This is a genomic window from Tardiphaga sp. GW822-FHT04G09, from assembly GCF_058800725.1.
Map to the genome: position 1 here is coordinate 57,529 of NZ_JBXAMO010000001.1, position 444,209 is coordinate 501,737.

431 protein-coding genes, 5 tRNA genes, 2 pseudogenes and 1 riboswitch (2 of these 439 only partly in view) are annotated in these 444,209 nt (G+C 62.0%); of the genes and pseudogenes, 276 read left to right on the top strand and 162 right to left on the bottom strand.

The annotated features are described in order from the left end of the window. The 14 genes from AC1RLZ_RS00245 to AC1RLZ_RS00310 all read left to right on the top strand — a co-directional run. Nucleotides 1–236, top strand: partial view of an ABC transporter ATP-binding protein gene (locus AC1RLZ_RS00245; RefSeq protein ID WP_371422864.1) — the final stretch only. The gene continues 508 nt to the left of window position 1, outside the view; 236 of the gene's 744 nt are visible here — the last part of the coding sequence; its start codon lies beyond the left edge, outside the window; its stop codon occupies nt 234–236. A gap of 51 nt (nt 237–287) precedes the next feature. Continuing rightward, nucleotides 288–1,373, top strand: a complete 1,086-nt coding sequence (locus AC1RLZ_RS00250; protein ID WP_493187006.1) for a malate/lactate/ureidoglycolate dehydrogenase — start codon at nt 288–290, stop codon at nt 1,371–1,373. Between the two features lie 64 nt (nt 1,374–1,437). Next, entirely contained in the window at nt 1,438–2,214 is a 777-nt protein-coding gene (locus AC1RLZ_RS00255) for an HpcH/HpaI aldolase family protein (protein ID WP_493187007.1), read from the top strand. Nucleotides 2,215–2,426: 212 nt separating this feature from the next. Further along, on the top strand, nt 2,427–3,425 hold the full coding sequence (locus AC1RLZ_RS00260) for a Bug family tripartite tricarboxylate transporter substrate binding protein (RefSeq protein ID WP_493187008.1): 999 nt from the start codon (nt 2,427–2,429) through the stop codon (nt 3,423–3,425). Nucleotides 3,426–4,524: 1,099 nt separating this feature from the next. Continuing rightward, complete coding sequence (locus AC1RLZ_RS00265; RefSeq protein ID WP_493187009.1) at nt 4,525–6,048, top strand: UxaA family hydrolase; 1,524 nt, start codon at nt 4,525–4,527, stop codon at nt 6,046–6,048. Between the two features lie 102 nt (nt 6,049–6,150). Then, nucleotides 6,151–9,438 (top strand): transglutaminase family protein, encoded by a 3,288-nt coding sequence (locus AC1RLZ_RS00270; RefSeq protein ID WP_493187010.1) that lies wholly within the window; start codon nt 6,151–6,153, stop codon nt 9,436–9,438. A 30-nt stretch (nt 9,439–9,468) separates the two neighbouring features. Further along, nucleotides 9,469–11,976 (top strand): circularly permuted type 2 ATP-grasp protein, encoded by a 2,508-nt coding sequence (locus tag AC1RLZ_RS00275; RefSeq protein WP_493187011.1) that lies wholly within the window; start codon nt 9,469–9,471, stop codon nt 11,974–11,976. Next, nucleotides 11,973–12,851, top strand: coding sequence for a transglutaminase family protein (locus AC1RLZ_RS00280; RefSeq protein WP_493187012.1), 879 nt, complete (start codon nt 11,973–11,975; stop codon nt 12,849–12,851). Before AC1RLZ_RS00275 ends, AC1RLZ_RS00280 begins: the two co-directional genes overlap by 4 nt. Beyond that, nucleotides 12,848–14,047 (top strand): BaiN/RdsA family NAD(P)/FAD-dependent oxidoreductase, encoded by a 1,200-nt coding sequence (locus AC1RLZ_RS00285; protein WP_493187013.1) that lies wholly within the window; start codon nt 12,848–12,850, stop codon nt 14,045–14,047. Before AC1RLZ_RS00280 ends, AC1RLZ_RS00285 begins: the two co-directional genes overlap by 4 nt. 150 nt (nt 14,048–14,197) lie before the next feature. Continuing rightward, nucleotides 14,198–15,532 (top strand): protoglobin domain-containing protein, encoded by a 1,335-nt coding sequence (locus tag AC1RLZ_RS00290; protein ID WP_493187014.1) that lies wholly within the window; start codon nt 14,198–14,200, stop codon nt 15,530–15,532. 72 nt (nt 15,533–15,604) lie between these two features. After that, the gene (locus AC1RLZ_RS00295; protein WP_493187015.1) at nt 15,605–16,987 is read left to right on the top strand and encodes an ethanolamine ammonia-lyase subunit EutB; all 1,383 of its coding nucleotides are present in this window, start codon (nt 15,605–15,607) and stop codon (nt 16,985–16,987) included. Nucleotides 16,988–17,212: 225 nt separating this feature from the next. Next, nucleotides 17,213–18,796, top strand: coding sequence for a B12-binding domain-containing radical SAM protein (locus AC1RLZ_RS00300; RefSeq protein ID WP_493187016.1), 1,584 nt, complete (start codon nt 17,213–17,215; stop codon nt 18,794–18,796). Nucleotides 18,797–18,837: 41 nt separating this feature from the next. Beyond that, complete coding sequence (eutC, locus tag AC1RLZ_RS00305; protein WP_493187017.1) at nt 18,838–19,605, top strand: ethanolamine ammonia-lyase subunit EutC; 768 nt, start codon at nt 18,838–18,840, stop codon at nt 19,603–19,605. Nucleotides 19,606–19,849: 244 nt separating this feature from the next. After that, the gene (locus tag AC1RLZ_RS00310; protein ID WP_493187018.1) at nt 19,850–22,189 is read left to right on the top strand and encodes an efflux RND transporter permease subunit; all 2,340 of its coding nucleotides are present in this window, start codon (nt 19,850–19,852) and stop codon (nt 22,187–22,189) included. A gap of 73 nt (nt 22,190–22,262) precedes the next feature. On the opposite strand, the gene AC1RLZ_RS00315 is transcribed toward AC1RLZ_RS00310, so the two are convergent. After that, on the bottom strand, nt 22,263–22,763 hold the full coding sequence (locus AC1RLZ_RS00315; RefSeq protein WP_493187019.1) for a hypothetical protein: 501 nt from the start codon (nt 22,761–22,763) through the stop codon (nt 22,263–22,265). A 438-nt stretch (nt 22,764–23,201) separates the two neighbouring features. Here AC1RLZ_RS00315 and AC1RLZ_RS00320 point away from each other — a divergent pair, with 438 nt between their 5' ends. The 6 genes from AC1RLZ_RS00320 (at nt 23,202) to AC1RLZ_RS00345 (ending at nt 29,391) form a co-directional block, all read left to right on the top strand. Further along, the gene (locus AC1RLZ_RS00320) at nt 23,202–23,444 is read left to right on the top strand and encodes a hypothetical protein (protein ID WP_371419935.1); all 243 of its coding nucleotides are present in this window, start codon (nt 23,202–23,204) and stop codon (nt 23,442–23,444) included. Between the two features lie 217 nt (nt 23,445–23,661). After that, a complete protein-coding gene (gene hpnC, locus AC1RLZ_RS00325) occupies nt 23,662–24,543 on the top strand; it encodes a squalene synthase HpnC (protein WP_493187020.1) in 882 nt (293 codons plus the stop codon). Continuing rightward, nucleotides 24,540–25,394: a presqualene diphosphate synthase HpnD gene (gene hpnD / locus AC1RLZ_RS00330; protein ID WP_371419933.1), complete on the top strand. Its 855-nt coding sequence runs from the start codon at nt 24,540–24,542 to the stop codon at nt 25,392–25,394. The genes hpnC and hpnD overlap by 4 nt, the downstream gene beginning before the upstream one ends. After that, nucleotides 25,394–26,644 (top strand): hydroxysqualene dehydroxylase HpnE, encoded by a 1,251-nt coding sequence (gene hpnE, locus AC1RLZ_RS00335; protein ID WP_493187021.1) that lies wholly within the window; start codon nt 25,394–25,396, stop codon nt 26,642–26,644. Before hpnD ends, hpnE begins: the two co-directional genes overlap by 1 nt. 42 nt (nt 26,645–26,686) lie before the next feature. Then, complete coding sequence (gene shc / locus AC1RLZ_RS00340; RefSeq protein ID WP_371419931.1) at nt 26,687–28,660, top strand: squalene--hopene cyclase; 1,974 nt, start codon at nt 26,687–26,689, stop codon at nt 28,658–28,660. Beyond that, nucleotides 28,657–29,391, top strand: a complete 735-nt coding sequence (locus AC1RLZ_RS00345) for a phosphorylase (RefSeq protein ID WP_493187022.1) — start codon at nt 28,657–28,659, stop codon at nt 29,389–29,391. The genes shc and AC1RLZ_RS00345 overlap by 4 nt, the downstream gene beginning before the upstream one ends. Nucleotides 29,392–29,494: 103 nt before the next feature. On the opposite strand, the gene hpnH is transcribed toward AC1RLZ_RS00345, so the two are convergent. Together hpnH and ispH are read right to left on the bottom strand one after the other, a co-directional pair. Then, entirely contained in the window at nt 29,495–30,664 is a 1,170-nt protein-coding gene (hpnH, locus tag AC1RLZ_RS00350; protein ID WP_371419929.1) for an adenosyl-hopene transferase HpnH, read from the bottom strand. A 42-nt stretch (nt 30,665–30,706) separates the two neighbouring features. Next, nucleotides 30,707–31,651, bottom strand: coding sequence for a 4-hydroxy-3-methylbut-2-enyl diphosphate reductase (gene ispH / locus AC1RLZ_RS00355; RefSeq protein WP_493187510.1), 945 nt, complete (start codon nt 31,649–31,651; stop codon nt 30,707–30,709). A gap of 394 nt (nt 31,652–32,045) precedes the next feature. Between ispH and hpnN the strand changes: the two genes are divergently transcribed. Beyond that, the gene (gene hpnN, locus AC1RLZ_RS00360) at nt 32,046–34,634 is read left to right on the top strand and encodes a hopanoid transporter HpnN (protein ID WP_493187023.1); all 2,589 of its coding nucleotides are present in this window, start codon (nt 32,046–32,048) and stop codon (nt 34,632–34,634) included. Here the strand turns inward: hpnN and AC1RLZ_RS00365 are convergent. Further along, nucleotides 34,624–35,340, bottom strand: a complete 717-nt coding sequence (locus tag AC1RLZ_RS00365; protein WP_493187511.1) for a DUF2147 domain-containing protein — start codon at nt 35,338–35,340, stop codon at nt 34,624–34,626. The two genes, hpnN and AC1RLZ_RS00365, sit on opposite strands and share 11 nt — an antisense overlap. Nucleotides 35,341–35,439: 99 nt before the next feature. Here AC1RLZ_RS00365 and hpnO point away from each other — a divergent pair, with 99 nt between their 5' ends. Next, nucleotides 35,440–36,831, top strand: a complete 1,392-nt coding sequence (gene hpnO / locus AC1RLZ_RS00370) for an aminobacteriohopanetriol synthase HpnO (RefSeq protein WP_493187024.1) — start codon at nt 35,440–35,442, stop codon at nt 36,829–36,831. 3 nt (nt 36,832–36,834) lie between these two features. Here the strand turns inward: hpnO and AC1RLZ_RS00375 are convergent, their stop codons facing one another. The 5 genes from AC1RLZ_RS00375 to AC1RLZ_RS00395 form a co-directional block, all read right to left on the bottom strand. Next, nucleotides 36,835–37,587, bottom strand: coding sequence for an anti-sigma factor family protein (locus AC1RLZ_RS00375; protein WP_493187025.1), 753 nt, complete (start codon nt 37,585–37,587; stop codon nt 36,835–36,837). Continuing rightward, nucleotides 37,584–38,147 (bottom strand): sigma-70 family RNA polymerase sigma factor, encoded by a 564-nt coding sequence (locus tag AC1RLZ_RS00380; RefSeq protein ID WP_493187026.1) that lies wholly within the window; start codon nt 38,145–38,147, stop codon nt 37,584–37,586. The genes AC1RLZ_RS00375 and AC1RLZ_RS00380 overlap by 4 nt, the downstream gene beginning before the upstream one ends. Nucleotides 38,148–38,226: 79 nt before the next feature. After that, entirely contained in the window at nt 38,227–38,556 is a 330-nt protein-coding gene (locus AC1RLZ_RS00385) for a cupredoxin domain-containing protein (RefSeq protein ID WP_493187027.1), read from the bottom strand. Nucleotides 38,557–38,567: 11 nt separating this feature from the next. Beyond that, a complete protein-coding gene (locus tag AC1RLZ_RS00390) occupies nt 38,568–39,518 on the bottom strand; it encodes a metallophosphoesterase family protein (RefSeq protein ID WP_493187028.1) in 951 nt (316 codons plus the stop codon). A gap of 77 nt (nt 39,519–39,595) precedes the next feature. Next, nucleotides 39,596–41,215, bottom strand: coding sequence for a GMC family oxidoreductase (locus AC1RLZ_RS00395; RefSeq protein WP_493187029.1), 1,620 nt, complete (start codon nt 41,213–41,215; stop codon nt 39,596–39,598). A gap of 162 nt (nt 41,216–41,377) precedes the next feature. On the opposite strand from AC1RLZ_RS00395, the gene AC1RLZ_RS00400 reads away from it, so the two are divergent. Continuing rightward, nucleotides 41,378–42,550 carry a M20 aminoacylase family protein gene (locus AC1RLZ_RS00400; RefSeq protein WP_493187030.1) on the top strand — a complete coding sequence of 391 codons (1,173 nt, stop codon included), beginning with the start codon at nt 41,378–41,380 and terminating at the stop codon, nt 42,548–42,550. Between the two features lie 52 nt (nt 42,551–42,602). Here AC1RLZ_RS00400 and gcvP read toward each other — a convergent pair whose 3' ends face one another. From gcvP to gcvT, 3 genes are all read right to left on the bottom strand, one after another. Next, a complete protein-coding gene (gcvP, locus tag AC1RLZ_RS00405) occupies nt 42,603–45,467 on the bottom strand; it encodes an aminomethyl-transferring glycine dehydrogenase (RefSeq protein ID WP_493187031.1) in 2,865 nt (954 codons plus the stop codon). 115 nt (nt 45,468–45,582) lie between these two features. Beyond that, complete coding sequence (gene gcvH, locus AC1RLZ_RS00410) at nt 45,583–45,948, bottom strand: glycine cleavage system protein GcvH (RefSeq protein ID WP_371419918.1); 366 nt, start codon at nt 45,946–45,948, stop codon at nt 45,583–45,585. A gap of 11 nt (nt 45,949–45,959) precedes the next feature. Further along, the gene (gene gcvT / locus AC1RLZ_RS00415) at nt 45,960–47,123 is read right to left on the bottom strand and encodes a glycine cleavage system aminomethyltransferase GcvT (protein WP_493187032.1); all 1,164 of its coding nucleotides are present in this window, start codon (nt 47,121–47,123) and stop codon (nt 45,960–45,962) included. A gap of 142 nt (nt 47,124–47,265) precedes the next feature. Continuing rightward, a riboswitch (glycine riboswitch) is annotated at nt 47,266–47,360 on the bottom strand. Nucleotides 47,361–47,578: 218 nt separating this feature from the next. Between gcvT and alaS the strand changes: the two genes are divergently transcribed. Both alaS and ybaL read left to right on the top strand, forming a co-directional pair. Continuing rightward, a complete protein-coding gene (alaS, locus tag AC1RLZ_RS00420) occupies nt 47,579–50,287 on the top strand; it encodes an alanine--tRNA ligase (protein ID WP_493187033.1) in 2,709 nt (902 codons plus the stop codon). A gap of 253 nt (nt 50,288–50,540) precedes the next feature. Beyond that, entirely contained in the window at nt 50,541–52,235 is a 1,695-nt protein-coding gene (ybaL, locus tag AC1RLZ_RS00425) for a YbaL family putative K(+) efflux transporter (RefSeq protein WP_493187034.1), read from the top strand. Nucleotides 52,236–52,257: 22 nt separating this feature from the next. On the opposite strand, the gene AC1RLZ_RS00430 is transcribed toward ybaL, so the two are convergent. The 4 genes from AC1RLZ_RS00430 to AC1RLZ_RS00445 form a co-directional block, all read right to left on the bottom strand. Next, nucleotides 52,258–52,962 (bottom strand): SDR family oxidoreductase, encoded by a 705-nt coding sequence (locus AC1RLZ_RS00430; RefSeq protein ID WP_493187035.1) that lies wholly within the window; start codon nt 52,960–52,962, stop codon nt 52,258–52,260. Between the two features lie 38 nt (nt 52,963–53,000). Then, on the bottom strand, nt 53,001–55,064 hold the full coding sequence (locus tag AC1RLZ_RS00435) for a prolyl oligopeptidase family serine peptidase (protein WP_493187036.1): 2,064 nt from the start codon (nt 55,062–55,064) through the stop codon (nt 53,001–53,003). Nucleotides 55,065–55,156: 92 nt separating this feature from the next. Then, nucleotides 55,157–56,371, bottom strand: coding sequence for an NADP-dependent isocitrate dehydrogenase (locus AC1RLZ_RS00440; protein ID WP_493187037.1), 1,215 nt, complete (start codon nt 56,369–56,371; stop codon nt 55,157–55,159). 162 nt (nt 56,372–56,533) lie between these two features. Then, nucleotides 56,534–58,258, bottom strand: coding sequence for a carbamoyltransferase C-terminal domain-containing protein (locus AC1RLZ_RS00445; protein ID WP_493187038.1), 1,725 nt, complete (start codon nt 58,256–58,258; stop codon nt 56,534–56,536). 323 nt (nt 58,259–58,581) lie between these two features. Here AC1RLZ_RS00445 and AC1RLZ_RS00450 point away from each other — a divergent pair, with 323 nt between their 5' ends. From AC1RLZ_RS00450 to AC1RLZ_RS00465, 4 genes are all read left to right on the top strand, one after another. Further along, complete coding sequence (locus AC1RLZ_RS00450) at nt 58,582–59,796, top strand: TrmJ/YjtD family RNA methyltransferase (RefSeq protein WP_493187039.1); 1,215 nt, start codon at nt 58,582–58,584, stop codon at nt 59,794–59,796. A 92-nt stretch (nt 59,797–59,888) separates the two neighbouring features. Next, complete coding sequence (locus AC1RLZ_RS00455) at nt 59,889–60,707, top strand: isocitrate lyase/PEP mutase family protein (RefSeq protein WP_493187040.1); 819 nt, start codon at nt 59,889–59,891, stop codon at nt 60,705–60,707. Between the two features lie 53 nt (nt 60,708–60,760). Continuing rightward, nucleotides 60,761–61,030, top strand: a complete 270-nt coding sequence (locus AC1RLZ_RS00460; protein ID WP_493187041.1) for a type II toxin-antitoxin system ParD family antitoxin — start codon at nt 60,761–60,763, stop codon at nt 61,028–61,030. Between the two features lie 3 nt (nt 61,031–61,033). After that, nucleotides 61,034–61,381, top strand: a complete 348-nt coding sequence (locus AC1RLZ_RS00465) for a type II toxin-antitoxin system RelE/ParE family toxin (protein WP_493187042.1) — start codon at nt 61,034–61,036, stop codon at nt 61,379–61,381. 299 nt (nt 61,382–61,680) lie between these two features. Here AC1RLZ_RS00465 and hyoA read toward each other — a convergent pair whose 3' ends face one another. From hyoA to AC1RLZ_RS00485, 4 genes are all read right to left on the bottom strand, one after another. Next, on the bottom strand, nt 61,681–66,072 hold the full coding sequence (hyoA, locus tag AC1RLZ_RS00470; protein WP_493187043.1) for an NACHT domain-containing antiphage protein HyoA: 4,392 nt from the start codon (nt 66,070–66,072) through the stop codon (nt 61,681–61,683). A 225-nt stretch (nt 66,073–66,297) separates the two neighbouring features. After that, nucleotides 66,298–66,582, bottom strand: coding sequence for a helix-turn-helix domain-containing protein (locus AC1RLZ_RS00475; protein WP_493187044.1), 285 nt, complete (start codon nt 66,580–66,582; stop codon nt 66,298–66,300). Nucleotides 66,583–66,613: 31 nt separating this feature from the next. After that, nucleotides 66,614–67,321: a hypothetical protein gene (locus tag AC1RLZ_RS00480; RefSeq protein WP_493187045.1), complete on the bottom strand. Its 708-nt coding sequence runs from the start codon at nt 67,319–67,321 to the stop codon at nt 66,614–66,616. 138 nt (nt 67,322–67,459) lie between these two features. Then, a complete protein-coding gene (locus AC1RLZ_RS00485) occupies nt 67,460–69,361 on the bottom strand; it encodes a sigma 54-interacting transcriptional regulator (protein WP_493187046.1) in 1,902 nt (633 codons plus the stop codon). Nucleotides 69,362–69,527: 166 nt separating this feature from the next. Here AC1RLZ_RS00485 and AC1RLZ_RS00490 point away from each other — a divergent pair, with 166 nt between their 5' ends. From AC1RLZ_RS00490 to cynS, 4 genes are all read left to right on the top strand, one after another. Then, nucleotides 69,528–70,913, top strand: coding sequence for a CmpA/NrtA family ABC transporter substrate-binding protein (locus AC1RLZ_RS00490; RefSeq protein WP_493187047.1), 1,386 nt, complete (start codon nt 69,528–69,530; stop codon nt 70,911–70,913). 154 nt (nt 70,914–71,067) lie between these two features. After that, the gene (gene ntrB, locus AC1RLZ_RS00495; RefSeq protein WP_493187048.1) at nt 71,068–71,907 is read left to right on the top strand and encodes a nitrate ABC transporter permease; all 840 of its coding nucleotides are present in this window, start codon (nt 71,068–71,070) and stop codon (nt 71,905–71,907) included. Between the two features lie 5 nt (nt 71,908–71,912). Beyond that, nucleotides 71,913–72,818: an ABC transporter ATP-binding protein gene (locus AC1RLZ_RS00500; protein WP_493187049.1), complete on the top strand. Its 906-nt coding sequence runs from the start codon at nt 71,913–71,915 to the stop codon at nt 72,816–72,818. Between the two features lie 39 nt (nt 72,819–72,857). Continuing rightward, nucleotides 72,858–73,346 carry a cyanase gene (cynS, locus tag AC1RLZ_RS00505; protein ID WP_092146678.1) on the top strand — a complete coding sequence of 163 codons (489 nt, stop codon included), beginning with the start codon at nt 72,858–72,860 and terminating at the stop codon, nt 73,344–73,346. Nucleotides 73,347–73,440: 94 nt separating this feature from the next. On the opposite strand, the gene AC1RLZ_RS00510 is transcribed toward cynS, so the two are convergent. Then, the gene (locus AC1RLZ_RS00510; RefSeq protein ID WP_493187050.1) at nt 73,441–77,577 is read right to left on the bottom strand and encodes a HigA family addiction module antitoxin; all 4,137 of its coding nucleotides are present in this window, start codon (nt 77,575–77,577) and stop codon (nt 73,441–73,443) included. A gap of 301 nt (nt 77,578–77,878) precedes the next feature. On the opposite strand from AC1RLZ_RS00510, the pseudogene AC1RLZ_RS00515 reads away from it, so the two are divergent. Further along, a pseudogene (locus tag AC1RLZ_RS00515) lies at nt 77,879–78,139 on the top strand (helix-turn-helix domain-containing protein); the annotation flags it as partial. Nucleotides 78,140–78,154: 15 nt separating this feature from the next. Here the strand turns inward: AC1RLZ_RS00515 and AC1RLZ_RS00520 are convergent. After that, nucleotides 78,155–78,820, bottom strand: a complete 666-nt coding sequence (locus AC1RLZ_RS00520; protein WP_493187051.1) for a hypothetical protein — start codon at nt 78,818–78,820, stop codon at nt 78,155–78,157. Nucleotides 78,821–78,982: 162 nt separating this feature from the next. Here AC1RLZ_RS00520 and AC1RLZ_RS00525 point away from each other — a divergent pair, with 162 nt between their 5' ends. Beyond that, nucleotides 78,983–80,005 (top strand): LLM class flavin-dependent oxidoreductase, encoded by a 1,023-nt coding sequence (locus AC1RLZ_RS00525; RefSeq protein WP_493187052.1) that lies wholly within the window; start codon nt 78,983–78,985, stop codon nt 80,003–80,005. 69 nt (nt 80,006–80,074) lie between these two features. On the opposite strand, the gene AC1RLZ_RS00530 is transcribed toward AC1RLZ_RS00525, so the two are convergent. The 3 genes from AC1RLZ_RS00530 to AC1RLZ_RS00540 form a co-directional block, all read right to left on the bottom strand. After that, the gene (locus AC1RLZ_RS00530) at nt 80,075–81,100 is read right to left on the bottom strand and encodes an extracellular solute-binding protein (RefSeq protein WP_493187053.1); all 1,026 of its coding nucleotides are present in this window, start codon (nt 81,098–81,100) and stop codon (nt 80,075–80,077) included. Nucleotides 81,101–81,102: 2 nt separating this feature from the next. Beyond that, the gene (locus AC1RLZ_RS00535) at nt 81,103–83,439 is read right to left on the bottom strand and encodes a TonB-dependent siderophore receptor (protein WP_493187054.1); all 2,337 of its coding nucleotides are present in this window, start codon (nt 83,437–83,439) and stop codon (nt 81,103–81,105) included. A 388-nt stretch (nt 83,440–83,827) separates the two neighbouring features. Further along, nucleotides 83,828–84,151, bottom strand: a complete 324-nt coding sequence (locus tag AC1RLZ_RS00540; RefSeq protein WP_493187055.1) for a DUF1476 domain-containing protein — start codon at nt 84,149–84,151, stop codon at nt 83,828–83,830. Between the two features lie 354 nt (nt 84,152–84,505). Here AC1RLZ_RS00540 and purC point away from each other — a divergent pair, with 354 nt between their 5' ends. The 7 genes from purC to AC1RLZ_RS00575 all read left to right on the top strand — a co-directional run bounded on the left by purC (nt 84,506) and on the right by AC1RLZ_RS00575 (nt 93,062). Further along, the gene (gene purC, locus AC1RLZ_RS00545; RefSeq protein WP_086937119.1) at nt 84,506–85,273 is read left to right on the top strand and encodes a phosphoribosylaminoimidazolesuccinocarboxamide synthase; all 768 of its coding nucleotides are present in this window, start codon (nt 84,506–84,508) and stop codon (nt 85,271–85,273) included. 9 nt (nt 85,274–85,282) lie between these two features. After that, a complete protein-coding gene (purS, locus tag AC1RLZ_RS00550; RefSeq protein WP_493187056.1) occupies nt 85,283–85,522 on the top strand; it encodes a phosphoribosylformylglycinamidine synthase subunit PurS in 240 nt (79 codons plus the stop codon). A 14-nt stretch (nt 85,523–85,536) separates the two neighbouring features. Further along, nucleotides 85,537–86,238: a phosphoribosylformylglycinamidine synthase subunit PurQ gene (gene purQ, locus AC1RLZ_RS00555; RefSeq protein WP_493187057.1), complete on the top strand. Its 702-nt coding sequence runs from the start codon at nt 85,537–85,539 to the stop codon at nt 86,236–86,238. Further along, nucleotides 86,235–87,209, top strand: coding sequence for a tripartite tricarboxylate transporter substrate-binding protein (locus AC1RLZ_RS00560; protein ID WP_493187058.1), 975 nt, complete (start codon nt 86,235–86,237; stop codon nt 87,207–87,209). The genes purQ and AC1RLZ_RS00560 overlap by 4 nt, the downstream gene beginning before the upstream one ends. Before the next feature lie 249 nt (nt 87,210–87,458). Continuing rightward, nucleotides 87,459–89,036 carry an amidase family protein gene (locus tag AC1RLZ_RS00565; RefSeq protein WP_493187512.1) on the top strand — a complete coding sequence of 526 codons (1,578 nt, stop codon included), beginning with the start codon at nt 87,459–87,461 and terminating at the stop codon, nt 89,034–89,036. 114 nt (nt 89,037–89,150) lie between these two features. Then, nucleotides 89,151–90,701, top strand: coding sequence for a L,D-transpeptidase (locus AC1RLZ_RS00570; RefSeq protein WP_493187059.1), 1,551 nt, complete (start codon nt 89,151–89,153; stop codon nt 90,699–90,701). A gap of 309 nt (nt 90,702–91,010) precedes the next feature. Then, on the top strand, nt 91,011–93,062 hold the full coding sequence (locus AC1RLZ_RS00575; protein WP_493187060.1) for a DUF1217 domain-containing protein: 2,052 nt from the start codon (nt 91,011–91,013) through the stop codon (nt 93,060–93,062). A 109-nt stretch (nt 93,063–93,171) separates the two neighbouring features. Here AC1RLZ_RS00575 and AC1RLZ_RS00580 read toward each other — a convergent pair whose 3' ends face one another. Continuing rightward, nucleotides 93,172–94,068: a LysR substrate-binding domain-containing protein gene (locus AC1RLZ_RS00580; protein ID WP_493187061.1), complete on the bottom strand. Its 897-nt coding sequence runs from the start codon at nt 94,066–94,068 to the stop codon at nt 93,172–93,174. A 146-nt stretch (nt 94,069–94,214) separates the two neighbouring features. On the opposite strand from AC1RLZ_RS00580, the gene AC1RLZ_RS00585 reads away from it, so the two are divergent. From AC1RLZ_RS00585 to catC, 4 genes are all read left to right on the top strand, one after another. Further along, the gene (locus AC1RLZ_RS00585) at nt 94,215–95,213 is read left to right on the top strand and encodes a Bug family tripartite tricarboxylate transporter substrate binding protein (protein ID WP_493187062.1); all 999 of its coding nucleotides are present in this window, start codon (nt 94,215–94,217) and stop codon (nt 95,211–95,213) included. A gap of 127 nt (nt 95,214–95,340) precedes the next feature. Next, nucleotides 95,341–96,510 carry an ABC transporter substrate-binding protein gene (locus AC1RLZ_RS00590; RefSeq protein WP_493187513.1) on the top strand — a complete coding sequence of 390 codons (1,170 nt, stop codon included), beginning with the start codon at nt 95,341–95,343 and terminating at the stop codon, nt 96,508–96,510. Between the two features lie 49 nt (nt 96,511–96,559). Then, nucleotides 96,560–97,735 carry a muconate/chloromuconate family cycloisomerase gene (locus AC1RLZ_RS00595; RefSeq protein WP_493187063.1) on the top strand — a complete coding sequence of 392 codons (1,176 nt, stop codon included), beginning with the start codon at nt 96,560–96,562 and terminating at the stop codon, nt 97,733–97,735. Nucleotides 97,736–97,738: 3 nt separating this feature from the next. Continuing rightward, complete coding sequence (gene catC, locus AC1RLZ_RS00600) at nt 97,739–98,029, top strand: muconolactone Delta-isomerase (protein WP_493187064.1); 291 nt, start codon at nt 97,739–97,741, stop codon at nt 98,027–98,029. Between the two features lie 72 nt (nt 98,030–98,101). Here the strand turns inward: catC and AC1RLZ_RS00605 are convergent, their stop codons facing one another. From AC1RLZ_RS00605 to AC1RLZ_RS00620, 4 genes are all read right to left on the bottom strand, one after another. Next, complete coding sequence (locus AC1RLZ_RS00605; RefSeq protein ID WP_493187065.1) at nt 98,102–99,298, bottom strand: serine hydrolase domain-containing protein; 1,197 nt, start codon at nt 99,296–99,298, stop codon at nt 98,102–98,104. Further along, nucleotides 99,295–100,203: a PhzF family phenazine biosynthesis protein gene (locus tag AC1RLZ_RS00610; protein ID WP_493187066.1), complete on the bottom strand. Its 909-nt coding sequence runs from the start codon at nt 100,201–100,203 to the stop codon at nt 99,295–99,297. The genes AC1RLZ_RS00605 and AC1RLZ_RS00610 overlap by 4 nt, the downstream gene beginning before the upstream one ends. A 115-nt stretch (nt 100,204–100,318) precedes the next feature. Then, nucleotides 100,319–101,194, bottom strand: a complete 876-nt coding sequence (locus tag AC1RLZ_RS00615; RefSeq protein ID WP_493187067.1) for a helix-turn-helix domain-containing protein — start codon at nt 101,192–101,194, stop codon at nt 100,319–100,321. A 67-nt stretch (nt 101,195–101,261) separates the two neighbouring features. Further along, on the bottom strand, nt 101,262–101,741 hold the full coding sequence (locus AC1RLZ_RS00620; protein ID WP_371419948.1) for a PaaI family thioesterase: 480 nt from the start codon (nt 101,739–101,741) through the stop codon (nt 101,262–101,264). 233 nt (nt 101,742–101,974) lie between these two features. On the opposite strand from AC1RLZ_RS00620, the gene purL reads away from it, so the two are divergent. Next, nucleotides 101,975–104,179 carry a phosphoribosylformylglycinamidine synthase subunit PurL gene (gene purL / locus AC1RLZ_RS00625; protein ID WP_493187068.1) on the top strand — a complete coding sequence of 735 codons (2,205 nt, stop codon included), beginning with the start codon at nt 101,975–101,977 and terminating at the stop codon, nt 104,177–104,179. 54 nt (nt 104,180–104,233) lie between these two features. Here the strand turns inward: purL and AC1RLZ_RS00630 are convergent, their stop codons facing one another. The 4 genes from AC1RLZ_RS00630 to AC1RLZ_RS00645 all read right to left on the bottom strand — a co-directional run bounded on the left by AC1RLZ_RS00630 (nt 104,234) and on the right by AC1RLZ_RS00645 (nt 108,519). After that, the gene (locus tag AC1RLZ_RS00630; RefSeq protein ID WP_493187069.1) at nt 104,234–105,568 is read right to left on the bottom strand and encodes an MFS transporter; all 1,335 of its coding nucleotides are present in this window, start codon (nt 105,566–105,568) and stop codon (nt 104,234–104,236) included. A 287-nt stretch (nt 105,569–105,855) separates the two neighbouring features. Beyond that, a complete protein-coding gene (locus AC1RLZ_RS00635; protein WP_493187070.1) occupies nt 105,856–106,815 on the bottom strand; it encodes a 2-hydroxyacid dehydrogenase in 960 nt (319 codons plus the stop codon). A gap of 59 nt (nt 106,816–106,874) precedes the next feature. After that, nucleotides 106,875–108,047 carry an acyltransferase family protein gene (locus tag AC1RLZ_RS00640; protein ID WP_493187071.1) on the bottom strand — a complete coding sequence of 391 codons (1,173 nt, stop codon included), beginning with the start codon at nt 108,045–108,047 and terminating at the stop codon, nt 106,875–106,877. Nucleotides 108,048–108,156: 109 nt separating this feature from the next. Beyond that, nucleotides 108,157–108,519 (bottom strand): DUF427 domain-containing protein, encoded by a 363-nt coding sequence (locus AC1RLZ_RS00645; protein WP_493187072.1) that lies wholly within the window; start codon nt 108,517–108,519, stop codon nt 108,157–108,159. Nucleotides 108,520–108,711: 192 nt separating this feature from the next. Here AC1RLZ_RS00645 and AC1RLZ_RS00650 point away from each other — a divergent pair, with 192 nt between their 5' ends. Continuing rightward, nucleotides 108,712–108,948 carry a BolA family protein gene (locus tag AC1RLZ_RS00650; protein ID WP_068735968.1) on the top strand — a complete coding sequence of 79 codons (237 nt, stop codon included), beginning with the start codon at nt 108,712–108,714 and terminating at the stop codon, nt 108,946–108,948. A 166-nt stretch (nt 108,949–109,114) separates the two neighbouring features. Here the strand turns inward: AC1RLZ_RS00650 and egtD are convergent, their stop codons facing one another. Both egtD and egtB read right to left on the bottom strand, forming a co-directional pair. Further along, nucleotides 109,115–110,080 carry an L-histidine N(alpha)-methyltransferase gene (egtD, locus tag AC1RLZ_RS00655; RefSeq protein ID WP_493187073.1) on the bottom strand — a complete coding sequence of 322 codons (966 nt, stop codon included), beginning with the start codon at nt 110,078–110,080 and terminating at the stop codon, nt 109,115–109,117. 43 nt (nt 110,081–110,123) lie between these two features. Next, on the bottom strand, nt 110,124–111,380 hold the full coding sequence (gene egtB / locus AC1RLZ_RS00660; RefSeq protein WP_493187074.1) for an ergothioneine biosynthesis protein EgtB: 1,257 nt from the start codon (nt 111,378–111,380) through the stop codon (nt 110,124–110,126). A gap of 328 nt (nt 111,381–111,708) precedes the next feature. On the opposite strand from egtB, the gene grxD reads away from it, so the two are divergent. Genes grxD through AC1RLZ_RS00680 form a run of 4 tightly spaced genes read left to right on the top strand, consistent with a single transcriptional unit; the run spans nt 111,709 to nt 115,193 of the window. Next, a complete protein-coding gene (grxD, locus tag AC1RLZ_RS00665; RefSeq protein WP_371419872.1) occupies nt 111,709–112,044 on the top strand; it encodes a Grx4 family monothiol glutaredoxin in 336 nt (111 codons plus the stop codon). A gap of 41 nt (nt 112,045–112,085) precedes the next feature. Further along, nucleotides 112,086–112,586, top strand: coding sequence for an O-acetyl-ADP-ribose deacetylase (locus AC1RLZ_RS00670; RefSeq protein ID WP_493187075.1), 501 nt, complete (start codon nt 112,086–112,088; stop codon nt 112,584–112,586). Between the two features lie 47 nt (nt 112,587–112,633). After that, on the top strand, nt 112,634–113,932 hold the full coding sequence (locus AC1RLZ_RS00675) for a serine hydrolase domain-containing protein (protein WP_493187076.1): 1,299 nt from the start codon (nt 112,634–112,636) through the stop codon (nt 113,930–113,932). Beyond that, nucleotides 113,913–115,193 (top strand): serine hydrolase domain-containing protein, encoded by a 1,281-nt coding sequence (locus AC1RLZ_RS00680; protein ID WP_493187077.1) that lies wholly within the window; start codon nt 113,913–113,915, stop codon nt 115,191–115,193. The genes AC1RLZ_RS00675 and AC1RLZ_RS00680 overlap by 20 nt, the downstream gene beginning before the upstream one ends. A gap of 156 nt (nt 115,194–115,349) precedes the next feature. On the opposite strand, the gene AC1RLZ_RS00685 is transcribed toward AC1RLZ_RS00680, so the two are convergent. The 9 genes from AC1RLZ_RS00685 to rpe all read right to left on the bottom strand — a co-directional run bounded on the left by AC1RLZ_RS00685 (nt 115,350) and on the right by rpe (nt 122,948). Next, complete coding sequence (locus AC1RLZ_RS00685; RefSeq protein WP_493187078.1) at nt 115,350–116,417, bottom strand: threonine aldolase family protein; 1,068 nt, start codon at nt 116,415–116,417, stop codon at nt 115,350–115,352. A 90-nt stretch (nt 116,418–116,507) separates the two neighbouring features. Further along, nucleotides 116,508–117,125, bottom strand: a complete 618-nt coding sequence (gene rpsD / locus AC1RLZ_RS00690) for a 30S ribosomal protein S4 (protein WP_493187079.1) — start codon at nt 117,123–117,125, stop codon at nt 116,508–116,510. Between the two features lie 323 nt (nt 117,126–117,448). Next, a complete protein-coding gene (locus AC1RLZ_RS00695; protein WP_493187080.1) occupies nt 117,449–118,219 on the bottom strand; it encodes an HpcH/HpaI aldolase family protein in 771 nt (256 codons plus the stop codon). A gap of 30 nt (nt 118,220–118,249) precedes the next feature. Beyond that, entirely contained in the window at nt 118,250–118,657 is a 408-nt protein-coding gene (locus AC1RLZ_RS00700; RefSeq protein ID WP_493187081.1) for a cupin domain-containing protein, read from the bottom strand. Nucleotides 118,658–118,740: 83 nt separating this feature from the next. Then, the gene (gene murI, locus AC1RLZ_RS00705; RefSeq protein ID WP_493187082.1) at nt 118,741–119,532 is read right to left on the bottom strand and encodes a glutamate racemase; all 792 of its coding nucleotides are present in this window, start codon (nt 119,530–119,532) and stop codon (nt 118,741–118,743) included. Between the two features lie 319 nt (nt 119,533–119,851). Then, entirely contained in the window at nt 119,852–120,406 is a 555-nt protein-coding gene (locus AC1RLZ_RS00710; protein ID WP_493187083.1) for an MOSC domain-containing protein, read from the bottom strand. 82 nt (nt 120,407–120,488) lie between these two features. Then, on the bottom strand, nt 120,489–121,799 hold the full coding sequence (purB, locus tag AC1RLZ_RS00715) for an adenylosuccinate lyase (protein ID WP_493187084.1): 1,311 nt from the start codon (nt 121,797–121,799) through the stop codon (nt 120,489–120,491). A 99-nt stretch (nt 121,800–121,898) separates the two neighbouring features. Then, entirely contained in the window at nt 121,899–122,135 is a 237-nt protein-coding gene (locus AC1RLZ_RS00720) for a DUF2259 domain-containing protein (protein ID WP_493187085.1), read from the bottom strand. Between the two features lie 111 nt (nt 122,136–122,246). Next, on the bottom strand, nt 122,247–122,948 hold the full coding sequence (gene rpe / locus AC1RLZ_RS00725) for a ribulose-phosphate 3-epimerase (protein WP_371419860.1): 702 nt from the start codon (nt 122,946–122,948) through the stop codon (nt 122,247–122,249). Between the two features lie 244 nt (nt 122,949–123,192). On the opposite strand from rpe, the gene AC1RLZ_RS00730 reads away from it, so the two are divergent. Further along, nucleotides 123,193–123,936 carry an EF-hand domain-containing protein gene (locus AC1RLZ_RS00730; RefSeq protein WP_493187086.1) on the top strand — a complete coding sequence of 248 codons (744 nt, stop codon included), beginning with the start codon at nt 123,193–123,195 and terminating at the stop codon, nt 123,934–123,936. Here the strand turns inward: AC1RLZ_RS00730 and AC1RLZ_RS00735 are convergent. Next, complete coding sequence (locus tag AC1RLZ_RS00735) at nt 123,901–124,152, bottom strand: KTSC domain-containing protein (RefSeq protein WP_493187087.1); 252 nt, start codon at nt 124,150–124,152, stop codon at nt 123,901–123,903. The genes AC1RLZ_RS00730 and AC1RLZ_RS00735 overlap by 36 nt on opposite strands. A 66-nt stretch (nt 124,153–124,218) precedes the next feature. Further along, the gene (locus tag AC1RLZ_RS00740) at nt 124,219–125,211 is read right to left on the bottom strand and encodes a P1 family peptidase (RefSeq protein ID WP_493187088.1); all 993 of its coding nucleotides are present in this window, start codon (nt 125,209–125,211) and stop codon (nt 124,219–124,221) included. Nucleotides 125,212–125,350: 139 nt separating this feature from the next. Here AC1RLZ_RS00740 and AC1RLZ_RS00745 point away from each other — a divergent pair, with 139 nt between their 5' ends. Next, nucleotides 125,351–126,085 (top strand): cytochrome c biogenesis CcdA family protein, encoded by a 735-nt coding sequence (locus AC1RLZ_RS00745; RefSeq protein ID WP_371419856.1) that lies wholly within the window; start codon nt 125,351–125,353, stop codon nt 126,083–126,085. 66 nt (nt 126,086–126,151) lie between these two features. On the opposite strand, the gene AC1RLZ_RS00750 is transcribed toward AC1RLZ_RS00745, so the two are convergent. The 6 genes from AC1RLZ_RS00750 to AC1RLZ_RS00775 all read right to left on the bottom strand — a co-directional run bounded on the left by AC1RLZ_RS00750 (nt 126,152) and on the right by AC1RLZ_RS00775 (nt 132,641). Next, a complete protein-coding gene (locus AC1RLZ_RS00750) occupies nt 126,152–127,267 on the bottom strand; it encodes a branched-chain amino acid ABC transporter substrate-binding protein (RefSeq protein WP_493187089.1) in 1,116 nt (371 codons plus the stop codon). A 306-nt stretch (nt 127,268–127,573) separates the two neighbouring features. After that, the gene (locus AC1RLZ_RS00755) at nt 127,574–128,683 is read right to left on the bottom strand and encodes a branched-chain amino acid ABC transporter substrate-binding protein (RefSeq protein WP_493187090.1); all 1,110 of its coding nucleotides are present in this window, start codon (nt 128,681–128,683) and stop codon (nt 127,574–127,576) included. Between the two features lie 146 nt (nt 128,684–128,829). Next, entirely contained in the window at nt 128,830–129,552 is a 723-nt protein-coding gene (locus tag AC1RLZ_RS00760; protein ID WP_493187514.1) for an ABC transporter ATP-binding protein, read from the bottom strand. A gap of 11 nt (nt 129,553–129,563) precedes the next feature. Next, the gene (locus AC1RLZ_RS00765) at nt 129,564–130,394 is read right to left on the bottom strand and encodes an ABC transporter ATP-binding protein (RefSeq protein ID WP_493187091.1); all 831 of its coding nucleotides are present in this window, start codon (nt 130,392–130,394) and stop codon (nt 129,564–129,566) included. Continuing rightward, the gene (livM, locus tag AC1RLZ_RS00770; protein WP_371419852.1) at nt 130,391–131,713 is read right to left on the bottom strand and encodes a high-affinity branched-chain amino acid ABC transporter permease LivM; all 1,323 of its coding nucleotides are present in this window, start codon (nt 131,711–131,713) and stop codon (nt 130,391–130,393) included. Before livM ends, AC1RLZ_RS00765 begins: the two co-directional genes overlap by 4 nt. 10 nt (nt 131,714–131,723) lie before the next feature. Further along, entirely contained in the window at nt 131,724–132,641 is a 918-nt protein-coding gene (locus tag AC1RLZ_RS00775; protein WP_371419851.1) for an ABC transporter permease subunit, read from the bottom strand. A gap of 318 nt (nt 132,642–132,959) precedes the next feature. On the opposite strand from AC1RLZ_RS00775, the gene AC1RLZ_RS00780 reads away from it, so the two are divergent. Both AC1RLZ_RS00780 and AC1RLZ_RS00785 read left to right on the top strand, forming a co-directional pair. Beyond that, on the top strand, nt 132,960–133,106 hold the full coding sequence (locus AC1RLZ_RS00780) for a hypothetical protein (RefSeq protein ID WP_371419850.1): 147 nt from the start codon (nt 132,960–132,962) through the stop codon (nt 133,104–133,106). Between the two features lie 240 nt (nt 133,107–133,346). Continuing rightward, complete coding sequence (locus AC1RLZ_RS00785) at nt 133,347–133,943, top strand: hypothetical protein (RefSeq protein WP_493187092.1); 597 nt, start codon at nt 133,347–133,349, stop codon at nt 133,941–133,943. 12 nt (nt 133,944–133,955) lie between these two features. Here the strand turns inward: AC1RLZ_RS00785 and AC1RLZ_RS00790 are convergent, their stop codons facing one another. The 3 genes from AC1RLZ_RS00790 to AC1RLZ_RS00800 are packed head-to-tail and all read right to left on the bottom strand — an operon-like array spanning nt 133,956 to nt 136,510. Continuing rightward, nucleotides 133,956–134,345, bottom strand: coding sequence for a carboxymuconolactone decarboxylase family protein (locus tag AC1RLZ_RS00790; RefSeq protein ID WP_120292724.1), 390 nt, complete (start codon nt 134,343–134,345; stop codon nt 133,956–133,958). 13 nt (nt 134,346–134,358) lie between these two features. Continuing rightward, a complete protein-coding gene (gene pcaD, locus AC1RLZ_RS00795; protein WP_371419848.1) occupies nt 134,359–135,138 on the bottom strand; it encodes a 3-oxoadipate enol-lactonase in 780 nt (259 codons plus the stop codon). Between the two features lie 22 nt (nt 135,139–135,160). Further along, nucleotides 135,161–136,510 carry a 3-carboxy-cis,cis-muconate cycloisomerase gene (locus AC1RLZ_RS00800; protein WP_493187093.1) on the bottom strand — a complete coding sequence of 450 codons (1,350 nt, stop codon included), beginning with the start codon at nt 136,508–136,510 and terminating at the stop codon, nt 135,161–135,163. Between the two features lie 210 nt (nt 136,511–136,720). On the opposite strand from AC1RLZ_RS00800, the gene AC1RLZ_RS00805 reads away from it, so the two are divergent. From AC1RLZ_RS00805 to AC1RLZ_RS00870, 14 genes are all read left to right on the top strand, one after another. Then, nucleotides 136,721–137,167 (top strand): SRPBCC family protein, encoded by a 447-nt coding sequence (locus AC1RLZ_RS00805; protein WP_371419846.1) that lies wholly within the window; start codon nt 136,721–136,723, stop codon nt 137,165–137,167. Between the two features lie 172 nt (nt 137,168–137,339). Then, nucleotides 137,340–137,825, top strand: a complete 486-nt coding sequence (locus tag AC1RLZ_RS00810) for a (2Fe-2S)-binding protein (RefSeq protein ID WP_089264990.1) — start codon at nt 137,340–137,342, stop codon at nt 137,823–137,825. Nucleotides 137,826–137,871: 46 nt separating this feature from the next. Further along, on the top strand, nt 137,872–138,678 hold the full coding sequence (locus tag AC1RLZ_RS00815) for an FAD binding domain-containing protein (protein ID WP_493187094.1): 807 nt from the start codon (nt 137,872–137,874) through the stop codon (nt 138,676–138,678). A gap of 38 nt (nt 138,679–138,716) precedes the next feature. Next, nucleotides 138,717–139,628 (top strand): AAA family ATPase, encoded by a 912-nt coding sequence (locus AC1RLZ_RS00820; RefSeq protein WP_493187095.1) that lies wholly within the window; start codon nt 138,717–138,719, stop codon nt 139,626–139,628. A 175-nt stretch (nt 139,629–139,803) separates the two neighbouring features. Next, nucleotides 139,804–141,021 carry a vWA domain-containing protein gene (locus AC1RLZ_RS00825; protein ID WP_371419945.1) on the top strand — a complete coding sequence of 406 codons (1,218 nt, stop codon included), beginning with the start codon at nt 139,804–139,806 and terminating at the stop codon, nt 141,019–141,021. A gap of 11 nt (nt 141,022–141,032) precedes the next feature. Further along, entirely contained in the window at nt 141,033–141,362 is a 330-nt protein-coding gene (locus tag AC1RLZ_RS00830) for an XdhC family protein (RefSeq protein ID WP_068736040.1), read from the top strand. Next, nucleotides 141,359–142,063: an XdhC family protein gene (locus tag AC1RLZ_RS00835; protein WP_493187096.1), complete on the top strand. Its 705-nt coding sequence runs from the start codon at nt 141,359–141,361 to the stop codon at nt 142,061–142,063. The genes AC1RLZ_RS00830 and AC1RLZ_RS00835 overlap by 4 nt, the downstream gene beginning before the upstream one ends. Next, nucleotides 142,060–143,664: an NTP transferase domain-containing protein gene (locus AC1RLZ_RS00840; RefSeq protein ID WP_493187097.1), complete on the top strand. Its 1,605-nt coding sequence runs from the start codon at nt 142,060–142,062 to the stop codon at nt 143,662–143,664. The genes AC1RLZ_RS00835 and AC1RLZ_RS00840 overlap by 4 nt, the downstream gene beginning before the upstream one ends. 101 nt (nt 143,665–143,765) lie before the next feature. Continuing rightward, the gene (locus AC1RLZ_RS00845) at nt 143,766–144,146 is read left to right on the top strand and encodes a DUF4189 domain-containing protein (protein WP_493187098.1); all 381 of its coding nucleotides are present in this window, start codon (nt 143,766–143,768) and stop codon (nt 144,144–144,146) included. 77 nt (nt 144,147–144,223) lie between these two features. Further along, nucleotides 144,224–145,522 (top strand): adenylate/guanylate cyclase domain-containing protein, encoded by a 1,299-nt coding sequence (locus tag AC1RLZ_RS00850; RefSeq protein WP_493187099.1) that lies wholly within the window; start codon nt 144,224–144,226, stop codon nt 145,520–145,522. Between the two features lie 140 nt (nt 145,523–145,662). Continuing rightward, nucleotides 145,663–146,397, top strand: coding sequence for a TetR/AcrR family transcriptional regulator (locus AC1RLZ_RS00855; RefSeq protein ID WP_493187100.1), 735 nt, complete (start codon nt 145,663–145,665; stop codon nt 146,395–146,397). Next, nucleotides 146,394–147,179 (top strand): HlyD family secretion protein, encoded by a 786-nt coding sequence (locus AC1RLZ_RS00860; protein WP_493187101.1) that lies wholly within the window; start codon nt 146,394–146,396, stop codon nt 147,177–147,179. Before AC1RLZ_RS00855 ends, AC1RLZ_RS00860 begins: the two co-directional genes overlap by 4 nt. After that, nucleotides 147,176–148,120, top strand: coding sequence for an ABC transporter ATP-binding protein (locus AC1RLZ_RS00865; RefSeq protein WP_493187102.1), 945 nt, complete (start codon nt 147,176–147,178; stop codon nt 148,118–148,120). The genes AC1RLZ_RS00860 and AC1RLZ_RS00865 overlap by 4 nt, the downstream gene beginning before the upstream one ends. Next, a complete protein-coding gene (locus AC1RLZ_RS00870) occupies nt 148,117–149,277 on the top strand; it encodes an ABC transporter permease (RefSeq protein WP_493187103.1) in 1,161 nt (386 codons plus the stop codon). The genes AC1RLZ_RS00865 and AC1RLZ_RS00870 overlap by 4 nt, the downstream gene beginning before the upstream one ends. Nucleotides 149,278–149,324: 47 nt before the next feature. Here the strand turns inward: AC1RLZ_RS00870 and bcsS are convergent, their stop codons facing one another. Further along, nucleotides 149,325–150,167 (bottom strand): cellulose biosynthesis protein BcsS, encoded by an 843-nt coding sequence (gene bcsS / locus AC1RLZ_RS00875; RefSeq protein WP_493187104.1) that lies wholly within the window; start codon nt 150,165–150,167, stop codon nt 149,325–149,327. A 132-nt stretch (nt 150,168–150,299) separates the two neighbouring features. Continuing rightward, complete coding sequence (locus AC1RLZ_RS00880; protein ID WP_493187105.1) at nt 150,300–150,764, bottom strand: DUF488 domain-containing protein; 465 nt, start codon at nt 150,762–150,764, stop codon at nt 150,300–150,302. A 136-nt stretch (nt 150,765–150,900) separates the two neighbouring features. On the opposite strand from AC1RLZ_RS00880, the gene AC1RLZ_RS00885 reads away from it, so the two are divergent. Then, nucleotides 150,901–151,872, top strand: coding sequence for a Bug family tripartite tricarboxylate transporter substrate binding protein (locus tag AC1RLZ_RS00885; protein ID WP_493187106.1), 972 nt, complete (start codon nt 150,901–150,903; stop codon nt 151,870–151,872). A gap of 16 nt (nt 151,873–151,888) precedes the next feature. Here the strand turns inward: AC1RLZ_RS00885 and AC1RLZ_RS00890 are convergent, their stop codons facing one another. Beyond that, on the bottom strand, nt 151,889–152,692 hold the full coding sequence (locus AC1RLZ_RS00890; RefSeq protein WP_493187107.1) for a DUF72 domain-containing protein: 804 nt from the start codon (nt 152,690–152,692) through the stop codon (nt 151,889–151,891). Between the two features lie 35 nt (nt 152,693–152,727). Continuing rightward, nucleotides 152,728–154,035, bottom strand: a complete 1,308-nt coding sequence (locus AC1RLZ_RS00895) for a M20/M25/M40 family metallo-hydrolase (protein WP_493187108.1) — start codon at nt 154,033–154,035, stop codon at nt 152,728–152,730. A 455-nt stretch (nt 154,036–154,490) separates the two neighbouring features. On the opposite strand from AC1RLZ_RS00895, the gene AC1RLZ_RS00900 reads away from it, so the two are divergent. Both AC1RLZ_RS00900 and AC1RLZ_RS00905 read left to right on the top strand, forming a co-directional pair. Next, a complete protein-coding gene (locus AC1RLZ_RS00900; RefSeq protein WP_493187109.1) occupies nt 154,491–155,624 on the top strand; it encodes a glycosyltransferase in 1,134 nt (377 codons plus the stop codon). A gap of 7 nt (nt 155,625–155,631) precedes the next feature. Beyond that, on the top strand, nt 155,632–157,140 hold the full coding sequence (locus tag AC1RLZ_RS00905; protein WP_493187110.1) for a glycosyltransferase family 39 protein: 1,509 nt from the start codon (nt 155,632–155,634) through the stop codon (nt 157,138–157,140). A 51-nt stretch (nt 157,141–157,191) separates the two neighbouring features. Here the strand turns inward: AC1RLZ_RS00905 and AC1RLZ_RS00910 are convergent, their stop codons facing one another. Then, a complete protein-coding gene (locus AC1RLZ_RS00910; RefSeq protein WP_493187111.1) occupies nt 157,192–158,568 on the bottom strand; it encodes an outer membrane protein in 1,377 nt (458 codons plus the stop codon). Between the two features lie 362 nt (nt 158,569–158,930). Between AC1RLZ_RS00910 and AC1RLZ_RS00915 the strand changes: the two genes are divergently transcribed. Continuing rightward, nucleotides 158,931–159,380: a helix-turn-helix transcriptional regulator gene (locus AC1RLZ_RS00915; RefSeq protein WP_371419828.1), complete on the top strand. Its 450-nt coding sequence runs from the start codon at nt 158,931–158,933 to the stop codon at nt 159,378–159,380. Here the strand turns inward: AC1RLZ_RS00915 and phhA are convergent. Next, nucleotides 159,366–160,253, bottom strand: coding sequence for a phenylalanine 4-monooxygenase (phhA, locus tag AC1RLZ_RS00920; protein ID WP_493187112.1), 888 nt, complete (start codon nt 160,251–160,253; stop codon nt 159,366–159,368). The genes AC1RLZ_RS00915 and phhA overlap by 15 nt on opposite strands. Before the next feature lie 272 nt (nt 160,254–160,525). On the opposite strand from phhA, the gene AC1RLZ_RS00925 reads away from it, so the two are divergent. Next, the gene (locus AC1RLZ_RS00925) at nt 160,526–161,512 is read left to right on the top strand and encodes a Bug family tripartite tricarboxylate transporter substrate binding protein (RefSeq protein ID WP_371419826.1); all 987 of its coding nucleotides are present in this window, start codon (nt 160,526–160,528) and stop codon (nt 161,510–161,512) included. 110 nt (nt 161,513–161,622) lie between these two features. On the opposite strand, the gene AC1RLZ_RS00930 is transcribed toward AC1RLZ_RS00925, so the two are convergent. Both AC1RLZ_RS00930 and AC1RLZ_RS00935 read right to left on the bottom strand, forming a co-directional pair. Continuing rightward, on the bottom strand, nt 161,623–162,087 hold the full coding sequence (locus AC1RLZ_RS00930) for a carboxymuconolactone decarboxylase family protein (protein WP_371419825.1): 465 nt from the start codon (nt 162,085–162,087) through the stop codon (nt 161,623–161,625). 31 nt (nt 162,088–162,118) lie between these two features. Further along, entirely contained in the window at nt 162,119–162,622 is a 504-nt protein-coding gene (locus AC1RLZ_RS00935) for an RrF2 family transcriptional regulator (RefSeq protein ID WP_371419824.1), read from the bottom strand. A gap of 185 nt (nt 162,623–162,807) precedes the next feature. Here AC1RLZ_RS00935 and AC1RLZ_RS00940 point away from each other — a divergent pair, with 185 nt between their 5' ends. Continuing rightward, nucleotides 162,808–163,068: a hypothetical protein gene (locus AC1RLZ_RS00940; protein WP_493187113.1), complete on the top strand. Its 261-nt coding sequence runs from the start codon at nt 162,808–162,810 to the stop codon at nt 163,066–163,068. Nucleotides 163,069–163,234: 166 nt separating this feature from the next. On the opposite strand, the gene AC1RLZ_RS00945 is transcribed toward AC1RLZ_RS00940, so the two are convergent. Next, on the bottom strand, nt 163,235–163,801 hold the full coding sequence (locus tag AC1RLZ_RS00945; RefSeq protein WP_493187114.1) for a DUF6886 family protein: 567 nt from the start codon (nt 163,799–163,801) through the stop codon (nt 163,235–163,237). Between the two features lie 122 nt (nt 163,802–163,923). Between AC1RLZ_RS00945 and AC1RLZ_RS00950 the strand changes: the two genes are divergently transcribed. Next, entirely contained in the window at nt 163,924–164,625 is a 702-nt protein-coding gene (locus AC1RLZ_RS00950) for a DUF899 family protein (protein ID WP_493187115.1), read from the top strand. A gap of 416 nt (nt 164,626–165,041) precedes the next feature. Then, a complete protein-coding gene (locus AC1RLZ_RS00955; protein ID WP_493187116.1) occupies nt 165,042–166,238 on the top strand; it encodes a DUF2778 domain-containing protein in 1,197 nt (398 codons plus the stop codon). Nucleotides 166,239–166,283: 45 nt separating this feature from the next. On the opposite strand, the gene AC1RLZ_RS00960 is transcribed toward AC1RLZ_RS00955, so the two are convergent. The 5 genes from AC1RLZ_RS00960 to AC1RLZ_RS00980 form a co-directional block, all read right to left on the bottom strand. Further along, on the bottom strand, nt 166,284–167,198 hold the full coding sequence (locus AC1RLZ_RS00960) for a tetratricopeptide repeat protein (protein ID WP_493187117.1): 915 nt from the start codon (nt 167,196–167,198) through the stop codon (nt 166,284–166,286). A gap of 69 nt (nt 167,199–167,267) precedes the next feature. Next, complete coding sequence (locus AC1RLZ_RS00965) at nt 167,268–167,543, bottom strand: DUF1488 family protein (RefSeq protein WP_371419818.1); 276 nt, start codon at nt 167,541–167,543, stop codon at nt 167,268–167,270. A gap of 15 nt (nt 167,544–167,558) precedes the next feature. Further along, nucleotides 167,559–167,738: a hypothetical protein gene (locus AC1RLZ_RS00970; RefSeq protein WP_068736084.1), complete on the bottom strand. Its 180-nt coding sequence runs from the start codon at nt 167,736–167,738 to the stop codon at nt 167,559–167,561. 59 nt (nt 167,739–167,797) lie between these two features. Further along, entirely contained in the window at nt 167,798–168,094 is a 297-nt protein-coding gene (locus tag AC1RLZ_RS00975; RefSeq protein WP_493187118.1) for a hypothetical protein, read from the bottom strand. Further along, complete coding sequence (locus AC1RLZ_RS00980) at nt 168,091–168,354, bottom strand: hypothetical protein (protein ID WP_493187119.1); 264 nt, start codon at nt 168,352–168,354, stop codon at nt 168,091–168,093. Before AC1RLZ_RS00980 ends, AC1RLZ_RS00975 begins: the two co-directional genes overlap by 4 nt. Before the next feature lie 277 nt (nt 168,355–168,631). On the opposite strand from AC1RLZ_RS00980, the gene AC1RLZ_RS00985 reads away from it, so the two are divergent. Then, a complete protein-coding gene (locus AC1RLZ_RS00985; protein ID WP_493187120.1) occupies nt 168,632–169,459 on the top strand; it encodes a transglutaminase-like domain-containing protein in 828 nt (275 codons plus the stop codon). Between the two features lie 118 nt (nt 169,460–169,577). Further along, the gene (locus AC1RLZ_RS00990) at nt 169,578–169,931 is read left to right on the top strand and encodes a hypothetical protein (protein WP_493187121.1); all 354 of its coding nucleotides are present in this window, start codon (nt 169,578–169,580) and stop codon (nt 169,929–169,931) included. 97 nt (nt 169,932–170,028) lie between these two features. Here the strand turns inward: AC1RLZ_RS00990 and AC1RLZ_RS00995 are convergent, their stop codons facing one another. After that, nucleotides 170,029–170,781: an SDR family NAD(P)-dependent oxidoreductase gene (locus tag AC1RLZ_RS00995; protein WP_493187122.1), complete on the bottom strand. Its 753-nt coding sequence runs from the start codon at nt 170,779–170,781 to the stop codon at nt 170,029–170,031. An 83-nt stretch (nt 170,782–170,864) separates the two neighbouring features. Between AC1RLZ_RS00995 and AC1RLZ_RS01000 the strand changes: the two genes are divergently transcribed. After that, entirely contained in the window at nt 170,865–171,206 is a 342-nt protein-coding gene (locus AC1RLZ_RS01000; RefSeq protein WP_493187123.1) for an ArsR/SmtB family transcription factor, read from the top strand. Between the two features lie 88 nt (nt 171,207–171,294). Here AC1RLZ_RS01000 and AC1RLZ_RS01005 read toward each other — a convergent pair whose 3' ends face one another. The 4 genes from AC1RLZ_RS01005 to AC1RLZ_RS01020 form a co-directional block, all read right to left on the bottom strand. After that, complete coding sequence (locus AC1RLZ_RS01005; protein WP_493187124.1) at nt 171,295–171,543, bottom strand: hypothetical protein; 249 nt, start codon at nt 171,541–171,543, stop codon at nt 171,295–171,297. Between the two features lie 117 nt (nt 171,544–171,660). Continuing rightward, nucleotides 171,661–172,248, bottom strand: a complete 588-nt coding sequence (locus tag AC1RLZ_RS01010) for a hypothetical protein (RefSeq protein WP_493187125.1) — start codon at nt 172,246–172,248, stop codon at nt 171,661–171,663. Nucleotides 172,249–172,334: 86 nt separating this feature from the next. Then, nucleotides 172,335–173,975 carry a chaperonin GroEL gene (groL, locus tag AC1RLZ_RS01015; protein WP_493187126.1) on the bottom strand — a complete coding sequence of 547 codons (1,641 nt, stop codon included), beginning with the start codon at nt 173,973–173,975 and terminating at the stop codon, nt 172,335–172,337. A 41-nt stretch (nt 173,976–174,016) separates the two neighbouring features. After that, nucleotides 174,017–174,334: a co-chaperone GroES gene (locus AC1RLZ_RS01020; protein ID WP_089264960.1), complete on the bottom strand. Its 318-nt coding sequence runs from the start codon at nt 174,332–174,334 to the stop codon at nt 174,017–174,019. A 420-nt stretch (nt 174,335–174,754) separates the two neighbouring features. On the opposite strand from AC1RLZ_RS01020, the gene AC1RLZ_RS01025 reads away from it, so the two are divergent. Beyond that, entirely contained in the window at nt 174,755–175,039 is a 285-nt protein-coding gene (locus tag AC1RLZ_RS01025) for an usg protein (protein WP_068736319.1), read from the top strand. 107 nt (nt 175,040–175,146) lie between these two features. Further along, nucleotides 175,147–175,698, top strand: coding sequence for a cupin domain-containing protein (locus AC1RLZ_RS01030; protein WP_493187127.1), 552 nt, complete (start codon nt 175,147–175,149; stop codon nt 175,696–175,698). Nucleotides 175,699–175,701: 3 nt separating this feature from the next. On the opposite strand, the gene AC1RLZ_RS01035 is transcribed toward AC1RLZ_RS01030, so the two are convergent. From AC1RLZ_RS01035 to AC1RLZ_RS01065, 7 genes are all read right to left on the bottom strand, one after another. Continuing rightward, nucleotides 175,702–176,952 (bottom strand): NupC/NupG family nucleoside CNT transporter, encoded by a 1,251-nt coding sequence (locus tag AC1RLZ_RS01035; RefSeq protein WP_493187128.1) that lies wholly within the window; start codon nt 176,950–176,952, stop codon nt 175,702–175,704. 78 nt (nt 176,953–177,030) lie between these two features. After that, the gene (locus AC1RLZ_RS01040; protein ID WP_493187129.1) at nt 177,031–177,789 is read right to left on the bottom strand and encodes an SDR family oxidoreductase; all 759 of its coding nucleotides are present in this window, start codon (nt 177,787–177,789) and stop codon (nt 177,031–177,033) included. Nucleotides 177,790–177,833: 44 nt separating this feature from the next. After that, complete coding sequence (locus AC1RLZ_RS01045; RefSeq protein ID WP_493187130.1) at nt 177,834–178,337, bottom strand: GNAT family N-acetyltransferase; 504 nt, start codon at nt 178,335–178,337, stop codon at nt 177,834–177,836. Nucleotides 178,338–178,348: 11 nt separating this feature from the next. Then, the gene (locus AC1RLZ_RS01050) at nt 178,349–179,095 is read right to left on the bottom strand and encodes a proteasome-type protease (RefSeq protein ID WP_493187131.1); all 747 of its coding nucleotides are present in this window, start codon (nt 179,093–179,095) and stop codon (nt 178,349–178,351) included. A gap of 135 nt (nt 179,096–179,230) precedes the next feature. Beyond that, nucleotides 179,231–180,079, bottom strand: a complete 849-nt coding sequence (locus AC1RLZ_RS01055) for a transglutaminase family protein (RefSeq protein ID WP_493187132.1) — start codon at nt 180,077–180,079, stop codon at nt 179,231–179,233. Nucleotides 180,080–180,222: 143 nt separating this feature from the next. After that, a complete protein-coding gene (locus AC1RLZ_RS01060) occupies nt 180,223–181,167 on the bottom strand; it encodes an alpha-E domain-containing protein (protein WP_493187133.1) in 945 nt (314 codons plus the stop codon). Nucleotides 181,168–181,325: 158 nt separating this feature from the next. Next, nucleotides 181,326–182,744, bottom strand: coding sequence for a circularly permuted type 2 ATP-grasp protein (locus tag AC1RLZ_RS01065; RefSeq protein WP_089264954.1), 1,419 nt, complete (start codon nt 182,742–182,744; stop codon nt 181,326–181,328). Between the two features lie 221 nt (nt 182,745–182,965). Here AC1RLZ_RS01065 and AC1RLZ_RS01070 point away from each other — a divergent pair, with 221 nt between their 5' ends. The 3 genes from AC1RLZ_RS01070 to AC1RLZ_RS01080 all read left to right on the top strand — a co-directional run bounded on the left by AC1RLZ_RS01070 (nt 182,966) and on the right by AC1RLZ_RS01080 (nt 184,945). Then, nucleotides 182,966–183,700, top strand: coding sequence for a competence/damage-inducible protein A (locus tag AC1RLZ_RS01070; RefSeq protein WP_493187134.1), 735 nt, complete (start codon nt 182,966–182,968; stop codon nt 183,698–183,700). A gap of 73 nt (nt 183,701–183,773) precedes the next feature. After that, entirely contained in the window at nt 183,774–184,298 is a 525-nt protein-coding gene (gene gpt, locus AC1RLZ_RS01075) for a xanthine phosphoribosyltransferase (RefSeq protein ID WP_371423887.1), read from the top strand. A 23-nt stretch (nt 184,299–184,321) separates the two neighbouring features. After that, nucleotides 184,322–184,945, top strand: coding sequence for a hypothetical protein (locus tag AC1RLZ_RS01080; RefSeq protein ID WP_493187135.1), 624 nt, complete (start codon nt 184,322–184,324; stop codon nt 184,943–184,945). Nucleotides 184,946–185,052: 107 nt separating this feature from the next. Here the strand turns inward: AC1RLZ_RS01080 and AC1RLZ_RS01085 are convergent, their stop codons facing one another. Beyond that, the gene (locus AC1RLZ_RS01085) at nt 185,053–186,075 is read right to left on the bottom strand and encodes a methionine synthase (RefSeq protein WP_493187136.1); all 1,023 of its coding nucleotides are present in this window, start codon (nt 186,073–186,075) and stop codon (nt 185,053–185,055) included. 122 nt (nt 186,076–186,197) lie between these two features. Here AC1RLZ_RS01085 and AC1RLZ_RS01090 point away from each other — a divergent pair, with 122 nt between their 5' ends. The 4 genes from AC1RLZ_RS01090 (at nt 186,198) to AC1RLZ_RS01105 (ending at nt 190,692) form a co-directional block, all read left to right on the top strand. Beyond that, complete coding sequence (locus AC1RLZ_RS01090; RefSeq protein WP_493187137.1) at nt 186,198–186,905, top strand: glutathione S-transferase N-terminal domain-containing protein; 708 nt, start codon at nt 186,198–186,200, stop codon at nt 186,903–186,905. A 59-nt stretch (nt 186,906–186,964) separates the two neighbouring features. Continuing rightward, on the top strand, nt 186,965–187,594 hold the full coding sequence (locus AC1RLZ_RS01095) for a 2-hydroxychromene-2-carboxylate isomerase (protein ID WP_493187138.1): 630 nt from the start codon (nt 186,965–186,967) through the stop codon (nt 187,592–187,594). Then, entirely contained in the window at nt 187,594–188,571 is a 978-nt protein-coding gene (locus AC1RLZ_RS01100) for an NADPH:quinone oxidoreductase family protein (protein ID WP_493187139.1), read from the top strand. The genes AC1RLZ_RS01095 and AC1RLZ_RS01100 overlap by 1 nt, the downstream gene beginning before the upstream one ends. Nucleotides 188,572–188,646: 75 nt before the next feature. Then, nucleotides 188,647–190,692, top strand: a complete 2,046-nt coding sequence (locus AC1RLZ_RS01105) for a methyl-accepting chemotaxis protein (RefSeq protein ID WP_493187140.1) — start codon at nt 188,647–188,649, stop codon at nt 190,690–190,692. A 54-nt stretch (nt 190,693–190,746) separates the two neighbouring features. Here AC1RLZ_RS01105 and AC1RLZ_RS01110 read toward each other — a convergent pair whose 3' ends face one another. The 8 genes from AC1RLZ_RS01110 to AC1RLZ_RS01145 all read right to left on the bottom strand — a co-directional run bounded on the left by AC1RLZ_RS01110 (nt 190,747) and on the right by AC1RLZ_RS01145 (nt 200,350). Continuing rightward, nucleotides 190,747–191,424 carry an alpha/beta fold hydrolase gene (locus AC1RLZ_RS01110; RefSeq protein WP_493187141.1) on the bottom strand — a complete coding sequence of 226 codons (678 nt, stop codon included), beginning with the start codon at nt 191,422–191,424 and terminating at the stop codon, nt 190,747–190,749. Between the two features lie 8 nt (nt 191,425–191,432). Then, entirely contained in the window at nt 191,433–192,323 is an 891-nt protein-coding gene (locus AC1RLZ_RS01115) for a crotonase/enoyl-CoA hydratase family protein (protein ID WP_493187142.1), read from the bottom strand. A 255-nt stretch (nt 192,324–192,578) separates the two neighbouring features. Continuing rightward, the gene (locus AC1RLZ_RS01120) at nt 192,579–193,739 is read right to left on the bottom strand and encodes a M20 aminoacylase family protein (RefSeq protein WP_371423878.1); all 1,161 of its coding nucleotides are present in this window, start codon (nt 193,737–193,739) and stop codon (nt 192,579–192,581) included. Between the two features lie 11 nt (nt 193,740–193,750). After that, nucleotides 193,751–195,274, bottom strand: coding sequence for a M81 family metallopeptidase (locus tag AC1RLZ_RS01125; RefSeq protein WP_493187143.1), 1,524 nt, complete (start codon nt 195,272–195,274; stop codon nt 193,751–193,753). 160 nt (nt 195,275–195,434) lie between these two features. Next, nucleotides 195,435–197,084: an ABC transporter ATP-binding protein gene (locus AC1RLZ_RS01130; protein WP_371423898.1), complete on the bottom strand. Its 1,650-nt coding sequence runs from the start codon at nt 197,082–197,084 to the stop codon at nt 195,435–195,437. Nucleotides 197,085–197,134: 50 nt separating this feature from the next. Continuing rightward, entirely contained in the window at nt 197,135–198,019 is an 885-nt protein-coding gene (locus tag AC1RLZ_RS01135) for an ABC transporter permease (protein WP_493187144.1), read from the bottom strand. Nucleotides 198,020–198,032: 13 nt separating this feature from the next. Continuing rightward, nucleotides 198,033–198,974, bottom strand: coding sequence for an ABC transporter permease (locus AC1RLZ_RS01140; RefSeq protein ID WP_371423875.1), 942 nt, complete (start codon nt 198,972–198,974; stop codon nt 198,033–198,035). A 242-nt stretch (nt 198,975–199,216) separates the two neighbouring features. Continuing rightward, a complete protein-coding gene (locus tag AC1RLZ_RS01145) occupies nt 199,217–200,350 on the bottom strand; it encodes a M20/M25/M40 family metallo-hydrolase (protein WP_493187145.1) in 1,134 nt (377 codons plus the stop codon). Between the two features lie 303 nt (nt 200,351–200,653). On the opposite strand from AC1RLZ_RS01145, the gene AC1RLZ_RS01150 reads away from it, so the two are divergent. Next, entirely contained in the window at nt 200,654–202,273 is a 1,620-nt protein-coding gene (locus tag AC1RLZ_RS01150; RefSeq protein ID WP_493187515.1) for an ABC transporter substrate-binding protein, read from the top strand. A gap of 414 nt (nt 202,274–202,687) precedes the next feature. After that, a complete protein-coding gene (locus AC1RLZ_RS01155) occupies nt 202,688–204,316 on the top strand; it encodes an ABC transporter substrate-binding protein (protein WP_493187146.1) in 1,629 nt (542 codons plus the stop codon). Between the two features lie 115 nt (nt 204,317–204,431). On the opposite strand, the gene AC1RLZ_RS01160 is transcribed toward AC1RLZ_RS01155, so the two are convergent. Then, entirely contained in the window at nt 204,432–204,995 is a 564-nt protein-coding gene (locus AC1RLZ_RS01160; protein WP_371423872.1) for a helix-turn-helix domain-containing protein, read from the bottom strand. 452 nt (nt 204,996–205,447) lie between these two features. On the opposite strand from AC1RLZ_RS01160, the gene AC1RLZ_RS01165 reads away from it, so the two are divergent. The 8 genes from AC1RLZ_RS01165 (at nt 205,448) to AC1RLZ_RS01200 (ending at nt 213,956) form a co-directional block, all read left to right on the top strand. Further along, on the top strand, nt 205,448–206,767 hold the full coding sequence (locus AC1RLZ_RS01165) for an MFS transporter (RefSeq protein ID WP_493187147.1): 1,320 nt from the start codon (nt 205,448–205,450) through the stop codon (nt 206,765–206,767). An 89-nt stretch (nt 206,768–206,856) separates the two neighbouring features. Further along, nucleotides 206,857–207,378 (top strand): MOSC domain-containing protein, encoded by a 522-nt coding sequence (locus AC1RLZ_RS01170; protein WP_493187148.1) that lies wholly within the window; start codon nt 206,857–206,859, stop codon nt 207,376–207,378. Then, the gene (locus AC1RLZ_RS01175) at nt 207,375–208,331 is read left to right on the top strand and encodes a PDR/VanB family oxidoreductase (RefSeq protein WP_493187149.1); all 957 of its coding nucleotides are present in this window, start codon (nt 207,375–207,377) and stop codon (nt 208,329–208,331) included. Before AC1RLZ_RS01170 ends, AC1RLZ_RS01175 begins: the two co-directional genes overlap by 4 nt. 288 nt (nt 208,332–208,619) lie before the next feature. After that, entirely contained in the window at nt 208,620–209,648 is a 1,029-nt protein-coding gene (locus AC1RLZ_RS01180) for a 2-keto-3-deoxygluconate permease (RefSeq protein WP_371423867.1), read from the top strand. 1 nt (nt 209,649) lies between these two features. Further along, nucleotides 209,650–210,900: a four-carbon acid sugar kinase family protein gene (locus AC1RLZ_RS01185; RefSeq protein WP_493187150.1), complete on the top strand. Its 1,251-nt coding sequence runs from the start codon at nt 209,650–209,652 to the stop codon at nt 210,898–210,900. Continuing rightward, nucleotides 210,897–211,898, top strand: coding sequence for a 4-hydroxythreonine-4-phosphate dehydrogenase PdxA (gene pdxA, locus AC1RLZ_RS01190; RefSeq protein WP_493187151.1), 1,002 nt, complete (start codon nt 210,897–210,899; stop codon nt 211,896–211,898). The genes AC1RLZ_RS01185 and pdxA overlap by 4 nt, the downstream gene beginning before the upstream one ends. A 212-nt stretch (nt 211,899–212,110) precedes the next feature. Then, nucleotides 212,111–212,875, top strand: a complete 765-nt coding sequence (locus AC1RLZ_RS01195) for a DeoR/GlpR family DNA-binding transcription regulator (RefSeq protein ID WP_493187152.1) — start codon at nt 212,111–212,113, stop codon at nt 212,873–212,875. Between the two features lie 148 nt (nt 212,876–213,023). After that, nucleotides 213,024–213,956, top strand: coding sequence for a hypothetical protein (locus tag AC1RLZ_RS01200; protein ID WP_493187153.1), 933 nt, complete (start codon nt 213,024–213,026; stop codon nt 213,954–213,956). 16 nt (nt 213,957–213,972) lie between these two features. Here the strand turns inward: AC1RLZ_RS01200 and AC1RLZ_RS01205 are convergent. Continuing rightward, nucleotides 213,973–214,060 (bottom strand) — tRNA-Leu (locus AC1RLZ_RS01205). Between the two features lie 182 nt (nt 214,061–214,242). On the opposite strand from AC1RLZ_RS01205, the gene AC1RLZ_RS01210 reads away from it, so the two are divergent. Continuing rightward, a complete protein-coding gene (locus AC1RLZ_RS01210; protein WP_493187154.1) occupies nt 214,243–214,656 on the top strand; it encodes a twin-arginine translocation pathway signal in 414 nt (137 codons plus the stop codon). Between the two features lie 10 nt (nt 214,657–214,666). On the opposite strand, the gene AC1RLZ_RS01215 is transcribed toward AC1RLZ_RS01210, so the two are convergent. Together AC1RLZ_RS01215 and AC1RLZ_RS01220 are read right to left on the bottom strand one after the other, a co-directional pair. Beyond that, nucleotides 214,667–215,833, bottom strand: a complete 1,167-nt coding sequence (locus tag AC1RLZ_RS01215) for an FAD-dependent monooxygenase (protein ID WP_493187155.1) — start codon at nt 215,831–215,833, stop codon at nt 214,667–214,669. 9 nt (nt 215,834–215,842) lie between these two features. After that, nucleotides 215,843–216,088 carry a zinc-finger domain-containing protein gene (locus tag AC1RLZ_RS01220; protein ID WP_092146933.1) on the bottom strand — a complete coding sequence of 82 codons (246 nt, stop codon included), beginning with the start codon at nt 216,086–216,088 and terminating at the stop codon, nt 215,843–215,845. Nucleotides 216,089–216,328: 240 nt separating this feature from the next. Between AC1RLZ_RS01220 and AC1RLZ_RS01225 the strand changes: the two genes are divergently transcribed. The 4 genes from AC1RLZ_RS01225 (at nt 216,329) to AC1RLZ_RS01240 (ending at nt 219,797) form a co-directional block, all read left to right on the top strand. After that, a complete protein-coding gene (locus AC1RLZ_RS01225) occupies nt 216,329–217,537 on the top strand; it encodes a hypothetical protein (RefSeq protein WP_493187156.1) in 1,209 nt (402 codons plus the stop codon). Nucleotides 217,538–217,603: 66 nt separating this feature from the next. Continuing rightward, entirely contained in the window at nt 217,604–218,356 is a 753-nt protein-coding gene (locus AC1RLZ_RS01230) for an alpha/beta fold hydrolase (RefSeq protein WP_493187157.1), read from the top strand. A gap of 220 nt (nt 218,357–218,576) precedes the next feature. Then, nucleotides 218,577–219,404, top strand: coding sequence for a serine O-acetyltransferase (gene cysE / locus AC1RLZ_RS01235; protein ID WP_493187158.1), 828 nt, complete (start codon nt 218,577–218,579; stop codon nt 219,402–219,404). A gap of 174 nt (nt 219,405–219,578) precedes the next feature. Next, nucleotides 219,579–219,797 (top strand): DUF3126 family protein, encoded by a 219-nt coding sequence (locus tag AC1RLZ_RS01240; protein ID WP_068736180.1) that lies wholly within the window; start codon nt 219,579–219,581, stop codon nt 219,795–219,797. A gap of 1,178 nt (nt 219,798–220,975) precedes the next feature. On the opposite strand, the gene AC1RLZ_RS01245 is transcribed toward AC1RLZ_RS01240, so the two are convergent. Next, nucleotides 220,976–221,686: a hypothetical protein gene (locus AC1RLZ_RS01245; RefSeq protein ID WP_493187159.1), complete on the bottom strand. Its 711-nt coding sequence runs from the start codon at nt 221,684–221,686 to the stop codon at nt 220,976–220,978. A 227-nt stretch (nt 221,687–221,913) separates the two neighbouring features. Between AC1RLZ_RS01245 and AC1RLZ_RS01250 the strand changes: the two genes are divergently transcribed. The 4 genes from AC1RLZ_RS01250 to AC1RLZ_RS01265 all read left to right on the top strand — a co-directional run bounded on the left by AC1RLZ_RS01250 (nt 221,914) and on the right by AC1RLZ_RS01265 (nt 223,845). Next, nucleotides 221,914–222,243, top strand: a complete 330-nt coding sequence (locus AC1RLZ_RS01250) for a DUF6949 family protein (protein ID WP_371424555.1) — start codon at nt 221,914–221,916, stop codon at nt 222,241–222,243. Between the two features lie 48 nt (nt 222,244–222,291). Next, nucleotides 222,292–222,822, top strand: a complete 531-nt coding sequence (locus tag AC1RLZ_RS01255; RefSeq protein ID WP_493187160.1) for a gamma carbonic anhydrase family protein — start codon at nt 222,292–222,294, stop codon at nt 222,820–222,822. Between the two features lie 326 nt (nt 222,823–223,148). Continuing rightward, entirely contained in the window at nt 223,149–223,526 is a 378-nt protein-coding gene (locus AC1RLZ_RS01260; protein WP_493187161.1) for a hypothetical protein, read from the top strand. A gap of 130 nt (nt 223,527–223,656) precedes the next feature. Further along, nucleotides 223,657–223,845, top strand: coding sequence for a hypothetical protein (locus tag AC1RLZ_RS01265; protein ID WP_371424558.1), 189 nt, complete (start codon nt 223,657–223,659; stop codon nt 223,843–223,845). Nucleotides 223,846–224,051: 206 nt separating this feature from the next. Here the strand turns inward: AC1RLZ_RS01265 and AC1RLZ_RS01270 are convergent, their stop codons facing one another. The 3 genes from AC1RLZ_RS01270 to AC1RLZ_RS01280 all read right to left on the bottom strand — a co-directional run bounded on the left by AC1RLZ_RS01270 (nt 224,052) and on the right by AC1RLZ_RS01280 (nt 226,325). After that, on the bottom strand, nt 224,052–224,675 hold the full coding sequence (locus tag AC1RLZ_RS01270; RefSeq protein ID WP_493187162.1) for a transglutaminase-like cysteine peptidase: 624 nt from the start codon (nt 224,673–224,675) through the stop codon (nt 224,052–224,054). Between the two features lie 330 nt (nt 224,676–225,005). Beyond that, nucleotides 225,006–225,620 (bottom strand): PilZ domain-containing protein, encoded by a 615-nt coding sequence (locus AC1RLZ_RS01275; RefSeq protein WP_493187516.1) that lies wholly within the window; start codon nt 225,618–225,620, stop codon nt 225,006–225,008. A gap of 147 nt (nt 225,621–225,767) precedes the next feature. Beyond that, a complete protein-coding gene (locus AC1RLZ_RS01280; RefSeq protein ID WP_371424560.1) occupies nt 225,768–226,325 on the bottom strand; it encodes a PAS domain-containing protein in 558 nt (185 codons plus the stop codon). Between the two features lie 579 nt (nt 226,326–226,904). On the opposite strand from AC1RLZ_RS01280, the gene AC1RLZ_RS01285 reads away from it, so the two are divergent. Continuing rightward, nucleotides 226,905–227,687, top strand: a complete 783-nt coding sequence (locus AC1RLZ_RS01285; RefSeq protein WP_493187163.1) for a rhomboid family intramembrane serine protease — start codon at nt 226,905–226,907, stop codon at nt 227,685–227,687. Nucleotides 227,688–227,923: 236 nt separating this feature from the next. Further along, nucleotides 227,924–228,352: a CBS domain-containing protein gene (locus tag AC1RLZ_RS01290; protein WP_371424591.1), complete on the top strand. Its 429-nt coding sequence runs from the start codon at nt 227,924–227,926 to the stop codon at nt 228,350–228,352. Between the two features lie 11 nt (nt 228,353–228,363). On the opposite strand, the gene AC1RLZ_RS01295 is transcribed toward AC1RLZ_RS01290, so the two are convergent. After that, on the bottom strand, nt 228,364–229,416 hold the full coding sequence (locus AC1RLZ_RS01295; RefSeq protein WP_493187164.1) for a patatin-like phospholipase family protein: 1,053 nt from the start codon (nt 229,414–229,416) through the stop codon (nt 228,364–228,366). A 226-nt stretch (nt 229,417–229,642) separates the two neighbouring features. Here AC1RLZ_RS01295 and AC1RLZ_RS01300 point away from each other — a divergent pair, with 226 nt between their 5' ends. Both AC1RLZ_RS01300 and AC1RLZ_RS01305 read left to right on the top strand, forming a co-directional pair. Then, a complete protein-coding gene (locus AC1RLZ_RS01300; protein ID WP_493187165.1) occupies nt 229,643–230,713 on the top strand; it encodes an RgsD C-terminal domain-containing protein in 1,071 nt (356 codons plus the stop codon). A gap of 238 nt (nt 230,714–230,951) precedes the next feature. Continuing rightward, a complete protein-coding gene (locus tag AC1RLZ_RS01305) occupies nt 230,952–233,420 on the top strand; it encodes a putative bifunctional diguanylate cyclase/phosphodiesterase (protein ID WP_493187166.1) in 2,469 nt (822 codons plus the stop codon). A gap of 7 nt (nt 233,421–233,427) precedes the next feature. Here AC1RLZ_RS01305 and AC1RLZ_RS01310 read toward each other — a convergent pair whose 3' ends face one another. From AC1RLZ_RS01310 to thrS, 3 genes are all read right to left on the bottom strand, one after another. Beyond that, nucleotides 233,428–233,994 carry a nitroreductase family protein gene (locus AC1RLZ_RS01310; protein WP_493187167.1) on the bottom strand — a complete coding sequence of 189 codons (567 nt, stop codon included), beginning with the start codon at nt 233,992–233,994 and terminating at the stop codon, nt 233,428–233,430. 123 nt (nt 233,995–234,117) lie between these two features. Continuing rightward, on the bottom strand, nt 234,118–234,330 hold the full coding sequence (locus AC1RLZ_RS01315) for a hypothetical protein (protein ID WP_493187168.1): 213 nt from the start codon (nt 234,328–234,330) through the stop codon (nt 234,118–234,120). Nucleotides 234,331–234,334: 4 nt separating this feature from the next. Continuing rightward, the gene (gene thrS, locus AC1RLZ_RS01320; protein WP_493187169.1) at nt 234,335–236,368 is read right to left on the bottom strand and encodes a threonine--tRNA ligase; all 2,034 of its coding nucleotides are present in this window, start codon (nt 236,366–236,368) and stop codon (nt 234,335–234,337) included. Between the two features lie 197 nt (nt 236,369–236,565). Here thrS and AC1RLZ_RS01325 point away from each other — a divergent pair, with 197 nt between their 5' ends. Further along, a complete protein-coding gene (locus AC1RLZ_RS01325) occupies nt 236,566–237,690 on the top strand; it encodes an MFS transporter (protein ID WP_493187517.1) in 1,125 nt (374 codons plus the stop codon). Here the strand turns inward: AC1RLZ_RS01325 and AC1RLZ_RS01330 are convergent. Continuing rightward, the gene (locus AC1RLZ_RS01330; RefSeq protein ID WP_493187170.1) at nt 237,687–238,073 is read right to left on the bottom strand and encodes a hypothetical protein; all 387 of its coding nucleotides are present in this window, start codon (nt 238,071–238,073) and stop codon (nt 237,687–237,689) included. The genes AC1RLZ_RS01325 and AC1RLZ_RS01330 overlap by 4 nt on opposite strands. Here AC1RLZ_RS01330 and AC1RLZ_RS01335 point away from each other — a divergent pair. After that, nucleotides 238,059–238,583 (top strand): DUF3574 domain-containing protein, encoded by a 525-nt coding sequence (locus tag AC1RLZ_RS01335; protein ID WP_493187171.1) that lies wholly within the window; start codon nt 238,059–238,061, stop codon nt 238,581–238,583. The two genes, AC1RLZ_RS01330 and AC1RLZ_RS01335, sit on opposite strands and share 15 nt — an antisense overlap. On the opposite strand, the gene yidD is transcribed toward AC1RLZ_RS01335, so the two are convergent. Next, nucleotides 238,580–238,918: a membrane protein insertion efficiency factor YidD gene (gene yidD / locus AC1RLZ_RS01340; protein ID WP_493187172.1), complete on the bottom strand. Its 339-nt coding sequence runs from the start codon at nt 238,916–238,918 to the stop codon at nt 238,580–238,582. The genes AC1RLZ_RS01335 and yidD overlap by 4 nt on opposite strands. A 235-nt stretch (nt 238,919–239,153) precedes the next feature. Here yidD and AC1RLZ_RS01345 point away from each other — a divergent pair, with 235 nt between their 5' ends. Further along, entirely contained in the window at nt 239,154–240,077 is a 924-nt protein-coding gene (locus tag AC1RLZ_RS01345; protein WP_493187173.1) for a COG3904 family protein, read from the top strand. Between the two features lie 11 nt (nt 240,078–240,088). Here AC1RLZ_RS01345 and AC1RLZ_RS01350 read toward each other — a convergent pair whose 3' ends face one another. Then, nucleotides 240,089–240,553 (bottom strand): iron-sulfur cluster assembly scaffold protein, encoded by a 465-nt coding sequence (locus AC1RLZ_RS01350; RefSeq protein ID WP_493187174.1) that lies wholly within the window; start codon nt 240,551–240,553, stop codon nt 240,089–240,091. A gap of 263 nt (nt 240,554–240,816) precedes the next feature. On the opposite strand from AC1RLZ_RS01350, the gene folE reads away from it, so the two are divergent. Both folE and hisI read left to right on the top strand, forming a co-directional pair. Beyond that, nucleotides 240,817–241,539 (top strand): GTP cyclohydrolase I FolE, encoded by a 723-nt coding sequence (folE, locus tag AC1RLZ_RS01355; RefSeq protein WP_371424579.1) that lies wholly within the window; start codon nt 240,817–240,819, stop codon nt 241,537–241,539. A gap of 102 nt (nt 241,540–241,641) precedes the next feature. After that, on the top strand, nt 241,642–242,082 hold the full coding sequence (gene hisI, locus AC1RLZ_RS01360; protein ID WP_493187175.1) for a phosphoribosyl-AMP cyclohydrolase: 441 nt from the start codon (nt 241,642–241,644) through the stop codon (nt 242,080–242,082). Between the two features lie 18 nt (nt 242,083–242,100). Here the strand turns inward: hisI and AC1RLZ_RS01365 are convergent, their stop codons facing one another. Continuing rightward, complete coding sequence (locus AC1RLZ_RS01365) at nt 242,101–242,796, bottom strand: hypothetical protein (RefSeq protein ID WP_493187176.1); 696 nt, start codon at nt 242,794–242,796, stop codon at nt 242,101–242,103. Between the two features lie 229 nt (nt 242,797–243,025). On the opposite strand from AC1RLZ_RS01365, the gene AC1RLZ_RS01370 reads away from it, so the two are divergent. Together AC1RLZ_RS01370 and AC1RLZ_RS01375 are read left to right on the top strand one after the other, a co-directional pair. Further along, the gene (locus tag AC1RLZ_RS01370; RefSeq protein ID WP_493187518.1) at nt 243,026–244,015 is read left to right on the top strand and encodes a transglycosylase SLT domain-containing protein; all 990 of its coding nucleotides are present in this window, start codon (nt 243,026–243,028) and stop codon (nt 244,013–244,015) included. A 286-nt stretch (nt 244,016–244,301) separates the two neighbouring features. Next, complete coding sequence (locus AC1RLZ_RS01375) at nt 244,302–245,474, top strand: DUF2336 domain-containing protein (RefSeq protein WP_493187177.1); 1,173 nt, start codon at nt 244,302–244,304, stop codon at nt 245,472–245,474. 114 nt (nt 245,475–245,588) lie between these two features. Here the strand turns inward: AC1RLZ_RS01375 and AC1RLZ_RS01380 are convergent, their stop codons facing one another. The 4 genes from AC1RLZ_RS01380 to AC1RLZ_RS01395 all read right to left on the bottom strand — a co-directional run bounded on the left by AC1RLZ_RS01380 (nt 245,589) and on the right by AC1RLZ_RS01395 (nt 248,370). Further along, nucleotides 245,589–246,170 (bottom strand): Hpt domain-containing protein, encoded by a 582-nt coding sequence (locus AC1RLZ_RS01380; RefSeq protein ID WP_493187178.1) that lies wholly within the window; start codon nt 246,168–246,170, stop codon nt 245,589–245,591. A gap of 22 nt (nt 246,171–246,192) precedes the next feature. Continuing rightward, on the bottom strand, nt 246,193–246,738 hold the full coding sequence (locus tag AC1RLZ_RS01385) for a response regulator (RefSeq protein ID WP_068731951.1): 546 nt from the start codon (nt 246,736–246,738) through the stop codon (nt 246,193–246,195). An 87-nt stretch (nt 246,739–246,825) separates the two neighbouring features. Continuing rightward, the gene (locus AC1RLZ_RS01390) at nt 246,826–247,605 is read right to left on the bottom strand and encodes an NAD kinase (protein ID WP_493187179.1); all 780 of its coding nucleotides are present in this window, start codon (nt 247,603–247,605) and stop codon (nt 246,826–246,828) included. A 192-nt stretch (nt 247,606–247,797) separates the two neighbouring features. Continuing rightward, on the bottom strand, nt 247,798–248,370 hold the full coding sequence (locus tag AC1RLZ_RS01395) for a tetratricopeptide repeat protein (protein ID WP_493187180.1): 573 nt from the start codon (nt 248,368–248,370) through the stop codon (nt 247,798–247,800). 292 nt (nt 248,371–248,662) lie between these two features. Between AC1RLZ_RS01395 and AC1RLZ_RS01400 the strand changes: the two genes are divergently transcribed. The 6 genes from AC1RLZ_RS01400 to AC1RLZ_RS01425 all read left to right on the top strand — a co-directional run bounded on the left by AC1RLZ_RS01400 (nt 248,663) and on the right by AC1RLZ_RS01425 (nt 253,119). Then, entirely contained in the window at nt 248,663–248,935 is a 273-nt protein-coding gene (locus AC1RLZ_RS01400) for a His-rich protein BRANT (protein ID WP_493187181.1), read from the top strand. Nucleotides 248,936–249,136: 201 nt separating this feature from the next. Continuing rightward, nucleotides 249,137–249,568 carry a hypothetical protein gene (locus AC1RLZ_RS01405; RefSeq protein ID WP_493187182.1) on the top strand — a complete coding sequence of 144 codons (432 nt, stop codon included), beginning with the start codon at nt 249,137–249,139 and terminating at the stop codon, nt 249,566–249,568. Nucleotides 249,569–249,637: 69 nt separating this feature from the next. Further along, nucleotides 249,638–250,114 (top strand): TspO/MBR family protein, encoded by a 477-nt coding sequence (locus tag AC1RLZ_RS01410; RefSeq protein ID WP_493187183.1) that lies wholly within the window; start codon nt 249,638–249,640, stop codon nt 250,112–250,114. Between the two features lie 242 nt (nt 250,115–250,356). Next, nucleotides 250,357–251,076 carry an outer membrane protein gene (locus tag AC1RLZ_RS01415; RefSeq protein ID WP_371424589.1) on the top strand — a complete coding sequence of 240 codons (720 nt, stop codon included), beginning with the start codon at nt 250,357–250,359 and terminating at the stop codon, nt 251,074–251,076. Between the two features lie 1,223 nt (nt 251,077–252,299). Then, a tRNA-Thr gene (locus AC1RLZ_RS01420) sits at nt 252,300–252,374 on the top strand. 523 nt (nt 252,375–252,897) lie between these two features. Further along, nucleotides 252,898–253,119 carry a hypothetical protein gene (locus AC1RLZ_RS01425; protein ID WP_493187184.1) on the top strand — a complete coding sequence of 74 codons (222 nt, stop codon included), beginning with the start codon at nt 252,898–252,900 and terminating at the stop codon, nt 253,117–253,119. A gap of 242 nt (nt 253,120–253,361) precedes the next feature. On the opposite strand, the gene AC1RLZ_RS01430 is transcribed toward AC1RLZ_RS01425, so the two are convergent. Further along, a complete protein-coding gene (locus tag AC1RLZ_RS01430; protein WP_371421314.1) occupies nt 253,362–253,625 on the bottom strand; it encodes a hypothetical protein in 264 nt (87 codons plus the stop codon). 287 nt (nt 253,626–253,912) lie between these two features. Between AC1RLZ_RS01430 and AC1RLZ_RS01435 the strand changes: the two genes are divergently transcribed. Further along, nucleotides 253,913–254,338, top strand: coding sequence for a hypothetical protein (locus tag AC1RLZ_RS01435; protein ID WP_493187185.1), 426 nt, complete (start codon nt 253,913–253,915; stop codon nt 254,336–254,338). A gap of 48 nt (nt 254,339–254,386) precedes the next feature. Further along, complete coding sequence (locus AC1RLZ_RS01440) at nt 254,387–255,043, top strand: hypothetical protein (protein ID WP_493187186.1); 657 nt, start codon at nt 254,387–254,389, stop codon at nt 255,041–255,043. A gap of 127 nt (nt 255,044–255,170) precedes the next feature. On the opposite strand, the gene rlmB is transcribed toward AC1RLZ_RS01440, so the two are convergent. Then, nucleotides 255,171–256,034, bottom strand: coding sequence for a 23S rRNA (guanosine(2251)-2'-O)-methyltransferase RlmB (rlmB, locus tag AC1RLZ_RS01445; protein WP_493187187.1), 864 nt, complete (start codon nt 256,032–256,034; stop codon nt 255,171–255,173). A 215-nt stretch (nt 256,035–256,249) separates the two neighbouring features. On the opposite strand from rlmB, the gene AC1RLZ_RS01450 reads away from it, so the two are divergent. Then, nucleotides 256,250–256,335 (top strand) — tRNA-Tyr (locus tag AC1RLZ_RS01450). 317 nt (nt 256,336–256,652) lie between these two features. Here the strand turns inward: AC1RLZ_RS01450 and AC1RLZ_RS01455 are convergent. From AC1RLZ_RS01455 to AC1RLZ_RS01470, 4 genes are all read right to left on the bottom strand, one after another. After that, a complete protein-coding gene (locus AC1RLZ_RS01455; RefSeq protein WP_493187188.1) occupies nt 256,653–256,892 on the bottom strand; it encodes a type II toxin-antitoxin system HicB family antitoxin in 240 nt (79 codons plus the stop codon). Between the two features lie 242 nt (nt 256,893–257,134). Further along, nucleotides 257,135–257,653: a hypothetical protein gene (locus tag AC1RLZ_RS01460; RefSeq protein WP_493187189.1), complete on the bottom strand. Its 519-nt coding sequence runs from the start codon at nt 257,651–257,653 to the stop codon at nt 257,135–257,137. 62 nt (nt 257,654–257,715) lie between these two features. Then, entirely contained in the window at nt 257,716–257,841 is a 126-nt protein-coding gene (locus AC1RLZ_RS01465; protein ID WP_493187190.1) for a hypothetical protein, read from the bottom strand. 96 nt (nt 257,842–257,937) lie between these two features. Further along, on the bottom strand, nt 257,938–258,423 hold the full coding sequence (locus AC1RLZ_RS01470; protein ID WP_493187191.1) for a lysozyme inhibitor LprI family protein: 486 nt from the start codon (nt 258,421–258,423) through the stop codon (nt 257,938–257,940). A gap of 761 nt (nt 258,424–259,184) precedes the next feature. On the opposite strand from AC1RLZ_RS01470, the gene AC1RLZ_RS01475 reads away from it, so the two are divergent. Further along, on the top strand, nt 259,185–259,460 hold the full coding sequence (locus AC1RLZ_RS01475) for a hypothetical protein (protein WP_493187192.1): 276 nt from the start codon (nt 259,185–259,187) through the stop codon (nt 259,458–259,460). Between the two features lie 906 nt (nt 259,461–260,366). On the opposite strand, the gene AC1RLZ_RS01480 is transcribed toward AC1RLZ_RS01475, so the two are convergent. Continuing rightward, nucleotides 260,367–261,791 (bottom strand): NAD-dependent succinate-semialdehyde dehydrogenase, encoded by a 1,425-nt coding sequence (locus AC1RLZ_RS01480; RefSeq protein WP_493187193.1) that lies wholly within the window; start codon nt 261,789–261,791, stop codon nt 260,367–260,369. A 266-nt stretch (nt 261,792–262,057) separates the two neighbouring features. On the opposite strand from AC1RLZ_RS01480, the gene AC1RLZ_RS01485 reads away from it, so the two are divergent. The 11 genes from AC1RLZ_RS01485 to AC1RLZ_RS01535 all read left to right on the top strand — a co-directional run bounded on the left by AC1RLZ_RS01485 (nt 262,058) and on the right by AC1RLZ_RS01535 (nt 272,321). Next, a complete protein-coding gene (locus AC1RLZ_RS01485; protein ID WP_493187194.1) occupies nt 262,058–263,056 on the top strand; it encodes a Bug family tripartite tricarboxylate transporter substrate binding protein in 999 nt (332 codons plus the stop codon). After that, nucleotides 263,043–263,438: a hypothetical protein gene (locus tag AC1RLZ_RS01490; RefSeq protein WP_493187195.1), complete on the top strand. Its 396-nt coding sequence runs from the start codon at nt 263,043–263,045 to the stop codon at nt 263,436–263,438. Before AC1RLZ_RS01485 ends, AC1RLZ_RS01490 begins: the two co-directional genes overlap by 14 nt. Next, entirely contained in the window at nt 263,435–264,289 is an 855-nt protein-coding gene (locus AC1RLZ_RS01495; protein ID WP_493187196.1) for an alpha/beta fold hydrolase, read from the top strand. Before AC1RLZ_RS01490 ends, AC1RLZ_RS01495 begins: the two co-directional genes overlap by 4 nt. 11 nt (nt 264,290–264,300) lie before the next feature. Next, nucleotides 264,301–265,512, top strand: coding sequence for an ABC transporter substrate-binding protein (locus AC1RLZ_RS01500; RefSeq protein ID WP_493187197.1), 1,212 nt, complete (start codon nt 264,301–264,303; stop codon nt 265,510–265,512). Nucleotides 265,513–265,592: 80 nt separating this feature from the next. Continuing rightward, on the top strand, nt 265,593–266,480 hold the full coding sequence (locus tag AC1RLZ_RS01505; RefSeq protein WP_493187519.1) for an NAD(P)-dependent oxidoreductase: 888 nt from the start codon (nt 265,593–265,595) through the stop codon (nt 266,478–266,480). 11 nt (nt 266,481–266,491) lie between these two features. Further along, nucleotides 266,492–267,244 carry an IclR family transcriptional regulator gene (locus tag AC1RLZ_RS01510; RefSeq protein WP_371421326.1) on the top strand — a complete coding sequence of 251 codons (753 nt, stop codon included), beginning with the start codon at nt 266,492–266,494 and terminating at the stop codon, nt 267,242–267,244. A 61-nt stretch (nt 267,245–267,305) separates the two neighbouring features. Continuing rightward, nucleotides 267,306–268,736: an FAD-dependent tricarballylate dehydrogenase TcuA gene (tcuA, locus tag AC1RLZ_RS01515; RefSeq protein ID WP_493187520.1), complete on the top strand. Its 1,431-nt coding sequence runs from the start codon at nt 267,306–267,308 to the stop codon at nt 268,734–268,736. Next, nucleotides 268,720–269,931 (top strand): tricarballylate utilization 4Fe-4S protein TcuB, encoded by a 1,212-nt coding sequence (gene tcuB / locus AC1RLZ_RS01520; RefSeq protein ID WP_493187198.1) that lies wholly within the window; start codon nt 268,720–268,722, stop codon nt 269,929–269,931. Before tcuA ends, tcuB begins: the two co-directional genes overlap by 17 nt. Nucleotides 269,932–270,242: 311 nt before the next feature. Then, nucleotides 270,243–271,292 carry a YeeE/YedE family protein gene (locus AC1RLZ_RS01525; protein ID WP_371421804.1) on the top strand — a complete coding sequence of 350 codons (1,050 nt, stop codon included), beginning with the start codon at nt 270,243–270,245 and terminating at the stop codon, nt 271,290–271,292. Nucleotides 271,293–271,380: 88 nt separating this feature from the next. Next, nucleotides 271,381–271,854 carry a DsrE family protein gene (locus AC1RLZ_RS01530; protein ID WP_493187199.1) on the top strand — a complete coding sequence of 158 codons (474 nt, stop codon included), beginning with the start codon at nt 271,381–271,383 and terminating at the stop codon, nt 271,852–271,854. Nucleotides 271,855–271,868: 14 nt separating this feature from the next. Continuing rightward, entirely contained in the window at nt 271,869–272,321 is a 453-nt protein-coding gene (locus tag AC1RLZ_RS01535) for a DsrE family protein (RefSeq protein WP_493187200.1), read from the top strand. Between the two features lie 9 nt (nt 272,322–272,330). Here the strand turns inward: AC1RLZ_RS01535 and AC1RLZ_RS01540 are convergent, their stop codons facing one another. The 3 genes from AC1RLZ_RS01540 to AC1RLZ_RS01550 all read right to left on the bottom strand — a co-directional run bounded on the left by AC1RLZ_RS01540 (nt 272,331) and on the right by AC1RLZ_RS01550 (nt 274,291). Beyond that, a complete protein-coding gene (locus AC1RLZ_RS01540) occupies nt 272,331–273,440 on the bottom strand; it encodes a YeeE/YedE family protein (RefSeq protein ID WP_493187201.1) in 1,110 nt (369 codons plus the stop codon). A 69-nt stretch (nt 273,441–273,509) separates the two neighbouring features. Continuing rightward, entirely contained in the window at nt 273,510–273,887 is a 378-nt protein-coding gene (locus AC1RLZ_RS01545; RefSeq protein ID WP_493187202.1) for a metalloregulator ArsR/SmtB family transcription factor, read from the bottom strand. A gap of 35 nt (nt 273,888–273,922) precedes the next feature. Further along, nucleotides 273,923–274,291, bottom strand: coding sequence for a thioredoxin fold domain-containing protein (locus AC1RLZ_RS01550; RefSeq protein ID WP_493187203.1), 369 nt, complete (start codon nt 274,289–274,291; stop codon nt 273,923–273,925). Between the two features lie 79 nt (nt 274,292–274,370). Here AC1RLZ_RS01550 and AC1RLZ_RS01555 point away from each other — a divergent pair, with 79 nt between their 5' ends. Further along, the gene (locus AC1RLZ_RS01555) at nt 274,371–275,114 is read left to right on the top strand and encodes a cytochrome c biogenesis CcdA family protein (RefSeq protein ID WP_493187204.1); all 744 of its coding nucleotides are present in this window, start codon (nt 274,371–274,373) and stop codon (nt 275,112–275,114) included. A 19-nt stretch (nt 275,115–275,133) separates the two neighbouring features. Continuing rightward, nucleotides 275,134–275,721 carry a SoxW family protein gene (locus AC1RLZ_RS01560; RefSeq protein ID WP_493187205.1) on the top strand — a complete coding sequence of 196 codons (588 nt, stop codon included), beginning with the start codon at nt 275,134–275,136 and terminating at the stop codon, nt 275,719–275,721. 13 nt (nt 275,722–275,734) lie between these two features. On the opposite strand, the gene AC1RLZ_RS01565 is transcribed toward AC1RLZ_RS01560, so the two are convergent. Genes AC1RLZ_RS01565 through soxA form a run of 3 tightly spaced genes read right to left on the bottom strand, consistent with a single transcriptional unit; the run spans nt 275,735 to nt 277,718 of the window. Next, nucleotides 275,735–276,235 carry a GlcG/HbpS family heme-binding protein gene (locus tag AC1RLZ_RS01565; RefSeq protein ID WP_493187206.1) on the bottom strand — a complete coding sequence of 167 codons (501 nt, stop codon included), beginning with the start codon at nt 276,233–276,235 and terminating at the stop codon, nt 275,735–275,737. 22 nt (nt 276,236–276,257) lie between these two features. Continuing rightward, nucleotides 276,258–276,881, bottom strand: coding sequence for a sulfur oxidation c-type cytochrome SoxX (gene soxX / locus AC1RLZ_RS01570; protein WP_493187207.1), 624 nt, complete (start codon nt 276,879–276,881; stop codon nt 276,258–276,260). A gap of 12 nt (nt 276,882–276,893) precedes the next feature. After that, nucleotides 276,894–277,718, bottom strand: a complete 825-nt coding sequence (gene soxA / locus AC1RLZ_RS01575) for a sulfur oxidation c-type cytochrome SoxA (protein ID WP_493187208.1) — start codon at nt 277,716–277,718, stop codon at nt 276,894–276,896. A 165-nt stretch (nt 277,719–277,883) separates the two neighbouring features. Here soxA and soxY point away from each other — a divergent pair, with 165 nt between their 5' ends. The 24 genes and pseudogenes from soxY (at nt 277,884) to AC1RLZ_RS01695 (ending at nt 298,982) form a co-directional block, all read left to right on the top strand. After that, the gene (gene soxY, locus AC1RLZ_RS01580; protein ID WP_493187209.1) at nt 277,884–278,348 is read left to right on the top strand and encodes a thiosulfate oxidation carrier protein SoxY; all 465 of its coding nucleotides are present in this window, start codon (nt 277,884–277,886) and stop codon (nt 278,346–278,348) included. A 48-nt stretch (nt 278,349–278,396) separates the two neighbouring features. Then, the gene (gene soxZ, locus AC1RLZ_RS01585; RefSeq protein WP_089264796.1) at nt 278,397–278,726 is read left to right on the top strand and encodes a thiosulfate oxidation carrier complex protein SoxZ; all 330 of its coding nucleotides are present in this window, start codon (nt 278,397–278,399) and stop codon (nt 278,724–278,726) included. A gap of 102 nt (nt 278,727–278,828) precedes the next feature. Continuing rightward, the gene (gene soxB, locus AC1RLZ_RS01590) at nt 278,829–280,526 is read left to right on the top strand and encodes a thiosulfohydrolase SoxB (RefSeq protein ID WP_493187210.1); all 1,698 of its coding nucleotides are present in this window, start codon (nt 278,829–278,831) and stop codon (nt 280,524–280,526) included. Nucleotides 280,527–280,566: 40 nt separating this feature from the next. Next, nucleotides 280,567–281,847: a sulfite dehydrogenase gene (gene soxC / locus AC1RLZ_RS01595; protein WP_493187211.1), complete on the top strand. Its 1,281-nt coding sequence runs from the start codon at nt 280,567–280,569 to the stop codon at nt 281,845–281,847. Continuing rightward, a complete protein-coding gene (locus AC1RLZ_RS01600) occupies nt 281,831–282,532 on the top strand; it encodes a c-type cytochrome (protein WP_493187212.1) in 702 nt (233 codons plus the stop codon). Before soxC ends, AC1RLZ_RS01600 begins: the two co-directional genes overlap by 17 nt. 121 nt (nt 282,533–282,653) lie before the next feature. Then, nucleotides 282,654–283,001 (top strand): c-type cytochrome, encoded by a 348-nt coding sequence (locus tag AC1RLZ_RS01605; protein WP_493187213.1) that lies wholly within the window; start codon nt 282,654–282,656, stop codon nt 282,999–283,001. Nucleotides 283,002–283,471: 470 nt separating this feature from the next. Beyond that, on the top strand, nt 283,472–284,152 hold the full coding sequence (locus tag AC1RLZ_RS01610; RefSeq protein WP_493187214.1) for an STN domain-containing protein: 681 nt from the start codon (nt 283,472–283,474) through the stop codon (nt 284,150–284,152). A 119-nt stretch (nt 284,153–284,271) separates the two neighbouring features. Beyond that, a complete protein-coding gene (locus tag AC1RLZ_RS01615; protein WP_493187215.1) occupies nt 284,272–284,868 on the top strand; it encodes an energy transducer TonB in 597 nt (198 codons plus the stop codon). 161 nt (nt 284,869–285,029) lie between these two features. After that, nucleotides 285,030–285,548: an RNA polymerase sigma factor gene (locus AC1RLZ_RS01620; RefSeq protein ID WP_493187216.1), complete on the top strand. Its 519-nt coding sequence runs from the start codon at nt 285,030–285,032 to the stop codon at nt 285,546–285,548. A 323-nt stretch (nt 285,549–285,871) separates the two neighbouring features. Beyond that, nucleotides 285,872–285,976 (top strand): annotated as a pseudogene (locus tag AC1RLZ_RS01625) (FecR/PupR family sigma factor regulator); the annotation flags it as partial. 159 nt (nt 285,977–286,135) lie between these two features. After that, entirely contained in the window at nt 286,136–286,810 is a 675-nt protein-coding gene (locus tag AC1RLZ_RS01630) for a FecR family protein (RefSeq protein ID WP_493187521.1), read from the top strand. 312 nt (nt 286,811–287,122) lie between these two features. Beyond that, on the top strand, nt 287,123–288,808 hold the full coding sequence (locus tag AC1RLZ_RS01635; RefSeq protein ID WP_493187217.1) for a ShlB/FhaC/HecB family hemolysin secretion/activation protein: 1,686 nt from the start codon (nt 287,123–287,125) through the stop codon (nt 288,806–288,808). Between the two features lie 20 nt (nt 288,809–288,828). Continuing rightward, nucleotides 288,829–290,805: a DUF2341 domain-containing protein gene (locus AC1RLZ_RS01640; RefSeq protein ID WP_493187218.1), complete on the top strand. Its 1,977-nt coding sequence runs from the start codon at nt 288,829–288,831 to the stop codon at nt 290,803–290,805. A 5-nt stretch (nt 290,806–290,810) separates the two neighbouring features. Next, a complete protein-coding gene (locus AC1RLZ_RS01645; RefSeq protein ID WP_089264781.1) occupies nt 290,811–291,215 on the top strand; it encodes an ExbD/TolR family protein in 405 nt (134 codons plus the stop codon). A gap of 6 nt (nt 291,216–291,221) precedes the next feature. After that, nucleotides 291,222–291,701, top strand: coding sequence for a hypothetical protein (locus AC1RLZ_RS01650; protein WP_493187219.1), 480 nt, complete (start codon nt 291,222–291,224; stop codon nt 291,699–291,701). Then, complete coding sequence (locus AC1RLZ_RS01655; protein WP_493187220.1) at nt 291,698–292,420, top strand: TonB C-terminal domain-containing protein; 723 nt, start codon at nt 291,698–291,700, stop codon at nt 292,418–292,420. Before AC1RLZ_RS01650 ends, AC1RLZ_RS01655 begins: the two co-directional genes overlap by 4 nt. Before the next feature lie 61 nt (nt 292,421–292,481). Beyond that, nucleotides 292,482–294,311: a putative porin gene (locus tag AC1RLZ_RS01660; RefSeq protein ID WP_493187221.1), complete on the top strand. Its 1,830-nt coding sequence runs from the start codon at nt 292,482–292,484 to the stop codon at nt 294,309–294,311. A gap of 2 nt (nt 294,312–294,313) precedes the next feature. Then, nucleotides 294,314–294,907, top strand: coding sequence for a hypothetical protein (locus tag AC1RLZ_RS01665; protein ID WP_493187222.1), 594 nt, complete (start codon nt 294,314–294,316; stop codon nt 294,905–294,907). Next, on the top strand, nt 294,904–295,983 hold the full coding sequence (locus tag AC1RLZ_RS01670) for a peptidylprolyl isomerase (RefSeq protein WP_493187223.1): 1,080 nt from the start codon (nt 294,904–294,906) through the stop codon (nt 295,981–295,983). Before AC1RLZ_RS01665 ends, AC1RLZ_RS01670 begins: the two co-directional genes overlap by 4 nt. Nucleotides 295,984–295,995: 12 nt before the next feature. Beyond that, nucleotides 295,996–296,499 (top strand): YbjN domain-containing protein, encoded by a 504-nt coding sequence (locus AC1RLZ_RS01675; protein ID WP_493187224.1) that lies wholly within the window; start codon nt 295,996–295,998, stop codon nt 296,497–296,499. 18 nt (nt 296,500–296,517) lie between these two features. After that, nucleotides 296,518–297,342 carry a lytic transglycosylase domain-containing protein gene (locus tag AC1RLZ_RS01680; protein WP_493187225.1) on the top strand — a complete coding sequence of 275 codons (825 nt, stop codon included), beginning with the start codon at nt 296,518–296,520 and terminating at the stop codon, nt 297,340–297,342. 7 nt (nt 297,343–297,349) lie between these two features. Then, nucleotides 297,350–297,730 (top strand): hypothetical protein, encoded by a 381-nt coding sequence (locus AC1RLZ_RS01685; protein WP_493187226.1) that lies wholly within the window; start codon nt 297,350–297,352, stop codon nt 297,728–297,730. A 9-nt stretch (nt 297,731–297,739) separates the two neighbouring features. Beyond that, on the top strand, nt 297,740–298,498 hold the full coding sequence (locus AC1RLZ_RS01690; RefSeq protein ID WP_493187227.1) for a S1 family peptidase: 759 nt from the start codon (nt 297,740–297,742) through the stop codon (nt 298,496–298,498). 13 nt (nt 298,499–298,511) lie between these two features. Continuing rightward, nucleotides 298,512–298,982, top strand: coding sequence for a hypothetical protein (locus AC1RLZ_RS01695; protein ID WP_493187228.1), 471 nt, complete (start codon nt 298,512–298,514; stop codon nt 298,980–298,982). 78 nt (nt 298,983–299,060) lie between these two features. On the opposite strand, the gene AC1RLZ_RS01700 is transcribed toward AC1RLZ_RS01695, so the two are convergent. Continuing rightward, the gene (locus AC1RLZ_RS01700) at nt 299,061–299,333 is read right to left on the bottom strand and encodes a hypothetical protein (RefSeq protein WP_371424486.1); all 273 of its coding nucleotides are present in this window, start codon (nt 299,331–299,333) and stop codon (nt 299,061–299,063) included. A 73-nt stretch (nt 299,334–299,406) separates the two neighbouring features. Next, on the bottom strand, nt 299,407–300,552 hold the full coding sequence (locus tag AC1RLZ_RS01705) for a GGDEF domain-containing protein (protein WP_493187229.1): 1,146 nt from the start codon (nt 300,550–300,552) through the stop codon (nt 299,407–299,409). A gap of 218 nt (nt 300,553–300,770) precedes the next feature. Between AC1RLZ_RS01705 and AC1RLZ_RS01710 the strand changes: the two genes are divergently transcribed. Both AC1RLZ_RS01710 and AC1RLZ_RS01715 read left to right on the top strand, forming a co-directional pair. Then, nucleotides 300,771–301,010, top strand: coding sequence for a hypothetical protein (locus tag AC1RLZ_RS01710; protein WP_493187230.1), 240 nt, complete (start codon nt 300,771–300,773; stop codon nt 301,008–301,010). 99 nt (nt 301,011–301,109) lie between these two features. Beyond that, nucleotides 301,110–301,451 carry a hypothetical protein gene (locus AC1RLZ_RS01715; RefSeq protein WP_493187231.1) on the top strand — a complete coding sequence of 114 codons (342 nt, stop codon included), beginning with the start codon at nt 301,110–301,112 and terminating at the stop codon, nt 301,449–301,451. A gap of 9 nt (nt 301,452–301,460) precedes the next feature. Here the strand turns inward: AC1RLZ_RS01715 and AC1RLZ_RS01720 are convergent, their stop codons facing one another. Continuing rightward, complete coding sequence (locus tag AC1RLZ_RS01720; protein ID WP_493187232.1) at nt 301,461–301,880, bottom strand: hypothetical protein; 420 nt, start codon at nt 301,878–301,880, stop codon at nt 301,461–301,463. Nucleotides 301,881–302,087: 207 nt separating this feature from the next. On the opposite strand from AC1RLZ_RS01720, the gene AC1RLZ_RS01725 reads away from it, so the two are divergent. The 5 genes from AC1RLZ_RS01725 to AC1RLZ_RS01745 are packed head-to-tail and all read left to right on the top strand — an operon-like array spanning nt 302,088 to nt 306,646. Continuing rightward, nucleotides 302,088–303,095 (top strand): ABC transporter substrate-binding protein, encoded by a 1,008-nt coding sequence (locus tag AC1RLZ_RS01725; RefSeq protein WP_493187233.1) that lies wholly within the window; start codon nt 302,088–302,090, stop codon nt 303,093–303,095. A gap of 42 nt (nt 303,096–303,137) precedes the next feature. Continuing rightward, on the top strand, nt 303,138–303,953 hold the full coding sequence (locus AC1RLZ_RS01730; RefSeq protein WP_493187234.1) for an ABC transporter permease: 816 nt from the start codon (nt 303,138–303,140) through the stop codon (nt 303,951–303,953). Between the two features lie 4 nt (nt 303,954–303,957). Further along, entirely contained in the window at nt 303,958–304,743 is a 786-nt protein-coding gene (locus AC1RLZ_RS01735) for an ABC transporter permease (RefSeq protein ID WP_149533874.1), read from the top strand. Next, entirely contained in the window at nt 304,740–305,801 is a 1,062-nt protein-coding gene (locus AC1RLZ_RS01740; RefSeq protein WP_493187235.1) for an ABC transporter ATP-binding protein, read from the top strand. Before AC1RLZ_RS01735 ends, AC1RLZ_RS01740 begins: the two co-directional genes overlap by 4 nt. After that, on the top strand, nt 305,801–306,646 hold the full coding sequence (locus AC1RLZ_RS01745) for a phosphodiesterase (RefSeq protein ID WP_493187236.1): 846 nt from the start codon (nt 305,801–305,803) through the stop codon (nt 306,644–306,646). The genes AC1RLZ_RS01740 and AC1RLZ_RS01745 overlap by 1 nt, the downstream gene beginning before the upstream one ends. 1 nt (nt 306,647) lies before the next feature. Here AC1RLZ_RS01745 and AC1RLZ_RS01750 read toward each other — a convergent pair whose 3' ends face one another. Further along, nucleotides 306,648–308,126, bottom strand: a complete 1,479-nt coding sequence (locus AC1RLZ_RS01750; RefSeq protein ID WP_493187237.1) for a GH1 family beta-glucosidase — start codon at nt 308,124–308,126, stop codon at nt 306,648–306,650. Between the two features lie 30 nt (nt 308,127–308,156). Next, entirely contained in the window at nt 308,157–308,993 is an 837-nt protein-coding gene (locus tag AC1RLZ_RS01755; protein WP_493187238.1) for a siderophore-interacting protein, read from the bottom strand. Nucleotides 308,994–309,307: 314 nt separating this feature from the next. On the opposite strand from AC1RLZ_RS01755, the gene AC1RLZ_RS01760 reads away from it, so the two are divergent. Continuing rightward, on the top strand, nt 309,308–310,129 hold the full coding sequence (locus AC1RLZ_RS01760; RefSeq protein WP_493187239.1) for an aspartate dehydrogenase: 822 nt from the start codon (nt 309,308–309,310) through the stop codon (nt 310,127–310,129). 132 nt (nt 310,130–310,261) lie between these two features. On the opposite strand, the gene AC1RLZ_RS01765 is transcribed toward AC1RLZ_RS01760, so the two are convergent. From AC1RLZ_RS01765 to AC1RLZ_RS01775, 3 genes are all read right to left on the bottom strand, one after another. Then, complete coding sequence (locus tag AC1RLZ_RS01765; RefSeq protein WP_493187240.1) at nt 310,262–310,936, bottom strand: peptidoglycan recognition protein family protein; 675 nt, start codon at nt 310,934–310,936, stop codon at nt 310,262–310,264. 115 nt (nt 310,937–311,051) lie between these two features. Further along, on the bottom strand, nt 311,052–311,867 hold the full coding sequence (locus AC1RLZ_RS01770) for a MetQ/NlpA family ABC transporter substrate-binding protein (protein ID WP_493187241.1): 816 nt from the start codon (nt 311,865–311,867) through the stop codon (nt 311,052–311,054). A 33-nt stretch (nt 311,868–311,900) separates the two neighbouring features. After that, entirely contained in the window at nt 311,901–312,818 is a 918-nt protein-coding gene (locus AC1RLZ_RS01775) for an aliphatic sulfonate ABC transporter substrate-binding protein (protein ID WP_493187522.1), read from the bottom strand. 418 nt (nt 312,819–313,236) lie between these two features. Here AC1RLZ_RS01775 and AC1RLZ_RS01780 point away from each other — a divergent pair, with 418 nt between their 5' ends. The 7 genes from AC1RLZ_RS01780 (at nt 313,237) to AC1RLZ_RS01810 (ending at nt 320,830) form a co-directional block, all read left to right on the top strand. Then, nucleotides 313,237–314,193 (top strand): aliphatic sulfonate ABC transporter substrate-binding protein, encoded by a 957-nt coding sequence (locus AC1RLZ_RS01780; protein ID WP_493187242.1) that lies wholly within the window; start codon nt 313,237–313,239, stop codon nt 314,191–314,193. 206 nt (nt 314,194–314,399) lie between these two features. Beyond that, on the top strand, nt 314,400–315,521 hold the full coding sequence (locus tag AC1RLZ_RS01785; RefSeq protein WP_493187243.1) for a methionine ABC transporter ATP-binding protein: 1,122 nt from the start codon (nt 314,400–314,402) through the stop codon (nt 315,519–315,521). Next, complete coding sequence (locus AC1RLZ_RS01790) at nt 315,511–316,176, top strand: methionine ABC transporter permease (RefSeq protein ID WP_493187244.1); 666 nt, start codon at nt 315,511–315,513, stop codon at nt 316,174–316,176. The genes AC1RLZ_RS01785 and AC1RLZ_RS01790 overlap by 11 nt, the downstream gene beginning before the upstream one ends. 46 nt (nt 316,177–316,222) lie before the next feature. Further along, nucleotides 316,223–317,017 (top strand): MetQ/NlpA family ABC transporter substrate-binding protein, encoded by a 795-nt coding sequence (locus AC1RLZ_RS01795; protein WP_493187245.1) that lies wholly within the window; start codon nt 316,223–316,225, stop codon nt 317,015–317,017. Between the two features lie 1,256 nt (nt 317,018–318,273). Next, nucleotides 318,274–318,347, top strand: a tRNA-Gly gene (locus tag AC1RLZ_RS01800). A 272-nt stretch (nt 318,348–318,619) separates the two neighbouring features. Beyond that, a complete protein-coding gene (locus AC1RLZ_RS01805) occupies nt 318,620–319,288 on the top strand; it encodes a DUF2971 domain-containing protein (protein WP_493187246.1) in 669 nt (222 codons plus the stop codon). Nucleotides 319,289–319,702: 414 nt separating this feature from the next. Further along, nucleotides 319,703–320,830, top strand: coding sequence for a serine hydrolase domain-containing protein (locus tag AC1RLZ_RS01810; RefSeq protein WP_493187247.1), 1,128 nt, complete (start codon nt 319,703–319,705; stop codon nt 320,828–320,830). Here the strand turns inward: AC1RLZ_RS01810 and AC1RLZ_RS01815 are convergent. Further along, nucleotides 320,799–321,539, bottom strand: a complete 741-nt coding sequence (locus AC1RLZ_RS01815) for a YkgJ family cysteine cluster protein (RefSeq protein ID WP_493187248.1) — start codon at nt 321,537–321,539, stop codon at nt 320,799–320,801. The two genes, AC1RLZ_RS01810 and AC1RLZ_RS01815, sit on opposite strands and share 32 nt — an antisense overlap. 85 nt (nt 321,540–321,624) lie before the next feature. Next, the gene (locus AC1RLZ_RS01820) at nt 321,625–322,296 is read right to left on the bottom strand and encodes a TetR/AcrR family transcriptional regulator (protein ID WP_371420702.1); all 672 of its coding nucleotides are present in this window, start codon (nt 322,294–322,296) and stop codon (nt 321,625–321,627) included. 271 nt (nt 322,297–322,567) lie between these two features. Here AC1RLZ_RS01820 and AC1RLZ_RS01825 point away from each other — a divergent pair, with 271 nt between their 5' ends. The 5 genes from AC1RLZ_RS01825 to AC1RLZ_RS01845 all read left to right on the top strand — a co-directional run bounded on the left by AC1RLZ_RS01825 (nt 322,568) and on the right by AC1RLZ_RS01845 (nt 328,201). Continuing rightward, complete coding sequence (locus AC1RLZ_RS01825) at nt 322,568–323,803, top strand: acyl-CoA dehydrogenase family protein (RefSeq protein WP_493187249.1); 1,236 nt, start codon at nt 322,568–322,570, stop codon at nt 323,801–323,803. 24 nt (nt 323,804–323,827) lie between these two features. Further along, complete coding sequence (locus tag AC1RLZ_RS01830; RefSeq protein WP_493187250.1) at nt 323,828–324,889, top strand: phosphotransferase family protein; 1,062 nt, start codon at nt 323,828–323,830, stop codon at nt 324,887–324,889. A 197-nt stretch (nt 324,890–325,086) separates the two neighbouring features. Continuing rightward, nucleotides 325,087–326,001: a DMT family transporter gene (locus AC1RLZ_RS01835; RefSeq protein WP_493187251.1), complete on the top strand. Its 915-nt coding sequence runs from the start codon at nt 325,087–325,089 to the stop codon at nt 325,999–326,001. 176 nt (nt 326,002–326,177) lie between these two features. Next, the gene (locus tag AC1RLZ_RS01840; RefSeq protein WP_493187252.1) at nt 326,178–327,062 is read left to right on the top strand and encodes a DMT family transporter; all 885 of its coding nucleotides are present in this window, start codon (nt 326,178–326,180) and stop codon (nt 327,060–327,062) included. Between the two features lie 227 nt (nt 327,063–327,289). Then, nucleotides 327,290–328,201 carry a DMT family transporter gene (locus AC1RLZ_RS01845; RefSeq protein WP_493187253.1) on the top strand — a complete coding sequence of 304 codons (912 nt, stop codon included), beginning with the start codon at nt 327,290–327,292 and terminating at the stop codon, nt 328,199–328,201. 187 nt (nt 328,202–328,388) lie between these two features. On the opposite strand, the gene AC1RLZ_RS01850 is transcribed toward AC1RLZ_RS01845, so the two are convergent. Then, nucleotides 328,389–329,174: an SDR family NAD(P)-dependent oxidoreductase gene (locus AC1RLZ_RS01850; RefSeq protein WP_493187254.1), complete on the bottom strand. Its 786-nt coding sequence runs from the start codon at nt 329,172–329,174 to the stop codon at nt 328,389–328,391. 162 nt (nt 329,175–329,336) lie between these two features. Here AC1RLZ_RS01850 and AC1RLZ_RS01855 point away from each other — a divergent pair, with 162 nt between their 5' ends. Then, nucleotides 329,337–330,077, top strand: coding sequence for a histidine phosphatase family protein (locus tag AC1RLZ_RS01855; RefSeq protein WP_493187255.1), 741 nt, complete (start codon nt 329,337–329,339; stop codon nt 330,075–330,077). Between the two features lie 87 nt (nt 330,078–330,164). Next, entirely contained in the window at nt 330,165–330,932 is a 768-nt protein-coding gene (locus tag AC1RLZ_RS01860) for an SDR family NAD(P)-dependent oxidoreductase (RefSeq protein ID WP_493187256.1), read from the top strand. A 79-nt stretch (nt 330,933–331,011) separates the two neighbouring features. Here AC1RLZ_RS01860 and AC1RLZ_RS01865 read toward each other — a convergent pair whose 3' ends face one another. Continuing rightward, entirely contained in the window at nt 331,012–332,235 is a 1,224-nt protein-coding gene (locus AC1RLZ_RS01865) for a serine hydrolase domain-containing protein (protein WP_493187257.1), read from the bottom strand. Nucleotides 332,236–332,409: 174 nt separating this feature from the next. Between AC1RLZ_RS01865 and tuf (AC1RLZ_RS01870) the strand changes: the two genes are divergently transcribed. Together tuf (AC1RLZ_RS01870) and AC1RLZ_RS01875 are read left to right on the top strand one after the other, a co-directional pair. Then, entirely contained in the window at nt 332,410–333,600 is a 1,191-nt protein-coding gene (tuf, locus tag AC1RLZ_RS01870; RefSeq protein WP_184517871.1) for an elongation factor Tu, read from the top strand. Nucleotides 333,601–334,086: 486 nt separating this feature from the next. Next, nucleotides 334,087–334,162: transfer RNA gene (locus AC1RLZ_RS01875), tRNA-Trp, on the top strand. A gap of 69 nt (nt 334,163–334,231) precedes the next feature. On the opposite strand, the gene AC1RLZ_RS01880 is transcribed toward AC1RLZ_RS01875, so the two are convergent. Beyond that, complete coding sequence (locus tag AC1RLZ_RS01880; protein WP_493187258.1) at nt 334,232–334,633, bottom strand: GGDEF domain-containing protein; 402 nt, start codon at nt 334,631–334,633, stop codon at nt 334,232–334,234. A 122-nt stretch (nt 334,634–334,755) separates the two neighbouring features. Between AC1RLZ_RS01880 and AC1RLZ_RS01885 the strand changes: the two genes are divergently transcribed. The 16 genes from AC1RLZ_RS01885 to AC1RLZ_RS01960 all read left to right on the top strand — a co-directional run bounded on the left by AC1RLZ_RS01885 (nt 334,756) and on the right by AC1RLZ_RS01960 (nt 359,530). Then, complete coding sequence (locus tag AC1RLZ_RS01885) at nt 334,756–336,894, top strand: hypothetical protein (RefSeq protein ID WP_493187259.1); 2,139 nt, start codon at nt 334,756–334,758, stop codon at nt 336,892–336,894. Between the two features lie 247 nt (nt 336,895–337,141). After that, nucleotides 337,142–337,333 (top strand): preprotein translocase subunit SecE, encoded by a 192-nt coding sequence (gene secE / locus AC1RLZ_RS01890; RefSeq protein WP_371421354.1) that lies wholly within the window; start codon nt 337,142–337,144, stop codon nt 337,331–337,333. A 12-nt stretch (nt 337,334–337,345) separates the two neighbouring features. Beyond that, nucleotides 337,346–337,876, top strand: a complete 531-nt coding sequence (gene nusG / locus AC1RLZ_RS01895; protein WP_493187260.1) for a transcription termination/antitermination protein NusG — start codon at nt 337,346–337,348, stop codon at nt 337,874–337,876. Between the two features lie 155 nt (nt 337,877–338,031). Then, a complete protein-coding gene (gene rplK / locus AC1RLZ_RS01900) occupies nt 338,032–338,460 on the top strand; it encodes a 50S ribosomal protein L11 (RefSeq protein WP_068731528.1) in 429 nt (142 codons plus the stop codon). Nucleotides 338,461–338,466: 6 nt separating this feature from the next. Then, on the top strand, nt 338,467–339,159 hold the full coding sequence (gene rplA, locus AC1RLZ_RS01905) for a 50S ribosomal protein L1 (RefSeq protein ID WP_149532121.1): 693 nt from the start codon (nt 338,467–338,469) through the stop codon (nt 339,157–339,159). A 96-nt stretch (nt 339,160–339,255) separates the two neighbouring features. After that, nucleotides 339,256–340,206 (top strand): 2-hydroxyacid dehydrogenase, encoded by a 951-nt coding sequence (locus tag AC1RLZ_RS01910; protein WP_493187261.1) that lies wholly within the window; start codon nt 339,256–339,258, stop codon nt 340,204–340,206. Between the two features lie 19 nt (nt 340,207–340,225). Continuing rightward, nucleotides 340,226–340,972, top strand: coding sequence for a type I methionyl aminopeptidase (gene map / locus AC1RLZ_RS01915; protein WP_493187262.1), 747 nt, complete (start codon nt 340,226–340,228; stop codon nt 340,970–340,972). Nucleotides 340,973–341,173: 201 nt separating this feature from the next. Continuing rightward, entirely contained in the window at nt 341,174–341,638 is a 465-nt protein-coding gene (locus tag AC1RLZ_RS01920; RefSeq protein ID WP_371421359.1) for a (2Fe-2S)-binding protein, read from the top strand. 3 nt (nt 341,639–341,641) lie between these two features. Then, a complete protein-coding gene (locus AC1RLZ_RS01925; RefSeq protein ID WP_493187263.1) occupies nt 341,642–343,807 on the top strand; it encodes a xanthine dehydrogenase family protein molybdopterin-binding subunit in 2,166 nt (721 codons plus the stop codon). Continuing rightward, on the top strand, nt 343,804–344,445 hold the full coding sequence (locus AC1RLZ_RS01930; protein ID WP_371421361.1) for an Isoquinoline 1-oxidoreductase subunit: 642 nt from the start codon (nt 343,804–343,806) through the stop codon (nt 344,443–344,445). Before AC1RLZ_RS01925 ends, AC1RLZ_RS01930 begins: the two co-directional genes overlap by 4 nt. Nucleotides 344,446–345,236: 791 nt before the next feature. Further along, nucleotides 345,237–345,755: a 50S ribosomal protein L10 gene (gene rplJ, locus AC1RLZ_RS01935; protein ID WP_493187264.1), complete on the top strand. Its 519-nt coding sequence runs from the start codon at nt 345,237–345,239 to the stop codon at nt 345,753–345,755. Between the two features lie 53 nt (nt 345,756–345,808). Next, nucleotides 345,809–346,186 carry a 50S ribosomal protein L7/L12 gene (rplL, locus tag AC1RLZ_RS01940; protein WP_493187265.1) on the top strand — a complete coding sequence of 126 codons (378 nt, stop codon included), beginning with the start codon at nt 345,809–345,811 and terminating at the stop codon, nt 346,184–346,186. A 425-nt stretch (nt 346,187–346,611) separates the two neighbouring features. Next, nucleotides 346,612–350,727 (top strand): DNA-directed RNA polymerase subunit beta, encoded by a 4,116-nt coding sequence (gene rpoB, locus AC1RLZ_RS01945; protein ID WP_493187266.1) that lies wholly within the window; start codon nt 346,612–346,614, stop codon nt 350,725–350,727. 125 nt (nt 350,728–350,852) lie between these two features. Continuing rightward, nucleotides 350,853–355,052, top strand: a complete 4,200-nt coding sequence (rpoC, locus tag AC1RLZ_RS01950) for a DNA-directed RNA polymerase subunit beta' (RefSeq protein ID WP_493187267.1) — start codon at nt 350,853–350,855, stop codon at nt 355,050–355,052. A gap of 267 nt (nt 355,053–355,319) precedes the next feature. Continuing rightward, on the top strand, nt 355,320–357,374 hold the full coding sequence (locus tag AC1RLZ_RS01955; RefSeq protein ID WP_493187268.1) for an FAD-dependent oxidoreductase: 2,055 nt from the start codon (nt 355,320–355,322) through the stop codon (nt 357,372–357,374). Nucleotides 357,375–357,499: 125 nt separating this feature from the next. Next, nucleotides 357,500–359,530, top strand: a complete 2,031-nt coding sequence (locus AC1RLZ_RS01960) for an ABC transporter ATP-binding protein (protein ID WP_493187269.1) — start codon at nt 357,500–357,502, stop codon at nt 359,528–359,530. A 25-nt stretch (nt 359,531–359,555) separates the two neighbouring features. Here AC1RLZ_RS01960 and AC1RLZ_RS01965 read toward each other — a convergent pair whose 3' ends face one another. Beyond that, a complete protein-coding gene (locus tag AC1RLZ_RS01965) occupies nt 359,556–360,152 on the bottom strand; it encodes a TetR/AcrR family transcriptional regulator (protein ID WP_493187270.1) in 597 nt (198 codons plus the stop codon). A gap of 111 nt (nt 360,153–360,263) precedes the next feature. On the opposite strand from AC1RLZ_RS01965, the gene AC1RLZ_RS01970 reads away from it, so the two are divergent. The 33 genes from AC1RLZ_RS01970 to AC1RLZ_RS02130 all read left to right on the top strand — a co-directional run bounded on the left by AC1RLZ_RS01970 (nt 360,264) and on the right by AC1RLZ_RS02130 (nt 381,443). Further along, nucleotides 360,264–360,662 carry a RidA family protein gene (locus AC1RLZ_RS01970; protein WP_371420234.1) on the top strand — a complete coding sequence of 133 codons (399 nt, stop codon included), beginning with the start codon at nt 360,264–360,266 and terminating at the stop codon, nt 360,660–360,662. A gap of 731 nt (nt 360,663–361,393) precedes the next feature. Further along, a complete protein-coding gene (rpsL, locus tag AC1RLZ_RS01975) occupies nt 361,394–361,765 on the top strand; it encodes a 30S ribosomal protein S12 (RefSeq protein WP_068731626.1) in 372 nt (123 codons plus the stop codon). Between the two features lie 15 nt (nt 361,766–361,780). After that, a complete protein-coding gene (gene rpsG, locus AC1RLZ_RS01980) occupies nt 361,781–362,251 on the top strand; it encodes a 30S ribosomal protein S7 (RefSeq protein WP_092152014.1) in 471 nt (156 codons plus the stop codon). A gap of 31 nt (nt 362,252–362,282) precedes the next feature. Continuing rightward, a complete protein-coding gene (gene fusA, locus AC1RLZ_RS01985) occupies nt 362,283–364,355 on the top strand; it encodes an elongation factor G (protein WP_493187271.1) in 2,073 nt (690 codons plus the stop codon). A 39-nt stretch (nt 364,356–364,394) separates the two neighbouring features. Continuing rightward, complete coding sequence (tuf, locus tag AC1RLZ_RS01990) at nt 364,395–365,585, top strand: elongation factor Tu (protein ID WP_184517871.1); 1,191 nt, start codon at nt 364,395–364,397, stop codon at nt 365,583–365,585. Nucleotides 365,586–365,669: 84 nt separating this feature from the next. Next, complete coding sequence (gene rpsJ, locus AC1RLZ_RS01995; protein ID WP_013166261.1) at nt 365,670–365,978, top strand: 30S ribosomal protein S10; 309 nt, start codon at nt 365,670–365,672, stop codon at nt 365,976–365,978. 51 nt (nt 365,979–366,029) lie between these two features. After that, nucleotides 366,030–366,755: a 50S ribosomal protein L3 gene (rplC, locus tag AC1RLZ_RS02000; RefSeq protein WP_493187272.1), complete on the top strand. Its 726-nt coding sequence runs from the start codon at nt 366,030–366,032 to the stop codon at nt 366,753–366,755. Between the two features lies 1 nt (nt 366,756). Next, entirely contained in the window at nt 366,757–367,377 is a 621-nt protein-coding gene (gene rplD / locus AC1RLZ_RS02005) for a 50S ribosomal protein L4 (protein ID WP_120291944.1), read from the top strand. After that, nucleotides 367,374–367,673, top strand: coding sequence for a 50S ribosomal protein L23 (locus AC1RLZ_RS02010; protein WP_068731492.1), 300 nt, complete (start codon nt 367,374–367,376; stop codon nt 367,671–367,673). The genes rplD and AC1RLZ_RS02010 overlap by 4 nt, the downstream gene beginning before the upstream one ends. Nucleotides 367,674–367,685: 12 nt before the next feature. Continuing rightward, nucleotides 367,686–368,519, top strand: a complete 834-nt coding sequence (gene rplB / locus AC1RLZ_RS02015; RefSeq protein WP_493187273.1) for a 50S ribosomal protein L2 — start codon at nt 367,686–367,688, stop codon at nt 368,517–368,519. A gap of 12 nt (nt 368,520–368,531) precedes the next feature. Next, nucleotides 368,532–368,810, top strand: a complete 279-nt coding sequence (gene rpsS, locus AC1RLZ_RS02020) for a 30S ribosomal protein S19 (protein WP_089268170.1) — start codon at nt 368,532–368,534, stop codon at nt 368,808–368,810. Between the two features lie 10 nt (nt 368,811–368,820). After that, the gene (gene rplV, locus AC1RLZ_RS02025) at nt 368,821–369,207 is read left to right on the top strand and encodes a 50S ribosomal protein L22 (protein WP_068731486.1); all 387 of its coding nucleotides are present in this window, start codon (nt 368,821–368,823) and stop codon (nt 369,205–369,207) included. A gap of 19 nt (nt 369,208–369,226) precedes the next feature. Next, a complete protein-coding gene (rpsC, locus tag AC1RLZ_RS02030; protein ID WP_068731624.1) occupies nt 369,227–369,925 on the top strand; it encodes a 30S ribosomal protein S3 in 699 nt (232 codons plus the stop codon). Nucleotides 369,926–369,957: 32 nt separating this feature from the next. Further along, the gene (gene rplP / locus AC1RLZ_RS02035; RefSeq protein WP_089268171.1) at nt 369,958–370,371 is read left to right on the top strand and encodes a 50S ribosomal protein L16; all 414 of its coding nucleotides are present in this window, start codon (nt 369,958–369,960) and stop codon (nt 370,369–370,371) included. A gap of 4 nt (nt 370,372–370,375) precedes the next feature. Next, the gene (gene rpmC, locus AC1RLZ_RS02040) at nt 370,376–370,585 is read left to right on the top strand and encodes a 50S ribosomal protein L29 (protein WP_371424910.1); all 210 of its coding nucleotides are present in this window, start codon (nt 370,376–370,378) and stop codon (nt 370,583–370,585) included. 10 nt (nt 370,586–370,595) lie between these two features. After that, on the top strand, nt 370,596–370,844 hold the full coding sequence (rpsQ, locus tag AC1RLZ_RS02045; protein ID WP_089268173.1) for a 30S ribosomal protein S17: 249 nt from the start codon (nt 370,596–370,598) through the stop codon (nt 370,842–370,844). Between the two features lie 41 nt (nt 370,845–370,885). Further along, nucleotides 370,886–371,254, top strand: coding sequence for a 50S ribosomal protein L14 (gene rplN, locus AC1RLZ_RS02050; RefSeq protein ID WP_068731479.1), 369 nt, complete (start codon nt 370,886–370,888; stop codon nt 371,252–371,254). After that, complete coding sequence (gene rplX / locus AC1RLZ_RS02055) at nt 371,254–371,568, top strand: 50S ribosomal protein L24 (RefSeq protein ID WP_068731477.1); 315 nt, start codon at nt 371,254–371,256, stop codon at nt 371,566–371,568. Before rplN ends, rplX begins: the two co-directional genes overlap by 1 nt. Next, nucleotides 371,561–372,121, top strand: coding sequence for a 50S ribosomal protein L5 (gene rplE, locus AC1RLZ_RS02060; RefSeq protein WP_371424911.1), 561 nt, complete (start codon nt 371,561–371,563; stop codon nt 372,119–372,121). Before rplX ends, rplE begins: the two co-directional genes overlap by 8 nt. Nucleotides 372,122–372,164: 43 nt before the next feature. Beyond that, nucleotides 372,165–372,470 carry a 30S ribosomal protein S14 gene (gene rpsN / locus AC1RLZ_RS02065; protein WP_089268175.1) on the top strand — a complete coding sequence of 102 codons (306 nt, stop codon included), beginning with the start codon at nt 372,165–372,167 and terminating at the stop codon, nt 372,468–372,470. Nucleotides 372,471–372,482: 12 nt separating this feature from the next. Beyond that, nucleotides 372,483–372,881, top strand: a complete 399-nt coding sequence (gene rpsH / locus AC1RLZ_RS02070; protein WP_089268176.1) for a 30S ribosomal protein S8 — start codon at nt 372,483–372,485, stop codon at nt 372,879–372,881. Between the two features lie 13 nt (nt 372,882–372,894). Beyond that, the gene (rplF, locus tag AC1RLZ_RS02075) at nt 372,895–373,428 is read left to right on the top strand and encodes a 50S ribosomal protein L6 (protein WP_089268177.1); all 534 of its coding nucleotides are present in this window, start codon (nt 372,895–372,897) and stop codon (nt 373,426–373,428) included. An 11-nt stretch (nt 373,429–373,439) separates the two neighbouring features. Beyond that, on the top strand, nt 373,440–373,802 hold the full coding sequence (rplR, locus tag AC1RLZ_RS02080; RefSeq protein WP_068731467.1) for a 50S ribosomal protein L18: 363 nt from the start codon (nt 373,440–373,442) through the stop codon (nt 373,800–373,802). A gap of 87 nt (nt 373,803–373,889) precedes the next feature. Beyond that, entirely contained in the window at nt 373,890–374,462 is a 573-nt protein-coding gene (rpsE, locus tag AC1RLZ_RS02085; RefSeq protein ID WP_068731465.1) for a 30S ribosomal protein S5, read from the top strand. Nucleotides 374,463–374,542: 80 nt separating this feature from the next. After that, nucleotides 374,543–374,737 carry a 50S ribosomal protein L30 gene (gene rpmD / locus AC1RLZ_RS02090; RefSeq protein ID WP_068731463.1) on the top strand — a complete coding sequence of 65 codons (195 nt, stop codon included), beginning with the start codon at nt 374,543–374,545 and terminating at the stop codon, nt 374,735–374,737. A gap of 115 nt (nt 374,738–374,852) precedes the next feature. Further along, the gene (gene rplO, locus AC1RLZ_RS02095) at nt 374,853–375,338 is read left to right on the top strand and encodes a 50S ribosomal protein L15 (RefSeq protein WP_493187274.1); all 486 of its coding nucleotides are present in this window, start codon (nt 374,853–374,855) and stop codon (nt 375,336–375,338) included. A 150-nt stretch (nt 375,339–375,488) separates the two neighbouring features. After that, on the top strand, nt 375,489–376,820 hold the full coding sequence (gene secY / locus AC1RLZ_RS02100; RefSeq protein ID WP_371424914.1) for a preprotein translocase subunit SecY: 1,332 nt from the start codon (nt 375,489–375,491) through the stop codon (nt 376,818–376,820). Next, on the top strand, nt 376,817–377,740 hold the full coding sequence (locus AC1RLZ_RS02105) for an adenylate kinase (protein WP_493187275.1): 924 nt from the start codon (nt 376,817–376,819) through the stop codon (nt 377,738–377,740). The genes secY and AC1RLZ_RS02105 overlap by 4 nt, the downstream gene beginning before the upstream one ends. Nucleotides 377,741–377,921: 181 nt before the next feature. Continuing rightward, nucleotides 377,922–378,290, top strand: coding sequence for a 30S ribosomal protein S13 (gene rpsM, locus AC1RLZ_RS02110; protein ID WP_116661812.1), 369 nt, complete (start codon nt 377,922–377,924; stop codon nt 378,288–378,290). A 134-nt stretch (nt 378,291–378,424) separates the two neighbouring features. Then, a complete protein-coding gene (rpsK, locus tag AC1RLZ_RS02115) occupies nt 378,425–378,814 on the top strand; it encodes a 30S ribosomal protein S11 (RefSeq protein WP_068731453.1) in 390 nt (129 codons plus the stop codon). Nucleotides 378,815–378,912: 98 nt separating this feature from the next. Then, nucleotides 378,913–379,944 (top strand): DNA-directed RNA polymerase subunit alpha, encoded by a 1,032-nt coding sequence (locus tag AC1RLZ_RS02120; protein ID WP_371424916.1) that lies wholly within the window; start codon nt 378,913–378,915, stop codon nt 379,942–379,944. Between the two features lie 150 nt (nt 379,945–380,094). Continuing rightward, complete coding sequence (gene rplQ / locus AC1RLZ_RS02125; protein ID WP_371424917.1) at nt 380,095–380,511, top strand: 50S ribosomal protein L17; 417 nt, start codon at nt 380,095–380,097, stop codon at nt 380,509–380,511. Between the two features lie 137 nt (nt 380,512–380,648). Next, nucleotides 380,649–381,443: an SDR family NAD(P)-dependent oxidoreductase gene (locus AC1RLZ_RS02130; RefSeq protein ID WP_493187276.1), complete on the top strand. Its 795-nt coding sequence runs from the start codon at nt 380,649–380,651 to the stop codon at nt 381,441–381,443. 109 nt (nt 381,444–381,552) lie between these two features. Here the strand turns inward: AC1RLZ_RS02130 and AC1RLZ_RS02135 are convergent, their stop codons facing one another. Together AC1RLZ_RS02135 and AC1RLZ_RS02140 are read right to left on the bottom strand one after the other, a co-directional pair. Next, a complete protein-coding gene (locus tag AC1RLZ_RS02135) occupies nt 381,553–382,998 on the bottom strand; it encodes an OprO/OprP family phosphate-selective porin (RefSeq protein ID WP_493187277.1) in 1,446 nt (481 codons plus the stop codon). Between the two features lie 351 nt (nt 382,999–383,349). Beyond that, the gene (locus tag AC1RLZ_RS02140; RefSeq protein ID WP_493187278.1) at nt 383,350–384,363 is read right to left on the bottom strand and encodes a zinc-binding alcohol dehydrogenase family protein; all 1,014 of its coding nucleotides are present in this window, start codon (nt 384,361–384,363) and stop codon (nt 383,350–383,352) included. Between the two features lie 120 nt (nt 384,364–384,483). Here AC1RLZ_RS02140 and AC1RLZ_RS02145 point away from each other — a divergent pair, with 120 nt between their 5' ends. Further along, nucleotides 384,484–384,885, top strand: coding sequence for a winged helix-turn-helix transcriptional regulator (locus AC1RLZ_RS02145; protein ID WP_493187279.1), 402 nt, complete (start codon nt 384,484–384,486; stop codon nt 384,883–384,885). 5 nt (nt 384,886–384,890) lie between these two features. On the opposite strand, the gene AC1RLZ_RS02150 is transcribed toward AC1RLZ_RS02145, so the two are convergent. Continuing rightward, entirely contained in the window at nt 384,891–386,366 is a 1,476-nt protein-coding gene (locus AC1RLZ_RS02150; protein ID WP_493187280.1) for an OprO/OprP family phosphate-selective porin, read from the bottom strand. Nucleotides 386,367–386,678: 312 nt separating this feature from the next. Here AC1RLZ_RS02150 and AC1RLZ_RS02155 point away from each other — a divergent pair, with 312 nt between their 5' ends. The 10 genes from AC1RLZ_RS02155 (at nt 386,679) to AC1RLZ_RS02200 (ending at nt 396,744) form a co-directional block, all read left to right on the top strand. Continuing rightward, on the top strand, nt 386,679–388,088 hold the full coding sequence (locus AC1RLZ_RS02155; RefSeq protein WP_493187281.1) for a DegQ family serine endoprotease: 1,410 nt from the start codon (nt 386,679–386,681) through the stop codon (nt 388,086–388,088). Next, entirely contained in the window at nt 388,085–389,416 is a 1,332-nt protein-coding gene (locus tag AC1RLZ_RS02160) for a replication-associated recombination protein A (RefSeq protein WP_493187282.1), read from the top strand. Before AC1RLZ_RS02155 ends, AC1RLZ_RS02160 begins: the two co-directional genes overlap by 4 nt. Continuing rightward, nucleotides 389,413–390,873 carry an RluA family pseudouridine synthase gene (locus AC1RLZ_RS02165; RefSeq protein ID WP_493187283.1) on the top strand — a complete coding sequence of 487 codons (1,461 nt, stop codon included), beginning with the start codon at nt 389,413–389,415 and terminating at the stop codon, nt 390,871–390,873. Before AC1RLZ_RS02160 ends, AC1RLZ_RS02165 begins: the two co-directional genes overlap by 4 nt. Nucleotides 390,874–390,877: 4 nt before the next feature. Continuing rightward, a complete protein-coding gene (bluB, locus tag AC1RLZ_RS02170; protein WP_493187284.1) occupies nt 390,878–391,558 on the top strand; it encodes a 5,6-dimethylbenzimidazole synthase in 681 nt (226 codons plus the stop codon). Nucleotides 391,559–391,587: 29 nt separating this feature from the next. Next, nucleotides 391,588–391,911, top strand: a complete 324-nt coding sequence (locus AC1RLZ_RS02175) for a hypothetical protein (RefSeq protein ID WP_493187285.1) — start codon at nt 391,588–391,590, stop codon at nt 391,909–391,911. Nucleotides 391,912–391,987: 76 nt separating this feature from the next. Next, the gene (locus AC1RLZ_RS02180; protein ID WP_493187286.1) at nt 391,988–392,779 is read left to right on the top strand and encodes an ATP12 family chaperone protein; all 792 of its coding nucleotides are present in this window, start codon (nt 391,988–391,990) and stop codon (nt 392,777–392,779) included. 57 nt (nt 392,780–392,836) lie between these two features. Continuing rightward, on the top strand, nt 392,837–394,573 hold the full coding sequence (gene fliK / locus AC1RLZ_RS02185) for a flagellar hook-length control protein FliK (RefSeq protein ID WP_493187287.1): 1,737 nt from the start codon (nt 392,837–392,839) through the stop codon (nt 394,571–394,573). Continuing rightward, nucleotides 394,570–394,836, top strand: a complete 267-nt coding sequence (locus AC1RLZ_RS02190; RefSeq protein WP_493187288.1) for an EscU/YscU/HrcU family type III secretion system export apparatus switch protein — start codon at nt 394,570–394,572, stop codon at nt 394,834–394,836. The genes fliK and AC1RLZ_RS02190 overlap by 4 nt, the downstream gene beginning before the upstream one ends. Nucleotides 394,837–395,072: 236 nt before the next feature. Next, nucleotides 395,073–395,522 carry a hypothetical protein gene (locus AC1RLZ_RS02195; RefSeq protein WP_493187289.1) on the top strand — a complete coding sequence of 150 codons (450 nt, stop codon included), beginning with the start codon at nt 395,073–395,075 and terminating at the stop codon, nt 395,520–395,522. After that, the gene (locus tag AC1RLZ_RS02200) at nt 395,515–396,744 is read left to right on the top strand and encodes an HlyD family secretion protein (protein WP_493187290.1); all 1,230 of its coding nucleotides are present in this window, start codon (nt 395,515–395,517) and stop codon (nt 396,742–396,744) included. The genes AC1RLZ_RS02195 and AC1RLZ_RS02200 overlap by 8 nt, the downstream gene beginning before the upstream one ends. A 99-nt stretch (nt 396,745–396,843) precedes the next feature. Here the strand turns inward: AC1RLZ_RS02200 and AC1RLZ_RS02205 are convergent, their stop codons facing one another. Continuing rightward, on the bottom strand, nt 396,844–397,314 hold the full coding sequence (locus AC1RLZ_RS02205) for a DUF4260 domain-containing protein (protein ID WP_493187291.1): 471 nt from the start codon (nt 397,312–397,314) through the stop codon (nt 396,844–396,846). A gap of 190 nt (nt 397,315–397,504) precedes the next feature. Between AC1RLZ_RS02205 and AC1RLZ_RS02210 the strand changes: the two genes are divergently transcribed. From AC1RLZ_RS02210 to AC1RLZ_RS02225, 4 genes are all read left to right on the top strand, one after another. Further along, nucleotides 397,505–399,037: an acyl-CoA carboxylase subunit beta gene (locus tag AC1RLZ_RS02210; protein ID WP_309945196.1), complete on the top strand. Its 1,533-nt coding sequence runs from the start codon at nt 397,505–397,507 to the stop codon at nt 399,035–399,037. 64 nt (nt 399,038–399,101) lie between these two features. Next, complete coding sequence (locus AC1RLZ_RS02215) at nt 399,102–399,590, top strand: GDSL-type esterase/lipase family protein (protein ID WP_493187523.1); 489 nt, start codon at nt 399,102–399,104, stop codon at nt 399,588–399,590. 282 nt (nt 399,591–399,872) lie between these two features. Further along, the gene (locus AC1RLZ_RS02220) at nt 399,873–400,538 is read left to right on the top strand and encodes an alpha/beta fold hydrolase (RefSeq protein WP_493187524.1); all 666 of its coding nucleotides are present in this window, start codon (nt 399,873–399,875) and stop codon (nt 400,536–400,538) included. 98 nt (nt 400,539–400,636) lie between these two features. Beyond that, nucleotides 400,637–400,966: a twin-arginine translocation (Tat) gene (locus tag AC1RLZ_RS02225; RefSeq protein ID WP_493187292.1), complete on the top strand. Its 330-nt coding sequence runs from the start codon at nt 400,637–400,639 to the stop codon at nt 400,964–400,966. A 23-nt stretch (nt 400,967–400,989) separates the two neighbouring features. On the opposite strand, the gene AC1RLZ_RS02230 is transcribed toward AC1RLZ_RS02225, so the two are convergent. Beyond that, complete coding sequence (locus tag AC1RLZ_RS02230; RefSeq protein ID WP_493187293.1) at nt 400,990–401,259, bottom strand: hypothetical protein; 270 nt, start codon at nt 401,257–401,259, stop codon at nt 400,990–400,992. A gap of 122 nt (nt 401,260–401,381) precedes the next feature. Here AC1RLZ_RS02230 and AC1RLZ_RS02235 point away from each other — a divergent pair, with 122 nt between their 5' ends. Next, nucleotides 401,382–402,014: a trimeric intracellular cation channel family protein gene (locus tag AC1RLZ_RS02235; RefSeq protein WP_493187294.1), complete on the top strand. Its 633-nt coding sequence runs from the start codon at nt 401,382–401,384 to the stop codon at nt 402,012–402,014. 7 nt (nt 402,015–402,021) lie between these two features. Here the strand turns inward: AC1RLZ_RS02235 and AC1RLZ_RS02240 are convergent, their stop codons facing one another. From AC1RLZ_RS02240 to AC1RLZ_RS02255, 4 genes are all read right to left on the bottom strand, one after another. Next, on the bottom strand, nt 402,022–403,266 hold the full coding sequence (locus AC1RLZ_RS02240; protein WP_493187295.1) for a glycerophosphodiester phosphodiesterase family protein: 1,245 nt from the start codon (nt 403,264–403,266) through the stop codon (nt 402,022–402,024). A gap of 120 nt (nt 403,267–403,386) precedes the next feature. After that, nucleotides 403,387–403,644 (bottom strand): GCG_CRPN prefix-to-repeats domain-containing protein, encoded by a 258-nt coding sequence (locus tag AC1RLZ_RS02245; protein WP_371420894.1) that lies wholly within the window; start codon nt 403,642–403,644, stop codon nt 403,387–403,389. Between the two features lie 186 nt (nt 403,645–403,830). Further along, entirely contained in the window at nt 403,831–404,838 is a 1,008-nt protein-coding gene (locus tag AC1RLZ_RS02250; protein WP_493187296.1) for an alpha/beta fold hydrolase, read from the bottom strand. 72 nt (nt 404,839–404,910) lie between these two features. Further along, complete coding sequence (locus AC1RLZ_RS02255) at nt 404,911–405,615, bottom strand: ArsR/SmtB family transcription factor (protein WP_493187297.1); 705 nt, start codon at nt 405,613–405,615, stop codon at nt 404,911–404,913. A gap of 72 nt (nt 405,616–405,687) precedes the next feature. Here AC1RLZ_RS02255 and AC1RLZ_RS02260 point away from each other — a divergent pair, with 72 nt between their 5' ends. After that, the gene (locus AC1RLZ_RS02260; RefSeq protein ID WP_493187298.1) at nt 405,688–405,996 is read left to right on the top strand and encodes an NIPSNAP family protein; all 309 of its coding nucleotides are present in this window, start codon (nt 405,688–405,690) and stop codon (nt 405,994–405,996) included. 60 nt (nt 405,997–406,056) lie between these two features. On the opposite strand, the gene AC1RLZ_RS02265 is transcribed toward AC1RLZ_RS02260, so the two are convergent. Beyond that, a complete protein-coding gene (locus AC1RLZ_RS02265; protein ID WP_493187299.1) occupies nt 406,057–406,521 on the bottom strand; it encodes a hypothetical protein in 465 nt (154 codons plus the stop codon). Between the two features lie 179 nt (nt 406,522–406,700). Here AC1RLZ_RS02265 and AC1RLZ_RS02270 point away from each other — a divergent pair, with 179 nt between their 5' ends. Then, the gene (locus AC1RLZ_RS02270; protein WP_493187300.1) at nt 406,701–407,393 is read left to right on the top strand and encodes a formyltransferase family protein; all 693 of its coding nucleotides are present in this window, start codon (nt 406,701–406,703) and stop codon (nt 407,391–407,393) included. Here the strand turns inward: AC1RLZ_RS02270 and AC1RLZ_RS02275 are convergent. Beyond that, nucleotides 407,390–407,632 (bottom strand): hypothetical protein, encoded by a 243-nt coding sequence (locus tag AC1RLZ_RS02275; protein WP_493187301.1) that lies wholly within the window; start codon nt 407,630–407,632, stop codon nt 407,390–407,392. The two genes, AC1RLZ_RS02270 and AC1RLZ_RS02275, sit on opposite strands and share 4 nt — an antisense overlap. Before the next feature lie 210 nt (nt 407,633–407,842). On the opposite strand from AC1RLZ_RS02275, the gene AC1RLZ_RS02280 reads away from it, so the two are divergent. Both AC1RLZ_RS02280 and AC1RLZ_RS02285 read left to right on the top strand, forming a co-directional pair. Continuing rightward, entirely contained in the window at nt 407,843–409,330 is a 1,488-nt protein-coding gene (locus AC1RLZ_RS02280; protein ID WP_371420887.1) for an RAD55 family ATPase, read from the top strand. 2 nt (nt 409,331–409,332) lie between these two features. Further along, on the top strand, nt 409,333–409,707 hold the full coding sequence (locus AC1RLZ_RS02285; RefSeq protein WP_493187302.1) for a response regulator: 375 nt from the start codon (nt 409,333–409,335) through the stop codon (nt 409,705–409,707). Between the two features lie 50 nt (nt 409,708–409,757). Here the strand turns inward: AC1RLZ_RS02285 and AC1RLZ_RS02290 are convergent, their stop codons facing one another. Further along, nucleotides 409,758–410,501, bottom strand: a complete 744-nt coding sequence (locus tag AC1RLZ_RS02290) for a class I SAM-dependent methyltransferase (protein ID WP_493187303.1) — start codon at nt 410,499–410,501, stop codon at nt 409,758–409,760. Between the two features lie 586 nt (nt 410,502–411,087). On the opposite strand from AC1RLZ_RS02290, the gene AC1RLZ_RS02295 reads away from it, so the two are divergent. Further along, nucleotides 411,088–414,576 (top strand): indolepyruvate ferredoxin oxidoreductase family protein, encoded by a 3,489-nt coding sequence (locus tag AC1RLZ_RS02295; protein WP_493187304.1) that lies wholly within the window; start codon nt 411,088–411,090, stop codon nt 414,574–414,576. A 1,338-nt stretch (nt 414,577–415,914) separates the two neighbouring features. Here the strand turns inward: AC1RLZ_RS02295 and panC are convergent. Beyond that, on the bottom strand, nt 415,915–416,766 hold the full coding sequence (gene panC / locus AC1RLZ_RS02300; RefSeq protein ID WP_493187305.1) for a pantoate--beta-alanine ligase: 852 nt from the start codon (nt 416,764–416,766) through the stop codon (nt 415,915–415,917). A gap of 231 nt (nt 416,767–416,997) precedes the next feature. Here panC and AC1RLZ_RS02305 point away from each other — a divergent pair, with 231 nt between their 5' ends. The 4 genes from AC1RLZ_RS02305 (at nt 416,998) to AC1RLZ_RS02320 (ending at nt 420,758) form a co-directional block, all read left to right on the top strand. Next, on the top strand, nt 416,998–417,921 hold the full coding sequence (locus AC1RLZ_RS02305; RefSeq protein ID WP_493187306.1) for a division plane positioning ATPase MipZ: 924 nt from the start codon (nt 416,998–417,000) through the stop codon (nt 417,919–417,921). A gap of 399 nt (nt 417,922–418,320) precedes the next feature. Then, the gene (locus tag AC1RLZ_RS02310; protein WP_493187307.1) at nt 418,321–419,196 is read left to right on the top strand and encodes an alpha/beta fold hydrolase; all 876 of its coding nucleotides are present in this window, start codon (nt 418,321–418,323) and stop codon (nt 419,194–419,196) included. A gap of 70 nt (nt 419,197–419,266) precedes the next feature. Next, entirely contained in the window at nt 419,267–419,989 is a 723-nt protein-coding gene (locus AC1RLZ_RS02315; RefSeq protein ID WP_493187308.1) for a vWA domain-containing protein, read from the top strand. A 43-nt stretch (nt 419,990–420,032) separates the two neighbouring features. Further along, nucleotides 420,033–420,758, top strand: coding sequence for a DnaJ domain-containing protein (locus AC1RLZ_RS02320; RefSeq protein ID WP_493187309.1), 726 nt, complete (start codon nt 420,033–420,035; stop codon nt 420,756–420,758). Between the two features lie 216 nt (nt 420,759–420,974). Here AC1RLZ_RS02320 and AC1RLZ_RS02325 read toward each other — a convergent pair whose 3' ends face one another. Next, nucleotides 420,975–422,798: a serine hydrolase gene (locus AC1RLZ_RS02325; protein WP_493187310.1), complete on the bottom strand. Its 1,824-nt coding sequence runs from the start codon at nt 422,796–422,798 to the stop codon at nt 420,975–420,977. A 395-nt stretch (nt 422,799–423,193) separates the two neighbouring features. On the opposite strand from AC1RLZ_RS02325, the gene AC1RLZ_RS02330 reads away from it, so the two are divergent. Next, nucleotides 423,194–423,529, top strand: a complete 336-nt coding sequence (locus AC1RLZ_RS02330) for a phasin family protein (RefSeq protein ID WP_371425038.1) — start codon at nt 423,194–423,196, stop codon at nt 423,527–423,529. A gap of 79 nt (nt 423,530–423,608) precedes the next feature. Here AC1RLZ_RS02330 and AC1RLZ_RS02335 read toward each other — a convergent pair whose 3' ends face one another. Further along, on the bottom strand, nt 423,609–424,982 hold the full coding sequence (locus AC1RLZ_RS02335; protein WP_493187311.1) for a TadE/TadG family type IV pilus assembly protein: 1,374 nt from the start codon (nt 424,980–424,982) through the stop codon (nt 423,609–423,611). Between the two features lie 521 nt (nt 424,983–425,503). Between AC1RLZ_RS02335 and clpS the strand changes: the two genes are divergently transcribed. Both clpS and clpA read left to right on the top strand, forming a co-directional pair. Further along, a complete protein-coding gene (gene clpS, locus AC1RLZ_RS02340; protein ID WP_371425048.1) occupies nt 425,504–425,836 on the top strand; it encodes an ATP-dependent Clp protease adapter ClpS in 333 nt (110 codons plus the stop codon). Between the two features lie 251 nt (nt 425,837–426,087). Then, nucleotides 426,088–428,496, top strand: a complete 2,409-nt coding sequence (gene clpA, locus AC1RLZ_RS02345; RefSeq protein ID WP_493187312.1) for an ATP-dependent Clp protease ATP-binding subunit ClpA — start codon at nt 426,088–426,090, stop codon at nt 428,494–428,496. Between the two features lie 223 nt (nt 428,497–428,719). Here clpA and AC1RLZ_RS02350 read toward each other — a convergent pair whose 3' ends face one another. Together AC1RLZ_RS02350 and AC1RLZ_RS02355 are read right to left on the bottom strand one after the other, a co-directional pair. Continuing rightward, a complete protein-coding gene (locus tag AC1RLZ_RS02350; protein ID WP_371425035.1) occupies nt 428,720–429,070 on the bottom strand; it encodes a PilZ domain-containing protein in 351 nt (116 codons plus the stop codon). Between the two features lie 148 nt (nt 429,071–429,218). After that, nucleotides 429,219–430,154, bottom strand: a complete 936-nt coding sequence (locus tag AC1RLZ_RS02355) for a glycine/sarcosine/betaine reductase selenoprotein B family protein (RefSeq protein WP_493187313.1) — start codon at nt 430,152–430,154, stop codon at nt 429,219–429,221. Nucleotides 430,155–430,232: 78 nt separating this feature from the next. Between AC1RLZ_RS02355 and AC1RLZ_RS02360 the strand changes: the two genes are divergently transcribed. The 5 genes from AC1RLZ_RS02360 (at nt 430,233) to tsaA (ending at nt 433,978) form a co-directional block, all read left to right on the top strand. Beyond that, complete coding sequence (locus AC1RLZ_RS02360) at nt 430,233–431,216, top strand: transglycosylase SLT domain-containing protein (protein ID WP_493187314.1); 984 nt, start codon at nt 430,233–430,235, stop codon at nt 431,214–431,216. Nucleotides 431,217–431,305: 89 nt separating this feature from the next. Then, nucleotides 431,306–432,040, top strand: coding sequence for an AzlC family ABC transporter permease (locus AC1RLZ_RS02365; RefSeq protein WP_371425032.1), 735 nt, complete (start codon nt 431,306–431,308; stop codon nt 432,038–432,040). Continuing rightward, nucleotides 432,037–432,381 carry an AzlD domain-containing protein gene (locus AC1RLZ_RS02370; protein ID WP_371425031.1) on the top strand — a complete coding sequence of 115 codons (345 nt, stop codon included), beginning with the start codon at nt 432,037–432,039 and terminating at the stop codon, nt 432,379–432,381. The genes AC1RLZ_RS02365 and AC1RLZ_RS02370 overlap by 4 nt, the downstream gene beginning before the upstream one ends. A 92-nt stretch (nt 432,382–432,473) precedes the next feature. Then, nucleotides 432,474–433,460 (top strand): Bug family tripartite tricarboxylate transporter substrate binding protein, encoded by a 987-nt coding sequence (locus AC1RLZ_RS02375; RefSeq protein ID WP_493187315.1) that lies wholly within the window; start codon nt 432,474–432,476, stop codon nt 433,458–433,460. Nucleotides 433,461–433,486: 26 nt separating this feature from the next. Next, nucleotides 433,487–433,978 (top strand): tRNA (N6-threonylcarbamoyladenosine(37)-N6)-methyltransferase TrmO, encoded by a 492-nt coding sequence (gene tsaA / locus AC1RLZ_RS02380; RefSeq protein WP_493187316.1) that lies wholly within the window; start codon nt 433,487–433,489, stop codon nt 433,976–433,978. Between the two features lie 193 nt (nt 433,979–434,171). Here tsaA and AC1RLZ_RS02385 read toward each other — a convergent pair whose 3' ends face one another. The 4 genes from AC1RLZ_RS02385 to AC1RLZ_RS02400 form a co-directional block, all read right to left on the bottom strand. Then, entirely contained in the window at nt 434,172–434,600 is a 429-nt protein-coding gene (locus AC1RLZ_RS02385; RefSeq protein ID WP_493187317.1) for an HIT family protein, read from the bottom strand. 59 nt (nt 434,601–434,659) lie between these two features. Then, on the bottom strand, nt 434,660–435,895 hold the full coding sequence (locus AC1RLZ_RS02390; RefSeq protein WP_493187318.1) for a GNAT family N-acetyltransferase: 1,236 nt from the start codon (nt 435,893–435,895) through the stop codon (nt 434,660–434,662). 200 nt (nt 435,896–436,095) lie between these two features. Then, nucleotides 436,096–436,842: a glycerophosphodiester phosphodiesterase gene (locus AC1RLZ_RS02395; RefSeq protein ID WP_493187319.1), complete on the bottom strand. Its 747-nt coding sequence runs from the start codon at nt 436,840–436,842 to the stop codon at nt 436,096–436,098. A 77-nt stretch (nt 436,843–436,919) separates the two neighbouring features. Next, nucleotides 436,920–437,387 (bottom strand): RidA family protein, encoded by a 468-nt coding sequence (locus AC1RLZ_RS02400; protein ID WP_089263740.1) that lies wholly within the window; start codon nt 437,385–437,387, stop codon nt 436,920–436,922. Nucleotides 437,388–437,693: 306 nt separating this feature from the next. Between AC1RLZ_RS02400 and AC1RLZ_RS02405 the strand changes: the two genes are divergently transcribed. Next, nucleotides 437,694–438,515, top strand: coding sequence for a cell envelope integrity EipB family protein (locus AC1RLZ_RS02405; RefSeq protein WP_371425047.1), 822 nt, complete (start codon nt 437,694–437,696; stop codon nt 438,513–438,515). Nucleotides 438,516–438,565: 50 nt separating this feature from the next. Here AC1RLZ_RS02405 and AC1RLZ_RS02410 read toward each other — a convergent pair whose 3' ends face one another. Then, the gene (locus AC1RLZ_RS02410) at nt 438,566–439,945 is read right to left on the bottom strand and encodes a malonyl-CoA decarboxylase (RefSeq protein ID WP_493187320.1); all 1,380 of its coding nucleotides are present in this window, start codon (nt 439,943–439,945) and stop codon (nt 438,566–438,568) included. A gap of 174 nt (nt 439,946–440,119) precedes the next feature. Between AC1RLZ_RS02410 and AC1RLZ_RS02415 the strand changes: the two genes are divergently transcribed. After that, complete coding sequence (locus tag AC1RLZ_RS02415) at nt 440,120–441,106, top strand: ABC transporter substrate-binding protein (protein WP_068732554.1); 987 nt, start codon at nt 440,120–440,122, stop codon at nt 441,104–441,106. A gap of 194 nt (nt 441,107–441,300) precedes the next feature. Here the strand turns inward: AC1RLZ_RS02415 and AC1RLZ_RS02420 are convergent, their stop codons facing one another. After that, nucleotides 441,301–442,317, bottom strand: coding sequence for a flavin reductase (locus AC1RLZ_RS02420; RefSeq protein ID WP_493187321.1), 1,017 nt, complete (start codon nt 442,315–442,317; stop codon nt 441,301–441,303). A gap of 140 nt (nt 442,318–442,457) precedes the next feature. Here AC1RLZ_RS02420 and AC1RLZ_RS02425 point away from each other — a divergent pair, with 140 nt between their 5' ends. Further along, entirely contained in the window at nt 442,458–443,504 is a 1,047-nt protein-coding gene (locus tag AC1RLZ_RS02425) for a 2,5-dihydroxypyridine 5,6-dioxygenase NicX family protein (protein WP_493187322.1), read from the top strand. A gap of 119 nt (nt 443,505–443,623) precedes the next feature. Here the strand turns inward: AC1RLZ_RS02425 and AC1RLZ_RS02430 are convergent, their stop codons facing one another. Continuing rightward, nucleotides 443,624–444,209: the 3' end of a DNA polymerase IV gene (locus tag AC1RLZ_RS02430; RefSeq protein WP_493187525.1), read on the bottom strand. It continues 728 nt past the right edge of the window; 586 of the gene's 1,314 nt are visible here — the last part of the coding sequence; its start codon lies off the right edge, out of view — the gene reads right to left on this strand; it ends in the stop codon at nt 443,624–443,626.

The window sequence follows — 444,209 nt, forward strand, 5'->3', positions numbered from 1 at the left end:
CGGTCATCGTGCAGGCGGTGTTCCGTATCATCACGGAAATCCGCCGGAGCACCACGGTCTTGCTTGTGGAGCAAAATGCGCGCATGGGACTATCCGTCGCCGATCAGGGTTACGTGCTGGAAACAGGCCGTATCGTGCTCGGCGGCAAGCCGGAGGATCTCTGGGCCAACGAAGCCATCGCAGCCGCCTATCTCGGCGGTCACGGCAAACCTGCAGCGGGTCTTGCGGCCCATTGAGGGCTTGCACCGACGGCCTCGCTGCCCATCAACAAGGACGAATGTCCCGCCATGGTTACAGTTCAAGTCAACAAGCTCATCGATTTCGTCGCCGACGTTTTCACCCATGCGGACTCTTCCCCGGAAGAGGCGAAGCGCATCGCGACCTATCTCACCACCGCGAACCTCACCGGTCATGACAGTCACGGCGTCATCCGCGTGCCGGTCTATATCCGCTGGCGCAATAACGGGATGATCACCCCGAACCAGACCATCGAGATCCCCGTCGATACGCCGTCGCTCGCCGTCGTTGATGGCCGCTTCGGCTATGGCCAGACGGTCGGACCGCTGGCGGTGAAGCTTGGCATCGAAAAGTGCAAGGCCGCGGGTCTCTCCGCCATCGCCACCAAGAACTCCGGTCACATCGGCCGCATCGGCGACTGGGCCGAGATGGCCGCGGCCGAAGGCCTGGTCTCTATTCACTTCGTCACCGCTGCCGGTTCGGTGCTGGTCGCGCCCTATGGCGGCGTCGAGCGTCGTCTCTCCACCGCGCCTTATTGCGTCGGCATTCCGCGTCCCGGACAGATGCCGGTGGTGCTCGACTTCGCGACCTCGGTGGTCGCCGAAGGCAAGGTGCTGGTGGCCTCGCGCGGCGGCAAGAAGCTGCCGAAGGGCGCGCTGATTGCGCCCGACGGCACGCTGAGCGAAGACCCGGCGCTGCTCTACGGCCCGCATGAGATGCAGGGTCCGCGCGATCACTCCAAGGGCACCGGCGCGATCCGCGCCTTCGGCGATCACAAGGGCTCGGGCCTCGCACTGATCTGCGAACTGCTCGGCGGCGCGCTCACCGGCAACGGTGCCACCAAGTATGACCGTCCATTCGCCAATGGCATGTTCTCGATCTATATCGATCCGAAGAAGATCGACCCTGCGAATTTCTTCGACGGCGAAGTCGCGCGCTATGTCGACTTCTTCAAGAGCGCCAAGCCGGCCGCCGGCGTCGATGCCGTTCTGATCCCCGGCGACAACGAGGCGAAGACCCGCGCCGAGCGCACCGCAAATGGCGTGCCGTTGCCGGACGAAACCTGGGCTGCCATCGTGCAGACCGCGCGCGACGTCGGGGTCAGCGAAGAGGCCGTGAAGAAGGCGACCTCGTAGTTTTTCGAACTCAACTCTGCTGCACTCAAGTCACCACTACCAACCAAAAGAAGGACCATCGACGATGGCAAACAAGGTCAAGGAAATCTGGAAGGCGGGCAAAGTCGCCGTCAACGGCTGGCTGGCGATCCCGTCGGGCTTCTCCGCCGAGGTGATGGCGCAGTGCGGTTTCGACAGCGTTACCGTGGATATCCAGCACGGCGTGCAGGACTACATGTCGATGGTGGAATGTTTCCAGGCGATGGGCGCGCATCCGGTGACGCCGATGGTCCGCGTGCCATGGAACGAGCCCGGCATCATCGGCAAGGTGCTCGACGGCGGCGCCTATGGCGTGATCTGCCCGATGGTCAACACCAGGGAAGAAGCCGAGAACTTCGTGCAGTACTGCAAGTATCCGCCGCGCGGCACCCGCAGCAACGGCCCGATCCGTTCCGGCATGTATGGCGGCGCCGGCGACTATCAGAAGACGGCAAATGCAGACATCATCTGCCTGCCGATGCTGGAAACCAAGACCGCGGTCGACAACATGGAAGCCATTCTCGATGTCGAGGGCATCGACGGCGTCTATGTCGGTCCCTCCGATCTCGGTTTCTCCTACGGCCTGGTGCCGAAGCTTGACCGCGAAGAGCCTGAGATCCTGAAGATCTACGACAAGCTGATCAAGGAATGCGACAAGCGCGGCCTCAATCCCGGCATTCACTGCTCGGGCCCCGAGGGTGCTGCGAAAAACATCGGCATGGGCTTCAAGCTGGTGACGCTGCTCAACGACAGCGGCATCTTGGCAACAGGTGCGAAGTCGTGGGTCAACGACACCCGTAAGGGCTCCGGCGGCAAGGCGTAAGCAGCCACAATCTCGTCGTTCCGGGCGCGCGCAATGTGCGCGAACCCGGAATGACGGTGAGTGTGTATGGCGTTCGCCTCACGGAGTAATGACGCGCGCGACACCTTCACGCATACCACTTCCTCCCGTTGCCGCTTTGCTTTCCCGCACCGAAGCAGGCCATACTCGATGCACCTGTCCGCAGAGACAGGATCAACATCGGGAGGATGATCGTGCGAAACAACTTGCCTCTGCTCAATCGACGCCAATTCGTCACCGTGGGCGCAGGCGCTGCTGCATTGTTGAGTGCGCCGTCACTCGTCCGCGCCAATAGCTGGCCAACCAAGCCCATCAAGATTCTTGCCGGCTCCGCAGCCGGCGGCCAGACCGATCAATTCGCGCGCGTCTATGGCGAATATCTGTCGCGCGAACTCGGGCAGACGGTGGTGGTGGAGAACAAGGCCGGTGCCGGCGGCGCCGTGGCAGCAATGGAGCTGAAGCGCTCCGATCCCGACGGCCACACGCTGATGATCTGCAACACCACCGCCTATATGCTCAATCCCGTCCTCATCAAGGACGTCAAATACGATGTCATCAAGGATTTCGCCTGGGTCGCGGTGATGCCGGGCGGCAGTCTGCCATTCATGGTGAGCGAGAAGGTCGGCGCGAAGACGCTGAAGGACTTCATCGACTATGCGCGCAAGACCGAGAAGGTGAATGTCGGCACATATGCGTCCGGTTCCTTCGCGCATATGGTCATCGTCGAGCTCAACAAGCAGTACGGCCTGAAGATGGAGGCGGTGCATTATCGTGGCGAGGCGCCGATGTGGCAGGATCTCGCCGGCGGATCTATCGATGCGGGCATCGGCAGCTATGCAGCGGCGCTGCCGGTGCTGCAGACCGGAAAGGCCCGTGCCGTTGCGGTGTCGCGCCGCCGCATCGACGCGCTTCCTGACGTCGCAACGTTTCGCGAGCAGGGCGCGACGTCGCGCGCGCATGGGCTGCTGACCTTTCAGGGATGCGTGGTGCCGGCGAAGACGTCTCCCGAGATCGTATCAAAACTGTCTGCGTTGTTCGTCGCGGCGGGAAAGAGCGATCGCGTTCGTGAACTCCTCAAGAGCCAGGGTATCAATGAAGGTCCGATGACGCTGGAGGCGAGCCAGGCGCTCTACAAGGAAGAAGCGCCGATCTGGGCCGAGCTTGCCGCGGGTCTGGGACCGCAGCCGCAATAGTTGGGTCTGGAGGTACTCTGGCAGTCCGGTCTGCCACACACTGTCATTCCGGGGCGCACGAAGCGGTGCAGCCGCGTAGGGCGAACCCGGAATCTCGAAGTGTTCGGCGCGATCGGAGACTCCCATGCTGGGATTCCGGGTTCACGCGCGCGAAGACGCGCCCGCGCCCCGGAATGACGAGTGTGGGGCGGCAAGACAGTACCCAAACATTTTTTCCTATCCGTATTGACAATATCCTCATCTTGATTATTTTCCCTGTCGTCCTGCCCCACCGAGAGGGGCGATCGCGATCGTCACGATTGCGGGGCGGGATGCGGTGGACGCCGGAGATGCGGCGTCACGGGAGATGTGGGTAACGGCTGTCTGCGGGCAGGCCGCATCGTCTGTGGTCAGGATACCACTGGGACAGGCGGGACGGTTTGCTGGCGGATGGAACGGGCCCGCAGATCAAGTGACGGACGACCAGATTCGAAACGCGTCCGGCCCAAGAGCTGCGCTCCCCCGGCCCTGTCGCGCAGGGTCAAACAAGGGTGACCTTGATCGGTTGCTTGGGCAAGCATTCAGCAAGCCGACAAAACACCGCAGGCGGAACGTCGGGCAATCGCCCGTGCTTTCCGAAAGTCCTGATGCGCCAACTTGCGGAAGACCGCATCGGCATCAGGCCCAGGGGTGCATCGGGCACCCGGCGTTCCGCACGCCCTCTCGCAAGGGGGCGGGAATGCAAAGGACGACGGCGCCCCCGCGCCGCCAACAATAGGGGCGATGACGCATGTCTGAAGGGGCGTGGCTGTTTGACAGTTGAATCGGATGAGGCCGTAGGATGGGGTGAGCGTCTTCGCGAAACCCATCATTCGCGCGCACAGAAGCGATGGGTTTCGCTTCGCTCTACCCATCCTACGCCTGTGCACTAGATGTCCCGCGTAGCGCGAACCGTAGGATGGGGTGAGCGCAGGCGCGCTTGCGCCGGAGCGAAACCCATCACCTGCAGACAAAGAAACGATGGATTTCGCTGCGCTCACGCCATCCTACGACTACCCCTCATGGCTTCTTATCGCTAGAGTCATTCCAAACAACAGAACACACGCGCGAGGAAATTCCGATGGCTCCATCTCCCGTCATTCGTCTGCATGACAACGACGCCGTATTGATCGCGCGCACCACGTTGCTGCCCGGTATCGAGGTGACGAAAGGCGTGGTGACCAGCGAGCGCATTCCCGCCGGCCACAAGGTCGCCATCCGCCCCATCGCGACCGGCGAAGAGATCCGCCGCTACGGCCAGATCATCGGCTTCGCGACGCAGCCGATTGCGCCGGGCCAGCACGTCCATACGCAGAACATGGGCATGGGTGATTTCGACCGCGACTACGCCTATGGCGTGGACGTCAAGCCGACGCCGAATTTCGATCTGCCCGCCACCTTCATGGGCCTCAGGCGCAGCGACGGCCGCGTCGCGACGCGCAACTATATCGGCATCCTCACCTCGGTGAATTGCAGCGCCCATGTGGCCAGCATGGTTGCCGATGTGTTCAAGAAGAATCCCTTCACCGGGCACAACCCGCTCGCCGACTATCCCAATGTCGACGGCGTCGTTGCGCTCACCCACAAGACCGGCTGCGGCATGACGCAGGACGAACCGCTCACATTGTTGAGGCGCACGCTCGGCGGCTACGCGCGCCACGTGAACTTCTCCCATGTGGTGGTGCTCGGCCTTGGCTGCGAGATCAACCAGATCGGCGGCTTGATGCAGGAGCAGAAGCTCGCCGGGCGCCTGCGCGAAATGCAGATCCAGGAGATCGGCGGCACCCGCAAGACCACGGAAGCCGGCGTCGCCTTCGTCAATGAAGTGCTGGCCGATGCCAATAAAGTGACGCGCGAGGAAGTCTCCGCCAGCGAATTGACGGTCGCGCTGCAATGCGGCGGCTCCGATGGCTATTCGGGCATCTCGGCCAATCCGGCGCTCGGTGCGGCGAGCGATCTGCTGGTGCGCCATGGCGGCACCGTCGTGCTGTCGGAAACGCCGGAGACCTATGGCGCCGAACATCTGCTCACGCGCCGCGCGGTGTCGCGCGAGGTCGGCGAGAAATTGGTCGGGCTGATGCGCTGGTGGGATGCCTATTGCGCACGCGAGGGCGCCGAGATGAACGCCAATCCGAGCCCCGGCAACAAGGCCGGCGGCCTCACGACTATTCTCGAAAAATCTTTGGGTGCCATGGCCAAGGCCGGCTCGACCAATCTCGTCGACGTGCTGAACTATGCCGAGACGATCACCAAGAAGGGTTTTGTGTTCATGGACACGCCCGGCTACGACCCCGTCGCTGCGACAGGGCAGGTCGCCGGCGGCGCCAATCTCGTCTGCTTCACCACCGGCCGCGGCAGCGTGTTCGGCTGCAAGCCCGCGCCGTCCATCAAGCTCGCCACCAACACGCCAATGTTCAAGCGCATGGAAGACGACATGGACATCAATTGCGGAACCATTCTCGACGGCGACGAGACGGTGCAGGAATGCGGCCAGCGCATCTTCGAGCTGATGCTCAAGACCGCCTCCGGCGCGCCGACCAAGAGCGAAAGCTTCGACTTCGGCAGCGCGGAATTCGCGCCCTGGGTGCTCGGCGCGACGATGTGAGGAAGCTACGCCCTCACAACGTGCACATCGTGCCCGTTGTTAGAGCTTGATCCCTGGCACCTCCGGTGTTCTGCTTAAAAAAGCTGCTGGAGTTGCGCCACTGTGTCGATCTTCGTCGCACTGAACCACGTCACCCATTACAAATATGATCGGCCGATCGCGCTGGGGCCGCAGACCATCCGGCTGCGACCGGCGCCGCATGCGCGCACGCCGATCCTGAGCTATTCGCTGAAGGTCACGCCCGCCAACCATTTCGTGAACTGGCAGCAGGATCCGCAGGGCAACTGGCTCGCGCGCTTCGTCTTCCCGGAACCGGCGAATGAGCTGAAGATCGAGGTCGACTTCACCGCCGAGATGACGGTGATCAATCCGTTCGACTTCTTCGTCGAGCCCTATGCCGAGACGTTTCCGTTTGCCTATACGGATGATCTGAAGAGCGAACTCGCACCCTATCTGGCGACGACCGAACCGGGGCCGCGCTTCACGGCCTATATGGCGGAGATCGCGAAGGAAGCGCCGAACACGGTGAACTTCCTGGTCGAGCTCAATGCGCGCCTGCGCGAGAAGGTCAACTACATCATCCGCATGGAGCCCGGCGTGCAGACGCCGGAAGAGACGCTGCTGTCCGGCGCCGGGTCCTGCCGCGATAGCGCGTGGCTGCTGATCGAGACGCTGCGCCATCTCGGTCTCGCCGCGCGTTTCGTCTCCGGCTATCTCATCCAGTTGCGCCCGGACATCGATCCGATCGAAGGGCCGCCCGAAGTCGAGGCCGACTTCACCGACCTGCACGCTTGGGCTGAAGTCTATATCCCTGGCGCGGGCTGGGTCGGCTTCGATGCGACCTCGGGCATGCTCACAGGCGAGGGCCACGTCCCCGTGGCGGCGACGCCGCATTTCCGGTCGGCCGCGCCGATCTCCGGCATGGCGGGCTTCGCCGAAGTCGAGTTCGCGTTCGCGATGGGCGTCAAGCGGATCCGCGAGGCGCCGCGGATCACCAAGCCGTTCTCGGATGAATCCTGGGCCAGACTCGATGCGCTCGGCGAAAAGGTCGATGCCGATCTCAAGGCCCATGACGTGCGGCTCACCATGGGCGGCGAGCCGACCTTCGTCTCCGTCGATGACATGGAATCGCCGGAGTGGAATACGGCAGCCGTTGGCCCGACCAAACGCGGCCTCGGCGACGATCTGATCCGCCGGCTGCGCACGCGTTTCGCGCCCGGTGGCCTGATGCATTACGGGCAGGGCAAATGGTATCCCGGCGAAAGCCTGCCGCGCTGGGCGTTCGGCCTGTACTGGCGCAAGGACGGCGTGCCGATCTGGAAGAACGATGCGCTGATCTCGCGGATCGAAGGCCCGCGCAGCGCCGATATCGGCGGTGCCGAGCGTTTTGCCGAAGGCACGGCGCGGCGGCTTGGCCTGCCCAAGGACTATGTCATTCCGGCCTTCGAGGATCCCGTCTATTGGGAGCAGAAGGAATCGAACCTGCCGAACAATGTCGTGCCCGGCGACTCCAAATTGCCCGATCCGGAGGAACGTGCGCGCATGGCGCGGGTCTTCGAACATGGACTCGACAGGCCGAAGGGGTTCGTGCTGCCGATCCAGCGCTGGAATACGGAGGCGGCCGCCGACAGGCGCTGGCGGTCCGAGCGCTGGAAGCTGCGCCGTGGCAACCTGTTCCTGACACCGGGCGATTCACCGATGGGCCTGCGCCTGCCGCTGTCGTCGCTGCCGCACCTCACCGAAGAGGAATATCCCTTCATCGTCGAGCAGGATCCGCTGGAGCCGCGCGGCGGCATGCCGGTGTTCGACGAAATCGCGTCCGCGGAAAACCAGCCTGCCGCGCAATATGTCCAGGAGCAGCAGATTCGTTCCGGCGGCGTGCGGACCGCGATGTCGATTGAAATTCGCGACGGCATTCTCTGTGCCTTCATGCCGCCGGTGGAGAAGTTTGAAGATTATCTCGAACTGGTGACGGCGCTGGAGGCGACGGCCGAAGAACTGCAGATGCAGGTGCATGTCGAAGGCTATCCGCCGCCGTTCGATCCGCGCGTCGAGGTGATCAAGGTGACGCCCGATCCCGGCGTGCTGGAGATCAACATCCATCCCGCCGCGAGCTGGCGCGAGGCCGTCGACACCACGATATCTCTCTATGAAGAGGCCGCGAAGACGCGGCTCGGCGCCAACAAGTTTCTGCTCGACGGTCGTCACACCGGCACCGGCGGCGGCAATCACGTCGTGGTTGGCGGCAGTTCGCCGGCGGACTCGCCGTTCCTGCGGCGGCCGGATCTCCTGAAGAGTCTCGTGCTCTACTGGCAGCGCCATCCGTCGCTGTCCTATCTGTTCTCCGGCATGTTCATCGGCCCGACCAGCCAGGCGCCGCGCATCGATGAAGCGCGGCATGATGGTCTCTACGAATTGGAGATCGCGCTGGCACAGGTGCCGCCGCCCGGCGTGAAAGCGCCGTTGTGGCTCGTCGATCGGCTGTTCCGGCACATCCTCGTCGATATCACCGGCAATACCCATCGCGCCGAAATCTGCATCGACAAGCTCTATTCGCCGGATGGCACCACGGGGCGCTTGGGCCTCGTCGAATTCCGTGCGCTGGAGATGCCGCCCGATCCGCGGATGTCGCTGGCGCAACAGCTCCTGATCCGCGCGCTGATCGCCAAGATGTGGCGCGCGCCGCAGGACGGCAAGTTCGTGCGCTGGGGCACTACGCTGCATGACCGCTTCATGCTGCCGCACTTTCTCTGGGAGGATTTCCAGGACGTGCTCAATGAGCTCGGCCAGTCCAGTTACGAATTCTCCAAAGAGTGGTTCGAGGCCCAGCTCGAATTCCGCTTTCCCGTGTTCGGCCACGTCACCTATGGCGGCGTGACGCTGGAAGTCCGGCAGGCGCTGGAGCCCTGGCATGTGCTGGGCGAGGAGGGCTCAGCCGGCGGCACCGTGCGCTATGTCGATTCCTCGGTGGAGCGGCTGCAGCTCAAGGCCAACGGCTTCACGCCGGGCCGGCACATGATTACCTGCAACGGCCGGGCGCTGCCGATGACCGATACCGGCCGGACCGGCGAGGTGGTGGCGGGCGTCCGTTTCAAGGCCTGGCAGCCGGCCTCCGGCCTGCACCCGACGATGCCGGTCCATGCGCCGCTGGTGTTCGACATTTATGACAGCTGGAACAGGCGATCGCTTGGCGGTTGCGTCTATCATGTGGCGCATCCCGGCGGGCGTAATTACGACACCAAACCGGTCAATGCCTATGAGGCCGAGGCCCGCCGGCTGGCCCGTTTCGAGGAGATTGGCCATACGCCCGGCGAAATTGCGCCACCACGGGAAGAACGCAGCCTGGAATTCCCATTGACCCTCGACTTGCGGACGCCGCTCCGGCATTGAGAATGCTCAAGTTTGGGCTGGAGAGTCGGAATGACGGGACAGGCCGGTCAGGGGAAGAAGCCTCGTCCGGGACATCGTAAGATCGCGCAATGGACCCGCGACTACGAGCGGCTGCCCGGGATTCCCGACGAATTCATTGCGCAGGACGGCACGCCGCGGGAGGTCTGGACGCGGTTCTTTGAGGCCTTCGGAGCCCTGGCGCCCGTTGAGATCGAGCGCCGCTTCGGATCGGCCGACCGTCATCTTCGCGAAGCCGGCGTCACCTACCGCGCGCCCGGCGAAATCGCCGACCGGATCTGGCCGCTCAGCCATGTGCCGCTCTTGATCGACGAATCCGAATGGCTGCAGATCTCAGCGGCAATGACCCAGCGCGCGGGGTTGCTGGAGAAGATCCTCGGCGATCTCTATGGCGATGCCAGCCTCATCGCGTCCGGCGCGATTCCGGCGGCGGCGATTGCCGGCAGTTCGGAATATCTGCGTGCGATGCGCGGCGTGAAACCGCCCGGCGGCCGCTATCTCAACGTCTATGCCGCCGATCTCGGCCGCGGTCCCGATGGCCGCTGGTGGGTGCTCGGCGATCGCACGCAAGCGCCGTCCGGCATGGGCTATGCGCTGGAAAATCGACTCGTGCTGTCGCGTGCCTTCACCGATCTCTACAAGTCGATGAATGTCGAGCGCGTCGCGCCGTTCTTCGAAGCGTTTCGCGACAGTCTGCGCGCGTCGGCCGACCGCGACGAGCCGCGTGTCGGTCTGCTGTCGCCGGGGCCGTTCAGCGAAACCTATTTCGAACACGCGACATTGGCGCGCTATCTCGGTTTCCTGCTGGTCGAAGGCGATGATCTCGCAGTGTCCGGCGACCGCGTCCACATCCGCACCGTTGCGGGCCTGAAGCGCCTCGACGTGCTGCTGCGCCGCGTGGACGCCAATTCGCTCGACCCGCTGGAGCTCGATGCGTCGTCGCAACTCGGCGTGCCCGGGCTGATCGACGTTGTCAGAAAGAATGGCGTCGTCGTCGCGAATATGCCGGGCTCCGGCGTGATGGAAGCGCGCGCGCTGCTCGGATTTCTCCCAAGCCTGAGCCAGAAGCTGCTCGGCGAGCCTCTCAAGATGCCACATATCGCCACCTGGTGGTGCGGCCAGAAATCGGCGCGCGAGGAAGTGCTGGGGCGGCTCGACGACTTTGCCATCGAAGGCGCCTATGGCGGATCGGTGCCTGGTTTCCCCGGACATACGCCGGTGCTGCCGTCGCAGCTCTCGCCAAGCGAGCGCGAGCGCCTGAAGGCGGCGATCTCCAATCGCGGCGTCGATTATGTCGGGCAGGAGCTGGTGCAGCTGTCGACCACGCCGGTCTGGGACAACGGCCGGCTCGCGCCGCGTCCGTTTGTGCTGCGCGTTTTCGCGGCGGCGACGCCGGACGGCTGGACCATCATGCCCGGTGGCTTCTGCCGGATCGCCGATCAACCGGATGCCCGCGCCGTGTCGATGGGGGCCGGCGCGCGTGCCGCCGACGTCTGGGTGGTGGCGGACAAGGCCGTCGCTGCATCGACGCTGCTGCCGGCCGTCGACAATGTGCGTATCCGCCGTATCGCCGGCTGGGTGCCGAGCCGCGCCGCCGACAACCTGTTCTGGCTCGGGCGCTATCTCGAACGCGCCGAGTCCACGCTGCGTCTGATCCGCGCGCTCAGTGTGCCGCAGCGCGATCCCGGCAAGGGCGGGGCCACCGCGCAGCAATCGATCGAGCGCATCCAGCGCATGCTGATGACCTGGGGAGCGACATCGCTCACCTCGCGCTCGCAACCGGCGAAGATCGCGGCTCAGGCATTGCAGGGCGAGGAGCAGTTCGGCTCAGCGCTATCGCTGGTGCGATCCGCATTGCGGACCGCAACCTCGCTGCGCGAACGACTGTCGCCCGACGCTTGGCAGGTCATCACTGAAATGGCCGAGCGGCTTGCGCATGAAGTCGAAGATGACGATGACGTTGTCAGTGCGGCCGAATTGACCCTGCAGGAGCTGGCGAGCTTCGCCGGGCTCGCGCAGGAAAACATGAACCGTGCCGCCGGCTGGCGTTTCCTTGAAATGGGGCGCCGCGCCGAACGCGCTATCAACACCACGCGCTTCGCACGGCAATTCGCGTCCGACGACGCGACGAGTGACGATCTCGATATCCTGCTGACGCTGGTGGATTGCCAGATCACCTATCGCTCGCGCTATCTGGTCGGCCCGCTACTCGCGCCGGTGCGCGATCTCGTGGTGCTCGATCCCTATAATCCGCGCTCGGTGGCGTTCCAGGTTTCGGCACTGAACGATCACATCGCCAGCCTGCCGGCGCTGAAGGAGAACGGCCTGATGGAACGGCCGCAGCGGCTGGCTGTAGCGCTGCGCTCGTCGCTCGTCACCGGCGAGGCCTCCGAGATCCATACCAAGTCACTGTTTGCGCTGGAGCAGGACCTGCTGACACTGGCGGATTCCATCGGCCTGCATTACTTCCCGCACGGCGCCAGCGCATCGCGCCCCGAAAAGCTGACGGGGCTGGCGTGATCTACGAAATCCGCCACGTCACGACCTATAGTTATGAGAGTCCGGTGAGCTATGCGCGCTGCTCGCTGCGGCTGCAGCCCAATAGCAGCGCCGGGCAGCAACTGGTCTCACACAGCGTCGATATCAAGCCGCTGCCTGCCGCCCGCGCCATGCGGACGGATTTTTTCGGCACGCCGACGGAAAGCGTGCTGATAGAAAGCCCGCATCGGGTGCTGCGGATCGATAGCCGGTCGCGTGTTTATGTCGAACGTTTTGCGCCCGATCGCAGCGATGACAGCCCCGCCTGGGAAAGCGTTCGCGAGGCGTCATTCGATTCCAATGACCTCAGCGGTGCCTCGCCGATCGGCTATGTCTTTGCCAGTCCGCTGGTGCCGATCATCGATGCGGTCACGGATTATGCGGCGGTGAGCTTCACCGAAGGGCGCGGGATTCTCGCCGGCGCCGTCGACCTGATGCACCGCATCCGCACCGAGTTCAAATACGATCCGAAGGCCACGGTGATTTCGACGCCGTTGCAGGAGGTACTGGATAAGCGTCATGGCGTCTGTCAGGATTTCGCGCACATCATGATTGCAGGCATGCGCGGGCTCGGTTTGCCCGCGGCCTATGTCAGCGGCTATCTGCGCACCATTCCGCCGCCGGGCAAGGAGCGGCTGCAGGGCGCGGATGCGACCCATGCCTGGGTCTCGGTCTGGTGCGGCGAGGAGCTCGGCTGGATCGGCTTTGATCCGACCAACGATATCCTGGTCGAGAACGACCATATCGTGCTGGCGACCGGTCGCGATTTCTCCGACGTGTCGCCGGTCGATGGCGTGATCGTCGGTGCCCGCAAGCAGAAGCTCGCCGTTGCCGTCGATGTGTTGCTGCTGGAATGACCATCGTCCGTCGCGCGCATAACACCAGTGACGTCATCATCCTTGGCGCCGGTGCGGCCGGCCTGATGTGCGCCGGCGTCGCCGGCCAACGCGGCCGCTCGGTGATGGTGCTGGAGCAGGCGAGGGCGCCGGGCGAAAAGATCCGCATCTCCGGCGGCGGCCGCTGCAATTTCACCAACCTGCATACGGCGCCGGCGAATTTCCTGTCGCAGAATCCGCAATTCTGCAAATCCGCGCTGAAGGGCTTTACCCAGCAGGATTTTATCGCGCTGGTGGAGAAATACCGCATTGCCTATCACGAGAAGACCCGCGGGCAATTGTTCTGCGATGGCTCTTCCCAGCAGATCATCGACATGCTGCTGGACGAAAGTCGCAGCGGCGATGCGCAGATGCGGCTCGGCGTCGGCATTGTCGGTGTGACGAAGAACGAGAACGGTTTTGTTATCGCTACCGATCAGGGCGAGTACCGTAGCCAGTCGCTGGTCGTTGCCACTGGCGGACCGTCGATCCCGAAAATGGGTGCCAGTGCCTTCGGCTATAAACTGGCGCAGCAATTCGGGCTGAAGATGGTCGCGCCGCGCGCCGCGCTGGTGCCATTGACCTTCGATGTTGCGGCGCTCGCCCAGTTCAAGGACCTCGCTGGCGTTGCCGTCGATGCCGTCGTCAGCGTCGGCAAGGCGAAATTCGACGAGGCACTGCTGTTCACCCATCGCGGTCTCAGCGGCCCGGCGATCCTGCAGATTTCGTCTTACTGGCGCGACGGGCTCGATGTTGTCATCGACATGGCGCCGACGCGCGATGTGCTCGCCACGTTGAAGGACGCGCGCCGCGAACGTCCGCGGCAGGAACTGGCGACCGTGCTCGGCGATCTCCTGCCGAAGCGCCTGGCGCAGATGATTGCCGACAAGATCGCCGGCCCGCCACGGCTGGCGGATTTTTCCGACAAGCTTCTGGCGTCGGTGGCGGCGGCGGTAAAAGAATGGCGCGTGCGGCCGAACGGTACCGAAGGTTATCGCACAGCCGAGGTGACGCTTGGCGGTGTGGACACCACTGAACTGTCATCGAAAACGTTTGCGGCGACATCGGTGCCGGGGCTGTATTTCATCGGCGAAGTGATCGATGTCACCGGCCATCTCGGCGGTTTCAATTTCCAGTGGGCGTGGTCGTCGGGCGTTGCTGCGGGCCGGCACGTTTGAGCATTACGTTGCCCCAGGCAGCGGCGACTAAGTTTTTTGTACCAGGGATTGATCTAGATCATGCTGGCAGTCCTATTGTTGTGCCACGATAGGTTGTGTTGCAAAGATTCGATTTCAGCCATTGGGGGAATTTCAATGCCGGACGCGACCATGATTTCAGAACGTCTGAAATTCAATCTCATCGATCACGACACCGTTGCGGCACTCCGGGAGGGAAAAACCTTTATTCTCGCAGAATTGCCGGTGATCCTCGATGCGTTTTACGACCACATCTCCGCGTTTGCGGAAACCGCCGCATTCTTCAAGAGTCGCGACCAGATGATGCATGCGAAGAAGATGCAGATCGCCCACTGGTCTGTAATCCTCGAGGGGCGTTTCGACGATGCCTATCAGGCTTCGGTGACCAAGATTGGCCAAGTTCACAACAAGCTCGGTCTTGAACCACGCTGGTATATTGGTGGCTACAATGCGCTGGTGTCAGGTCTTGTCGATGCCATTGCGCAACGGATGCCTGCAGGCAGGTTCGATTTCAAAGCAAAGAACAGGAGGAGCGTGCTTCAGACGGCTATCATAAAAGCCGCCATGCTCGACATGGATCTCGCGATTTCGGTCTATATCGAAGAGGGAAGGCGCGACCGTCGCGTGGTCCTTGATCGTATCGCCAATGATTTCGAGAAGATGATTGGCGGCGTTGTCAATATCGTCAGTTCTGCATCCACCGAACTGCAGGCAGCGGCGCAGAATATGACGGTGTCCGCTCAAACATCTGTGTCACAGTCGAATGTGGTTGAAGCCGCATCGAGGGATGCGACGTCTGGCGTGCAGGCGGTAGCGGTGGCAACCGAGGAACTGACCAGTTCCATCAAGGAGATCTCGCGGCAGGTGAACGATTCCGCGCGGATTGCTGGCGACGCCGTGCGTGATGCCGATGAGACCACGACCAAGATGCATCGCCTCGCGGAGGCTGCCCAGAAGATCGGCGCAGTGGTCGAATTGATCAATAATATAGCGGCCCAGACGAATCTGCTGGCACTTAATGCGACCATCGAGGCTGCGCGGGCCGGCGAAGCCGGCCGGGGATTTGCTGTGGTGGCTCAGGAGGTGAAATCGCTCGCCGAACAGACGGCGAAAGCGACCGCCGAAATCGCCGATCAGGTCGGCGACATCCAGAGCTCGACAGCCGAGTCGGTGATGGCGATCGGTACCATCACCGCCGTGATCAAGTCGCTGAGCGAAATCTCGGCCGCAATTTCGGCTGCGGTCGAGGAGCAGGGGGCCGCGACCAACGAAATCTCGCGCAGCGTGCAGGAAGCGGCAAACGGCACCAGCGAGGTGTCGTCGAACATTTCTGTGATCACGCGTCTTGCGGGAGAGACAGGAGCGGCTTCCGCAGAGGTTCTGGCATCCGCTTCAGAACTGTCGCAGCAGTCCGAAAAGTTGCGTATGGAAGTCGACAAATTCCTCGCGACCGTCAAGGCTGCATAGCACAGCTTTAGATGTTAGTCTGCTCGCGAGCGTGGCTCCGGACTGTTTTCGGTGCCACGCTCTGGAGCCGCAATGATCTTTCGTCAAGCCGTCGGCACGCAGTCATATGTCTTTGCGACCTTGCGCGAGTTGCTCGCCAAGGCAACGCCGCCGCGCTCCGGTGATCGGTTGGCCGGGATCGCAGCCGAAACCGCGGAACAGATGATCGCGGCGCGGATGGCGCTGGCCGACGTGCCGCTCAGCCAGTTCCTGCAGGAAATGGTCGTGCCCTATGAGGACGACGAGGTCACCCGGCTGATCGTCGATGGCCATGACGCATCGGCCTTCGCGCCCATTTCGGCCCTGACCGTCGGCGGCTTTCGCGACTGGCTGCTGTCGGATACCGCCACGCCGCAGGTCCTTCTGAACATCGCGCGTGGCATCACCCCGGAGATGGCGGCGGCAGTATCGAAATTGATGCGTAATCAGGATCTGATCCTGGTAGCCAAGAAGTGCGAGGTGATCACGCGCTTCCGTAATACGATCGGTCTGCGCGGTCGAATGAGTGTGCGCCTGCAGCCGAACCACCCGTTCGACGATATCAGGGGCATCACGGCATCTATTCTCGATGGGCTGATGCTGGGCTCCGGCGATGCCTGTATCGGCATCAATCCGGCGAGCGACGATCCTGCGGTGCTGGGCGGGTTGGTGCGGCTGCTCGACGAGGTCATCACCAAGCTGGATATTCCGACCCAGAGTTGCGTACTCACCCATGTCACGACCAGCCTTGATCTTATCAATCAGGGGGCGCCGGTCGATCTGGTGTTTCAGTCGATCGCCGGGACGGAGGCCGCCAATAGAAGTTTCGGCATCGATCTGGCGATCTTGAGGGAAGCCCAGGCCGCTGGCCTCTCCCTGAAGCGCGGCACGCTCGGCCAGAACGTCATGTATTTCGAGACCGGGCAGGGCTCGGCATTGTCGGCCAATGCCCATCACGGCGTCGATCAGCAGACGCTGGAGGCGCGGGCCTATGCGGTGGCCCGGGCATTCGATCCGCTGCTGGTCAACAGCGTGGTCGGCTTCATCGGGCCGGAATATCTCTATGACGGCAAGGAAATCATCCGCGCCGGTCTGGAAGACCATTTCTGCGGCAAGCTGCTTGGCCTGCCGCTGGGTGTTGACGTCTGTTACACCAACCATGCAGAAGCCGATCAGGACGACATGGACAATCTGCTGACGCTGCTCGCGGCGGCAGGCGTGACCTTCGTGATGGGCGTCCCCGGCGCCGACGACGTGATGCTGAATTATCAGTCGACGTCATTTCACGACGCGCTCTACATCCGCGACGTCTTTGGCCTCAAACGCGCACCGGAATTCGACGAGTGGCTGCAACGGGTCGGGCTCTCCGGAGCGGACCTTCGCATCCGCGACCGGGAAGGTCTGCTGCCCGATCTGGCCGCGCGTCTGATCGCCTGACGTCAATAAACCGTCATGCAGCATAGCGCTTTGCGCGCACTTGCGCGGAGCTGGTCACGACCTTGTCACCGCCTGCCACAATCTTGAAGAAATTCTGGCCCAGATTCGGACGTCGTGATTAGATCGCTCAAAGTATTCTGCAGGAGTGGAACGGTTTTATCTCGGCCACGTTATTGAAGGTTCAGCGCTTATCGGGGCCGCTGATGCATTCACAGAGGAATTTTGATGAGAGCTGAGGGCAGGCAGACGGTCCGGCGTATCCTGTGCGTCTTTCCGCGATACACGTCTTCATTTGGCACGTTTGAATATTCATATCCTCTGACCGACGGCGTTCAGGCCTTCATGCCTCCCCAGGGCCTGCTGCTGATCGCGGCCTATATGCCCGAGAACTGGGAAGTCCGTTTTATCGACGAGAACATCCGTGCCGCCACGCCCAATGATTTCCTGTGGGCCGAAGCGGTGCTGGTGTCAGGCATGCACATCCAGCGTACGCAGATGAACGACATCTGCTATCGCGCGCATTCCTACGATCTTCCGGTGGCGATCGGCGGACCCTCGGTATCCTCCTGTCCGGACTACTACCCGGCTTTCGACTATCTCCATATCGGCGAACTCGGTGATGCCACCGATCAACTGATCGATATCCTGGAAAAGGATACGTCGCGGCCGGACCAGCAGGTCGTGCTGAAGACCACTGATCGCCTGGACATGACCAGGTTTCCGATTCCGGCCTATGAACTGGCTGATATTCCGCGCTACTTCCTCGGCAGCATCCAGTATTCTTCGGGCTGTCCGTATCAGTGCGAATTCTGCGATATTCCCGGCCTCTACGGGCGCAATCCGCGCCTGAAGTCGCCAGAGCAGATCATCGCCGAACTCGACAAGTTGCTCGAATGCGGAATCATGGGCTCCGTTTATTTCGTCGATGACAATTTCATCGGTAATCGCAAGGCTGCGCTCGATCTGCTGCCTCATCTCGTCGAGTGGCAGAAGAGGACCGGTTTTGTCTTGCGCCTCTCCTGCGAGGCGACGCTCAATATCGCCAAGCGGCCGGAAATCCTTGCGCTGATGCGCGATGCCTGGTTCGGCACGATCTTCTGCGGTATCGAGACGCCCGATCCCGTCGCCCTCAAGGCGATGAAGAAGGATCACAACATGATGGTCCCCATCATGGAGGCGATCGAGACGCTGAACAGCTTTGGCATGGAAGTCGTGTCCGGCATCATCCTTGGCCTCGATACCGACAAGCCCGAGACGGGCCAGCATTTGCTCGAATTCGTGGAAACGTCACAGATTCCGCTTCTGACCATCAATCTGCTTCAGGCGCTGCCGCAGACGCCGCTATGGGACCGGTTGAAGAAGGAAGGGCGCCTGAACGAAGACGAGGGCCGCGATTCCAACGTCGACTTCCTGTTGCCGTATGAGGACGTGGTGAAGAGCTGGCGGCGCGCCATGGGGAGTGCCTATGTGCCCGAGAAGCTGCTCGAGCGTTTTGAATACCAGATCCGCCACACGTACCCGAACCGGATCAAGCCGCCGATCGGCGCCATGCTGACCTGGAAGAGCATTCGGCTCGGTCTGGTCATGCTGCGCAACATCTTCTGGAAAGTCGGCGTGCTCGGCGATTACAAGCGTGCCTTCTGGAAATTCGCGTTCCGGCGACTGGCGCGGGGCGAGATCGAATATCTGATCAGCGGGATCATGGTAGCGCACCACCTGATCAATTTCGCGCGCGATGCGTCCGGTGGTCAGACCAACGCGTCCTATTATTCGCTGAAGCTGCAGGACGCTGCCGTTCCGGCCGAATAGGCGATAGGCTGGGCGTTATGCAGACCGAAATGAGAAATGACATGACGTCGCCTTCGCCGCAACGCTCCCTCGCGGAGTTGCGGGCGCTGACCCCGGCGCGTGTCGGGCTCGGGCGGGCCGGAGCCAGCCTGACCACGCAAGCGTTGCTTGACTTCACTTTGGATCATGCCCGCGCGCGTGACGCGGTCCATGCACCTTTCGAGGCCGAAGCCATCATGGCTGTACTGGCTGGGCAGGGGACGAGCGCGCTGGTGGTGACGAGTCAGGTCGCAGATCGTGCCGACTACCTCAAACGTCCTGATCTCGGCCGTAAACTCTCCGGCGAAGCGCGGGAACTGCTCGTTCGGCGTAACAGCTCGGCGTGCGGTCTGGTGATCGTGATCGCAGATGGCTTGTCGCCGGCAGCCGTGAATGCCCATGCGCTTGGCTTGCTGGACAGGCTACTGCCGAAACTGGGCGGATACGATCTGGGCGCCGTTGTGGTTGCCGAAGGTGCGCGCGTTGCGCTCGGCGACGAGATCGGTGTGCTGCTGAAGGCGCGAATGACCATCGTGCTGATCGGCGAACGCCCGGGTCTGTCGGCGCCGCAGAGTCTGGGCGCCTATTTGACTTTCGCGCCGCAGCCGGGCCTGACCGATGCTGCGCGCAATTGCGTGTCGAATATCCAGTCCGCCGGCCTGTCCTTCGAGGAGGCTGCAGCCAAGATCGCGTGGCTTGCCCGTGAAGGGCTGAGTCGCGGCGTAACCGGTGTGGCTCTGAAGGACGAAAGCGGTCTGCAACTGGCAACGCCTCTCGCTGCGCCAGTCTGAGACAACAACCTCTGCGCTCTATTTTGTGACCTGAAACGCAACCAGTGGGCGGTCGCCGCCTTGCGATGTGTCATACAGACCTGCTACATCTGCGTGCGGCAAATTTACCGCATGTTTTCAAGGGCTAGCGCTGTTCGGTCTCGACAATCCCGGCCTTACTACTGCCCGCGACGCTTGCTAGGCAGACGCCGCAGACGACAGGACTGGACAGGGTATGCACGATACGGTTCCCCAAGACTCGGACATGAATAAATTGCGAAAGGGACCGATCAGCATCGCCTTCGGGCTCGAGCGCATCGGTCTAATCGCAGTGAAGGCGCCGCTGCTGTCCTGCGTGATCCTGCTCGCGCTGGTGATCGGCGCGATCTTCGGCATCCAGCGCATCAAGATCGACGATTCGCTGAGCCAGCTATTTCGTTCCGACAGCAAGGAATACAAGCAATATGAGGAAGTGACGAAGCGCTTCCCGTCCACCGAGTTCGACGTGCTCGTGGTGCTTGAAGGCAAGACGCTGCTTGCGCGCGACAATCTTGAAAAGATGCGTGAGCTCGTGACCGACCTGCAACTGGTCGATGGCGTGCGCGGGCTGATCTCGATTTTCTCGGCGCGTCAGACGCCGGCCCCCGGCAAGTTGCCGGCAGCGCTGTTTCCCAACGACCTTCCTGAAGGCGCCGACTACGACAAGTTCATCGAGACGGTGAAGCAGAACGAGCTGATCCGCGGCAAGCTTTTGTCAGATGACGGCACGCTGGCGCTGGTGGTGCTGTCGCTGGATCCGGCCGTGGTCAGCAACAGCAAGCTCAGCACCGTCGTTGCCGATATCCGCAAGACCATGAATGACGACCTGGCCAATAGCGGCCTGACCAAGGAATTGTCGGGCGTGCCGGTAATGCAGCTCGAAATCCGCAACGCGGTCGAGCGCGACGGCCTGATCTATAATATAGCCGGCATTCTCGCCGGCTGCGTCATTGCGATCATCTTCTTCCGCAAGATCTCGTTCATGATCATCGCGGCGTTTCCGCCGCTGCTGGCGATCCTGTTGTCGCTCGGCGCGCTCGGCTGGGCCGGCTTCAGCCTCAATATGTTCCTCAATGTGATGACGCCGCTGATCATGGTGATCAGTTTTGCCGACTCGATGCAGCTCACTTTCGCGGCGCGTGACCGGTTGATTGCGGGCGAGGACAAGTATTCTGCGTTTACGAATGCGGTTCGTGTCGTGGGCCCCGCTTGCGTCCTCACCCATGGCACCGCCGGCATTTCGTTCCTCGCGTTGCAGTTCTCCGACTCGGATCTGATTCGCGCCTTCGGCGAGGCCGGTCTCACGGCCACCATCATTGCGCTGGTTGCGGTGCTGTCGCTGGTGCCGGTATTCGGCGTGCTGCTGGTGCGCAACGAGAAGATCTTCGCCGCCAAGTTCCAGACCGCCGATGCCGGTGTGCAGGCGCTGCGCGCCTTCTGTTACTGGATCGCGGTGCGTATGGTCGGCCGTCCTGGCCTGTTCAGCCTGATCTCGTTGATCGTCGTTGGCAGTCTGGGTGTGGTCTATGCCAATCTCGAACCGCGCTATCGCTTGGCCGATCAGGTGCCGGACAAGGAGCAGGCGGTCGCTGCCAGCGGGCGCCTCGACGCCAAGCTGACCGGTGCCAATCCGATCGACGTGCTGATCGAATTCCCCAAGGGCGCGGATCTGTATTCGCCGGAGACGTTGCAGACCATCGCTGAAGTCCATTCCATGGTCGAGAAGCAGGCGGGCGTCGGCAATGTCTGGTCGCTGGAGACGCTGCGGCGATGGCTAGCGGAGAAGGCTGGCTCGACCGATGTCGCGACGCTGAAGGAATATGTCAGCGTGATCCCGGAGCATCTGGTGCGCCGCTTCATCTCGGCGGACCAGACGGCGGTGGTGGTGTCTGGCCGTGTGCCCGACAGCGATTCGAGCAAGATCCTGCCGGTGGTCGACAAGCTCGACAGCGCGCTGAACCAGGTGCGCACCAAGCACCCCGGCTATGAAATCGCGGTGACGGGTCTCTCGGCCATCGCGGCGCGCAACAGCGCTGGCATGATCGAGAAGCTCAATCACGGCCTGACCATCGAATTCGGTCTGGTCGCCGTCTTCATCGGCCTCGCATTCCGCTCGTGGGTGGTGATGCTGGCCTGTATCCTGCCCGGCATCTTCCCGGTGGTGCTGGCCGGCTTCGTGTTGTGGCTGCTCGGGGAGGGGCTGCAATTTGCCAGTGTGGTGGCACTGACAGTGTCCTTCGGTCTCGGCCTTAGCGCCACGATCCACTTTCTCAACCGCTTGCGTCTGGAAGACACGCCGGGCACCGATCCCGCGATCGCCGTCGAGCGTGCGACTGTGCTGGTTGGCCCTGCGCTGATCCTCACCACGGTCGTGCTGGCTTGCGGTCTCGTTGTGACGGTGTTCTCTGACCTGCCGTCACTTCGGCTGTTCGGCTGGCTCAGCGCCTTCTCGATGGTGGCGGCACTGGTAGCCGACCTGTTCATCCTGCGCCCGACCGCGATGTGGCTGATCAATCTGCAGCAGCGCCTCACGGGAAGTTCGGTTCTGGCGAAGCAGGCAAAATAGAGCACATTCTATTTGCAAAAGAAAAAGCCCCCGGATCCCGGGGGCTTTTTTGTAAATGCTATCGGAGTCGGCGTCAGCTCTTGACCATGTTGATCGAGACGCCACGAATTTCGCCCTTGGAGCTGATCGACACGGACTGCTTGTTGCCGCGGGTCGTCAGCGTGATGTTGGCCGCAAAGCCTGCGGCCTCGACGAAAACATCAATCTGGCCGCCGCCAGCCTTGCCGACCAGATTGCCGTAGACGTTCCGGCTGGCTTCGCTCCAGCTGCCGGAGACGTTATTGCCCTGGCTGGTGACATTGCTGGAGAGGTCGAACTTGTAGCTGTCGCTGGCGCAACGCAGCGTCTGAGCCAGCGCGCCGCCGCCGCCATCCACCTTGTAGGTCGCCCTGCAGCGAATGCGCTCCGATGACCCGTCCGACAACGACACCGTTCCGGTACCACTCCAGGCCCCGTCGAAGCCGGCGAACGGTCCGGACTGGGCATGGCTTGCGGACACCGACAGCATGAGAATTGCGCCTGCGCCGACGGCCTTGATGGCGCGCCCGAACCGCTTTGCTGAATGGAATGTCATGTGAATTTTCCCAAAATGGCGCCATTTAACCGAACCATGCCGCGCCCATCGAAGCTTAGGTGTCCCTGCACCCCTTTAGGTTCAATGGACCAATCATAATTAGACGATTGTAAAAGTAACATGTCACCGCTCACAAGCCGAAGGTTCCTGGAGCGGAACGGGCGGAGGACGGTGCGCTTCGGGACATTTGTCTTAAAAACGTTATTTTGTCCTGCGGGTGGACATTGGCCGGTCCGGTAGCCAGTGCGGCCATGTGCGCAAGTTTTCGCCGCATTTATTCGCGTCTGTGGTGGCGGGATGCTCTGTGTCCTGATTGCATCCATCGTCCCGAATTCGCCGATGCGCCTGAAGATAAAGCCTTCCCGGCGATGCGAATGTTTCGGTTTATGCTATGCACCACGCGGGCTGTGAATCTTGCCACCATACTGAAGGAAGACAATGCGTAAATTTCTCCTGGTACTGTCCGTGCTGTCCGCATCTGCCTCGACCGGCGCGTTGGCCCAGCAAAACCAGCCCCGCAGCGGCACCGACGCGGAGCAGAAGGCTTGCACCCGCGACGTGCAGAAGCTCTGCCGCACCCTCATGGATCAGGGCGACCTCGTGGTTCTGTCCTGCCTGAAGGAAAACCGCCCCAAGATCAGCAAGGCCTGCAACGACGTGCTGGTCAGCCACGGCCAATAAGCCCGCCGATATGAGATTACGGGCTCGTGGCCGTCCCGCGAGCCCGATTAAACGTGATCCGGCCCGGCACCGGCTGCGGCCGAGAGCGGCATATTGGCATTGGTTTCACCGGCCAATTTGCCCTATATGGGGGCTCGCGGCCGACCCCGCCTGCCGGTATTCCCGGACCTTGGCGGCCCCGAGCCACCCCGTTCAAATCCAACGTAGCCAGTTCTGGATGACCCCTGCGAGCGAACTGCGATCCGGCAAGACCGATCGTGACGAGAATTTTCCTGTCGCGTCGTGGATTATCCATCCGCGCCATCGGGCGCTGATTCTTGCCTTCTATAATTTTGTCCGGACCGCAGACGACATTGCCGATCACGCGCTGCTCGATGCGCCTGCGAAACTGGCCCTGCTCGACGAACTGGAGGCCGATCTGCTCGGTCAAGGCGACGGGCAGGCTGAAGCCGTCGTCCTGCGCGAGGCGCTCCAGACCCGCGGCATGGCTCCGCGTCATGCGCTGGACGTCCTGACGGCCTTCCGGATGGACGTGACCAAGCTGCGCTACGCCGACTGGGATGAGCTCATTCATTATTGCTCGTTCTCGGCGATGCCGGTCGGACGTTTCATGCTCGACGTGCACGGCGAAAGCAAAGCCACCTGGCCGGCGTCGGATGCGCTGTGCGCGGCGTTGCAGATCAACAATCACCTGCAGGATTGCGGCAACGATTATCGCGATCTCGATCGGGTCTACATTCCGCAGGACGTGCTGGACCGGCATGGCGCCTCGGTGGAAGACCTCAAACATGCGAAGGCGTCGCCGGCGCTGCTGGCCTGTATTCGCGAGCTTGTCGCCAGGACCGAGACCTTGATGCATGAGAGCGAGACGCTGACGGTCCACATCGCCGATGTTCGGCTGGGCTGCGATGTCGCTGTCATCGAGACCTTCGCCTGGCAGATCCTGAAGATGCTCAAGACACGCGATCCCCTGAGCGAGAAGGTTCATCTCTCCAAGGCGAGCATGGCCGGTTATGCACTGGCCGGCATTGCCGGCGGGTTGTGGCGTCGCGCCACAACAAGTGCGCCGCTGCCTCGTTCGACGACGCCCGGCGCATGAACCAGATGACCAGCGAAGTGAATAACAGCGAACCTCAGAGCGAGGTTCAGGGCGTTGCTGCCGGCAGCTCGTTCTATGCCGCGATGCGCATTCTGCCACGCGCGCAGCGTGACGCGATGTTCCAGATCTACAGCTTCTGCCGGCAGGTCGATGACATCGCGGACTCAGATGGTCCGCGCGACGCGCGGCTGGCCGACATGCAGCAGTGGCGCGCCGACATTGACGCGCTTTATGCCGGCAATCCGCCTGCGCGGGTACGCGACTATGTGGGCCCGATCAAACAGTTCGGGATGCGCAAGGAAGATTTCATCGCCGTCATCGATGGTATGGAAATGGATATCCCCGCAGATATCCGTGCGCCTGACGATGCGACGTTCGATCTGTATTGCGATCGCGTTGCCAGTGCCGTCGGCCGCCTGTCCGTGAAGGTGTTCGGCATGCCGGACGAAGACGGTATCCTGCTTGCGCATCATCTCGGCCGTGCGCTGCAGATCACCAATATCCTGCGTGACATCGATGAAGACGCCGGTATCGGTCGTCTCTATCTGCCGCGTGAGCTGCTCTATCACGCCGGTATCACGTCGAGCGATCCGGACGTGGTGAGAGCCAGCCCGGCATTGCCGAAGGTTTGCGCACCGCTGGTGAAGCGCGCGCAGGCGCATTTCGAAAAGTCCGATGAGATCATGGCGCGCAACAAGCGCCGCGTGGTGCGCGCACCACGGATCATGTCGAAATATTATCACGCCATCCTGGAATTGCTGGTGGCGCGTGGCTTTGCTTTGCCGCGCGACCCCGTTCGTCTCGGCAAGGCCTCCAAGATAGCGATCCTGCTGCGATACGCGATTATCTGATGCAAAAGACCGCTCATATCATTGGTGCCGGCGTTTCCGGCCTGTCGGCCGCCGTGCGCCTCGTCAATGCCGGCTTCAAGGTCCACGTCCACGAAGCGACGCAGCAGGCCGGCGGCCGCTGCCGGTCGTATTTCGACGCGCAGACACAGCTCCAGATCGACAACGGAAACCATCTGGTCCTGTCGGGCAACAACCACGTCGTTGCCTATGCGAAATCGATCGGCACCGAGACCGGGCTCGTTGGTCCGCGGCGCGCGCAATTCGAATTCGCCGATATCAAGACCGGCAAGCGCTGGCAGATAGATCTCGGCGACGGCAGGATTCCGACTTGGCTGTTTGACAAGACGCGCCGCGTTCCGGACACCAGCGTCGGCGATTATCTCGCGCTATCGCCACTGATCTGGTCGTCGAACGATCGTCTCGTCGGCGACGCTATTCGCTGCGAAGGCATTCTCTACGATCGCCTGGTGCAGCCGTTATTGCTGGCCGCGCTCAATGTCGATCCGCCCGAAGGTTCGGCCGGTCTGGCCGGCGCCATCGTGCGCGAGACGCTGCTGGCTGGCGGACATGCGTGCCGGCCACTAATCGCGCGCGCCGGTCTCAGCGATGTGCTGGTCGAGCCTGCGATCGAATTGCTGCGTGCCAAGGGTGCCGGCGTTCATTTTGGCCACGAGCTGCGCGGTTACACCATGAGTGGGGATAGGATCAACGAACTGAAGTTTGGCGCCGAAGATGTCATCGCGCTTGGTGCGGGCGACGTTGTGGTGATGGCTGTTCCGCCATGGACTGCGAAGTCGCTGCTGCCGGGCGTGAAGACGCCGACCGAATTCCGCGCGATCGTCAACGCGCATTTTCGCTACGTCCCGCCGGTTGGTCAGCCAGCCTTGGTCGGTGTCGTCGGTGGAATCATCGAGTGGCTGTTTGCCTTCGATAATCGTCTGTCGATCACCATCAGCAACGGCGATCACCTCGTGAACATGCCGCGCGAGGAACTGGCGCAGAAGATCTGGGACGACATCTGCAAGATCGCCAATATCAGCGCGCCATTGCCGCCGTGGCAGATCGTGCGTGAGCGCCGTGCCACCTTCGCGGCCACACCTGCGCAGAACGCTTTGCGTCCCGGCCCGGTCACGGATTTCAAGAATCTTTTTCTCGCAGGCGATTGGACCGATACCGGTCTGCCGGCGACTATTGAGGGATCGGTGCGGTCGGGTGACCGTGCGGCCGATCTCGTTCTGGCGATGCGCTAGTCGTCGCGCAGGCGGACGATCATTCACGACGAGTACGGAGATATGGCGAGCGAGATGCATTCGGTCAGTCCAGAGATCACAATTCAGAACGCGGCGCTCGAGACGAGCATCGCTTCGGCGAAGCAGGGCCTGCTGAAGTTCCGGCAGCCTGACGGCCATTGGGTATTTGAGCTCGAAGCCGACGGCACGATCCCGTCAGAATACGTGTTGTTGCGGCACTATCTCGGCGAGCCCGTCGATGCGGAACTCGAAGGCAAGATAGCCAACTATCTTCGCCGCACCCAGGGCAAGCACGGCGGCTGGGCGCTGGTGCATGACGGCGACTTCGACATGAGCGCCAGCGTGAAAGTGTATTTCGCGTTGAAGATGATCGGCGATTCGACCGACGCGCCGCATATGGTTCGTGCCCGCGAGGCGATCCGTTCGCGTGGTGGCGCCGTCAACGTCAACGTCTTCACGCGCTTCCTGCTCGCGATGTTCGGCATCATCCCATGGCGCGCCACGCCGGTGCTGCCGGTCGAGATCATGCTGCTGCCGATGTGGTTTCCGTTCCACCTCAACAAGATGTCCTATTGGGCGCGCACCACCATCGTGCCGCTCATGGTGCTCGCGGCGTTGAAGCCGCGCGCGCAGAACAAGAAGGGCGTCGGCCTCGACGAGCTGTTCCTGGAAGATCCGTCCAAGGTCGGCGGCATTAAACGCGCGCCGCATCAGAGCCGCGCGATGTTCGCATTCTTCACCGGCATCGACATTCTGCTCCGCGCTGCCGAGCCATATTTTCCGAAGAAGCTGCGCGCGCATTCAATCGCCAAGGCGGTTGAGTTCTGCGAAGAGCGTCTGAATGGCGAAGACGGTCTCGGCGCGATCTATCCGCCGATGGCCAATATGGTCATGATGTATGAAGTGCTCGGCTTCCCGGCCGACTATCCGCCGCGCGCCGTCCAGCGCCGTGGTATCGACAAGCTTCTGATTGTCGGCGAGGTCGAAGCCTATTGCCAGCCCTGCGTATCGCCGGTGTGGGACACCGCGCTGACCGCGCATGCGATGCTGGAGACCGGCGGCGATGAGGCGTTCGGTCCGGCCAAAGAGGGTCTCGACTGGCTGGCGACCAAGCAGGTGCTCGACGTGAAGGGCGACTGGGCGGTGAAGCGCCCGGATTTGCGTCCGGGCGGCTGGGCGTTCCAGTACAACAACGCGCACTATCCGGATCTCGACGACACGGCCGTGGTGATGATGGCTATGGATCGCGCCCGCCGCCAGACCGGCGGCAAGGAATACGACGTCGCGCTCGATCGCGGCCGGGAGTGGATCCTGGGCATGCAGAGCAGTGATGGCGGCTTCGCGGCGTTCGAGGTCGATAACCTCGAATACTACCTCAACAACATCCCGTTCTCGGACCACGGCGCGCTGCTCGATCCGCCGACCGAGGACGTCACCGCGCGTTGCGTCTCGATGCTGGCGCAGCTTGGCGATACCGTCGAGACCTCAAAGCCGCTGGCGGACGGCGTGGAATATCTGCGCCGCACCCAGCTCGCCGAGGGCTCATGGTATGGCCGCTGGGGCCTGAACTACATCTACGGCACCTGGTCGGTGCTGTGCGCGCTCAACGCTGTTGGGATCGACCATCAGGATCCGGCGTTCCGCAAGGCGGTGGCCTGGCTGCTGTCGATCCAGAACGAGGACGGCGGCTGGGGCGAAGATGCGGTCAGCTACCGACTCGATTACAAGGGATTCGAGGCGGCACCCAGCACGTCATCGCAAACGGCATGGGCCTTGCTCGCCCTGATGGCTGCAGGCGAGGTCGATAATCCGGCTGTCGCCCGTGGAACCCGGTACCTGATGGACACACAGACGGAAAAAGGACTCTGGGACGAGGCCCGTTACACGGCTACCGGCTTCCCCCGGGTGTTTTATCTGCGTTATCATGGCTACTCGAAATTCTTCCCGCTCTGGGCGTTGGCGCGGTTCCGGAATTTGAAGAGCACCAACAGCAAGACCGTAGGGGTTGGGATGTGATTTTGGGCGATGGGGGCATTTCGACCGCGGGCGACGCAATCGACCGCCGGCCGGTATTGATCGTCACGGGACTGGTCCAGGAAGCGAAGATCGCTGCCGGACCGGGAATGACTGTCATCTGCAGCTCAAGCGACCCGGTCCAGCTCCGTAGCCTGCTGGCAGACTTCGATCCCGGCGCCGTCCGCGGCGTGGTCAGCTTCGGCGTAGCCGGCGGCCTCGACCCCGATCTCAAATCAGGTGCTGTCGTTGTGGCCACGGAAGTGGTGGCCGGCATGAGCCGCTGGTCTGCTTCTGAAGCGCTGAGCGACGAATTGATCGCCGGTGCCGGCGTCGGTCGCCAGAAGGTGTTTCGCGGCGGTCTCGTCGGTGTCGAGAAAGTCATCACCGGACAGGCCGGCAAGGCCGCGCTGCGCTCGGAATTCGGAGCAGCTGCCGTCGATATGGAAAGCCACATCGCAGCCGAGTTCGCCGCCAAGGCCGGTTTGCCGTTTGCCGCACTCCGCGTGGTCAGCGATCCCGCCAGCCGTGCGCTGCCGGAAATCGCCACCACGGCGATCAAGCCGAACGGCGACATCGACATGCGCAAGGTGCTGCGCGGCATCGCCCGCAATCCGCTGGTGATCCGGGCGCTGGTTTCGACCGGGCGCGACTTCAATCGTGCGCTACGCAGCCTGCGCGACTGCCGCAGCTATCTGCTGGGTCACACCAACCTCGTTTCCGCGGACGTCTGAGCGCCGCTCTGGCGGCGTTTGCCGGGCGTCTCGCGCATTCAATCTTTCCATGAAAAAGGGCGCGATTTGCATCGCGCCCTTTTTATATTCAGCTTGAAATCGCTCAGGCGGCTGTCGAAGCCTTCTGCGCCTTTTCCTCTGCCTTGGCGGCAGCGGCGACAGCTTCTTCCTTGCGGATGTCCGACAGGCGCTTCTGAACTTCCGACGAGAACACGTACTGCGCCGGGCGCTGCTTGGTGAGGTCGATTTCCGGCGCCATCGGACCCGAAGTCTTCACGCCGCGCATCGCCACCCACATGGCCTTGAACGGGTTGCTGATGGCTTCGTCCGCGGCGGTCGGCTCGTAGCCGCAATGGGCCATACAGTCAGCACACTTCTCGTATTTGCCGGTGCCGTAGGTGTCCCAATCGGTGGTGTCCATCAATTCCTTGAAGGTCTTGGTGTAGCCTTCACCGAGCAGGTAGCAGGGCTTCTGCCAGCCGAAGATGTTGCGCGCGGGCATGCCCCACGGCTTGCACTCGTATTCCTGGTTGCCGGCGAGGAAGTCCAGGAACAGGCCGGAATGCATGATGTTCCACTTCTTGCCCTTGCCGAGCGCAAAGACGTCGCGGAACAGCTTCTTGGTCTTGGTGCGGTTCAGGAAGTGCTCCTGGTCCGGCGCGCGCTCATAGGCATAACCGGGCGACATCGAGACGCCGACGCCGAGCTCCACGGTGAAGTCCAAAAACTTCGCAATGTCCTCGGCGGCATGGCCGTCGAAGATTGTCGCGTTGACGTTGACGGCAAAGCCCTTGGCCTTGGCGGCCTTGATCGCGGAGACGGCCTTGTCGAACACGCCTTCCTGGGACACAGCCTTGTCGTGGTGATCCTTGAGGCCGTCGAGATGCACGGAGAAGAACAGATAGGGCGACGGCGTGAACAGATCGAGCTTCTTCTCGAGCAGTAGCGCATTGGTGCAGAGCGAGACGAACTTCTTGCGCTCGACCAGGCCGCGCACGATCTCGCCGATCTCCTTGTGGATCAGCGGCTCGCCGCCCGGAATCGCAACCATCGGCGCGCCGCATTCATCAGCCGCATCCCAGCATTCCTGCGCCGACATGCGGCGATTCAGAATGGCGTTCGGATAGTCGATCTTGCCGCAGCCGACGCAGGCCAGGTTGCAGCGGAAGAGGGGTTCCAGCATCAGCACGAGCGGATAGCGCTTCTGGCCGGTCAGCTTCTTCTTCAACAGATAGGAGCCGATTTTCATTTCTTTAAAGAATGGAATGGCCATTTCGTATTTTCTCTCTGCGCATCACATCGTGACGAAGGTGGATCAAACCGCGGTCAGTTCGGCGGGTAGCTTGAATTCGATAGTCTCTTCACGTCCGGGCAACACCGACACCGCAACCGGTCCGATCCGCCGCAAGGTCTCGATCACGTCATCTACAAGCACTTCTGGTGCGGAAGCGCCAGCCGTGATGCCCACGGCACGCGCATCCTTCAACCAGGCAGGGTTGAGTTCGCTGCCATCGGCAATGAGGTAACTCGCGACGCCGACTTCGGTGCCGATTTCGCGCAACCGGTTCGAGTTGGAACTGTTGGTCGCCCCGACGACCAGAATGACGTCCACGAGTTTGCTGAGCTCTCTTACCGCAGATTGGCGGTTTTGTGTTGCATAGCAGATATCGCGGGTATCAGGGCCCTCAATGTTGCTGAAACGCTGTTCCAGGGCCAAAATGATGTCCTTGGTGTCATCCACGCTGAGAGTCGTCTGGGTGATATAGGCGACCGGTTCCTGCGGTGACAGGGTCAGGGCCTTGACGTCCTCAACGCTCTGAACAAGGTAAACCGGGCCAGGCACCTGTCCCATGGTACCGTCGACCTCCGGATGGCCGGCGTGGCCGATCAGAATGACCTTGCGGCCCTTGGACATGTACCGCTTCCCCTGGTTGTGAACCTTGGTAACAAGCGGACAAGTTGCATCCAGAACAGGCAGGCCACGGGCCGCCGCTTCCTCCTCGACGCTCCGCGCGACGCCATGGGCGCTGAAGATGGTCATGGCGTTCGGAGGCACTTCAGAGAGTTCCTCGACGAAGATGGCGCCCTTGGCCTTCAGGCTCTCGACCACGTATTTGTTATGGACGATCTCATGGCGGACATAGACTGGCGCTCCATAGCGCTCGAGAGCACGCTCGACGATCTCGATAGCGCGCACGACGCCCGCGCAGAAGCCGCGCGGCTGAGCCAGAAAGATTTCAAGGGGACGACAGTCAAGCACGTGGTACAAAGTCCATAATCGATTCCGGTATAATCGCTAATTCTGTACCATAATCAGGCACATATCCAGCCCGGCTGGATATTTGAGCTGTTCTGTGTGACAAAAATCACCCAGTGTGCAATCACGAACCGAAAACGTGGTTTGCGACGACTGGCCGGATTGCGGTAATATTTTGCGGTTGCGCCACAAGAACCTGAAAACTCTCACTTGTTCGTCACTTTACGGCGCCACGAGGCATCGCTAACACGTCCGTTGCTACGGTGATCAGCACGTTTTATGCCATCCCATCACATTGCTGAAAGCAAAGCGCATCCAGTGCGAAAGTAATGGTTTGCGGAACACTCCCACGTGAACTGCATTCTTCGCGAGCCTCGTCCAAATAGAAAGAAAAAGCGTGCTGACAAGAGTTGTCGTCTCGATCGTGAACTTCTGCACCCGGTTTGCCCTGCCGGTGGTGCTCGCTTGTCTGCTTCTTTCGATTGGCGCGAGCTATTACACGGCGAAGAATTTCTCGATCAATACAGACATCAACAAGCTGATCTCGCCCAGTCTCGATTGGCGTCAGCGCGATATTGCCTTCGACAAGGCCTTCGATCAGGAGCGCCTGATCATCGCGGTGGTTGAGGCGCCTACGCCTGAATTTGCCAATGCCGCAGCCAATGCGATGGAAGCGAAGCTGGTCACCAATAAAACGGACTTCGACTCAGTTCGCCGACTCGATGGCGGTGCTTTCTTCGAGAAAAACGGCCTGCTGTTCCTTCCGACAAAGGAGGTTGCGCAACTGACGGGCCAGTTCCAGCAAGCTGCTCCCCTGATTGAAATCATGGCCGGCGATCCCAGTCTGCGCGGTCTTACCGGCGCGCTGGAGACCGGCCTCACCGGCATTCGCCGCGGGCAGATTCAGCTCGACGCGGCAGCACCGACCTTCAACGCCGTCTCGCAGACCATCGAGGACGTCCTGAAAAACGGCAAGGGCACCTTCTCATGGCGCGGGCTGGTCAGCGACAAGCCTCTGACCGATGGCGACAAGCGTGGCTTCATCGAGATCAAGCCTATCCTCGACTTCAACGCGCTTGAGCCCGGAAAGACCGCCACCGATGCGATCCGGCAGGCTGCCATCGACCTGAACATCGCTGGCGAATATGGCGCACGCGTACGGTTGACCGGCCCGGTCCCCATCGCAAACGAAGAATTCTCCACTGTGCAGGATGGTGCCGTCGTCAATGGTATCGGTACGGTTCTGATCGTGCTGGTCATCCTCTGGATGGCGCTGCACTCCGCCAAGATCATCGGCGCCGTCTTCGCAACGCTGTTCGTTGGCCTTGCCACAACCACCGCCGTCGGCCTCATGATGGTTGGTTCACTGAATTTGCTGTCGATTGCATTTGCCGTGTTGTTCGTCGGCCTCGGCGTCGACTTCGGCATCCAGTTCAGCGTGCGTTACCGCTCGGAGCGATACAAGAATGACAACCTGCCGATGGCTTTGACGAAGGCCGCCGAATATTGCGCAGTGCCGCTGTCGCTCGCCGCTTTCGCAACGGCTGCCGGTTTTCTGTCGTTCCTGCCGACCGATTACAAAGGCGTATCCGAACTCGGCAAGATCGCCGGCGCCGGCATGATGATCGCGTTCCTGACCAGCATCACCGTTCTGCCGGCACTGCTCGACCTCTTGAATCCCGCAGGTGAAAAGGAGCCCGTTGGTTATGCGTTCCTGGCGCCTGTCGACCGCTTCCTGGAAGAGAAACGCTTCTGGATCATCGGCATCACACTGGCGCTCACGATCGCCGGTCTGCCGTTGCTCTACTTCCTGAAGTTCGACTTCAATCCGATCAACCTGCGCAATCCGAACGTCGAGTCGATCGCGACTTTCCTCGATCTGCGCAAGGATCCGAACACCGGCGCCAATGCCGTCAACGTCATGACACCGAACGAGGCCGCTGCGAAACAGGTCGAGGAGCGTCTCTCCAAGCTGCCGGAAGTCGCTCGTACGATTTCGCTCGATAGTTTCGTGCCTGAGGATCAGCCAGCCAAGCTAAAGGCAATCCAGGAGGGCGCGAAGATTCTTGAGCCGGCCTTGAATCCGGAGTCGATCGACAAGGCGCCGACCGATGCCGAAAACGTCACGTCGCTCAAGGATTCGGCGGCAAGCCTGCGCAAGCTTGCTGGAACGCAGACGAGCCCCGGTGCCGTCGCCGCCAAGCGTCTGGCCGATGCATTGGCCAAGACCGCTGAGGCCAGCCAACCGGTGCGCGATCAGGTGCAGGCGACCTTTGTGGTGCCGCTCAAGCTCGCGCTGGGGCAGTTGCGTAATCTGTTGCAGGCGAGCCCGATCAGTTTGCAGACCTTGCCATCCGAACTGGTGAATTCGTGGAAGACCAAGGATGGCCAGATCCGCGTCGAGGCGCAGCCCAATGGCGATCCGAACGATAACGACACGTTGCGCAAGTTCGCCGATGTCGTGCTGAAGTCCGAGCCGCTCGCCGTTGGCGGTCCGATCTCGATCCTGAAGTCGGGCGACACCATTGTCACCGCCTTCATTCATGCGGGGCTTTGGGCGCTGATTTCGATCTCGCTGCTGCTGTGGTTGGCCTTGCGGCGCATCAGCGACGTGTTGCTGACGATCGTTCCCTTGCTGGTGGCGGGAACGGTCACGCTGGAAATCTGCGTGTTGATCGGCCTGCCGCTGAACTTCGCCAATATCATCGCGTTGCCGCTGCTACTCGGCGTCGGCGTGGCGTTCAAGATTTATTACGTGACGGCCTGGCGGGCAGGCTACAAGAACTTGCTGCAGTCATCGCTGACACGCGCGATTTTCTTCAGCGCGCTGACGACAGCTACGGCGTTCGGCAGCCTGTGGCTGTCGAACCATCCGGGCACCGCGAGCATGGGTAAACTGCTCGCGATGTCCTTCGTCGTAACGCTGGCGGCCGTGCTGCTGTTCCAGCCGGCGCTGATGGGTAAGCCGCGCGAGCCTAATGAGTGACCTTGTTGATCTCGGGCAGCAGGCAGATATCGCCGATATCGGCCGGCTGTCCCGGTGCGGTCGCTGTCGCTGTCGCGGTTTTCTGACCGGCAGGAGCCGCGGCCTTGGGAGTCCCGGCAGCAGGAGCCGGTGCGGCCTTGGGGGTAGCGGCAGAAACCGTCGGACCAGTCGCAGGGGCCATTTTGGCACCGGTGGCAGCGCCCGCCTTGGGTAGGGCGCCCTTGGCGGTGAGGTTCGAGGGGCTCGACGGAATCGACGGGCCTACGCGCGTCCAGGTCTGGCCGCCGCACAGGAAACCAAGGACACAGCCTTCGATTTCGAGTTCGTCAGGGGTGTCACCGAGTTTGATCGTCGATTTATAGAATTTTCCGTCCTTGGCGTTGTAAACCTGCCCCGCCCATTTGTCGTTTGCGGCATTCTTCTTCATGTCGATCAAGGTCACGATGCCCAAAGTGGGGCGCGTCTTCTTGGTGGCATCGGGGTTGTTCTTATCGATGCCGCCGGGGGTCTTTTCCCAGGCTACGGCACCCCACATGCTGCCGCCGCATTCGGCAACACGGATGTGGGCGACGCCATCTTCGACTTGCCAGTCGCCGGTCGGGTCTGCTGCAAATGCGGGTGACAGCCCTGCCGAAAGCAAGCCTGCTGAAAAAAGGATTCCGCAATATGTAAGACTGCGCGTAGTAATGCGTGGGCGCTGCAACATGTTTAGACCTATGCTTAAGTAGCGGTTCTCGGCGAAGTCAAATCGCCGCATTTACGGTTTTCAGTTGACGAAACGACCATCAACCGACGTATGTAGCTCATGGTATATCCGAATCTAGACGTTTCCGAGATGTTTGTTGAACGGGAGGCGCAGCGTAGCTCGATGCATACGCGCCACCTCAATGAACAGCTCGTTCGAGTCCTCAAGACCATCGGGTATGACGTTGGCTTCCAGCGTGGCACCGGCCAGTATTTGTTCGACCGGGACGGCGCCCGCTATCTCGATCTACTGAGCGGATTTGGCGTTTTTGCGATTGGCCGGAACCATCCGGTCATGCGGAATGCGCTCAAAAGCGTGCTCGACGCCGATATGCCCAATCTGGTGCAAATGGACGTCTCTACACTCGCAGGTATTCTCTCCGAGAAGCTGCTGGAAAACGTCCCATATATGGACAAGGTGTTTTTCGCGAATTCCGGTGCAGAAACCGTTGAGGCTGCGATCAAGTTTGCACGTAACGCGACGGGGCGTAATGGAATCGTTTATTGCGATCACGCCTATCACGGACTGACCTACGGCGCGCTGTCGCTGACCGACGACACCAATTTCCGCACGGGCTTCGGTCCGCTGCTGTCGGACTGCACCACAGTGCCGTTCAATGACCTCGAAGCGCTTGAGAAGGCGTTGTCGTCGAAGCAGGTCGCCGGCTTCATCGTCGAACCGATCCAGGGCAAGGGCGTCAACATGCCCACGGATGAATTCCTGTCGGGCGCGGCAGCGCTGTGCCGGAAATACGGCACGCTGTTCATTGCCGATGAAATCCAGACGGGCCTCGGGCGCACTGGAAAGTTTCTCGCGATCGAACACTGGAATGTCGAACCCGACATGATCCTTCTCGCAAAGGCTCTGTCAGGAGGCCACGTTCCTGTCGGAGCGCTGCTGACGCGCAAATCCATCTTCGACAAGATATTCAATCGCATGGACCGTTCGCTGGTCCATGGGTCGACCTTCGGCAAGAACGATCTGGCGATGGCCGCCGGGATCGCCACGCTGGAGATCATGAAGCACGAGAAGCTGGTCGAGAATTCTGCCAAGCGCGGTGCCGAGCTGCGCCTCGCTTTGCAAAATATGATCCCCGGCTTCGAGCTGCTCAAGGAAGTGCGCGGCAAGGGCCTGATGATCGGTATCGAATTCGGACCGCCGAAATCGCTGCGTCTCAAGGCGTCCTGGAATATTCTGGAGTCGGCCAACAAGGGTTTGTTCTGCCAGCTCATCACGGTGCCGCTGTTCAAGGAACAGAAGATCCTTACCCAGGTCTCCGGTCACGGCAGCCACACCATTAAGCTGTTGCCGCCGTTGACGATCAACGAAGACGACTGCAAGTGGATCACAAAATCGTTCGACACGGTGATCGCCGACAGCCACCGCGTGCCCGGCGCGATCTGGTCGCTCGGCAAGACGCTGGTTGATAACGCCGTGCGGAAGTCGGCCTAGGTTTCAGCTCGCTCCCATCGCAAGTTCGAACTTGCTGCCAAAATCAGCAAGTTCGTCGGCGTTCAGATCGCTGACTGCCCAGTAAGTCAGGCCGCGCTCGCTCCAATGGCGAATGCTGAAGCCCTGAACGGTCTCGATCTTGGCTACGCGTGGCTCCGCATTTGTCGTCTGTGCAACGAACAGATTGATCACGTGGGTGCGCCGCCGGTAGACGATGGCGCCGATGGTTCGTCCATTAACATAATCAAGCCGCCCGCCGATGAGCGTGAAACCCTGCGTGGTGAGATCGACAACCGGTGGCGCCATGTCAAGCCGGCCGTTGAACCATGGCTTCACCGTGTGCCGATCGGTGGAGAGCACGTCGGTGAGGTGCCCGGCCTGCAGCGCGCGCAGATGCGCCGACACCACATCGGACAGAATACGCTGCTCGTCTTCATGGCGAAGCACGACCACGACGAGACCGGTCGCAGCAACGGCGGACAACACTGATCCCATCGCGAAGCCTTTCAGCACCGCGCGACGATCTGGTGTGCGTGCCTTCGGGAGTGCCGCTTCGATGCGCCGACGTAGCTGTGGAGGCGCCGTAAAGTGCAGATCGCTGGCGGCCATTGCGGATCGCATGTCGCGATAGGCTTTCAATTGGGCGGCGCAGCGCTCGCAGGTGGCAATGTGCGCCTCGACCTCACGGGCATGCCCGGCGTCGAGTTCGCCGTCGAGCAATGCGTGAAGAAGGATCTCGGCCTCGTCGCAGGTCATTTGTGCGGCTCCTCTTCAGCCATCCACGCGGTGCGGAGCATCGCGCGCGCACGGGCGAGGCGGGACATTACGGTGCCGATGGGCGCGCCGACGATGTCGGAGATTTCGCGGTAAGACAGGTTCTGCATTTCTCGCAGCACCAGGATTTCCCTGAAAGGCTCGGCGAGTGTGCTCACCAGGCGCTGGATCGTGGTGGCATCGCGACGCCGGAGCAGCTCCGCTTCCGGCGAAGCCTGTGTCTCATGCCAGAGCGGTGTCGCTTCCTGCGACTCTGCCTCGGCGATTTCGGCGATCGCGGTTGGCGAGTTCGCGCGGCGGGCGAACTCCGCCTGGCAGATATTGCGCAGAATGGCGAACAGCCATGGTTTGATGGCGGGGCCACGATAGCTGTCGAAATGTTTCAGCGCGCGCAGATAGCACTCCTGTACGGCGTCTTCGGCGGCGTCGGCATCGCGCAGCAGATAGCGGGCCAGCGTATAGACGTCGTCGAGGCATGGGAGCGCGGCCTCGCGGAAACGACGCGTTCTCTCGCCATCGTCGTCGGGTCTGTGAGCTGGCATCGACTTGTCCTTGCCGGCCGATGCCCGGCTGCTGGGTTTCCAGAGGCCGGGCATCGTTGTGATGCCTTGGTTTTGGCTGCTACTCAACCTTGATCATCCCCGTCATATGCGGATGTAGCGAGCAAAAATACTTGTAGTCACCCGGTGACGTGAACGTGAAGGAGTAGCTATCGTCTGTGTCGAGTGGTTTCGACCTGAATTTGCCGGCTGAGACCACGGTATGCGGGATATCGTCCCGGTTCTTCCAGGTGACGGTCGTGCCGACCTTGATGGTGAGTTGTGCCGGCTCGAAGGTGAAGTTGTCGATCGTCACCATGAAGTCTTCGCAGTGCGCCGCCGTCATGCAGGAGGCCACGACGGCAAAAATGGCGAGACGGATGCAGATGTTGCGTAAGGCGAAGGATGTCATGTTGCGATGTCCTAGCCCTGCAACGGGGTGTCTATGATGGCGAGGCGTTCATCGCCGGGTTTGAAGATGATGCTGGCGATGCCCAGCAGGCCGCGTAATTTGTCGTCGGCCACCTTCATGGGGCCGGGCGAAGGCGCTGTGCCCGGTGCAGGTTGTGGAAACGCGGTTGAGCGTGCGGTGTGGAACGTGACGTTACCTTCCACTTTCTGCATCACCTGATGGATATGGCCGTTCAGCACCGTGACGGAGCCGAAGCCCTTGAGGTAATCCAGCGCCCGCGCGCCGTCTTCGGTGCCCCATCCCCAGGTCGGATAGACCGTCCAGAGCGGAATATGCGCAAACACCACGATCGGCGTGGATTTCGACCGGCCCCGCAGGTCGTCTTCCAGCCATGCGAGTTGTTCGGCGCCGAGGTTTCCAAGGCCGCCGGCCTTGAGATCGACGACGTTCACTAGCCCGATGAAGTGTACGCCGCTTGCGTCGAAGGAATACCAGCCTGAGCCCTTGGTGCCGCGTCCGTAGCGCTCGCGGTAGAGCTTGACCTCCTCGTCGATGAAATCATGTTCCCCCGGGACGTAATGCACATCGAGCCGCGCTTGCGAGATGATGCGGTCGGCATCATCGAATTCGGAGGCCTTGGAGAGGTGGCTGATATCGCCGGTATGGATCATGAACGACGGCTTCACCGGAATGGCTTTGATCCGGCTGATGGCTTCCTCAAGCGTGCCGATGGCGTTGGGATTGGCGGGCTTGTCGAAGCCGATATGGCTGTCGCTGATCTGCAGGAATGTCAGACCGGTAGGCTCCGCCGCTCGTGCTGAATCGACCAGGCCAAGCGCGTGCGGGACACCGCCGGCGATGCTCCAGAGCACGCCGGTGCCGGCCCAGGTCATGCATTCCAGTACCTTTCGGCGGCTCAGCCTCGGGTCGTCCTGGGAGTGATCGTGATCGAATGCACTCATCGCCAATCTCCATCGCCCTGGATTGGGCTATGGGGACTGGATCGGAGATGGCCGATGTTTATTCCCGCGAAATGCGATTATCGCGAATCCGTGATGATCATCGACGCGCCTTTTTCCGCGATCATGGCGGTTGGCGTATTGGTATTGCCCGACGTGATCGTCGGCATCACCGAGGCGTCCACGACCCGCAGTCCGGCGATCCCGAAAAAGCGCAGCCGCTCGTCCACTACGGCCATCGGGTCCGAGGCCGTGCCCATTTTCGCGGTCCCGACGGGATGGAAGATGGTGGTGCCGATATCGCCGGCGGCCTTGGCCAGCGACTCCGCATCGTCGCCAACAGAGGGCCCCGGCAGATATTCCTCGGGATGATAGGCGGCAAGCGTCTTCTGCTTCATCAGCCTGCGCGTGACGCGGATTGCATCGGCAGCAACCTGACGGTCGTCGTCCGTCGAGAGATAGTGCGGAGCAATTGCCGGTGCGTCATCGGGCTTCGCCGAGCGCAGCTTGATCTCGCCGCGCGATGTTGGCTGCAGATTGCAGGCAGCGATGGTGATCGCCGGAAAGCGATGCAGCGGATCGCCGAATTTGTCGAGCGACAGCGGCTGCACGTGAAACTGGATATTTGCGCGTTCGCGATGGGGATCGGAGCGCGTGAAGATGCCAAGCTGTGATGGCGCCATGGTGAGCGGGCCGCGTCGGCGCAGCACGTAATCGATGCCCATCCAGCCACGACGGAACAGATTGTAATAGGTCTCGTTCAGCGTGCGCACGCCGGAGACCTTGTAGATCGCGCGTTGCTGCAGGTGATCCTGCAGGTTGCGACCGACGCCCTGACGGTCAAGTGTGACGTCGACACCGGCGGCGGACAACCACTCCGCCGGTCCTATGCCAGAGCGCTGCAACAGATGCGGCGAGCCGACCGCGCCGGCACAAAGGATGACTTCGCCCTTGGCGCGCGCCTCGATTTCCTGGCCGTTCTGGATGAAACGCACGCCGACCGCGCGGCCGTTCTCGACGATCAGGCGGTCGACCATCACCTTGGTTTCGAGGCGCAGATTAGGGCGGTTCAGTGCTGGCTTGAGGAAGCCACGGGCCGACGACCAGCGGCGGCCGCGCTTCTGGTTGACGTGGAAATAGCCAATACCTTCATTGTCGCCGGTGTTGAAATCGGCGGTCTTGCGAATGCCCATTTCGGCGGCGGCATTGCCGACGGCGTCGAGCACTTCCCACGATAGCCGAGGTTCTTCGATACGCCAGCCGCCACCCGCGCCGTGATGTTCGCTGGCGCCGAGGAAATGATCTTCCAGTTTCTTGAACGCCGGGAGCACATCGTCATAGCCCCAGCCATTGAGGCCTAGCTGTCGCCAGTGATCGTAGTCGGCCGCCTGGCCGCGCATCGAGATCATGGCATTGATCGCCGAGGAGCCGCCGATCACCTTGCCGCGCGGATAGGCCAGTGCGCGGCCATTGAGGCCGGGCTCCGGCTCGGTGCGGAACATCCAGTCGGAGCGGGGATTGCCGATGGCGAAAAGGTAGCCGACCGGAATGTGAAACCAGATCCAGTTGTCGTTGCCGCCGGCCTCCAGGACGAGGACGCGCTTGCCGGGATCTGCCGAGAGGCGATTGGCGACGATGCAACCGGCGGTACCCGCACCGACCACGATATAGTCGAAATCACCCTCAAGCCGTGTCGCCATCGTTTCCCTGCCGCATCCATTCACGGTCTCATCCGCCGTGCTCAAAGGGATTAACGGGGCCGGGGGCGTCTGTACAGCGCGGGGTGGGGCCGGTGGGGTGGGCCGTTGGCACGCGACATGCTAGACAGGGATATCGCCGTCCCACTGCATCGAGACCTGACCATGCCCATCATCAATCGCGTCGCCGATCTGCAACCGGAAATCATGGCCTGGCGCCGTGATCTGCATGCTCATCCCGAGCTGATGTATGACGTGCACCGGACTGCGGGCTTCGTGGCGGAACGGCTGAAGGAATTCGGCTGCGACGAAGTTGTGACGGGCCTAGGACGAACCGGTGTCGTTGGCGTCATCAAGGGGCGAAAGCCGGCTTCCGGCGAACACAAGGTGATCGGGCTGCGCGCCGACATGGACGCGCTGCCGATCGAGGAAGAGACCAACCTGCCTTACGCCTCGAAGACCCCCGGCAAGATGCATGCCTGCGGTCACGATGGGCACACGTCGATGCTGCTGGGCGCGGCGCAATATCTCGCGGAGACCCGCAACTTCGCCGGCGATGCCGTCGTCATCTTCCAGCCGGCCGAAGAGGGCGGTGCCGGCGCTGCGGCGATGATCAAGGACGGACTGATGGATCGTTTCAAGATCGATCAGGTCTACGGCATGCACAACAATCCCGGCATGCCCGTCGGCTCCTTCGCGCTGCGTCCCGGCCCGATCATGGCGGCGATGGATCGCATCTCGATCCAGATCGAGGGCAAGGGCGGCCATGCGGCCTATCCGCACAAGACCATCGATTCCGTGCTGGTCGGCTCGCAGCTCGTGATGGCGCTGCAGACGATCGTCTCCCGCACCGTCAATCCGCTGGAATCCGCGGTGCTGTCGATCTGCGAATTCCATGCCGGCCATGCGAGCAACGTCATTCCGGGGACCGCTGAATTGCGCGGTACTGTGCGGACATTGAACTCCGAGGTGCGCGATCTCATGGAAAAGCGCATGAACGAGGTCGTCAACGGCGTAGCGCAGCAGACCGGCGCCAAGATCGTGCTTGATTATGACCGCGGCTATCCCGTCGTGGTCAATCACCGCGCCGAGACCGACATGGCGGTGCGTGTCGCCAGCGAGATCTCCGGTGCGGAGAAGGTCAATGTGGACATGCCGCCGGTGATGGGCGCGGAGGACTTTGCCTATATGCTGGAAGCGCGCCCCGGCGCCTTCATCTTCTGCGGCAACGGCGACAGCGCCGGGCTGCATCACCCCGCCTATAACTTCAACGATGACGCGATCGTCTACGGCACGTCCTATTGGGTGAAGCTGGTCGAGACCACGCTGGCGGCTTGATCGACGTCAAAATCAAGCCACCCGCGATTGATCGCGGGTGGCTTTTTTATTGTTACTCTGCTGCCTGTGCGTAGTCTTCCATCGGCGGGCATGAGCACACCAGGTTGCGGTCGCCATACACGTTGTCGACGCGGCCGACCGGGCACCAGTATTTGTCGGTGCGTGAGGTGCCGGCCGGGAAACAGCCTTCCGCGCGGGTGTAAGCGCGCTTCCAGTCGTCCTCGGCGATATCGTGCACCGTATGCGGCGCATGACGTAGCGGCGATGCCTCGACGGTCCAGCGGCCGCACTCGATATCGGAGATCTCCTTGCGGATCGCAATCATCGCCTCGCAGAACCGATCGAGTTCGAGTTTCGATTCCGACTCTGTCGGCTCGATCATCAGCGTCCCCACGACGGGGAAGCTCATGGTTGGCGCATGGAAGCCGTAGTCGATCAGCCGCTTGGCGATATCGTCCACGGTGACGCCAGCGGACGTCTTCAATGCGCGCGGATCGATGATGCATTCATGCGCCACGCGTCCCTTCTCGTTGCGATACAGCACCGGGAAATGCGGATGCAGTCGCGTGGCGATGTAGTTCGCATTGAGGATTGCAAGCTCGGTGGCCGAGGTCAGGCCTGCGCCGCCCATCATCAGGATGTAGATATAGGAGATCGTCAGGATCGACGCCGAACCATAGGGCGCGGCCGAGACCGGCCCGACCGGCGCATCGCCATTGGCCGAGGGATGACCGGGCAGATAGGGCGCCAGGTGCGCCTTGACGCCGATTGGGCCCATGCCGGGACCGCCGCCGCCATGCGGGATGCAGAAGGTCTTGTGCAGGTTGAGATGGCTGACGTCCGCGCCGTAGTCGCCGGGGCGCGACAGGCCGACCTGCGCATTCATGTTGGCGCCGTCGAGATAGACCTGACCGCCATTGGCATGAACGATCTCGCAGATCTCGCGGATATGCTCCTCGAACACGCCATGGGTCGACGGATAGGTGATCATGATCGCGGCGAGATTGGCGGCGTGCTTCTCTGCCTTGACGCGCAGGTCGTTGACATCGACGTCGCCGCGCTTGTCGCAGGCGACCACGACGACATCCATGCCAACCATGCTGGCCGAGGCAGGATTGGTTCCGTGAGCCGATGACGGGATCAGGCAGATGTTGCGGTGGCTGTCGCCGCGCGCGGCGTGATAGGCGCGGATCGCAAGCAGACCGGCATATTCGCCCTGCGCACCGGAATTCGGCTGCAGCGACACGGCGTCGTAGCCGGTGATGTCGCACAACCATTTTTCCAGCGTCTTGAACAACTGGTGATAGCCGGCGGCCTGTTCGCTGGGCACGAACGGATGCAGGCTGCCGAAACCCGGCCAGGTCAGCGGGATCATCTCGGTGGTGGCGTTCAGCTTCATGGTGCAGGAGCCGAGCGGGATCATCGCACGGTCGAGCGCGAGATCGCGGTCCGAGAGTTTGCGCATATAGCGCAGCAGTTCGGTTTCCGAGCGATGGCTGTGGAAGACCGGATGGGTGAGAAAGGCCGAGCTGCGCTTCAGCGAAGCCGGCAGGGCGTCGCTGAAGTCGTGTTCGATATCGGAATAGCTGAGCTTGCCGCCGAAGGCGCGCCAGATGGCTTCCACGGTTTCCGGCGTCGTGGTCTCGTCCAGCGCGATGCCAATGGTGCCGTCACCGATGCGGAGATTGATCTTCTCGGCCTGAGCGGCAGCGATGATTCCGTCGCGCTTGTCGCCGACGGTCACAGTGATGGTGTCGAAGAATGCTTCGCTCTCCGGCGCGAAGCCGACTTTCTTGAGACCAGCGGCCAGCACCAGCGTCCGGCGATGCACCGCGCGCGCGATGTGCTTGAGGCCCTCGGGGCCGTGATAGACCGCATACATCGAGGCAATAACGGCGAGCAGCACCTGCGCGGTGCAGATATTCGACGTCGCCTTTTCGCGGCGGATATGCTGTTCGCGGGTCTGCAGCGCCAGACGATAGGCGGGCTCGCCGCGGGAATCGATGGAGAGGCCGACGAGGCGGCCCGGGATCGAGCGCTTGATCGCGTCGCGTACCGACATGTAGCCGGCATGCGGACCGCCGTATCCCATCGGCACGCCGAAGCGCTGCGCCGAGCCGATCGCGATGTCTGCGCCGAGTTCGCCCGGCGAGGCCAGCAGCGTCAGCGCCAAGAGGTCGGCGGCGACGACGGCGAGCGCGCCCTTTGCTTTAAGGGCAGCGATGGCCGGCTTGAAATCGCGCACAGTGCCCGTCGTGCCGGGATATTGCAGGATCGCGCCGAACACATCGGCTTTGTCGAGGTCAGTGAGCGGATTGCCGACCTGAAGCTTCCAGCCGAGCGGCTCGGCGCGGGTGCGTAGCACCGCGAGGGTCTGCGGATGAACTTCATGATCGACGAAGAAGGTCTTGGTCTGAACGTTTGAGGCGCGCTCGGCCAGTGCCATGGCTTCAGCAGCGGCGGTCGCTTCATCGAGCAGCGATGCATTGGCGACGTCGAGACCGGTGAGGTCGCAAATCATGGTCTGGAAGTTGAACAGCGCCTCGAGCCGGCCCTGACTGATCTCGGGCTGATACGGCGTATAGGCCGTGTACCAGGCCGGGTTCTCCAGGATGTTGCGCTGGATCACTGTCGGCAGAACCGTGCCGGAATAACCCTGGCCGATCAGCGAGATGAACACCGCGTTCTTGGCTGCCATCTCGGTCATATGTGCCAGCGCCTCCGTTTCGCTGAGCGCGCGGCCGAGATCGAGCGGCGTCTTCTGGCGGATCGAGGCAGGCAGCGTCTCACCCATCAGCGCGGACAGGCTTTTCGCGCCGACTGTTTCAAGCATCACACGAATATCGGCTTGCGAAGGGCCGATATGGCGGCGGACGAAATCGGTGGCGACGTCACCGGAAGATTTGTTCAGGGTCATCTGTTGTTCCTCGAACGAATTTCAGAAGCTCGTGTGATGGCCAGGCTTGTCCCGGGCCCCCACGTCTTCGCCTGTGGCCAAGACGTGGATGCCCGGCATTCGCCGGGCATGACGACTAGGCGGTGTGGGCTTTGTAGGCGTCGGCATCCATCAGGCCATCAAGCTCGCTCTTGTCGGCGAGTTTGAGCTTGAAGAACCACGCCTTGCCGTCGGCATCGGAATTCACCAGCGCCGGTTCGGCGGCGAGTGCGTCGTTGATCGCGACAACCTCACCGGTGATCGGGGCATAGACGTCGGAGGCGGCCTTGACCGATTCGACAACGGCGGCGGCTTCGGCCTTCTTGAGCGCGCGGCCCACCTTCGGCAGTTCGACGAACACGACGTCGCCGAGCTGCGACTGTGCGTAATCGGTGATGCCGACGGTGACGACGTCGCCGTCAATCTGGAGCCATTCGTGGTCTTCGGTGTACAGGGTGGTCATGGGTCAGTTCCTCAACGCTTGTAGCTGTGGGGGACGAAGGGCATGGGCGACACTTTCATCGGCATGCGCTGGCCGCGCAGTTCGGCGAAAACGGTGGTGCCGTCGGCTGCCTGCGCGCTGGGCAGATAGCCCATTGCAATTGGCGCGCCGAGGCTGGGGCCGAAGCCGCCGGAGGTGACGCTGCCGATGGATTCGGTGGAGGTGGCGTCCGCGAACAGCAGGACGCCTTCGCGCACGGGGGCGCGGCCTTCGGGCAGCAGGCCGATCCGCTTGCGCGGTGCGCCGCCATCGAGCTGGGCAAGGATCTTGTCGCTGCCGAGGAAGCCGCCGGCGCGAGCGCCGCCGGTGCGGCGGCTCTTCTGGATCGACCAGTTCAACCCGCCTTCGACCGGCGTGGTCGTGGTGTCGATGTCATGGCCATACAGACAAAGCCCGGCTTCGAGCCGCAGGCTGTCGCGGGCGCCGAGGCCGATTGGCAGCACGTCAGGATGATCGAGCAAAGCAGAGGTGAGGGCTTCAGCCTGATCGTTCGGGATCGAGATCTCGTAGCCGTCTTCACCCGTATAGCCGGAGCGCGAGACGAAACAGGCGATACCGTTCACCTGATGCGGACCGGCATCCATGAACTTCATCGCAGGTGCTTCGGGACAGAATTTTGCCAGCACATCCGCGGCCTTTGGCCCTTGCAGGGCGATCAGTGCGCGGTCGGGCAGGGTCTCGATGATGCAGCTGTCCGAGAGATGCGTGCGCAGATGCGCCTCGTCTTCATCCTTGCAGGCGGCGTTGACGACCAGAAACAGGTGATCGCCGAAATTCGCCACCATCAGGTCGTCGAGAATGCCGCCGGCCGCATTGGTGAACTGAGCATAACGCTGGCGGCCGGGTGCCAGCGCCAGGATGTCCATCGGCACCAGTTTCTCAAGTGCGAGAGCGGCGTCTTCGAGTTTCCCGGACTTCGCCCGCAGGGTCATCTGACCCATATGCGAGACGTCGAACAGGCCGGCAGCAGCACGGGTGTGAAGGTGCTCCTTCAGCACGCCGGTGGCGTATTGAACCGGCATGTCATAGCCGGCGAACGGCACCATCTTGCCGCCACGGGCGATGTGGAGGGCATGCAGCGGCGTTTGTTTCAAAATTGAGGGTTTATCGGTCGCAAGCGCATCTGCAGCAGACATATGACGGGTCCTCGCGGTTCCCCCGGGACCATTCCCGGAGTGCCTGTACGAGCCCCATCTGTCGCTGTGCCTGAGAGTATTATCCCGTCGGCGGACGCCATCAGCCCATTCGGGCTCGTATGGCATCTCTTTCCAGATGCTAACCTGTCACGCGGTCCTTTTGCCTGAGAGTTTCCGGGGCGGTTGCTCCTTCGGCGCCGACCCAAACAGGGGCCGATCTCTCCCGACGTGACGTCTTTTAACGCCGGCACAAGAGCATGCGTTCCCTGAATCTGTCAACGCGGTTGCGGCACCTATCAACGGCCCTGTGCTGTTGCGGCAAGCCCCTGATCCGCTTGCACAGTTTCTGGACAGGCCTAGTGCCGCCGGTCTAAAAGCAACCGGTTGTGGCATCAGCCGGCGGCTGGGCCGTGGGCGATTTTTAGGCGCCAGTTATTGGGCGCAATGGGACTGATATGAGCGGCGTTAACGAGATCAGGTCGGCATTTCTGAATTACTTCGCTGCGAACGGTCACGAGATCGTGTCGTCGTCGCCGCTGGTGCCGCGCAACGACCCGACGCTGATGTTCACCAATGCCGGCATGGTGCAGTTCAAGAACGTCTTTACCGGCGTCGAGAAGCGGTCCTATCAGCGCGCCACCACGTCGCAGAAATGCGTGCGCGCCGGCGGCAAGCATAATGACCTCGACAATGTCGGCTACACCGCACGCCATCACACCTTTTTCGAGATGCTCGGCAACTTCTCGTTCGGCGATTATTTCAAGGAACGTGCGATCGAGCTTGCCTGGAACTTGATCACCAAGGAATACGGCCTGGCCAAGGACCGCCTGCTGGTCACGGTCTATTCCGAGGACGATGAAGCCTTCGCGCTGTGGAAGAAAATCGGTCTGCCGGATTCCAAGATCATCCGCATCCCGACCTCGGACAATTTCTGGCAAATGGGCGATACCGGCCCCTGCGGCCCGTGTTCGGAAATCTTCTTCGATCATGGCGACAAGATTCCCGGTGGTCCTCCCGGCTCGCCCGATGAAGACGGCGACCGTTTCATCGAGATCTGGAATCTCGTTTTCATGCAGTTCGACCAGCTGGCACCGGGCAACCGCGTGTCGCTGCCGAAGCCGTCGATCGACACCGGCATGGGCCTCGAGCGCATCGCTGCGGTGCTGCAGGGCAAGCACGACAATTACGACATCGACCTGTTCGTCGCGCTGATCCGCGCCATCGCCGATCTCACCGGCGCCGATCCGCAGGGACCGATGAAGGCCTCGCTGCGCGTCATCGCTGACCATCTGCGCGCGTCGTCGTTCCTCATTGCCGACGGCGTGCTGCCGTCGAATGAAGGTCGCGGCTATGTGCTGCGCCGGATCATGCGCCGCGCCATGCGTCACGGCCAGTTGCTTGGCGCCAAAGAGCCGCTGATGTGGCGCTTGGTGTGGGCGCTGGTGCGCGAGATGGGCCAGGCCTATCCGGAGCTGGTGCGCGCCGAGAGCCTGATCGAGGAAACGCTGCGCCTCGAAGAGACACGCTTCCGCAAGACGCTGGATCGTGGTCTCGGCATTCTCGACGACAAGAGCGCGTCGCTGAAGAAGGGCGACATGTTCGACGGCGAGACCGCATTCACGCTGTATGACACCTATGGTTTCCCGCTCGATCTGACCCAGGATGCGCTGCGCAACCGCGGCATTTCGGTCGATATCGCATCCTTCACCGATGCGATGGAAAAGCAGAAGGCCAAGGCGCGCGCGTCATGGTCCGGCTCGGGTGACACTGCGACCGAGACCGTGTGGTTCGGCCTGCGTGAAAAGCTCGGCGCCACGGAATTTCTCGGTTACGAGACCGAAAGTGCAGAAGGTGCAGTCACCGCACTGGTGAAGGACGGCAAGGAAGTCGACAGCCTCAAAGCCGGCGACACCGGCGCGATCGTTCTCAACCAGACGCCGTTTTATGCGGAGTCCGGCGGTCAGGTCGGCGATCTCGGTGTGGTGACCGGCGAGGGTGTCACGTTCCGCGTCACCGAGACCCAGAAGCGCGCCGGGGATCTGTTTGTGCATATCGGCACGGTCGAGCAGGGCACGCTGAAAGCCGGCGCGGCGCTCGCGCTGGAAGTTGACCACGCCCGTCGCTCATCGATCCGCGCCAATCACTCGGCCACGCATCTGCTGCACGAAGCGCTGCGTCAGGTGCTCGGCGATCACATCGCCCAGCGCGGTTCGCTGGTGGCGCCGGATCGTCTGCGTTTCGACTTCGTCCATCAGAAGCCGATTACGGCCGAGGAACTGCGCCGCGTCGAGGACATCGCCAACAATGTCGTACTGGAAAACGACGCCGTCACCACGCGCCTGATGGCGGTGGACGATGCGCGCGAGGCGGGCGCACGCGCGCTGTTCGGCGAGAAATATGGCGACGAAGTCCGCGTTGTCTCGATGGGTAAGGCGCCGCGCGAGAGCGGCAGCAATGCACTCGGCTGGTCGGTCGAACTCTGCGGTGGCACCCATGTGCGTCGCACCGGCGATATCGGCATGATCTCGGTCACGGCTGAAAGCGCGGTGTCATCCGGCGTGCGCCGTATCGAGGCGTTGACCGGCAACCACGCGCGTCATCATGCCAATGAGACGATGCAGCTCGCTAAGACTGCCGCGAACGAACTCCGCACGACGCTCGACGACATGCCGGCGCGCATCGCCGCGCTGATGGACGAGCGCAAGAAGCTGGAGCGTGAGCTGTCGGAGGCGAAGAAGAAGCTTGCTATGGGTGGCGGTGCCACGATCAATGTTCCGGGAATTTCAGCAACTGTTTCCGTCGGCGTGCCTACAATTGAAGCTGACGGTTCGAAGCTCGTTGGCGACGTGAAGTTTTTTGCGCGCGCCGTTAGCGGCATCGAGATGAAGGATCTCAAGAGCCTTGCTGACGATGGAAAGAAGCGCTTGGGGTCCGGTGTCGTTGCTATCGTTAATGTGTCAGAGGACGGTAAGGCCGGCGTCGTGGTCGGTGTCACCGAGGATCTCGTCAAACGCTTCAACGCGGTCGAACTGGTGAAGATCGCCTCAGAGGCGCTGGGCGGGAAGGGCGGCGGTGGCCGGCCCGATATGGCGCAGGCCGGCGGTCCGGACGGCGCCAAGGCCGATGCAGCGCTGAAGGCCATCGAAGCGGCGATCGGCGCCTGATCTTGTCATTCCGGCGTCGCGAACGCGGCTAGGCGGGCGCGAACCTCAGCCACTCCGCTTGGAGTGGCGGGGAATCCCGAAATATTCACTATGTCGAGATTCCGGATTCGCGGGCGCGAAGATGCTTCCACGCCCCGGACTGACAACCACGTTACGCAAGTGCACCTCGCGATGACGTGACCGGTTGACGCTGCGACCATGAGTAGCCTCTGAGGAGGCTGGCATCCCATGCGTCCATGCGGCAAAAAGCGACATGGAGCACAACACCCCCCTGATTTCGACAGTCGTCGTCGGCCTCGTGCTGGCTTTCATTCTCGGTCTGGTTGCGCAGCGTATTCGCGTTTCACCGTTGGTTGGATATCTTCTCGCCGGCGTGCTGATGGGGCCATTTACGCCCGGTTACGTGGCGGACCAGAACATCGCCAATGAACTCGCGGAAATCGGCATTATCCTGCTGATGTTTGGCGTCGGCCTGCATTTCTCGCTGAAGGACCTGCTCTCGGTCAGGAATATCGCAATCCCCGGCGCCATCGTGCAGATCGCCGTGGCGACGCTGCTCGGCATCGGCCTCGGCGAGGCACTCGGCTGGTCGTTCGGGGGCGGCCTGGTGTTCGGCCTCGCACTGTCGGTGGCTTCGACAGTGGTGCTGCTTCGCGCGCTGCAGGAACGACGTCTGGTGGACAGCGAGCGCGGCCGCATCGCCATCGGCTGGCTCATCGTCGAGGATCTCGCAATGGTGCTGACGCTGGTGCTGCTGCCGGCGATCGCAGGTCTGCTGAAAGGCGAGGGCACCGGTGCCGGCATGTCAGCACTTGCGATGCCGGTGCTGATCACGCTCGGCAAGGTCGCGGGCTTCGTGATCTTCATGCTGGTGGTCGGCCGCCGTGTCATCCCGATGCTGCTGCACTATGTGGCGCATACCGGATCACGCGAACTGTTTCGCTTGGCGGTGTTCGCCATCTCGCTCGGTGTCGCCTTCGGTGCGGCTATCGTGTTCGACGTCTCCTTCGCGCTCGGCGCCTTCTTTGCCGGCATGATCCTCAGCGAATCCGAACTTAGCCAGCGTGCCGCGAACGAAACGCTTCCGCTGCGTGACGCGTTCGCGGTGCTGTTTTTCGTTTCGGTCGGCATGCTGGTCGATCCGGCGATCATCCTGCGCGAACCGCTGCCGCTGCTCGCCACCGTGTTCATCATCCTGTTCGGCAAATCGGCTGCGGCTTTCGGCATCGTGCGGCTGTTCGGCTATCCGACGTCCACGGCGCTGACGATTTCCGCATCGCTGGCGCAGATCGGCGAATTCTCGTTCATTCTCGTCAGTCTCGGTGTGGGCCTCGGCCTGCTGCCGGATCGCGGTCGCGATCTCGTGCTCGCCGGCGCGATCATCTCGATCATGCTCAATCCGCTGTTCTTCGCATTGCTCGATCGCTTGCTGGCCGACAAGGACGCGAAAGCAGCAGCGGCAGCGAGCGAAGCCGCTGCTGCGGACAGCAAGGAGAAAGCGGTCCCGCGCGTCCCGTTGCCGGAGACGCAGCTCAAGGATCACGTCGTGCTGGTCGGCCATGGCCGTGTCGGCAGCGTGGTCAGCAGAGCGCTGCGTTTGAATAATACGCCATTGCTGGTGATCGAGGACACGCCGGGTGTCGTCGAGCGCCTGCAGAGCCTGGGTGTGGAAGTGATTACCGGCAATGCCGCGGCGCCCGACATGCTGCAAGCCGCGAATGTCATGGGTGCCAAGGGATTGCTGGTGGCGATTCCCGATGCCTTCGAGGGGGGCCAGATCGTCGCCAAGGCGCGCGCCCTCAGCCCCACACTGCCGATCATCGCCCGCGCGCATTCCGAAGAAGAGATCGCGCATCTCAAGCATCACGGCGCGAATGTCGTGATCATGGGCGAGCAGGAAATCGCCAAGGCGATGCTGCTGCAGATCGGCGCGACGGGGGCGGTCTAGTCGCGCCGTCGCGATCGGGTCGTCACACCGATCGCGTCATGCCGCCATCGACGCGGATGTTCTGGCCGGTGATATAGCCTGCACCATCGGATGCGAGAAAGGCGACGGTGGCCGCGATCTCCTCGCTCTTGCCGTAACGCTGCATCGGCACGCTCTGGCGTCGCTCTTCAGTGGCCGGCAGGCTGTCGATCCAGCCGGGCAGCACGTTGTTCATGCGCACATTGTCGGCGGCGAAACTGTCGGCGAACAGCTTTGTGTAGGCCGCGAGACCGGCGCGGAACACGGCCGATGTCGGAAACATCGCTGAGGGCTCAAACGCCCAGGCGGTGGAGATATTGATGATCGCGCCGGACTTCTGCTTCTGCATGAGCGGCGTCACCAGCCGCGTTGGCCGGATCACGTTCATCAGATAAACGTCCATGCCGGTGTGCCACTGCTCGTCGGTGATATCGAGAATGGGTGCGCGGGGACCATGGCCGGCGCTGTTCACCAGCGTATCGATGCGCCCCCATTTCTCCAGCGCGCGATCGACCAGCCGCTTCAGGTCATTGTTCGATTGATTTGAGCCCGTGACGCCGATGCCGTCGAGCTCCTGCGCAAGCGCTTCTCCCTTGCCGGACGATGACAGGATCGCAACCTTGAAACCGTCGGCTGCGAGGCGGCGCGCCGATGCAGCGCCCATGCCGCTTCCGCCTGCGGTGATGACGGCGACTTTGCTGGCTGGCATGAGGTGGTCTCCCTGAATGTTTTTATGATCCTATCGCTTTAGCCGCAAATCGTCCGCCGCAGAAACGCAAACCCCAACGCCTGGCTCTGCGCCTGCTTGGTATTGTCCACTGCGCCCGAGTGTCCACCCGCCACGGTCTCATTGAACCAGACGGGATAGCCAAGCGCTTCGAGCTTCGCTGCCATCTTGCGGGCATGGCCGGGATGGACGCGGTCGTCGGTGCGGTTGGTGGTGATGAAGATCGGCGGATAGGTCTTGCCTGCCGCGGCGAGATGATAGGGCGAGTATTTCTGCAGATAAGCCCACTCGTCGGGAATTTCGGGATCGCCATATTCGGCGATCCAGCTCGCGCCGGCGAGCAGCTTGGTATAGCGCGCCATATCGAGCAGCGGCACGCTGCACCAGACGGCGCCGAACAATTCCGGATAGCGGGTCAGCATGTTCCCCACCAGCAGTCCGCCATTGCTGCCGCCGTGGCAGGCGAGCTTCTGCGCCGTCGTTATACCTGACGCAGCGAGATCTCGCGCCACAGTCGCGAAGTCGTCATGGGCCACATGCTTGGTGATCTTGCGCGAAGCCAGATGCCACGCCGGGCCGAACTCACCACCACCGCGGATATTGGCGACGGCGTAGAGATGACCTTGTTCGAGCCACAGTTTGCCGGCGATGCCCATATAGGCGGGCGTCAGCGATATCTCGAAGCCGCCATAGCCATAGAGTATCGTCGGCCGGGGCGGGGCGCCGGCAGAAAGATTCTTGCCGATCAGGAAATAGGGGATCTTGGTGCCGTCCGCCGCCACCGCATGGCGCTGCTGTACTTCGATGCCCTCGGGATCGAAATTAACAGGCGAGCTCTTCAGCGGCTCGGGCGCGCCCTGGCCGTTCCACAGCGCCGTGGTGGTCGGCCTGTCGAAGCCGGTGACAGTGAGAAGCAAATCGGTCCCCAAATCCGGATCGTCCTCGCCGCCGAAATTCTGTGCCGAGATCGAAGCGTTGTCGGGCAGGCCGGGCAGTGGCGCTTCTTGCCAGCCAGCTTCGCTCCGCTGCAGCAGCGCGAGGCGGCCGCGGACGTTGTCGAGGATTTCGAGCACGATGCCGTGCCGGGTCTCCGACCATGACTGCAGCGCCCGGGTCGGTGTCGGCGTGAAGACGATCTCGAAATCGCGGGCACCGGACAGGAAACGATCGAGGTCGATGACGGCGAGTGCGCCGGTCGGGATCGTCTGGTCGCCGACGGTCCAGTCCTGCTTCGGGCTGATCAGGAGATCGTCCGCTTCCGCCGAGACCGAGACCTCTTCCGGCAATTCGAGGCGCAGGCGTTTTCCCGCATGCGGGCCATGCTTGCGCTCGACGAAGATATGCGAGCGGGTGAAATCCAGCGCGCGCCAGTACATCACGCCTTCATGGCTTGGTCGGCGGTTGACGCCGAACCAGGCGGCGACGTCCTGCTTCTCGACCTCGAAGACGGTTTCAGCCGCAGCCAGTGGCGTGCCGCGCGTCCATTTGCGTACGGTGCGGGTATAGCCGGCCTCCGTGCTGTCCTCGGGCGTCTGCGCACTGCCGAGCAGCAGCGTGTCCTGACCGACCCAGCTCACCTGCGTCTTGGCCTTCGGAATGATAAAGCCGTCGGCAACGAAGCTCTTGCTGGGAATATCGAACTCACGAACCTCGATGGCGTCAGTGCCGTTGAACGACAGGCTGATCAGCGCGCGAGTCTTGTCCGGCGAACGCGCAGCACCTGCGAAGGCCCAGGAGATGCCTTCCGCTTTGTTGAGCGCGTCGATATCGAGCAGCACGTCCCAATCGGGGGCATCGGTCTTGTAGCTTTCCAGCGTCGTGCGACGCCACAATCCGCGCGGATGCTGCGCATCTTTCCAGAAATTATAGAGATGCTCGCCGGACTTGCCGACGAACGGGATGCGATCGTCGGCATTGAGGATCTTCATGACCGCGTCGAAGTCGCGCCTGTAGTTATCGTCGCAGAGAAAGCCATCGGTGCGCGCATTCTGCGCCTCGACCCAGGCCACGGCCTTGTCGCCCTCGATCTCCTCGAGCCAGAGCAGGGGATCGTCATGGCCGTCGGCGGGATTTGGCGCAGTCATGGGTCACCTCGAAAACGGAACGTCTCAAAAGAAAGTCCGGGTGCCTGAGGCAGCCCGGACTTTCGGATGGTGTAGTCAGGAGAGGGCGGAGATCAGGCCGCCAGCGCCTTGGTCAGGTTCTCCGCGACCTTGTCGAGGAAGCCCGTGGTCGAGAGCCAGCGCTGGTCGGCGCCGACCAGGAGCGCGAGGTCCTTGGTCATGTAGCCGGCTTCGACGGTGTCGACGCAGACCTTTTCGAGGGTCTTGGCGAACTTCGCCAGTTCGGCATTGTTGTCGAGCTTGGCGCGATGGGCGAGGCCCTGGGTCCAGGCGAAGATCGACGCGATCGAGTTGGTCGAGGTTTCCTTGCCCTTCTGGTGCTCGCGATAGTGGCGGGTCACGGTGCCGTGGGCAGCTTCGGCTTCCACCACCGAACCGTCCGGCGTCAACAAGACCGAGGTCATCAGGCCGAGCGAGCCGTAGCCCTGGGCCACGGTGTCGGACTGCACGTCGCCGTCGTAGTTCTTACAGGCCCAGACATAGCCACCGGACCACTTCATGGCGGCAGCCACCATGTCGTCGATCAGGCGATGCTCGTAGGTGATCTTCGCAGCTTCGAACTTGGTCTTGAATTCTGCGTCAAAGATTTCCTGGAAGATGTCCTTGAAGCGGCCGTCATAGACCTTGAGGATGGTGTTCTTGGTCGACAGGTAGACCGGAACACCGCGCGACAGGCCGTAGTTCAGCGATGCGCGGGCGAAGTCGCGGATCGAGTCGTCGAGGTTGTACATGCTCATGGCAACGCCGGCGCCCGGAGCCTGGAACACTTCGCGCTCGATCACGGTGCCGTCTTCACCGACGAACTTCATGGTCAGCGTGCCCTTGCCCGGGAACTTGATGTCGGTCGCACGGTACTGGTCGCCGAAAGCGTGACGGCCGATGATGATCGGCTTGGTCCAGCCGGGGACCAGGCGCGGCACGTTGCTGCAGATGATCGGCTCGCGGAAGATCACGCCGCCGAGGATGTTGCGGATGGTGCCGTTCGGCGACTTCCACATCTGCTTGAGGCCGAATTCCTTCACGCGCGCTTCATCGGGGGTGATGGTGGCGCACTTCACGCCGACGCCGTATTTCTTGATCGCGTGAGCGGCGTCGATGGTGACCTGATCGTCGGTCTTGTCGCGGTATTCCATCCCGAGGTCGAAATACATCAGGTTGACGTCAAGGAAGGGGTTGATCAGCTTGTCCTTGATGTACTGCCAGATGATCCGGGTCATCTCGTCGCCGTCGAGTTCGACGACGGGGTTGGTTACCTTGATTTTTGCCATGGGAGATCGGGCCTTTAGCGCGTTGCGGGAGGGGTGATTTGTAGGGGGGCTATAGCACCGCGCCGGACCCGGCGAAAGCCGGGGGGTCATGCAGTTTCGGCGCAATTTCCAGCCCAAAACGCAGGCTGTTTTTGCTCAAAATGCAGCCTGCGCCGCGGTGCCCTACGCCGCGTCGCGCCGGTACAGGCCGCCCGTGGTCACCAGGAAGTCGATCCGCCCGTCGAGCAGCGCCCGCAGCGCCTCGGCCGGGCTGTTGACGATGGGCTCCTCATGCACATTGAAGCTGGTATTGACCAGCACCGGCAAGCCGCTGGCCTCTGCAAACCCCGCGACAATGTCATAATAGAGCGGATTGTCCGGGCGCGCGATCACCTGCGGCCGCGCGGATCCATCGACATGGACCACCGCGGGGATGCGGTCCCGCCATTCCGGCCTCACATCGCAGGCGATGGTCATGTAGCGGCAGGCCCGCGCATTGACGGGATTGACGTCGAACACGTCCGCGGCACGCTCAGCCGTGATGACCGGGGCGAAGGGCATGAATTCGGACCGGCTCAGCCGTTCGTTCAGGAGGTCGTGGGTGCCGCGCCGCGCCGGATTGGCGAGGATGGTCCGGGCGCCCAGCGCGCGGGGGCCGTATTCCATCCGGCCGTTATAGATCGCGCCGATTTCGCCCGCCACCAGCCGCGTCACCGCGCCCGCGACCGGCGCCTCGTCGACCCGGCGAATCCCCGGCGTGGCGGCGATGCCGGCGTCGAGCCCGGCCTGAAAATCGCGGCCGAGATAAACAGTCCCGAGATCGCGGCGGTGGCCCAGCCAGGACGCCAGGCCGTCGCGCTCTAACAGGTAAGACAGCGCGCCGCCGATCGGCAGGCCGTCGTCGCCCATCGCCGGGAAAATGAACAATTCATCGATCGGCAATTGCTCCGCCAGCAGGCGGTTGAGCTTGACGTTGGCGAACACGCCGCCGGACAGGCCGAGATGTCGCGCCGGATGCCGCTGCAACAGGCGCTGCAGCGACAGCAGCATAGTGTCTTCCAGCACCTTCTGGATCGACGCCGCAAAATCCTCCCGGCCGGCCTGTTTGGCCAGCCGGCGCATCAAGGCGTTCATCTGGTGATAGCTGCGAAAGCTGGACTGGATGCGTCCGTCCGGGGCGACCGAAAAATACCCGGCGATCGTATCGGCCGCGGTCGGTTTCCCCATGGCCGCGAGCCCGGTCAGCTTGCCCTCGTGCCGGTTGGGGCGAAATCCGAGCGCCTTGGTCGCCGCGCTATAGGCGCGGCCCAGGCTGTCGACGGGATTTGGCAGGAACAGGCACTCGTCGTCGCCGTACACCGTCGTCAGGCGGTGGTCGGCGAAGTGCCGGTAGCTGTAATTGACATTGTCGCCGCCGCCATCGGCCGTCACCAGCAGGGCATCCGGCCACGGGCTGTAGAACAAGGTGGGCAGCGCATGCGCTTCGTGGTGGTTGTAGAAATGGACCGCGGCGTCGTCGCGGAAACCGCCGTCGCGCCGCCATGCCGCGGCATCGAAGACCTCCTCTGCCCGCTGCGCGCGGTAGCGATGCTGCTCGGCGCCGAGCAGCAGGCGGTCCTTGCCGACCCGGCTGCGATACTGCTCGTGCAGCCAGCGCAGGCCACCGAGCCGCGGGAAATAGGCCTTGGGAAACATCGCGCGGCTGGTGGCGACGACGTCGACATCGCGCCGGGTGGCGCCGGCGATCGACAGCACCTCGTCGATGGCCGCATCGGGGTGCGTGCTGCCATCGCTCTTGCGCCGGGTCAGTCGCTCCAGCGCGACGGCCGCCTTCAGCTCGTAATCTTCGAAAATGGCGGCGGCGGCGTCATGGACGCCGGAGTGAACGCTGAGGATAAGCTGGGGCATGAAGGCTGCAAGGTCATTCGCGGGAGGGGCATATTACCCGCCCCCTGCCATGACCGGCAACTCACGAGCGCATGGCCGGGAACTCGCCTTCATCCGGATTGTCAGGCGGCAGGCAGACCGCGTCTGGCATCCGCCGGCAATTCGTCGTAGGGCTGCATCGCAGATAGCCCCGGTGAACGGGTTATTCGCATCCAGATGCCCGGCTAAGTCCCTTGTATCGCTGAACAATGCGGCGATCGGCAGGGAGCCCGGATGAGGTGTTGAATCAAAACCTTCACGGGATGATTCAACACCTTCAGAGATTGAATCAGAAAGTGAAGTGCATGTCCGGTTCAGGCACCGACTCGACCAAGGCGCATACCGATCTCGTCGGCCCCGTCGTCATCCTCGTCGAACCGCAGCTCGGCGAGAATATCGGCATGTGCGCGCGCGCCATGGGCAATTTCGGCCTGACCCGGCTGCGCATCGTCAACCCGCGCGACGGCTGGCCCAATGTCCATGCCCGCCGTGCCGCCTCCGGCGCCGACCATATTCTCGAGAAGGTCGAGCTGTTCGACACCGTCGAGCAGGCGGTGGCCGACTGCACCTTGCTGTTCGCCACCACCGCCCGTGCCCATGACCAAGCCAAGCCGGTGGTCGCTCCCGAGGCGGCCGCCGCCGAGACCATCGCCCATGTGGCGACGGGCGCCACCGCCGGCATCATGTTCGGCCGGGAGCGTTACGGCCTGCAGAACGAGGAGGTCGCGCTGGCCAACCGGATCATCACCTTCCCGGTGAACCCGGCCTTCGCCTCGCTCAACCTCGCCCAGGCGGTGCTGCTCTGCGGCTATGAGTGGTTCAAGCAGGCCACCTCCAACGCGCTGCCCTATGCGATGCCGGAGCGCTCCGAGCCGGCCTCCCAGCACCAGATGACGGCCTTTTTCGACAACCTCGTCGGCGAGCTCGACAAGGTCGAGTTCCTGCGCCCGCCGGAAAAGCGCGACACCATGCTGGTCAACCTGCGCAACATCTTCACCCGGATGGAACCGACCAAGCAGGACATGCACACGCTGCACGGGGTGGTGATGGCCATCGCCGAGGGCCGCAAGGGCCCGGCCAAGGGCGGCGTCCTGGACGGCGAACAGGCGACCCGGCTGCGGGCGCTGCTGGCCGAACATGGGAAGGGTGCGCAGCCGCATGAGAGCGGCACGGTGCGCGGGCTCGCCCGGCTGCTCCGCCGCAATCCCACCGATGCCGAACGCCTGCTGTGGGACCAGCTGCGCGCCGACCGCCGCTTCGCCGGCCAGTTCAAGCGCCAGACCCCGGTCGGCCGCCACATCCCGGATTTCGTCTCCTTCCCGGAGCGGATCGCCATCGAGCTGGTCAATGCCGGCGAGACCGAGGTGATTGTCAGCGACCGCGCCGCCCGGCAGACTTGGCTGCAAGAGCGCGGCTACCGCGTGATCGCGATGCGGGCGGATGACGTGACATCAGACATTGCGGCGGAGCTGGCGCGGCTGGAGGCGTTGCTCGCGAGCGGAATGCCGGGGCAGGGATGACCCGAAATCGGGTGGCGCTTCGCGCGATCCGGGCTACGAACGATGTGACCAGCCGCGATCAACGCGGCGGTCGAAACAACGGGAGACGATGAATGACCATCTCCACCGCCGAGAAGCGCGCCAATTTCCGCAAGCTCCACGAGTCCGGCTGCTTTGTGCTGCCCAATCCCTGGGATGTCGGCAGTGCCCGCTATCTCGCGCATCTCGGCTTCAAGGCGCTGGCCTCGACGTCTGCCGGCTATGCCTGGTCCACCGGCCGCCCCGACAACAAGGTCACCGCCGATGATGTCATCGAACATCTCGCTGATCTCTCCGCCGCCACCGATCTGCCTGTGAATGCCGACTTCGAGAACGGTTTTGCCGATGACCCCGCAGGCGTCGCCGCCAATGTCGCCCGCGCGGTGAAGAGCGGCATCGCCGGCCTGTCCATCGAGAACTCCACCGGCAAACCCGACAAGCCGCTCTATGACGACACGCTCGCGGTGGAGCGCATCAAGGCCGCCCGCGCCGCCATCGACAGCGTCGATCCGTCGGTGATGCTGGTGGCGCGCTGCGAAGGCTTTCTGCATGGCGAGCGCGACCTCAAGAAGACCACGGCGCGGCTCATGGCCTTTGCGGAGGCCGGCGCCGATTGCCTCTATGCGCCGGGCGTGGCCACGGACGAGGAGATCACCACGCTGGTGAAGGCGATCGGTCCCAAGCCGCTCAATGTGCTCACCGTGCAGCCGACCATGACCGTGGCGCATCTCGCCAGCCTCGGCGTCCGCCGCATCAGCGTCGGCGGCGCGCTCGCGCGCGTGGCCTGGGCGGGGTTCATGCAGGCGGCGCAGGAGATCGCCGGGAAGGGGACGTTCACCGCCTTTGCGCAGGGTGCGAAAGGCGGGGAGCTGAACAAGCTGTTTGGCGCCTAGCATTGGCAAAAATGGCCGATTGCGGTACTTTTCAGCTCAGCGGAGATGTGGCCATGCCGACGCGCAACATCCATCTGACGGACGAGCAGGACGCCTTTGTCGAGGAGGTTGTCCGAGCGGGTAAATATGAGAATGCCTCCGAGGCGATGCGTGACGCCGTGCGCGGCCTGCAGCATCGCATCCAGGCTGACGAACTGAAGCTCGATCTGCTGCGCACGCAACTTCAGGCCGGGCTCGCCGCGCTGGAGACCGGCCGTTTCACCGAGGTTGACGACGCCGATCTCGATGCCGCTCTGGACGACCTCGCCACGCACGCACCGTAAACCGTGGCGCGCTATCGCCTCTCCGAACCGGCGAAGGCGGATATTGCGGCGGTCCTGCGCACCAGTGAAACCATGCATGGTGCTGACGCGCGGCTACGCTATCGCGCGCTGCTGACGGCGGCGCTGCGGCGGATCGCAGCCGATCCGGCTTCACCTGCGAGCGTCGATTGCAGCGATCTGTTCGCCGGCCTGCGCAGCTATCACATCCGCCACAGCCGCAGCGACAGTCGTGAGGCGCCGGTCGGTCACCCCGTCCATGTGATCTTCTATCGCGCGCAAGGCGCTGGGATCATCGAGGTCGTCCGGGTGCTCCATGAGCGGATGCTGCCGGACCGGTATATGAGCAGTTGAGCGTGCAGCATCTCGCCAGCCCCGGCGTCCGCCGCATCAGCGCCGGCGGCGCGCAGGCGCGCGTGGCCTGGGCGGGATTCATGGGGGCGGCGCAGGAGATCGCCGGGAAGGGAACGTCACGGCCTTTGCGCAGGGCGCGAAGGGCGGGGAGCTGAATGGGTTGTTTGGTGCTTAGCAAAACTCTCGTCGTTCCGGAGTGTGCTCGCCGCAATATAGGCACAAGGAGGAGTGAGGTGGCGGCGCGTAGCACGCGCAAGCACGATGCCGCGAGCGACCCGTTTGTGTCGCTGAAGCAGGCGTCAAGCGTTCTCTTTCTTGAGACGAGGCCGGAGGTTGAGTCCCTTCGCCATGAGCTTCACCGTGCCGCCAAGCTCTAAGGAAAGACGCTGAGCCTCGTCGTCAAGCACGGCTATTAGTTCCTCAAAGTCGATCATCTTTCCAGTCTTCGGGTGCTGCCATTCTCGCTCTCGTGCAATCGTTACGAGAAGGCAGCCCGCACGGCAGTCATCTGCTGCCATATATTTTGTCAGTAGTTGATCGTGAAGGGTATTGAATAGGTCATTTCCCGACCTCTGATCTCCAAGCTTCAATTCAATCGTTCCTTGCTGATTAGAGCCGGTCGATCTGAATCTGATGTCGGTTTCCTTCTCGTCCGCGGTCACTGCCTCTTGGTCGATTGTGTAGCTGTGGCTGGCGGTGACTTGTAAAGCGCGCGCTATCTCCCGTCGCATGACGTGTTCATCGCCGATGCTGGCCCATAGCTCGCGCGGCGAAATATCTTGAAGCAGGAGGTCGTCTATATCACTGAGACGATCTCGCATGAGCATGAACATCGCCTCGCGCGTCTTTGGAGGTGTCTCGCCGGTCTTATCTAAAGCAACAAATTCAGCTTCCGAGACGGCACCGTTGTCCGCTTCTTCGGCGGCAACTTCTTCAGCCAAGGCTATCGTCCGACCCTTGATGTGTTCGAACAAAGGGTCGTTAGCCATTTCGATCTTCGCCGACCATCCGTCAGCGCCTGTTGTAGCGAACAAGGCGCTGAGAATGGCATTGCGTGCTTTCTCTGCATTGTCTCGTGTGTCGGGTGAATAGGAGCCCTCGTGATGAGCGTCGTCATCGATGCGAACATGCCGATAGGAAAGTCGGAGAATTTTAAGTAAGAGCGATGGCGTAAAGCCGGGCGCTCGGAGATCGACGGTGACGCCGCCATAGTCAGTGTTGAATAGCTTCGCGAATAACTGGACACCCAGCCCATCTTTTGATGCGGCGCTCTCTTTGAGGCCATTCTCAAGAGCCTCAACGCCGGCGGATGGTTTAAGATAGAGCAGAGCGGGCAACCACACGTTGGCGAAGTTAGACGTGACGCCGTCGGCCAAGTAATGCTGCGCCGTCTTCTCGATAAACAGGCGATCGTCATCGGTTCCATTTTTGACGAGGATTTGGACTGCTTGACGGAGATTGTGCTCTGGGTGGGGGCGGCTCTGTTCCGTATCAGTCTGCGCAATTTCTAATAGCCAGCTACGAATTCGAGGAATGAACAGCGTTGATACGATTGCGGAGGCGTGGCTGACGTTCTGCAAGAACATCGAGTAGGCGTCGGCGCTCGTGAGCTCGTGTAGAGAAAGGCTTAGTTCTTTCCCAAGCACTCGATCAATTGCAGCCGGATGTTCGATGGCAAGACTTTCAAGCCATGACGGAAAGCCGTTCAACTCCATTGGGGCATAGCGGCACGCCAGCTCCGCTTCTTGATCGGTAATTCGTCTAGCCCAGTTAGGATTTTCGGCCTCCGCGGCGATCCCCGCAAGTCCGAACTGCCATTTGACTAGGAAGGTGTTTCGCTCGCCTTCAGGGCGTTCGCTGCGGAGTGTGGGTGTATACTTCCGCCATGCGGCCTTCATAATTTCGCGAAGCCGGTCGGCAACTTCCTTTCCAAATTGTTCCTCAATAAAGCGTCGGTTCCATCCGGCGGCGCGGCTCTCACGGCCGGATCGCTCAACGGCCTGCCATAGGTCCCAGGCGGTTTGCTCTGCCCGATCCGCGGCGAATGCTGCGTCGGGGTCTTGCGCAATCTCGTGCCAAAAGGACACCCAGCTCGCATGCGCCTTCGCCGTGCGTCGTTCAATTTGTTTTGTGCGCTCGTCGTTTGCCGCCCTAATTTTGCGCGTTTCGGCGCTGCTCTCGTGCGGCTTCAGGCGGTTGTCGATGATCGTCGTGAGGGACGGGGCATCTAAGACGAGTGGTTTGAGAGATTCAAGAAGTTCTCGGGGATCTGTCGTGGCGTTGTTGAGGAGGAGCATTTCACTCCACAGCATCATCTCCCGATGCTCGAGGGGCTCGTCTTGTTTGGCAAGCCGCTTCCGGACCCAAGCAGAATCCTTTTCGTCACTCAACTGAATGCCGCATTGATACGAAACATTGTGGACGCGGTGCCACGAGTCTCTGAATTGGTGCAGCTGCGCGAGAAAAGCGTCTTCTTGCCAGAAAGCAGCTTCGCGGGCGTCTGCGGGAAGCTCTGCAAGCGCTTGTCGCAATCCAGCCAAGGAATTTCGCTCGCTGTAATGGTCGTCCGAAAGGCGGATCGCGAGCAGGCTTGAGGTCGTCCATGCCGCGGTCCTGATATCTACTGTTGCCTGCCGTTGGCAGGCGGCAATAAGCGCAGGTATCAGGTCAGGTCGCGTTGTCCGTAGGTGCGGAACCTTATCTTGCGCCCACGTTATGCCCTCAAGAAGTATGTCTGTAATTCCTTGGCGCAGCTGATCAAGATAGTCTGGTAGAAGCTCTGTGACCTCGATCTCACGCGGCAGTCGAAAAGTTAAGTCGCCAACGCTGCGTGGCTTTTCTTTCACACGCCGAAGTATCTGCAACAGTCGCTCAATAGGCATGTATTTGGGAAACAAGCTCAGTAGTGCCTGGCGTGCCAAGGTGTTCGGCCATAGAACAGAATCTGTTGCAATCGTTGTGGAGAGTAGGTCAAGGCGCGAGTCATTCAGTTCCAACAGGGCGTCGATTGCAAGGTCGCGCTCGCGATGGGGGCGTTCGCTATCCATCGCCGCTGCGTAGGCGATGTCAGAACATTCAGTAAGTTTGCCTGCGGCGATAATATTTAGCAGAAGATCGCGGACCTCTGGATTTTCGATTCCTTGATCCCAGAGGCTTTTAACGGTGTCTGTGAGTTCATGCGATGCAAAACGATGCACTTGGATACGTGGTATCCGTAAGCCGCGCCACCCGCCGCTGCCGTAACGAGCTGCATAGGCGTTTAGCGCCCTGATCCGTTGTGTTGGTCGCAGCGACTGCGGATCTCCATGGTCCAAGACGACCGCGGGATCGATGGCAACAATATCATCAAAAATGGTGTCTTGTGAAAGCGAGAGCCATGCGGCGACAGGGCGCATGGATGGTCTGACGGTTGGAGTGCCTTGGGCAGTCTCGGTGAACAATAGCCGCTTGATTGATTTGATCGAGACGCCGCGCCCGAGCAGCGCATCTAATCGCTTCGCTGCAAGAACTTCGACTACGGATCGATGGTGAAAGCGAACCCGCCCGTAGCTGGCAAAGCCAAATAGGGGGCGCTCCAACAACGTGGATCGGGCCTCAGCACTCCAATCCTGCAAGATTTTTGATACATCAAGCGCTGCCTCGCTCGCGAGAACACTATCCACGTCAGCGCTGTGTCGCAGTGTAAGCTTGCGCGTCAACATGGCGGCCAGTGCTAGCCGGCCGGCTCCCTCAGTTGCAGCTCCCTGCGACAGCTCAGTTCTTTCCTTGCGCTCGGTGCTTGGTTTCAATTTTGTCGCGATGTTGGTCTCGACCTGCTCACGATGTGATCGGATGCGGTGATGCTCACGCCAGTCCGAGCACAATTCGAGCAAGTCTTGTGGTCGTTCAGCGAACTCCTCAGCGTCGCGTTGCCGGATGTCGGCGAGGAGCGCATTGGGGTCTGAGACACCTTGGAGCATCGCGAATGCGTGCATCTGCTCGCGTGACAGCGGCATCAAGCCGACATTGCGCCAGGCTTTGGGCCCAGTGTTGTCCGAGGTCTTACGCTCACGGTCCATCAGAATGTCAGCGAAGGCTTCAGCCGTAGGCGCTGCGCTTTCCTTAGGCGGGATTGGTAGATGTCGGACGATTAGCTCTCGATCAATTGGAACAGGGCGAGTCGTGATTATGATTTTCGCTCGGCCAAGCTGTCCTGCGAGTGCCTTATTTAGGCGCTTGAGAGCTTGATCGAACTTTCCAAGAGTTAGCTTCAGTTCATCAAACGAATCCAAAAAGAAAGTCGCGATCTCGGATTGGGATCGTAGCCAGGCGTCGAAACGTTGCTCTTCTTCGTTCCCCAACATCTCGCGGACGGTGCTCAAAGCAAGGGTCGCGAGATCTAGAAAAAAGGCCGGTTCGCCATTGGCCCAGAGTCGCTTTTGCTGCTCTTGGCACTCGTAAGTTTTCCCTACGCCTGCCTCGGATACAACCAAAATGCGGTCTGATTGAAGAACTTCATCCCAACCGAAAGCGCCTCTCCAGCCAATTCGCGAGAGCACGCTGGCTTTTTCGATATCGGCGACCTCTTCGTCAGATAAGTCGCGGAATGTTCGATCAATGGAAGATCGGGGGTGGGATGCACCGGTCATGTGTTTTGAGCCATCGCGGTAATGCAATAAAGAGTGGATACTCGCGGTAATTGCATGTCGCAAGTATCTATCCTTCGATGCATATCGACTCGCAGGAGGCGTTCACCCGTACCAGAGCCTACACTCTCCGTCTCGGTCCCCGCGGCCGGAACGCCGGATTGTCCCGCTCGCGCGGCGTATGCGCGTCTTCCAGCAACGCCATCGCTTCATCGGGGATTCGGTCGATATTGACGCCGCCGCAGCGCCCATACGGCCACTTGGGGCGGGCGAGCCTTTGCGCAGCCCGGGTCACGCCGCCGGTTTGCTGACCCGCCACTCGACGACGAGTCCCGCTTCCGTCGCCAGGATCATCAGCGCGTCCAAGCTGAACTTGTCGATCCGCCCGCGCAGCAGGTCGTTCATGCGCGGCTGTGTCACGCCGAGCCGTTTCGCTGCTTCGGCTTGCGTCACCTTCCAGCCGTCCACCGCATCGCGGATAGCGATCATCAGGCCGGAGCGCGCCCTCATGTTGGCGGCTTCTGCCGGCGTGTTTTCAAGAGCGTCCCAGACACTGTCGAAACGCTGTTCGGTCATTGTCGATTCCTCTGCATCAATCCCCCAGCCCCTACACCCTCCGCCGCGGCCCCCGCGGCCGCAGCGCCGGGTGATCCCGCTCGCGCGGCGTATGCGCGTCTTCCAGCAGGGCCATCGCCTCGTCGGGGATGCGGTCGATCTTGACGCCGCCGCAGCGCATCTGCCACAGCGCCTTGCGGATGGCCGCGTCGCGGTCGATCCAGTCCTGGCCGGTGCGCGCCGGGGAATCGGCGCGGCGGCGCGGGCGGCGGTTGCCCATGGCTTCCAGCCGCGCCATCTTCACCACCTGCATGGCCTGGATCAGCCGGTCGAGATCGACCGTCGGGCTGTTCCACAGCTCAGTGACGCAGCGCTCGGCCAGCGCCTGCAGCTTGCCTTCCAGCATGCGCAGCTTCAGCCGGCGCGAGGCGCGGGCGGTCGGCACCGTGTCGCTGGCGCGGGGCGCAAGCGGGTGACGCTGCCAGCCGCCGTCGCGCGCCCAGCGCATCACGCTGTGCTTGCTGACGCCGGTCCGCGCCGCGATCTGCGCGTGGGTCAGCGTGGTCTCCTCGATCAGGCGGCGCACCGCCGCCACCGTGGCATTGGTGTGCAGCCGCTTGCAGCCCTTCGGGCGGCCGCCGAGCATTGGCGGCGGTCCGTCATCAACATCAGGCGTGATCCGAAGGCGCAGCACGGGCTCGTCGTATGCGTCGCTGACGCGGGGCCGGTTGTTGAAAAGAGGATTGAGGGGATGTGCCATGAAGCGGATTATATGCCCAATCGCGGAGGTTGCAAGCGGGGCTTCACTTAACCTCTCTCCGCCCCGCGCGAAGCGAAGCTTCGCTTCGCACGGGAGCGGGAGAAGGACGCACGGCCGGTGCGCCCTCTCGGCTGAGTGTCAGCCAGCCCGTCCGCGCCCCGCCTCGATCCCCAGCACCTTCATCCGCGACGCCAGCGTGGTCGGCTTCATGTCGAGCAGTTCGGCCGCGCCGCCGGGGCCGAACACCTTGCCGGATGTCGCGGCAAGCGCCGCGAGGATGTTGCTGCGTTCGTGATCGCGCAGTTCGGCTGAGGTCATCACCGCCGGCCGGGCGTCGGACTTCACGCGATGCGCGCCTGCGGCATGGTGCGGGCCGGGCGCATCGGGCAGGTCGATCCGCAGCCGGCCGTTCTGCGCCAGGATCACCGCGCGCTCGATGACGTTCTGCAACTCGCGCACATTGCCCGGCCAGTCGTAGCGCGACAGTTTTCGCGCATCGCCCTCGGATAGCCGCAGGTCCGACTGCAGCCGCTCGCTGAGCAGGAAGTGCTGCGCCAGCAGGGGAATGTCCTCGCGCCGGTCGCGCAGCGGCACCGATTCCACGGGAAACACGTTGAGCCGGAAATACAGGTCCTCGCGAAAACGCCCGCGCGCCACTTCCTGTTTCAGGTTGCGGTTGGTGGCGGCGATGACGCGGACACCGACGGAGCGGGTGCGCTCCTCGCCGACGCGCTCGAAATTGCCCTCCTGCAACACGCGCAGCAGCTTGCCCTGCAGCTCCAGCGGGATCTCGCCGACCTCGTCGAGAAACAGCGTGCCGCCATCGGCGAGCTGGAAGCGCCCGATGCGGTCGCGCACCGCGCCGGTGAAGGCGCCGCGCACATGGCCGAAGAATTCGCTCTCGAACAATTCGCGCGGGATCGCCGCGCAATTGACGCGGATCAGCGGCCGGTCGCGGCGGCCCGACGCTTCGTGGATCGCGCGCGCGATCAGTTCCTTGCCGGTGCCGGACTCGCCGGTGATCATCACCGCGGCCGTGGTCGGCGCCACCAGCTTGACCTGCCGCAGCGTTTTCTGGATCGCCTCAGACTGGCCGATGATGCCGCGCGGATTGGTCTCGATGCGGATTTCCTCCTGCAGATAGGCGTTTTCCAGTTCGAGACGCTCGCGCAGGCGATCGACTTCTGCCAGCGCGGCATGCAGCTTTTCATCGGCCTCGCGGCGCTGGCTGACATCGCGAAACACGATGACGGCGCCGACCACCATGTGGCGGTCGCGGATCGGGGTGGAGGTGTATTCGACCCAGACCGGCGTGCCGTCCTTGCGCCAGAACACTTCGTTGTCGACATTGTGCACGGCGCCGTCGCGAAACGCGGCATAGATCGGGCAGTCGTGATCGGGATAGTGGCTGCCGTCGTGATGGCTGTGATGCACGATGGGGTGGATTTCCTTGCCGACGAGTTCGTCCGCGGTCCAGCCCAGCATGCGCTCGGCGGCGGGATTGACGAAGGTGGTCTTGCCATCGGCATTGACGCCGTAGATGCCTTCGCCCGCCGCGCGCAGGATCAACTGGTTCTCGCGTTCGATGTCCTGAAACACCCGCTCGACGCGCTGCCACGCGGCAATGCCGCCGCGCATGTGATCCTCGGCGGCGGCGTCCACATGTCGGCGGCGGCGCTGTTCGAGATCGCTCATGGTAAGCAGCAGCAGACTGCGCTCGCCCTGCGGCACCAGCGATCCCGCATATTCGAGCTGCAACGCTTCGCCGGTGGCGTGGCGCGGCGTCAGCGTGTTGGTCCAGTAGGAGCCCTTGGCCAGCACCGCCTGGGTGAACACGATCAGCGCCGGCAACTGGCCCGCATGCAGCGCGCTGATCTTGATCTGGCGCAGCAGCGCGCGGTCATAGCCGAGCAGGGTGCAGGCGGCGGGATTGGCGTCGATGATCTGGTCGGCATGGGGATCGAGCAGCAGCGTCGGCTCGACCGAATAATCGAAGGCGATGGTGCGCAAATCAGGCGGCTGGGCCGTTGCCACATCCATCGGTGAAACTCCGAAAATTCGTAATCATCCTACGAATTTCCGTGTAGCACGAATTTTCGTAATCGCCAATGAAGGACCGAAATGCCTGCGGCGATTGGACATTCCAGCGCGCGCCGGGCTGGCACACTCCTTGCGTCATTGAGCCCAGCGTCACCGAGGAGGTCACATGTCCACATTCGACAATCCGTTCGATCCCGCCCGCCGCTTGCGCACTGGCGCCTGCAGCTGCGGCCAGCACGCCAGCCAGTCCGAGCATGAGGCCACGCTGCAGCTTCGCTGCGACATTCCCGAGAGTGAGGACAAGCGCTACGAGGGCGTTGTCGCCTCGGCGGTGATGCGCGCGGTGTTTCCGAAGGAGATCGCGCGCCGCGCGTTCCTGAAGTCGGTCGGTGCGTCCAGCGCGCTGGCGGCGCTGTCGCAGTTCTTTCCGATCAAGACCGCCACTGAAGTGTTCGCGCAGGGCGCGGGCAAGCTGGAAAAGACCGATCTCAAGGTCGGCTTCATTCCGATCACCTGCGCGACGCCGATCATCATGGCCGATCCGCTCGGCTTCTATAAGAAGCAGGGCCTCAATGTCGACGTGGTGAAGACCGCCGGCTGGGCCGTGATCCGCGACAAGACCATCAACAAGGAATATGACGCCGCGCATATGCTGGCGCCGATGCCGATCGCGATCTCGCTGGGCCTCGGCTCGCAGCCGATCCCCTATACGGTGCCGGCGATCGAGAACATCAACGGCCAGGGCATCACGCTGGCCATGAAGCACAAGGACAAGCGCGACCCGAAGGACTGGAAGGGCTTCAAGCTCGCCGTCCCCTTCGACTATTCGATGCACAACTATCTGTTGCGCTACTATCTCGCCGAGCACGGCATCGATCCCGACACCGATATCCAGATCCGCTCGGTGCCGCCGCCGGAAATGGTCGCCAATCTGCGCGCCGACAATATCGATGGCTTCCTCGCGCCCGACAATATCTGCCAGCGCGCGATCTATGACGGCGTCGGCTTCATGCATATCCTGTCGAAGGAAATCTGGGACGGCCATCCGTGCTGTTCGTTTGCGGCGAGCCGCGAATTCATCACCACGTCGCCGAATTCCTTCGCCGCGCTGACCCGCGCCATCGTCGATGCCACCGCCTATGCGTCCAAGGCGGAGAACCGCAAGTCGATCGCCGAGGCCATCGCGCCGGCCGCTTATCTCAACGCGCCGCCGGTGGTGCTGGAACAGGTGCTCACCGGCACCTATGCGGATGGTCTCGGCGGCATCAAGACTGACGCGAAGCGCGTCGATTTCGATCCGTTCCCCTGGCAGTCCTTCGCCGTGTGGATGATGACCCAGATGCAGCGCTGGGGCCAGATCAAGGGCGATGTGGACTACAAGGGCGTCGCCGAACAGATCTATCTCGCCACTGATACCGCCAAGGTGATGAAGGAGATGGGCCTCACGCCGCCGGCGACCGCCTACAAGTCGTTCGCCGTGATGGGCAAGACCTTCGATCCCGAAAAGCCGAAGGAATATCTGGCGAGTTTCAAGATCAGGAAGGCGATGTAAACGATGGCGCGCGCTGGATTCTTCACCTCCCCCTTGAGGGGGGAGGTCGACGATACGAAGTATCGTCGGGAGGGGGTGAGGGCCGCGCCGCTGTCACCCCACCCCGGCTGCTTCGCAGCCGACCTCCCCCTCTAGGGGAGGGTGGAGACCACACATGACCTTCTCCCTTCGCTTCCGCGCTGCCGTCGTGTCCATCGCGATCTTCCTCGCCTTCATCGGCGTCTGGCATCTCGCCACGCGTTCGACGGCGGCGACCACCACCATGTCGCCCGAATACGCCAGGCTGATGGGCATCACAGCCACGCAGGGCAAATCCGCCATGCCGGGCCCGCTCGATGTCGGCGCCAAACTCTGGGACCATCTCAAGCGGCCATTCTACGACAACGGGCCGAACGACAAGGGCCTCGGCATCCAGCTCGCTTACTCGATCGGCCGCGTCGGGCTCGGCTATCTCATCGCTGTCATCGTCGCGATCCCGCTCGGCTTCCTGATCGGCATGTCGCCGCTGATGAACAAGGCGCTCGATCCCTTCATCCAGGTGCTGAAGCCGATCTCGCCTTTGGCCTGGATGCCGCTCGCGCTCTACACGATCAAGGACTCCTCGCTGTCGGCGATCTTCGTGATCTTCATCTGCTCGGTGTGGCCGATGCTGCTCAACACCGCCTTCGGCGTCGCCGCCGTGCGCAAGGAATGGATCAATGTGGCGCGTACGCTGGAAGTCGGCACCTTCCGCCGCGCCTTCACGGTCATTCTTCCTGCAGCAGCACCGACCATTCTCACCGGCATGCGCATCTCCATCGGCATCGCCTGGCTGGTGATCGTCGCAGCGGAGATGCTCGTGGGCGGGACGGGGATCGGTTACTTCGTCTGGAACGAATGGAATAATTTATCGATTACAAATGTTATAATAGCTATTTTACTTATCGGTTTGGTCGGCATGCTGCTCGACCAGATCCTCGCACGCTTCACCCGCATGGTCACGTTTCCGGAGTGAATGCGATGACGACCAAATTCATCTCCATCGAAGGCATCGCCAAGCGCTATCCGGCGTCATCAGGCAACGGCGCCACCACGATCTTCGAGGACCTCTGGCTGTCGATGCCATCGGGCGAATTCGGCTGCATCATCGGCCATTCCGGCTGCGGCAAGACCACGGTGCTGAACATCCTCGCCGGGCTCGATGAGCCCAGTGAAGGCACCGTCATCGTCGACGGCCAGGCGATATCCGGCACCAGCCTCGACCGCGCGGTGATCTTCCAGAGCCACGCGCTGCTGCCGTGGCTGACGGTCATGGGCAACATTGCCTATGCGGTGTCGTCGAAATGGCGCAAGTGGGACAAACAAAAAGTCCGCGCCCATGCGCAGACCTATATCGACAAGGTCGGCCTCACGGGCAGCGAGCACAAGCGGCCATCGGAACTGTCCGGCGGCATGAAGCAGCGCGTCGGCATCGCGCGCGCGCTGTCGATCACGCCGAAGATCATGCTGATGGACGAGCCGTTCTCGGCGCTCGACGCGCTGACGCGGGGGACGCTGCAGGACGAGGTGCGGCGCGTGACGCTGGAGACCGGCCAGACCACCTTCATGATCACCCATGACGTGGACGAGGCCATGTATCTCGCCGACAAGATCTTCCTGATGACCAACGGCCCCGGCGCCGTGCTGGCGGAGATCGTCGAGAACCCGCTGCCGCGGGATCGCTCGCGCATCGATCTGCACAAGCACCCGCATTATTACGCGCTGCGCAACCACATCATCGATTTCCTGGTGACGCGCAGCAAGAGTTTCACCGCCACCACGCCGCACCACGACCCGCGCCATGTGCCGGTGGTCCGGCCCGCATTCCCCGAGGCGCCACTCACTGAAACATCGGTGATGCCGTCTCTTCACAGCGCGACGCGCTAGCCGCGTCACCCGAAGCCTCAAGACCGAAGGAGAACCATCATGCTGCGATCCGACCTCACCGAAAAGCTGCTCGACATCAAGCGCGAGAAGGAATGGACCTGGAAATATATCTGCGAGCAGATCGGCGGCTACAGCGAAGTGCTGATCGTCGGCGCCATTCTCGGCAACATGAAGCTGACCAAGCCGCAGGCGGCCAATGCCGGCGAGCTGTTCGGCCTCTCGAAGAGCGAGACTGCGATGCTCAACGAGATCCCGATGCGCGCCGAAAACGTGCAGATGCCGCCGCAGGATCCCCTGATCTATCGCTTCTACGAGATGGTGATGGTGAACGGCCCGGCCTGGAAGGCGCTGATCGAGGAGGAATTCGGCGACGGCATCATGTCGGCGATCGATTTCGACATGGTGATGCAGCGCATCGCCAATCCCAAGGGCGACCGCGTGCAGATCACGATGTCCGGCAAGTTCCTGCCCTACAAGTATTACGGCGCGACGGGCAATGTGCCGGAATATGGGTTCAAGGAGGGGTAGGGAGCGCGCGATCGTCGACCTTCTCCCCGGTGGGGGAGAGGTCGACGCGCAGCGCGGCGGCTTGGCGCGACCGTATAGATTGAGGGCGAAGTGACTATGGGAGTCGACGTCTAATGCTAGCTTCGGTGTCTTCGTTACTAGCTTGACGGTCGTAAGTGCTTGCAAGCCCCATGAGAAGCTTCGACGCAACAAACGGATGCGACGATTGAAGCGCTAGACCCCATTTGCGATATTTCTCCGCCAGCTCTCTTTCCTGATCGCCGCCTTCGCCGCGCCAGACAACTCCCCGCGAGTTGAAAACTCCGGTATGTGCGCCTTGCATCATCTCTTCGGATTGGATCTCTTCCATCACATCTCGTACCGGCTCACATGGCCAAAGACCATCTTTGCCGACTGGTGCGTTCGCCAGCATTTTGCCAATGCATTGGTCAGCGACATTCGCGCGGCCTAAGTCGGCACTTGCCTCCCGCACAGTAGTAATCCACTTGGCCAGCCGGTCGGCCCTTAGATCGCCGAGATCGTCATGGCCGGGAATTCGGTTCATCGCTTCGAGCAGTTTATAGCCGCGCTCAGCCATGTCTTTCACGCGACCATCCGGCACCTGGAACTCGATCGGGTCAGTCGCGCCGTCTTTTCTCTTGTACGTCCAAACGACAGCCTGCACGAAAAGCTCGGGATGCAATTCGATATACTGTTCGAGATTTGGGACACCGTAACTGTCCGGGCGGTTGTCCCACATGCGCGCTAACACGTCTATGAATGCAAACTCCAGGCCAGCTTTCTGATCTAATGTTAGCACGGCGCTGGAGTTCAAATGCTTGAACGCTGCTTCAATGTGGTAGTGCTCGAGCCTATACTCGCTGGGCTTGTCGTCGCCACCCGCAGCCATGTCGGACAATAGACGATATAGAACTTGTGCATCGATCTTCTGTGGCTCAAGGCGGATGCAGGCAAACGCGGCGCGAGGTCGCTTTGCCTTTAGCAAGCGCTCTACAGCTTCGTTATTTTCGGTATCGGAGTGGGGGTTCCAGTCGGCCGCCACATCGTTCCAATATTTTCTCTGTCCTTCCATACCAAGCAAATCTACGAGCTTCCAAGTACTGCTAGAGAAAGGAGCGAGGACAAGAAGGCTCGCCGTATCTTCGTCAGTCTGGCTCGCTGCAACTGCATGCATGACACGTGCCCGTCTCTCGTCATCCGAAATTGCCGCGGTTGCTCCAGCGATGAGATTCTTAAACGAATGGACACTTTCCTTGCCTTCCAAAATTGGCTTTAAAGCTAAGCGCAACAGTTCTACAAGCTGCGTCTCAGTGAAAAAGTTGCCTACAGCCACGAGAGCACCGATCTGCCAAGACGCTTTTCCACGTTCAGAAAGCTCAATCAGCCCGGCCATTCCACGCTGCGCAAATACGTCGGATAGAGCGTCGGCACGCATTTTTTGAATACGTTCACCGCGTTTGGCGTAATCCATATTTTGAATGTCTTCGATTTCTTCCGCAGACTCATCAACCCAAGTGTCCCGGAAGAGCCAGCTATATTTGTTGAGAACGTCGGTCGGCTCGAGAGCGGCATAGGCGGCCTTGGCGGCGGTAACCAGAGCAGCCGCTTTGATGTCTTTCTTCGATCGAAGCGCTGCGCGACGAGATAGTGTAGAAACGCGGATTTTCTCGCGCATTAAGGCTTTATCTGTATCGCTCGCTTTATCATTTGCCCATGTCTCGACGAGCGACCACACGCATGCTTGGTGTTCATTTGATAGGTCTCTAAGTCGAGCTATGAGGTCACTAAGTGTATTTAACGAATGCTCTTTCCAACTCAGCGCCATCTCTATCATCTCGCGCTTGAAGTCGAGAATTGGTCCCCATGTGGGGAATGGCTCGCCGAAGCCATATCCATCCGGACGCCAGCGTGGCTTATGGCTATAATGTCCGACGCGATGGCTATCGCCAAACTGGGCTACGCATATTTTCCAGGCAACATCTGGAAATCGCTGTGCAAGGGTCTTCATCAAACGCACGCGCGTATCGTGGTCAGCTGCTGTCTGCGGCATCCATGCGCTGAATATAGACTCCAAGGAGTTGGTCGGTTTGTTCACCCAGTTGTCGTTGATTTCAACCTGTGAAAGTCGAGCTAAAATAAACGCAGCTCGTGGTAATGTCTGAGGGTTCCAAGACAGTCCCTCCAGAGCCCAGAGCAGCCCAGTACGACTGGGGCTGCGTCCAAATATGCCTGTATCCGCGGGACGTAGCAGGCCGAGCAACGCGGGCTCGTCGGATTTCAAATCGCGCTCGAGAATAGACAGAAATTCTTCGGGCACTGCCTCTGCATATGTGGGGAGATCGCGATCATTCGCTTCCAGTATGCGGGTTGTCAGCGGCGTCCGTAGCAGCTCACGCACAACAAGTAACGCCTCTCGCTCCGGATCAATCCCAAGGCGCCTCCTGAAAAGGTGTTCGCCATGGATCGCCAGCAGAACTAGCGTCTCGGATATGCCCTCGCGGAACGCGCCCGAGAATTCACGGGTCTTGCCGTGAATGGCCGCTGCCCACCGCTTGTCTTCTTCGAGGTCCAGGCTCGGATCGTCCTCTCCGAGGACCATGCTGGCCACCTCGAAGTAACGTTTCAAGTCATTAGCCGTAACTACTTTCGCAATGGCGTAAAGAAGATCAATCTTTGATATGACACCGCGATAAGTGCCAATCGACCAGACCGGCGAATCATTAAGCTGAACTAAGCTTTGAAGCTCTTTTTCGAGTTGCTCATACAGGGCGTCATTCGCAAGTAATGAGAGTCCGAGACGATCAGCTTCGTTCGTGCTTTGCCATGCGCCGACGAACAAAAACGGTATGAGGCTCATTGCCGTCTTATGGTTTTCTGCCCAGTGCGGGATTCGCACAGCGTCAACCGTCGCAAGACGGCGGCGCAACACCGTCAGAGAGCGGCCCGATTCATTGGTGAGACGTTTGATTTCGTCTCGGTCTTTACTCATCTCTTCGAGAGCCTTGTTGAAGGTCTCGTAGTTTGCAGGCTCCAGGACGATATCTGGCTCGGTAGTCACAGCGTTGCGTGGGTAAACCACAATAGAGTGCATTGATCGCGCGTAAGGACCGAGCTCGCGCTCAACATCTCTTGTAAACGCAACGGGGATAAACGTTTGCGCGCCTTGCGCCAGTCGCGGTAGCACGCCGATCCTGTCAAACACCAATACCCTGTCGCGGTATGCGACTAGATCGTCGCCACCACGTTCGCCAAATATTTGGGACAGAAACGCCAATGCTTCCTCGGTGGAGTCTGCAGCGATGACGATTGGCCGGTCTGCTGGTTTGGAGAGATGCGAAAGCATCGTCCGCTTGGTCGCCTCAATTGCAGAACTGAATAGGGCGCCTGTTAACGGCGGGCTCGCGACGTTCGCCCAATCAGCCCAGCACTTGTCCAGCGAGCGAACATCGTCTGCAGGAATGTTGGTCTCGTTCGCAAACCAAGCCTGTCCCGGAAGGGACTGCTCAATCCACTGCTCAAGGTCGCTTGCGTCATAGGCACGAACATCTTTCCAGTGCCTCTCTGCTTGAGCGTCCTTTACCCAGGCGTCTTTGCCGGGCCAGCGGCGCGGAGTTACAAAGACAAAGGTTGTCTCGCTGCGTTCCTTTTCGTCGGTCGCCTTCGTACTCTTTTTGAAGTCTTTGTCGGCTTTGGCCTTGATATTCTCATTCACGCCGAATTCCCAGCCAGATGGTCCAGCTGGTATCCAAGTTGTAGCTTCGTTCGTTTCAATGAAGCCATCCCAGCCCGGGCGTTCGGCGTCGTCGTTGCCTGGAAAATTTACTTTTGCCAGCCCGCGTCCAGTCGAATGCGCCAGCGTTCGCAGAAGAACCGAGAGTCGCGTCCGTGCTGGAATGTTATGAGTGGCCCAAGCCTCTATTTGGTTGGCCTTAATGCTGAGAAAGGGCGGCACGTATGCTGTTGCGGCCGCTGGAGCTTCCTTCTTTTTTGCCTGCGCAGCATCGTACTTTGCCTGCATCTCAAGTAATTCTTCGCGCGAATGCTTTTTGAAGGCCTTTTCTAGCCGCGCGGCCATTTCCGCGGACAATGCGGCGTTGCCGTTCAGCAAATTGGAGAGTGCGGGGCGTCCGACACCTGCCAGTTGGGCCGCTTTCGTGACGGACATTCTAGGTGGGATGACCTCAGCTTTAATGCGAACTCCCGGGTGCTGGATGTCGTCGCCGCTTGGCATTGAGTTCTCCATTTTTTCTCATAGATAACGGCACAAGCCACGCACGCCTTCCCCCTGCGAGAGGTTCCGGTCGCGTGGCTGGTTCACGCCTCAAAACCAAAGAGGCAGCCAGCACCCGCCCTACGTGCCGTTCGCCGCGGTCGCGTGGGCGGGTTCTTGCCCCTGTACCAAGAGGGCAGCCGCAAGGACGTGTAGCCCGTAACGCTACACAGTACAATAAGTTAAAATTCCTAAATGACTTGCTCAACAGCACGGCAAGACCGATCAAGACGCCCCAATCCCGTCATGCCATACCCGCTGCATGAACACGCCTCGGCCGAAACCTCCTGATCTCGTCGCCGTTCTCACCTGGATCGAGCAGCATCTCGACGAGCGCCTGAGCGTCGAGACCATCGCCGCGCGCGCGAACCTCTCGCCCTATCATTTCTCGCGGCTGTTCTCCGCGCATATGGGGCGGGGCGTGATGGCGCATGTGCGCGGGCGTAGGCTGGTGCGCGCGGCGCAGCGGCTGATGGCCGATCCCGATTTGCGTCTTGTCGATCTCGCGCTCGAGTGCGGCTTCGACTCGCAGGAGGCGTCACCTCCGCCTGCTCCCCCGTGGCCGCAGGGCCGGATGATCCCGCTCCGGCGGCGTATGCGCCGCTTCCAGCAGCGCCATCGCGTCATCCGGAATCTGTGTCACGTCGACGCCGCCGCGGCGCATCTCCTTCAGCGCGGTGCGGATTGCAGCGTCGCGCTCCATCATCTCGCGGCCGGTGCGCGCGGGCATGTCGACGTGGCGGCGCGGGTGCCGGCGGCCCATGGCCTCCAGCCGCGCCATCTTCAGCATCTGCAGCGCCTGCATCAGGCGGTCGATGTCGACGTCGGGCTGCGCTTCCAGCTCGCGCACGGCGCGCTCCGCCAGCGCGTGAAGCCGCTCGGCGAGTTTGCGCAGCTTGAGTTTCTGCGAGGCGCGGGCGGAGGGCACCGTGTCGGTGGCGCGCGGCGCGAAGAGCGGGCGCTTCCAGCCGCCATCCCGCGTCCAGCGGCAGATCGAGGCGCGGCCGACGCCGGTCTGCTTCGATATCTCGCCATAGGTCAGCACCGTCGTCTCGATCAGGCGGCGCACCTGCGCGCATTTGGCATCCCCGTGCGGCCGCTTTGAGCCGCGTACCCGCGGGCCGCCCACAAAGGCATCCGGCGCCTCGGGCTCATCGGGCGTCACGCGAAGGCGGAGGATGGAATTGTAGAGGGGATATGACATGAATAAGAATATATGCCTTGATGGCGTCGGGCGCAAGGCGGCCGTGCAGGTGCCTGCCGGCCATGCCCGTCCGGAAACGATGCGTTTCCATCGTTTCCCTTTTCTTGCGCCAATTCGGGCCTAGATAGGAGTGCAACCAACCCACCCTGAGCACCCCATCCCATGAAGAATATCGGCTTTCTCTCCTTCGGCCACTGGACCCCGTCGGCATCGTCGCAGACGCGCTCGGCGGGCGATGCGCTGCTGCAATCCATCGATCTCGCGGTCGCCGCCGAGGAGCTCGGCGCCGACGGCGCCTATTTCCGGGTGCATCATTTCGCCCGTCAGCTCGCCGCACCGTTTCCGCTGCTGGCCGCCGTCGGCGCGCGCACCAGCAAGATCGAGATCGGCACCGCCGTGATCGACATGCGCTACGAGAACCCGCTCTATATGGCGGAGGATGCAGGATCGGCCGATCTCATCAGTCGTGGCCGGCTGCAGCTCGGCATCAGCAGAGGCTCGCCGGAGCAGGTGATCGACGGCTATCGCTATTTCGGCTACGTGCCGCCGGAAGGTTCGACCGATGCCGACATGGCGCGGCGGCACACCGAGGTGTTTCTCGACGTGTTGCAGGGCAAGGGCTTTGCGCAGCCCAATCCCAACCCGATGTTTCCGAACCCGCCGGGGCTGTTGCGGCTCGAGCCGCATAGCGAAGGCCTGCGCGAGCGCATCTGGTGGGGCGCCTCCACCAATGCGACGGCGGAATGGGCGGCGAAGCAGGGCATGAACCTGCAGTCGTCGACGCTGAAGATCGACGAAAGCGGCAAGCCATTCCATGTGCAGCAGGCCGAGCAGATCCGGCTCTATCGCGACGCCTGGAAAGCGGCGGGACACACGCGTGACCCGCGCGTCTCCGTGAGCCGCAGCATCTTCGCGCTGGTGGACGACCGCGACCGCGCTTTTTTCGGCCGGGGCAATGAGGGCGAGGACAAGGTCGGCTACCTGCACGGCACCGAGCGCGCCATCTTCGGCCGCAGCTTCGCGGCGGAGCCGGATGCGCTGATCAAGCAGCTCAAGGGGGATGAGGCCATCGCGGAAGCAGATACGCTATTGCTGACGGTGCCCAATCAGCTCGGCGTCGATTACAATGCCCATGTGATCGAGGCGATCCTGAAGCACGTGGCGCCCGGCATGGGCTGGCGGTGATCTCTTTTCCCTCCCTCAAGCGGCGAAGCCGCGCAGCGGGGAGGGAAAAGAAAGACCGCGCTTGGCGCACTACTTCTCAAACCCAACCTTTTTGATCAGCGCAATCGCCGCCGTCTGGCTGGCCGCGATCTGATCGATCGCAAGCTTGTCGCTGGGAAACGTCCCCATCGCGGCCACCAGCGGCGCGCTTTCGGCGCCTGCGGTGACCGGATATTCGAGCTCCGCAGCGGCGTAGATTTTCTGCGCCGCCGGTGTCACCAGGAATTCCAGAAATGTCAGCGCGGCGGCGCGATGCGGCGCGTGTTTCGCCAGCGCCGCGCCGGTGAGATTCACATGGGCACCGCCGCCCGCGAATGTCGTCGGCACCGTCTTCACGTCATTCGCCCAGATCGTCCACTCCGCGCCCTCGCGGCCGTCGCGCAATTGCGCCAGCGCCACGGTGTTGGCGAGGCCGATGCTGCAGCGGCCTTCGGCAAGCTGGCGGATGACGTCATTGTCCTTGCCTTCCGGCGCATGTGCGAGATTGGCCTTGATGCCGCGCAGCCAGGCTTCAGTGGCGTCGGCACCGTGATGCACGAGATAGGCCGCGATCAGCGCGACATTGTTCTGATGCAGTGGCGAGCGGATGCAGAGCTGGCCGCGAAAGCGGGGATCGGCGAGGTCCTCGTAACGGATCGCGCCCTGTGGTGAGTCGTTGCGCACCACGACCACGCGCGGCCGCACCGACAGGCTGATCCACTCCGCGCCGCGCAGTTGCTGCGGGATCGCGCTGTCGAGCAGGGCAGAGGCCGTCGGCTGCGAGAGGCCGTTCGCGGCGAATTGCGAGGTCTTGTCGAGGCCGATGGTCATCAGCACATCGGCGGGGGATGTGTCGCCCTCCGCCTTCATGTGCTTGACCAGATTGTCGGCGATGTAAGTGAGCTTGACGGTGATGCCGGTCGCCGCCGTGAACGAGGCAATGACCGGCTCAACGAGCTGCGGCTCGCGCGTCGAATAGAGATTGATCTCCTCCGCGTGGCTTGCGGCCACGCCGAAGGAAAGCCACGCCGCGGCCAGCGCAATCAGTCCTGCAGTGGTGCGACGTGGCATGGTCATGATCAGAACTTCACCGTTGCCGCCAGCGAGAAGCGGCGGGCATCGCCGATCGCCACGTTCAGATTGTTGACCGCCGAGGGATAATACACCTTGTTGAACAGGTTCTTGACGTTGAACTGATAGATCACCGGCAGGTTCATGTATCTGGTCTCATAGGTCGCGAAGGCATCGGCGACCACATAGGAGGGCAGCACGAAAGTATTGGCGGCATCGCCGGCACGATCGCCGACATAATGTCCGCCGGCGCCGAGCCGCAGGCGACCGGGCAGTGTCGTGCCGAAGTCGTAGACAAGATAGAGCGACGAGGTATTCAGCGCGACATTCTGCAACTTCTTGCCGAGGAAGACGGGGTCTTCCGTGACGCGGGCATCGGTGTAGCCGTAGCTGCCGATCATGCTCCAGTTGTCGGAGAGGCGGCCGGTGACATCGAGCTCGATGCCGCGCGAGCGCACCTTGCCTGCGGCTGTCGCCTCCTGAAACCCGGTGCTGGTGTTGAGCTGCGTGACGAGGACGTTCTTCTTCTCGATGTCGTAGAAGGCGAGCGTGCCGGAAATCCGCTTGTTGTCGTATTTCAGGCCGGTTTCCCACTGCGTGCCTTCTTCGGGCGCGAAGCCCGACGTGACGACGAAATTCGGCAGCGCAGTGTTGAAATTCGCGATCACCGAGGTCGGCTTCAGCGACTGGGTGTAGCTGACATAGGTGGAAAGTTCGTCGGTGATCTTGTAGATCACGCCGCCGAGCGGCAGCACCTTGTCGCCGCTGAGATTGGTGTTGGTGATGAAAGGCCGCGCCTTGCCGGCCAATTGCGCGTAGTTGATGTAGCGCACGCCGCCGACCACCGAGAGCTGGTTGGTCAGGTGCAGCGTGTCCTGAAAGAACAGGCCCTGGGTATCGAGCTTGTCGGTCTGGTCGCTGTCCGCCGCCGAAATCGTCGTGCCCGGCAGCATCGTGCCATAGACCGGATTGTAGACGTTGAACGTGCCGACGGTCTGTCGCTCCAGATCCTTGCGATAGATCACGCGGCGCTGCGCATCGCCGCCGAACACCACGTCGTTCTTCAGGCTGCCGAGCCAGAAGCTGCCCTGCACATAAGCGGTGCCATAGCTGTCATTGGTGAGGGCGCCGTAGGTGCCGTCATTGCTGCGCGTGGTGACGCCGGTGACCGGGTTGACCGCCGTGTTGCGCAGCTGCGCGGCATTGTAGGTTTCGACATTGTAGCTGTAGCCCGCATAGATCTTCCAGTTCTCGTTGATCTTCTGGTCGACCGAGATCTGGGTGAGGTCGGAGGAGCCCCACATGCTGTTGAAGGGCTCGTCGATGCGGCGTGTTGCCGGAATGGCGAGCGGTGTCATCGTGCGGGTGTCGAGCGCAGTGCCGCGGTCGAACGGCGAATAGAAATCGCGGTGTTCGTAGTTGAACTGCACCGTGGTGTTCTCGCCATACCAGGCCAGCGACGGCGCGTAGAGCGTCTCCTTGCGGGTGCCGAAATTGCGCCAGTAATCCTCGTTGACGCCGTAGCCAATGAAGCGATAGGCGAGGCCGTCCTGGCCGATCGGGCCGGTAATATCGATGGTCGCATTGGCGCCGCTGCGCGAACCATAGGTCGCGCCTTCCAGCGTGACTTCACCGTGCTGGTAAAGCTCCGGTCGCTTGCTGATCGTGTTGACGATGCCGCCGGGATCGATGATGCCGTAGAGCAGCGATGCCGGACCCTTCAAGACCTCGACGCTTTCGACCGCTGCGGTGAGCGCGCGGCCCTGCACCAGGGGCATGCCGTTGCGCATGATCGAGCCGTCGCGGTTGTCGCCGAAGCCGCGGCGCATGACGGCATCCTGGGTGCCGGCGAGCGTATTGGTCTGGGTGATGCCGGAGATATTGACCAGCGCGTCGTCGAGATTGCGCGGCCGCTGATCCTTGATCACCTGTTGCGGCACGACGTTGACGGTCTGCGACGTATCGAGCGCCGAGGTTGCGCCGCGCAGCGTGGTCGCATTCGGCATCGCGCGGTAGCCAAGGATCTGTTCGTATTTCGCTGCGGCTGCGGCGATGGCGCGTTCGGTCGGCGTCGGCGGGGCCGGCGGCGGATTGGCGTTGCGCCGGGCGGCAACGGTGCGGGCGCGGCGCTGGGGCGTGTTCGCCGCGCGGGCGGGCCGGCGCGCTTGCGTGGGCGACTCCACGGTGACAGGCGGCAGGGCCGTACTCGATTGTGCGTTGGCGACCGACAGGTCGGTGAAGAGATCGCCCAGCAGGAACGTCGCGCCGATCAACCAATACGCGCGGCGCACCCTGAAGATGCTGCGTGCGTTGCTGTCGAGATTGCAATGGTTGTCCGTCGTCACGTTGCGTCGCCTTCGCGTTTGAGAAACCTGCGCAGGCGATCTAGCAGTAGCTTTGAACGAAAACTTCGAATGGGAGGTTGAATAGCTCTAAAGCGGCGAGATTGGCGAGCCTGTGTGTCCTGGATGATGCAGTCGCAAGGTCAGCCGCGGCCCGATTGAACAATCGACGTGCATTCCGAGCAATTTACAGCACGCGCATGCGTGGCGTCGTCGGCACGCTGTGCGACTCTGTTTCAGAATTTGCACATCGCAATTCGGAATTTTGAGTCAGGCCCAGCGAGTCTGGAACGTTTCAAAAGACAAGAGCCGCGCCATCAAACGATGCGCGGCTCCGTGGGGCGTCGCGAGTTGCAGCGAGATGTCTCGCTGCAACTCATGGCTGCGGATCTCAGATGCCCGCCTTCACCTGCGCGACGGCTTCAGCGGTCAGCTGATCCATCTTGTCGCGCAGTTGCGGTTCGGTGATCGCGACGCCCTTGGCGCTGAGATCGGCGAGCACCTTGCGCACCACGTCGCCGTCGCCGGCTTCCTCGAAATCGGCCGCGACGACGTCCTTGGCATAGGCGGCGGCCTCGTCGCCGGACTTGCCGAGCTGTTCGGCGACCCACAGGCCCAAGAGCTTGTTGCGGCGGGCCTCGGCCTTGAATTTCAGGCTTTCATCGAGCGCAAACTTGTTCTCGAAGGCGTCGCCGCGCTTGTCGAATGATGACATGGTTAAGGTTCCCGTCGGGTTGGTGGGCGGTCGAAACGGCGTTGTAAACGCCGGTTCGCAGCTTAGATAAGGGCGAGATACCGTTGGAACAATCGGCCGCAAGGTCGCAGGCGAGGCGGTATCGGGCAGTGCTTATTGGACAAGGCTGCGCGAGGCTGGGGTAAACCCCCGCCGGGCGGGCCGGGTCGATTGTAACGCCGGGGCTGATCGGGTAGGTTGCCGGCAGGCCCGGTTCTTGTTCTGTTTCCCGTACTGATTCCGGTTCTTGGCCTTCACGGCAGCTCCGTCGTGGGTCGATCCCGTTATTCGGAGCACACCACATCCATGGATTTCAACAACACCCGGTACATCCCCATGAGCCGTCGACGTCGCATTTATGAAGGCAAAGGCAAGGTCCTGTATGAAGGTCCGGAGCCCGGTACCTTGATCCAGCACTTCAAGGACGATGCGACCGCGTTCAATGCCAAGAAACACCAGGTGATCGAGGGCAAGGGCGTCCTCAACAACCGGATTTCGGAATACCTGTTCCAGCATCTGAACGACATCGGCGTACCGACCCATTTCATCCGCCGCCTCAACATGCGCGAGCAGCTGATTCGCGAAGTCGAGATCGTGCCGCTGGAAGTGGTGGTGCGTAACGTCGCCGCCGGCTCGCTGTCGCAGCGCCTCGGCATCGAGGAGGGCACCCAGCTGCCCCGCTCGATCATCGAATTCTATTACAAGAACGACCAGCTGAACGACCCGATGGTCTCGGAAGAGCACATCACGGCCTTCGGCTGGGCCACGCCGCAGGAAATCGACGACATCATGGCGCTCGCCATCCGCGTCAACGACTTCCTCACCGGTCTCTTCCTGGGCATCGGCATCCGCCTCGTCGATTTCAAGATGGAATGCGGACGCCTGTTCGAGAACGACATGATGCGCATCATCGTCGCCGACGAGATCTCGCCCGACTCATGCCGGCTGTGGGATATCAAGTCGAACGAGAAGCTGGACAAGGATCGTTTCCGCAGGGATCTCGGCGGCGTGCTGGAGGCCTATACCGAGGTCGCCAAGCGTCTCGGTATCCTGGCCGAAAACGAACGCCCGATGGGCACCGGTCCGGTATTGGTCAAGAGCTGAGGAATCGACGTGAAAGCGCGTGTTACGGTTACATTGAAAAACGGCATCCTTGATCCGCAGGGCAAGGCCATCGAAGGCGCGCTGAAGTCGCTCGGCGTCGATGGCATTGCCTCTGTGCGGCAGGGCAAGGTGTTCGACATCGAACTGAACGGCGCCGACAAGGCGAAAGCCGAAGAGGTGCTGAAAGCCGCAGCCGACAAGCTGCTGGCGAATACGGTGATCGAAAACTATCGCGTCGAAGTGCTCTGAGCCAGGTTATCGCTATGAAATCCGCCGTTCTCGTCTTCCCCGGAATCAACCGCGAACGCGACATGGCGCGGGCCCTGAAGCTCGTATCGGGCCAGGAATCCACGATGGTCTGGCACGCCGAGACGGCGCTGCCCAAGGGCACCGATCTCGTCGTCGTGCCCGGCGGTTTCTCCTATGGCGATTACCTGCGCTGCGGCGCCATTGCGGCGCGCTCGCCGGTGATGGATGCGGTGCGGGCGTTTGCGGCCGATGGCGGTCTCGTCATGGGCGTCTGCAACGGCTTCCAGATCCTGTGCGAGTCCGGTCTCTTGCCGGGCATCCTGATGCGCAATGCCAAGCTGAAATTCCTCTGCCACGACGTGCATCTGCGCGTCGAGCGTTCCGATACGGCGTTCACCCGCGGCTACAATGCCGGTCAGGTGATCCGCGTGCCGATCGCCCATGGCGAGGGCAATTACACCGCCGATGCCGAAACGCTGAAGCGCCTCGAAGGCGATGGCCGCGTGCTCTATCGCTATTGCTCGCCGACAGGTGAAGTTGGCGATCTGCACAACATCAATGGCGCCGCCGCATCGATTGCCGGCATTGTCAGCGAGAAGGGCAATGTGCTCGGCATGATGCCGCATCCGGAAAACCACGTCGAAGACATCATGGGCTGCACCGACGGCCGCGGTCTGTTTGCAGGCCTCGTCGAGCATCTGGAGCGCGCTGCGTGATCGCCGCTGTGGCGCGGCTGTCGACGCTCGCCGCAACGCTTGCGCTCGTGCTGGGCACGAGCGTCCCGGCATCCTCCGACGACTATCCCAAACGCCCTATCACCATGATCGTGCCCTTTGCGGCCGGCGGCACGTCGGACGTGATTGCACGTGCGGTCGCCGAGCAGATGGCGGCGGTGCTGGGCCAGACCATCATCATCGAAAATGTCGTCGGCGCCGGCGGCTCCACCGCGCTGGCGCGGGCGGCGCGCGCGACGCCGGACGGCTACACCATTGCCATCGGCAATGCCGGCACCAGTGCGGCCACCTACACGATCTATCCGAAGCTGTCCTTCACGCCGGACTCCTTTGCCTCCATCGGCATGGTGGCCAAGACCTTCGGCGTCGTGGCGCTGCGCAAGGATTTCCCGGCGACTGATCTCAAGGGCTTCATTGCCTATGCCAAAGCCAATCCAGGCAAGGTCAATCTCGGCCATGCCGGGATCGGCTCGTCGAATTACCTGATCTGCAAGAGCTTCGTGCAGGCCGCCGGCATCGATGTCACGCTGGTCGGCTATCGCGGCGCGGCGCCCGCGCTCACCGATGCCATCGGCGGCCAGATCGACGGCATCTGCGATTCCGCCGCCTCCGTCTCGCAGGCCATCGACGACAAGCTCGTGAAGGGCATCGTGGTCGGCTCGACGGTGCGGCTGGCGACGCTGCCCGATCTGCCGACATCGGCGGAAGCAGGGCTGCCCGAATTCGAGGCGCAGGGCTGGAACGGCCTGTTCGCGCCGAAGGGCACACCGCCAGAGATCATCGCCAAGCTGAACGCCGCTGCTCGCGCGTCGGTTGAAAGCGATCTCGTGAAGAAGCGTTTCCACGATCTGTCGACCGTGGCGCCCGATGCCAATGAGCATGCACCGGAGGTGCTGCTGCAATTGGTGACGCGCGATGTGGCGAAGTACAACAAGCTCCTGCAGGACAAATAGGCGAAGGCATTCAGCCAGGCCGCTCGCCTTCTTTCTCTTCACTCCCTGTCGTCATCATCCGGCTCCCTAGCGGAGGCATGACCGGACGATGGTTCGGTTCGATGCATGAATCCGTTCAGCAGGGATGCTTGCCGGACATCTTGCATTGCGCTCGATCATTCAGCTTGGCAGGCTGCGCAGAGTTGATCGTGCGCGGAGAGAATCGTGGCCAAGGCATCTGCAAAGACGAAACACGCAAAGACGAAATCGGTGAAGAAGACCGCAGCGCGGGCATCTGCAGCGCCCAAGGTTGCGGCGAAAGCCAAGCCCGTGGCCAAAGGCGCGGTGTCGGCGAAGTCGGGCGCAAAATCGCAAAAATCCGTTTCATCCAAGACTCTTGCCCCTAAGCCTGTCGCCCCCAAGGCGCGCCTTCCAAAGGGGCCGGTCTGGCAATGGTCGGCCGTGGACACGGCAGCGGCCATCGCGTCCGGTATGGTGTCAGCAGTCGAGGTGACTGAGGCGCATATCGCGCATATGCATGCGGTGAATCCGAAACTCAATGCCGTGGTCGTCGATCTGTCGGACGAAGCGTTGCGCGCGGCGCGCGCTGCGGACAAGTTGCGCAAAGGCGTCGACCGCGGTGCGCTGCATGGTGTGCCGATCACCATCAAGGAAAACGTCGACTACGCAGGGCGCCCGAACCCGAACGGCGTGCCCGCGCTGATGAGCGTTGTCGCGCCGTCGGATTCGCCGGTGGTCCGCAATCTGAAGAAGGCCGGCGCCATCGTGCTCGGCCTCACCAACACGCCCGAATTCTCGTTCCGCGGCTTCACTGACAATCCGCTCCACGGCCTGACGCTCAATCCGTGGCGCCCGGACATCACCTGCGGCGGCTCATCGGGCGGCGCCGGTTCGGCCGTCGCGGCCGGCATCGGCACCATCGCGCATGGCAACGACATCGGTGGCTCGCTGCGCTGGCCGGCACACTGCAATGGCGTCACCACCATCAAGCCGACGCAGGGCCGCATTCCTGCCTTCAACGAAAGCGCGACAGCCGAGCGTCCGATGCTGGCGCATCTGATGTCGGCGCAGGGCCCGCTGGCGCGTAGCGTCGCCGATGTCAGGCTCGCGCTCGGTGTGATGAGCCAGCGCGATCCGCGCGATCCCTGGTGGGTACCGGCACCGCTCGAAGGACCCAAACCGAAGGGCCCGATCAAGGTGGCGCTGGCGAAAATGCCCGCCGATATCAACGTTCATCCCTCTGTCACGGCGGCGCTGCGACAGGCTGCCGACCATCTCGAACGCGGCGGCTACCGCGTCACCGAGGTGGAGGTGCCGGACATCAACGGCGTCTGGCAGACCTGGTGCGACATCATCACCAACGAGACCATGGCGCTGCAGGAAGCCAAGATGCTGCCGGTGACGTCCGAGGACTTCCACAAGGCGTGGGGCGGCATCAAGGCCAAGGCCAATCCGCTCGACATGGTGGGCTGGATGAATGCAACGGCCGCGCGTAGCAGTCATATACGCGCCTGGCAGATGTTCTTCGAGGACTATCCGGTGGTGCTGGCGCCTACGTCCGTTCAACCGACGCCGGGACCACGCGCCGACACAGAGAGCCCTGAACGCACACGCGAAATCTTCTGGAATGACCTGCGTTTCATCTCGGCGATCAACGTGCTCGGATTGCCCGGCGCGGTGGTGCCGGTCGCCTTGCATGATGGAAAGCCGGTCGGCGTGCAGCTGATTGCAGGACGTTATCGCGAGGACCTCGCTCTCGATGCAGCCGCAACGATCGAGAAGCGGGTCGGCATGCTGGTGCGGGAACTGTGGAGTCGAGCGGATTGATCGCAGCGATCTTCCTCCCGCACGCTTGGGCGTATATGAGAGGAATTGTCACATCGCGATATCGCGCCTGTTCGTTGCAAGCTGGGAGCAGGCGCCTCCAAACCGGGGCATTGTATGGCAAACCCATCCATGACGGCGCAATTCAACATGCCGATGCGGCCTCGGCGGCCTGCCGTCCTTGCTGGGCTTGCAATCGCGGTCGCGCTCGTGGTGCCGGCCGCCGATGCCGCTGCAAAGCAGGCGCGTCCCGCCCGCGTCGTCGAGGCGACCGCCCCGCGCGAGGCAGGCGAGCCGATCATGGCGATTGTGTCGATCAAGAGTCAGCAGGTCACGTTCTACGATGCCGATGGCTGGATCGCGCGCGCGCCGGTGTCGAGCGGCGTTGCGGGACGTGAAACCCCGGCCGGGGTGTTCGCTGTTCTCGAGAAGGACAAGGACCATCGCTCGACCATGTATGACGATGCCTGGATGCCGAACATGCAGCGCATCACCTGGAACGGTGTCGCGCTGCATGGTGGTCCGCTGCCCGGCTATGCCGCGTCGCATGGCTGTGTGCGGATGCCTTACGGCTTTGCCGAAAAGCAGTTCGACAGGACACGGATCGGGATGCGGATCATCATCTCGCCGATCGATGCGGTTCCGGTCGAGTTGTCCCACCCGGCGCTGCTGGTGCCGAAGGCCGAGGCCCTCGCGGCCGCTCCGGGGCGTGCCGAGACGCTGACCCGCGAGGCCACAGAGGCTGCCAGAGTGGCCGACGAAACGAAGAAAGCCGCCGCATCGGCAGCACGGGAGGCAAAGCCGCTCGCCGCAGGACTGCGCAAGCTGCAATCGCTGAAGGCGCGCGCCGACGCCGAGCTTATCTCCGCCGACAAGGCGCTCGCTGCCGCAAAGACCGATCAGGCCAGGATGCGAGCCGAGGATGCGAAACAGAAGGCCGCTGCCAGGGCGGCTGAGTTGGGCGCGCAGTTCGAGACTGCCAGGTCCGATGCGACGTCGAAGCTCGATGCCTCCAGCGCTGCAAAGGACGCTGCCAAGGCGGCCGAGACCAGAAAGGCGACCACTGCCAGGGAGGCGAGCGACGCAAGGCTCGCGGTCGAGCCGGTCTCGATCTATATCAGCCGCGCGACGCAGAAACTCTACGTGCGCCGAAACACGCATAAGCCCGCGCCGGACGGTGGCGGTGAGGTGTTCGATTCGAGCATCGAAGTTCCGGTCACGATCCGGGATCCTGACAAGCCGATTGGCACGCATGTGTTTACGGCGATGGCGCGCAATGAAACGGGCCTGCGCTGGAGCGCCGTCACGATCGACCATGGCGACGGTGCCAGGAATGCGCTCGACCGCATCAGCATCCCGCAGGAGGTGCTCGACCGTGTCGCGCCGACCGCTTTGCCGCGGTCATCGATTGTGATCTCCGACGAGCCGCTTAGCAGCGAGACCAACTATCGCACCGAATTCGTTGCGGTGCTGAGCAACCAGCCGCAAGGCGGGTTCATCACGCGCAAGCCTACGGCGCCGCCGACCGACCTTATGGCGAGCAGCGATGACGGCGACGATGATGGCTTCAGCTCGTTTTTCCAGCGCGGTTGGGACTCCCAACCCGGCAATGCGCGCCGTCGCGGCGGTCAGAACAACGCTCCGGTACAGCGGGGATGGTGGCAATAGGCGCCATGGCGCGCGCCTCTTTGCGCCAACGGCATCGAAGACGGCAACGGCGACGCGCCGTGCGCAATCGGCGTCCGGCATTGTCTCGCGGCACATAGCGAACACCTTTCACTCAGCGACTTCGCTACCCGTCACGTGTAGCGCCCGTGGCGAGGTGTCGAAGGTGCGGATGAACGCGCGCCGCATCCGTTCGCGGTTGGCCAGCCGGGGCGCAAGTGTCCGGCCCGGCTGGCAATGAGGGCGAAGCTGGCCAGCTTCAGACAACCCAGAGAGCATATTCTCGTAAAAACGAACGAGGATTGCATCGCGATGGTGTCGACATATGCCAATTACAATTCCGTCGTGCGCAATCTCGGGCAGTCGATGACGCGCGTGGCGCTGCAGCCCGACGTGACACGCGAGGCCACCTATTACAGGGACAATATCGGCAAGGTGAAGACCGCCGACGACCTTCTGAAGGACTATCGTCTCTATCAATACGCGATGAAGGCCTATGGTCTCGAGGACATGGCTTATGCCAAGGCCTTCATGAAAAAAGTGCTGGATAGCAATCTTTCCGACGCCAACAGCTTCGCCAACAGACTGAATGACAAGCGCTACCGGGAATTCGCCGCCGCCTTTTCGTTCAATGGCACCGGCACATTTGTCGCCCAGTCCGGCCATCAGACCGATGAGATGATCGGTCTGTATACGACAACGGCGAAGCGACAGGTCGAGGCCATCGATGACGACACTCGCCACTACAATGTCGCGATCGGCAAGATCGGGAACGTGGACGAGCTTCTGAACGATGATCGCCTGCGCAGCTATGTGTTCTCGGCGTTCGGAATCGATGACAGCCGGTGGTCGCGTGACACGATCCGGCAGGCCATGAACAGCGACCCCGCCGACCCCAACAGCTACGTCAATACGGTCTGGGTTTCCCAGCTCGACGATATCGAAGGCAAGATTACCAAAGCCAATGCGGATATCGTCGACGCCAATGCCAAAATCGCTAGCTATACCGCGCAACTCTCGCAGCCCGGCGCCGATCTCAACGATTTGCGTGCAAAAATTGTGATGGAGAAAAGCCGTGTGGTGAAGAACACGGGTAATATCATCAGTTCCAATGACGCGATCACCATGATCGGCCGATATCTCGATCTTGCCCGCGCTTTCGAGTTTTCGCCGGACGGCACGCTGCCATCGGGCGTCGCCGCGCAGACCGACGCAAATCGTGCAAGCACGAACGAGCGTTTCGTGAACAGCAAGGGAGCAGCCTATCTGGCGGCAGACGAGGAAAATGCAAGCCTGATGACCAGGCTGTTCCGGGCCGGTATTTCCAATCTGAAGTCGGTCGATGCATTCGTAAAGACGCCGAGCGTGTATAATTTCGCGCTGAAATCGGTCGGTCTCGATCCCGAGAAAGTCTCCGCGGCCACCATCAAGGCCGTCCTCAAAAGCGACCCGACCAATCCGAAGAGTTACGTCTATACGCTCAAGGACGACCGATATGTCCAGCTCGCGCGCGCCTTCAATTTCGACGGCAAAGGCAATCTGACGACGTCACTGGTGGCGCAGGGAACTGCGGAAATCAGGCAGACGGCGAAGAACTACATCATCGCAAAGACGCGATTTGCAGACGAAAAGGACCAGGTCGCGCTTCGGGCCGCGGCCGAGAAGGATGCCGTCTATTACCAGAACACGATTCCCGACATCGGCAGCGTGTCGGACCTGCTCGCCAACCGGAAAATGGTCGATATCATCCTCGTTGCGCGAGGTTTGCAGCCCGAGAAGGTCAGCAACGATTTTCTCAGCAAGATCTTCAATTCCGATCTGAGCGATGCCAAGAGTTTCGCTAACACGCAGAGCGATCCTCGCTTCGCCGAAATCGCAGCCTCGTTCAATTTCGACAGGAACGGCAACGTCGCCCGTCTTGCGCCGATTGGTCCGCAGACGCGTGACCAACTGCTGGAGACGCAGAACAACTATCTCCAGCAAAGCCTCGAAACGCAGCAGGGTGAGGTCAATCCGGGCGTGCGCCTGGCGCTCTACTTCCAGCGCAAGGCTGAAAGCATCACATCAGTTTACGACATCCTGGCCGACAAGGCGCTCGCGGAAGTGTTTCGTACGACTTTCAATCTGCCTGATACTGTGGGTGCCATGAATGTCGATCAGCAGGCCAAGGTCGTGCAGAAGTATCTCAACCTGAAGGATCTCGCGGACCCCGCGAAACTGGCCAAATTGCTCAGCCGCTTCTCCGTGATGTATGACCTGAAGAATGACAGCGGGACGTCGTCGCCCGCCCTTGCCATCCTGCAGGGCTCCGGCACCGGCATCGGTGAATCCACATTCCAGGCGATCGCGCGTAGTCAGCGCTGAGGAACGACAGATCCCGCGATCACGGAGCCGCGGCAACCTCGATCGCCAGCCGCGCCGGTTTACTCCGCCGCCAGCGCTCTTCGCGCAATGCCGACCCCACTATTGTTCGCTACAATGCGCGAGTGGCTTGAGTGCTCTTGGTCGTCTTGCGGGCTATCGCCATGAAAGCGCGCGCCGCCGCCGTCTGGTAGCGATGGGCGTCCCATAGCAAGGCTCCGGAACGGCGTATCCACGGAGGTCCGATCGGAATGATCGCAAGGTCTTTGCGGGTGTTCAAGCTTCGGTCGGCAAGAACCGTCGGCAGTCCTCCCGATTTCGCAAGTTCGATCAAGGCCTCCACCGAGTTCATCTCCACGCGCACGTCGAGCTGTATATCGCTTGGCAGTGACTGGTCGAGAATGCGGCGGGTTGCAAAGGCGGTGGTCAGGAGTGCCAACGGGCGGCGGGCGAGCGCCGGCAGCGTGATCGACTGTTGCCGCGGGTGATTTTGCGACTTGGCAAGCACCAGGACGAGCCGCTCCTCGAACAACAGATCGACGCCCAATTCCGGGTGCTGGGGCGGCGCGAAAGCAATCGCAAGATCGAGATCCCCGGACAGGATGCGTTGCTCGACATCGCTTGCGGAGCCGACCTCCACGCTGAGCCGAACGTCGGGGTATTTCTCGCCGAAACTGCCGATGAGCTTCGGCAGGAATGTTGTGCTGTAGGTATAGATGACGCCGATCCGAAGCGTGCCGGTCATGCCGCCTTCCAGCTCGGCTATCGCGGTGCGTGCGGCGTCAGTCTGAACCATCAGACGCTGCGCATGTTCGCGCAGTGCATGTCCTGTCTCGGTCAGTTGCATGCCCTGGGGCGTCCGGTTGAACAAAACGGTGCCGAGGTCTTGCTCGAGGGCGCGTATCTGCTGCGACAGCGTCGGCTGGGCGACGCCGAGGACTTCCGCGGCCTTGGCCATGCGCTTGTGGGTGGCGATCGCCAGAAAATAGCCGAGCCGTCTGGGGTCCATGGCCAATTACATTCTTCTATCGCATCTATAGTTTCAACTGTGTTGGCCTATCACGCGTCTCATGCCAGTGTTTGTCAATATCCGACCTGGCCGGCATGCATTTGTGCCGCCGTCGCAACATAAGAACCGACCGGGAGGCTTCTTTCATGCTGTCACGACGCACTTTATTTGCCCGAGCAACCCACACTGCGGTGGCGGCTTGCTTGATCGCCATGGGCGCAAGCCGTGCGGTGGCGCAGGAATATCCGACCAAGCCGGTCCAGTTGATCGTTCCCTTCGCCGCCGGCGGTGCCGCCGACATCATCGGCCGCACGATCGCGGAAAAGCTGAGCCAGACCTGGGGCCAGCAGGTCGTGGTCGAGAACAGGGGCGGGGCCGGATCGAATATCGGCATCAACGCTGCCGCCAAGAGTGCTCCCGATGGCTACACGCTGGTGCTCGCGTCGATTGCCGTGGCCGTCAATCCGTGGCTTTTCAAGTCGATGCCCTACGATCCTGTGAAGGATCTGACGCCGCTGACATTGGCGCTCGAGACACCGAATGTGGTGCTTGTGCCGCCTTCGTCGCCGATCAAGAACATCAAGGATCTGATCGCCTTTGCGAAAGAAAAGGCGGCATCGGGCGGTGCCACCTATGGTTCTGCCGGCGTTGGTTCCTCCCTTCATCTGGCCGCGGAAGTGTTCCGGCAGCAGGCCAAGGTCGAGATGACCCACGTTCCCTATCGCGGCTCATCGCCGGCCCTGACGGATCTGATGGCCGGACGGATCGACCTGATGTTCGACAACGCCTCGACGGCGCTGCCGCAGGTACAGGGCGGCAGCCTTCGCGCCATTGCCGTCACTACCAAGGAGCGCATCGCCGCACTGCCTGACGTGCCGACGATCAGCGAATCCGGCCTGCCGGGCTTCGAACTCGCCAACTGGTGGGCCATTTTCGGTCCCGGCCAGATGCCGCCGGCGCTGGCAGAGCGCATCAGCGGCGATATCCGCAAGGTTCTCGCAGACCCCGACGTGCAGAAGCGCTTCGCCGATGTCAGCGGGCGCGTCATCGCGTCGTCATCGCAGGAGCTTGCTGCGCATCTCGCGCAGGAGAGCGCCAAATGGAAGCAGATCGTCGAGACCGCCGGCATTCGCGGCAGCCAGTGACGACGGGCGTCTGACACACACCGCGATCAATCATTAACGAATATCAAGCGATAGGCGAGCGCTCATGCTGAGGGCGCTCATGGAGAATGATGTGAAGAAGCTACTCTCAGGTCTGACGGCATCCGTCATGCTCGTCACCACTTCGGCTGCGATGGCACAGAGCACCGCGCCGCTGAAGCTGGGCGCTGTCCTCGACATGTCCGGCCTCTTTGCCGACATTACGGGCCCGGGCAGCGAGGCTGCAGCCAAGATGGCCGTCGAGGATTTCGGCGGCGAGGTTCTCGGGCGCAAGGTCCAGATCGTGGTCGCCGATCATCTCAACAAGTCCGATCTGGCTGCGAATTTCACCCGTGAAATGTTCGACAACCAGGGCGTCGAGGCCATCGTCGATGTGGCCGGCTCCGCCACGGCGCTGGCCGCGGCGGAAATGGCCAGGACGCGCAACAAGATCATCATGTTCAATGGTCCCGGCGCGGTCAGGCTGACCAACGAAGCCTGCGGTCCCTATATCGTCCATTACACCTACGACACCTATGCGCTGGCCACCGTCACCGGACTGGCCACAGTGAAGCGTGGCCTCAACAACTGGTTCTTGCTCACGGCCGACTACGCGTTCGGCCAAGAGCTGGCGCGCGACACCTCGGACGTCGTCGTCAAGGCGGGCGGCAAGGTTGTCGGCAGCGTGAAGCACCCGATCAATACGTCGGATTTTTCGTCGTTCCTGCTCCAGGCGCAAAGCTCCAGGGCCAACGTGATCGGCCTCGCCAATGCGGGCGGCGACACGATCAATGCGATCAAGCAGGCGGCCGAGTTCGGCCTGACCCAGTCCGGGCAGAAGCTGTCGCCCTTGCTGGCCTTCATTTCCGACATCGACAGCGTCGGACTTGAGACCGCACAGGGCCTGTTGCTGGCCGAGGCGTTTTATTGGGATCTCAGCGACGAAACGCGCGCATTCGCCAAGCGCTTCATGGAGCGGACCAAGCGCGCGCCGACATCGGCGCAGGCGGGCGTCTATTCGTCCGTCACCACCTACCTGAACGCTGTGAAGAAGGCGGGCACCACCGATTCAGCGGCCGTGATGAAGGCCATGAAGGACACGCCGATCAACGACATGTTCGCGAAGAACGGCCGGATCCGCGAGGACGGCCGCATGGTGCACGACATGTACCTGTTCGAGGTGAAGAAGCCGTCGGAATCGAAGGCGCGCTGGGACGACTACAAGCTGCTCGCGACCGTCTCCGGCGACGACGCGTTCCAGCCGCTCTCGGCGTCGCGCTGCCCGCTCATCAAGAAGTAGCGCGGCGCCGTTCAAGGCCCCATCCATGGACAACAGGAAAACGCCTTTCATGAGCACCAGCGTGGCAGTCCGCGTCGACGGGGTCGAGACCATCCTGGTCGATGTGCCGACGATCCGCCCCCATCGGCTGTCGATGCATACGATGAACAGCCAGACTCTCGTGCTGGTCATCATTCGCTGCTCCGACGGCACGGTCGGCATTGGCGAGGGCACGACCATCGGCGGTCTCAGCTACGGCGAGGAGAGCCCCGAGAGCATCAAGCTCACCGTCGACACCTATATCGCTCCGGCCATCATCGGCATGGACGCATCACGCGTTGCCGCGCTCATGGCCGACGTGAAGCGGCGGGTCAAAGGCAATCGCTTCGCCAAATGCGCGGTGGAGACGGCGCTGCTGGACGCGCTCGGCAAGCGCCTCGGCTTGCCGGTGTCGGAACTGCTCGGCGGCCGCATGCATGACACCTTGCCGGTCGCCTGGACGCTGGCCAGCGGCGACACCGCGCGCGATATCGAAGAAGCCGAGCAGATGCTCGATGCGCGCCGCCACAATATCTTCAAGCTGAAGATCGGCCTGCGTTCCGTGGACGATGACGTGGCGCATGTGGCAGCCATCAAGCGCGCCCTCGGAGATCGTGCCAGCGTGCGGGTCGACGTGAACCAGGCCTGGAGCGAGCCCGACGCACGGCGCGGCATTCCCGCCCTGGAGGCGGCCGGCGTGGACCTCATCGAACAGCCTTTGTCGCGCGACAATCGCGGGGCACAGGCCCGCATCAGCGGTCGCTTCAATGTGCCCATCATGGCCGATGAGGCACTGCATGGCACGACGGATGCCTTCGATGTTGCTTCGCGGGGCGCTGCCGATGTGTTCGCCCTGAAGATCAACCAGGCCGGCGGTCTGTACGATGCGGTGAAGATGGCTGCGATCGGAGATGCTGCAGGCATCGGCCTTTACGGTGGCACGATGCTGGAAGGGGGCGTCGGCACTGCGGCGTCGGCGCAGGTTTTCTCCGTGCTGCCGAAACTCGCATGGGGCACCGAACTGTTCGGCCCGCTGCTCCTGACCGAGGAGATTCTCGCGACGCCCCTGCGTTACGGCGACTTCGTGTTGCAGGTGCCGACCGCGCCCGGCATCGGCGTCGAGCTGGACATGGACCGTGTCGCATTCTTCCGCCGCGACGGCTATTCGCCGCGCGTTCAACCGGCCGGCGCAACAACAGGAGCTTGATCGATGCTTTTTCAGGTGGAAATGGACGTGCAGATCCCGCCGGGTCTCGCTCCGGATGTGGTCGAGCAACTGAAGAAGACCGAGCATGAACGCGCGCAGGAACTGCAGAAGACGGGCGAGTGGCGCCATCTCTGGCGGGTCGCCGGACGTTACGCCAATGTCAGCATCTTCGATGTGGCCAGCAACGAGGCGCTGCACGACATCCTGTCGACATTGCCGCTGTTCCCCTTCATGCGCGTCAGCGTGACGCCCTTGTGCCGGCATCCGTCGTCCATTCGAACGGACGACCGCTAGGCGCAGGGCAGGCCTCAATCGGCGACAGGCCGCACTATCCTGGCGGCAGGCTGCTCTCGCAGGGGCGTGTCATCAGCACAATCTTGCAAGCGTATCGAACAGCGCGAGGTTGAGGCGCTTCAGATCGTTGTTCACCGGCTCCGGCTGGGACGAGAATTTTGCCACGACCAGTTCGGCGCGCGGATTCACGTAGAGATATTGCCCGTGAATGCCGAGAGCGAAGAAGGCGCCGCTCGCATCGCCCGTCTGATACCATTTGTTGCGATAGCGGCCTTCCGGCAGCCATTCGACGAACTTGCCCGCGCGCCAGGCTTCGTCGGAGCCGTTCGTGATCGTATCCGATACCCAATCCTGCGAGACGATCTGGCGGCCGTTGGCCATGCCGCCCAGTCGCATCATCTCGCCGATGCGTGCGAGGTCGCGCGGGGTCATGCAGAAGCCGCCGCCGGTTCGCGGGGTGCCGGCCGCATCGACCGTGATATAAGCATCCTGCCGCGCGCCGAGCGGTTGCCACAAGCGCACAGCCGCAAAGTCGGTGAAACGTTGACCCGAGGCGCGTTCGATCACCAGACCCAGTACATCCGAATTCGGCGAACAGTAGTGGAAGGGACCTCCGTGATTGCCGCCGCCCTTTTGCAGCGAGGCGAGGAAGGCCAGCAGGGAGTCCGGAGTGTCGCCGGCCTTGGACGGCTCGAGCAGGCCGGCGCGACGATATCTGGCGAAGTCGCCGCGCGGATCCTGATAGGTTTCCTCGAAATCCAGGCTCACCCGCATATCTAGGATATCGCGGATCCGCGCATCTGCGAAAGCCGAGGATTTCAGTTCCCGCACGTAATGCGAGACGGTCTCGTCGAAATCGATCAAGCCATCGCTGTATAAAATTCCTGCGACGATCGCTGTCACCGACTTGCTCGCGGAGAACAGAATGTGCCGCGATTGCGCGGTGAAATTCGGCGCATAGTAATCCGCAACGACACGGCCGGATTTCATCACGACGAGGGCATCGGTCGAGGTCCTGCGCAACACATCCACGACACCGGCTGTTTCTCCACCGACAGGTAATGTCTGCCGGAGCAAGTCTCCGGGATCGGCAGGTGGATCCTCGATCAGTCCCGGCGTCGCTGCGATGCGTGCTGTCGGAATGAGTTCGGACACGTGACGGAATGCCCAGACATTCCAGGGTGCCTGACGCCAGTTATCGAGACGAACGTCGCTTCGCGCAAAGCCATAGTCGGCCTCGAAAGCCGAGGGCTGTCCCTTGCTCGTCATGACGCGATCTTCTCGCATTCGGTCGGCTGAACGGCGCCGCCGAGCCAGCAGCCGTTGAGATCGCCGTCATTGAAGCTGAAGCGCACCTTGATCGCGGAGGGGCGATTCATGGCGCGCCCCTGGCGAATGGTGATCTGGCGTTCCGACGCATCCACCATCCGGTTTGCGAGGAGACCGAAGGACAGGGCAGAAGCCGCAATACCCGTCGCGGCATCTTCCGGATATCCCGATGAGCTCGGAAACTGGCGGGCGTCGACGATCTGATTGTCCCGGTCGGACACGGCGTAGGGATAGAGACCGGTGGAGTCGATGCGATTGCACAGGCGCTCCATCCTCGAGAAGTCAGGCTTGAGGCCATCAAGGATGGACACGCTCTTCAAAGGAATGAGCGTCTTGATCCGGCTCGTTCGCGCATTCTGGATCGGGAACGGCGCGAGGCTGTCGGAGCCGATCCCGAGGACGTCGAGAATGTCATCGACGCTTCGGGGCGTGTCGGGAAGCGGCTCGACGATCCCTGCAGGCTGCGAGACCTCGACCGAGATATCCTGTTCGTCTGATTGACCGATCCGTGCATGGACGCGGCCACTCTTCGTCAGGATCGCGATGCGATCACGCTGCAGCCGGCCGAGCCGTTGAAGCAACCATGTCGCGCCGACGGTGGCATGGCCGCACATGGACATCTCATGGTTGGGCACCCAGAAGCGAAACTCGAAATCGCAGTTCGAACCGGGGGGAGGCGGTAATACAAATCCGCTCTCGTGCCCGTAGGCGCGTGCGACCTGCTGCATCTCCGCATCACTCATCCCTGCGGCATCGACGACGATCGGCGCGGGATTGCCGCCCTGCGGGCCTGCCGCAAAGACACTGACAAATCGAACCTGGGGTTCAGCAGACGTCGTGGCCATGTGATGCACTTTCCAACCGGTTCGCGCGTTCGCGATACGCCTCAGCCAACGCTGCACGGAATTCACCGGCATCAAGCTACGGAGGATGTTGCTGCGGCGCGCGTTCCAGCGGGCCCTAGATTTTGATCGGCCGGGCCATGCGCTTGCGGATCTCGCTGGGCGACTGGCCATCGGCCCGACGCATGGCATGGGCGAGCGCTGCACCGCTGTCGAAGCCGACGCGGAGCGCGATCTCGCCGATCGGGAGATCGGTTGCCTTCAACAGTTCGTTGGCATTGTCGAGGCGGAGGCGTTGCTGGAATTCGCCGATCGACGTGCCGGTTCCCGCGCGGAAAAGCCGGGTGATATGACGTCGCGACACGCCGAAGCGCTCTTCCAGGGCGTCGAGCGGGACGTCCCGGTCAGCATGACGGGTGAGATAGTCCCTCAGCTCCGCGACCAACGCCATGCCGTGTTCGCGATGTGAGGCACTGGATACGCTATCCCCGGTCAGGGTCTCGGCGATGCACTGAACGAGCAGGGCAGAGGACAGTCCATGCCGGACATGCGCATTGCCATAGGCATGCCTGCCATCCCCGACCAGCAGCGCCTGCAGGGCACGCAGTCTGTCTGATCGGCGAAACAGCCGGGTCGTGGATGTCTTGCGGCGGAATTCGCTCAGCGAGCCGTTCTCTCTTTCGAGGCGCTTCAGGACCGAGCCCGTTGCGTAGATCGCGACATGGCTATGCGCGCCGATGCCTGCGCGCGTCTCATGCGCCTGGTTCGGCGGAACGATCGCGAACCGGTCCTGCGACAGCCACGTGCCTTCGCGCTTGGCTTCGTGCTTGAGTTCGATCGTCCCACAGCTTGGCAGGATGAACATCAGGCAATCATGCCAGTGCCACGGCATCGCGTAATCGCCGCGGCCGGCGACAGCCGCATGCTCGTCGTCCGCGGCGATCAGGAGATCCGCGTTAGCCGGATGACGTAGCCGTTCGAATGAACTCAGCATGTTCGAGCCCACATGTGTTGTCGACGAACCTAGCAGGGGGCGCCCATGCCCGCCAATCGGCGCCCTGTTACTCCGCCGCGATGGCCGCCGGCTTCGGGCGCTTCTTCACGCGCTTGATGGTGCCCGAGAAGGTCAGCAGCGAACGTTCGCCGGCTTTGAGGATTCCGCGCAGGAAGATCAACGAGCCGCCGATCCGGGTCATTTCGCCATGGCATTCGACCAGCTCGCCTTCGCGGGCGGCGTCGAGGAACTCGCAGCCGAAGGAGACGGTGATGCCGGGGCCCTGCAGCTCGCGGGAGGCCAGCGCAAACAGGCAGTAATCGGCAAAGGTCATGAAGCAGCCGCCATGGACGTTCTTCATGCCGTTGAGGTGCTTTTTCTCCACCCGGAAGGCGCAGCGGACGGAGCCGTCGGCCTCGACCTTGTGCCAGAACGGGCCGGAGACCGATTCGAAGGAGTCCCGCTTCCAGGTGGTCCAGCCCGCAAATTCCCCCTCCGTCGCGGTATAGGCGTCGGCGTGGAACGGGATGGTTGCATCGGCGGGCACATTCACGGTCTGAACTCCTTGGATTGGCTGAGAAAAGTGTTAAATCCGATCCATCCGGCGGGCGCAATCCGGCGCCGGCGCAGGGCCTCATGCAGGCTGTTTTTCGGGCAGTGCGGGCATTGCCCGGGCAAAGCTTGGGACATGCGGGGAACGGGCCGGAATAGGCCTTTTCCGCATGCTCCGATCTCCCTATGAAGAAGCCTTACAGAGCCAGAAAGCCGACGACTGACCCCATGACCGAGCCAAAGATCACTCCTGAACTCGTCGCCTCCCATGGCCTCAAGCCCGACGAGTACGAGCGCATCCTGAAACTGATCGGCCGCGAGCCGACTTTCACCGAGCTCGGCATCTTCTCGGCCATGTGGAACGAGCATTGCTCGTATAAATCCTCGCGCATCCATCTGAAGGGGCTGCCGACCAAGGCGCCGTGGGTGCTGCAGGGGCCGGGCGAGAATGCCGGCGTCATCGATATCGGCGACAATCAGGCCATCGTGTTCAAGATGGAGAGCCACAACCACCCGAGCTATATCGAGCCCTATCAGGGCGCGACCACGGGTGTTGGCGGCATCCTGCGTGACGTCTTCACCATGGGCGCGCGCCCGATCGCCTGTTTAAACGCGCTGTCGTTCGGCGCGCCGGAACATCCCAAGACTCGCCACCTCGTGTCCGGCGTCGTCGCCGGCGTCGGCGGCTACGGCAATTCGTTCGGCGTGCCCACCGTCGGCGGCCAGACGCGCTTCCACACCCGCTATGACGGCAACAACCTCGTCAATGCGATGGCCGTCGGTCTTGCCGATGCCGACAAGATCTTCCTCGCGGCGGCGTCCGGCGTAAACATGCCGATCGTCTATCTCGGCTCCAAAACGGGCCGCGACGGCATTCACGGCGCGTCGATGGCCTCGGCCGAATTCGACGAGGATTCCGAGGAGAAGCGCCCGACGGTGCAGGTCGGCGATCCCTTCGCCGAGAAGCTGCTGCTGGAAGCCTGTCTCGAAATCATGGCCGCCGATTGCGTCATCGCGATCCAGGACATGGGCGCGGCCGGTCTGACGTGCTCCGCCGTCGAGATGGGCGCCAAGGGCGACCTCGGCGTCGAGCTCAACCTCGACGCGGTGCCGACCCGCGAAGAGGGCATGACGGCCTATGAGATGATGCTCTCGGAAAGCCAGGAGCGCATGCTCATGGTGCTGAAGCCCGAGAAGGAAAAGCAGGCCGAGGATATCTTCCGGAAGTGGGGCCTCGACTTTGCCATCGTCGGCTACACCACGCCGACGCTGCGCTTCGTCGTGAAGCATGGCGGCAAGGTGATGGCCGATCTGCCGATCAAGGAGCTGGGCGACGAGGCGCCGCTCTATGATCGTCCGCATGTGCCGTCGCCGGTGCTGCCGGTAGTCCATGCGCGCGACATCGCCGCGCCGTCGTCGATCCCGGATGCGCTGGAGAAGCTGATCGGCACGCCCGAACTGTGCTCGAAGCGCTGGGTGTGGGAGCAGTATGACCACGTCATTCTCGGCAATACCGTGCAGCGCCCCGGCGGCGATGCCGCGGTGGTGCGCATCGAGGACGGCCCGAAGGGCCTTGCGATGTCCGTCGACGTCACGCCGCGCTATTGCGAGGCGGATCCGGTCGAAGGCGGCAAGCAGGCCGTCGCCGAAGCCTGGCGCAACATCACCGCCGTCGGCGGCAGGCCGCTGGCGGTCACCGACAATCTCAACTTCGGCAATCCGGAGCGACCCGAGATCATGGGCCAGTTGGTCGGTTGCCTGAAGGGCATCGCGGAAGCCTGCATCATGCTGGATTTCCCGATCGTCTCCGGCAACGTCTCGCTCTATAACGAGACCAATGGCCGCGGCATCCTGCCGACCCCGTCCATCGGCGGCGTCGGCGTGCTCGACGATTTCACCAAGTCGGCGACCCTGGCCTTCAAGAAGCCCGGTGAAGCGATCCTGCTGATCGGCGAGACCAAGGGCTGGCTCGGCCAGTCGGTCTATCTGCGCGATATCTGCGGCCGCGAAGAGGGCGCTCCGCCGCCGGTCGACCTTGCCACCGAGAAGCGCAATGGCGACGTGGTCCGCGGCATGATCCATGCGGGCACTGCGACTGCCGTGCATGATATCGCCGATGGCGGCTTGCTGGTGGCACTCACCGAAATGGCGATGGCTTCCGGCATTGGTGCCAAGCTCGATGCCGCGCCGTCATCCATCGTGCCGCATGCCTGGTGGTTCGGCGAAGATCAGGCGCGCTACATCGTGACGGTGGCCGAAGATCAGCTCTTGACCGTGATGTCGAAGCTGAAGGGCGTCGAAGTGCCGTGTGTGCAGATCGGCAAGACCGGCGGTCATGCTGTGGCGATCGACGGCGAGCGCGCCGTTGATATCAAGGCGCTGGTTCACGCGCATGAGAGCTGGTTGCCGAACTATATGGCCGGCAGTGCCTAGAGTCTGATCCAGCTTCGCTGAACCGGACTCATCGCCTTTCTTCACTCAACCGGATCAGGTCGCGATCTTGTATTCGCTGCTGATGTCCTTGCCGGTGTAGTCCGTCATCATGGCGGTTGCAATCAGGCTGAGCACGGCGCAGGCGGCGATGTAGATCGCGATCGCATAGGGCGACTGGTATCTGCCGAACAGCCAGGTCGCTATCAGCGGCGCCGGGCCGCCGGCGATCACCGATGCGAGCTGATAGCCGAGGGAGGCTCCGCTGTAGCGCAGCCTGCCGGTGAAGCTTTCGGCGATCAGCGCGGCTTGCGGGCCGTACATCATGTCATGCGGAATCAGCGAGAGCACGATGGCGAAGAAGATGATCCACGCCACGCCGGTGTTCACCATGCCGAAATAGATGAAGCCGAAGATTCCGGTGACCAGTGCGCCGATCATATACATGGCCTTCCGTCCGATGCGGTCGGAGAAATGGCCGGACAGCGGGATCGAGACGAAGGACACGACGGACGCAGCCAGCACCGCCGTGAGCAGGAAGTCGCGCGACACGTGCAGCGTGCCGATCCCGTAGGAGAAGATGAAGGCGGTGAAGATGTAGAACGGAGCCTGTTCGCCCATGCGTGCGAGAGCTGAAAGTAGAATTTCCTTCGGCTGACGCTTGATCACTTCGAGGATCGGGGTGCGCTCGATCTTTTGTTCGGCGAGCAGCTTGGTGAAGACAGGCGTTTCCAGAATGCCGAGGCGGATATAAAGGCCGACACCGACGAGCAGCAGGCTGAGCAGGAAGGGTACGCGCCAGCCCCAGGAGAGGAACTGGTCGCCTGACATCTGGCTGAATGCAAGCACGGCCAGATTGGCGAGGAACAGCCCGCAGGGCACGCCGAATTGCGGCCACGAGGCGATGAGCCCACGCGACTGATTGGAGCGGGCCCATTCCATCGACATCAGCACCGAGCCGCCCCATTCGCCGCCGACGCCGATGCCCTGGATGAAGCGCAGGACGGTCAGAATGACCGCACCCCAGATGCCGATACTGGCATAGGTCGGGACCAGCGCGACGGCGAAGGTCGCCAGCCCCATCAACAGCAGCGTTGCGATGAGCGTCGACTTGCGGCCGATGCGGTCGCCGTAATGGCCGAAGATCGCAGCGCCGATGGGCCGGGCGACAAAGCCGACCGCATAGATGGCGAAGGCTTCGAGGGTGCCGACCCATGGATCGGAATGCGGGAAGTACAGTTTGGCAAAGACGAGGCCGGTGACGGTGCTGTAGAGGAAGAAATCGTACCACTCGATAGCGGTACCAACGGTGGATGCGAATACCGCGCGGCGGAGTTGTATCTGGTGTTCGGCAGGAGAAAGATTGGTGACGACGACATTGGTGGCGGCCATGGACGTGCCTCCAGAACGCTGCGGCGTGAGAAGCCGACATCGCAGCGACATGATTTGTGAAGGAACTCGCCGCGGCCTTGCGTGTTCCCGCAGCTTCTCTCGCGGCACGTCCCTATGCGGGTCAAATTTCCGTAATGACGGGGCGCGTTGTCCTTGCGAAATCTACACGCGCAACCGGGACGCTCGGTCCGACCGTGCAATTGCACGCGGTCGGGCGATCACAATTGAATATTGAGTTTGTAGCGTTGACGGCGCCAGCATCTAGCGTGTGCCTATATGCCAACGTCTCAATAGCTCAGCGTCCGATCGACCAAATTCATCAGCGGCGTGCCGCTTTCCGCGCGTGCGATATTGTCGGCGATGTTCTCGGCGGCCGATGCAACACGCGTCGCTGCTGCGATGTGGGGCGAGATCGTCACCCCCGGATGCGACCAGAACGGATGGCCTGATGGTACCGGCTCGGTGCGGAAGACATCCAGCGTGGCCTGGGCCACCTGTCCGCTGTCGAGCACTGCGATGAGGGCGTCATCGTCGATCAGCGTGCCGCGTCCGGCATTCAGGATGAAACTTCCCCTGGGCAGAAGCGCGAGCCGTTCTGCATTCAGGAGATCGATGGTCTCCGGCGTCTGGGGCAGCAGCCCCACGAGGATTTCCGCCGAGGCCAGCGCCTGGGGTAGATTCTCCATTCCTGCGAGGCAGCGGACGCCCGGCACCTCGCGCAGGCTTCGACTCCAGCCGGTCATGCGAAATCCGAGTTGGGCAAGTGCGGTCGCCGCAGCCGATCCCAATTCGCCGAGACCCAGCACCGTCACCGATCGATCTTTGGCGAGTGGCGGGACATGCTGCGACCACGAGAGCGGCTTCTGACAGACATAGCGGTCCATCCCGAGATGCGCACGCAACACGTGACCGACGACCCATTCGACCATGCCCTGCCGGAGGCCGTCATCGACCATGCGGCACAAAGGCTGCGTCAGCGTCGTGTTGCCGACGATCTTCTCGACACCGGCCCAAAGGCTCAAGACGGCGCGCGCATTGCTGAAAGGGGCGAAATCGGTGATGGGACCGCCGGTCGCGTGGATGATGTAGTCCACATCCTGATGCGCCATGTCATCCAGGAGACTGGCTCGCGCGTCGATGCTCCGGCGCCGAAGCGCATCCAGAATGGGTTCGCGATATTCCTCGAACAGCGCCGGCGTGACGTTGAAAAGAAGATTGATCGCCTTGTCGCCGTTGCGCGCGCGCATGCTGGTCTCCTGCAGATCTCTATTAATGTCGAATGTCGGAAAAGGGCGGCGTGAACGGATTACAAAATCCGTTTCACACCCGGGATTGCGCGGAGCGCCCGCGTCGCCGCCCAGCTCGTCGCCAGCGTGCCCGCGAAGGCGATGAAAGCTTTCGAGCCGGCGCCGAGCGGTGCGTTCAGCAGCGCATATTGCAGCCACAGCATCGGGATGTAGTGCAGCACGAAGATGCCATAGGCATCGCCGCGCAGCGGATCGAAGATGCTCTTCTCACGCTGGCCGAAGCGCAGGAAAAGCGCCAGCACCGCGAGGCAGATCAGCGTGCAGGCGACCGCATAGATCACGCCGTAGCTCGACTGCCACCAGAACGGCGGAGCGCCGGTGAGATTGGCGAGCTTCATGCGCCGGAAATTGACGAGATAGGTGAGCGAGGCAAAGGAGGCGGCAGCGGCGATGGTCCACCACAGCCATTGCCGTGCCAGCGCGCCGGTGCGGGCCAGCAGGCCCTGATCGATATTGGCGGCGCCAATCCCCATGCCGGCGAAGAAGAACACGCCATAGATCGCCATGCGGCTGAACTGCACCTGCAGCGGGCCCCAGCTGAACCAGCGGACAGCGCCGACAGTAAACAGGAAGGGCACATAGGAGATCACGGCGATGACGGCGAGCGCGGCGGCGAACAACCACGGTCGTTCGAAGGCACGGATCGACAGCCGGTTGATGCCGTCCACCAGTCGCGGCGCGAGCAGGAAGACCGGGATCGCGACGAGATCGAGAAACAGCAGATACCAGATGAACCAGCCGGGGCCGGCGAACCATTGGCCCTGTTTGAAATTGTTGACGTAGAATTCGACAAAGCCGGTCTTGTGCGTCGACAGGCTGAACGACGCGTAATAGGCGATCGGCATCAGCACGAAGATCATCGCCAGGAAGGGCAGGCCGAGGCGGAGTGCGCGGTCGCGCAGGAAGTGGCCGATGCCCTTGCGCTTCAGGCTTGGCCAGACGAACAGGCCCGACAGCATGAACATCAGGCACATGAAGAAGGCGTCGTTGAACAGCGTCAGGATGTTGAAGCCGATCCAGCGCTGGCTGTCGACGATCGGCGCCGTCGACCACAGATAGTGGTTCGGGTAATAGCGGCCGAAGGCGGTGTAAGCGACTGCGGCGTGGTTCGCCAGCACGAGCAGCGTGACAAAGGTGCGGGCGCGATCCAGCGCAGCGTTGCGGTCTGACATGTGAAAGGCGAGCCCCCTCGCTTCCGCGCGCAACAGGCGTCGCCGGGCGCATCAGAGATGCGCGCCGCCATGATAATTGTCGAAAGCCGCTTCGGCAATCAGCCGGGGATCAAGCGGGCACTTCCTCGATTTTCACCTTGTCTGGGTAAAATGCCAGATAGTCCTTGATCTCGGCCATTGCGGGAAACGGCGTCTCATAGGTCCAGATCGCGTTGTCCAGCACCTTGTCGCCAGTCTTGATGCTGTAATAATTCGCGTCGCCCTTGTACGGGCAATGCGTCACACGGTCGGTGCGCGATACCGCGTCCATATTGGCGTCCGTGCGGGGGATATACACTACTGCGGGGTAGCTGGCCTCCTTGAGGGTCAGGGCATTGGTCGTGTCGGCGATCACGATGTCCCCGGCAGAAACACGGATGTGTTTGCCGGTGGGCGTAATGGTGATCGGGTGATCCGGGCCGGGAAGCTTCATGGTGAACCCTCATGCAGTGGCATTGTGACGGTCAAATGCTGCCCTTCAGATGTGGGATACCGGCGGCCTTTAAAAGGGTCAGGCGAGGGATTATCCTCAGAAAGCCGTGACGTCGTGCGGCAGGCGCGATAGGCTTGCGATCCGAGGCGGCGACGACCGGCCGCGATTCGAACTGTTCTGGAGACCCGATTAATGCCGATGGACGCCCGCGATATCGAGACCATGATCAAGGCCGCGATTCCCGACGCGCAGGTGACGATCCGTGATCTGGCCGGTGACGGCGACCATTACGCGGCAACCGTGATCTCGGAATCCTTCCGCGGCAAATCCCGCGTCGCCCAGCACCAGATCGTCTATCAGTCGCTGAAAGGCCAGATGGGCGGCGTGCTGCATGCGCTGGCGCTGCAGACGGGTGTGCCGGAGGCGTAAAGCTCAGTCCTCATGGTGAGGAGGCGCCATTTGGCGCCGTCTCGAACCATGAGTTGTGAGCACCCAAGGGTGCGGCCATCCTTCGAGACGCGCGCAAGAGCGCGCTCCTCTCGCCTAAACCCACTCGGGTTTAGGCTGGGATGAGGGCTGAGTGTGGAGCAGCCTTTTACTCCACCGCCATCAGTGCATGCACGGAGAAGTGCTTGTCCGCGTCGGTCCATGACGCCTTCGGCTCCCAGCCCGAGCCACGCGCGAGGGCCGCAAAACGCTCGATGCTGTATTTGTAGCTGCTCTCGGTATGGATGCTTTCGCCGGCCCGGAAGGCGAAGCTGCGGCCGAGCACATGCACGGTCTGCGGCTTCCTGGCGATCAGGTGCATCTCGATGCGGTGGCGCTCCTTGTTGTAGATCGCGCGATGCGAGAAGGCCGAGAGATCGAAATCGCCGCCGAGTTCGCGGTTGATGCGCACCAGCACATTCATGTTGAACTTGCCGGTGACGCCGGCCGCATCATTATAGGCGGCGTGCAGCAGCTTCTCGTCCTTCTCCAGATCGATGCCGATCAGCATCAAGGCATCCTTGCCGAGAATGGCGCGGGCGGAGCGCAGGAAGGCGCCGGCCTCGTGCGGCTCGAAATTGCCCAGGGTCGAGCCCGGGAAGAAGCCGACCTTCGGCGTCAACCGGATATCGGCGGGCAGCTCGAAGGGGGCGGTGAAGTCGGCATTCACTGGCAACACCTTCAGGCCCGGGAAATCCTTGCGCAGTTCGGCGGCCTGCGCCTGCAGGAAGTCGCCGGAGATATCCACCGGCACATAGGCGCCGACGTCGCATTCATTCAGTAGCAGCCGCACCTTGGTGGTGGCGCCGGCGCCGAATTCGACCAGCGCGGCGTTCTTCGGAATGATCGCGTTGATGTCCTTGCCACGCGAGCGGAGAATGCCGAGCTCGGTGCGGGTCGGGTAATATTCCGGCAGCCTGGTGATCTGTTCGAACAGCTCCGAGCCGGCTTCGTCATAGAAGTATTTCGGCGACAGTTTCTTGGGATGCTGCGACAGGGCTTCGGCGACATCCGCAGCAAATGCGGATGCCGAGGCATTCAGCAGTGACAGTGCCAACGGGGCATGAACGTTCATGTCAGTCTCCTCAACGCTTTCGAGGCGCCGTGATGTCAGGAAATCAGCTGCCGTAATCGGCCAGCCGCAGGCCCGTGAATTGCCAGCGATGGTGGGGATAGAAGAAATTGCGATAGGTGACGCGGCTGTGATTGTCCGGTGTCGCCAGCGATGAGCCGCGCAGCACCAGCTGATTGATCATGAACTTGCCGTTGTATTCGCCGAGCGCGCCTTCGATGGCGCGGTAGCCGGGATAGGCCGCATAGGCCGAACGCGTCCATTGCCAGACGATGCCGAACGCGTCGTTGAGCTGACCGGCGCGGGCTGCGACTTCCCATTCCATCTCGGTCGGCAGATGCTTGCCGCTCCAGCGTGCGAAAGCGTCGCATTCGTAATAGCTGACATGGCACACCGGCGCGTCGAGATCGATCGGCTTGAGACCGCCGAGCGTCATGATCTGCCATTCGCCATTGACCTTGCGCCAGTGACCGGGCGCCTGCCATTCCTCGCGGGCCACAGTGGCAAAGCCATCCATCAGCCACAGCGTGGCTTCCTGGTAGCCGCCGGCCTCCATGAAGGCGAGCCATTCGCGGTTGGTGACGAGATTGCGCGCGAGCTTGACGGGACCGACGAGGGCGCGATGCGCGGGCTTCTCATTGTCGAAATGGAAACTGTCGCTCTGATGGCCGATGGTGTGGATGCCTTCGGTCAGCGTGGTCCACGCATCGCCCGATCTGGTCGGTGCGGGAAAGCGCCAGTCGGAATCATAGGCCGGGGGGATCGGGTTCTGTGCAAATGCATGCAGGATGTCCGTGAGCATCAGCTCCTGATGCTGCTGCTCGTGATTGAAGCCGACTTCGAGCAGCGGGATCAGCGAGGTCAGCTTTTCGTCCGGCGTCTCGTTGAAGAATTTGATGACGGCCGCATCGACATGGTTGCGATAGGCCGTCACTTCATCGGCGCCCGGCCGGGTGAGGTGGCCGCGCTGTGCGCGGGCGTGGCGGGGACCGGCGGAGACGTAATAGGAGTTGAAGAGGTAAGCGTAATCGGGGTGATAGACCTTGTAGCCCGGCGCGTGATCGGAGAGCAGGAATTGCTCCCAGAACCAGGTCACGTGGGCGCGGTGCCACTTCGCCGGGCTGGCGTCGGGCATCGACTGCACCAACTGGTCTTCCGGGGAGAGCGGGGCGGCGCGGCGTTCGGTTTCGTGGCGGACGCTCAGGAAGGCGTCGCCCAGTCTTTGGGCCAGAGAGCCTGCGGGGGCGGATTCGGACGCAAGGGACGCGGTGCCTGAACTCACGGCAGAAGCTGGATTCGTCACGAAAGTCTCCGATTTTGGAGAGAACGTTGCTCTTGGTGATGGGTTCCCGAGCAGCCTGTCCTAAATAGGTCGTCGGATTGGTTATAAAAGGCCCGTCGTCATATGATCTTTGGCCCGGCCGGACTTGGCAAAAACTGCGGAAAAGTGACCGCGGCGGGCCAGCCATGAGGCTCTCGCGCCTGTGATTTCAAGCCTTTGACCCCGTCCTTAAGACTTGGGGTGCGGAACGGATTCGGCTACATATATGACAAGTCTGACCGGGCGGTTCGCCCGATGGCTGGACCGCCAACTCCAGACCTTGAATCTGGACCTTGAACAGGGACGTGACATGAGCATTGAGCAATTCATCGAGAACGAAGTGAAGACCAACGACGTGGTGCTGTTCATGAAGGGCACGCCGCAGTTTCCGCAGTGCGGTTTCTCGGGCCAGGTGGTTCAGATCCTCGATCACGTGGGCGTCGGCTACAAAGGCCTCAACGTTCTCGAATCCGCCGAGCTGCGCGACGGTATCAAGACCTATTCGAACTGGCCGACCATTCCGCAGCTTTATGTGAAGGGCGAATTCGTCGGCGGCTGTGACATCATCCGTGAGATGTTCCAGGCTGGCGAGTTGCAGAGCCTGCTGGCCGAGAAGGGCGTGATTGCCGCCCCGGCGTCGGCCTGATTTCAAGTCGACAAATAGGCACGGCGACGCTCGACGTCGTCGTGGCCGATATTACGACCCTCCGCGTTGACGCCATCGTCAACGCGGCCAATGCGTCGCTTCTCGGAGGCGGCGGTGTGGACGGCGCCATTCATCGGGCGGCCGGTCCCGAGTTGCTCGCGGAATGCCGCACCCTCGGGGGATGCGCCACCGGCGACGCCAAGATCACCAAAGGTTACAATTTACCGGCAGCGCATGTGATCCATGCGGTTGGTCCCGTCTGGCATGGCGGCAAGGCCGGCGAGGATGGGGCGCTGGCGTCCTGTTACCAACGGGCGCTGATGTTGTGTCAGGCGCATGGTCTGGTCTCCATTGCTTTTCCCGCCATCTCCACCGGCGTCTACGGCTTTCCGGCGGCGCGTGCCGCGCCCATCGCAATCGACTCGGTCATCGAGGGGTTGAAGGATGCGCCGGTGGTCACTGCCGTCACCTTCTGCTGCTTTTCCGAGCCGTCGGCGGATCTTCATCGCCGCGCGCTCGCACGCGCACTTCCCCTTGTCTGATACCGTCGTGCCGTTACACTCCGCCTGATCAGGCAAGAGGAGCGGCGATGAATTTGCGGCACGGACTACGCTCGCTGCTCTGCGGAGCGCTGTTGCTCGCCGGATCACCCGTCCTCGCCCAGGATCGCTTTGCCGCCGAAGGCACCTTCGACATTCCAGCCGGCGCCAAATTCTCGCAGGAGAAACTGGCTGCCATCGGCGAGTTCTTCCGCAAGCAGATCGCCGACGGCAAGATCCCCGGCGCCATCGTCCTGATCCAGCAGCACGGCAAGCCGGTCTACAAGGAATTCTTCGGCGTCCGCGATCCCGACACCAAGCAGCCGATGACCGATGACACGATCTTCCGGCTGCATTCCATGTCGAAGCCGATCACGTCCTTTGCGGCGATGATGTTGATCGATCAGGGCAAGCTCAAGCTCGACGATCCCGTCTCCAAATACATTCCGTCCTTTGCCAAGGCCAAGGTCGGCGTCGAGACGAAGCTGGAGAATGGCGAGAAGGCGCTGGACATCGTCGCGCCCGATCGCCCGGTGACGATCCGCGACCTGCTGCTGCACACGTCGGGCATCACTTACGGCTTCTATGGCGAGAGTCTGGTGCGTCGCGCCTATGGCAATGCGGATATCTACAGTGGCGATTTCGACAACAAGGAATTTGCCGACCGCATCGCGCAACTGCCGCTCGAGCACCAGCCCGGCACGCTGTGGGACTATGGACATTCCACCGACATTCTCGGCCGCGTGATCGAGATCGTCTCGGGCAAGTCGCTGCTCGGCTATGAGGAGGAGGCGTTTCTCGGACCGCTCGGCATGAAGGACACCGGCTTCTTCGTGAAGGAGAAGTCGAAGGAGGGCATGCTCGCCAAGCCGATGGCCTGGGATCGCGATTTCCGCACCGGACGGCAGGGGCGACCCGAGACCTATCAGAAATGGGAATCCGGCAGCGGCGGCATGGTGTCGACGCTGGCGGATTACACGAAGTTCGCGCAGATGCTGCTGAACGGCGGCGAATATGACGGCAAGCGCTTCATGAGCGCGGCGACGTTCAAGGACATGACCACCGATCACATCGGCAAGGATTCCGGCGTCGCGCGCGACTATCTGTATTTCCCCGGCGACGGCTTCGGCTTCGGCTATGGCTTTGCGGTGCGCACCGATCCCGGCAATGCCAAGCCGCCACCGCCGGGATCGCTTGGCGAACTGAAATGGGACGGCGCCAGTGGGTGCTACTTCGTCATCGATCCCAAACAGGATTTCTTCTTCATCCTGCTCGAGCAGACGCCGTCGGAGCGGCAGCGCATTCAAAGGTCATTGAAGCTGTTGGTCTATGAAGCGCTGGAGAAATAGGCGCGCCGCACTCCTGCTGCTGACGCTCTGCAGCGTCGGCACCATCGTCGCGCCTTCGCCGCCGGCCCGAGCCGAAAAACCGCAATCCATTGCGCGCGAATTCTCCGCCGAGAGACTGCTGGCGCTCGATCGCTATTTTCTCGACATGGTCGCGGAGCGGAAGATTCCCGGCGCGGTCGTGCTCGTGCAACAGCACGGCAAGCCGGTCTATTCGGATGTGTTCGGCAATCTCGACAGCGGGCACCCGATGACCAGGGATGCGATCTTCCGGCTGTATTCGATGACGAAACCGATCACCTCGGTGGCCGCGATGATGCTGGTCGAGGACGGCAGACTGCGCCTCGACGATCCCGTCGCGAAATACATTCCGGCTTTCGCGAAGGCGCAGGTGGGCGTCGACACCAACGGGGGCGACGAACACGCCACATTCGGTCTCGTGCCGCTGCAGCGGCCGATCACCATCGCGGATTTGCTCAGGCATACATCGGGCATCACCTACGGTTTCTATGGCGACGATCCCGCCCGGAAACGTTATGCGCAACTCGATATCTTCGGCCGCGACTGGGACAACGCCTCATGGGCCGATCGCATCGCGCAGCTTCCGCTCGCCGAGCAGCCCGGCACGCTGTGGGACTACGGCCATTCCACGGACATCCTTGGCCGTGTCATCGAAGTGGTGTCCGGGCAATCGCTCTATGAATTCCAGAAGAGCCGGCTGTTCGATCCCCTGGGGATGGTCGACACGTCATTCTACATCACGGACTACGCCAAGCGCGCCCGCGTCGCCGAGCCGTTCCCGGGTGATCGCATGGTGGGCGTGGTGATAGGCATTCACGATCCATCGCAAGTGAGGCGCTGGGAGGCCGGCGGCTCAGGTCTCGTCAGCACCACGGCGGATTACGCGCGTTTCCTTCAGATGCTGCTCAATGGCGGCATGCTCGACGGCAAGCGCTATCTCAAATCCGAGACCGTGGCGGAGATGACGCGCGATCACATCGGGCCGGAGAGCGGGGTGAAGCGCGACTATTATTACTTCCCGGGCGCCGGCAGTGGCTTCGGTCTCGGCTTTGCGGTGCGCACCAGGGAACTCGCCAGCGAGCCGGGCCCGATCGGCGAATATCGCTGGGATGGCGTCGGCGGCACGTTCTTCTGGGTCGATCCGAAGAACGACATGTTCGTGCTTGTGATGGCGCAGTCGCCATCGCAACGCGTGCGGATGGAGGTGGATGTGCGGAAGATCATCGCCGAGGCATTGAAGTAGGGGCTGCTATTTTCCCTCGCCCGCTTGCGGGGAGAGGGTGGCGCGGACGCAGTCCGCGACGGGTGAGGGGGAGCCAGTGTTTTACTCGCTGGCTCCCCCTCACCCGGATTGCTCGCTTCGCTCGCAACCCGACCTCTCCCCGCGAGCGGGGAGAGGTTAAATCCCGCGCACGATCTCCCTGATCAGCCCCAATGTCTCGTCGATCATGTCTGCCGTCACATCCAGATGGGTGCAGGCGCGGATGCGGCCGTCCATGGTGGCGAGGAGCACGCCTTTCGCGCGCAGAGCTTTCACCATGTCAGCGCCGCTGATGCCGGAGCCTGCGGGATCGAAGAAGACGAGATTGGTTTCCGGCTGCTGCACGTCGATGCCGTTGATCTGTGCCAGTCCGCTCGCAAGTGCGCGGGCATTGGCGTGATCGTCGGCCAATCGGTTCACATGATGATCGAGTGAATACAGACATCCCGCGGCGCTCATGCCGGCCTGGCGCATGGCGCCGCCCAGCCGCTGCTTCCAGTGCCAGACCTTGTCGATGAATGCGCGCGGGCCAGCCAGCGCAGCCCCGAGCGGTGCGCCGAGGCCCTTGGTGAAATCGATCCAGGCCGAGTCCCAGCCGGCCGCCATGTCGCGCGCGCTGATGCCGGTGGCGACACAGGCATTCAGCAGCCGCGCGCCATCCATGTGGGTGGCCATGCCCCGCGCGTGGGCGATGTCTGCGACTTCATCGAGATGTTGTTTGCTCCAGATCGTGCCGCCGCCGATATTGGCGGTCTGCTCAACGCTGACGAGCGTCTGCGGCATCTCGTAGCGCGTATGCGGATGCAATGCGGCGCGTAGCGCTTCAGGCGTGAATTTGCCATCGGCGCCATCCAGCCCGGTGATCTGGAAACCGCCGAGCGCGGCGTGGGTGCCGCCTTCGCGCGAGAGAATATGCGCGGTCTTGTGCGCGATCACTTCATCGCCGGGCCGGCAATGCACCAGCAGCGCCGTGACATTGCACATGGTGCCTGACGGCATGAACACCGCAGCTTCCTTGCCGAGCAGCTCCGCGACGCGGGCGCAGAGCGCATTCACGGTGGGATCATCGCCCATCTGTTCGTCGCCGACCTCGGCCGAGGCGATCGCCGCGCGCATCGCGGGCGTCGGCCGCGTCTGCGTGTCGGACAGAAGGTTGATGCGGACCGGCGGCTGTAACGGATCGGGCGAGGCGGGGGTGTGGGGCATGATGGCGTCCGTTCATGTGAGCGCTGAGCTTACACAACAAAAAAGGCCCCGGAAAATCCGGGGCCTTGATCTCGTCAGCGCTGTCAGAATTTAGCGCGAATAGAATTCGACGATCAGATGCGGTTCCATCTGCACGGCGAAGGGAACGTCCGACAGCTGCGGAATGCGGATGAACTTGGCGGTCATCTTGCTGTGGTCGGTTTCGACGTAATCCGGGGTGTCGCGTTCGCCGAGCTGGCTGGCTTCCAGAACGAAAGCGAGCTGCTTGGAGGATTCCTTGACCTCGATGACGTCGCCGACCTTCACGAGATAGCTCGCGATGTTGACGCGCTTGCCGTTCACCTTGATGTGGCCGTGGTTGATGAACTGACGGGCCGCAAACATGGTGGAGACGAACTTGGCGCGATACACGACGGTGTCGAGGCGGCGCTCGAGCAGGCCGATCAGGTTTTCACCAGTGTCGCCCTTGAGACGGCCGGCTTCCACATAGATGGAGTGGAACTGGCGCTCGGAAATGTTGGCGTAATAGCCCTTCAGCTTCTGCTTGGCGCGCAGCTGCGTGCCGAAGTCGGAGAGCTTGCCCTTGCGGCGCTGGCCGTGCTGGCCGGGGCCGTATTCACGCTTGTTGACCGGAGATTTGGGACGACCCCAAATGTTCTGGCCCATACGGCGGTCGATTTTATATTTAGCTTCACTACGCTTTGTCATCGCGTCCTCGATGTTGTCAGCCATCGCGAAGCGATGGCTCTTTTGGTGGATGTGAGGAGACGCGCCCTCCTGTGTACCGCGATCAGTCCATGGTCTGAAAACAGAGGTCTGGAAAATCCCGGCACCGACAGGTTCATTCCCAAAGCTGGGTGGAGAACCACGGGTGCGAAACGCTTCGCGGGCCGAAAACGGCCCGCGAGCAGGGCGGTTTCTAGGGGGCGGGGCCGGTTATGTCAATTGAAAGACACGCTTTTTGCCGTTTGGCGGGTTTATAGCGCCAATCCGGCCGGTTCCGGCGCAAAATCGGCCTCGAAAGGGCAGTTTTATCGCCTGATGCCCTCGAATCCGGCGGCGATTCCGCGCTGGAACAGTGACCAGTCGAATCCCAGTGCCAGGGCCACATAGCCCCGTTCGATCATGGCATTCCCCATATCTGCGTTCAGCGCCGCCCCGCCCAGCGGAACGCCTGACTTGAGAATGCCAGCCTCGGCCCGGGCGACCAGCGCCTGCACCTCGGGATCGCCCGGCTGGCCGCGCTTGCCGATGGATGTGGCGAGGTCGCCGACGCCGATCACCGCGATGTCGATGCCATCAGTGGCCATGATCTCGTCGATCCGGTTCACCGCATCGATATGCTCGATGGTGACCATACAGATCATGCTGTCGTCCGCGCGGGCCATGTAATCGGGCATGCCGGTGTTCCAGCGGAACGGCGCATGGAACGGTCCCCACAGCCGCTCGCCCTCGGGCGGATAACGCAGGCTGCGCACAGCCTTGGTCGCATCGTCGGCGCTGTTGATCATCGGGAAGTTGATGCCCATGGCGCCGAAATCCATCGGCGCTTTCGCCAGCCAGGGCTCGTTCGCGGCGACACGCACCAATGGCGTGCAGGGCGTGCCTGCGGTGGCCATGATCATCCCGTGGGCGGTGTTGAGATCGATCGGGCCGTGTTCGAGGTCGACGATGATCCAGTCCAGCGACTGCGCCATGATGCGCACGGTCTGGATCGACGGGATGGTGGCGATGGCCCCGAACGTGGGGCGCCCCTCGCGCCATTTCTGCTTGAGGTCGTGAAATGGCGCGGGGGTCGTCATGGGCTTTGGTAGATCCTGTGACTTCAGTGTCTATTTCGGCGCGGGCGTTGCCAGCGGCTTGCCGTCTTCCACGACATAGACTGCCATGATCTTCAGGCCCTTGTCGCCGGTCTTCACGTCATGCGGAATCCCGGCCGGGACGGCATAGGAATCGCCGGCCTTGAGCGCCTTGTCCGGCTGGCCCTCGACGATCAGCGTCGCGTCGCCATCGAGAACGTAACCGGTATCGATACCCGGATGGGTATGGCGGCCGGCGAGCTGGTTCGGGCCGAGCTCAGCCACGACCGTCACGATGTGATGGCCGGCGGGATATTTGACGTCCTGCAGCGGCGTGCGCTTGATGCCTTGTGCATTGGCAGTGCCGGCGCAGGCTGTGATCGCCACGCCGACAAGGAGTGTCTTGAGAAGGCCATTCTTCAGAAAATTCGTCTTGAACATGCTGGTCTCCCTTTGCCGTTCTCTTTTCGGAACGGCGCGCCGCAAGGCTAGCAGCGCGCGGGGGAAAGTCGAGACGTCGGTTGCTAAGCCGCGACCTGCCTGCCGAAGAACGGCGCAAGCGCTTCCGGCCAGGCGTGGCGCTTGCCGGAGGTGTAGAGCAGCACGGCATCGGCGGGCGGCACGCCGGGCTGATGATCTCCGATCAGGCCGACCACGCGGCGTGCGATCGCGGGAGCCGGATCGATCCATGCCACCGGCCACGGGGCGATGCGATCAAGGTGGTCGAGCAACAGCGGGTAGTGAGTGCAAGCGAGCACGATCGTGTCGGTGCGGGCGCCGGCGGCATCCTGCACAAAACAGGGCGCGATCTCGCGAAACAGGTCGGCGTCGTCGATGTCGGTGCCGCCCAGGGCCTCTTCCGCCATGGAAGCCAGATCGGCCGAGCCGACCAGCGTGACGATGCAGCCGCCGCCGAATTCGCGGATCAGCGTCTGGGTATATTCGCGCTTCACGGTGCCCGACGTGCCAAGCACCGAGACGCGCTTGGTCACTGAGCGCGCGCAGGCCGGCTTGATCGCCGGCACGGTGCCGACGAAGGGCACTGTGTAAGTGGCGCGCAGATGGGTGAGCACCAGCGTCGAGGCCGTGTTGCAGGCAATGACCACGAGGTCCGGCCGGTGGGCGGCGATCAGCTCGCCCATCAGCGGCACCACGCGGCCGATCAGCGCCTCTTCGGTGTGCTGGCCGTAGGGAAAGAATGCGTCATCGGCCACATAGACATAGCGGGCATCCGGACGTGCCTTCGCAATCTCGCGCTGGACGGTGAGACCGCCGAGACCGGAGTCGAACACAAGGATGGTGGGACGCGTCGGCATCATGAGAGCCTAGGGGAGGATGGTTACTGCGGAGTTGCTGCGGGTCTGGCAATCAAGACAGGGGCATTCGGGCTTTTTCGGGAAGGGCGGCGGTTCTTAACCTCTCCCCGCTCTGCGCGGGGAGAGGTCGCCCGGCGTAGCGCAGCGAAGCCGGGCGGGTGAGGGGCAAGGCACGCGCTCACCGCTTGTTGCGCTCTCTCGGATCGGAATCTTCGATCCGAAAACGATACGCTTAGGACAGGCCAATGCCTCGCCCCTCACCCCACCCCTCTCCCCGCGCAAGATGCGGGGAGAGGGAGCTTACCGCGCTCGCGGTTGGCTACACCGGCTCCAACGGCCGTCGCTGACCTTCCGGCAGCTCAATGTCTATCGCATCGCCGGGCGCCACCTCGCCGTCCGACACCACGATCGCCATCACGCCGGCCTTGTAGACGGCGCGGCCGTGGGCATCGCGCGCTTCTGTCGCCGCTTTGAGACCCTGCTGAAACTTGTCCATCAGCACGCAGGGCTCGCGCAGGCCGGTGAGTTCGATGATCGCATGCGCGCCGAGATGCAGCCGGGTGCCGGTGGGCAATGCTGCGAGGTCGATCCCCGATGTGGTGACATTCTCGCCGAGATCGCCGGGCTGGATCGTGAAGCCCTTGGCGCGCAATTCGTCGAACAGCTCGGACGGGATCAGATGCACCTGGCGCAGATTCGGCATGGCGGGATCGCGGCGGCGATCGTAGCGGTGCTTCACCAGCACGCCCATATGGCCGTCGCCTTCGACGCCAAGGCCCGAGAGCAGGTGAATGCGCAGGCCTGGCGTCTTGCTGAAGTGATGACCGCGTCGCAGACATACGGCGACGATGTAGCCAGCGGACTCCGTCCTCATGGTGAGGAGGCGCCGCTTCGGCGCCGTCTCGAACCATGGCGTGCGGCGCTCATCCTTCGAGACGCGACGAAGACGTCGCTCCTCAGGATGAGGTACCGAATACGCGCGTGAAGATCGTGTCGACGTGCTTGAAGTGATAGCCGAGGTCGAACTGCTCCTCGATCTCCGCATCCGTGAGATACTTCTTCACGTCGGCGTCCTTCTTCAGCAGCGTCTGGAAGTCGCCTTCGCCGCGCCACACCGGCATGGCGTTGCGCTGCACGAGCTTGTAGGCGTCCTCGCGCGATGCACCCTTCTGGGTCAGCGCGATCAAGAGGCGCTGCGAATGCACGAGGCCGCCGAGGCGGTCGAGGTTCTTCTGCATGTTGGCGGGATATACCAGCAGCTTTTCGATCACGCCGGCCATGCGGTTGAGTGCGAAGTCCAGGGTCACCGTGGCATCCGGGCCGAACATGCGCTCGGCGGAGGAGTGCGAGATATCGCGCTCATGCCACAGCACCACGTTTTCCATCGCGGGCGTTACATAGGCGCGCACCATGCGGGCGAGGCCGGTGATGTTTTCGGTCAGCACGGGGTTGCGCTTGTGCGGCATGGCCGACGAACCCTTCTGGCCCTCGGAGAAGAACTCCTCGGCTTCCAGCACTTCGGTGCGCTGCATGTGGCGCACTTCTGTCGCAAGACGTTCCATCGACGAGGCGATCACGCCGAGCGTCGCGAAGAACATCGCGTGGCGGTCGCGCGGGATCACCTGCGTCGAGATCGGTTCGGGCTTGAGGCCCATTGCTTTCGCGACATGTTCTTCAACGCGCGGATCGATCTGCGCGAAGGTGCCGACGGCGCCGGAGATGGCGCAGGTGGCGACTTCCTCGCGCGCAGTCACGAGACGCGCGCGGGCGCGGGTGAATTCCGCATAGGCGTAAGCGAGCTTGAGGCCGAAGGTGACCGGCTCAGCATGGATGCCGTGGGAGCGGCCGATGGTCGGCGTCATCTTGTGCTCGAAAGCGCGGGTCTTCAGCGCGGCCAGCAGGCGGTCGACGTCGGCGATCAGGATATCGGCGCAGCGGGTGAGCTGCACGTTGAGGCATGTATCGAGCACGTCGGACGAGGTCATGCCCTGATGCACGAAGCGCGCCTCGGAACCGACGATCTCGGCCAGATGGGTCAGGAAGGCGATGACGTCATGCTTGGTCTCGCGCTCGATCTCGTCGATACGCTCCACATTGAAGGTGGCATCCTTGGCCTTGGCCCAGATCGTCTTCGCCGCGTCCTTCGGAATGGTACCGAGTTCCGCCAGCGCATCGGCCGCATGGGCCTCGATCTCGAACCAGATCTTGAAGCGGGTCTGCGGCTCCCAAATGGAGGCCATTTCCGGACGGGTATAGCGAGGGATCATTGCGCACTCTGACGTTTGGGGGATTACGCCGCGCTTTAGCAGATCGGGGCTGGGGAGGCCACCTCGGATGCGTCTGGAGGGCTGATTTTCCTGCCGAATTTACGGCTTTGGCAACCGTGCCGTCACCGCCATGAAGCGCCGGTTCGGCCCCGCGTGAAACTGGTCGGCGTCTACGGTCTCCACCAGCACCGCCAGCGTCGGCGCGCCGTCTTTGGCCTGATGATGATAGGCTTCAGCGATCCCGTAGGCAGTCACGCAGCGGCGGCGCTTCGGCAGTTGCTTGTCCTGCGCCAGTGTAACGGGTGCTGCGCCGTCGATACTCAGTCGCAGTGTCATGCCGGTGACGATGACGCTGCCAGTGGTGCCGCGGCCGCCGGCGCCGTAGCATGACGCCTTGCCGAGCGCCTGCGGAGGCGTGGCTGTTTGATATTTGAATCGGGAGAGGTGCTACACCATCTCGCCGCGGGCATTCGCGGCCGCCGCGCGGATACCGTCGATGTTGGCCTTATAGCTTTCCACCGTGCCGCCCTTGAACACGGCCGAGCCGGCGACGAACGCATTCGCGCCTGCCGCGGCGAGTTGCCCCGCGACTGCAGCGGATACGCCGCCATCGACCTCGATATCGATCGGGCGGCCTGCGGTCATCGCGCGCAGGTCCGAGATCTTGCCGAGTGCGGACGGAATGAAGGCCTGGCCGCCGAAGCCGGGATTGACGGACATCACCAGCACCAGATCGACGAGATCGAGCACATATTCGATGGCCGTGATCGGCGTGCCGGGATTGAGCGAGACGCCGGCCTTCTTGCCGAGATTGCGGATCGCCTGCAGCGAGCGATGCAGATGCGGACCTGCTTCGGCGTGCACGGTGATGTGGTCGCAGCCGGCCTTGGCGAAGGCTTCGAGATAGGGGTCACAAGGCGCGATCATCAGATGCGCGTCGAAGATCTTCTTGGTATGCGGGCGCATCGCCTTGATGACGTCGGGGCCGTAGGAAATGTTCGGCACGAAATGGCCGTCCATGACATCGAGATGCATCCAGTCGGCGCCGGCGGTATCCACGGCGCGGACCTCTTCGCCGAGCCTGGCGAAATCGGCGGCCAGGATGGATGGCGCGATCACCAGCGGACGGGGCGTGAAGCTCTGGGACATCGGGTTTTCCTGAACGTTTTTGGACGGCGGCGAATGGATCGCCTCGCGTAACATGGGGCCGGGGAGCGGGCAACGCTCGCCGCGCGCCGGCAAGTTCTGCCGCGGCGGCATGATTTGCCGGGACATATGCGCGCGGCCTCTGATGTGGACCGTTGTTTTATCGACGTTTTTTCGCTGGCACGCGGCTTGCTGAAATCCTTGCAGGGAATTGCGCCGCGGATGCGGCATGAGCAGGAGACACGCGATGTTGCAGGCCCTCGGTCTTGCCGCGTCCGCACTGGATGCGCTGCAGGCGCTGACGTCGAAGAAGACCACTGCGTCGAAGCCGACCACCGGCGTCACACAGCCGGCGGCGAGCGTCTTCAATATCTCCAACACGACGTCGCAGACCAGTTCGTCGACGTCGTCGACATCGAGCGCCAGTTCGTCAGCCTCGACCTCGATTTCGGCCGGCACGATGAGCGCGCTGCTGGATGCGCAGAGCCAGTCGGTCTCGTCGTCCTCGAAGAGTCGGTCGGACGCGCTGAAGAGCCTGTTTGCGCAGCTCGATGGCGACGGCAGCGGCGGGATCAGCAAGGCGGAATTCGAGGACAAGCTCGGCGCCGGTGGCACCAATGTGGAGAATGCCGACAAGGTCTTCGCCAAGCTCGACAAGAATGGCGATGGATCGGTGAGCCTGGATGAGCTCGGCTCGGCGCTCAAGGGCGCCGGCAAGTCCCATCACGCCGGCGGCGGCGGCAAGGGCAGTGGCGCTGGAGGCGATTCCGATACTGCCGGTTCGACCACGACAACCACGATGAACGCCGATGGCAGCACCACGACATCCATCGCATATGCGGACGGATCGACGGTGACGTCGACGACAGCCGTCCCGTCATCGTCGACGACCTCCACCGCGAACTCGTCCTATAACGCGATCGAAAAGATGATCGCGCGTCAGGCGCAGCAGATCTCAAATGCGAAGTCGACGCTGGCGATCAGCGCCTGATCCGCGTTCCGGCCCCGAACGCGTCAGCTCGCGATAGGCGAAGCGATCGCGAATACGGTGGTTGAAGAACGCTCCGCGTGACGCTGCGCCGCTGAAAGCCGCGTAAACTTCCGGCGGCACCTGCGCATAAGCATACCGACGACCGCTGGTGAAAGTGACGCGCAATTCGCGAGTCACCGGATCGTAGATGAGATGTCGAATCGCACTCGACGGCATCGCACGTCCTCCGAATGTCTCTCGGATAGAAACAACGACCGGCGCGATTGGTTGCGGAGCGATGACCTAGTGACGGTCGCGAAACCCCGGAAGCGCGTTCGCAAACGGGAGCGCTGTCGCTTCATACACACCACGCGCGATGGCGCGGGCGATCACATTACCCGCGAACAGGCCGAGTTCGGTCAAGCCCACCAGCGGATCGATCGACTTTTCGCACGTCGCCGCCGCAAACACGATGTCGCCATCGAGCGGCGCATGTACCGGATAGATCGCGCGGGCGAATCCGGTCTGCGCCATCAGGGCGAGACGTTGTGCTTGCGCCTTGGTCAGGATCGCGTCGGTAACAACGACGGCAAGTGTCGTGTTCTCGATCGACGTTGCCGCCGGTCCGCCCTTGATACGCATCGCCAGCATCTCCGATTTCATCCTGTCGGGCATGCCGTGTCCGCCGAACTCGTTGCCGACTTCGAATGGCGCCGCCCAGAAGTGCGGGCCGTCGCCGATGGTGACGCTGCCGACCGCATTGACCGCAGCAAGTGCAGCGACGCGCACGCCCGATGGGGTGACGGCAGAGGCCGAGCCGAGGCCGCCCTTGAAGTTGACTGTCGTGGCGCCGAGCCCTGCGCCCACGCTGCCGAGCCTGAAGGTATCGCTGGCGGCTGCCGCGGCGGCATAGCCGAGATCGCGATAGGGCGGGAAGCGGCCCCAGGCCTTGTTGCCGCCATTGAGCAGGTCGAACAGGATCGCGCCGGGCACGATGGGGATGACGGCATTGCCGATCTGGTAGCCGCGGCCCTGTTCGGCGAGCCAGGCCTGCACGCCGCCGCCGGCCTCGAGCCCGAAGGCCGAGCCGCCGGCCAGCGCGAGGCCGTGGATGGCATCCACGGTGTTGACGGGATCGAGCAGCGCGCTCTCGCGCGTGCCCGGGCCGCCGCCACGTATATCGACAGAAGCCACCGCCGGCCTGTCGAACAGGATGGCGGTGACGCCGGAGGCCAGTTGGGAGTCGTCAGCATGGCCGACGCGAACGCCGGCGATATCGGTAAGCAGATTCTTCATGGCGGTTCCCTCTTGGCCCGACCTGACCGCAGCAGCGCTGCGCGGTCAACCGATCACGACGCGATCACAACAGCCGGAAGTGGCGGGGATTTGATCCATCGCGCTTGCATCCAGCCGCAGTCGCGGTGCATCTAGCCGCATGATTTCCGATGTCACGATCCCCGCCGCACTGATTGCCGGTATTGTCTCGTTCCTGTCGCCCTGCGTGCTCCCGCTGGTGCCGCCCTATCTGATCTATCTCACGGGTGCGACCATCGAGCATGTCGCCAATGACGAGCAGGAAGCAGTCTCCAGGCGCGCGGTGATGATCTCCGCTGCCGTGTTCGTGCTGGGCTTCTCCACGGTGTTCGTGGCGCTTGGCGCCAGCGCCAGCCTGGTCGGCAGCGTGATCCGCTCCTATGCGGCGGAACTGTCAATCGTTGCCGGCATCCTGATCATCCTGATGGGCCTGCATTTCCTTGGCCTCACGCGCATCGGGTTGCTGATGCGCGAGGGACGCCTCAGCATGCCGAAGCCGGTCGGCTTGTGGGGCGCCTATGTGATGGGCCTGGCTTTCGCGTTTGGCTGGACGCCGTGCATCGGCCCGATCCTCGCGGCGATCCTGTCGGTGGCGGCGGCAGAAGCAACGGTGACCAAGGGCGCAGGGCTGCTTGCGGTCTATTCCCTGGGCCTCGGCATCCCGTTCCTCATTGCGGCCTTCATGGTGGAGCAATTCTCCAGCGTGTTTGCGCGCATCAAGAAGCATCTCGTCCATGTCGAGCGCGCCATGGGCGTGCTGATGGTGATCACCGGCATCGCGTTTCTCACCGGCGCCGTCTCGAATGCCAGCATCTGGTTGCTGGAGACATTTCCCGCGCTGCAGAATTTCGGCTAGGAGCTCTCTCATAACCTCGCCCCGCACTTGCGGGGAGAGTTTATGGGAAGCGCTTGCGGCGCCAGCTCACGTCCCCTTCGCGTCGATCTGGGTGTAGTTGCCCTTGGCGTCCCACTTGTAGACGACATAGTCGATCGCCTTGATGTCGCCCTTGGCATCAAACGCCATCTTGCCGAGCACGGTGTCCCATTCACCGGCCTTGATCACATCCATCACCTTCTTGGTGTCGGTTGAGCCGGCCTTGGCGACAGCCTGCGACCAGACCTGGAACGCCGCATAGGTGTAGAGCGTGTAGCCTTCAGGGTCGATGTTCTTGGCCTTGAACTTCTCGACGATGGCCTTCGCGCTCGGCTTGTTGCGCGGGTCGGGGCCGAAGGTGAACAACGTGCCCTCTGCGGCGGGTCCGGTGATGGATGCGAATTCCTTGTCGTTCATGGCGTCGCCGGCCATCAGCACGGTCTTGAGGCCCTGGTCGCGCATCTGGCGCAGGATCAGGCCGGCTTCCTGATGATAGCCGCCGACATAAACCAGATCGATATTGTCGCGCTTCAGGCGCGAGACGATCGAGTTGAAGTCCTTGTCGCCCTTGTTGTAGCTCTCGAACATCTTCTCGTTGAAGCCGGCCTTGTTGAGTGCCTTCTTCGTTTCGTCGGCGAGACCCTTCCCGTAGGTCGTCTTGTCGTTGAGGATCGCGACGTTCTTGCCCTTGAAGTTCTTGGCGATGTAGTCGGCGGCAACGAGGCCCTGCTGGTCGTCACGGCCGCAGACGCGCAGCACATTGGCGAGCTTGCGCTCGGTGAACAGCGGGTTGGTCGAGGCGGGCGTGATCTGCAGCACATTGCCGTCGGCATAGGCTTCCGATGCCGGGATCGACGACGACGAGCAGAAGTGGCCGGCGACGAACGGCACCTTGGCGCTTGCGAACTTCTCGGCGATCGAGCGGGCCTGTTTGGGATCGCAGGAATCGTCACCGACCTGCAGCGCCAGCTTCTTGCCGAGCACGCCGCCAGCGGCGTTGAGATCTGCCACAGCCTGGTCGGCGCCGTTCTTCATCTGGCGGCCGAAGGCGGATTCGCCGCCCGTCATTGGGCCGGCGACCGCGACGTTGATGTCCTGCGCGAAGGCTGCGGTTGAGAGCAGCGACGCGGCAAAGGCCAGGCCGATCACATTGAATGGTTTCATGGGGATGATCCTCGCAAAGAGTTTTCGGCCGCAAACGCAATCCGGCCGCCCGAACGATAAGATCATTCTCAACTTATTTTGATGCCGAGTCATCGGCAATTTTAGGCCGCGAAGAGGCAGCCTGTGAGTTCGGCTGCGGCAGGTCGTCGCAAGAACTGCCGCTGTGCGACCCTGCGCCCAGCGGATCGAAAACATGCCGAAGCCGCCTTGCGCGTGGGCAACCGTCTCACCGGCTCAGGCACCGACATCACGACGTGAGCCGAGCCGCACCTCTCGTTGTGCGCGGAGAGGTGCGGCCCTGCTGGCCTACTGCTTCAGTTCGGCATAGTCGCCCTTGGCGTCCCATGTGTAGACGACATAGTCGATCGCCTTGATGTCGCCCTTGGCGTCGAACGCCAGCTTGCCAAGCACGGTGTCCCATTCGCCGGCCTTGATCGTGTCCATCACCTTCCTGGTGTCGGTGGTGCCGGCCTTGGCGACAGCCTGCGACCAGACCTGGAAGGCAGCATAGGTGTAGAGCGTGTAGCCCTCGGGATCGATGTTCTTGGCCTTGAAGCGGTCGACAATCGCTTTCGCGGTGGGCTTGTTGCGGGGATCAGGGCCGAAGGTGAACAACGTGCCTTCCCCAGCCGGGCCGGTGATGGAGGCGAACTCCTTGTCGTTGATTGCGTCGCCGGCCATCAGCACCGTCTTGAGGCCCTGGTCGCGCATCTGACGGACGATGAGCCCGGCTTCCTGATGGTAGCCGCCGACATAGACCAGATCGATATTGTCGCGCTTCAGCCGGGAAACGATCGCATTAAAATCCTTGTCGCCCTTGTTGTAGCTCTCGAACATCTTCTCGGTAACGCCGGCCTTGTTCAGCGCCTTCCTGGTTTCGTCGGCGAGGCCTTTTCCATAGGTCGTCTTGTCGTTCAGGATCGCGATATTCTTGCCCTTGTAATTTTTGGCAATGTACTCGCCCGCGACAAAACCCTGCTGGTCGTCGCGGCCGCAGACGCGCAGCACATTGGCGAGCTTGCGTTCGGTGAACAATGGATTGGTCGAGCCCGGCGAAATCTGCAGCACATTGCCATCGGCATAGGCTTCCGATGCGGGGATCGACGACGACGAACAATAGTGACCGGCGACGAACGGGATGCGCGCGCTGGCGAATTTCTCGGCGATTGAGCGCGCCTGCTTGGGATCGCAGCCGTCATCGCCGACCTGCAGCGCGAGCTTCCTGTTCAGCAGGCCGCCGGCGGCGTTGATATCGGCGACGGCGAGTTCGGCGCCATTCTTGAACTGGCGGCCGAAGGCGGATTCGCTGCCGGTCATGGATGACGCGACGGCGACAGGAATATCCTGCGCCAGTGCAACGGACGCAAACGCGATCGAAGCGCCCGCAGTCAGGCCGATGAATTTAATGAATTTCATAGGAAGTCCCCGTGTTCCGTTCGAATGCAGGCAACGCAGCGCCATGACAGTATCGCGATTGGGGCATTATTCTACCTTGAGAATAATGTCGATTGTTTGCATAGCTCCGCGCGTCAATGGTCATCGCGATGAGGGATATGGAGCCGTCAGCCGTGCCGACCGCCTTCGAGATAGGCGGAGCGGATTTCCGGGGCTTTCAGAAGTTCGCTGCCGGTGCCCGACAGGGTGATCAACCCGTTGACCATGACATAGCCGCGATGGGCCAGACGCAGCGCGTGATTGGCGTTCTGCTCGACGATCAGGACCGTCAATCCGTCCTGCTTGTTGAGCACGCGGATGGCATCGAAAATCTGTTTGGCGATCAGCGGTGCGAGGCCAAGCGAGGGCTCGTCGAGCAACAGCAGGCGCGGGCGGCTCATCAGCGCGCGGCCGATGGCCAGCATCTGCTGCTCGCCGCCGGACAGCGTGCCGCCGCGCTGGGTCATGCGCTCCCTGAGGCGCGGAAACAGCGTCAGTACCTTGTCGAGGCTGTCGGTGCGTTCGGCGGGCGTGCTTTCATTAACGTCGGCACCCATCTGCAGATTTTCCGCCACGCTCATGCGCGGGAAAATCCGGCGCCCCTCCGGCGACTGCGCGATGCGCATCCGCGCGATCTCGTGGGTCGGAAGGCCGGTGATATCAATGCCGTCATAGATGATCACGCCAGAACGTGCCCGCGGCTTGCCAAAGATGGTCATCATCAGCGTCGACTTGCCGGCACCATTGGCGCCGATCAGTGCGACGATTTCACCGTGCTTGATGTCGAGATCGACGCCTTTCAGCGCTTCGATCTTGCCATAGGATGCGCGCAGACCAGTGATGGCGAGCATGGGGGCGGCGCTCACGTCTCGCCCTCCATCACCGCCATGGCTTCCTCTTCATCCGCACCGAGATAGGCGGCGATGACTTTAGGATTGTCGCGGATTTGCTGCGGCGTGCCGTCGGCGATCTTCACGCCGTAATCGAGCACATTGATATGGTCGGAGATCTCCATCACGACCGACATGTCGTGCTCGATGAGCAGGATCGAGGTGCCATGTTCAGCGCGGATCTTCAGCAACAACTCATTGAGCGCCGCGCTCTCGCGCGCATTGAGGCCCGCGGCGGGCTCATCGAGGCAGAGCAGCGCCGGCTCGGTGCACATTGCGCGCGCGATCTCGAGACGGCGCTGGTCGCCGTAAGGCAGGTTGCCGGCGGCATCGTCGGCGCGCTCCAGCAGGCCGATCTGATCGAGCCAGGTGCGCGCGAGGTCGATCGCAGCCTTCTCGGCGGCGCGATAGCTGGGCACGCCGAACAGGCCGAGAAACGTGAATCCCGAAGCGCGCATCAGCGTGTTGTGCTGTGCCACCATCAGGTTTTCCAGCGCGGTCATGCCGGGAAACAGCCGGATGTTCTGAAAGGTGCGGGCGACCTTGGCGATCTTCGAGATGCGGAAATCGTTGAGCTTCTCGAGCCGCCATTCGTCGTCGCCGTTGCGCAGGCGGATGGTGCCGGATGTCGGCTTGTAGAAGCCGGTGATGCAATTGAAGACGGTGGTCTTGCCGGCGCCGTTGGGGCCGATCAGCGCGGTGATCTTGCCGCGCTCGGCCGAGAAACTGAGATCGTTGACGGCGACGATGCCACCGAACCGCATTGTCAGATTTTCGACGCTGAGAATGTCGTTGATATTCATCCGTGCCCCTCTTTGACGAGGTCGGACGAGATCGCGGTGTTGCGTTCGAGAAAGACGGTGGGCGCGCGGTGGCCGATCAAGCCGCGCGGCCGCCAGATCATCAGCAACACCATGGCGCCGCCGAACACCAGCATGCGGAACTGCTCGAGTCCTCTGAACAGTTCGAAGCCGCCGATCATCGCAAGCGCTGCGAGCGCCACGCCGAGCTGCGAGCCCATGCCGCCAAGCACGACGATGGCCAGCACCAGCGCCGACTCGTGGAAGGTGAACGACTCGGGGCTGATGAAGCCCTGGCGGGTCGCGAAGAACGCGCCGGCAAGGCCGCCGAACATGGCGCCCGTGGCGAAGGCGGTGAGCTTGGTGGTTGTGGTGTTGATGCCCAGCGCACGGCAGGCGACCTCATCCTCACGCAGCGCTTCCCAGGCGCGGCCAATGGGCAGGCGGCGCAGGCGGATGGTGACCCAGTTGGTCAGCAGCGCGAGGGCGAGGATCAGATAGAACAGGAAGACGATGCGATGGGTTGGCGAGAACTCGATACGCAGCAAGGCGGCAAGGCCGTCATCGCCCGGGGTCAGCGGAATGCCGAACATCGTGGGGCGTGGAATGCCGGAGATGCCGTTGGGGCCGCCGGTGAGGGTCTGCCAGTTGATGATGACGAGGCGGATGATCTCGCCGAACGCCAGGGTGACGATGGCGAGGTAGTCGCCGCGCAGCCGCAGGACGGGAAAGCCGAGCAGTACGCCGAAGAACGCGGCGAGAATGCCGGCGAGCGGCAGGCAGATCCAGAACGACAGGCCGAAATTGGTGGCCAGCAGCGCGTAGGAATAGGCGCCGACGGCATAGAAGGCGACATAGCCGAGATCGAGCAGGCCGGCGAGGCCGACCACCACATTGAGGCCCCAGCCGAGCATCACGTAGGTCAGCACGAGAATGCCGAGATCGAGGATGTAGCGTTCGTCGTAGAAGATCACCGGCACGAGGAAGGTGAAGATCAGCAGCGCCGGCACCAGCGCGCGGCCGGCGAAGGAAAATGCCTTCTGCGCCGAGGGCGGCACCACGCGCGCAGTATCCACCGGTCCCCACCAGTGCCGCAGCAGTTCCATCACGATACTGCCGCCGAACACCACGGCGACCATCGTGGCGAGATCGCCGAAGCGGGTCCACCAGGTCAGTTGCCCGTCGGAGCCGGCCTCGGTGCGGATGCCGATCATCAGCGAGAACAGCACCAGCGCCACCAGCGCGGAGATCACGGCCTTCTTCAGGATGAATGCAGCGTCCGGGCCGCGGGCAGTTTTAGCTTGTGATGCGTGTGCTGCCACTTGGATCCCGTCAGACTTTTTCGACTTCGGGGCGGCCGAGCAGGCCGGTTGGCAGGAAGATCAGCACCACGATCAGAATCGAAAAAGCGGCGACGTCTTTGTATTCGGTGGAGAAGTAGGCGGCCCACAATGTCTCGATCAGGCCGATCAGCAAGCCGCCAAGCATGGCGCCGGGCAGCGAGCCGATGCCGCCGAGCACAGCGGCCGTAAAGGCCTTGATACCGGCGACGAAACCCATAAAGAAGTCGACCAGGCCATAATAGAGCAGGTACATCATGCCCGCGACGGCGGCGAGCGCGGCGCCAATCACGAAGGTCATGGAGATGGTGCGATCGACATCGACGCCGAGCAGCGAGGCCATGGTCTGGTCCTGCTCGCAGGCGCGCATGTCACGGCCGAGGCGCGTGCGCGCGACCAGCCAGGTGAACAGCGCCAGCAGAACGATGGTGGTGATGACGACGATGATCTGGATGTTGGAGAGGCGCACGGCGAAACCGTCGGCGCCTTCATGAAGCGTGTAGCCGCCGGTGATGATCGGCGGCACCGGCTTGACGCGGGCGCCCTGTGCCACCTGCGAGAAATTGCTCAGCACGAAGGACATGCCGATCGCCGACAGCATCGGCGCGAGGCGGAAGGAGTGGCGCAGGGGACGATAGGCGATGCGCTCGATGGTCCAGCCATAGAGCGAGGTGATCGCCATCGAGACCAGGAGTACCAGCAGCAGGATTACCGGCACCGCGGTGAGGCCGATCGACACCAGGATGAGAAACGTGATCAGCGCGATGAAGCCGCCGATCATGAAGATGTCGCCATGGGCGAAATTGATCATGCCGACGATGCCGTAGACCATCGTGTAGCCGATCGCGATCAGGCCATAGATGGAGCCGAGCACGAGGCCGTTGATCAGTTGCTGGGCGAAATAATCCATGCGCTGCCGAATTCGAGTGAGGCGCCACCATGATCCGGCAGCCGGATCATTGCGTCGTTGTATCGTTTTCTAACAGCGGCCATTGGAGGCGGCAACAGGGAGCGATGCGGCTAAAGTAGCCTGTACATGCTGTTTTTCGCGGCGATTTGCGTCCCTTCTGTTGCGCCGCAGCGCACACAAATCCGCGCCTTATTGGCGGCTGTTCCGGTGTCACAGTTGCGCCGTGCAACGGCCTTGCAATCATCACGAGGGAACCGAAACGAACATCGAGGCCGCACGTTGTCGCGCGTTGAATGGTTCAACAAAGGAGATTGAAGAATGTCCAATCAGAACCAGCAAAAGCCCGGTCAGCAAAAGCCAGGCCAGCAGAGCCAGACTCCCGGGCAGAAGCCGGGCCAGCAGCAGGGTGGCGGGGCGCATAATCCTGGCCATGAGCAGGACCCGAGCCGGCAGGGCCAGAGATAGGTCTTCAGGCAGACATCAATCGAGAGTTGGGCCGTGCCTAGCGGCCCATATGGAAAGTCCCGCCGAAAGGCGGGGCTTTTCCTTTGGCAAGTCCTGATCGTATTCCGGCCCGCCGTTATCCCGCTGATTCTCCAGTTAAGGTTACCAATTGGTTTACGTTGTCCGTCTGATTGAACGGGCGTTACGTCGGCCGAGGCGTGCGATTCCCGGGGAGTCGCCGACAGAGCGGTGGACGGCGTCATGGACCAGAGCAGCACGGATCAGACCGGAACCCTTCAGGCTGGGACATTTCAGACTGGTACGTTTCAGACCTGGCGGATCAGCACGTTCACGGGCGCGCTGATCGCCTGCTATTTCATCCCGACCTGGACGATCTTTGCGTTCCGGATCATGGTCTCGCCGATCCAGGGCTTCTATGAGCGGCCCAATATTTCGCTGGCGTTATTTCTCAGCGACTACATGCAATTTTCCAGCATGGGCACGGTGCGCTATGCGTGGCTGCTCGCCGTCGGCAAGCTGACGGTGGTCGCTTTCTTCACGGTATTCCTCGTCTTCATCACGCGGCCGAAAATCCGCAAGACGGGCGGCTGCGACGAGGCGCTGGCGTTGGCGCTTGGCATCGGCGGCGTGATCTCGTTCGCCAGCATGGTGATGGCATCGAAGGTCGGTGAGATCATCGCGATGCGGCTGCACATTACCGAATTGCTGCTGCTGCTGGGCACCGCGGTGTTGATGACCATCGAGCCGCCGTTGCGTCGCGAAACGGCGCAGGAGCTCGACCCCGGGCAGCCGGGCAAGGCAGCCAACGACGCACAGCTTTTGCAAAAAGTCGCCTGAATAAGAGGTCGCCTAGATAGCGAGCCCGAGCTCTTTGATGATCGCGCCGGCTTCCTTGGTGGCGTGATTGGCCGCCGGCACGCCGCAATAGATCGCCTGCTGCAGCAGAATTTCCTTGATGTCGTCTGGCGTGAAGCCGCCTTCGGTGAGGGCGGCACGCACATGCATGCGAAATTCGTCCCACTGGCCGAGCGCCAGCATGGTGCCGATCACCAATACGCGGCGCGTGCGATCGTCGAAATGCGGCCGCGTCCAGATCTCGCCCCAGGCGTAGCGGCTGATCAGATCCAGAAAATCAGCATTGAATGCGTTTTTGCCGGCAGCCGATTTATCGACCCATGCATTGCCGAGAACCTTGCGGCGTTTCGCGGTGCCTTCAGCGGCGCGTTGCTGCTCGTCCATCTCTGATCTCCGTTCAATGCTGGGTCAGGAAGCCGACCACGGCGTCAGTGAAGGCGTAGGGCTGTTCGACATTCGAGATGTGTGCGGCGTCCAGGAGCGTCATGCTGGCGCCCGGAATGCCACTGCGGATCATCTCGCCCGCCGATACCGGCGTCGCATTGTCCTGACGGCCGGCGATCACCAGCGTGGGGCTCTTGATCTTGGGGAGCAGCGCGCGTTGATCGAGCGTGCTCAGCGCCTCGCAGGCGGCGAGATAACCTTCGACCGGGGACGCTATCAGCATCGCCTTCATTCTGGCGGTGGTTTCGGGTTCGCGCTCACGGAAGTCAGCGGTGAGCCAGCCACCGATCACGGCATCCGCCACGGAGGCCAGTCCGCCTTCGCGGACGGCCTTGATGCGGTTGTGCCAGTTGGTCGGGTCCGGATAGTAGCAACTGGTATTGGCAAGGATGATCTTGTTGAAACGCTCCGGCGCGTTGGCGCCTAGCCACTGGCCGACCATGCCGCCCATCGACAAGCCGCACCAGTGCACCTTGTCGATATTGAGATCGTCGAGGATCGCCAGCACGTCGCGGCCGTAGCGCTCCATCGAAGTCGGGCCGTTCATGCCGGACTTGCCGTGACCCCGGCGATCATAGCGGATCACACGAAACAGCTTTGTCAGCGCCGGCATCTGCGGCTCCCACATCGCCATTGTGCAGCCGAGCGAATTCGACATCATCAGCGTCGGCCCGCTGTCGCGGCCCTCCACGGAGACATTCAGCAGGCAGCCGTCGGCGTCGATCATGGGCATGGTGTGTCTCCCGGGTTTCTTCTTAAGCGAGTGAGGCGAGCAGGCGGTCGATCAGGGCTTGCGAGACACCCTGATAATCCATCGGCTCGAACAGTTTGGCGATCGCGGCAGCGCTAAGCTGTGCGCTGACCTTGGGATCGGCCGTGAGCACGTCGCGCAGATGTTTCTTCTCGGCGACGGCGCGCTTGGTGGCGGCTTCGACCAGATGATGCGCGTCGCTCTTGCCGAGCTTTTCGGCGAGGGCAAAGGTCACGGCTTCGGCCATGATGAGGCCGTGGGTTTCATCGAGATTGAGGCGCATGCGCTCGGCGTCGACCTCGAGCCCTTCGGCGATATCGACGATGGCAGCAAGAGCGCCCGATGTCACCAGCAGCAATGTCGGCAGCGTCGGCCATTCCGCGTGCCACGGTCCCGCACTGCGTTCATGATCCTGGATCTGCGCGGCAAAGATCGTTGCAGCGAGGTTTGGTGCCATAGTCGCGGCGCCAAGCGCGGAGGCCGATGCCACCGGATTGCGCTTATGCGGCATGGTGGAGGAGCCGCCGCGGCCTTCGCCAGAGGGTTCGAACGCTTCGCCGACATCGGTCTGCATCATCAGCGACACGTCGCGGGCGATCTTGCCGCAACTGCCGGACAGGATCGCCAGCACCGAAGCCACTTCGGCGATGCGGTCGCGATGGGTATGCCATGGCGCATCGGGCAGCGGCAGCTGCAATTCCCTGGCGAGTTGCTCCGCAACGACGAGGCCCTTGTCGCCGAGCGCAGCCAGGGTGCCGGCGGCGCCGCCGAATTGCAGCGCGAGGCCTTCAGTGCGCAACCGCTGCAGGCGCAGGCGCGAGCGGTGCAGGGCGGAGGCATACTCCGCGAGCTTCAGCCCGAATGGCATCGGCAGGGCGTGCTGCAGCCAGGTGCGGGCGACCACAGCGGTTTTGCGGTGCTTGACCGCGAGGGCCGCAAAGCCGGCGATGGCGCGGTCGAGATCCGCGAGCAGAGCATCAATGGCGGCGCGCAGGCCGAGCATGGTGGCGCTGTCGATGACATCCTGGCTGGTGGCGCCCCAATGCACGTAGCGCGCGGCCTCGGCATCGGCCTTCGCCACTTTGGCGGTGAGCGTCTTGACCAGCGGGATGGCCAGATTGCCGGAACGTGTGGCGGCTTCGGCCAGCGCAGCCAGATCGAACTGGTCGGCCTGGCAGGCAGCTTCGATGGCCGTCACGGCGCTGGCGGGAATCACCCCGACGGCGGCCTCTGCCCGCGCCAGAGCGGCCTCGAAGTCCAGCATATGCTGCAGCGTGGCGGCATCGTCGCAGACGGCGCGCATTGCGGCACTCGACAGCAGCGGTGCCAACAGGGGGGAGAGGGATGTGCTCATATGCGCGGGACCCTAACCATTCCGGACAGGGTCTGCCAATCCCCCGCAATCTTTCTGCCGCCGTGTCTGTTGCATTGCGAATAGGCATCGCCCCATCCCGCCGGACGGTCTTTCCTTTGCGCCGTCCGTGCATTACTTGGGATTGGGGGTTAAATCCCTTGGGGATGACAGCCTCAATTCCGGACGGCGACAAATTCAGGAGACAGACCCATGGCCATGACGATGAGCGGTGAAGTCCAGCTTGCCGCGCCCCGCGAAGTGGTGTGGGAAAAGCTCAACGACCCCGCAGTGCTGAAGGCCTGTATCCCGGGTTGCGAAGAACTCGAGACCACCGAGGAAGGTGGTTTCCGCGCCACCGCCAAGATCAAGGTCGGTCCAGTCTCCGCCCGTTTCAAGGGCAAGGTCACGCTGAGCGATCTCGATCCGCCGAACGGCTACAAGATCACCGGTGAAGGTGAGGGCGGCGTGGCCGGCTTCGCCAAGGGCGGCGCCGCTGTTGGGCTGACCGACAAGGATGGCGGTACGCTCTTGACCTACAATGTCGAGGCCCAGATCGGCGGCAAGCTGGCCCAGCTCGGCCAGCGCCTGATCAACGGTTCGGCGAAGAAGATCGCTGACGAGTTCTTCGCGAACTTCGCCAAGGCCGTTCAGGGCTAAGGCCCGAAGCGTCTGATAGCGGCGATCAAGTGTGCTTGATGCCGCAGAAAAACACACCAGAGACCGTCCCGACTTGAGGTTGCTCATTGCCGGGATGGGCCATATTATCCATTTGGAATGATTTTAATGACCGCTCAGCCACGCAATGGCGGTGCGGACCAAGAGAGTGCATATGGCCAAAATCTCGATGATCGTGAACGGCAATCCCGTCACCGGCAATATCGATCCGCGCACATTGCTGGTGCAGTTTCTGCGTGAGAATCTGCGGCTCACCGGCACCCATGTGGGTTGCGACACGTCGCAATGCGGCGCCTGTGTTGTGCATCTCGACGGCAAGGCCGTGAAGTCCTGCACCACGCTCGCTGTCATGGCCGATGGCCACGAGGTGAAGACCATCGAAGGTCTCGCAGCCGACGGCGCGCCGCTGCATCCGATGCAGGAAGCGTTTCGCGAGCACCACGGCCTGCAGTGCGGCTTCTGCACGCCAGGCATGATCATGACTGCGGTGGACCTCGTGCATCGCAAGGGACATGATCTCAGCGATCATCTGATCCGCGAAGAACTCGAGGGCAACCTCTGTCGCTGCACCGGTTATCAGAACATCGTGGCGTCGATCGCAGCCGGCGCCAAGGCGATGGCGAAGTCCGATCTCGCATAACGACGCACAACGATAATCGCGCACCGCGAATCAGGGATCCCCACCCATGTACGAATTCAAATATCATCGTCCGTCGACCGTGCGGCAGGCCGCCAATCTTCTGATCAAGAACGAGGACGCGAAGCTGATCGCCGGAGGCCACACGCTGGTGCCGGTCATGAAGCAGCGTCTGGCCGCGCCGCCGCATATCATCGATCTCTCGCATATCGAGGGTGTCGACGGCATCGAGATGAAGGGCCGCTCCCTGGTGATCGGCGCGTTGGCCACGCATGCGAATGTCGCTGCGTCGCCGGTTGTCGGCGAAGCGATCCCCGCGCTGGCTGAACTCGCCGGCCTGATCGGCGATCCCGCCGTGCGCCACAAGGGCACCATCGGTGGTTCGCTCGCCAATAACGACCCGACCGCGGACTATCCCGCAGCCGTGATGGCGCTTGGCGCCACCATTGTAACCAACAAGCGCAAGCTGAAGCCGGAAGAATTCTTCCAGGGCCTGTTCACGACGGCGCTGGAGAGCGACGAGATCATCACCAAGGTCTCGTTCCCGGTGCCGAAGAAGGCGGCCTATATCAAATTCCGCAACCAGGCCTCGCGCTATGCGCTGGTCGGTGTGTTCGTGGCGCGTCTACCGTCGGGCGTACGTGTCGCCGTCACCGGCGCTGGCTCGGATGGCGTGTTCCGCGTCGAGGAGTTCGAGGCTGCGTTGCAGAAGCGGTTCTCGCCAAAGGCGCTGGACGGGCTTAGTGTGCCTGCCGAAGGCCTCAACAGCGATCTCCATGGCAGCGCCGAATATCGCGCGCATCTGATTGGCGTGCTGGCCAAGCGTGCGGTCGAAGCCGCCAACAATCGGGCCTGATATTTGTCAGGTCCGTGCTTTCCCGGATTGGTTCTCCCATGACTAAGCCATCGGCGCTTCCCACCTCCGTCGATGGCATGCTGGAATTGCTGACATCGCACGGCTATCTCGCCGAGCGTTCGCTGGCGACAGTCACCTATCTGGCATTGAAGATGGGCCGGCCGCTGTTTCTCGAAGGCGAGGCCGGCGTCGGCAAGACCGAAATCGCCAAGGTGCTGTCGGCGGCATTGGGCCGCAAGCTGATCCGGCTGCAATGCTATGAAGGCCTCGACGTCTCATCAGCGGTCTATGAGTGGAACAGCGCCTCGCAGATGATCGCGATCCGTCTGGCGGAGGCGGCTGGCGATACCGATCGCGATCAGCTCGCCAGCGACATCTTCGCCGAGCGCTATCTGATCAAACGTCCGCTACTGCAGGCGCTGGAGCCGGACGTGAACGGCGCGCCGGTCTTGCTGATCGACGAACTCGATCGCGCCGATGAAGCGTTCGAGGCGTATCTGCTCGAAATCCTCAGTGACTTTCAGGTGACCATACCCGAACTCGGCACGGTGAAGGCGCCGGCGCCGCCGATCGTCATCGTGACGTCGAACCGCACGCGCGAGATCCACGACGCGCTGAAGCGGCGTTGTCTCTATCACTGGGTCGACTATCCCGCCGCCGAGCGCGAGCTTGCCATCGTCAAGTCGCGCGTGCCGGGCATCTCCGCCAAGCTCTCGCAGCAGGTGGTGAAATTCGTGCAGGCGCTGCGCGACCAGGATTTCTACAAGTCGCCGGGCGTTGCCGAGACGCTGGACTGGGCGACGGCGCTGACCGAACTCGACGCTCGCTCGCTGACGCCGCAGGTGGTTGGCGATACGCTGGGCGCGCTGTTGAAGTATCAGGACGACATCCAGCGCATGCAGGGTGATACGTTGGCGAAGGTCATCAAGGAAGCGACGAGCGACAACTAACGCTTGTCATTCCGGGGCGCGGGCGGCGTCAGCCGCACGCGAACCCGGAATCCCGAAATGTTCAGCGCACAACACGGGATTCCCCGCCACTCCAATTGGAGTAGCTGCGTTCGCGAAGGCGCGGCCGCCCCGGAATGACAGCGATGATGGGTCGCGCAAGATGCGCTCGCCCGGAATGACGGAGACCGGATTGTCCATCGACCATCTCAATCCACCGACCGGTCAGATGGCCGACAATGTCATCGGCTTTGCGCGCGCGCTGCGCGCTGCCGGGCTGCCGGTCGGGCCGGGTGCCGTGATCGATGCGCTCAATGCCTTGCAGATGATCGAGATCGGCAAGCGCGCCGACGTGTTCACGACACTGGAGGCGATCTTCGTCAAGCGCCACGAGCATGCGTTGGTGTTTGCCCAGGCCTTCGACCTGTTCTTCCGCGCGGCCGACGAGTGGAAGCAGATGCTGGATTCGGTGCCGTTGCCTGACGACGCCAAGCGCAAACCGCCGCCGGCCTCGCGCCGCGTGCAGGAGGCCATGGCACAGCCGGCGCGAGGCGAAGAGCGCGAGGCACCGCAGGAGCAGGAGATCAGGCTGTCGGTCTCCGACCGCGAGGTGCTGCAGAAGAAGGATTTTGCGCAGATGAGCGCCGCGGAGATCGCCGAGGTCACCCGCGCCATTGCCAATATGCGACTGCCGCAAGCTGAACTGCGCACACGCCGCACCCAGCCGGACAAGCACGGCGCGCGGCTCGATCTGCGGCGCACGCTGCGCGGCAGCTTGCGCACGGGCGGTGACATCATCGATATCCGCAGGCTCGGCCTGATCGACAAGCCGGCGCCGATCGTGGCGCTGCTCGATATCTCCGGCTCGATGAGCGAATATACCCGGCTGTTCCTGCACTTCCTCCACGCTATCACCGACGCCCGCAAGCGGGTCTCGGTCTTCCTGTTTGGCACTCGGCTGACCAATGTGACGCGGGCGCTGCGGTCGCGTGATCCCGACGAGGCGCTGGCCTCATGCTCGGCCTCGGTGGAAGACTGGGCCGGTGGCACGCGCATTTCCGCGTCGCTGCATAATTTCAACAAGCTGTGGGGACGCCGTGTGCTCGGCCAGGGTGCTATCGTTCTGTTGATCTCGGACGGGCTGGAGCGCGAGGCGGATTCGCAACTGGCTTTCGAGATGGACCGGTTGCATCGGTCCTGCCGGCGGCTGATCTGGCTCAATCCGCTCTTGCGCTTCGACGGCTTCGAGCCGAAGGCGCAGGGCATCAAAATGATGCTTCCGCACGTTGACGAATTCCGCCCGGTGCATAATTTGAGTTCGATCGACGGACTGATCAAGGCGCTGTCGTCGGCACCTCCGGTCCATCACCGTAGCCTGATCCGGCCCGCAGCTTAAGAGAGGCTTCCATGCTCAATCGCGATGAAGACATCCTGCAGGCCGCCGAGGCGTGGCAGAAGGCCGGCCACGGCGTGGCGCTGGCCACCGTGGTCGAAACCTGGGGCTCAGCGCCGCGCCCCGCAGGCTCGAATCTCGTCATCAATGACGATGGCACTTTCCTGGGGTCGGTCTCAGGCGGTTGCGTCGAGGGCGCCGTGGTCACCGAAGCGCTCGATGTGATTGCGAGTGGCGAGCCGAAATTGCTCGAATTCGGCGTGGCCGACGAGACCGCCTGGAATGTCGGCCTGTCCTGCGGCGGCACCATCCGCGTGTTCGTCGAGAAGGTGGGGCAGTCGTGAAAGCCGAGACACTTGCCACTCTGAATGCCGAGCGCGCCGCCCGGCGTCCTGTCATTTTGATCACCGATATATCCGACGGAACACAACGCCTGGTGAAGGCTGCCGACTTCGGCGCGGATCCGCTGCATGCCGAGCTCGAGAAGCAACTCCGCATGGGCAGGAGCGGGATGGTCGAGGCCGACGGCAAGAAACTGTTCCTGAATGTCTACGCGCCGACCGCGCGCCTCGTGATTATCGGTGCCGTCCATATCAGCCAGGCGCTGGCGCCGCTGGCACGCTCGCTGGATTACGATGTGACGGTGGTCGATCCGCGCACGGCTTTTGCCAGCGTTGAGCGCTTCCCGGATGTGAAGCTGATCGCCGAATGGCCCGAAGAGGCACTGCCGGGTCTCAACATCGATCATTACACGGCCTTCGTCGCGGTGACCCATGATCCGAAGATCGACGATCCCGCGCTGCTGCATGCGTTCGAGAAGAACTGCTTCTATATCGGCGCGCTCGGATCGCGGAAGACCCACGCGAAGCGCGGCGAGCGGTTGAAAGCGCTGGGCATCAGCGAAGCCGACTTCGCGCGGATCAAGGCACCGATCGGTTTGAACATTGGCGCGGTGTCGCCGTCGGAAATCGCGGTCTCGATCATGGCCGAGATCACTGCGGTGCTGCGTATGCCAAAAGACGCGATCAAGGCGGGCGCGACATGAAGTTCGGTCCCGCCTGCCCGGCGGATGCGCTCGGCGGCGTCACCGTCCATACGTTGCGTCAGGGCTCGCTCGTTCTCAAGAAGGGCACGACCATCGGTCCCGATGAGGTTGCTGCGCTGACCAGCGCGGGCGTCAAGGACGTCGTCGTCGTGCGTCTCGAAGACGGCGATGTGTCCGAGGACGTCGCAGCCGCCAGCATCGCGCAGGCCGTGGCAGGCGAGGGTGTCAGCGTCGAGCGCGCCTTCACCGGCCGCGCCAATCTGTTTGCGGCGACGCCGGGCGTGCTTGTCGTCGATCGCGCCGTCGTCGATCGGATCAATGCCGTTGATGAAGCCATCACCTTTGCGACGCTGGCGGCCTACAAGCCGGTGGTCGAAGGCGAGATGATCGCGACCGTCAAGCTGATCCCGTTCGGAGTCGCCGGTACGCTGCGCGACGCGGCCGTAGAGGCGGCGCACGGCGGCGCGATGCGGATCGCACCTTACACGGTCAAGAAAGTCGGTATCGTCTCGACGCTGCTGCCAGGCCTGTCGCCGAAGGTGATCGACAAGACGCTGCGCGTCACCGAGGAGCGCCTTGCGCCGGCGGGCGCGAAGATCATTGCCGAGCGCCGCGTGCCGCATGACGAGACGGCGCTGGCGAAGACAATCAAGGAACTGCTCGGCCTCGGCGCCGAACTGGTGATCGTGTTCGGCGCCTCGGCTATTGCTGACCGCCGTGACGTGATCCCGTCGGCGATCGAACAAATCGGCGGCGCCATCGAGCATTTCGGCATGCCGGTCGATCCCGGCAATCTGCTTCTGATCGGCAGGGCCGGCAATGTGCCGGTGCTGGGCGCGCCGGGCTGTGCGCGCTCGCCAGTCGAAAACGGTTTCGACTGGGTGTTGATGCGCTTGCTGGCAGGCCTGAAAGTCACCCGCGCCGACCTCACCGGCATGGGCGTCGGTGGTCTACTGATGGAAATCGTCACGCGGCCGCAACCGCGCGTGCCCATCGGCACCGACAGTAATAACAATGTCGCGGCGGTCGTTTTGGCTGCGGGCCGCTCGACACGAATGGGCGGTCCGAACAAATTACTGGCCGAACTCAACGGCAAGGCATTGGTCCGGATAGTCGTCGAACAGGCGATCGCATCGAAGGCGTCCAGTGTGACCGTCGTTACGGGCCATCAGGCACCGGAGGTCGAGAAGGCGCTGGCCGGGCTCAAGGTTGCGTTCGTTTACAATCCGGATTTTGCGGATGGTCTGGCCAGTTCGGTGAAAGCCGGCATTGCGGCCGTCCCTGCAGCTGCCAATGGTGCGGTGGTCTGCCTCGGTGACATGCCGCTGATCGATGCCCGTCTGATCGACCGGTTGATCGAGGCCTTCGCGCCGGATCGCGGCAACCTCATCGCCGTGCCCATGTGCGACGGCCGGCGCGGTAACCCCGTGCTGTGGTCGCGGCGCTTCTTCAATGAACTGATGACGCTGGATGGCGATGTCGGTGCGCGGCACCTGATCATGAAGCACGCCGAAGCCGTGGCCGACGTGGCCGTGGAAGGCCACGGCGCCTTCCTCGATATCGACACGCCGCAAGCGCTGGAAGACGCGCGGGGCGGCTAACACATGGCGCATGCGGTGGGCCGCCGCATTTCACTTTCGTTCACCAAGTTGAAACGCCCTCCCTGTAGCGTCTGTCTCGTTCGGCCTCGGGGGAGGGGAAATTGTCACTGTTTGTTGCCGCGCGTTGTCGCACGACTATCGCTGCTGTTTTGCTACTGAGCGTCGGCGCCGCAGACGTGGCCTCGGCCGCCGGCGCTCTGGCTGTGGGCAAGTGCGGCGCCTATGGCCAGGCCTTCGATTACCCGGCACAGGACGCGGCGCTCGCGGCTGCCAGGAAGCAGTGCAAAGGCGAATGCACGACGGTGACAATCAACCGTGCCTGCGCCGCCTTCGCCGTGGACATGAAGAATCCCTGCGGCGCGCACGGCTATGCCGTGGCGCCCCGTATTTCGAGTTCGCTGAATCAAGCGACCAAGAAATGCTATGACTACGGCGGCAAGGAATGCGTCATTCGCGCCTGGGCCTGCGACGCCAAGGGCTAGATCTTCCCGACAAATATCTCGTTCAATAAGCCTGCGGCAGCTAGACTGCTGCAATGATTCACTTTTTCCGGACACTTTTGAAGTCTGCCGCCGACGCCGATCCGTCCGTTCGCGAATTTCGCAATGCGCTGAGCCGCGAGATGCTGTTGACCGAGCGGTTGCGGATCAAGGCGGTGATCGCCACCGTGATGATCGTGACGCTGTCGCTGTCCATCGCCTATCTGCTGGCGCCGTCGAGCTTCGCGCGCATATCCAATGGCCAGTTCGATCTTGCATCGTCTTTTTTGATCACGGGCCCGCTGCTGCTGTTCGAGCTTTTCGTTCTTTACAAGGTTAATCAGCGTATCGCTGCAGGGCAGGATATTGCGCGGGGGCGGCGCTATCTGAGCGCACTCATCGAGACCAGCATTCCGACGGCTGCACTGCATCTCCATATGGGTTGGATGGGGCCGGCGGCGGCGTTGGCATTTGCGGCACCTTTGTCCTATTTCATCTTCATCATTCTATCGACGCTTCGACTCGATTTCTGGCTGTCGACGTTTACTGGCTTTGTCGCGGCCGCCCAGATGCTCGCGCTAGCCATGCTGTATCATCCGGTGCAATTCGCTTGGGAACCCGCACCGGATTTTGCGTTTCAACTTATCCGCAGCGCCATGGTCCTGCTCTGCGGTATTCTTGCGGGCGCGGTCGGCTTGCAACTCCGCCGCCAATTCGAGGCGAGCATCGCGGCGACGTCGGCGCGCGATCGTGTCACCAATCTGTTCGGTCAGCATGTTTCGCCGCAGGTTGTGGAACGGTTGCTGGCGTCGGGAACGAGTTCCACGACCGAGATGCGTCAGGTCGCGGTGATGTTCGTCGACATCCGTAACTTCACCGCAGCGACCCGTGTGCATTCGCCGCGCCAGGTGGTGGAACGGCTCGACGAGACGTTTGCGTTGCTCGTCGACGTGCTGGATCGACATTCCGGGATCGTGAACAAGTTTCTCGGTGACGGATTTCTCGCGCTGTTCGGCGCGCCCATCGAGGACCCCAATGCGGCGCATTGCGCCGTGCAGGCGGCCCGCGAGATGCTGTCCGCCATCGAGAACAGCAATAACGGCAGTGAATGGCCACTACGTATCGGCATTGGGCTGCATATCGGGACCGTGATCGCCGGCAATGTCGGCTCACCGCGCCGCAAGGAATACACGGTGATCGGCGACACCGTGAATTTTGCGGCGCGCCTTGAGGCCCTCAACAAGCAGTTCGGATCGCAACTGCTGATCTCTGCGTCGATACGCGACGCACTGGGCGACAAGTGCGACGATGCAGAATTGCTCGGAGATGTACCGATCCGCGGCTATGACGTGCCGCAGGCGATCTGGCGACTCGGCTGAGTGCTGCGTCAGTTCTCAAGGAACTGACCACGCGGCGGCGCCACGGATGTCCGGCACGCTCATGTAGCCACCAAGTGTGCGGTGGCCGAAATCGTTCGAAGAGCCTTGAATATGACTGACTGGTCAGTCATATTCAACCCATGAGCGCGTCCGAACCGAAACCGAAGGCGATGCGATTAGCCCGTGCGGCCACTGGCCGAGGCGGAGCGAAGGAAGCTGTTGCCAAGCCGGCCGGAACGGCGGCACCGAAGCACGCCGCGTTGAAGCCACCATCGAAACGTGAGGCCAAAGCGGAGGAGCGGCGGGCGGCGATCATCGCCGCCGGGCTCGACGAATTCGTTGCCCGCGGCTTTGCCGCCACCCGGCTCGACGACGTTGCGAAACGCGCTGGCGTCGCCAAGGGCACTATCTATCTCTACTTCACCGACAAGGAGGCGCTGTTCCAGGAGCTGGTGCGCAGCGCGCTGGGCCCATTGATCAGCCGGATGAGCGTGCCGCCGATCGCGGGTGGCTCGGCCCGCGCCATGCTGGAAGGCTTCGCCGAGAGCTTTGTGCGCGACGTCGCGCAAACCCGGCGCGGCGACATTTTGCGCCTGATCATAGCGGAGGGCGCGCGCTTCCCGTCATTGTCAGAATTCTACTACCGCGAAGTGGTGGAACGAGGGATGGCTGGCATACGGCAAATGATCGAATACGGCATCGCGCGGGGCGAGATCCGCAATCCCGCGCTGCTACAGTTTCCGCAGCTTCTGGTGGCTCCGGCCATGGTCGCGGTGATCTGGCAGGGGCTGTTTGCGCGGCTGGCGCCACTCGACGCCATGACGATGTTGCAGGTTCATATCGACCTGATCTTTGGCGAACGGAGGGCGACATGATGTCGTCGCACAGGACCTGCCGTTTGTTTAGCATACTTGCGTTGCTGGCCCTTGCCGGTTGCAATGAACGCAGGGATCCCGGCTATCAGGGCTGGGTTGAGGCCGACATGATCTTTGTCAGCCCTGACGAATCCGGCCGCGTCACCAAACTCAACATTCGCGAAGGCGATGAGGTCCAGGCCGGCGCTCCGCTCTATTCGGTTGACGACGATCTGCAGCGGGCCGATCTCAACCAGAACAACGCCACACTGGCCAACGCAAAGCAGACCTTTGACCGCGCCCAGTCGCTCAGCAAGACAGGCTCCGGCACCCAAGCCAACCTGGACGCGGCGGTGTCGGCGCTGCGTGTCGCCGAGGCACGGGTAAACACGTCGCAAACGCGGCTGACGCGGCGTAATGCCTTCGCGCCGGTTAGCGGCATCATCCAGCAGATCTATTTTCGAGAGGGCGAGATGGTGCCGGCGCAGCGGCCCGTGCTGTCGATCTTGCCGCCGGGCAATATGAAGGTACGCTTTTATGTTCCGGAGACCGACCTGGCCAAACTTGCTGTTGGCGACGAGGTTCGTGTCACCTGCGACAACTGCGCAGCCGATCTGACGGCCAAGATCTACTATATCGCGACCATGGCGGAATATACGCCGCCGGTGATCTACAGTCTCGATGAACGCAACAAACTCGTCTATCTCGTGCAGGCGCGGCCCAACAAGCCGGCGAGCGTCCGTGTTGGCCAGCCGGTCAGCGTGTTCGCCCATGCGCCGATTCCCGTGGCGACGACACGATGACCGCAGCCTCCGTCGCCACATCCGACATCGCCATCGAGGTGACCGGCCTGTCGAAGTCGTTCAACGGCCGCGAGGTGGTGCATAACCTGTCGATGCAGGTGAAACGCGGTACCATCTACGGTTTCCTCGGTCCCAACGGCTCCGGCAAGACCACCACGATCCGCATGCTGTGCGGCCTGCTGACGCCGGACAGCGGGACGGGCACATGCCTTGGCTTCGATATCCTGCGTGATGCCGACAAGATCAAACGCCGGGTCGGCTACATGACCCAGCGCTTCAGTCTGTATCAGGATTTGTCGGTGCGCGAAAATCTTGAATTCGTAGCCAGGCTGTATGGCGTGCGCGATCCGCGCCAGGCGGCGCGCGACATGATCGAGCGGCTTGGACTCAATGGCCGCGATGAGCAACTGGCCGGCGAATTATCCGGTGGCTGGAAGCAGCGCCTGGCACTGGGCGCCTGCACGCTGCCGAATCCGCAATTGCTGCTGCTCGACGAGCCCACCGCGGGTGTCGACCCGAAAGCGCGGCGCGACTTCTGGAACGAGATTCATGCGCTGGCCGCGCAGGGGCTGACCGTGCTGGTCTCGACCCACTACATGGACGAGGCTGAGCGCTGCCACGAGATCGCTTATATCGCCTATGGACATTTGCTGGTCCACGGAACCGTCGAGCAGGTAATTGCGGCATCGTCGCTGGCGACCTGGACCGTCACCGGCGCGGAGCTCAACGAGCTTGCGGCTGACCTTGCCGACAAACCCGGCATCGATATGGTGGCGCCGTTTGGCACCAGCCTGCACGTCTCCGGGCGCGATCATGTCGCCCTTGAAGCGACCGTTTCGTCGTATCGTGATCGGCCGGGCCAGCACTGGCAGCACGGTGCGCCGTCGCTTGAGGATGTGTTCATCGATCTGATGACGCGCGCCAAGGACAACTTCCAGTGAGTGCCGCGGAGGGACCGGACCGGGAGATCAAAGAGCGGCCGTTCGGTTTCTGGCGGCGCAGCTACGCCATGCTGGTGAAGGAGTTCATTCAGCTCCGTCGCGACCGGGTCTCATTCGCCATGATCGTGATGATACCGGTGATGCAACTCTTGCTGTTCGGCTATGCCATCAATACGACGCCGCGCCACCTTCCGACGGCGGTGCTGCTGCAGGAGGACAGCGACCTTGGCCGCTCGATTCTCAAGGCGCTGGAAAACACCTCGTACTTTCAGTTCACCCACGAAGTGCATTCGGTGGCCGAGTTCGACAGCCTGCTGCTGTCGGGCAAGGTGCTGTTCGGTGTGGAGATCCCGCGCGGCTTCGAACGCGCCGTGCGGCGCGGCGACCGTCCGGCTTTGCTGGTCGCCGCCGATGCCACCGATCCGGTCGCGGCGGGCTCGGCGCTGGGCGCGCTCGGCACCACCATGCAGACGGCCTTGCAGCACGATCTGTTTGTCGGCGATCCCCCATCGCTGCCGTTCGAGATTCGGGCGCATGCGCGATACAATCCGGCGGCGTCGTCGCGGCTCAACATCGTGCCTGGGCTGGTAGGCACCATTTTGACCATGACCATGCTGATTTTTACCGCGCTGTCTGTAACGCGCGAGATCGAGCGCGGCACCATGGAAAACCTGCTGTCGATGCCTATCACCCCGGTGGAGGTGATGCTCGGCAAGATCGTGCCCTATGTGCTGGTGGGCTTCATCCAGGCCACGCTGATCATCGGTATCGGCGTTGTACTGTTCGGCGTGCCGGTGCAGGGCAGTCTGCTGCTGCTGGCGTTGCTAAGCACGCTGTTCATCACCACTAACCTGTCGATCGGCTACACGTTCTCCACCATCGTGCAGAACCAGTTGCAGGCGATGCAGCTGTCGATGATGTTCTTCCTGCCAAGCATCCTTTTGTCCGGCTTCATGTTTCCATTCGCGGGCATGCCGGTCTGGGCGCAATATATCGGCGAGGGTTTGCCGCTGACGCATTATATACGGATTGTCCGCGCCATCATGCTGAAGGGGGCGGTGCTGGAAAATCTGCGCTACGACGCGATCGCGCTGGTTGCTCTGATGTTGCTGGCGATGATCATCGCAGTGAGCCGCTTCCGCCGCACGCTCGATTGAGCGCTACAACTGCAGGAGATCTGACGCTTTTGGCGATTCAGTCGATATCAATTCTCGAAGAATGGAGCGCGGGGTGGCCGGATGACCATGCCGAAGCGTGCATAAACGCCTTGGCGTTCGAAATTGTCCTGCACATGGCCAGCGGCGAATGACCATTCGTAGGGGCCGGTGCGCAGGCCCGTGAGATGGCCGCCGATCCGGGTCTGCTGGCTGAAGTAGTCGTTCGACAGTGCTGCCTCCGGGCCGATCCAGAACAGATCAAACATGCGCCAGCCGGCTGCAACGCGCGTCGTATAACCATTGTCGATCGTCGTTCCGGAGAGGGCGTATTGCAGCATCAGCTCGCGGGTCGGCTCCCACCAGATGTCCATTGTGCCGCGTGCACCGGCCGTCGTGCGCAGCCGGGAGCGACGCTGGTCGTGGAAAAAATAGTCGGCCTCCATATCGAGGCCGGCCAGGAACTGGACCTCGAGATTGCCGCGTCGCATGAGATAGCCGGGCAAGAGCGTTGCGCGGCTGATCTGGGTGTAATCGGAGCGGGTGCCTGTCGTGTAGCGCTCGAGATTTTCTGACATATAGAAACGCAGGATGAAGCCATCCTTGTTGAGGCCAGCAGGTGCCCATTGCAGGCCGCCATAGGCACCGAGGCTCCAATGCGACGCATCGACGCCACCGAAATACATCAGGCGGTCCGGCATGCCCCCGGAGAGAAAATCGAAGGCGCGCCGTTTCGAAATGCGCGTGTCGAAAAGCGGCGACCAGAAGCTCGATGAGCCGGCTGCCGGCTCCACGCTGAAATCGGCGTCGGCGATGTCCTGTCCAACCGCACTGCCGCAAATCATTGCGGCAGCAGCGACGCATAACGCGCGTAACGTCAGTCCCCAACGCATCGAGCCCCACCCAACGCAACAGAAACACAACACAGAAATACAACCTGAGGTAGATTATATTGGGGATAAGCCGCCGTCCAGTGTGGATAAGTGAGACTCCGGAAATATCTTCTCGGTGCGATCGGATCGCGGTCAGAATTGCGGCGGCAGCAGGTTCTGGACCTTGGCGCCCTCGCGCTCTTCGATGATCTCGGCGATCCACCGCCGATGGCAGTGTTCGTGGTCGCGCTCGTAGCAAAGAATGCAGACCGGCCCCGATTTGGTCACCAGAGCGGCGAGTTGGTCCATCTCTTCCATCGCCTGCGGCGTCTTGAGATGGGCCATGTAGACCTTCTCGAGCTGCGCGAGCTTGCCGCTGCGCGCGGCCTCACGGCCGTCTTTGGGCGTACCCAGCCCGCGCAAGTGAATGTAGCCGATGCCGCGCTCATCCAGGCCCGCGGCGAGCTGGTTCTTCGAAAAACCCGGTCGTCGCGATGCGGCGACGGCACGCACATCGACCAGCAGCTTGACGCCGGCATTCTGTAATTCGTCGAGCACGGCCTTCGCAGGCGTTTGCTCGTAACCGACGGTGAAGAGTTGAGGCGCTTTTCGGGCCATATGAGCATCTCCGTGATCGACGAACGATTGGCACAATGTCGCGGCAGGCCGCGAGGCGTTGCTCCCATTTGCAACATGGCACATAGTCAACTCAACAAACTCCGCCAGTTCAATGGCCGATATCACCGGGGGAATGATGGCTCGCATGGTTGGTGCGTTGGGTGCTATCGCGCTCGCGCTTGTGTCGTTTCAGACTACAACTCTGGCGCAAGGCGTGTATCCGGATCGTCCGGTCCGAATTATCGTCCCTATCGCGCCCGGCGGCAGCTACGATCTGGTCGGGCGGCATCTCGCCGACGCGCTGGCGAAGCGAACGGGGCAGGCGTTCTTTGTCGAGAACAAGCCCGGGGCAGGCACCGTCGTTGGCACACAGGCTGCGGCCCAGAGCGATGCGGATGGCTACACGCTGATGATCGGCGGCCTCTCCAACATGGCCTTCAACTCCGCGCTCTACGCCAAGCTCGCCTATGATCCGCTCAAGGATTTTGTCCCGGTCGCACTGGTCTACAAATTTGGCTACGTGATGGTTGGCCGCAAGGATCTGCCGCAGCAGACTCCGAAGGAGATCGTTGCTGCCGCATTGGACAAGCCGGGGTCGATCACCGTGGCGACCGCCGGCGTCGGGACCGGCCAGCAACTGGTGGCCGCGGCCTTCATGAAATCCGCCGGCGTCAAGCTGCAGGAGGTGCCTTACAGAGGCTCTCCGCCCGCTTTCGCCGATCTGCTGGCGGGCCGCATCGACCTGTTCTTCGACTCGATTGCCGCCGGGCTGCCTTATGTGCAGTCAGGGCAAGTCAGGGGCATCGCGGTCCTGTCGTCGAGGCGGAGCCCGCTGGCGCCCGACGTGCCGACCATGGCGGAAGCAGGTGTGCCGGGTCTCGATGTCGATTCATGGCTCGGCATCTTCGTGCCGGCCAAAACGCCGCCGGCGGTGATCGCAAAACTGCGTCAGGATATTCGGGCGGTGTTGCCCGATCTGAAGGAGCGCTTCGAGAAGAGCGGCGGCGAGCCCTGGGATATGCCCGACGACAGGCTCGACGGCTTCATCGCATCCGAACACGCGACCTGGACAAAACTGATCCGCGAGGCTGGTATCAAGCTCGATTGAGCAACGCGCGTGGGCGTTACTTTAACCGCTCGATCAGCGCCATAGCGCCATGCGGCGCGCGCACCTTGGCCTCGTGGATCACATAGGCGAACACGTCGCGCGGTTGTTTCTTGATCTTGGCGTCGTCGACGCGCGGCAGGTCTGTCGGCTCGCCGCCGCCGGCCCAGGTCTCGAAACGCTTAGCCCAGGCATCCAGCGCCTTCGGGGGATAAGCGGTCTTGATACTGTCCTCGCCCTTCTGCAAACGCAAATAGACGAAGTCGCCGGTGACATCGGCGATGGCCGGGTAGGTCGCGTGTTCGGAGAACACCACCGGGATCTTGAACTGACGTAACAGCGCGATGAAAGCCGGCACGCAGAAACTGTCGTGACGGACCTCGACCACATGGCGCAGCTTGCGCCCACCGAGTTCGGCCGGCAGCAATTCGAGAAACTTCCCGAAATCGGCTTCGTCGAATTTCTTGGTCGGCGCGAATTGCCACAGAACGGGGCCGAGCTTGTCACCGAGTTCGAGCACGCCGGAATCGTAGAACCGGTTCACGCTGTCCCCGGCTTCGGCGAGCACGCGGCGATTGGTTGCGAAGCGAGGGCCTTTGAGCGAGAACACGAAATCCTCTGGCACCTCGCGCGCCCATTTGCGAAAACTCTCCGGTTTCTGCGAGCCGTAATAGGTGCCGTTGATCTCGATCGAGGTCAGCTTGGACGCGGCATAGCTGAGCTCCTTGGCCTGCGTCAGCTTCTCTGGATAGAAGGTCCCGCGCCAGGGCTCGAAGGTCCAGCCGCCGATGCCGATACGGATTTGTCCGGATTTCGCAACCATTGTGAGGCCGATCCTTTCAGTCTTCGCCGTATTACTTAGCGCCGCGCCGGCAGCATCGGCTTGGTCACGCCCTCCATACCGGTCAGCACCAGCATGGTCAGCAGCGCGTTTTGCGGCCCGATATACGCATCCACGGGCTTGTACCATTCATTGCGCGAATGCCAGTTGCCGCCCTGGCCGCCGCCGCCGATGGTCACCGCAGGAATGCCGAGCGACATCGCGAGATTGGAGTCCGTGCTCGAGCCGGCAAAGGTGACATGGGGCGCGCGGGTCAGCGCTGTCACGGCGCGCGCGGTCGCCTGCACGAGGGGAGAGTCTTCTGCGACAACGCCGGCCGGACGGTCGCCAATCAGCTTGATCTCGACAGTGATCTTGTCCGATCCCCAGCGTTTGTTTTCTTCACCAACTGCGTCCTTCACCTGATCGAGAAGCCTTGCTTCGAGCTTCAACAGTTCTTCGGTCGAGTTCGATCGCATGTCGATCGTCATGCGTGCTTCGGCAGCGATGGCGTTGACGGATGTGCCGCCACTCACCGTTCCGACCGTGAAGGTGGTTTTCGGATCCGCAGGTGTCTGCAGTTCCGAGATTTTCGCGACCGCGCGACCCAGTGCATGGGTCGCGCTCGGCAAGCCGAACTCCTGAAAACTGTGACCGCCCGGACCCTTGAAAATCATCTCGTAGCGGTGGCTTCCCGTTCCCTGGTTGACGATGCGCGTGACGCCGAGTCCGTCGATCGAGATGAAGCCGTCGATATCCTTATTATCGCGAAACAGGGCTTTGACGCCGCGCAGATTGCCCAGCTCTTCTTCGCCGACGCTGGCGACGAACACGATGTCCCCGACTGTCGAGATCTGCTGGGTGTTGAGGGTCTGCATTAAGGACAAGAGTGCCGCGAGCCCACGGGCATCGTCACCGATCCCGGGCGCCAGATAAACGCCGTCCTTTTCCTTCACCGTGACGTCGGTCCCCTCGGGAAAGACCGTGTCCTGATGTGCGGAGATGACCAGCTTCGGCGTTCCGGCGATGCCCTTGCGGCGGGCGATCACATTGCCTTCGGCGTCGATCGCCGCGTCCTTGAAGCCCAGTTCCTGAAACCGTGACAGAATGTAGTTGCCGCGCACGTTCTCCTTGAACGGAGGCGCGGAAATTTCGGTGATCCGGATCTGCTCTTTCAGGGTGCGGGCATCGTCGGCCTTGATGGCATCGAGCGCAGCCATGACGCGCGAATCGGACAGCAGCGTCGTTGTGACGGTGTCGATTGTCTGCGCCATAACATGGCTGGTGCCGAAGGATGCCAGCGTCAGCGACGCAGCGAACAGGCATGGTCCGAGGGAGCGTCGCATGGCATCTCCGATGATCATGTGCAGAGACGATCGTGGTCGCGGCTCAGGCAGGCTTCCGCCCGAGAAAACCACGCGAACGCGCCGCTGTTGACCGAGGCAAGGTAACGGGCACCCACGAGGCTGGCTATAGCTCGCCAGCAACAGAATGGTGTCAGGGTGCGGTGTTTGCGGCCGCAATGTGGCGTTGAAACCTGTGCGGGATACCCTTGCGGAATGTCTCCAGCCTCCCTATCTTGTCTGTAACGGCGACGTCGATGCTTAACAGCTCCGGCGCTGGAACGACCTTGAATAGCTTGGTGCGCCGGATGTACGTGCGCCTGTTGTTCGGGGTCGTTGGCATTTTGGGGCCACTTTTGGCCATTCCCCCTCTGACGGCTTGTTCCGGCACGCGTTAAAGCCTCGTCATTCCCTGTCCGCCTTGGCAGGGTCCGGCGCGGCAGATATATGCTGGCGCCATGAACGAAGCCATCAGACCGGGGCCCGGACAGATATTGCAGGCGGGCGCTCCGCTGCAGCTGTCCGTCGTCGTCCCCACTTTCAACGAACGCGGCAATGTCGCCATTCTTGTGCAGCGGCTGGACGCGGCGCTGGCCGGGATTTCCTGGGAGGTCATTTTCGTCGACGACAATTCGCCTGATGGCACCGCCGATGTGGTGCGTGACCTGGCACGTGTCGATTCGCGCGTGCGCTGTATCCGGCGCATCGGTCGGCGTGGCCTGTCCGGCGCCTGCATCGAAGGGATGCTGGCCTCCAGCGCGCCCTGCGCGGCGGTGATCGACGGCGATCTGCAACACGATGAGACCCAGCTCGGCAAGATGCTCGGCCTGATCGAGAGCGGCGCCGCCGAACTGGTGATCGGCAGCCGCTATATAGAAGGCGGTAGTGCCGACAGTTTCAACCAGCAGCGGCTTGGCGCCAGCAAATTCGCGACCGCCGTGGCGCAGCGCGTGCTGCGCGTGAAAATCGCCGACCCGATGAGCGGCTTCTTCATGATTCGCCGCGATCGCTTCGAGCAACTGGCGCCGCAACTCTCGACGCAGGGCTTCAAGATCCTGCTCGACGTCGTGGCGACCGCGCACGGCGATCTGCGTATCATCGAAGTGCCCTACACCTTCGGCTCGCGACTGCATGGCGAGAGCAAGCTCGACTCCATGGTGGCGCTGGATTTTCTGGGCCTCGTGCTGGCGAAGCTGACCAACGATACCGTGTCGCTGCGCTTCCTGCTGTTCGCGCTGGTCGGCTCGATCGGCCTGTTCGTGCATTTCGCAGTGTTGTTCGTCACGCTCGAGTTCTTCGATCGGCCATTCGCGGAGGCGCAGGCCGTCGCGGCGCTTTGCGCGATGACCAGCAATTTCCTGCTCAACAATTTCCTCACCTATCGCGACCAGCGCCTGAAGGGCTTTGGCATCCTGCGCGGTCTGTTGATCTTCTACGTGGTCTGCAGCGTGGGGCTGCTCGCCAATGTCGGCGTGGCTTGGTCGGTCTTCGACCAGGAGCCGATCTGGTGGCTGGCGGGCGCTGCCGGCGCGCTGATGGGCGTGGTGTGGAACTACGCGATGTCCGGCCTGTTTGTCTGGCGCAAGCGGTGATCGCGGGATGACCGCACAGGAATTGCGGCTGGTGCGCGGCACCGCGGCTGTCGTCGTCGGCCTGGTGCTGCTGCGGCTCGCGGCGGCCGCGTGGACGCCGCTGACCTTCGATGAAGCCTATTACTGGATGTGGTCGAAACATCTGGCCGGCGGTTACTACGACCATCCGCCGATGGTCGCGGTGGTGATCCGGCTCGGCACCATGATTGCCGGCGATACCGAATTCGGTGTGCGTGTGGTCTCGGTGCTGCTGGCGCTGCCGATGAGCTGGGCGGTGTATCGCACGGCCGAACTGCTATTCGGCGGTCAGCGGGTCGCGACAACGGCGGTGATTTTGCTCAATGCGACGATGATCACGTCGGTCGGACTGATGATCGTCACGCCGGACGCGCCGGTGCTGGTCGCGTCGAGCTTCGTGTTGCTGGCGCTCGCCCAGGTACTGGCCACAGGGCAGGGCGCGTGGTGGCTCGCTGTGGGCGTCGCCGTCGGTGTGGCGCTGCTGTCGAAATATACCGCGCTGTTTTTCGGACCGGCGATCCTGATCTGGCTCATCGTCGTGCCGAAGATGCGGCGCTGGCTAGTCTCGCCATGGCCCTATCTCGGCGGCCTCGTGGCGCTCGGGGTGTTCTCGCCGGTGTTGTTCTGGAATGCCGAACATGGCTGGGTGTCCTTCATCAAGCAACTCGGACGGGCCCGGATCGACCATTTCAATCCGGCTTTCATCGCGGAGCTGATCCCGACCCAATTCGCCTTCGCGACGCCGCTGGTCTTCATTCTCGGTGTGATGGGCCTCTACGCGCTGGCGATCCGCAAGCCCGGCGCGTGGCCGGCGCGGGTGCTGTTGAATGCGATGTTTTGGGTCATCGTGCTTTATTTCGGCTGGCATGCGCTGCACAGCCGTGTCGAGGCCAACTGGTTCGCGCCGGTCTATCCCACGCTGGCCATCATCGCTGCCGCCGGAGCCACCGTCGTACAATGGAAGCCGCGCGAGCAGCGCACGATGGATTTCTGCCTGCGTTGGGCGGGGCCGACCGGCGTCGTCTTGTTCACGGCACTGGTGGTGCAGGCCAATACGGGTCTGCTGTCCGGCTACAAGCGTGACGCGACAGTACGCAGCATTGGCGTGGGCTTCGTCGAACTGGCGGCCGACGTCGAGGCAGTCCGCGCCCGTGTGGGGGCCACATGCGTCGTGGCGCCCGATTACGGAACCACAGGCTGGCTCACCTTCTATCTGCCGAAAGGGACCTGCGTCTTCCAGCGCACCCAGCGCATTCGCTGGGTGAATATGCCGGAGCCGAGCGCAGAGCAGCTGTCCGGCAAGCTGTTGCTGGTGGGTGAACAAAATGCCGCAGCCAATCCGGAATGGCGGGCGGCTTTTGCCAACATCGAGAAAGTGGCCGACCTCACGCGCAAACGCGGCCCGCTGGTCGTGGAGAATGTCGAACTGAACCTGCTGGACGGCGCCAAAGGTGACGTGCTGGACCGGTCGCCGCCACCGGAGATGTTGCCGCGCTAGGAAGCGCGACCACCATGCGCGTGATGGCGCGATGGTGGTCGGCTGTCGCGCTTATGGCGCAAAGTGATAGTTCACGCCGATCTTGCCGAGCTGCATGGTCTGCGCAATATCGGCATTGAAATAATAGGAGCCGACCATCGGAGGGGCATTGATCACGCCTTCGAGGCTCGCGTTGTCATGGCCAAAGCCGATGTAGTTATACTCCGCCTTGACGGACCAGTTTGGTGCAAAGGCGTATTCCACGCCGGCACCGACCACGTAGCCGGTATGGATGCGGGATCCATCGAGATTTATGAAGGTCGGGCCCGATACCGCCGATATCGCATGATGATCCCCGGCGACGGCGACACCACCCTTGAGATAGGTCAGCCAGCGTTCGTTGGTCACCATGCCGATGCGCGCCGTAGCCATCGCCAGCCAGTCGGTGCGCGAGCTCATGTTGAGATCGCCGCCGATGTTGATGCGGGTAGCGCCGCCGACATTGCCGCCGACCAGTTCGCCTTCGACACCCATGACGATCACGCCGAGCTGCACATTGGCGCCGATCTGGCCGCCGCCGAAGCCGCCGGTCATCGAGAACTTGCCAACTGGCGTGTAGTCGCGCCAGTCGCCCTGTCCAGATCCGTAGCCGGCCTGTGCGCCGAGATAGAGCCCGGTCCAGTCGAATCCCGTCTGTGCGTATTGCAGCGGCGGGATCGGCTTGGCGGCATCGGGAGCGCCGAACTGGTAGTTCGCGCCGAGCTTGACGAGATGCACCGTCTGCTTGGTGAACGCCGTGGAGGAGATCGGCCCGGTGGAGGCCCGCGTACCGCTGAGATCGAATTCGTGGTCGGGGAAGTTGATGAAATTGTACTCGCCGCGAAGCGACCAGTTGTTGGCGAGGGCATATTCCATGCCCGCACCGACGACCCATCCCCGCCGCGTCTCGCTGCCTGACAGTGTGATTCTGTCGGGCCCCGGTACTGAAACCTGAACGTCGTAGCCGTGATCTTCATTGGCCCAGGCGAATCCGCCCTTGGCGTAAGTGAGCCAGCGGCCATTGGCGAAGCCGATGCGCCCGGTCACGGTTGACAGCCAGTTTATCTGCGACGTCTGGGACAGGGTGGCCTGGTTCAGAATGTTCAGCGTGCGATTGCCCTTGATGCCGCTGAAGCTGATGTCGGCCTCGATGCCAAGCAGCAGGTTGCCGATCTGCTGATTGTAGCCGGCCTGAACGCCGCCGAGCGCGCCGTCGGTTCGGATATTCAGGATCTGCCATTCGGTCCCGCCGAGGCCGTAGCCGGCATGAACGCCGGCGTAAAACCCGGTCCAGTTATAGGCGGGATCGACAGCGGGGGCCTTGGTATAGGCGCGGGCCGGTATGTCGGCGGCGATGGCGGCATTGCCGAGGCTGAGGATGCCGATGGTGCCGAGAAGAAGCTGCTTCATGTCCGTTCCTTGCAGGTGCGGCGGCGGCCTTCCAGGAATTGGAGCTGCGTCGCGCGTCTTTTCGACTCCGACCATGTAGGGAAATACCGCGCACGTCGTGGTCCCGCGCGCTTCCTTTGTGCAGGATCGCGCACTCGGCGTCGCATTGTGAGCGGATGTCGCCGCTCGGTCTCACCTGGAAGTACTACTGGGGCGCGAGCTCATGGGGGCCACACCATGACCACCGACCAGGGCCTACCGGTCGCAACCGCGGCCGCGTCGTCGTTTACAGTGATGATAAATTTCGCCGTCGACGTTGAACCAAAGTCAGGGGTCCCGACGACCTATCATCGCACACATTGAAATGGGCGGTGATTGGGAACATGGAAAACACAAATCTCGCATTCAGCAGCCACTCAGACTTCGGATCCGATCGCGCCAAGGCGCACAGCATCGAGAAGCCGGACTCCGTGAACCTCACCGAAGTCGGCGGCCTGCGCGGTGCGCGGATCGCCAGCGTGATCAGCCAGATCAATGAGAGCTTTGCCGACCAGCAGTTCTCGACCCGGGTGGTTGCCGAGAAGCTCGGCCTGTCCGTCCGCTACGTTCAGGACCTGCTGCAGGGCTCCGGCCTCAGCATCACCGATCGCATCATGGAGTTGAGGCTTGAAAAGGCCCGCAGCATGCTGACCGGCGACCGGCAGTGCAGCCTGAAGATCAGCGAAGTCGCGGCCGCCTGCGGCTTCAACGAACTCTCATACTTCCACCGCAGCTTCCGCCGTCGCTTCGGCGCATCGCCGGCCAAGTTCCGCATCCAGTCAATGAACGGCTGACGCGCGCTTGCGCTTGAAATAGTCCAGCGTCCCGCGGTTGATGACGTGATCCTCAGGGGTCACCTCGTCGGCCGCGATGTCGTCTGCCTTGGCCAGGCGGGTATAGAGTGGGCCGAAATCCTGATAGCTGTCCTGCAGCAGCTTCTCGAAGCTCTCGATGACGAAATAGCTCTGCTGGAAATCGTCGATGATGTAGTTTGTCCGCATCACGCGTTCGAGGTCGAACGTGATCCGGTTCGGCGAGGGGTCTTCCAGTGCGAAGACCGACTCTGTTGCTGACGACAGAATGCCGGCGCCGAAGATGCGCAACCCGTCCGCGCTGTTCATCAGTCCGAACTCCACCGTGTACCAGTACAATCGTGCAAGGTTTTTCAACTGGCCGAGCGCCATCGCGCGCTGGCCACCTTTTCCATAGGCCTCCATGAAATCGGCATAGACCGGATTCGCCAACAGCGGAACGTGGCCGAAGACGTCGTGGAAGATGTCGGGCTCCTCCAGATAGTCCATTTCGTGTTCAGGGCGGATGAAGGCGCCGGCCGGGAAGCGGCGATTGGCCAGATGATCGAAGAAGATCTCGTCGGGCACCAGTTCGGCGACCGGCACGATCTGCCAGCCGGTCAACGGCTTTAGACGTTCACTCAGTTTCTCCAGATCGGGAATGCCTGACTCTGATAGTTGCAATGTATTCAGCGCGGCGAGAAATTCGTCGCAGGCCCGGCCTTTCAGGACGGTCTGCGCGCGGGCGAACAGGCGGTCCCAGCGATCATGCTCGGCGGCCGAATAGGAGCCCCAGTCCTGGTCCAGCGTGAAGTCCGGGCGTTTCGGGGCGTTGAGATAGCGGCTCTTCTCGGTCGAATGGCTCAGTTCGGTCATGGCGCGCTCCGATTCCGACGGCCTGATCAGAACATATGGTGTTGCGGTCGAATAGTTCCGCCAAGAGAAGCAACTTCTCACAAGGACTTGTTCGGCGACAGCAATCCACCACCAGCCCGGTTGCATTTGCAAAGGCGTTTCCTTGTAGGGAACCGGTCGCGATGACATCTTCAGTGACAACAGACGTGCCTCGCATATCGCTGAAATCATTGCGAAACCTCCTGCGAGCCTCGGCCAGAACACTCTCATCATCGATCATAAGGAATACGACCGTGCGGTCCGCTATGTCTTCTCGCTTCCTCTCAGGTGCTTTCGCGGCAGTGCTGCTGGTCTCCGGCGCAACGGGGGCCTTCGCTGACAACTGGCCGAGCCGGACGATCAAGCTGATCGTTCCGTTTCCGCCGGGCGGCGCCGCGGACATCACGGCGCGGGTCTATGCGGACAAGCTCGGCGAGGCGCTGAAGCAGACTGTCGTGGTCGAGAACAAGGCTGGCGCCGGTACAGCCATTGCCGCCGACGCTGTCGCCAAGGCCGATCCGGACGGCTACACGCTGTCGCTGGCGCCTGCGGGACAGCTTACCATCCTGCCGCATATCAACAAGAACATCGCCTTCGATCCCTTCAAGAGCTTCACGCCGGTCTCGTTGCTGGCTTCGGTGCCCTATGTACTCGCGGCCAGCCCCGATACGCCGGTCTCGAGCGTCAAGGAGCTTGTCGCGGCTGCGAAGCGCGAGCCCGGCAAGTTCACATACTCGTCGTGCGGACCCGGCACGCTCTGCCATCTGAGCGGCGAACTGTTCAAGAGCCTGACCGATACGGATCTGCTCCATGTGCCGTTCAAGGGCAGCGCGCCGGCCGTCAACGCACTGCTCGGAAACCAGGTGAACCTGTCCTTCGATACGCTGACGGTGCTGGCGCCGCAGATCCGCGACGGCAAGGTCAAGGGTCTCGTGATCACCAGCCGCGAGCGCTCGGCGCAGCTTCCCGATGTGCCGACGCCGGCGGAAGCAGGCGTGTCCGATTTCGTCGTCGACTCATGGTTCGGCCTCGTGGTGCCTGCAGGGACGCCCGACGCCATCGTTGATCGTCTGAATGCTGAAGTGGTGCGTATCGGCGCGCTGCCGGATGTGCGTGATCGCCTGGAAAAGCAGGGCCTCAGCATCACGACCTCGACGCAGGCGGCTTTCGCCAAGACGATCAAGGACGACTATGCCCGCTGGGGCCGTGTCGTGGACGCTTCGGGTGCGAAACTGTTCTGACCTTTAGCAATATTGCCTGACCCATCGGCCGGGCCAAGCAGAAACCAGGAAGGCCGGGTTGAATATTCAACCCGGCCTTTTGCTTGTCTATCGTCTGCTGAAGTGTGGGCTCAGGCAGCAGCTTTCGACTTCTCGATCGGATGTGGAATGCGGAAGCCGACAGCAAGACGATTCCAGACATTGATGGCGCCGATCGCCACGGTGATCTTGAGGCATTCGTCTTCAGAGAAATGCGCACGCAGCGCTTCATAATCGGCATCGGGTGCGCGCGTCTGCGCGATCAGCGTGACGGCATCGACCCAGGCGAGGAGGGCGCGCTCGCGCGGCGTATAGACCGTCGATTCGTGCCAGACCGACATCATGTTGATCCACTGCTCGCTGAGACCGTCGTGCCGGGATTCCTTCACATGCATATCGACACAGAAGGCGCAGCCATTGATGATCGATGAGCGAAGCTTGATCAGGTGGACGATCGCGGGCTCGAGGCCGCTCTCCTTGACGACATATTGATCGAGCGCGGCGACGGCCTTGTAGGCGTCGGGGGCGGCCTTGGCGATGTTGAGGCGGGCTTGCATGGTTTTTCTCCTTGGTGAGTGATTTCAGGTTTCAGTTGGCGTTACGGCGTCGTTCGTTAAGTTCGAGAAAGGCGCAGCCGCGCGCGGCGATGGCGCCGTCGGTATCCTTGGCGCGGAGATCGCCGAGCACATCGGCGATGCTCACCTTGGCCAACTCGTCGCGATAGACGCGCTCGGCGCGCAGCATCGCGGCATTGATGCCGCACGGTGATGTCGGCTTGCCGGGCAGGGGATTGGGGCCGCGCTGACGGATTTCGCTGCAGCGGAAGGCAGGTGCACTGCCTTCAACGGCAAGGACGACATCGAGCAAGGTGATCTGGTCTGGCGTCCGGGCAAGGCGATAGCCGCCGGTCGGGCCGGGCTGCGCGACGAGCAGGCCGGCACCCGAAAGCGCCTGCAGGTGTTTCAGGAGATAGCTGGTGGACACGCCATGGAATTCGGCGAGGGCGCCGGCGGACAACACGCCGTTCGATTGCAGGCCGGCGAGCATCGCCACACTGTGGATTGCCTGCTCAACCCCGTCGCTCATCTTCATGGTTTCATTCCATTCTTATCGTGGATATTTATTATCCATGATTAAGGATGTCGTCAAGTGTCCATTATCGGGGCGGTTTACAGGGTGCACCGCAACGGAATCTCAATCCCGGTGCCGGTACCAAGCGACCAAGGATACGCGTGGATCCAGGGCCGGGGGGCGGGATCAGGTTCGGGGAATACGGAATGGCATTGCGTGATTTGCTGGCGCCGCAGACGCGGCGGACGACGCTTATTGCGGTCGCTATTCTCTGCACGGGAATGGCCACGACCCTGGCGATCCGTGAGTTTTCGGAGCGCCTGATCGCGGCCGACATGCAGCGCCGCTTTGCGGCCGATGCGCTCGATATTTCCAATGCGATCAGCGAGCGTCTGCGCACCCATGCCGAGGGCCGCAATCGCGTCGTGGTCAGTCATTGCCGTGCGAAGGCCGATACTGCGGCCTAAGCTCGTGGGCAATGACAGGATGGGTCGATCTTCGGCGCATTGCGCCGAAGCGATGCCCATCGCACATCGCGACAACGAGCGATGAATTTCGCGAAGACGCTCTGCGATCCTACGGCTCCTGAACGTCCGGGCATCCTTTGTGGGTTTGAGGCTGCTCGATTGGTCCTCATGTATCGCGGAGGCCAATGCCGCTGACATGCAGCGATGTCTTCCACAAGGGCGCGAGCGTCTTCAGGGACGGCAGGACGCGCAACTCGACGCCGGCGGCTTCCAGCGCCTTTTCGATGTTGTCGATTCGCTCGACGTTCAGCGGCATGGATGGCGCGCGCGATATCCATATGCCCGCATCGTTTAGCGTCTCGAACCCGTGGGGCGAAAGTTCGTAACGATAGATGACGGTGTGGGAGAGACGGTCCAGCCAGCCGAACTCTATATGCGCGACCATGCGGCAGGCGGTCATCTTCTTGTAGGCGGTGAGGTATTGCGGCGTTGTCGTCGCCGTCGGCCAGACAAAAATACGCGGGCAGTCGCGCGGAAACATATACATCGGCGCATGCCAGTCATCGATCGCCCAGACCAGGGGGCCATTTAGCCATTCCTGCCCCTGAGCGCGAGGTGTCGCAATCTTCGCCCGCTGCGGCATGAAGACTTCGATGTTATTCTCTTCGCTGAAATGAAACAGGCGCATGGCGCACTCATGGGCATCCACGCACTGTGCGTCAATGACCGTCATGCGTGTTCTGGCCGTTCACGAAGCTGTGCGTGATGAACTTGTGGATCGTTATGTCGGATTGGCCCGTCCCGGAACGTCTTTCAGACGGAGCACGCCGAAATTCTCCAAGGGAGGATCATGTCATGACCGGTTCCAGCCTGATACCTGCGGCCGAACTCGTGAAGAAGGCCGGCTTTCGCTATCCCAATGAAAGCCGTGAATACCGTCAGGCGCGCAATGCGCTGCTCATCGAGGAAATCGAGTTGCGGCGCCAGATCGAGCGCGTCGCGGAGTTGCGTCGTGCGCTGCCGGATGGCGGCGAGGTGACCAGGGATTACGATTTCATCGGCGAGAAGGGCCCGGTGAATTTCGCGGGCCTGTTCGGCGACAAGCAGACGCTCGTCGTCTACTCCTACATGTATGGGCCGCAGCGCGAGAAGCCGTGCCCGATGTGCACGTCGCTGCTGTCGGCCTGGGACGGCGAGGTGCCTGACATCACCCAGCGCGTCGCGCTGGCCGTCGTGGCGCGCTCGCCCATCGAGCGGCTGGTTGCCTTCAAGAAGCAGCGCGGCTGGCACTATCTGCCGCTGTTCTCGGACACGTCAGGCGAATTCAGCCGCGATTATCACGGGCTGACCAAGGACGGCGGCGACGATGCTGCCTTCAACGTCTTCACCCGCCGCAGTGGCAAGATTCGCCATTTCTGGAGCGGCGAGATGGATGGGTCCACGGCCGATCCCGGCCAGGACCCGCGCGGGGCGCCGGATCTGATGCCGCTCTGGACGATTCTGGACGTCACGCCGGAGGGGCGGGGGACCGACTGGTATCCGAAGCTGAACTACTAAGGTTGTGATCATTAGGCGGCTTACGCCGGCCCGGGTCGACGATTTGACTACCTAAATACCGTAAACTCAGCATGATTCCCGGCGCAACAGCCCCACGCTAGGCCAATGGCCTAATCACAGCGCGCCAATAGTTCGGGCCGGGCGTGACCCAAAACCCCAGCGCGCCTGAGACCGGCCTGCGAGAGCCCCAGAAAGCTCTCGCAGGTTCCCCGACTTTGTCCTGTGACTTACTCAAAAAGGCCATGATTGGCAGGCCTTTAGGTAGGTATCGGTGGGGGACCTCCAATTAATCCGCATTTAACTAAAACTCGCCTTAATGGCGTTTCGCATCCCTGCGCGGTGCTTTTCGAGACCTGTGTGTCTCGTCAGGCACAACGGGCAGGGAGCTTAGTAAACGTGTGTTGGACGTCAGGCGTATGAGCAGCAGTAAACGTGCGTTGGACCATTCTGCATCCTCGCGCCGGGGCCAGCATCAGGTGTCGAAATCCAGTTCACGCATGTTCGTGACCGGCGCAGCACTTGCCGCCGTCGCATTGACCGGTGGATGGACGCTCGCCGGCAAGCTTTTCCAGAATGGCGTGGAGCCTGCGATGGTCTCCGCCAATCTCGGCAGTGATGCAGGCGTCGGCCAGTCGTCCTTCGCCGAGCGCTTCGACGGCCGCTTCTCACGCGCCGAACACCGTACGTCATTCACCGAGCGTTTCGAGCCGGCCGTGAATGCGCCGCTCGCTGCCGCGCAGACCGAGCCGAAGCGCGAAGTCGCTTGGTTCGACCCGACCTATTCGATGGGAGCCGCGCCCGAGCGCTTCGTCAAGCGCACGTCCGCTTCCGAGTCCGTGGTTCCTGCACCGGCTGCGAAGCCGCAGGAAGTCGCGCTGATGCAGCCGGCACCGACGGTGCGCCAGCTCGTCGACAGCATTCCGATGCCCGCTGCACGGCCCTCCGATGCCCGTACGGCCTCCGCGCCGCAGGTCGCCGAAGCGCCGCCGCAACAGCCCGTCGCGCAGGCCCGCGCGGCCAAGGGCGGCGCCTATGGCCACGACTCGCTGGTGCAGAAGGCGCGGCTGGCGCTGGCCGCACAGCCCAAGTCTGGCAATTTCAACGTCTTCGAAAAACTGTTCGGCGGCAACGCTCCGCAATCCGGTCCCGTGCTCGCTTATGCCGGCTCCGATGGCGGCGTGCTGACCAACGGCACCGACGCCGCGGCCAGCAATGAGCCGACCCTGAGCGATCGTACTACCGCAGTCTACGATATCTCCGCACGCAAAGTGTACATGCCCGACGGCACCAAACTGGAAGCGCATTCCGGCCTCGGCAACCGTCTCGATAATCCCGCTTACGCGCATGAGAGAATGCGCGGTGTGACCCCGCCGCATATTTACGACCTCAAGCCGCGCGAGGCCCTGTTCCATGGCGTGGCGGCGCTGCGCCTGACGCCGGTGGGCGGTGAGGGCGCGATCTATGGCCGCACCGGCCTGCTCGCCCATACCTACATGCTCGGCCCCAATGGCGACTCTAACGGCTGCGTCTCGTTCCGGGACTACAACAAGTTCCTGCAGGCCTATCGCAACGGCGAAGTGAAACGCCTCATCGTGGTCGCCAAGCTCGACTGATCGATAAGCGCGCGTCGCCTGTAAAGGCGATGCGTAGTCAGTCACTTATGAGCCGACCTTCGGATCGATCTTCCTTGCGTTTGCAACATCGGAGGCGCCGCCCGTGGTGTCGCCTGTCTCCAGTCGCGTCATGCCGCGCAGATAGAGTGCCTTGGCGTATTTCGGATTGATGCGCAGCGCCGCATTGAAATCGGCCATCGCGCGGTCGTTGTCGCCCTTGTCGGACCACACGCCGCCACGATTGGTCAGCGCCGCCACATAGGTCGGTGCGATGCGGATCGCCTCACTGTAGTCGGCGATGGCGCGATCGTTGTCACCCTTGAGGCTGAAGGCGAAGCCGCGGTTGAAGATCGGGCAGGGATCGTTTGGACTGAGCCGGATCGCTTCGCTGAAATCGGCGACCGCGCGGTCGTGATCGCCCTTCACCAGCCAGGCACCGCCGCGATTGCTGTAGGCGCCCGTTTCCTGCGGATTGAGGCGGATCGCCATATCGTAATCGGCAATGGCCCGGTCATTATCGTTCCTGGCGTACCGCGCGACACCGCGATTGACATAGGCATCGGTGTTGTTGGGATCGAGATCCAGCGCGACGTTGAAGTCGCTGATGGCGCGGTCGTTGTCGCCGCGGGCGAGCCAGAGATTACCGCGCATGAAATAGGCGCGGGCGTAATCCGGGTTGAGGCGGATCGCTTCGTCGAAAGCAGCCATGGCGGGACCGCTTTCGTGCCGTTCCTTGTATTCGAAGGCACGGTTGAAATGCAGCTCCGCAAGCTGGCGATCGCGGTAGTTGCCTGACGCGATGGCGCGGTCGCAGGCCGCGATCGCGATGACGCCGGCCGCATCCATACATTGCTGTGCGTCATCGGCGGCAGCTTGCGCCACAGGTATCGCTGCGCTCGCCAGCAGGCTAACGAACAGGATGCGGATGGCGCAACGGCTCAGGCTTGGAAGGCGGCGCATGACTTAACCTCTCGCGTGTGACTGGCGTTGGTCACACCGCGAGGAGGAAGGGTTCAACAGCGGGAGACGTTACCGGAAATCGATGCTGCGCAGAACGATGCCGGGTGGCTTGCCCTCGAATTCGGCGTTCGCGAATTTATGCGCCGCGCAGGCCTCGATACGGTCGCGCAGCCGGATGAACTGCTCCTCACGCTGTTCGGGCTTGGTGCGTGTCGCCTTTTCAAGCTCGTCCATCGCGCTGGTGCTGATCGCGCACGCGACTTCGGTCGCGTCATTCATCATCGAGAACAGGACGACCATGCGATTATATTCGAAGCTTTGGAAAACACCGTGTGTGAGTGCCATCGTCGTCGTCCCGCTTCAGGCCTTGCGCTTCGGCACGACAGGATTGAGTTCGGCGATCTTGCGCAGGCATTCAGCCTCGGTGGGATGTGGGCCTGTAACAAAGGTTCCGCTGATCTTGGTGCTGTACCAGCCGGATTCAACGCCGAGACGGAGAGATTCTGCGACTTGAACGTGACGGTGCAAGAGATTCTGCATGGTGAGACTTTCGATTATTGATTGCGGCCGGGAGCTGCAATGTTCGGTGACAGATAGGATCAATCGTTGGCGGCAAGCCGCGTGAAATCGTCCAGCACGATTGCGATCAGATCGCGGTGGCGGGAGTCCTGCACACTCAGCGACGCAGCGTAGAGATTGAGCACGTAACGTGCCTTGGCAGCAGCCTCCGGCCACGTCGTGGCAGGTGCAGTGAGGAGGTGCTCTTCAAGCTCCTGCTGGCGTTTGCGCAGGGCTTTGGCGTTGGATTCGACCTCGGCGAGAATTCGCCGAATGTCGGTGGCTTTCTGTGCGGCCATACCCCGGCGGCTATCGAGTTCGACCGGGCCTTCGGTCATGGCGCACTCGCATCGATGCGCTGCGCATCTGCCAGTTCAAGCGACCCAATCGAGATCATTTCCATGGATCTCGTATGGGGCGGCGCGCCTGGCACGATGATCATGGTCGCCATGCGCCGATAGCTAGCGAAGGACAGCCCCTCGATCATCTCCTCATCGGTGACGACGTCATACGACCCTGCCGGGATCAACCGACCAAGGCCTTTCAACTGGAAAGGATGTTTGAAAGTAACGGTCTCACGGCGCGATCTCGTCGTCACGCGCGCATGTCGCTGCTGAGATCCGGCATATATTGAGCGTGCGCCTATTCACAGGCATTAGCTATCGATTTCTTTGTGCAGTCCGGCATTTCGTCGAATATTGCTTCGGTTGTCTTGTTATTGGACGTTTTGTCGCTATTTCGAGGATGTATCCGACATCGATGACGTTGCGGCCGACGCTTGCGCTGAGTTTTCTCGCAAGATCGTCACGCAATGTGCGACGCTTGCGGTGTCTTGCTTTTGAAAACAACGATTTTGCAGGGATGAGGTGTTTTGCATGAAGATCCGTGTTGGCTACGAGATGATCTATGATTTCCCGCAGCCGACGCCTGTCATGATCGTGATGGGAACGCATTTCACGCGTGCCTCCGATGTCGTTGTGCCAGACTATCTCACGACGAGCCCGGCTGTCCCGATAACGCCGTATCGCGATGGCTTCGGTAACTGGTGCAGCCGCATTGTTGCGCCGACAGGCCGCATCACGTTCAAAGCCGACGGCATCGTCAATGATAGCGGCAAGCCGGATATCATTGTCCCGTCCGCGGTGCAGCACGCAGTGGAGGATCTTCCGGCCGATACGATCGTTTATCTACTGGGCAGTCGCTACTGCGAGACGGATCGATTGTCGGACGTTGCCTGGCAATTGTTCGAGAGGACCGCGCCTGGCTGGGCGCGCGTGCAGGCAATCTGCGATTTCGTGCACAATCATATCCAGTTCGGTTACGAGCATGCACGCGCGACCAAGACCGCCTGGGATGCTTACAACGAGGGGAAGGGCGTCTGCCGCGACTATGCGCATCTGGCCATCACGTTCTGCCGCTGCATGAACATCCCCGCGCGCTACTGCACCGGCTATCTCGGCGATATCGGCATGCCGAAGCCATGGGCCGACGGCGATTTCGCGGGTTGGTTCGAAGCCTATCTCGGCGGCCACTGGTACACGTTTGATGCCCGCAACAATATCCCGCGCATCGGACGTGTGCTGATAGCGCAGGGCCGCGATGCCGCGGATGTGCCGATCACGCAGACATTCGGGCCCAACACCCTTGTCAGTTTCAAGGTGTGGACGGACGAGATCGAAGAAGGCGCTCAGCCTGCCAACTGATCGGCTCTGTCGTTACGCGCGCTTAAGCCTGCATTTTCAGCAGCATGTGAGCGGCCAGCAAGGAACCGAGCGCGCCACTGAGAATTTCACCTGTCGTTACTTCGTAAGGGCAGGACTGATGGCAAGCACTCTGACAAGCCTGGCGACCGCTGTGGCGCTGATTGCGGGTTCCAGCGCCGCGGCTTTGGCCCGCGGCACCGACGCACAGCGCGAAGCCTGCACGCCGGATGCGTTTCGCCTCTGTACTTCGGCGATGCCGGACGAGGGGCACGTTGAAAACTGCCTGCGCAACGCCGGCCCGCGCTTGAGCCGTGCTTGCTACAATGTGTTCTTTCCGCAGTCGGCCAACAATCAGGCCCAGATGACGCGTGGGCAAGCGCCAATGCGCGAGCGTGCGCAGCCTGCGGCTCCCGATCGCATGCAGACACCGTCGATGCCGCAGATGTCGCCGGCCGGCGGGGATGATGATTGAGGCAGAGCGAGATCAGGCCTTGCGATAACGAGCAAAGGCGGCGCTGATTGCACCGCCTTTGACATATGTCGGATGGCTGTTGAGCAGAGTGCGTGGATTACCTGAATCCACCGGTGACGTGTAGCGTTTCGCCGGTCACATAGGATGCAGCATCGGAAGCCAGGAAAGCCACCACGGAGGCGATTTCCTCGACCTTGCCGATGCGCCCCATCGGCGTGACGGATTCGATCCACTTGCGCATCTCGCCTTCATGGAATCCGGCTGTCACTACGCCCTCGGTTGCAATCATGCCGGGATTGACGGCGTTGACGCGGATCTTGCGCGGCGCAAGCTCCTTCGCCAGCACCGAGGTGATCGCATCGACCGAGGCCTTGGTCGCGGTGTAGACCGCCGAGCCCGGCGGGGTGATGGTCGAGACGCCCGATGAGATGTTGATGATGCTGCCGCCATTGGGGTTGAAGTGTCTGGCCGCTTCCTGCGAGGCGAGCAGGAGCCCGAGCACGTTCAGATCGAAATGTCTGTGAAAGTGCTCCGGCGTAATGCTGTCGAGAGGGGCGAATTCATAGACGCCCGCATTGTTGACGAGAACGTCGATCGGCCCCAATGCCTTGACCGTCTCGGCCACCACGGATTTGGCGCCGTCCGGCTCGGCGAGATTGCCGTGCACGGCGACGGCCTTGCCGCCCTTGGCGGTGATCTTCGCGACGACCTCGTCGGCGCCCTTCTTGCTGGATGCGTAATTGACGGCGACGGCAGCGCCTCCGGCGGCGAGTTGGATGGCGATTTCAGCGCCGATGCCCTTTGAGCCGCCGGTCACCAGCGCAACTTTGCCTTCGAATGTCTTGGTCATGGTCGTGATCCCTCTTGGATGCTTCAATTGTTCGGAAGTATGGAACTATTGAACCACCGCAAGGGGGCGCCTATATCTTTTTTATGGCTCAGTTCGTTCACCCCGCGACCAAGGACATCACGCTGGCCGGTGTACTCTCGGCGCTGGCTGATCCCATCCGGCTGCAGATCGTCCGGGGCCTGCTGCAGGAGAGTGGCTGCCTGTCCTGCACGGCAGCGTCGCCATGCCCGACCATCGCCAAGTCCACTTTGTCGAACCATTTTCGCGTGCTGCGCGAGGCTGGTCTGATCCAGACCAGCAAGAAAGGCGTCGAGCATCAAAACACGGTGCGGGCGGCCGATATCGAAGCGCGGTTTCCCGGGCTCCTGATGGCGATCCTGGCGTGCTCGCTGAGCGACGACGCTTCCCCGGTGGCGCCGGCCTGAAACAGGCAACAAAAAAGCCCGGCGCAATGGCCGGGCTTTTGGTGTGACAGCCAAGCAGAGTCTTCTAGCTGCCGATGTCGATCGCCTTCTAGCGGCAGACCCGCGTCTTGGTCACGACGCGGCGGCCATACGGACCGCGGCGCACAACCGTGCGCATGGTGCAGACCGGACCGCGGCGAATCACGGTGCGGCGTGACACGTAACGCTGTGACGAAAAATCGGTGATCGGCGCGGCCACCTTGGTGCTCTGCACGGTGGTGGAGGCGGAAGCCGGCGCGGTGAGCGAGGCAAACCCGATAACTGCGGCAGCGGCAAATCCAAAAGCAAACTTCTTCAAATGCGTTCTCCTTGGGTGAGGCGGTTCGATCCGCCATGCCGGAGAGTTACGTTCTGCGCATGAATTGAAACTGAAGGAACTGTGGCGAGGAGAGGGCGATTTCGTCGAGACGTCTGACTACTGCTTCCATGCGTTGATGGCGCGGACATCGGCTGGCCATTCATCCTCGGGAAGACCCATGATCTGGTTGTGCTGCGCCTTGGCGGCGTTGGATCGCGGGCGGTTGTCGGGATCGATGATGTAGCTGCATTTCTGCATGAATTGCGCACGGTGCTGCGGCTGAAGCTGGAAATCCAGATTGCGCCGCGATTCACTTTCCGACCATTTTACGATGACCCCTATGCTGTGCTCCGGTGGAGTCGATGGCACTTCGGCAGCGATAAGCTGTCGCACCTTCTCGCTCAGCGCCCTGGTCTGCTGTCGGTAGCGAGTGGTCTCGGCGTTGTATTTGCCCTTGTTCGCCGGATCCTGTTTTGCGCATTCACTCAAGAGATTCTGCCGCAGATCCATCACCGCATATACGTGCTTGGCGCTCTCAAAGACGCTGCGTGCAGCCGAATGCGCGGCTGTGCTGAGGCAGATGAAAAAAAAGAGCGATGAGTATGCGCATGATTGTCTCCCTGACGCTTCCATCAAGTAGACGATCCGTAGCCATACAACCCGCAAAGCTTTAGGTACTTGGCGGCTTCCGCGATTGTCTGGCATGTTCTCCAAAACAACCAGCCTCAAACAAAAACCCCGGCATCGCTGCCGGGGTTTTGCATTCTTGTACTTGCCTTGAGTGGCTGGACTTAGAAGTCCATGCCGCCCATGCCGCCGCCCGGAGGCATGCCGCCGGCCGGAGCGTTCTTCTTCGGCAGTTCGGCAACCATGGCTTCCGTGGTGATCAGGAGGCCGGCAACCGATGCGGCGTTCTGGATCGCTGCACGGACAACCTTGGTCGGGTCGATGATGCCCTTCTTGAGCATGTCGCCATAGGTGCCGGTCTGCGAGTCGAAGCCATGCGAGTAGGACGCGTTCTCAAGTACCTTGCCGACGATGACCGAACCGTCTTCGCCTGCGTTGATGGCGATCTGGCGAGCCGGAGCCGACAGGGCCTTGCGGACGATCTCGACGCCGGTCTTCTGGTCGTCGTTGGCGGTCTTGATCTTCTTCAGCTGTTCCGAAGCGCGGAGCAGAGCGACGCCGCCGCCGGGGACGATGCCTTCTTCAACCGCAGCGCGGGTCGCATGCATCGCGTCATCAACGCGGTCCTTGCGCTCCTTCACTTCGACTTCGGTCGCGCCGCCGACGCGGATGACGGCAACGCCGCCAGCCAGCTTGGCGAGACGCTCCTGCAGCTTCTCACGGTCGTAGTCCGAAGTGGTCTCTTCGATCTGCGCCTTGATCTGCGCCACGCGTGCTTCGATGTCGGCCTTCTTGCCGGCGCCGTTCACGATGGTGGAGTTTTCCTTGTCGATCATCACCTTCTTGGCGCGACCGAGCATGGCGAGCGTGACGTTCTCGAGCTTGATGCCGAGATCTTCCGAGATCGCCTGGCCGCCGGTCAGGATCGCGATGTCCTGCAGCATGGCCTTGCGGCGATCGCCGAAGCCCGGTGCCTTGACGGCAGCAACCTTGAGGCCGCCACGCAGACGGTTGACGACGAGGGTGGCGAGAGCTTCGCCTTCGACGTCTTCCGCGACGATGACGAGCGGCTTGCCGGTCTGCACGACGGCTTCGAGCAGCGGCAGCATCTCGTTCAGCGAGGAGAGCTTCTTCTCGTTGATCAGGATGTAGGCGTCGTCGAATTCAACGCGCATCTTGTCGGCGTTGGTGACGAAGTAGGGCGAGATGTAGCCGCGGTCGAACTGCATGCCTTCGACGACGTCGAGTTCGGTTTCGAGCGACTTGGCTTCTTCAACCGTGATGACGCCCTCGTTGCCGACCTTCTTCATCGCGTCTGCGAGGAACTTGCCGATTTCCGCGTCGCCGTTCGCCGAGATGGTGCCGACCTGGGCGATTTCGTCGTTCGAGGTGACCTTCTTGGAGTTCTTCACGAGGTCAGCAACCACGGCTTCCACAGCCAGGTCGATGCCGCGCTTCAGATCCATCGGGTTCATGCCGGCAGCAACCGACTTGGCGCCTTCACGGACGATGGCCTGGGCAAGCACGGTCGCGGTGGTGGTGCCGTCGCCGGCTGCGTCGGCCGACTTCGAGGCCACTTCGCGCACCATCTGGGCGCCCATGTTCTCGAACTTGTCGTCGAGCTCGATTTCCTTGGCGACGGTGACGCCGTCCTTGGTGATGCGGGGAGCGCCGAACGACTTGTCGATGACGACGTTGCGGCCCTTGGGACCGAGGGTAACCTTCACCGCGTTGGCGAGAATGTCGACGCCGCGCAGCATCTTGTCGCGGGCATCAACGCCGAATTTCACTTCTTTGGCTGACATGTTTTGCTTCCTTGAAAATTAAGGGGAGAGAGGAAAGGCGCTTAAGCGGCCTTCTTCTTGGCGGGAGCGGCGCCTTCGAGAACGCCCATGATGTCGCTTTCCTTCATGATCAGAAGGTCCTGACCGTCGATCTTGACCTCGGTGCCCGACCACTTGCCGAACAGCACGCGCTCGCCGACCTTCAGATCGATCGGGATCAGCTTGCCGGCTTCGTCGCGGCCGCCCGGGCCGACGGAGACGATCTCGCCCTGGGAGGGCTTCTCTTTGGCGCTATCCGGAATGATGATGCCGCCAGCGGACTTCTCTTCGGCGTCGATACGCTTGACCACAACGCGATCGTGAAGCGGACGGAATTTCATGCAGTCCTCCTAAGTTTCTGTAGATGCTTGAGAAATTTCAAATTGGCAGTCTGCGCCAACAAGTGCCAGCACAGCTGGTCCGGACATAGGCCGAACGTTCCCCACCGGCAAGGGTCTGTATCAAATATTTTGGCACTCAAATATGACGGGTGCCAGAATTGGTTAAGAACCCCGAACGGTGGACGTCCAGTCCACTAGCACCCGCGCTAAGTGGCTGCTAACACTCGGCTTTCAATACATTATTAAACTTTTAAGCTTGTGATGAAGACGTTGCTTGCGTCACATTTCATGCATCGTGTTGTCACGGGCGAAGTGGAAGCCGGTTCGCTGCAGCCAGCACGGTCACAGGAGAGCAGAGCGAAGTTCGACGCCAAACCGGAATCCACTTAGCCGAATGCGCTCTGTCCATGGAGGTTGAACATGGTCTCGAGAAATGCAGCTTCTGACGATTTCAGAAAGCAGGTGCTTGGCTACGGACTGACGACGGCACAGATCCTCTACCGGATGCCCGACCATCCTTCGCTGCTGCAAACCTATGTCTGGCAGAACTACGATCTGTTTCCGAAGTTTCCCGCGCTGAAGGATTTCCTGGATTTCTGGCAAGAGAAGCTCGATGGCCCACTATTCGCGGTGACCGTCGCGCATTCGAAACTGATCAAGCCGGCTGAGCTTCGTGCCGTCGATGGCGTGTTCCGGTTGCATTAACACGCGCCTCTCAACGCGCCGGATGAATTGCCGCTGTGCTGAACTACAGCTAGGTTCCCGGGTGCGCTTGCCGTTTGTTCGGCACTGCGCCGGGTGGGAAACACGACATGGCGAAGCAGAAGCGGACGTTAAAGAGCGCGGCGAAAACGGCTGCCACGAAGAAGCCTGCGAAACGGGCGGTCGCGAAAGCAGCAAACGAGCTCTCTGTTGGTAAGCCGACCAAGGCGGGTACAAAAGCTGTCGCCAAAGCCGCGGCGAAACCAGGCAAGCGTCGCAAGCAACGCGTTGCGATCAGTCATTATCTCGAAGAAGCATTTCTCGGCGATGGCCTGCGTGCCTACGCGAAGTATCGCGATCTCGGCGTCGCCGCTGCGACGGGCGGCTTGGCGCAGGCGCATGTCATCCGGCTGATCGGACCTTGCGATCCGAAAGAGGTCTCCAAGCTTCACTATCACGATGCCGAATTTCAGCTGGTCTATGTGCTGAACGGCTGGGTGAAGACTTACATGGAGGGCGAGGGCGAGACACTGATGCGCCAGGGCTCGAGCTGGACCCAGCCGCCGCGCATCAAGCATCTGATCCGCGATTATTCCGACAATTGCGAACTACTGGAAGTGATCCTTCCGGCGGAGTTCAAGACCGTTGAGGTCAAGGGCTGAGCGTCACGTCAGGACGCCCACGACCGCGCCCATCAGGCAGGTCGTCAGCGTCCCCGAGACGATCGACTTCACACCGAGCGCGTTGATTTCGTCACGACGTTCCGGCGCCATCGTGCCCAAACCTCCGATCATAATTCCGAGGCTGGCAAAATTTGCAAATCCGCACAGCGCGTAAAGCATGATGAGGCGCGAGCGCGCATCCAGCGCATCGGGGCCGAGCTTCGCCAATTGAACATAGGCGATCAACTCGTTGAGGATCGTCTTGACGCCCATCAACGAGCCCGCGGTCAGCGCCTGGTCCCACGGCAGGCCCATCAGCCAGCACACCGGTGCCATCACGTAACCCAGCATGCGCTGCACGGACAGCGAGTTGCCTCCCACGGTCGGCATCATCATGAGGATTGCGTTCATGAGATACATCAGCGCCACGAAGACCAGCAGCAGGGCGATGATGTTGACGAGCAGTTCGATGCCGGCACTCGTGCCCTTGACGATGGCATCTATCGTGCTCGTGGCCGATGCGTCCGGATTGGAGAGCAATCCACCGGTGCGACGATCCTCCGTCTCCGGCACCATGATCAGGCTGACAAGGATCGCCGCTGGCGCCGAGAGCACGGAAGCAATCACAAAATGCGCCGACGCGTCGGGGATCAGCGGGGCCATGAAAGTGGCGTAGAGCACCAGCACGGTACCGGCGATCCCCGCCATGCCGCCCGTCATCACCAGAAACAGTTCGCTGCGCGTGAGCTGCGCGAGGTAAGGGCGAATAAACAGCGGGGCCTCGACCATGCCCAGAAAGATATTCGCGGCCGTTGATAGCCCGACGGCGCCGCCGATGCCGAGCGTGCGCTCGAGCAGCCACGCCATGCCACGCACGATCGGCGGCAGGATACGCCAGTAGAACAACAGGCTGGTCAGTACGCTGATGACCAGCACCACGGGGAGTGCCTGCAGCGCGAGCACGAAATCCGCGCCGGGATTCTTGAGATCGAACGGCAATGCGCCGCCGCCGAGATAACCGAACACGAAAGAGGTGCCGGCGCGCGACGCCGCGGCGATGGTGCTGACGGCGTCATTGATACTGCCGAAGGCGCGCGTCAGGACGGGAAGCTTCAGCAGGGTCACGGCAGTGACGATCGTCAATGCGAGGCCGATCGCGGCTTGTCTCAGCGACACCTTGCTGCGGTTCTCACCGAGCGCCCAGGCGATTGCCAACAGTGCGATAACGCCGAACGCCGATTGTAGCTGAAGCATGAATCCCCCGAAACCGCGGTGATGATGCCGCGGCTTCCCATGTCATGCAATCGCAATGCCGTTGAGGCGGGTTACGTTTTAGCCGCGTCCGACGAATGGCATCTTCGTGGCCATGACCGTCATGGTCAGGACGTTGGCATCGAGCGGCAGGCCGGCCATATAGGCCACCGCATCGCCGACGGCCTTGGCGTCCATGCGTGGCTCCTGCTTCGAGGTGCCGTCAGGCTGCAGCACGCCGGGGCCGTTGACCATGCGGTCGGTCATGGGTGTGGCAGCATTGCCGATATCGACCTGGCCGACGGCGATGTCATAGGCGCGGCCGTCGAGATTGCTGGCCTTGGTGAGGCCGGTGATGGCGTGCTTGGTCGAGGTGTAGGCGGCCGAGAACGGGCGCGGCGCATGCGCCGAGATCGAGCCGTTATTGATGATGCGGCCGCCGCGCGGGGTCTGGTCCTTCATGATGCGGAAGGCGTGCTGTGTGCACAGGAACGGCGCGGTGAGGTTGGTGTTCACCACGGCCTGCCACTGCTCTAGGCCGAGATCCTCGAATGGGATCGCGGGCGCACCCATGCCGGCATTGTTGAACAGTACGTCGAGCCTGCCGAACTCCTGCATGGTCCTGGCGAACAGTGCTGCGATGGACGCAGGGTCCGCCATGTCGGCGCTCACGGGAAGGCTCTTGCCGCCATTGGCCGCGCCGAGCTTCTGGGTCTCCTGCAGCAGTTCGATGCGGCGGCCGGCGAGCACGACGGTGAAGCCGCTGTTCATCAGCGCGAGCGACGCGGCACGGCCGACGCCGGTGCCTGCTCCGGTCACGAGTGCGATCTTGTTGGTCATCTGTTTCGTCCCTGTTTTCTTTTTACGAGAGGTCTTTTGTCTTTTTAAGTGAGGTCCCGGACCATGAAACGTGCGTTGTCGCCGTAGCTTTGCAGTTTCTGATCCAGTTCGGAATCGCGCATGATGGTGAAATCGTGCCGTTGCCAAAAATGAACCGAATTATTGACGGCAACAAGCGTCATATTGGGCAATTGCATCAGCCTGGCCCATGCCGCCATCATGTCGACGGCCATGGTCGCTGCGCCGGATCTGCGGGTCTCGGGCAGCAATGCAAGATCGTGAACGTAATAGGTCGATGGCGAAGCGGGCATCGTCAAAAGGCTGTTCAGCTCCGGTGGCGCCTTGAACTGCCAGGGATGGCTGATGAGATAACCCTTGATCCCGTCTTCGGCTTCGAGCACGGCGCAACCGCCTGGATTCAATGTCAGGCGGTTCGCGAACACGACCTCATCTTCGGGGAAATCGGGATGAACGGCATCGGCGATGGCGAGGACAGCCAGCAGGTCGGCCTCCGTCATGATGCGCCATTTTATCGGAGCTGCGGTCATCGCGGCCGCGCTCAATTGTCTTTCTTGTAGGGCGGGCGTGGAATGCTTTGATGTGCCGCGCGCAGTGCAGCGGACCAGCGCGAGCGCAGGTCGTGGAAATAGGGCTCGCCGGCTTCGATACGGTGGTTGAGATCGGCATCGCAGACATCGGTGCGTACCACCAGCACATCGATCGGCAGGCCGACGCCGATATTGGAGCGCATGGTCGAGTCCATCGAGATCAGCCCCGTCTTGAGCGCCTCATAGAGTTCGACGTCGTAATGCATCGCGCGGTCGAGCACCGGCTTGCCGTATTTATGCTCGCCGATCTGCAGATAGGGCGTATCCACCGTGCATTCGATGAAGTTGCCGGCCGGGTAGATCATGAACAGCCGCATCTTGGCGCCCTTGATCTGGCCGCCGAACAGGAACGAGACGTCGAAATTGATGTCCTCGGCCTCGAGCGCTTTGCCTTCGCTGGCGTTGACGTGCCGGATCGCGCGGCCGATGCGCTGCGCGGCCTGAAACATCGTCGGCGCGTTCAGCAGGGTTTCCAATTCACCGGTCGTTGGATTCTCCAGCCCTTCGCTGAGCGTGGAGAGCACCGACTGGCTGATCGCCAGATTGCCGGCGGAGGCCACGGCCATGATGCGCTCGCCGGGCTGGTTGAAAATGTGCAGCTTGCGGAAGGTCGAAATGTTGTCGAGCCCGGCATTGGTGCGCGTGTCCGCGATCATCACCAGGCCGTCCTTGACGAGAATTCCGCAGCAATACGTCATCTTGGGTCCCTTGCGAGCGCGATCAGCAAAAGTGGACCACGGTTTTGCGTCCGATCGCGCTCCAAAATAATACAGGGAAGCGTCTTACGCGGTGGGTCTCGACCGGGCAACCTCGGAAAACCAGTTTCAGGTTGTTCAGGACTGGCTTTGCGACTGGGACTGGGACTGGCCGCGGCCATTGGCCTGATCGACCTTGACGGCGACGGTCAGGGTTTCCGTTCCGCCGCCATAACGGGTGCCGCGGACAGGGGCTGCGCCGAGGTAGTCCAGACCGATGGCAACGCGGGCATGGGCGTCGGTGGTGCAGATGGCATTGGCGGGGTCGAAGCCGACCCAGCCGAGATCCGGCACATAGGCCTCGGCCCAGGCATGGCCAGCCTGCTGGTTGATCTCGCCATCGGCACGCCAGAAATGGCCGGAGACGAAGCGGGCGGGGACACCGGCCGAGCGGGCGCAGGCGATGAAGATATGCGCGTAATCCTGGCAGACGCCGCGCTTGCCGATGAAGGCCTCGCTGGCCGAAGTACCTGTGCTGGTCGGATCAATGTCGAAGGTCATGTGCTCATTGATGGCCATCATCAGCGCATGCAGGAAGCCGAGCACGTCGGTCTCGGCGCTGGGCACGAGATCTTTGGCAAAGGTCTGCATCGCAGTGCTGGCGCCGGTCAGGTCGGTCTGGCGCAGGAAGAAGCTCGGCGGAAACCGCTCGTCGGTGCCCTTCAGCACGCCGCCAGTGTCCTGGGTATCGATCAGGCCCTCGACGGTTACGGTGAGGTCGGCGATCGGCCCATGGGTCAGCACATGGGTGACATTACCGAATGCGTCCTCATGCAAATCGAGGCGCGAATCCGTGGACACGTCGATCTGCCACTCGGCGACATACTGGCCGTCATGGCTGCCGGGCGTCATCCGCAGAATCTGGATCACGCCCGAAGCCGGCGGCTCGTAGCGATAGGTGGTCGAATGGGCGATACGCAGGCGCATGGCGACATGTCCGAATCTGCAGATGAGCCGGAACGCTAAAGCCTTTTCCGTTCCGATGAAATCGGAACGGGGCTCCAGCTTCTTGGTTTTGACGCGTTTTCTTCACGGGAACCGGTGCCCACTTCGCTTGAAAACGCTTTCACTCAAATCAGGTATTGTTTGGCAATGATGTCGCCCAGACGGCTGTTGTCTGCAATGAATTCCTGGATGAATTCATGCAACCCGTGCTGGAAGATATCCTGCATGTTGCTGTGTTCGAGCCGGTTTCGCACGCCGCGGGCGTGGCGTTGCGCAGCGCCCTGACGGCCATAGGACACGCCGATCTGGTCGAGATTGCGGACGAGATTGCCGTAGCAGCTCGCCAGCGAGCGCGGCAGCGTGTCGTTGAGGATCAGGAGGTCGGCAATCAGCCACGGCTTGAGCGTCTCGCGATAGACCCAGTGATAGGCCGTCAGCGCCGACACCGAGCGCAGGATCGAGGTCCATTGATAGTAATCGAGCGGGCCGCCGACATGTTCGTCTTCGGGCAGCAGCAGATGATATTTCACATCGAGAATGCGCGCAGTGTTGTCGGCGCGCTCCAGATGCAGGCCGAGTCGCGAGAACCAGTAAGCGTCGTTGCGCAGCATGGTCCGGTAGGCCGAGCCGTCGAAGCGCAGCGAGGTCTCCTGCACAAAGCGCAAGAAATTAGCCAGCTGCTCGCGTGTCTTGGCGCCGCCGCTCCAGACCGACTGCAGCTCCAGCCAGGCGCTGTTGATGGTGTCCCACATCTCGCCCGTCAGTGCGGTGCGGACGGAGCGCGAATTCAGCCGCGCGGCCTCGATGCAGTTGCGGATCGATGAGGGATTGGCCGTCGAGAACGAGAGATAGTCGACGACGTTGGTTTCGTTGGCTTCCTCGTAGATTTCGTAGAAAGCCGCACTGACACCGGCAGTCAGTAGCGCCGAGTCCCATTCGTTGGTCTGGCCGATATAGGTATTCGGCAGCGCGGTGACGCGCAGAGTTGCTTCGATCGTGCGCGCGAGATATTCGGCGCGTTCGACATAGCGGGCTAGCCAGTACAGGTTTTCAGCAGTGCGGGAGAGCATGTGGGGTACCGGGCGAGGGGCGAATGGTGAGTAGCGAGTGGCGAGTGGCGAGTGACGAATAGGTGATGAAGGGCGAACATTGAGGCGCGGGTCCGTCAAATTTTGTATAGCGGCGGACGCCCGCCACTCGCCATTCGCTACTCGCTATTCGCATAACCTTATTCATCCAGAATCCACGTATCCTTGGTGCCGCCGCCCTGGCTGGAATTCACCACCAGGGAACCTTCCTTGAGCGCCACGCGGGTCAGGCCGCCGGCCACGATGGACACGTTCTTGCTGCCGGTGAGCACGAAGGGGCGGAGATCGACGTGCCGCGGCGCGAGACCCGACTCCGTGCAGGTCGGGCAGGTCGACAGCGCCAGCGTCGGCTGGGCAATGAAACCTTCCGGCTCGCGCTTCAGCTTGTCGCGGAACGCCTCGATGGTCGCCTTGGTCGCGGCCGGGCCGATCAGCATGCCGTAGCCGCCGGAGCCGTGGACTTCCTTGACGACGAGTTCGCTCAAGTGATCGAGCACGTAAGCGAGATCGCCGGGCTCGCGGCAGCGCCAGGTCGGAACGTTCTTCAGGATCGGCTCTTCGCCAAGATAGAATTTCACCACTTCCGGCATGTAGCTGTAGATCGCCTTGTCGTCGGCGATGCCGGTGCCGACCGCATTGGCCAGCGTGACGTTGCCGGCCATATAGGCCGACATCAGACCGGGAACACCGAGTGCCGAATCCGGGCGGAAGGTGAGGGGATCGAGGAAATCGTCATCGACGCGGCGATAGATCACGTCGACACGTTTCAGGCCTTCGGTGGTCCGCATGAAGACTTCATCGTTCTTGACGATGAGGTCGCGGCCCTCGACCAGCTCGACGCCGAGCTTGTCGGCGAGGAACGAGTGTTCGTAGTAAGCCGAGTTGTAGACGCCGGGGGTCATCAGCGCGACGGTGGGCTCCGTGGAGGCCGAGCGTGGCGCGACAGAACGCAGGCAGGACAACAACTCATCCGGATATTTCTCGACCGGCGCGACGCGATGCCGTGCGAACAGATCCGGGAACAGCCGCATCATGATCTCGCGGTTCTCCAGCATGTAGGAGACGCCGGAGGGCGTGCGGGCATTGTCCTCGAGAACGAAGAACTCGTCCGGATTGGTGCGGACGATGTCGATGCCGGCGATGTGCACATAGACGTCGTGGGGGACGTCCTGGCCGTTCATCTCCGGACGGAAGACGGGGTTCTGGAAGATCAGGTCATCGGGGATCAGGCCGGCACGGAGAATTTCGCGGCCGTGATAGATGTCCTTGAGAAACATGTTGATGGCGCGGGTGCGCTGTTTCAGGCCCTTTTCCAGCAGGGTCCATTCCTTGCCGGAAATGATCCGCGGGATGACGTCGAAAGGAATCAGCCGTTCGGTGGATTCGGAATCGCCGTAGACTGCGAAGGTAATGCCGATGCGGCGGAACAACAGCTCCGCTTCCTGGCGGCGATGTTCCAAAGCGTCCGGAGGCGTCTCCTTGAGCCAGCGGGAGAGTTCTTCATAGGCCGGGCGGAGCTCGCCTTGAGGCCCGTTCATTTCGTCGAACGCGACTGCCATGTACCCTGACTGTTGTTTCGAGGCCGTACGGAGATTGCACGACTAAAAGGGATGGTAGCAAGGGGCGGGCCAGCACGATATGCATCCCACAAGAGCAATTCGTAGGGGATGCGCAAAATGCTGCCTGAAAAAACGGCTGGACGCTGCACGTTTCGGCAGCAAAACCCCGTGACATCAGGACTTTGCCTGCGCATGGTCCCGGGAATGGTGAGGAACGACAAATGACCGAGATTGTAACCGCGGGCATCCTGGTGATCGGCGACGAGATTCTGTCGGGTCGGACCAAGGACAAGAACATCGGCTTCATCGCCGAGTATCTCACCAATATCGGCATCGACCTCAAGGAAGTCCGTGTCGTGTCCGACGACGAGCCGGACATCATCGCGGCCCTCGATGCGCTGCGGAAGCGCTACACCTACGTTTTTACCACCGGCGGCATCGGGCCGACCCATGACGACATCACCGCGGATGCGGTGGCCAAGGCATTCGGCGTCAAGATCGATCATCATCCGGAAGTGGTGGCCCGTTTCAAGGAGCGCTTTGGCGCAGACCTCAACGAAGCGCGGCTGCGGATGGCCCGCATTCCCGACGGCGCCGACCTGATCCAGAGCGCAACGATTTTGGCGCCCGGCTTCAAGCTCGACAATGTGATCGTTATGGCCGGCGTGCCATCAATCATGCAGGCGATGATGGACATCGTCGCGCCAAAGCTGAAGTCCGGCGTGCGGATGCTGTCCGACACCGTCAAGGCCAATGCGCGGGAAGGCGATGTCGGCGGTCCGCTGCGCGAGATCGCCAATGCCCATCCCGACACGATCATCGGCAGCTATCCGTTCCTGGACGAGCAGGGCAAGCCGAACACCAATCTGGTGGTACGCTCGCGCGATCAGGATAAGCTCAATGCGGCAATGGAGGCCGTCAAGGCGATGTTGGCGACGCTCAACGCACCCAAGTGAAATTAAGAGTGAACTGCCGAGTAGATCAATATAAGTCCGGCCGCCCCAGGGCGACCGATGTGAGGAGACGAATATGGCCGATCATCCGGAATTGAGTGCGCAGGAGCGCGCCGGCAAGGCGTTCCCGGTGTCCTGGGATCAATTCCATCGCGATTGCCGTGCGCTGACCTGGCGACTGAATAGTGCCGGTCCGTTTCACGCGATCATCGCTATCACCCGCGGCGGCCTGGTGCCGGCAGCGATCGTCGCGCGCGAACTCGGCGTCCGCGTCATCGATACGGTTTGCATCGCGAGCTATGAGCATAACAAGCGCGGCGAATTGCAGGTGCTGAAGGGGCTCTCGGCCGATGCGTTGAAACTCGGTGGCGGGGACGGCAAGGGCCTCCTGATCATCGACGACCTGGTCGATACCGGCAAGACCGCGCGCATCGTCCGCGACATGCTGCCGAAAGCGCACTTTGCGACTGTCTATGCCAAGCCCATGGGGCGACCGCTGGTGGATACGTACATCACCGAAGTCTCGCAGGACACATGGATCTTCTTTCCGTGGGATCTCGGCCTGTCATTCCAGCCGCCGATGCGCGAAGGCGCGGGCTAGGCGCTCGTTGCGAGGAGACGCGATTGCCGCTGCAAAATCGTGTCACGCCGGCAGGCGATATCGTCGCGACACCGGAGCGCGGAACGTTCACCGGCAATCGTGGCATCATCCATGATCCCTCCAGCAAAACGCTCCTGAACAGGCGCTGGTCCAATCCGGCCTGGATCACCTGCGTCTGCGAGTTTCGCGGGCGTCGCCGTGATGTGATGGCGACACGCAGCTGGACCGAGCTGTTCTTCCTCGACGAGGCGACGTCCTTCGCCGCCGGCCATCGCCCGTGCTTCTATTGCCGCCGCGACGATGCGAACCGTTTCCGTGCAGCGTGGGAAGAGGGCAACGGCGTCACGCGGGCGCGGGCGACGGAGATCGATGCGGTGCTGCATCGGGAGCGGCTGGATCACAGGAAGAAGCGGTTGCATCCGGTGGATGGACCGATCGCCGCGCTGCCAAATGGGGCGATGGTGCAGGCGGGTGGTGAGAGCTATCTGATCGCGCAGGGGCGGGCGTTGCGATGGTCGTTTGCGGGATATAGCGCCTCGGTCGGCGAACTCGTCGACGCGCAATTGCTGACACCACCATCCACGCTGAATGCATTTCGCGCCGGCTATCGTCCGGTGCTGCATGTGAGTGCTGCCGCGGGAAACTAGAATTCGTCATGGCCGGGCTTGTCCCGGCCATCCACTCCTTGTTTGGTGCCAAGAAGTCATGTCCGGCACAAGGCCGGGCATGACGGCGTTTGTTGCGGCGAAGTACCTTAGCCCAGCTTCTCTCTCGCCAGCTTCGCACCCGCCCCCAATGCCTTCAGCTTCGCTTCGGCAATATCGCGCTGCATCGGCGCCATGCCGCAATTGGTCGTGGGCACGATCCTGTCCTTCGGCACGTGCTTCATCACGGCCTCGATGGTGGCCACCACATCTTCCGGCGTCTCGACGATATCACTGGCGACATCGATCACGCCGGCCTGCACGATCTTGTTTTTCAACAGCCCCAGCAATTCCAGCGGCACGCGCGAATTGCGGCATTCGATGGCGACCTGCTGGATCGGGCTGGCATCGATGGCCGGGAAGATCTCTTCATATTGCCGCCATTCGCTGCCGAGGGTTTCCTTCCAGTCGGTATTGGCCTTGATGCCGTAGCCGTAGCAGATGTGAACGGCTGTCGCGCAAGTGAGGCCCTGTGCCGCGCGCTCCAGCGCCTTGACACCCCAGTCGGCGGCTTCGTCCATGAAGACGTTGAAGGCCGGTTCATCGAACTGGATCATGTCGACGCCATCGGCCTGCAATGCGAGAGCTTCCTGGTTCAGCAGTTCGGCGAAGGCGAAGGCCATCTTCACGCGGTCGCCATAATAACTATCCGACAAAGTATCGATGATGGTCATCGGGCCGGGCAGCGTGAACTTGAACTTGTTCTTTGTGTGCGCACGGGCGGCCTGCGCTTCGAAGGCGTGGACGCGGCCCTTGAGCTGCAGCGGCGCGATCACCTGCGGCACCATCGCCTTGTAGCGATCCTTGCGGATGCCCATCTCGACCTTGTGGGCGAAGTCGATGCCGTCGACCTTTTCCAGAAAGCCATGGACGAAATGCTGCCGTGCCTGTTCGCCTTCGGTGACGATATCGACGCCGGCATCTTCCTGCACTTTCACCGCCAGCAGCGTCGCGTCGCGCTTGGCACGCACCAGCTCGTCGCCCGACGAGCGCCAGGTGGGCCACAGCTTGTTCGGCTCGGCGAGCCATTCGGGCTTCGGTAGCGAGCCGGCGATGGTGGTCGGAAACAGCATTGTTCGCTCCCCGGAAATTGTGTTTTGCGGTGGCTTGTCTGCCACGTTCCTGATCTCGCGTATACGGGATTGCGCCCCCTTGGGAGAGGGCTAGGATCGGTTAAAACACGTCGAGGAAAGCCATGATCGATCTGCACTACGCGCCGACGCCGAACGGCTGGAAAATCTCGATCATGCTGGAGGAGTGCGGGCTGCCTTATACGGTCGTCCCCATGCAGCTCGGCCGCGGTGACCAGCATCAGCCGGAGTTCCTGAAGCTTAGCCCGAATGGCCGGATGCCGGCCATCGTCGATCGCGCGCCGGCCGACGGCGGCGATGCGGTGTCGATCTTCGAGAGTGGCGCGATTCTGATCTATCTTGCCGAGAAGTCCGGTCAGTTCATGCCGGCCGAGATGCGCAAGCGGTTCGACGTCTTGCAGTGGCTGATGTGGCAGATGGGCGGTCTCGGCCCGATGCTCGGCCAGAACGGGCACTTCCTGCTCTACGCACCCGAGAAAATTCCCTATGCGATGGATCGCTACACCCGCGAGGCCAGGCGGCTGTATGGCGTGCTGGATGCGCATCTCGGGGAAGGCCGCGACTACATAGCCGGCGATTACTCGATCGCCGATATGGCATGTTTTCCCTGGATCGTGACCCACAAGGCGCAGGGGCTGACGCTGGATGATTTCCCGAACGTGAAACGCTGGTTTGCGCTGGTCCGCGCGCGGCCGCAGGTACAGGCCGGGCTTGCCGTGGGCAAGCAGGAGAAGAAGCCGATGGATGAGCAGGCGAGGAAGATTATGTTCGGTGTCGATGCACCGGCGCATGCGCAGGCGCAGCAGCAATAAAATTCGTCATGCCGGTCACGCCCCGGAATGACAGATAAAAAAACAAAGAGGAAACACCCATGATCGAATTCTTCTTCGACTGTTCCAGCCCCTGGACCTATCTCGCCTTCCACAACATCCAGCCGCTCGCCAGGGAGTTTGGCGAGGAAATCTCGTGGCGGCCCATTCTGGTCGGCGGCATCTTCAATTCGGTCAATCCCAGCGTCTATGAATCGCGCAAGACGCCGGTGCCGGCCAAGGCGCGTTACATGAAGAAGGACCTCGGCGATTGGGCTCGCTCGGCGGGCCTTGCCATCAAGATGCCGCCAGCGGTGTTTCCCGTGAACAGCGTGAAGGCGATGCGCGGCTGCATCTGGCTTGGGAACGACGCCATGGTACCGTTTGCCCGCGCGGTGTTCGAAGCCTATTGGGGCGACGACAAGGATATTTCCAGGGACGAGGTGCTGACCGGGATCTGTACGCGCACCGGCATCGATCCCGTCCAATTCTTCGCAGGCATTGGCGAGCAGGCGATCAAGGATCAGCTCAAGGCGAACACCGATGAAGTGATTGCGCGGGGCGGCTTTGGCTCGCCGACCATCTATCTCGACAAGACCGACATGTATTTCGGCAATGATCGCCTGCCGCTGATCCGTGAGGCGCTGCAGCGCCGCCGTGTTGGCGCCGCAAGCGCCGAGAGCGCCGCCTGATGCCGAAAGCGATTGTCTGCCGAGAGCTGGGACCGCCGGAAAGTCTGCGGCTCGAACAACTTACATCACTGCCGCTGAAGCCGGGACAGGTGCGCGTCGCCATCCGGGCCGCCGGGATCAATTTTCCTGACATTCTGATGGCGGCCGGCGAATATCAGCTCAAGCCCGAGCTGCCGTTCACGCCGGGCATGGAAGCTGCGGGCGATATCAGTGAGATCGCCGATGACGTGAAGGGATTCAAACCCGGTGATCGCGTCATCGTCAAGCTGCGCCATGGCGGCTATGCCGAGGAAGTCGTCGTCACGCCATCGCAACTCACGCCGTTGCCATCGACCTTCGATTATGCCGAGGGCGCGACCTTCCTCGCCGCCCACGGTACCGCGCATCATGCGCTGGTCGATCGTGGGCAGATCAAGCGCGGTGAAGTGCTGCTGGTGCATGGCGCCGGGGGTGGCGTCGGCCTCGCCGCTGTCGAGATCGGCAAGCTGCTCGGCGCCACGGTGATTGCCGCTGCGTCATCGGAAGAAAAGCTCGCCGTCGCCAGGGCGCGCGGCGCCGATCATGGCGTGCTGTATGGCTCCGAGCCGTTCAGGGATGCCGTCAAGCGCATCACCGATGGCAAGGGCGCTGATGTGGTGTTCGATCCTGTCGGCGGCGAGATCTTCGAGCAGAGTTTGCGCTGCATCAATTGGGGTGCGCGCCTGCTGGTGATCGGCTTCACCGGTGGTATCGGCGTCGCGAAGACCAATCTCGTGCTGATCAAGGGCGCCAGCGTGCTCGGCGTCCGCGCGGGCGAGGCCGCGCGCAGGAATCCAGCCATCGGCGAGGCGCGGATTGCGCAACTGCTCGCATGGGCGGAAGCCGGACAGATCCGTCCCAATGTCTCGCATCGGCTGCCGCTCGCCAGTGTTGCACAGGCAATGCGCTTGTTGACTGATCGAAAGGCAATTGGGCGCGTGGCACTGCTGTTAGAGTGACCAAAATTTGGTCACTCTAATCAGGCGATTCCTTTACGATTAACGCGTACAACGTGTGTCATAGGGAGCGTGACCATGTTGAAGCACACCAGGATTCTTTATCGCATTGCTCTGTCCGCCATTCTTCCTTTGATCATCGTCGCCGCTTTGGCGGCTTATGAAATCGCCAGCAAGGCGAGGGTCTATTCCGAGATGGATCGGCTCGAGCCGGTCGCCGTAGGCGTTACCAAGCTCAGCCGCCTCGTGCATGAATTGCAGAAGGAGCGCGGCATGACCTCCGCCTTCCTCAACAGCAAGGGCGCGCAGATGCGCAGCGAATTGCCGGAGCAGCGCAAACGCACCGATGCGGAGCGGGCTGTCGCTGTCCCCGTCCTGGGCGAGTTGAAGCGCGTAGCAGCGAGCGATCTCGCGGCGTTCGCGGATCGCGCCAGCGATGTGATGGGCAAGCTCGACGCGCTGCGCAGCGAAGTGGACAGTCTCGCCATCGCGCCGCCTGCCGCCGTCGGTCGTCTGACCGAGACCATCGCAAGGCAGATCGCCGTCATCACCGGCATCGCCAAACTCAGCACCGATGACGATATCTCCAAGGCGGTTTCCGCCTATGCCAATCTGATCGAAGGCAAGGAGCGTGCGGGGCAGGAGCGTGCGCTCAATGCCGGTGGCATCGCTGCCGGCAAGTTTGAACTGCCCGCATTTTCGCGCGGCATTGGCCTGGCTGCCGGTCAGGAAGGTTTCTTCGCGGCCTTCCGCGCCTCGGCGACGCCACAAGCGCTGGAGTTGTTCACGCGCACCATGTCCGGTCCGGCAATCGAGCGCGTCGATGCCATGCGTAAGACCATCGAGCAGGGCGGCCTTACCGGCGATTTCAAATCGCTCGACAGCAAGACCTGGTTCGACGCGAGCACCGCGCGCATCGATCTCCTGAAAGCAGTGGAGGACGGTCTCGCCGATCAGCTCGCGAAGACCGTCGCGACCAAGAAAGCCGATGCGGCCAGCACGCTCACCATGGCTTCGGTACTGATGCTGCTGGCGCTTCTGATCAGCGGTGCGGCGGTGCTGGCCATGGCGCGCAGCATCACGCGCCCGATCGGTGCGCTGTCGGCCTCGATGACCGATCTCGCCAATGGCGATGTGACCACCGAGATCGGCGGCACCGATCGCCGCGACGAGATTGGCGGGATGGCACGCGCTGTGGCTGTCTTCAAGGACAACATGATCAGGACCAATGAGCTGAGTGCACGCGAGGCCGAAGAGATCAATCGCCGCAGCCAGCGCACCGCGCGTGTGACGGAACTCACCGGCTCGTTCGACGACGAGATCAGCACTTTGCTGTCGGCGCTGACGACGGCATCGTCGCAGCTTCACGGCACTGCGGAGTCGCTGACGACCACGGCGGGCGAAACCATTCGTCAGGCGACCGTCGTGACTGCGGCATCGACCGAGACCTCCACCAATGTGCAGACGGTCGCGGCGGCTACGGAGGAACTGTCGAGTTCGGTGGTCGAGATCGGCCGTCAGGTCTCGCATTCAGCCGCCATTGCCCAGAAGGCGGTGGAGGAAGCCGGCCGCACCAACGATACCGTGATGGCGCTGTCATCCGCGGCCGAGCGCATTGGCGATGTCGTCAATCTGATCACCGAAATCGCCAGCCAGACCAACCTGCTGGCGCTGAATGCGACCATCGAGGCTGCCCGTGCCGGCGACGCCGGCCGTGGCTTCTCGGTGGTGGCGTCCGAGGTGAAGAGTCTTGCCGGCCAGACGGCGAAGGCCACCGAGGAAATCCGCGCCCAGATCGCCGCGATCCAGTCGTCGTCCGGCGATGCCGTCGATGCCATCCGCGCCATCACGGGCACCATCGGCAGTATCAACGAGATCGCATCCTCCATCGCGAGCGCGGTGGAAGAGCAGAGCGCCGCGACGCAGGAAATCGCGCGCAATGTGCAACATGCCGCGCTAGGTGCGAACGAGATCTCGCGCACCATCAGCGGCGTAGCGGATATGGCTGGCGATACCGGTTCGTCGGCAGGGCAAGTGCTGTCGGCCTCGGATGAGCTCGCCCGACAGTCTGGCAAGATGCGCGATCAGGTGGAGAGATTCCTGGCTGCGATCAAGGCGGCTTGAGACAAAGGTTAGTCGATCTGCCCGCAGATGCTTGGCGCATCGCGTATGGAACTGCTATCGGACCGTCTGGAATCGTCCATCCTTCAGGAACGCGATCGTCTGTGCGATCGCCTCCTTGTTCCGGATCATCAGTGCGTGCGAGGCGGGGATCACGATGTGATCGGTCATGCCGTCAAGCCTGGTGCGCGCGACGGTGACACGGCCGTCGTCTGCGCCGGGCAGCATGAAGCGTGAGGCGATGGGATCGAGCGAGCGGTCGCCGGCGATGACACCGACCGGATAATCCACGGCGGGCAACAGTGTTTCGGTGGCGGCATCGCGCGCGGTCACGAGCTGCTGCCCGGCGGGGCCGAAATACGTCCGATACAGCAGCCAGTCCTTCAGCCGATCGGCGATCTCGCTGCCGCCGTTGGGCGTGCCCAGCATGACCACACGGCCCAGACGCGATGGACGGTGGCGCGCCAGATAGGCACGCGCCAGCAGGCCGCCCATCGAGTGGCAGACGAAATGCGTGCAGCCTTCGTTGGCTTCAGCGAACGGCGTTATGGCCGGGTGGATGTCATCGACCAGTGCCGACAGCGCCTTTTGGCGGCTGGGATAGCCGACGTTCCGTGTGGCGAAGCCGGCGGCTTCGACCGCCAGTTGCATCTTGATGAGAGATCGAAACGACCGGCTGATACCGTGCAGAAAAACGACGCCCTCGGACGGACGACGGGAGGGCGTCGGATTCATTCGTGGTCCTACTTGTAGTCGCGCTCGTCCCACCACGGGAAATAGCTCGGCATATCCGTGCTGACCTTGTTCTTGAACTCGGCCGGGCGCTTTTCGAGAAACGCCACGACGCCTTCCTTGACGTCCTCGGAGCGGCCGCGCGCATAGATGCCGCGGCTGTCGATCTTGTGCGCTTCCATCGGATCGTCGGCGCCCATCATGCGCCACATCATCTGGCGGATCAGGGCAACGGAGACCGGCGCCGTCTTGTCGATGAAGGTCTTGGCCAGCGCACGCGCGGCCGGCAACAGATCGTCGGGCGCCACCACCTTGCTGACGAGACGGCCGGCAAGGGCCTCCTGCGCCGGGAAAACGCGGCCGGAATAGCACCATTCCAGTGCCTGCGAGATGCCGACGAGGCGCGGCAGGAACCAGCTCGACGCCGCTTCCGGTACGATGCCGCGCTGGGAGAACACGAAGCCGAAGCGCGCCGCTTCCGAGGCGATACGGATATCCATCGCGAGCTGCATGGTGGCGCCGATGCCGACGGCGGGGCCGTTGACGGCGGCGATCACGGGCTTGAGGCATTTGAAGATGCGCAGCGTCACCTGACCGCCGCCGTCGCGCACCATTGGATCGCTGTAATCGACGTCGCCATTGGCAAGCCGCTTTACCGGGCCGCGCCGCGCGTCGCGATCGAAGGTGTTCGCGCCCGATGAGAGGTCGGCGCCTGCGCAAAAGCCGCGGCCTGCGCCGGTCACGATAATCGCGCGCACATTGTCGTCGGCGTCGGCCTTGTCGAACGCATCGATCAGCTCGGCCTGCATGGTGGCGTTATAGGCGTTGAGCTTGTCGGGGCGGTTGAGCGTGATGGTGAGGATCTGCTCGTCGACGCTGTAGAGGATGGTCTCGTAGGCCATGGCGGTTTCTTCCCTGTTTTTTTGTTTTCGTTTCACTCGTCATTCCGGGGTGCGCCATTTGGCGCAGACCCGGAATCCCGAAGAGTCCAGCCACTTCCGGATTCCGGGTTTGCGTGCAACTGACGCTGCTCGTACCCCGGAATGACGATGTGGGGTGCACGATTGTAGGATGGGGAGAGCTCTTGCGAAACCCATCAATCGCAAACGCCGCAAGATGGGTTTCGCGAAGACGCTCTACCCATCCTGCGGAATGGCTCAGATCGGCAGCCGGGTTTCGACGATGCGGGCGAACATGCTGGCGCCGATGGGCAGGATCTTGTCGTCGAGATAATAGCCGGGATTGTGCACCGGCACCGAACCTTCATGGCCGACCCAGAAATAGGCGCCCGGCACGGCATGCAGCATGTCGGCGAAATCCTCGGAGCCCATTTTGGGCTTCGATGCGGTGATCACGTTGGCGTCGCCGACGATGGTGCGTGCGACGTCCTCGACGGCCTTGGAATGTTCTTCCTGATTGACCAGCACGCTGAAGCCGTCGCGGATATCGACCTTGATCTCGCAATCGAACGCCGTCGCCATGCCGGCGGCCAAGGCGTGCATCCGCTCGCGGATCTGCAGACGGACCTTCTCCGAGAAGCAGCGCACGGTGCCGCAGAGCTTGGCGTCGTCAGGAATGACGTTATAGGCCGAGCCCGAATGGATCTGGGTGATCGACAGCACGGCGGATTCGAACGGATTGACGTTGCGGCTGACGATCGACTGCATCGCCTGACCGAGCGACATGGCAATCACGACAGGATCCTTCGAGCGTTCCGGCATCGCGCCGTGGGCGCCGTAGCCGCGGATGGTGATGTCGAAGAAGTCGGCGGCGGCCATTGCGGGGCCGGGGAAGATGCCGACTTCGCCGTGATTCATGTCCGGCGCGTTGTGCAGGCCGTAGATCTCGTCGCAGGGAAACTGCTTGAAGAGACCGTCCTTGATCATCGCGCGCGCGCCGCCGAGGCCCTCTTCGGCAGGCTGGAAGATGAAATGAACGGTGCCGTCGAAATTGCGGGTCTCGGCGAGATAGCGCGCGGTGCCGAGCAGCATGGTGGTGTGGCCGTCATGACCGCAGCCGTGGAAACGGCCGGGAATGGTCGAGCGCCAGGCGAGGTTGGTGTTCTCTTCCATCGGCAGCGCGTCCATGTCGGCACGCAGACCGATGCGCTTGCTGCCCGAGCCCTTGCCCTTCAGCACGCCGACGACGCCGGTACCGCCCAGGCCGCGATGCACTTCGACGCCCCATGAGGCCAGCTTGTCGGCAACGATGCCGGAGGTGCGGACTTCCTCGAAGCCGATTTCCGGATGCGCGTGCAGGTCGCGGCGGATGGCGGTGAGTTCGTCGGCGAAAGCGTCGATACGTTCGAGTGTGGGCATAAGTTATCCGTTCACGGCACGAGGGCAGGTGATGAGGTCTGGGGCGTAAATGATTCGCCATTCGGCTTCAGGCGGATGCCTGGACGCAAGTGCTTCCAGGGCAGCACCGACGTATCCGCCGGCATCGCGCCGGGCGCGGCGCAGATCATGAGCTGGCCGGCGATCGGCTCGAAGTCGGCGCGGAAATGCACCGAGCTCTTGTTGACGAGAATGTTCTGCTCGGTAGGCTCGATGCCGACATAGCGATACATCGATTGATCGGCGAGCTGCGCCTTGTGCGAGGAAATCACCACGCGCACATCGTCGATGCGCAGGCAGGCAGAGAGGCCCATATCCATGTCGCGGCCGCCATAATACGGACCATCGGCGACGAACTTGCCGTCGGACAGTTTCTCGACCACGAACGTGTTCGCATAGGGCGCATCGCCGGGGATGCCGGACTTGCCGCCGATGGAGAGTTTGATCGTGGCGCCTTCGCCGGCCTCATGCGCGGCCTTGGCTGCAGCAGGATCGTAGATCACGCCGGTCGCGGCCTTGACCGCCTTGTTCTTCACCAGCGCGCGCAGCATGCCGGTGGTGTCGCTGTCGCCGCCGGCACCGGGATTGTCCTGGGTGTCGGCGATGACGACCGGCTTGGTGAGGGTCTTCGCCAATTCCATCGCATGCAGCACGCCTTCGTCCGGCGTGTAGATCTTGCCGTCGAAATCGTTCTCGTGGCCCATCACCAGCTTGACGATGGTGTCAGCTGCGGCATCGGCATCGGCCTGGGTCACGCCATAGGCGAACACGCTCGGGCAGCAATGCGGAAAATCCGCGGCTGGGAAGCCCGGGCAGAACGACAGCGTGGGGATCTGGTCGTGTTCGAGCGCGGCCAGTTTCAGATAGATGCTCTTGGTCGGCTCGTCATTGGTGCATTGCCAGCTGATCGGAATCAGGAACGGCAATTGCCGGAACGCCTTGGCGAAGCGATTGCCGGCCAGCAGTAGTTCCATGTGGCGCGCACAGGCGCGGCCGGTGTCGGCCATGTCCACATGCGGATAGGTGCGATAGGCGATCAGGGCATCGGTATATTCGACCGTTTCCGGCGAAATGTTGCCGTGCAGGTCGAGGCTGACCACGAACGGAATATCGGGCCCGATCACATCGCGTACGCGCCGAGTGATCTCGCCTTCGCCGTCGTCGAGATGTTCGGTGACCATGGCGCCGTGCAGATCGAGATAGACCGCGTCTAGCGGCAGCGCCGCCTTGATGCCGTCGATCATCTCGCCGACGATGCGCTCGAACGCGTCCTTGGTGACATGCGCCGAAGGGCTGGCGCCGCAGGCGATGGTCGGGATCAGCTCCCATCCGCGGACTTCGGCTTCCTCGACAAAGCCGGCGAGGCCGACATTGATGCCACGCATCACCTTGAGCACGTCGGCGCCGTGGGTCATCGACGGCCAGCCGCCGCCATGCACAAAGGCCTCATAGGTGGCCTTGGTCGGCGCGAAAGTGTTCGTCTCGTGCAGAAAGCCGCCGACAGCAATTCGGGTCATGAAGTCATCTCAACTTGAATTAAAGGTCGTCATCCCGGGATGCGAAGAAGTCAGCGAAGCTGACGAAGTCGCAGCCCGGAATCTCGAAGTGATGAGCACATCGGGATTCCGGGTTCGCGCGCAACTTGCGCTGCGCGCGCCCCGGAATGACGGGATTGGATTAGACGGCCGCCGGCACGGTGGTGCTGCCGTCGACTGCGCGGAAGTTGGCGAAATCCCATCCTCGTCCGGGCGCCGCGTCAAGCAGCTGGCGCGTATAGGGCTGTTGCGGATTTGCAAGGACTTCCGCCGCGGGTCCCTGTTCCACGACACGGCCATGCTGCATGACCGCCACGTCGTCGCAGATTTGCGCTGCAACACGCAGATCGTGGGTGATGAACAGGATGGCGATGCCAAGCCGGGTCTGGATGTCGTCGAGCAGCCGCAGCACCTGCGCCTGCACGGACACGTCGAGCGCAGAGACGGCTTCGTCGGCCACCAGCACTTCGGGTTCGAGTGCAAGCGCGCGCGCGATCGCGATACGCTGGCGCTGGCCACCGGAGAACTGGTGCGGATAGCGCGACACGGCGTCGGCCGGAAGATCGACGAGTTCGAGCAGTTCGCGCGCTCTTGCCATGGCCACAGAACGCTTGGCGCCGTAGTTGATCGGCCCCTCGGCGATGGACTCGCCGACGGTGATGCGCGGGTTGAGCGAGCGATAGGGGTCCTGGAAGACGATCTGGATCTTCTTGCGATGCGGTTGCAGCGTATGGCGCGACAGATCGGAAATCTCGCGGCCGGCGAGGCGGATGCCGCCGGAGGTCGGATCGATCAGGCGAACGATGCAGCGCGCCACGGTGGATTTGCCGGAGCCGCTTTCACCGACGATGCCGAGGGTGCGGCCCTTGCGCAGTGTCAGCGTCACATCCTGCGCAGCGTGGACCTCACGCGGTTTGCCGAAGAAGGACCGCTCACGATAGACCTTGCCGAGCTCATTGGCTTCCAGCACGATCGGATTGAAGCCCGCTTCGATACGCGGCGGACGCGGCACCAGGCTCGGCACAGCCGACAGCAGGTTGCGGGTGTAGTCCATGGTCGGCGCGCTGAGAATGTTCTGCAGCGTTCCGGTCTCCACCAGGCGGCCTTGGCGCATCACCGCGACGCGGTCGGCAATGTCGGCCACCACGCCCATATCGTGGGTGATGAACAGGACAGCCGTGCCGTGATCCTTCTGCAGGTCGCGGATCAGCGTGAGGATCTGCTTCTGCGTGGTGACGTCGAGTGCGGTGGTCGGCTCGTCGGCGATCAGCAGCTTCGGCTCCAGGACGAGCGCCATGGCGATCATGATGCGCTGGCGCTGGCCGCCGGAGAGGCGATGCGGGTAGGAGGCGAAGATGCGCTTCACGTCAGGAAGCCGCACCTGCTCCATCATGTCGAGGATGCGCGCGCGGCGTGCGCTGGCGCCGAGGCTGGTATGGGTCCGCAGCACCTCGTCGATCTGCTTGCCGACATGGACGACCGGATTGAGCGCGGTCATCGGCTCCTGGAAGATCATCGCCATCGTTGTGGCACGGAGCTGGCGGAGCCGGCGGTCGCTCGCTTTCAAGACGTCTTCGCCGGCCAGCTTGATGCTGCCGCCGATGGCTTTCAGCGAATCCTTCGGCAGCAGGCCCATGGTGGAGAGCGAAGTCACCGATTTGCCGGAGCCGCTTTCGCCGACCACGCAGACGGTTTCGCCCTGGCGGACCTGCAGCGAGATGCCGTCGATGATCTTCTTGCCGGCGCCGGTCTTGCCGACTCCGACGACGAGGTTGTCGATTTCGAGAACCATCGGGCGGGTGTTCACGTCGGTCCTGTTGATATTGCTGTTCACGGCGTCGCTCACTTGCCTGCCTCCCGCTGTTTCATACGCGGGTCGAGCGCGTCACGCGCTGCGTCGCCGATCAGGTTGACCGAAAGAATTGCGATCGACAGCAACAGGCCGGGCCAGAAGATCAGCGATGGCTTGATCTGAAAGAACGCGCGGCCTTCGGCCATGATGTTGCCCCAGGTCGGGGTTTCCGGGCTGATGCCGGCGCCGAGGAACGACAGGATCGCCTCGGTGAGGATCGCCGATGCCGCGACATAGGTGCCCTGGACGATCAGCGGCGCCACTGTGTTCGGCATCAGATGCCGCCACATGATCTTCGGCATGCTGGTCCCGAGTGAGATCGCGGCTTCCACATAGGGTTCTTCGCGCGCCGACAGCACCACCGAGCGGACCAGCCGCGCGACGCGGGGAATTTCCGGGATCGTGATGGCGATCAGTACGGTGGTCAGGCTGGCGCCGGACAGCGACACCACGGCGATGGCCAGCAGCACGCTCGGCATGGCCATCAGGCCGTCCATCACGCGCATCATGATCGCGTCGACCCATTTGAAGAAGCCGGACACGAGGCCGATGAACAGGCCGATGCTGATGCTGGTGACGGCGGCACCGAGGCCGATCAGCAGCGAGATGCGGCCGCCATAGAGAATGCGCGCCAGCACGTCGCGGCCATAGGCATCGGTGCCGAGCAAATATTCCGAACTGGCTGGCTTCAGCCGCAGGGCAGGCGCCAGCAATTGCGGATCATGCGACGAGAGCCATGGTGCGAAGATCGCCGACAGGATCACGAGTGTCAGGCAGATCGTCGCGATTGCGATGATCGGCGTCGCCGTGAGAAAGCCGAGTGACGGGCCGCTGCGCGAGGGCAGGGCGGCATTGGGAAGGGAGTCGATCGCCATCAGATGAGAGTTCCTAGTAACGAATTCTGGGATCGAGCAGCGCGTAGGCAAGGTCGATGAGCAGGTTGACGCCGACATAGACGCCCGAGGTCAAAAGGATCATGGCCTGGATCACGGGAAAATCCCGCGCCAGCACGGCATCGACCGTCAGGCGACCGATGCCGGGCAGGTTGAATACGCTTTCGGTGACGACGACGCCGGAGATCAGCAGCGCGAAGCCCGTGCCGATCACCGTAATGACCGGCACGGCGGCGTTACGCAGCGCATGGCGGAACAGCACACCGCCCTCGTTGATCCCCTTGGCTCGCGCGGTGCGGACATAATCTTCGCCGAGCACATCGAGCATCGCGGCCCGTGTCATGCGCGCAATCAGCGCGACATAGATGAAGGACAGCGCGCAGGTCGGCAGGATGATGCGCTCGAAGAACGGCCCGAAGCCGCGGAAGATGCTGCGGAAGCCCTGCACCGGCACCCAGCGCAGTTCGATCGCGAAGATCTGGACCAGCACATAACCGATCACGAAGACAGGCACGGAGAAGCCGATCACCGACAGGGCCATCACGAAGCGGTCGATCCAGGTACCGTGCTTCCAGGCCGCGATGATGCCAAGCGGCACCGCGACCAGAATCGAGAGCAGCATGACGCTGAGTGCGACGCTGAGCGAAGGTTCGACGCGCTGGCTGACCATCTGCAGCACCGGCACGTTGGAAATCAGCGACGTGCCGAGGTCACCATGCAGCAGCCGCCAGACCCAACTGAAAAACTGGGTATAGAGCGGCTCGTTGAGGCCGAGCTGGGTCCGGATACGGTCGAGCTGCTCGGGTGTTGCGTTATCGCCGGCGATGATCGCGGCCGGATCGCCGGGTGTCAGCCGAAGCAGCAGGAAGACAAACAGGGCCACCACCCCCATGACGGGTATGGCCGCAAGAATCCGGCGAATGAGGTATCCGAGCATGGCGCTTTCCTATTGGTGGTGTTGATCGAACGTAACTGGACCGCGTCGGTCAACTGGAAACGTCACGGGCTCGCTGCTCTTGATCGTCATTGTTCGCGAGAACACAGAATTCTTCGAGAAACACTGAATCACCGTCGCAACTTGCCTCAACCCGAAGTTCGCTAATGATCTGAGGGAGCAAATCCTGTGCCACCCACGGTTCGCGCCATGCCATGCACGACGCGAACCGGGGGACGATTGCATCAATCGAGGGTCGCCAGCAATCCCGCCATCAGGCGGCCACGGTCGACCAGGCTCTGCGCAACGATATATTCGTTGAGCGTGTGCATGTCGGCGCCATGAACGCCGAGCCCGTCGAGGGTCGGGATACCCATCGCGCCGGTAAAATTACCATCCGAACCGCCGCCCTTGCTGCCATGGGTCAATTCGGGAAGTCCGAGGCTTGCATTGATGGCCTTGGCTTTCTCGAACAGCGCCATGGTGGCTGGGCTCGGTTCCCACACGGGACGGGTGACGCCGCGGGTGACCTTGAAGGTCACGTCATTCTCGGTTCCCGCGAGCGCGAGCATACGCTGGACGCCGGCATCCAGATCCTCCTGGCGCTTGGCCATGCTCAGCGCTTCGGCGGTGCAGGACGAAGCCACGCAATTGACCCATTGTCCGCCATGCACGACGCCGACGCTGAAGGTGCAATCCGGTCCGGTCATCTCGTCGATCTGTACGATTTTCTTCGCCATTTCGCGAATCGCGGAGCGACCATTCGACAGTGTCGCGCCGGAATGGCTGGGGCGGCCGATGGTTTCGAGATTGAAGCGGGCGATGGCGTAACGGCCGGAGGTGGTACCGTTGTTCGCACTGCCGGGCTCCGGCACCAGCACGTATTTGTTACGCGCGGCCTCGGCCTCGATGATGTCGCGGGTCGACGGCGTGCCGACTTCCTCGTCGGGCGTGAACAGGACGGTAATCGGCAACGGCGTCGTATAGGAGATGCGTGCGAGTTGGCGGATCGCTTCCAGCGACAGATAATTGCCGCCCTTCATGTCGCAGATTGCGGGGCCGTAGCAGAGCTCGCCGTCGCGGCGCCATTTCAGTTTCTCGATGGTGCCGACCGGGTGCACCGTATCCATGTGCCCTGCGATCAGGATGCCGGGCTCGCCGAATTTCGGATGTGGAAAACGTGCGCGGATGCAGCCGCCGAATCCCATGCGCCCCGCGATGCGCTCGATGGTCGCACCCATGATCTGCATGTCGCGCGCGGCGAGATCGAGCATGCCGTTGACCGCATTCGCATCCCAGGTCGGGCTCTCGCATTCGACCCAGACGCGCAGGCCCTGCAACATGTTTTCGAGATCGAACGGGAGATCGGCGGGGTTCATCAGGTCATTCCTCTTGAATGAGAATTTCTGTCGTGGATCGTCGGCAACAATATGCATTTTGCACGCGTGCAGGGGGACTTAGCAGCAGCGCAATCGCCTTTGCAAATCGATGATGTGCGTCGCTATGCATCGGCGCACCGATGCATCGCAGCAAACCACGATTGACCCGCATCGCGCTTGATGCAAGGCTTTGATGCCTAAATCATAAAGGCAATACGCGAAGCAGCCTAAAATTCTATCGCGTTGCACAATCGATCGTCGATCGATGATGAGAATCCAGTCAGGAGAGATTGAGTGTCTAATATGTCACGTTGGCAGCGTTCTGCTGCCTTCACGAAATTGTCGCTGCCGGGTCTGGCAGTGGCCGTTGCGCTCGCGCTGCCGGTGCTGTCGTCGCCCGCGCATGCTGCAGGCAAGACCATCACCGCAGTGATGCATTCCGATTTGCGCGTGATCGATCCCGGCATCACGACCGGCTATATCGTCCGCGATCACGGTTATATGGTTTACGACACGCTGCTCGGCATGAACTCGAAATACGAGGTCAAGCCGCAGATGGCGGACTGGAAGGTCTCCGACGACAAGCTTGTCTATACGTTCACGCTGCGCGACGGCCTGCTGTGGCATGACGGCCAGCCGGTGACGGCCGAGGATTGCGTGGCGTCGCTGAAGCGCTGGGGCCGCAATGACGGCATGGGCCAGAAGCTCATGGACTTCACCAAGAGCATCGAGGCGCCCGACGCCAAGACCATCGTGCTGACGCTGAAGGAGCCCTACGGCCTGGTGCTCGACTCCATCGCCAAGCCGTCGTCGCTGGTGCCGTTCATGATGCCGAAGCGTCTCGCCGAGACGCCGGCAGGCAAGTCGATTGCGGAGCAGGTCGGTTCGGGCCCGTTCAAATTCGTGCAGTCCGAATTCCAGCCCGGCGTAAAGGCGGTCTACGAGAAGTTCAAGGAGTACAAGCCGCGCTCCGAGCCGGCCGACTGGCAGGCCGGCGGCAAGGTGGTGAAGGTCGATCGCGTCGAATGGATCACCATGCCCGATGCACAGACCGCGGTGAATGCGCTGCAGTCGGGTGACATCGACTTCATGGAAAATGGTCCCTACGACCTGCTGCCGGTCCTGGCGAAGGATCCGGAGCTGAAGATCGAAGTGCTCAATCCTCTGGGCTTCCAGACCTTCGGCCGCATGAACTTCCTCAACCCGCCCTTCGACAATCCGAAGATTCGTCGTGCCGCGTTTCTGGCGATGAACCAGAAGCCGGTGCTCGATGCGCTGGTCGGCGATCCCAAATATTACAAGGTCTGCGGTGCCGTGTTCGGTTGCGATACGCCGAATGCCACCGATGTCGGTTCGGAAAGCCTGGTGAAGGGCAACGGCGTCGCAGAGGCCAAGAAGCTGCTCGCCGAGGCCGGTTACGACGGTACGCCGGTGGTCATCATGGCCCCGACCGACGTGACCACGCTGAAGGCACAGCCGATCGTTGCGGCGCAGTTGCTCCGCGATGCTGGCTTCAAGGTAGAGGTGCAGGCCACCGACTGGCAGACGGTGCTCAGCCGTCGTCCGAGCCAGAAGCCCGTCAAGGAAGGCGGCTGGAACATGTTCTTCTCGAACTGGGTCGGTGCCGACATTCTCAATCCAATCAGCAATGTCGCGACCTCCGGCCGTGGCAAGAGCAATGGCGGCTGGTTCGGCTGGAGCGAAGATCCTGAGCTGGAAGTTCTACGCGACAAATATGCGCGCGCCTCCACGCCGGAGGAGCAGAAGAAGCTCGCTGCAGAGGTGCAGAAGGAAATCTACGACAAGGCGATCTACATCCCGCTCGGCGAATACAAGGTGCCGAGCATCTGGCGGACGTCGCTGACCGGCGTCACCCAGGGCGCTGCCATTCCGATGTTCTGGAACATCGACAAGAAGGACTAACCGGCGCCGCTGCGGCGGTCCGTTTGAAGTCATAGAACGCCGGCCTGAGTGATCAGGCCGGCGTTTGTTTTTTTGCGAAGGTGCTCCCTTCGTCCTTGCAAGCCCTGGGGACAACCGGCTCGCTGGTCTGGGCAAGGCGATGCGCTCGATGGTCGCAGCCATGATCTGCTTGTCGCGCGCGTTGATGCGTGACTTGGCGGCCGCGCAATCGCCTCTACAAGTTGATGATGGGTGTTGCGATGCAATCCTCAGCGCGCCGATGCATCGTGTCGAAATCACGATTGACGCGCACCGTGCTTGATGCAAGTCTTTGAAGCCTAAACGATAAAGACAATGCGAGGCGGCGCTTAAAAATGGATCGCATTGCATAAGCAATCATCGACCGATGGTCAGATTCCAGTCAGGAGAGATCGAATGTCTATCATGTCCCGTTGGCGGCAGTCCGCAGCCTTCACGAAACTGACGTTGCCGGGCATCGCTCTTGCGGCCGCGCTCGCACTGCCGGTGCTGTCGTCGCCTGCATTCGCGGCCGGCAAGACGATCTCGGCGGTGATGCATTCGGATCTGCGTGTGCTCGATCCGATCATCACGACGGCCTATATCGTGCGCGATCATGGCTACATGGTTTACGACACGCTGCTGGCCATGGACTCGAAGTTCAAGGTCCAGCCGCAGATGGCGAGTTTCAAGGTGTCGGACGACAAGCTCGTCTACACGTTCACGCTGCGTGATGGCCTGAAATGGCACGACGGCAAGCCGGTGACCGCGGAAGATTGCGTTGCGTCCCTGCAGCGCTGGGGCAAGCGTGACGGCATGGGCCAGAAGCTCATGGATTTCACCAAGAGCCTCGAGGCGACAGACGCCAAGACCATCACGCTGACGCTCAAGGAGCCCTACGGCCTGGTGCTGGAATCGATCGGCAAGCCGTCTTCGGTTGTACCGTTCATGATGCCGAAACGCATCGCGGAGACCCCGGCGGACAAGGCGATCTCCGAGCAGATCGGTTCGGGTCCGTTCAAGTTCGTGCAGTCCGAATTCCAGCCCGGCGTGAAGGCCGTCTACGAGAAGAACAAGGACTACGTGCCGCGTTCGGAGCCGGCGGACTGGACCGCAGGCGGCAAGGTCGTGAAGGTCGACCGTGTCGAATGGATCACGATGCCCGATGCGCAGACCGCGGTGAACGCGCTGCAGTCCGGCGACATCGACTTCATGGAGAACGCGCCGTTCGACATGCTGCCGATCCTGCAAAAGGACAAGGAACTGAAGCTCGAGGTTCTGAACACGCTCGGCTTCCAGACGCTGGGCCGCATGAACTTCCTCTATCCGCCCTTCGACAATCCCAAGGTTCGCCGCGCGGCATTCCTTGCGATGAGCCAGAAGCCGGTGCTCGACGCGCTGGTCGGTAACCCTGAATATTACAAGGTCTGCGGCGCTGTGTTCGGCTGCGGTACGCCGAACGCGACCGATGTCGGGTCGGAGAGCCTGACCAAGGGCAACGGTCTGGCGGACGCCAAGAAGGCGCTGGCCGAATCCGGCTATGACGGCACGCCGGTCACGATCATGGCGCCGACCGATGTGTCGACACTGAAGGCCCAGCCGATCGTGGCGGCGCAGCAGCTGCGCGATGCCGGCTTCAAGGTCGATGTGCAGGCCACCGACTGGCAGACGGTGGTCACCCGTCGCGCCAGCCAGAAGCCGGTCAAGGAAGGCGGCTGGAACATGTTCTTCACCAACTGGGTCGTTGCGGACATTCTGAACCCGATCGCCAACGTCTCGACGTCGGGCAAGGGTAAGGCCAACGGCGGCTGGTTCGGCTGGACCGAAAACGCAGCTCTGGAAGAGCTGCGTGACAAGTTCTCGCGCACGACCGATGCCGCCGAGCAGAGAAAGCTGGCGGCGGACATTCAGAAGCTCGTTTACGATGAGGTCATCTACGTCCCGCTCGGCGAATATCAGAACCCCAGCGTCTGGCGCACCTCGCTGACCGGCGTTCTGCCCGGCGCGGCAACCCCGGTGTTCTGGAACATCGACAAGAAGGAGTAACCGGCGCCGCTGCGGCGGACTGGTTTGATCAACATAAGCGTCGGCCTGAGTGATCAGGCCGGCGTTTCTGTTTCTGGACTGCAGAAATTTGACGCGAGTTCTTTGGTGACGTGTCTCAGCGTTCGGGCGAGGCGGCAGATACGACCAGCAGCACCTCGGCCTTGGGCTTGCCGACGCTGCGCACCCAGTGCGGTGTCTCGCCGGAGAAATACAGGCAGTCGCCTTTTTTCAGGCCGATTTCCTCATCCTCGATCTTGATCACCATCTCGCCTGATATGACGAACAGGAATTCCTCGCCGGCATGCGATGAGCGTCGCGCGAATTTCAGCGGCGGTCGGATCAGGAATGGCTCCATCATCTTGCGGGTCCGGCCCGCCGCCAGCGCCAGAAGGTCGACGCCGTCGTTCTGCATTGGCGTCTGCTGCTCGCTCTGGCGGAACAACGTGTAGCGCGGAGCTGGCGTCGGGTTCGGATCGAACAGATAGGTGACGTTCACATCGAGCGCCGCGGCCAGCCGTAGCAGCGCGTTGACCGATGGCGTTTTCAGCCCGCGCTCGACCAGCGAGATATAGCCGCGCGTCAGCTCGCTCTGGGTGGCGAGCTGATCCAGCGTCAATCCCTTCGCCGTGCGAAGCTGGCGCAGGTTGAAGCCTACAGCGTTTTTGCTGACATCGAGCAATGTCGGTCTCCTCGTTGAGCGCAGGCTCTTTTGGATAGCTGGTCTTTTAGAGAACGGGCATCGATCGCGGAAGGGCCGTCCCATTCCCATTGGCGTGACACAGGATGGGTGATGACTCGCTGTTTCCCATAGAAAACACTGCTGCAGATATTTCCGGCATCGGCAAGGATAATTTAGGCAAAGTCCGGCGAATTACGCGAGTTTTCGCCTCGTATACGTGCAATCTGCGATTTCTGCTGCTTCCCTCATCAGATGCCGATTTTGGTGACGTTGATTTCCAGCAGTAAACATGCTGGATTCTGGACAGTCGTTGAGAGGTTGCCGGCACGCCCGCTGAGGCGACCGAAGGATCAGAGAAAGTTCACGAGAAGACCCTGACTGCGCCGCGAGATGTCGCGACGCGGCACGAGACCACGCGCCTGAAACTGAACATGTCTTTTGAAGGAGTGATCATGACCGTCGCAGAAGAATTCAATGCAGCCACGAGTGCTGCGAGTCCCGACGAGGCAGCAGCGCTGCGCAAGATCGTCTGGTCGAGCGTGATCGGCACCGCCGTCGAATGGTACGACTTCCTGATCTACGGCGCGGCCACCGCGCTGGTGTTCAACAAGGTGTTCTTCGCTGCCGGTGATCCGGCGCTCGCCACCATTGCAGCCTTCGGCACCTATGCCGTCGGCTTCCTTGCGCGTCCGCTGGGTGCGGCGATCTTCGGTCACTATGGCGACCGCGTCGGCCGCAAGGCCATGCTCGCCATTACGATCATGGTGATGGGCCTCGGCACTTTCGCCATCGGCCTGCTGCCCACTTACGCGCAGATCGGCATCGCAGCGCCGATCCTGCTCATCGCGCTGCGCTTCCTGCAGGGCATCGGCCTTGGCGGCGAGTGGGGCGGTGCGGTGCTGATGGTGGTCGAGAACTGTCCCACGCATAAACGCGGCTTCTTGGGCAGCATGGTGCAGGTCGGCAATCCCGTCGGCAATCTCGCGGCCATCGGCATGTTCGCGCTGGTGTCGCAACTGCCCGAAGAAGACTTCATGAGCTATGGCTGGCGCATTCCGTTCCTGCTCTCGGTCCTGCTGGTCGGCGTCGGTCTGTGGATCCGCATGAGCATGGAAGAGACGCCGGCGTTTCGCGCGCTGAAGGCGAAGAACGAAGTCGCCAAAATGCCGATCGTCGACATTTTCAAGTATCACCGTCGTCCGTTCTTCACCGCGGTCGGCCTGAAGATCTCCGAAATCGCCTATGCCAGCATCGCCGGCGTGTTCATCATGTCCTATGCGACATCGAAGCTTGGCCTGTCGCGCGGGCTGGTGCTGAACGGCGCCTTCATCGCATCCTTCGTCGCGCTGTTCTCGATCCCGTTCTTCGGCTGGTTGTCGGACAAAGTCGGGCGCAAGGCGATGTTCTATGCGAGCTGCGCGTTCTGTGCGGCCTTCGCATTCCCGATGTTCTGGCTGCTGGATACGCGCGATCCGACCATCGTGATCCTGACCATCGTTGTCGCGATCTCGTTCGGCCAGATGGTGATGTTCGGGATCGGCGCGCCCTGGTATTCGGAACTGTTCACCGCGAAGCTGCGCTATAGCGGTGCCTCGCTCGGTTTCCAGGTCGGCGCGGCCATCTCGGGCGGCCTCAGCCCGCTGATCGCGGCATCGCTGATGACCTGGGCCGGTGCGACCTGGCCGGTGTCGGTGTTTCTGATCTTCTGCGCCTGCATCACCGCGATCGCCACATCCTTTGCGCCGGAAATGGCCAACAAGGAACTGACCTGACGGCAACGGGGCGGCAGCACGTCTGCCGCCCCGTTCTTCCTTGGCCCGCCGATGACTGCGATGATGACATCCGCAGAAGGAGTTGAGCGATGCTCGATATGTTGACTGCCAAACCCGTACCCGGCGCCGTGGTCCCGTCATGGACCGGCGTGGTGCGCTATCTTCACGTCACGCCGCGCGCGTTCCTGCCGATGCGTGAAATGCCCGAACTAACTTTGATCGCCGACAAGGGCATCGAGGGCGACCGCTACATGATCGGCCGCGAGGAGGGGTTCTATTCGCACAAGCCCGAGGAGGGGCGTCAGGTTACTTTGTTCGAATATGAGACGCTGGTGGCCCTGAAGCGCGATCACAATATCGATCTCGCTCCCGCAGAACATCGCCGCAATGTCACCGTGTCCGGCGTGCCGCTGACGCATCTGGTCGGTCGCCGGTTCTGGCTCGGCGAGACACTGCTGGAATCGACACGGTTGTCGATCCCGTGCCGGCATATCGAGGAGATCACCGGCAAGGCGATTTTCGATCCGCTGATCAATCGCTCCGGCCTCAACTGCAAGATCCTGCAGGGCGGCACCGTGCGCGTCGGCGATGCCGTGCGGAACGTGCAATGAGCGCGTTGCCGATCACCAGGGTCAGGACCATCGTCGACAAGATCGAGGACGGCGGCAGGGACATCAAGGTGTTCTCGCTGGTCGATCCCGATCGCTGGGAGCTGCCGCCGTTCCGGCCGGGCGCACATATCGATCTGCATCTGCCCGGTGGGTTGGTGCGGACCTATTCGCTCTGCAACGATCCCGCCGATGACAGGCGCTATGTCGTTGCGGTGAAGCGCGAGGCCGGAGGGCGGGGCGGTTCCATCGTGCTGCATGACGAGGTCAAGGTCGGCGATACGATCGGCGTCACGCTGCCGCGCGGCGGACTCGATCTCGCCGCGGACGTGACACGCTTTACTTTCGTCGGCGGCGGCATCGGCGTGACACCGTTTCTGTCGGCCGCGGCCTGGCTCAAGCGCACCGGCCGTTCGAACTTCATCCTGCACATGATTGCGCGCGGCGCGCCGCCACTTGCCGATTGGCTCGCGCCGTTGCGCGAGTCCGGTCATGTGGTGATCCACGATACATCCGTCGGGCAACGTCCGGACGTGGCGGGGCTGATTGGCAGGCCGCTGTCGGATGTTGCGCTCGCCTGCTGCGGTCCCGACGCCATGATCGACGACTTCGAACAAGCGTCACGCGATTGGCCCGCCGACTGTGTTCATATCGAGCGCTTCGTGCCGCCACCGCTGCCGGTCGATCCGGATGCGAAGCCTTATGTGCTCGCGCTGGCGAGGTCGCAGCGGGAAATCACTGTGGCGGCAGGGCAGACCATGCTGTCGGCGCTGACAGATATCGGCATCGACGTGCCCGCATCCTGTTGCGGCGGTATCTGCGGCTCCTGCAAGGTGGACTGGCTGGAAGGGCAGCCGGTGCATCGCGACCGTGTGCTGTCGCCGGCGGAGCGCGAACGCAGCCTGCTGGTCTGCGTGGCAGGGTCGGCGAAGGACCGCCTCGTTCTCGATCTCTAATTCATCGACCTGAGGGCCAAACAGGCGGCAGCGGTTCACCCGTTGCCGCCTGTTTGCGTTCCAGGCCGCGCATTGCAAGGCTCGACGTTCCGGTCAGCGAAACGGCCGCTGTGGATAGCTTACGGAAATACCTTGATCGCTTAACTAATTTTTAGAAATTGCGCAAATTGCGCAAAAAGTGTTTGATGTCTGCGTAATTTGCGCATATCGGGCGATGTGCGCAGGGGCTCCTGAGGGAAATTGCGCAGAATAATCAGTGACGCGCAGGACGCGGGAAGGAAATAGACCATGCAGATTCCAATTAAGCGGGCGATTGAGAAGGTGCCGGGCGGCATGATGACGGTGCCGCTGCTGATCGGCGCGCTGTTCGCGACTTTTGCCCCGACCACCCCGAAGTTCTTCGGCTCCTTCACCGGCGCGCTGTTCTCCGGCGGCGCCCTCAGCATCCTCGCCGTGTTCTATGTGTGCATGGGCGCCAGCATCGACTTCAAGGCGACGCCTTACATCGTGAAGAAGGGCGGCGCCCTGATGATCGTGAAGGTCGGCACCGCAATTATCTTGGGCCTGATCTTCGGCCGCTTCCTCGGTGAAGCGCCGGTCACCGCCGGCATCTTCGCAGGCGTGTCGACGCTGGCGATCGTCGCCGCCATGAACGACACTAATGGCGGTCTCTACATGGCGCTGATGGGCCAGTATGGCCGTCCGCGCGATGTCGGTGCCTACAGCATCATGACGCTGGAAAGCGGCCCGTTCCTGACCATGGTGACGCTCGGCGTTGCCGGTCTGTCGTCGTTCCAGTGGCCCGCCCTCGTGGGCGCCATCCTGCCGCTGGTGGCCGGCATGATCCTCGGTAATCTCGACCGCGAACTGCGCGACTTCCTCAGCAAGGCCGTGCCTGTGATGATCCCGTTCTTCGCCTTCGCGCTCGGCACCGGTCTCAACCTGACGCAGGTCTGGCAGGCGGGTCTGCTTGGCGTGGGCATGGGCGTTGCTGTCGTCATCGTGACCGGCATCCCGCTGTTCCTCGTTGACCGTCTCACCGGCGGCAACGGCGTTGCGGGTGTTGCTGCGGCGTCGACTGCCGGCAATGCGGCGGCTGTTCCTGCGATCGTCGCTGCGGCCAATCCGGCCTATGCGGATGCAGCCGGTCCGGCGACCATCCTCATCGCGGCCTGTGTGGTCGTGACCGCGATCCTGACGCCGATCCTCACCTCGTGGGTTGCCGGCATTGTCGGCCGCGATGTCGAGCCGGGCGAAGAGGCGGCGACGCCTGCTGCGCCGGGCGTCGCATCACCCGCACCTGTGGCTGGGCGCTAAGATGGCGGGTCGCTGGCTGATCCTCGCCGACGATCTTACTGGCGCAGCGGACTGCGCCATCGCCTTCGGTCGCCGCGGCCTTGCGGCTGCCGTGACCTGGGGCGAGATCGCAGGTGCCGGGGATCGCCAGCACCCGGTTCTCTCCTACGATGCAGCGAGCCGCGGCCTCACGGCCGAGGCCGCTGCGCGTCGGCACGCCGACGTGTTGCAACAATTGATGGAGCCGGACCGGCTCCTGTTCAAGAAAATCGACTCCACGCTGCGCGGGCAGCCGGCGTCCGAGACAGCGGCTGCGCTGGCGCATCTCAAGGCGCAGTCGGGTTCGGCCTTTGGTATCTTCGCGCCGGCCTTTCCGGCAACCAACCGGACCACGGTCGACGGCCGCGTCGTTGTTGGCGGTCGTCCGTTGGAAGAAGCCGAAGTGTGGAAGCGCGATCACACCTACGACACTGCCGACATTGCTGACGTGCTGGCGTCGGCTGGCGTGCGCAGCGAGAAGGTCCTGCTCGCGACCATTCGCGGCGGCCATCTCAAGGCGCACCTTGCGCGTATCGCGTCGGGTGACAGCGTCGTTGCCATCTGCGATGCCGAGACCGAGCACGACCTGCATCTGATCGCTGAAGCCAGCCTGAAGATTTCACCGGCGACGCTGTTCATCGGCAGTGCCGGGCTCGCGCATGCGCTGGCTGAGCTCGATGACGCCAGCGCCGCCGAGAAGCTCGAAATTCCGACCAGCACATACGGTACGCTGATCGTGGTCGGCTCGCTCGCGGGCGCGTCGCGCTCCGCAGCGCGCAAGCTGGTCGCCAGCGGCACCGTTACTCATCTGCCGGTTACACCCGAAGTCCTGCTCGGCGACAAGGCCGGACAGGCGGCATTGGCCACACGCGTGACCGAAGGATTGACCGCAGGCGGCGATGTGCTGGTCGAGATCGTGATGGATGATAATCCGAAAATGTCGCTCGGCCCGCAGCTTGCGCAGAATCTCGCCGATGCGCTGATGCCGGTGGCGTCCAGCATCGGCGCCTTTGCCGCCACCGGTGGCGAGACCGCCGCGGCGTTGCTGTCACGCTTCGGCGTCAACGGCATCCGTCTGGCCGACGAGATCGAGCCCGGCGTTTCGCTCGGGCTGACGCTTGGTGCATTGTCCGTTCCGATTGCCACCAAGGCTGGCGCCTTTGGCGACGAGAACAGCCTGATCAAAATTCGCGAACGTCTTCACACCGTCCGAACTCAAGGAAGCTTCACATGACCCGTCCGACCATTGCGATCACCATGGGCGATCCCGCAGGCATCGGGCCCGAAGTGATCATGAAGGCCTTCGCCCATCCGGAAATGCTCGCGATGTGCAATCCGCTGGTGATCGGCGACGCCAATCGCTTGCGCAAGGCCGGCGAGATTGTCGGCGCCAGGATCGGCGTCGACTCGCTCGCCGATGCAAAGGCGGCGAATTTCGCCTCGAACAACGTGCAGTGCGTGGATTTGAAGATCGTGCCCGATGACCTGCCGTTCGGGCAGAACTCCCCGATCGCAGGCGAGGCGGCCTACCGCTTCATCGAGAAGGCCGTCGAGATCGTCCAGGCCGGCATCGCGCAGGGCATCTGCACCGCGCCGCTGTCCAAGGAAGCACTGCATGCGGCCGGCCACAAATATCCCGGCCATACCGAACTGCTCGCACATCTGACCGGCACGCCGGAAGTCTCGATGATGCTGGTGTCGCCGAAGCTGCGCGTGATTCACGTGACAACGCATATCGGCCTGATCGACGCCATCAAGAAGATCGAGCCGGGTCTCGTCGAACGCGTCATCACCCGCGGCCATGAAGTGCTGGTGAAGGCCGGCATCAAGAACCCGAAGATCGGCGTTTGCGCCATCAACCCGCATGCGGGTGAAAACGGCCTGTTCGGCTATGGCGAGGAAGCCGAGAAGATCACGCCCGCTGTCGAAGCCTGCCAGAAGAAGGGCTGGGACGTGCGCGGTCCGTTGCCGGCGGATACGCTGTTCTTCCTCGCCGGGCGCGGCGACTACGACATGGTGGTGGCGATGTATCACGATCAGGGCCATGGCCCGATCAAGGTGCTGGGCCTGGAATCCGGTGTGAACATCACGGTCGGTCTGCCGGTCATCCGCACCTCGGTCGATCACGGCACTGCCTTCGACATCGCCGGCAAGGGCATCGCCGATGAGCGGAGCCTTCTGGAGGCATTGCGGCAGGCGGTGGATCTCGCGCCGGGCGCCAAGGCGGCGTAACTCGGCGCTGTCATTCCCCGGCACACCAATTGGTGTGCCTGAGGGCACGCGCTCTTGCGCGCGCACCTCAGCCACTCCAATAGGAGTGGCGGGGAATCCCGTTGTGCTTGAGCCATGCTGAGCTTCGTCGCCGCGAAGGCGCGGCGACGCCCTCAGGCAAACCAATTGGTTTGCCGGGGAATGACGAGTGTGATGAGAGGGCAGGGACATCCATGTCGATGCGCAGCAAGGAACGTCGTGCACGCCTGCTGGACGCGCTGAATGCGGGAGAGATCGATGTCGACGATCTCGCGCGGCGCTTCAAAGTGTCCGGCTCCACCGTGCGGCGCGACCTGCAGCATCTCTCAAAGAACAATGCGGTGCGCCGCACTTACGGCGGTGCGATTCTCACCGGTCATGTCGCAGAGACGACGCTCGACCAGCGCATCTCGGTTCAGGGCAAGGAGAAGCAGGCCATCGCGCGTGCCGCAATCGACCTGATCGAGGACGGCGACACGCTGATCCTCGATGCTGGATCGACGGTTGCGGCATTCGGCAAGCTGCTGCTGCAGCGCCGTCTGCGCATCATCACCAATAATATTGCGCTGTTGCCCTTTCTCGCCAAGGCACCAAGCATCGAGCTCGTGGTGCTGGGCGGCGCGCTGCGCTCGACCAGCATGAGCACCATGGGACCCTTGGCCACCGAAGGGCTGCGGCGTCTCACCGCCGACCGCGCCATCATGAGCGCCGACGGCGTGGTCAGCGGCCGTGGATTGTGCGAGGCGGATCTCGATCAGGTCGCCTTGAAGTCCCTGATGATGCAGCAGGCCAAGGAGGTCATCGTGCTCGCCGACGCCGGCAAGCTTGGCCGCGCCGAACAGGACGCCTGGGCACCGCTGCCGCCGCGCTGGACGCTGGTGACGGGCGCGGGCGCACCAGCGGATCAGCGGAAGCTGATGGAGGGGGCAGGGGCGCGGATCGTCGTGGCGGGGGCGTAATTATTCTAGATATTCCACCGTCGAACAATTGTTGTCGTTTTCGGCTTCTTCATTTTTTGGTCCTCTGCGGCGGCCTCCGAGGTCTGTGGACACATACATTGAGTTTTACTATTTAAGGTTGTATTTTGCGGTTCTTTCGGAGCGAAGTATGGCCTTCTATTTCTTCCCGCCAACGCGAGTGGCAACCACGCAGATTACGGAGATTTTTGATTTTGTTTGGCCAACGGCGGCTGCTCTCTGGAACCTGCGTTGGCAAGTCGGAGGATTTTTACAAGAGATACCCGACGCGACGCCGAAGCAGCTGCACGACCGTTTCGTCTTCGGCAGCGCCATTCATGGAACCGATTTAAAGAAGGCGTGTGTTGAGACGAGATGGGACGACCAGAAACATCATATGTCGGGATTATCGCTTACCAACGCGTTTGCGGTCTACGAGCACTGGGCCGACGAGATACTGAAATGCGTCGGGATGCCCAGCGGCAGAGGGAAAAGACTACAATTCAATGATCGTCCAGGTAAGCCGGGTTTATCAGCGACGCTCCAGCAGCTGTGCGCGACCGAATCTGCGACGATAAAGGCAGCTTTCTATCCAACATATGCAAGCAGTCCTAAATGCTCCCTGCCAATTATTGAAAATCTTGTTACGTGCTATCGATTCTTCAAGGAATTGAGAAATGCACAGATGCATAACGGCGGGTTAGCCACCAGAGAGGCCGTGGACGCTTACAACGCTTTTGTCCCTGTTTCTGACAAAGTGTCATTGGGGATGAAGGGAGATTTGGTCTTCGATCCGGTTATCGAAGATCAACGAATAACCCTTCATCTGCGAGGTGTGGTTGGCTTCTGCGACGTGCTCTTCCGGTTGATAGTAACTGTCGATGCGCAACTTTGCCGATGTGTTGCCGCGGAAGATGTGCTCGAGAAGGCATTGCGAAAAAATAGAAGCAGAACGCTCAGCAGTAAGCCTGCCCGGAGGAATTTACAGCTGCTAAATCACATACATGCGGCTAGGCTGCCGAAGCCGCTCGATGTGGACGTGGTCAGGCAATTCATGCTGTCAAAGAAGATTATCACCATTTAACTCGTTCAGGTGGAGTTGGTGCGGGCGGCCGGACTCGAACCGGCACAGCTCTCTCGAACCGAGGGATTTTAAGTCCCTTGCGTCTACCATTTCGCCACGCCCGCTGTCGTTCTATTGATTCCGATAGATCGACGTCCATCTGGGGGACGCTATCTGCATAACGGAGGCGCGCGCTGAAAGCAAAACCGGTCTTTCCGATAGATTCAGGGGCCGTTTTGCTCAGCCTCAATCCGGCCACCGGCGGCTGCTTTACGCAACGTCAATCCTGCCCGGCTAGAAAGTCCCGATGATCGCATCTCCGCCCCGTTTCCGCCTGCCGACGCGCGCTGCCGCGATGGCGTCGTTGCTCGTTCTGGCCGGATATCTCGGCGGCTGCGCGAGCATGGGTGACGGCATGGTGTCGGGCGCCTTTGTCGATCCCGCGAAATACGATCTTTATGACTGCAAGCAGCTCGAGACCGAGCGGAAGTCGCTTGCGACGCGGACGGCGGAATTGCAGGGGCTGATCGACAAGGCCCAGACCGGTACGGGCGGGGCGGTGGTCAGCGAACTTGCCTATCGCAACGATTACATCTCGACGCGGGCGCAGGCCAAGCTGGCGGAAGAGAACTGGCACAAGAGCAAATGCGTGGAGAGCCCACCGGCCGCTCCCGTCAAGCCAGCGCCTGCCGCGGCAAGACGATCAGGCGCGCGCTCCTGAGCCGTCCGGCTCAAAGTCTCCAGTTATAGATCCAGTCCTGCCGCGCCTGCAGGCGCTCGGCGCCGAGCGCGCGCATCGTGAGGTCCCGTGCCAGCGCCATCGGGCCGCGCAGGTGATAGATCTGGCCCGATTGCCGGGCGGTGCGCTGGACGCGCGCGACGCGCGGCTGCCGCAGCGCCGCGTAGCGCTCCAGTGCGGGCGCGATGGCTGCCGCATCGTCGCCGACCGGGCCAAGACACGCCGCCAGCACCGCCGCATCCTCGATGGCCATGCCCGCGCCCTGCGCTGCGAAAGGCAGCATCGCATGGGCAGCATCGCCGAGCAGCGCCACGGAGCCTTCATGCCACATGCCGCCATCCGGCAGTGTGAACAGCGGCCAGCGCCGCCAGTTATCGACGCTGTCGATGATGTTGCGTGCCCTGGCGGGCCAGCGCGAGGCTGCAAAATGCCGGCGGATCTCGCTGGCATCGCCAGCATCGCTGCTGCCGGGCTGCATCACGGCGCCGGGCATGATCGCGACCATGTTGATCCGCTCGCCCGATGACACCGGATAGACCACGAGATGGGCCTTGGGCCCCATCCAGAGCTGGACACCGCGGGGGATCAGGTCGCTTTTCAGCCGGCGCGTTTCCAGCGTGCCCCGCCAGGCGATCAGGCCGGAGAAATGCGGCTGCGTTTCGGGAAACAGTTGTCGCCGCACGAAAGACCACGCGCCATCGGCGCCGATCACGGCCAGCGCCGGCTCGCCGTTGACGATGATACCGGCCGGCGTGGCGCGGAGACTGTCCACGGGGCAGCCAAGGCGCAGTTCGATGTCGGGATGCGCAGTGACTGCGCCAAGCAAGGCGGATTGCAGATCGGCGCGATGCACCAGCCAGTAGGGCGCATCGTTATCCGCGCGTTCGAGCGGCAGGCGGATCACCTCGCCGCCGCTGCGCGCAGTCATGATACTCACACTGGCCGGCGTCGTGACATGGGGCGCAAGGCGCGGTTGCAGGCCCAGGCCGATCAGTATGCGGGTCGCATTGGGCGAGAGCTGCAGGCCGGCACCGGCTTCTTCGAGCCGCCCGGTCTTCTCACAGATGAGGACGCGAAAACCCTTGGCGGCCAACGCCAGCGCGGCCGTCAGTCCGCCGATGCCCGCACCAGCGATGACGATGGTGCGCGGCGCCGTCACGGCCGGGAATCAGGCGACCTTGTCTTTCACCACGCATTCCGGCGGGCGGGACTGGCCGGCAGCGAGATCGGCGGCAAAGCGATACAGGGTCGAGCAATATGGACAGATGATTTCGTTGTCATTGCCGAGGTCGAGGAAGACATGCGGATGATCGAACGGCGGATTGGCACCCACGCACATGAATTCCTGCGAGCCGATCTCAATGATCGGAACGCCGGCGTCATTGTGAAAGTGCGGAACCACGTGGTCGGACATCTTCTCTACCTTTGCTCGCAACAGCCGCGGGCGTATGAGCCGGCGCGCCATTCAGTGCGGCGCACCATACTGGTCCGGAACCATGATTCCTAGACCGCGCAGGGGTCATTCATTCGTGGAAATTCGACACAATTCGGGTGTCTCCGAACAGCCCTTCTTTCGTCGGGGCAGTTGTCCCCCGAACATGACGCACCATGTCTGAAGAGGTGCAGGAATAGGGATGAATAGGGTTTTTTCACGATGTGGTTCCGACTCGACACAGCTTTGACGGGGATCGCGGTCTGCGCGACCGTCGGCCTGCTGTTGCTGCCGCAGGCCCGCGATGCCGGTGCCGTGCTGGCCGCGCAGGATGATCCCGTCGCCCTGGCCGATGCGCAACTCAGCTCTGCATTGCGGAATGATCCCGCACTGCTCGCCCGTAATATCGAGGAGGCGCTCGCGGCCGGGGATGCCGACCTCGCGAAGAGCTTTGCCGATGTTGCGGCTGCCAGAAATGTTCGGCTGCCGGACGATCTTTCCAGGCGTGTGGCGGATGCGGTCGCCGACGAGAATTCGGCGTCCCATTTCGCTAGCCGCTTTGCCACCGGTTTTGTTACCGGCAATGCCGACGATGTCGGCAGCCTGTCCGGCACGGTCGCCGGCGACCTGTTCGTTTTCGGCGATATCCGCGACGTGGTGCGCGAGGGCAAGCATCTGGCGATGGGTGAGGACACCGATCACCTGATCCTCGGCCTTGCCGCTGCCGGTCTTGCGGTGACGGCCGCGACCTATGTCAGCGTCGGCGGTGTCGCGCCCGTGCGTGCGGGTCTCACGCTGGTGAAGGATGCGCGCAAGGTCGGGCGGATCGGCGAGGGGCTCACCGCCTGGGCGGCACGCTCGGCGCGCGGCGTGGTGGATGGTCCGATGCTGCGTGCGGCGGTGGCCGATGCTTCCGTGCTGCGTCCGGGCCAGACCATCACCGCGGTGAAGGCTGCTTTCCGCACCGAGAAGGCGGGCGGCATCGTGCGGCTCGCCGGAGATGTCGGCCGTGTCGGCGAGAAGGCTGGCACGCGCGGCGCGCTCGATGCGCTGCGCATCGCCCAGAGCCCGAAGGATGTGACGCGCGCGGCGCGCCTCGCGACCGCCAAAGGCGGCCAGACCCGCGCGATCATGAAGATGTTCGGCCGTGGTGCGCTGGTGCTGGCGGCTGGCGCGTTCAATCTGTCGATGTGGGTGTTCTGGGCGCTGTTCGCACTGCTCGGATTTGTCGTCTCCATCAAGGCGACCACCGAGCGCATCACCTGGTCGTGGCTGCAGCGCTCCAGGGCGAAGCGCGCGCGCCGGGAGCTGGCGGTCCGTCAGGACGCGCTGCTTCAGGATATCTCACGCAAGGACGCATTGCTCAGGGACCTGGCTCTCCGCCATCCTGCCCCGGCCTGCTCACTGGCGCCGGTCCTCGCCCACGGGTAAACTACACGCTTCCCGCCACATTCCTTCTCTCAATCACCGATCTTCTCAACAATAACGGAATTCTGAATGCCGAGCTTTCACAACGGCGCTGTCGAAATTGCTTATCTCGATGAAGGCGAGGGCGATCCGATCGTTCTCGTGCACGGCTTTGCGTCGAGCAAGAACGTCAACTGGGTCTATCCGACCTGGGTGTCGGAGCTGAAGAAACACAATCGCCGCGTCATCGCGCTCGACAATCGCGGTCATGGCGAGTCCAGCAAGCTCTACGATTCCGAACAATACAGCATCGGCGCGATGGCCGCCGATGTGCGCGCGCTGCTCGCGCATCTCGGCATCGCGCGCACCGACATGATGGGCTATTCGATGGGCGCGCGCATCACCGCCTATATCGCCTACAGCCATCCCGAATTGATCCGCAGCGCGATCTTCGGCGGTCTCGGCATCGGCCTCATCAAGGGCGGCGGTCCCGGCGAGAACGTTGCGCTTGCGCTCGAGGCGGACTCGCTCGACGACGTCACCGATCCCGTCGGGCGCACCTTCCGCGCTTTCGCCGATCAGACCCGTTCGGATCGCCGCGCGCTCGCAGCCTGTCTGCGCGGATCCCGCCGGCTGATGACCAATGACGAAGCTGCGGCGATTAAAGTACCGTTGCTCATCGCCGTGGGTACAACCGACGAGATCAGTGGCTCCGCGCAGGAATTGCAGAAGGTCATTACCGGCTCCGAAGTGCTGGACATTCCGAACCGCGATCACATGCGTGCGGTGGGCGACCGCGTCTACAAGGAGGGCGTGCTGGATTTCCTGTCCCGCCGGCCGTGACAATCTCCGGCACGCATCTTGTTTTGATCACACGAGCGCCCACTTCTGATGCACGCCCGGTTTGTGGGCGGGGAGACTCGCGCCGGAAATGTCCGCTGTTTCAAAGTGTTAGCGGTTGATCTTCGGGCGGGCCGACATTCACGATGGCAGCAGCCGTGTCACGACAGCGACGCGTCTTGTGCTATAATCGACGCTGTATTCAGGAAATTGCGAGTCCGCCATGGCCGTGCAGAGCATCAATTCGCAGAATTCAAAACTCGCAACGCTGGATCCGATCTGGGATCGAATTCGCACCGAGGCGGAAGACATCGTCCATCGCGAGCCTGAGCTGGCGTCCTTCATCTATTCGACGGTGCTGCATCACAATCGTCTCGAAGACTCGGTGGTGCACCGCGTTGCCGAACGTCTCGATCATGCGGCGCTGTCCGGGGACCTGATCCGCCAGACCTTCGACGAGGCACTGCGCGACGAGCCCGATCTGGGTAACGCCTTCCGCGCCGATCTCGTCGCTGTGTTCGACCGCGATCCCGCCACCACGCGCTTCATCGATCCGCTGCTGTATTTCAAGGGCTTCCACGCCATCCAGGCGCATCGTCTGGCGCACTGGCTCTACCACAAGGGCCGCAAGGACTTTGCATGGTACATGCAGAGCCGCTCATCGGCCGCCTTCCAGACCGACATCAATCCCGCGGCAAAAATCGGCCGCGGCATCTTTCTTGACCATGCGACGGGCTTTGTTGTCGGCGAGACGGCCGTCATTGAAGACGATGTGTCGATCCTGCATGGCGTCACGCTCGGCGGCACCGGCAAGGAAAACGAGGATCGCCATCCGAAGATTCGTCACGGCGTGCTGATCGGCGCCGGCGCCAAGATTCTCGGCAATATCGAGGTCGGCCATTGCGCCCGCATCGCCGCGGGCTCGGTCGTCGTCAAGCCCGTGCCGCACAACGTCACCGTGGCGGGCGTGCCTGCGAAGATCGTCGGCGAGGCCGGCTGTTCGGAGCCGTCGCGCACCATGAACCAGATGCTGAATGCGACAGGACTCTGATTTTTGAGGCTGTGATTTTTTCGGCTTGCGATTTTCAAGCGCTGATATCGCACGCGTTTTCGTTCAGTTGTGGGATCGCGTGATTTTTCGAGAATCGGCCTAGCCGTGGCCGTCATCTCGCATTAAAGCTTCTCTCCATCAGCTCAACAGACATTAACTGCATTGGAGACACCTGTGGACGTTCAGGAAGTCAGAAAGCTCGACGCCTATCTCAAGCGCGTGTTCGGCAACCAGAAGCTCCGCGTCGTGCCGCGCCCGAAGAAGGACGACTCCGCCGAAGTCTATATCGGCGAGGAATTCATCGGCGTGCTGTTTGTCGATGACGAAGACGATGATCGCTCGTTCCAGTTCCAGATGGCGATCCTGGAAGAAGACCTCGTCGACAACGGCTGAGATCGCATCGAACCTGACTGCTACGGGTGACCCATCCGCGGTGGTCCGGCCTTGATCACGCTGCGCATCGAGTCCCGCTCCGGAGTCGCGACGCCACGCGCGCCACTCCACCTGGCGCGGCGGGAAATCCCGATCCGCACGCGTCATTCCGGGGGCGCGATACGCCGCCTTCGGCGTCTCCTCGCGTCCCGGAATGACAGTTTGGGACTGGCAAATGCCGCCAAACATTTTTTCCTATCCATATTGACAGCATCCCCATCTTGATTATTTTCCCCTGTGTCCTGCCCCACCGAGAGGGGCGATCGCGATCGTCACGATTGCGGGGCGGGATGCGGTGGACGCCGGAGATGCGGCGTCACGGGATGTGTGGGTAACGGCTGCCTGCGGGCAGGCCGCATCGTCTGTGGTCAGGATACCACTGGGACAGGCGGCACGGCCTGATTGCGGATGGAACGGGCCTGCGGATCAAGTGACGGACGACCAGATTCGAAACGCGTCCGGCCCAAGAGCTTGTGCTCCCCCGGCCCTGTCGCGCAGGGCCCAACAAGGGTGACCTTGATCGGTCGCCTGGGCAAGCATTCAGCAAGCCGACAAAACACCGCAGGCGGAACGTCGGGCACTGGCCCGTGCTTTCCGAAAGTCCTGATGCATACCCTTGCGGAAGACCGCATCGGCATCAGGCCCAGGGGTGCATCGGGCACCCGGCGTTCCGCACGCCCTCTCGCAGGGGGGGCGGGAATGCAGGCGACGACGGCGCCCCCGCGCCGCCAACAACAGGGGCGATGACGCATGTCTGAAGGGGTGTGGCTGTTTGACAGTCGAATCTGCGATGACGCCGAAGCGTCAGGCCGTAGGATGGGTAGAGCGCAGGCGCATCTTGCGCCGGAGCGAAACCCATCATTCACTTGCACAGAAAGCGATGGGTTTCGCTGCGCTCTACCCATCCTACGCTGTGCACCACCATGCCCGGTAACGCAGAAGCAAGTTCGGCCATGACGACCGAGAGCGTTACGCATGATCGTAGGATGGGGTGAGCGCAGGCGCATCTTGCGCCAGAGCGAAACCCATCATTCACGCGCACGAAAGCGATGGGTTTGGCGGAGTTTATCATCGGGCGCGCTTTGCGCGACCCGTTGGCTCACCCCATCCCACGATGAACGCAATCACGACGCGGGCGTTTACCGTAGCCCGCTGAGTTGCGTCGTCAGGCGATCCATCGCGTTGCCGACGTCGCGCCATTGCTCGAGCCAGGTGCGGGGAAAGCGGAAGATGAGATCTGCGCCGCCGATGCGGCGTTCGCTCATGCACATGCCGGGCGTGGCGCCGTCGCGCGTGCAGCGCGCCACCAGCGCCGGCGTCGTGCCGAGAAACAGATCTTCATTGCTGTAAGGCGAGTTGTCTCGGAATGGCTGCGTGGTCAGGCCGTCTTCGCTTGATGTCGCGCGGTCGATATAGCGCGGATAGATCGTACGCAGGCGCGCGTCCGGCGAGGTCGCATCGTGATGCGCCGAGATCGAGACGAAGATGCGATCGATCGGCTGCGCGTTCTCATCGAAATTCTCGACGCTGACATGTCTCGGCAGGTTGCTCGCTTCCAGCGACGGATAGACGTAGCTCAGATCGACGCGCTCCTGCGGCCCCGAATGTTTCTGCACCTTGCGGCGGAAGGCATGGGTCGGGACATTGAACAGCGTGGCGCCGACACTCACCGGAATGCGGTCGGGATCGCCGGGCTTCTGGCTCTGCCAGGTCGGCCACAACAGATAGGCCACCACCGCGATAGCGGGGGCTGCAAGCGCTGCACCGATCAGCATCGGCACGACGTGGTGGCGGCGGCGATGGCGGCGCCGCGGCCGCGTCGTCGGGTGGGTCGGAAACAGCAGAGACATGCGCACGCTAAATTGGAGCCGGGAGGGTGTAACGGGGGCGAATCAACCGCGAATATGCCAGCCGATGGTTAACGGCCTCGGGTACCTCGCTGCGGGCGGTACCCCGGAGCCATGCACGGTACGCAGTTCCTGATCGTGTCATTAACCCTTTATTAACGTTATGCTGGCGTGGAGCCTCGCGTTTTGCGATGCAGGGCGGTGTTTATACGTGTAGCGAAAGCCGTTTCATGTCTCCCGATGCGTTGAATTCATTTTTCCAGCTATGCATTGGTTTCGCCCTCGCAGGGGCCATTGCAAGCGCCTATCAAGCCTTCGCCAAACGCCCCCCGAGCTTCAGCCTGCTTCAGCAGGGGCCGACCCCTGAAGCCTTCGCGGCGGTGCCGCTGCTGGTCTTCACGGCGCCCTTCATCATCATGCGCAACACACTCCGCAACGGCGTGGCTGAACAGCATCGCATTCAGTTCGTGATGATCGCGACAGTGCTGGCCGGCTTCTGGAGCCTGATGTCCGGCACCTTCATCGTGATGGCCCTGGAAGCGCTGGGCATACTGGCCTAACCGCAAGAATCCATGGCAGTGTCTCCCGCAAAGGAGACCAGACAGACCATGGCAATCTACGAACTCGACGGGCAGGGACCGGATCTTCCGGCTAGCGGAAATTACTTCATCGCCGACACGGCCGACGTGATCGGCAAGATTCGTCTGCTGGAGCAGGCGAGTGTCTGGTTTGGCGCGGTGCTGCGCGGCGATAACGAATGGATCGAAATCGGTGAAGGCTCCAATGTGCAGGACAACTGTACGTGCCATACCGACAAGGGCTTCCCGCTGACTATCGGCAAGAACTGCACCGTCGGCCACAACGTGATCCTGCACGGCTGCACCATCGGGGATGGCGCGCTGATCGGCATGGGTTCGATCGTGATGAACGGTGCAAAAATCGGCAAGAACAGCATTGTCGGCGCCGGCTCGGTGATCACCGAAGGCAAGGAATTTCCGGAGAACTCGCTGATCATCGGATCGCCGGCGCGCGTCATCCGCACGCTGTCGCCCGAGCAAGTCACAGCGATGGGCAGCGCCGCGCGGTTCTATGCCGCCAATGGCTCGCGCTTCCGGAAGGGGATGAAGAAGATCGGCTAGCTGTGATCGCGCTGCGCGTAATCACCTCTTCGGCGGACGCGCCGGGACCGTGATTACGACAGCCGCGAGCGGGACCGGGAGGCGTCGCCCGGCGACAAGCGATGCAGCGGTCGATGCGCAGGATCGTGCCGTCGATCGCAAGGTGAAGAGCATCTGCAAGGGGGCTGGCACCCACGTTGCGCAGCAGGCGTTCAGCAACATGCGGCAACCGGCCAGTCGCGAACAAGTGACGGCGATTGGTCGTCACGCCGTGGCGGTTCACGAACGGAAGAGCTACCTATCCAGGAGGGGCGGCGCTGAAAGTGACCCGTGACGGAGTGTAGTCGATGTTACGCAAATTGGTGTTTGGTCTGTTGACCCTTGCCGCGGTCGCACTGGTCGCGCCGACAGCCGCATCGGCACGCGGTGGCGGCGGCGGAGGCTTTCACGGTGGCGGTGGTGGCTGGCACGGTGGTGGCGGTGGCTGGCATGGCGGCGGCGGTTGGCACGGTGGCGGATGGCGCGGTGCTGGTATCGGCATCGGGTTGGGTCTTGCCGGCGCCGGCCTCTATGGCGGTTACTACGGCTACGGCCCCTATGCGTATTACGGTGGGTACCCCTACGCGTATGGCGGTTACGATGACGAAGGCGGATGTTATCTGGTACGTCGACGCGTATGGACACCAGCCGGCTATCGCCTGCGTCGCGTCGAGGTCTGCGACTGATCTGCATCTCGACCGACGTCACCTGACTACCTCATTGGCTCCAGCATAGCTGCGCTGGAGCCGAGGCATAGCTTGTTTCATCGCTGGTTCGATCTTCTGGTACGCGTCTTGCTAAATCAGAACGATGACCATGACACTCGACATTTCCCATCTCACGCTTTTGTTTGTCGCCACGGTTTTTGCGCTGACGATGGCGTTTGTCTGGATGTTCGTTGAGTTCGAGCGCCGGTTCGGCAAGTGGTTTGCCGCAACCGCATTGGCGCGATTTGGCTATCGGCCCGATGGCCGTCTCAAGCGCGAGGCTCAGCGCCGCGACTGACGAGCCGTCTGCGCGAAAGGCGATATCGAAGCGACCGCTCTGCGCCGTCCCGTCGTGGTCCCACATGTTCGCTGCATATGTAAGGCTGCCGCGAGAACCCCAAAAAGTTGCGGCCAGCTCTTGGGGGAGAGCTGGCCGCGCGCGATCCGGTCTGGGACGGGGAGGGGTGGGGATGTGACCGGGTCGCGTGTCTGCAATTCGTTTGCTTAGCGATCCCGCGCGCTGGCCGTGGCCACTGCAGGACGATTGTCGCCGAGCGAGACCCACACATTCGGATCGCTCTGTGACTGGCGCTTGACGAAGCGGTAGCCGGTCTCGGTCCAGGCGACGACATTCTCATTCTGGTTGTCGAGAACGTATTCGCCCTTGTCGGTCTTCACCGTGAGCACGGCGTGGCCTTCGCCCTTCTTGTCGCGCACCACGGTGATCAGCAGTGCCTCGCGTGGCCAGCCCGCTTCGATCAGCATCTTGCGCTTCAGGAGCACGTAGTCCTCGCAGTCACCGTAACCATCAGTCGGCAGCGACCACTTCTCGATCACGCCCCAATGATCCATGTCGGTCATCGGCTTGACGGTCTCGTTGACCCAACGGTTGACCCGCACGAGATCCTTCCACGCGGTCTGCGTGATGACGATGTCGCGTGGCTGTGTTGCGCCACCGCGGCAGTCGGCCGGATTATCCGAACAGAATTCGACCCAGCCGATCGGTGCGCGCGTGCTGTCGCCCAGGCTTGCGTAGAGTTTTTCGTTGCCGGCACGTGCCGACGAAGTCACTCCAAGAAGGACTGCTAAAACGGCCAGTCCGAAATATCGCCCCTTGTTACCAAACATTGTGGCCCCCGTTTTCTTGTTGGGACCATGTTTCTCACAAAGGATTTTCGTCGCCGCTAAATCACTCAAGTACAATTGAAGCGATTACAAGTAAAAGGCGGGACGAATTCGAACTATACTTGAATCGAATGTGATTCAAATTTTAGCTAATGGCATTTGATTCAAATTTTACGCGTTAATGGCTGGAATGCTGCTATTCGGGAGTTTGCGCGCTGAAGGCGGCGTGAAATTAACGGCTCGCGATCGCGCGTAAACGATGCGCAACGGTATCCGCTGGCGCGGATAGCGCCTTTACGCATTGAAAAATCGGGGTTTGGGGCGTTCCGCCGTTTACCGGGCGTTGACGCTGTCTTCGAGCGTCTCTGCCAACTGCTCGTGGAAGAACTCCAGAGCGAAGCCCTCTTCGAGATGGCGGACCACGCGGGACTGGATTCGGCCGAGCATAACAATCGAGTTCAGCGGCGGACGCTTCTCTGCCGCAATGGCGGCGCCGGACAGCGACAGGTCGATAATGCGGCCGTTCATCTGGGCGCCATCCTCGAGGGTGAGGAGCGCGATCGGATTGCGTGGCACGATACGGTCGTGGCGACGGTCTTCCGGCAGATTGAGAATGTCTCGGTTGGCCAGCCAGGTCAGCTGCGCGGCCAGCTTGTCGCGTTTGCGCGGCGTCGCACCCACAGTCATGGCGAAACCGTTGTCGATGATCCGGGTGACTTTACCTTCGACGCGGCCGATATGGTCGAGATAGGCGATGACGCGGTCGCCCACATTGCCGATGCCGGGGCCGAGCAGCGCAAGGCCGCCGGGCGACATATTGATGACCTGGCACGGAAATTCGCGGCGATCCGGCAACATATAGCGGCCAAGCAGGTGCACCTTCACCCGCTGAAAGCGACGGCGTTCTTCTGCAGACGGAAGAATCGATTTTGTTTGCGCGAACGCCATCAGTGCCGTGCCGGTCATACGGGTGGAGTTTCGACCGACCCTACGGCCCGCAGGGTTAACGCCGCGTTAGCAAATACCGGCGTGGCGCAACCAGGTGGCGTGATTGTTCTGCGCGGCACTTAGAATGTGCGAAGCGCAGAAAGCTACTCAGCTCAGCCCTTCATAGACCATCAGGCCGCGGGCAGCCTGCAGCTTGCGCAGGGCGCGCGGCGCAAAGCGCTGCGGCTGGTGGGCGAGATAGCGGAAGGAAGTGAGCTGGAACGCACCGAGCCGGCCGCGGACCTCATACATGGGCGCCAGCAGACCGGTCAGGCTGATGGGCGCATGCGCGCGTGCCGCAAAGGGCAGCAATAGCAGTTCCAGATGCGCCTTCTGGCCGAATTCGGTCATTGCGGTCACGCCCGCGACGGCGACGAGCTGCTCCTCGGATACGACGGTGACCATGTCCCGGATCTCGTCACGGCATTCCGGTGCGAACAGTAACGGGAATGGCTGGTTTTTCAGGTCGCGCCCGAGCAGGGCACAAACTCTTGTGCCGGCCACGCGGAACGGGAATTCGACGGGCTTGTCATAGGACAGCACGAAGATGTCGCCGAGCAATTCGCGCACGGGACCGGGTTCCAGCTCGCTCCGGTCGGGAGCGCGCGCAAAACCACGCTTGTCGTCCCAATAGGCGAAAAACGCGCGGCTGGATGGATGTTTCATTCGCCTGATCCTGACCCGGCTTGCAGTGGATCGGGGACATTTCTGTCCCGAATCCATCCACTGCTCGCCGCTACATGTTGTGCAGATCAGTCATTGCAGCGTCCATGCCGAAGCCGCGTTTTCCACCGCGTTCGGGCGGGGTATCCGGCGTTAAGGTTAAGTTTACTATGATTTTAAGGATCTCATTAAGCATCCGGTTTCGGAGGGGGTGGGCGGTTCGCCGTTAACTCTAAGTTAAGCATGTGCTTGGCAACGCGGGGATTGCCGGTAGTCTCCTGCTCACTCCAGAGCGGAGCGGACTGTCTCCAGCAGTTCGTGACGCGCTTCGATAGACAGGTGGCTGAAAACAGAATTGGTCGTCACGCGGGGAGGGGTGGGGATGTCGGCTTGTCCGGCACACCGGGACATCCATTCGCGGGAAAAGATCAAAACGGACCGGGGGAGAGCCTTTCTCAGAGGCTCTCCCTTTTCTTTTGAAACGGGTTTGCTGTCCTGCGGCGATCCTGAGCTTGCACCGCACCGCCAAAGCCGCCTATCTGAAGCATCGCTCGCCAGAGCCGTTGACAGGCCTTTATCCCCTTGGACCCCTCGGATTCCCCCGTTCCCCAGCGTGAACCGATCCTGACCCTGCCGGGCGCATTGACCGCCTATGTCGGGCTTCTCGCGATCATTCACATCATTCGCATGTCGCTGCCGCTGGATCTGGAATACTGGACCATCGAGGTCTTCGGTTTCATTCCGAAGCGCTACGACCAGACCCTACTGTCGATGCCGTTTCCCGGCGGCAATGGCGCCAAGGTCTGGAGTTTCGTCACTTACTCCCTGTTGCACGCCAATCTCAGCCATATCGGTTTCAACGTGTTGTGGCTGCTGCCGTTCGGCAGCGCGCTGGCGCGGCGTTTCGGCACGGTCCGCTTCTTCATCTTCATGGCGGTGACGGCTGTGGCTGGCGCCGCTGCACATCTGGTCACCCATGAACACGCGCTTGGCCCGATGATCGGCGCCTCGGCTTCGGTCTCCGGCGCGATGGCCGCGGCCATCCGCTTTGCCTTCGTGCGCGGCAGTTTCCTGTCATTCAACCGCGGCGACGCCGATGAAGCGGCACGTGTGCCCGCTTTACCGTTGCTGCGTGCGCTACGCGATCCGCGCGTGATCGGATTTCTGGCGGTATGGTTCGGCGTCAACATCATCTTTGGCGTTGGCTCGATTGCGATCGGTGCGGAAGGGGCGAGCGTTGCATGGCAGGCGCATATCGGCGGCTTCTTCGCCGGTTTGCTGCTGTTCTCGCTGTTCGACCCCATTCCGCGGTTGCAGCGCACGGGTTCGCAGGCGTCGTCTCCCGACATCTCCGACCTGCATTGAGCGCGTACCGGCTTCTTGCGAGGCCGACGCATTTGATCCATCATTATGTATTCGACAGGTGACTTACGTGGGCAGGTTCGGCCTTGAAGCCGATCCGTTCCCGGCGTGAGCGGTGCGTCAGTTCGATCACCACATCTGAACGACTGTTGAAATGCGCTGCTACACTGCATCTGTCTGACGATCCAAGAATGAAAGATCGCGCCCGACAAAGGGCGTGGTCGACTCAGGAGGCGACAATGACGGTACGTGCAATTCTCGATTCCAAAGGCCACCAGATCATCAGCGTTTCGCCGAACGACAAGGTCTCGTCGGTGGTACAACTGCTGACAGAGCGAAAGATCGGCGCCGTGCTGGTGATGAGCCATCACAACATCGATGGTATCCTGTCCGAGCGTGATATCGTGCGGGTGATCGGAGAGCGCGGCGCCGCGGCGCTGGATGAAGACGTGAGCGCCGTGATGACGCGCAAGGTCATTGGCTGCAAACCGTCCGACACGGTCGGTGCAATTATGGAAAAGATGACGACCGGAAAATTCAGGCATCTGCCCGTTATTGAGGGCGAAAAGGTCGTTGGCCTGATTTCGATAGGTGACGTCGTCAAATTTCGTGTGCGCGAATTCGAACGCGAACAGGAAGCACTGCGCGAATATATCGCGACAGCCTGAAGCCGCTGCGCTCAGCCCTGCGAAGTGGTCGGCTTCTGTGCAACGACGGGCGCAGGTGAGTTGGCCACTTCGGGGGCGAGGATTTCGATCGCCTCTTGAATGGACTCGACGGCGCGTTCTGCGGCACGTGCGCCGAGTGTGATCATCTCTTCAGCGCGGTGGAAATCGAACCAGCCGATGCGGCCAACGCGTGGTGCGATCAGGAGATCCGGCGGATCGCCGGCAAGGCGTGCGCGGGTGATGCGATCCTGCATGATGTTGAAGGCATCGACCATCACCGTGGAGATGCCCGGTCGTCCGCCGCCGCCGAAGAATTCGCGCTTCATGGTGCGCTCGGCCGAGAAGAACTTGCTGAAACCGCGCTTTGGCTCCTCGACTTCGATGACGGTCTCGGCCACTTCCGGTCCCGTGCCATGGTCGAAAATCGTGGTCGAATGGCCAAACACGTCGTTGCTGAGATTGGCTGCGATGACGATCTCGGCGCCCAGCGCGCGCGCCGCCGATACCGGCACCGGATTGACCAGCGCGCCGTCGACCAGCCAGCGATCTCCGACCAGAACTGGCGAGAAGATCCCCGGCAGCGCATAGGACGCGCGCATCGCATCGACCAGGCGACCATGAGTCAGCCAGATTTCATGGCCGGTGCGAACCTCGGTGGCGACGCTGGCGAATTTCAGCGGGAGGTCTTCGATCAGCGTATGGCCCAGCGACGCTTCGAGCTGCGCGGCGAGCTTGTTGCCGCCAATCAGGCCAGAACCGTTCAGGCGGATGTCGAGATAGCTGAGAATATTGCGGGGCTGCAGGCCGCGGGCCCATTCCTCGAGCGTATCGAGATGGCCAGCAGCGTAGGATCCGCCAACTACGGCGCCGATCGACGTCCCCACCACGACGTTCGGGACGATGCCATGGGCAAGCAAAGTGCGCAGGATGCCGATATGGGCGAAACCGCGCGCCGCACCGCCGCCGAGCGCCAGACCAATGATCGGACGTCGAACGCTTCCCAAACCAGGCTTGTCGCGACCGTTCGCGCCATTCTGGCTGCGCCCCATCAGAATCTCCAGCACACAAAGCTCCTCGACGTCGCCGATATTAAATGCAGCAGCGCCATCATTCCAGACGGTAGCTAATTCATGATTTATGTCGCGTTTGCGAGGATTAGGCACCAAATGTGACTGCAGAACGACCCGTTATCGCACGATGCACCGGTTCCTGGGGGCCTCACGCGATTGTGGGTCTGGCGGCGGTACGGCCGCGTCAAGGCTTGAATTTGTCACGTTTTCAGTGAAAAGCATGACGATGATTGCATGGGGCCATGATTTGCGAACATCCGGCCGGAGTGGACGGCTGGCTATGGTGCTGGCCCTCGCTCTGCTGCAGGCTGTTGCCTTGCCCCGGAGCGCATCCGCGCAGTTCTTTTCGGACCGTCCGGCACCGGTTCCGCCGGGCTCGATCCCGGATGTCCCGTCGGGTCCGGCCATCAGCCTCGCGCCGCCGTCCGGTCCTGCTTCCACGCCCCTGTTGCCGGCGCCGCTGACGCAGCCGCCGGTTGCCAATGTCACTCCGCCTGTACCGTCGCCGGTCCAGGCTGCTCCAACAGGGCCCGCACAGGGCGTGCTGGCGCTGACGGCGCGCTATGGCAAGGATATGCCGGTCATCAATAGCGGGCTGGTCTGGCGGGTCTATTCGGATAGGCCGGACGAGACCGGTGCCTTCAAGCTGATCCGCGAGGATCGCGGCGCGACGCCCAACATCGTGCTGCCGCCGGGCAACTATGTGGTGCATGTGGCGCTCGGCCTGGTCAGCGCGGTGCGGCCTGTGACCGTCAAGTCCGATACCGATCGCGAAGCGTTTGTGCTGCCCGCCGGCGGATTGCGGATCGAGGGCCGCGTCGGCACCACAAAGATTCCGCAGAACCAGATCTCGTTCTCGATCTACAAGGGCAGCCAGTTCGAAGGCGGCGAGCGCACGCCGCTGCTGCCGAGCGTTCCTGCCGGCGATGTCGTGCTGCTGCAGGAAGGTACTTACTACATCATCTCGAATTACGGTGACGCCAATTCGGTGGTGCGCTCCGACATCCGCGTGCAGGCGAGCAAGCTTACCGACGTGACGATCACGCATCGCGCGGCGGTCATCACCATGAAGCTGGTAAGCGACAAGGGCGGCGAGGCCTTGGCCAACACCGCATGGTCGGTGATCACGCCGGCCGGCGACGTCATCAAGGAATCGATCGGCGCCTTCCCGCGCGTGACCCTTGCAGAAGGCGAATATCGCGCCATCGCCAAGAACGAAGGCAAGGTGTTCGAGCGCCCCTTCAACGTCGTGAACGGCGTCGACGGCGAGATCGAAGTCATCGCGCGCTAACTGCTGCTTGCCAGCTACTCAACAATCTTCCAGAGAAAAGATCTCGTTGCAGACAACACGCCTCAAACGCGAATGAATTGTCATGCGCTTGTCATGGTCCTGAATCGCCAACTAACCATCGTGCCAGTTTGTCGCGTCACAATGCGTCATTGCCGTCTACGGCCTCGGAACGTTTACATGACGTTAATCTCGGTAGCCCGATTAGCAAGTATCGCTACAGTGCTACGAAGGGGATGTCGTGACCGCGGCAAGACAGTTATCCGGAAGCCCGGATGTCAAATTGTTCGACGATATTCCCGCCTTGCAACGCAAATGGCGGGCAGCCGTTCGTCCCGGACAGATTCTGCCCGGCTATGAAGAAGTGATGCTCGGCAGTCTTGGGCGCATGGCCGATCACATCGTGCTGCTGAAGGTCGAGGGCGAGACGCTCGAAGTGTCACGCAGCGGCCGCTATGTGCAGCAGTGGCTGGGTGATGATCGCTGGGACATTCCGCTCGACGTGCTGGCGCCTGATTGCGTGCGTGCGCTAACGGAGGCCGCGAGCTGCGCGTTGCAGGCCCATCGGCCACATCTGATGGTGGCGCACTGCGTGCGTGACGGTCTCGTCCACACCTATGACATTCTGGCGCTGCCGACAGCGTCACGCTGGGGGGGGCGGTTGGTCGGCGTCTATGTCAACGAGCAGGGCACCCGCTACAATCTGGTCGATGCGATCTTCTCGTCGACGGACGAAGGCATCGTGTCGCTTGCGGCGATCCGGGATTCCGCAAGCCAGGCTTTTGACTTCCAGATCGTGCATCACAATCAGGGCGCTTCGCGCCTGTTGAAAGTATCACCCGCCGACCTTCAGTGGCGCAGGCTGAACGAAGGCGGCCATGCGCTGTCGTTGCCAAGCGTGACGAAATGGCTGCTGTCCATGATCGCCAATGGTCAGAGCGGTCAGCTCGAGATCGACAGTGATGATCGCAACCTTCGGCTCAGCGCGACGGCCTTCGGCGATCTCGTGTCCCTCACGGTCTCCGATGTCACCGACATCAAGCGCCGCGAAGCCTCGTTCCGGCTGCTGTTTGACAGCAATCCGATGCCGATGTGGGTGTTCGATGCGGAGACGATGGAGTTTCTCAGCGTCAATGACGCGGCTGTCGCGCATTACGGATACGACCGCGCCACCTTCCTGCGCATGCAGCTCAAGGAAATCTGGCCGCGCGACGAGTGGGAGATTCACACGCGTGCGCTGATGCAGCTCGGAGATATCTATCAGTCGGATCGCAACTGGCGTCACCTGAAGGCTGACGGAAGCGAGATCGAGGTGCTGACCTATGGCCGTCGCGTGATGTTCGAAGGCCGCGATGGCTTCCTCGTGGCTGTCGTCGATATCACCGAACGTCGCAAGGCCGAAGCGCGCGTGGCGCATATGGCGCATCACGATGCCCTGACGGATTTGCCGAATCGTGTTTTTTATCAGGAGCGTCTGGCCCAGGCGCTCGATCACGACGATCAGAGCAAGCATGTCGCGGTGCTGTGCATCGATCTCGACCTGTTCAAGAATGTAAATGATTCCTTCGGCCATCCGATGGGCGACCGGCTGCTGAAAATGGTCGCGACACGAATGCGTGCCGAGGTGCGCGGCAACAATCTCGCGGCGCGGCTCGGCGGCGACGAATTCGCTGTGGTGCTGGCTGCCGATATCACGCCCAATGAAGCCAATGATTTTGCTGCACGGCTCATTGAGATCATCAGCGCCCCCTATGACATGAACGGCGTCGAGGTCGTGATCGGCGCCAGCATCGGTATCGCCATGTCACCGGGCGATGGCGATACCAGCGAAGAGCTGATGCGCAATGCCGATATGGCACTGTATCGGGCCAAGTCCGAAGGCGGCGGTGTGCATCGCTTCTTCGAGCGCGAGATGGATCGCCAGGCGCAGAAGCGCCGCGACATGGAGCTCGATCTGCGCAGCGCTTTCGCCGATGGCGACTTTGAATTGCACTACCAGCCGTTGGTCGACCTTGCCGCTGATCGCATCACCGGATTCGAAGCGCTGCTGCGCTGGAAACATCCCGACAAGGGTATGATCTCGCCAGCGGATTTCATTCCAGTGGCTGAGGATATCGGCCTCATCGTCGCGCTGGGGGAGTGGGTATTGCGCAAAGCCTGTGCTGAAGCAGCCAAGTGGCCGGACAATATCAAGGTGGCGGTCAATCTATCGCCGGTGCAATTCCGCAGCCGCAATCTGGTGCAGGTCGTGGTGGCGGCGCTGGCCTATTCCGGCCTGTCGCCGCATCGTCTTGAGCTGGAAATCACCGAGTCGGTGTTTCTCGCCGAAACTGAAGCCAACCTGGCCATCTTGCATCAGCTGCGCGCGCTGGGCGTCCGCATCTCCATGGATGATTTTGGCACCGGCTATTCGAGTCTGAGTTATCTCCGCAGTTTCCCGTTCGACAAGATCAAGATTGATCGGTCGTTCGTGAAGGACCTGATCGAACGGCCGGATTGTGTCGCCATCGTGCGCGCAATCTCCGGGCTCGGTCGCAGCATGAACATCACGACAACGGCCGAGGGTGTCGAGACGATCGATCAGCTCGACTGGCTGCGCGCGGAAGGTTGCAATGAGGTGCAGGGCTTTCTGTTCAGCCCCGCAAAGCCCGCGTCGGAAATCGAGAGCCTGCTGCGCCGGTTTGGCAGCCAGGCGTCCCAGGCCGCATAACTGGAGCTCAGAAGCGCGTCACAAGATCCTTGAGCTCGGGACGCGGTCGGTCCTGGATCACCCTGTCGGGCTTGCCGCCAATATGAATGAAGCCCGCCAGTCTTTCATTGGCGGCGAGGCCGAGGCCTTCGAGCACGTCGCGGTCATAGGCCATCCAGCCGGTCAGCCAGTTGGCGCCATAGCCCATCGCAGTGGCGGTTGACACAATATTCATGCAGCTCGCGCCTGCGGACAGTTCCTGCTCCCATGGCGGAATCTTCGGATGCGGCTTGATGATGCTCACCACGCCGATCACCAGCGGCGCTTCCGTCAGTTTGTGTTTCTGTGCCTCGATATCCTCGACCGGTGCATCGGGATTCTTCCGTGCGAACACGGTGGCGATGAGGTTGCCGGCGCGCTTGCGGGCGTCGCCCTCGAAAATGATGAAGCGCCATGGCGCCAGCTTGCCGTGGTCCGGCACGCGCGCGCCGATGGTCAGGATGGTCTCAAGCTCGGCGGAGGAGGGACCGGGGCCTGACATCTCGCGCGGCTTGACGGAGCGGCGGGTCTTCAGGAAATCGATGATGTCGGGCACGGGCAGTTCTCACAGATGAGGATGCGTAGAATTTGCAGGATTTAATGACCGCTTACCACGCGAAAAGGCCCGCCACGAGGCGGGCCCTGCTCATTTAGACGGATTATGATCGCGCGCATCCGCTTAGCTGACCGTTTTGTGCTCCGGCATCTTCGCAGCACGGTCCAGCAGATCGCGGCCCAGATCCTCCAGCACGGCCCGCGAGGCCAGATAGAGGCTATGGCCGCGCTCCGTTTCGAATGCCAGCGCGACCACGTCCGGCCGGTTCGGATCCGGGATCAACTGATAGGATCGGAGCGGATAGGCCTCGATCTCAATCTCCTCATCGTCGCTCATCGGGTCAGGCCTCCGCCCGCGCTCGCTTCACGTCCGGCGGCGTCGCCTCGTCGACCAGTGCGGCGAGCGCTTCCTCGAGCGAGCTTACCTTCTGGCCATCGCTGCCGAGACGACGCACCGAGACCTGACCGGTTTCGGCTTCCTTCTTGCCGACGACGAGCAGAGCAGGGATCTTGGCCAGTGAGTGTTCGCGGACCTTGTAGTTGATCTTCTCGTTGCGCAGATCGATCTCGACGCGGAGGCCAGCCTTGCGCGCGGCCGCGGCGACGACCTTGGCGTATTCATCGCCTTCCGAGGTGATCGTGGTGACCACCACCTGCACCGGCGACAGCCAGAGCGGGAAGTTGCCGGCGAAGTGCTCGATCAAAATGCCGATGAAACGCTCCATCGAGCCGCAGATCGCGCGATGCACCATCACCGGTGCCTTCTTCGATCCATCTGCATCGATATAGAACGCTCCGAAGCGTTCCGGCAGGTTGAAGTCGACCTGTGTGGTGCCGCACTGCCAGTCGCGTCCGATGGCATCGCGCAGCACATATTCGAACTTCGGTCCGTAGAATGCGCCTTCCCCCGGGCTGATCTCGGTCTTGATGCGACCGCCGGACTGGCTCTCGATCACCGACAGCACGGTGGCCATCACGCGCTCGGCGTGATCCCACATCTCATCGGTGCCGACACGCTTATCCGGCCGCGTCGAGAGTTTGACGACGATGTCGCCAAAGTCGAAGTCCGAATAGGTCGAGAGAATCAGGTCGTTGATCTTCAGGCATTCGTCAGCGAGCTGTTGCTCGGTGCAGAACACATGCGCGTCGTCCTGGGTGAAGCCGCGCACGCGCATCAGGCCGTGCATGGCGCCCGATGGTTCATAGCGATGCACCACGCCGAATTCGGCGAGGCGCAGCGGCAGGTCGCGGTAGCTCTTCAGGCCATGCTTGAAGATCTGCACGTGGCCCGGGCAGTTCATCGGCTTCAGCGCGAACCAGCGCTTGTCCTCGGCTTCGTCGCCGGCGGACTGCGCCGCGAACATGTTCTCGCGGTACCACTCCCAATGACCGGAGGTCTCCCACAACACCTTGTCGAGGATCTGCGGCGCATTGACTTCGCTGTAGTCGCCATTGAGACGACGACGCATATAGGCGATCAGCGCCTGGAAGATGGTCCAGCCCTTGGGGTGCCAGAACACGACGCCCGGACCTTCTTCCTGGAAGTGGAAGAGGTCGAGTTCGCGGCCCAGCTTGCGGTGGTCGCGCTTCTCGGCTTCCTCGATCTGCTTGAGATAAGCATCGAGGTCCTCCTGCTTGGCGAAGGCGGTGCCGTAGATGCGCGTCAGCATCGGATTGTCGCTGTCGCCGCGCCAATAGGCGCCGGCCACCTTCATCAGCTTGAACGCGTTGCCGACCTTGCCGGTCGAGGTCATGTGCGGACCGCGGCAAAGATCAAACCAGTCGCCCTGGTAATAGATCTTGATCGGCTCGTTGCCGGGAATGGCGTCGACCAGTTCGACCTTGAAGGCTTCGCCCTTGTCGCGGAACACCTGCTTTGTCTTCTCGCGGTCCCAGACGTCCTTGGTGAAGGGTTTGTCGCGCGCGATGATCTCGCGCATCTTCTTCTCGATTGCGCCGAAGTCCTCGGGCGTGAACGGCTCTTCGCGGAAGAAGTCGTAATAGAATCCGTTCTCGATGACGGGGCCGATGGTCACTTGCGTCGTCGGCCACAGCGCCTGCACGGCTTCGGCGAGCACGTGGGCGGCGTCGTGCCGGATCAGCTCGAGCGCGCGCGGGTCGTCGCGGTTGATGAAATCGATCTTGGCATCGGCCTCGATCGGATCGTTCAGATCGGTGACGGTGCCGTCCAGCCCCATGGCGACGGTGCGCTTGGCCAGCGACGGCGAGATGCCCTTGGCGATCTCAAAGCCTGTCGTGCCCTTGGCGAATTCACGCTTGGCGCCGTCCGGGAAAGTGACGGTGATGTTGTTGGTTTCGGCGGGGGTGAGGTTGGCGAGGCCGAACTTGAATCCCGACCCTTCATTCTCTGTCATGTCTTCTCTCCTGTGGCTCACTCCTGCACACGGGCGCAGGTAAGCGGACGAGCGGTATAGCAGCCGATTCGGGCGTTGCAACACCAGTCTGGCTGACCGGATTTGCATGCCTGGCGGGCAGGTTTGACTTGCATGCAATTGCATTCATAAGATGCGACATCTTGACAGTCGCGCGCCCTTACGCCCCCACCGCACTCATGATCGGCAATTTCGTCACCGGTATTGGCCTGTTGGCGCCGACGGCGATGCTCGGCGAGTTGTCGGCGGGCCTGGGTGTCACCATCCGTGAAGCGGGGCTTTTGATCACCTTCGGCGCGGTCATGTTGTGTATCTGCTCGCCCCTGATGTCGTGGCTGACCAGTCGGATGGAGCGGCGACACCTGCTGCTGGGCGTGATCGCGGTGGTGGCAGTGGCCAATCTCGCATCGGCATTCGCGCCGAACTACGCGGCACTGCTGGTGATCCGCCTGGTGATGTGCATTGCGGCGGCCCCCTACACACCGCAAGCCGCCGGCACTGTCGGAATGCTGGTGTCTCCAGACAAGCGTGGCAGCAGCGTCGCCTATGTCTTTCTTGGCTGGACGCTGGCGGCTGCAGTCGGTCTGCCGCTGGTGACCTTTATTGCCAGCCGCTACGGCTGGCGTGAGGTTTATGCATGCGTCGGTGTGATGAGCTGCCTGAGCTTTGTGCTGCTGGCGTGGCGACTGCCACGCGGGCTGTTCGGCGTGCCGGTCGATCTCAGCACCTGGTCTTCGTTGGCGCGCAACCGTCTGGTCGTGCTGCTGCTGATTATCACCACGCTGCAGATTTCCGGGCAATTCGCGATCTTCACATTCATGGCTCCGCTGCTCGAGCGGCTCGCCGGAGCAGGCCACGATGCGGCCGCGTTCGTCTTCGCGATCTATGGCGTCTGCGGCTTCCTCGGCATCATGACCGCGACGCGGATCGTCGATGGCTGGGGCGCGCTCAATACGTCGATCCTGTCCACGTCGCTGGTGCTTGCTGGCATGACGGTGTGGGGTTTCGGCGCCGGCCTGCTGCCGGTGATGGCGCTCGGCGTTGCGATCTGGGGGCTCGGCTTCGGTGCCATCACCTCGATGCAGCAGGTGCGGCTGATTGGAGCCGCGCCGTCGGCCGGAGCGGCGTCGGTCTCGCTTAATACGTCGATGCTCTATGTCGGCCAGGCGATCGGATCGGGCATCGGAGGCGCGCTGTTCGCCGGCGGATACTTCCACGCTTCGGGGTTTGTCGCGATGGGTTTCCTGACGATGGCACTGGTGGCCATCGTGTTCAGTCGTAGAATGTCCGGACGCGTCGCTTAGTCGCAGATGCGGGTCAGTTGCGCCTTGAACGGCACGCCGGGCAATTGCAGCGCGCTGCCTTCGAAATCGAGCAGGTCGCCATTGACGCGGCCGGTCAATGCCAGCGTGACACCTTCAAAGCCGAACACCGACTTGAGGCTCTGATCCGGGTTGTATCGTTTTGATGACACCTTGACGGAGATGGTCTCGCCTCTGTTTTGATAGTTGCCCATGAAGGCGAAAGCGGAATTTCCACCGCGCAGCTTTCCGCCGGTTGCATAGACAACGCCGGTCCCTGTGCCATGAATAGTGTGAAAATGTACTTCGTATAGGCCGTCTTCCACCTGCGTGCCCCGAGCAATGATGTTGAGTGAAGATGAATTGGCGAGATGAAGTGGCCGCACCCTATGGTATCAAATGTTGTTCAACAATCCCGCCGGCAGGCATTTCGTAAAAATAGCTCTGATAATTTGAGGTTCGGTGTGCTGCGACATGTCCGCCAACTGTTTTTTGCATGCGTTGCTGCACTAACGATCAGCACGCTGATGAGCGGCTGTGCATTGCTGCCGCAAGTGTGCCTTCCGCCGTCGCGCATGATGGCTTCTGCGGAGATGATTTTCGGCCGCAACATTGGCGATCGACCTGGTATCAGCGAATCTGCATTTTCAAATTTCGTCGCGAGGGAAATCACGCCCCGCTTTCCCGATGGTCTTACTGTCATCAATGGAGACGGGCAGTGGCGCGATGGCGCGCGCAACGTTGATGTCCGGGAGCGTGCAAAGGTCGTTCTGATCACTTTCGGCGACGACGCACGGAAACGCGCCGATCTCGTTGCCGTCGCGGAAAGCTATAAGCGGCAGTTCGGTCAGCAGTCCGTGCTCACAAAGGTCAGCAGTGTCTGCGCCAGCTTCTAGTTTGCGCCGTCATTGACGCCGCGCCAGCGTGCGTAGCGCCAGGGTGCGTACCAACGCGCATCGGGCGACAGCTTGGCCGGCACGTTGTCGATACCCGAAGTGCCCCATGGCTGGCAGCGGAGCAGCCGCGCCAGCGTCATCCAGCTACCGGCCCACAATCCGTAGCGTTCTATCGCTTCGTCGCCATAGACCGAGCAAGTCGGGAGGTGACGGCAATTGTATCCGACCAGTGGCGACAGCGTGTGACGGTATATCCAGATCATGCCGCGACCGGCATTGCGTGGCAGCCGCTGAATAGTACCGGCGCAGTTCGGGCACATGGATGAATGTTTCATGGTCGATTGCTATCAGATCAGCCGGGTTTTGCTCGGTTCCTTTGCATGGAACCCGCCTACTTATGCATCAGGGACACACCTGCCAATTTATCGCATGCAGTGCAGCAAAAGTAACTGGACGCCGCGGCGAAGCCCGTTAGGTTTTCAGTTGACGCCCGTGTGACAGAATCATGAGCGTTGTTTGGTGCCGTTGCCATTGCTCATGAGAGTGCGGGAAGGAACGGACTTGGGACGTATGAGGTCGCTTCGATCAGGCAGTTCGGCGCTGTTTCGCGTCGCGACGCTTTGCATCGTTCTCGTGAGCTTCTCGTCCGGGTTGCTGGCGTCTGTCACGTCCTCTGCCCAAGCTGCAGCTGTTCTCGAAGAACGCAAACTCCCGATGCGCTTCACCTGGATCGCCTGCGAGCCGAATTGCCGCGGCTGGATCGGGGCGGTTGGCATCGTGACAAGCGACACCGTCAAGGACTTCGATGAATTCGCCAAGACCCGCGACCTGACTGGCGCCACTGTTGTGCTGGATTCCAGCGGCGGCTCGGTCAATGACGCCATCACCATGGGCCGGCGGTGGCGCAAGCTCGGTTTGCGCACCACCGTCGGAATCACGATCGACCTGCAATCGTCCTCCGGCGTGATGAAATCCGCAGTGCTGCCGCAGGCCTATTGCGAATCCATGTGCGTGTTCCTGCTGCTGGCGGGTGACACCCGCTATGTGCCCGAGGAATCCCATGTGCGCGTCCATCAGATCTGGATGGGCGACCGCGCCGACGATCCGAAGGCTGCAAGCTATACGGCGAACGATCTGGTGATCGTCGAGCGGGATATCGGCCGTCTCGCCAAATACACCTTCGATATGGGAGGCACGGGCGATCTCTTGTCATTGTCGCTCAGCGTGCCGCCATGGGATGATCTGCATCGGCTTACGGAAACCGAATTGAAGCTGACCAATCTGGTCACCACTCATAGTGTGGCCGATGTGTTACCGGTGTCGCGCGAGCAGGAGACCCCGGTCGCGTCGCTGGTGCCGAAGTCGGTACAGGATCGTTTCGTGAGCGGGCCGGAAAACGAAAACACCCCGGTCGCGTCTTCGACGAAGTCGACCAAGACGGCCGAGGCCTCGACGCCGACCGGCGGCGTCGTATCGGCACCGTCAGGGAAATAGCCGCACTGGCGTTACGCCGGCGTCGGCTGGCTGGCTCCGGCGTTTGACTTGGCCTCGATCTGCCCGATGGCATCCACGACCGCGTCGAATGTGAGCAGCGTCGAGGCGTGGCGCGCCTTGTAGTCGCGTACGGGTTCGAGCAGGGCGATATCTGCCCATTTTTCGTCCGATGGTGGTGCGCCATTTTCCTTCAGCATCTTGCGCACGGTCTCGCGCAGCGCCCGCAATTCCTCGGCTGTCGAGCCGACTACATGGCTCGCCATGATCGACGACGAGGCCTGGCCAAGGGCGCAGGCCTTCACGTCGTGGGCGAAGTCGGTGACCACGTCGCCATCCATGGCAAGGTCGATCTTCACGGTCGATCCGCACAGCTTGGAATGGGCGGTGGCTGACGCATCGGGGGCAGGGAGGCGGCCCAGCCGGGGAATGTTACCGGCGAGCTCGATGATGCGCTTGTTATAGATGTCGTTCAGCATCTGATTCGGACCTTAACTGTGCCCTCAAGCGCCCGGATCATGCCCTTGGCGCTCGTGGACCTGGGCCCTATATAGGATGAGTGCCCGGGCAAGAGAATGCCGGGCATTCCCCAGATCGCCGGAATTTGAGAATTCAGTTCGGCGGCCTTGGTGTTATTGTCGCTCGACGAACTTATTGACGGACTCAGGCGTCCGGCGGCCCGGCCGCCCCGTCTGCCCGGTGACACTCCGGCCTCCCATGGGGCCGGTCGAACGGAGTAAAGATGGACGCAGTGATCAAGCCGCTTCGCGGCAAATCCCCGGATGGCAAATCTTCCGAAATCAGATCTGCCGACAGCAAAGTACAGGAATTCCGGCCGGCGGAGCTCGATCCCGCCGAGTTTCTGGCCGCCGCCGTACATCCCGACCAGCCGCGCCCCTCGCGCGCCGAGGCTGAGCAGGCCGTGCAGACCTTGCTGGCCTATATCGGTGAGGATCCGCAGCGCGAAGGCCTCATGGACACTCCGCGGCGCGTAGTCGAGGCCTATGACGAGCTGTTCCAGGGCTATCTTCAGTGCCCGGCCGAGGTCCTGAACCGGACCTTCGGCGAGACCGCCGGTTATGATGATTTCGTGCTGATCCGCGACATGGCCTTCGTCTCCCATTGCGAGCATCACATGATGCCGTTCTACGGCAAGGCGCATATTGCCTATACGCCGGTGGAACGCGTCGTCGGTCTCTCCAAGCTGGCGCGTCTCGTGGATATCTTCGGCCATCGGCTGCAGACCCAGGAGCATCTGACCGCGCAGCTTGCTGCCGCGGTCGATGAAGTGCTGAAGCCGCGCGGCGTTGCGGTGATGGTTGAGGCCGAGCACACCTGCATGTCGGCCCGGGGCATCCGCAAGGAAGGCTCGCGCACTTTCACGACCCGTTTCACTGGCAATTTCCGCGACAATCCGGCCGAGCAGGCGCGGTTCATGTCGATGATCCAGTCCATGTCCCGTTAATATCATGTCGCCCTGATCGCGCGACGATCGCTATTTGCTGCTAGAGTGTCGGGCGCATCATGCGCCCGATTTTCGTTTGACGATCACAGCGAGAGATTTTCCGTGTCCAACACATCGCACGCGCACAGCCATGACCTCGAAGAAGGCCTCGCGCTCACGCCGAAATTCGACGCCGCCGGTCTCGTCACCGTCGTGACCACCGACGTGGCGAATGGCGACGTGCTGATGGTGGCGCATATGAATGAAGAGGCGCTACGCAACACCATCGAAACCGGCGATGCCTGGTATTACAGCCGTTCGCGCAAGGCGCTATGGCGCAAGGGCGAGAGCTCGGGCAAGACCCAGCGCGTGGTCGAGATGCGGATGGATTGCGACCAGGATGCAATCTGGATCAAGGTCGAACAGATCGGCGGAGCCGCCTGCCACACTGGCCGTCGCTCGTGCTTCTACCGCGCGATCACCAAGGGCGAGGGCGGGGCGGCGAAGCTTTCGTTCATCGATGCGGACAAGGTGTTCGATCCAGCGTCGGTCTACGGAAGCTGAACTGCCTCTGATCTCAGGTCATGCCAGCCGGCTTGCAAAATCCTGCCGGGATTTGGCAGCACCGATGCCGGTCGGATCGGCGATCATGTCCATGTAATCGACGGCCGCCGACCTGAGCTTGCCGTCCTTCATGGTCATGACGCCGGACAGGGTCTGGATGTTCATCGAACGGATATTGTAGTTCTTCCAGGCCTCCGCCTGTTTCGTTTCGCTGTTGCTCGATTTTTTCTGCTCGTTGTAGAGATCGAGCGAAGCTTGCGCCGCCTTCAGGGCATTCAGGCCCGAGACTTCCTTCATCTCCTTGGCGAGCGCAGGATCGTCGCTGAACATTTTCTCGATCTTGGCCTTCCAGGGGCCTTCGGCAGTCACGTTGCCGAATTTATCGACCTTCATGTGGGTCGCATATTCCGGCGGGATGTTCATCTTTTCGAATGCTTTCGACAGGCGGTCGGCAAGGGCGTCGGTCCGCTTTGTCAGCATTTCGTCGAACGTATCGGTCAGGGTCTCGGTCGCTGCCTGATCGGCTTTGGCCTTTTCGATGATCGCCTTGGCGCGGTCTGACAGCGATACGAAGGCAGCTGGGGCAATCGGCGCGGATGCAGCCTTGTCGGATGAGGTGGACGGCTCGGTAGCTGCAACGGCGGCGGGCGGCGCCTTGTCCCGCAGTTGTGTCGACGCTGAATTCGCGTTTGCGCCATTTGCGACCGCAACCATCGTGATCTCCATGCCCGCTACTGACGGCAGCGAATCTCCGTCAGACACCTACGGAAACACCCTCGCGTTAAGCCTCTGTAAAATGCTCAACCGAAGATGGAGGCCTGCGAGGGGCGCTTAGTGTCTTAGCATTTCGTTAACCATGAATGTCCCACTGTGTCCGTGGCTTCCGCACGGCTGGCAGGGCACGATTCCCGGTGGTCGTTTCGCGGGAGCGGGGCACCACACTATGGCGGTCGACGCGACCAACCTCGCATCAGCACTCTCGTCAACGCGCAGTCAGGTGACCGGCGCGATCAAGAATGCTGCCGGCACCACGGGCACAAGCTTCGAATATCTGCTCGCCACCGCCAAGATGGAATCCAACCTTAACCCCTCAGCCACGGCATCGACGTCGTCAGCAAAGGGACTCTTTCAGTTCATCGAGCAGACCTGGCTCGGCACCGTGAAGGAGGCCGGGACGCAGCTGGGCTACGGCAAATATGCCGACGCCATCACCAAGTCGCCGTCGGGCTCCTATTCGGTGAGCGATCCCGCTGCAAAGGCCGAGATTTTGAAGTTGCGCGACGATCCTGTCGCGAGTTCAGCGATGGCCGGCGTGTTGACGCAGTCCAACAGCTTCAAGCTCACGGGCGAGATCGGTCGCCGGCCAAGTGACTCCGAACTCTATATGGCGCATTTCATGGGCGTCAGCGGCGCCTCGAAGCTGATCAACAACGCGACCAACAATCCGAGCGCCTCAGGCGCCGCACTGTTTCCGAATGCGGCCGCGGCGAACCGGTCGATCTTCTACGATCAGAGCGGTAGCGCGCGCAGCGTGTCGCAGGTCTATTCGGTGCTGTCGTCGCGCTACGACAGTGCTGCGAATTCCACGGCAACGCGGACGGCGATGGCGTCCGCAGGCGTGATGACGGCGCAGGCGGTCTCGCCAATGACGCCTGCCAGCAATGCGACATTCCTGTCGCGCTTCCCGGATCTGAGCACGGTGCAGGTCGCAAGCTTTGCATCCGACCAGTCATCGATGGCCGTGCAGGAGCAGCCGATTTTCCGGTCGCTGTTCCAGGGCGGCGATCGTGCGCAACCTGTATCGCCGGCAGTGCAGGAATTGTGGGGTAACCGCACGTCACTGACGTCCACGTCGCTGCCGAGGGGACCGGAGGTTGGCGTGCCCAAGCCGCTCGATCTGTTCAGCGATCGCGCCGGGACTTTTAGTAGTTAGCTCCGTCCCTTCATGGTGAGGAGGCGCCCAGCGCCGTCTCGAACCATGAGTTGTCAGGCATTGCCGCTCTCGGCCATCTTTCGACACGCGCGCAAGGGCGCGTCCCTCGGAAGCAGCGTGGGATGGTCAGCGGAGCTAGCATTTTCCCCCGCATGTCCGATCCCTTAACAAAACCTCAACAAACCCATAAGCTTATGGTGAACCGTTTGTTAAGTGGCATGGTTTATTTTCTCTGACAGTGGCATCGCGTTACGGTGTTGATCGGGTTGCGTAGGCTGGCAGAACCATGATTGTTCGGCAGTTCATTAGTTGGGTACGGACCGCTCCAGCGGGTGAGCGGGCAGAGGCGACGCGCTCTTTGGCGCGAGCCTGGATCTTTTCAGACCTGTCCGACGACGATCGTGCAGCCGCCGAAGGCGCGCTGCTGATGCTGCTCGACGATGCATCGCCGCTGGTGCGTCAGGCCATGGCGCAGGTTTTCGCCCGCGCGCCGTCGGCGCCCGCGGCCATCGTGCAGGCGCTGTCGGTGGATCAGCCTTGCGTGTCGCTTCCAGTGCTCGAACATTCGCCGCTGCTGATCGATGCCGATCTGGTCGATATTGTCGCCACCGGCAACAGCGAGTTGCAATGCGCCGTCGCCCGCCGCATCAATCTGCCGATCTCGATCTGCGCCGCCATTGCCGAAGTCGGCTCTGCCGCTGCCGCGCTTGAACTCATCGAAAATCCGTATGCCGAACTGGCGCCGTTCTCCTGGGACCGTATTGTCGAGCGTCACGGTCACCTCGCTGCCATCCGCGAAGCGATGCTGGCCCTTGATAACCTGCCAGCCACGACGCGCCTCGCGCTGGTGGCCAAGCTCTCCGAAACGCTGACCCGCTTCGTTGTTGCACGGAACTGGCTGTCGCCGGCTCGTGCCGAGCGCATAGCGGATGAGGCGATGGCGCGCTCCACGGTCAATATTGCGTCGCGTTCGCGCGGCGACGAGATGCGGGATCTCGTGCATCACCTGCGCGAAGCCGGGCAATTGACCGCCGGGCTCATCCTCCGTGCCCTGTTGTCGGGCAATCTCGAACTGTTCGACCAGGCACTGGTGGAATTGTCGGGCCTGCCGCAGAGCCGCGTAGCCGCACTGGTCTATGACGGCGTCGGCGCCGGGCTGAACGCATTACTTGCACGCGCAGGCCTGCCGGAGTCGACATTCCCTGCCTTTCGCGCCGCTTTGGCCGCGCGCAACGAAATCGGTTTCATCGGCTCCGTCGGCGGCGCCGTGCGGCTGCGCCGCCGCATGGTCGAGCGCGTGCTGACGGTGTGCGAGACCGATGAAGCGGCATCGGAGCCCTTGCTGATCCTGCTGCGGCGCTTCGCGACGGAGTCGGCCCGCGAGGAAGCGCGGGTCTTTTGCGACGAACTGGCAGAGCAGGCGAATGCGCGTGACGAGTATCAGCTGATCGCGGCGTAAATATTCAGAATCTCAGTGAGGTCGTAGGATGGGTAGAGCGTCTTCGCGAAACCCATCATCGTACCGAATCGCTGCGATGGGTTTCGCTACGCTCTACCCATCCTACGAAAGCAACTACTCTTTCGGCACGATGCTCGGCGCCGATATCATCTCGAGATGGTCCGGCCGATCGCGATTGACGACCGTCAGATAATCATCCGCGACGGCACGCAGGCGGGCGCTGAGTTCGTTGGCCACGCCGGCCTTCTCGATGGTGTTGTGCTCGCGCACGATGGCCTGGATCGCATCGATATGATGCTGGATCAGATCCGCCGGCACCGCATCGAGATCGGGTGCGTGTTCGAGAATCCGGCACAGGCTTTCGGCGGCCACGCCGGCGGCTGGAAAGCCGAAGGTCGAGGCATCGCCCTTGATGTCGTGCGCCGCACGAAACAGCTCGCCGCGGGTTTGCGGATCGAAGCCCTTTTTCAGGATCGCGGCATGGGCTGCGGCAAGGCGGTCGCACTCGCTGCGCATCCAGGTCTTGAACTCGCCGGAGAGATTGGCCAGCGCCTGTTCGGCGCGCGCGACGGGATCGTCGAGGTCGCGGTCGATGACGCGGCGGATCGCGTGCTTCAGCGTATTCGGTGGCGTGATGACGTGATGATCGGCGAAAGTCTGCACCTTCGGCGGCGCTGGCGCCTTGGTCTTGGCCATGGTCGTTTCTCCGAACATTGCGCTAGCCTGTCACACGGGCTTTATCCAGCAGCGACGGCTGCTGTAGAACCTCGGCCTCGCCGCCGTTGCGGCGTTCCGGTCCGATATAGGCAACGGTGGTGTTGCGGCGGCGATCCGGCCCGAAATAGTTCTTCGTCTTGATGAAGGGGCGGGGATGGGCGACCACACTCATGATGCGCAGATAAAGTCCCTTGGCCGAAATCGGCTTGGCCAGAAATTCGGTGACGCCGGCATCGCGCGCCATGGTAATGCGGCGCTTCTCGGAATGGCCGGTGAGCATGATGATCGGCGCGTAGGGATTGCCCTTGGAATCCGGCTGCCGGATCATCTGCGCCAGTTCGAGCCCGTCGAAAATCGGCATCGCCCAGTCGGCGATCACGATGTCGGGTACGTAGTGGCTGTACATCTCCAGCGCAGTAGCGCCGTCCTCGGCTTCATAGACTTCGCGGGCGCCGAACGAATGCAGCAGCGTGCGCAGGATGCGCCGCATGTGCGGATTGTCGTCGCAGACCAGAAAACGCAGCTTGTTGAAGTCGATACGGAACATGATGCGGCTCGAACCGGGCAGGGACCGTTACCCGATGTTAACCATACCGCGTCGCGTCTTAACGAATGGTTGAGGCAGGCGGCCGCCTCAATACCCGAACTGCTCGCTGAGGATACGTTCTTCCAGGCTGTGGCCGGGATCGAACATCATGCGCATGGAAATCGTCTTGTCGGAGATGATCTCGACACGGCGCACGTCGCGGGCCTCGTCATGGTCGGCGACGGCGGCGACCGGACGTTTGTCACCTTCCAGCACTTCGATGACCACGAAGGCGGTGTTCGGCAGCAGCGCGCCGCGCCAGCGGCGGGGCCGAAACGCGCTGATCGGCGTCAGCGCCAGCAAAGCGGCGTTGATCGGCAGGATCGGTCCCTGCGCCGAGAGGTTATAGGCGGTCGAGCCGGCGGGCGTCGCAACCAGAATGCCATCGGCAACCAGTTCGGCCATTCGCTCGCGCTCGTCGATCAGGATGCGCAGCCGCGCCGCCTGATGGGTCTGGCGGAACAGCGAGACCTCGTTGATGGCGTGATGGATATGCACGGCGCCATGGACGTCGGTGGCACGCATCAGCAGGGGATGAATGACAGTGTCGCGTGCCGCAGCAAGGCGGGCATGCAGGTCATGCGTCGAGAACTCGTTCATCAGGAAGCCGACGGTGCCGCGATGCATGCCGTAGATCGGTTTGCCCGAGCGCATGTGGTCATGCAGTGTCTTCAGCATCAATCCATCGCCACCGAGGGCTACGATGATATCGGCAGTGGCCGGATCGGCATTGCCATAGAGCTCCGTCAACTGGTCGAGCGCTGCCTGCGCTTCAACGCTCGTGCTGGCCACGAAGGCGATCCGGTCATAGCGTTTGGACGGGTTCATCGGGTAATCGCGGGCCTTCAGCTCGATGCATGTCGGGCGAGGTCTGTATCGGCCTTCCCTAGGGTTGTCGAGGCAACACTAAGGGCAGTTTTCGCCGATATGTCGAGGGCAGGGAAGCTGGATGGTTACCGCGCCATGCAAAAGCCGGCACAATCCGAAGGATTGCGCCGGCTGACCGATCCGCGAATGGGATCAGTAGGTGAGACCAGTGCCCGGCGCTTTTTCCAGCGCGGCAGCGAGCGATTTATATTCGGCGGAGTCCTTGCCACTCAGCATCGCGATTTTGTTGAGATGATATTGCGCCTGATCGCGGTTGCCCTGTTCGACCTGCCACAAGCCGTAATACTGCCAGGTGCGGACATGGGCGGGGTCGGCCTTCAGCGCACGCTCGTACCAGATCTGCGAGACCTTGTAGTCCCCGAGCTTGCGATAGGAGTAGCCGATCAGATTGGCGACATCGGCGCGGTCGTCCTGGCCGAGCGCCTTGAGCTGCGTGATGGCCGCCGTGTAGTCCTGCTTGTCATAGACCGTGGTATAGGCCGCGCGATAGTTGGCGAGGAACGCAGCATCGTCGATGTTCGAATTCTTGGTGTTGGTTTTCTTCTTGTCTTTGGTGCCCTTGGTGTCGGTCGCCGGCGGTGCGGAAGGCGTATCGCCGCCCGCGGCATAGGCCGGGGCAAAGAACACCGGGGTGAGGGAAGGCGTGGCGGCAACGGCCACGGAAAACATTGCCAGCGTCGTCAGCCTGATCGCGAGATGGGTCATGCAGCGCTCCTGTTTGCAACGGCAATAATCTGACACGGAAGTCTCAGGTTGTGAACACCGGGCGTGGGTGTTCATTCCCGCTTTTGCCGACACGAGGAGCAGACTTGGGCAACCGACTTGGGGCAGGACGCCTGACCCAGCCGATCATGACAGGGATGTCACCGAGATGAACGAAGTCTGTCCGGCGCCGTCAGAGTGGGTTCAGCGCAGCGGCGCTAGTCTGACTGCATTGATCGACAAGCCCGGCCAACCGACCGGTCAACTTCGTGATCGAGACCGACAGGAGACGACCATGTTGAAGAAAATTTCCACCGCGTTGATCGTAGCTTCCATGCTTGCCGCGCCCGCGATGGCTGCTGGTATCGCCAAGACCACGCCGGCGCCGATCACCAAGCCGGCGACGGCGGTCGATAACAAGGTGCAGGCCAAGCCCGGCGTGCTGAACGCAAATGCGAAAATGGCCGGTCATCACCGCCATGCCCGTCCTCATCATCGTTTCCACAAGAAGATGAGCGTTCACAAGCACACCGCCATCCAGACCACAGTCGTGCATAAACGCGGCTGAGGGGGCTCCGCGGTCGCGGCCTCATATTGCCCAGCTTCGATCGCGGAGTTTCAACTGCCGGCCTGCTGCTCCTGTCCCCAGGTGCAGCGGGCCGGCGCGTCTGCGCTGGTCCGTCACCGAGATGCGAATTCCAATTCGGGAGCGAACCGTCTAGGACAGGAATGACGGGGACACACCTGCGCAAGTGAGACGGCACGACGGATGAGACGGCATTTGGGGACATCGGCAAAACGGGCAGCAGTAGTGCTGTTGCCGCTATGGCTGGCGGCATGTGGAGGCGGCGGTGCCGGCGGTATCAGTTTCACCGACGATCAGGGCGTTGCCGCCCAGCCATTCCCGGCCAATTATCGCACCGATCTGCTGGCTTTCTTCAAGACCTATCTGAACAATCCGGTCGGCGTCCGCGATGCCATGATGGCAGAGCCGGTGCAGCGCACGGTCGGCGGCCGGCTGCGCTATGTCAGTTGCGTGCGCTATACGGCGAAGGATTTCGACGGCAGATACACTGCGCCGCAGGAGAAGGCCGTGTCCTATGTCGACAAGCGCCTCGACCGTATCGTCGAGAACGTCACTGAGGCCTGTGCCGGCGCCACCTACGCGCCGTTCCCCGAAATGGAAAAGATGACGCGCTAGCGCGTTGGTCTCCGAATATTTTACCTCCAGGCGGGACCGTACTTTGTTGCGCATTCAACCGGGGCGGGGATGACGATGAGATCCATTAGCCGCTTGCTGCTCTGCCTCGCGATTTGCCTCGGTATCGGCGTGGTGGGATCGCTCTCGACCAAGCCGGAAATTGCCGGCTGGTATGCCGGGCTCGCGAAACCGTTCTGGACGCCGCCCCCATTGGTGTTCCCGATCGCCTGGACCGCGCTTTATATCCTGATGGCTATCGCGTTTTGGCGTCTGTGGGATCGCACCGCGCCGTCGATGGGGCGGAGCAGGGCGATGACGCTGTTCGGGGTTCAGCTCGTGCTGAACGCAGCCTGGTCGCCGGTGTTCTTCGGCTGGCATGGTATCCGCACCGGCCTCGTCATCATCGCGCTGATGGTCGTCGCAATCGCCGCTACGATTCTTTCAGCCTCGCGGGTCGACCGGATCGCCGGCTGGCTGCTGGTTCCGTATCTCTGTTGGGTGCTCTATGCGAGCACCATCAATGCCGGCGTCGTCGCCCTTAATTGACCGCAGTGCTGCCGCAACAACGACGCAGCCAGATGTAGGTATCCGGGCACCGAAAAGCCCTATCAAGTTCATGTGAGCATTGAACCAAAGGCACTTCTGCCGCGCCTGAAAATGAATAAATCGAAAAGTGTTGCTGCTTTGTCGCAGTCGGCAAACATCGTTGTGGCAGCACCTGCCGTGAAGCAACCAAACTGCCGCCACGTTGTTTTTCGATGGTCATTACGCAACACAGGGGAACAACCATGAAGAAGCTTTTGCTCACCGCGTCGGCCATCGTTGCCGTGGCCGCGATCTCGTCTTCTGCTTTCGCTGCCGACCTTCCGGCGCGGCCCTATACCAAGGCCCCGGCCTATACGGCGCCGGCTGTGGTCTATAACTGGACCGGTTTCTATATCGGCGGCCATCTCGGCGGTGCCTTCGGTGACGGCAACAGCCTCGTCGGCGATAGCGGCCGGTTCATGGGCGGTGTGCAGGGCGGCTTCGACTATCAGTTCGCCACCAACTGGGTGATCGGTGTCGAAGCCCAGTACAGCTGGCTGACGAACAGCAATACCAGCCTTGTTTTCCCGAATGGCACGACCATCACGGGCGGCGGTAACGATCAGCTAGGCTCGGTCACCGGTCGTCTCGGTTACACCTGGGGTCCGGCACTGCTCTATGCCAAGGGCGGTTACGCCTGGAAGGATAACAACAACCTGACCATTGCCGCCCTGGCTCCCGCGGTGGCGGTGATCGATGGCAACAAGAAGGACGGCTACACTGTCGGTGGCGGTCTCGAATACATGTTCTCGCCGAACTGGTCGGGCAAGGTCGAATACCAGTACTACAACTTCGGCAATACCACGATTACCTCGACGGCCATTCCTGGCGGCTCGGCGCGCTTCAACAACGACGAGCACACCATCAAGGCCGGTCTGAACTATCGCTTCGGCTGGGGTGGCCCGGTGGTCGCCAAATACTGAGCAAGCGCGAAGCCGCTTCAATCTTCGACGGAAAGGCCGGCATGACGCCGGCCTTTTTCTTTGTGGGTGTCGTCGTGTTTCTCCCTCGCTCGTTATGGCCGGACTTGTTTCTGCGTTACCGGGCATGACGGTGCACAGCGTAGGATGGGTAGAGCGCAGCGAAACCCATCGGCCGAGCCTGCCGTATGATAGAATGATGGGTTTCGCTCCGGCGCGCTGCGCCTACGCTCTACCCATCCTACGGCCTCATCCGATTCAACTGTCAAACAGCCACTGCTTCAGACAACACGTGCTCTCCAGACATGCATCATCGCCCCTGTTGTTGGCGGCGCGGGGGCGCCGTCGTCTCTCGCATTCCCGCCCCCTGTGAGAGGGCGTGCGGAACGCCGGGTGCCCGATGCACCCCTGGGCCTGATGCCAATGCGGTCTTCCGCAAGGGTATGCATCAGGACTTTCGGAAAGCACGGGCCAGTGCCCGACGTTCCGCCTGCGGTGTTTTGTCGACTTGCTGAATGCTTGCCCAGGCGACCGATCAAGGTCACCCTTGTTGGGCCCTGCGCGACAGGGCCGGGGGAGCACAAGCTCTTGGGCCGGACGCGTTTCGAATCTGGTCGTCCGTCACTTGATCTGCGGGCCCGTTCCACCCGCGAGCAAACCGTCCCGCCTGTCCCAGTGGTATCCTGACCACAGGCGATGCGGCCTGCCCGCAGACAGCCGTTACCCACACATCCCGTGACGCCGCATCTCCGGCGTCCACCGCCTCCCGCCCCGCAATCGTGACGATCGCGATCGCCCCTCTCGGTGGGGCAGGACGAAGGGGAAAATAATCAAGATGGGGATGCTGTCAATACAGATAGGAAAAAATGTTTGGGTGGTGTCTTGCCGCCCGGCCCCGGGAATCGAAAGTAAACGAGTCCTGAATCCCCGGAAAAATAAGGTTCGAGACTCCCTTGCCAGAATCGCTTGATGGTTGTCGGGCGATGAGAATGATCGACAATATCCGCAGCGACGGGGTGCAGGTGGCACTGACGGTCGCCCTGATGGCCGCCTGTGCGGTCAATCTGCTGCTGCTTTACGCGTGGCTGTGAGCGCGCGCCGGTTGGGCGCGCGCGGGAGTAGCCCTTGCGCGGCAACTCTGTTATTTGACTGCGCGACGCGGATCGGCGATTGGTCCGTGCGTTCGATTTCGATCTTGGGTCTTCAATTAACCCATTGATCTTGTTGCCGGTTTAGCTCAGCGGTAGAGCAGCGGTTTTGTAAACCGAAGGTCGGGAGTTCAATCCTCTCAACCGGCACCATCTTGCCATGCCTCAGCTGCCGGTATCATTTGAAGTGTTCCTCAACTGTCCTCAACTGGGGGGCTGATTGATCCGATGCCGCGCGAACCCTCGCAGGCGTTTCGCGGTGGCAGACCTCGCGCTCGTCCTGCATTGCCTGTTGCCGAGCTTTAAGGCGGCCGCCGGCCGTCCTTGGTGGCCTCGTCGATGTTCATGGGCGCTTCGGCGAAAGGTGGCTCCACCCTTACCCGAAAAACACCCATAGCGCGGCCAGGAAAGACGCTGTCCCGAACGAGAGGGCGCCTGCGCACAGAGCGTGTTCCAGCAGCTCCCGCTCGTGACTGTGCTTGAAACACTGCCGGGTAAAGTATTGGTGAGTGAAGTGGTCTTCCATCTCCGCCTCCCTGAATGGGGACAGAGAATCTGCTTCGTGATTCGCCGTCAAGCGGAGGTCGTGTTACTCTGCAAAATAACGTCTGCGGCAATCTGAACCTTTTTCCTGATAGCGCGACACAAGCGCTTCTCGTGAATGAAGGGGCCTCGCATGACTTTTCGCGCATCCTTCAGCTGGCTTTTCGGCAGCATCGCAACACCGGCATCTCAAGAGCGCGCCAAGCAATTGAATGCGGCGATGGATGAGTTTGTCCGGCTGCTCCACACCAATGGCTATGACAGCAAAAGTCCCGCCACCCTTGGAGAGGCGGCAGGACTTTCGGAACGTCCATCCTGCGCTCAGGACGCTCAGTCTTCCAACCAAGGATTGTGAGAGTCGTTCCCGGGTTACGACGGGCGGCACTGCGACCGGCTTGCCCGTGTCCTCTTCGGTACTGCACGGCTGGTGTAGCCGTCCTCCAGCACCGTCTTGCCGTTCACAACGTCAACGAGCCCGGCTTCGTCGGCATGCTGCCAGACGTTCTCCGCGGTCGGGAATTCCTGGCTGAGTTTCGGGCCGTCCTCGAATAGCGCGCGCGAAGCTGCTCACCCGTCAACCTGACCATGGAGGCCGGTTCAGAAGCAGGGATACGCCCGGCCGTTCTGGCCGCGATAGGCCGCGGCCGATTGCTTGCAGCGGGCGGCGAGGGGGCCATCGTAATAGGCGAAGGTGCCCGGTTGCAGGCCCGGTCCGTAATTGTGCCCGTACAGGATCCGGTAGGGCTGGCCGGGTGCGGCAAAGGCGAAGGTCTCGGCGCTGTGATGATGCTTCCAGTGGCGCGCGAAAGCAGGGGTCGCGACCAGCGTCGACAGGATGATGGCTGCACTGAGAAACTTCATCGGGGCTCTCCGGACATGACGACTGCAGATGTCTGCGACCAAGGCTGACGGGATCAGATCACGTTGCGACGGCGATACGCAAGATGCGCGCGGCGCTCTTGCGGCGGTGTTCAACCGGGATCAGAGCGCATCGCGAGCCCGTTGCGTTAACGAATCCACGCTGCGGTCCCGCGCATTTGAACTTCGCCTGATGCTTGCGCGTTAGGCTTACCGGCAGTTTAGGCCGCGCCTTTAACCCATCCTGCCAGGCGTTCGATTATCGTACCGCCGAGATGCAGGACATGGCCATGCGTATCCTTTCAACACTGCTTTTCGTGATTGCGACCACGCTTCCGGCGGCAGCCGCCGATGGTTTCAACATCGTCGTGCCCGGCCGTCCGGGCGTGCCGATCATCATCAACGGCGTCGATGCATCGTATCGCGTGATCGAAGGCGACTGGGGTCTCGATCGCGGCATCCATATTCAGCCGACCGTTTATGGTGGTCGCTACATCGATCCCGTTCCGAATGTCGGGCACTACTATCCGAGCCTCGGCCACAAGCCCGGCTACGGGCGTCTGGAGATCGAGCCGCCGGCCAATCGCAAATTGCCGCAGCCGGCCGAGAGTTTCCACGAAAACTGGTCGGCGAAATCCGCGCCGATGGAACGGCAGAACGAAGTGCCGTTCAATCCGCCTGAGGTCCTCATCGCGCCGCGAGAGTTCCGGCGCTGACCAAGCAATCACCAACAACGAAAAGACTACCGACAGGAGAGAGTATTCATGCGTAACGCGATTTCGAAATGGGTTGCGGCGTTTGCCGTTGTCACCGCCGCGGCCGGCACTGCGCCTGCGATGGCTTGCGGCGGCGGCCTGTTCACCTCAAACGGCTGCTCGCCTTGCGGTCAGGCCTATGTCAGCCCCTGTGGCCAGAGCTATAGCGCCGGTTACGGCTATGCCGGCGTGGCCGCCTATGAGCGGCTGCCCGATCCGACCCCGGTGACGCGTCAGTATTATTACGCCAACCAGGGCCCGACCTTCAGCGGCCCGGGCATGTTCGCGCCGGTCCCGACCTATCAGGAGACCGCGATCGGCTGGCGCGGCTATGGCCAGGGTTACGGTCAAGGTTACGGCTATCGTCGCGGCTATTACGGCGGCCCCTACGCCAATCCGGTGAACTACTCCTACGGTCCGGCGTATCGCGCGCCCGCGATCTACAGCTATCCGCAGCGCTCGCAGTACCGCGCGCGTCCGAGCTATCGCTACGGCTACAGCATGCAGCCGCGCACGCGTTACGGCTATGCGCAGCGCAGCTACGCGTCGCGCAGCAGCTATCATCAGGCGCATCGCTATGGCGCGCCGAGGGTGATGTATGCGCCGCGTGCCGCGGGACCGCAGCGTGGCTATCACCAGCCGCAGCAGCATCGCCGCGCGTACTGATCTGATTGAATTGAACGAAGAACGCCCGCTCGCAGCAATGCGGGCGGGCGTTGTCGTTTGGAGAGAGGGATTCTTGTTTGACGCGTTTTCTTGACGCGAACCGGGACGCACTTCGCTCGAAGACGCTCTAGCCCATGAGTCCGAGCTTGCTGGCGCCGACATAGAGCGCGAGCACGGCGGCATTGGAGACGTTGAGGCTCTTGATCTCGCCGGGCATGTCGAGCCGCGCGACGACGCTGCAGGTTTCTCGCGTCAGCCGTCGCAGTCCGCTGCCTTCGGCGCCGAGCACAAGCGCCAGCGGCTGCTGCAGCGGGATCGCGCTGATGTTCTCGCTGCCCTCGCTGTCGAGGCCGACAGTCATGAAGCCGAGGTCGTTCAATTCGTTCAATGCCCGCGCCAGATTCGGCACCGTGATCATCGGAACCAGTTCCAGCGCGCCCGAGGCGGATTTGGCCAAGACGCCGGTGGCCTCTGGACTGTGCCGTGCCGTGGTGATGATCGCCTTGACCGCGAAGGCCGCAGCCGAGCGCAGGATGGCGCCCACATTGTGCGGATCGGTGATCTGGTCGAGCACCAGCACGATGCCGTCCTGAGAGAGGGTGTCCAGATCCGGCGATTCCAGCGGCTCGACTTCGGCGAGCAGGCCCTGATGCACGGCATCGGGCCCCAGCCGGCGGTCGATCTCGTCGGGACGGACCAGGACCGGTGCCACGCGGGTGTCGATCTTTTCCTCGGCGAGGCGCCGCGCGGCGTTTTCGGTCAGAATCAGCTTGCGGATCACCCGCTGCGGATTGGCCAGCGCCATGGTGACGGTATGCCAGCCATAGAGGATGGCCGGGCCGTCGCCGCCCGATTCCCGGCCGCGCCGGGGCGGGCGCCGTCCGTGATCTCGGCCCTGATCGCGGGATTTGTCCCGGTTTTGGCCACCTGGGCCGTCGCGTCCCTTGTCAGGGCCGCGCTGGAATCGCTGTTTTCGGTCTCGATCGCTCATGACTGGCTTGTCTCACGAGGGCCCGATAATGGCAATTTGGTGCGCGGCAAAGAGGTGCGCGAAGGGCGGATATTCCTGCCCGGGTCGGTTGACTTTGCCCCATGGCTTCCGTCATAAACGCGCCAACCGGGAGCCCGTTTACGGGCGCGCGTTTTAACGTCATCGATGGCCGTCCAGCCACTGATTTGGTGGGCTGAGGTCCGATGGCGTCAGGCGGGGGAGTGTCCCGAGTGGCAAAGGGAGCTGACTGTAAATCAGCCGTCTTATGACTTCGAAGGTTCGAGTCCTTCTTCCCCCACCATCCTCATTTCATTGAAGAATTAGCCCCGCGGGGCGGCTGGCTGTAAGCAATCAGATATTCGGTGTTTGTTCTAATGTCTGGGCCGCCGCAAGGTGCAGGTGCTGCAGCGCGTCGTCATGTCGACCGGTGCAGAGAAAGCCTAGTGACTCAGGACCGGGGTGGTGCAATCGCCTTCAGCCGCAGTGGCGACATGGCATTCGGCGATTTTGACGAACCGGTGATCCTCGGCCGCTTCGGCGACGTACCACGGGAATTCGAGTAGGCAGCAAAAAGCCCGCCGGGTGAGGGCGGGCTGTTCAGATGAAGCGTTATGCGATCTAGCCGTATTTGAGCATCGGCTGAGGCCCTTCCGGTTTAGGAGCCGGGATTGGCCGCCCCATCTCATGAGCAGCCTCAATCCAGCAAGAAATGGCGTCTTGCAGGTTCGCAAGTGCCTCCTGAGGAGTCTCGCCATCCGACATGCAACCAGGAAGATCGAGTGCGTAAGCCGCGAATCCGCCGCCATCGGCAGCAGAAAGCGGGCGAACAGTAGCAGGATAGTCTGTTGCTACGGTCATTTGAGCCTCCTTACTGCTTCGAGAAACGCAACTAATCGGCGAATATATACAGGTTTTATGGGCCTTTTAAAGGGCACCGTCTGAATGTGGTCAATGCGCGGATGCGACACCTTGTAGTGGGACCCCCCGCCAGTAGGCGGAGCGCACGAAACGCCATGTTCGCCGCAAACCGTTTCAACGTCTTTAATCCGCCAGTCGCCTTGCGGGTTCCGTTTCATCTGCTCGAGCAAATCGGCCATGGCCTATGTGGCCGCAGCCGGTTTTGGACCCTTTGGGAGAGTTTTAGGCGGCGCTCTTGTTGCTACTGGCGGTGGAGCTGCGGCAGCCTCCACTGCCTGCTTCACCTCGAATAACGATGATTGGGTTCGATCGACGCCTTCGCCGGCATTGATGGGCGTGAGCCGCTCGAACGATGACCCGGGGTTCGTCACGAACATGATTGACGTCACAACTCGCACCGATTCCGTGCCATTCGGGGCAAACGTAAATACAACCCGCTCTGCTGGCACACCGTCATACTTCGACCCCAACAAAAGAGCCGCACCGAAGTTCTCGGTCGGCTTGTCCATTTGGAGCATGTATTCGGTGTCTTTGGTGATGCTGTAGCGCTGGTTGATTGCCCGAGAAATTAGCGCTGATTTGATGGCCCCTACCGGTGCCCGAATGTCTACCTCGGGCTTGCCGCTTGCGGTCGCCGGCGGTTGCGCCGTCTGGCACCCCGCAAGAAAAAGCCCCACTACCAAGCCCAAAACCGCGCGCATCAACAATCTCCCCAGCCCGCAACCATCCAATCGCAACTTTTAGTTGAGGGCAAGGCCCAGGATCACTGCACCATCAGCATAAAATCTGTCTCGCCGACAATGCGGATGGTCGCGCCGTTGGCGATCATGTCTTCCACCTTGCGATGCTCCGCACTCTTTTCCCCGCAGTTCAGCCGGGGTCGGCTCATGGGACAGCCGCCAGGAATTGGGCGTGAAGCCAGGGCCCATCAACCTATCGGTAAAGGGCTCATTGCCCGAAATCGATCAGGCTGGGCCAAGAGGTCTCAGTGCTCGTTGACCGCAGCGCCGAGCTTGATCAGGCTCAGCGAGCGGTTCGCGGTCTCGCGCAGGCGGCAGTAGCTCGCGCTGCCCGGATACATGCCCGGCTCGACCTTGTCGAAGACCGCGCAGAAGCGATCACGCGATGCGGCGAAAGTTTTCTGCGAGTCCGCGACTGCCTTGATCACGTCATCGAACCCGCCAGCCTGAACCTTCTTTAGCGTCTCATTGGTTTTCTGCGTCCAAATGGCGAGTTCGCGCGCCGCGCAGGCTTTCCATTTGGCGACGTCGTCATTCGCGCCCTCTGCCGCTTTGATACAGGGATCGGCGACAAGCCCGACGCACGCGCCGCCGAAACCGCCGGTTTTCTCCGCGGTCTTCAGACAGGCATCGATCACTGCAACGTCGGCTGGCGCGGTGCCTTGGGCGAAAGCCGTCGATACGAGCATGAGGTTTGCGGCGAACATCGCGGCGGCAAGTTTAAGCTTCATTGGAGATCCGCCTTTTTGGGTAAGGGCAGAATGACATCCGGCTTATTGAATCTGTTGTTTGGTCCGGGCCTATCGATCCACCAGTCATAGAATTCGATGGCAGCATCGATCCAGTCGGCAACTCTATTCCAAACCTTATAGATAGCGTTCTTCATGCGGATAGGTCGCTGATGCGGCTCTCATGGTTCAAGGCTACGCGCGCTGTTGCACTCCTTGCCCAAGCGGCAAAAGCCCGTCGGTGAGGGCGCGGATGGGAGAACATGCGCGAGATTTCGACCGGCGCGTTAACCTTTCATTAACCGTGCCGGTCCAGCCTCCGGCCATGCGGTGGATCGCGACTCCTGGGGAACCGGTGACCGCATAGAGAAGCCGCCCGGCTGGGACCCGGGCGGCTTCTTGCCCAACATCGAATCTCTCCGCCAGACCACTCAACGCACAACGTCGCCCGGGCGGAATATGATCGCCCGGCGACGCTGGCTTACTTACTGGGCCGCAGAATCCCCAGCTCGGGTATGTGTGGCGAACCACGCAAAAGGTTCAGCGCCTTCGGTCACTTTTTATCACCCAAACAAATGAGGCAGCCTGTCGCGAGAGGCCACCTGCAGCTTCAAGGTAAGCCGCGAGTGGCCTACCGGATGGAGCGAGGGCATCTATATTAAGTCAAGCGAGCGTGGTCGAAATTGGCCGACGCGCTAGTTTTGGACATGGCCCGCAATGACCATCTCCAAGCTAATGAGGCATAGCCTCGTGGGAGTTTGTCCATGTACAGCGCCTACATCAACGGGAAAGATATCAAAATCGGCACGGCGATTTCTGTCGTCGGCAAATCGGTCGCGCCGGGAGAAATTCTCGCGCTCGAATACCCAAACAAGAGCCGGGTGTCAGGCAAGGTCATCTCAGCTTCGCATAATGAGCTCGAAGTCGAGATCAGTTCAGAGACCTGGCGGCTGCGTCCACACGCTCCGAGCGATGATACCATCCACAATGACCTGTCCGACAAAGATGCAACATTCTGGACGGTCCAGGCCAAGCTCTGAGCATCTGCCTCGCTCTCCTCCGGAGAGCAGGGTGATGTTTCAGAGCCAGGGCGGAAGAGAGAAATCTCCGCAGCGATTACGGTGGTGGTAATTGCTGATCCCGAGTTTCTCTCTCGCGCTCGTCTTGTAGGATTGAAATGGCTTCGGCGATCAGTGCGACGACGGGTCGTAGTTCGAGCCGTTCGGCTCGCCTTCGCACGCTGTGAAGATCGTTTTGCAACAGAATGAGATTAGACCGGCGAGAAATAGCTACCATAGCGGGAGGACTCCCTAGCTGGGAACCGCCCAAGCATTGTCACAGAGAAGAGTGTGCCGCGGAATAAATCATGCATCCGCCGAAAGCATCACACACGTTGACAAATCAGCCATGCGCTCAGGTTGTCGCAAAACAGGACGACCGAACAGGATCGCGCAGTTGCCAAGTCAACTACGCATTGTCCAGGAGTGCGGTAGATTTTGGACGACGTGATTTGGAAAACGGAGCGTGAGCGGGTAATAAGCGCGCATGAACAATCGATTTCTCATCTTGCTTTCGGTTGCACTACTGGCTTCCGCAATTCTCGTCGTGTTTCACGGCGATCTCAGTGCCCGCGACCCCAATCATCTCAATAGACACGCTGCGCCGGTGACCCAGTGTGGCTATTGGGGTGAGATGTCCGAAGGAATGTCGTGCCGTTAAACCAGCGCGTGGACTCACTGGCGGGTAGCAAATCCGGATTGATGCGAGTTTGACCAACGCCAGGTGCCGGCGCGTCCGCCGTCACCCGGGAGTTTGCTTACTCTACATCAACGAGGCCGCCGGATAGTCATTGCTCTGGAACAGCGCGGACAAGCGGCGCCTGCGTGACGTCCGGTTCTTCAGACGACGTGTGAAGAACCGGAATGCGTTCAGTCTCTAAAAAGAGCTCACGCAAATTTATGCGAGACGTTCTTCGTCACTGTGTAGCAGGCGAGGCCTTCGGTGCCGCCTTCGCGGCCATAGCCGGAGTCCTTGACGCCGCCGAACGGCGTCTCCGCCGTCGATGCCACGAAGTGATTGATGGTGAGATTGCCGGTTTCCACGTCGTTGGAGATTCGCTGCACGTTGTCGGCTGACTTCGTGAAGGCATAGGCGGCAAGGCCGAACGGCAACGCATTGGCCTTGGCGATGGCTTCGTCGAGATCGCGCACCGGATTGACCAGCGCGAGCGGGCCGAACGGCTCCTCGTTCATCGCCAGCGCATCGTCCGGCACATCCGCCAGCACCGTGAGCGGGAAGTAATAGCCGCGATTGCCGACGCGCTGTCCGCCGGCGAGCACGCGCGCCCCGCGGTCCCTGGCATCCGATACCAGCCGCTCCATCGCCTCGATCCGGCGAATATTGGCGAGCGGCCCGAGCTGGGTCGACGGATCCATGCCGTTGCCGATCTTCAGCCTGGCCGCGCCTTCGGCAAAATTCCTGGCGAAGGTCTCATAGTTCGACTCATGCACGAAGAAACGCGTCGGCGCGACACAGACCTGGCCCGCATTGCGCGACTTGGTGACGACCGATGCTGCTGCGGTAGCCACCGGATCGGCGTCGTCGCAGACGATGACCGGGCCGTGGCCGCCGAGCTCCATGATCGCCGGCTTCATGTGCTGGCCGGCCATGGCGGCGAGATGTTTGCCGACCGGCACCGAGCCGGTGAAGGTGATCAGCCGGATGGCCTGATGCGGCACCAGATAGCCGGAGATTTCGGCGGGATCGCCGAACACGAGATTAAGTACGCCGGCCGGCAAACCGGCATCATGGAACGCACGCACCAGCTGCAGCGCGCCGGCCGGGGTTTCTTCCGATGCTTTCAGGATGATCGAACAGCCTGACGCCAGCGCGCCAGCAACCTTGCGCGCCGGTGAGCTCATCGGGAAATTCCACGGCGAGAACGCCGCGACGGGGCCGATTGGCTGGCGATACACCGTGTGCTGCAGGCCGGGGCCGGCCGGGATCACGCGGCCATACATCCGCATGCCTTCGGTGGCGTCCCACTCGATGATCTCGCAACCGCGCAGGATTTCGAGCCGCGCCTGATCGAGCGGCTTGCCCTGTTCGAGCACCATCGCCGTCGCCATCTCGTCCACGCGCGAACGGATCAGCGCTGCAGCTTTCAGGATGATCTGCGCGCGCGCATTCGGCGCCGTCTTGCGCCAGACATTGAACCCGCGTGTGGCCGCATCGAGCGCATCGTCGAGATCGGCCTTCGTCGCATGCGGCACGGTGCCGAGCACGCTCTCGTCTGCGGGATTGATGATCGGCGTGCCGGATGCCCGGCGCCACTGTCCGTCCACGTAAAGCTCGATGTCTGGATAGGCCATTTCAAAGTCCACTTCTTGTTCGTGCGAAGCGGTTGACTCTGCCTCGCTTGCGCGGCATCCAATCATATGTTGATATAATAGAACAATAGTTCTGTTAGACAGAACGAACTGGAATTGGATCAGGTCGACGATGAACGCAATCGGCAACAGCAGGACGGCGAAGAACCCAGCGGCAGCCGCCGCAACGCTCGCTGCACGCATCGCCGTGATCACACATCGCCTTCGCTGAACCGCGTCCTTCAAGAACGATGACCGGGGAGAGAGACATGAGACGGGACAAGGCGGCATGGCCGCTGACACGCCGCGCGGCGATTGTCATGACGATGCTGGCGGGTGCGGCAATGCTGACACCATCGGCACAGGCGCAGGACAGCTATCCGAGCAAGATGATCAGGCTGCTGGTGCCGTTCCCGGCCGGCAGCGCCACCGACGTCGAAGCACGCTTCCTCGCCGAGAAAGTCGGCGCGGTGCTCGGCCAGAAGATCCTCGTCGACAACAAGCCGGGCGCCAACGCCAATATCGGCGCCGCCGAAGTCGCGCGCGCGGCTGGTGATGGCTACACGCTCTATCTCGCGACCAATTCGACCCATTCGGCCAATGTGCATCTCTACAACAAGATGCCGTTCGATCCCGTCGCCGACTTCACGCCGATCGCGCGGCTGACGCGCAATCCGCTGGTGATGGTGGTCAACAAGGATTTCCCGGCCAAGGACCTCAAGGAATTCATCGCCTATGCCAAGGCCAATCCGGGCAAGCTGAGCTATGGCTCGGGCAACACCGGCAGCATGGCGGCAGCGCAGCTCGTCAAGTCGATGGCGTCGGTCGACGCTGTGCGCATCTCCTATCCCGGCACGCCGCAGGCGATCACCGATCTGCTCGGTGGTCGCATTGAATTCGTCATCACCGACGTCGCGGTGACGCGTGAATTCATCAACAATGGCAGCCTGCGCGCGCTCGGCGTAACCACATCGCAGAAGGTCGCCTCGCTGCCGAACGTGGCGCCGATGGCTGATGTCGGTCTGCCCGGCTACGACTTCGCCGCCTGGAGCGGGTTGTTCGGCCCGAAGAATGTGCCGGCCGACATCGTGCAGAAGCTCAACAAGGCATTCCTTGAGGTGATGGCGACGGACGAAGCCAAGAAGTTCTTCGCCGATATCGGCCTCGAGCCGGATGTCAGCACGCCTGAAGGACTCGCCGGGCACGTCGCCAAGCAGACCGAACTGTGGGGCCGCATCATCAGGGAGTCCGGCCTTGAAAAAATCTGATCCCGTCAGCGAGGCGTTCGCGCAACTGCCGGGCCTGCTGGAGCGCGACGCCGCGCTGATCCAGCGCGGCCGTTTCCTTGATGTGGATTGTCTGCTCGGTTCGACGGAGCAGGCGTTCCATGTTGCGATCCGTGCCGGCCGCATCATCGACATGGTGCCGGCGCCGGTGCTGATGCGTTCGTGGACCTTCGGCTATCGCGCCACGCCCGAGGCATGGACCGCGTTCTGGCAGCCGATGCCGAAGGCCGGATGGCACGATCTGCTGTCGCTCACCAAGCGCGGCGAAGCCACGCTCGACGGCGATATCCGGCCCTTCATGACCCATCTGCAATATTTCAAGGATCTGCTGGCGCTGCCGCGCAAGTCGGGAGATGTCGCGTGACCGGATATATCGAGCCGATGGTCGGCCGTTACGTGCATGTCGATATCGACGGCACCTCGCACCGGATCTACTTCGAGGAAGCCGGGCAGGGCATTCCGCTGGTCTGCCTGCACACCGCCGGCTCCGACAACCGGCAGTGGCGCTATCTCCTTGCCGATGAGGAGTTCACGAAGAACTACCGCATCATCGCCTTCGACATGCCCTGGCACGGCAAGTCGAATCCGCCGGCGAACTGGGACGGCAGCGAATATCAACTCACCACCGCACGCTACACACAGACGATCCGCGCGTTCTGCGCGGCGCTCGAGCTCGACAAGCCTGTCGTGATGGGGTGCTCGATCGGCGGCCGCATCGTGCTCAATCTGGCGATCGATCACGCCACCGAATTCCGCGCGTTGATCGGCCTCGAGGCCGCAGACTTCCAAGCGCCGTGGTACGACACGACCTGGCTCAACCGCCCCGACATTCATGGCGGCGAAGTCTGCGCGGCGCTGGTGTCCGGCCTCGTCGCGCCGCAGTCTCCTGCGGCAGCGCGCATGGAAACGCTGTGGGCCTACAAGCAGGGTGGCCCCGGCGTGTTCAAGGGCGACCTTTATTTCTATCGCGTCGATGGCGACCTGCGCGGCCGCACCAAGGCGATCGATACCAAACTCTGTCCGCTCTATCTGCTCACCGGCGAATACGACTTCTCCTGCATGCCTGAAGATACCGTGCGTACGGCGTCCGGCATTGCGGGTGCGGAAGTCACGGTCATGGAGCAGCTCGGCCATTTCCCGATGAGCGAGAACCCCGCGCAATTCCGCCGCTACATCGCGCCGGTGCTTGAGAAAATCCAACAACAGAAACTTTGAGGACGCATCACATGACATCCAGGGCATTCACGACAAGTCTTTATCTATCCGCCGCACTGCTGCTGTCGGCACAGGTCGCCGGCGCGGCCGAGACCATCAAGATCGGCGTGCTGAACGACCAGTCCGGCGTGTTCGCCGACAATGGCGGCGTCGGCTCCGTGGCGGCAGCGAAGCTCGCGGCCGAGGACTTCGGCGGCGAGATTCTCGGGCAGAAGATCGAGGTGGTCACCGCCGATCACCAGAACAAGCCGGACATCGCGGCCTCGACCGCGCGCCGCTGGTTCGACACCGAAGGTGTCGACATGATCGCCGACGGCGCGGCATCGTCGGCCGGTTTCGCGATCCTTGAAGTGGCCAAGCAGAAGGGCAAGATCTTCACCATCAGCGGCCCGGGCTCGTCGGACTTCACCGGCAAGGCCTGTTCGGCAACCAGCTTCCACTTCAATTACGACACCTATGCGCTGTCCAAGCTGACCAGCGAGGCAATCACCAAGGCCGGCGGCAACACCTGGTATTTCATTTCCGCGGACTATGCCTTCGGTCACGCGCTGCAGCGTGACGCCACCAAATTCATCGAAGGCGCCGGCGGCAAGGTGATCGGCTCGTCCGCGCATCCGCTCGGGACCACCGACATGGCTTCGTTCCTGCTGCAGGCGCAGGGCTCCAAGGCCAAGGTCGTCGGCCTCGCCACCTCGGGCGCCGATGTGCAGACCGCCATCAAGCAGGCTGGCGAATTCGGCATCGTCGAAAGCGGCCAGCAGCTCGCCGGTCTTCTCGTCTTCATCACCGACGTCAATGCGCTCGGCCTCAAGGCCACGCAGGGCCTGCAGGTGACGACCTCGTTCTACTGGGACCTCAATGAGGAGACCCGCGCCTGGACCAAGCGCTACTTCGCGCTGACCAACAACAAGGTGCCGAGCATGGTGCAGGCCGGCGTCTATAGCGGTGTGCATCACTATCTCGCCGCCGTGAAGGCCGCCGGCACCAAGGACCCGGCCGCGGTCGCCAGGAAGATGCACGAGATGAAGGTCAACGACATGTACAACAAGGACGTCACCGTGCGTCCGGACGGACGTGTGCTGCACAACATGTATTTGGTGCAGGTGAAGAAGCCGGAAGAATCGAAGTACAAGTTCGATTACTACAAGGTCATCACCACCTCGCCCGGCGAACAGGCATTCCGGCCGATGAGCGAAGGCAACTGCCCGCTGGTCAAAGGCTGAACGAATTGCGACATCGCGGGCGCAGCCTGGCTGCGCCCGTCTATCGATCCCGATCTGGAATGAAGACGAAGGAATACGGCATGGTGACTGCCATTGGTTTTATCGGTCTTGGCGTAATGGGCGAGCCGATGTGCCGCAATCTGGCCCGCAAGTCGGGCGTGCCGGTGTTCGGCTTCGACCGCGCCGATGCGCCGCTCGCGCGTCTCGCGGAAGCCGGCGTCAAGCGCGCCGCATCGCTGGCCGAACTGGCCAGCCAGTGTGACGTGATCTTCATGGCATTGCCGAGCGGCAAACATGTCGCTGCGGTGTGCGATGGCGATGACGGCCTGCTCGCGCATGCGGATGCCCGCCACACCATCGTCGATCTCGGCACCTCGCCGGTCGAAGCCAGCCGTGAACTCGCCAAGCGCTTCGCCGCCAAGGGCGCTGCCTATGCCGATGCGCCGATCGCGCGGACCCGGCAGGCCGCAGAGGAAGGCACGCTGAGCGTCATGGTCGGCGCCGATGCCGCCGTCTTCGCCAAACTGCAGCCGCTGATCGCGACCTTCGCCACCGACATCACCCATTGCGGCGATATCGGCGCCGGGCAGGTGGTGAAGATCCTCAACAACATGGTGTTGATGGAAACCGTCGTCGCCCTTGGCGAGGCGCTGGAGACGGCGAAGCGCGCCGGCCTCGATCCCAAACTGGTGTTCGAGACGCTGGCCAAGGGCTCCGCCGACAGTTTCGCGCTGCGCAACCACGGCATGAAGGCGATGCTGCCCGACACCTTCCCGGAGCGGGCCTTCTCGACTGAATATGCGCGCAAGGACATCTCCTATGCGCTCGATCTCGCCAAATCGGTGAACATCAAGTTGCAGGGCGCGGAACTTGCCGACAAGCTCCTTGGCGAGGCGATTGACGCCGGTGATGGCGACCTCTACTGGCCGGTTGTGGCGCGCGTCATCAAGGCGTCGCATACAGCCTGATGGGAAGCGCGATGAAGAAGCCCGCAACCAGATCTGTGACGACGGAGGCCCCGGCGCGCGAAGCCGGCGAGGGCGTCGCCGCCGTCGAACGGGCTCTCTCCATCGTCGCGGCACTGGAAACCGCCGACCAGCCGATGACGCTGGCCGAGCTTGCGGTGCGTACGGGCTTCTACAAGAGCACCATCCTGCGGCTGCTCGGATCGCTGATCCCGACCGGTTATGTGACGCGGCTGCCGGATGGCAGCTACGATCTCGGCCCCACGGCGTTCCGCCTCGGCGTCGCCTTCACCCGCAAGAATGCGCTCGGGCATCATGTGCTGCCGGCGCTGCAGGAACTGGTCGATCGCGGCACCGAGAGTGCGTCCTTCCACGTCCGGCAGGATGCCGACAACCGCGTCTGCCTGTTTCGGGTGAATTCGCGCCACGCGACGCTGGATCGCGTCGAGGCCGGTCACAGCTACGCGCTGCTGCGCGGCGCCGCCGGCCACATCATTCTGGCTTACGCCGGCAGCACGGGTCCGCGTTACGACGCCATCCGCGCCACCGGCTCCGATGTCTCGCTTGGCGAGCGTGATCCGAGCTGTGCCGCGGTAGCGGCGCCGGTGTTCGGTCCGCGCGGCATGCTGGTCGGCGTGATCTCGCTGTCGGGGCCGCGCGAACGGTTCGGCGAGGCCGAGATCGCCGAAATGAAACGCGTGCTCGGCCCTGTCGCCGAGAAGCTCACCATCAATCTGGGTGGCGAATGGCCAGCCTATCGTCGCTGACAGTTTTGCACGCGGTGACGAACCGCGAAGGAATAGCCTGATCATGGCAACATCCACATCCATGCCCGACGTGCTCGTGATCGGCGGCGGCAATGCGGCTTTGTGCTCGGCGCTGATGGCGCGCGAGGCGGGGGCGTCGGTGCTGATGCTGGAATCCGCGCCAAAGGAATGGCGCGGCGGCAACTCGATGCATGTGCGCAACCTGCGCTGCATGCATGACGAACCGCAGGATGTATTGGTCGAGGCCTATCCCGAGGAAGAATATTGGCAGGACCTGCTCAAGGTCACGGGTGGCCTGACCGACGAGCCGCTGGCTCGCATGGTGATCCGGCATTCGTCGCGCTGCAGGCCATGGATGCGCAAGCACGGCGTCCACTTCCAGCCGCCTTTGTCCGGCGCGCTGCATGTGGCGCGCACCAACGCCTTCTTCATGGGCGGTGGCAAGGCGCTGGTGAATGCCTATTATCGCAGTGCCGGGGCGCTCGGCGTCGAGATCCGCTACGACTCGCCGGTGAAGAGCCTCGAGCTGAAGGACGGCCAGTTCGTCGCCGCGATCACCGAGAGCGGCGAGCGCATTACCGCCAAAAGCTGCGTGCTCGGCTGCGGCGGCTTCGAGTCCAATCTGGAATGGCAGCGCGAGGCCTGGGGCCAGAACGAGCGCGGCGAATGGACCGCGGAGAACTTCCTGATCCGCGGCACCCGCTTCAATCAGGGTGTGCTGCTGAAATTCATGATCGATGCCGGCGCCGACACCATCGGCGATCCGACCCAGGCGCATTGCGTCGCCATCGACGCCCGCGCTCCCCTTTACGACGGTGGCATCTGCACGCGCATCGATTGCGTCTCGCTCGGCGTCGTCGTCAATCGCGAGGCCAAGCGCTTCTATGACGAGGGCGAGGACTTCTGGCCGAAGCGCTATGCGATCTGGGGCCGTCTCGTGGCCCAGCAGCCGGGCCAGACCGCATGGTCGATCATCGACCAGAAAGCGATCGGCCGCTTCATGCCGCCGGTGTTCGATGGCACTAAGGCGAACACGCTGGAAGAGCTCGCCGTGAAGATCGGCGTGGATCCCGTCACCTTCATGGAAACGCTGAGCGCCTATAATGCGGCGTGCCAGCCCGGCACCTTCGATCACACCGCACTCGACGATTGCCGCACCGATGGCGTCGTGCCCGCCAAGACCCATTGGGCGCGCGTCATCGACACGCCGCCATTCACCGCCTATCCGTTGGCGCCCGGCATCACCTTCACCTATCTGGGCATGAAGACCGATGCGACGGCGGCCTGCCGTTTCAACGGCGTCGCCAGCAGCAATCTGTTCGCTGCCGGCGAGATGGTCGCCGGCAATGTGCTCGGCAAGGGCTACACCGCCGGCGTCGGCATGAGCATCGGCACCGCCTTCGGCCGCATCGCCGGCGTCAATGCCGCGGCCAGCACCGGGCATATCCACCCGACATTCAAAGAGGAACTCGCCTATGCCGCCGGTCACTGATCTGGAAGCGCCCGTCGCCGGCGGCGCCTGCGACGCCGGCGTCAATTTCGCCGACGCACTGACGGCGGGCGAGGCGGAGATCGCGCGCGTCATGCAGATCTGCAATGCGTGCCGCTACTGCGAGGGCTTTTGCGCGGTGTTCCCCGCGATGACGCGCCGGCTCGACTTCAATGCGGCCGACACGCACTACCTCGCGAACCTGTGCCACAATTGCGGCTCGTGTCTCTATGCCTGCCAGTATGCGCCGCCGCATGAATTCGCGGTCAATGTTCCGCAGGCCATGGCCAAGGTGCGGGTGCGCACCTATCAGGACTATGCGTGGCCGCTTGCCTTCGGTCGCCTCTATGAACGCGCCGGCCTCACGGTGGCCTTCGCGCTGTCCGGTGGTCTCGCGCTGTTCATGATCCTGGCGATCGCCATGAACGGCCGTCTGATTCACGCGCCGCTGGCGGGGAATTTCTACGCGATCTTCCCGCACAACTTCCTGGCCTTGCTGTTCGGCGCCGTGTTCCTGTTTGCGCTGCTGGCGCTGGCCATCGGCGTCGTTAAATTCTGGCGTGAGGTCTCGCCGACCAAAGACGGCAATCCCGCCGACATCAAAGCAGCCGCCCAGGCGCGGATGCCGGCGGTGGCCGAAGCGGTCGCCGATGTCGCGCGCTTGCGCTATCTCGGCGGCGGCCATGGCGAGGGCTGCAATGAGGACGACGATGCCTTCACGCTGTGGCGCCGCCGCTTCCACCAGTTCACGATGTACGGCTTCCTGCTATGCTTTGCCGCGACCTGCGTGGCGACGCTGTATCACTATCTGTGGAATCTCCACGCGCCCTATGCCTTCACCAGCGCGCCGGTGATCCTCGGCTCGCTCGGCGGCATCGGCCTCGTCGTCGGCCCCATTGGCCTGCTGTGGCTCAACATGCGCCGCGATGCGCTGCGTGCCGACGTCAAGCAGAACGCCATGGACCGCGGCTTCATCATGTTGCTGCTGCTGGTCAGCGCCACCGGCTTCGCGCTGCTGCTGCTGCGCGACACAAGCTTCATGGCGCTGTGGCTGGCAATCCATCTCGGCACCGTGATGGCGCTGTTCCTGACACTGCCTTACGGCAAGTTCGCCCACGGCATCTTCCGCTCTGCCGCGCTGCTCAAATTCAATATCGAGAAGCGAATGCCGAACCGGCTCGGGCTCGGGGGCGAGTAGGCGGATAGATCATTGTGCCGCTCTTGCGACGCCGCGTTGCCCTCGCGGCGTCGCAGATGATCCCGACACGGTGATGCGTCTGCCGATCATTTCCCGATCCAGAATTGGGGGGCGAAACATCAGTGGCCGATCTTTACCGCCCGTGAAAACGGCAGTCATTCTGCATCGCGTTCTGCAGTCTGGTGGAATTATATTTTCTATTTTCCGCTGTTCGTGGAACTTGCTGCTTAAATCATGCGTCAACTGGACCGTTTCATAAACTGGCAGTACTAATCCGGCCGATATCCTCAAAATCAGGTTCGGATCGTTCCATGTTTGCGTTGCCCGTTATCGCTGGTTTTGCGATCGGCGCCGTTTTCGGCGCGGTCGGCCTGTTGAGCGGGTTCTGCCTGATGAGCAGCCTGCGCGACTGGTGGACGCATGACGACGGACGGAAGATCCGCAGCTACGCGCTGGCGGTTGCCGTGGCCGTTGTGGGCACGCAATTCATTGCCGGTGCGGGGATCGTCGAGATCGCCAAGTCGCTCTATTTGCAGCCGTCATTCTCGGCGCCTTTGATCTTCTTCGGCGGGCTGCTGTTCGGCCTCGGCATGGTTCTGTCGAATGGCTGCGCGTCGCGCGCGCTGGTGTTGCTGGGCAAAGGAAATCTGAGGTCGCTTGTCGTGATCGCCATCATCGGCGTCACGGCGCAGATGACCTTGAAGGGCTTGCTCGCGCCGATGCGACTGTCGATCCTGCAATGGACGCAGACGACGCCCGGGGCGAATTCCCTCCCGTCGCTGTTCGGAACACTCGGCCTGCCTGACGCAACCGCGCGCGTCGTCGCAACTTTGATTGTCGGCGGTGCGCTGCTGGTGTTCGCGCTGTCGCATCGGGATTTCCGCCGTTCGCCAGGACAGCTCGTCGCCGGGCTCGTGATGGGTCTGCTGGTGATCGCCGGCTGGCTGGCGACCGGCTGGCTCGGCGCCGATGAGTTCGATCCGATCCCGGTGGCGTCGCTGACCTTCGTGTCACCGGCTGCCGATACGCTTCAGTTCATCATGCTGTCGACCGGTATGACGCTGAATTTCGGCATCGCGCTGGTGGCGGGTGTGTTCATCGGCAGTCTTCTCACGGCCTTGCTGACCGGACGCTTTGAGCTTGAGGGCTATACGTCGGCGCGCCATACGGGCCGTTCGATGGCAGGTGCCGCGCTGATGGGGATCGGCGGCGCGATGGCCTATGGCTGTTCGATCGGGCAGGGGTTGACGGGCGTGTCCACGCTCGCGCTGCCATCCTTCGTCGCGGCCGCCGGTATTCTTGCAGGCGCGGCCATCGCGATCCGCGGGCGAGCACTCCGTCCGGCTTTTGCGGCGCAATAAGACCTCGCACCTACGCTTCGTTAGTTTGATTGCGCCGTCTCCCTGCGATTGGTAATCAGCTTGCCAATCGTCAGAGGTTTTACACGTGATGAATAGACGAGGGATGATTGTCGGCTCAGCGGCCCTTTTGCTGGGATCGTTTGCGATGGCGCCGCTCGCTGCACAGACGCGGCCCGCCAAGCAGGACGCCGCGCCGGACAAGCCCTTCGCCGAGCATTTCATCGCCTTGCAGCTGTCCGATTCCGATCCGAAGAAAGAACGCCTCGTTCTCAGCGTCGCGAGCAATCTGCTGAAGGCCTATGGGCCGGACAAGGTGGCGGTCGAAGTGGTCACCTTCGGCCCCGGTATCGATCTGTTGCGCGACACCAACGAACACCGCGCACTGGTCGATAGTCTGGTGATCCAGGGCGTGCGCTTCAGCGTCTGCGGCAATACGCTGGATACTGTCGAGCGAGAGACTGGCAAGCGACCGGCGCTCAATCCACATGCGGTTGAAGTACAGGTCGGCGTCGGCCATCTGCTGGATTTGACCGAGCGCGGTTTTACAATCGTACGTCCTTGAAAGGGAGTTCTGAGATGCGGTCATTGCTGGGATCTATTGCCGGAGCCATTCTCTTTGCTCTGATCTCGTCGTCCGGTCATGCCGCGGACGCGAAGGAGCATCGCGTCGCCATTCAGGTCGACCAGAACGACCCCGCAGTCATGAATCTTGCGCTCAACAACGCGACCAATGTCATGGAATTCTACAAGGCGAAGGGCGAGGACGTTCAGGTCGAGATCGTCACCTACGGTCCGGGCCTGCATATGTTGCGCGACGACACCTCGCCGGTGAAGGATCGCATCAAGCAGATCGTCGATGCGAGCTTCCCGTCCAACATCAAGTTCTCCGCCTGCGGAAATACCAAAGAGGGCATGGAGAAGCGCGAGGGCAAGGCAATCAGTGTTGTATCGGAGGCCTCGGTCGTGCCGTCGGGCGCCGTCCGGCTGATCGAATTGCAGGAAGCCGGCTGGAGTTATCTCAAGCCCTGACGCCGGCAGCTATTTCGACGGCGGCGCTTTCCGCGCCAGCAGCATCCAGTTGCGCTGGATGATGTCGCGCGGGGAGCCGTCGACCAGGATCGCGATGCCGATGCGTGCGCCGAGCACCATGCCGCCGACGGCAATCGGCCAGGACAGCGCCAGCATCGATCCCGCGGTGATGCCCTGACCGATGGTGCAACCGCCGGCGAGAATGCCGCCGACACCCATCAGGCAGGCGCCGAGTAAATGGCGGCGCATTTCGTGATCGTCGTCGAAAGCTTCCCATCGCAACTCGGTCGCGAACCAGGCAGCAGCCCACGCACCTGCAATGACGCCGAACACGCTGCCGACGCCAAAGTCGGCCAAGTTTGCGACATTCAGCAAGCCTGCATAGAGCGCCTTGCCGACGGTCGACACGAAAGTCAGGCTCTGCGGGCGGGGCGGGCTGGCGAAGTCGTCGGTCAGTCCCACCGTCACGACCCAGCCGGCAATGGCAAGTAACCCCAGCACAAAGCCGGCGGTGAGCAGGCGCGGTGCGCGGCGCAGGCGCCGGTCGCTCAGCGCCAGCCAGCACAAGCCGGTGCCGACGATCACCGTGAGCGGCAAGCGCAGATCGTGGCCGGTGGCTTGCGCCAACAGTGATGCGAAATCGGAGCGGATGCCGTTCGGCATCTCGATCGACAGTCGTTCAAGTACTCCAATGCGGAGATCGGCGAACAGGCCGCGCAAGGTCGCATAGGCCGTTGCACCCAGAACGAGGATCACGATCAGGCTCCTGAGATCGCCCGTGCCGAGCCGCACCAGCGATCCGAATCCGCAGGTGCCGACCATCGCCATGCCCGTGCCGAACATCAGGCTGCCGATCACGATGGCGACGAAGGGCAAAGCTGTTGGAACGTAAGTGGTGTTTTCAGGAGCAAGAAAGCCGGAGAGCACCAGGGCCTGGGTGCCGAGCACGGCGACACCCAGCGCCAGCCCAAAGATCTTCAGGCGGCGATTGTCGCGGCCCATCAACGCATCTTCGATCGCGCCAAATGTGCAAAGGCGCGCGCGTCGCACGGCGAATCCCGCGGCGGCGCCGATGGCAAGGCCAGCCAGCGCCGATAACCAGGCAGACATGTTCTGCATGGGTTTCCTCCTGATGTGAGGCGCGCTGGCCTTACGGGCCGCGCTTCTCCGCCTGCCGGTTCGGCGGCGTTATTTTTTCTTGGTCGGCGCCGGTGCGGCGCAGAAAATATCGTAGATGACCGAGATGACACTTCGCACGTCGTCATTGGCCAGGCTGTAATAGATCGTCTTGCCGTCGCGGCGGGTCTCCACCATGCCGTCGTAGCGCAGCCGCGCGAGTTGCTGCGATACGGCCGACTGCCGCAGCGACAGGATGTTCTCCAGCTCCGACACCGACCGTTCGCGCTCGGCCAGCAGGCACAGCAAGAGCAGACGATTTTCGTGCGAGATCGCTTTGAGGAAATTGCTGGCCTTGCGGGCCTTGCGCATCAACTGATCGAGTTCGGGGGAATACTCCGCGCCGTCGCGCAGTTCGTCTTCGAGTTCGGATGAAATGATGGAGGCCATGGCAGCGCGCGAGTCCCGCGAATGTTTGAAGAGGGTCAGGAACGATTGGCGTTGGGCTGTGAGTTTGTCAGTCTGGCAGCATACTTGCCAAGCAAGCCCCAGAAGGATTCGTCGTTCATATAGCCGGTGATGCGGCCAATCTCGCGGCCGTTATCGACGATCAGAAACGTCGGAGTGAAACGAACCGGCGAGGCCAGCACGACGCCCGGCGATTTGTCGCGATCCATATCGATGCGGCGCAGCGGAAGAAGCCTGGCTTCGTCGGTCTTGTCATAGACCGGCGCGATCTCGCGATTCCAGCGCGCGCACCAGACGCAGCCGTCGCGCTCGAACATCAGGAGTTCGGACGCCTCGGCGATGCGCGGCGACAGCGCAGCGGCCATCACCAACAAAATGACACTCAACGAGGTTTTCAGGGGCAATTTCCACGTCATATGTTACACATACACGAATTCGAATATTTATGCCAGAACCGGATCCGCCGTGCTGTCCTCAATCTCGTTCCTAGGTGCGCTGGGCGCAGGGCTGTTGTCGTTCCTGTCGCCCTGCGTTCTGCCGCTGGTGCCGCCCTATCTGTGCTTTCTGGCGGGTGTCAGCCTGGACGAGCTTGATGACCACGATGGTCAGGCCGGCTGGCGGCCAAATGGACGCGTGGTCGCGCTGTCCTTTGCGTTTGTGCTGGGGTTTGCGACGGTCTTCGTCGCCTTGGGCGCATCGGCATCGCTCATCGGCAAGGCGATCACGGCCTATTTCGATACGCTTGCTGTCATCGCCGGTGCGCTGATCGTCATTCTCGGGCTGCACTTTCTCGGCGTTTTCAGGATCGGGCTGCTGTTTCGCGAAGCGCGCTTTCAGGCAGTCCGCAGGCCCGCGGGTTTTCTCGGCGCCTATCTGGTCGGCGTTGCGTTCGCCTTCGGCTGGACGCCGTGCGTTGGTCCGGTGCTGGCCGCCATTCTGATGGTTGCAGGTGCTGAAGGCGCGCCGGCCCAAGGCGCGCTTCTGCTCGCGGCCTATGCACTCGGCATCGGCATTCCCTTCATGCTGGCCTCGCTGTTTTCCGGACCGTTCATGCGGCTGATGGCGCGGCTGCGTCGGCACATGCTGGCTGTCGAGAAGGTGATCGGTGCCGGTCTTGTCCTGACCGGGGTTCTGTTTTTGACTGGCGCAATGCCGCGCATTTCAGGCTGGATGCTGGAGACCCTTCCGGCCTTTGGCACCATCGGATGATGCGGCTCGGGAGGATCGAATGTCCAAAACAACTGGCGTGATCACCAGACGGCATGCGCTCGCCGCGATCGGTCTCGGCGTGGCCGGACTCCGCACCGCACCGGCATCAGCAAAAGCAACGCTCGGTGATGACGGCCTCTATCAGATGGACTGGTATCTGGAGAGCTTCCTCGATCTCTCCGAGGATCTGACGGGCGCAACCGCCAAGGGCAAGCGCTTTGCTGTGATGTGGGGGCTCAAGGGCTGTCCGGCCTGCAAGCGCATGCACGAGAGCTACATGACCGATCCGAAGATCGAGACCTATATTCGCGACAATTTCGAGATCCTGCATCTCAATCACATCGGCGCGCGCGAAGTGACCGATTTCGACGGCCGCAAGCGCGGCGAGAAGGCTTTTGGCGAAGCCTACGGCATCCGCTTCACGCCGACGATCCAGTTCTTCCCGGAGACGACATCGGGACTGGCCGCAAAGAGCGGGCAGGCGCGGGAAGTCGCGCGTATGCCCGGTCTGCTGGAGCCGGCCGAATTTCTGGCGATGTTCCGCTATGTGCGCCAGAAGGGCTATGAGACGGCGACGTTTCCGGAGTGGCTGAAGAAGCAGGCTTAGCCATCAGCCCGAACTAGAAATCCAGCTTGTCCTGGATCGCCGCAATGCCGGCCTTGGCACAGAGTTCGTCCGCATCGCCGCCCGGTGCGCCGGAGACGCCGATGGCGCCCAGCGTCGTACCGCCGCCTTCGATCATCATGCCGCCGCCGATGATCACGACATTCGGCAGGTTGCGCAGCCCGGCCTGCATCATGCCGGGCTGGCTGATCGCATTGAGTTCGGTGGTGCTGTTGCGGAAGGTCGCGGAAGTCCATGCCTTGCCGGTGGCGGTCGGCGGCGTGTGCGGACCGGCAAAGCGATCGCGTAGCAGGACTTGCGGTGTACCGAAGCGATCAACCACGGCAACGGCGACCTGATAGCCGCGCTTCTGGCACTCCTTTAGCGCCCCGCGCGCGGCGTCGAGCGCCAGCTCAAGCCCGAGGGACTTGTAGCTGACAACGGCTTCTTCCGCCCGTACCGCCGTCGACGCGAGCATCGACAGGACGATGGCAATCCATGCGTTTCTCATCGTCATGTCGATCCACTCTCGGTTTCGGTTACTTGTTGATCGGCGATTCCGGATCGAACAGGAAAGCCACGATATCCTTGATCTGTTGTTCGCTCAGCACCTTGTTGACGCCGAAGCGCGGCATGTTGGAGCAGGCGAACACGGCTTGCGAGTCATAGACCTTGGTGAAGGCGTTCTTGATTTCCTGCGGATCGTATTTGCGGTCCTTGCCGTAATTGGTCAGGCTCGGGCCGAGCGTGCCGTAGCTGACTTCCTTCTGCTCCATCTGGTGACAGGCATAGCAGTTGCCGCCGCTGACCGTATCGGGCGGATCGGAGAACTGGCCGCCGCGACCGTTATTAGCGATCTTCGCGCCTTCCTTCCAGTTGCCGAGGAATTTTCCGTCGGCGGGATAGACCACGCGCGCCAGTTCGCGCGCAGTGATCTTGTCGGCTTCGGCGCTCGGTACCTCGTTGTGAAAGGCGTTGCAGGTCTTCAGCGTTTCATCGGGTTCGATCCGCGCCTGCCATTCCGGCGGCGCCTTGCCGAAGGTCGATTTGATATAGGCGTCGACCAGCGCGGGATCCGGTGCCTTGGCAGCGGTCTGCGCCGATGCGGCTGTGGTGAAGGAGCCTGCAATAATAAGCGCGGCGAGTGTCAAGGCGCGTTTCATCTCAAGTCTCCCTTATCGCTTGATCGACGGGACGTTGATCTCGCCGTCCGCCGCTTGTTTCTGCAGGAAAGAAGTGAGGGCCGTCAGTGCATCCGAACCGTATTCCGGCACGGGCCAGCGCTGCTGACGGAAGCAATCCCACAGACGATGCTGCATGGTGCGCAGCGCGCCCTGAGAGACGCGATAGGTCGGCCAGCCGCCCATGGTTTCCTGCGCCGGCTTGCCGGGCTTGGAGAAGTTCGGCAGTCCCTGAAGCCGGATGCGCTTGCCTTCGTCGGCATGGCAGGTGGCACAGGAGAAATCATTGACGCCGCCGCGGCGATAGAACAGCGCTTCGCCGACCGCCACCATCTCCTGCTCCTTGGGATGGCTCAGCGGAATATTGATCTTCATGCCGTTCGATTTGTTGGCGATGTAGGCGACGAGATCTTCCATGTCGGACGCACGGCCCGGGCCCGAGAAGCGGCGCGCGACGACATCCTTGGTGTCGAGACCCTGAATGTTCTGCATGCACCACAACAGGCGCTGCTCAAGGTCCATGACCTTGTCGGCATCTGCGAAGTAGCGCGGCAGTTGTGCGAAGGCGCCTTCGAGCTTGCCGGCGCCAAGACCGAGATTGCATGTTTCGAGCGAGACGTTCTTGGTGCCGCGCGCTTCGCTCCACAGCGCTTCGCCGCGGTCGACGGCGAGATAGCCGGGATTGGACATCGGGTCCGAGATCATCTCGCGATAGCGTTCGATCTCTTTCTCGCTGGCGTCCTGCGCATAAGCGCCGAAGCTGCCCGCGCAAAGTACCAGAATGGCCGCGGCCACTGAGCGGATGGCGGTCTTCCTCATCTGTCCCCTCCCACATCGCCGTCTCTGCGGCACTTGTGCATTTCAGATCTTTACATTCAAGAAAAAGAATATAATGATATGTCCCAGATAAGATAGATCAGACTTGGAATCGTCAAGCGATACTATTGTAAAGGGATTGCTCAAATCCCGCAGGAGGAAGCACTCATGATTTTGAAGCCGGTCGAGAAGACCCGTCGCGAAACGCTGGCCATGGCCGCGATCGCCGGTCTCGCAGCAATCCTTGCTCCCAGACTATCGCTGGCCGACGAGCAGGCCGTCGCCGCCGAAATCAAGAAGCTGTATGGCGACAAGAAGTTCGAAAGCGGCAAGATCAAGCTCGACGTTCCCGAGATTGCCGAGAACGGCCTCGTGGTGCCGGTCAATGTCGATGTTGAAAGCCCGATGACCGATGCCGACTACGTCAAGTCGGTGCATGTGTTCGCCGAAGGCAATCCGCTGCCGGCCGTCGTCAGCTACCGCTTCACGCCGGCTTGCGGCAAGGCCTCGGCGTCGACGCGCATGCGTCTTGCGGAAACCCAGAACATCGTCTGCATCGCCGAAATGTCCAACGGCAAGCTGCACATGGCCAAGGCCAATGTGAAAGTCACGATCGGCGGCTGCGGCGGCTAGTCGCCCGGCTTCGTTCACAGAACAGATTTATCAGGCGAGGACTTTCCCATGGCAACCAAACCAACCCCGCGCGTTCGCGTTCCGACCCAGGCCAAGCCGGGTGAGCTGATCGAGATCAAGACGCTGATCTCTCACGAAATGGAATCCGGCCAGCGCAAGGATGCGGCCGGCAAGGTCGTGCCGCGCAAGATCATCAACAAGTTCACCGCAGCCTTCAACGGCAAGACGGTGTTCGAGGCCGACTGGAATCCCGCCATCTCGGCCAATCCCTATCAGTCGTTTTTCTACAAGGCCGCGGAGTCCGGCGAATTCACCTTCACCTGGAAGGATGACGACGGCTCCGATTATGTCGCAACCAACAAGTTGACCGTGGCCTGACGGATTGCAGACTTTGAATCGCAGATCCTGAATTGCAGACTCTGGATCTGACGTTCTTCTGAACATTCACCCTTCCATACCGGAAGGGATCATAGGTGAATCATGATATCGAGGCGGGATTTCCTGCAAGCGACGGCGGCTGCGTCTGCGCTCACGATCGGCAGCGGCCTTGGCCCGCTGGGTCGCGCGGCGGCACAGCAACGCCTCACACAGGCCGACATCCTGCGGTTCGATCCGCTGGGCACGGTGACGATCCTGTACGTCGCCGACACCCATGCGCAACTGATGCCGCTGCACTTCCGCGAACCGTCGGTCAATCTCGGCGTCGGGGAAGTGAAGGGCGTGCCGCCGCATCTTACGGATGCGGAGTTCCGCAACTACTTCAAGATCGCGGTCGGCTCGGCCGATGCCTTCGCGCTCACAGCAGATGATTTCGTATCGCTCGCAAAGAATTACGGCCGCATGGGCGGCATGGACCGTATCGCCACATTGATCGACGCCGTGCGTGCCGAGCGCGGCGACGACAAGGTGCTGCTGCTCGATGGCGGCGATAGCTGGCAGGGCAGCTGGACGTCACTACAGACCAAGGCGCAGGACATGGTCGATGTGATGTCGGCCCTGAAGCTGGACGCCATGGTCGGGCACTGGGAGTTCACTTACGGCGCCGAGCGCGTCAAGCAGATCGCGGACTCCGCGCCCTTCGCTTTCCTCGCCCAGAACATTCGCGACAATGAATGGCAGGAGCCGGTATTCGAGGCGCGCAAGATGTTCGAGCGCGGCGGCGCCACCATCGCCGTCATCGGTCAGGCATTGCCGCGGACGGCCGTCGCCAATCCGCGCTGGATGTTCCCCAACTGGGAATTCGGTATTCGCGAAGAGGATATCCAGAAGCAGGTCGATGAAGCCCGCGCTGCCGGCGCGTCCATCGTGGTGCTGCTGTCGCATAACGGCTTCGATGTCGATCGCAAGCTCGCCGGCCGCGTGAAGGGTCTCGACGTGATCCTCACGGCGCATACCCATGACGCCATGCCGGGCCTGATCAAGGTCGGCAATACTGTGCTCGTCGCCACCGGCTCGCACGGCAAGTTCGTCTCGCGCCTCGATATCGAGGTGAAGGACAAGAAGGTCTCGGATATCCGCTTCAAGCTGATGCCGGTGTTCGCCGATGCCATCAAACCCGATCCGGCGATGACCGCGCTGGTGGAGAAGGTGAGAGCGCCTTTCGCCAAGGATCTGGCGCGCGAAATCGGCAAGACGGATTCGCTGCTGTATCGCCGCGGCAATTTCAACGGCACCTTCGACGATCTGATCTGCAATGCCATGATGTCCGAGCGCGATGCGGAGATCGTGCTGTCCCCCGGCTTCCGCTGGGGCGGCACGCTGATCCCCGGCGATGCGATCACCTGGGAGCAGATCACCAATGCCACCGCGATCACCTATCCGAACTGCTATCGCAACCAGATGACCGGCACCCAGATCAAGGAAGTGCTGGAAGACGTCGCCGACAATATCTTCCATCCCGATCCGTACTTCCAGGGCGGCGGCGACATGGTCCGCATGGGCGGCATGGGCTACGCGATCGATATTTCCAAGCCGATGGGTTCGCGCATTTCCGCGATGACCCACCTGAAGTCCGGCAAGCCCATCGAAGCCACCAAGACCTACACGGTCTCGGGCTGGGCCAGCATCAACGAGAACACGCAGGGGCCGCCGATCTGGGACGTGGTGGCGGCGCATGTGGCGAAGGTATCGACCGTCAGGATCGAACCCAACACCGCGGTCAAGGTGACCGGGGCCTGATCACTGGCCGTCGTATTGCGGAGACAGGAAAGCTTGTCGCATGACTGATCGAACATCAGCGGAAACGCTCAATCGCCGTCGTTTTCTCGGCGCGGCAGGTCTGGCCGGCGCGGGTGCGGCATTGTCGGCGATTCCTGCACTTGCAGGAGAGGCGACTAAGTCCGAAGCGCTTATCACCGAGGTGCAGGACTGGCAACGCTATCTCGGCGACGGCGTCGATAAACATCCCTATGGCGTGCCCTCGAAATTCGAGAAAAACGTGATCCGCCGCGATGTGCCGTGGCTCACCGCGTCGGCGGAGTCCTCGGTCAACTTCACCCCGTTGCACGACCTCGACGGCATCATCACGCCGTCCGGCCTGTGTTTCGAACGTCATCACGGCGGTGTCGCCGAGATCAATCCCGCCGATCATCGCCTGATGATCAACGGGCTGGTGGACAAGCCGCTTGTCTTCACCATGGACGACATCAAGCGGATGCCGCGTGTCAACAAGGTGTACTTCCTGGAATGCGCGGCGAATTCCGGCATGGAATGGCGTGGCAGCCAGCTCAATGGCTGTCAGTTCACGCACGGCATGATCCACAACGTGATGTATACCGGCGTGCCGCTGAAGGTGCTGCTGGATGAGGCCGGGCTGAAGCCGAATGCCAAGTGGCTGATGCTGGAAGGCGCCGATTCCGCCGGCATGAACCGTTCGCTGCCGATCGAGAAGGCGCTGAACGATGTCATGCTCGCTTTCGCCATGAACGGCGAGGCACTGCGTCCTGAGCAGGGCTATCCGCTGCGCACGGTCATTCCTGGCTGGGAAGGCAATCTGTGGGTCAAGTGGCTGCGCCGCATCGAGGCCGGTGACCAGCCGTGGCAGACCCGCGAGGAGACGTCAAAATATACGGATCTGCTGGCCGACGGAAATTCCCGCAAACATACATTCGTGATGGATGCGAAGTCCGTCGTCACCAACCCGTCGCCGCAGGCGCCCTTGAAGCACAAGGGGCGCAACGTGCTGAGCGGGCTAGCCTGGTCCGGGCGCGGTACGGTGAAGCGCGTCGACGTCTCGATCGATGGCGGGCGCAACTGGCAGACCGCGCGCATCGATGGTCCGGTCTTCGACAAGTCCGTGGTGCGCTTCTATGTGGATTTCGACTGGAACGGGCAGGAGCTGATGATCCAGTCCCGCGCCATCGACTCCACCGGCTACGTGCAGCCGTCGAAGGACGATCTGCGCAAGGTGCGCGGCGTCAACTCGATCTACCACAATAACGGCATTCAGACCTGGCTGGTGCGCTCAAGCGGGGAGACTGAAAATGTCGAAGTCGGCTAATGCCCTGACACTCGTGCTGGCGATGCTTCTGCTCGGCGACATGAATACGCCTGGCTCGGCGCAGCAAATGGCGAACCGTGATGCGGCCAAGCCCGCCGCCAAGCTCGGGCTCGGCCGCGCGGCCACGGCCGAGGAAATCGCGGCCTGGGACACCGATGTGCGGCCGGACGGGCGCGGTCTTCCGGTCGGCAAGGGCACCGTGAAGCAGGGCGACGATCTGTTTCAGGAGAAGTGCGCGTCCTGTCACGGCGAATTTGGACAGGGCGTCGGTCGATGGCCGGTGCTTGCCGGCGGCGCCGGGACATTGAAGGCGGACCGGCCCGACAAGACTGTCGGCTCGTTCTGGCCCGATCTGTCCACCGTGTTCGACTACGTCAAACGGGCGATGCCCTATGGCAATGCGCAGTCGCTGACCAATGACGAGGTCTATGCGCTGACGGCCTACATTCTCAGCATGAACGATATCGTCAAGGGCGAGACATTCGAACTCAACGAGAAGAATTTTACGTCGATCAAGATGCCCAATGCAGCGGCGTTCTTCGAGGACGATCGCGAGACGTCCGAGAAGCAGTTCTGGAACAAGAACCCGTGCATGAAGGATTGCCGGCCAGCGCCGAAGGTCACCGGGCGGGCCATGTCCATCGACGTCACGCCTGATGGAAAATCCGGGCCGAAGGTCGAATAGCAGGTGAGGGCATTCGTCGTTGTCTTTGTCACGATGGCTCGCACGCCATAACAATCACCACATCTGAGGTTTGATCAGGATGATGTTCCGCTTTTCGCTGCTCGCTTTGTCGATTGCACTGATGACAACCGATGTCATGGCGCAGGACGTTGCAGCCGGAGAGAAGTCTTTCAACAAGTGTCGCGCTTGCCATCAGGTCGGCGAGACCGCGAAGAACACCGTGGGACCGATCCTGAACGGGTTGTTCGGGCGCAAATCCGGCACCGTGGCGGGCTACAACTATTCCGACGCCAACAAGAATTCCGGACTGACCTGGGACGATGCGGTTTTCACCGACTATATCAAGGACCCGAAGGGCAAGATCCCCGGCACCAAGATGAGCTTTGCCGGCATCAAGAACGAGCAGGAGATCAAGGATCTCACCGCGTTCCTGAAGCAGTTCGCGGCGGACGGCAAGAAGGGAAGCTAAAGCGGCTCCTTGACTGGCGCTGCGGGCACCGGGTCGCAGCACCCTGTTCTTCAATGGCTGCAGCAAGAACAGAAAGCTCGGACGGCGGCGCTGATTGAAGGGTGAACCACGCATCGATCGCCGGTGCTCGCGGCCGATGCGCTACTTGCTGCACATGACGCAACAGTCAGTTATCGGCCCGTCATGATCGCCATCGTCCCGAAAGATGATTGTCACAAAAATTTCATAAAGCGGCTTGCGGGTAACACGTATCGGGAAATCGATAGCAGCGGTCGTCTGATTTCCAGGCGGGCTTGCTGATCGACATGGCTCCCGGATAAGACATGCCGACGAGGTCGCGACGATCAGAGCCAATCAAGGTCTGTCTAATGTTTATCAGCCAGCGATGGAGCGAACTTGGCCCGGACCGGCGCTGGGGCGCCAGGGAATCATGGCTGAGGGCGTATCGCCGCGGATTTCCAAGCCGATTGATGATTGTCGCTGCCATCGTTGCTGCGCTCGGCGCGATGGTCTCAGCCATGGCGGCGAGCGACGACCCGCAGTATCTCGCGCCGTTGCGATTCAACATTCCAAGCCAGCCGCTGGCGTCGGCCCTGCAAGCCTATAGTACAGCCACGGGGGTCCAGTTGCTCTACGAGAGCGGTGTCGCAAACGGCCGCTATTCGACCGGCGTCGAGGGCGACATGACGCGCGATGCGGCTTTGCGGATTCTGCTGTCCGAGACCGACCTGACCATTCATTATACCCGCGTCAATTCGGTTACGCTGGCGCCGGCCTTGAGCAATCCCGACAACCCACCCGCAGCTGTGTTCGACAAGGCGGATCTCATTCTTGAACCCCTGCGGGTCCGCCGTCCTACGGATCGCAATGACGGTTCGCAATTGGAGGCCTATAACGGGATCATCAGGGCCGATATCCAGCAAGCGCTCCGCAAGGACGCCAAAACGCGAAGCGGCAGCTATAGCGCCGGCATCAAATTGTGGATCGATGGACCGCGCACTGTGCAGAAGACCGAGGTGTTCCGTTCGTCAGGCGACCAAGAGAGAGACAATGCCATTTCGCGGCTGCTCGATGGACTTCAGATCAGTCAGGCGCCTCCGGCCAACACACCGCAGCCTGTGACGATTATCATCAATGTTCGGTCGATGTGATGGGATTACCGATTATCTGGAAGGGGATGGATCAGATCAAGGCGGCCGCCGAGGCAGATTCCCAGGGCGAGGCGGTTGCCGGATTCTCGGGGCAATGGCGCTGGTTCGCCGGCACCATTGTGCTGGTGCCCATCCTGCTTGCCGCTGGTGTCTATTGGCTGCATCAGCAGCCCAGCGGCTCGGCACTTCACAGCGGTGACGCGACAATCCATGTCGAGCTCATTCAGACGCCGGCGCCAGCTGCGGAGTTCAAGCAGGCATCAGTTCAGACCAGCCCGCCAATCGCGGATTTCCAAGCTGTGCCAAGTATCGCCGCGCCATCCCAGCCGACATATAAAGAAGAGACTCCGCCGATGGAGCCTGTGCTTCCGCCGCGGCCAGCGTCTTCGCCGCAACAGAAGCCGGCAAGTTCCGGCCAGGCGCAGCCTGTTCCAGCCGGAGCAACATTTCGCTTCCAGAAAATGCTGAACGCGCATATCGAGCGTTACCAGCGCTATCCCAAAGCGGCCAATCGCGATGGGCAGCGGGAACGAGTGCTCGTCGCATTTTCGATGCGGCGTGACGGCAGCGTGGTTCAGGTCGGCGTCAAAGCAAGTTCAGGGCAGGCCATTCTTGATCAGGAAGCCGTTGAACTGATCCGCAGGGCCCAGCCTTTGCCGCGAATCCCGGCGGACATGCCGGAGCTGCTCACGGTTCTATTCCCGGTCGATTTCTGAGGCATGGTCGAACTACAGTCCTGGGTTAGTTCGTCTTCGTCGCTGCAATTTCTGTAATCAATCTGTCACGGGCTACCGGTAACTAGCATCCTCAGGGGTTGTTGAGTTCGCCGCTGTGCGTACAAGGGCTGTAAGTGTTGACCGGGTCTAACCACACAACGTTGCGCAGCGTTCTCGCCGCCGATTACGGCGGTCTTTTCAAGCGTTTGACACGGCGTTTGGGATCGGCCGAGCTTGCCGGCGAGGCACTGCAGGAGACGTTTCTGCGCGTCGAGCGCGTGTCCGACACCACCGTGGTGCAGAGCCCCAAAGACTTCCTGTTTCGCATTGCGCTCAATGTGGCGACGGATCGCCGGCGGGTTGAACGCCGGCATTTGAGTCTGGATGCCGTCGAGGCACTGCTCGATATTCCGGATGATGCCCCGGATGCATCGACCATTGTGGAGGGTCGTCAGGAGATCGAGGCGCTGGATCGGGCGCTGGCGGAGCTTCCGTCACGATCGCGGCAGGTTTTCATGGCCGCGGTGGTCAAGAAGATGCCCGATCACGAGATCGCCGCTCTTCTCGGCGTGAGCGTGCGTACAGTCGAGATCGATCTCAAGAACGCTTTGAAGCATTGCGCTGGACGTCTGGGGCGCACCCTGATCCGGCGTGCCGGGGGACCGCGGCCAAAATCGTGAAACGATTCGGCAGCTAGTCATTTCAAGCGTGTTCCGTCAGCTTTGAGCTAAAGACGCCCACATTATTATTGCATTTTCTTCAGGATGAATTGCGGGATAGCCTTGCCTCAACCGTCTAGATATCTAGAAGGTGTGCATTGGATTGCATTCATCAGGATCAGTAGATCTGTCCCGTACATGAATTATCTGTCGCGACATGCCCAGGATTTTATTGGCACAACCGGTCCCGGTTGTTTTGTCGTGCCTGCGAGCCGGGTGTTGGTGGCGTGACCGAGCCGATCAACGATCCCGGATTGCTTGATACTGCCTTGCATGATCGCGCCATGGATTGGGTCCTCCTGTTGAGGTCAGGCCAGGCTACGACGGACGATGCCGAGGCACTGCAGCGATGGCGCCATCAGAGCGATCTGCACGAGCAAGCTTTCGTTCAGGCCGTAAGGGTGTTCCGTGATCTTGGTGCGCTAGGTGCGCAACTGGAGCGCCGAAATGAGCGGCCATTCGTTACGCTGGTCTCCACGGGTGCGCGTCGGATGGCCAGTCGGCGCGGCTTTATCGGCGGCGCTATCGCAGCCTCAGTGGCCGGCTATATGCTGGTCGATCCGCCGTTGGGGATGTGGCCGTCGCTGGTGGAATTGTCGGCTGACTATCGCACCGCCAAAGGCGAGCAGCGCGATGTCTTGCTGGCCGAGAATGTGTCCGCCAAGCTGAACACCCAGACGAGTCTGTCGGTGCGGTCAGAGGGAAACACCGCGCGTGTCGAGTTGATCACCGGCGAGGCCGCGGTCACCGCGAAGCGGCAAGCATCGGATCCCTTGATCCTCGTCGCCGGCAATGGGCAGATTTCATCGACCAGCGCCGAATTTAATGTTCGTTGTATCGACGGTGCGGTTCAGGCGATCTGCATGGACGGGGCCATGACCATCTCGCAACATGGCCGCAGTGTTCAGCTTTTGCGCGGCCAGCAAGCATCCTACTCGTCTACAGAAGCGGTCGGTGCGCCATCGTCCGTCCCTGATGCAGTGCGTGCAACTGCGTGGCGGGAAAAGTTGCTGATTTTCCGCGATCAGCCGCTCGCCGGCGTGGTCAGCGAGGTCAACCGCTATCGTCCCGGAAAGATCGTCGTGACCAATAGCGATCTTGGCCGGCGATTGGTCAACGGTACCTTCCATACTGACAAGCTTGACGATTTCGTTGCCCAGGTCCGGCAACTATTCGGTGCCGATGTGCGCTCCTTGCCTGGTGGCATCGTTCTCCTGAGCTGATCAGGCATCCGCGACAGACCTCAAATATAGCACTGTGCCGCGACGGCAGTGCCAGCATTCCGGTGCTGTGCTCCGCAATCATGTTGCGGAGCGCACTGCGGGTGATTCGGTTTGCACCAATTCTTTAATTTTCTTTTGCGGGTTGGATCGCTTCCAAACGTCTTCAAGACATAGGGACCTGATCGGAGGCAAACGGCCTGCGATCGGTGTGCCCTCTTATGGGCTTGAAACATGCTTCTTGGTTATCGCGATGATGTCGGCACGGCTTGTATCCGATTGAATTGGCTTCGTTGTGTAGCTCCAGCAGCGCTTATGCTGGCAATTGGTAGCTTCTGTGGCGCAACAAGTTCTGCGCAGGCCAAGACGGCCCAGCAGGGCACGCAGAAGCAGGTGGAAGACAAGTCTTCCGATGCTGGCCAGTCGGCCGCCGCGAAGCCTGCGGCCGAAGCGAAGCCGAGCGCGCCGCTTCAGCGTTTCGACATTGACGATTTTGCTGTGCAGGGTGCCGATACGCTGCCGCAAATTGAGGTCGAAGAAGCCATCTATCCATTTCTCGGGCCGAACAAATCGGCCGATGACGTCGAGAAGGCACGTGCCGCCCTCGAGAAAGCCTATCACGACAAGGGCTTTCAGACCGTGAGCGTATCGGTTCCGCAGCAGAATGCCTTGACAGGCAGGGTCATCCTGAAGGTCTCGGAGTTGAAGGTCGGTCAGTTGCGTGTGAAAAATTCGCGCTATTTCGATCTCAACAAGATCACGGGGAAGGCGCCTTCGCTGAAGGAGGGCTCGGTCCCGAACTTCAATGACGTCACGCGCGATATCGTGAGCCTGAATCAGTGGCCTGATCGTCGTGTCACGCCCGCGCTGCGAGCCGGCATTGCGCCAGGTACGGTCGACGTGGATCTGAATGTCGAGGACAAGGCGCCTCTGCATGCGAGCCTCGAAGTCAATAATCGGCGGTCTCCCAACACGACGGCGACGCGCCTGCTGGGTACGGTGCGTTCCGACAATCTGTGGCAGCTCGGCCATTCGTTCAGCTTCAGCTATCAGGTCGCTCCGGAAAATCCCAATGACGCTCAGGTTTTCTCGGGGTCATATCTGGCGCGTGTGCCGGATGTCGATTGGCTGACGGTGCTGTTCTATGCCGTGAAGTCGAGCAGCAATGTCGCAAGCATCGGCGGCATGAACGTCGTCGGCCCCGGTCAGATTTTCGGCGGTCGCGCCGTGATCACGCTGCCGGCCCGGGAGAACCTGTTCCATACCATCTCGGCTGGTCTGGACTACAAGCACTTCGACCAGACCGTACAGAGCGCTGCGACCGGATTCTCGTCACCGGTCACCTACTATCCGTTCGTTGCCAGCTACGGCGCGACGTTCCAGCTCGAAAAGTCGACGACGCAGCTCAACGCTGCCGTGACGTACAATATGCGAACGCCCAGCAGTGACTGGATCGCGTTCGATAACAAGCGCGCCTATGCGTCCGCGAGCTTTGCTCATCTGAATGTCGACGTCGCCCATACCCAGGAATTGCCAGAGGGCTTCCAGCTCTACGGCAAGGTGCAGGGGCAGGTTGCGGACGGACCGCTCGTGTCCAGTGAGCAGTTCAGCATCGGTGGCCTCGATACCGTGCGCGGCTATCTCGAATCCGAGGTCCTCGGAGACGACGGCATCGTCGGCAATCTCGAACTGCGCACGCCGGATCTCGGTCCGATGCTCCAGAAGGAGATGAAGGACGAAACCGGGCAGGGAGCGCCGCGCTTCGTCACATTCAACGAATGGCGTTTCTTCGGCTTCGCTGACGCAGGTCACGTGAGCATCCAGCGTCCGCTGCCCGAACAGCAGTCCAAATTCGATGTCTGGAGCTACGGCGCGGGAACGCGCTTCAAGGTGTTCGATGGCGTCAACGGCATGGTCGCCTATTCGGTGCCGATGATCAGCCAAACTTACTCGCAGGCCGGTGCAGGCCGCGTCAATTTCCGACTTTGGGGTGAATTCTGATGGTTATGGGGTGCGGGCACATGAACGGCGAACGCCATTCGACATTGCGACGACGCGCAAAGAATACGGTCGCAGGACTTCTGCTGAGTTTTGCTGCAGCGGTGACACTGTTCCCATCGTCGGCGCAAGCCTGGTGGAATGACGAGTGGCAGTTGCGCAAGAAGATCAATATCGATTCCAGCGCGACGGGAGCGAATATCACCGATCCAATCGGCACCGCGCCGACCCTGGTTCGTTTGCACGTCGGAAATTTCCGCTTCAGTCTCGCGAAGGATGACGGCAGCGATCTGCGCTTCGTGGCCTCGGACGACAAGACCCCGCTGAAGCATCACATCGAGAAGTGGGATTCGCTGCTCGGTGAAGCTCTGGTGTGGGTTGCGCTTCCAAACGTGGCGCCTGGCGCGAAGTCCGAGTTCTGGCTGTATTACGGCAACAAGAAAGCCGCCGCCACCAACGATGCCAAGGGCACTTATGACCCGGATACGGCCCTGGTCTATCATTTCAATGAACGCGGTACGCCGGCGATCGACTCGACTGTCTGGGCCGGCAATGCGCAGAGCGTCGGGCAGCCCGCGGACGGTTCGCTGATCGGGACTGGCTTGCGCCTTGATGGTCGCGTGCCGGTCACGCTGCCCGCGTCGTCGTCGCTTGCGATGGCCGACAGTGCGCCGTTCACCTGGTCCGCCTGGATCAGGCCGGCCGCGCTGCAGCCGAACGCTGCGCTGTACAGCCGCCGCGACGCCGCGAATGCAGTCATCATCGGTCTCGACAACGGTGCCCCGTTCGTCGAGGTGAGCAATGCGGCTGGCACCCAGCGCAGTGGCGCTGGTGCGCCAGTCGCAGCCAATTCCTGGCATCATGTGGCCGTCACCGCCAATGGCGGTGTGGTCACGGTGTATCTTGATGGCGCGTCGTATGCGACCTTGAACGCGGCGCTGCCTGCGCTGAGCGGTGTTGCCCGTCTCGGCGGCGATACGGCTCCTGTCGCCGTCGCAGCTCCCGTCGCTCCGGCCGCGGACGCCACTGCGCCAGCCGCAGACGGTACGGCACCTGCTGCCACCGACGCTGCGTCGGCGCCCGTTGCCGCTGCTGCGATGTCGGGCTTCATCGGCGACATCGACGAATTGCAGATCTCGAAGCTCGCTCGCCCGGCCGGCTTCATCAAATATGCCGCCGTTACGCAGGGTGGCCAGCCCACGAAGCTGATCTCGTTCAGCGCCGACGAGGAGACCGCGAGCTGGCTCTCGGGCTACTTCGCGATCATCCTGAAGTCGGTCACGATCGACGGCTGGGTGGTCATCGGCCTCCTGATCATCATGGCTATCGCGAGCTGGATGGTGACTATCGATCGCGTCAGCTACCTGAAGAAGCAGGCCAAGGCCAACGATCGCTTCATGAAGAGCTTCCGCAAGCTGGCGGCGAATCTGACGGCGCTCGATCGCGGTGAGGCCGATGACGACACCGCCATCCTCGGCAGCAAGCTGAGCGATGACGAAGCCCAGATGGTTCGCGCCTCGTCCCTTTACCGCATCTATCATGTGGGTGCCGAACAGATCAGCCATCGCTTCGGCAATGGCGATGTGATCCGCTTGAGCGGCGCCGCCATCGCGGCAATCCGTGCAGCGCTCGATAGCGCCTATGTCAAGGAAACCCAGCGGCTCAATCGGCTGATGGTCGTCCTGACCATTGCGATCTCTGGCGGACCGTTCCTCGGCCTGCTTGGCACGGTGGTCGGCGTCATGATCACCTTCGCGGCCATCGCCGAGAGCGGCGACGTCAACGTCAACGCGATCGCACCAGGCATTGCGGCGGCCCTGGTTGCGACCGTGGCGGGTCTGGTCGTCGCTATCCCGGCGCTGTTCGCCTACAACTATCTGGTGACGCGTATCGGCGAATTGACCAGCGACATGCAGGTCTTCATCGACGAATTCGTGACCAAGATGGCTGAGTTCTACTCGTCCGATCTGCCGGCTGAACATCGCCAGGCCGCGGAGTAGGAACAATGCAGGTTCAGAGCAAATCCAAGCCCTATGACGATATCAACATCACGCCGATGTTGGACCTGGCTTACGTGCTGCTCATCATCTTCATCGTGATGACCACCGCGACCGTGCAGGGACAGAAGGTCAATCTGCCGAAAGCGTCTGCGGCGCCAAGTCTGGCGACGCAGACCACCAAGGCGATCACCGTCGCCAATGATGGCAAGATCTTCCTCGACACCATACCCGTCACGCTGCCGGAACTTGAGCAACGATTGGTGCAGCAGAAGGCGCTGACTCCGGAGTTTCCGGTGGTTCTGCGCGGTGACGCGCAGACGCAGTACCAGAGCGTGATGGATGTGCTCGATCTGCTGGGTCGGATCGGTGTGACGCAAGTCGGTCTCGCAACTAAACCCCTTGTGAAGTAAGGGCCGATGCATACCCCCGGGCAAATTCAGGACGATACCAAGAAGGCGTTCAAGACCTTGTGGTCATGGCTGCGTCGGACGGGTGAGGGCGCAGGCGCACCCGCGAGGGGCCCGGCCATCGATTGTGCGACGGCGATCGAGAAGGCGCCGCGTGAGCCTGGCGTCGTCTTGCCGTTCCCGATCCGCGGAGAGGCGCTACTGGTGAAGCTCGCCGAATTGCTGCGACGCCGGATCGCGGAGCTGGATTCGCCGTCGGACAGCCTGACATTGTTGTTGTCGCACACTCCGTATTTGCGTCTGTCACTCGATGACGATGCCTATATCGAGTTCGACGCGCATACGTCGGAATACGACCTGGTGATTGAAGCGCCGAGCGGCACGCGGCTGATCATTCAGACCACGGACTTCGATTCCCTCGTCACCTTCGTGCTGCAATATGTGATTGAGCGGCTCTCCGACAGAGCGCCTCTCGAGGTCGCGTCATGATGATGGATTCCGAAAACGGCAAGCCATCGGAGCGTGGCAGCGCGCGCAAGTCGCTGCTGCGTTACGGCGGCGCACTCGTGGTCATCGCCACGCTGTTCGGAGGCGCCTGGTTCATGTTGTCCGGCGGCAGCGACACGCCGCCGCCGCGTCAGGTGCGCGAAATGACCGTCGTCAACATCGTGCCACCACCCCCGCCGCCACCGCCGCCTCCGATGATCGAGCAGCCGAAGGTGATCGATCAGCCGAAGATGGTCGAGCAGGAGATGCTCGAAGACAAGCCGGTCGAGAAGCCGACGGACGAGCCGGTCAAGGACGCCAAGAACGAGGAGCCTCCGGGTCCGCTGGCGCTCGACGCCAAGGCGACGGGTCCGGGCGATCTCTTCAATTTGGGTAGCAAGGTTGGCGGCAGTCCGTATGGCGGTCGTGGTGGCGGTGGCAGTCGGTGGGGCTGGTACGCGTCAATGGTGCAGACGCAGATCGAGGCTGCGCTGCGCGCGAATGAGAAGACCAAGAATGCCGCGACGCAGTTGCAGGTGCGAATCTGGGCCGATGGGACCGGCCGCGTCAATCGCGTCGAACTGGCATCGTCAACCGGCAGCGCCGAACTCGACGCCACAATCCGCAACGAAGTGCTCGGGCGGCTGACGCTGCGCGAGCCCCCACCCAACGATATGCCGATGCCGATGGTGACGCGCGTCACCATGCGACGGCCGAGCTAGGCCCGCGCTTCGCAGGCCAATGAGACACGACGAATATTGATCAGTAGGGGACTTGAGACCGATGTTTCACCAGAAATCCGATACCGCATGGCGCCTGACGCCGCTCGCCGTATCGATGTGCGCGCTTGTCTGTAGCGTTCCTGCGCTGGCGCAGGATGCCGGCAGCCGCGCTGATGCCAAGCGTCCAACGGTGTCGCGCGCGAAGGCGACGTCGCCGAACGCGACGATCAATCTCGTCAATATGCTGGTCAAACAGGGCGTGCTGAAGGAAGAGCAGGCCGAGGCACTGATCAAGCAGGCCGACGATGAAGCCTATGTCGCTCGCGAAGCCGCCAAGGGCGCCACGATGCGCGCCGAGGAAGCGGCCAAGACTGCTGGTGCCGCCGCAGCGGCGGCATCTCCCCCCGGCACCAAGCACGTGACCTATGTCCCGGAGGTCGTGAAGCGTCAGTTGCGCGAAGAGATCAAGCGCGATGTGATGGCGAAGGCGCAGACTGAAAACTGGGCATCGCCCGGCAAGTATCCGGAATGGGCCCAGCGCATCCGTTTCTACGGCGATCTGCGGGCACGTTACGAGGGCCAGTTCTACCCGACCGGCAACGATCAGGGGGGCGCCTACAATTTCAACGCGATCAATACCGGTTCGCCTTACGATATTTCGGACGCTAACCCTTACAATGCACCGACTTATAACGCGTCGCAGAACCGGGATCGCGCGCGTCTGCGTATGCGGCTTGGTGCCGATATCGATATCAACGATCAGTTCACCGCCGGTATTCGCCTGGCGAGCGGTGACAGCAACTCGCCTGTATCGACCAACCAATCGCTTGGCACAACGGGTGGAAATTTTTCGAAATACGCGCTCTGGATCGATCGTGCCTATGCACGCTATGAGCCTTGGAATGAGCTGACGTTCTCGATCGGTCGCTTTGACAATCCGTTCTGGTCGCCGACGGATCTGGTCTGGCACAAGGATCTTGGCTTCGACGGATTTGCGGTACAGGCGAAGCACGAGGTTGCCGAAGGCATCACGCCGTTCATCGTTGCCGGTGCATTCCCGACCTACAACAGCGATTTGAACGCCGGTATCAATCTCACAAATGTGAATAGCGGACTGTACGAGAAGGTCCCGAGCAACGACAAATGGCTGTTTGGTGCCCAGCTTGGCGTGGGCGCAAAGTTTGCGCCGTACTCGGCCTTGCGGTTGAGCGCTGCCTATTATGATTTCACCAACACGCAAGGTCGGGAGTCTTCAACTTGCGTCGTCGTGAGCAGCAGCGACGTTTGCGATACGGATATGACCCGGCCATCTTTCGCTCAGAAGGGCAACACCTACAGAACGTTGCGCAATATTTTCGTGAATCCGTCGACTGGTGGCGCTCCGACTTCCCAGTACCAGTATTTCGGGCTGGCCAGCCAGTTCCGTCCGGTTGTTGTCAGTGGTCAATTGGATCTCGGTGAGTTCCATCCCGTACACGTCGTTCTTGATGGCGAGTATGTCAACAACACAGCCTTCAACCGTAGTGCGATTGCCGCGGTGGCCCAGAACAATATCGGCCCCACCGTCGCCGGTGGCCCTCCGGGTGTATTTGACGGCGGAAACCAGGGCTGGATGGGCCGTGTGACGGTTGGTCATAAGGAAGTCAAACGACTGTGGGATTGGAATGTTCACGCCGGATACAAGTATCTTGAATCCGACGCGGCCGTGGACGCCTTCGTCGACTCCGATTTCGGCCTCGGCGGTACCAACCTCAAGGGCTACTTCATTGGCGGCAATCTCGGTATTTCGGACAATGTCTGGGCGTCGCTCCGCTGGATGAGCGCCAACAACATCGCCGGCTCGCCGTATAGCGTCGACGTGGTCCAGTTCGATCTGAATGCAAGGTTCTGATCATGCGAAATCGTATTCTGAGTTTAGTGGCGGTGCTGGCCATGCTGGCCAGCCATGAGGCCCGCGCCGATGCCGAGTCGGACAAGCTGCGTGAGGCTCTGCGCAGCGCGACGGCTCAGACCCGCGCTCTTGAGGACCAGCGGACTGCCTTGCAGGCCAAGGCGGCCGATGCCGAGCGCGAGAAGGCGGCGATGATGTCGCAGATCGCGGCGGCCAAGGCGCAGGTCAAGGAGGTCGAGAAGACCCACCGCGAAGCGGTCGATGAATTCAACCAGCGTCTGGAGGATCGCAACCAGACGCTGGAGAAATGGAAGAGTGCCTACGAAGAGGCGGCAACCGTCGCCCGCGCCAAGGACGCGGAACGTGCCAAGTTCGAAGGCGAAGCCGCAGCCTACAAGGCGAGCACCAAGAGCTGTGTGGCAAAGAATGCGCAGCTGACGAAGGTCGGGCGCGAGTTGCTGCACCGCTATGAAGGCATATCGTTTGGCGACATGGTGGTCATCAACGAGCCGCTGATCGGTGCGCGACGCGTGCAGATCCAGAATCTGCTGCAGGATTACGACGACAAGCTACTTGAGCAAAAGGTGACCCCATGACGCGTTCCCGTTCCCCGGCGACCTTCCTGAAAGCGGCCGGTGTCGCGACATTCACGGGCCTGATGCTGACGTCTGCCATTGCTCAGACGCCGGCGCAGCCGGTCCAGCCCCGCAACGCACAGGCCCAGATACCGGCGCCGGCGCGGCCGAAGCCGGCCGCAGCGGCACCTGCCGCCGCTGCTCCCGTGGCACCTGCTCCGTCAAGCGCTGCCGCGCCGAGCACTGTGGCGTCGGCGAAGTCATCGGGTGAAGTGGTCGCCCGCATCGGCAATAGCGACATCAGCGCCGATGATATGCGCTCCTACATCGCGGCGCTCGGGCCGCGTGAGCAGGCCGCGCTGGCGCAGGATCCGGCCTTGCTGAGCCAGGCCGTGCGCATGCTGCTTTCCAACCGTCTTGTGATGCAGGAATTGGCCGCGAAGAAGTGGGACCAGCAGCCAGCCGTCGCAGCACAGCTGGAGAAGGTTCGCGAGAGCGCAATGGTGGAACTGTATTTGCAGTCGGTTTCCAACCCGCCGGCGAATTTCCCCAGCGAAGAGGATTTGCAGAAGGTCTATGATGCCAACCGCGCTGCACTCCTCGTGCCGCGGCAGTATCAGCTCGCGCAGATCTTCATTCCGATGGCGAAGGATGCGGATAAGGCAACCGTCGACGCCGCCAGGAAGAAGCTCGACGACGTGCAGAAGAAGCTGAAGGCGCCCGGGGCCGACTTCGCGGCGATCGCCCGTAGCGACAGCGGGGCTGGCGACAGCGCCGAGCGCGGCGGCGATCTGGGATTGCTGCCGGAAGACCAGATCCGGCCGGAAATCCGCAGTCAGGTCGTCGGCCTGGCAAAGGGCGCCGTGTCCGAACCCATCACGCTGGATGACGGCTACCATATCATCCGTCTGGTCGACACCAAAGCCGCCTATACGCGCACGCTGCCCGAAGTACGCGATCAGCTGATCCGGCAGATACGCACCGAACGTGCCGCTGCATTGCGCCGTGCCTATCTCGCCGAACTGCTCAAGCAGCAGCCGCCGATCATCAACGAACTTGCTCTTGCCAAGCTGCTCGACGGCAAATCCCGTAACTAAGGAATGCGTCCCATGTCCGATACCGTATTGAACAGCTTCACTCTCGAATCGCTGCGTGACCTGCTGCAGACCGTTGGCTATCGCGTCGAAATCGTGCCGAACGGCGATATGCCGCTGCTGCGCTCGTCGACCGCCGGCTTTGCATTCGACATTCGCCCGGGCAACCGTCTGGCCAGTGAAGATGGTGGCTATGTCGATTTCACCTTTAGCGCGTGGCTCAATATCGAGGGCGAATTGCCGCTCGATGTCGTCAATCGTTGGAACGCGCTGCGTCGCTTTGGCCGGTTGCAGGTCGTGCCTGGTTATCTCGCCATGACGATGGATGTCTCCTTCATCGGCGGCGTCATGCCGAACCATCTTCGTGCGCAGGTCGAGATCTGGGATCATCTCGTTCAGGCACTGGTGCCTTATCTGCGCGAAGAACTGCAGAAGCTTGATACGGTAAAGACTGTCGTGGCACCTGAGGTGCAGGCGCCGGTGGAGCGGAAGGCTGCTGCCGAAGCTCGTGTCGCCTGACGAGTCTGGAAATCCGGCGTGTCAGGACGATCGATCAGCTTGTATGGCCTGCCGGCCAGCGGCGCCTTCGCAAGAGGCGTCCTGGCGGTGACTTGGGCTGGTCTGTTGTCCTGCGCTGTCCTGATATCGACACCGGTTCTGGCTGAGGCCGAGTCCGGTCGGCCCGCCGGGGAAGTCGCCGAGTCGCCGCCGACAGTACCGAATCCCCCAAAGGCTGCCGTTGGCAATAAAACGGCAGCCTTGGCGGCTCCGCCAAAACTGTCCGGTGCTTCCAATTCCAGGGCGCTCTATCGCTCGTTGATCGAGCGGGAGGTGCGCAACACAAATCTCCCGGCCGATGTGGCGGAAGCCGTGATGGGCGTGGAGAGTGGCTACGATCCGAGCCGCATCGGCGCCGATGGCGAGATCGGCTTGATGCAGGTGATGCCGCCCACTGCGCGCATGCTGGGCTTCAGCGGTTCCATGGCGGAGTTCGCGGCGCCCGAGGTCAATATCCGCTATGGTGTCATGTATCTCGCACAGGCCTGGAACAAGGCCGGCGGTGATCTCTGCACTGCGTTGATGAAGTATCGCGCCGGGCATGGCGAGACGCGCTTCTCCCATTTGTCGGTGACCTACTGTTTGCGCGCGCGGGCCCGGTTGATGGCGGTTGGCTATCCCGTGACCGGCACGGTGCCGGTCGCCACCTTCGGGTCGCCCGTTGGCTCCGGTCTCGTTGCCGGATGCCGCGGCAGCCGATGCCTGATGTCACGCAATTCCGGCCGGGTCGATTTTGCGGCGTTGAACAACCGGCTGACGCAGGTTGTGATGCAGACAAATGGCCCGAAGCCGATGACGAGGTGAGCGAGCGATGACAACGAGAATCTTTGCGATCTCCGCGCTACTCGTGCTTGCGCCGCCAGCGCTGGCGCAACAGCCGCCGGAGCAGCCAAAGCCTGAAGTCATCATTGGCGGCCAGTCGCCTCCGCCGACCGTGCGCGAGCGCTGCGTCGAGGTCGAAATCGGTGGTGCGCGAAGCTTCGGGTGTCTCAATCAGACGCTGAAGCGCGACGTCGACAAGGTTAATCCAACCCTGAATTTGCCGCCGATCGATGCGAGGTCGGGCGATACCAAAATCGGCGTCGTGAATTTGCCGGGGGTGCAGCAGCAATACGGCCAGAATTACGGACGATCCGTGATTCCGTATCGGCCGCCGCCGCCGGTCTATTCGTCACCGGTTAGCCGGCGCTAGGTTCGACACGTGCCATCGAGGATTTCAATCGCCCGCGCTGCACTGGTCGCCATTGTGCTTTCCTGCGCGGCTGCCATGCCGGCGCGTGCGCAAATGCTGCTTCCGACGCGAAGCGAAGCGCCGCAGATCGCGCCGCCCAAGCCCTTGTCGCGAACGGAGTCGCCGCCGGTTGAGCGCGGTGAGCGGGCAGGGACCGGATTCTTTGTCGATGATTCCGGGCATATGCTGACGGCGCGGCATGTGGTTCAGGATTGCAGTCGCATTGTGATCCAGAAGGAAGGTCGCGCGATGTCGGCTCGCGTTGTCGCCCTGTCGACGCCTTATGATCTGGCTCTGTTGCGCACAGCAAAGACCCGCGGTCTCGCAGCCGTCTTTCCCCGCAACGTGACGACGTCCCCCAACGATATGATGTTTGCGGCTGATTATGCGAACCTGTCGATGATGCTCGCACGCGGGGGCGTGCTTGCCAATGCGTCGGTGGGCATGACATCCGGTAGCGGTGAAGCAGGACATATCGCGCTGAACTCGACCGTGACATTCGGCAGCAGTGGCGCGCCGGTCATGGATTCACGAGGCCTGATCGAAGGTGTCGTCAGCCGGAAGACATCCGTCAATCGGGTGCTCGCGGTCGGCTCGGCCGGGGCCAAGTCGTTCCTCGCGGCCAGCAACATCCGGTTTCAGGAGGATGACCGGCCGCAAATCGCGGGTTCGGGATCTCGTGCGCATCGCGCGGCCAGCATTTCAGCACGTGTCATCTGTCTGAATTAGAGGAGCTATTGTCATGGTGCGATTTCGCCGGCCGTCCTCATCTCCGTCGCGATGGCGTTTTGCCAGGCTCTCTGCGCTGCTGGCGTCGATTGGTCTGATCTCCGCACCGGTGCCGCCGGCGCGTGCGCAAGGGCTGGACTATCGTAGCCCCGAAGCGGCGCCGCCGGCCTGGGGCCAATTTGCGAAGCTGGTGAAGTATCGCTTTGAGGAATGGATTTCCGCCGACGAGGAGATCGCCAATCGTTTCCGTGCCTGGTTGAAAGAGGCCAACGGTACGCAGGACGGACCGCCGTCGTCGCTGGTCGTCAAGGCCTGGCTTAATCCCGACGGTACGGTCGAGCGCGTGTCGTTCGCGAGCTTCAAGGACGATCGCGCCACCACCGATCTGCGTACCGTGCTGACCCGCGGAAATATCGGTGAAGCGCCGCCGCCCGAAATGCTGCAGCCAATCAATCTGCGGTTTTCGCTCAATCTATCGAAATAATAATCACAGGGGCGGTCGAAGGACCGCTGCGCCGGGCATCCAATGAGTGGATGATCCGGCGGAGGGATAATTCTGTCGTCAGCTTTCAGCCTCGACCCAGTTCAGTGTCATCCGCATGGCATGGCTGTGCCGGGCTTCGATCAGCCATTGTTCTTCACGATAGCAGATCGAGCGCAGCAGGCTCTCTATGGCGAAGGAGGCGAAGAACCGGGGCGTGACTTGCTCGACCTCGATGGGGCCGAGCGGAAAAGCGACGATCGACGCTGCCTTGAGATGGCTGTCGTTGGGACGTGGTTCTGAGGCGCGCAGCAGATTGAGCGTCTCTATGGCAATGGTTTTCTGACTGGGCATCTGGGCGTTCTGCCGAAAAGCTACAACCTGCCAGCCAGTGCTTAATTTTTCATGGAACCGAGCGTCGCATCGCTCATGCGGCCAGATGGAAGTCCGAAATTTGCACGCGATTCCGGCCTGCCGCCTTGGCCTGATAAAGTGCTGCATCTGCCCGGCTGAGCAGAGCCTGCAGCGTTTCCGGTTCAGATGACCGGATCGCGATCCCCACGCTGACCGTGGCATGGATGACACCAGCGGAGGTCGGGAAGGTCTTTGCTTCCAGCGTCGATCGAATACGCTCGGCGACAGCGGCTGCCGCTTTTGGGCTCGAGCCGGACAGGACGATGCAGAATTCCTCACCGCCCAGTCGCGCGGCAACATCTTCGGCGCGAATGTTCGAGAAGATGACCTCGGCAAAGGCCCGCAGCACGCGGTCGCCGGCGGCGTGACCGAATTGATCGTTGATCGTTTTGAAGTGATCGAGATCCATCACCAGAATGGCGGTGTTGGACGCTGTCTCGGTAGCAGTTTCGCTGAACAGTGCGCGCCGATTAAGCAGGCCTGTCAGAGGATCGGTCATGGCATCGGATTTATGCCGGTTCGACGTCCGGATCTGGTTGATCGTCAGTGACAGCGCACCGATCCCGGTCAGGCCGACGATCACTATCAGTGAATTGAACTGTTCTGCCCAATTCATAGGTCGATCGGTCAGCACGAATTGCCCGGTACGCAGGAGTTCGGCACCGCAAGCCACAAAAGAGGCGGCCGTGACGAGATAGAGCAGTGCATTTGCCACCATCAGCAATGGGGCTTCGGCGCGCGCGTACCAATACTGCGCAGCCGAGAGCGCAACGAGAAGGGCGGCGCCAAAATTCGCAGCTATTGTGCCGGTGCCGGTATAGCCAAGCGCAAAGCTGATCACCGTCGGAACGATTCCCGCGGCGGTGACGAGGGCGGCGCGAGTCCAATGGGCCTGGTTCGAGCAGAATTGCGTGGTGCCCGCATAGATCAAGCCGAAGCCGGCGAGCAGCAATACGAATGCAGCGAGCTGCAGGCTCGGGTCATACTGATCGAAGCCTGCATAGATGATGACAGCAACGACTATGGTCGCAAGACCGATCGACCATGTCAGCAGATAGGTCTCGGATCGCGCGACGATCCAGGTTGCGAGCAATGTGAGCGCGAGCGCCGCGCTCGACAGGCCAATTGCTGCGAAAATGGAGGACTGATCGAGCAACATGATATCCGAAGGCGGTGCAATTTAATCGATGCGCAATAAGCAGCGCCCACTTACCACCGATCGGGGCCGGGGCCACCCGTTTTGTATGGTCAGCAAAGTGTTACCAGGCCTAGGAACGGGAGGTCCGGAGATCGTAAGGGCCACGTTTTGCGACGATCTGTGCCGGAACGAGACGCAGCGACACGCGTTTTCCTGCAGGGCATCACGGAGGGTTGAACATGAAAAAGATTCTGGCGACGGCTGCAGCCGCATTGATGATCGCGAGCTTCACGGCGACGGCGGCGTCGGCGAAGAAAATCCACAGGGCGCACCACGGATATTACGGATCCTACGGACAGATGCGCGGGCCGGCGATCTTCCGCGGCAGTGCTGCGATGAGCGGCAATCACGGCAATTCGGCCTATGGCAGTAATTCGCTCGGCCATATCAAGGGCGGCAATATCGGTGGCGGCAAGTAGCGCCGCATAACATCAGCGAGGGCAAGATCGATCGCTGCAATGCGACCGATCTTGTTAACGTCTTTCTGATGGCTTGGTGGTATTCGGCCGCATCGCAACTTGCAGTTCAGGTTTGTCATGCTCCCGGATGGCCGTTACTCGGCATGGTTTCGTATTCCCGAGAAGGAAGGCATGGGCATCATCACGCTCGCCGATGGCCAATTGTCGGGCAGCGATACGGTGATCGCCTATAGCGGCTCCTACGTTCAGAATGGCGATGCTTTCACCGCGACGATTGCGACCCGCCGGCACGCGGACGGGCAGCCAGCGATTTTCGGCATCGATGAAGTCGAGATCGATCTGGTCGGGACCTCCAAGACCACGACGGCATCCTGCAAAGGAGTGGTCAAGCAACGGCCCGGCGTCCCGTTTGAGGTCGTGTTGGTGCGAATGGACGGTTAGGCCTTCGGTCTATTCGCGCAGTTCGTATTGATGTCTCAAGAGCTGAACCATGTCCTGGACACGCTGGCGCCAGGCACGCGCGTCAGGTACCGCTCCGGCCGCCGGCGTGATGCGTAACATGGCGTTCCATGGTCTCGTGCCATAGACAATCACCTCGAAGCCGGCTGTCGGGCAACCATCGATACCCTTTAGCGCGCGCAGGATTACATCGGCGATTTCCAGTGGGTTCAGCGTGCGGGTGCTTTCGACCGCAAGTTGCGGCTCCAGCGACGCCGCCGGGCTGTCTTCTGCAACGATCGGATCGAATCCGTCTCTGGTATCGGCGTCCGCGTCGGGCTTGGGTTTGATCTGTTCGGGATCGCCCGGTCGTCTCATGATCCGCTCGACCAGACCGAGAAGGCCACGATCGCGTTCCGGCGTCTCTTTCACATCAGCTTCCAATGTTCGCGGCGACAGGTGATTTCACCCTCTCCGCGGGACGTTGTCGATAGGTCCTGAGGGGGCTGCGGTGCACAAACGCGCTGCGGGTTGGCTTTGTCGCAAAACTTTCACGAGGGGCCTATAGTGGGGCGTCACGCATTCCCCTCAACAGTTTTGCGCCGGCGCTAGTGCCCGCGACAGATGGAGACGATCGCTGTGAAACCATTCCGCTTGGTATTTGCTCTGTTCGCGCTAGCGCTCGCCGTCGCATCGCAGCCCGCCCGTGCTGCGGACGTCATCTGCTACAATTGTCCGCCGGAATGGGCCGACTGGGCGTCGATGATCAAGGCGGTGAAGACCGACCTCTCGATCGAGATGCCGCATGACAACAAGAATTCAGGTCAGGCGCTGGCGCAGATCCTCGCCGAGAAGGCCAATCCGGTGGGCGACATCGGCTATTTCGGCGTCACCTTCGGCATGAAGGCCAAGGCGCAGGATGCCCTCGAGCCTTATAGGCCCGCCGGCTGGGATCAGGTCGATGCCGGCCTGAAGGATTCCGAGGGCTACTGGACCACGATCCATTCCGGCACGCTCGGCTTTTTCGTCAACAAGGATGCGCTCGGCGGCAAGCCGGTGCCGAAGTGCTGGGCCGATCTGACCAAGCCTGACTACAAGGGCATGATCGGCTATCTCGATCCGACCTCCGCCGCCGTGGGCTATGTCGGTGCCGTTGCGGTCAACCTCGCGCTCGGCGGTTCGGACCAGAATTTCGATCCGGCTATCGCCTTCTTCAAGGACTTGAAGAAGAACGACGCGATGGTACCGAAGCAGACGTCCTATGCCCGTGTCGTGTCCGGCGAAATGCCGATCCTGTTCGATTATGACTTCAACGCCTATCGCGCCAAGTATTCCGAGAAGGGCAATTTCGAATTCGTCATTCCCTGCGAAGGCTCGGTCGTGTTCCCCTATGTGGTCGGTCTCGTGAAGAACGCGCCGCACAAGGACAAGGCCAAGAAGGTCATCGATTATCTCCTATCCGACAAGGGCCAGGCGATCTGGACCAACGCTTACCTCCGTCCGGCCCGAAAGATCGACCTGCCGGAGGCGGTGAAGGCCAAGTTCCTGCCGGATAGCGAATATGCCCGCGCCAGGAGCGTGGACTGGGGCAAGATGGAGCTGGCGCAGAAAGGCTTCAGCGACCGCTATCTCGCCGAAGTCCGTTGATGCACAATGGTGCCCCGACTGGGGCAGGGGCACCATAATTCCATGTCGCATCGTCATTTCATCTGGATCTGTCTGCTGCCGCTCGTGGTGGTGACAGCGGCTTTCTTCCTCTTGCCGATGGCGCAATTGCTCGCCGTCGGCGCCGGTGGATCGCGCGGCGTGTCCGCCTACCTCGCGATCCTCACCGAGTCGCGCTATCGCGCCACGCTGATCAATACGGTTGTGCTGGCCGCGGCGACGACGATTGCCACACTGGTGATCGCCACCATCGCCGGGCTGTTCCTGCAGCGTCATCGCTTTCCCGGCCGCGCCGTGTTGATCGCGATGTTGACATTCCCGCTGGCATTTCCCGGCGTAGTCGTGGGATTCCTGATCATTCTGCTGGCCGGACGTCAGGGCCTGATCGGTGCCATCACCGCCGCTGTGACGGGCGAGAAAGTCGTGTTCGCCTATTCGATCTTCGGCCTGTTTCTCGGTTATCTCTATTTCTCGATCCCGCGCGTGATCCTGACCGTGATGGCCGCGGTGCAGAAGCTGGATATCGGGCTGGAGGAGGCGGCGCGTTCGCTCGGTGCCAGCCCGTGGGCCGTCCAGCGCGACGTGGTGTTGCCGGCGCTCGGGCCGGCTTTCGTCGCCTCGGGCGCGATTGCTTTCGCCACCGCCATGGGCGCGTTCGGCACGGCCTTCACGCTGGCGACCAACATCGACGTGCTGCCGATGCTGATTTACACGGAGTTCACGCTGGCCGCGAATTTTTCAATCTCCGCGGCGCTGTCGATTGGCCTCGGCGCGATCGCCTGGGCAATCCTCGCGCTGGCCCGCTCAATGAGCGGCGGCACCGTCGCGGCGGCGGGGTAAGCCGATGCGCGATCGCCTGATCTTCGCTGGCCAGCTTGGTTTCACCCTTCTCGTCGCGGCGTTCCTCGTGGTGCCGGTGGTGCTGTCGATTTCCGCAGGTGTCACGGTCAATTACTTTCGCGGCATCCAGTCCGGCGTCACGCTGCAATGGGTAGTGCAGGTCTGGAACCTCTATGCCGGTGAAATCGGGCTGTCATTCCTGATCGCCTTCGCGACCCTGGCAGTGACGCTGGTTGTCGGCGTGCCCGCGGCCTATGGCTTACACGTGAAGGGCGGAAGGTTGTCGCGCGTGATCGAGGAGATCATCACGCTGCCGCTGGCGATTCCTGGTCTGGCCATCGCGCTGGCGCTGCTGCTGACCTATGGCGGATTCGGTGGCTTCCGGCAGTCGTGGCTGTTCATCCTCACAGGCCATGTGGTCTTCACCATGCCCTTCATGGTGCGCTCGGTGATGGCGGTGTTCGCCTCGGTCGATATCAAGACGCTGGACGAGGGGGCTGCCTCGCTCGGTGCGTCGCCATGGACGCGTTTCTGCAATGTCATCGTGCCGAATGCGATGCCGGGCATTCTCGCGGGATCGCTGATGGTGGTGACGCTGTCGCTCGGCGAGTTCAATCTGACCTGGATGCTGCACACGCCGCTGACCAAGACGCTGCCGGTTGGCCTTGCCGATAGCTATGCGTCGATGCGGCTCGAAGTGGCATCGGCCTACACACTGATCTTTTTCATCATGATTGTGCCCCTTCTGGTGGCGATGCAGATGTTTGCCGAGAAGGGCGAAAAGAAATGAGCGCTGTTGCGGGCCACGGTGCAGCCGTCCATATTGAGAACTGCGCCAAGACCTTTCCGGACGGCACCCAGGCGCTGGCGCCCGCCTCGCTGGATATCGTGTCAGGCGAAACCCTGGTGCTGCTCGGCCCCTCCGGCTGCGGCAAGACGACCATGCTGCGCATCATCGCCGGGCTGGAGACACCCGATGCGGGCGGCCGTGTGCTGTTCGACAAGACCGATATGACTGCGGTGCCGATCGAGCAGCGTCATGTGGGTATGGTGTTCCAGTCCTATGCACTGTTTCCCAACATGACGGTGGCCGAGAATATCGGATACGGCCTCAAGATTCGCGGCGTCGACAAGGCGGCGCGCGCGGCGCGTGTCGCCGAGATGGTGGCACTGACCAATATCGGCGGGCTCGAGAACCGCCGGATCGATCAATTGTCCGGCGGCCAGCGTCAGCGCGTTGCGCTGGCGCGCGCGGTGGCCGTGCGCCCACGCGTGCTGTTGCTGGACGAGCCGTTGACGGCGCTTGATGCGTCGCTGCGCGACCGGCTGCGCAGTGAACTCAACAGCCTGCTGCGCTCGCTGGGGATCACCGCGATCTATGTGACTCATGATCAGGCCGAAGCCATGGAACTCGGCGACCGTATCGTGGTCATGCGCAAGGGTGCTATTGCGCAGATAGGCACGCCGCGCGAGATCTATTTTGCTCCCCAGAACCGGTTCGTCGCGGAATTCGTCGGCGCCGCCAATATCGTCGAGGGGCCGGTGAGCGGCGGCCGGCTGACGCTGCCCGGCGGCTGGCTGGCGCTCGATGATGCCACCGACAACGCTGTGGCGGTGGCGATGATCCGTCCGGAGACCATCGGAATTGTCGCCGAGGCGGACGCCTTCCTGCGCGGCATGGTCGAAAGCGTCGCCTTCATCGGCGACCGCCAGCGCCTCGTGGTGACGGGTGCGGCGAACAAGCCGTTGACGGTGGACGCGCCGAACACCATCAATGTGCGTGCAGGGGAGCGCGTCGGCCTGTCGGTCACGCCTCAGGCGGTTCGCGTGTTGCCGAAAGAAGACTGATGTCGAAGCCCAAGCCCACCATCATCGCGCAGATCTCCGATCTGCATATCAAGGCGCCGGGCGAGCTTGCCTATGGCAAGGTCGACACGGCCAGGGCGCTGGAGCGCTGTGTGTCCGAGCTGAACGCGCTCGATCCGCGCCCCGATCTCGTCGTCATCTCCGGCGATCTCGTAGATACGCCGACGCCGGGCGAATATGAGCATCTCTGGCGGCTGCTGGCGCCGCTCAAGATCCCGTTCATCGGCGTGCCCGGCAATCACGATGCCCGCGACATGATGCGCGCGGCATTTCCCGATCGGGCTTACGCCAAGTCGTCGGGTCCGCTCGATCAGGCGCAGACGGTCGGTCCGCTCGATATCGTCCTGCTGGACTCGCATGTGCCGGGGAAACCGCACGGCACGCTTGAGGCCTCGACGCTGCAATGGCTCGATGCCACGCTGGCGTCCTCGCGCGAGCGGCCGGCTTTGCTGTTCCTGCATCATCCGCCATTCCGCACCGGCATCACCCATATGGACGTGCAGGGCCTGTTTAACGCCGACGAGCTCGCAGCCATCGTCCGTAAACACCCGCGTGTGCGGATCGTCGCTGCCGGCCACGTCCATCGCGCGACGCTCGCGACATTTGCGGGGACGGTTGCGACCATCTGCCCGGCGCCGAACCACGCCGTCGATCTCGACATCGCCGAATTGCGCCCGCCATCGTTCCGGGTCGAGCCGCCGGCTTTCCACCTGCATGTCTGGTTTCCGGATGGCGAGGAGGGCGGCCATCTCGTCACGCATCAGGTGCCGATCGGCGACTTCGACGGTCCGCATCCGTTCTTCGGCGCGGATGGGAAGTTGCTCTAAGCTACACCACCGCATTCGCAGCGATCATGCTGCGATAGAATTCAGCGCTGAGTTTCGGCGTGCGTTTCTGCGTGGCGAAGTCGACGTGATAGAGGCCGAAGCGCTTGTCATAGCCATCCGACCATTCGAAATTATCCATCAGGCTCCAGTGGAAGTACCCCTTTACGGGGATGCCTTCCGACGTCGCGCGCTGCAGATGCGTGAGATAGTTCCTGAGATACATGACGCGGTCGAGATCGTGGATCTTGCCGTCGCCGGCCGGCCGGTCTGCGGCCGATGTGCCGTTCTCGCTGATATAGATCTGCTTGACGTCCCAGACCTTGGCGACATTGCGCGGCGCCCAGTACAGCGCTTCCGGCCCGATCCGCAGCCAGTCTGAATCCATCCGCGGGAACGAGGTCGGGAACGGCACCAGCGCGAAGCCATGCTGGTCACCCGTCGCCATCACGTAATATTGCGGCATGTAGACGTTGAGACCGACGAAATCGACAGGCGAAGAAATGATCTTCAGCTCCTCGCTGGTGAAGCTCGGTGCATTCTTGCCGGCATAAGCGAGGAACGCGTCAGTGTATCTGCCTTCGAGAATGACGGTCATGTAGCCGCCATTCATCTCGCGCGTTGCGATCTCGGCTGCGCGGATATTGGCAGGCGTCTCGATGGCCGGGACGCAGGATGCGACGTTCTCGGCCACGCCGACCTTGGTGCCCGCGCGTCCATTGGCGCGGATCGCCTGCACAGCCATGCCATGGCCCAGCGCGACGTGATGGCGAATCTGATTGAGTTGCGGTTGCGACAGCTTCAGCCCGGGCGCGAGTTCGACCGGGCCGTGGCCATAGCCGAAATCCACGAAGGTTCCGCATTCATTGATCGTGAAGATGTTGTTGACGCGATCGGTGATGCGCTGCGCGACATGGCCTGCATAGTCGCCGAACGCCTTCGCCGTATCTGATGACGCCCAGCCGCCGACGCGATCCTGCAGCGCCTGCGGCAGATCCCAGTGATAGAGCGTTGGGAACGGTTCGATCCCATTGGCCAGCAACTCGTCGATGAGGCGGTTGTAGAAATCCAGCCCTTGCGGATTGGGCGTGCCCGCGCCATTCGGAAAGACACGCGACCATGAGACGGAGAAGCGATAGGCTTTCGCGCCCAGCGCCTTCATCAACTGGACGTCTTCCTTGTAGCGATGGAAGTGATCCACCGCGTGGTCGCCGTTGCCGCCGCCGCGGATCTTGTTCGGCGTGTGCGAATAGCTGTCCCAGATCGACGGGCTACGGCCTTCGGCCCCGACGGCACCCTCGATCTGATAGGCGGACGTTGCGGTGCCCCAGACGAAATCGTCAGGAAAACGCCTGTCATTGGCAAGCGCCGCCGGTGTGGTCGGGACTGTTTGAGCCTCGGCCATTGCAGTCGGAACGGCGAGGCCGGCGGCGAGCGCGCCGGCCGCCCCGGTGAAATCGCGACGCGTGAAACGATGGGACACCAGATCTCCTGCTAGTCCGGGACGCGACGATCAGTCGTCATGCGGTTCATGATAGTTCTCTGCGCCGCCTTTCCAATAGCCCGCTGCCTTGACCCAAGCCTTGGGATGCTGGCATTCGTCGACGAGAATCCTGCGGAGGCGTTTGGCAACCTCGGATTCTCCGGCGATGAAGGCATAGCCGTCTCCGACGGGAAGTTTGAGGCTGCGCAAGGCATCCTCCATCAGAGTGGTCGATCCGGCGCTGTGCTGGCCACGATGCAACCAGGCGGTCGTGACGGACGCCTTGGACGGGAAGACCTGCTCCTCGGTCGCGTCGATGACTTCCGCGATCACGATGGCCCGTGTGGTGGGGCGTAGTTCCTCCAGCCGGCGGCCGATGGCGGGCAGGGCGGTCTCGTCGCCGATCAGCAGATACCAGTCGAAGTCGTCCGGCACGACGAACGAGCCGCGCGGGCCGCCGATACCGACTTTATCGCCTGGCTTGGCTTGGGTGGCCCAGGTCGTGGCAGGTCCCGCATCATGAATGGCGAAGTCGATGTCGAGCTCTTGCGCGGCTTCGTCATAGCGCCGCGGCGTATAGTCCCGCGCGATTGGCCGCGCGCTTTCATCGACCAGCACGCGGCCTTCGCTGAAGACGGGCATCAATGGTTCGTCTTCGCCGGGGCGCGGAAAGAACACCTTGACGTGGTTGTCATAGGACGCGCTGACGAAGCCATCGAGGTCGTCACCGGTGAGGGTGATCCGCTTCATGTGCGGCGTCACCGACGTCACGCGCTTCACGGTGAGCAGACGGCGCTTCAGCTCGTGACGAACGCGCGTGATGCGATGACGATCGTTGGAAAGGGTGTCTGAAGATGCGTCGGTCATATGGATTCCCGGGGAATCCAGATCGGCCTGTTTGACACGATGTCGCGCAGGTCGAGCCTGGATCAGGTTCGATCGGCGCGTTGGTTCACGTTAACGCTTACGTGCGGCCTCGCCGAGACAGCAATCACGGCAGAGGTAGCGAAACGTCCTTTTACGTGCAACCCCGGGATTGTCGCACGTGCTGCACGATGGCGTGAGGCCGGAAGCGTTCTAAACTGGCTGACGTCACCACATGGACATTGCGGCCTTTCCGGGGGAGAACGGTTTCCGGATGTGGCGGCGTGCCCCCTGAATCATTGGACGAGATCGACGTAATGAGCACTGAAGCAAAGTCTGCCACGCGCGTGGCCATTGTTGGCCTCGGCCCGATCGGCCGCAAGGTGGCCGAAGCCCTGGACCGCGGCATCGACGGCCTGGTTCTGGCGGCGGTTGCCGTGCAGAATCCGCAGAAGCATCAGGCGTTCCTGTCCGGTCTCGGCAAGGCGCCACCGGTGTTGCCGATCGCGGATCTCGTGGAAGTCGCCGATATCGTGATCGAATGTGCCCCCGCAGCGTTGCTGCCCGAGATCGTCAAGCCGTTCGTCAGCAGCGGCAAGACCGCGATCGTGCTGAGCGCTGGAGCGCTGTTGTTCAACGACGATCTCGTCGCGCTGGCCAGGCAGAACGGCGGGCAGATCGTGGTGCCGACCGGGGCGTTGATCGGTCTCGACGCGGTGACGGCTGCAGCCGAGGGCAAGATCAACTCGGTCCGTATGGTGACGCGCAAGCCGGTGAAAGGTCTCGCCGGCGCGCCCTATATCGTCGAGAACAAGATCGACATCGAGAGCATCACCGAACCGATGAAGATCTTCGAGGGCACGGCGCGCGAAGCCGCCAAGGGCTTCCCGGCCAATCTCAATGTCGCCGTCGCGCTGTCGCTTGCGGGCGCGGGGCCTGATGCCACGACGCTGGAGATCTGGGCGGATCCCGCGCTGACGCGCAACGTCCATCGTGTCGAAGTGGATTCGGATTCCGCGCGGTTCTCGATGCAGATCGAAAACATCCCGTCGGAGAATCCGAAGACCGGTCGCATCACGGCGCTGTCGGTGATCGCCTATTTGCGCAAGCAGCGCGCGGCATTAAGGGTGGGGACTTAAGCCATCCATACCGCCCTCGTGGTGAGGAGCGCGCCGTTTGGCGCGCATCTCGAACCATGGATCTGCGGCACATCCTTCGAGACGCGGTCCAGGATGACCGCTCCTCAGGATGAGGACGGGGGAATGCTGCGTTTACTGGCCCTTCTCGAGTTGCTGTGCAGGGTCGATCCGCTGCGCAGTCTCGATTCCCTGGGTCCGCGCAATCCTGGCGAGTTCGCAGCCTTCGCAGTAGCGGCGATCCTTATAGTCGATCCAGTTATGGGCGAAGACGCGCTCATTCGGGATGTCGTAACGGGCCTGCAACACGCGGACGAGTACGCGCCAGGCTGCGATCTGCGCGTCAGTCGGCGGCTTGCGGACATTGGGGTAGTTGCCGACGAACTCAACCCCGATCGATGAGTCATTGTCGATCTGCTGATAGGTCCCGCTGTTGTCGATATATTTGTTGTCGTTGCGGTTGCCATGGCTGAGATGGTTCGGCACCGCCCATTCGGGCGTGGACCAGTAAACGGTGCCGTCGGTTTCGATCCAGATGGCGACGCCGCGACGATCGGGTTTCTGCATCTGCGCGACCGCGTTCCGCCACGCCGAGCCGACCGCGCCTTCCGACTGATGCACGACGATGTTGCGCCATTCACGGGCGTGGCGGAGATCGGTCCATGGCCTCAGCCAGACCATGTTGAGACCGGGAATGTCGGGGGTGCCGCGGGAGCGGGCCGCGATTTCGAAGCTCGAAGGTGCTTGCGCAGCCGCCGGGGTGCCGGCGGTGATCAATGCCAAAAGAGCCAGGATAGTGCGGTGCTTCATGCCCTCGATCCGAAAGCGCGCTATCGTGCTTTCAGGAAGCTTATCCCAGCCGTTCCGGGAGTCAAACGGCTGAGCGATGGCATGTTCGTGATCGGCAGCGTCCCTCGCGGGGCGCTCAGTTGAAATAGTCGGGCAAGACAAACCCGGCATAGAATTTGTCGTTGCGGATCGCGTTCTTGAACGTGTCGGAGCGATAGCCGTCGGCGATATCCTTCGCCCATTGCGCGTCGGCATTGCCACGTTTCACCGCCACCACATTGGTATAGGGCTTGGTCATCTTTTCGAGCGCAAAGGCCTCGGTCAGCTTCAGTCCGCTATAGATCGCGAAATTGCCCTGCACAGCGGCGAAGTCGGCATCACCGAGGGCGCGCGGCGCCTGGGCGTTTTCCAGCGGCACGATCTTGATGCCCTTCGGGTTCTTGATCACGTCGAGTTCGGTGACATCGACGGGGTTGTTGTCCTTGATCTCGATCCAGCCGAGATCGCGCAGGATCCACAGCGCGCGCTGCAGGTTCACGGGATCGTTGGGCACCACCACGGTAGCGCCGGCCTTCACGGCATCGGATGTCTTGTGCTTGGTCGAATAAAGACCCATCGGCGGGGTCGGCACGGTGATGATGCCGGTGAGGTCGGTCTTCTGGCGCTGGTTATAGCTGTCGAGGAACACCGTATGCTGCATCACATTGGCGTCGATGTCGTTCTTGAACACCGCGGTGTTGGCTTCCAGGCCCGTCGAGAATTCATAGTATTTGACGCTATAGCCCTTCTTTTTCAGCTCGGGCTCGACGCCCCTCTTGAAGCCGTCGATATATGGGCCGGGCACGAAACCGACCTTGAGTTCGGGTTTGGTGGCGGATTGCGCATCGGCATGGTCGCCAAAGGAGACGAGGGCGAGCATCGCGGCAGCAATGACGGAGAGGGCGGTCTTCATTTTTGTTGTCTTTCAGGGAATGTCAGAATGGGATTACTTCGGCGCCCAGATCTTCACGTCGCTGGCATCGACCTTCACGGGGATGAGCTTCTCGGCGAAGAACGCATCGGCGATGGTCTGCTGCTCCGACAGGCCGGCCTTGGTGACGGCACCGACCCTGTAGGAACGATGGCTGTTCGCTTCCTCGACGGTGGCGGCATCGATGCCCCACAGGCTTGAGAGGAGCTTGGCAGCTTCCTTCGGCTCGGCCTTGGCCCATTTGCCGGTTTCATCGAGCTTCTTGAAGATCACGTTCAGCACGTCGCCGCGCCTGTCGGCATAGGCGGCCGATGAGAGATAGTAGCGCTTGTAGCTGGCAAGGCCGTTGCTGCCGTCGGCGAGCACGCGTGCATTGGACTGGCGCTGCGCGCTGGTGAGGAACGGATCCCATGCCACCCAGGCATCGACATTGCCGCCGACGAAAGCAATGCGGCCGTCGGCCGGTGGCAGATAGGCCGGCGAGATGTCCCTGAAGGTGAGGCCGGCTTTGCTCAGCGCGGCGAGCAGCAGGAAGTGGCTGCCGGCACCTTTGGTGACCGCGACCTTCTTGCCCTTGAGATCGGCGACCGTCTTGAGCGGCGACTCCGCCGGCACCACGATCGCCTGTGCGGCAGGCGAGGCGGCTTCCTCGGCAATGTAAGCGAGCTTGGCGCCGGCTGCCTGGGCGAACAGCGGCACCGTGTCGGCGACGTCGGCACCGAAATCGACATTGCCGGTATTGATGGCTTCGAGCAGTGGCAGGCCGCTGGTGAATTCGTGCCAGCTGATCTTCACGCCGAGCGGCGCGAGCGCCTTCTCCAATTCGCCATTGGTCTTCAGCACCGCGATCAGCGTCGATGATTTCTGATAGCCGATCCGCACGGCATCCGGCGTCTGCGCGCAGGCGAATGAAACCGACAGCATGGAGGCCATGGCCGCCAGTTGCAGCGCCCGGGTGCGCCGGAACACGAAGCGTTCGATGAAGCGGGCGATGTGAATCGGAAGCATGTTGGCACTGCTTTGCTGATGGCGTTTCGTGAGCAGCAAAGGTGAGAGAGCGGCTCGTTTCCGTCAATGAAATGGCCAACTGTAGTTCCGGGCGCGGCGATGCAGGCATGCTGCGATGGCCTTGTAGCGCAGCGGAAATGTTCTCCGCATGCCTTCCGGGCGCCCCCGCAAGAGCAGGTTATTGCTCTGCGCCGGAGATGAAGCTGCTCCGGAAGATGACGTTCTGATTGCAAAACTTGCCGGCTGCCCGCGACCTTTGAAAGCACAATCTTCGCAAAGCCGCGTAGCGTTTTGTCATCGCGTCGGCGCATCGGGCGTCACGCAAATGGAGCAGGGAAGCACAATGTCTCAATCCAGACGTATGATGATCGGCCTGTCAGCCGCATTGCTGGTGACGGGGCTCATGGTGCCGGCGGTCGCTGCGCAGGAGTTGAAGGAAATCCGCATCGGTTTCCAGAAGGCCGGTCTCTTTCCGGCGGTGAAGCAGCGCGCGACGCTCGAAAAGGTGTTCAAGGAAAAGGGCATCGGCGTCCGATGGGTCGAATTCCAGTTCGGGCCGCCGATCCTCGAAGCGATCAATACGGGCAATGTCGACTTCGGCTATGCCGGCGACGCCCCGCCGATCTTCGCACAGGCCGCGCGCGCCAATCTCGTCTATATCGCCGCCATCCCGTCGCGCGGCTACAATCAGGGCATCGTCGTGCCCGAGAACTCGCCGATCAAGACGCTCGCCGATCTCAAGGGCAAGAAAGTCGGCTTCGGCAAGGGATCGAGCGCGCACAACACCACCGTCGCCGCGCTGGAGAAGGTCGGGCTGACCTATGCGGATATCACGCCGGTCTATCTCGGCCCCGCCGACGCGGTGGCAGCATTCGCCGGTGGCAATATCGACGCGTGGTCGATCTGGGATCCGTATCTGGCGCTCGCCGAGGGCAAACAGGCGCGGGTGATTGCCTTCTCCAAGGACGTGCAGGATTCCATTTCGTTCTTCCTCGCCAACAAGGATTTCACCACCAGGCATCCGGACATCGTCGCGCTGTTCAACAAGACCTTTGCCGATGAGGGGAAGTGGGCCGAAGCCAATCGCGCCGAGGTGGCGACGCGGCTGCAGGAAGCGACCGGTGTGGACAAGGCGGCCACCACGCGCGCTGTCGAGCGGTCGAATTACACGGTTGTGCCGATCACCGACCAGATCGTCGCCACCCAGCAGCAGACCGCCGACCGGTTCTTCAAGCTCGGCCTGATCCCCAAGGCGGTCGATGTGAGGGAGATCGTCTGGAAGTGGACGCCGGGGTCATAGTTCCTCAAACTTTGCCGGGAGGCGATTAACTCTGTCACCAGCCGTCTCCCGGTACTCTTTTGCTCCCGCAGGCCTTTGAAAGCGTTGATTTTTCACTTTTTGTGCAGTGCGGTTGAAATGTCCCCGGAAATCAGTAGGTTGCAGCCACGGCGCCCGCGATACGCAGGCCGGCCCCGTGCTTCACAACTGCGCAGAAACGTCATTCAATGAACGCTCCCCTGTCCAAGCCGACCGGAGCGCCCGTGCCAGTTCTCGATCCGCAAGATCCTGGCCAACAAGGGCGTGCCATCATCTCCTTCGATGGCGTCAGCAAGATCTTCCCGTCGCGGAAGGATTCCGCCGAGGTGAAGGCGGTCGACAATATCGACCTCGTGGTGCCCGAAGGTGCCCTTGTCGGCGTGATCGGCAAGAGCGGCGCCGGCAAGTCGACGCTCATTCGTCTCATCAACGGCCTCGAACTTCCGACCAGCGGCAAGGTCACTGTCGATGGCCTCGATATCGGATCGCTGGATGAGCGTGCGCTGCGCCAGGCGCGCCGCTCCATCGGCATGATCTTCCAGCACTTCAACCTGCTGTCGTCGCGCACCGCCTTCGACAATATCGCGCTGCCGCTGGAAATCGCCGGCACGCCCCGCAAGGACATCAAGGGAATTGTCGAGCCGCTGCTCGACATGGTCGGCCTCGCCGACAAGCGCGACCGTTATCCGGCCGAACTCTCCGGCGGCCAGAAGCAGCGCGTCGGCATCGCGCGTGCGCTGGCGACCAAGCCGAAGGTGCTGCTGTCGGATGAGGCGACCTCGGCGCTCGATCCGGAGACCACCGCGCAGATCATCGCGCTGCTCAAGCAGATCAATGCCGAGCTCAATCTCACCATCCTCTTCATCACCCACGAAATGTCCGTGGTGAAGAAGCTCGCCCAGCGCGTCGCCGTCATGGAAGGCGGCCAGATCATCGAGCAGGGCACGACCTACGAGATCTTCTCGAAGCCCACGCATGCGACGACCAAGCGTTTCGTCGGCGAAGTCACCGGCGGCAATGTGCCGGAATGGCTGCAGGCCAAGCTTCTGAGCGACTACGCGCCCGGCCGGCAGGCCGTGATCCGCATCGCCTTCACCGGCGCCGATGCCGACGAGCCGGTGCTGTCCAGGCTGACGCGTGCTTACGGCGTCGACTTCAACATCATGCATGGCCAGATCGAATATGTTGCCGATCATCCGTTCGGCACGCTGATCGCCTCCGTCGCGGCCGAGCCGGACCTGCAGGCCAAGCTGATCGCCGATCTCACCGCGACCCGCAACACCGTGGAGCATCTCGGCTATGTCGCCTGAACTGATCAACATGATCCTGTGGTCGACGCTGGACACGCTCACCATGGTGGCGCTGGCTGGCATTTTCGGGACGCTCGCCGGATTGCCGCTCGGCATCTTCCTGGCGACGAGCCGGGCAGGTGAGCTGTTCCCGGCGCCGAACGTCAACCGCATCATCGGTCTTGTGGTGAATGCCACGCGCTCGACGCCTTTCATCATTCTCGTCGTCGCCATCGTGCCGCTGACGCGCCTGATCGCCGGCACCTCCATCGGCACCAGCGCCGCCGTGGTGCCGCTGACCATCGCCGCGACGCCGTTCATCGCGCGCGTGATCGAAGGCGCGATCCGCGAAGTCGATCAGGGCCTCGTCGAAGCCGCGCGTGCTTTCGGCGCCAGCCCGTTGCAGATCGTCTGGAAGGTGCTGCTGCCGGAAGCGATGCCGGCGGTGACGCTGGCGCTGACGCTCGCGACTGTCAGCCTGATCGGTTATTCCGCCATGGTCGGCGCCGTCGGCGGCGGCGGGCTCGGCGATCTCGGCATCCGCTACGGCTATCAGCGCTTCATGCCGGAAGTGATGGCGACGGTGGTCGCCGTGCTGATCTGTCTCGTTCAGGGCGTGCAGAGCCTTGGCGACTTCATCTCGCGTCGCCTCGACAAGCGCACGCGACACTCCTGAAACGGTCGCTCGCGTCAGCGGGCCCGTTCACACTCGTTTACTCACAATGGAAAACACCATGTCTCTTCGTCGTACTTTTCTCTCCATCCTCGCTTTCGCCGCGCTCACCGGCGCCGCGTCAGCCGAGACCATCAAGGTCGGCGTGACGCCGGGTCCGCATGCGCAGGTGCTGGAAGCCGCCAAGGCCGTCGCCGCCAGGAAGGGCCTCGACATCCAGATCGTCGAATTCTCCGATTACGTGGTGCCGAATGCGGCGCTGGAAGCCGGCGACCTGCAGGCCAATTCGTTCCAGCATCAGCCTTACCTCGACAACCAGGTGGCCGATCGCAAATACAAGATCGTGTCGGTGGGCAACACCATCAACTTCCCGATGGGCATCTATTCGAAGAAGGTGAAGAGCTGGGACGAGGTGAAGTCGGGCGCCACGCTGGCGATCCCGAACGATCCGACCAATGGCGGCCGCGTGCTGATCCTCTTGCGCGACAAGGGCGTCATCAAGCTGAAGGACGGCACCGGCTTCAAGCCGACTTTGCTCGACATCACCGACAATCCGAAGAAGCTGAAGATCACCGAGGTCGATGCCGCGCAGCTGCCGCGCACGCTGCCTGACGTCGATGTCGCCGGGATCAACACCAACTATGCCTCGCAGGCCGGCCTCGATCCGGTGAAGGATGCGATCCTGCGCGAGGATCCGAAGGGCCCTTACGCCAACATCATCGCCGTGCGCACCGCCGACAAGGACAAGCCCTGGGTGAAGACCCTGGTGGAGAGCTACCAGTCGCCGGAAGTGAAGGCGTTCATCGACGAGAAGTTCAAGGGCTCGGTGCTCGCGACCTGGTAAGGTCTTTCTTGGGGGCAGTATTCTGTCCTCCCCACGTCATGGCCGGGCGACGCGAGGCGAGCTTCGCGCTGCCGCCCATGACGGCGTAAAGTGTAGGATGGGTAGAGCGCAGCGAAACCCATCACCTCAAACCTTGCCATGATGGGTTTCGCTCCGGCGCGCTGCGCCTGCGCTCTACCCATCCTACGATCATGCGTATCGCTCTCATTCGTCATGGCCGGACTTGCTTTTGCGTTACCGGGCATGACGGTGCACAGCGTAGGATGGGTAGAGCGCAGCGAAACCCATCGCTTTCTGTGCACGTGAATGATGGGTTTCGCGAAGACGCTCTACCCATCCTACGGCCTCATCCGATTCAACTGTCAAACAGCCACTGTTCTTCAGACAACAACAACACCCTTCAGACATGCGTCATCGCCCCTGTTATTGGCGGCGCGGGGGCGCCGTCGTCGCTTGCATTCCCGCCCTCTTGCGAGAGGGCGTGCGGAACGCCGGGTGCCCGATGCACCCCTGGGCCTGATGCCGATGCGGTCTTCCGCAAGGATATGCATCAGGACTTTCGGAAAGCACGGGCGATTGCCCGGCGTTCCGCCTGCGGTGTTTTGTCGGCTTGCCGATGCTTGCCCAGGCGACCGATCAAGGTCACCCTTGTTGGGCCCTGCGCGACAGGGCCGGGGGAGCACAGCTACTGGGCCGGACGCGTTTCGAATCTGGTCGTCCGTCGCGTGATCCGCGGGCTCTTGCTATCCGAAGGCAAGCCGTGCCGCCTGTCCCAGTGGTATCCTGACCACAGGCGATGCGGCCTGCCCGCAGACAGCCGTACCCCACATATCCCGTGACGCCGCATCTCCGGCGTCCACCGCCTCCCGCCCCGCAATCGTGACGATCGCGATCGCCCCTCTCGGTGGGGCAGGACAGAGGGGAAAATAAACCTGATGGGGATGTTGTCAATACAGATAGGAAAAAATGTTTGAGGCGATCTCGGCCACACGCGTCATTCCCCGCCGCTCCACCTGGCGTGGCGGGGAATCCCAGCATGTTCAGTAAAACGCTTCGAGATTCCGGATTCGCCTGCATGCGACTTCGTTGCATTCCGGCGCCCCGGAATGACGAGATGGGCGCTTGCCATCCGCAGGCGACCTTCAGCCGCGCCATCCCCTTGAAATCCATCGACAATCCGCGCGTCGCGCCTGGCAGGGGATGCGACCTCAGATGAGGTTGAGACGCGCGGCGCAACGTGTTACCTGACGCGCCACGCGGGTATAGCTCAATGGTAGAGCAGCAGCCTTCCAAGCTGAATACGAGGGTTCGATTCCCTCTACCCGCTCCAACATTTCCACTTAAAAAGTCCCGACAAATCAAAGCCTTATAGAGAGCGGCCTGCCTCGTCAAGCAGACGTTTCGGGGCTGTGGACGACCTTTTGAGGCGTTTCGGGCGCAGTTTTTTCGTAAGTATTTGATCCTGATTCATTTTTTAGGGTCGGCGCTTTAAGCCGACAGCCACACAGTCTGTTTATGCATCTCTGCGACGAATATTCGCAGTGTGTATCCTTAAGTGGCAAATCGGATTCGCGTGAATTTGCGAGAGAAGTTGGGCTTGTGATGCGTGTTTATCATTTTCTCAATCGTCACTTCGGCCTCGAAAATCTCCGCCGCCAGCGGTTAAAGATCGCGACGATCAATGATCTTAACGATCCGTTCGAACTCCAAGGGCCAGCTCCAACAGATCCTCACGGTCGTCAGCGCTTCCGGATTTGGAAAGACAGCATGTCGGCCAAATACGGAATGCTTTGCTTCAGCGGAGGGTGGCACAACCCGGTTCAATGGAGCCACTATGCCGAGTCACACCGTGGTATTTGCCTGGGCTTCGACTTGCCGGACGAGGCGCTGATCAAGGTTAGGTATCGCGGGTCTCGAATGAAGCCGAATATCGAGGCTCTTGAGAGCGGCGACGAGAATGTGAACGGCCGTGAGATGCGGCGTATTCTCAGCACGAAATATAAGCATTGGGAGTACGAGAACGAGTACCGCTGCTTTCTGAGATTGGATGAACGTGATCACTCTACGGGCCTGTTCTTTGCGTCATGGTGGAACATGGATCTCGCCCTAAAGGAAGTTTTCGTAGGGCATCACAGCACGATCACACGCAAAGAACTTGATTTGGCGCTTGGCAACATGACCGGGGAGGCTGTTGCTAAGAAGGTCAGGCTGGCCTTCAAAAACTATTCGATAGTTGAACAGCGAGATCAACGCCTTTGGAACGCCGAATAGTTACTAGCGTGTCGTGACTGCACACTCCCTGCGTCATTGCAGGAGGTGGAATTGGCATATGGATTACAGATTTGGGATGACGCTGGAAACCTGAGGGTCGATATCACCGGTAGTCTGACCCGCGTCGTCGGGTCACTCCAGATAATTGGCAATGGCTCGATCAACGTTCCGGAGTTCGCGGCCGGTCGACCATTCTTTGTAATCATTGATCCAACCTTTGGGGGATCTATGAGTTCGCCTCCTGTGCCTGAGATTTCTGGCACAAATCTATCTTGGGCCACAACCGGGGGCGACAAGGCGCCTTACTCCAAAGCTGTGTGATCTCCTAGAATCACTCGCGCCGCAGTCGGTTGCCGCCACGTCCCATCCGGTCAATAACCGTGGCGCGTCATTCCAAGCGAGCCTGATATCCCCATGACAGATCCCCGTTATTTCCCGTCCAGCGGAAACGCTTGGGACAGAGTCGATCCGCGCGCCGTGGGCTATGCCCCCGACAGACTCGCAGCAGCAGTCGCCTTCGCGCAGGCCAATGAGACGCCGTGGCCGCGTGGCTTCTATTACGATGACGGCCGCTATGCGCCGAATGTGGATTGGAATGAGGTCGGGCCATGGAGTGCGGTGCTGGGTCCCGTGCGCGAGCGCGGCGGGTCCGCGGGCATGGTGCTGCAGAGCGGGCGGGTGCTGGCGTCGTGGGGCGAGATCGCGCGGGCGGACATGACCTTCTCCATCGCCAAGAGCTATCTCGCCGTCTTGGCGGGCCTCGCGGTCGACGACGGGCTGATCGGGGACATCGACGAGCAGGTCACCAAGCGCGTTCCCGGGCCGCTGTTTGCGGATGCGCATAATGCGCCGATCACCTGGCGGCATCTCTTAGAGCAGACCAGCGAATGGCGCGGCGAGCTGTTCGGCAAGCCGGACCAGATCGATCACAACCGTCTGGTGGCGCCGAGTGCCGACAACCGCCGCAAGGGCGAGCTGCGCGCGTTGCAAAGGCCGGGCAGCTTCTACGAATATAACGATGTGCGCGTGAACCTGCTGTCGCTCTGCCTGCTGCACCTGTTCAAGCGCCCGCTGCCGGATGTGCTGCGTGCGCGCGTCATGGATCCGATCGGCGCGTCCAAGGACTGGGAGTGGGTCGGCTATGACAATTCCTTCGTCGAGATCGACGGGAAGCGGATGCAGTCGGTGCCGGGCGGCGGCCATTGGGGCGGTGGCATGTTCATCGGCGCGGAGGACCATGCGCGCTTCGGCCTCTTGATGGCGCGCGGCGGCGACTGGAATGGCCAGCGGCTGCTGTCGCGCGAATGGATCGATGCGATGTGGGCGCCGTCTTCGCAGCTGCCGAATTACGGCTTGCTGTGGTGGCTGAACCGCGGGCCCCATGCCAACAAGGCCGCACCGGAGACGGCCGTCTATGCGCTCGGCGCCGGCGGCAACATGATCTGGATCGACCGCGACGCCGACATGATCGCGGTGACGCGGTGGCTGCCCAGCGCGAAGGCGCCGGAGTTCATCCGTCAGCTGATCGCGGCGCGGAGCTAGGGCGCTCCTGTCCGGCGGCGATCGAAGCCTCCATCTCATCCAGCAGCGCCTGCGCCAGCCCCTTCTGCGCATCCGGCAATCCGCGATTGCGCGCGGCTTGCTCCAGCGCGAAGGTCGCTTCCATGTGGATGCGGAAATGCGCGGCGTTCTGTTCGACGCCGGTGCCCTCAGGCACGTCGCCGAACACCATGTCATGGCAGCGCGCCACCGAGCGTGAGGTGAAGGCGCGGCAGGTGAGGGGACGGACCTCATAGACCGTGCAGCGGTTGTCCGATCCGAGCAGCGCGCAGCGCAGGCGGAGTTTTGTCACATCGGCGGCGTCGCGCGCGGCAGCGGCGGCCACTTCGAGGCGGGCGCGCAGCGCCTGCCGGTCGGCCGGCGTGAAATGCGCGGCGATATGCTGCGCCATCACCGTCGCCGTGCCGGGCGGCACCTGGACGTAAAGGTGACAGCAGGCGGCGCAGCCGCTGGTGCAGGCATTGCCGGGCTGGTTCGGGATGTGGTCGCGAATGGCTGTCGTGGCGGCGTCCGCAATGGCCGTCGCGTCGCGCGCGGCATCCGCGATGCTGTCCGCCTGTTCGAAGGCGACGCCATAGGCGGCGCGCAGATTGCCGAAGATGGCTTCATAGCGGCCGGACAGCGAGCGCATCAGCGTGCCCACTTCCGCGATATTGTCCGACACGAAGTCGATGGCGTCCTGCGCGCTCATGAAGCGATCCCGATCCGGTCCCGTCCTACGCTGCGAATCGGCGGGACGTCACGGGCAATCTGAAGCGGGAACCGGGCTTGACCGTTCAGGCGCGCGCTTTCGCCTTGGCAGGTTCCTTCGTGGCAGCCTTGGCCGGCTTGCCCATCAGTGCCGTCACCGCGACCGCAACCACGCGATCGGTGATCGCCTGCACATCGTTGAGGTCGCACAAGCCGTCGGACATGCGCGTCAGGCGCTCGCTGTCGCGGATGGTCTGGTGCGCCATGGCGAGCGCGAAATGCAGCGCCCAGAAAATATCGGCGGGATCGTGATCGGGCAGGGACCGGCGCATCGCCGCGGCGAAGCGCTTGAGGTGATCGACCTCGCGGTTCTTGATCTTGCGGATCGGGGCTACGCTCTCGATCGAGGCGCGGATCATGAAACGCGCGGCGTCGGAGCGCTGCTTCTCGGGGCCGAGGCAGCCGCGCAGCGTCGGGCCGACGAGGGCGGCAAAGATCGCGTTGATGTCAGCGCGGTCGCCGCCGGCTTCCTCCGCCGCCTTCAATTCGCGCAGGCGCTCGCGATTGGTGGCGAGGCTGCGCGTCACGAACAGTTCGGCGATCAGTTCGTCCTTGCTGCCGAAATGGTAATTCACCGCGGCGAGGTTGACGTCGGCGGCGGCGACGATGTCGCGCATGGTCACATCCGCAAAGCCGCGTTCGGCATAAAGCCGTTCGGCTGCGGTGATGATCGCCGTCCGTGTGTGGTCTGCTGCCATGCGATCGTCCTGATCAAACCGGTCCTTCTGCAACATGGCCCCATGCGATCGGCGCGGATCGGGGTCATTGCATTTCAAACGCGTGTATGAAACTATCGTTTGAGCGTCGGGAAATGTCAATGTGCGCCTGATGGCATATTGCATCTGCTCAGCGCCATCGCCCCCGCGCGGATCTGTGCCGCATCAGCAGAGACAATTTTGCTCTTGCGGTGATCCAGCGACGGGACAACAGTGCCGCCAAAGATTTTCAAGAAACAAAGAGGATCGCTCCATGGACTTCAATATGTCGGACCGCCAGCGCGAATGGCTCGAGCGCGTGTCCTCCTTCATGACCAAGCATGTCCGCCCCGCCGTGCCGATCTATCGTCAGCAGGACGAAGCGGGCGAGCGCTGGAAGGTGATCCCCATCGTCGAGGAATTGAAGCAGAAGGCGAAGGCCGAAGGCCTGTGGAACATGTTCATGCCGCCGTCGTCCCATGAAGACGACGAATTCCACGGCGCGGGACTGAGCAATCTGGAATATGCGCTGCTCGCCGAACAGATGGGCCATATCGGCTGGGCGTCGGAAGTGTTCAACTGTTCCGCACCTGACACCGGCAACATGGAAGTGTTCATGCGCTATGGCTCGAAAGAGCATAAGCAGAAGTGGCTGAAGCCGCTGATGAACGGCGAGATCCGCTCCGCCTTCCTGATGACCGAGCCGGATGTCGCGTCGTCGGACGCGACCAATATCGAGACCTCGATCAAGCGCGACGGCGACGAATACGTCATCAACGGCACCAAGTGGTGGTCGTCGGGCATGGGCGATCCGCGCTGCGCCGTGATGATCGTGATGGGCAAGACCGATCCGAGCGCGCCGAAGCATCAGCAGCAGTCGCAGATCCTGGTGCCGCGCGATGTCAAGGGTGTGACAATCGAGAAGATGCTGCCGGTGTTCGGCTTCGACGATGCTCCGCATGGCCATGCGCGGGTGAAGCTGGACAATGTCCGCGTTCCCGCCAGCAACATCCTGCTCGGCGAAGGCCGCGGCTTCGAGATCGCGCAGGGCCGTCTCGGTCCGGGCCGCATCCATCACTGCATGCGCACCATCGGCAAGGCCGAGGAAGCGCTGGAGAAGATGGTGCGCCGGCTGTCGTCGCGCACCGCCTTCGGCAAGAAGATCATCGAATATTCGATCTGGGAGCAGCGCATCGCCGAGGCCCGCACCGATATCGAGATGAATCGTCTGCTCTGCCTCAAGGCCGCCGACATGATGGACAAGGTCGGCAACAAGACCGCCCAGCTCGAAATCGCGATGATCAAGGTCTCCGGCCCGAACATGGCGCTGAAGATCCTCGACAACGCGATCCAGGCTTTTGGCGCCGCCGGCGTGTCCGATGATGCGGGGCTCGCCCGTGACTATGCGTCGATGCGCACCATGCGTCTCGCCGACGGTCCGGACGAGGTGCACAACCGTGCCATTGCGCGGCTCGAGCTGCGCAAGTATGCCAACGAGTCAAAGCACTAAGAAAAACGCTAAGCGGAGACTGACGTGACCGATGGTGTGAAGCGCGACGACGAGTATAACGGCACAAGGCCGGTCGAGGAGCGGCATCGCTTCGACGAGATGAGCCTTGAGGCCTGGATGCGCGAGCATGTGGAAGGCTATGAAGGACCGCTGACCGTCCTGCAGTTCAAGGGCGGCCAGTCGAACCCGACCTATCGGCTGAATACGCCGAAGCAATCCTACGTGATGCGGCGCAAGCCGTTCGGCAAGCTTCTGCCATCGGCGCACGCCGTCGATCGCGAATACAAGGTGATCGCGGCACTGGGCAAGCAGGGCTTCCCGGTCGCCAAGGCTTACGCACTCTGCACCGATGACAATGTCATCGGTTCGGCGTTCTACATCATGTCGATGGAAGACGGCCGGATCTTCTGGGATCCGGCGCTGCCGACGGTGCCGAAGGAAGACCGCCGCGCGATCTTCACCGCGAAGATCGAGACGCTGGCGCAGCTGCACAGCTACGATCCCGAAAAAATCGGGCTCGGCGATTTCGGCCGCCCCGGCAATTACTTTTCGCGTCAGGTCGATCGCTGGACCAAACAGTATCGCGCTTCCGAGACCCAGCTCATTCCGGAAATGGAACGGCTGATCGAATGGCTGCCGACCTCGGTGCCGGAGCAGGAGCGGGTGTCGGTGGTGCATGGCGACTATCGCATCGACAACATGGTGTTCCATTCGACGCAGCCGAAGGTGCAGGCCGTGCTCGACTGGGAGCTGTCGACATTGGGCGATCCGATGGCCGACTTCACCTATCTCCTGATGCAGTGGATCATGCCGGGCCTCGACGGGCTCGACTTCAAGGCACTCAACATCCCGACCATGGATGAAGCCGCCAAGATCTATTGCGACAAGGCGGGCCGCAAGGATGTGCCGGATCTGAACTGGTACTATTGCTACAACCTGTTCCGGCTCACCGGCATTCTGCAGGGCATCGCCGGCCGCGTCCGCGATGGCACGGCATCCTCCGCCAAGGCGATGGAATCCGCCAAGCGCACCGTGCCGCTGGCGCAGGCATCGTGGAAATACGCGCAGCTCGCCGGCGCGAAATAGACGATAGCGGCCATAGGATGGGTAGAGCGCAGGCGCTTTCGCGCCGAAGCGAAACCCATCGATGGCTGGCCATGACAGCGATGGGTTTCGCTGCGCGCCACCCATCCTGCGCATCTTCAAGACGCCCCCGCCAGGAAGGGCCGGCCGCGAGGAGTTGCTGCCGCGACGGTCGACCTGGAAACGCACGCGGACATTCTTTGGCGCTCTCTCCCAATCTTCACGGCAGCCTGTTGATGGCGGCCGCCATGGCCAGCTTCGGCGTCACCGACGCGATGTCCAAATTCCTGCTGGCGCAGATGAATTTCGGGCAACTGGTGCTGTTGCGCGGCATCGTTGCAAGCCTGCTGATCGCCGCATTGGCTGCGCATCGCGAAGCGCTACGGCCGCTGCGTGTGCTGTTCGCGGCGCCGGTGGCACTGCGCATCATCGGCGAGGTCGGCGGCACGGTTCTGTTTCTGCAGGCCATCACGCATCTGCCGCTGGCCAATGTGGCGGCGATCATTCTGTCGCAGCCGCTGGCGATCACGCTCGGCGCGGTGTTGATCCTCGGCGAGCGGGTCGGCTGGCGCCGCTGGCTGGCGATAACTGCAGGCTTTGCCGGCGTGCTGATCATCGTGCGGCCGGGCGCGGCAGGCTTCAACCAGTTCACCTTGCTGGCGCTCGGCGCCGTCGCGTTCTATGCGTTACGCGATCTTGCGACCAGGAAAATTCCGGCGGACATTCCTGCGCTCTTCGTCACGCTGCTGACGACCGTCGTGATGACGCTGGTCGGAGGCGGGCTGATGGTCCCGCTTGGCGGCTGGGCTCAGCCGTCGGCTTCGGCGCTCCTGCTGCTGGCCGTGGCCGCGGTGCTGGTGCTGATCGGCTATCAATGCGTGATCATGGCGCTGCGCGTCGGCGACATCTCGGCGGTTGCACCGTTTCGCTATACGCAACTGCTCTGGGCCATGCTGCTCGGCTATCTGATGTTCGGCGACAGGCCCGATGGCGCCATGATCCTCGGCGCGTCGGTCATCGTGGCGTCCGGCCTCTATACGTTTCACCGCGAACACATTCGCAATCGCAGCATGCTGCTCGCCGCGAAGACCGCCAGCGTGCCGACCGGTCAATGATGCCGTCATGCAGATCTGCGCAGGTCACCGGCGCGCGCGCTGTCTGGTTCGCATCGCTGTTTTGGTGCAGATGAGGTTGTCTCTCTCGCGCTGAATCCGGGACGTCTCCGGCAGCCCCATCAAGAAACATCCCGGCGGAAACCTTGCCCCTCTCTCCGAATATGCGCGGAAGCCTCATGATGGCCGTGGCCATGGCGGGCTTCAGCATGAACGACGCCACCACCAAATATCTCACCGCGGACATGAATTTCGGCCAGGTCATGCTGGTGCGCGGCTCGATCTCAGCCGTGCTGGTGTTTGCGCTGGCCTGGTATCAGAACGCATTGCGCCCCGTCAGCGTGTTGTTCAAGCTGCCGGTGGCGCTGCGCGTGCTCGGCGAGATCGGCGGCACCGCCACATTTCTGGCGGCGATCACCCATCTGCCGCTCGCCAATGTGTCGGCGATCTTCCAGTCGCTGTCGCTGGCGATCACGCTGGGCGCGGCGCTGATCTTCGGCGAGCCGGTGGGCTGGCGGCGCTGGCTGGCCATCGCCGCGGGCTTCATCGGCGTGCTGATCGTGGTCAGGCCGGGCGCCGAAGGTTTCAACCAATTCGCGGTGCTGGCGCTGATCTCCGTGGGGTTCTGCGTGGTCCGCGATCTCGCCACCAGCCGCATCCCGAAAGAAGTGCCGTCGGTATTCGTGACGCTGCTGACCACCTTCGTGGTCACCATCGTCGGCGGCTTCCTGATCGTGCCGCTCGGCGGCTGGACGCCGGTATCGGGGCGTTCGATGGGCTTTCTGCTGCTCGCCGCGGTGCTGGTGCTGATCGGCTATCAATGCGTGATCATCGCGCTGCGGGCCGGCGAGATTTCCGCGGTGGCGCCGTTCCGCTACACGCAACTGCTATGGGCGATGCTGCTCGGCTATCTCATTTTCGGCGATGCGCCGGATGGTGCGATGATCCTCGGCGCCGCCGTCATCGTCGGCTCCGGCCTCTACGCCTTTCACCGCGAGCGCATCCGCAATCGCGACCAACTCCTGTCGGCGAAGGCGTCCGCGCTGCCGACGGAGGGGGTGTAGATCGCTTGCCCGGACCTCCGCAGGATGCGCGAAAGTGATGGGTTTCGCTTCGCTCTACCCATCCTGCTGACCGTTGCGTGCAGTCCGCCCGGCGCACAGTGAATGGCAGGGACGCGTGAACCATCTGGCTCGCAGGCCCGTCTTCGTGCACATGACGCGCAATCATCTGGCCTGAGTCTTGCTCTGCTCAGCCTGTTTGCACAGCTCGCACCTTACCCAGGATTGTCTTGCCTCTCTCTTCCAATCTGCGCGGCAGCCTGCTGATGGCTGTCTCCATGGCCAGCTTCAGCGTCAATGACGCCATCGCCAAATTTCTCACCGTCCAGATGCATTTCAGTCAGGTGATGATGTTGCGCGGGCTGTTCGCCAGTGTCCTGATCGGCGCGCTGGCGGCGCATCAGGGTGCGCTGCGGCCACTGCGGGTGCTGCGGGTAGCGCCGGTGTGGCTGCGCATCTGTGGCGAGATCGGCGGCTCGGCGCTGTTTCTGCTGGCGGTCTCTTATCTGCCGCTCGGGAATGTGACAGCCATCGTTCAATCGCTGCCGCTGGTGATGACCTGCGGCGCGGTGCTGATCCTGGGCGAGCCGGTGGGATGGCGCCGCTGGCTGGCGATCGCCGCGGGCTTTATCGGCGTGCTGATCATCGTGCGGCCGGGCGCTGACGGTTTCAGCCAGTTCACGCTGGTGGCGCTGCTGTCGGTGTTGTTCTACGCCACGCGCGATCTCGTCACCAAACGCATCCCGGCCGAAATTCCCACGCTGTTCGTGACCTTTCTCACCGCCGTTGCGGTGACGCTGGCGGGCGCGGCACTCACCGTGCATCACGGGGACTTTACGGCCCTGTCGTTTCATACGCTCGCTTTGCTGGCGCTGGCGGCGGTGATGACGCTGATCGGCTTCCAGTGCGTCATCCTCGCGCTGCGCGTCGGTGACGTCTCGTCGGTCGCGCCGATGCGCTATTCGCAGATGCTCTACGCAATGCTGCTGGGCTATCTGGTCTTCGGTGAGGTTCCCGACGCCATGATGGTGCTCGGCGCGAGCGTCATCGTGCTGTCCGGCATCTACACATTCCACCGCGAGCGCGTGCGTGACCGGTTGCTGGCGGCGAATTCATCGAACGCCCCGCCGGACGGGATGTAGAAAACCGCTATACACCGTCATGCCCGGCCTTATGCCGGGCATGACGACTTACTCTGGATGTTTTGCAAGCTGCGATCGTAGGATGGGTAGAGCGAAGGCGCGTAGCGCTGGAGCGAAACCCATCATGACGGTGCGCAGAAGTGATGGGTTTCGCGAAGACGCTCTACCCATCCTACGGTGACCCAGCCTAGATCGGTTTGCCCGCATAGGGCATCGATGCCGTGAGGCCGCCGTCCACTGGAATGGCCTGGCCGTTGACATAGGACGCTTCGTCGCTGGCCAGGAACAGGCCCATCGCCGCGAGTTCATGCGGCTGGCCGGCGCGCTTCAGCGGATTGAGCTGGCCGATCTTGCCGTGGGTGCCGCGCTCCTTGGCATTGTCGAAGATCGGCTTGGTCATGCCGGTCTCGATCAGGCCGGGGCATACGGCATTGATGCGCACGCCGGTGCCGGAGAGCGAATAGGCCGTGGTCTGTACCAGGCTGATGACGCCGGCCTTGCTGGACGCATAGGGATGGCCGGACGCGCCGGACTTCAGGCCCGCGACGGAGGCGGTGAGGACGATGGAGCCGTGGCCCTGTTTCACCATATGCGGCATGGAATGTTTGATCGCGAGAAACGGCCCGATCAGGTTGATGCGCAGGATCTCCTGCCATTGCTCGACGGTCTGTTCCAGCAGCGGGACGAGGCCGCCCGACACGCCGGCATTGGCCCAGATCGCATCGAGCTGGCCATATTTGGACACGGCCTTGTCGATGAACGCCTTCACGTCGCTCTCGGAACCTGCGTCGGCGGTGACCGCTTCGATGGTGCCGCCTGCGTCGCTCACGAGTTTCGCGGTCTCATGCACGCTGTCGCTGCGGTCGACGATGATGAGTTTCGCGCCCTCCCTGGAAAACAGTTGCGCCGCAGCGCGGCCGATGCCGCTGCCTGCGCCGGTGATGATGACGGATTTGCCTGCGAGGCGGCCCATAGGATTCTCCCTGATTAATTCTCTGATGATTTTTTGGGCGGTGTGCCGCCGCATGGAATTCAAATTCGACGTCTTCAATGTCTGACGTCAGTCTGCGAAGATGCTTGAGGCATTGCGCGCTCTGACGTACGACAAACCAAACATTATTGAAGGGTGGTCACGATGTCCAACGCCGAGAAACCGTTCGTGGCGCAGCATACAGTCCCCCAAGGTGTGACGGCGACGCGGTGGTGGTGGGTGCGACACGCACCGGTGCGGAGCGACGGCGGCAACATCTACGGCCAGAAGGACATGGACTGCGACTGCAGCGACCATGTGGTGTTCGATGCGGTCGGCAAGATCCTGCCACGCAATGCCGTCTGGGTCGCCAGCAATCTGAAGCGCACGCATCAGACTGCGAGTGCAATCTGGGCCGCGGGATTTCCGAAGCCCGACGCGATGCCGCATGAAGCGGATTTCGCCGAACAACATCTCGGTGATTGGCAGGGCATGAACCGCGCCGCGTTCTTCGCCAGCCGTCCCATCAATGTCGGCAGCTACTGGTTCGCGCCGATCGATGAGCCGTCGCCGAATGGCGAGAGCTTCATGGATCTGTACAATCGCGTGCGCCGTGGCATCGAACGGATCAATGCAGAGCACGCGGGCAGGGACATCGTCGCCGTGGCCCATGGCGGCACCATCAAGGCGGCCATCGGTCTCGCGCTCAACGATCAGCCCGATCGCGGTCTCGCTTTCACTATCGACAATTGCTCGGTGACGCGGCTCGATCATCTCGCCAGCGACGGTCATCACGGCTGGCGCATTCCGATGGTCAACCAGCAGCCGTGGATCGCCGATCCGTCGCATGCCGCGATGCATCAGCCGGCGGGACCGGAAGTAACACCGACGACAAAGCTGGCGTGAGCTTTCTAACCTCTCCCCGCCTGCGGGGAGAGGGAGCAAGAGGCCGGCGTTTTAAACAACATCAAACAACATCAGGGAGAGAAGCACATGAACCTGTTCGACATGACCGGAAAAGTCGCCGTCATCACCGGCTCGACGCGCGGCATCGGCCGCGCCATTGCCGAGCGCATGGCGGAGCACGGCGCCAAGGTGGTGATCTCGTCGCGCAAGCAGGATGTCTGCGACGAGGTGGCGAAGGAGATCAACGCGCAGTTCGGCAAGGGGACTGCGGTGGCGATTGCTGCGAACATCTCCAGCAAGGAAAATCTGCAGAACCTTGTCGACGAGAGCAAGAAGGCGTTCGGCAAGATCGACGTGCTGGTCTGTAACGCGGCATCGAATCCTTACTACGGCCCGCTCGCCGGAATCTCCGATGACCAGTTCAACAAGATCCTGAGCAACAACATCGTCGCCAACAACTGGCTGATCTCGATGGTGGTGCCGGAGATGATCGCGCGCAAGGATGGCTCGGTGATCATCGTGTCCTCGATCGGCGGCCTGAAGGGATCGACCACCATCGGCGCCTATTGCGTGTCGAAGGCGGCGGACATGCAGTTGGCGCGCAATCTCGCCTGCGAATACGGGCCGCACAATATTCGCGTGAACTGCATTGCACCGGGGCTGATCAAGACCGATTTCGCCAAGGCGCTGTGGGATGACCCGGACACCCTGAAGCGGTCCACCGCGCGCTCGCCGCTGCTGCGCATCGGCATCCCCGACGAGATCGCCGGTGCCGCGGTGTTCATGGGCTCGGCCGCCGGGAATTTCATGACCGGGCAGACGGTGGTGATCGACGGCGGCGCGACGATCAGCTGATTTCAAACTCGTCGTTCCGGGTTCGCGTCCGGCTAGCGCCGTTCGCGCCCGGAATGACAAGTTTGCGGTTGGCAGAGCGCTACTCCACCGCCGCGTAAACCAGGCTCCGGATCTGCGTCCTGAAATATTCCCGCTGACCGGGTCCCTGCGACATGAACACCGCGAACAGCTCTTCCTGCGGATCGACCCAAAAGAACGTCCCGGCGACGCCGCTCCAGAAGAACTGCCCGCGCGATCCGGCATAGGGCGCGAGACCATCGTCGGTGCGCACGGCGAAGCCGAGGCCGAAGCTGTGGCCGGGGGGCACGAGATGCGTCTCCAGTTTCACGTTCGGGCTGAGGTGGTTGGACGCCATCAGATGCAGCGTGCGGCTGCCGATCACGCGATTACCGTCCAGCGTGCCGCCATTGAGCAGCATCTGGCAGAAGCGCGCATAGTCCATGGTGGTCGAAACAAGTCCGCCGCCGCCGGATTCCATCTTCGGAATTTCGAGCGGATCGAACAGTGCGACTTTCTCGCCGGTCCATGGATCGACGGGGAAGGGATGCGCGATGCGATCCTTGTTCGCTGCGGCGGTATGGAAGCCGGTTTCTGCCATCTGCAATGGCGCGAGAATGTTCCCGGTGAGATAGCTGCCCAGCGACTTGCCCGATACCACTTCGATGACGCGGCCGAGAATGTCGGTGGAGCGGCTGTAGTTCCACTCAGAGCCGGGCTGGCAGATCAGCGGCAGGCCCGCGACGATCTTCGCATGCTCTTCATTGGTGATCTCACGGCTGCGCAGGTTCGACTTCTGGTACATCCGCTGCACCATGCCGTTGCCGGTGATCTCATAGGAGATGCCCGAGGTGTGGCGCAGCAGGTCCTGGATGGTGATCGGGCGCAGCGGCAGCGCCAGTTCGAGTGCGCCGTTGCGCTCAACGCCGACCTTGGTGTCGGCGAATGCCGGGATGTATTTGGCCAGCGGGTCGTTGAGCAGGATATGGCCGTCCTCGACCAGCTGCATGATGCCCAGCGAGACGATCGGCTTGGTCATCGAGAAGATGCGAAACAGGCTGTCGCGGGTCATGGCGCTGGAGCCATCCGGCGTCTGCTTGCCGAAGGCCTCGAAATAGCCGATCTGGCCGCGGCGGGAGACCAGCATGGTGACGCCCGGCGTGGTGCCCTTGTCGATCTCGCGCCTGAACGCGTCCGACATCGCTTGAAGACGGTTTGATGACAGGCCCAGCGTTTCCGGGCGGGCCTGCGGCAGCTCTGGCGTCCGCGGTGAAGTGGCGTGTTTTGCGGCAGTTTGGGCGTTCATGGGGGCTCCCGGTAGCTGTTTGATTGATCTTGTCATTTGCCGGCTTAGATAAGGGGGACTCCGGCATGGTTGGACGAGCTTGGCCCAGAAGTTCGGGCTTGAACAGGGTCGTTTTCCCTTGTAACCAGCCGCCGGTTTGGTGCTGCGCACGGGCGTGGCTTAACAGGTGGATCTATGGCCAAAGCAAAATTTGAACGTAACAAGCCGCACTGCAATATTGGTACGATCGGTCACGTCGACCACGGCAAGACGTCGCTGACGGCGGCGATCACGAAGGTACTGGCAGAGACGGGTGGTGCCACGTTCACCGCTTACGACCAGATCGACAAGGCGCCGGAAGAGAAGGCCCGTGGCATCACGATTTCGACCGCGCATGTCGAATACGAGACCGCCAACCGCCACTACGCCCACGTCGACTGCCCGGGCCACGCCGACTATGTGAAGAACATGATCACCGGCGCCGCCCAGATGGACGGTGGCATCCTGGTGGTGTCGGCGGCCGACGGCCCGATGCCGCAGACCCGCGAACATATCCTGCTCGCCCGCCAGGTCGGCGTGCCGGCGCTGGTCGTGTTCCTGAACAAGTGCGACATGGTCGACGATCCGGAACTGCTCGAACTGGTCGAGATGGAAGTGCGCGAACTGCTCTCGAAGTACGACTTCCCGGGCGATGACATTCCGATCATCAAGGGTTCGGCGCTGGCCGCTCTCGAAAACTCGGACCAGAAGCTCGGCCACGACGCCATTCTCGAACTGATGAAGAACGTCGACAGCTACATCCCGCAGCCGGAGCGTCCGGTTGACCAGCCGTTCCTGATGCCGGTGGAAGACGTGTTCTCGATCTCGGGCCGTGGTACGGTCGTGACCGGCCGCGTCGAGCGCGGCATCGTCAAGGTCGGCGAGGAAATCGAAATCGTCGGTATCCGCGCCACGCAGAAGACGATCTGCACCGGCGTTGAAATGTTCCGCAAGCTGCTCGATCAGGGCCAGGCCGGCGACAACATCGGCGCGCTGCTGCGCGGCACCAAGCGTGAAGACGTCGAGCGCGGCCAGGTGCTGTGCAAGCCGGGTTCGGTGAAGCCGCACACCAAGTTCAAGGCCGAGGCCTATATCCTGACCAAGGAAGAGGGTGGCCGTCACACGCCGTTCTTCACCAACTACCGTCCGCAGTTCTATTTCCGCACCACCGACGTGACCGGTGTGGTGCATCTGCCGGAAGGCACCGAAATGGTGATGCCGGGCGACAACATCGCCATGGAAGTGCACCTGATCGTGCCGATCGCCATGGAAGAGAAGCTGCGCTTCGCCATCCGTGAAGGCGGCCGCACGGTTGGAGCCGGCGTGGTTGCCTCGATCATCGAATGATCGACGCAACAACTCCGAAAGGTCCAACCGAAAGAAAATATGCCCAAGTGCGGTATACCGCACTTGGCTGCGGTGCAGGCGTCGTCGCAAGCATCATCGAGTAATGTGGCTGCGAGCGCTCGTTTCTGTGCTCGCATTCACGGTATTATCCGCGTGGCCGATGTCCGTTGGCCACGCGGCATGCCCCGAACGCCCTGCTTGCGAGGGCTGCGGGTGCAAGGGCGGTCCCGGCTATCGAGGGCCAGACCAAAAATGCGTCGGTTTCAAAAATCTCGATAAGGTCTGCGGCAACCCGCCGACACGTTGCGTCTTTGAAAACGCCCCCGGTACTGGCCTGAATCATAAATGCGCGATGCCAGCCAAACGGTTGCCGGCAGATGCCGCAAAATAATCGGGTTTAAGGGGTAGTGTTCGCTTCGCCTCTTGCAAATCATGCGTCGCATATGCTTCAAACGGCGCGGAAATGACGGTGCGCCGTTTTCCTGTAGGGGTGTAGCTCAGTTGGTAGAGTACCGGTCTCCAAAACCGGTTGTCGTAGGTTCGAGCCCTACCGCCCCTGCCATTTTTAAGCATCTGAAATATCGATAGATTTTTGCGATGCACGCCTTCCAGGCGGGGTTCCGGCTGCCGGTCAGCCGAACTGCCGCCTTTGCGGCGTTGCGACCACGCGGTTGCGGCCGCGTCCTTGGTCCCATAGAGCGCGGTCGGCGCGCGCCAGAATGTCTTCCGTCTGGATCGCACGATCGATGTCGGTGTCCGGCAGGATCAGCAGAAGCTCGTCGCCGCCCTGGCGGCCGAACCTGTCGATGGTGCGGATGGCGAAGACCGAGATGGCGAAGGCGCGCAGTACCTCGTCGCCGACGGGATGCCCAAAGCAGTCGTTGATCTTCTTGAAGTGATCGAGGTCGATGATCGCGATGCAGCGTGGCGCAGAGTAGCAGGATCGCCGCATCGAGTCCGACCGGAACGTGCAGCAATTTGCGCAATAGGCTGATGGCCATGTGCGACGTGGCAGCCGAGCGCTGCTGATCATGCGCGATTGTCCCGAACCGAGGGTTTGCTTCGCGCGGCCTGCCTGCGGCGCACGGTCGCGGCGATGAACCTAACTCGCTGCGCGTGCGACACACCGGTTGGGAATTCAGCCGGAAGCCGAGAATGAAATTGCTTGTGACGTTCGTCGTGGGGGCCACGACGTTGCTGTTGTCGTCCTTTGGTCATGGCGCTTATGCCGCCGATCTGCTGTGGCAGGTGGAAAGCCCATTTCGTTTCTTCAAGAATGCAGCATCCTTTGCGATGTATGAGCGCGGCTACCCGGCCGCGCGCAATGAATTGGTGCTGCCGCCGGCGGATGTCGTCTGGCGCACGGAGCGGCGGCTGAACGATCCCGATTGCCGCGACATGACCAGCCCGACCAGTTGCGCCGACACCGCGCGGGCGCGCTACGACCGTTCCCGATTGGGCTGGGCGTCGCAGACCATCGACGCCGTCTGCTACGACAGCCGGCAGGGCCGCTACCTCGCGAGTTGCGACCGGCGCTATTCATGGGGCACCGCAAAGGAAGATTATGTGCTGCCGGACGCGCACACCGTGGCGATCCGGCTGTCGCCCGAGCGCGTCGCCGAAGCCGGTGCGTATGATTGCGTCTGGAGCTGGACGCCGCGGCGGCCGGGGAGCAGGACGGAGACCAGAACGCAATCCTGCGCGACGCCACTGAAGATCCCGCGTCTGCCTTATGCGGTGGATCGCAACCTGTCCGGTGCATCGGTCGAGGTCAAATTGCCCGACGGCCGCACGCTGAGCGATCCGCAGGTCGTCGTCGAGGATCTGTTCATCGTCGCGCTCGGCGATTCCTTTGCCTCGGGCGAAAGTAATCCGGACGTTCCGGTGACATTCAGTGCCGTCCGCGAGATGGTTTACGATCCGACCCTGATGCGCGAGGAGGTCGCGACGCGCAGCACTGCCAAATCCCTGCAGAAATTGACCCCGGCTGCCCCGGCCGGAAGTTTCGACTACAAGAACCTGCCGCGGCGCAAGCTGGCCGACGAGGAGCAGGAGCTCTATTTCCCGCTCGCGTCCGCGCAGTTCGACAAGGCGTTCAACGCTGCCAATCCGCGTTGGCTCAGTCCCGATTGCCACCGCTCGCAATATGGCTATCCGTTTCGTGTCGGGCTGCAGCTGACATTGGAAAACCCGCATCGCTCGGTCACGCTGGTCAGCCTCGCCTGTACCGGCTCCGAGGTCACTGAGGGCCTGTTCCTCGAGAAGAAGGCGCGTGAGGGCGCCAGCAACGCGATGGTGCGTTCGCAGCTCGATCAGCTCGCCGATCTGATCTGCAAAACTCCGGCGAGCCGCACGCAGCGTGCGACCTATCAGTTGCCGACCTATGCGAGCGGCAGCGTGCAGGTTGCTAATACGCAGGTCACGAAATCCTGGTGCGCGCCGTCCGAGCGCAAGCGGCCGATCGATACGCTGCTGCTGTCGATCGGCGGCAACGATGTCGGTTTCTCGCCGCTGATGGTCTATGCGATGACCGAATCCGCCGGCGATCTCGCGCCGATCGCGAATCTGCTTGGCAAGCAGATCCGGTTCTCGCCGCAGGTGTCGCGGGCCTATCTCGAACAACTGGACGAGCGCATGGTCGCGCTCCGCGATGCCCTGCGCGATGGCTTTGGTGTGCCGCCCGCAAAGGTGCTGCAGACGGCCTACGAGCCGATCCAGTTCGACGAGACCGGCGCCCTGTGTGGCGCGCAGCCGACGCTCGGCCTCGACGTCCACAAGAAGCTGGTGCTGTCGCGCGAACGGCTGGGCGAGACGGTGAGCTTTCTCAACGATTTCTTCGCCCGGACTGCCTGCATCACCAACGGTCGATCAGGCGGCTGCCCGGCGCTGGCCACTGGCGCCGGAACCGGCTTTCAGCTCATCACCGATCATCAGCCCGAATTCGCCAAACGCGGGCTCTGCGCGCGGGATCCGAAACGGCCGCAGGCGGACGGCGAGGCGATGGCAATGCCGCGGCGCTGGATCGGCAAGGAGGAGTTCACGCCCTATTCGCCGGCGGCCTATCTGCCCTATGCGTCTCGCTGGCGGCTGTTCCGGACCCCGAATGATGCGTTTCTGACCGCAAACGTCCATGCGACGGGCTTTACCCAGTTCGACATCCTGCAGCCCGTCTATGCGGCGATGTATAGCGGCGCGGTGCACCCGACCGCGGAGGGCCACGCCATCGTCGCCGATCATGTCGTCCGGCATGTCCGTGCGACGGTCGGCAAAGCGCCGCCCGGCGGGGGGCGCTGATCCAGGCGGTATCCCGGGGCGGGGCGGGTTCCCGTCGATCCGGCCCGGATACCTTGACCTTTGGTCCGGTCCGAAGTAGGAAGCTGCACTCGCTGTCGGCCCGGTGACCGGATATCCGACGCGGCAAATCCCCGAACGAACGAGCCCGCTTGGCGGCTCATCCTTGATAAAGGGTTGGGCGCAAGAGGGCTGTTCGGATTCCTGAAACCAATTCAATCGTCTCACGACGGATGCGGATCACATAACGATGGCGTTCAGCCCGTTCAAATTCCTGCAGGAAGTGCGCACCGAGACCAACAAGGTCACGTGGCCTTCGCGACGCGAGACGACCATCACCACCATCATGGTTTTCGTCATGGTGGCGCTGTCGTCGATCTTCTTTTTTGCGGCGGATCAGATCATCCGCCACCTCGTCGCCTTTTTGCTCACGATGCACTGACGGAACTGAATTATGAGCATGCGCTGGTACATCGTTCACGCCTATTCGAATTTCGAAAAGAAGGTGATGGAGTCGATCAAGGAACAGGCCAAGCAGCGTGGCTTGGAAGACCTGTTCGAACAGATTCTGGTTCCGACCGAGAAGATCACCGAAGTACGTCGCGGCCGTAAAATGGACGCCGAGCGCAAGTTCTTCCCGGGCTACGTGCTGGTGAAGATGCAGCTCACCGACGAAGCGTTTCATCTGATCAAGAACACCCCGAAGGTCACGGGCTTCCTCGGCGCGGAAAACAAGCCGATGCCGATTTCGGAAGCCGAGGCGATGCGCATTCTGCACCAGGTGCAGGAAGGCGTGGAGCGCCCGAAGACCTCGGTGTCGTTCGAGATCGGCGAGAATGTGCGCGTGGCCGATGGCCCGTTCGCATCGTTCTCCGGCGTTGTGGAGGAAATCGACGAGGCACGTTCGCGCGTGAAGGTCGCAGTGTCGATCTTCGGCCGCGCCACGCCGGTCGAACTGGAATTCGGTCAGGTCGAAAAGGTCTGATCGCAATAGCGCGAGGTTCGCCTCACGTTTTCGAAAGTGCGAAGCACGTCTTCGCACAAAGGCCGTGGGAGGAAGAGGGCGGTTGCCAACCGCTTGTCGACCGAACCACGAAACCTGAAACAGCCGGTCGATGACCGGCACAACAGGAGTGACACATGGCAAAGAAAGTGACCGGATACCTGAAGCTTCAGGTGCCGGCCGGTGCGGCGAACCCTTCGCCCCCGATCGGTCCAGCGCTTGGTCAGCGCGGTTTGAACATCATGGAATTCTGCAAAGCGTTCAACGCGCAGACGCAGAAGGAAGAAAAGAACACCCCAATCCCGGTGGTGATCACGATCTACGCCGATCGTTCGTTCACCTTCGCCCTCAAGACCCCTCCGATGTCCTTCTTCATCAAGAAGGCCGCCAAGCTCACCTCCGGCTCCAAGCTGCCGGGCCGTGACAAGGCGGGCGCGGTGACCAAAGCGCAGGTGCGCGAGATCGCCGAAGCGAAGATGAAGGATCTGAATTGCGACACCATTGAATCGGCCATGAAGATGGTTGAGGGCTCTGCCCGTTCGATGGGTGTCGAGGTCGCGGGGTAAACGGTCATGGCAATTGGAAAACGTTTGAAGAACGCCCGTGAGGGCATCGACCGCGAGAAGCTCTATCCGGTCGCCGAGGCCATCAAGATGGTCAAGGAACGCGCCAAGTCGAAGTTCGACGAGACCATCGAAATCTCGCTGAATCTCGGCGTCGATCCGCGTCACGCCGACCAGATGGTCCGTGGCGTCGTCACCCTGCCGAACGGCACCGGTCGTACACTCCGCGTCGGCGTGTTCGCCCGTGGTCCGAAGGCTGAAGAAGCCAAGGCTGCCGGTGCAGACGTCGTCGGTGCAGAAGACCTGTTCGAGAAGGTCCAGGCCGGTCAGATCGATTTCGATCGCTGTATCGCAACCCCCGACATGATGCCGCTGGTCGGTCGCCTTGGTAAGGTGCTCGGTCCGCGCGGCATGATGCCGAACCCGAAGATCGGCACCGTGACCATGGACGTCACCGGCGCCGTCAAGGGTGCCAAGGGCGGTTCGGTCGAGTTCCGCGTCGAGAAGGCCGGCATCGTGCAGGCTGGTATCGGCAAGGCATCGTTCTCGGAAGAGAAGCTCGTCGAAAACATCAAGGCTCTGGTCGACGCCGTCTCCAAGGCGAAGCCGGCTGGCGCAAAGGGCACCTATCTGCAGCGCGTTGCCGTGTCCTCGACCATGGGCCCCGGCATCAAGGTTGAGACGGGCACCGTGCTCGGCTAAGCCGGAACAGGGCTTGCAAGAAACCAGGGCGGAATCGGGCAACCGGTTCCGCCCTTTCTTTTGTCTTCAGCGGTTTGACCCAGCAGGAATGTCTCCATGGCCGACAAGGTTCTGATCTATTCGCGTTTTCCGAAGGCCATGATGAAGCGCATCGGCGAGCGCTATGAGCTGATCGATGCCGGCGGCAAACCGCCGCTCGAGACGTTTTCGCGCGATGAGCTCAAGGATGTGCGCGCGCTGATCACCGCGGGCGGGCAGACGCTGAAGAGCGACGTCATGGACATGATGCCGGCGCTCGGCGCCATCATCTGCTACGGCACCGGCTATGACGGCGTCGACTTCAAGGCCGCCGCCGAACGCAAGATCGTGGTCGGCAACAGCCCGGGCGCCAACGCTGCTTCAGTCGCCGATCTCGCGCTGACCTTGATGCTCGCCGTGACGCGCATGCTGCTGCCGGCCGATCAGTATCTGCGCGAGGGCGGCTGGTCCTCGGCCAGGCCGTCGCCGCTGATGAAGCCGCTGCCGGGCAATCCCGGCCGCAAGGTCGGCGTCTATGGCATGGGCGAGATCGGCCGCAAGATCGCGTCGCGCGTCGCCGCTTTCGAATGCGATGTGGCCTATCACAGCCGCAGCAAGCATGACGTGCCATACCGCTACGAGCCGAGCCTCGACGCCCTCGTCGAATGGTGCGACGTGCTGATGATCGCCGTGCGGGCAGGGGCCGACACCCATCACATCATCGATGCCGCGATGCTGAAGAAGCTCGGTGCGAATGGTGTCATCGTGAACATCTCGCGCGGTTCGGTGATCGACCAGGCGGCGCTGACGGCTGCGCTGGCCGACAAGACCATCGCCGGCGCCGGCCTCGACGTGTTCGAGAAGGAGCCGCACGCGCCCGACGCGCTGACCGCGATGCCAAACGTCGTGCTGACGCCGCATGTCGGCGGCCACACGCTCGATTCGCATATGGCGATGCAGGACTGCGTCATCGCCAATCTCGATGCGTTCTACGCGGGGAAGGCGCTGCCTTACGCGGTGGCAGTGTAGCGGATACGGGGCAGGCGCAATGACGATCGAGAACGAAGACCAGTTCGACAAGCTGCGGACCGTCGGAAGGCTGGTGGCCCGCACGCTGGCCGCCATGGGTAACGCGCTGGAGCCCGGCATGACGACCAAGGAGCTGGATGATCTTGGTCGTGCCATGCTGGAGAAGGAGGGCGCGCGCTCGGCGCCCGAACTCGCTTACAACTTTCCCGGCGCGACCTGCATTTCGGTCGGTCCCGATTGCGCGCATGGCATCCCTGGTGACACGGTGGTGAAGGCGGGAGATCTGGTCAATATCGACGTCTCGGCCGAACTGGACGGCTATTTCGGCGATACCGGCGCGAGCTTTGCCGTCCCGCCGGTCAAGCCGCGCATCGAACGCCTCTGCCGCGACGGTCGCAAGGCGATGTGGGCTGGGATCAAGGCCGTGAAGCCCGGCCGTCGGTTCAACGAAGTTGGCCGCTCGATCGAGAATTTCGCCCGCACCAACGGCTACAGCCTCGTGCGCGATCTGGCGAGCCACGGCATCGGGCGTTCGCTGCATGACGAGCCTGGCGAAATCCCGACATGGTACGAGGCGCGGGACAGACGCATGATCACCGAGGGCCTGGTCTTCACCATCGAGCCGTTCCTGTCGCTCGGCGCGGATTCGGTGGAGCAACGGGACGATGGCTGGTCGCTCCGCCCGCCGCTGAAGCAGCCCACGGTGCAGTTCGAGCATACGCTCGTGGCGACGAGTCGAGGGCCGGTGATTCTTACGCTGGCATAGACTGGGCTATGCGGGGCCGAGGATCGTCGCCGCGCGGCTGATCAGGGTGACCGGCCTGCACGATCCGTTCCGCAAGAACGATTTTCGTTCCCGCTCGGTACAAAAATAATTGAGTGGGTTATTCCGCATCGCAGATGTAGTTCTTGGTTCTTTAGAACCACTCGAATGTAGGCGTACATTCGACGACACAGGACATCAGCGATGGCTGCGTTCACCCTCAAGATCAACGGTCAGGCCCGTCAGGTCGACCTTGACCCCGATACACCTCTGCTCTGGGCCATTCGGGATGGAGCCGGCCTGACCGGCACCAAATATGGCTGCGGGGTCGCGCAATGCGGGGCCTGCACGGTCTATGTGGACGGCCAGACGGTGCGGTCCTGTTCGATGCCGGTATCGGCCATCGGCACCAGCGAAATCACCACCATCGAAGGTCTCGACTCCAGGGAAGCCAAGGCGGTGCAGGCGGCCTGGGTCGCGCTGGACGTGCCGCAATGCGGCTACTGCCAGTCAGGCCAGGTCATGAGCGCCACCGCGCTGCTCAGCATCAATCCGACGCCTACCGATCGGGATATCGATCTGGCGATGAACGGCAACATCTGCCGTTGCGCCACCTATGTCCGCATTCGCGCCGCCATTCATGGCGCTGCCAAAACGCTGGAGGGTTGAGCCATGACCGTTCATGACACCAAGCTCTCCCGCCGCACGATGCTCAAGGGCGGTGCCGGCCTCGTGCTCGGCGCTTACGTTGCCCGTGCCGAGAGGCTATTCGCGCAGGCGGCAACGCCGCCGAAGATCAATATTGCGCCGAACACCTTCCTGATCATCAAGCCCGACAACACCGTGACGGTGCTGTGCAAGGGCATCGAGTTCGGGCAGGGGCCGTTCACCGGCATGGCGACTCTGGTGGCCGAAGAACTCGACGCGGACTGGTCGCAGATGCGCGCGGATCACGCGCCGTCGAATCCGCAGCTCTACAAGAATCTGGCGTTCGGCATGCAGGGCACCGGTGGCTCGACCGCCATCGCCAATTCCTACATCCAGATGCGCCAGGTCGGCGCCGCCGCGCGGCAGATGCTGGTCGCGGCAGCAGCCGACGCATGGCAGGTGCAGCCGGGCGAGATCACTGTCGAGAACGGCGTGATCAAGCATGCGTCTGGCCACGAAGGTCGCTTCGGCGAATTCGCCGACAAGGCGATGGCCATGCCGGTGCCGACCGATCCGAAGCTGAAGGACCCGTCGCAGTTCAGGTTGATCGGCAAGGAAGGCGCAGTGAAGCGCCTCGACAGTGCCGACAAGACGAATGGCAAGGCCTTCTACACGCTCGATATCAACGAGCCGGACATGCTCACGGTGCTCGTGGCGCGTTCGCCGAAATTCGGTGGCAAGGTCGCATCATTCGATGCGACGGCTGCGAAAGCCGTGGCTGGTGTCGTCGACGTCAAGCAGGTGCCAACCGGCGTTGCTGTCTACGCCAAGGGCTTCTGGCCCGCGAAGATGGGCCGCGAGGCGCTGAAGATCACCTGGGATGACAGCAAGGCGGAGAAGCGGGGCAGTGCCGAATTGCTGCAGCAATTCCGCGGGCTGTCGAAGACGGCCGGCAAACTCGTCAAGGCCGAGGGCAAGTTCGAAGAGTCGATGGCCAAAGGTGGCCGCGTGATCGAGGTTGAATACGTCTTCCCGTATCTGGCCCATGCCGCGATGGAGCCGCTCAACGCCTATCTGAAATGGGACGGCGACACTGCCCATGCGCGCTACGGCTGTCAGTTTCCGACGCCTGACCATATGGCGATCTCCAAGGTGCTCGGACTGCCGATCGAGAAGGTCAAGATCGACGTTCTTCTGGCCGGCGGCAGCTTCGGCCGCCGCGCCCAGCAGAGCACGCATCAGGCCATCGAGCTGGCCGAAGTCGCGAAGGCGATCGGGCCGGGCAAGCCGGTCAAGCTGGTCTGGACGCGCGAAGACGATATGCGCGGTGGCTATTATCGGCCTTACTGCGTCCACCGCATGCGCGGTGCGGTGCGCGATGGCAAGATCGAAGCATGGAGCGACACCATCGTCACGCAGTCGATCATGAAGGGCTCCTTTTTTGAGTCCATCATGTTCAAGGACGGCCTCGATCCGACCTCTTATGAAGGCTCGAACGAAATCCCGTATGATGTCGAGAACTTCCGCTGCGACATGCATCAGGTCGATGTCGGCGTGCCCGTGTTGTGGTGGCGTTCGGTGGGCCACACCCACACCGGTTATGTCGTCGAGGCCTTTGTCGATGAACTGCTCGAAGCCGCCGGCAAGGATCCGATCGAAGGCCGGCTCGCGCTGCTGAGCAAGAAACCGCGCCATGCCGGCGCGCTGAAGGCCGTCGCCGAACTCGCCGACTGGAAGAACTACAAGGTGCCGGCAGGCCGCGCGCGCGGCGTTGCGGTGGTCGAGAGCTTCAACACCTTCGTCGCGCAGGTGGTTGAACTGTCCATGACCGACGACGGTCCGAAGGTGCACAAGGTGTGGTGCGCGGTGGATTGCGGCGTTGCCGTGAACCCCGACATCATCCGCGCGCAGATGGAAGGTGGCATCGGCTTCGGCCTCGGTCACATCCTCTATGCCGAACAGACGCTCGACGCCGGCGCGCCGGTGTCCGGCAATTTCGACACCTATCGTTCGCTGCGCATCAACGAGATGCCGGAGATCGAAGTGGTCATCGTGAAGTCGACCGAGAAGCCATCGGGCGTCGGCGAACCCGGCGTGCCTCCGCTCGGGCCTGCTGTTGCCAACGCACTGGCGAAACTCGGAGTGGGAAGACCGCGGCAGTTGCCGATCGTGCCAGGAGCCTCAGCATGAGCTTGTTCAAACACGCGATGCTGGCGCTGGTTGCCGGCGGCCTCGCGGCGGGTCTCCTCGCATTCGCGGAGCCGGGCTTTCAGGAGGCCGATGCAGCGGTCAGCAATCCGACCACGCTGCAGTCGGTCTCGGCCTTCGCCAAGATCAAGAACAAGAACGAGCGTGCCGTGGCGCTGTTTCAGGAAGCCGGCAAGGTCATCCAGTCGCCGCGCTGCATGAACTGCCATCCGGCGACGGAGCGTCCGACCCAGACCGACCGCATGCGGCCGCATATTCCCCTGGTCGTGCGCGGCGAGGGCGGTGTCGGCGCGGCCGGTGGTCTCGCTTGCGCCACCTGTCACCACGAGAACAACTTCGATGCTGCCAACGTCCCCGGCAATCCGAAATGGGCTTTGGCTCCGGTCGAGATGGCCTGGCAGGGCAAGACGCTTGGCGAGATCTGCATCCAGATCAAGGATAAGGAGCGCAACGGCGGCAAGGACATGGCCGCGCTCGTGAAGCACATGGCCGAAGACGAGCTGGTGGGCTGGGGTTGGCATCCCGGCGGCAATCGGACCCCCGCGCCGGGCACCCAGAAGCAGTTCGGTGAGCTGATCAAGGCCTGGGCCGATGCGGGAGCGGCCTGCCCGAAGGGGTAGGGCTCAGCGCAGGACCCACTTTTCCCTCCCCCCGCATTCGCGGTCTGGCGGACGAATTCGTCCGCCAGAGGTGGCCGGCCATAAGGCCGGTCGGATGAGGGTGGTTCAACACGGGATTCTGGGCGCGTGGCACCCACCCGTTACATTTGCTCGCATCGCGCGCGGTCCGCGTGCAGAACAACTTAGTTGTGCTAGGGGGAGGCCCGGCGGCTCCCCTTGCAGAAAAGATGCCACGGCGGCAATTGCCCCTTGGCAACACGAAAAAGACTCGTTAAACAACCGTTTCCGGGCGTGCTGGCTGGTAGCTGGCGCGTCCGTGTTCGCATTCCGACAACCCACATCGCAGGAGACTTTTCCTTTCAGGCTATCCACCCGGATTGCTCGAAGGGGACGGGACGCGCGACGCGGATTTGAAGAAGGCGGGCAGGGGTCACCAATAGGTCAGATGATGGCTTATCGATGATCCTGAATCCTGTCCGAGACTGCTGGCGCCTGAGATAAACGCAAGTTTCATCAACGGCTTAATCGTAAAACTTGATGCAGCCAGCATAGACGGGTGAAGACTGGATTTCGCCGATGTCGTTTTGTGCGACATGACGCGTATTTGGTTCGAACCTCGACACCCCGCGCCGATGCTGGTTCGCCAGGAAGGTTCGGGAGGGCAGGCTATCATATCGTCTCGCCCGACGTGTCTAAGAGACCGAGTGTCTTGAGGTCAGGTTCAGGTGGGGCGGTGGGTGTAACCCGGCGGTCCTATCTCGATAGAGGCCGCCAACCGGAGAGAGCTTGCTGTGGAAAGAGCGGCTAAAAAGGACGCGGTCGACGCGCTGAATGGGGTCTTCAAGACCACCAGCGTTGCGGTCGTCGCCCATTATTCCGGCCTCACCGTTGCCCAGATGCAGAATCTGCGTTCGCAGATGAAGGCGGCTGGCGCCTCGGTGAAGGTCTCGAAGAACCGTCTCGCCAAAATTGCTCTTGAAGGCACGGATGTTGTTGCCATCGGTTCCCTGTTGAAGGGTCCGACCGTGATCGCCACTTCGGACGATCCGGTAGCTGCACCGAAGGTTGCCGTCGAATTTGCCAAGGCGAACGAGAAGTTCGTCATCCTTGGCGGCTCGATGGGTAAAACCGTCCTGAACGTCGACAGCGTCAAGGCCCTGGCCGCGCTGCCCTCGCTCGACGAACTGCGCGCGAAGATCCTCGGCCTCCTTGTGGCGCCGGCGACCAAGATCGCTCAGCTCTCGACAGCTCCCGCGGCGAAGCTCGCGCGTGTTGTTCAGGCTTATGCCTCAAAGAGCGAAGCGGCCTGACGCCCTTCGCAATCAACCCTGGTTCGAACCAAATACGCTTAAGGAAATAGACAATGGCTGACCTACAGAAAATCGTTGACGATCTCTCGAGCCTGACCGTGCTCGAAGCTGCCGACCTCGCCAAGATGCTCGAAGAAAAGTGGGGCGTTTCGGCTGCTGCCGCTGTTGCGGTTGCTGGTCCGGCTGCTGGTGGCGGCGGTGCCGCTGCTGCTGAAGAAAAGACCGAGTTCACTGTCGTTCTGGCTTCGGCCGGCGACAAGAAGATCGAAGTCATCAAGGAAGTCCGTGCGATCACGGGTCTTGGCCTCAAGGAAGCCAAGGACCTGGTCGAAGGCGCGCCGAAGCCCATCAAGGAAGGCGTTGCCAAGGACGAAGCCGAAAAGATCAAGGGTCAGCTCGAGAAGGCTGGCGCGAAGGTCGAACTCAAGTAAGACCCTTTGGGTTCCCCGAAGAGCGGCCTTGTTGGCCGCTCTTCGAACGGAACTCGATGTTCTACACAGGAATGTGTGGGGATGCGTTGGGAGCCACCCTCGAATCTCCATGATTGCCATCCCATATCGGGACGGCAGCACGAAAACACGGTCTGACAGCGGGAGCGGCGACGCCTCTGCGTAAGCCGTTGGGAGACAGACAATTTCGGGCTTTTCGGTCCGTAGCTAGTCGGTTTGGACGGGCGGGATGCAGTCGGGCATCGCGCACGTCGTTTTGCGTTCTGCGATTCAAATGCTCGAGAGGGGGATTTTGTTCCTCATATTGGGCGCCGAATTCTGAACGTTCTTGGAAATTCAACCCGGAGGCGATGGCAGTCGCGCTCTGGAAGGTTCGCCCCTTTCGGGCGACGCAATGAGAGGCCACGATGGGTCAGCAGACGTTCACAGGTCGCAAGCGCGTTCGCAAGTTCTTCGGTCATATTAAAGAAGTCGCAGAGATGCCGAACCTCATCGAGGTTCAGAAGGCGTCCTACGACCAGTTCCTGATGGTCGATGAGCCGACCGGCGGCCGCCTCGACGAAGGTCTGCAGGCTGTTTTCCGTTCGGTGTTCCCGATCTCGGATTTCTCGGGCACCTCGATGCTGGAATTCGTGCGCTACGAATTCGAGCCGCCGAAATACGACGTCGACGAGTGCCGCCAGCGCGGCATGACCTATGCTGCGCCGCTGAAGGTGACGCTGCGCCTGATCGTGTTCGATATCGACGAGGAAACCGGCGCCAAGTCCGTCAAGGACATCAAGGAGCAGGACGTCTACATGGGCGATATCCCGCTCATGACCATGAACGGCACCTTCGTCGTCAACGGCACCGAGCGCGTCATCGTCTCGCAGATGCATCGTTCGCCGGGCGTGTTCTTCGATCACGACAAGGGCAAGACCCATTCGTCGGGCAAGCTGCTGTTCGCTGCCCGCGTGATTCCGTATCGCGGTTCCTGGCTGGACATCGAGTTCGACGCCAAGGACATCGTGTTTGCGCGTATCGACCGTCGCCGCAAGATTCCGGTGACGTCGCTGATGTTCGCGCTGGGTCTGGACGGTGAGGAAATCCTCTCGACGTTCTACAAGAAGATCCAGTTCAAGAAGATCAAGGAAGGCTGGCGCGTTCCGTTCGACGCCACCCGTTTCCGTGGCTACTCCACCGTCAACGACCTGATCGATGCCGACACCGGCAAGGTCGTGCTCGAAGCCGGCAAGAAGCTCACCGTGCGTGCTGCCCGTCAGCTCGCCGAGAAGGGCCTCAAGGCGCTGCGTCTGACCGACGAAGAGTTGGTCGGCAATTATCTCGCCGAGGACCTGGTCAACGTGAAGACCGGTGAAATCTACGCCGAAGCCGGCGAAGAGATCACCGAGAAGTCGCTGAAGGCGCTGCACGACGAGGGCTACAAGGAACTCCCGCTGCTCGACATCGACCACGTCAATATCGGCGCCTATATCCGCAACACGCTGAATGCCGACAAGAACCTGACGCGTGAAGACGCGCTGTTCGATATCTATCGCGTGATGCGTCCGGGTGAGCCGCCGACGCTCGAATCCGCGCAGAACATGTTCCAGTCGCTGTTCTTCGACAGCGAGCGCTACGACCTCTCGGCCGTGGGCCGCGTGAAGATGAACATGCGCCTCGAACTCGATGCGCCGGATACCCATCGCACGCTGCGCAAGGAAGACATCCTCGCCGTCATCAAGACGCTGGTGGATCTGCGCGACGGCAAGGGCGAAATCGACGACATCGACCATCTCGGCAACCGCCGTGTGCGTTCGGTCGGCGAGCTGATGGAAAATCAGTATCGCGTCGGCCTGCTGCGCATGGAGCGTGCCATCAAGGAACGCATGTCGTCCGTCGACATCGATACCGTGATGCCGCAGGACCTGATCAACGCCAAGCCCGCGGCTGCCGCGGTGCGCGAGTTCTTCGGTTCGTCGCAGCTGTCGCAGTTCATGGACCAGACCAACCCGCTCTCGGAAATCACCCACAAGCGCCGCCTCTCGGCGCTTGGACCGGGCGGTCTGACCCGCGAGCGCGCCGGCTTCGAAGTCCGCGACGTGCATCCGACCCACTATGGCCGTATCTGCCCGATCGAGACGCCGGAAGGCCCGAATATCGGTCTGATCAACTCGCTCGCCACCTTCGCGCGCGTCAACAAGTACGGCTTCGTCGAGACCCCTTACCGCAAGGTCAAGGACGGTCGCGTCACCGACGAGGTCGTGTACCTCAGCGCGATGGAAGAGGGCCGTTACTCGGTGGCGCAGGCCAACGTGTCGCTCGACGCCAAGGGCAAGTTCACCGATGACATGATCATCTGCCGTCACGCCGGCGACGTGTTGCCGCTGCCGGCCGACAAGGTCGACTACATGGACGTGTCGCCGAAGCAGCTCGTTTCGGTTGCTGCGGCGCTGATCCCGTTCCTCGAGAACGACGACGCCAACCGCGCGCTGATGGGCTCGAACATGCAGCGTCAGGCCGTGCCTCTGGTGCGCGCCGAAGCGCCGTTCGTCGGTACCGGCATGGAAGCCGTCGTGGCCCGCGACTCCGGTGCTGCGATCGCTGCCCGCCGTTCGGGTGTCATCGACCAGATCGACGCGACCCGTGTGGTTATCCGTGCGACCGAAGATCTCGATCCCACCAAGTCGGGCGTCGATATCTATCGTCTGATGAAGTACCAGCGTTCGAACCAGTCGACCTGCATCAACCAGCGTCCGCTGGTGAAGGTTGGCGATGTGGTGCGCAAGGGCGACATCATTGCCGACGGTCCGTCGACCGATCTCGGCGAGCTCGCACTCGGCCGCAACGTGCTCGTCGCGTTCATGCCGTGGAATGGCTACAACTTCGAAGACTCGATCCTCCTTTCGGAGCGGATCGTGAAGGAAGACGTCTTCACCTCGATCCACATCGAGGAATTCGAAGTGATGGCCCGCGACACCAAGCTCGGTCCTGAGGAAATCACGCGCGACATTCCGAACGTGTCGGAAGAAGCGCTGAAGAACCTCGACGAAGCCGGCATCGTCTATATCGGCGCCGAAGTTCGCGCCGGTGACATCCTGGTCGGCAAGATCACGCCGAAGGGCGAAAGCCCGATGACGCCGGAAGAAAAGCTTCTGCGCGCCATCTTCGGTGAGAAGGCGTCGGACGTTCGCGATACCTCGCTCCGCGTGCCCCCGGGCGTGCAGGGCACGATCGTCGAAGTCCGCGTGTTCAACCGTCACGGCGTCGACAAGGACGAACGTGCTCTGGCGATCGAGCGGGAAGAAATCGAACGTCTCGCCAAGGACCGTGACGACGAACAGGCCATCCTGGATCGTAACGTCTATGGCCGTCTGGCTGACCTCCTGGAGAACAAGGTCGGCATCGCCGGTCCGAAGGGCTTCAAGAAGGACGGCAAGATCACGCGCGCCGTGCTCGATGAGAATCCGCGGTCGCAGTGGTGGATGTTCGCCACCGCGAACGACAAGCTGATGACCGAAATCGAAGCGATGCGGAAGCAGTACGACGAGTCGAAGAAGGGCCTTGAACAGCGCTTCCTCGACAAGGTCGAGAAGCTGCAGCGTGGCGACGAACTGCCGCCCGGCGTGATGAAGATGGTCAAGGTCTTCGTCGCGGTGAAGCGCAAGATCCAGCCCGGCGACAAGATGGCCGGACGTCACGGCAACAAGGGCGTGGTGTCGAAGATCGTTCCGATCGAAGACATGCCGTTCCTTGAAGATGGTACGCATGCGGACATCGTGCTGAACCCGCTCGGCGTGCCGTCGCGCATGAACGTCGGTCAGATTCTCGAGACGCATCTCGGCTGGGCCTGCGCAGGCATGGGCAAGAAGATCGGTCAGACCATCGACGCCTACTACCAGAAGCAGGATCTGAAGCCGCTGCGCGACACCCTGAAGAAGGTTTACGGCGAAGACGAAGTCATCAAGTCGCTGAACGATACCGAGCTGCTTGAACTGGCGCGTAACCTGAAGCCCGGCGTGCCGATTGCGACGCCGGTATTCGACGGTGCGAAGGAAGCCGACATCGAAGAGATGTTGAAGATGGCTGGCTTCGACGCGTCCGGTCAGTCCACCGTCTATGACGGCCGGACCGGCGACCAGTTCGATCGCAAGGTGACCGTGGGCTACATCTACATGCTCAAGCTTCACCATCTCGTGGACGACAAGATCCACGCGCGTTCGATCGGTCCGTACTCGCTCGTCACGCAGCAGCCGCTGGGTGGTAAGGCGCAGTTCGGCGGCCAGCGCTTCGGTGAAATGGAAGTGTGGGCGCTCGAGGCTTACGGCGCGGCGTACACGCTCCAGGAAATGCTGACGGTGAAGTCGGACGACGTCGCGGGCCGTACCAAGGTCTATGAGGCGATCGTGCGCGGCGACGACACGTTCGAGGCCGGTATTCCGGAATCGTTCAACGTGCTGGTCAAGGAAATGCGCTCGCTCGGCCTCAACGTCGACCTGCACAATTCCAAGCTGCCTGGGCCGACCTCCGAAGCTGCCGAGTAAGAACAAGCGTTACGCCCGGCCTGATGGCCGGGCGTCCGCACCCAGCCGGGACGTGGGGCAGGGTGTGTGGCTCTAAAGAATTTCGAATTTGCTGCTGATGGCGATCGGCACGCGAGGAGAAGACGATGAACCAAGAAATTATGAATCTCTTCAATCCGACGACTCCGGCACAGGTCTTCGACCAGATCCGGATCTCGATTGCGTCCCCGGAGAAGATTCTGTCGTGGTCCTACGGCGAGATCAAGAAGCCGGAAACCATCAACTACCGTACCTTCAAGCCCGAGCGCGACGGCCTGTTCTGCGCCCGCATCTTCGGGCCCATCAAGGATTACGAGTGCTTGTGCGGCAAGTACAAGCGCATGAAGTACAAGGGCATCATCTGCGAGAAGTGCTCGGTCGAAGTGACCCTGTCGCGCGTCAGGCGCGAGCGCATGGGCCACATCGAACTGGCTGCTCCGGTTGCGCACATCTGGTTCCTGAAGTCGCTGCCGTCGCGCATCGGCCAGCTGCTGGACATGACGCTCAAGGATCTCGAGCGCATCCTGTATTTCGAATACTACGTCGTTCTCGAGCCGGGCCTCACCGCGCTCAAGGACCGTCAGCTGCTGTCTGAAGAAGAATATCTGAAGGCGCAGGACGAATATGGCCAGGACTCGTTCACCGCCATGATCGGTGCCGAGGCTATCCGTGAACTGTTGAAGGGTCTGGAGCTCGAGAAGCTCGACGAGCAGCTGCGCGTCGAGATGAAGGAGACCGAATCCGACATCAAGCACAAGAAGCTCGCCAAGCGCCTGAAGATCGTCGAGGCCTTCCGCTATTCCGGCAACAAGCCGGAATGGATGATCCTCACGGTGGTGCCGGTGATCCCGCCGGATCTGCGTCCGCTGGTGCCGCTGGATGGCGGCCGTTTCGCGACGTCGGATCTGAACGATCTGTACCGCCGCGTGATCAACCGTAACAACCGCCTGAAGCGGCTGATGGAGCTCCGCGCGCCGGACATCATCATCCGCAACGAAAAGCGCATGCTGCAGGAAGCTGTGGACGCGCTGTTCGACAACGGCCGTCGCGGTCGCGTCATCACCGGCGCCAACAAGCGTCCGCTGAAGTCGCTGGCCGACATGCTGAAGGGCAAGCAGGGTCGCTTCCGTCAGAACCTGCTCGGCAAGCGCGTCGACTATTCGGGTCGTTCGGTCATCGTCGTCGGTCCGGAACTGCGTCTGCATCAGTGCGGCCTGCCGAAGAAGATGGCGCTCGAACTGTTCAAGCCGTTCATCTATTCGCGTCTCGATGCCAAGGGTCTGTCCACCACGGTGAAGCAGGCGAAGAAGCTCGTTGAAAAAGAGCGTCCCGAGGTTTGGGACATCCTCGACGAGGTCATCCGCGAACATCCCGTGCTGCTGAACCGCGCGCCGACGCTGCATCGTCTGGGTATCCAGGCGTTCGAGCCGGTGCTCATCGAAGGCAAGGCGATCCAGCTGCATCCGCTGGTCTGTTCGGCCTTCAACGCCGACTTCGACGGCGACCAGATGGCCGTGCACGTTCCGCTGTCGCTTGAAGCGCAGCTGGAAGCGCGCGTCCTGATGATGTCGACCAACAACATCCTGCATCCCGCGAACGGTCAGCCGATCATTGTGCCGTCGCAGGACATCGTGCTGGGTCTGTACTACCTGTCGACCATGCGTGCGGGTCTGCCGGGCGAAAACAAGCTGTATCGTGAGATGGCGGAGATCGAGCATGCGCTGCATGCGAAGGTCATCCACCTCCACACCAAGATCAAATACAGCTGGACCGGCCTCGACGCGGACGGCAAGACGGTCACCCGTCTGATCGAAACCACCGCCGGCCGTGCAATGCTCGGTCAGGTTCTGCCGAAGTCGCCGAAGATGCCCTACGACGTCATCAACAAGCTGATGACCAAGAAGGAAATCTCGGGCGTCATCGATCAGGTCTATCGTCACTGCGGTCAGAAAGAGACCGTGATCTTCTGCGATCGCATCATGGCGCTCGGCTTCTACAACGCGTTCAAGGCCGGCATCTCGTTCGGCAAGGACGACATGGTGGTGCCGGGTTCGAAGTGGAAGATCGTGGACGCCACGCGTGCGTTCGCGAAGGACTTCGAACAGCAGTACAACGACGGTCTGATCACCCACGGTGAGAAGTACAACAAGGTCGTCGACGCCTGGTCGAAGGCGGGTGAAGAAGTCGCCAAGGAGATGATGAAGGAAATCTCCTCGGTGAAGAAGAATGCGCAGGGTGAAGAAGCCCAGATCAACTCGATCTACATGATGGCGCATTCCGGTGCCCGTGGTTCGCCGGCCCAGATGCGTCAGCTCGCCGGTATGCGCGGCCTGATGGCGAAGCCGTCGGGTGAAATCATCGAGACGCCGATCATCTCGAACTTCAAGGAAGGTCTGTCGGTTCTCGAATACTTCAACTCGACCCACGGCGCCCGTAAGGGCCTCGCGGACACCGCGTTGAAGACCGCGAACTCGGGCTACCTGACCCGTCGTCTCGTCGACGTGGCGCAGGACTGCATCATCACGCAGAGCGATTGCGGCACCAATCTTGGCATCAAGATGCGCGCCATCATCGACTCCGGTTCGGTGGTCGCATCGCTGGCGTCGCGTATCCTTGGCCGTTCGGCCTGCGAAGACATTCGCGATCCGAACACCAACAAGGTGCTGATCAAGCGCAACACGCTGATGGAAGAGCGTGACGTGGATCTGCTGCAGCAGGCCGGTATCCAGGAAGTGAAGATCCGTTCGGCTCTCACTTGCGAACTGGTCAACGGCATCTGTGGCACCTGCTACGGTCGCGATCTGGCTCGCGGTACGCCTGTCAACCACGGTGAGGCCGTCGGCGTCATCGCGGCGCAGTCGATCGGTGAGCCCGGCACGCAGCTGACGATGCGTACGTTCCACATCGGTGGCGCGGCGCAGCTCAACGAGCAGTCGGTGATTGAGTCGAACTTCGACGGCAAGGTGACGATCAAGAACGAGGCCATCGCCAAGAACGGCGAAGGTCACATGGTCGCCATGGTGCGTAACATGGTCATCGCCATCAGCGATGCCGATGGCACCGAGCGCGCAACGCATCGTATTCAGTACGGCGCGCGCGTGCACGTGGCCGACGGCGACACCATCAAGCGTGGCCAGCGCATCGCGGAATGGGATCCGTATTCCCGTCCGTTGCTGACCGAAGTCGACGGCACGATCGGGTTCGAGGACCTGATCGACGGCCAGTCGATTACGGAAACGCTCGACGAGTCGACCGGTATCGCCAAGCGCGTCGTCACCGACTGGCGTTCGTCGCGTGGTGGTGCGGATCTGCGTCCGGCCATCGTCATCAAGGGCAAGGACGGCAAGATCCTCAAGCTCGCACGTGGCGGCGATGCCCGCTACATGCTGTCGCCTGACGCGATTTTGTCTGTCGACGTCGATGCCAAGGTGACGTCGGGCGACATTCTCGCCCGTGTCTCGATGGAAAGCGCGAAGACGCGTGACATCACCGGCGGTCTGCCGCGGGTGGCCGAACTGTTCGAGGCGCGCAAGCCGAAGGACGCGGCGATCATCGCGGAAATCAGCGGCACGATCCGTTTCGGGCGCGACTACAAGAACAAGCGCCGGATTTCGATCGAGCCGATCGACAAGAACGAGGAGACTCGCGAGTACCTCATTCCGAAGGGCAAGCAGATCCATCTGCAGGACGGCGACATCGTCGAAAAGGGCGACTACATCGTCGAAGGCAATCCCGCGCCGCACGACATTCTGGCGATCAAGGGCATCGAGGAACTCGCTGCCTATCTGGTCAACGAAATCCAGGAAGTTTACCGGTTGCAGGGCGTGCTCATCAACGACAAGCACATCGAAGTGATTGTCCGTCAGATGCTGCAGAAGGTCGAGATCACCGATCAGGGTGAAACCGACATGATCTCGGGCGAACAGATCGACAAGATCGAGTTCGACGCGCTGAACCTGAAGGCGAAGGAAGAGGGCAAGAAGGTCGCGACCGGAAACCCTGTGCTGCTGGGCATCACCAAGGCCAGCTTGCAGACCCGTTCGTTCTTCTCGGCAGCGTCGTTCCAGGAGACCACGCGCGTGCTCACCGAAGCTGCCGTCAACGGCAAGGTGGACCCGCTCGAAGGCCTCAAGGAAAACGTCATTGTCGGCCGCCTGATCCCGGCCGGTACCGGCGCCTCGATGGCGAAGATCCGCGAAGTCGCAATGAAGCGCGACAAGATGATCCTCGACGAGCGCGAGAAGCAGGCGGCGATCGTGCCGTCGGCTCCGGCAGAGGAACCGCTGATGCTGCCGCCGGCCGAGTAATCGGTCGCTGCAGATCACATCAATGCCATGGAAAAGGCCGGCGAAAGCCGGCCTTTTTCGCGTATGAAGTGTGTTGCGGCGCACTACATGCTTTCGTTCATCTTTCCTTCAGCTCAAAAATGTTTTCACTTGGAGGGGGTTAGTGCGAGTCGACGGGGTCGACGGGCCAGCCTTGCAGCGTCAGCGGATTCCGCTTTGGCTGGGAATACGTTACATCGACCGTTGCCGGATATTGCCGCCGGTAAATACGACGCGTGAAAGAACCCTATGCTTGATCTTGCAATTGTTGGCGGTGGTCCGGGCGGCCTGATGAGCGCTTGGTATCTCAAGAAGAAGCTCGGCGATCTCTGCCGGGTCACCATCTACGAAGCGTCCGACCGCGTCGGTGGCAAGATTCTCACGCGCAAGTTCGATACCGCGCCAGCCATGTACGAAGCTGGCGTCGCTGAAATCTACGATTACTCCATGACCGGGCCGGATCCGCTGCGCGAGCTGATCCAGCATTTCGGCCTGCAGACCATCCCGATGGATGCCGAGCAGGTGCAGCTGGATGGTGAACTGATCAATGACGTGCCGGGCATGCGCAAGAAATACGGCGCCAAAACCGCGGCTGCGATCGAAGCCTTCCGCAAGAAGTGCGCGAGCATGGTGTCGCCGATCGAATATTACGAGGGCGTCGGCTCGCACGACAACGAACACCCCTGGGCATGGGTGAATGCCGAGGAGCTGCTCGACAAGGAAGTCAGCGATCCCACGGCCAAGCGTTTCCTCAAGGTGATGGCGCGCTCCGATATCGCGACCGAAACGCACAATACCAACGGTCTCAATGCGCTGAAGAATTTCGTGATGGATGTCGATGGCTATATCGGCCTGTATTCGATCCAGAACGGCAACGAGCAACTGATCTCCTGCCTGCAGTCGGAAGTCGATGCCGATATCCGGCTGAATCACCGTGTGCTCAAGGTCGGCAAGACCGAGCAGGGCCGCTATCAGCTCGACATGATGAACGGCAAGGGGCCGGATACCCGCGATTTCGATCTCGTGGTGATGTGCCTGCCGCATTCATGGTTGGCGACCATGCGTTGGGACGGCGAGCAGCTGCGCAAGTCGATGGTCAAGCACGTCGCTTACTTCGACCGCCCGGCGCACTATCTGCGCATTTCGCTGCTGTTCGACACGCCGTTCTGGGGCGATCAGATTCCCGGCGCCTGGTTCATGTCGGAAGCCTTCGGCGGCTGCTGCGTCTATAACGAAGGCGCGCGCCACGATGTCGGCAAGCACGGCGTGCTGAACTGGCTGGTCCCAGGTTCCGACGCGCTGGCTTTTGCGAATCTCTCCGATGATGAGTTGATCGATGCCGCGCTCAAGTCGTTGCCGGCATCGTTCGGCGATGCGCGCGCACATCTGCTGGAAGGCAAGATTCATCGCTGGCTGTCGTCGGTCAACGCGATCCCCGGCGGCATGCCGGTGCGCGATGTCATGACCAATCACCGGCCGGAACCGAAGGATCATCCGGGCCTCGTCGTGGTCGGCGATTACCTGTTCGACTCCACGCTCAACGGTCTGCTCGACTCCTCGGATGCTGCGACCGACATCATCCTTACCGAGATGATGCGCCTGCGCCGCGCGCAGGGTCAGAATGGCACGACGATCTCCGACAAGATCGACCGCGACTATTTCCAGAACTATCGCGGCGTCGGTCCCTACAGCGAGGTCTGGAGCCAGTTCACCGATCCCGCCTATCTGATGAATCTCATCAAGATCGTCTGGGGCCGCGCCAAGGGCTACAAGCTGCTGGTGGCGGGCTCGGCGAGTGGCGAGTTGGTGGGGGCGCTGCGTGCCAAGGGCATCGACGCCTGGGGGGTCGAGAACAACAAGGCAGTCCACGCCAAGACGCCAAAGGCGCTGCAGAAATTCAACAAGCTTGGCTCGATCACCGATCTGCCGTTCAAGGCCGGGCAGTTCGATTTCGTGTTCGAGACCAGCCTGTGCCATGTCAGCGACAAGCAGGTGGTGACGGCCGTGCAGGAGCTCAACCGCGTGGTGAAGACCGGTCTCGTCTTCGGCTCCGTCACGTCAGACATGGCGCCGGCGGTGATCGATCGCTACGACCTGCTGCGCGGCGTCAAGAAACTCGGCACCTGGTGGGAATGGTCGGAACTGTTCTTTGGCAACGGCTTCGACCTGTCGATGCATCGCCGTGACTGCACCGAGGCCGTATGGGAAGCCACATTGGCCGCCGGCAAGGGACCGGGCCACTGGTATGCCGACGCGGACAGCCTCCGCTATTCGTTCTTCGACAAGGTCGATGCCGAGGATTGATCCTCGGCGCCGGCCTCTGGTTGCTTTGCCGAGAACGTTCTGATCGCATAGGATCATTGCCGTGGCTGTCCGGGCCGCTTCATTGATTCTTGCGGTCGAAGGACCGTGCAGCAACGGTTCGTTCCATGGCGTCGAAGCCACCTCCCAAGCCTCCGTCCGACGACAAGACCGCAGCCGATCCGGCCACGCCGCTCGACGACAAGTTTGCGCTCCCGGTTGGCGCTGCTGCCGCTTCGGTTCCCAGCACGAAACCGCCGGCTGTCGAGAAGGCAGCAAAAGCCAAACCCGTCGTCGATGATGACGACGAGGATGAAGATGACGACGAGCTCGATGACGATGACGAGGAACTCGTCGTCTTCACCGCGCGCGAGGCCGCTGGCGCATTCGGAACGGTCTATCGGTTCACGCGGCCATTGCTCGGCAAGTACCGCAAGCTGATTGGCTTCGTTGGCTTCGGCGTTGTGGTTGAAACGCTGTTCAACGTCATCATGCCGCTCAGCCTCAAATATCTGATCGACGATGCGCTCGGCGAGGAAGACTTCGACGCGCTGTTCAAGATCCTGTCGGTGCTGGCCGTTGCCGGCGTTGTCACGTCGATCATTGCGATCTGGTATGAGCGCTGGGACGCCAAACTGGCAGCCTCGATCGTCACGGACGTCCGCTCGCGTCTGTTCGATCACGTCCAGGATCTGCCGTCGGCCTATTTTGCCCGCACCAAGCGCGGCGAAATCCTGTCCCGCTTCTCGATCGATCTGTCGTCTTTCGAGACGGCCATCAAGAGTTTCGCCAACAGCGCATTATTGCCGTTCCTCGAACTGATCGCCGGCATTGTGCTGATGCTGTACCTGAACTGGCAGCTCGCCGCGGTCGCGCTGCTGGTGTTCCCGATCACGCTGATCGGTCCGCGCATCCTGACGCCGAAGGCCGTGCAGGCCAATTACGACCAGAAGCTCAGCGAAGCGTCCGTGCTCGGCATGGTGCAGGAAAACATCGCGGCACAGGCGGTGATCAAGGCCTTCAGCCTGCAGCGCCGCACCATGGGCTGGTTCCGGCTGCGCAACAACGAGACGCGCGACAGGATCGCGGCGGCGACCTTCCTGTCGACCATGGTCGAGCGGTCGGTCACCGTCTCGGTGTTGCTGCTGCATTTGGTGGTCCTGGCGATCGGCGCCTATCTCGCCACCAAGGGGCAGATCACCGTCGGCACCTTCGTCACCTTCGAAAGTGCATTCTGGGAGGTGTCCTACAACATCGCCCATGTGATGCACTTCATCCCGGTGTCGATCCAGGCGGCTGCCGCTGTGCGGCACATGGAAGAGATGCTCGACGAGCCCACCCGGGGCGCCGACAAGCCCGGCTCACCGGAGCTGCCGCGCATCGTCAACGACATCACTTTCGATCGGGTCTCGTTCCAGTACGAGAATAGCCAGCAGCGGGTGCTCGACAATCTCAGCCTCAAGATCAATGTCGGCAAGACCGTGGCCATTGTCGGCCCGTCCGGCTCCGGCAAGAGCACGTTGCTGAATCTGATCCTGCGGCTCTACGTGCCGGACGAGGGCAGGGTAACCATTGACGGTGTCGATATCCGCAAGATCACGCGCGAATCCCTGCGCAGCCATATGGCCGTGGTGTTCCAGGAAAACATGCTGTTCAACATGTCGATCCGCGAGAATATCCGGCTCGGCAAGGAAGGCGCGACCGACGAAGAAGTTGAGCAAGCCGCGCGAAAGGCCGAGATTCATCGCTACATCATGAGCCTGCCGGACAAATATGACACTCAGGTCGGCGAGCGCGGCGATACGCTATCCGGCGGCCAGCGCCAGCGTGTTGCGATCGCGCGGGCCATCGTCCGCAATCCGTCGGTGCTCCTGCTGGATGAGGCGACATCCGCCCTCGACCAGACGACCGAGGCAGCGCTCAACAAGACGCTGTTCAAACTCGCCAAGGGGCGCACCTTGATTTCGTCGACCCACCGGCTGGCCGCCGTCGTGGATATGGACGAAATCATCGTTATCAATGGCGGCAGGATGATTGAGCGCGGCTCGCACAAGGAGCTGCTGGCGCTGAATGGCACTTATCGCCAGCTCTGGGACGACCAGCGGCACAGGTCATCTGCCAGCGACGATGATGATGACGAGGATGACGACGACGAGTGAGCGCCTGTGAAGATGCGCGAGGCGGTTACGCCTCCGCTCGCAGCAAGCCCGCTGCAAGTTGCCGGAAGGCCTCGACGGCTTTCTCAAGGACCGCGTGAGGGTCGTCAGCCGCAGCGATCCAGAGTGCGGCGTTCAGCGCTGCCCCGTTGATCAGACGCGCCGCCGCCTCGGCATCGACAGGCTTGACCGTTCCGTCGTCGATCAGCCGCTGGATCGCCTGCGTCGTGGTGCGCAGACAAGCCGTCTGGTTTGGCCATTGCGAGGGATCGCCGAGTACGGCAGGGCCGTCCAGCAGCATGATCCGCTGGATCTCCGGCTCGAGGGACATTTCGATATAGGCCACGCCTTCGTTGAGAAACCTGTCCCAGGCGGTGTCAGCCTGACCATGGGCAGCGCGCATGCGGGCCAGCATCTCCGCGTCGATCTGGTCGATGACCGCCTGTAGCAACCCCTTCTTGTCGCCGAAGTTATGATAGAGCGCGCCGCGCGTCAGGCCGGCCTCGGCGGTCAGATCGTCCATGGACGCAGCCGCATAGCCTTTGGCGGCGAAAGCCGTCCGGGCGGCCCGGATGAGCCTGGCCCGGGTTTCCTCCACCATATCCGCCCGCCGTCTCGCGACCATCGTCATCCCTCTGCAAGAAACATACGCACCGTATGCATATTGACATACGACGCGTATGTCCGGTTATATTCACATACGGGACGTATATAATCTTTGAGCAGGACTGACACCATGACCAAACGCGACGCGATTTTTCCGGCCGGCCGCCAGGCGCTCTATGAGATCAACCGCTATTCCGCGGCAATCCGCTCGGGCGACCTCTTGTTCGTCTCCGGGCAGGTCGGTAGCCGGGAAGACGGCTCGCCGGAACCGGTTTTCGAGAAACAGGTCCAGTTGGCCTTCGATAACCTCGCCGCAGTGCTGAAGGCCGCCGGCTGCACCTTCGATGACGTGGTTGACGTGACCACCTTCCACACCGACCCGGCCACGCAGTTCGCGGCGGTCAACGCCGTTCGGACGGCCGTGATAGGCGAGGCGCCTTACCCGAACTGGACTGCGGTCGGGGTCAACTGGCTGGCGGGCTTCGATTTCGAGATCAAGGTCATTGCGCGCCTTCCGGCTTCGGCCTGACAGGTCCGCATGGCCGCGGCGAGGGCGGCTCCGCTCCATGACAAGCGGCCAGGTAACATTTGCTGCCGGGGCGATTCTCCGGAGTTGTGCCGATTCGGGACGGGATTCGGTTCGCAAGCGATGCCGGCCGGGGAGGGAGACGCAAAATCTTCGCAACCCAGACGATTCTCTTTCATCAAACTGCAACGAATCCGAGTCGCAGATTCTGTCGTGGATGACGTGTCGGGCGTCCAAATCACGTATGTTCTGTCATCATCCACATGCTAGAAGATGCAGTGCGAGAAGCGTTTCTTTCATCGCGCTTTATTGTTGACTTGGGTATCCCCTGCGGATACAACCCGGCCATTCAACGACAGGCGGTGAGCTTCGCCAGTGTCGGAACGGACCACCCAATCGGCTTTTCGGAGTTGATCGGGCACCAACCTCGACCAAGAAGCTCAGACGCTGTCGCTATATCAAGGCAATGCCAAAACGACGTTTGTCTCCTGAGAGACTTCTCTCTTGAGATTAAGTTCGAATGCATGACCTCGGTGCAGATCTGAAGACGCAAGTCTGACGGTCATGATCGCGGTCCTCTGTGGCGTTAAGCGCTTTCCGTTCAGCAATGAATGGTTGGCGTGATTTCGTTTTGCGTGAAGCTTTTCATGTGATGCGAACCGTGGGGCAGGTTGCTCCGAGTGATTTTGAGGAAGCCGTTACGGCTTCGAGCGAACTAAAGGGTGAAGGCTGACATGCCGACGATCAACCAGCTGATCGCTACTCCGCGCGCAATTCAGAAGTCGCGCAAGAAGGTTCCTGCGCTGCAGCAGTCGCCGCAGAAGCGCGGCGTTTGCACGCGCGTCTACACGACGACTCCGAAGAAGCCGAACTCGGCGCTTCGTAAGGTTGCCAAGGTGCGTCTGACCAATGGCTTCGAAGTCATCGGTTACATTCCGGGTGAAGGCCATAACCTTCAGGAGCACTCCGTGGTCATGATCCGCGGCGGTCGCGTCAAGGATTTGCCCGGCGTGCGTTACCACATCCTCCGCGGCGTGCTGGATACCCAGGGCGTCAAGAACCGTAAGCAGCGTCGTTCGAAGTACGGCGCGAAGCGTCCGAAGTAAGCCGGGGTCTGATCGATGTCTCGTCGCCATTCAGCTGAAAAGCGTGAAGTTAATCCGGATCCGAAGTTCGGAAACATCATCGTCACCAAGTTCATGAATTCGATCATGTATGACGGCAAGAAGTCTGCCGCCGAAACCATCGTTTACGGTGCTTTCGAAATGATCGAAGCGAAGACCAAGCAGGGTCCTCTCGGCGTGTTCGAGCAGGCTCTGGAAAATGTGATGCCGACGATCGAAGTTCGTTCGCGTCGCGTCGGTGGCGCCACCTACCAGGTGCCTGTTGAAGTCCGCAGCATTCGGCGCCAGGCGCTGGGCATTCGCTGGCTGATCACCGCTGCGCGCGCTCGCAACGAGAAGACCATGACCGAGCGTCTCTCGGCTGAGTTGCTCGATGCGTCGAACAACCGTGGTAACGCCGTGAAGAAGCGGGAAGACGTGCACAAGATGGCGGAAGCCAACCGCGCATTCTCGCACTATCGCTGGTAACGGCGAAACTCCGGAATTTAAGGAACATCCCATGCCTCGCGTACATGCCATTGAGGACTACCGTAATTTCGGTATCATGGCGCATATCGATGCCGGTAAGACGACAACGACCGAGCGCATCCTGTATTACACCGGCAAGAGCCACAAAATCGGCGAAGTGCACGAAGGTGCCGCGACGATGGATTGGATGGAGCAGGAGCAGGAGCGTGGCATCACCATCACGTCCGCTGCCACCACTGCATTCTGGAACGGCAAGCGCCTGAACATCATCGACACCCCCGGCCACGTCGACTTCACGATTGAAGTCGAGCGTTCGCTGCGCGTGCTCGACGGCGCCGTGTGCGTTCTCGACTCCAACCAGGGCGTCGAGCCGCAGACCGAAACCGTCTGGCGCCAGGGCGACAAGTACAGGGTTCCGCGGATCGTTTTCGCGAACAAGATGGATAAGACCGGCGCTGACTTCTACAAGTGCCTGCAGGACATCATCGACCGTCTCGGCGCGAAGCCCGTTGCGATCCAGCTGCCGATCGGCTCGGAGAACGACTTCGTTGGCATGATCGATCTCGTGATCATGAAGGCCTATGTCTGGAACAACGAGGCGCTCGGCGCGAAGTACGAAACCGTCGACATTCCGGCTGACTTGCTCGACAAGGCCAAGGAATATCGCGAGAAGCTGCTTGAAGCCGCCGTCGAGCTCGACGACGAGGCGATGACTGCCTACCTCGACGGCACCGAGCCGAGCGAGGAAGTCCTCAAGAAGCTCATCCGTAAGGCCGTGCTGACTGGCGCGTTCTATCCGGTTCTCTGCGGCTCGGCCTTCAAGAACAAGGGCGTGCAGCCTTTGCTCGACGCCGTCGTTGATTATCTCCCGTCGCCGGTCGACGTGCCTGCCATCAAGGGCACCGACGAAGACGGCAACGAGGTCATCCGCAAGGCGGACGACAAGGAGCCGCTGGCTCTGCTCGCATTCAAGATCATGGACGATCCGTTCGTCGGTACCATCACCTTCTGCCGCATCTATTCGGGTGTTCTGCAGAGCGGCACCGGTGTCGTGAACTCGACCCGTGAGAAGAAAGAACGTATCGGCCGCATGCTGCTGATGCATGCGAACAACCGCGAAGACATCAAGGAAGCCTATGCCGGCGACATCGTCGCTCTGGCTGGCCTCAAGGAAGCCCGCACCGGTGACACGCTTTGCGATCCGGACAAGCAGGTCATTCTCGAGCGCATGGAATTCCCGGAGCCGGTGATCGAAATCGCGATCGAGCCGAAGTCCAAGGCCGACCAGGAAAAGCTGGGCGTCGCTCTGGCGAAGCTCGCTGCGGAAGATCCGTCGTTCCGCGTCTCGACCGACCATGAGTCCGGCCAGACCATCCTCAAGGGCATGGGCGAACTCCATCTCGACATCAAGGTCGACATTCTGCGCCGTACCTACAAGGTCGACGCGAACATCGGCGCACCGCAGGTGGCGTTCCGTGAAAAGATCACGAAGCGCGCTGAAGTCGACTACACCCATAAGAAGCAGACCGGTGGTACCGGCCAGTTCGCCCGCGTCAAGTTCGTGGTCGAGCCGGGCGAGCCAGGTTCGGGCTTCGTGTTCGAGTCCAAGATCGTCGGTGGTGCTGTTCCGAAGGAATACATCCCGGGCGTCGAAAAGGGTCTCAACAGCGTCATGACCTCGGGCGTGGTCGCGGGCTTCCCCGTGGTCGACGTTCACGTGCAGCTGGTTGACGGCGCCTATCACGACGTCGACTCGTCGGCACTGGCCTTCGAAATTGCTTCGCGCGCGGCACTCCGCGACGCGCTGCAGAAGGGCAAGTCCGTTCTGCTCGAGCCGATCATGAAGGTCGAATGCGTGACCCCGGAAGATTACACCGGTTCGGTCATCGGCGACTTGAACTCGCGGCGCGGTCAGATCCAGGGGCAGGACATGCGCGGCAACGCCAACGTCATCAATGCGATGGTGCCGCTCATGAACATGTTCGGTTACGTGAACACGCTGCGCTCGATGAGCCAGGGTCGTGCAACGTTCTCGATGTCATTCGATCACTACGCGGAAGCGCCGGCCAACGTGTCGGCAGAAGTCCAGAAGAAGTTTGCCTGATTGTCGTTAGCGACAGTTGACGACTAAACGGAGAGAGTCATGGCCAAAGCAAAATTTGAACGTAACAAGCCGCACTGCAATATTGGTACGATCGGTCACGTCGACCACGGCAAGACGTCGCTGACGGCGGCGATCACGAAGGTGCTGGCAGAGACGGGCGGTGCCACGTTCACCGCTTACGACCAGATCGACAAGGCGCCGGAAGAGAAGGCCCGCGGCATCACGATTTCGACCGCGCATGTCGAATACGAGACCGCCAACCGCCACTACGCCCACGTCGACTGCCCGGGCCACGCCGACTATGTGAAGAACATGATCACCGGCGCCGCGCAGATGGACGGTGGCATCCTGGTGGTGTCGGCCGCCGACGGCCCGATGCCGCAGACCCGCGAACACATCCTGCTCGCCCGCCAGGTCGGCGTGCCGGCGCTGGTCGTGTTCCTGAACAAGTGCGACATGGTCGACGATCCGGAACTGCTCGAACTGGTCGAGATGGAAGTGCGCGAGCTGCTCTCGAAGTACGACTTCCCGGGCGATGACATTCCGATCATCAAGGGTTCGGCGCTGGCCGCTCTCGAAAACTCGGACCAGAAGCTCGGCCACGACGCCATTCTCGAACTGATGAAGAACGTCGACAGCTACATCCCGCAGCCGGAGCGTCCGGTTGACCAGCCGTTCCTGATGCCGGTGGAAGACGTGTTCTCGATCTCGGGCCGTGGTACGGTCGTGACCGGCCGCGTCGAGCGCGGCATCGTCAAGGTCGGCGAGGAAATCGAAATCGTCGGTATCCGCGCCACGCAGAAGACGATCTGCACCGGCGTTGAAATGTTCCGCAAGCTGCTCGATCAGGGCCAGGCCGGCGACAATATCGGCGCGCTGCTGCGCGGCACCAAGCGTGAAGACGTCGAGCGCGGCCAGGTGCTGTGCAAGCCGGGTTCGGTGAAGCCGCACACCAAGTTCAAGGCCGAGGCCTATATTCTGACCAAGGAAGAGGGTGGCCGTCACACGCCGTTCTTTACCAACTACCGTCCGCAGTTCTACTTCCGCACCACCGACGTGACCGGTGTGGTTCATCTGCCGGAAGGCACCGAAATGGTGATGCCGGGCGACAACATCGCCATGGAAGTGCACCTGATCGTGCCGATCGCCATGGAAGAGAAGCTGCGCTTCGCCATCCGTGAAGGCGGCCGCACCGTTGGTGCAGGCGTCGTCGCAAGCATCATCGAGTAAGAGGCGAATAGCGAATAGGGAGTGGCGAATGGAGTTCATTCGCTACTCGCCACTCACCACTCGCATTCAGAGAAAGACACGGCAATGAACGGCCAGAATATCCGCATTCGTCTCAAGGCGTTCGACCATCGTATCCTCGATGCATCGACCCGTGAGATCGTGAGCACCGCGAAGCGCACGGGTGCACAGGTCCGTGGACCCATCCCGCTGCCGACACGCATCGAGAAGTTCACGGTCAACCGTTCGCCGCACGTCGACAAGAAGAGCCGCGAGCAGTTCGAGATGCGCACTCATAAGCGTCTTCTCGATATCGTCGATCCGACCCCGCAGACAGTCGATGCTTTGATGAAGCTCGACCTGGCCGCCGGTGTCGACGTCGAGATCAAGCTCTAAGTATTTAGGTCCCGTCCGGTCAAACGGACAGAAAGAACAGGAAGCACGCCGATGCGCTCCGGAGTGATCGCACAAAAGGTCGGGATGACCCGGGTCTTCACAGACGCCGGTGAACATATCCCTGTGACCGTGCTCAAGCTGGGTAACTGCCAGGTGGTTGGCCACCTCACCAGCGAGAAGAACGGTTACGTCGCGCTGCAGCTCGGATCGGGCTCGCGCAAGACCGTGTATTTGCCCAAGGCTGAACGCGGCCAGTTCGCGGTTGCCAAGGTTGAACCCAAGCGGAAGGTCGCGGAATTCCGCGTGTCGGAAGACGCGCTGATCCCGGTCGGCGCCGAAATCCAGGCAGACCACTTCGTGGTTGGCCAGTTCGTCGATGTCACCGGCACCTCGGTCGGTAAGGGCTTCGCCGGCGGTATGAAGCGCTGGAATTTCGGCGGTCTTCGCGCCACGCACGGTGTGTCGGTTTCGCATCGTTCGATCGGTTCGACCGGTGGTCGTCAGGATCCCGGCAAGACCTTCAAGAACAAGAAGATGCCCGGTCACATGGGTGTCGATCGTATCACCACGCTCAACCTGCGCGTCGTGCAGCTTGATGTCGAGCGCGGCCTGATCCTCGTCGAAGGCGCCGTTCCCGGCTCCAAGGGCGGCTGGATTTCGGTTCGCGATGCGGTGAAGAAAGCCCTGCCAAAGGACGCGCCGAAGCCCGGCAAGTACAAGCTGGCAGGAGAGGGTGCGGCCGTTGAAGCACCTGCCGCCGAGCAGGAAGGAGCGTGAGATGAAACTGAACGTCACCACGCTTGAGGGCAAGGACGCCGGCTCGATCGAGCTGTCGGATGCCATTTTCGGTCTCGATCCGCGCGCCGACATCATCCAGCGTTGCGTCAACTGGCAGCTCGCAAAGCGCCAGTCGGGCAACCACAAGGCCAAGGGGCGCGCCGAAATCTGGCGCACCGGCAAGAAGATGTACAAGCAGAAGGGCACCGGCGGTGCTCGTCACGGTTCGGCTCGCGTTCCGCAGTTCCGCGGCGGTGGTCGTGCCTTCGGTCCGGTCGTTCGCTCCCATGCGTTCGATCTGCCGAAGAAGGTCCGTGCACTCGCGCTGAAGCATGCTCTGTCGGCGAAGGCCAAGGACGGCGGCTTGATCGTGATCGAGAACGCCAACCTGGAAGCCGCCAAGACCAAGGCTCTGCTCGGTCATTTCTCGGGTCTCGGCCTGACCAATGCGCTGATCATCGATGGCGCCGAGGTTCATGTCGGTTTCGCTCAGGCGGCCCGCAACATTCCGAACATCGACGTGCTGCCGATCCAGGGCATCAACGTTTATGACATTCTGCGTCGTCAGAAGCTGGTTCTGACCAAGGCGGCGCTTGATGCGTTGGAGGCGCGCTTCAAATGAAGAACATCGACCCGCGCCATTACGACGTGATCGTCGCCCCTGTGGTGACGGAAAAGGCCACTGTCGCTTCTGAATTCAACAAGGTTGTTTTCAAGGTCGACGGCAAGGCCACCAAGCCGCAGATCAAGGAAGCCGTCGAAAAGCTGTTCGACGTCAAGGTAAAGAGCGTGAACACGCTGGTTCGCAAGGGCAAGACGAAGATCTTCCGTGGCAACCTCGGTTCACAGTCGAACGTCAAGCGTGCGATCGTGACCCTCGAAGAGGGCCACCGCATCGACGTCACGACCGGACTGTAAGGGCGATCAACGATGGCACTTAAGACATTCAACCCAACGACACCCGGCCAGCGTCAGCTGGTCATGGTGGATCGTTCCGCGCTGTACAAGGGCAAGCCTGTCAAGGCTCTGACCGAAGGCAAGCATTCGGCTGGCGGTCGTAACAACACCGGTCGCATCACGGTGCGCTTCCGTGGCGGTGGCCACAAGAAGTCCTATCGTATCGTCGACTTCAAGCGTTCCAAGGTCGACGTTCCGGCCGTGGTCGAGCGTCTGGAATACGATCCGAACCGCACCGCGTTCATCGCGCTGATCAAGTATACCGATGGCGAGCAGGCTTATATCCTGGCGCCGCAGCGTCTGGCCGTCGGCGACACCGTCGTCGCCGGCAACTATGTCGACGTGAAGCCGGGCAATGTCATGCCGCTCGGCAACATGCCGATCGGCACGATCATCCACAACGTCGAGATGAAGATCGGGAAGGGCGGCCAGATCGCTCGTTCCGCTGGCACCTACGCCCAGCTCGTCGGTCGTGACCATGATTACGTGATCATCCGTCTGAACTCGGGCGAACAGCGCCTGGTTCACGGTCGTTGCACCGCCACCATCGGCGCTGTGTCGAACCCGGATCACATGAACATCTCGATCGGCAAGGCCGGTCGTACCCGCTGGCTCGGCTGGCGTCCGCATAACCGCGGCGTCGTCATGAACCCGATCGACCATCCGCACGGTGGTGGTGAAGGTCGTACCTCGGGTGGTCGTCACCCGGTTACGCCCTGGGGCAAGCCGACCAAGGGCAAGAAGACCCGGTCGAACAAGTCGACCAACAAGTTCATTCTCATCAGCCGCCACAAGCGGAAGAAGTAAGGATCGCCGGACATGGTTCGTTCAGTCTGGAAAGGCCCGTTCGTCGAGGGTTCGCTGCTCAAGAAGGCAGATGCCGCTCGCTCGTCTGGTCGTCATGATGTGATCAAGATCTGGAGCCGTCGCTCCACGATCCTGCCGCAGTTCGTGGGTCTCACCTTCGGCGTTTACAACGGCCAGAAGCATGTACCTGTCGCTGTGAACGAGGAAATGGTTGGTCACAAGTTCGGCGAGTTCTCGCCGACCCGTACCTTCCATGGCCACGCCGGCGACAAGAAAGCCAAGAAGGGCTGAGGACTAAGTCATGAGCAAGCCAAAGCGCGAACGGAGCCTCCCGGATAACGAGGCCAAGGCGATCGCCCGCATGTTGCGCGTGAGCCCGCAGAAGCTGAACCTGGTTGCGCAGATGATCCGCGGCCGCAAGGCCTCGGCTGCACTCGCCGACCTGCAGTTCTCGCGCAAGCGGATCGCGGTCGACGTGAAGAAGTGCCTGGAATCGGCTATTGCCAACGCCGAGAACAACCATGACCTCGACGTTGACGCGCTGATCGTCTCCGAGGCGCATGTCGGCAAGGGCATCGTGATGAAGCGTTTCAGTCCGCGCGGCCGTGGCCGTTCGGGCCGTATCTTTAAACCGTTTGCGCAGCTGACGATCGTCGTTCGTCAGGTCGAAGCAGAAGCAGCAGCGTAAGCAGGCGCAGGAGAATAAGATGGGTCAGAAGATCAATCCAATCGGTCTGCGCCTTGGCATCAACCGTACGTGGGATTCACGTTGGTATGCCGGCAAGAACGAATACGGCAAGTTGCTGCACGAAGACGTCAAGATCCGCGAGATCCTGCACAAGGAACTCAAGCAGGCTGCCGTCGCCAAGATCATCATCGAGCGCCCGCACAAGAAGTGCCGCGTGACCATTCAGTCGGCTCGTCCGGGTGTTGTCATCGGCAAGAAGGGCGCTGACATCGACAAGCTTCGCAAGAAGGTTGCCGACATCACCTCTTCGGACGTGGTGATCAACATCGTCGAAATCCGCAAGCCGGAGCTCGATGCGACCCTGGTCGCCGAGTCGATCGCACAGCAGCTCGAGCGCCGCGTTGCGTTCCGCCGTGCGATGAAGCGGGCAGTGCAGTCGGCAATGCGTCTCGGCGCCGAAGGCATTCGTATCAACTGCTCGGGTCGTCTGGGCGGTGCGGAAATCGCGCGTATGGAATGGTATCGCGAAGGTCGCGTGCCGCTGCACACGCTGCGTGCGGATATCGATTACGGCGTGGCCACCGCGTTCACGACGTTCGGCACCTGCGGCGTCAAGGTCTGGATCTTCAAGGGCGAAATCCTTGAGCACGATCCGATGGCTCAGGACAAGCGCATGGCCGAGGGTGACAATTCCCGGCCGCGTCGCGACGCTGCTTGAGCGTTTAATTAGAAGGTTTGAGGGCGTAAGCCATGATGCAACCAAAGAAGACCAAGTTCCGGAAGGCGCATAAGGGCCGGATCCACGGCGTTGCGACTTCGGGCGCCACGTTGGCTTTCGGTCAGTTCGGCCTGAAGGCAATGGCGCCGGAGCGTCTGACCGCGCGTCAGATCGAAGCTGCCCGTCGCGCGCTGACCCGCCACATGAAGCGTGCCGGCCGCGTCTGGATCCGCGTATTCCCGGATCTTCCGGTTTCGAAGAAGCCCGCCGAAGTCCGAATGGGCTCCGGTAAGGGTACCCCGGAACTTTGGGTTGCGCGCGTCAAGCCAGGCCGTGTGATCTTCGAGATCGACGGTGTCACCACGCAGATTGCCAAGGAAGCGATGACCCTCGCTGCCGCCAAGCTGCCGATCAAGACGCGTTTCGTTACGCGCATTGCGGAGTAGAGCCATGGCCGAAATGAAAACCAGCGATGTCCGCGCAATGAGCCCCGATCAGATGGACGACGCCGTCCTCAATCTGAAGAAGGAGCGCTTCAACCTGCGCTTCCAGCGCGCCACCGGGCAGCTGGAAAACACCTCTCGCCTTCGTGAGGCGCGTCGTGATATTGCACGAATCAAGACCATCGCCGCGCAGAAGCGCGACGGTAAGTCGAAGTAAGGGGCCGAACATGCCGAAACGTACTCTGCAGGGCGTGGTCGTCAGCGACAAGCAAGCCAAGACGGTTGTTGTTCGCGTTGACCGTCGCTTTACGCACCCGATCTACAAGAAGACCATTCGCCGTTCGAAAAACTACCATGCCCACGACGAGAACAACGAGTTCAAGCCGGGCGACATGGTGTGGATCGAAGAGAGCAAGCCGATGTCGAAGCTGAAGCACTGGACGGTTGTCCGGGGCGAACAGAAGAAGACTGCCTAAAAATCGCGCATTAGCGCATAAACAGAGGACGAGGTGCATCAATGATTCAGATGCAGACCAACCTCGACGTGGCCGATAATTCAGGCGCACGCCGTGTCATGTGCATTAAGGTGATTGGTGGATCCAAGCGCCGTTATGCATCCGTTGGCGACGTAATTGTCGTGTCGATCAAGGAAGCCATCCCACGCGGGAAGGTGAAGAAGGGCGACGTCATGAAGGCGGTCGTCGTGCGCGTCCGCAAGGACATTCGCCGCCCGGATGGCTCTGTCATCCGCTTCGATCGCAACGCTGCCGTGCTGATCAACAATCAGTCCGAGCCGATCGGTACCCGTATCTTCGGGCCGGTGCCTCGTGAGCTGCGTGCCAAGAACCACATGAAGATCATTTCGCTTGCGCCGGAGGTGCTGTAATGGCTGCCAAAATTCGCAAGGGTGACAAGGTCATCGTGCTGAACGGCCGCGACAAGGGCCGTACCGGCGAAGTGTTCGAAGTGCGCCCGACCGAGGGCAAGGCGCTGGTTCGCGGCGTCAACCTGGTCAAGCGTCACCAGAAGCAGACCCAGGCACAGGAAGGCGGCATCATCTCGAAAGAGGCGCCGATCCAACTGTCCAACATCGCGATCGTCGGCAAGGACGGCAAGCCGACCCGCGTTGGTTTCAAGATCCAGGCTGACGGCACCAAGGTGCGCATCGCCAAGCGTTCGGGAGCAGAGATCGATGTCTGAGTCCGTCTACATTCCGCGCCTGCGCGTCGAATACGACAAGTCCATTCGTGCCAAGCTGACTGAACAGTTCGGCTACGAAAACGTCATGCAGGTTCCGCGCCTCGACAAGATCGTCCTGAACATGGGCGTTGGCGAAGCTGTGAACGACCGCAAGAAGGCCGAAACCGCTGCCGGCGACCTGTCGCTGATCGCTGGTCAGAAGGCTATCGTGACCTATTCGCGCGTTGCTATCGCGACCTTCAAGCTGCGTGAAAACCAGCCGATCGGCGCCAAGGTGACGTTGCGCAAGGCCAAGATGTACGAGTTCATCGATCGTCTGGTGAACGTCGCTCTGCCGCGCGTGCGAGATTTCCGTGGCCTGAACGCCAAGAGCTTCGACGGCCGTGGCAACTATTCGCTCGGTCTCAAGGAGCACATCATTTTCCCGGAAATCGATTTCGATAAAGCCGGGGACACGCCGCTGGGCATGGACATCACGGTGTGCACCACTGCGCGCACCGACGACGAGGCCCGCGCTTTGTTGACCGCCTTCAATTTCCCGTTCCGGCAGTGAGTAGCTGAAAAGCTTCTCAAACGCGGTAACCCAGGAGCCAAGCATGGCAAAGAAGAGTTCGATCGAGAAGAACAACCGTCGGAAGAAGATGTCCGCGAACGCTGCGCCGAAGCGCGCGCGTCTCAAGGCCATCATCGCCGACAAGACCAAGCCGATGGAAGAGCGGTTCGCCGCAACGCTGAAGCTCGCCGAGCTTCCGCGCAATTCATCACCCGTTCGGATCATGAACCGTTGCGAAATCACCGGTCGTCCGCATTCGGTCTATCGTATCAACAAGCTCAGCCGTATCGCGCTGCGTGAACTCGGCTCGAAGGGCCTGGTTCCCGGGCTCGTGAAGTCCAGCTGGTAAGGGGGGCGGAACATGTCGACCCACGATCCAATCAGCGATCTCATCACCCGTATCCGCAATGCGCAGATGCGTACCAAGTCCAAGGTTTCGACCCCGGGCTCCAAGATGCGCGCGAACGTGCTCGAAGTGCTGAAGAACGAAGGCTACATCCGTGGCTTCGCCAGCGTCGAGCATTCGTCGGGCCGTTCGGAACTCGAGATCGAACTCAAGTATTTCGATGGCGAACCGGTCATCCGCGAAATCGAGCGTGTTTCGAAGCCAGGACGTCGCGTGTACGTCTCGGTGAAGAACCTGCCGCGCGTGAAGAACGGCCTCGGTATCTCCGTTTTGTCGACGCCCAAGGGAATTATGGCCGACCACGACGCGCGCGACGCGAATGTGGGCGGCGAAGTTCTCTTCACGGTGTTCTGAGGAAGGATCAGTCATGTCACGAGTTGGCAAGAAGCCAGTGGCGGTGACCGCGGGAGTTACCGCGTCCGTCGAAGGCCAGACCGTCAAGATGAAGGGTCCCAAGGGCGCTCTTCAGTTCGTCGTGCACGACGACGTGGTGGTGAAGATGGAAGAGGGCGCAATCAAGGTTGCTCCTCGCGTCGAAACCAATCGCGCCCGTGCACTGTACGGTACCGCTCGCGCGCAGATCGCGAATCTGCTCGAAGGCGTTACCAAGGGTTTCGAGAAGAAGCTCGAGATCACCGGCGTCGGTTATCGTGCGGCCCTGCAGGGCAAGAACTTGCAGCTGGCGCTCGGTTACAGCCACGATGTCGTCTACGCGATCCCGGAAGGCATCACCATCACGGTGCCGAAGCCGACCGAGATCAACGTCGCCGGCAACGACTCGCAGCGCGTCGGTCAGGTAGCCGCGGAGATCCGCAGCTATCGTCCGCCGGAGCCCTATAAGGGCAAGGGCGTACGTTATTCCGACGAGTTTATCTTCCGCAAGGAAGGCAAGAAGAAGTAACGGAGCCGGTCATGTCGAAACTCAAGATTACGAATGCCCGGCGCAAGCAACGCGTGCGGCTCTCGCTCCGTCGGACTGCCAATGGCCGTCCGCGTCTGTCGATCTTCCGCTCGTCGAAGCACATCTACGCGCAGGTCATCGACGACCTGAAGGGCGAGACGCTCGCTTCGGCGTCGTCGCTGGAGAAGGCGATGCGCGAAACCGGCAAGACCGGTGCGGACGTCGATGCGGCGCAGGCTGTCGGCAAGTTGCTGGCAGAGCGCGCAGTGAAGAATGGCGTCAAGGAAGTGGTGTTCGACCGTGGTCAGTATCTGTACCACGGCCGCGTCAAGGCGCTGGCAGATGCAGCTCGCGAAGGCGGGCTCAGCTTCTAAGCGATTTCACTTTCGTTGATTTGCAGATTGCAGATTTGAACGGACACAGGGTTAGAAGCGAAAGCTTCGCAAGGATTGGAAAACACCATGGCAGGTGAACGCGAACGCGGCGGACGCGACCGGGGCCCCCGGGAAGAGCGTGATAGTGAGTTCGTCGACAAGCTCGTCCACATCAATCGTGTGGCGAAGGTCGTCAAGGGCGGTAAGCGCTTCGGCTTTGCAGCTCTGGTCGTCATTGGCGATCAGAAGGGCAGGGTCGGATTTGGTCACGGTAAGGCCCGTGAAGTTCCGGAAGCAATCCGCAAGGCAACCGAGTCGGCCAAGCGCAACCTGACGCGCGTCGCTCTGCGCGAAGGTCGCACGCTGCATCACGACATCGCTGGCCGTCATGGCGCGGGTCGCGTGTATCTGCGTGCTGCTCCGGCTGGTACCGGCATCATCGCCGGCGGTCCGATGCGCGCTGTGTTCGAAACGCTGGGCATCCAGGACGTGGTGGCCAAGTCGATCGGTTCATCGAATCCCTACAACATGGTTCGCGCCACTTTTGACGCGCTGAAGCATCAGGATTCGCCGCGTTCGGTTGCTGCTCGCCGCAATATCAAGGTTTCCACTCTGCAGTCGCGCCGCGTTGGCGGTGACGCCGAGCTGGTTGCCGAATAACAGGCATGATCCGGAGAAGTGGACCTCCACTTTTCTGATAAAGATCATGCCCTCTAAAAAGACTTTTTGGAGTTATCACGATGGCCAAGGCCGCAAAGATGATCAAGGTCGAGCAGGTCGCCAGCGCAATTCGCCGGCACCACTCGCAGCGTTCCACGCTGATCGGCCTCAAGCTCAACAAGATCGGTCGCGTCAGCGAATTGCAGGACACTCCTGAAGTTCGCGGCATGATCACCAAGGTGCAGCACCTCGTCCGCGTGGTCGAGGATAAGTAAGTTCACGTCGTCTCACTGCGGCCGCCAGGTTGCCGCAGGGATGACACTGTTGACCTTCGAGGTCCGGATCTGCCGGTAAGCCTCGGGAAAACAGGGCGAAACAGGGAAAAGAACGATGAAGCTCAGCGATATCGCCGATAACGCCGGCTCCCGTAAGAAGCGTATGCGCGTCGGCCGTGGCATCGGCTCCGGCAAGGGCAAGACTGCGGGCCGCGGCGGCAAGGGCCAGACCGCACGTTCGGGCGTCCGTATCAAGGGCTTCGAGGGCGGCCAGATGCCGTTGCATCGTCGTCTGCCGAAGCGCGGCTTCAACAACATCTTCCGTCTCGATTATGCCGAGATCAACCTGGACCGTCTCCAGGATGCGATCGATGCGAAGACCCTCGACATCAAGGCCGTGATCAACGCTGAATCGCTGGTGAAGGCTGGCGTTCTGCGCCGTTCGAAGGCTGGCGTGCGTGTTCTCGGCCGTGGCGAGATCAAGGCCAAGATCAACATCGAAGTGCATGGCGCCACCAAGACGGCGATCGAAGCCATCGAGAAGGCCGGCGGTTCGGTGAAGATCATCGCGCCGAAGAAGGCCGACGGCGAAGCTGCGTAACATCTGCGGCATCGCCTGCGTCCGCGGGCGACCTTGCGTGATGTGGCAGTAGATTTTATCAATGCCGAGCACCAAATAATGTCCGGTCTCCGCTGCATGCCCCGCTCTTTCGGGGCATGATGGCGAAAGGGGCGCGGGAGAAAGCCAAACATGGTCTCTGCAGCAGAGCAATTAGCAGCAAACCTCAACTTTTCGGCCCTCGGCAAGGCCGATGAACTGAAGAAGCGCATCTGGTTCACACTGGGTGCGCTGCTTGTTTATCGGCTCGGCACCTATATTCCGCTGCCCGGCATCGACCCGGCCGCGTGGGAGCAGGTGTTCAAGCAGCAGGCTAGCGGCATCCTCGGCATGTTCAACATGTTCGCGGGCGGCGGCATCAATCGCATGGCGATTTTTGCGCTGAATATCATGCCGTATATTTCGGCATCGATCATCATCCAGCTGCTGACGACCGTATCATCCCAGCTCGAAGCCCTCAAGAAAGAGGGCGAGGCGGGCCGCAAGACGTTGAACCAGTACACCCGTTACCTGACTGTCATCCTGGCCGCGTTCCAGTCCTACGCCATCGCGGCAGGGTTGCAGGGCGCCGGCAATGTGGTCAGCGAACCCGGCATGTTCTTCCTGATCTCGACCTCGGTCACGCTGACCGGCGGCACCATGTTCCTGATGTGGCTGGGTGAGCAGATCACCTCGCGCGGCATCGGCAATGGCATCTCGCTGATCATTCTGGCCGGCATCGTGGCTGAGCTTCCGTCGGCGATCGCCAACATGCTCGAGCTCGGACGTCAGGGCGCTCTGTCGACCGGTTTGATCCTGGTCGTGATCGTGATGGCCGTCGCCGTGATCGCCTTCATCGTGTTTGTGGAGCGTGCGCAGCGCCGTCTGCTGATCCAGTATCCGAAGCGCCAGGTCGGCAACAAGATGTTCGAGGGCCAGTCCTCGCATCTGCCGCTCAAGCTCAACACCTCGGGCGTCATCCCGCCGATCTTCGCGTCATCGCTGCTGCTGCTGCCGGCCACCATCGCCAGCTTCAATGCGGGCAAGGGGCCGGAGTGGTTCCAGTGGATCACCACGCAGCTCGGCCACGGCCGTCCGCTGTTCCTGATCTTCTATGTGTCGTTGATCGTGTTCTTCGCGTTCTTCTACACGGCGATCGTGTTCAACCCGACCGAGACCGCCGACAATCTGAAGAAGCATGGCGGCTTCATCCCTGGCATTCGCCCGGGTGAGCGGACCGCAGAATACATCGACTATGTGCTCTCGCGCATCACGGTGCTCGGCGCTGCCTATCTCGCCGTGGTCTGCTTGATCCCCGAGATCCTGATTTCCTACGCCTCGGTGCCGTTCTACTTCGGCGGCACGTCGCTGCTGATCGTGGTCAGTGTCACGATGGATACGGTTGCCCAGGTGCAGGGTTATCTGCTGGCGCACCAGTATGAAGGTTTGATCCGCAAGTCGAAGCTGAGGGGCCGGCGCAAATGAGGTTGATTCTTCTCGGGCCGCCGGGGGCGGGCAAGGGAACTCAGGCACATCGTCTTGTCGAGCGTCACAACATCGTTCAGCTGTCCACGGGTGACATGCTGCGCGCTGCCGTGGCGGCCGAGACCGAGGTTGGCCTCAAGGCCAAGGATATCATGGCCGCCGGCGGGCTGGTGCCAGACGACGTCGTGATTGGAATTATCTCGGATCGCATCGAGCTTCCGGATGCGGCCAATGGCTTCATCCTCGACGGCTTCCCGCGCACCGTGCCGCAGGCCGAGGCGCTGGATGCGCTGCTGAAGTCCAAGGGACTCCACCTCGATGCCGCCGTCGAACTGCGCGTCAATGAGAGCGCGCTGCTGCAGCGGGTGGAAGCCCGCGTTGCGCAGATGATGGAGCGCGGCGAGACCGTGCGTATCGACGATACGCCGGAAGTGCTGTCGAAGCGCCTGGCGAGCTACCGGACGTCGACCGAGCCGCTGGTGCATTATTATTCGGAGAAGCGGAAGCTGGTGACCATCGATGGCATGATGACCATCGAAGAGGTGACAGCTGAGATCAACCGCGTGCTGGCAGCGATTCTCGCCGCCGATGCGTCGGCGAAGAAGCCGGTCCGCAAGGCGGCGAATAAGGCCGCTGCCGCCAAGCGCGAATCTGCGCCCGCGAAGAAAGCTGTCAAACCTGCCAAGAAGGCAGCCAAGGCCGCGAAGAAGGCCAAAAAGGCGCCCGTAAAGGCTGCCAAGAAGACAGTGAAGAAGGCGACCAAGAAATCGGCCAAAAAGGCGGTAAAAACGGCCAAAAAGGCTGTAAAATCCGTTTCCCAGGCCAAATCCAAGAAAACGGCCAAAAAGGCGGTCAAAAAGCCAGCCAAGAAGGCCGGTAAAGTGACCAAGAAAGCCGGCAAAAAGCGCGCCAAACGCTAGAGCAGGTTGACGGAACGAAGTCGAATACTTTAATAAGGCCCTCATCCAGTCGGAAGATTCCAGACGATGCCGGGCCCCACTGAAATCCAGGGGACGGGCGTCGTGTTCGCGTTTGTGAATGCCCGCCCGACAAAATGACGATAATGCCGGTTCGTGATGGACTGGTGACAGGAGAGAACTTGTGGCCCGTATCGCCGGTGTAAACATCCCGACCAACAAGCGCGCGCTGATCGCGCTGCAGTACATCCATGGTATCGGCCAGAAGAATGCTGCCGACATCCTGGAGAAGGTGAAGATCCCCGTGGATCGTCGCGTCAATCAGCTCAGCGACGCAGAAGTTCTGCAGATCCGCGAAGTCATCGACCGCGACTATCTCGTGGAAGGCGATCTTCGTCGCGAGACGGGCATGAACATCAAGCGTCTGATGGACCTCGGCTGCTATCGCGGTCTGCGTCATCGTCGCGGTCTGCCGGTTCGTGGCCAGCGCACGCATACCAATGCGCGCACCCGCAAGGGCCCGGCCAAGTCGATCGCCGGCAAGAAGAAGTAATTTGCGCGAGTAGCGGGTGGCGAGTGGCGAATAGGGGGCTCTTCCCTTACTCGCCATTCGCTACTCGCCATTCGTTTTTTTCGGTGTAGCCGCTGGCATTACGGCGGCGTTTGAGATCTTCAGAAAGGTTAGAGATGGCAAAGGAAGCCGGACGTATCCGTCGTCGCGAGCGCAAGAACATTGCATCGGGCATCGCGCACGTGAATTCGTCGTTCAACAACACGACCATCACCATCACCGACGCGCAGGGCAATACGATTGCCTGGTCGTCGGCAGGCACGATGGGCTTCAAGGGCTCGCGCAAGTCGACGCCGTATGCAGCGCAGGTTGCTGCTGAAGACGTGTCGAAGAAGGCGCAGGAACATGGCATGCGCACGCTGGAAGTCGAAGTTGGCGGTCCGGGCTCGGGTCGTGAATCGGCTCTCCGCGCTCTGCAGGCCGCGGGCTTCACCGTCACCTCGATCCGCGACGTGACCTCGATCCCGCACAATGGTTGCCGCCCGCGCAAGCGTCGGCGCGTTTAATAATTTTAATCGCGGGTGGCTCGGCTGCCCGCGATTGCTTTTGCGATGCGACTTACGCGGACTGATCCGCGATCTCCAACGCCAGTGAGTTTGATGGCATGGGTGACACAGTGACGATCCAGAAAAATTGGCAAGAACTTATCCGGCCGAACAAGCTGCAGGTAACCCCTGGCAGCGATCCAACCCGTTTTGCGACCCTGGTTGCCGAACCGCTCGAGCGTGGTTTCGGTCAGACCCTCGGTAACGCACTCCGCCGCATCCTGCTGTCCTCGCTGCAGGGCGCTGCCGTGCAGGCGCTGCACATCGACGGCGTGCTGCATGAATTCTCCTCGATTGCCGGCGTGCGTGAAGACGTCACCGACATCGTGCTGAACGTGAAGGACATCTCGATCAAGATGCTGGGCGAAGGCCCGAAGCGCATGGTCGTGAAGAAGCAGGGCCCGGGCGTCGTAACCGCCGGCGACATCCAGACTGTCGGCGACGTGACCGTTCTGAATCCTGAGCTGCAGATCTGCACCCTCGACGAGGGCGCTGAGATCCGCATGGAGTTCACCGTTGCCGGCGGCAAGGGCTATGTGGCTGCCGAGCACAACCGTCCGGAAGATGCGCCGATCGGCCTGATCCCGATCGACAGCCTGTACTCGCCGGTTCGCAAGGTGTCGTACAAGGTCGAGAACACCCGTGAGGGTCAGATCCTCGATTACGACAAGCTGACGATGACCATCGAGACCAACGGTGCGCTGACGCCGGATGACGCGGTGGCTTATGCCGCGCGCATCCTGCAGGACCAGCTCAACGTGTTCGTGAACTTCGAAGAGCCCCGCAAGGAAGTTGCTCAGGAAGTCATCCCGGATCTCGCTTTCAACCCGGCTTTCCTCAAGAAGGTCGACGAACTCGAGCTCTCGGTGCGTTCGGCAAACTGCCTGAAGAACGACAACATCGTTTACATCGGCGACCTCGTTCAGAAGTCGGAAGCAGAAATGCTCCGCACTCCGAACTTCGGCCGCAAGTCGCTGAACGAAATCAAGGAAGTGCTCGCCCAGATGGGTCTGCATCTCGGCATGGAAGTGCCCGGTTGGCCGCCGGAGAATATCGACGAGTTGGCCAAGCGCTTCGAAGATCACTACTGAGGGCGAATAGGGAATGGCGAGTAGCGAACAGGATATATCCATTCGCTACTCGCTACTCACCATTCGCGCTTTGGGCGAACGCAGGCAGCCCACCTGCAACATGATGTCCGACGAACCGTCGCGGCAAACTGAGATATAAGGAATATTCCAATGCGTCACGGCAAGGTTCATCGCAAGCTCAACCGCACCGCAGAACATCGCAAGGCGATGTTCGCCAACATGTGCGCGTCGCTGATCAAGCACGAGCAGATCATCACCACGCTTCCGAAGGCCAAGGAGCTCCGCCCGATCGTGGAGAAGCTCGTCACCCTCGGCAAGAAGGGCGGCCTCCACATGCGTCGCCAGGCGATCAGCGAGATGAAGGATCAGGATCAGGTTCGCAAGCTGTTCGACGTGCTGGCCAAGCGCTATGCCGACCGTCAGGGCGGCTACACCCGCATCATCAAGGCCGGCTTCCGCTACGGCGATAACGCCCCGATGGCGTTGATCGAATTCGTTGATCGCGACGAAGATGCCAAGGGCAAGGATTCGGGCCCGGTGCAGGGCGGCGCGTCCGAAGCGGCGTAAGCCACATTCATCAGACTTTCGGAAAAGCGGCGCCTTGTGCGCCGCTTTTTTCGTTTGCGGTCAACCGCGCGTGACCTGCGTTGCGGATGGCGTCGTTCGTTCCGATATCAGCTCCATCATTCAATGGGAGCACGCATATGAAGATCGATCTGACGGGCAAGACGGCACTCGTGACGGGCTCGACCGCTGGCATTGGCCATGCCATTGCCAGGGGCCTGGCCGCCACTGGTGCTCAGGTTGTTGTAAATGGCCGCAACCAGGGCAAGGTGGACGCGGCGATCGCTGCGATCACCAAGGCCGTATCCGGGGCCAAGGTGAAAGGCGTCGCTGCCGACGTATCGACAGCGGAGGGCTGCAACGCGCTGGTGTCGGCGCTCCCCGAGGTCGATATCCTCATCAACAATGCCGGCATCTTCGAGCCCAAGGGCTTCTTCGATATTCCCGACGAAGACTGGACGCGCTTCTTCGAGGTCAACGTCATGTCGGGCATCCGTCTGTCGCGCGCCTACATGCAGGGCATGCTGAAGCGCAACTGGGGCCGCATCGTTTTCATCTCGTCGGAATCCGGACTGAACATTCCGGGCGAGATGATCCATTACGGGATGACGAAGACAGCGCAGCTCGCGATCTCGCGCGGCCTCGCGGAGCTCACCAAGGGCACGGCTGTGACGGTCAATTCCGTGCTGCCCGGACCGACCATGTCGGAAGGCGTGGAGACCTTCGTCAAGGATCTCGCCAAACAGAACGGGCAATCGGTCGAAGAGGCTGCTTCCAACTTCGTCAAGCAGCACCGTTCGACGTCGCTGATCCAGCGCTTCGCCACCGTCGAGGAGATCGCCAACATGGTGGTCTATGTCTCATCAAAGGAAGCGGCGGTCACCAACGGCGCGGCACTGCGTGCCGAAGGCGGAATCGTGCAGACCATTGCGTAAGCGTACAGCCCGCAAAAGTGCAAGGCGGCGCCGAAGCGCCGCCTTTTGTTCGTCGTGGGACCGCGGGCATGCAGCCCCGAGCCGGGAGGATTAAAGGAGCGTCTTGCGCTTAGAAGGCTACCTGGGTGCGCATCGCGAACACGTCGTAGTCAGCACCGGTGTTCACGTTGCTGTTGACGGCGAACTTGTCGACGGTGCCGTGGATCCAGTTGAACATGAAGCGCATGTTCTGGTTCACGTACCAGTTCACGCCGACCGTGGTGTTCTTCAGTTCACCGCCGCGAATGACGCCGTCATTCAGGCTGGCGTAGCTGTAGCGCACCGCCAGTTCCCATGCACCGAGATCGCCGGTCGCGAAGTTGACCGGGCGAGCCGGGTTGATACCGCCGAAGGCACCTGCCGACGTGCTGTACTTGTGCTGTTCGCCGGTCAGTACATAGCTGGCCTGGCCGTAGCCGCCGTTGAAGCTCAGGTCGGACAGACCGTTGCTGCGCTGGATGTTGTAGTCGAAGTATTCGCCCGATGCCATGAAGCTGCCGAACTTGACGGCGGCTTCGCCGCTCAGCACGCGGGCATTGTTCACGAAATTCATGGTGCCGGTGTTGAGCAGTGCGTTGGTGGCCGGATCGACGCGCACTTCGATACGATCATTCATGCCCAGCGTGTTGTTGGTCACACCGCCGGTCTGGGCGAGATACAGCGCGTCGAAGCCGACGAGGACGGTGCCGACCTCGTTGTTCATCGGGAGGCCGACAGCGCGGAAGGTGGCGCCAAGCGGCTGCGGGATCGAGTGATTGACACCTGCGCCCGTGGTCGGACCGGTCACGTAAGCGCCGACCCAGTATTGATCGCCGAATACCTGACCACCGAACGCGGCGCGGTTGTCACCGGCGGCGAGGCCGGTCGCGAGGACCTGCGATGCAGCGCGCTCCATGAACATGATGTTGTTCGAACTGGTGGCTTCATCCAGCGTATAGGGCACGTCGATATAGCCGCCCTGGATCAACAGGCCCTTGACGCCCTTATAGGCGACATAGGCGTTGTTGAGAGTGACAGTGCCGTCGGTGGTGCCGCCGGCGTCGACGATCACACCGTATTCCCAGTCCTTGTTGAACGTGCCGATCAGGCCGAGGCGGGCACGACGGGCGTTGATGCCGTCATTCACGCTCTGGGGGCTGGTGCCGGCGGACTTCGGCGAGAACGAATAGGCTGCGGTGTCGAGGTGCAGACGTCCGGTGACGGCAATGCAGTTCATGCCATCCGCTGTGCAGAAGGTCGGGCGGTTACCCGGCATCGTCAGGTTCGCGTCGAGGAACGGCACGGCCTTCTTATGCATGGCGGCGTTGGCATTCGCGAAATTCTGCTTGACCGATTCCGTCTGCTTTTGCGTGGTGTTCGCTTGCTTCTGAACGTTATCGAGCTTCTTTTCCAGCGCGCGGAGCTGCGCCTTCAGCACTGCGATCTCGTCATTGGATGACTGCGCATGCGCCGGGCCGGCGGCCAGCGCGCCGATCACGCCGATCGTGCCCAAGATTTTGTGTGTCGTGAAAGACATAGAGTACCCCTGTGGAAGACAAAATCCTATACGCCCCGCGAATCGCTTCGCAGGTGGTGACCCGTATGGATCTGTGTTTTGTGATCCTGTGAGAGAGAACGTCCGAAGCCGTTCCCACGTTTACAAGCGAGCTACTGTTGAGCTCGGGCGCAACCTAGGCAAGCTTTGCGACAGTTTTGTAAAACCCGCATAGCATTGCGGTGAATGACGCTGCAGTGTCGCTTTTCGATCACACGCATTTTAGATAATTAGCTATTTAAGTTAGCTATTTATACGAACAGAGCGCATCCGAGGATGCGCTCTGTTGTCGTGGGTGTCTCCAGGAGAGGATTTCGAGGCGGCAGTTCGTGATCACCAGCCTTCGAGCACGATTTTACCGTGCGATTTTCCGGACTCAAGCAACGCATGCGCGCGCTTGAGATTCGCTGCATTGATGGTGCCGAAGGTCTTGTCGAGCGTGGTGCGCAGCACGCCCTTGTCGATGAGGTCCGCGACGTCGTTGAGGAGGTAATGCTGCGCGATCATGTCGGGCGTCTGAAATGAAGATCGCGTGAACATGGATTCCCAATGCACCGATACGGCCTTGCCCTTGAACGCGGACATGTTGAATTCCACGGGATCGTCGATCAGCCCGAGCTTGCCCTGCGGCGCGATCAGGTCAGCGAGCGTCTTGTAATGCTGTTCAGTGCCAATCAGGCTTGCGATCAATGCGACCGGCGGCAGCTTCAACCCGTCGATCTGCTGCTTCAGCGGCTTGCTGTGATCGATCACCGCATGCGCGCCGAGATCCTGGCACCACTTGATTGTCTCGGGCCGCGATGCCGTTGCCACAACCGTGAGGCCGGTAAGGCGGCGCGCGAGCTGGATGAGGATGGAGCCGACACCACCGGCACCGCCCATGATGAGCAACGTGCGCGGATCGTGGCTCTTGCCGGGCGCGACGCCGAGCCGATCGAAAAGCAGCTCCCAGGCGGTGATCGTGGTGAGCGGCAACGCCGCAGACTGCGCGAAGGAGAGCGAGGAGGGCTTGCGGCCGACAATACGCTCATCGACCAGATGGAACTCTGCATTGGTGCCCTGGCGCTGGATCGAGCCGGCATAGAACACCTCGTCGCCCGGCTTGAACATCGTGACGTCGGGACCGACAGCATCAACGACACCGGCAGCGTCATAGCCGAGGATCTTGGTCTCGCCGGCCGTCGGCGCTGCGCGCTTGCGTACCTTGAAATCGACGGGATTGGCCGAGATGGCCTTTACCGCCACGCGGATGTCACGGCCGGTCGGTTCGGGTTTCGGAGCCTCGAAATCGACCAGCGCGTCAGCCGCGTCAATCGGGAGGGATTTGGTGTAGCCGACTGCCTTCATTGGGTGCGCTCCATAGCTCTTGGCGGGAATGTCCCGAAGAGGTGTCCCGAGGCGGCAATAATTGCAAGTACTGTCATTTCAGGGATATAGTCACCGAATGGATACTATTGGACATTTGCGATGAAACGGCGCGATTTCGGCAATGGGCCGGGCTGCCCGGTCGAGGTGACGCTCGATCTGATCGACGGCAAATGGAAGGGCGTGATCCTGTATCATCTGCAGGAGGGCAGGCTGCGTTTCGGCGAGCTGCGCAAGCTGATGCCGCGGATCACCCAGCGCATGCTGACCAAGCAGCTGCGCGCACTTGAGGAGGACGGGCTGATCGTCCGGACGGTCTATGCCGAGGTCCCGCCGCGTGTCGAATATGCGTTGTCGGAAACCGGGCTTGGATTGCGCCCGGTGATCGATGCACTCAAGAAGTGGGGCGACGCGCACAAAATGCGCCAGAAGCCGGAAGCTGCAGTATCGCGCAAGGAGACAGGAGCGGCAGGTCAGGCCGCTCCCACTGTTGTCACAAGCTAAGCGGTTTAGAAGGCGATCTGCGTCCGCATCCCATACGTATCGTAGTGCGCACCGATATTCGCTCCGGCGGCGTTGCTCTTGGCGACGCTGCCGTGCACCCAGTTGAACATGAAACGAATGTTCGAATTGACGTACCAGTTGACGCCCAGTGTCGTGTTCTTCAATTCGCCGCCGAGGACGTTCAGGTCATTAAGCGTCATCTGGCTGTAGCGTCCGGCGATTTCCCAGGCGCCCCAGCCGCCGCCCTCGTAGCTTGCGGGATTCTTCGGATTGATCCCGCCATAGGAGCCGGTCACCGGATTGTATTTGCGGCTCTCGCCGGTGATGACGTAGCTGGCCTGCGCGTAACCGCCGTTGAAATGCAGATCGGGCAGGCCGTTCAGCTGGTTGACCCTGTAATCGAAATATTCGCCTTGCGCATAGAAGCTGCCGATCTGTCCGGCGGCTTCACCGCTGAATACCTGCACACCCTTGACGTTGGTGAGGAATGGATTGGCGTTGAGCAATGCGTTGGTGCCAGGATCAATCCGGAATTCGATCCGGTCGCTAAATGACGACAGCGTGTTGGTCCCGTTGACGCCGCCCGTGTCGAACAGGAACTGGGCGTCGGCGCCCAGAAGGAGCGAGCCGTTCTGATTGTTGATCGGTACGACTACGCCGCGTGCTGTCGCGCCGTATTGCGGACGGCTGCTGTGATTGGCGCCGGCAGTGGGACCCGTGGCATAGGCGCCGAGCCACCACCAGTCGCTGTTGGTGCGCATGCCGAATGCCGAGCGCGCATCGCCCGACGCGATATTGGTCGCGACCGTTTGAGACGATGCGCGTTCCATGAACATGATATTGTTGGAGCTCGTCGCTTCATCGAGCGTGTAGGGGACGTCGAGATAGCCGCCTTCGACATAGAGGTTCTTGATCCCCTTGTAGGTCAGGAAGGCATTCTCGAGTGAGCTCGTCGATGGGCCGTCCTGCGATCCGCCCATATCGAAAATGAGGTTGTAGTCCCAGTCTCCCGCAAACGTGCCGACCACGCCGATGCGGGCACGACGGGCATTCACCCCGTTCTGCGCGGTTTGCGGCGCGGTAAGCGCTGTGTTGGGGCGATAGTCGTAACCGCCGGCGTCGAAGTGCAGGCGGGAGGTGATGGCGACGCAGTTCAGGTTGTCGTCGGTGCAGATCGTCGGCCGGTTGCCCGGCATTTTGACGTAAGCCCCGATTGTATGGAGCAATGGTCCTTTCGTCGGATATGCGGCGCTAGCCTTGGCGACGCTGACATTGGCATCGGCCTTTGCGTTCGCATTGGCGGCTGCTGTGGTATTTGCGGATGTCTGTTTCTGCAGTCGGTCGAGCTTCTGTTCCATCAGCCGCAGCTGTCGTTTGAGAAGCGCGATTTCCGCATCTGCACCTGTGGTTTCGGCTTGCGCCTGATTGGTGGCGAGCAGTCCAACGAGGCCGGCTGCGGCCCCCCATTTCGCGATCGACATGGTGTGACCCCTAGGTTGTGCAACTTGCCAAGCCTCGCGCAAACATCGTCCCTGCGAAAGTTGATTTTGTTTCTTGTGCACCGGTGTGATTGTTCTGAAGGGGGCGAATCGCAGGGCCAAATCGCAATCATTTGGGCTTTAGGATATTGATCATATAGTTTCAAAAAGCGGCGAGCAGCCTCGCGTTGCCAGTTCGGCATGTCCGTATAAGCCCGATGGACGAGGCCCGGCGCGCAGCCGAATTCCTTCCGGTGCCCTTCTATTGCCCAGCTGAACGGCCTATATTCCCGGCGATTTCCTTGTGAGGCCCTGATGTTCCCTTATTTTCGCGCTGCTGCGACTGCCACTTTGTGCGCCATTGTCCTGTCGTCCGCACCCGCGCCGGCCGTCGCGCAAGATCGCCGGGTCCCGACTTCGCCCACGGAAATGAAGCTGTCCTATGCGCCGATCGTGCAGCGGGTGCAGCCGGCGGTGGTGAATGTCTACGCGGCCAAGACGGTGCAGAACCGCAATCCGTTGCTGGACGATCCGATCTTCCGCCGCTTCTTCGGCGGGCAGGGCATGCAACCGGAGCAGATGCAGCGCTCGCTCGGTTCCGGCGTGATGGTCGATGCGTCGGGGCTGGTCGTCACCAACAACCACGTCATCGAAGGGGCCGATCAGGTCAAGATCTCGCTGGCGGACAAACGCGAATTCGAAGCCGAGATTGTGCTGAAGGATAGCCGCACCGATTTGGCCGTGCTGCGCATCAAGGACACCAAAGAGAAGTTTCCGACGCTGGATTTCTCCAACTCCGACGACTTGCTGGTTGGCGATGTCGTGCTGGCCATCGGCAATCCGTTCGGCGTCGGTCAGACTGTGACACACGGCATCATCTCGGCGCTGGCACGCACGCAGGTCGGCATCACCGACTATCAGTTCTTCATCCAGACCGATGCTGCGATCAATCCCGGAAATTCCGGCGGTGCGCTGGTCGACATGACCGGCAAGCTGGTCGGTGTGAATACTGCGATCTTCTCGCGTTCCGGCGGCTCGCAGGGCATCGGCTTTGCGATCCCGGCCAACATGGTTCGCGTCGTCGTGGCCTCCGCCAAATCAGGCGGCAAGGCCGTGAAGCGTCCGTGGCTCGGCGCGCGGCTGCAGAACATCACGCCTGAGATCGCCGAGACGCTCGGCCTGAAGGCGCCGTCCGGCGCTCTGGTCGTCAATGTGACGCCGAACAGCCCGGCGGCGAAGGCCGGCCTCAAGGTCTCCGACCTGGTAACGGCGATCGATGGCCAGACCGTCGAGGATCCGAACGCGTTCGAATATCGCTTCGCGACGCGGCCGCTCGGTGGCACCGCGCAGCTCGACGCACAGCGTGGCGGCAAGCCGGTGAAGCTGACCGTTGCGCTTGAGGCGGCGCCCGACACAGGCCGTGACGAGATCACACTGACGGCGCGTTCGCCGTTCCAGGGCGCGAGGGTCGCCAATATCTCCCCGGCGGTCGCCGATGAACTGCGGCTTGATTCCGGCACCGAAGGCGTCGTCATTACCGAACTCGCCGATACGGCAACAGCGGCTAGCGTCGGCTTCCTGAAGGGCGATCTCATCGTCGCAGTCAACGGCATCAAGATCGGCAAGACCAGCGATCTCGATAAAGTCACGCGCGATGGCGCGCGGCTGTGGCGCATCGTCGTGATGCGCGGCGGCCAGCAGATCAACGTTACACTCGGCGGATGAGCCCGAAACAACCCACGCCTTCTGCAAACCTGTTTGCCGCAGCTGGGCTGGAGCAGGACGCGCCGCGTCCGCTCCCGGAACGGTTGCGGCCGCGTGTGCTGTCCGATGTGGTCGGGCAGGATCACATCCTCGGGCCCGACGGCGCGCTGACGCGCATGCTGGAAACGCGGACATTGGGCTCCCTGGTGTTCTGGGGACCGCCCGGTACCGGCAAGACCACGGTGGCGCGCTTGCTTGCCGATGCCACCGAATTACAATTCGAGCAGATTTCTGCGGTGTTCTCCGGCGTCGCCGATCTCAAGAAAGTATTCGAAGCCGCACGCGCCCGCCGCGAGATGGGCAAGGGCACGCTGTTGTTCGTCGACGAGGTGCATCGCTTCAACAAGGCGCAGCAGGATTCGTTCTTGCCAGTGATGGAAGACGGCACCGTGGTGCTCGTTGGCGCCACGACCGAGAACCCATCCTTCGAACTCAACGCCGCTCTGCTGTCGCGTTCGCGTGTGCTGGTATTTCAATCGCTGGATGCGGCGGCGATCGAGAAGCTGTTTGCCAACGCGGAGAAGATCGAAGGCCGGCCGCTGCCGCTCGATGCCGAGGCGCGCGCCGTACTGGTGCGCATGGCCGATGGCGATGGGCGCGCTGCGCTGACGCTGGTCGAGGAAGTCTGGCGCGCCGCACGGACCAATGAAGTGTTCAACGCGGCGCAACTGCAGGACATCCTGCAACGCCGCGCGCCGATCTACGACAAGTCGGCCGATGGTCACTACAATCTGATCTCGGCGCTGCACAAGTCGGTACGCGGCAGCGATCCCGACGCCGCGCTGTATTACCTGTGCCGGATGCTCGATGCCGGCGAGGATCCGCTGTTTCTGGCGCGCCGCGTGGTGCGAATGGCGGTAGAAGACATCGGCCTTGCCGATCCGCAGGCGCTGGTGATCTGCAATGCCGCCAAGGACGCCTATGATTTCCTCGGCCATCCCGAAGGGGAACTCGCCATCGCGCAGGCCGTGATCTACATCGCCACCGCGCCGAAATCGAATGCCGCCTATATGGCCTACAAGGCCGCGATGCGGACCGCGAAAGAGGGCGGCTCGCTGCTGCCACCGAAGCACATCCTGAACTCGCCGACCAAGCTGATGAAGTCCGAAGGCTATGGCGACGGGTACCAATATGACCACGACACGCCAGAAGGTTTCTCCGGGCAAGACTATTTCCCGGAAGCCTTGGGGCGGCAGACCTTCTATGATCCGCCGGAACGCGGGTTCGAACGCGAGATTCGCAAGCGGCTGGATTACTGGACCAGACTGAGGAACGAGAGACAATCATGAGCCGTCGCGACAAGAAGCCTCTCGCCAAGCGTGGTCCCGGTGGTGAGCGCAGCAAGGCGCCGCGAGGCAAGGGCGCCGCACCGAAGCGCGCTGCCTCCAAGGCCGCCCCGTCGAAGGGCGAGCGGCCGTCATTCGGCAAGGCTGGCCGCGTGAGCAGCGATCGCCCGATGAGCGCGCGTCCGCCGCGTGCGCGTGCCGGTGAACGCTCAGAGTGGGCCGAGCGGCCGGAACGTGCCGAGCGATCCGAACGCCCTCAGCGTGCCGAGCGAACCGAGCGCTTCGATGCGCCGCAGCGGTCCGAGCGACCGGCCAGCAAACGTCCGCCAAGCTCACGTCCTTCCAGTTCGCGTCCGGGCGGCAAGCCCGCGCCGCGCTATGGCAACGCGCCGCTGCGTGAGCCACAGGTGCCCGCGCCCTATCTCGATGAAGAGCCGGCAAAGCCGGAAGTTGCGCCAGCGCCGTTGCCCACCGCCGTGCAGAACGTCATCGTCACGCCTGACGAGAACGGCATGCGCGTCGATCGCTTTCTCGAAGCGCATTTCCCCGGCCTGTCATTTTCCCATATCCAGCGCATCGTCCGTAAGGGCGAGCTGCGCGTGAACGGCAAGCGCGCCGACAGCAAGGATCGGCTGGAAGAGGGACAGACCGTCCGCATTCCGCCCCTCAAACTCGATGCGCCCAAGGTCGTCGGTGAACTCTCGGAGGCTGCCAATAAAACTCTGCAGGCGCTCAAGGAGATGACGATCTACGAGGACGCCGACGTCATGGTGTTGAACAAGCCTGCCGGCCTTGCGGTGCAGGGCGGTTCGGGCATGACGCGTCACGTCGACATGATGCTGGAAGTGATGCGCGACGCCAAGGGACAGAAGCCGCGCCTGGTGCACCGTCTCGACCGTGAAACGTCGGGCTGCCTGTTGATCGCCAAAACGCGCTTCGCCGCCACCAAACTCACCGGCGCGTTCCGCGAACGCTCTGCGCGAAAAATCTACTGGGCGCTGGTTGCCGGCGTGCCGAAGCCGAAGCAGGGCCGCATCTCGACCTATCTGGCCAAGGAAGAGAACGAGGAAGACACCATCATGCGCGTCGCCAAGCATGGCGACGAAGGCGCAAGCCACGCGGTGACGTATTACGCAGTGGTGGAAACCTCGGCGCAGAAACTCGCCTGGGTCTCGTTGAAGCCGGTGACAGGACGTACGCATCAGTTGCGCGCGCATATGGCGCATATCGGCCACGCCATCGTCGGCGACCCGAAATATTTCAACATCGAGAACTGGCAGTTGCCGGGCGGCATCCAGAAGCGCCTGCATCTGCTGGCGCGCCGCATCGTGATCCCGCATCCGCGTGGCGGCGTGATCGACGCGACGGCGCCGCTGCCGCCGCATATGCTGCAATCGTGGAACTTGCTCGGTCTCGAACACGACCGGTTCGATCCGATCGAGAACGCACCGGAAGAGTAGGGCGTTGTCGGGCTCCGACAACATCCCATGCGCGACGTCGGCAACCGCCGAGGCGTCCGATTTCGACGCCGCGTTTCGCACGCGTCTGCATGATCTGTTTGTGTGGCGTCGAGATGTCAGGCGCTTCAAGTCCGATCCACTGCCCGCGGGCTTTCTCGATCGCCTGCTCGATACTGCGTGCCTCGCGCCTTCGGTGGGCCTGAGCCAGCCATGGCGCTTCGTCATCGTCGATGATGCGTCGCGCCGTCAGGCGGTGCTGGAGAATTTCAGCGCCTGCAATGCCGAGGCATTAAGTGCCTATACCGGCGATCTCGCGCAGAGCTATGCGACGCTCAAGCTCGCCGGCCTGCGCGAAGCGCCATGCCACCTCGCGGTATTTGCAGACCACGCGACGGAGGTCGGCCACGGCCTCGGCCGCCGCACCATGCCGGAAATGGCGGATTATTCGGTGGTGACGGCGATTGCGACCATGTGGCTCGCCGCGCGCGCCGAAGGCATCGGCATGGGCTGGGTCTCGATCCTCGACCCTGCTGCGATCGCCGTGACCCTCGATATACCTCGTGACTGGCGGTTGATCGGCTATTTCTGCATCGGTTATCCGGAGATCGACGACGATCGGCCGGAACTCGAGCGCGCCGGATGGGAACGCCGTCATTCGGCGGCGGATCACATTGTCCGGCGCTGATACTTGATGTGGTGCGGGATCGTGACAACATGGGACCGATGAGACATCGCTCCATCCCATTCGCTGTGTTGGTCGCCGTTGTGGCGGCGCTTTCTGCTGCGCCTGTATTCGCACAGGTTATCGGAGTGCCTGGCAACCCGGCGCTGATCACGCCGCTGCCGCCTGCACCGCCGCCGCCGCGGATCGAGGTACCTGTCGTGCCGCAACTGGGCGATCTGCCACGACAACAGAATGTGCCGCAGGCGCGGCGCTCCTTCAGTGATCGCATCACCGACTGTCTCCAGGACGGAGCCGCAGCGGGACTCACCCCGAGTGATCGCGCAACCTATTCGCGGGCTTGCGCCAATCGCTGACACGGGCGATTTGATCTCGCGTGGCGCCCGTCTGTCGCGTAAATTGACGGCTGGCGAACAGGGATTGAGATCATCGATGCGTGAATTGTTTGACGAAGTGTACGGCCAGTCGCAGCTCGATCCGCAAGAGGCGGTGCGACGGTCGACGCGTGGTCCGCAGCGCAAGCGTTTCTACAAGACCGTCGGGTTGAGCGGAACACCGGACGGCTATGCCATCACGCTCGACGACAAGACCGTACGCACGCCGTCGCGCCATCCGCTGGTCGTTCCTGCGCGCGCCATTGCCGAGGTCATGGTTGCGGAATGGGATGCACAGCAGGATGTCATTGATCCAACGAGCATGCCGGTGACGCGCTTGGCCAACAGCGTGATCGATGCGATCCGCGATGAGGCACAGACCCAGGCGGTGGCTGACGATATCACCAAATACTTCAGCACCGATCTGCTATTCTATCGCGCGGGCTATCCCGAGGCGCTTATCGCGCGCGAGGCTGCGGCATGGGACCCTGTCTTGTTCTGGGCTGCCGATGATCTCGGCGCTCATTTTATCCTGGCTGAGGGCATCGTGCATGTCAGCCAGCCCGAACAGGCCATCGCATCTGCCCGTGCGGCGCTGCCGAGCGATCCATGGGCGATCGCCGCGCTGCATCTGGTGACGACCATCACCGGCTCGGCGCTGCTCGCGCTGGCGCTGCTCCATGGCCATCTCAATGCCGATCAGGTCTGGACCGCTGCCTTTGTCGACGAGGACTGGAATATCGAGAAGTGGGGCCTCGACGAGGAAGTCGCGGCGCGGCGCGCGGCGCGGCAGGTGGACTTCAAGGCCGCCGTGCTGGTGCTGAAGGCGGTCGCGCCGTCAACGAGTTAATGCGAAGTTAACGACCGTTAACTAGCGTAGCGGCACCATTGTCCGGTGCCGCTCACCATGCCGATTGCCGTCAATTCGATCTTACCGGTTGTCTCTGCGCAGGGCGTGGCGAGCGAAGTCGCGTTTCAGCCCGGCAGCGTGATTGCCGGCCGGGTGCTGTCGGTATCGCCAGACAATCAGGTCCGTATCGCCATCGGGCACAGCACGATCGACGTGCAATCGCAGGTGCCGCTGCAGGCCGGGCAGGTGCTGCAATTCGCAGTGTCGAAGACGGACAATGGCAATGTCCAGCTTGCCATCGTCACACCGCAGAATACAGGTGCGGGGCAGGCGGGCGGTACGTCCTCCAGCGACGTGACCCTCGCGCCAGACCTGCCTATCAATCTCGCCAATGCCATCGCGACCTCCAAGATCCAGCTGACATCGCTGGAAGCACAGGCGATCTCCACCGCCACGCAAAGTGCCGTGACGCAACAGGCGAGCCTGGCGACGCTGTTTGCCAATCTCGGTGCTGCAACCTCGCTGAAAGGCTTGCCGCAGCAGTTGCAGCAGGCGGTCGCGCAGGTACTGGCCCAACGTCCGCCGCTTGACGCCCAGCTCACCGGCGAGGAAGTCAAATCGGCATTCCAGAATTCCGGTCTGTTTCTGGAGGCGTCGCTGGCCAAGGGATCGCTGCCGCAGGGCGGGCTGTCCGACATGAAGGCGGCATTGATCGTGTTGCGTCAGGCGTTGGCCACGACGCTCGCCACCGCGAGTCCGACCCAGAGCACGACGCCAGCACCGGCGAATGCAGCGACACCGGTGGCCGCGCCGGAGCAGCCAGCATCGGCATTGGCAAATGCGCTCCCCAATGCCGCGGCGCAGGTCACGACACAGCAGGCGCAAGTCGCTGCGGCGACAGTGGTCATGCTGCCCAAGGCGAACATCAAGAACGATCCGCTGCAGCAGGCTGGACTTCTCGCCGCAGACGAGCACGTGCTCGATGTCCCGGCTCAGACCGCACAGGCCGTGGCAAAACCCGCCGAAGCGGCTGCACGCCTGGTGACCAACGGGGCAGCCCTTAATCTGCTTCGCGACGCGCTGCAGGCGGCGCCTAAGGGCATGGGCAGCGCGGCATCGCTGGTGTTCGACGACAGCATGATGATGGATCTGTTGCCCGCTGCGAAGGCGCCAGCGGGCCAGCAGGGTACTGAGACGAACGTCGCACGCAATACCTTGCCGCCACCGCCGTTGCGCGGTGGGCTGCCGACGGCGCAGCCCATGGCTCTGCCGACGCTTCCGGCAAATGCGCCGCTGGGTGCGGCTGTACATCATCTCCTTGCGGATACCGATGCCGCGCTGGCGCGCCAGACACTGCTGCAGGTGGCATCGCTGCCTGATCGGGCGGATGGCCTTGCCGCGCCGCGGCTCGATCAGGCATCGCCGCGCTGGAGTTTTGAAATTCCGTTTGCGGTGCCGGCTGGCACGGCCATGGCACAGTTCGAGATTTCGCGTGACGGCGGCACTGGTAGCGAGGCTGAAGCGGCCAAGCAGGTCTGGCGTGCGCGCTTCTCGCTCGATGTCGAGCCCGCCGGCCCGGTGCATGCGCTGGTCTCGCTGACCGGCGACAAGACGTCGGTGCGGATGTGGGCCGAACGTCCTGCGACGGCGCTGCAGTTGCAGGCCGGTACCGCGCAGCTCAATCAGGCGCTGATCCGTGCCAATTTGCAGCCAGGTGACATCGTGGTGCGCGAGGGTGCACCGGTGCAGCCCGCACCCGCGTCGGCGGGGCATTTCCTGGATCGTGCGCTATGATCGTGCAGCCTAAAAGATCGCTCGCCGTCGCGCTGCATTACGACAAGACCGGCGCGCCGCGCGTTACAGCGAAGGGGCAGGGTGCGATCGGTGAGAAGATCATCGAGGTCGCCAAGGCCCACGACATTCCGATCGAGGAAAACGAAGTGCTGGCCGGTGCGCTCTCCAATGTCGAACTCGGCGATGAGATTCCGGCCGAGCTCTACAAGGCCGTCGCCGAAGTGCTCGTCTTCGTGCTGCGGCTGTCAGGCCGCGCGCACTAGCTGCATCATTCGGCCGCGAAACATATCAGACCGTTGAGTTGTTCTGCGCCGGCCTTTCGAGGCTGGTGATCTCGCATCCGCGAGCTATCAACCTCAGTGCGGCCGGTGTGAACGTAGATTTGTTGCAGCGCATTTCCTATCGTGTACAAGCTGATTCTTGCCAAGCTCGCGCTTTGTGCGACTATGGAAATTGAAACAGGCGCCTGCTCGCCTACACTGTTGGAATGGGGGATCATGTGAGCGAGACGCTAAATCCGAACGCTCCGCATCATCTGCCTGGCTTCATCACGGCTCCCGGCGATACTGACACGCTCATGGTTGTGGTCGGAATCGTTCTGATCGGCTCCATCTTGATGGTCGGCAATCTGTATCTGCGCCTGCACAGCATGCCGGAGCGCATGGCGCACAAGTCGCAGAAGCTGCAGTTTGAAATCGTGGCCGTGTTGGGTTTGATCGCATTGTTCACCCACAACCATCTGTTCTGGATAATCGGGCTGTTGCTGGCGATGATCGATCTGCCGGATTTCAGCACGCCATTGCGCAGTATCGCAGGATCGGTGCGGAAGATTGCCGACGGCGATGCTACCAGCGATCCCGTCGAATCTTCTAGTGAACCACCACCGCTTTCCACCGCGGTGGAAACATCGAGCCGTCCCAGCGAAGCCGGAGGGCACGGTCATGTTTGAGCTTCTCCTCTGCTCACTGCTGACGGTCTTTCCGGATTATCTCTATCGCCGCTACGCACAAGGCAAGCGCCTGGGCCGGGAGATCACGTTCTATTCGGTCTGGTTCGAACTCAGGTGGGGAATCACGGCCTGCGTGATGCTGACGGTCGCTCTGATCACCGTCATTTTCTATTTTCATCCATCGACGACAAGCGCGACCTTGTTCTATCGGACCGTGCCGATTCTTCCCGAGACCAATGGCCGGGTGGCGGAGGTGCACGTTCAGTTCAGTGCCCCGGTCAGGAAAGGCGACGTGATCTTCCGGCTCGATAACGCCAAGCAGGAAGCGTCGATGGAGACCGTGCGGCGCAAGATTGCCGAAATCGATGCAGCCATGCTGGCGGCGCAGGCCGATATTCTGAAGGCCGAAGGACAGGCGCAGGAAGCCAAGGGGTCCTTTCAACAAGCGTCGGACGAACTCGATACCAAACGTGAGTTGCAGAAGCGCAATCCCGGGATGGTGCCGCAACGTGATATCGAAAAACTCGAGGTGCTGCTGGCAGGCCGCCAGGGAACGCTAGACGCGGCCATGGCTGCGCGACAATCCGCGATGACACGTGTCACCGCGCTGTTGCCGGCGGAGAAGGCCAGCGCGCAGGCGGCACTTGCGGAGGCGCAGGTCGATCTCGACAAGACGTTCATTCGCGCAGGCGTCGACGGACGCGTCGAGCAGTTTACGCTTCGCGTTGGCGATGTCGTCAATCCGGTCATGCGATCAGCGGGCATTCTCATTCCCGCGAATGCGGGCCGCGCGCTCTCGGCAGGGTTTGGGCAGATTGAAGCGCAGGTGATGAAAGTGGGCATGGTTGCCGAGGCAACCTGTATTTCGAGGCCATGGACCGTCATCCCGATGGTGGTGACCGGCGTACAGGACTATATCGCGGCCGGTCAGTTCCGTGGCGGCGAGCAGTTGGTGGATGCGCAGCAAGTTCGTGCGCCGGGCACCATCCTCACATTCCTGGAGCCGATCTATCCAGGTGGCCTTGACGGCGTGACACCTGGCAGCAGCTGTATCGTCAACGCCTATACAAGCAATCATGACGCCATCGCCGCAAAGGGGATCGGCACTTTCAAGTGGCTGGCGCTGCATGTTGTCGATGCCGTCGGGCTCGTCCACGCAATGTTGCTGCGTATCCAGGCGTTGTTGCTTCCAGTCAAGACACTGGTGATGGGTGGCCACTGAGCTCAGCATGTCCTGTCATGCTGCTGGCGATGGCGGAGGAGAACACGCCGCCCGCCAAGGAGGGCGCCGCTCAAGCCGGGCGAGCCGTGAGTTCGTGTATCAGGCGGCCTTGATCGGGTTGCCCGTGGTCGGGTTTTCCGCTGCGGCTGTCTTGGTGGCCGATGTGGTCGCATCCTTGCCGATGCGGCCGAGATGGGTGAAGCGGAAACCGGCATCATATTTCAGCCCATAGCCGAGCGCGCGATCGAAGCCGATGTGGGCAAACCAGACCAGGGAGATCGAACCCGCGATCGGCTCGGCGGTGGCGATACCGGCGAGAGCGAGCAGCAGCGGCGCGATGGTCGCATGCACCAGATTATAGACGCCTGCGCCGATCCGCGGGCCAGCCAGATAGGCCAGCATGCTGAGGTCCGGGACAAAGAAAAACAGCGCATAGACCTGCCAGGGTCCGCCCGAGATCCAGTAAAACAGCGTCATCCCGATAAAGAGCGCCGCGCCTTCCCAGCGCAGCAGGTCGCGTACGCCGCCCGTGGCTGCACCACTGTTCTCATTGATCACGATATTGGCCATCCTGCGCCCTCCCTTGTCTGACCCCGATATAGGCAGGATCGCCGCCGGCGCCATGCGATTTTGGGGGATTCAACCCTTCCCGATGGGCGTTTCCACCGCCGAAAACCCCATGCTAGAACCTCGCCCAAACCCTGCGGCCCAGGTGGCCGACGAGCAGGCGATAACACGTGACATTGACGGGCTGGAGCACATGAAAGACATCCTGGACACCCTCGAAGCGCGTCGTGCAGGCGCCAAACTGGGCGGCGGCGAGACGCGCATCGAGTCGCAGCACAGCAAGGGCAAGCTGACCGCCCGCGAGCGCATCGAGCTGCTGCTGGACAAGGGGTCTTTCGAGGAATTCGACATGTTCGTCGAACACCGCTCCGTGGAATTTGGCATGGAGAAGTCCAAGATTCCCGGCGACGGCGTCGTCACCGGCTGGGGCACCGTGAACGGCCGCAAGACCTTCGTCTTCGCTAAGGACTTTACCGTGTTCGGTGGCTCGCTGTCCGAGACCCACGCGCTCAAGATCACCAAGCTGCAGGATATGGCGATGAAGGCGCGGGCGCCGATCATCGGCCTCTATGACGCTGGTGGTGCGCGCATCCAGGAGGGCGTCGCAGCCCTTGCAGGTTACTCCTATGTGTTCCGTCGCAACGTGCAGGCCTCGGGCGTGATCCCGCAGATCTCCGTCATCATGGGCCCGTGCGCTGGCGGCGACGTCTATTCACCGGCCATGACGGACTTCATCTTCATGGTGAAGAACACCAGCTACATGTTCGTCACCGGTCCCGACGTGGTGAAGACCGTCACCAACGAAGTCGTCACTGCCGAAGAACTCGGCGGCGCCAGCGTGCATGCGACGAAGTCCTCGATCGCCGACGGCGCTTTCGAGAACGACGTCGAAACGCTGCTGCAGATGCGCCGGCTGATCGACTTCCTGCCGGCCAACAACACCGAAGGCGTGCCGGAATGGCCGAGCTTCGACGACATCGAGCGCACCGACCTGTCGCTCGACACGCTGATCCCCGACAATCCGAACAAGCCCTACGACATGAAGGAGCTGATCCTGAAGGTCGTGGACGAGGGCGACTTCTTCGAGATCGCCGAAACTTTTGCGAAGAACATCGTCACGGGTTTCGGCCGCATCGCCGGCAAGACGGTGGGCTTTGTCGCCAACCAGCCGATGGTGCTGGCCGGCGTGCTCGACAGCGATGCCTCCCGCAAGGCGGCGCGCTTCGTGCGGTTCTGCGATGCGTTCAACATTCCGATCGTCACCTTCGTGGACGTGCCGGGCTTCCTGCCGGGCACCGCGCAGGAATATGGCGGCCTCATCAAGCACGGCGCCAAGCTGCTGTTCGCCTACAGCCAGTGCACCGTTCCCTTGGTCACCGTGATCACCCGCAAGGCCTATGGCGGCGCCTTTGACGTGATGGCCTCGAAGGAAATCGGCGCCGACATGAATTATGCCTGGCCGACGGCGCAGATCGCCGTGATGGGCGCCAAGGGCGCGGTGGAAATCATCTTCCGGCAGGATATCGGCGACGCCGACAAGATCGCCGCGCGAACCAAGGAATATGAAGATCGCTTCCTGTCGCCCTTCGTCGCCGCCGAGCGCGGCTATATCGACGACGTGATCATGCCGCACTCGACCCGCAAGCGCATCGCCCGCGCGCTGGCGATGCTGAAGGACAAGCATCTGGAAGTGCCGATGAAGAAGCACGACAACATGCCGTTGTAGCGGCGTCACGCTGGAGGAAGCTGACATGCAGATAACACGAGCCGCTGTTTGTCTTGTTGCGTTCATGCTGCCTTCAGTTGCCGTTCAGGCCGCGTCCGTCCACATCGTAGCGCTCGGCGCCAGCAACACTTATGGTCATGGCCGCGGCAGGACCAATGGCGGTGTCGAACCGTCGCAAGCCTTTCCAGCCCAGCTTGAGGCGATGCTTCGGGCGCGCGGAGTCGATGCCCATGTCGCAAATGCCGGAATTCCTGGCGATACGACCGGCGGCATGTTGCAGCGGCTCAATTCGGCCGTGCCGGACGGTACGCAAATTGTCATTCTCCAGCCTGGCGGAAATGACGCGCGACGCGGCGAGGGCGCCAGCCGCGCCGGCAATATAGCTGCCATCCAGCAACAGCTGGCGGCGCGCCATATCAAGGTGATTGTGACCGGCATGACGGCGCCAGCAAGCACCCGCGATCCCGATGGCCAGCATTTCAACGCCAGCGGCCACGCCGCAGTTGCGTCATCGCTCGTGCCCAGGGTAATGGCGGCGATGCGGGGGAAATAGTCGAACAGTCTTAGCCCGGATGAGCGCGGCGAAATCCAGGAGGGCGTTGTCCGACGTCGTCCTAGCATGTCGCTTCGCTCATGCGGACTGCACGCATCCTTACGCCGCCATCAGCTTAATTCGTTTCCGCGAAACGTTTGAATCTTTCAGAATGCGGAGCGAAACTTATCCATCGCTTGCCATCGGGCCTCGCCGGAGGCAGCAATAGTTGCCCATGGCAGAAAACAGGCGAAGCTACGCATGACGAAGCTATGTATCTGGATCGGCCGCATCATCGCCACCATGACGCTGATCTGTGTGGCCTGCAGTGCGGCGTTCGCCGACGAGACGGTCAGTATTGGCGGGTCGCGGGCGATCCTGATCAAGCCCGCATCTCCGCGCGCGAGCGTGATCCTGATGCCGGGCGGCAGCGGCGCCATCAGTCCGGGCGAGCACGGTGAGATCAACGGGCTGAAGGGCAATCAGCTGGTGCGGACTCGCAGCGCCTATGCGGCGCGCGGTCTGGCGGTGCTGGTGGTCGATGCCGGAACGGATCTGTCGAGCGCCGTGCAATATATGGCCGCGATCAGGCGTCCGGTGACGGTGGTGGCGACCAGCCGCGGCACGCAGCGTGCCGCCGAGGGGATTGCGCACGGTGCGCGGCCGGATGCACTGGTACTCACCTCGGGCTTTCTCAGTGGGGAATCGGGCGGTGGCAGTAATGTGATGTCGATCATCGGTTCGCCCTCGGCGCTGCCGCGCACGCTGGTCATTCATCATCGCAACGACGGCTGCAAGTTTACCGCGCCGGCCGGTGTCGATCCCTTCGTGAAATGGTCGGCCGGGCGCGCCCGCGTGGCGTGGCTGAGCGGCGGCCGCAATGAAGGCGATCCGTGCGAGGCACGGGGATATCATGGCTTCAACGGGCTCGATGGCCAGGTCGTCGGACTGGCCGCCGGCTTTCGGTAGTCTCACGTCGAAATATGCGAGTTGCCGCGCACATTCAGTTTCCATTCATGCCGCTGAGCCGACCCTGATCTCCTCACGAATATCAGGGAGAGATTGCGATGGAACGCCGTCATTTTCTGAAACTGGCTTTCGGCTTCGCCGCAGGCGCGGGGCTCGCCGCACAGGCTGTGACGCAGGCCCAGGCCCAGGCCGCGCCGCTGCTGCCGACCAATCCACTGGATCATCACAAGCCGGGCAACGAACCGCAGCCTGCGGTGGCGTCGCAGGACGACGTCGATCGCCTGCAGCCGGAACAGGTGCGCTGGCATCGCGGCTGGCGGCGACGGCATTGGGGGTGGCGCCACAGGCATTGGGGTTGGCGCCGTCGCCGCTGGGGCGCCCGACGCCGCTACTGGCGTCGTCGTTACTGGCGCCGCCGCTACTGGTAGGGCAAGTCCGTTTGTACTGACGCTCAGTCTCTCCAGGGCGTCAGCGGTTTGGTCTGGCCGGGTTCAATGCCGCTCAGGTGGCGACGCACGTTGTCATAGCTGCGATCGCCGGGGGCAAAGGTCTGCGAGCCGTTAGCCGGCTTGCCGTCCACCGTGCGGGTGAAATGCAGCACCAGGCTCTCATCGGCATTCATGGTGGCACTGCCGTAATAGGGCATCGACAGCCGCGCATCCTCCGCCATGGCAGCGCCAGCCAAGAGTAGAATGGGGAGGGCGAGAAACAGACGGGTCATGACACCTCCTCTGTGAGGTTGTGATGGAGGCTCAGGAAAATGGCGGGGATTTGTCCGCCGCCGGACACCGCATGCATGGATTTGTGTTACAGGTCGCCGTCATCCGCTGCCGACGAGTTCCCATGCCCCATACCGAAGCCCTGCTGTTCCCTCTCGCCATGATCGCGCTCGTTGCCGAGGCGATGACGGCTGCGCTAGCTGCCGGGCGGCGCAATATGGACTGGCTGGGCGTCGCCATGCTCGGCTGTATCACGGCACTTGGCGGTGGTTCGGTGCGCGACATGCTGCTCGGGCATTATCCGCTGTGGTGGGTGAAGAGCCCATATCTGCTGCTGCTCACCGGCGGTGCGGCGCTGGTGACCATCGGGCTTGCGCGCTTTGTGCATCGCTTTCATGCGCTGTTTCTGGTGCTCGACGCTATCGGCCTTGTGGTCTTCACCATCATGGGCTGCAACATCGCCCTCGCCATGGATCAGCCGTTGCTGATCGTGGTGGTGGCCGGGATGATCACCGGCTGCGTCGGTGGCGTGCTTCGCGACGTGCTGTGCAATGACATACCGCTACTGTTTCGCAGCGAACTCTATGCCAGCGTCTCGATCGTTACAGGCCTGCTGTATATCGGCGGCATCAAATATGGTTTCAGTCCCGATCTGGTGACGCTGGCTGCGGCTGTGACCGGACTGGTGTTCCGCCTGCTGGCGATCCGGCTGAAGCTGGAAATGCCGAAATTCATCTTTGACAGCGAATCCAAATAGCGCCTGATCAGCGCAGCCCCATGCAACTGGCATAGAACGTCGTGGTCGCCGGCCAGTCGGAAAATACACCGCGCACGCCGACGTCCTTCGCCAGTACATCGAGCACCGTCAGCGTATCGCCATCGCGGTCGATGGCGGGTTTGATGGAGCGGTGGAAGAAGCCGCCGCCATTGGCCAGCGGCCCGTCGCGCTCGAGCGACCAGGTGATCAGGTCGAGGCCGGCGTCTCGCGCTGCCTTGGCATAAGGTGAGGGCACGATCCGACCGCTGCCATCGAGCGTCAGCAGCATGTAGATCGGAGGGGCGAGGATTTTCACGCCGGCGGCTTTCAGCTCCGGCATTGACGGCTTCCACGTTTCCGGCTGCATGTGATCGAAGCCCGATATTTCATAGCGTCCATCGAGATAGACGGCTTGCGCGGCAAATTCCGGCGCGGTGCGGATCCAGAACTTGATGTCGTTCAGATCGAAGCTCTGCGCAAAGACATCGCCCGGTGGAATACCGGCGGCGCGATACTCGTCGAGCATCTGGGTGGCGTATTTTTCCTGAGTGTAATCGCCATCGAAGGGCATCGGCACTTCGGGCGCCTTCAGCTCGGGGGTGAACCTGGCGCCGAGGCTTCTGATCAGCGCGATGCTCTCCGCATGGGTCATCAGCGTGCCCGAGCTCGCATAGAGGTCGGTGCGCCAGCGCGGCGTACCGTTCTGGTAGTCCGCGACGGTGGTGGCAGACGTGTTGGCGGCATCCATCTTCGCCGTCAGCGTTTTGAATTCCGCCAGGGTGATGTCACTGGTACAGCATTTCGCAGTTGCTTTCCTGCCGGTGGCGGGATCGGCAGGGCTGAAAGGTTGCGTGCACTTTGCTGCGAGCGACGGCACCGACAGGATGTTCGTTGTCGTGTGCAGGTCGCATTGCGAATGCCGGCAGACTAACTGACGGTCTTTGGTGAAGGTCACGTCGCATTCGATCACGCCGGCACCCATGCGTGCGGCGGCCAGGTAGGATTCGCGGCTGTGCTCGGGGAATTGCAGCGGCGCGCCGCGATGGGCGATGGAGAAATCGCTCTTGCGAAATGGTCCGGTGCAGGTGCTCAGCCTTGCCTTCAGCGGACCGTCCTTCATCTTGTCGACAAGATAGAACGGCCGTGGGCCCAACTGTGGCTCGGTTAGGGGAATGATCTCGGCGCGACCGGTCGTCAGCGATGAGAGGCCGAGCAGCCCGGCAAGAATGAGACAACGCAACGCGCGCGACATGACGATCTCCAAAACAGCGAAACGCCATTCTGTCATCTTCCTGTGACGGCTGTAATCAATCGCCGCGAAGCAAAAAACCCCGCCATTGGCGGGGTTCTCGTCGTCAGGATTGTGCAGCGATCACCAGCGGCGGATGCAGCGGCCGTAGGGATTACGGAAGAAGCCGGGCGGGCAGTAGCGGGCGCGGGGCGGCGGGCCGCGGAACATCGGGCGGCAACCGCCATAGGGACCGCGGGCATAGCCGGGGCCGCAGCCCTGGGCGACCTTGATCACGCCTGCCGTATCGGCTGCGCTGAGCGGCGCCAGCGGCATTGCATTGGCGGCGCCAAGGCCGCCGACGCTGACGGCGAACAGGGCCGCAGCAAAGATCTTCTTCATGAGTTTTCTCCCTCGATGGTGCCGCGATGCGGCGCAGAGAATGATGGCATCGCATCACCCGGTGCAGAACTCTTGCGGGGCAAGAAAGTTGCAGGGGATCGGCGTTACGCAGTCTGAGTTAAGCCGATTCGATCTGAATGCAGCATGAATGTTCCGGTGCATGTGCGTAGCAGAGCGCGGCGGCTGCTACTTCGCCGCGAGAAATGCGAGCATCAGCTCGTTGAATTTGGCCGGTGCATCGAGAAACACGATATGGCCCGCGTCCGGAAGCACTTCCGCCTTCGCGTTCGGCATCTTCGCCGCCAGCGCCTTGGCGAGATCGGCGTTCTGGCCCATCTTCGGCCGCAACGCTTCCGGCGCATTCGGCTTGCCCGGCGCGTTGTGATCGTCGGCCCCCATGATGAACAGGGTCGGGACTGCGATCAGCGGAATTTCGTGGACCACGGGCTCGCGATAGATGAGCTGCGCCGAGCTGACGAAGGCGCGCAGCCAGCGCGGATATTCCGCCGACCCCTTGATGTTGAAACGCGCGTCGATGAACGGCGTTACCTGGTCGGGCTGCATCTTCAGCGAATAATTCACCTCGAGCTGCTTTCGGTAACCTTCCGCCGTCAGCTTGTCTTCGTTCTCCAGAATCTTCTCGGTTGGTGTCGGCGGCACATAGAGGCGATAGTCTTCCAGTCCGATCGGCGCCGCTAGCAGCAGATGATCGATGCGATCGGGATAGGCGCGGGCAATGCGCACGCTCAACATGCCGCCGAGCGAATGCGCCACGATGTCGAATTTGGAAATTCCAAGGTGATCCATCAGCGCGACGGTGTTGCGGGCGAGATTGTCGAAATGCAGATCGCCCGATGGCTTCGATGATTTACCGAAGCCGATCTGATCGGGGACTACGACGCGGTAACCTGCATCGTTCAACGTGCCGATCACCGGCGCCCAGTAGCTCGACGGGAAGTTACGACCGTGCAGCAGTACGACAGTACGGCCGTTGGGTTTGGTCGATGGCACGTCCATATAGGCCATGCGCAGCTGCTCGCCGTCATTGACCAGCGGGAGCATATTGACGGGGTAGGGATAGGGAAAACCTTCAAGACCGATGCCATAGGGCTCGCGCGCCGCGGGAGGCTCGGCCGCCTGCGAGGTGGTGAGCGGTAATGTGGCAATCAGCGCAGCAAGCAGCAGGCGGTTCATCGGGACAGCTCCGGGAGAAAGAAGGTCCGGCGGGGTTTCAGGCTGCATTGCGGCGAAGGTAAGCCGCAGACTTCACGTTTCGCGGATGGCGTTGCCGAACAGTGCCTCGAACCGCTTCTCGCCATTGCGGGTAAAATGCACCACGCGGCTGCCGGGCGAGGGGTCTCTGGCGGCCCATTTCATGGCAGCAAATGACGTCATGATGGCGGCGCCGAGTGTTCCGGCCAGATGGTGGCGCCGCTCGCTCCAGTCGAGGCAGGCCTTGCAGACCGGCCGACGTGGATGCGCCAGCGTCGCGGGATCTATCCTCAATTCTTCAGCAACGAACCGGCTGCCCTGGGTCGTGAGTTCGATGGTCTGCTTGGTCTGCCGGATCAGCTTCCGGGCCCGCATGCTGTCGAGCATCTGCACGCCGAGATCGCCGGCGAGATGGTCGTAGCAAATCCGTGCGCGACGCAATGCGGGTTCTTTTGGCCCGGTGCGGACGCGGAGATGGCCCGCACGGGCTGCCAGACCGGCCAGGCCTTCCAGCACACCGGCGACATCGGGGCCGGTGAGGCGATAATAGCGATGGCGCCCCTGTTTTTCCGGCTCGATCAGGCCACCGGCTTCGAGTTTGGAGAGGTGTGAACTCGCGGTCGGCGCCGTAATCCCGGCTTCCTGGGCGAGCTCGCTCGCAGTCAGCGCGCGGCCTGTCATCAGTGCCGTCAGCATATTGGCGCGTGCAGGATCGCCAACAAGTGCAGCGACCATGGCGATGTCCGGGCCTGCTTTCATACTTCGACGTTAATCGAACTATTGCGGTCGATCAAGCGGCTATATTCACGCATCCGCAGAGGGAGAGCCGTCATGACGATCACTGTCTTCATTCGCTATCAGATCGATCCGTTCAAACGCGCATTGTTTGAGGCCTATGCCAAGCGCTGGCTGACGATCATTCCCAAATGCGGCGGTGATCTGCAGGGCTATTGGGTGCCCCATGAAGGAACGAACAACATCGCGTTCGGCCTGATCTCTTTCCCGAGCCTGGCAGCCTATGAGGCCTATCGCACCAGACTGCGCAGTGACGCCGACGGCGTCGCGAATTTCGCGTCGGCCGAGGAGCACCAGTTCATCCTCGCGGAGGAGCGCACTTTCCTGCGTCAGGTGAGCGCATAGTCCACGCGCGACGAAGCCACGGACATTGCCGTCCGCGGCTTCGTCTGCCCGATCGCGCCGTTACTTCGGCGCGCCGCCCTTCGAGCTGTCGATCTCGGTGCCGGTCGGAGCCGATTGCGGGGCCTGCGGTCGCGCAGGTGCCGCCGCACCGGTGGTGACGCCCGGCTGGTTGTTGGTCGGCGTCACGTCGCGCACGCCGGGAGCCACCGGTGGCTTCGAATAGGAATCCGCGATGTTGTTGGTCGGTGCTGGCGCCTTCGGTGCGCTATCCTGCGTCGCCGGCGCGGATTGGGATGCGCTCTTCGTCGTGCCGCTCGGATTCATCGATGTATTGTTCAGGCCATAGAATACGGCGCCGAGCAGGACAACGACGCCTAGTGCATAGAGGGCGATGCGCCTGCCGCTCGCTGGCCCTTCTGCGAGTTCGGGATCGGCCTGCAACTCATTATCGAGCCGCGCAGGATTACGGATGTCATCGGCGGGATTCGGACGATACGGGTCGTTGGGGTTGGGGATGTTCGCCATGTCGAGGCCTCCTGTGCGGCAAGACAACCGTCAGATGAGGGGCATGTTCCTGAAATTGTGCCCAAGCAGAGCTGGGTCCCATGCGGCAATGCAGCGCGATCGGTGTCTGCTCATCAGTTGTTAAGGCCTGACTGCGAGTCTGTGGTGATTTTTGATTCCCGGAAGAGTGTGGCGCCCGAATGTTCGATACGATTATCCTCCTTACGGGCCCCGCTGAGCACTCAGTCTTTACGACGCTGCTCCGTGGTCACAATCCCGGCCTGACTGTGCTCCCTGTTTTCACTGCCGAGGATCTGGCGGCGATCGAGCCGGACTGGCTGCGCCGCGCGCGGCTGATCTCGTTCACCACCGGCGTGATCGTCCCGGGTGCGATCCTCGATCAGCTCGGCTTTGGCGCTTACAATTTCCATCCCGGGCCGCCGCAATATCCCGGCAGCGCTTCGGCGCATTTTGCGCTTAGCGATCACACCACCGACTTCGGCTGTACGGTCCATCGCATGATTGCACGTGTCGATGCCGGACCCATTGTGGATGTAGAGACATTCCCCATTCCAGCTGACATCAGTGTCGCCGGTCTGGAAGAGCTTTCTTACACGAAGCTGGTGCAAACGTTCTGGCGTATGGCGCGTGTGCTCGCGACGCAGCCGGAGCCATTGATCGAACGCGCGTTGCGCTGGGGAAACAAACGTCCCATGCGCAAGGCCCATCAGCAGATCCGCGATATCCCAGCGACTATGGTGGAGGGTGAACCCGAGCATCGCGTCAGGGTGTTCGGCGCGGATCATTTCGGCATCGTGCCGACTATCGGTCTGCACGGCTTCCAGTTCCGGGTGGTTGCCCGCGAGACTGAAAGCGAAGTCGCCGAAGCCTAGCGGTTGGCCGCGAAGCTCTGATGCTGCGCCGTCGATGTATGCGCGCCCGACGGCTTGCCGTTGAATTCGTAGAGCAGAAAACTAAGCACCACGAACAGGCCCACGCCAATGATGGCCTTGGCCGGCTTGTGATCGTGCTTTTCACCACAGTCCGGATGGTAGGCGCCGTCATTCTTCGGCGTCATATGGCTGCCAGCAAGCTCAGGCCGCGACGTCCAGTTATGTAAGTTCTGGTTCATTTCAGTCCTCCTTGCCTGACACCGTCAGGGTGACCGGACACCAATGGCGCGTAAAGGCCGATGTTCCGTTTCGGGGCTGCCATTTGCGGGAGCCTGCCTTGCGCATTGGCTGCGTTTCGAAATATTTCTAAGAAAGCTTTGGAACTCATTGCCTGCTCCTGCGTTTCAGCATCTCACCGTCATGGGTGACAGCTTAGGGGCAGTTTCTGAATGAGTGGCGACAGCGGCCGGTTTGCAACCGGCGTACCGGGTCTCGACGCGATCCTGGGCGGGGGCGTTTTCGACGGCGGCATCTACATCATTCAGGGCGCCCCGGGCGCCGGAAAGACGATTCTGGGCAACCAGATCTGTTTTGCGCAGGCTGCGCAGGGGCGTAACGCGCTTTACATCACGCTGCTTGCGGAGAGCCACGCCCGCATGATCGGGCATATGCGGCGGCTGACCTTCTTCGATGAAGCGGCGATCCCGGATCGCATGTCCTATGTTGGCGCCTTCAAGACGCTGGAAGACGACGGGCTGCGCGGGCTGCTCGATGTGGTCCGCCGCGAGGTCCGTACCCGGAACGCCAGCATTCTGGTGCTCGATGGCCTTATCACCGTGCATGAGAAGGCGCGCTCCGAACTCGAGCTGAAGAAATTCATCCACGAATTGCAGACCCAGGCTGCCTTCAGCAATTGCACCATGTTCCTGCTGACCAGCGCCTTCGACGCCGATGCGCATCCGCCGGAGCATACGATGGTGGACGGTCTCATCGAGCTGCAGTCGGCACTGCATGGCCGACGCGCCGAGCGTTCGCTTCAGGTCCACAAACTGCGTGGCAGTTGGTTCATGGGAGGCAAACATTCCTATCGCATCACCGAGCATGGTCACAGCATCTATCCGCGCATCGAGGCGCTATTGGAGACGCCGAGCGTGTGGGACAGCGCCGACGGTCCGATGGTCTCCGTCGGCATCGGCGGCGTCGACAGGATGCTTGGCGGCGGCGTCGATACGCATTCGGTGACTGTGGTGCTCGGCCCGTCGGGCTCGGGCAAGACCACGGCCGGTCTGCAGTTCCTGACCGGCGGTTCCGCCCATGAGCCGGCGATGCTGTTCGGGTTTCACGAGAACCCGATGGCGCTGCGGATCAAGGCCGACAGCCTCAAGCTGCCGCTGAAATCGCGCGGCGACAAGGTCACCCTCATGTGGCGCCCGCAGACCGAAGCCGTGCTCGACGAGGTCGCCACCGAACTGCTCTCGACCATCAGGCAGAACGGGATTCGGCGCCTAGTGATCGACGGCATCGAGGGCTTCTCGAAACTCACCGATGAGAAGGCCCGCATCGGGTCTTTTTTGTCGGCGCTTTGCAACGAGTTGCGCGCACTCGGTGTTACCACGCTGGCGACGGCAGAAACGGATCACGCTGGCATGACACCCGGGCAGCCGCTCAAGGGCGTCAACCAGACCGGTCTATCGGCGGTCGCCGAGAACATCATCGCGCTGCATCTCGCAGCCCTGCGCTCGGAAAACCATCGACTGATGACCATTCTGAAATCGCGCGACCGCCGGACCGATATGCGCATGCGCCGCTTTGAAATCATTGACGGCGGCATTGTTCTCGATGCCGATTTCCACAGCGCGGAGCGCATCCTTAGGGACATCTCAAGTCAGGGACCTGCACCAACTCCATCGACGGATCTCAAGTTGACTGGAGAATAACGGTGCGAACTGTCCTGATTGTCGAGGACGAATGGGCGATCGCCGACTGGCTCGAAGTCCTGTTGAGCGAGAACGCCTTCAATGTTCTCGTGGCCGGCAATGGCCGCGAGGCGCTCGACATTCTGCATCGGGACACGCCGGATCTTGTCCTCACCGATTTCATGATGCCGTTTGTCGATGGGGCGGGCCTGATTGCGGCGATGGGGCAGGAGGAGCGCCTTCGCATCATTCCAGTGGTGGTCATGACCTCGCTGCTGGAGCATGTGGTCCGCGACCGGGCAGGGCGTTTCCGCGCCTATCTGCGCAAGCCGTTTCGCGAAGCCGACCTGATGAAGATCATCGGCGAGATATTCCCCGACGACGCGGTGAACGCATAAACAGAGATTCTGCCCGGACCCAAACAACGGCGTCCACATGCGCTTCGGCCCTAGGCCTTTCGCGACACAACAAGAAAATTCTCCGCGAGAAATCCCGGGACCTTGAGGCTCCGGCATACCTTTTCGAATGGTTCGATCAGCACCTCACAGAGGCGCGGAAAGAAACGGCCCGGTCGCGGGAGATAGCCGTAATAGGTGCTCTCAACTACCTCAAATCCCTCATCACACAGCACTCTTGAAAATTGATCCAAAGTCAGGGTGTTTCGAGGCTTTCCCGGATATGCCCGGTTTAGGATACGACTGAGCACCCCGATCGGCGACGTTGCATTCAGTTGGATGTTGCACACCAACACGCCGCCCTTGCGGAGGTGCCGATAGATCGCCCGCAAGGCGTCGCGCCTAAGCGCGTCCTCTGCATTCAGGAAAAACCGAAACGCGGTGGCGACGTCAAATATCTGTTGGCCAGGGGCGTTCGTGATATCGGTGCATAGCAGTGTCACGTTGTCGGGGACTGACGCTGCCAAGAGCATGGCTTCCGACACATCGACTCCGACCACCGAGCCGAAGAACAAGGCTGCGACCTTGGCAATGCGTCCGGTTCCGCAGGCGAAATCGAGGCTTGTTCGCTCCGGCCCTCCAAGCGGGCGCAGAATGTTTTCGAGCAAGGGCCGTTCGATTTTCCGCCACAACGCCGCGCAATAGCCCACTTCGAAAGTGTTGACATAGTCGGCAACGATATCCGCCGCCTGGTGGCTCGCGCGATAGCTCTCGCTGTCCGCGTCTATGTTGGGCATGAGGATACGTCCCCAGAGCTGAACGACCGAAGGTGCTAACCACTATGCGTAGGCGACGTCTTCATGTGTTCGAATGATAGCGGAATGTGCCGCGAAACTGTCTGTCGGACACGCCGGTATCTCGGGCGGCGCAATCTCGAACCCGGTGGAGCGGCTCTTCAGCAGGATCAGGCGATGCCGACATCGTGCCATCCGCTATGACACGCTCGCCGCCAATTGCCTTGCCTTCATCAGGCTTGCGTCGATCCGTCTCTGGATACGGGCTTATGGGCCCATACCCTCATTCGTGCTTGGGATGATGCCTGCTCCATCCCGCCGGCCGCAATCTGTTGCACTGCACACGCTTATCTCCTTGCGCCAGCGGCCTTCGCCACGACACAACGTGCCAGGCATCTGGCCTCCTTTCATCATGAAGTTGCGTTCTTTGGACGCGGGGCACCATTGCCCAGAATTGTGGTGCGCCCCGTTCAAAATCCAACATAGACTGTTTCTAAGGGAGTCGAATGACCCCAAATAAACAGGGCCAGCAGGCCGGACGGCACGATCCCGGGCGATAGCTCAGGGGGCGGCAGTGACGAGGGCGGGAATGGGAATCAATCAAGGCGCGATCAGTCTCGATCAGAAATACACCCAGGGCTCCGGCCACATCTTTCTGACCGGCATCCAGGCCCTTGTGCGGCTGCCCATGGCGCAGGTCCGCAGGGACCGTGCGGCGGGCCTCAACACCGCAGCCTTCGTCACCGGCTATCGCGGCTCACCGCTCGGCGGCTACGACCAGCAGCTGATGGCGGCCCGCAAACATCTCGATCAGTACGGAGTGAAATTCCAGCCCGGCGTCAACGAAGACCTCGCGGCCACCGCGATCTGGGGCACCCAGCAACTCAATCTCTCGCCCGGCGCCGAATATGATGGCGTCGTCGGTATCTGGTACGGCAAGGGCCCGGGCGTCGATCGCTGCGGCGACGTCTTCCGCCACGGCAATGCCGCAGGCTCCGCGAAATTCGGTGGCGTTCTGTGCCTCGCTGGCGACGATCACGGCGCCAAATCCTCGACCGTGCCGCATCAGTCGGACCACGCCTTCATCTCGGCGCTGATGCCGTATCTCTATCCATCGTCGATCCACGAGATGATCGAGATGGGCCTGCTCGGCATTGCCATGTCGCGCTATTCCGGCTGCTGGGTCGGCATGAAGGTGATCACCGAGACCGTGGAAACCACGGCGGAGATCAATCTCAACGACGAGATGACACCGTTCAACATCCCGACCGACTTCGAAATGCCGCCGGACGGTCTGAACCTGCGCTGGCCGGACGATCGTTACGTGCAGGATCGCCGTCTGCAGGACTACAAGGGCTTTGCTGCCATCGCCTTTGCCCGCGCCAACAACATCAATCGCGTCACCATGGACTCGCCGAATGCGCGCTTCGGCATCATGGCGTCCGGCAAGAGCTATGAGGACGTACGGCAGGCGCTGCGTGAGCTCGGCATTACCGAGGAGGTTGCCGCAAAGATTGGTCTGCGCCTCTACAAGATCGGCATGCCGTGGCCGCTGGAGCCGGAAGGCGTGCGCAAATTCGCGGTCGGTCTCGAGGAGATCTTCATCGTCGAAGAGCGCCGCGAGATTGTCGAGAACCAGGTCAAGCAGGAGCTGTTCAACTGGCGCGACGATGTGCGTCCGCGCATCGTCGGCAAGATGGATTCCCACGATCATCGCTTCCTGCCATTCGCAGAAGAGCTGAGCGTTGCCAAGGTCGCGACCTCGCTGGTGGATCGCCTGCTGGCGATGGAGATTGATCCCGAGATCGCAGCACTGCTGCGCGCCAAGGCCGACTGGTTTCACGGACGTGAGGCCTCGCAGGTCCAGAATGTGGTGCCGATCACGCGCACGCCGTATTTCTGTTCGGGCTGCCCGCACAATACCTCGACCAAGGTCCCCGAGGGCTCGCGCGCGCTGGCCGGCATCGGCTGCCACTTCATGTCGCTGTGGATGGATCGCTCCACCGAGACCTTCACCCATATGGGCGGCGAGGGCGTGCCATGGACCGGCATCGCGCCCTTCACCAAGGAGAAGCATATTTTCGCCAATCTCGGCGACGGCACATACTTCCATTCCGGCTCGCTGGCGATCCGCCAGTCGATCGCCTCCAAGGCGAACATCACCTACAAGATTCTCTATAACGACGCCGTCGCCATGACCGGCGGGCAGAAACACGACGGCGATCTGTCGCCGCAGCAGATTACGTTCCAGCTGCACAGCGAGGGCATCCGCGAGATCTATCTGGTCTCGGAAAATCCCGATCTCTATCCGGCGAGCACCATCGCGCCGGGTACCAAGCTGGCGCATCGCGACGAACTCGACCGCGTGATGAAGGCCTGCCGCGAGGTGCCGGGCTGCTCGGCCATCGTGTTCGTGCAGACCTGCGCGGCCGAGAAGCGCCGTCGCCGCAAGAAGGGCATTCTCGAAGATCCGCAGCGCCGCGTCATCATCAATCCTGCAGTCTGCGAAGGCTGCGGCGATTGCTCGGTGCAGTCGAACTGTATTTCGGTGGAGCCGCTGGAGACTCCATTGGGTCGCAAGCGCACCATCAATCAGTCCTCCTGCAACAAGGACTATTCGTGCCTCAAGGGCTTCTGCCCGTCCTTCGTCACGGTCGATGGCGGCAAGCTGAAGCGCAAGGCGCCGGTCGAACTCGGCACGATCGGCGTGCTGCCGGAGCCGGCATCGCGGCCAACGCTCGACAAGCCCTATAATGTAGCGGTCGGCGGCGTCGGCGGCACCGGCGTGCTGACCATTGGCGCGCTGCTCGGCATGGCGGCGCATATCGAGGGCAAGGCCTCGATGATCCTCGATATGTCCGGCCTCGCTCAAAAGGGCGGCGCGGTGCTCAGCCATGTTCGTCTCGCCAACGACACCGGCGACGTCACCTGCTCGCGCATCGTTACCGGTACGGCGGATGTCCTGATCGCGGCCGATGAAGTGGTGGCCATTGCCAAGGACACGATCTCGCTCTGCGAGAGTTCGCGTACCTATGGCATCGTCAACACCCATCTCATTCCGATTGCGGATTTCGTGCGCAACCGCGACTTCAATTTCCAGTCCCGCAAGGTCAACAACGTGCTGGAAATGTCGCTGCGCAAGGAATCGACGTTCCTCGATTTCACCAAGGCGGCGGAGGCGCTGCTTGGCGATTCCATCGCCACCAACATGATGATGATGGGCTTCGCCTATCAGCAGGGGCTGCTTCCGCTGCAGGCGGCATCCATCGAACAGGCCATCGAACTCAACGGTGTGTCGATCAAGATGAACATGCTGGCGTTCCAGCTTGGCCGTCTTGCGGCCGCCGATCCGGCACGGCTCGCCGACATGCTCAAGGGCGCCGATGAGACCATCGCGCCGAAGACACTGGATGAGATGAGCCTCGATGAGATCGTCGCCCATCGCAGCGGACTGCTCACGGACTATCAGAGTGCCAAGCTCGCCGAACGCTATCAGGCGATGGTCGATATGGTGCGCGAAGCCGCCATGCGCGGGGGGTACGATGATGAACTGCCACGCGCGGTAGCGATCAATTATGCCAAGCTGCTCGCCTACAAGGATGAATACGAGGTTGCGCGGCTCTATACCGACGGCAAGTTCGAGAAGCAGCTGCGCGATCAGTTCGAGGGCGACGTCAAGATCAGCTTCAATCTCGCGCCGCCGATGCTGCCCGGCATCGATGCGTCGGGTCGGCCGAAGAAGCGCGCCTTTGGCGCCTGGATGCTGCCGTTGTTTCGCATTCTGGCGAAGCTGCGCACCTTGCGCGGCACGCCGCTGGATGTGTTCGGCTACAGTGCCGATCGCAAGCTGGAGCGCGACCTGATCGCCGGCTATGAGAGGGACGTCGCCACGGTGCTCAACCTGCTGTCGCCGCTCACGGTGGATACCGCCGTGCAGCTCCTCTCGCTGCCGGACAGCATTCGCGGCTACGGCCCGGTGAAGGAAGCCTCGGTCGTGGCGGCGAAGGCACGCTATGCCGAACTCGCCAAGGACCTCGCCAATCCGCCGCCGGCGCCGCGGCAAATCGCGGCGGAGTAGGGGCGGCTCGTTGTGATCGCGTAGGATGGGGTGAGCGCAGCGAAACCCATCGCTTTCGTGCGCGTGAATGATGGGTTTCGCTCCGGCGCGCTGCGCGCCTGCGCTCTACCCATCCTACGATCATGCGTAACGCTCTCATTTGTCATGGCCGAACTTGCTTCCGCGTTACCGGGCATGACGGTGCACAGCGTAGGATGGGTAGAGCGAAGCGAAACCCATCGCTTTCTTGCGCGTGAATGATGGGTTTCGCTCCGGCGCGCTGCGCGCCTGCGCTCTACCCATCCTACGATCATGCGTAACGCTCTCATTTGTCATGGCCGAACTTGCTTCCGCGTTACCGGGCATGACGGTGCACAGCGTAGGATGGGTAGAGCGAAGCGAAACCCATCGCTTTCTTGCGCGTGAATGATGGGTTTCGCTCCGGCGCGCTGCGCGCCTGCGCTCTACCCATCCTACGATCATGCGTAACGCTCTCATTTGTCATGGCCGAACTTGCTTCCGCGTTACCGGGCATGACGGTGCACAGCGTAGGATGGGTAGAGCGAAGCGAAACCCATCGCTTTCTTGCGCGTGAATGATGGGTTTCGCGAAGACGCTCTACCCATCCTACGGCCTGACGCTTCGGCGTCATTACAGATTCGAATTTCAAACAGCCACTGTTCTCCAGACATGCGTCATCGCCCCTGTTGTTGGCGGCGCGGGGGGCGCCGTCGTCTCCTGCATTCCCGCCCCCCTGTGAGAGGGCGTGCGGAACGCCGGGTGCCCGATGCACCCCTGGGCCTGATGCCAATGCGGTCTTCCGCAAGGATATGCATCAGGACTTTCGGAAAGCACGGGCCATTGCCCGACGTTCCGCCTGCGGTGTTTTGTCGACTTGCCGATGCTTGCCCAAGCAACCGATCAAGGTCACCCTTGTTTGGCCCTGCGCGACAGGGCCGGGGGAGCACAAGCTCTTGGGCCGGACGCGTTTCGAATCTGGTCGTCCGTCGCGTGATCCGCGGGCTCGTTCCATCCGCAACCAAGCCGTGCCGCCTGTCCCAGTGGTATCCTGACCGCAGGCGATGCGGCCTGCCCGAAGACAGCCGTACCCCACACATCCCGTGACGCCGCATCTCCGGCGTCCACCGCCTCCCGCCCCGCAATCGTGACGATCGCGATCGCCCCTCTCGGTGGGGCAGGACGAAGGGGAAAATAATCAAGATGGGGATGTTGTCAATACGAATAGGAAAAAATGTTTGAGTGCTGTCTTGCCGCCCCACACTGTCAAAAACACTCCAAGATTCCGGGCTCAGTTCGGCCCGCTGCGCGGTCCGTCCTGCCCCGGAATGACGAGGTGGACTACACCCCGATATTGTCGATCAGCCGCGTCTTGCCGATCCTTGCGGCCACCAGCAGGCGCACCGGGCCGTCCTTCATCGAGGTAACTGGCGCCAGTGACTCCGCATGGCGCGCCTCGAAGTAGTCGAGTGCGAAGCCTGCCGCGGTGATCATCGCGGCGCCGCCCGCCATGGCGGCCTCGAAACTATCGCCGGCACGCAAGCGCTTGGCAGTTTCCTTCATCGCGCGATACAGCACCGGTGCGGTCGCGCGGTCTTCCGGCGAGAGATAGACGTTGCGCGACGACATCGCGAGGCCGTCGCGTTCGCGTACGGTGGTGGCGCCGGTCACCTTGACGCCGAGATCGAGATCCCGCGCCATGCGCGTCACGACCTTGAGCTGCTGATAGTCCTTCTCGCCGAAGAACGCCATGTCGGGCCGCACCTGCGTGAACAGCTTGCCGACGACGGTGGCGACGCCGCCGAAGAAATGCGGGCGAAACCGATCCTCGAGATCGGCGGTGGCCGGACCTTCGGTGGTGATCCTGGTTGCGAAGCCTTCCGGATACATCACCTTGGCGTCGGGATTCCAGATCAGGTCGACGCCGGCTTCGGTCAGCTTGGCGAGGTCGCTCTTCCAGGTCCGCGGATAGGAGCCGAAGTCCTCGGTCGGCGCGAACTGCGTCGGATTGACGAAAATCGACACCACGACCTTGCTGGTGCGGCGCTGGGCGAGGCGGACCAGCGAGACGTGGCCGTCATGCAGCGCGCCCATGGTCGGCACCAGGCCAATGGTCGCCTTGCGCGCGCGCAGGCCGTCGAGTGCCTTGCGAAGGGCGGGCAGGGTGCGGGCGACGATCGGAGTGCGGGGCATTGCGGCTCGTTCTTGTTGCTGGCTGCGGCGGGTGAGGGCGTGCGCCCTGCTTATCAAAGCTGGCGGGATCACCCAAGCCTCACGATACCAGGCTGGCGGGTGTCCCGATGCCGCAACTGGCCGGCGATTCATGATTAAGCGCGACTGGTCGCCCGCACGGCGGAATGCCCATGCATTTCGCTTGACCACCGCCATCCCTCGCGATTTGAAGATGGATTGAAGGATTGTACGATGCTGATGCAAACCACCCAGGGGCAGTCCGGCACGGCGCATGTGGTCGTGCTCGGCAATGAGAAGGGCGGGTCGGGCAAATCGACCACCGCACTCCACATCGCCGTGGCGCTTTTGAAGGCCGGCCAGCGTGTCGCCACCATCGATCTCGATTGCCGCCAGCAGAGTTTTACGCGCTACATCGCCAACCGCTCCGCATGGGCCGCCAGTTGCGGGCTCGGGCTCGACGTGCCGACCCATAGCTGCATCAGGCTCGGCGAGACGATGCAGATTGCGGACAACGAAGCCTTCGAACTCGAGCAGTTCATGGCCGCAGTGAGCGCGGTGGAGCGCACCCATGATTTCATCGTCATAGATACGCCCGGCAGCGATACCTATCTGATGCGTCTGGCGCATTCGATGGCCGATACGCTGGTGACGCCGATCAATGACAGCTTCCTCGATTTCGATGTGCTCGGCGCCGTCGATCCCGTTACCTACAAGGTGACCGGCGAGAGCCACTATTCGAAGATGGCGCGCGAGGCGCGGCGCAAGCGCCGTCAGCACGATGGGTCCACCACAGACTGGATCGTGGTGCGCAACCGGCTCTCGATGCTCGGCTCGCGCAACAAGATGCTGGTCGCCGGCGTGCTCGATCAACTCTCGCTGCAGCTCGGTTTCCGCGCCATCGATGGTCTCGCCGAGCGCGTGATGTATCGTGAGTTCTTCCCGCGTGGCCTGACGGCGCTCGACGATCTCAACGAAGCCACGCTCGGGCGCCGTCCGAGCATGGGCCATGTCACGGCGCGCGAGGAAGTCATCGAACTGCTGCGCAAGTTGAAGCTCCCGCTCGATGAGCGTGGCCGTCGCCGGGCCGCCAACCGCGCCGAGTGGTTTGCGCAGGTCGACAAGCCGCTGGATGTTCACGACATCCTTGGCAACTGAGTCGCGTCCACCTGGTAAAGCCGGCGCTGTCCGTTCGGCGGGCTATGAACGCCGCCGCACTCAACTTTGCGCTGATAGTACAGGTATCATTGTCTTTTACCGGGGAACGAGTAGCCCGTTCGACAGTTGATTTGTCGTTGAAATCAGGGCGTTTTTGAAATTCCGATCTCTTGCGAAGTTCGTTCAAAATCGCTCAATTCGGTCGTGGTTTTCTTTAGCAGATGCACAAGAAACGGGTGCGACGCACAATAACATGGCTCGGAATTCACAATATTTAGCCTTCCTGTCACCGGGCTGTGACATATATGCTGTTGAAGCAGCCGGTTGAGGCCATTTCGGCCCATTAAGTGCTGTAGCCGGCCAACGGCCTTCTAGCTGAGTGGCCGATCAGGGACGAACATGAAACGCGGACTTCTCATCCTGCTTTCGGTTTGCGTGCTGACCACCGCCGCGTATTTTACCGCGTCGAAGTGGGCCATTCGGCATGAGACGCTGACGTTCTTCGACGCGTCGCGTAATCGTCCCGTGCAGGTCGACATTGCCGTTCGCCGCGACAAGGAAATGCAGGCCAATGCCGGCATGATCACCTTGCCGGTCGCAGTCCTCAATCACGGTAACACCGTCAAGTTCACCGAATACTCGTTCCTCGCGAACGTGTTTGCGGCGCGCGGCTATATGGCCGTCAGCATCCAGCACGATCTCGATACCGACGCTCCGCTCGTGACCAAGGTCGGCGAGATCTATGTTGGCCGTCTGCCGGTCTATGAGCGCGGCGTGCAGAACATCAAGTTTGCGGTCAAGGAGCTGAAGAAGATTCAGCCGAACTCCGACTATGATCATCTGACACTGGTCGGTCATTCCAACGGCGGTGACATCTCGATGTTCTACGCCAAGGAATTCCCGGATGACGTCAAGAAGGTCGTGACGCTGGATAATCTGCGCGTGCCGTTCATGACCGATGGCAAGTTCAAGATCCTGTCGTTCCGTTCGCACGACTCGGTGTTCAAGCCGGATCCCGGCGTGGTGCCGGATGACGACATTTGCGAGAAGGCCGGTATCACGGTCGTGAACACCGGCGCGCAGCATACCGACATGAGCGATCGGGGCCCCGATACCCTGAAGACTAAGATTCAGGGACTGCTCGACAAGTTCCTCGACGACGACAGCAAGCTGGCGCCGGTCAACGGCAAGCCGAAGATCCTCGAACAGCCGGCTCAGCAGAGCAATGTGGCTGACCCGAGCAAGATCGCGCAATATACGCCGAGCGTGAATTGAGTTCTGCGCTGCGCGGTTGACCGCGCCGCCCGTGCTCGCCACATGAAGCTCGCAGCAAGCGCGAGTTAAAATGGCCAGCGATCCCACCATTCCCAAATCCAAGACCGATGCGCTGGCCCAACCGTCGGCATCGGCCGACATCGCAGCATTTGTCGCAAAAGCAAAAGCGATGGCGCCGCATGCGGCGGGCGGGCGCGGGCGGCTGGTATTCGCGCTCGATGCCACCTTGAGCCGGCAGCCGACCTGGGACATGGCCTGCACGCTGCAGGCCGACATGTTTCGCGAGGCCGCATCGATCGGCAGTCTCGATATCCGTCTCGTCTATTTCCGTGGCCTCAGTGAGTGTCGCGCGACCGGCTGGATTTCGGACACCGCGCAACTGGCGCGGCTGATGGGCAAGATCTCCTGCCAGGGCGGACACACGCAGATTGGCAGGGTGCTGTCGGAGACGCGGCGCGAGGCGGTGGCCTCCGGCGTGCGCGCGCTGGTGTTCGTGGGCGACGCCATGGAGGAGTCCGTCGACGAGCTCTGTGCGCGGGCCGGTGAACTTGGCCTCCTGAAAGTGCCGGTCTTCATGTTCCAGGAAGGCCAGGACCCGGCCGCCGAACAGGCGTTTCGCGAGATTGCACGGCTCACCGGCGGCGCCTGGTGCCGGTTCGATCCGGGAGCGGCTGCGCAGCTTCGCGAATTGCTGCGCGCGGTGGCCGCCTATGCCGCCGGCGGACGGGAAGCTCTGACGCGGCTGGCATCATCGGCACCGGGTGCGGCAAAGCTGCTCGGCCAGATGAAGTAAGGCGCGGCTTTCGCGAGAGGCCGCAACCGACTATCTAAAGCTCATGCCTACTTTGATCGCCGGCGCGCTCGCCGTCTTTGTGCTCTATACGCTGCTGCAGATGTTCCGCTCGGCAAATCCGACGCTGCTGGCGCGCGGCATCAAGCTGGCCGGCGGTGTGCTGGCGCTGGCCGTTGCGGCCTTCACCGGCATCAAGGGCGAACTGGCGGTGGCGATCCCGCTGGGAATCTTCGGTGCGGGCCTCTTGGGCTGGGCGCCGTTCGGCACCGCGGGCTTCGGCAATATCGGCGGCATGTTCGGAGGCGGGGCAAAGTCGCCCGGCCAGACCTCGCAGGTCCGCTCGGCTTTTCTGGACATGACCCTCGACCACGACAGCGGCCAGCTCAGCGGACGGATCGTGGCTGGCCCCTATGCCGGACAATCGCTCGATGCATTCGACCTGCCGCAACTGGCGGCGATGATGGCCGGCTTCGATGCGGAGAGCGTGGCGTTACTTGAAAGTTATCTTGACCGCCGGTTTCCCGCCTGGCGTCAGCACGCGCAGGGCGATACGGCAGGGCGGAACGACCGCGCGGCGTCTGGCAGTAAAATGACGGAGGAGGAGGCTTATCAGATCCTTGGCGTGAAGCCGGGTGCGGCCCGCGACGAGATCAGCCGCGCGCACCGATCCCTCATGAAGAAACTGCATCCCGACCAGGGGGGCTCGACGTACCTGGCGGCCCGGGTCAACGAGGCCAAGGACACTCTGCTTCGCACGCATCGCAGCTAACTCCAGCACGCTTTTACGCTACAACTGCGAGCAGCTTCCGTTTCTCTGAGAACGCCCTATCGCCCACCGTTGTCCGGCGTGGTCGATCAATCCCTGTCTGAGTTTGTAGCGGCTAAGTCTTGACGAGAGGTTGTCGCCACGGGGATTTATGGTGACCAAAAGCAAAATGGCCGGGACAATGTCCCGGCCATTTGCGTATCCGACGGTATGGGTCGGTCAGTTCTTGATGGTGATGCAGGAGATCTCGGAACGCTTCAGGGTCTTGCAGACGGCTTCGGCTTTCTCGCGGTCGAGGCCGGCGAAGCGGGCGCGGTAGAGCTTCCTGTCGCCCTTGCCGACGACGGTTTCAGTGAACGGATCGGCCTTCCCGAGCAGGCCGCGGGCCTGTTCACGCGCGGCGTCGAGGCGAATCCGTGCCTCGCTCTCGCTCTCCAGTGCACCGACCTGAATGATCCAACCGGTGTGGATCGCGGCAGGTTTGATAGCGCCGCCCTGTTGTACCGTCTGCGGAGCGGGAGCCTGAGGGGCCGGCACGTTACGCGGGGCAGGGTCGGCATAGGCCATCTGGGTGCCGCCCTGAGCGCTTCCCTGGGCCGGCAGGACGCCGAGAAGCCCATTGCCGGTGCCGAAGCCTGCCGGCTGGCGCGGCATCTCCGAGCGGGCATAGAGCGAGTTGGTGGTCTCGGGCGAGCGGGCGGTGGTTTCCGGGCGCGCCGCGATGGTGTTGGTGGCGGCGGGAGGGGCGGGCTGTTCGCCGCCGGCGGAGGCCAGCTTGTACTGACCGGACTTGACCTGAACGGTGCGAACACGGACCGGCTTCATCGGTTCCGATGAGCCCGGGATGGCCGAGATGGCTTCGGACTGGATGACGCCTGAATTCAGCGGGCCAGGCTCCGGCTTGCGGGCCTGCGGCATCGGTGCCGCCGGGGGCAGGGCTGCGGTGGCGGCAGCGAAGACCGACGGACGGGCCACGGGCGTGGCGACGCGAGCCGGCGGCTCGGCGGCCGGCTCAGCGGAGACCGGCGCGGCACTGGCCACCTGAATGGCGCCGTTGACCTGTTTGGTTTCGGTCGGACGCGCCTGGGCCTCGGCCTCTGCGACCTCGGTTGCGGCTTCGGACGGATTGCGCTCGGTGATCGCGGCCACGGTGCGGCGGGTGGCACCCTTGTCCAGGTTCTCGGCGAGCAGGTTGCGCATCGCGGCGTCACGGGCGCCGCCGCTGCGGCCGCCAAGCACGACGCCGACCAGATAGCGGTTGCCGCGCTTCATGGAGGAGACAAGGTTGAAGCCGGAGGCGCGGGTGTAACCGGTCTTGATGCCGTCGACGCCTTCGACTGACCCGATTAGGCGGTTGTGGTTGCGGATATTGCGGCCGCGATAGTTGAAGGAGGCGGTGGCAAAGTAGCGGTAATAACGCGGGAAGCGATCCTGGATGGCACGGCCGAGCACCGACTGGTCGCGCGCGGTGGTCACCTGCGCATCATCCGGGAGGCCGGAGGCATTGCGATACACCGTGCGGCTCATGCCGAGTGCGCGCGCCTTCTTGGTCATCAGCTTGGCGAAGTCGTCTTCGTCGCCGGCAATGGCTTCGGCGATCACCACGGCGGCGTCGTTGGCGGAGCGAGTTACGAGGGCCTTGATGGCATCCTCGACACGCAGCGTCTGACCGGGGCGCAGGCCCAGTTTGGTCGGGGCCTGCACGGAGGCGTGCTGCGAGACGTCCATTTCGCTATCGAGGGTGAGTTTGCCGGCTTCCAGCTTCTCGAACAGCATGTACAGCGTCATGATCTTGGTCAGCGACGCCGGATGCCGCGAGCCGTCCGGATTGTTCGACGACAGGACCGCGCCGGAATTGCCGTCGACGATGATCGAGGAGAAGGCGGGATTGTAACTCGAGACGCGCACCACGTGGCTTCGCGACTTATGTCGCCGGCGGGCATCCGCGCTGTCAGTCGTAAAGATGACGGCGATGCTGAGGGTTGCCAGCCCAAGAGCGCACACCCGCAAGGTGCGCGACGAAGCAAACGTTGTGCGAAGCATGAACTTCCCCGTCAGATCAGTCTCATTCCCCGGATCGTGAGGCTAAATTATGCCCAACACCGAAGATGTGTCTCAGTTTTAAGCGTCAGCCTGAGCATTCTCTCGGCGGGATGGCAGAAGCATACGCGGCCATTCTGGCTAAGAGTATGTACTCATGCAATTTTTGGGCTTTTGACCCTAACGCACCAATGCAAGAAATCAGGGTAGGTCCGGCGAGTTTCCAAAAGGTTAAGCAACCCTTGCAAGCCACCCGTGCATTTATCGCCAATGGTAAAGATTGTGCATTGCACAAGATTCTTGACTGGGTTGTGCACTGCACGATAGATGGGCCGGTCAGATCAGACCGGGGCTCACCCGGCCGCGGCTGACCCGTTCAATCCGGGAAAGGATTTGCAGTGATCAAGGTCGAAGACATCCAGCAGTACGGCAAGGAGCAGTTCGAAAGTGCAGTCGCATCGGCGGCCACGCTTCAGAACGGCGCACAGGCTATCGCTGTCGCGGTTGGCGACTACACCAAGAAGTCGTTCGAGGACGGCAACGCCTTCGTGACCAAACTGTCCGGCGTGCAGTCGCTCGACAAGGTGCTTGAAGTGCAGACCGAATACGCCAAGTCGGCCTATGAATCCTTCGTCGCTGAATCGCACAAGATCAGCGAACTCTATGTCGATCTCGCCAAGCAGGCCTACAAGCCCTTCGAGGGCTTCGTCGCCAGGATGACCCCGGCGCGCTAAGCGATACGGTTTTCAAATCAAAACGCCCGGCCATGATGGCCGGGCGTTTTTGTTTCAGCGCATGCGCCGCTGTTGTCGCCTATTTGGACACGCGGAGCTTGGTCAGGGACGATCCGATGTTCGCGAATGCCTGCGTCATTTGCGATATTGATGTCGCCGGAAAGAACTGACCTGTTGGGCTTGCACAGTTCTTGAGAACCTGGGATTCCGGATCGTTGCCGGTGTTGACCTGGATCGTGTAGACGATCGTTGATCCATACAATGAATTCTTGATGTTGCTACACAGCAGCGCCTGCCGTGTGTCGATCTGCGACGCCTGGTTATACCAGCGATCCTGCGTGTTCAAGCCGTCGGACATCAGAATGACGACGTCGGTGTACTTGTAGTTCGCGTCCTTAGCAGGTGTATTCAGCGGATCCCCTTGCTGCAGCGACATCCAGGCCCAGTGCAGGCCGATGGCCTGGTTGGTGTTGCCGTTCGCGATCAGATTGTTGATCTTGCCCTTCAAGGTATTGTCGTCGGTAGAGCTGTCCGATTCCTTGGAGTCGTAAGCCGACTTCATCGGCAGGATTTCTGAAGGACACTGGCCGTAGTTCTGCGCAAGGTACAGCGTTCCCGGCGTGTTCACATCCGGCGGCGTCTTAAGCGCATCGTAATTGTCGGTCTTGTCGCGATCGGTGACGCATCCCTGCCACTTGTTCACATTCTTGGCCGTCCAGGTCTGCCCGGCCAGGACACACGTGCTCTTGGTCGTGTAGCTCGATTTGCTACAACTGCCATAGTTGGTATCCCAGTCGAGCCAGCTTGCGTTCTTGTTGCTGATGCCGACATTGACCATCACGTTGAAGGGAATGATCGAGATGTAAACGTCGGCTGTTTGCGACGCCGATGCTTTCAGCGTGTCTATCAGATTCTTTGCTGCCGTTTTCATAGCCGGCAGCTTACCGTCCTGATCCATCGAGCCGGTGACGTCGAGCGCTATGGCGACGCGCATGCGCGTCGAGCCCCAGGTCGTGGTGGAACCGCCGCTGATCCCCATCTGGGGGAAGCCGACCATCTTCATGAAATCGGTTGCGACGACACCGGTGCCGTTGACAGTAACGGTCGAGCCGTCCTTCGAGTTGGTCGTGTAGCTCGCTGTCACCGCCACCTGGCTGGCATTCGTATTGGTGTACAGCGCGTTGAAATAGGCAGTCGCCTTGGTCGTGACATCGGCGGCCGACAGAGTGGGATTGCCGGACAGATCCTTCGAAACCATCAGGGCTGCAGAGTCGAGGGCCACCTGCATCGCCGCGCGGGCCGCGTTGGCGCGGGAATAGTCGACGGCGGCGCCCACGAAGCCGAGCAGGGGCACCAGAGCGACAGCGAAGGTCATGGCAATATTGCCGCCGTCGTGGCGGGCAAACCGGGATGCAAGACGCTTTGCCTGGCTCGACATGGGCTGAATAAACATTGTCACCACCACTGGTAGATTTCTGGCGGTTATGTCCACGACTGCGGCTAAACAGGTGGTAAAGGTGTCCTCGGAAAATCAGTAAAAGGCCCACTATTGGCAGGCTGCTGCACGTGCGTCCGGTATCATCGTGAACGATGGTTAAATGGCTGCTTTGCGAATCCGGTCAAATCGAGCACGGTCGGTTAACCCTGATCGGACCGGGGGGCAGCAGGCGGGTGCGCGGTGAGCCATTCGGTGCACCTGCGGTGCGCTTGCGAGAATGGCCCCAGGAACCCATATTGGCTGCGTCGGTCCTGCAACGGACAGCGTCCGGCCCAAGGGCGACCCGGGGCGCTTCCGCGCCTGAGGCGTCCGCTGGCACGTCGTGGCTGGGGACGCTGTCAATTCGGGGCTGGCCATTATCCGCTAGGGACTTTTATACAGGCGCCATGTTCCAGAAACCTTCGAAATTCATGCCTGACGGCATCCAGATGCCTGTAGCCGGCGCACCCGACGATCGCCGCCGGCAGCCGCGTGGCATGGCGGAGGACGACAACCGGTCCGGCGCGCCCGGTGGGCCGGCCACCTCCGTCATCACCAAGGTCAAACCCAAGACCAAGCGCCCCAACCTGTATCGCGTGCTGATCCTCAACGATGATTACACGCCGATGGAATTCGTCGTCCATGTCCTGGAGAAATTCTTCCAGAAGGACGCCGAGGCGGCGACGCAGATCATGCTCCACGTTCATCATCACGGGATCGGGGAGTGCGGCGTTTTCACCTATGAGATTGCCGAAACCAAAGTGACGCAGGTGATGGATTTTGCGCGCAAGCACCAGCATCCTTTGCAATGCGTGATGGAAAAGAAGTAGCCTCGCCGTGAATTCCCGGAAACCGGGAACGGGTCTTGCATTGAACTGATGTGAGGCGAACGCGGCCGTCCAGCCGCGTCAACAGCGCATGTGACAGTGTGCTGGAATGAACAACGTGCTCTGCGGACACGTCACAACAAGCAGCGGGAACCAGCCTTCCACCACGACCAGACATCACTATATGTGAGAAGGTTCTTGTTGCCTGACCCGGCAACGACGATCATGATGGTGGGGGCCAACGAGGACGCGGAATGCCAACTTTTTCTCAAAGCCTTGAACAATCGCTGCATCGGGCGCTCTCGATCGCGAACGAGCGGCATCACCAGTATGCGACGCTGGAGCATCTCCTGCTGTCGCTGGTGGATGACAGCGACGCCGCGGCGGTGATGCGGGCATGCAGCGTCGATCTCGACAAGCTGCGTGGAAGCCTTGTCAATTATCTCGAAACCGAATTCGAAAATCTGGTGACGGATGGTGCGGATGACGCGAAGCCGACCGCCGGTTTCCAGCGTGTGATTCAGCGCGCCGTCATTCACGTGCAGTCCTCGGGTCGCGAAGAAGTGACCGGCGCCAATGTGCTGATCGCGATATTCGCCGAGCGCGAAAGTCATGCCGCCTATTTCCTGCAGGAGCAGGACATGACGCGCTACGACGCAGTGAATTACATCAGCCACGGCATTGCCAAGCGGCCGGGGGTCTCCGAGGCGCGGCCGGTGCGCGGCGTTGACGAAGAGACCGAGACCAAGAACGGCGACGACGCCAAGAAGAAGGGCGAGGCGCTCGATACCTATTGCGTCAACCTCAACAAGAAGGCGCGTGACGGCAAGATCGATCCGGTGATCGGACGTACGGCCGAGATCAACCGCGCGATCCAGGTCCTGTGCCGCCGTCAGAAGAACAATCCGCTATTCGTCGGCGAAGCCGGCGTCGGCAAGACGGCGATTGCCGAAGGTCTGGCCAAGCGCATCGTGGATAGCGATGTGCCGGAAGTGCTGTCGGCGGCCACCGTGTTCTCGCTGGACATGGGCACGCTGCTGGCCGGTACGCGCTATCGCGGTGACTTCGAGGAACGCCTGAAGCAGGTGCTCAAGGAACTCGAGGCGCATCCGAATGCGATCCTGTTCATCGACGAAATCCACACGGTGATTGGCGCCGGCGCCACCTCGGGCGGCGCGATGGATGCCTCGAATCTGCTCAAGCCCGCTCTGGCTTCGGGCGCGATCCGCTGCATGGGCTCGACCACCTACAAGGAATATCGCCAGCACTTCGAGAAGGACCGCGCTCTGGTGCGCCGGTTCCAGAAGATCGACGTCAACGAACCGACCGTTGAAGACGCGATCTCGATCCTGAAGGGGCTGAAGCCTTATTTCGAGGACTATCACAAGCTGAAATATACCAACGAAGCCATCGAGGCCGCAGTGCAGCTGTCGTCGCGCTACATCCACGACCGCAAGCTGCCGGACAAGGCGATCGACGTGATCGACGAATCCGGTGCGGCGCAGATGCTGGTGGCCGAGAGCAAGCGCAAGAAGACGATCGGCATCAAGGAAATCGAAACCACCATCGCGACCATGGCGCGGATCCCGCCCAAGAGCGTGTCGAAGGACGATGCCGAAGTGCTGCGGCATCTTGAGTCGACTTTGAAGCGCGTGGTGTTCGGGCAGGACAAGGCGATCGAAGCCCTGGCGGCATCGATCAAGCTGGCGCGTGCCGGCTTGCGCGAACCGGAGAAGCCGATTGGCAGCTACCTGTTCTCGGGTCCGACCGGCGTCGGCAAGACCGAGGTGGCGAAGCAACTGGCGTCGTCGCTGGGTGTCGAGCTGATCCGCTTCGACATGTCCGAATATATGGAGCGACACACCGTGTCGCGCCTGATCGGCGCGCCTCCCGGCTATGTCGGCTTCGATCAGGGTGGTCTGCTCACCGATGGCGTGGATCAGCACCCGCATTGCGTGGTGCTGCTCGACGAAATCGAGAAGGCGCATCCGGATCTGTACAATGTGTTGCTGCAGGTGATGGATCACGGCCGGCTGACCGACCACAACGGCAAGCAGGTCTCGTTCCGCAATGTGATCCTGATCATGACGACCAATGCCGGCGCCGCCGACATGGCACGTGCAGCCTTCGGCTTCACCCGTGGCAAGCGGGAAGGCGAGGATCAGGAGGCGATCAACCGGCAGTTCGCGCCGGAATTCCGCAACCGCCTCGATGCGGTCGTGTCCTTCGCGCATCTGAACTCGGATGTGATCGGGATGGTGGTGGAGAAGTTCGTGCTGCAGCTCGAAGCCCAGCTTGCAGACCGCGACGTCACCATCGAACTGTCCGACCCCGCCAAGGCCTGGCTGATCCAGCACGGCTATGACGAGCAGATGGGTGCGCGCCCGATGGGCCGCGTGATCCAGGAACACATCAAGAAGCCGCTGGCCGACGAGTTGCTGTTCGGCAAGCTCAAGAATGGCGGCCATGTCCGCGTCATCCTGAAGAAGGACGAAGCGGTGCTCGGCGTCGAGCAGGAAAGCATCGGCTTCGAATTCGTCGATGGTCCCGTGACGCCGAAGCCGGAGAAGCTGCCGGCGAAGCGCGGCGCGGCCAAGAAGCCGAAGTCGGGTGGTCCAAAAGGCGGCTCGGGCTCGGCAAAGGGTCCGCTCGTGAAGGCATAAGCCTGACCGAGGTCGAGACATGAAAAACGGCCGGTGAGTGATCACCGGCCGTTTTTGTTTGAAGGTTCCGGACTCCGCCTTCATGGTGAGGAGGCGCCTCTTGGCGCCGTCTCGAACCATGAATGAGATGCACGGAGAGTTGTGGCCATCCTTCGAGACGCGGCGTAAGTACGCCGCTCCTCAGGATTTGGGCGGAGGTCGTTGCGAGAGAATGCGACGAGCTTTACTGCCCCAGCAGTTTCTGGATCTGCTTTTGCAGCTCGCGCTTCTTCTTCTCGCTCTTGCGCAGCCGCGCTTCGATGTCGGAGCTTTCCTTGCTCTCCACCGGCGGATCGGTGAAGGCGACGCCGACGATGTTGTCGCGCCACCAGATCACCTTGGCGAGGAACGAGCGGCCCTTGCGGGCAATGGCCAGCGTCATGTCGTCCTTGGGCAGGCGGGCGCCGCTTCGGAATTCGATACGGGCGCCTTCCTCGGAAATGTCGCGCACGACACATTCCTTGGCCTTCTGGTCCTTGGACGCGACGGCGCCGTAGATGACCTTGTCGCGCACGTTCTTGCGTCGCTCGTCCATGTCCTGAAGTCCCCGCTTGGTTGACGGGCGGGACTGTACGCGGTTCCATCCGGTGGGGAAGGCTCAAGCGCCGGCCAAGCAGAGTTAACGTAAACCAAAGTTAAGAGCGATCGCGGAAAGACCGGGTGATTGTCCCCGCGGGGGTGGCTCAGGCAGCCGTCTCGCGCAATCCCCGGGCAATGTCCTTCTGCTTGTCGAATTCGGCCCGGCGGCGGGCCAGTTCCTCGGCGCTGAGCAGGGCGACATTGTTGTAGTCGCGCTTCCACACGGCGTCCCTGGCCCAGCGCTGCGGCGACTGCAGGGTGGTCTGTGGACCGACGGCGGATTCCAGCAGGCGCAGGGCCAGTTCCAGGGTTTGCGCCTGTGAGGCCTTGTCGTGCGGTTTGCCGGCGGAGTTGCCGAGCGGGAAGTCGCTGAACAGGAAGCGGGGCACGGCGGCGTGTTCGACGATGTCCTTGGCGCAACCCATCACGACGGTGGCGATGCCGTTGGCCTCCAGCTCGCGGGCCACCAGGCTGATGGTCTGGTGGCAGACCGGGCAGTTCGGCACCAGCACGGCGACGTCGACCCCATCGGCCTTCGCGCGCTTCACGATCTCCGGCGCATCGGTCTCAAGGGTCACGCGATGGCTGCGATTGGTCGGCGCGCCATAGAACCGCGGTGCGACACTGCCGATGCGGCCCGATGCCGCGAGATCGCGCAGCGCGGGCAGGGGAAACCAGGTGCCGCTGTCATCCGCCCTCGTATGCACGCGGTCATAGGCGATGTGCGAGATGCGCAGGTCGTGATCGATCGACGTATCGCCGTCATAGACCTGATAGAACTTGGCGCCGCCATTATAGAGCGCGCCCGGACCCTGATCGCCCTTGGCGGGATCGAAGGGGGCTGCGGTGGTGACGATGGCGACGCGCGACTGCGCCAGCGGCTTCTTCAGCGGCTGGAACGGCGCGTCGATGTGATGGGCCCAGCGATAGGGAACGTCATAGCCGATCGCCTGATAATAGGCGCGGGTGCGGGCCATGTACTGGATCGGAACATCGTCGTCGCTGGCAAAGCCTGATCTGTCGTCGCCTGCGTCGGCCATTGTTTGCACTCCCGGTTTCGCCGTCTTTCGTTCATAGCTAGCTGCTGGGGTCTCGCTGTCAAGGCGCGGGGAAACCGCATGGGATCAGGCATGGCGCTCGGAAGGATCATCGGCCGGATACTTTGCCTCGGGGCGCTGTTGCTTGCGCCGGTCGCGGGCGGGCGCGCCGAAGAGCTCCCGGTCAGCGAATTGGCCAAGCCCGGCGCGGACCGGATGCTGCCAATGACGGTTCCGGAGAAGCCCAATCTGGCGCGGGACAGCGCTGCCCGCGAGTCGATGTGTCTGATGATCGAGTCCGCAGCGCGGGCCAACGATCTGCCGCTGGAGTTCTTCGCCCGCGTGATCTGGCAGGAGAGCCGGTTTCAGCCTGATGCCGTGGGTCCCGTGACGCGCAATGGCCAGCGCGCACAGGGCATCGCGCAATTCATGCCGGGCACGGCCGATGAGCGGCGTTTGCTCGATCCGTTCGATCCCGTGCAGGCGCTGCCGAAATCGGCGGAGTTTCTCAGCGAGCTGCGTAACCAGTTCGGCAATCTCGGCCTCGCGGCTGCGGCCTATAATGCAGGACCGCGCCGCGTCCAGGACTGGCTCGACGGCAAGGGATACATGCCCTTTGAGACCCGCAACTATGTCTCCGCGATCACCGGCGCGACGGTCGAGGACTGGCAGGCCGCCGGACGCAACGGCAAGATGCCGCCGCGTGCCGCGACGTCGAGCTGCCGCGAATTGATGGCGCTGCTGCAGCGCGCGCCCAATCCCTTCGTGACGCAACTGGAGGCGCGCGTGAAGCTTGGCGAAGCGCGGCCATGGGGTGTGCAACTGGCTGCCGGGTTCAATCGCGATCGCGCGCTGATGCAATATGCGCGGGTGATGTTACGGCTGCGTTCCGTGGTCGGCGATCGCGATCCGAACTTGTTGAACTCGCTGTTTCGCAGCCGCGGCACGCGGACGTTCTATCAAGTGAGGATCGGGACCGACACGCGCGATGAGGCCAACGATCTCTGCGGCAAGATCCGCCGTGCCGGGCAGGGCTGTCTGGTGCTGCGCAATGGCAGAGGGTGACTCTGCCGATCCATGCATTCCGCGATCTTGACGGCTGCGGATTTCGGCCGCCTATGGCAGGTCGGATCAATCAATAACATGCGGATACCGTGGCGCTTCCTGCACTGGATTCACCGAGATGGCAGGGCAGTGCAGCCGCCTTCCTGTTCGGGATGGGGTCGATCGCCAGGACCATCCTGACGCTGGTGCTGTTCGCGACCTATGTCGGCATCGGCGCACTCGCCCATGACACACATTTCAGCCTGTTCTGGGCGCTGGCTAGCACGTTATTCGTCTGGGCGGGGCCTGCGCAGATCATTCTTCTCGTCGCGCTCGGCTCCGGCGCCACGGTGATTCAGGCGGCGCTCGCGGTGACCGTGAGCGCGATCCGGCTGTTTCCCATGGTGGTGTCGGTGCTGCCGATGCTGCGCATGCCGGATACCAAAAAGCGCCAACTGATCCTGCCATCGCATTTCATCGCGGTGACGCTGTGGGTCGAGTGTTTCCGGTTGATGCCGCAGGTCCCGCGCGAGCGACGCATCGCCTTCGTCAACGGGCTCGGAGTGGGCCTCGTCTCGACGTCGCTGACCGCGACCTTCATCGGCTATCACCTCGCGGCCAATCTGCCGCCGCTGTTCGGCGCGGCGATCCTGCTGCTGACGCCGCTGGCGTTCCTGCTGTCCACCGCACGCAACTGCAAGCAGCTCGCCGATGTCGTGGCGCTCGTGCTCGGCCTCGCGCTGTTTCCTGTCGTGTCGATGTTCAACACCGGCGTCGACATCCTGATATCGGGCGTCTCCGCCGGGACCATCGCCTATGGCGTGCATCGCTGGAGGCGGCGATGAGCGACTTCATCGGCGACTGGCACGCGCTCCTTGTGCTGCTGCTGGCGGGTTTCCTGCCCAATGAAGTCTGGCGCATGCTCGGCCTGTGGCTCGGCGGCGGCGTCGACGAAGAGTCCGAGATATTGGTCTGGGTGAGGGCGGTGGCCACTGCGATCCTCGCCGGCGTTATCGCGCAAATCCTGGTCGTGCCGCCCGGCGCGCTGGCAAGTATTCCACCGCCGCTGCGCTATGGCGCGGTAGCTGTCGGTCTCGTCGTCTTCGTCGCTTTCAGGCGATCGATCTTCCTCGGCGTCGCATGCGGCGAATTGGTGATGGTCGCCGGCAAATACATCCTGGGTTGATAGGCGGCAGCATCAGGCTGTATCGGCCTTGTATGACTGCGTGAACGCGATAGTCTCCGCCCAACTTAAAAAATAATCGGTTGGGAGATGATATGAAATTTCGCGCGCGTTCTGCCCTGATATCCGGCCTTGTCATCGCTGCGATGGCCGTTGCCGCGCCGCTCGCCCGTGCAGCGGAATATCCCGTGCGCACGATCAAGCTCGTGGTGCCTTACGCAGCGGGTGGCCCGACGGATGTGCTCGCGCGGCTGGTCGCGGACTATCTCGGCCGCGACCTCAAGCAGCCGACGATCGTCGAGAACAAGCCGGGCGCGCAGGGCGCCATCGCCGCCGAAGCGGTCGTACGTGCAGAACCCGATGGCTACACGTTGTTCGTCACTGCCGCGTCGATCATGGTGCTCAATCCGCTGCTCTACAAAAAGCTGTCCTACGATCCGCAGAAGGATCTGCGCATGCTGACGGTGGTCACCGATCTGCCTGTGGTGATGGAGGTGCATCCGTCCGTGCCGGCCAAGACGGTGAAGGAATTCGTGGCTTACGCGAAAGCCAATCCGGGCAAGCTGAATTTCGGCTCGGCCGGCACCGGCGGCACCATTCATCTCGCAGGCGAGATGTTCAAGCAGATTGCCGGCGTCGAGATGACTCATGTGCCTTACAAGGGCGCGGGGCCGGCGCTGACCGATCTTCTCTCCGGCAATATCCAGGTGATGTTCGATACGCTCTCCACGGCGCTGCCGCCGGTGAAGGCCGGCCTGCTGCGGCCGCTCGGCGTCAGTTCGAAAGAACGCAGCCCGGATCTGTCTGACGTGCCGACCGTGATCGAGAGCGGCTATCCCGATTATCAGGTTGGCGTCTGGTTCGGCCTGGCGGGGTCGTCGAAACTGCCGGACGACGTCGTCAGGACCGTGACAGCCAGCATGGATCGCGCCCTGAACGACAACACGTTCCGTGCCTCGCTGGAAAAGATCGGCTTTCCCGTGCTGCGGCCGAAGAGCGTCAAGGAGATCAACGAATTCGTTGACGAAGACCGGGCGCGGTGGTCGAAGGTGATCAAGGCGCAGAACATCTCGCTGGATTGATCGACAGGGTGCAGGAACGGTGACCAATGGTTCGTGAAAGCGAAATCCGTGCCGGCGAACTCGCCGTCGATGCACCGAAGCCGAACCATGCGGGCCTCGTCTATATCGGGCGCATCCGCACGCCATGGACGTCGCGGCTGGAAACGCCGCGACAGGGCCGCCATGACGGCCCGGTGTGCCGGCTCGAGATCTTCGAGCCGTGGGTGCCGGGGCTGAAGGACCTCGATCTCTACAAGTATCTCGAAGTGATCTACTGGCTGCATCTGTCGCGCCGCGACCTGGTGCTGCAGAGCCCCAGGAACGACGGCAATGCCCGCGGTATCTTTTCGCTGCGCACGCCGGTGCGGCCCAATCCGCTGGGTACGTCGATGGTGAAGCTGGTGGGAATCGAGGGATCGACCGTGCTGGTACGCGGGCTCGATTGTCTCGACGAGACGCCGCTCCTGGACGTGAAGCCCGACCGCTGCGAATTCACGCCGCTGGCGCCGCCGCAGCCGGGTGATTTCCAGACGGAGTAGTTTCCCTCGCCCCGCTTGCGGGGAGAGGGTGGATCGAACGCACGGAGTGCGTTCGAGACGGGTGAGGGGGAGCCAGTCCGTAGGATGGGGTAGAGCGGAGGCGCATCGCGCCGGAGCGAAACCCATCAACGACATCGAATGGCATTGATGGGTTTCGCGAAGACGCTCTACCCATCCTACGCGCTGAGACGGCCTAAAGCGCCGCCAGTGCCGCGATCAGCTTGGTCGCGTTGTCTTCCAGCACTTTCGGGTCTTCCTTGCGCGACGCCGGCGGCAGCAGGGCGACATTGTCGTGGCGCGGCATCACATGCATGTGCAGGTGAAACACCACCTGACCGCCGGCGGCTTCCGAATATTGCGCGACGGTCATGCCGTCGGCGTTGAAGGCGTGTCTGCAGGCGGCGGCGATCTTGTGGGCGGCGCGGATCACATGGGCGTAGTCGTCCGCCGTGATGTCGAAGATGTTGCGCGCGGGCGCCTTGGGGATCACCAGCGTATGGCCGGGCGAGCGCGGCATGATGTCCAGAAAAGCCAGGACGTGCTCGTTCTCATAGACCTTGTAGCAGGGGAATTCGCCGCGCAGAATCTTGGCGAAGATGTTGTTGGGGTCATACGCGGTCATGGAATCCTCCGGAGAATTTCGGGGACTGTCGCTGCCAGACGTGACCCGGTCAAGACGGCTTAATCGTGCTCGTCGGTCTTCCGGAACGGGCCGGCTTCGGTCAATTCGCGGACGGCCTCCGCGACATATTCGCGCTCGCGCTGAAGATATTCGCCGACGGCCTGACGCAGTCCGCGATCGGCGATGTAATGCGCCGAATAGGTGGTCTGCGGCAGATAGCCCCGTGCGATCTTGTGCTCGCCCTGGGCGCCGGCCTCGACAATCTTCAATCCGCGGCGAATGGCGAAGTCGATGGCCTGATAATAGCAGACCTCGAAATGCAGGAACGGATGATGTTCGATGGCGCCCCAGTGGCGGCCGAACAGCGTGTCCGAGCCGATGAAGTTGATGGCGCCCGCGATCCATTTGCCGTCGCGTCTGGCCATGATCAGCACGACATCATCGCTCATGCTCTCGGCAATGAGCGAATAAAACGCGCGTGTCAGATAGGGACGCCCCCATTTGCGCGAGCCGGTCTCCATGTAGAAGGCGAAGAACGCATCCCAGGCATCCTCGGTGATATCGCTGCCGGTGAGGGGATGGATGGTGATGCCATTGGCCAGCGCGTCGCGGCGTTCGCGCTTGATCGCCTTGCGGTGACGTGAATTCAGCGTCGCCAGGAAGTCGTCGAAACTGCCGTAGCCGTCATTGTGGAAATGAAACTGCTGGTCGGTGCGCTGCAGGAAGCCGCGCTGGCCAAGAAATTGCCATTCGCTCTCGCGTGCGAAAGTGACGTGAACCGACGATGCATCGGTGGCGTCGCACAGGCCGACGAGGCCGCCGGCCAGCGCCGCGCCAACGCGTTCCACGTCGACGCCGTCGCGGATCAGGAGGCGCGGTCCGGCGGCCGGCGTGAAGGGAACCGAGGCCTGCAGTTTCGGGTAATATTGCCCGCCCGCGCGCTCATAGGCGTCGGCCCAGCCGCGGTCGAACACGTATTCGCCCTGCGAGTGGGATTTCAGATAACAGGGCACAATACCCAGGATGCGGCCCTCGCTTCTGGCGATCAGGTGCCGCGGACCCCAGCCGGTGCGGGCGCAGGCCGAATTCGATTTCTCGACGGCCGTGAAAAAGGCGTGGGACACGAATGGGTTGTAGATGGGCTTCGAGCTGCAACCGTTGCTCGCCGGCGCCAATGTGTCGAGGCGTTCGACCCCGCCGAGATCGGCGCGGCCGGTGGCGCAGGCGTCCCAGTCCGTGGCCGGAATCTGGCTGATGGACGCCACTGCTTCGAGGGTAATGTCCGATGACGTCATCAATCACTTGAACCGGTCATGTGCGATCAACCATCGCGGTGACCGCTCCTAAGATTGTGTATCGCGCCCGCCACTTCAAGGGTCACGTCCGAGCGCGTAGGATGGGTAGAGCGGAGGCGCATCGCGCCGGAGCGAAACCCATCACTCGCGAGGGAAAGCGATGGGTTTCGCTGCGCTCTGCCCATCCTACGCGCTTGTGGCTAGGGCACGAAGCCTTCGAACGTCATCTGGTCGGCATAGCGGGCCGTGATGGCGCGCTGTTCCGGCGTCCGCACGGTCCAGGTCAGCAGCGCGCAGCCGAAAATATTGCGGGCGATCCACGGCGCCGGGGCAGGCAGTTCCTTGACCCAATAGGAGACGAAGTGCGGCCGGGTGCGGAAGGCATGGCGCAGATGCCGCATGCCGTCGCGCTGGGCCTGCGTCAACGTCAGCCACTCGCCAGCGTCATAGGTGCGCTGGGCGGTGATGCCGCGCGGGATCCCGGGGGCGATCTCGCGCATCGCGAGAACCTGATCGGGATCGAACGACATCCAGGCGACGGGGCCGCGATAGGTTCTGAGAATATCGGCGACGCGGCGCACGAGTTTGCGGTCGCCATCGAAATGGCTCTTGATCTCGATCACGAGCCCGACGCGGCCATCGATCAGGGCGAGGAGATCGCCAAGCGTCATCATGCGCTCCGGCGTGTCCTTGAAGGCAATTTGCTTGAGTTCGGCGGATGTCTTCGCGAGCAGGGGACCGGAGCCTTCGGTGAGGCGGCCGAGCTCATCGTCATGATGCACCATCGCCTCGCCGTCGGCGGTGAGCTGCACATCGGTCTCGATGCTGAAATTGCCTGCGATGGCGGCATGCATGGCGCCGGGCATGTTCTCGATGATGCCGCGCGCAGGGTCGTGCAGGCCACGATGCGCGACCGGTCGGGCGATGAGCCAGTCAGGTGCGCGCATCGGGATTGTCCTGCATCAGAGCGTTTTCAAGCGAAGTGGATACCGGTTCGCGTGAAGAAACGCGTCAAGACGAAAAGCTAGATGACTTCGAACACGGCGTCGATCTCGACCGCGCAATCGGCGGGCAGCGAGGCAACGCCGACAGCGGCGCGGGAATGCCGGCCCTTGTCGCCGAAGGCGGCGACCATCAGGTCCGATGCGCCATTGATGATCTTCGGCGCGTCGATGAAATCCGGCGTCGAATTGACGAAGCCGCCGAGACGGACGACGCGGGCCACCTTGTCGAGATCGCCGAGCGCTGCCTTGACCTGGGCCAGGATATTGATGGCGCAGCCGCGCGCCGCATTGACGCCCTGCTCGAGGGTGACGCCGGCACCGAGCTTGCCCTTGGCGATCAGCTGGCCGTCTGCGCCCATGCAGATCTGGCCGGAGACGAACAGCAGATTACCGGTGCGGACGAAGCCGACATAGTTCGCCACCGGGCTCACCGGCTCGTGAAGCTTGACCCCCAAATCCGCGAGTTTCTGCTCGACCGTTCCTGCCATCGTGATTCCCCAAATGATTGATGAAGTGCCCGAACAAAGGTCCCCAAAGGGTTCAGGCACCGTCTGTTTCACCCATACCGCGTCGCCACGCAAGTGACGATCGGGCGACACCGGGTCGCCGCCGTAACGGTGCGGATTCGGCGAGATTTGCTGCAGAATATGGCATTTCCGCAGTGCTAATCCGGCGTGGCCGTAGTTGCGACGCAATAAGGCGCTCTCTATTGTTGTAGTTCGAGAATCCAGGGAAACCCCATGCGCCGCATTTCCTCCGTTTCGCGCCTTCAGGCTGCTTCGCTGGCACTGACCATGGCGACCTTCGTGGCGCCGGTATCGGCATTCGCGGCTCCCCCCGCTGCGGGCACGCCGTTCGTGGCGCATCAGGCGCTGTATGAGTTGAAGCTCTTGAAGTCGCGCGGCAATGCCAGCGTCAACAGCGCCAGCGGCCGCATCCTCTACAATTTCACCGGCAGTGCCTGCGAAGGCTACACCTCGGATTTCCGCCAGGTCTCCGAACTGAACAGCGGCGAGGACAAGACCACGCTGAGCGATCTGCGCTCCACCAGTTGGGAAGCCGGCGACGGCAAGAGCTATCGCTTCAAGATCGACACCCGCATGAATGACGGCGATGCCAGCGCCGTCGATGGCATGGCGGAACGCGAGGGCGACCACGTCACCGTCAAGCTGAAGCAGCCAGTGGCCAAGACCTTCACGCTGGATGGCTCGACCGTATTTCCGACCGAGCAGATCCATCGCATCATCGCCGCTGCGCGCGAGGGCAAGTCGGTGCTGGAACTGAATGTCTATGACGGTTCGGATACCGGCGAGAAAGTCTACAGCACGCTCACGATCATCGGGCAGGCGATCCCCGGCGACCGCAAGGTCACCGAACCCGATCCTTCGACGGGCGATGACGGCATGAAGAAGCTGACGCGCTGGCCGGTGACCGTCAGCTATTACGACAAATCGGCAAAATCCTCCGATGGCGGCGAGCAGATGCCGGTCTATGCCATGTCGTTTGAACTCTTTGAGAACGGCGTCTCGCGGTCCCTGGTGCTGGACTACAATGACTTCGTCATCGGCGGCGCCATGAGCAAGTTCAATGTGAAGGACAGCAAGCCCTGCAAGTGAGCAGGGCTCACACTCTCCCCGCAGGCCGGGAGAGTGTGACGCACTGAGCTTTACTCCGCTCTTGTCAGCCGCATGCTGTCCAGCAAACGCAGGCCACCGCCACCTTCGCTCTTCAGCAGCTTCTTCACCGCGCTTGATGCCGCGATCTCGTAATGATCGGCATAGGCCTCGTGGTTCTTCTCGATATCGTCGAGACGATACAGATAGTTCACCATCAGGCTGGCGGACTCGCGCAGGCCCTTGGCCGAGGTGTCGCCGAGCCAGTCGATGCGCTCCAGCCGTGCGCCGTTGCCGAGATGGAAGCGGGCGACGGAATCGATCGGGCCGCCGCGCGGGCTCTTGGCTTTCAGGAAGTAATGCGCGGCGAGGTGCTCCATCACGGGCTTGAGCTGTGCCGTCAGCGCTGTGTCGTGCACCCACAGCGGATCGGCGAGCATGTCGACCAGCGCCTGGTCCTCATTGGACAGGTTGAGGTCATCGGCCTTCTTGAGCCACTTCATGAAGCCCGGCACCGGTGACAGCGTCACGAAAGTGTCGAGCTTCGGCAGTTCGCGGCGCAGTTCCTCGACCACCTGCTTGATCAGGAAGTTGCCGAACGAAATGCCGCCGAGACCGCGCTGGCAGTTGGAGATCGAATAGAACACCGCGGTGCGCGCGCGCTCGATGGGCACCGGCTGGCGATCGACGGCCAGCAGCGGCGCGATGGCGCCCGGAATGGTTTCGGTGAGCGCAACCTCGACGAAGATCAGCGGCTCATCGACCAATGCGGGATGGAAGAACGCGTAGCAGCGGCGATCCGCGGGATCGATGCGGCGGCGCAGATCGTCCCAGTCGTGGATCTCATGCACCGCCTCATACTTGATGACTTTTTCCAGCACATTGGCGGGCGTGGACCAGTCGATCTTGCGCAGCACGAGAAATCCCCTGTTGAACCACGATGCCAAGAGATGGACGACGTCGCGATCGACGGCGTTGAGATCCTTGTTACCATTCTTCAGATCGAGAAGATCCTCACGCATCTTCACGAGTTCGCTGGTCGCGTTCGGCGCGCGGTTCAGCCGGCGAAACAACTCCTGCCGCTGCGGCTCGGATGCGAAATGCAATTCGCCGGAGACGTCACCGGTCGGCTTGGCGCGCCATGCCTCGATGGCCTTTTCGAGCTTGTCGCGATCCGGACCGTAATTCTGCGCGAGGTGCTCGAAGAAAGTGAGGCGGCCGGCCTCGTCGAGACTCTTGTAGCGGTCGAGCACGCCGCGCGCGAGGACCGTGCCCGATGCTTCGCCGCGTCCTGACAAAAGCTCTGCGCAGAGTTCGATCAAATCCGATGCGTTCTGTTTGGGATCGACAGATGCAGGACCGAGCCGCAGCAGCGTGCGTCCGCGTTCCGAGATGGATGCGAGGAGATCGGAGAAGAAGGAGTCATTGCTCATGGTGAATCAATTCCCGGGCTGGCAGTCCGACCAGTCTGCTTCAATATAGCCCATAGCGAGGCATATTGCGCGTTCATTTGAAGCATGAAACAATTGTGAGCGGGGAGCGCTTCGGCAGGAGAATTGCATTCGTTTCTGATTGCGGCCGGGTCGCTGAAAACAGAGGAATTCAGGATGAAGCGGATCGCATCGAAGCGTGGCGTTGTGGCAGCTCTCGCGCTGGGCGCGTTGCTGAGCAGTGGCTCGGCATTTGCCCAACAAACCATCAAGGTTGGCTGGACCATTCCGGCCGAAGAATCCAAATACTGGATGATGAAGCGTCCGCAGGAATTCGCGGATCTCGGCAAGAAATACAATATCGAGTGGGTGCAGTTTCAGGGCACTGCGCCGATGACGCAGGCACTCGCGGCCGGCGCGCTGGACTGCGCGACCCAATCGGTGCTGGCACTGGCGCAGGGCGTGCAGAGCGGCAACCTCAAGGCCTCCATCGTCGCGCAGCACGTGTTCGAGAAGCCGGGCAGCTTCTCCGTCTATTGGGCCGTGAAGGACGATTCACCGATCAAGACCATCGCCGACCTCAAGGGGAAGACGATGTCGATCAACACGCTGGGCTCCGGCATCTATGGCCCGATGGCGATCCTGCTGAAGCAGGCCGGCCTCGATCCGGCCAAGGACGTCAAGCTGGTTGAAGTCGGCTTCGCCCTCTCGGAAGAAGCGCTGCGTTCGGGCCGCGTCGATTCCGCCGTGATGAACCAGCCGTTCGCCGCGCGCATGGAAGCCAAGGGTGGCACCCGCAAGCTGTTCTCGCTGTCGCAGCAGCAGGATGGCATCGTGCACATCCTCGAAGCCTGCCGTGCCGACTTCATCGAGAAGAATCCGGAACTGGCCAGGATGTATGTGCGTGACCTGACGCTGGGCATGCAGAAGGCGCTGGCCAACCGCGACGAAACCCTGAAGGTCGTCAACGAAGTGATGAAGGCCCCGATCCCGGTGCTGGAAACCTATCTGCTCAAGGACAATGATTTCGCCAGGGATCCGGGCGCCGCGCCGAATTTCGACGCGATCCAGAAGATGCTCGACACCTATGTCGAATCCGGAATGCTGCCGAAGAAGCTCGACGTCTCCGAGCTGAAGGGCAAGGTCGTCGCGCCGATCAAGTAACGGCGCTTCGTCGACAATGACGTGATGGTCGGGCAAAGCGCGAAGCGCGGCTTCGCTGGATGTCCCGGCCATTTTCGTTTGTAGGATGGGTAGAGCGGCGTTACGCGTAGCGTAGCGCTGCGAAACCCATCGCCCACATGCACTGAAAGTGATGGGTTTCGCTGCGCTCTACCCATCCTACGCCGAGAGCTCAGCTACTCGCCTGCGACATCTGACATGCCGCTGTCGATCAGGAGATCGAGGGTATATTTGATCGTTGCGCGCTCGTCGTCGCTGAAGCGCTTCAGCAGTTCGGCCTCATGTTCGAGCGCAGCCTTCTGCACGGGCTTGACGCGCGCGCGACCCTTGGCGGTGAGGTACAAGGTGACGCGGCGGCGATCGTTGGACGTGCTCTTGCGCTTCAGCAGCTCGTCGCGCTCCATGCGGTCGAGCACTTTTGTCAGGCCCGGCTGCTTCATCAAGGCCATCGCCGCGAGTTCGCCGACCGACAGGCCCTCGACATCGGCAAGGCAGGCCAGCACGCGCCATTCGGGCACCGTGAGGTCCCACTCCTTGAGCCGGGCGTGAAAGGTGCTGGACACATTGAAGCTCGCGCGCGCCAGCAGATAGGACAGGTAGCTGCGTGCAAAACTGTTGCTGGCCAGGGCCGGCGTACGCGGCTGTGCCTTGTCGATGCGGCGGAGTTGTCCGGAGTGGAAGACGAGCGGATCGTGATTGCGCTCGACGAAATGCACGACCTCGCCGACAAGGATGGTGTGGTCGCCGCCGGGATAGCGTGCCCACGTCTTGCATTCGAAGATCGGTGCGAGGCCCTCGATCAGCGGTGCGCCGCTGATGCCCGGTGCATGCGCGATATCAGCGAATTTGTCGGAGCCGCGGCGGCCGAAGCGCATCGCCAGCTCGCCATGATCGGCGCCGAGAAAGTGGATGGCAAACGCATCTGCCGCGACGAAGGGATCGTGGCTCGGCGAGGATTTTGCGACGCTCCACAGCACAAGTGGCGGATCGAGCGACACGGACGAGAAGGAGTTGGCGGTCATGCCGACGGGATGGTCGCCATTGGTGGCGGTGACCACGGTGACGCCGGTCGGAAACTGGCCCAGCGCCTGACGGAAGGTGGCGGGGTTGACCGCCTGCGCCTTATCCGGGAGCTTGTCGTCCGCGACCTTGTCATGCGCCGTCTTGTCAAACGCCGTTTTGTCAAAGGCCATGGGATTCGCCGCTCCGCGACGTCAGGGACTGCTCAAAATACAGCGCCAGACTGTCCTTCAAGATTAAAAATATTCCTTTTCATATAACATGACGGCGCCTATCATCCAATCATAATCGCTTAAAAACACGGAGAAACGGCATGCTGGCGGATCGCATCGAGGCGAAATGGATCGACGCATTCTGCGAGATCTTCGAACGCTGCGCGGTCAAGCCCGGCGACACTGCCGCCATCCTCTCCGAGACGCAATCGCGCGCGCTGAATGTCCACATCGCCGAACTGGCATTGCTGCGCATGGGCGCGCGGCCGTTCCACGTCGTGGTGCCGACGCCGCGCAACAAGCAGGTCGTGCCGATCCGCTCCACCGGCGCGTCCGAGGCGATCCAGCAGCTCGGCCCGGTGGTGTCTGCGCTGCAGCAGGCCGGCTTCGTGGTCGACTGCACCATCGAGGGCCTGATGCATGCGAAGGAGACGCCGGAGATTCTCAAGGCCGGCGCACGCATTCTGGTGATCTCCAACGAGCATCCCGAAGCGCTCGAGCGCATGGTGCCGGACTCGGCGCTCGAGAAGCGCGTGCGCGCGGCGGCGAAGATGCTGCGCGGCACGAAGCACATGAAGGTGACGTCGAAGGCGGGCACCGATCTCGACATCAACATGGAAGGCGCCGCCACCGTCGGCGTCTGGGGCTGGACCGACAAGCCGGGCACGCTGGCGCATTGGCCGGGCGGCATCGTGGTGAGCTTCCCGAAGAGCAAGACCATCAACGGCACGGTGGTGATGGATGCAGGCGATATCAATCTGACTTTCAAGCGCTACCTGACGTCGCCGGTGCGGATGCTGTTCAAGGACGACTATCTCACCGAACTCACGGGCGAGGGCGCCGACGCCGAGATGATGAAGCGCTATCTGGCCGCCTGGGGCGATCGCGAAGCTTACGCCGTGTCGCATGTGGGCTGGGGCATGAACCCCAATGCGCGCTACGAGGCGCTGCAGATGTATGACCAGCGCGACACCAACGGCACGGAAATCCGCGCCGTGGCAGGCAACTTCCTGTTCTCCACCGGCGCCAACGAATTCGCGGGCCGCTATACGGCGGGGCATTTCGATCTGCCGATCTTCAAGACAACGATCACGCTGGACGGCGTGGATGTGATCAGGGACGGCGAGTTGCAGGACGTGTTCGGCTAGCCACAAACTCTGCCCTCATGGTGAGGAGCGCGCCACTCGGCGTGCGTCTCGAACCATGACGGGGGGCGCGGCCATCCCTCGAGACGGCGCTGAAAAAGCGCTTCCTCAGGATGACGGGCTCAGCTTTTCTCGGAAGTTCGCGGCTTCTCCGGCCCGTCATAGGCGATGCCGCGGATCACCGCGGCGCTGCCGAACTTCTTCCTGAGATCGTCCATCGCCCGTTCGGCATGAGACGAGCGGCGGTCGAGCATGTTGTCGTCGCCGGCTTCCGCGCCGGGTTTCAGCGCGCTGACGCCGGTGCCGATCAGGCGAAAGGCCGTGCCGTCGATTTCCTTCGCCAGCATCTCGCGGCTGATATCGAAGATGCGCGCCGCCATCTGCGTCGGCGACTGGATCGATTGCGAGCGGGTGCGCTGGCGGAAATCCGCGGTCTTGAGTTTCAACGTCACCGTGGTGCCCGAAAGCTCACTGCTCTTCAGTCGCGAGGAGACCTTTTCCGACAAGCGCCACAGGATTTTCTCCAGCGTGGCGAAGTCGCGGATATCTTCGTTGAATGTGGTTTCGTTCGAGATCGTCTTGGCGCCGCGATCGGCGACCACGAGGCGATCGTCGATGCCGCGGGCGAGGCGCCACAGCCTGCGGCCTTCGCCGCCGAACTGTTTCATCAGGTCGGTCTCATCGGCCTTCTGGATGTCGCTGATCTTG

What these genes read in the sequence shown, in the direction of transcription:
- AC1RLZ_RS01920 (WP_371421359.1), top strand. Translation starts at nt 341,174, where the DNA reads ATGGCTGCGTTCACCCTCAAGATCAACGGTCAGGCCCGTCAGGTCGAC.
- AC1RLZ_RS02220 (WP_493187524.1), top strand. Translation starts at nt 399,873, where the DNA reads ATGACGCTGATCTGTGTGGCCTGCAGTGCGGCGTTCGCCGACGAGACG.
- AC1RLZ_RS01065 (WP_089264954.1), bottom strand. Translation starts at nt 182,744, where the DNA reads ATGGCAGTCGCGTTCGACGAAATGAACGGGCCTCAAGGCGAGCTCCGC.
- AC1RLZ_RS01755 (WP_493187238.1), bottom strand. Translation starts at nt 308,993, where the DNA reads ATGACCGACGCATCTTCAGACACCCTTTCCAACGATCGTCATCGCATC.
- AC1RLZ_RS01885 (WP_493187259.1), top strand. Translation starts at nt 334,756, where the DNA reads ATGAAATTGCTTGTGACGTTCGTCGTGGGGGCCACGACGTTGCTGTTG.
- AC1RLZ_RS02395 (WP_493187319.1), bottom strand. Translation starts at nt 436,842, where the DNA reads ATGCGCGCACCTGACTGGCTCATCGCCCGACCGGTCGCGCATCGTGGC.
- AC1RLZ_RS02420 (WP_493187321.1), bottom strand. Translation starts at nt 442,317, where the DNA reads ATGGCCTTTGACAAAACGGCGTTTGACAAGACGGCGCATGACAAGGTC.
- AC1RLZ_RS00830 (WP_068736040.1), top strand. Translation starts at nt 141,033, where the DNA reads ATGCTCAATCGCGATGAAGACATCCTGCAGGCCGCCGAGGCGTGGCAG.
- AC1RLZ_RS02405 (WP_371425047.1), top strand. Translation starts at nt 437,694, where the DNA reads ATGGCGACCTTCGTGGCGCCGGTATCGGCATTCGCGGCTCCCCCCGCT.
- panC (WP_493187305.1), bottom strand. Translation starts at nt 416,766, where the DNA reads ATGCCCCGCACTCCGATCGTCGCCCGCACCCTGCCCGCCCTTCGCAAG.
- AC1RLZ_RS00310 (WP_493187018.1), top strand. Translation starts at nt 19,850, where the DNA reads ATGAATAAATTGCGAAAGGGACCGATCAGCATCGCCTTCGGGCTCGAG.
- AC1RLZ_RS01540 (WP_493187201.1), bottom strand. Translation starts at nt 273,440, where the DNA reads ATGCAGAACATGTCTGCCTGGTTATCGGCGCTGGCTGGCCTTGCCATC.
- AC1RLZ_RS01745 (WP_493187236.1), top strand. Translation starts at nt 305,801, where the DNA reads ATGTCGAAGCCCAAGCCCACCATCATCGCGCAGATCTCCGATCTGCAT.
- AC1RLZ_RS00460 (WP_493187041.1), top strand. Translation starts at nt 60,761, where the DNA reads ATGCCGACGCGCAACATCCATCTGACGGACGAGCAGGACGCCTTTGTC.
- AC1RLZ_RS00295 (WP_493187015.1), top strand. Translation starts at nt 15,605, where the DNA reads ATGATCTTTCGTCAAGCCGTCGGCACGCAGTCATATGTCTTTGCGACC.
- AC1RLZ_RS01560 (WP_493187205.1), top strand. Translation starts at nt 275,134, where the DNA reads ATGTCCAAAACAACTGGCGTGATCACCAGACGGCATGCGCTCGCCGCG.
- gcvT (WP_493187032.1), bottom strand. Translation starts at nt 47,123, where the DNA reads ATGTCTGCTGCAGATGCGCTTGCGACCGATAAACCCTCAATTTTGAAA.
- rpsD (WP_493187079.1), bottom strand. Translation starts at nt 117,125, where the DNA reads ATGACAAAGCGTAGTGAAGCTAAATATAAAATCGACCGCCGTATGGGC.
- AC1RLZ_RS02410 (WP_493187320.1), bottom strand. Translation starts at nt 439,945, where the DNA reads ATGAGCAATGACTCCTTCTTCTCCGATCTCCTCGCATCCATCTCGGAA.
- AC1RLZ_RS01115 (WP_493187142.1), bottom strand. Translation starts at nt 192,323, where the DNA reads ATGGCCTACGAGACCATCCTCTACAGCGTCGACGAGCAGATCCTCACC.
- AC1RLZ_RS00710 (WP_493187083.1), bottom strand. Translation starts at nt 120,406, where the DNA reads ATGAGGACGGAGTCCGCTGGCTACATCGTCGCCGTATGTCTGCGACGC.
- phhA (WP_493187112.1), bottom strand. Translation starts at nt 160,253, where the DNA reads ATGACCGAACTGAGCCATTCGACCGAGAAGAGCCGCTATCTCAACGCC.
- AC1RLZ_RS01530 (WP_493187199.1), top strand. Translation starts at nt 271,381, where the DNA reads ATGAATAGACGAGGGATGATTGTCGGCTCAGCGGCCCTTTTGCTGGGA.
- AC1RLZ_RS01415 (WP_371424589.1), top strand. Translation starts at nt 250,357, where the DNA reads ATGAAGAAGCTTTTGCTCACCGCGTCGGCCATCGTTGCCGTGGCCGCG.
- hpnH (WP_371419929.1), bottom strand. Translation starts at nt 30,664, where the DNA reads ATGGCCATTCCATTCTTTAAAGAAATGAAAATCGGCTCCTATCTGTTG.
- AC1RLZ_RS01255 (WP_493187160.1), top strand. Translation starts at nt 222,292, where the DNA reads ATGGCAATCTACGAACTCGACGGGCAGGGACCGGATCTTCCGGCTAGC.
- AC1RLZ_RS00940 (WP_493187113.1), top strand. Translation starts at nt 162,808, where the DNA reads ATGGCATTGCGTGATTTGCTGGCGCCGCAGACGCGGCGGACGACGCTT.
- AC1RLZ_RS01085 (WP_493187136.1), bottom strand. Translation starts at nt 186,075, where the DNA reads ATGCTGTTTCCGACCACCATCGCCGGCTCGCTACCGAAGCCCGAATGG.
- AC1RLZ_RS00930 (WP_371419825.1), bottom strand. Translation starts at nt 162,087, where the DNA reads ATGCAAGCCCGCCTCAACATCGCCAAGGCCGCCCCCGACGCCTACAAG.
- AC1RLZ_RS00315 (WP_493187019.1), bottom strand. Translation starts at nt 22,763, where the DNA reads ATGACATTCCATTCAGCAAAGCGGTTCGGGCGCGCCATCAAGGCCGTC.
- AC1RLZ_RS00960 (WP_493187117.1), bottom strand. Translation starts at nt 167,198, where the DNA reads ATGCGCCGCCTTCCAAGCCTGAGCCGTTGCGCCATCCGCATCCTGTTC.
- rlmB (WP_493187187.1), bottom strand. Translation starts at nt 256,034, where the DNA reads ATGAGCGATCGAGACCGAAAACAGCGATTCCAGCGCGGCCCTGACAAG.
- AC1RLZ_RS00595 (WP_493187063.1), top strand. Translation starts at nt 96,560, where the DNA reads ATGAGCACCAGCGTGGCAGTCCGCGTCGACGGGGTCGAGACCATCCTG.
- AC1RLZ_RS00900 (WP_493187109.1), top strand. Translation starts at nt 154,491, where the DNA reads ATGAACGAAGCCATCAGACCGGGGCCCGGACAGATATTGCAGGCGGGC.
- AC1RLZ_RS01055 (WP_493187132.1), bottom strand. Translation starts at nt 180,079, where the DNA reads ATGCGCCTGCGTATCGCCCATTCGACCACCTATCGCTACGAGCCGCCG.
- AC1RLZ_RS01155 (WP_493187146.1), top strand. Translation starts at nt 202,688, where the DNA reads ATGTCTATCATGTCCCGTTGGCGGCAGTCCGCAGCCTTCACGAAACTG.
- nusG (WP_493187260.1), top strand. Translation starts at nt 337,346, where the DNA reads ATGAGCATGCGCTGGTACATCGTTCACGCCTATTCGAATTTCGAAAAG.
- AC1RLZ_RS02010 (WP_068731492.1), top strand. Translation starts at nt 367,374, where the DNA reads ATGAAGAACATCGACCCGCGCCATTACGACGTGATCGTCGCCCCTGTG.
- AC1RLZ_RS00680 (WP_493187077.1), top strand. Translation starts at nt 113,913, where the DNA reads ATGAAGCGCTGGAGAAATAGGCGCGCCGCACTCCTGCTGCTGACGCTC.
- AC1RLZ_RS02265 (WP_493187299.1), bottom strand. Translation starts at nt 406,521, where the DNA reads ATGGCGAACATCCCCAACCCCAACGACCCGTATCGTCCGAATCCCGCC.
- rplK (WP_068731528.1), top strand. Translation starts at nt 338,032, where the DNA reads ATGGCAAAGAAAGTGACCGGATACCTGAAGCTTCAGGTGCCGGCCGGT.
- AC1RLZ_RS00320 (WP_371419935.1), top strand. Translation starts at nt 23,202, where the DNA reads ATGCGTAAATTTCTCCTGGTACTGTCCGTGCTGTCCGCATCTGCCTCG.
- rpsK (WP_068731453.1), top strand. Translation starts at nt 378,425, where the DNA reads ATGGCAAAGGAAGCCGGACGTATCCGTCGTCGCGAGCGCAAGAACATT.
- gpt (WP_371423887.1), top strand. Translation starts at nt 183,774, where the DNA reads ATGGCCGATCATCCGGAATTGAGTGCGCAGGAGCGCGCCGGCAAGGCG.
- AC1RLZ_RS01655 (WP_493187220.1), top strand. Translation starts at nt 291,698, where the DNA reads ATGATGATGGATTCCGAAAACGGCAAGCCATCGGAGCGTGGCAGCGCG.
- AC1RLZ_RS00730 (WP_493187086.1), top strand. Translation starts at nt 123,193, where the DNA reads ATGTTGCAGGCCCTCGGTCTTGCCGCGTCCGCACTGGATGCGCTGCAG.
- AC1RLZ_RS00380 (WP_493187026.1), bottom strand. Translation starts at nt 38,147, where the DNA reads ATGCCAGCTCACAGACCCGACGACGATGGCGAGAGAACGCGTCGTTTC.
- AC1RLZ_RS01545 (WP_493187202.1), bottom strand. Translation starts at nt 273,887, where the DNA reads ATGGCCTCCATCATTTCATCCGAACTCGAAGACGAACTGCGCGACGGC.
- clpA (WP_493187312.1), top strand. Translation starts at nt 426,088, where the DNA reads ATGCCAACTTTTTCTCAAAGCCTTGAACAATCGCTGCATCGGGCGCTC.
- AC1RLZ_RS01275 (WP_493187516.1), bottom strand. Translation starts at nt 225,620, where the DNA reads ATGGCGTTCGCGCAAACAAAATCGATTCTTCCGTCTGCAGAAGAACGC.
- AC1RLZ_RS01475 (WP_493187192.1), top strand. Translation starts at nt 259,185, where the DNA reads ATGTACAGCGCCTACATCAACGGGAAAGATATCAAAATCGGCACGGCG.
- cysE (WP_493187158.1), top strand. Translation starts at nt 218,577, where the DNA reads ATGGCCGTGCAGAGCATCAATTCGCAGAATTCAAAACTCGCAACGCTG.
- AC1RLZ_RS00735 (WP_493187087.1), bottom strand. Translation starts at nt 124,152, where the DNA reads ATGCCGTCGAGTGCGATTCGACATCTCATCTACGATCCGGTGACTCGC.
- AC1RLZ_RS01175 (WP_493187149.1), top strand. Translation starts at nt 207,375, where the DNA reads ATGAGCGCGTTGCCGATCACCAGGGTCAGGACCATCGTCGACAAGATC.
- AC1RLZ_RS01110 (WP_493187141.1), bottom strand. Translation starts at nt 191,424, where the DNA reads ATGAATCCGACGCCCTCCCGTCGTCCGTCCGAGGGCGTCGTTTTTCTG.
- AC1RLZ_RS00250 (WP_493187006.1), top strand. Translation starts at nt 288, where the DNA reads ATGGTTACAGTTCAAGTCAACAAGCTCATCGATTTCGTCGCCGACGTT.
- AC1RLZ_RS01040 (WP_493187129.1), bottom strand. Translation starts at nt 177,789, where the DNA reads ATGACCAACAAGATCGCACTCGTGACCGGAGCAGGCACCGGCGTCGGC.
- AC1RLZ_RS00590 (WP_493187513.1), top strand. Translation starts at nt 95,341, where the DNA reads ATGCTCGTCACCACTTCGGCTGCGATGGCACAGAGCACCGCGCCGCTG.
- pcaD (WP_371419848.1), bottom strand. Translation starts at nt 135,138, where the DNA reads ATGCCCATGATCGACGCCGACGGCTGCCTGCTGAATGTCTCCGTGGAG.
- AC1RLZ_RS00905 (WP_493187110.1), top strand. Translation starts at nt 155,632, where the DNA reads ATGACCGCACAGGAATTGCGGCTGGTGCGCGGCACCGCGGCTGTCGTC.
- soxC (WP_493187211.1), top strand. Translation starts at nt 280,567, where the DNA reads ATGACTGATCGAACATCAGCGGAAACGCTCAATCGCCGTCGTTTTCTC.
- AC1RLZ_RS01390 (WP_493187179.1), bottom strand. Translation starts at nt 247,605, where the DNA reads ATGAACCCGTCCAAACGCTATGACCGGATCGCCTTCGTGGCCAGCACG.
- AC1RLZ_RS02360 (WP_493187314.1), top strand. Translation starts at nt 430,233, where the DNA reads ATGGGATCAGGCATGGCGCTCGGAAGGATCATCGGCCGGATACTTTGC.
- AC1RLZ_RS02375 (WP_493187315.1), top strand. Translation starts at nt 432,474, where the DNA reads ATGAAATTTCGCGCGCGTTCTGCCCTGATATCCGGCCTTGTCATCGCT.
- AC1RLZ_RS01220 (WP_092146933.1), bottom strand. Translation starts at nt 216,088, where the DNA reads ATGTCCGACCACGTGGTTCCGCACTTTCACAATGACGCCGGCGTTCCG.
- AC1RLZ_RS01535 (WP_493187200.1), top strand. Translation starts at nt 271,869, where the DNA reads ATGCGGTCATTGCTGGGATCTATTGCCGGAGCCATTCTCTTTGCTCTG.
- AC1RLZ_RS00605 (WP_493187065.1), bottom strand. Translation starts at nt 99,298, where the DNA reads ATGACGAGCAAGGGACAGCCCTCGGCTTTCGAGGCCGACTATGGCTTT.
- AC1RLZ_RS02290 (WP_493187303.1), bottom strand. Translation starts at nt 410,501, where the DNA reads ATGCCCAACATAGACGCGGACAGCGAGAGCTATCGCGCGAGCCACCAG.
- AC1RLZ_RS02260 (WP_493187298.1), top strand. Translation starts at nt 405,688, where the DNA reads ATGACGATCACTGTCTTCATTCGCTATCAGATCGATCCGTTCAAACGC.
- AC1RLZ_RS01695 (WP_493187228.1), top strand. Translation starts at nt 298,512, where the DNA reads ATGGTGCGATTTCGCCGGCCGTCCTCATCTCCGTCGCGATGGCGTTTT.
- AC1RLZ_RS00750 (WP_493187089.1), bottom strand. Translation starts at nt 127,267, where the DNA reads ATGAAACCATTCAATGTGATCGGCCTGGCCTTTGCCGCGTCGCTGCTC.
- AC1RLZ_RS02280 (WP_371420887.1), top strand. Translation starts at nt 407,843, where the DNA reads ATGAGTGGCGACAGCGGCCGGTTTGCAACCGGCGTACCGGGTCTCGAC.
- AC1RLZ_RS00765 (WP_493187091.1), bottom strand. Translation starts at nt 130,394, where the DNA reads ATGAATATCAACGACATTCTCAGCGTCGAAAATCTGACAATGCGGTTC.
- purB (WP_493187084.1), bottom strand. Translation starts at nt 121,799, where the DNA reads ATGATCCCTCGCTATACCCGTCCGGAAATGGCCTCCATTTGGGAGCCG.
- rplP (WP_089268171.1), top strand. Translation starts at nt 369,958, where the DNA reads ATGATGCAACCAAAGAAGACCAAGTTCCGGAAGGCGCATAAGGGCCGG.
- AC1RLZ_RS01200 (WP_493187153.1), top strand. Translation starts at nt 213,024, where the DNA reads ATGGCCTTCTATTTCTTCCCGCCAACGCGAGTGGCAACCACGCAGATT.
- AC1RLZ_RS01070 (WP_493187134.1), top strand. Translation starts at nt 182,966, where the DNA reads ATGACCGAGATTGTAACCGCGGGCATCCTGGTGATCGGCGACGAGATT.
- rplA (WP_149532121.1), top strand. Translation starts at nt 338,467, where the DNA reads ATGGCAATTGGAAAACGTTTGAAGAACGCCCGTGAGGGCATCGACCGC.
- AC1RLZ_RS01955 (WP_493187268.1), top strand. Translation starts at nt 355,320, where the DNA reads ATGCTTGATCTTGCAATTGTTGGCGGTGGTCCGGGCGGCCTGATGAGC.
- AC1RLZ_RS01010 (WP_493187125.1), bottom strand. Translation starts at nt 172,248, where the DNA reads ATGCCAGACAATCGCGGAAGCCGCCAAGTACCTAAAGCTTTGCGGGTT.
- AC1RLZ_RS01410 (WP_493187183.1), top strand. Translation starts at nt 249,638, where the DNA reads ATGACGATGAGATCCATTAGCCGCTTGCTGCTCTGCCTCGCGATTTGC.
- AC1RLZ_RS00475 (WP_493187044.1), bottom strand. Translation starts at nt 66,582, where the DNA reads ATGACCGAACAGCGTTTCGACAGTGTCTGGGACGCTCTTGAAAACACG.
- AC1RLZ_RS01730 (WP_493187234.1), top strand. Translation starts at nt 303,138, where the DNA reads ATGTCGCATCGTCATTTCATCTGGATCTGTCTGCTGCCGCTCGTGGTG.
- AC1RLZ_RS00520 (WP_493187051.1), bottom strand. Translation starts at nt 78,820, where the DNA reads ATGTCATATCCCCTCTACAATTCCATCCTCCGCCTTCGCGTGACGCCC.
- AC1RLZ_RS01045 (WP_493187130.1), bottom strand. Translation starts at nt 178,337, where the DNA reads ATGACCGCAGCTCCGATAAAATGGCGCATCATGACGGAGGCCGACCTG.
- AC1RLZ_RS02385 (WP_493187317.1), bottom strand. Translation starts at nt 434,600, where the DNA reads ATGACCGCGTATGACCCCAACAACATCTTCGCCAAGATTCTGCGCGGC.
- AC1RLZ_RS00790 (WP_120292724.1), bottom strand. Translation starts at nt 134,345, where the DNA reads ATGGACGAGCAGCAACGCGCCGCTGAAGGCACCGCGAAACGCCGCAAG.
- AC1RLZ_RS01605 (WP_493187213.1), top strand. Translation starts at nt 282,654, where the DNA reads ATGACAACCGATGTCATGGCGCAGGACGTTGCAGCCGGAGAGAAGTCT.
- AC1RLZ_RS02390 (WP_493187318.1), bottom strand. Translation starts at nt 435,895, where the DNA reads ATGACGTCATCGGACATTACCCTCGAAGCAGTGGCGTCCATCAGCCAG.
- AC1RLZ_RS01640 (WP_493187218.1), top strand. Translation starts at nt 288,829, where the DNA reads ATGAACGGCGAACGCCATTCGACATTGCGACGACGCGCAAAGAATACG.
- AC1RLZ_RS02165 (WP_493187283.1), top strand. Translation starts at nt 389,413, where the DNA reads ATGAGCCGTCGCGACAAGAAGCCTCTCGCCAAGCGTGGTCCCGGTGGT.
- AC1RLZ_RS01810 (WP_493187247.1), top strand. Translation starts at nt 319,703, where the DNA reads ATGACAGATCCCCGTTATTTCCCGTCCAGCGGAAACGCTTGGGACAGA.
- AC1RLZ_RS01700 (WP_371424486.1), bottom strand. Translation starts at nt 299,333, where the DNA reads ATGCCCAGTCAGAAAACCATTGCCATAGAGACGCTCAATCTGCTGCGC.
- hpnD (WP_371419933.1), top strand. Translation starts at nt 24,540, where the DNA reads ATGAACCAGATGACCAGCGAAGTGAATAACAGCGAACCTCAGAGCGAG.
- AC1RLZ_RS00445 (WP_493187038.1), bottom strand. Translation starts at nt 58,258, where the DNA reads ATGCCCCAGCTTATCCTCAGCGTTCACTCCGGCGTCCATGACGCCGCC.
- AC1RLZ_RS01315 (WP_493187168.1), bottom strand. Translation starts at nt 234,330, where the DNA reads ATGAGCGACGATGAGGAGATTGAGATCGAGGCCTATCCGCTCCGATCC.
- folE (WP_371424579.1), top strand. Translation starts at nt 240,817, where the DNA reads ATGGACGCAGTGATCAAGCCGCTTCGCGGCAAATCCCCGGATGGCAAA.
- groL (WP_493187126.1), bottom strand. Translation starts at nt 173,975, where the DNA reads ATGTCAGCCAAAGAAGTGAAATTCGGCGTTGATGCCCGCGACAAGATG.
- AC1RLZ_RS00820 (WP_493187095.1), top strand. Translation starts at nt 138,717, where the DNA reads ATGACTAAGCCATCGGCGCTTCCCACCTCCGTCGATGGCATGCTGGAA.
- rpsQ (WP_089268173.1), top strand. Translation starts at nt 370,596, where the DNA reads ATGCCGAAACGTACTCTGCAGGGCGTGGTCGTCAGCGACAAGCAAGCC.
- AC1RLZ_RS00890 (WP_493187107.1), bottom strand. Translation starts at nt 152,692, where the DNA reads ATGGTTGCGAAATCCGGACAAATCCGTATCGGCATCGGCGGCTGGACC.
- cynS (WP_092146678.1), top strand. Translation starts at nt 72,858, where the DNA reads ATGCTGCGATCCGACCTCACCGAAAAGCTGCTCGACATCAAGCGCGAG.
- AC1RLZ_RS01930 (WP_371421361.1), top strand. Translation starts at nt 343,804, where the DNA reads ATGAGCTTGTTCAAACACGCGATGCTGGCGCTGGTTGCCGGCGGCCTC.
- AC1RLZ_RS01840 (WP_493187252.1), top strand. Translation starts at nt 326,178, where the DNA reads ATGATGGCCGTGGCCATGGCGGGCTTCAGCATGAACGACGCCACCACC.
- bcsS (WP_493187104.1), bottom strand. Translation starts at nt 150,167, where the DNA reads ATGCGTTGGGGACTGACGTTACGCGCGTTATGCGTCGCTGCTGCCGCA.
- AC1RLZ_RS01280 (WP_371424560.1), bottom strand. Translation starts at nt 226,325, where the DNA reads ATGAAACATCCATCCAGCCGCGCGTTTTTCGCCTATTGGGACGACAAG.
- AC1RLZ_RS00640 (WP_493187071.1), bottom strand. Translation starts at nt 108,047, where the DNA reads ATGTCAGACCGCAACGCTGCGCTGGATCGCGCCCGCACCTTTGTCACG.
- AC1RLZ_RS01660 (WP_493187221.1), top strand. Translation starts at nt 292,482, where the DNA reads ATGTTTCACCAGAAATCCGATACCGCATGGCGCCTGACGCCGCTCGCC.
- rplN (WP_068731479.1), top strand. Translation starts at nt 370,886, where the DNA reads ATGATTCAGATGCAGACCAACCTCGACGTGGCCGATAATTCAGGCGCA.
- AC1RLZ_RS00970 (WP_068736084.1), bottom strand. Translation starts at nt 167,738, where the DNA reads ATGCAGAATCTCTTGCACCGTCACGTTCAAGTCGCAGAATCTCTCCGT.
- AC1RLZ_RS00975 (WP_493187118.1), bottom strand. Translation starts at nt 168,094, where the DNA reads ATGACCGAAGGCCCGGTCGAACTCGATAGCCGCCGGGGTATGGCCGCA.
- AC1RLZ_RS00675 (WP_493187076.1), top strand. Translation starts at nt 112,634, where the DNA reads ATGAATTTGCGGCACGGACTACGCTCGCTGCTCTGCGGAGCGCTGTTG.
- tuf (WP_184517871.1), top strand. Translation starts at nt 364,395, where the DNA reads ATGGCCAAAGCAAAATTTGAACGTAACAAGCCGCACTGCAATATTGGT.
- AC1RLZ_RS01650 (WP_493187219.1), top strand. Translation starts at nt 291,222, where the DNA reads ATGCATACCCCCGGGCAAATTCAGGACGATACCAAGAAGGCGTTCAAG.
- soxY (WP_493187209.1), top strand. Translation starts at nt 277,884, where the DNA reads ATGATTTTGAAGCCGGTCGAGAAGACCCGTCGCGAAACGCTGGCCATG.
- AC1RLZ_RS01910 (WP_493187261.1), top strand. Translation starts at nt 339,256, where the DNA reads ATGGCCGACAAGGTTCTGATCTATTCGCGTTTTCCGAAGGCCATGATG.
- AC1RLZ_RS02225 (WP_493187292.1), top strand. Translation starts at nt 400,637, where the DNA reads ATGGAACGCCGTCATTTTCTGAAACTGGCTTTCGGCTTCGCCGCAGGC.
- AC1RLZ_RS00935 (WP_371419824.1), bottom strand. Translation starts at nt 162,622, where the DNA reads ATGAAGATGAGCGACGGGGTTGAGCAGGCAATCCACAGTGTGGCGATG.
- AC1RLZ_RS01855 (WP_493187255.1), top strand. Translation starts at nt 329,337, where the DNA reads ATGTCCAACGCCGAGAAACCGTTCGTGGCGCAGCATACAGTCCCCCAA.
- AC1RLZ_RS02370 (WP_371425031.1), top strand. Translation starts at nt 432,037, where the DNA reads ATGAGCGACTTCATCGGCGACTGGCACGCGCTCCTTGTGCTGCTGCTG.
- AC1RLZ_RS01455 (WP_493187188.1), bottom strand. Translation starts at nt 256,892, where the DNA reads ATGACCGTAGCAACAGACTATCCTGCTACTGTTCGCCCGCTTTCTGCT.
- AC1RLZ_RS01100 (WP_493187139.1), top strand. Translation starts at nt 187,594, where the DNA reads ATGCCGAAAGCGATTGTCTGCCGAGAGCTGGGACCGCCGGAAAGTCTG.
- AC1RLZ_RS00635 (WP_493187070.1), bottom strand. Translation starts at nt 106,815, where the DNA reads ATGCGCGCGCGCAACGGCGACAAGGCGATCAATCTTCTTTTCAACGTC.
- rpsS (WP_089268170.1), top strand. Translation starts at nt 368,532, where the DNA reads ATGGTTCGTTCAGTCTGGAAAGGCCCGTTCGTCGAGGGTTCGCTGCTC.
- AC1RLZ_RS00615 (WP_493187067.1), bottom strand. Translation starts at nt 101,194, where the DNA reads ATGCTGAGTTCATTCGAACGGCTACGTCATCCGGCTAACGCGGATCTC.
- AC1RLZ_RS01385 (WP_068731951.1), bottom strand. Translation starts at nt 246,738, where the DNA reads ATGTTCCGTATCGACTTCAACAAGCTGCGTTTTCTGGTCTGCGACGAC.
- hpnC (WP_493187020.1), top strand. Translation starts at nt 23,662, where the DNA reads ATGACCCCTGCGAGCGAACTGCGATCCGGCAAGACCGATCGTGACGAG.
- rplB (WP_493187273.1), top strand. Translation starts at nt 367,686, where the DNA reads ATGGCACTTAAGACATTCAACCCAACGACACCCGGCCAGCGTCAGCTG.
- AC1RLZ_RS02200 (WP_493187290.1), top strand. Translation starts at nt 395,515, where the DNA reads ATGTTTGAGCTTCTCCTCTGCTCACTGCTGACGGTCTTTCCGGATTAT.
- AC1RLZ_RS00950 (WP_493187115.1), top strand. Translation starts at nt 163,924, where the DNA reads ATGACCGGTTCCAGCCTGATACCTGCGGCCGAACTCGTGAAGAAGGCC.
- AC1RLZ_RS01230 (WP_493187157.1), top strand. Translation starts at nt 217,604, where the DNA reads ATGCCGAGCTTTCACAACGGCGCTGTCGAAATTGCTTATCTCGATGAA.
- AC1RLZ_RS01345 (WP_493187173.1), top strand. Translation starts at nt 239,154, where the DNA reads ATGAGGTCGCTTCGATCAGGCAGTTCGGCGCTGTTTCGCGTCGCGACG.
- AC1RLZ_RS00275 (WP_493187011.1), top strand. Translation starts at nt 9,469, where the DNA reads ATGACGGGACAGGCCGGTCAGGGGAAGAAGCCTCGTCCGGGACATCGT.
- AC1RLZ_RS01485 (WP_493187194.1), top strand. Translation starts at nt 262,058, where the DNA reads ATGAGACGGGACAAGGCGGCATGGCCGCTGACACGCCGCGCGGCGATT.
- AC1RLZ_RS00650 (WP_068735968.1), top strand. Translation starts at nt 108,712, where the DNA reads ATGCCGATGGACGCCCGCGATATCGAGACCATGATCAAGGCCGCGATT.
- AC1RLZ_RS00385 (WP_493187027.1), bottom strand. Translation starts at nt 38,556, where the DNA reads ATGACATCCTTCGCCTTACGCAACATCTGCATCCGTCTCGCCATTTTT.
- AC1RLZ_RS01035 (WP_493187128.1), bottom strand. Translation starts at nt 176,952, where the DNA reads ATGCTTCAGCTACAATCGGCGTTCGGCGTTATCGCACTGTTGGCAATC.
- AC1RLZ_RS01145 (WP_493187145.1), bottom strand. Translation starts at nt 200,350, where the DNA reads ATGAACCCCGCCGATCTCCCGTTCGATCTCGAAAACATGTTGCAGGGC.
- AC1RLZ_RS00740 (WP_493187088.1), bottom strand. Translation starts at nt 125,211, where the DNA reads ATGAAGAATCTGCTTACCGATATCGCCGGCGTTCGCGTCGGCCATGCT.
- AC1RLZ_RS00510 (WP_493187050.1), bottom strand. Translation starts at nt 77,577, where the DNA reads ATGCCAAGCGGCGACGACATCCAGCACCCGGGAGTTCGCATTAAAGCT.
- hpnO (WP_493187024.1), top strand. Translation starts at nt 35,440, where the DNA reads ATGGTATATCCGAATCTAGACGTTTCCGAGATGTTTGTTGAACGGGAG.
- soxA (WP_493187208.1), bottom strand. Translation starts at nt 277,718, where the DNA reads ATGAGGAAGACCGCCATCCGCTCAGTGGCCGCGGCCATTCTGGTACTT.
- AC1RLZ_RS01130 (WP_371423898.1), bottom strand. Translation starts at nt 197,084, where the DNA reads ATGGTTCTCGAAATCGACAACCTCGTCGTCGGAGTCGGCAAGACCGGC.
- AC1RLZ_RS01030 (WP_493187127.1), top strand. Translation starts at nt 175,147, where the DNA reads ATGGCGAAGCAGAAGCGGACGTTAAAGAGCGCGGCGAAAACGGCTGCC.
- AC1RLZ_RS02335 (WP_493187311.1), bottom strand. Translation starts at nt 424,982, where the DNA reads ATGTTTATTCAGCCCATGTCGAGCCAGGCAAAGCGTCTTGCATCCCGG.
- AC1RLZ_RS01630 (WP_493187521.1), top strand. Translation starts at nt 286,136, where the DNA reads ATGCTGGTCGATCCGCCGTTGGGGATGTGGCCGTCGCTGGTGGAATTG.
- rpoC (WP_493187267.1), top strand. Translation starts at nt 350,853, where the DNA reads ATGAACCAAGAAATTATGAATCTCTTCAATCCGACGACTCCGGCACAG.
- AC1RLZ_RS02145 (WP_493187279.1), top strand. Translation starts at nt 384,484, where the DNA reads ATGAAACGGCGCGATTTCGGCAATGGGCCGGGCTGCCCGGTCGAGGTG.
- AC1RLZ_RS01805 (WP_493187246.1), top strand. Translation starts at nt 318,620, where the DNA reads ATGCGTGTTTATCATTTTCTCAATCGTCACTTCGGCCTCGAAAATCTC.
- AC1RLZ_RS00430 (WP_493187035.1), bottom strand. Translation starts at nt 52,962, where the DNA reads ATGCCAGCCAGCAAAGTCGCCGTCATCACCGCAGGCGGAAGCGGCATG.
- alaS (WP_493187033.1), top strand. Translation starts at nt 47,579, where the DNA reads ATGAGCGGCGTTAACGAGATCAGGTCGGCATTTCTGAATTACTTCGCT.
- AC1RLZ_RS00810 (WP_089264990.1), top strand. Translation starts at nt 137,340, where the DNA reads ATGGCCAAAATCTCGATGATCGTGAACGGCAATCCCGTCACCGGCAAT.
- AC1RLZ_RS01960 (WP_493187269.1), top strand. Translation starts at nt 357,500, where the DNA reads ATGGCGTCGAAGCCACCTCCCAAGCCTCCGTCCGACGACAAGACCGCA.
- AC1RLZ_RS00300 (WP_493187016.1), top strand. Translation starts at nt 17,213, where the DNA reads ATGAGAGCTGAGGGCAGGCAGACGGTCCGGCGTATCCTGTGCGTCTTT.
- grxD (WP_371419872.1), top strand. Translation starts at nt 111,709, where the DNA reads ATGAGCATTGAGCAATTCATCGAGAACGAAGTGAAGACCAACGACGTG.
- AC1RLZ_RS00530 (WP_493187053.1), bottom strand. Translation starts at nt 81,100, where the DNA reads ATGACCATGCCACGTCGCACCACTGCAGGACTGATTGCGCTGGCCGCG.
- AC1RLZ_RS00255 (WP_493187007.1), top strand. Translation starts at nt 1,438, where the DNA reads ATGGCAAACAAGGTCAAGGAAATCTGGAAGGCGGGCAAAGTCGCCGTC.
- AC1RLZ_RS01000 (WP_493187123.1), top strand. Translation starts at nt 170,865, where the DNA reads ATGGCTCAGTTCGTTCACCCCGCGACCAAGGACATCACGCTGGCCGGT.
- AC1RLZ_RS02320 (WP_493187309.1), top strand. Translation starts at nt 420,033, where the DNA reads ATGCCTACTTTGATCGCCGGCGCGCTCGCCGTCTTTGTGCTCTATACG.
- AC1RLZ_RS02135 (WP_493187277.1), bottom strand. Translation starts at nt 382,998, where the DNA reads ATGTCTTTCACGACACACAAAATCTTGGGCACGATCGGCGTGATCGGC.
- AC1RLZ_RS01710 (WP_493187230.1), top strand. Translation starts at nt 300,771, where the DNA reads ATGAAAAAGATTCTGGCGACGGCTGCAGCCGCATTGATGATCGCGAGC.
- AC1RLZ_RS02240 (WP_493187295.1), bottom strand. Translation starts at nt 403,266, where the DNA reads ATGTCGCGCGCGTTGCGTTGTCTCATTCTTGCCGGGCTGCTCGGCCTC.
- AC1RLZ_RS01765 (WP_493187240.1), bottom strand. Translation starts at nt 310,936, where the DNA reads ATGAAGCACCGCACTATCCTGGCTCTTTTGGCATTGATCACCGCCGGC.
- AC1RLZ_RS02105 (WP_493187275.1), top strand. Translation starts at nt 376,817, where the DNA reads ATGAGGTTGATTCTTCTCGGGCCGCCGGGGGCGGGCAAGGGAACTCAG.
- purC (WP_086937119.1), top strand. Translation starts at nt 84,506, where the DNA reads ATGAGCCGTCGACGTCGCATTTATGAAGGCAAAGGCAAGGTCCTGTAT.
- AC1RLZ_RS01600 (WP_493187212.1), top strand. Translation starts at nt 281,831, where the DNA reads ATGTCGAAGTCGGCTAATGCCCTGACACTCGTGCTGGCGATGCTTCTG.
- AC1RLZ_RS01165 (WP_493187147.1), top strand. Translation starts at nt 205,448, where the DNA reads ATGACCGTCGCAGAAGAATTCAATGCAGCCACGAGTGCTGCGAGTCCC.
- AC1RLZ_RS01325 (WP_493187517.1), top strand. Translation starts at nt 236,566, where the DNA reads ATGATCGGCAATTTCGTCACCGGTATTGGCCTGTTGGCGCCGACGGCG.
- AC1RLZ_RS02270 (WP_493187300.1), top strand. Translation starts at nt 406,701, where the DNA reads ATGTTCGATACGATTATCCTCCTTACGGGCCCCGCTGAGCACTCAGTC.
- AC1RLZ_RS01820 (WP_371420702.1), bottom strand. Translation starts at nt 322,296, where the DNA reads ATGGCAGCAGACCACACACGGACGGCGATCATCACCGCAGCCGAACGG.
- AC1RLZ_RS00525 (WP_493187052.1), top strand. Translation starts at nt 78,983, where the DNA reads ATGAAGAATATCGGCTTTCTCTCCTTCGGCCACTGGACCCCGTCGGCA.
- AC1RLZ_RS02400 (WP_089263740.1), bottom strand. Translation starts at nt 437,387, where the DNA reads ATGGCAGGAACGGTCGAGCAGAAACTCGCGGATTTGGGGGTCAAGCTT.
- purQ (WP_493187057.1), top strand. Translation starts at nt 85,537, where the DNA reads ATGAAATCCGCCGTTCTCGTCTTCCCCGGAATCAACCGCGAACGCGAC.
- AC1RLZ_RS02180 (WP_493187286.1), top strand. Translation starts at nt 391,988, where the DNA reads ATGCGTGAATTGTTTGACGAAGTGTACGGCCAGTCGCAGCTCGATCCG.
- yidD (WP_493187172.1), bottom strand. Translation starts at nt 238,918, where the DNA reads ATGAAACATTCATCCATGTGCCCGAACTGCGCCGGTACTATTCAGCGG.
- AC1RLZ_RS01780 (WP_493187242.1), top strand. Translation starts at nt 313,237, where the DNA reads ATGTCTCAATCCAGACGTATGATGATCGGCCTGTCAGCCGCATTGCTG.
- AC1RLZ_RS01740 (WP_493187235.1), top strand. Translation starts at nt 304,740, where the DNA reads ATGAGCGCTGTTGCGGGCCACGGTGCAGCCGTCCATATTGAGAACTGC.
- AC1RLZ_RS02255 (WP_493187297.1), bottom strand. Translation starts at nt 405,615, where the DNA reads ATGAAAGCAGGCCCGGACATCGCCATGGTCGCTGCACTTGTTGGCGAT.
- AC1RLZ_RS01795 (WP_493187245.1), top strand. Translation starts at nt 316,223, where the DNA reads ATGGAAAACACCATGTCTCTTCGTCGTACTTTTCTCTCCATCCTCGCT.
- AC1RLZ_RS01195 (WP_493187152.1), top strand. Translation starts at nt 212,111, where the DNA reads ATGTCGATGCGCAGCAAGGAACGTCGTGCACGCCTGCTGGACGCGCTG.
- AC1RLZ_RS02210 (WP_309945196.1), top strand. Translation starts at nt 397,505, where the DNA reads ATGAAAGACATCCTGGACACCCTCGAAGCGCGTCGTGCAGGCGCCAAA.
- AC1RLZ_RS00995 (WP_493187122.1), bottom strand. Translation starts at nt 170,781, where the DNA reads ATGACCAAGACATTCGAAGGCAAAGTTGCGCTGGTGACCGGCGGCTCA.
- AC1RLZ_RS00440 (WP_493187037.1), bottom strand. Translation starts at nt 56,371, where the DNA reads ATGGCAAAAATCAAGGTAACCAACCCCGTCGTCGAACTCGACGGCGAC.
- AC1RLZ_RS00485 (WP_493187046.1), bottom strand. Translation starts at nt 69,361, where the DNA reads ATGGATGTGGCAACGGCCCAGCCGCCTGATTTGCGCACCATCGCCTTC.
- AC1RLZ_RS02355 (WP_493187313.1), bottom strand. Translation starts at nt 430,154, where the DNA reads ATGGCCGACGCAGGCGACGACAGATCAGGCTTTGCCAGCGACGACGAT.
- AC1RLZ_RS01225 (WP_493187156.1), top strand. Translation starts at nt 216,329, where the DNA reads ATGTGGTTCCGACTCGACACAGCTTTGACGGGGATCGCGGTCTGCGCG.
- AC1RLZ_RS00910 (WP_493187111.1), bottom strand. Translation starts at nt 158,568, where the DNA reads ATGAAGCAGCTTCTTCTCGGCACCATCGGCATCCTCAGCCTCGGCAAT.
- AC1RLZ_RS01180 (WP_371423867.1), top strand. Translation starts at nt 208,620, where the DNA reads ATGCAGATTCCAATTAAGCGGGCGATTGAGAAGGTGCCGGGCGGCATG.
- AC1RLZ_RS00480 (WP_493187045.1), bottom strand. Translation starts at nt 67,321, where the DNA reads ATGGCACATCCCCTCAATCCTCTTTTCAACAACCGGCCCCGCGTCAGC.
- AC1RLZ_RS01090 (WP_493187137.1), top strand. Translation starts at nt 186,198, where the DNA reads ATGATCGATCTGCACTACGCGCCGACGCCGAACGGCTGGAAAATCTCG.
- rplF (WP_089268177.1), top strand. Translation starts at nt 372,895, where the DNA reads ATGTCACGAGTTGGCAAGAAGCCAGTGGCGGTGACCGCGGGAGTTACC.
- AC1RLZ_RS01060 (WP_493187133.1), bottom strand. Translation starts at nt 181,167, where the DNA reads ATGCTCTCCCGCACTGCTGAAAACCTGTACTGGCTAGCCCGCTATGTC.
- rplR (WP_068731467.1), top strand. Translation starts at nt 373,440, where the DNA reads ATGTCGAAACTCAAGATTACGAATGCCCGGCGCAAGCAACGCGTGCGG.
- eutC (WP_493187017.1), top strand. Translation starts at nt 18,838, where the DNA reads ATGACGTCGCCTTCGCCGCAACGCTCCCTCGCGGAGTTGCGGGCGCTG.
- AC1RLZ_RS00540 (WP_493187055.1), bottom strand. Translation starts at nt 84,151, where the DNA reads ATGTCATCATTCGACAAGCGCGGCGACGCCTTCGAGAACAAGTTTGCG.
- AC1RLZ_RS01185 (WP_493187150.1), top strand. Translation starts at nt 209,650, where the DNA reads ATGGCGGGTCGCTGGCTGATCCTCGCCGACGATCTTACTGGCGCAGCG.
- murI (WP_493187082.1), bottom strand. Translation starts at nt 119,532, where the DNA reads ATGCCGACGCGTCCCACCATCCTTGTGTTCGACTCCGGTCTCGGCGGT.
- purL (WP_493187068.1), top strand. Translation starts at nt 101,975, where the DNA reads ATGACCGAGCCAAAGATCACTCCTGAACTCGTCGCCTCCCATGGCCTC.
- AC1RLZ_RS02205 (WP_493187291.1), bottom strand. Translation starts at nt 397,314, where the DNA reads ATGGCCAATATCGTGATCAATGAGAACAGTGGTGCAGCCACGGGCGGC.
- AC1RLZ_RS00755 (WP_493187090.1), bottom strand. Translation starts at nt 128,683, where the DNA reads ATGAAATTCATTAAATTCATCGGCCTGACTGCGGGCGCTTCGATCGCG.
- AC1RLZ_RS00290 (WP_493187014.1), top strand. Translation starts at nt 14,198, where the DNA reads ATGATTTCAGAACGTCTGAAATTCAATCTCATCGATCACGACACCGTT.
- AC1RLZ_RS00450 (WP_493187039.1), top strand. Translation starts at nt 58,582, where the DNA reads ATGTCCGGTTCAGGCACCGACTCGACCAAGGCGCATACCGATCTCGTC.
- AC1RLZ_RS00695 (WP_493187080.1), bottom strand. Translation starts at nt 118,219, where the DNA reads ATGACGACCCCCGCGCCATTTCACGACCTCAAGCAGAAATGGCGCGAG.
- AC1RLZ_RS02175 (WP_493187285.1), top strand. Translation starts at nt 391,588, where the DNA reads ATGGGACCGATGAGACATCGCTCCATCCCATTCGCTGTGTTGGTCGCC.
- AC1RLZ_RS00720 (WP_493187085.1), bottom strand. Translation starts at nt 122,135, where the DNA reads ATGACACTGCGACTGAGTATCGACGGCGCAGCACCCGTTACACTGGCG.
- rplO (WP_493187274.1), top strand. Translation starts at nt 374,853, where the DNA reads ATGAAGCTCAGCGATATCGCCGATAACGCCGGCTCCCGTAAGAAGCGT.
- rplX (WP_068731477.1), top strand. Translation starts at nt 371,254, where the DNA reads ATGGCTGCCAAAATTCGCAAGGGTGACAAGGTCATCGTGCTGAACGGC.
- AC1RLZ_RS01260 (WP_493187161.1), top strand. Translation starts at nt 223,149, where the DNA reads ATGTTACGCAAATTGGTGTTTGGTCTGTTGACCCTTGCCGCGGTCGCA.
- AC1RLZ_RS00760 (WP_493187514.1), bottom strand. Translation starts at nt 129,552, where the DNA reads ATGCTCGCCATCACTGGTCTGCGCGCATCCTATGGCAAGATCGAAGCG.
- AC1RLZ_RS01465 (WP_493187190.1), bottom strand. Translation starts at nt 257,841, where the DNA reads ATGAGCCGACCCCGGCTGAACTGCGGGGAAAAGAGTGCGGAGCATCGC.
- AC1RLZ_RS00855 (WP_493187100.1), top strand. Translation starts at nt 145,663, where the DNA reads ATGAGCGCGTCCGAACCGAAACCGAAGGCGATGCGATTAGCCCGTGCG.
- rpe (WP_371419860.1), bottom strand. Translation starts at nt 122,948, where the DNA reads ATGTCCCAGAGCTTCACGCCCCGTCCGCTGGTGATCGCGCCATCCATC.
- AC1RLZ_RS02155 (WP_493187281.1), top strand. Translation starts at nt 386,679, where the DNA reads ATGTTCCCTTATTTTCGCGCTGCTGCGACTGCCACTTTGTGCGCCATT.
- AC1RLZ_RS02230 (WP_493187293.1), bottom strand. Translation starts at nt 401,259, where the DNA reads ATGACCCGTCTGTTTCTCGCCCTCCCCATTCTACTCTTGGCTGGCGCT.
- rpmD (WP_068731463.1), top strand. Translation starts at nt 374,543, where the DNA reads ATGGCCAAGGCCGCAAAGATGATCAAGGTCGAGCAGGTCGCCAGCGCA.
- AC1RLZ_RS00630 (WP_493187069.1), bottom strand. Translation starts at nt 105,568, where the DNA reads ATGGCCGCCACCAATGTCGTCGTCACCAATCTTTCTCCTGCCGAACAC.
- AC1RLZ_RS01105 (WP_493187140.1), top strand. Translation starts at nt 188,647, where the DNA reads ATGTTGAAGCACACCAGGATTCTTTATCGCATTGCTCTGTCCGCCATT.
- AC1RLZ_RS00805 (WP_371419846.1), top strand. Translation starts at nt 136,721, where the DNA reads ATGGCCATGACGATGAGCGGTGAAGTCCAGCTTGCCGCGCCCCGCGAA.
- AC1RLZ_RS02160 (WP_493187282.1), top strand. Translation starts at nt 388,085, where the DNA reads ATGAGCCCGAAACAACCCACGCCTTCTGCAAACCTGTTTGCCGCAGCT.
- AC1RLZ_RS01170 (WP_493187148.1), top strand. Translation starts at nt 206,857, where the DNA reads ATGCTCGATATGTTGACTGCCAAACCCGTACCCGGCGCCGTGGTCCCG.
- AC1RLZ_RS00945 (WP_493187114.1), bottom strand. Translation starts at nt 163,801, where the DNA reads ATGACGGTCATTGACGCACAGTGCGTGGATGCCCATGAGTGCGCCATG.
- AC1RLZ_RS01510 (WP_371421326.1), top strand. Translation starts at nt 266,492, where the DNA reads ATGAAGAAGCCCGCAACCAGATCTGTGACGACGGAGGCCCCGGCGCGC.
- AC1RLZ_RS01675 (WP_493187224.1), top strand. Translation starts at nt 295,996, where the DNA reads ATGTCCGATACCGTATTGAACAGCTTCACTCTCGAATCGCTGCGTGAC.
- AC1RLZ_RS00865 (WP_493187102.1), top strand. Translation starts at nt 147,176, where the DNA reads ATGACCGCAGCCTCCGTCGCCACATCCGACATCGCCATCGAGGTGACC.
- AC1RLZ_RS01770 (WP_493187241.1), bottom strand. Translation starts at nt 311,867, where the DNA reads ATGAAGACCGCCCTCTCCGTCATTGCTGCCGCGATGCTCGCCCTCGTC.
- AC1RLZ_RS01210 (WP_493187154.1), top strand. Translation starts at nt 214,243, where the DNA reads ATGATCGCATCTCCGCCCCGTTTCCGCCTGCCGACGCGCGCTGCCGCG.
- AC1RLZ_RS00435 (WP_493187036.1), bottom strand. Translation starts at nt 55,064, where the DNA reads ATGACTGCGCCAAATCCCGCCGACGGCCATGACGATCCCCTGCTCTGG.
- ntrB (WP_493187048.1), top strand. Translation starts at nt 71,068, where the DNA reads ATGACCTTCTCCCTTCGCTTCCGCGCTGCCGTCGTGTCCATCGCGATC.
- AC1RLZ_RS00700 (WP_493187081.1), bottom strand. Translation starts at nt 118,657, where the DNA reads ATGTTCAAGACGAATTTTCTGAAGAATGGCCTTCTCAAGACACTCCTT.
- AC1RLZ_RS01335 (WP_493187171.1), top strand. Translation starts at nt 238,059, where the DNA reads ATGAAGTGGCCGCACCCTATGGTATCAAATGTTGTTCAACAATCCCGC.
- AC1RLZ_RS01825 (WP_493187249.1), top strand. Translation starts at nt 322,568, where the DNA reads ATGGACTTCAATATGTCGGACCGCCAGCGCGAATGGCTCGAGCGCGTG.
- AC1RLZ_RS02215 (WP_493187523.1), top strand. Translation starts at nt 399,102, where the DNA reads ATGCTGCCTTCAGTTGCCGTTCAGGCCGCGTCCGTCCACATCGTAGCG.
- AC1RLZ_RS01370 (WP_493187518.1), top strand. Translation starts at nt 243,026, where the DNA reads ATGGCGGTCGACGCGACCAACCTCGCATCAGCACTCTCGTCAACGCGC.
- AC1RLZ_RS01430 (WP_371421314.1), bottom strand. Translation starts at nt 253,625, where the DNA reads ATGAAGTTTCTCAGTGCAGCCATCATCCTGTCGACGCTGGTCGCGACC.
- AC1RLZ_RS01815 (WP_493187248.1), bottom strand. Translation starts at nt 321,539, where the DNA reads ATGAGCGCGCAGGACGCCATCGACTTCGTGTCGGACAATATCGCGGAA.
- AC1RLZ_RS01025 (WP_068736319.1), top strand. Translation starts at nt 174,755, where the DNA reads ATGGTCTCGAGAAATGCAGCTTCTGACGATTTCAGAAAGCAGGTGCTT.
- AC1RLZ_RS01565 (WP_493187206.1), bottom strand. Translation starts at nt 276,235, where the DNA reads ATGACGATGAGAAACGCATGGATTGCCATCGTCCTGTCGATGCTCGCG.
- rplC (WP_493187272.1), top strand. Translation starts at nt 366,030, where the DNA reads ATGCGCTCCGGAGTGATCGCACAAAAGGTCGGGATGACCCGGGTCTTC.
- AC1RLZ_RS00610 (WP_493187066.1), bottom strand. Translation starts at nt 100,203, where the DNA reads ATGGCCACGACGTCTGCTGAACCCCAGGTTCGATTTGTCAGTGTCTTT.
- AC1RLZ_RS01375 (WP_493187177.1), top strand. Translation starts at nt 244,302, where the DNA reads ATGATTGTTCGGCAGTTCATTAGTTGGGTACGGACCGCTCCAGCGGGT.
- AC1RLZ_RS01525 (WP_371421804.1), top strand. Translation starts at nt 270,243, where the DNA reads ATGTTTGCGTTGCCCGTTATCGCTGGTTTTGCGATCGGCGCCGTTTTC.
- AC1RLZ_RS02150 (WP_493187280.1), bottom strand. Translation starts at nt 386,366, where the DNA reads ATGTCGATCGCGAAATGGGGGGCCGCAGCCGGCCTCGTTGGACTGCTC.
- AC1RLZ_RS02140 (WP_493187278.1), bottom strand. Translation starts at nt 384,363, where the DNA reads ATGAAGGCAGTCGGCTACACCAAATCCCTCCCGATTGACGCGGCTGAC.
- AC1RLZ_RS01610 (WP_493187214.1), top strand. Translation starts at nt 283,472, where the DNA reads ATGATTGTCGCTGCCATCGTTGCTGCGCTCGGCGCGATGGTCTCAGCC.
- shc (WP_371419931.1), top strand. Translation starts at nt 26,687, where the DNA reads ATGGCGAGCGAGATGCATTCGGTCAGTCCAGAGATCACAATTCAGAAC.
- AC1RLZ_RS01440 (WP_493187186.1), top strand. Translation starts at nt 254,387, where the DNA reads ATGCGTAACGCGATTTCGAAATGGGTTGCGGCGTTTGCCGTTGTCACC.
- AC1RLZ_RS00965 (WP_371419818.1), bottom strand. Translation starts at nt 167,543, where the DNA reads ATGGCACTCACACACGGTGTTTTCCAAAGCTTCGAATATAATCGCATG.
- AC1RLZ_RS01095 (WP_493187138.1), top strand. Translation starts at nt 186,965, where the DNA reads ATGATCGAATTCTTCTTCGACTGTTCCAGCCCCTGGACCTATCTCGCC.
- rpsJ (WP_013166261.1), top strand. Translation starts at nt 365,670, where the DNA reads ATGAACGGCCAGAATATCCGCATTCGTCTCAAGGCGTTCGACCATCGT.
- soxB (WP_493187210.1), top strand. Translation starts at nt 278,829, where the DNA reads ATGATATCGAGGCGGGATTTCCTGCAAGCGACGGCGGCTGCGTCTGCG.
- AC1RLZ_RS00395 (WP_493187029.1), bottom strand. Translation starts at nt 41,215, where the DNA reads ATGGCGACACGGCTTGAGGGTGATTTCGACTATATCGTGGTCGGTGCG.
- egtD (WP_493187073.1), bottom strand. Translation starts at nt 110,080, where the DNA reads ATGAACGTTCATGCCCCGTTGGCACTGTCACTGCTGAATGCCTCGGCA.
- rpsE (WP_068731465.1), top strand. Translation starts at nt 373,890, where the DNA reads ATGGCAGGTGAACGCGAACGCGGCGGACGCGACCGGGGCCCCCGGGAA.
- AC1RLZ_RS00815 (WP_493187094.1), top strand. Translation starts at nt 137,872, where the DNA reads ATGTACGAATTCAAATATCATCGTCCGTCGACCGTGCGGCAGGCCGCC.
- rpsH (WP_089268176.1), top strand. Translation starts at nt 372,483, where the DNA reads ATGTCGACCCACGATCCAATCAGCGATCTCATCACCCGTATCCGCAAT.
- AC1RLZ_RS00455 (WP_493187040.1), top strand. Translation starts at nt 59,889, where the DNA reads ATGACCATCTCCACCGCCGAGAAGCGCGCCAATTTCCGCAAGCTCCAC.
- AC1RLZ_RS02415 (WP_068732554.1), top strand. Translation starts at nt 440,120, where the DNA reads ATGAAGCGGATCGCATCGAAGCGTGGCGTTGTGGCAGCTCTCGCGCTG.
- AC1RLZ_RS01860 (WP_493187256.1), top strand. Translation starts at nt 330,165, where the DNA reads ATGAACCTGTTCGACATGACCGGAAAAGTCGCCGTCATCACCGGCTCG.
- AC1RLZ_RS01505 (WP_493187519.1), top strand. Translation starts at nt 265,593, where the DNA reads ATGGTGACTGCCATTGGTTTTATCGGTCTTGGCGTAATGGGCGAGCCG.
- AC1RLZ_RS00880 (WP_493187105.1), bottom strand. Translation starts at nt 150,764, where the DNA reads ATGGCCCGAAAAGCGCCTCAACTCTTCACCGTCGGTTACGAGCAAACG.
- AC1RLZ_RS02245 (WP_371420894.1), bottom strand. Translation starts at nt 403,644, where the DNA reads ATGAAGAAGATCTTTGCTGCGGCCCTGTTCGCCGTCAGCGTCGGCGGC.
- AC1RLZ_RS00985 (WP_493187120.1), top strand. Translation starts at nt 168,632, where the DNA reads ATGAAGATCCGTGTTGGCTACGAGATGATCTATGATTTCCCGCAGCCG.
- AC1RLZ_RS01150 (WP_493187515.1), top strand. Translation starts at nt 200,654, where the DNA reads ATGTCACGTTGGCAGCGTTCTGCTGCCTTCACGAAATTGTCGCTGCCG.
- AC1RLZ_RS01120 (WP_371423878.1), bottom strand. Translation starts at nt 193,739, where the DNA reads ATGCCCACACTCGAACGTATCGACGCTTTCGCCGACGAACTCACCGCC.
- AC1RLZ_RS01135 (WP_493187144.1), bottom strand. Translation starts at nt 198,019, where the DNA reads ATGGCGATCGACTCCCTTCCCAATGCCGCCCTGCCCTCGCGCAGCGGC.
- AC1RLZ_RS01665 (WP_493187222.1), top strand. Translation starts at nt 294,314, where the DNA reads ATGCGAAATCGTATTCTGAGTTTAGTGGCGGTGCTGGCCATGCTGGCC.
- AC1RLZ_RS01670 (WP_493187223.1), top strand. Translation starts at nt 294,904, where the DNA reads ATGACGCGTTCCCGTTCCCCGGCGACCTTCCTGAAAGCGGCCGGTGTC.
- AC1RLZ_RS01270 (WP_493187162.1), bottom strand. Translation starts at nt 224,675, where the DNA reads ATGTTTGGTAACAAGGGGCGATATTTCGGACTGGCCGTTTTAGCAGTC.
- AC1RLZ_RS00375 (WP_493187025.1), bottom strand. Translation starts at nt 37,587, where the DNA reads ATGACCTGCGACGAGGCCGAGATCCTTCTTCACGCATTGCTCGACGGC.
- AC1RLZ_RS00390 (WP_493187028.1), bottom strand. Translation starts at nt 39,518, where the DNA reads ATGAGTGCATTCGATCACGATCACTCCCAGGACGACCCGAGGCTGAGC.
- AC1RLZ_RS01790 (WP_493187244.1), top strand. Translation starts at nt 315,511, where the DNA reads ATGTCGCCTGAACTGATCAACATGATCCTGTGGTCGACGCTGGACACG.
- gcvH (WP_371419918.1), bottom strand. Translation starts at nt 45,948, where the DNA reads ATGACCACCCTGTACACCGAAGACCACGAATGGCTCCAGATTGACGGC.
- soxZ (WP_089264796.1), top strand. Translation starts at nt 278,397, where the DNA reads ATGGCAACCAAACCAACCCCGCGCGTTCGCGTTCCGACCCAGGCCAAG.
- catC (WP_493187064.1), top strand. Translation starts at nt 97,739, where the DNA reads ATGCTTTTTCAGGTGGAAATGGACGTGCAGATCCCGCCGGGTCTCGCT.
- AC1RLZ_RS02295 (WP_493187304.1), top strand. Translation starts at nt 411,088, where the DNA reads ATGGGAATCAATCAAGGCGCGATCAGTCTCGATCAGAAATACACCCAG.
- AC1RLZ_RS00780 (WP_371419850.1), top strand. Translation starts at nt 132,960, where the DNA reads ATGTCCAATCAGAACCAGCAAAAGCCCGGTCAGCAAAAGCCAGGCCAG.
- AC1RLZ_RS02130 (WP_493187276.1), top strand. Translation starts at nt 380,649, where the DNA reads ATGAAGATCGATCTGACGGGCAAGACGGCACTCGTGACGGGCTCGACC.
- AC1RLZ_RS01400 (WP_493187181.1), top strand. Translation starts at nt 248,663, where the DNA reads ATGTTGAAGAAAATTTCCACCGCGTTGATCGTAGCTTCCATGCTTGCC.
- AC1RLZ_RS02325 (WP_493187310.1), bottom strand. Translation starts at nt 422,798, where the DNA reads ATGCTTCGCACAACGTTTGCTTCGTCGCGCACCTTGCGGGTGTGCGCT.
- pdxA (WP_493187151.1), top strand. Translation starts at nt 210,897, where the DNA reads ATGACCCGTCCGACCATTGCGATCACCATGGGCGATCCCGCAGGCATC.
- rpmC (WP_371424910.1), top strand. Translation starts at nt 370,376, where the DNA reads ATGGCCGAAATGAAAACCAGCGATGTCCGCGCAATGAGCCCCGATCAG.
- AC1RLZ_RS02235 (WP_493187294.1), top strand. Translation starts at nt 401,382, where the DNA reads ATGCCCCATACCGAAGCCCTGCTGTTCCCTCTCGCCATGATCGCGCTC.
- AC1RLZ_RS00570 (WP_493187059.1), top strand. Translation starts at nt 89,151, where the DNA reads ATGGCAAACCCATCCATGACGGCGCAATTCAACATGCCGATGCGGCCT.
- AC1RLZ_RS00265 (WP_493187009.1), top strand. Translation starts at nt 4,525, where the DNA reads ATGGCTCCATCTCCCGTCATTCGTCTGCATGACAACGACGCCGTATTG.
- AC1RLZ_RS02315 (WP_493187308.1), top strand. Translation starts at nt 419,267, where the DNA reads ATGGCCAGCGATCCCACCATTCCCAAATCCAAGACCGATGCGCTGGCC.
- AC1RLZ_RS00990 (WP_493187121.1), top strand. Translation starts at nt 169,578, where the DNA reads ATGGCAAGCACTCTGACAAGCCTGGCGACCGCTGTGGCGCTGATTGCG.
- AC1RLZ_RS00785 (WP_493187092.1), top strand. Translation starts at nt 133,347, where the DNA reads ATGGACCAGAGCAGCACGGATCAGACCGGAACCCTTCAGGCTGGGACA.
- tcuB (WP_493187198.1), top strand. Translation starts at nt 268,720, where the DNA reads ATGCCGCCGGTCACTGATCTGGAAGCGCCCGTCGCCGGCGGCGCCTGC.
- AC1RLZ_RS00840 (WP_493187097.1), top strand. Translation starts at nt 142,060, where the DNA reads ATGAAGTTCGGTCCCGCCTGCCCGGCGGATGCGCTCGGCGGCGTCACC.
- AC1RLZ_RS00365 (WP_493187511.1), bottom strand. Translation starts at nt 35,340, where the DNA reads ATGTTGCAGCGCCCACGCATTACTACGCGCAGTCTTACATATTGCGGA.
- hpnE (WP_493187021.1), top strand. Translation starts at nt 25,394, where the DNA reads ATGCAAAAGACCGCTCATATCATTGGTGCCGGCGTTTCCGGCCTGTCG.
- AC1RLZ_RS01250 (WP_371424555.1), top strand. Translation starts at nt 221,914, where the DNA reads ATGTCTCCCGATGCGTTGAATTCATTTTTCCAGCTATGCATTGGTTTC.
- AC1RLZ_RS01880 (WP_493187258.1), bottom strand. Translation starts at nt 334,633, where the DNA reads ATGATCAGCAGCGCTCGGCTGCCACGTCGCACATGGCCATCAGCCTAT.
- AC1RLZ_RS01635 (WP_493187217.1), top strand. Translation starts at nt 287,123, where the DNA reads ATGCTGGCAATTGGTAGCTTCTGTGGCGCAACAAGTTCTGCGCAGGCC.
- AC1RLZ_RS00645 (WP_493187072.1), bottom strand. Translation starts at nt 108,519, where the DNA reads ATGAAGCTTCCCGGCCCGGATCACCCGATCACCATTACGCCCACCGGC.
- AC1RLZ_RS01470 (WP_493187191.1), bottom strand. Translation starts at nt 258,423, where the DNA reads ATGAAGCTTAAACTTGCCGCCGCGATGTTCGCCGCAAACCTCATGCTC.
- AC1RLZ_RS02305 (WP_493187306.1), top strand. Translation starts at nt 416,998, where the DNA reads ATGCTGATGCAAACCACCCAGGGGCAGTCCGGCACGGCGCATGTGGTC.
- AC1RLZ_RS01265 (WP_371424558.1), top strand. Translation starts at nt 223,657, where the DNA reads ATGACACTCGACATTTCCCATCTCACGCTTTTGTTTGTCGCCACGGTT.
- secE (WP_371421354.1), top strand. Translation starts at nt 337,142, where the DNA reads ATGGCGTTCAGCCCGTTCAAATTCCTGCAGGAAGTGCGCACCGAGACC.
- AC1RLZ_RS00915 (WP_371419828.1), top strand. Translation starts at nt 158,931, where the DNA reads ATGGAAAACACAAATCTCGCATTCAGCAGCCACTCAGACTTCGGATCC.
- AC1RLZ_RS01775 (WP_493187522.1), bottom strand. Translation starts at nt 312,818, where the DNA reads ATGGCCTCCATGCTGTCGGTTTCATTCGCCTGCGCGCAGACGCCGGAT.
- AC1RLZ_RS01735 (WP_149533874.1), top strand. Translation starts at nt 303,958, where the DNA reads ATGCGCGATCGCCTGATCTTCGCTGGCCAGCTTGGTTTCACCCTTCTC.
- AC1RLZ_RS00800 (WP_493187093.1), bottom strand. Translation starts at nt 136,510, where the DNA reads ATGAGCACATCCCTCTCCCCCCTGTTGGCACCGCTGCTGTCGAGTGCC.
- AC1RLZ_RS00500 (WP_493187049.1), top strand. Translation starts at nt 71,913, where the DNA reads ATGACGACCAAATTCATCTCCATCGAAGGCATCGCCAAGCGCTATCCG.
- AC1RLZ_RS01705 (WP_493187229.1), bottom strand. Translation starts at nt 300,552, where the DNA reads ATGTTGCTCGATCAGTCCTCCATTTTCGCAGCAATTGGCCTGTCGAGC.
- tsaA (WP_493187316.1), top strand. Translation starts at nt 433,487, where the DNA reads ATGGTTCGTGAAAGCGAAATCCGTGCCGGCGAACTCGCCGTCGATGCA.
- rplD (WP_120291944.1), top strand. Translation starts at nt 366,757, where the DNA reads ATGAAACTGAACGTCACCACGCTTGAGGGCAAGGACGCCGGCTCGATC.
- tuf (WP_184517871.1), top strand. Translation starts at nt 332,410, where the DNA reads ATGGCCAAAGCAAAATTTGAACGTAACAAGCCGCACTGCAATATTGGT.
- AC1RLZ_RS01395 (WP_493187180.1), bottom strand. Translation starts at nt 248,370, where the DNA reads ATGACCCATCTCGCGATCAGGCTGACGACGCTGGCAATGTTTTCCGTG.
- AC1RLZ_RS01970 (WP_371420234.1), top strand. Translation starts at nt 360,264, where the DNA reads ATGACCAAACGCGACGCGATTTTTCCGGCCGGCCGCCAGGCGCTCTAT.
- AC1RLZ_RS00825 (WP_371419945.1), top strand. Translation starts at nt 139,804, where the DNA reads ATGACGGAGACCGGATTGTCCATCGACCATCTCAATCCACCGACCGGT.
- AC1RLZ_RS00775 (WP_371419851.1), bottom strand. Translation starts at nt 132,641, where the DNA reads ATGGATTATTTCGCCCAGCAACTGATCAACGGCCTCGTGCTCGGCTCC.
- fliK (WP_493187287.1), top strand. Translation starts at nt 392,837, where the DNA reads ATGCCGATTGCCGTCAATTCGATCTTACCGGTTGTCTCTGCGCAGGGC.
- AC1RLZ_RS00285 (WP_493187013.1), top strand. Translation starts at nt 12,848, where the DNA reads ATGACCATCGTCCGTCGCGCGCATAACACCAGTGACGTCATCATCCTT.
- AC1RLZ_RS01050 (WP_493187131.1), bottom strand. Translation starts at nt 179,095, where the DNA reads ATGACGTATTGCTGCGGAATTCTCGTCAAGGACGGCCTGGTGATGATC.
- rplQ (WP_371424917.1), top strand. Translation starts at nt 380,095, where the DNA reads ATGCGTCACGGCAAGGTTCATCGCAAGCTCAACCGCACCGCAGAACAT.
- AC1RLZ_RS02120 (WP_371424916.1), top strand. Translation starts at nt 378,913, where the DNA reads ATGGGTGACACAGTGACGATCCAGAAAAATTGGCAAGAACTTATCCGG.
- rpsG (WP_092152014.1), top strand. Translation starts at nt 361,781, where the DNA reads ATGTCTCGTCGCCATTCAGCTGAAAAGCGTGAAGTTAATCCGGATCCG.
- rpsN (WP_089268175.1), top strand. Translation starts at nt 372,165, where the DNA reads ATGGCAAAGAAGAGTTCGATCGAGAAGAACAACCGTCGGAAGAAGATG.
- soxX (WP_493187207.1), bottom strand. Translation starts at nt 276,881, where the DNA reads ATGAAACGCGCCTTGACACTCGCCGCGCTTATTATTGCAGGCTCCTTC.
- AC1RLZ_RS01785 (WP_493187243.1), top strand. Translation starts at nt 314,400, where the DNA reads ATGAACGCTCCCCTGTCCAAGCCGACCGGAGCGCCCGTGCCAGTTCTC.
- AC1RLZ_RS01500 (WP_493187197.1), top strand. Translation starts at nt 264,301, where the DNA reads ATGACATCCAGGGCATTCACGACAAGTCTTTATCTATCCGCCGCACTG.
- AC1RLZ_RS01300 (WP_493187165.1), top strand. Translation starts at nt 229,643, where the DNA reads ATGACGATGATTGCATGGGGCCATGATTTGCGAACATCCGGCCGGAGT.
- AC1RLZ_RS00955 (WP_493187116.1), top strand. Translation starts at nt 165,042, where the DNA reads ATGAGCAGCAGTAAACGTGCGTTGGACCATTCTGCATCCTCGCGCCGG.
- ybaL (WP_493187034.1), top strand. Translation starts at nt 50,541, where the DNA reads ATGGAGCACAACACCCCCCTGATTTCGACAGTCGTCGTCGGCCTCGTG.
- AC1RLZ_RS01435 (WP_493187185.1), top strand. Translation starts at nt 253,913, where the DNA reads ATGCGTATCCTTTCAACACTGCTTTTCGTGATTGCGACCACGCTTCCG.
- AC1RLZ_RS01685 (WP_493187226.1), top strand. Translation starts at nt 297,350, where the DNA reads ATGACAACGAGAATCTTTGCGATCTCCGCGCTACTCGTGCTTGCGCCG.
- AC1RLZ_RS00490 (WP_493187047.1), top strand. Translation starts at nt 69,528, where the DNA reads ATGTCCACATTCGACAATCCGTTCGATCCCGCCCGCCGCTTGCGCACT.
- AC1RLZ_RS01925 (WP_493187263.1), top strand. Translation starts at nt 341,642, where the DNA reads ATGACCGTTCATGACACCAAGCTCTCCCGCCGCACGATGCTCAAGGGC.
- thrS (WP_493187169.1), bottom strand. Translation starts at nt 236,368, where the DNA reads ATGACAGAGAATGAAGGGTCGGGATTCAAGTTCGGCCTCGCCAACCTC.
- rplE (WP_371424911.1), top strand. Translation starts at nt 371,561, where the DNA reads ATGTCTGAGTCCGTCTACATTCCGCGCCTGCGCGTCGAATACGACAAG.
- map (WP_493187262.1), top strand. Translation starts at nt 340,226, where the DNA reads ATGACGATCGAGAACGAAGACCAGTTCGACAAGCTGCGGACCGTCGGA.
- AC1RLZ_RS01460 (WP_493187189.1), bottom strand. Translation starts at nt 257,653, where the DNA reads ATGCGCGCGGTTTTGGGCTTGGTAGTGGGGCTTTTTCTTGCGGGGTGC.
- rpsL (WP_068731626.1), top strand. Translation starts at nt 361,394, where the DNA reads ATGCCGACGATCAACCAGCTGATCGCTACTCCGCGCGCAATTCAGAAG.
- AC1RLZ_RS01760 (WP_493187239.1), top strand. Translation starts at nt 309,308, where the DNA reads ATGAGCACTGAAGCAAAGTCTGCCACGCGCGTGGCCATTGTTGGCCTC.
- clpS (WP_371425048.1), top strand. Translation starts at nt 425,504, where the DNA reads ATGGCGGAGGACGACAACCGGTCCGGCGCGCCCGGTGGGCCGGCCACC.
- AC1RLZ_RS00575 (WP_493187060.1), top strand. Translation starts at nt 91,011, where the DNA reads ATGGTGTCGACATATGCCAATTACAATTCCGTCGTGCGCAATCTCGGG.
- AC1RLZ_RS00745 (WP_371419856.1), top strand. Translation starts at nt 125,351, where the DNA reads ATGATTTCCGATGTCACGATCCCCGCCGCACTGATTGCCGGTATTGTC.
- rplV (WP_068731486.1), top strand. Translation starts at nt 368,821, where the DNA reads ATGAGCAAGCCAAAGCGCGAACGGAGCCTCCCGGATAACGAGGCCAAG.
- AC1RLZ_RS01350 (WP_493187174.1), bottom strand. Translation starts at nt 240,553, where the DNA reads ATGCTGAACGACATCTATAACAAGCGCATCATCGAGCTCGCCGGTAAC.
- AC1RLZ_RS02190 (WP_493187288.1), top strand. Translation starts at nt 394,570, where the DNA reads ATGATCGTGCAGCCTAAAAGATCGCTCGCCGTCGCGCTGCATTACGAC.
- rplL (WP_493187265.1), top strand. Translation starts at nt 345,809, where the DNA reads ATGGCTGACCTACAGAAAATCGTTGACGATCTCTCGAGCCTGACCGTG.
- AC1RLZ_RS00585 (WP_493187062.1), top strand. Translation starts at nt 94,215, where the DNA reads ATGCTGTCACGACGCACTTTATTTGCCCGAGCAACCCACACTGCGGTG.
- AC1RLZ_RS00580 (WP_493187061.1), bottom strand. Translation starts at nt 94,068, where the DNA reads ATGGACCCCAGACGGCTCGGCTATTTTCTGGCGATCGCCACCCACAAG.
- AC1RLZ_RS02350 (WP_371425035.1), bottom strand. Translation starts at nt 429,070, where the DNA reads ATGGACGAGCGACGCAAGAACGTGCGCGACAAGGTCATCTACGGCGCC.
- AC1RLZ_RS01405 (WP_493187182.1), top strand. Translation starts at nt 249,137, where the DNA reads ATGAGACGGCATTTGGGGACATCGGCAAAACGGGCAGCAGTAGTGCTG.
- AC1RLZ_RS01125 (WP_493187143.1), bottom strand. Translation starts at nt 195,274, where the DNA reads ATGACCCGAATTGCTGTCGGCGGCTTTCTGCACGAGACGAACACTTTC.
- AC1RLZ_RS02250 (WP_493187296.1), bottom strand. Translation starts at nt 404,838, where the DNA reads ATGAACCGCCTGCTGCTTGCTGCGCTGATTGCCACATTACCGCTCACC.
- gcvP (WP_493187031.1), bottom strand. Translation starts at nt 45,467, where the DNA reads ATGACCCTGAACAAATCTTCCGGTGACGTCGCCACCGATTTCGTCCGC.
- AC1RLZ_RS01965 (WP_493187270.1), bottom strand. Translation starts at nt 360,152, where the DNA reads ATGGTCGCGAGACGGCGGGCGGATATGGTGGAGGAAACCCGGGCCAGG.
- AC1RLZ_RS01365 (WP_493187176.1), bottom strand. Translation starts at nt 242,796, where the DNA reads ATGGTTGCGGTCGCAAATGGCGCAAACGCGAATTCAGCGTCGACACAA.
- AC1RLZ_RS01480 (WP_493187193.1), bottom strand. Translation starts at nt 261,791, where the DNA reads ATGGCCTATCCAGACATCGAGCTTTACGTGGACGGACAGTGGCGCCGG.
- fusA (WP_493187271.1), top strand. Translation starts at nt 362,283, where the DNA reads ATGCCTCGCGTACATGCCATTGAGGACTACCGTAATTTCGGTATCATG.
- AC1RLZ_RS00685 (WP_493187078.1), bottom strand. Translation starts at nt 116,417, where the DNA reads ATGCCCCACACCCCCGCCTCGCCCGATCCGTTACAGCCGCCGGTCCGC.
- AC1RLZ_RS00895 (WP_493187108.1), bottom strand. Translation starts at nt 154,035, where the DNA reads ATGCGACGCTCCCTCGGACCATGCCTGTTCGCTGCGTCGCTGACGCTG.
- rpoB (WP_493187266.1), top strand. Translation starts at nt 346,612, where the DNA reads ATGGGTCAGCAGACGTTCACAGGTCGCAAGCGCGTTCGCAAGTTCTTC.
- AC1RLZ_RS01850 (WP_493187254.1), bottom strand. Translation starts at nt 329,174, where the DNA reads ATGGGCCGCCTCGCAGGCAAATCCGTCATCATCACCGGCGCAGGCAGC.
- AC1RLZ_RS01140 (WP_371423875.1), bottom strand. Translation starts at nt 198,974, where the DNA reads ATGCTCGGATACCTCATTCGCCGGATTCTTGCGGCCATACCCGTCATG.
- AC1RLZ_RS01380 (WP_493187178.1), bottom strand. Translation starts at nt 246,170, where the DNA reads ATGGCCAAGACCAAGGCGCCAGCGCCGCCGAAGGTGCAGACTTTCGCC.
- rpsC (WP_068731624.1), top strand. Translation starts at nt 369,227, where the DNA reads ATGGGTCAGAAGATCAATCCAATCGGTCTGCGCCTTGGCATCAACCGT.
- AC1RLZ_RS00400 (WP_493187030.1), top strand. Translation starts at nt 41,378, where the DNA reads ATGCCCATCATCAATCGCGTCGCCGATCTGCAACCGGAAATCATGGCC.
- AC1RLZ_RS00885 (WP_493187106.1), top strand. Translation starts at nt 150,901, where the DNA reads ATGGCTCGCATGGTTGGTGCGTTGGGTGCTATCGCGCTCGCGCTTGTG.
- AC1RLZ_RS00860 (WP_493187101.1), top strand. Translation starts at nt 146,394, where the DNA reads ATGATGTCGTCGCACAGGACCTGCCGTTTGTTTAGCATACTTGCGTTG.
- AC1RLZ_RS01865 (WP_493187257.1), bottom strand. Translation starts at nt 332,235, where the DNA reads ATGAACGCCCAAACTGCCGCAAAACACGCCACTTCACCGCGGACGCCA.
- AC1RLZ_RS01645 (WP_089264781.1), top strand. Translation starts at nt 290,811, where the DNA reads ATGCAGGTTCAGAGCAAATCCAAGCCCTATGACGATATCAACATCACG.
- AC1RLZ_RS02310 (WP_493187307.1), top strand. Translation starts at nt 418,321, where the DNA reads ATGAAACGCGGACTTCTCATCCTGCTTTCGGTTTGCGTGCTGACCACC.
- tcuA (WP_493187520.1), top strand. Translation starts at nt 267,306, where the DNA reads ATGCCCGACGTGCTCGTGATCGGCGGCGGCAATGCGGCTTTGTGCTCG.
- AC1RLZ_RS01290 (WP_371424591.1), top strand. Translation starts at nt 227,924, where the DNA reads ATGACGGTACGTGCAATTCTCGATTCCAAAGGCCACCAGATCATCAGC.
- AC1RLZ_RS01020 (WP_089264960.1), bottom strand. Translation starts at nt 174,334, where the DNA reads ATGAAATTCCGTCCGCTTCACGATCGCGTTGTGGTCAAGCGTATCGAC.
- AC1RLZ_RS02275 (WP_493187301.1), bottom strand. Translation starts at nt 407,632, where the DNA reads ATGAACCAGAACTTACATAACTGGACGTCGCGGCCTGAGCTTGCTGGC.
- AC1RLZ_RS01425 (WP_493187184.1), top strand. Translation starts at nt 252,898, where the DNA reads ATGACTTTTCGCGCATCCTTCAGCTGGCTTTTCGGCAGCATCGCAACA.
- AC1RLZ_RS01245 (WP_493187159.1), bottom strand. Translation starts at nt 221,686, where the DNA reads ATGTCTCTGCTGTTTCCGACCCACCCGACGACGCGGCCGCGGCGCCGC.
- secY (WP_371424914.1), top strand. Translation starts at nt 375,489, where the DNA reads ATGGTCTCTGCAGCAGAGCAATTAGCAGCAAACCTCAACTTTTCGGCC.
- AC1RLZ_RS02425 (WP_493187322.1), top strand. Translation starts at nt 442,458, where the DNA reads ATGCTGGCGGATCGCATCGAGGCGAAATGGATCGACGCATTCTGCGAG.